Annotated in this window: 407 protein-coding genes, 12 tRNA genes and 6 pseudogenes (2 of these 425 cut by a window edge); 240 read left to right on the plus strand and 185 right to left on the minus strand. The window is 63.5% G+C overall.

Annotated elements, in window-relative coordinates:
* From leuD to ACIPIJ_RS05655, 20 genes are all read left to right on the plus strand, one after another.
* Positions 1-641: the 3' portion of a 3-isopropylmalate dehydratase small subunit gene (leuD, locus tag ACIPIJ_RS05560; RefSeq protein ID WP_401073574.1), read on the plus strand. The gene continues 4 nt to the left of window position 1, outside the view; 641 of the gene's 645 nt are visible here — the last part of the coding sequence; its start codon lies beyond the left edge, outside the window; it ends in the stop codon at positions 639-641.
* A 149-nt stretch (positions 642-790) separates the two neighbouring features.
* The gene (locus ACIPIJ_RS05565; protein ID WP_401073577.1) at positions 791-1,555 is read left to right on the plus strand and encodes a class I SAM-dependent methyltransferase; all 765 of its coding nucleotides are present in this window, start codon (positions 791-793) and stop codon (positions 1,553-1,555) included.
* Positions 1,556-1,609: 54 nt separating this feature from the next.
* The gene (leuB, locus tag ACIPIJ_RS05570) at positions 1,610-2,692 is read left to right on the plus strand and encodes a 3-isopropylmalate dehydrogenase (RefSeq protein WP_401073580.1); all 1,083 of its coding nucleotides are present in this window, start codon (positions 1,610-1,612) and stop codon (positions 2,690-2,692) included.
* A gap of 63 nt (positions 2,693-2,755) precedes the next feature.
* On the plus strand, positions 2,756-3,868 hold the full coding sequence (gene asd / locus ACIPIJ_RS05575) for an aspartate-semialdehyde dehydrogenase (RefSeq protein WP_401073583.1): 1,113 nt from the start codon (positions 2,756-2,758) through the stop codon (positions 3,866-3,868).
* Between the two features lie 139 nt (positions 3,869-4,007).
* On the plus strand, positions 4,008-5,012 hold the full coding sequence (locus ACIPIJ_RS05580; RefSeq protein ID WP_401073586.1) for an aspartate-semialdehyde dehydrogenase: 1,005 nt from the start codon (positions 4,008-4,010) through the stop codon (positions 5,010-5,012).
* A 70-nt stretch (positions 5,013-5,082) separates the two neighbouring features.
* Positions 5,083-7,806 (plus strand): FimV/HubP family polar landmark protein, encoded by a 2,724-nt coding sequence (locus tag ACIPIJ_RS05585; protein ID WP_401073589.1) that lies wholly within the window; start codon positions 5,083-5,085, stop codon positions 7,804-7,806.
* A 97-nt stretch (positions 7,807-7,903) separates the two neighbouring features.
* A complete protein-coding gene (truA, locus tag ACIPIJ_RS05590; protein ID WP_401073592.1) occupies positions 7,904-8,755 on the plus strand; it encodes a tRNA pseudouridine(38-40) synthase TruA in 852 nt (283 codons plus the stop codon).
* 60 nt (positions 8,756-8,815) lie between these two features.
* Positions 8,816-9,436 (plus strand): phosphoribosylanthranilate isomerase, encoded by a 621-nt coding sequence (locus ACIPIJ_RS05595; RefSeq protein ID WP_401073594.1) that lies wholly within the window; start codon positions 8,816-8,818, stop codon positions 9,434-9,436.
* A gap of 223 nt (positions 9,437-9,659) precedes the next feature.
* Entirely contained in the window at positions 9,660-10,553 is an 894-nt protein-coding gene (accD, locus tag ACIPIJ_RS05600; protein WP_401073597.1) for an acetyl-CoA carboxylase, carboxyltransferase subunit beta, read from the plus strand.
* Entirely contained in the window at positions 10,553-11,839 is a 1,287-nt protein-coding gene (folC, locus tag ACIPIJ_RS05605; RefSeq protein WP_401073600.1) for a bifunctional tetrahydrofolate synthase/dihydrofolate synthase, read from the plus strand. Before accD ends, folC begins: the two co-directional genes overlap by 1 nt.
* A 4-nt stretch (positions 11,840-11,843) precedes the next feature.
* Complete coding sequence (locus ACIPIJ_RS05610) at positions 11,844-12,509, plus strand: SPOR domain-containing protein (protein WP_401073603.1); 666 nt, start codon at positions 11,844-11,846, stop codon at positions 12,507-12,509.
* Positions 12,510-12,692: 183 nt separating this feature from the next.
* Positions 12,693-13,250 (plus strand): CvpA family protein, encoded by a 558-nt coding sequence (locus tag ACIPIJ_RS05615; protein WP_401073606.1) that lies wholly within the window; start codon positions 12,693-12,695, stop codon positions 13,248-13,250.
* 42 nt (positions 13,251-13,292) lie between these two features.
* Positions 13,293-14,798 carry an amidophosphoribosyltransferase gene (gene purF / locus ACIPIJ_RS05620; protein WP_401073609.1) on the plus strand — a complete coding sequence of 502 codons (1,506 nt, stop codon included), beginning with the start codon at positions 13,293-13,295 and terminating at the stop codon, positions 14,796-14,798.
* 16 nt (positions 14,799-14,814) lie between these two features.
* The gene (locus ACIPIJ_RS05625) at positions 14,815-16,026 is read left to right on the plus strand and encodes an O-succinylhomoserine sulfhydrylase (RefSeq protein ID WP_401073612.1); all 1,212 of its coding nucleotides are present in this window, start codon (positions 14,815-14,817) and stop codon (positions 16,024-16,026) included.
* Positions 16,023-16,796 (plus strand): SDR family oxidoreductase, encoded by a 774-nt coding sequence (locus ACIPIJ_RS05630; protein ID WP_401073615.1) that lies wholly within the window; start codon positions 16,023-16,025, stop codon positions 16,794-16,796. Before ACIPIJ_RS05625 ends, ACIPIJ_RS05630 begins: the two co-directional genes overlap by 4 nt.
* A 146-nt stretch (positions 16,797-16,942) precedes the next feature.
* Positions 16,943-17,018: transfer RNA gene (locus ACIPIJ_RS05635), tRNA-Val, on the plus strand.
* Positions 17,019-17,098: 80 nt separating this feature from the next.
* Positions 17,099-17,175: transfer RNA gene (locus ACIPIJ_RS05640), tRNA-Asp, on the plus strand.
* Between the two features lie 99 nt (positions 17,176-17,274).
* A tRNA-Asp gene (locus tag ACIPIJ_RS05645) sits at positions 17,275-17,351 on the plus strand.
* Positions 17,352-17,489: 138 nt separating this feature from the next.
* Positions 17,490-17,566: transfer RNA gene (locus ACIPIJ_RS05650), tRNA-Asp, on the plus strand.
* Between the two features lie 189 nt (positions 17,567-17,755).
* On the plus strand, positions 17,756-18,571 hold the full coding sequence (locus ACIPIJ_RS05655; RefSeq protein ID WP_401073617.1) for a DUF2242 domain-containing protein: 816 nt from the start codon (positions 17,756-17,758) through the stop codon (positions 18,569-18,571).
* Between the two features lie 245 nt (positions 18,572-18,816).
* Here ACIPIJ_RS05655 and ACIPIJ_RS05660 read toward each other — a convergent pair whose 3' ends face one another.
* Positions 18,817-19,857, minus strand: coding sequence for an AraC family transcriptional regulator (locus ACIPIJ_RS05660; protein WP_401073619.1), 1,041 nt, complete (start codon positions 19,855-19,857; stop codon positions 18,817-18,819).
* 4 nt (positions 19,858-19,861) lie between these two features.
* The gene (locus tag ACIPIJ_RS05665) at positions 19,862-20,980 is read right to left on the minus strand and encodes a nitrilase-related carbon-nitrogen hydrolase (protein WP_401073621.1); all 1,119 of its coding nucleotides are present in this window, start codon (positions 20,978-20,980) and stop codon (positions 19,862-19,864) included.
* Between the two features lie 185 nt (positions 20,981-21,165).
* Here ACIPIJ_RS05665 and ACIPIJ_RS05670 point away from each other — a divergent pair, with 185 nt between their 5' ends.
* Positions 21,166-23,202 (plus strand): FAD-dependent oxidoreductase, encoded by a 2,037-nt coding sequence (locus ACIPIJ_RS05670; RefSeq protein ID WP_401073624.1) that lies wholly within the window; start codon positions 21,166-21,168, stop codon positions 23,200-23,202.
* Positions 23,203-23,253: 51 nt separating this feature from the next.
* Entirely contained in the window at positions 23,254-24,153 is a 900-nt protein-coding gene (locus tag ACIPIJ_RS05675) for a 1-aminocyclopropane-1-carboxylate deaminase/D-cysteine desulfhydrase (RefSeq protein ID WP_401073626.1), read from the plus strand.
* Here the strand turns inward: ACIPIJ_RS05675 and cybB are convergent.
* Together cybB and ACIPIJ_RS05685 are read right to left on the minus strand one after the other, a co-directional pair.
* On the minus strand, positions 24,144-24,689 hold the full coding sequence (cybB, locus tag ACIPIJ_RS05680) for a cytochrome b561 (RefSeq protein WP_401073629.1): 546 nt from the start codon (positions 24,687-24,689) through the stop codon (positions 24,144-24,146). The genes ACIPIJ_RS05675 and cybB overlap by 10 nt on opposite strands.
* A gap of 159 nt (positions 24,690-24,848) precedes the next feature.
* Positions 24,849-25,829 carry a DUF1853 family protein gene (locus tag ACIPIJ_RS05685; protein WP_401073631.1) on the minus strand — a complete coding sequence of 327 codons (981 nt, stop codon included), beginning with the start codon at positions 25,827-25,829 and terminating at the stop codon, positions 24,849-24,851.
* A 43-nt stretch (positions 25,830-25,872) separates the two neighbouring features.
* On the opposite strand from ACIPIJ_RS05685, the gene ACIPIJ_RS05690 reads away from it, so the two are divergent.
* The 11 genes from ACIPIJ_RS05690 to ACIPIJ_RS05740 all read left to right on the plus strand — a co-directional run bounded on the left by ACIPIJ_RS05690 (position 25,873) and on the right by ACIPIJ_RS05740 (position 37,793).
* Positions 25,873-26,763, plus strand: a complete 891-nt coding sequence (locus tag ACIPIJ_RS05690) for an NAD(+) kinase (protein ID WP_023632574.1) — start codon at positions 25,873-25,875, stop codon at positions 26,761-26,763.
* On the plus strand, positions 26,763-27,734 hold the full coding sequence (locus tag ACIPIJ_RS05695; RefSeq protein WP_401073635.1) for a metallophosphoesterase: 972 nt from the start codon (positions 26,763-26,765) through the stop codon (positions 27,732-27,734). Before ACIPIJ_RS05690 ends, ACIPIJ_RS05695 begins: the two co-directional genes overlap by 1 nt.
* Positions 27,731-28,609 carry a rhomboid family intramembrane serine protease gene (locus ACIPIJ_RS05700; protein WP_401073638.1) on the plus strand — a complete coding sequence of 293 codons (879 nt, stop codon included), beginning with the start codon at positions 27,731-27,733 and terminating at the stop codon, positions 28,607-28,609. Before ACIPIJ_RS05695 ends, ACIPIJ_RS05700 begins: the two co-directional genes overlap by 4 nt.
* A gap of 13 nt (positions 28,610-28,622) precedes the next feature.
* Positions 28,623-28,883 (plus strand): YeaC family protein, encoded by a 261-nt coding sequence (locus ACIPIJ_RS05705; RefSeq protein ID WP_401073641.1) that lies wholly within the window; start codon positions 28,623-28,625, stop codon positions 28,881-28,883.
* Entirely contained in the window at positions 28,880-29,710 is an 831-nt protein-coding gene (locus tag ACIPIJ_RS05710) for a DUF2797 domain-containing protein (RefSeq protein ID WP_401073643.1), read from the plus strand. Before ACIPIJ_RS05705 ends, ACIPIJ_RS05710 begins: the two co-directional genes overlap by 4 nt.
* Positions 29,711-29,723: 13 nt before the next feature.
* Positions 29,724-32,381, plus strand: a complete 2,658-nt coding sequence (pepN, locus tag ACIPIJ_RS05715) for an aminopeptidase N (RefSeq protein WP_401073646.1) — start codon at positions 29,724-29,726, stop codon at positions 32,379-32,381.
* A 169-nt stretch (positions 32,382-32,550) separates the two neighbouring features.
* Positions 32,551-33,591 carry a WD40/YVTN/BNR-like repeat-containing protein gene (locus ACIPIJ_RS05720; protein WP_401073649.1) on the plus strand — a complete coding sequence of 347 codons (1,041 nt, stop codon included), beginning with the start codon at positions 32,551-32,553 and terminating at the stop codon, positions 33,589-33,591.
* Between the two features lie 20 nt (positions 33,592-33,611).
* Positions 33,612-35,987 (plus strand): RND family transporter, encoded by a 2,376-nt coding sequence (locus ACIPIJ_RS05725; protein WP_401075690.1) that lies wholly within the window; start codon positions 33,612-33,614, stop codon positions 35,985-35,987.
* A gap of 113 nt (positions 35,988-36,100) precedes the next feature.
* Positions 36,101-36,394, plus strand: coding sequence for a DUF5629 family protein (locus ACIPIJ_RS05730; RefSeq protein WP_401073651.1), 294 nt, complete (start codon positions 36,101-36,103; stop codon positions 36,392-36,394).
* A complete protein-coding gene (locus ACIPIJ_RS05735) occupies positions 36,360-37,490 on the plus strand; it encodes a lactonase family protein (protein WP_401073654.1) in 1,131 nt (376 codons plus the stop codon). The genes ACIPIJ_RS05730 and ACIPIJ_RS05735 overlap by 35 nt, the downstream gene beginning before the upstream one ends.
* Before the next feature lie 123 nt (positions 37,491-37,613).
* Positions 37,614-37,793: a hypothetical protein gene (locus tag ACIPIJ_RS05740; RefSeq protein WP_401073657.1), complete on the plus strand. Its 180-nt coding sequence runs from the start codon at positions 37,614-37,616 to the stop codon at positions 37,791-37,793.
* Between the two features lie 40 nt (positions 37,794-37,833).
* Here ACIPIJ_RS05740 and ACIPIJ_RS05745 read toward each other — a convergent pair whose 3' ends face one another.
* The 13 genes from ACIPIJ_RS05745 to ACIPIJ_RS05805 all read right to left on the minus strand — a co-directional run bounded on the left by ACIPIJ_RS05745 (position 37,834) and on the right by ACIPIJ_RS05805 (position 54,225).
* The gene (locus ACIPIJ_RS05745; RefSeq protein WP_401073660.1) at positions 37,834-38,427 is read right to left on the minus strand and encodes a glutathione S-transferase; all 594 of its coding nucleotides are present in this window, start codon (positions 38,425-38,427) and stop codon (positions 37,834-37,836) included.
* Positions 38,424-42,065 (minus strand): AAA family ATPase, encoded by a 3,642-nt coding sequence (locus ACIPIJ_RS05750; RefSeq protein WP_401073663.1) that lies wholly within the window; start codon positions 42,063-42,065, stop codon positions 38,424-38,426. Before ACIPIJ_RS05750 ends, ACIPIJ_RS05745 begins: the two co-directional genes overlap by 4 nt.
* Positions 42,062-43,300 (minus strand): exonuclease SbcCD subunit D C-terminal domain-containing protein, encoded by a 1,239-nt coding sequence (locus tag ACIPIJ_RS05755; protein WP_401073666.1) that lies wholly within the window; start codon positions 43,298-43,300, stop codon positions 42,062-42,064. The genes ACIPIJ_RS05750 and ACIPIJ_RS05755 overlap by 4 nt, the downstream gene beginning before the upstream one ends.
* Positions 43,301-43,393: 93 nt before the next feature.
* Positions 43,394-45,019, minus strand: a complete 1,626-nt coding sequence (locus tag ACIPIJ_RS05760; RefSeq protein ID WP_401073669.1) for a BatD family protein — start codon at positions 45,017-45,019, stop codon at positions 43,394-43,396.
* Positions 45,016-46,734, minus strand: a complete 1,719-nt coding sequence (locus tag ACIPIJ_RS05765; protein ID WP_401073672.1) for a tetratricopeptide repeat protein — start codon at positions 46,732-46,734, stop codon at positions 45,016-45,018. The genes ACIPIJ_RS05760 and ACIPIJ_RS05765 overlap by 4 nt, the downstream gene beginning before the upstream one ends.
* Entirely contained in the window at positions 46,731-47,807 is a 1,077-nt protein-coding gene (locus ACIPIJ_RS05770) for a vWA domain-containing protein (RefSeq protein ID WP_401073675.1), read from the minus strand. The genes ACIPIJ_RS05765 and ACIPIJ_RS05770 overlap by 4 nt, the downstream gene beginning before the upstream one ends.
* Positions 47,800-48,294, minus strand: a complete 495-nt coding sequence (locus ACIPIJ_RS05775; RefSeq protein WP_401073678.1) for a DUF4381 domain-containing protein — start codon at positions 48,292-48,294, stop codon at positions 47,800-47,802. The genes ACIPIJ_RS05770 and ACIPIJ_RS05775 overlap by 8 nt, the downstream gene beginning before the upstream one ends.
* Positions 48,291-49,235 carry a DUF58 domain-containing protein gene (locus tag ACIPIJ_RS05780; RefSeq protein WP_401073680.1) on the minus strand — a complete coding sequence of 315 codons (945 nt, stop codon included), beginning with the start codon at positions 49,233-49,235 and terminating at the stop codon, positions 48,291-48,293. Before ACIPIJ_RS05780 ends, ACIPIJ_RS05775 begins: the two co-directional genes overlap by 4 nt.
* Before the next feature lie 4 nt (positions 49,236-49,239).
* On the minus strand, positions 49,240-50,199 hold the full coding sequence (locus tag ACIPIJ_RS05785; protein ID WP_401073681.1) for an AAA family ATPase: 960 nt from the start codon (positions 50,197-50,199) through the stop codon (positions 49,240-49,242).
* Between the two features lie 107 nt (positions 50,200-50,306).
* Entirely contained in the window at positions 50,307-51,635 is a 1,329-nt protein-coding gene (locus tag ACIPIJ_RS05790) for an MFS transporter (protein ID WP_401073684.1), read from the minus strand.
* Positions 51,636-51,676: 41 nt separating this feature from the next.
* Positions 51,677-52,870: an L-2-hydroxyglutarate oxidase gene (gene lhgO, locus ACIPIJ_RS05795; protein WP_401073686.1), complete on the minus strand. Its 1,194-nt coding sequence runs from the start codon at positions 52,868-52,870 to the stop codon at positions 51,677-51,679.
* A 102-nt stretch (positions 52,871-52,972) separates the two neighbouring features.
* Positions 52,973-53,683 (minus strand): FadR/GntR family transcriptional regulator, encoded by a 711-nt coding sequence (locus ACIPIJ_RS05800; RefSeq protein ID WP_401073689.1) that lies wholly within the window; start codon positions 53,681-53,683, stop codon positions 52,973-52,975.
* A 188-nt stretch (positions 53,684-53,871) separates the two neighbouring features.
* A complete protein-coding gene (locus ACIPIJ_RS05805; RefSeq protein WP_401073691.1) occupies positions 53,872-54,225 on the minus strand; it encodes a hypothetical protein in 354 nt (117 codons plus the stop codon).
* Positions 54,226-54,474: 249 nt separating this feature from the next.
* Between ACIPIJ_RS05805 and ACIPIJ_RS05810 the strand changes: the two genes are divergently transcribed.
* Entirely contained in the window at positions 54,475-59,340 is a 4,866-nt protein-coding gene (locus ACIPIJ_RS05810; protein WP_401073693.1) for an NAD-glutamate dehydrogenase, read from the plus strand.
* 71 nt (positions 59,341-59,411) lie between these two features.
* Here the strand turns inward: ACIPIJ_RS05810 and ACIPIJ_RS05815 are convergent, their stop codons facing one another.
* Both ACIPIJ_RS05815 and ACIPIJ_RS05820 read right to left on the minus strand, forming a co-directional pair.
* Entirely contained in the window at positions 59,412-60,065 is a 654-nt protein-coding gene (locus tag ACIPIJ_RS05815) for a hypothetical protein (RefSeq protein WP_401073696.1), read from the minus strand.
* Positions 60,066-60,191: 126 nt separating this feature from the next.
* On the minus strand, positions 60,192-61,010 hold the full coding sequence (locus tag ACIPIJ_RS05820; RefSeq protein WP_012313507.1) for a pyruvate, water dikinase regulatory protein: 819 nt from the start codon (positions 61,008-61,010) through the stop codon (positions 60,192-60,194).
* A 176-nt stretch (positions 61,011-61,186) separates the two neighbouring features.
* Here ACIPIJ_RS05820 and ppsA point away from each other — a divergent pair, with 176 nt between their 5' ends.
* From ppsA to ACIPIJ_RS05860, 8 genes are all read left to right on the plus strand, one after another.
* Positions 61,187-63,562 carry a phosphoenolpyruvate synthase gene (gene ppsA, locus ACIPIJ_RS05825; protein WP_401073698.1) on the plus strand — a complete coding sequence of 792 codons (2,376 nt, stop codon included), beginning with the start codon at positions 61,187-61,189 and terminating at the stop codon, positions 63,560-63,562.
* A 102-nt stretch (positions 63,563-63,664) separates the two neighbouring features.
* On the plus strand, positions 63,665-64,657 hold the full coding sequence (locus ACIPIJ_RS05830; RefSeq protein WP_401073701.1) for an alpha/beta fold hydrolase: 993 nt from the start codon (positions 63,665-63,667) through the stop codon (positions 64,655-64,657).
* Between the two features lie 157 nt (positions 64,658-64,814).
* Positions 64,815-65,306 carry a ribonuclease E activity regulator RraA gene (rraA, locus tag ACIPIJ_RS05835; protein WP_401073704.1) on the plus strand — a complete coding sequence of 164 codons (492 nt, stop codon included), beginning with the start codon at positions 64,815-64,817 and terminating at the stop codon, positions 65,304-65,306.
* A 27-nt stretch (positions 65,307-65,333) separates the two neighbouring features.
* A complete protein-coding gene (locus ACIPIJ_RS05840; RefSeq protein ID WP_401073706.1) occupies positions 65,334-66,329 on the plus strand; it encodes a zinc transporter ZntB in 996 nt (331 codons plus the stop codon).
* A 93-nt stretch (positions 66,330-66,422) separates the two neighbouring features.
* Positions 66,423-66,686, plus strand: a complete 264-nt coding sequence (locus ACIPIJ_RS05845; protein ID WP_401073709.1) for a CrfX protein — start codon at positions 66,423-66,425, stop codon at positions 66,684-66,686.
* 2 nt (positions 66,687-66,688) lie between these two features.
* Positions 66,689-67,513, plus strand: a complete 825-nt coding sequence (locus ACIPIJ_RS05850; RefSeq protein ID WP_401073711.1) for a mechanosensitive ion channel domain-containing protein — start codon at positions 66,689-66,691, stop codon at positions 67,511-67,513.
* 113 nt (positions 67,514-67,626) lie between these two features.
* A complete protein-coding gene (sigX, locus tag ACIPIJ_RS05855) occupies positions 67,627-68,193 on the plus strand; it encodes an RNA polymerase sigma factor SigX (RefSeq protein WP_401073714.1) in 567 nt (188 codons plus the stop codon).
* A 111-nt stretch (positions 68,194-68,304) separates the two neighbouring features.
* The gene (locus ACIPIJ_RS05860) at positions 68,305-69,339 is read left to right on the plus strand and encodes an OmpA family protein (RefSeq protein WP_401073716.1); all 1,035 of its coding nucleotides are present in this window, start codon (positions 68,305-68,307) and stop codon (positions 69,337-69,339) included.
* 83 nt (positions 69,340-69,422) lie between these two features.
* Here the strand turns inward: ACIPIJ_RS05860 and cobA are convergent, their stop codons facing one another.
* The 5 genes from cobA to ACIPIJ_RS05885 all read right to left on the minus strand — a co-directional run bounded on the left by cobA (position 69,423) and on the right by ACIPIJ_RS05885 (position 75,034).
* A complete protein-coding gene (gene cobA, locus ACIPIJ_RS05865) occupies positions 69,423-70,163 on the minus strand; it encodes a uroporphyrinogen-III C-methyltransferase (protein ID WP_401073719.1) in 741 nt (246 codons plus the stop codon).
* Positions 70,164-70,190: 27 nt separating this feature from the next.
* Complete coding sequence (locus ACIPIJ_RS05870; protein ID WP_401073722.1) at positions 70,191-71,858, minus strand: protein kinase; 1,668 nt, start codon at positions 71,856-71,858, stop codon at positions 70,191-70,193.
* 9 nt (positions 71,859-71,867) lie between these two features.
* Positions 71,868-73,079, minus strand: a complete 1,212-nt coding sequence (locus tag ACIPIJ_RS05875) for a nitrate/nitrite transporter (RefSeq protein WP_401073725.1) — start codon at positions 73,077-73,079, stop codon at positions 71,868-71,870.
* A gap of 165 nt (positions 73,080-73,244) precedes the next feature.
* Positions 73,245-73,820 carry an ANTAR domain-containing response regulator gene (locus ACIPIJ_RS05880; RefSeq protein ID WP_401073728.1) on the minus strand — a complete coding sequence of 192 codons (576 nt, stop codon included), beginning with the start codon at positions 73,818-73,820 and terminating at the stop codon, positions 73,245-73,247.
* 11 nt (positions 73,821-73,831) lie between these two features.
* Entirely contained in the window at positions 73,832-75,034 is a 1,203-nt protein-coding gene (locus tag ACIPIJ_RS05885) for a CmpA/NrtA family ABC transporter substrate-binding protein (RefSeq protein WP_401073731.1), read from the minus strand.
* A 128-nt stretch (positions 75,035-75,162) separates the two neighbouring features.
* Between ACIPIJ_RS05885 and ACIPIJ_RS05890 the strand changes: the two genes are divergently transcribed.
* A complete protein-coding gene (locus tag ACIPIJ_RS05890) occupies positions 75,163-76,188 on the plus strand; it encodes a quinone-dependent dihydroorotate dehydrogenase (RefSeq protein WP_401073733.1) in 1,026 nt (341 codons plus the stop codon).
* Between the two features lie 97 nt (positions 76,189-76,285).
* Here the strand turns inward: ACIPIJ_RS05890 and rmf are convergent, their stop codons facing one another.
* On the minus strand, positions 76,286-76,501 hold the full coding sequence (gene rmf / locus ACIPIJ_RS05895) for a ribosome modulation factor (RefSeq protein ID WP_003248687.1): 216 nt from the start codon (positions 76,499-76,501) through the stop codon (positions 76,286-76,288).
* A 563-nt stretch (positions 76,502-77,064) separates the two neighbouring features.
* On the opposite strand from rmf, the gene rlmKL reads away from it, so the two are divergent.
* Positions 77,065-79,257 carry a bifunctional 23S rRNA (guanine(2069)-N(7))-methyltransferase RlmK/23S rRNA (guanine(2445)-N(2))-methyltransferase RlmL gene (rlmKL, locus tag ACIPIJ_RS05900; RefSeq protein ID WP_401073736.1) on the plus strand — a complete coding sequence of 731 codons (2,193 nt, stop codon included), beginning with the start codon at positions 77,065-77,067 and terminating at the stop codon, positions 79,255-79,257.
* A 95-nt stretch (positions 79,258-79,352) separates the two neighbouring features.
* Entirely contained in the window at positions 79,353-81,740 is a 2,388-nt protein-coding gene (locus tag ACIPIJ_RS05905) for a diguanylate cyclase (RefSeq protein ID WP_401073739.1), read from the plus strand.
* Positions 81,741-81,809: 69 nt separating this feature from the next.
* Here ACIPIJ_RS05905 and dacB read toward each other — a convergent pair whose 3' ends face one another.
* Positions 81,810-83,273, minus strand: a complete 1,464-nt coding sequence (gene dacB, locus ACIPIJ_RS05910; protein ID WP_401073741.1) for a D-alanyl-D-alanine carboxypeptidase/D-alanyl-D-alanine-endopeptidase — start codon at positions 83,271-83,273, stop codon at positions 81,810-81,812.
* A gap of 187 nt (positions 83,274-83,460) precedes the next feature.
* On the opposite strand from dacB, the gene ACIPIJ_RS05915 reads away from it, so the two are divergent.
* Positions 83,461-83,805, plus strand: a complete 345-nt coding sequence (locus ACIPIJ_RS05915) for a YggL family protein (protein ID WP_401073744.1) — start codon at positions 83,461-83,463, stop codon at positions 83,803-83,805.
* A gap of 39 nt (positions 83,806-83,844) precedes the next feature.
* On the opposite strand, the gene ACIPIJ_RS05920 is transcribed toward ACIPIJ_RS05915, so the two are convergent.
* The 7 genes from ACIPIJ_RS05920 to ACIPIJ_RS05950 all read right to left on the minus strand — a co-directional run bounded on the left by ACIPIJ_RS05920 (position 83,845) and on the right by ACIPIJ_RS05950 (position 91,123).
* Positions 83,845-87,444, minus strand: a complete 3,600-nt coding sequence (locus ACIPIJ_RS05920) for a transporter substrate-binding domain-containing protein (RefSeq protein WP_401073747.1) — start codon at positions 87,442-87,444, stop codon at positions 83,845-83,847.
* A gap of 8 nt (positions 87,445-87,452) precedes the next feature.
* The gene (locus ACIPIJ_RS05925) at positions 87,453-88,073 is read right to left on the minus strand and encodes a response regulator (RefSeq protein WP_401073749.1); all 621 of its coding nucleotides are present in this window, start codon (positions 88,071-88,073) and stop codon (positions 87,453-87,455) included.
* Between the two features lie 278 nt (positions 88,074-88,351).
* Positions 88,352-89,683, minus strand: coding sequence for a deoxyguanosinetriphosphate triphosphohydrolase (locus ACIPIJ_RS05930; RefSeq protein ID WP_401073752.1), 1,332 nt, complete (start codon positions 89,681-89,683; stop codon positions 88,352-88,354).
* A gap of 99 nt (positions 89,684-89,782) precedes the next feature.
* Positions 89,783-90,112 (minus strand): hypothetical protein, encoded by a 330-nt coding sequence (locus ACIPIJ_RS05935; RefSeq protein ID WP_401073755.1) that lies wholly within the window; start codon positions 90,110-90,112, stop codon positions 89,783-89,785.
* Entirely contained in the window at positions 90,109-90,483 is a 375-nt protein-coding gene (locus ACIPIJ_RS05940) for a phage holin family protein (protein ID WP_401073758.1), read from the minus strand. Before ACIPIJ_RS05940 ends, ACIPIJ_RS05935 begins: the two co-directional genes overlap by 4 nt.
* Positions 90,484-90,492: 9 nt before the next feature.
* A complete protein-coding gene (locus tag ACIPIJ_RS05945; protein ID WP_401073760.1) occupies positions 90,493-90,807 on the minus strand; it encodes a YqjD family protein in 315 nt (104 codons plus the stop codon).
* A gap of 133 nt (positions 90,808-90,940) precedes the next feature.
* Positions 90,941-91,123 carry a hypothetical protein gene (locus ACIPIJ_RS05950; RefSeq protein WP_401073763.1) on the minus strand — a complete coding sequence of 61 codons (183 nt, stop codon included), beginning with the start codon at positions 91,121-91,123 and terminating at the stop codon, positions 90,941-90,943.
* On the opposite strand from ACIPIJ_RS05950, the gene ACIPIJ_RS05955 reads away from it, so the two are divergent.
* The 5 genes and pseudogenes from ACIPIJ_RS05955 to ACIPIJ_RS05975 all read left to right on the plus strand — a co-directional run bounded on the left by ACIPIJ_RS05955 (position 91,122) and on the right by ACIPIJ_RS05975 (position 94,130).
* Complete coding sequence (locus ACIPIJ_RS05955) at positions 91,122-92,330, plus strand: ammonium transporter (RefSeq protein ID WP_401073765.1); 1,209 nt, start codon at positions 91,122-91,124, stop codon at positions 92,328-92,330. The two genes, ACIPIJ_RS05950 and ACIPIJ_RS05955, sit on opposite strands and share 2 nt — an antisense overlap.
* Before the next feature lie 73 nt (positions 92,331-92,403).
* On the plus strand, positions 92,404-92,643 hold the full coding sequence (locus tag ACIPIJ_RS05960; RefSeq protein ID WP_401073767.1) for a glutaredoxin family protein: 240 nt from the start codon (positions 92,404-92,406) through the stop codon (positions 92,641-92,643).
* 55 nt (positions 92,644-92,698) lie between these two features.
* Positions 92,699-92,815 (plus strand): annotated as a pseudogene (locus tag ACIPIJ_RS05965) (peptidase M15); the annotation flags it as partial.
* A 71-nt stretch (positions 92,816-92,886) separates the two neighbouring features.
* Complete coding sequence (locus ACIPIJ_RS05970) at positions 92,887-93,195, plus strand: transcriptional regulator (RefSeq protein WP_401073770.1); 309 nt, start codon at positions 92,887-92,889, stop codon at positions 93,193-93,195.
* Between the two features lie 50 nt (positions 93,196-93,245).
* Entirely contained in the window at positions 93,246-94,130 is an 885-nt protein-coding gene (locus ACIPIJ_RS05975; RefSeq protein WP_401073772.1) for a pseudouridine synthase, read from the plus strand.
* Between the two features lie 39 nt (positions 94,131-94,169).
* Here ACIPIJ_RS05975 and ACIPIJ_RS05980 read toward each other — a convergent pair whose 3' ends face one another.
* Together ACIPIJ_RS05980 and acnA are read right to left on the minus strand one after the other, a co-directional pair.
* Positions 94,170-95,735 (minus strand): methyl-accepting chemotaxis protein, encoded by a 1,566-nt coding sequence (locus ACIPIJ_RS05980; protein WP_401073775.1) that lies wholly within the window; start codon positions 95,733-95,735, stop codon positions 94,170-94,172.
* A gap of 258 nt (positions 95,736-95,993) precedes the next feature.
* On the minus strand, positions 95,994-98,735 hold the full coding sequence (gene acnA / locus ACIPIJ_RS05985) for an aconitate hydratase AcnA (protein WP_401073778.1): 2,742 nt from the start codon (positions 98,733-98,735) through the stop codon (positions 95,994-95,996).
* Between the two features lie 223 nt (positions 98,736-98,958).
* Between acnA and rlmM the strand changes: the two genes are divergently transcribed.
* The 3 genes from rlmM to pdxB all read left to right on the plus strand — a co-directional run bounded on the left by rlmM (position 98,959) and on the right by pdxB (position 101,546).
* Positions 98,959-100,023: a 23S rRNA (cytidine(2498)-2'-O)-methyltransferase RlmM gene (rlmM, locus tag ACIPIJ_RS05990; RefSeq protein ID WP_401073780.1), complete on the plus strand. Its 1,065-nt coding sequence runs from the start codon at positions 98,959-98,961 to the stop codon at positions 100,021-100,023.
* 77 nt (positions 100,024-100,100) lie between these two features.
* On the plus strand, positions 100,101-100,343 hold the full coding sequence (gene tusA, locus ACIPIJ_RS05995) for a sulfurtransferase TusA (RefSeq protein WP_012313540.1): 243 nt from the start codon (positions 100,101-100,103) through the stop codon (positions 100,341-100,343).
* 60 nt (positions 100,344-100,403) lie between these two features.
* Positions 100,404-101,546 carry a 4-phosphoerythronate dehydrogenase PdxB gene (pdxB, locus tag ACIPIJ_RS06000; protein WP_401073783.1) on the plus strand — a complete coding sequence of 381 codons (1,143 nt, stop codon included), beginning with the start codon at positions 100,404-100,406 and terminating at the stop codon, positions 101,544-101,546.
* A gap of 49 nt (positions 101,547-101,595) precedes the next feature.
* Here the strand turns inward: pdxB and ACIPIJ_RS06005 are convergent, their stop codons facing one another.
* Complete coding sequence (locus ACIPIJ_RS06005; protein ID WP_401073786.1) at positions 101,596-101,766, minus strand: PA1571 family protein; 171 nt, start codon at positions 101,764-101,766, stop codon at positions 101,596-101,598.
* Between the two features lie 203 nt (positions 101,767-101,969).
* Between ACIPIJ_RS06005 and ACIPIJ_RS06010 the strand changes: the two genes are divergently transcribed.
* The 3 genes and pseudogenes from ACIPIJ_RS06010 to ACIPIJ_RS06020 all read left to right on the plus strand — a co-directional run bounded on the left by ACIPIJ_RS06010 (position 101,970) and on the right by ACIPIJ_RS06020 (position 105,541).
* Positions 101,970-103,733, plus strand: a complete 1,764-nt coding sequence (locus ACIPIJ_RS06010; RefSeq protein WP_401073789.1) for an ABC transporter transmembrane domain-containing protein — start codon at positions 101,970-101,972, stop codon at positions 103,731-103,733.
* A gap of 764 nt (positions 103,734-104,497) precedes the next feature.
* Positions 104,498-104,656, plus strand: a pseudogene (locus ACIPIJ_RS06015) (HAMP domain-containing protein); the annotation flags it as partial.
* Between the two features lie 171 nt (positions 104,657-104,827).
* Positions 104,828-105,541 (plus strand): methyl-accepting chemotaxis protein, encoded by a 714-nt coding sequence (locus ACIPIJ_RS06020; protein ID WP_401075691.1) that lies wholly within the window; start codon positions 104,828-104,830, stop codon positions 105,539-105,541.
* A gap of 54 nt (positions 105,542-105,595) precedes the next feature.
* On the opposite strand, the gene ACIPIJ_RS06025 is transcribed toward ACIPIJ_RS06020, so the two are convergent.
* Positions 105,596-105,672: transfer RNA gene (locus ACIPIJ_RS06025), tRNA-Pro, on the minus strand.
* Positions 105,673-105,753: 81 nt separating this feature from the next.
* Complete coding sequence (locus tag ACIPIJ_RS06030) at positions 105,754-105,975, minus strand: YgdI/YgdR family lipoprotein (protein WP_027596642.1); 222 nt, start codon at positions 105,973-105,975, stop codon at positions 105,754-105,756.
* Positions 105,976-106,149: 174 nt separating this feature from the next.
* Here ACIPIJ_RS06030 and moaB point away from each other — a divergent pair, with 174 nt between their 5' ends.
* Positions 106,150-106,689 (plus strand): molybdenum cofactor biosynthesis protein B, encoded by a 540-nt coding sequence (moaB, locus tag ACIPIJ_RS06035; RefSeq protein WP_401073792.1) that lies wholly within the window; start codon positions 106,150-106,152, stop codon positions 106,687-106,689.
* On the plus strand, positions 106,673-107,899 hold the full coding sequence (gene glp / locus ACIPIJ_RS06040; RefSeq protein ID WP_401073795.1) for a gephyrin-like molybdotransferase Glp: 1,227 nt from the start codon (positions 106,673-106,675) through the stop codon (positions 107,897-107,899). Before moaB ends, glp begins: the two co-directional genes overlap by 17 nt.
* Here glp and ACIPIJ_RS06045 read toward each other — a convergent pair.
* Entirely contained in the window at positions 107,888-109,135 is a 1,248-nt protein-coding gene (locus ACIPIJ_RS06045) for a glycosyltransferase family 4 protein (RefSeq protein WP_401073798.1), read from the minus strand. The two genes, glp and ACIPIJ_RS06045, sit on opposite strands and share 12 nt — an antisense overlap.
* 51 nt (positions 109,136-109,186) lie before the next feature.
* The gene (locus ACIPIJ_RS06050) at positions 109,187-110,641 is read right to left on the minus strand and encodes a mannose-1-phosphate guanylyltransferase/mannose-6-phosphate isomerase (RefSeq protein WP_401073800.1); all 1,455 of its coding nucleotides are present in this window, start codon (positions 110,639-110,641) and stop codon (positions 109,187-109,189) included.
* Positions 110,642-110,940: 299 nt separating this feature from the next.
* On the opposite strand from ACIPIJ_RS06050, the gene yegS reads away from it, so the two are divergent.
* A complete protein-coding gene (yegS, locus tag ACIPIJ_RS06055; protein WP_401073803.1) occupies positions 110,941-111,822 on the plus strand; it encodes a lipid kinase YegS in 882 nt (293 codons plus the stop codon).
* On the opposite strand, the gene ACIPIJ_RS06060 is transcribed toward yegS, so the two are convergent.
* From ACIPIJ_RS06060 to ACIPIJ_RS06070, 3 genes are all read right to left on the minus strand, one after another.
* Complete coding sequence (locus tag ACIPIJ_RS06060; RefSeq protein ID WP_401073806.1) at positions 111,806-112,465, minus strand: response regulator; 660 nt, start codon at positions 112,463-112,465, stop codon at positions 111,806-111,808. The genes yegS and ACIPIJ_RS06060 overlap by 17 nt on opposite strands.
* Positions 112,462-113,352 carry a sensor histidine kinase gene (locus tag ACIPIJ_RS06065; RefSeq protein WP_401073809.1) on the minus strand — a complete coding sequence of 297 codons (891 nt, stop codon included), beginning with the start codon at positions 113,350-113,352 and terminating at the stop codon, positions 112,462-112,464. The genes ACIPIJ_RS06060 and ACIPIJ_RS06065 overlap by 4 nt, the downstream gene beginning before the upstream one ends.
* A gap of 390 nt (positions 113,353-113,742) precedes the next feature.
* On the minus strand, positions 113,743-114,246 hold the full coding sequence (locus ACIPIJ_RS06070) for a histidine kinase (RefSeq protein WP_401073812.1): 504 nt from the start codon (positions 114,244-114,246) through the stop codon (positions 113,743-113,745).
* Positions 114,247-114,596: 350 nt separating this feature from the next.
* Between ACIPIJ_RS06070 and ACIPIJ_RS06075 the strand changes: the two genes are divergently transcribed.
* Both ACIPIJ_RS06075 and ACIPIJ_RS06080 read left to right on the plus strand, forming a co-directional pair.
* Positions 114,597-115,532 (plus strand): chemotaxis protein CheV, encoded by a 936-nt coding sequence (locus ACIPIJ_RS06075; protein WP_401073814.1) that lies wholly within the window; start codon positions 114,597-114,599, stop codon positions 115,530-115,532.
* Between the two features lie 56 nt (positions 115,533-115,588).
* The gene (locus tag ACIPIJ_RS06080; protein WP_401073817.1) at positions 115,589-116,392 is read left to right on the plus strand and encodes an MOSC domain-containing protein; all 804 of its coding nucleotides are present in this window, start codon (positions 115,589-115,591) and stop codon (positions 116,390-116,392) included.
* Positions 116,393-116,449: 57 nt separating this feature from the next.
* On the opposite strand, the gene ACIPIJ_RS06085 is transcribed toward ACIPIJ_RS06080, so the two are convergent.
* Positions 116,450-118,378, minus strand: coding sequence for a transglycosylase SLT domain-containing protein (locus ACIPIJ_RS06085; RefSeq protein WP_401073820.1), 1,929 nt, complete (start codon positions 118,376-118,378; stop codon positions 116,450-116,452).
* A gap of 221 nt (positions 118,379-118,599) precedes the next feature.
* Between ACIPIJ_RS06085 and ACIPIJ_RS06090 the strand changes: the two genes are divergently transcribed.
* Complete coding sequence (locus ACIPIJ_RS06090) at positions 118,600-120,528, plus strand: ATP-binding cassette domain-containing protein (RefSeq protein WP_401073822.1); 1,929 nt, start codon at positions 118,600-118,602, stop codon at positions 120,526-120,528.
* Between the two features lie 65 nt (positions 120,529-120,593).
* On the opposite strand, the gene ACIPIJ_RS06095 is transcribed toward ACIPIJ_RS06090, so the two are convergent.
* Positions 120,594-121,034, minus strand: a complete 441-nt coding sequence (locus ACIPIJ_RS06095; protein ID WP_346613837.1) for a universal stress protein — start codon at positions 121,032-121,034, stop codon at positions 120,594-120,596.
* 109 nt (positions 121,035-121,143) lie between these two features.
* Between ACIPIJ_RS06095 and ACIPIJ_RS06100 the strand changes: the two genes are divergently transcribed.
* The 7 genes from ACIPIJ_RS06100 to ACIPIJ_RS06130 all read left to right on the plus strand — a co-directional run bounded on the left by ACIPIJ_RS06100 (position 121,144) and on the right by ACIPIJ_RS06130 (position 129,386).
* Positions 121,144-121,581, plus strand: coding sequence for a hypothetical protein (locus ACIPIJ_RS06100; protein ID WP_401073824.1), 438 nt, complete (start codon positions 121,144-121,146; stop codon positions 121,579-121,581).
* Positions 121,582-122,070: 489 nt separating this feature from the next.
* Complete coding sequence (gene fadB / locus ACIPIJ_RS06105; RefSeq protein WP_401073827.1) at positions 122,071-124,218, plus strand: fatty acid oxidation complex subunit alpha FadB; 2,148 nt, start codon at positions 122,071-122,073, stop codon at positions 124,216-124,218.
* Between the two features lie 31 nt (positions 124,219-124,249).
* On the plus strand, positions 124,250-125,425 hold the full coding sequence (gene fadA / locus ACIPIJ_RS06110) for an acetyl-CoA C-acyltransferase FadA (protein ID WP_401073829.1): 1,176 nt from the start codon (positions 124,250-124,252) through the stop codon (positions 125,423-125,425).
* 79 nt (positions 125,426-125,504) lie between these two features.
* Positions 125,505-125,756 carry a DUF1653 domain-containing protein gene (locus ACIPIJ_RS06115; protein ID WP_401073832.1) on the plus strand — a complete coding sequence of 84 codons (252 nt, stop codon included), beginning with the start codon at positions 125,505-125,507 and terminating at the stop codon, positions 125,754-125,756.
* 100 nt (positions 125,757-125,856) lie between these two features.
* A complete protein-coding gene (topA, locus tag ACIPIJ_RS06120) occupies positions 125,857-128,466 on the plus strand; it encodes a type I DNA topoisomerase (RefSeq protein WP_401073834.1) in 2,610 nt (869 codons plus the stop codon).
* 120 nt (positions 128,467-128,586) lie between these two features.
* Positions 128,587-129,102: a DUF6586 family protein gene (locus ACIPIJ_RS06125; protein WP_401073837.1), complete on the plus strand. Its 516-nt coding sequence runs from the start codon at positions 128,587-128,589 to the stop codon at positions 129,100-129,102.
* Positions 129,103-129,152: 50 nt separating this feature from the next.
* Positions 129,153-129,386 carry a hypothetical protein gene (locus ACIPIJ_RS06130; protein WP_401073840.1) on the plus strand — a complete coding sequence of 78 codons (234 nt, stop codon included), beginning with the start codon at positions 129,153-129,155 and terminating at the stop codon, positions 129,384-129,386.
* 39 nt (positions 129,387-129,425) lie between these two features.
* Here the strand turns inward: ACIPIJ_RS06130 and sulA are convergent, their stop codons facing one another.
* Together sulA and lexA are read right to left on the minus strand one after the other, a co-directional pair.
* Positions 129,426-129,902, minus strand: coding sequence for an SOS-induced cell division inhibitor SulA (gene sulA, locus ACIPIJ_RS06135; RefSeq protein ID WP_401073843.1), 477 nt, complete (start codon positions 129,900-129,902; stop codon positions 129,426-129,428).
* Between the two features lie 13 nt (positions 129,903-129,915).
* The gene (lexA, locus tag ACIPIJ_RS06140) at positions 129,916-130,524 is read right to left on the minus strand and encodes a transcriptional repressor LexA (protein ID WP_401073845.1); all 609 of its coding nucleotides are present in this window, start codon (positions 130,522-130,524) and stop codon (positions 129,916-129,918) included.
* Between the two features lie 249 nt (positions 130,525-130,773).
* Here lexA and ACIPIJ_RS06145 point away from each other — a divergent pair, with 249 nt between their 5' ends.
* From ACIPIJ_RS06145 to nagZ, 3 genes are read left to right on the plus strand one after another with little or no spacing between them, the layout of a single operon-like run.
* Positions 130,774-131,478 (plus strand): TetR/AcrR family transcriptional regulator, encoded by a 705-nt coding sequence (locus tag ACIPIJ_RS06145; RefSeq protein WP_401073848.1) that lies wholly within the window; start codon positions 130,774-130,776, stop codon positions 131,476-131,478.
* 40 nt (positions 131,479-131,518) lie between these two features.
* Positions 131,519-132,043, plus strand: a complete 525-nt coding sequence (locus ACIPIJ_RS06150) for a L,D-transpeptidase family protein (RefSeq protein ID WP_401073851.1) — start codon at positions 131,519-131,521, stop codon at positions 132,041-132,043.
* Between the two features lie 22 nt (positions 132,044-132,065).
* Positions 132,066-133,064, plus strand: a complete 999-nt coding sequence (gene nagZ / locus ACIPIJ_RS06155) for a beta-N-acetylhexosaminidase (protein WP_401075694.1) — start codon at positions 132,066-132,068, stop codon at positions 133,062-133,064.
* 51 nt (positions 133,065-133,115) lie between these two features.
* Here nagZ and ACIPIJ_RS06160 read toward each other — a convergent pair whose 3' ends face one another.
* From ACIPIJ_RS06160 to mfd, 3 genes are read right to left on the minus strand one after another with little or no spacing between them, the layout of a single operon-like run.
* Positions 133,116-136,439: an SNF2-related protein gene (locus ACIPIJ_RS06160; RefSeq protein ID WP_401073854.1), complete on the minus strand. Its 3,324-nt coding sequence runs from the start codon at positions 136,437-136,439 to the stop codon at positions 133,116-133,118.
* A gap of 1 nt (position 136,440) precedes the next feature.
* Positions 136,441-137,013, minus strand: a complete 573-nt coding sequence (locus tag ACIPIJ_RS06165) for a CsiV family protein (protein WP_401073857.1) — start codon at positions 137,011-137,013, stop codon at positions 136,441-136,443.
* 9 nt (positions 137,014-137,022) lie between these two features.
* The gene (gene mfd, locus ACIPIJ_RS06170; protein ID WP_401073859.1) at positions 137,023-140,472 is read right to left on the minus strand and encodes a transcription-repair coupling factor; all 3,450 of its coding nucleotides are present in this window, start codon (positions 140,470-140,472) and stop codon (positions 137,023-137,025) included.
* Positions 140,473-140,640: 168 nt separating this feature from the next.
* Here mfd and ACIPIJ_RS06175 point away from each other — a divergent pair, with 168 nt between their 5' ends.
* The 3 genes from ACIPIJ_RS06175 (at position 140,641) to sthA (ending at position 144,846) form a co-directional block, all read left to right on the plus strand.
* The gene (locus tag ACIPIJ_RS06175; protein WP_401073861.1) at positions 140,641-142,104 is read left to right on the plus strand and encodes a glyceraldehyde-3-phosphate dehydrogenase; all 1,464 of its coding nucleotides are present in this window, start codon (positions 140,641-140,643) and stop codon (positions 142,102-142,104) included.
* Positions 142,105-142,239: 135 nt separating this feature from the next.
* Entirely contained in the window at positions 142,240-143,238 is a 999-nt protein-coding gene (locus tag ACIPIJ_RS06180; protein ID WP_401073864.1) for an FAD:protein FMN transferase, read from the plus strand.
* A gap of 213 nt (positions 143,239-143,451) precedes the next feature.
* On the plus strand, positions 143,452-144,846 hold the full coding sequence (sthA, locus tag ACIPIJ_RS06185) for a Si-specific NAD(P)(+) transhydrogenase (protein WP_401073866.1): 1,395 nt from the start codon (positions 143,452-143,454) through the stop codon (positions 144,844-144,846).
* Positions 144,847-144,894: 48 nt separating this feature from the next.
* Here the strand turns inward: sthA and ACIPIJ_RS06190 are convergent, their stop codons facing one another.
* Together ACIPIJ_RS06190 and ACIPIJ_RS06195 are read right to left on the minus strand one after the other, a co-directional pair.
* On the minus strand, positions 144,895-145,611 hold the full coding sequence (locus ACIPIJ_RS06190; RefSeq protein ID WP_401073869.1) for a glycerophosphodiester phosphodiesterase: 717 nt from the start codon (positions 145,609-145,611) through the stop codon (positions 144,895-144,897).
* Positions 145,612-145,642: 31 nt separating this feature from the next.
* Positions 145,643-146,227: a PilZ domain-containing protein gene (locus ACIPIJ_RS06195; RefSeq protein ID WP_401073871.1), complete on the minus strand. Its 585-nt coding sequence runs from the start codon at positions 146,225-146,227 to the stop codon at positions 145,643-145,645.
* A gap of 93 nt (positions 146,228-146,320) precedes the next feature.
* Here ACIPIJ_RS06195 and ACIPIJ_RS06200 point away from each other — a divergent pair, with 93 nt between their 5' ends.
* From ACIPIJ_RS06200 to ACIPIJ_RS06210, 3 genes are read left to right on the plus strand one after another with little or no spacing between them, the layout of a single operon-like run.
* Positions 146,321-147,571 (plus strand): lipoprotein-releasing ABC transporter permease subunit, encoded by a 1,251-nt coding sequence (locus ACIPIJ_RS06200; RefSeq protein ID WP_401073873.1) that lies wholly within the window; start codon positions 146,321-146,323, stop codon positions 147,569-147,571.
* Between the two features lie 7 nt (positions 147,572-147,578).
* The gene (lolD, locus tag ACIPIJ_RS06205) at positions 147,579-148,262 is read left to right on the plus strand and encodes a lipoprotein-releasing ABC transporter ATP-binding protein LolD (RefSeq protein WP_176514519.1); all 684 of its coding nucleotides are present in this window, start codon (positions 147,579-147,581) and stop codon (positions 148,260-148,262) included.
* Positions 148,263-148,318: 56 nt separating this feature from the next.
* Complete coding sequence (locus ACIPIJ_RS06210; protein WP_401073875.1) at positions 148,319-149,560, plus strand: lipoprotein-releasing ABC transporter permease subunit; 1,242 nt, start codon at positions 148,319-148,321, stop codon at positions 149,558-149,560.
* Between the two features lie 124 nt (positions 149,561-149,684).
* On the opposite strand, the gene ACIPIJ_RS06215 is transcribed toward ACIPIJ_RS06210, so the two are convergent.
* A complete protein-coding gene (locus ACIPIJ_RS06215; RefSeq protein ID WP_401073877.1) occupies positions 149,685-151,013 on the minus strand; it encodes a heavy metal sensor histidine kinase in 1,329 nt (442 codons plus the stop codon).
* Entirely contained in the window at positions 151,013-151,693 is a 681-nt protein-coding gene (locus tag ACIPIJ_RS06220; RefSeq protein ID WP_401073880.1) for a heavy metal response regulator transcription factor, read from the minus strand. The genes ACIPIJ_RS06215 and ACIPIJ_RS06220 overlap by 1 nt, the downstream gene beginning before the upstream one ends.
* Before the next feature lie 156 nt (positions 151,694-151,849).
* Here ACIPIJ_RS06220 and ACIPIJ_RS06225 point away from each other — a divergent pair, with 156 nt between their 5' ends.
* Together ACIPIJ_RS06225 and queF are read left to right on the plus strand one after the other, a co-directional pair.
* Complete coding sequence (locus tag ACIPIJ_RS06225; RefSeq protein ID WP_401073883.1) at positions 151,850-152,368, plus strand: plastocyanin/azurin family copper-binding protein; 519 nt, start codon at positions 151,850-151,852, stop codon at positions 152,366-152,368.
* 68 nt (positions 152,369-152,436) lie between these two features.
* Positions 152,437-153,267 (plus strand): NADPH-dependent 7-cyano-7-deazaguanine reductase QueF, encoded by an 831-nt coding sequence (queF, locus tag ACIPIJ_RS06230; protein WP_401073885.1) that lies wholly within the window; start codon positions 152,437-152,439, stop codon positions 153,265-153,267.
* A gap of 40 nt (positions 153,268-153,307) precedes the next feature.
* Here the strand turns inward: queF and ACIPIJ_RS06235 are convergent, their stop codons facing one another.
* Both ACIPIJ_RS06235 and ACIPIJ_RS06240 read right to left on the minus strand, forming a co-directional pair.
* Complete coding sequence (locus ACIPIJ_RS06235; protein WP_008099220.1) at positions 153,308-153,571, minus strand: DUF4404 family protein; 264 nt, start codon at positions 153,569-153,571, stop codon at positions 153,308-153,310.
* Positions 153,572-153,693: 122 nt separating this feature from the next.
* A complete protein-coding gene (locus ACIPIJ_RS06240) occupies positions 153,694-154,257 on the minus strand; it encodes a phosphonoacetaldehyde phosphonohydrolase-related protein (protein ID WP_401073887.1) in 564 nt (187 codons plus the stop codon).
* A gap of 191 nt (positions 154,258-154,448) precedes the next feature.
* On the opposite strand from ACIPIJ_RS06240, the gene ACIPIJ_RS06245 reads away from it, so the two are divergent.
* Positions 154,449-155,156 (plus strand): VacJ family lipoprotein, encoded by a 708-nt coding sequence (locus ACIPIJ_RS06245; RefSeq protein WP_401073890.1) that lies wholly within the window; start codon positions 154,449-154,451, stop codon positions 155,154-155,156.
* A 51-nt stretch (positions 155,157-155,207) separates the two neighbouring features.
* On the opposite strand, the gene ACIPIJ_RS06250 is transcribed toward ACIPIJ_RS06245, so the two are convergent.
* On the minus strand, positions 155,208-155,507 hold the full coding sequence (locus ACIPIJ_RS06250) for a PilZ domain-containing protein (RefSeq protein WP_401073894.1): 300 nt from the start codon (positions 155,505-155,507) through the stop codon (positions 155,208-155,210).
* A gap of 269 nt (positions 155,508-155,776) precedes the next feature.
* Here ACIPIJ_RS06250 and rssB point away from each other — a divergent pair, with 269 nt between their 5' ends.
* Together rssB and rssC are read left to right on the plus strand one after the other, a co-directional pair.
* A complete protein-coding gene (gene rssB, locus ACIPIJ_RS06255; protein ID WP_401075696.1) occupies positions 155,777-156,961 on the plus strand; it encodes a two-component system response regulator RssB in 1,185 nt (394 codons plus the stop codon).
* Positions 156,958-157,440, plus strand: a complete 483-nt coding sequence (gene rssC, locus ACIPIJ_RS06260) for an anti-sigma factor antagonist RssC (RefSeq protein WP_039602918.1) — start codon at positions 156,958-156,960, stop codon at positions 157,438-157,440. The genes rssB and rssC overlap by 4 nt, the downstream gene beginning before the upstream one ends.
* A gap of 139 nt (positions 157,441-157,579) precedes the next feature.
* Here the strand turns inward: rssC and ACIPIJ_RS06265 are convergent, their stop codons facing one another.
* The 4 genes from ACIPIJ_RS06265 to ACIPIJ_RS06280 all read right to left on the minus strand — a co-directional run bounded on the left by ACIPIJ_RS06265 (position 157,580) and on the right by ACIPIJ_RS06280 (position 164,211).
* Positions 157,580-159,439: an alkaline phosphatase D family protein gene (locus ACIPIJ_RS06265; RefSeq protein WP_401073897.1), complete on the minus strand. Its 1,860-nt coding sequence runs from the start codon at positions 159,437-159,439 to the stop codon at positions 157,580-157,582.
* A gap of 188 nt (positions 159,440-159,627) precedes the next feature.
* Entirely contained in the window at positions 159,628-160,554 is a 927-nt protein-coding gene (gene tal, locus ACIPIJ_RS06270) for a transaldolase (RefSeq protein WP_401073899.1), read from the minus strand.
* Between the two features lie 121 nt (positions 160,555-160,675).
* Positions 160,676-161,686, minus strand: coding sequence for a tRNA dihydrouridine(20/20a) synthase DusA (gene dusA / locus ACIPIJ_RS06275; RefSeq protein WP_401073901.1), 1,011 nt, complete (start codon positions 161,684-161,686; stop codon positions 160,676-160,678).
* Positions 161,687-162,069: 383 nt separating this feature from the next.
* A complete protein-coding gene (locus ACIPIJ_RS06280; RefSeq protein WP_401073904.1) occupies positions 162,070-164,211 on the minus strand; it encodes an acyltransferase family protein in 2,142 nt (713 codons plus the stop codon).
* Positions 164,212-164,407: 196 nt separating this feature from the next.
* On the opposite strand from ACIPIJ_RS06280, the gene ACIPIJ_RS06285 reads away from it, so the two are divergent.
* Entirely contained in the window at positions 164,408-165,028 is a 621-nt protein-coding gene (locus ACIPIJ_RS06285) for a LysE family translocator (protein WP_401073907.1), read from the plus strand.
* A 5-nt stretch (positions 165,029-165,033) separates the two neighbouring features.
* On the opposite strand, the gene ACIPIJ_RS06290 is transcribed toward ACIPIJ_RS06285, so the two are convergent.
* On the minus strand, positions 165,034-166,779 hold the full coding sequence (locus ACIPIJ_RS06290) for a phosphoethanolamine transferase CptA (protein WP_401073910.1): 1,746 nt from the start codon (positions 166,777-166,779) through the stop codon (positions 165,034-165,036).
* A gap of 207 nt (positions 166,780-166,986) precedes the next feature.
* Here ACIPIJ_RS06290 and ACIPIJ_RS06295 point away from each other — a divergent pair, with 207 nt between their 5' ends.
* The 10 genes from ACIPIJ_RS06295 (at position 166,987) to ACIPIJ_RS06340 (ending at position 177,921) form a co-directional block, all read left to right on the plus strand.
* The gene (locus tag ACIPIJ_RS06295; protein WP_401073912.1) at positions 166,987-167,181 is read left to right on the plus strand and encodes a hypothetical protein; all 195 of its coding nucleotides are present in this window, start codon (positions 166,987-166,989) and stop codon (positions 167,179-167,181) included.
* A gap of 511 nt (positions 167,182-167,692) precedes the next feature.
* Positions 167,693-168,292, plus strand: coding sequence for a DUF2491 family protein (locus tag ACIPIJ_RS06300; RefSeq protein WP_401073915.1), 600 nt, complete (start codon positions 167,693-167,695; stop codon positions 168,290-168,292).
* A 13-nt stretch (positions 168,293-168,305) separates the two neighbouring features.
* A complete protein-coding gene (locus tag ACIPIJ_RS06305; RefSeq protein ID WP_401073918.1) occupies positions 168,306-168,731 on the plus strand; it encodes a DUF350 domain-containing protein in 426 nt (141 codons plus the stop codon).
* Positions 168,732-168,756: 25 nt separating this feature from the next.
* Positions 168,757-169,458: a DUF1190 domain-containing protein gene (locus ACIPIJ_RS06310; RefSeq protein ID WP_401073921.1), complete on the plus strand. Its 702-nt coding sequence runs from the start codon at positions 168,757-168,759 to the stop codon at positions 169,456-169,458.
* 2 nt (positions 169,459-169,460) lie between these two features.
* Entirely contained in the window at positions 169,461-170,618 is a 1,158-nt protein-coding gene (locus ACIPIJ_RS06315) for a glutathionylspermidine synthase family protein (protein WP_401073924.1), read from the plus strand.
* Between the two features lie 236 nt (positions 170,619-170,854).
* Positions 170,855-171,337, plus strand: coding sequence for a formate dehydrogenase subunit gamma (locus ACIPIJ_RS06320; RefSeq protein WP_401073926.1), 483 nt, complete (start codon positions 170,855-170,857; stop codon positions 171,335-171,337).
* Positions 171,331-172,890, plus strand: a complete 1,560-nt coding sequence (locus ACIPIJ_RS06325; protein ID WP_401073929.1) for a formate dehydrogenase beta subunit — start codon at positions 171,331-171,333, stop codon at positions 172,888-172,890. The genes ACIPIJ_RS06320 and ACIPIJ_RS06325 overlap by 7 nt, the downstream gene beginning before the upstream one ends.
* A complete protein-coding gene (fdhF, locus tag ACIPIJ_RS06330) occupies positions 172,887-175,766 on the plus strand; it encodes a formate dehydrogenase subunit alpha (protein ID WP_401073931.1) in 2,880 nt (959 codons plus the stop codon). Before ACIPIJ_RS06325 ends, fdhF begins: the two co-directional genes overlap by 4 nt.
* Positions 175,763-175,966, plus strand: coding sequence for a formate dehydrogenase subunit delta (locus tag ACIPIJ_RS06335; RefSeq protein ID WP_401073933.1), 204 nt, complete (start codon positions 175,763-175,765; stop codon positions 175,964-175,966). The genes fdhF and ACIPIJ_RS06335 overlap by 4 nt, the downstream gene beginning before the upstream one ends.
* A gap of 137 nt (positions 175,967-176,103) precedes the next feature.
* The gene (locus ACIPIJ_RS06340; protein ID WP_401073936.1) at positions 176,104-177,921 is read left to right on the plus strand and encodes an ABC transporter ATP-binding protein/permease; all 1,818 of its coding nucleotides are present in this window, start codon (positions 176,104-176,106) and stop codon (positions 177,919-177,921) included.
* A gap of 62 nt (positions 177,922-177,983) precedes the next feature.
* Here ACIPIJ_RS06340 and ACIPIJ_RS06345 read toward each other — a convergent pair whose 3' ends face one another.
* Positions 177,984-178,673 (minus strand): SOS response-associated peptidase family protein, encoded by a 690-nt coding sequence (locus ACIPIJ_RS06345; RefSeq protein WP_401073939.1) that lies wholly within the window; start codon positions 178,671-178,673, stop codon positions 177,984-177,986.
* 101 nt (positions 178,674-178,774) lie between these two features.
* Here ACIPIJ_RS06345 and ACIPIJ_RS06350 point away from each other — a divergent pair, with 101 nt between their 5' ends.
* On the plus strand, positions 178,775-179,206 hold the full coding sequence (locus ACIPIJ_RS06350; protein WP_401073942.1) for a LexA family protein: 432 nt from the start codon (positions 178,775-178,777) through the stop codon (positions 179,204-179,206).
* Here ACIPIJ_RS06350 and ACIPIJ_RS06355 read toward each other — a convergent pair.
* A complete protein-coding gene (locus ACIPIJ_RS06355) occupies positions 179,201-180,400 on the minus strand; it encodes an MFS transporter (protein ID WP_401073945.1) in 1,200 nt (399 codons plus the stop codon). The genes ACIPIJ_RS06350 and ACIPIJ_RS06355 overlap by 6 nt on opposite strands.
* Before the next feature lie 136 nt (positions 180,401-180,536).
* Here ACIPIJ_RS06355 and ACIPIJ_RS06360 point away from each other — a divergent pair, with 136 nt between their 5' ends.
* On the plus strand, positions 180,537-181,811 hold the full coding sequence (locus tag ACIPIJ_RS06360; protein WP_401073948.1) for a Y-family DNA polymerase: 1,275 nt from the start codon (positions 180,537-180,539) through the stop codon (positions 181,809-181,811).
* Positions 181,812-181,880: 69 nt separating this feature from the next.
* On the opposite strand, the gene ACIPIJ_RS06365 is transcribed toward ACIPIJ_RS06360, so the two are convergent.
* Positions 181,881-183,164 carry an arsenic transporter gene (locus ACIPIJ_RS06365; RefSeq protein WP_401073951.1) on the minus strand — a complete coding sequence of 428 codons (1,284 nt, stop codon included), beginning with the start codon at positions 183,162-183,164 and terminating at the stop codon, positions 181,881-181,883.
* Positions 183,165-183,406: 242 nt separating this feature from the next.
* Here ACIPIJ_RS06365 and ACIPIJ_RS06370 point away from each other — a divergent pair, with 242 nt between their 5' ends.
* The 4 genes from ACIPIJ_RS06370 to ACIPIJ_RS06385 are packed head-to-tail and all read left to right on the plus strand — an operon-like array spanning position 183,407 to position 187,829.
* Complete coding sequence (locus ACIPIJ_RS06370; protein ID WP_401073954.1) at positions 183,407-185,647, plus strand: TonB-dependent siderophore receptor; 2,241 nt, start codon at positions 183,407-183,409, stop codon at positions 185,645-185,647.
* A gap of 48 nt (positions 185,648-185,695) precedes the next feature.
* Positions 185,696-185,983 carry an iron transporter gene (locus tag ACIPIJ_RS06375; RefSeq protein ID WP_401073957.1) on the plus strand — a complete coding sequence of 96 codons (288 nt, stop codon included), beginning with the start codon at positions 185,696-185,698 and terminating at the stop codon, positions 185,981-185,983.
* Entirely contained in the window at positions 185,980-187,500 is a 1,521-nt protein-coding gene (locus tag ACIPIJ_RS06380) for a PepSY-associated TM helix domain-containing protein (RefSeq protein WP_401073959.1), read from the plus strand. Before ACIPIJ_RS06375 ends, ACIPIJ_RS06380 begins: the two co-directional genes overlap by 4 nt.
* Positions 187,497-187,829 carry a DUF3325 domain-containing protein gene (locus ACIPIJ_RS06385; protein ID WP_401073962.1) on the plus strand — a complete coding sequence of 111 codons (333 nt, stop codon included), beginning with the start codon at positions 187,497-187,499 and terminating at the stop codon, positions 187,827-187,829. The genes ACIPIJ_RS06380 and ACIPIJ_RS06385 overlap by 4 nt, the downstream gene beginning before the upstream one ends.
* Before the next feature lie 40 nt (positions 187,830-187,869).
* Here ACIPIJ_RS06385 and ACIPIJ_RS06390 read toward each other — a convergent pair whose 3' ends face one another.
* Positions 187,870-188,457 (minus strand): biliverdin-producing heme oxygenase, encoded by a 588-nt coding sequence (locus ACIPIJ_RS06390; protein WP_401073965.1) that lies wholly within the window; start codon positions 188,455-188,457, stop codon positions 187,870-187,872.
* 140 nt (positions 188,458-188,597) lie between these two features.
* Between ACIPIJ_RS06390 and ACIPIJ_RS06395 the strand changes: the two genes are divergently transcribed.
* Complete coding sequence (locus ACIPIJ_RS06395) at positions 188,598-189,137, plus strand: histidine phosphatase family protein (RefSeq protein ID WP_401073968.1); 540 nt, start codon at positions 188,598-188,600, stop codon at positions 189,135-189,137.
* A gap of 6 nt (positions 189,138-189,143) precedes the next feature.
* Here ACIPIJ_RS06395 and ACIPIJ_RS06400 read toward each other — a convergent pair whose 3' ends face one another.
* The 4 genes and pseudogenes from ACIPIJ_RS06400 to ACIPIJ_RS06415 form a co-directional block, all read right to left on the minus strand.
* The gene (locus ACIPIJ_RS06400) at positions 189,144-189,929 is read right to left on the minus strand and encodes a sulfite exporter TauE/SafE family protein (RefSeq protein WP_401073971.1); all 786 of its coding nucleotides are present in this window, start codon (positions 189,927-189,929) and stop codon (positions 189,144-189,146) included.
* Between the two features lie 149 nt (positions 189,930-190,078).
* A complete protein-coding gene (locus ACIPIJ_RS06405) occupies positions 190,079-190,909 on the minus strand; it encodes a methyl-accepting chemotaxis protein (protein WP_401075699.1) in 831 nt (276 codons plus the stop codon).
* A 27-nt stretch (positions 190,910-190,936) separates the two neighbouring features.
* Positions 190,937-191,965 (minus strand): annotated as a pseudogene (mcpA, locus tag ACIPIJ_RS06410) (methyl-accepting chemotaxis protein McpA); the annotation flags it as partial.
* Positions 191,966-192,108: 143 nt separating this feature from the next.
* On the minus strand, positions 192,109-192,987 hold the full coding sequence (locus ACIPIJ_RS06415) for a LysR family transcriptional regulator (RefSeq protein ID WP_401073974.1): 879 nt from the start codon (positions 192,985-192,987) through the stop codon (positions 192,109-192,111).
* 102 nt (positions 192,988-193,089) lie between these two features.
* Here ACIPIJ_RS06415 and ACIPIJ_RS06420 point away from each other — a divergent pair, with 102 nt between their 5' ends.
* Positions 193,090-193,518 carry a PACE efflux transporter gene (locus ACIPIJ_RS06420; protein WP_401073977.1) on the plus strand — a complete coding sequence of 143 codons (429 nt, stop codon included), beginning with the start codon at positions 193,090-193,092 and terminating at the stop codon, positions 193,516-193,518.
* 16 nt (positions 193,519-193,534) lie between these two features.
* Here ACIPIJ_RS06420 and ACIPIJ_RS06425 read toward each other — a convergent pair whose 3' ends face one another.
* The 7 genes from ACIPIJ_RS06425 to ACIPIJ_RS06455 all read right to left on the minus strand — a co-directional run bounded on the left by ACIPIJ_RS06425 (position 193,535) and on the right by ACIPIJ_RS06455 (position 201,381).
* Entirely contained in the window at positions 193,535-194,581 is a 1,047-nt protein-coding gene (locus ACIPIJ_RS06425) for a hypothetical protein (protein WP_401073980.1), read from the minus strand.
* A 223-nt stretch (positions 194,582-194,804) separates the two neighbouring features.
* Complete coding sequence (locus ACIPIJ_RS06430; RefSeq protein WP_401073983.1) at positions 194,805-195,491, minus strand: GntR family transcriptional regulator; 687 nt, start codon at positions 195,489-195,491, stop codon at positions 194,805-194,807.
* A gap of 16 nt (positions 195,492-195,507) precedes the next feature.
* The gene (locus ACIPIJ_RS06435; protein ID WP_401073985.1) at positions 195,508-196,212 is read right to left on the minus strand and encodes a FadR/GntR family transcriptional regulator; all 705 of its coding nucleotides are present in this window, start codon (positions 196,210-196,212) and stop codon (positions 195,508-195,510) included.
* A 44-nt stretch (positions 196,213-196,256) separates the two neighbouring features.
* Positions 196,257-197,567 carry a C4-dicarboxylate transporter DctA gene (locus ACIPIJ_RS06440; protein ID WP_401073988.1) on the minus strand — a complete coding sequence of 437 codons (1,311 nt, stop codon included), beginning with the start codon at positions 197,565-197,567 and terminating at the stop codon, positions 196,257-196,259.
* A 283-nt stretch (positions 197,568-197,850) separates the two neighbouring features.
* Positions 197,851-198,336, minus strand: coding sequence for an Lrp/AsnC family transcriptional regulator (locus tag ACIPIJ_RS06445; protein ID WP_401073990.1), 486 nt, complete (start codon positions 198,334-198,336; stop codon positions 197,851-197,853).
* Between the two features lie 77 nt (positions 198,337-198,413).
* A complete protein-coding gene (locus ACIPIJ_RS06450; RefSeq protein ID WP_401073993.1) occupies positions 198,414-199,478 on the minus strand; it encodes an ornithine cyclodeaminase in 1,065 nt (354 codons plus the stop codon).
* 148 nt (positions 199,479-199,626) lie between these two features.
* Positions 199,627-201,381, minus strand: coding sequence for a sigma-54-dependent Fis family transcriptional regulator (locus ACIPIJ_RS06455; RefSeq protein WP_401073996.1), 1,755 nt, complete (start codon positions 201,379-201,381; stop codon positions 199,627-199,629).
* Positions 201,382-201,604: 223 nt separating this feature from the next.
* Here ACIPIJ_RS06455 and ACIPIJ_RS06460 point away from each other — a divergent pair, with 223 nt between their 5' ends.
* Genes ACIPIJ_RS06460 through ACIPIJ_RS06485 form a run of 6 tightly spaced genes read left to right on the plus strand, consistent with a single transcriptional unit; the run spans position 201,605 to position 207,519 of the window.
* Positions 201,605-202,699, plus strand: a complete 1,095-nt coding sequence (locus tag ACIPIJ_RS06460) for an ABC transporter ATP-binding protein (RefSeq protein WP_401073999.1) — start codon at positions 201,605-201,607, stop codon at positions 202,697-202,699.
* The gene (locus ACIPIJ_RS06465; RefSeq protein ID WP_401074001.1) at positions 202,699-203,796 is read left to right on the plus strand and encodes an ABC transporter ATP-binding protein; all 1,098 of its coding nucleotides are present in this window, start codon (positions 202,699-202,701) and stop codon (positions 203,794-203,796) included. Before ACIPIJ_RS06460 ends, ACIPIJ_RS06465 begins: the two co-directional genes overlap by 1 nt.
* Positions 203,793-204,656 (plus strand): carbohydrate ABC transporter permease, encoded by an 864-nt coding sequence (locus ACIPIJ_RS06470; protein ID WP_401074004.1) that lies wholly within the window; start codon positions 203,793-203,795, stop codon positions 204,654-204,656. Before ACIPIJ_RS06465 ends, ACIPIJ_RS06470 begins: the two co-directional genes overlap by 4 nt.
* Positions 204,657-204,659: 3 nt before the next feature.
* Positions 204,660-205,460: a carbohydrate ABC transporter permease gene (locus ACIPIJ_RS06475; protein WP_401074006.1), complete on the plus strand. Its 801-nt coding sequence runs from the start codon at positions 204,660-204,662 to the stop codon at positions 205,458-205,460.
* 12 nt (positions 205,461-205,472) lie between these two features.
* Positions 205,473-205,745 (plus strand): DUF2160 domain-containing protein, encoded by a 273-nt coding sequence (locus ACIPIJ_RS06480; protein WP_125923206.1) that lies wholly within the window; start codon positions 205,473-205,475, stop codon positions 205,743-205,745.
* A gap of 37 nt (positions 205,746-205,782) precedes the next feature.
* Entirely contained in the window at positions 205,783-207,519 is a 1,737-nt protein-coding gene (locus ACIPIJ_RS06485) for a carbohydrate ABC transporter substrate-binding protein (RefSeq protein WP_401074009.1), read from the plus strand.
* A gap of 60 nt (positions 207,520-207,579) precedes the next feature.
* On the opposite strand, the gene folD is transcribed toward ACIPIJ_RS06485, so the two are convergent.
* Complete coding sequence (folD, locus tag ACIPIJ_RS06490; RefSeq protein WP_401074012.1) at positions 207,580-208,434, minus strand: bifunctional methylenetetrahydrofolate dehydrogenase/methenyltetrahydrofolate cyclohydrolase FolD; 855 nt, start codon at positions 208,432-208,434, stop codon at positions 207,580-207,582.
* 259 nt (positions 208,435-208,693) lie between these two features.
* Between folD and ACIPIJ_RS06495 the strand changes: the two genes are divergently transcribed.
* The 12 genes from ACIPIJ_RS06495 to ACIPIJ_RS06550 all read left to right on the plus strand — a co-directional run bounded on the left by ACIPIJ_RS06495 (position 208,694) and on the right by ACIPIJ_RS06550 (position 219,434).
* Positions 208,694-208,770, plus strand: a tRNA-Arg gene (locus tag ACIPIJ_RS06495).
* 43 nt (positions 208,771-208,813) lie between these two features.
* Positions 208,814-208,889, plus strand: a tRNA-His gene (locus ACIPIJ_RS06500).
* A gap of 54 nt (positions 208,890-208,943) precedes the next feature.
* Positions 208,944-209,028 (plus strand) — tRNA-Leu (locus ACIPIJ_RS06505).
* Positions 209,029-209,071: 43 nt separating this feature from the next.
* Positions 209,072-209,147, plus strand: a tRNA-His gene (locus tag ACIPIJ_RS06510).
* Between the two features lie 338 nt (positions 209,148-209,485).
* The gene (locus ACIPIJ_RS06515; RefSeq protein WP_401074015.1) at positions 209,486-210,265 is read left to right on the plus strand and encodes a class I SAM-dependent methyltransferase; all 780 of its coding nucleotides are present in this window, start codon (positions 209,486-209,488) and stop codon (positions 210,263-210,265) included.
* Between the two features lie 154 nt (positions 210,266-210,419).
* Positions 210,420-210,719 carry a DUF6388 family protein gene (locus tag ACIPIJ_RS06520; RefSeq protein WP_401074018.1) on the plus strand — a complete coding sequence of 100 codons (300 nt, stop codon included), beginning with the start codon at positions 210,420-210,422 and terminating at the stop codon, positions 210,717-210,719.
* A gap of 245 nt (positions 210,720-210,964) precedes the next feature.
* Positions 210,965-212,278: a trigger factor gene (tig, locus tag ACIPIJ_RS06525; protein ID WP_401074021.1), complete on the plus strand. Its 1,314-nt coding sequence runs from the start codon at positions 210,965-210,967 to the stop codon at positions 212,276-212,278.
* Between the two features lie 91 nt (positions 212,279-212,369).
* A complete protein-coding gene (gene clpP, locus ACIPIJ_RS06530) occupies positions 212,370-213,011 on the plus strand; it encodes an ATP-dependent Clp endopeptidase proteolytic subunit ClpP (RefSeq protein ID WP_012271562.1) in 642 nt (213 codons plus the stop codon).
* Positions 213,012-213,119: 108 nt separating this feature from the next.
* The gene (gene clpX / locus ACIPIJ_RS06535; protein WP_401074023.1) at positions 213,120-214,403 is read left to right on the plus strand and encodes an ATP-dependent Clp protease ATP-binding subunit ClpX; all 1,284 of its coding nucleotides are present in this window, start codon (positions 213,120-213,122) and stop codon (positions 214,401-214,403) included.
* A gap of 153 nt (positions 214,404-214,556) precedes the next feature.
* Positions 214,557-216,953, plus strand: a complete 2,397-nt coding sequence (lon, locus tag ACIPIJ_RS06540; RefSeq protein ID WP_401074025.1) for an endopeptidase La — start codon at positions 214,557-214,559, stop codon at positions 216,951-216,953.
* A 152-nt stretch (positions 216,954-217,105) separates the two neighbouring features.
* Positions 217,106-217,378, plus strand: a complete 273-nt coding sequence (locus tag ACIPIJ_RS06545; protein ID WP_172220696.1) for an HU family DNA-binding protein — start codon at positions 217,106-217,108, stop codon at positions 217,376-217,378.
* A 184-nt stretch (positions 217,379-217,562) separates the two neighbouring features.
* Positions 217,563-219,434, plus strand: a complete 1,872-nt coding sequence (locus ACIPIJ_RS06550; protein WP_401074028.1) for a SurA N-terminal domain-containing protein — start codon at positions 217,563-217,565, stop codon at positions 219,432-219,434.
* 156 nt (positions 219,435-219,590) lie between these two features.
* Here the strand turns inward: ACIPIJ_RS06550 and ACIPIJ_RS06555 are convergent, their stop codons facing one another.
* A complete protein-coding gene (locus tag ACIPIJ_RS06555; RefSeq protein WP_401074030.1) occupies positions 219,591-220,631 on the minus strand; it encodes a patatin-like phospholipase family protein in 1,041 nt (346 codons plus the stop codon).
* A gap of 154 nt (positions 220,632-220,785) precedes the next feature.
* On the opposite strand from ACIPIJ_RS06555, the gene ACIPIJ_RS06560 reads away from it, so the two are divergent.
* The 3 genes from ACIPIJ_RS06560 (at position 220,786) to ACIPIJ_RS06570 (ending at position 222,732) form a co-directional block, all read left to right on the plus strand.
* Entirely contained in the window at positions 220,786-221,064 is a 279-nt protein-coding gene (locus ACIPIJ_RS06560) for a hypothetical protein (protein ID WP_346615432.1), read from the plus strand.
* Between the two features lie 14 nt (positions 221,065-221,078).
* Entirely contained in the window at positions 221,079-221,858 is a 780-nt protein-coding gene (locus tag ACIPIJ_RS06565) for a CHAD domain-containing protein (RefSeq protein ID WP_401074032.1), read from the plus strand.
* A gap of 76 nt (positions 221,859-221,934) precedes the next feature.
* On the plus strand, positions 221,935-222,732 hold the full coding sequence (locus ACIPIJ_RS06570; protein ID WP_401074035.1) for an acyl-CoA thioesterase: 798 nt from the start codon (positions 221,935-221,937) through the stop codon (positions 222,730-222,732).
* Between the two features lie 3 nt (positions 222,733-222,735).
* Here the strand turns inward: ACIPIJ_RS06570 and ACIPIJ_RS06575 are convergent, their stop codons facing one another.
* The 3 genes from ACIPIJ_RS06575 to ACIPIJ_RS06585 form a co-directional block, all read right to left on the minus strand.
* Complete coding sequence (locus tag ACIPIJ_RS06575; protein ID WP_401074037.1) at positions 222,736-223,104, minus strand: Mpo1-like protein; 369 nt, start codon at positions 223,102-223,104, stop codon at positions 222,736-222,738.
* A 75-nt stretch (positions 223,105-223,179) separates the two neighbouring features.
* On the minus strand, positions 223,180-224,658 hold the full coding sequence (locus tag ACIPIJ_RS06580) for a methyl-accepting chemotaxis protein (protein ID WP_401074040.1): 1,479 nt from the start codon (positions 224,656-224,658) through the stop codon (positions 223,180-223,182).
* Positions 224,659-224,776: 118 nt separating this feature from the next.
* Complete coding sequence (locus tag ACIPIJ_RS06585; RefSeq protein ID WP_401074043.1) at positions 224,777-225,571, minus strand: TatD family hydrolase; 795 nt, start codon at positions 225,569-225,571, stop codon at positions 224,777-224,779.
* A gap of 160 nt (positions 225,572-225,731) precedes the next feature.
* Here ACIPIJ_RS06585 and ACIPIJ_RS06590 point away from each other — a divergent pair, with 160 nt between their 5' ends.
* The 4 genes from ACIPIJ_RS06590 (at position 225,732) to greB (ending at position 228,696) form a co-directional block, all read left to right on the plus strand.
* The gene (locus ACIPIJ_RS06590) at positions 225,732-227,138 is read left to right on the plus strand and encodes a transglycosylase SLT domain-containing protein (protein WP_401074046.1); all 1,407 of its coding nucleotides are present in this window, start codon (positions 225,732-225,734) and stop codon (positions 227,136-227,138) included.
* A gap of 114 nt (positions 227,139-227,252) precedes the next feature.
* Positions 227,253-227,687, plus strand: a complete 435-nt coding sequence (locus ACIPIJ_RS06595; protein WP_401074049.1) for a DoxX family protein — start codon at positions 227,253-227,255, stop codon at positions 227,685-227,687.
* Between the two features lie 215 nt (positions 227,688-227,902).
* On the plus strand, positions 227,903-228,211 hold the full coding sequence (locus tag ACIPIJ_RS06600) for a hypothetical protein (protein ID WP_401074051.1): 309 nt from the start codon (positions 227,903-227,905) through the stop codon (positions 228,209-228,211).
* 11 nt (positions 228,212-228,222) lie between these two features.
* Positions 228,223-228,696, plus strand: a complete 474-nt coding sequence (greB, locus tag ACIPIJ_RS06605) for a transcription elongation factor GreB (protein ID WP_401074054.1) — start codon at positions 228,223-228,225, stop codon at positions 228,694-228,696.
* Between the two features lie 21 nt (positions 228,697-228,717).
* Here greB and ACIPIJ_RS06610 read toward each other — a convergent pair whose 3' ends face one another.
* Together ACIPIJ_RS06610 and ACIPIJ_RS06615 are read right to left on the minus strand one after the other, a co-directional pair.
* On the minus strand, positions 228,718-231,225 hold the full coding sequence (locus ACIPIJ_RS06610; protein WP_401074056.1) for an ABC transporter permease: 2,508 nt from the start codon (positions 231,223-231,225) through the stop codon (positions 228,718-228,720).
* A complete protein-coding gene (locus ACIPIJ_RS06615) occupies positions 231,226-231,909 on the minus strand; it encodes an ABC transporter ATP-binding protein (protein ID WP_401074059.1) in 684 nt (227 codons plus the stop codon).
* Between the two features lie 10 nt (positions 231,910-231,919).
* Here ACIPIJ_RS06615 and ACIPIJ_RS06620 point away from each other — a divergent pair, with 10 nt between their 5' ends.
* From ACIPIJ_RS06620 to ACIPIJ_RS06630, 3 genes are all read left to right on the plus strand, one after another.
* Positions 231,920-232,525 (plus strand): arylesterase, encoded by a 606-nt coding sequence (locus tag ACIPIJ_RS06620; protein WP_401074061.1) that lies wholly within the window; start codon positions 231,920-231,922, stop codon positions 232,523-232,525.
* A 58-nt stretch (positions 232,526-232,583) separates the two neighbouring features.
* On the plus strand, positions 232,584-232,865 hold the full coding sequence (locus tag ACIPIJ_RS06625) for a hypothetical protein (protein WP_401074063.1): 282 nt from the start codon (positions 232,584-232,586) through the stop codon (positions 232,863-232,865).
* 132 nt (positions 232,866-232,997) lie between these two features.
* Positions 232,998-233,975 carry a L,D-transpeptidase family protein gene (locus ACIPIJ_RS06630; protein WP_401074066.1) on the plus strand — a complete coding sequence of 326 codons (978 nt, stop codon included), beginning with the start codon at positions 232,998-233,000 and terminating at the stop codon, positions 233,973-233,975.
* A gap of 139 nt (positions 233,976-234,114) precedes the next feature.
* Here ACIPIJ_RS06630 and oprI read toward each other — a convergent pair whose 3' ends face one another.
* Positions 234,115-234,366, minus strand: coding sequence for an outer membrane lipoprotei OprI (oprI, locus tag ACIPIJ_RS06635; RefSeq protein ID WP_003259780.1), 252 nt, complete (start codon positions 234,364-234,366; stop codon positions 234,115-234,117).
* A gap of 510 nt (positions 234,367-234,876) precedes the next feature.
* On the opposite strand from oprI, the gene ACIPIJ_RS06640 reads away from it, so the two are divergent.
* Positions 234,877-235,158 (plus strand): GNAT family N-acetyltransferase, encoded by a 282-nt coding sequence (locus ACIPIJ_RS06640; RefSeq protein ID WP_401074068.1) that lies wholly within the window; start codon positions 234,877-234,879, stop codon positions 235,156-235,158.
* Between the two features lie 67 nt (positions 235,159-235,225).
* Here the strand turns inward: ACIPIJ_RS06640 and ACIPIJ_RS06645 are convergent, their stop codons facing one another.
* Complete coding sequence (locus tag ACIPIJ_RS06645; protein WP_401074070.1) at positions 235,226-236,302, minus strand: 3-deoxy-7-phosphoheptulonate synthase; 1,077 nt, start codon at positions 236,300-236,302, stop codon at positions 235,226-235,228.
* A 233-nt stretch (positions 236,303-236,535) separates the two neighbouring features.
* Between ACIPIJ_RS06645 and ACIPIJ_RS06650 the strand changes: the two genes are divergently transcribed.
* From ACIPIJ_RS06650 to cysB, 3 genes are all read left to right on the plus strand, one after another.
* Complete coding sequence (locus ACIPIJ_RS06650) at positions 236,536-237,483, plus strand: putative 2-dehydropantoate 2-reductase (RefSeq protein WP_401074072.1); 948 nt, start codon at positions 236,536-236,538, stop codon at positions 237,481-237,483.
* Positions 237,484-237,587: 104 nt separating this feature from the next.
* Positions 237,588-238,085 carry a universal stress protein gene (locus ACIPIJ_RS06655; protein ID WP_401074075.1) on the plus strand — a complete coding sequence of 166 codons (498 nt, stop codon included), beginning with the start codon at positions 237,588-237,590 and terminating at the stop codon, positions 238,083-238,085.
* Positions 238,086-238,214: 129 nt separating this feature from the next.
* Positions 238,215-239,189: an HTH-type transcriptional regulator CysB gene (gene cysB / locus ACIPIJ_RS06660; protein WP_027593928.1), complete on the plus strand. Its 975-nt coding sequence runs from the start codon at positions 238,215-238,217 to the stop codon at positions 239,187-239,189.
* Between the two features lie 54 nt (positions 239,190-239,243).
* Here the strand turns inward: cysB and ACIPIJ_RS06665 are convergent, their stop codons facing one another.
* The 5 genes from ACIPIJ_RS06665 to ACIPIJ_RS06685 form a co-directional block, all read right to left on the minus strand.
* Entirely contained in the window at positions 239,244-239,978 is a 735-nt protein-coding gene (locus ACIPIJ_RS06665; protein WP_401074078.1) for a phosphoadenylyl-sulfate reductase, read from the minus strand.
* Positions 239,979-240,059: 81 nt separating this feature from the next.
* Positions 240,060-241,403, minus strand: a complete 1,344-nt coding sequence (gene pabB, locus ACIPIJ_RS06670; RefSeq protein ID WP_401074081.1) for an aminodeoxychorismate synthase component I — start codon at positions 241,401-241,403, stop codon at positions 240,060-240,062.
* A gap of 216 nt (positions 241,404-241,619) precedes the next feature.
* Positions 241,620-242,600, minus strand: a complete 981-nt coding sequence (locus tag ACIPIJ_RS06675) for an alpha-L-glutamate ligase-like protein (protein ID WP_401074083.1) — start codon at positions 242,598-242,600, stop codon at positions 241,620-241,622.
* A complete protein-coding gene (locus ACIPIJ_RS06680; RefSeq protein WP_401074086.1) occupies positions 242,600-244,135 on the minus strand; it encodes an inactive transglutaminase family protein in 1,536 nt (511 codons plus the stop codon). Before ACIPIJ_RS06680 ends, ACIPIJ_RS06675 begins: the two co-directional genes overlap by 1 nt.
* A 5-nt stretch (positions 244,136-244,140) precedes the next feature.
* On the minus strand, positions 244,141-244,677 hold the full coding sequence (locus ACIPIJ_RS06685; protein WP_401074089.1) for an ATP-dependent zinc protease: 537 nt from the start codon (positions 244,675-244,677) through the stop codon (positions 244,141-244,143).
* Positions 244,678-244,971: 294 nt separating this feature from the next.
* Between ACIPIJ_RS06685 and ACIPIJ_RS06690 the strand changes: the two genes are divergently transcribed.
* The 6 genes from ACIPIJ_RS06690 to prpD all read left to right on the plus strand — a co-directional run bounded on the left by ACIPIJ_RS06690 (position 244,972) and on the right by prpD (position 253,327).
* Positions 244,972-245,676: a GntR family transcriptional regulator gene (locus ACIPIJ_RS06690; RefSeq protein WP_401074092.1), complete on the plus strand. Its 705-nt coding sequence runs from the start codon at positions 244,972-244,974 to the stop codon at positions 245,674-245,676.
* A gap of 8 nt (positions 245,677-245,684) precedes the next feature.
* On the plus strand, positions 245,685-246,575 hold the full coding sequence (gene prpB / locus ACIPIJ_RS06695) for a methylisocitrate lyase (RefSeq protein ID WP_401074095.1): 891 nt from the start codon (positions 245,685-245,687) through the stop codon (positions 246,573-246,575).
* A gap of 59 nt (positions 246,576-246,634) precedes the next feature.
* Positions 246,635-247,762, plus strand: coding sequence for a 2-methylcitrate synthase (prpC, locus tag ACIPIJ_RS06700; RefSeq protein ID WP_401074098.1), 1,128 nt, complete (start codon positions 246,635-246,637; stop codon positions 247,760-247,762).
* 72 nt (positions 247,763-247,834) lie between these two features.
* The gene (gene acnD / locus ACIPIJ_RS06705) at positions 247,835-250,423 is read left to right on the plus strand and encodes a Fe/S-dependent 2-methylisocitrate dehydratase AcnD (RefSeq protein ID WP_401075701.1); all 2,589 of its coding nucleotides are present in this window, start codon (positions 247,835-247,837) and stop codon (positions 250,421-250,423) included.
* A 161-nt stretch (positions 250,424-250,584) separates the two neighbouring features.
* Positions 250,585-251,775, plus strand: coding sequence for a 2-methylaconitate cis-trans isomerase PrpF (prpF, locus tag ACIPIJ_RS06710; RefSeq protein ID WP_401074101.1), 1,191 nt, complete (start codon positions 250,585-250,587; stop codon positions 251,773-251,775).
* A 67-nt stretch (positions 251,776-251,842) separates the two neighbouring features.
* On the plus strand, positions 251,843-253,327 hold the full coding sequence (gene prpD, locus ACIPIJ_RS06715; protein WP_401074104.1) for a 2-methylcitrate dehydratase: 1,485 nt from the start codon (positions 251,843-251,845) through the stop codon (positions 253,325-253,327).
* A gap of 104 nt (positions 253,328-253,431) precedes the next feature.
* Here the strand turns inward: prpD and acnB are convergent, their stop codons facing one another.
* Positions 253,432-256,041, minus strand: a complete 2,610-nt coding sequence (gene acnB, locus ACIPIJ_RS06720; protein ID WP_401075704.1) for a bifunctional aconitate hydratase 2/2-methylisocitrate dehydratase — start codon at positions 256,039-256,041, stop codon at positions 253,432-253,434.
* 406 nt (positions 256,042-256,447) lie between these two features.
* Between acnB and ACIPIJ_RS06725 the strand changes: the two genes are divergently transcribed.
* Positions 256,448-256,930, plus strand: a complete 483-nt coding sequence (locus ACIPIJ_RS06725; protein ID WP_401074107.1) for a DUF1289 domain-containing protein — start codon at positions 256,448-256,450, stop codon at positions 256,928-256,930.
* 93 nt (positions 256,931-257,023) lie between these two features.
* Here ACIPIJ_RS06725 and queD read toward each other — a convergent pair whose 3' ends face one another.
* Both queD and ACIPIJ_RS06735 read right to left on the minus strand, forming a co-directional pair.
* A complete protein-coding gene (gene queD / locus ACIPIJ_RS06730) occupies positions 257,024-257,380 on the minus strand; it encodes a 6-carboxytetrahydropterin synthase QueD (RefSeq protein WP_158460771.1) in 357 nt (118 codons plus the stop codon).
* Positions 257,381-257,433: 53 nt separating this feature from the next.
* Entirely contained in the window at positions 257,434-258,513 is a 1,080-nt protein-coding gene (locus tag ACIPIJ_RS06735) for a patatin-like phospholipase family protein (protein ID WP_401074109.1), read from the minus strand.
* A 152-nt stretch (positions 258,514-258,665) separates the two neighbouring features.
* On the opposite strand from ACIPIJ_RS06735, the gene ACIPIJ_RS06740 reads away from it, so the two are divergent.
* From ACIPIJ_RS06740 to ACIPIJ_RS06760, 5 genes are all read left to right on the plus strand, one after another.
* Positions 258,666-258,974, plus strand: coding sequence for a PepSY domain-containing protein (locus tag ACIPIJ_RS06740; RefSeq protein WP_401074112.1), 309 nt, complete (start codon positions 258,666-258,668; stop codon positions 258,972-258,974).
* Positions 258,974-259,288 carry a PepSY domain-containing protein gene (locus ACIPIJ_RS06745; RefSeq protein WP_401074115.1) on the plus strand — a complete coding sequence of 105 codons (315 nt, stop codon included), beginning with the start codon at positions 258,974-258,976 and terminating at the stop codon, positions 259,286-259,288. The genes ACIPIJ_RS06740 and ACIPIJ_RS06745 overlap by 1 nt, the downstream gene beginning before the upstream one ends.
* Positions 259,289-259,957 (plus strand): response regulator transcription factor, encoded by a 669-nt coding sequence (locus tag ACIPIJ_RS06750; RefSeq protein WP_401074117.1) that lies wholly within the window; start codon positions 259,289-259,291, stop codon positions 259,955-259,957. It abuts the gene before it with no gap.
* Positions 259,954-261,273 carry a sensor histidine kinase gene (locus tag ACIPIJ_RS06755; protein ID WP_401074120.1) on the plus strand — a complete coding sequence of 440 codons (1,320 nt, stop codon included), beginning with the start codon at positions 259,954-259,956 and terminating at the stop codon, positions 261,271-261,273. The genes ACIPIJ_RS06750 and ACIPIJ_RS06755 overlap by 4 nt, the downstream gene beginning before the upstream one ends.
* A gap of 206 nt (positions 261,274-261,479) precedes the next feature.
* Positions 261,480-262,637: an HPP family protein gene (locus ACIPIJ_RS06760; RefSeq protein ID WP_401074123.1), complete on the plus strand. Its 1,158-nt coding sequence runs from the start codon at positions 261,480-261,482 to the stop codon at positions 262,635-262,637.
* Here the strand turns inward: ACIPIJ_RS06760 and ACIPIJ_RS06765 are convergent.
* Positions 262,611-263,477: a LysR family transcriptional regulator gene (locus ACIPIJ_RS06765; protein ID WP_401074125.1), complete on the minus strand. Its 867-nt coding sequence runs from the start codon at positions 263,475-263,477 to the stop codon at positions 262,611-262,613. The two genes, ACIPIJ_RS06760 and ACIPIJ_RS06765, sit on opposite strands and share 27 nt — an antisense overlap.
* Before the next feature lie 180 nt (positions 263,478-263,657).
* Between ACIPIJ_RS06765 and ACIPIJ_RS06770 the strand changes: the two genes are divergently transcribed.
* Positions 263,658-265,547: a propionyl-CoA synthetase gene (locus ACIPIJ_RS06770; RefSeq protein ID WP_401074127.1), complete on the plus strand. Its 1,890-nt coding sequence runs from the start codon at positions 263,658-263,660 to the stop codon at positions 265,545-265,547.
* A 34-nt stretch (positions 265,548-265,581) separates the two neighbouring features.
* On the opposite strand, the gene zapE is transcribed toward ACIPIJ_RS06770, so the two are convergent.
* Both zapE and ACIPIJ_RS06780 read right to left on the minus strand, forming a co-directional pair.
* Positions 265,582-266,655, minus strand: coding sequence for a cell division protein ZapE (gene zapE / locus ACIPIJ_RS06775; RefSeq protein ID WP_401074129.1), 1,074 nt, complete (start codon positions 266,653-266,655; stop codon positions 265,582-265,584).
* A 105-nt stretch (positions 266,656-266,760) separates the two neighbouring features.
* Positions 266,761-267,003, minus strand: coding sequence for a hypothetical protein (locus ACIPIJ_RS06780; protein WP_401074131.1), 243 nt, complete (start codon positions 267,001-267,003; stop codon positions 266,761-266,763).
* A 270-nt stretch (positions 267,004-267,273) separates the two neighbouring features.
* On the opposite strand from ACIPIJ_RS06780, the gene ACIPIJ_RS06785 reads away from it, so the two are divergent.
* A tRNA-Gln gene (locus tag ACIPIJ_RS06785) sits at positions 267,274-267,348 on the plus strand.
* Positions 267,349-267,491: 143 nt separating this feature from the next.
* On the opposite strand, the gene ACIPIJ_RS06790 is transcribed toward ACIPIJ_RS06785, so the two are convergent.
* Genes ACIPIJ_RS06790 through ACIPIJ_RS06800 form a run of 3 tightly spaced genes read right to left on the minus strand, consistent with a single transcriptional unit; the run spans position 267,492 to position 272,641 of the window.
* Positions 267,492-269,879, minus strand: a complete 2,388-nt coding sequence (locus tag ACIPIJ_RS06790; RefSeq protein WP_401074134.1) for a response regulator — start codon at positions 269,877-269,879, stop codon at positions 267,492-267,494.
* A gap of 14 nt (positions 269,880-269,893) precedes the next feature.
* Positions 269,894-270,355 carry a response regulator gene (locus ACIPIJ_RS06795; RefSeq protein ID WP_401074136.1) on the minus strand — a complete coding sequence of 154 codons (462 nt, stop codon included), beginning with the start codon at positions 270,353-270,355 and terminating at the stop codon, positions 269,894-269,896.
* 15 nt (positions 270,356-270,370) lie between these two features.
* On the minus strand, positions 270,371-272,641 hold the full coding sequence (locus tag ACIPIJ_RS06800) for an ATP-binding protein (RefSeq protein WP_401074139.1): 2,271 nt from the start codon (positions 272,639-272,641) through the stop codon (positions 270,371-270,373).
* 264 nt (positions 272,642-272,905) lie between these two features.
* Here ACIPIJ_RS06800 and ACIPIJ_RS06805 point away from each other — a divergent pair, with 264 nt between their 5' ends.
* The 7 genes from ACIPIJ_RS06805 to ACIPIJ_RS06835 are packed head-to-tail and all read left to right on the plus strand — an operon-like array spanning position 272,906 to position 279,253.
* Complete coding sequence (locus tag ACIPIJ_RS06805; RefSeq protein WP_401074142.1) at positions 272,906-273,433, plus strand: spore coat U domain-containing protein; 528 nt, start codon at positions 272,906-272,908, stop codon at positions 273,431-273,433.
* Between the two features lie 28 nt (positions 273,434-273,461).
* Positions 273,462-273,998, plus strand: coding sequence for a spore coat U domain-containing protein (locus tag ACIPIJ_RS06810; RefSeq protein ID WP_401075706.1), 537 nt, complete (start codon positions 273,462-273,464; stop codon positions 273,996-273,998).
* A 19-nt stretch (positions 273,999-274,017) separates the two neighbouring features.
* Complete coding sequence (locus tag ACIPIJ_RS06815; protein WP_401074144.1) at positions 274,018-274,551, plus strand: spore coat U domain-containing protein; 534 nt, start codon at positions 274,018-274,020, stop codon at positions 274,549-274,551.
* Positions 274,552-274,560: 9 nt separating this feature from the next.
* Complete coding sequence (locus tag ACIPIJ_RS06820; RefSeq protein WP_401074147.1) at positions 274,561-275,064, plus strand: spore coat U domain-containing protein; 504 nt, start codon at positions 274,561-274,563, stop codon at positions 275,062-275,064.
* A gap of 38 nt (positions 275,065-275,102) precedes the next feature.
* Entirely contained in the window at positions 275,103-275,879 is a 777-nt protein-coding gene (locus tag ACIPIJ_RS06825) for a molecular chaperone (RefSeq protein WP_401074149.1), read from the plus strand.
* 60 nt (positions 275,880-275,939) lie between these two features.
* Positions 275,940-278,285 carry a fimbria/pilus outer membrane usher protein gene (locus ACIPIJ_RS06830; RefSeq protein WP_401074152.1) on the plus strand — a complete coding sequence of 782 codons (2,346 nt, stop codon included), beginning with the start codon at positions 275,940-275,942 and terminating at the stop codon, positions 278,283-278,285.
* Positions 278,282-279,253, plus strand: coding sequence for a spore coat protein U domain-containing protein (locus ACIPIJ_RS06835; RefSeq protein WP_401075708.1), 972 nt, complete (start codon positions 278,282-278,284; stop codon positions 279,251-279,253). Before ACIPIJ_RS06830 ends, ACIPIJ_RS06835 begins: the two co-directional genes overlap by 4 nt.
* 72 nt (positions 279,254-279,325) lie before the next feature.
* On the opposite strand, the gene ACIPIJ_RS06840 is transcribed toward ACIPIJ_RS06835, so the two are convergent.
* The 3 genes from ACIPIJ_RS06840 to ACIPIJ_RS06850 all read right to left on the minus strand — a co-directional run bounded on the left by ACIPIJ_RS06840 (position 279,326) and on the right by ACIPIJ_RS06850 (position 282,011).
* Positions 279,326-280,474, minus strand: a complete 1,149-nt coding sequence (locus ACIPIJ_RS06840; RefSeq protein WP_401074154.1) for a M14-type cytosolic carboxypeptidase — start codon at positions 280,472-280,474, stop codon at positions 279,326-279,328.
* 273 nt (positions 280,475-280,747) lie between these two features.
* Positions 280,748-281,263 (minus strand): DUF4880 domain-containing protein, encoded by a 516-nt coding sequence (locus tag ACIPIJ_RS06845; protein ID WP_401074157.1) that lies wholly within the window; start codon positions 281,261-281,263, stop codon positions 280,748-280,750.
* A gap of 436 nt (positions 281,264-281,699) precedes the next feature.
* Complete coding sequence (locus ACIPIJ_RS06850; protein WP_401074159.1) at positions 281,700-282,011, minus strand: DUF6124 family protein; 312 nt, start codon at positions 282,009-282,011, stop codon at positions 281,700-281,702.
* Between the two features lie 130 nt (positions 282,012-282,141).
* Between ACIPIJ_RS06850 and ACIPIJ_RS06855 the strand changes: the two genes are divergently transcribed.
* Complete coding sequence (locus ACIPIJ_RS06855) at positions 282,142-282,807, plus strand: LexA family protein (protein WP_401074162.1); 666 nt, start codon at positions 282,142-282,144, stop codon at positions 282,805-282,807.
* Between the two features lie 34 nt (positions 282,808-282,841).
* Here ACIPIJ_RS06855 and ACIPIJ_RS06860 read toward each other — a convergent pair whose 3' ends face one another.
* The 4 genes from ACIPIJ_RS06860 to ACIPIJ_RS06875 are packed head-to-tail and all read right to left on the minus strand — an operon-like array spanning position 282,842 to position 288,400.
* Complete coding sequence (locus tag ACIPIJ_RS06860) at positions 282,842-284,794, minus strand: acetyl/propionyl/methylcrotonyl-CoA carboxylase subunit alpha (RefSeq protein WP_401074164.1); 1,953 nt, start codon at positions 284,792-284,794, stop codon at positions 282,842-282,844.
* Positions 284,791-285,606, minus strand: a complete 816-nt coding sequence (locus ACIPIJ_RS06865; RefSeq protein ID WP_401074167.1) for a gamma-carboxygeranoyl-CoA hydratase — start codon at positions 285,604-285,606, stop codon at positions 284,791-284,793. The genes ACIPIJ_RS06860 and ACIPIJ_RS06865 overlap by 4 nt, the downstream gene beginning before the upstream one ends.
* Before the next feature lie 3 nt (positions 285,607-285,609).
* Positions 285,610-287,217 carry a carboxyl transferase domain-containing protein gene (locus ACIPIJ_RS06870; RefSeq protein WP_401074170.1) on the minus strand — a complete coding sequence of 536 codons (1,608 nt, stop codon included), beginning with the start codon at positions 287,215-287,217 and terminating at the stop codon, positions 285,610-285,612.
* Between the two features lie 19 nt (positions 287,218-287,236).
* Positions 287,237-288,400, minus strand: coding sequence for an isovaleryl-CoA dehydrogenase (locus ACIPIJ_RS06875; protein ID WP_401074173.1), 1,164 nt, complete (start codon positions 288,398-288,400; stop codon positions 287,237-287,239).
* Between the two features lie 238 nt (positions 288,401-288,638).
* On the opposite strand from ACIPIJ_RS06875, the gene ACIPIJ_RS06880 reads away from it, so the two are divergent.
* Complete coding sequence (locus tag ACIPIJ_RS06880; RefSeq protein ID WP_401074176.1) at positions 288,639-290,321, plus strand: AMP-binding protein; 1,683 nt, start codon at positions 288,639-288,641, stop codon at positions 290,319-290,321.
* A 386-nt stretch (positions 290,322-290,707) separates the two neighbouring features.
* Here ACIPIJ_RS06880 and ACIPIJ_RS06885 read toward each other — a convergent pair whose 3' ends face one another.
* A complete protein-coding gene (locus ACIPIJ_RS06885) occupies positions 290,708-290,869 on the minus strand; it encodes a hypothetical protein (protein ID WP_172228164.1) in 162 nt (53 codons plus the stop codon).
* A 139-nt stretch (positions 290,870-291,008) separates the two neighbouring features.
* Between ACIPIJ_RS06885 and ACIPIJ_RS06890 the strand changes: the two genes are divergently transcribed.
* The 3 genes from ACIPIJ_RS06890 (at position 291,009) to glgB (ending at position 298,637) form a co-directional block, all read left to right on the plus strand.
* On the plus strand, positions 291,009-293,027 hold the full coding sequence (locus ACIPIJ_RS06890; protein WP_401074178.1) for an alpha-1,4-glucan--maltose-1-phosphate maltosyltransferase: 2,019 nt from the start codon (positions 291,009-291,011) through the stop codon (positions 293,025-293,027).
* A gap of 81 nt (positions 293,028-293,108) precedes the next feature.
* On the plus strand, positions 293,109-296,426 hold the full coding sequence (treS, locus tag ACIPIJ_RS06895) for a maltose alpha-D-glucosyltransferase (protein ID WP_401074181.1): 3,318 nt from the start codon (positions 293,109-293,111) through the stop codon (positions 296,424-296,426).
* A complete protein-coding gene (glgB, locus tag ACIPIJ_RS06900; protein WP_401074184.1) occupies positions 296,427-298,637 on the plus strand; it encodes a 1,4-alpha-glucan branching protein GlgB in 2,211 nt (736 codons plus the stop codon).
* A 56-nt stretch (positions 298,638-298,693) separates the two neighbouring features.
* Here glgB and ACIPIJ_RS06905 read toward each other — a convergent pair whose 3' ends face one another.
* Entirely contained in the window at positions 298,694-299,770 is a 1,077-nt protein-coding gene (locus tag ACIPIJ_RS06905; RefSeq protein ID WP_401074186.1) for an autotransporter domain-containing protein, read from the minus strand.
* A gap of 539 nt (positions 299,771-300,309) precedes the next feature.
* On the opposite strand from ACIPIJ_RS06905, the gene ACIPIJ_RS06910 reads away from it, so the two are divergent.
* Positions 300,310-301,203, plus strand: coding sequence for a hypothetical protein (locus ACIPIJ_RS06910; protein WP_401074188.1), 894 nt, complete (start codon positions 300,310-300,312; stop codon positions 301,201-301,203).
* 96 nt (positions 301,204-301,299) lie between these two features.
* On the opposite strand, the gene glgX is transcribed toward ACIPIJ_RS06910, so the two are convergent.
* The 7 genes from glgX to ACIPIJ_RS06945 form a co-directional block, all read right to left on the minus strand.
* Positions 301,300-303,453, minus strand: a complete 2,154-nt coding sequence (gene glgX, locus ACIPIJ_RS06915) for a glycogen debranching protein GlgX (RefSeq protein ID WP_401074191.1) — start codon at positions 303,451-303,453, stop codon at positions 301,300-301,302.
* A 153-nt stretch (positions 303,454-303,606) separates the two neighbouring features.
* Complete coding sequence (locus ACIPIJ_RS06920) at positions 303,607-303,873, minus strand: DUF2934 domain-containing protein (protein ID WP_401074193.1); 267 nt, start codon at positions 303,871-303,873, stop codon at positions 303,607-303,609.
* A gap of 14 nt (positions 303,874-303,887) precedes the next feature.
* Positions 303,888-306,662, minus strand: coding sequence for a malto-oligosyltrehalose synthase (locus tag ACIPIJ_RS06925; RefSeq protein ID WP_401074196.1), 2,775 nt, complete (start codon positions 306,660-306,662; stop codon positions 303,888-303,890).
* Entirely contained in the window at positions 306,659-308,728 is a 2,070-nt protein-coding gene (gene malQ / locus ACIPIJ_RS06930; protein WP_401074198.1) for a 4-alpha-glucanotransferase, read from the minus strand. The genes ACIPIJ_RS06925 and malQ overlap by 4 nt, the downstream gene beginning before the upstream one ends.
* Positions 308,725-310,467 (minus strand): malto-oligosyltrehalose trehalohydrolase, encoded by a 1,743-nt coding sequence (treZ, locus tag ACIPIJ_RS06935; protein WP_401074200.1) that lies wholly within the window; start codon positions 310,465-310,467, stop codon positions 308,725-308,727. Before treZ ends, malQ begins: the two co-directional genes overlap by 4 nt.
* A 12-nt stretch (positions 310,468-310,479) precedes the next feature.
* Complete coding sequence (gene glgA, locus ACIPIJ_RS06940) at positions 310,480-312,039, minus strand: glycogen synthase GlgA (RefSeq protein WP_401074202.1); 1,560 nt, start codon at positions 312,037-312,039, stop codon at positions 310,480-310,482.
* 522 nt (positions 312,040-312,561) lie between these two features.
* A complete protein-coding gene (locus ACIPIJ_RS06945; RefSeq protein WP_236193566.1) occupies positions 312,562-312,729 on the minus strand; it encodes a DUF6026 family protein in 168 nt (55 codons plus the stop codon).
* A gap of 204 nt (positions 312,730-312,933) precedes the next feature.
* On the opposite strand from ACIPIJ_RS06945, the gene gnd reads away from it, so the two are divergent.
* The 3 genes from gnd (at position 312,934) to ACIPIJ_RS06960 (ending at position 317,348) form a co-directional block, all read left to right on the plus strand.
* Positions 312,934-313,917, plus strand: a complete 984-nt coding sequence (gene gnd, locus ACIPIJ_RS06950) for a phosphogluconate dehydrogenase (NAD(+)-dependent, decarboxylating) (RefSeq protein WP_401074204.1) — start codon at positions 312,934-312,936, stop codon at positions 313,915-313,917.
* Positions 313,914-315,419: a glucose-6-phosphate dehydrogenase gene (gene zwf, locus ACIPIJ_RS06955; protein ID WP_401074207.1), complete on the plus strand. Its 1,506-nt coding sequence runs from the start codon at positions 313,914-313,916 to the stop codon at positions 315,417-315,419. The genes gnd and zwf overlap by 4 nt, the downstream gene beginning before the upstream one ends.
* A 132-nt stretch (positions 315,420-315,551) precedes the next feature.
* Positions 315,552-317,348 (plus strand): glycoside hydrolase family 15 protein, encoded by a 1,797-nt coding sequence (locus ACIPIJ_RS06960; protein ID WP_401074209.1) that lies wholly within the window; start codon positions 315,552-315,554, stop codon positions 317,346-317,348.
* Here the strand turns inward: ACIPIJ_RS06960 and ACIPIJ_RS06965 are convergent.
* Positions 317,345-318,028, minus strand: coding sequence for a phytanoyl-CoA dioxygenase family protein (locus ACIPIJ_RS06965; protein ID WP_401075711.1), 684 nt, complete (start codon positions 318,026-318,028; stop codon positions 317,345-317,347). The genes ACIPIJ_RS06960 and ACIPIJ_RS06965 overlap by 4 nt on opposite strands.
* A 122-nt stretch (positions 318,029-318,150) precedes the next feature.
* Here ACIPIJ_RS06965 and ACIPIJ_RS06970 point away from each other — a divergent pair, with 122 nt between their 5' ends.
* Positions 318,151-318,771, plus strand: coding sequence for a TetR/AcrR family transcriptional regulator (locus tag ACIPIJ_RS06970; RefSeq protein WP_401074212.1), 621 nt, complete (start codon positions 318,151-318,153; stop codon positions 318,769-318,771).
* Positions 318,772-318,811: 40 nt separating this feature from the next.
* Here ACIPIJ_RS06970 and preA read toward each other — a convergent pair whose 3' ends face one another.
* The 3 genes from preA to hydA form a co-directional block, all read right to left on the minus strand.
* Entirely contained in the window at positions 318,812-320,086 is a 1,275-nt protein-coding gene (gene preA / locus ACIPIJ_RS06975; RefSeq protein WP_401074214.1) for an NAD-dependent dihydropyrimidine dehydrogenase subunit PreA, read from the minus strand.
* Positions 320,087-321,454, minus strand: coding sequence for an NAD(P)-dependent oxidoreductase (locus tag ACIPIJ_RS06980; RefSeq protein ID WP_401074216.1), 1,368 nt, complete (start codon positions 321,452-321,454; stop codon positions 320,087-320,089). It abuts the gene before it with no gap.
* 94 nt (positions 321,455-321,548) lie between these two features.
* Complete coding sequence (gene hydA / locus ACIPIJ_RS06985) at positions 321,549-322,988, minus strand: dihydropyrimidinase (RefSeq protein ID WP_401074218.1); 1,440 nt, start codon at positions 322,986-322,988, stop codon at positions 321,549-321,551.
* Positions 322,989-323,604: 616 nt separating this feature from the next.
* Between hydA and ACIPIJ_RS06990 the strand changes: the two genes are divergently transcribed.
* Together ACIPIJ_RS06990 and ACIPIJ_RS06995 are read left to right on the plus strand one after the other, a co-directional pair.
* Complete coding sequence (locus tag ACIPIJ_RS06990; RefSeq protein WP_401074220.1) at positions 323,605-325,107, plus strand: NCS1 family nucleobase:cation symporter-1; 1,503 nt, start codon at positions 323,605-323,607, stop codon at positions 325,105-325,107.
* 13 nt (positions 325,108-325,120) lie between these two features.
* Positions 325,121-326,404 (plus strand): Zn-dependent hydrolase, encoded by a 1,284-nt coding sequence (locus tag ACIPIJ_RS06995; protein WP_401074222.1) that lies wholly within the window; start codon positions 325,121-325,123, stop codon positions 326,402-326,404.
* Positions 326,405-326,421: 17 nt separating this feature from the next.
* On the opposite strand, the gene ACIPIJ_RS07000 is transcribed toward ACIPIJ_RS06995, so the two are convergent.
* Positions 326,422-326,967 carry an RNA polymerase sigma factor gene (locus tag ACIPIJ_RS07000; RefSeq protein WP_401074225.1) on the minus strand — a complete coding sequence of 182 codons (546 nt, stop codon included), beginning with the start codon at positions 326,965-326,967 and terminating at the stop codon, positions 326,422-326,424.
* Between the two features lie 293 nt (positions 326,968-327,260).
* Between ACIPIJ_RS07000 and tssA the strand changes: the two genes are divergently transcribed.
* The 13 genes from tssA (at position 327,261) to tssM (ending at position 346,621) form a co-directional block, all read left to right on the plus strand.
* Entirely contained in the window at positions 327,261-328,280 is a 1,020-nt protein-coding gene (tssA, locus tag ACIPIJ_RS07005; RefSeq protein ID WP_401074227.1) for a type VI secretion system protein TssA, read from the plus strand.
* A 45-nt stretch (positions 328,281-328,325) separates the two neighbouring features.
* Complete coding sequence (gene tssB, locus ACIPIJ_RS07010) at positions 328,326-328,835, plus strand: type VI secretion system contractile sheath small subunit (RefSeq protein ID WP_401074229.1); 510 nt, start codon at positions 328,326-328,328, stop codon at positions 328,833-328,835.
* Between the two features lie 89 nt (positions 328,836-328,924).
* Positions 328,925-330,430: a type VI secretion system contractile sheath large subunit gene (gene tssC, locus ACIPIJ_RS07015; RefSeq protein WP_401074232.1), complete on the plus strand. Its 1,506-nt coding sequence runs from the start codon at positions 328,925-328,927 to the stop codon at positions 330,428-330,430.
* A 52-nt stretch (positions 330,431-330,482) separates the two neighbouring features.
* Positions 330,483-330,965, plus strand: a complete 483-nt coding sequence (locus ACIPIJ_RS07020; RefSeq protein ID WP_401074234.1) for a type VI secretion system tube protein Hcp — start codon at positions 330,483-330,485, stop codon at positions 330,963-330,965.
* A gap of 98 nt (positions 330,966-331,063) precedes the next feature.
* The gene (gene tssE, locus ACIPIJ_RS07025) at positions 331,064-331,582 is read left to right on the plus strand and encodes a type VI secretion system baseplate subunit TssE (RefSeq protein WP_401074236.1); all 519 of its coding nucleotides are present in this window, start codon (positions 331,064-331,066) and stop codon (positions 331,580-331,582) included.
* Entirely contained in the window at positions 331,579-333,453 is a 1,875-nt protein-coding gene (tssF, locus tag ACIPIJ_RS07030) for a type VI secretion system baseplate subunit TssF (RefSeq protein WP_401074238.1), read from the plus strand. The genes tssE and tssF overlap by 4 nt, the downstream gene beginning before the upstream one ends.
* Positions 333,438-334,481: a type VI secretion system baseplate subunit TssG gene (tssG, locus tag ACIPIJ_RS07035; protein WP_401074240.1), complete on the plus strand. Its 1,044-nt coding sequence runs from the start codon at positions 333,438-333,440 to the stop codon at positions 334,479-334,481. Before tssF ends, tssG begins: the two co-directional genes overlap by 16 nt.
* Entirely contained in the window at positions 334,474-337,113 is a 2,640-nt protein-coding gene (gene tssH / locus ACIPIJ_RS07040) for a type VI secretion system ATPase TssH (protein WP_401074243.1), read from the plus strand. The genes tssG and tssH overlap by 8 nt, the downstream gene beginning before the upstream one ends.
* A gap of 115 nt (positions 337,114-337,228) precedes the next feature.
* Positions 337,229-339,190, plus strand: a complete 1,962-nt coding sequence (locus ACIPIJ_RS07045; protein WP_401074245.1) for a type VI secretion system Vgr family protein — start codon at positions 337,229-337,231, stop codon at positions 339,188-339,190.
* A gap of 33 nt (positions 339,191-339,223) precedes the next feature.
* Positions 339,224-340,546, plus strand: coding sequence for a type VI secretion system-associated FHA domain protein TagH (tagH, locus tag ACIPIJ_RS07050; protein WP_401074248.1), 1,323 nt, complete (start codon positions 339,224-339,226; stop codon positions 340,544-340,546).
* Positions 340,547-340,579: 33 nt separating this feature from the next.
* Positions 340,580-341,911: a type VI secretion system baseplate subunit TssK gene (tssK, locus tag ACIPIJ_RS07055; RefSeq protein ID WP_401074250.1), complete on the plus strand. Its 1,332-nt coding sequence runs from the start codon at positions 340,580-340,582 to the stop codon at positions 341,909-341,911.
* Positions 341,912-341,937: 26 nt separating this feature from the next.
* Positions 341,938-343,224, plus strand: coding sequence for a type IVB secretion system protein IcmH/DotU (gene icmH / locus ACIPIJ_RS07060; protein ID WP_401074253.1), 1,287 nt, complete (start codon positions 341,938-341,940; stop codon positions 343,222-343,224).
* Between the two features lie 10 nt (positions 343,225-343,234).
* Positions 343,235-346,621, plus strand: a complete 3,387-nt coding sequence (tssM, locus tag ACIPIJ_RS07065) for a type VI secretion system membrane subunit TssM (protein WP_401074256.1) — start codon at positions 343,235-343,237, stop codon at positions 346,619-346,621.
* Between the two features lie 12 nt (positions 346,622-346,633).
* Here tssM and ACIPIJ_RS07070 read toward each other — a convergent pair whose 3' ends face one another.
* From ACIPIJ_RS07070 to ACIPIJ_RS07100, 7 genes and pseudogenes are all read right to left on the minus strand, one after another.
* Positions 346,634-347,710 (minus strand): serine/threonine-protein kinase, encoded by a 1,077-nt coding sequence (locus ACIPIJ_RS07070; protein ID WP_401074258.1) that lies wholly within the window; start codon positions 347,708-347,710, stop codon positions 346,634-346,636.
* Positions 347,711-347,723: 13 nt separating this feature from the next.
* Positions 347,724-348,602, minus strand: a complete 879-nt coding sequence (locus ACIPIJ_RS07075; protein ID WP_401074260.1) for a DUF3365 domain-containing protein — start codon at positions 348,600-348,602, stop codon at positions 347,724-347,726.
* Positions 348,603-348,804: 202 nt separating this feature from the next.
* Positions 348,805-350,154 carry a glycerol-3-phosphate transporter gene (gene glpT, locus ACIPIJ_RS07080; protein ID WP_401074262.1) on the minus strand — a complete coding sequence of 450 codons (1,350 nt, stop codon included), beginning with the start codon at positions 350,152-350,154 and terminating at the stop codon, positions 348,805-348,807.
* A 114-nt stretch (positions 350,155-350,268) separates the two neighbouring features.
* Positions 350,269-351,243: an MBL fold metallo-hydrolase gene (locus ACIPIJ_RS07085; RefSeq protein WP_401074264.1), complete on the minus strand. Its 975-nt coding sequence runs from the start codon at positions 351,241-351,243 to the stop codon at positions 350,269-350,271.
* Positions 351,244-351,279: 36 nt separating this feature from the next.
* Positions 351,280-352,056 (minus strand): NIPSNAP family protein, encoded by a 777-nt coding sequence (locus ACIPIJ_RS07090; protein WP_401074267.1) that lies wholly within the window; start codon positions 352,054-352,056, stop codon positions 351,280-351,282.
* Positions 352,057-352,103: 47 nt separating this feature from the next.
* A complete protein-coding gene (locus ACIPIJ_RS07095) occupies positions 352,104-352,655 on the minus strand; it encodes a lipocalin family protein (RefSeq protein WP_401074270.1) in 552 nt (183 codons plus the stop codon).
* 73 nt (positions 352,656-352,728) lie between these two features.
* A pseudogene (locus ACIPIJ_RS07100) lies at positions 352,729-352,983 on the minus strand (dihydrofolate reductase family protein); the annotation flags it as partial.
* Between the two features lie 116 nt (positions 352,984-353,099).
* Between ACIPIJ_RS07100 and ACIPIJ_RS07105 the strand changes: the two are divergent.
* Together ACIPIJ_RS07105 and nudC are read left to right on the plus strand one after the other, a co-directional pair.
* Positions 353,100-353,912 carry a crotonase/enoyl-CoA hydratase family protein gene (locus ACIPIJ_RS07105; RefSeq protein WP_401074272.1) on the plus strand — a complete coding sequence of 271 codons (813 nt, stop codon included), beginning with the start codon at positions 353,100-353,102 and terminating at the stop codon, positions 353,910-353,912.
* 34 nt (positions 353,913-353,946) lie between these two features.
* The gene (nudC, locus tag ACIPIJ_RS07110) at positions 353,947-354,777 is read left to right on the plus strand and encodes an NAD(+) diphosphatase (RefSeq protein ID WP_401074275.1); all 831 of its coding nucleotides are present in this window, start codon (positions 353,947-353,949) and stop codon (positions 354,775-354,777) included.
* Here the strand turns inward: nudC and ACIPIJ_RS07115 are convergent.
* The 5 genes and pseudogenes from ACIPIJ_RS07115 to ACIPIJ_RS07135 form a co-directional block, all read right to left on the minus strand.
* Positions 354,745-355,524 carry a TSUP family transporter gene (locus ACIPIJ_RS07115; protein ID WP_401074278.1) on the minus strand — a complete coding sequence of 260 codons (780 nt, stop codon included), beginning with the start codon at positions 355,522-355,524 and terminating at the stop codon, positions 354,745-354,747. The two genes, nudC and ACIPIJ_RS07115, sit on opposite strands and share 33 nt — an antisense overlap.
* Before the next feature lie 184 nt (positions 355,525-355,708).
* Positions 355,709-356,539: pseudogene (locus ACIPIJ_RS07120) on the minus strand (alpha/beta fold hydrolase).
* Positions 356,540-356,611: 72 nt separating this feature from the next.
* Positions 356,612-357,967 carry a glutamine synthetase family protein gene (locus ACIPIJ_RS07125; protein ID WP_401074281.1) on the minus strand — a complete coding sequence of 452 codons (1,356 nt, stop codon included), beginning with the start codon at positions 357,965-357,967 and terminating at the stop codon, positions 356,612-356,614.
* Positions 357,968-357,976: 9 nt separating this feature from the next.
* The gene (locus ACIPIJ_RS07130) at positions 357,977-358,528 is read right to left on the minus strand and encodes a helix-turn-helix domain-containing protein (protein WP_401074283.1); all 552 of its coding nucleotides are present in this window, start codon (positions 358,526-358,528) and stop codon (positions 357,977-357,979) included.
* Positions 358,521-359,810, minus strand: coding sequence for an NAD(P)/FAD-dependent oxidoreductase (locus ACIPIJ_RS07135; RefSeq protein WP_401074286.1), 1,290 nt, complete (start codon positions 359,808-359,810; stop codon positions 358,521-358,523). Before ACIPIJ_RS07135 ends, ACIPIJ_RS07130 begins: the two co-directional genes overlap by 8 nt.
* A 124-nt stretch (positions 359,811-359,934) precedes the next feature.
* Here ACIPIJ_RS07135 and ACIPIJ_RS07140 point away from each other — a divergent pair, with 124 nt between their 5' ends.
* The 3 genes from ACIPIJ_RS07140 (at position 359,935) to ACIPIJ_RS07150 (ending at position 363,122) form a co-directional block, all read left to right on the plus strand.
* Positions 359,935-360,822, plus strand: coding sequence for a LysR substrate-binding domain-containing protein (locus ACIPIJ_RS07140; RefSeq protein WP_401074288.1), 888 nt, complete (start codon positions 359,935-359,937; stop codon positions 360,820-360,822).
* A gap of 93 nt (positions 360,823-360,915) precedes the next feature.
* Positions 360,916-362,025 (plus strand): agmatine deiminase, encoded by a 1,110-nt coding sequence (gene aguA / locus ACIPIJ_RS07145; protein WP_401074290.1) that lies wholly within the window; start codon positions 360,916-360,918, stop codon positions 362,023-362,025.
* Complete coding sequence (locus ACIPIJ_RS07150; RefSeq protein ID WP_401074293.1) at positions 362,025-363,122, plus strand: extracellular solute-binding protein; 1,098 nt, start codon at positions 362,025-362,027, stop codon at positions 363,120-363,122. The genes aguA and ACIPIJ_RS07150 overlap by 1 nt, the downstream gene beginning before the upstream one ends.
* A 42-nt stretch (positions 363,123-363,164) precedes the next feature.
* Here ACIPIJ_RS07150 and ACIPIJ_RS07155 read toward each other — a convergent pair whose 3' ends face one another.
* The 8 genes from ACIPIJ_RS07155 to ACIPIJ_RS07190 all read right to left on the minus strand — a co-directional run bounded on the left by ACIPIJ_RS07155 (position 363,165) and on the right by ACIPIJ_RS07190 (position 373,161).
* A complete protein-coding gene (locus ACIPIJ_RS07155) occupies positions 363,165-365,111 on the minus strand; it encodes a DNA topoisomerase III (RefSeq protein ID WP_401074296.1) in 1,947 nt (648 codons plus the stop codon).
* Between the two features lie 232 nt (positions 365,112-365,343).
* On the minus strand, positions 365,344-365,778 hold the full coding sequence (locus tag ACIPIJ_RS07160) for a GNAT family N-acetyltransferase (protein WP_401074298.1): 435 nt from the start codon (positions 365,776-365,778) through the stop codon (positions 365,344-365,346).
* A complete protein-coding gene (locus ACIPIJ_RS07165; RefSeq protein WP_401074300.1) occupies positions 365,771-366,937 on the minus strand; it encodes a JmjC domain-containing protein in 1,167 nt (388 codons plus the stop codon). Before ACIPIJ_RS07165 ends, ACIPIJ_RS07160 begins: the two co-directional genes overlap by 8 nt.
* Positions 366,938-367,018: 81 nt before the next feature.
* On the minus strand, positions 367,019-368,389 hold the full coding sequence (purB, locus tag ACIPIJ_RS07170; protein WP_401074302.1) for an adenylosuccinate lyase: 1,371 nt from the start codon (positions 368,387-368,389) through the stop codon (positions 367,019-367,021).
* Between the two features lie 156 nt (positions 368,390-368,545).
* The gene (gene hflD, locus ACIPIJ_RS07175; RefSeq protein WP_401074305.1) at positions 368,546-369,172 is read right to left on the minus strand and encodes a high frequency lysogenization protein HflD; all 627 of its coding nucleotides are present in this window, start codon (positions 369,170-369,172) and stop codon (positions 368,546-368,548) included.
* Entirely contained in the window at positions 369,169-370,293 is a 1,125-nt protein-coding gene (gene mnmA / locus ACIPIJ_RS07180) for a tRNA 2-thiouridine(34) synthase MnmA (RefSeq protein ID WP_401074308.1), read from the minus strand. Before mnmA ends, hflD begins: the two co-directional genes overlap by 4 nt.
* Before the next feature lie 59 nt (positions 370,294-370,352).
* Positions 370,353-370,793, minus strand: a complete 441-nt coding sequence (locus tag ACIPIJ_RS07185) for an NUDIX hydrolase (RefSeq protein WP_401074311.1) — start codon at positions 370,791-370,793, stop codon at positions 370,353-370,355.
* Between the two features lie 142 nt (positions 370,794-370,935).
* Complete coding sequence (locus ACIPIJ_RS07190) at positions 370,936-373,161, minus strand: NADP-dependent isocitrate dehydrogenase (RefSeq protein ID WP_401074314.1); 2,226 nt, start codon at positions 373,159-373,161, stop codon at positions 370,936-370,938.
* Positions 373,162-373,576: 415 nt separating this feature from the next.
* Between ACIPIJ_RS07190 and icd the strand changes: the two genes are divergently transcribed.
* Complete coding sequence (gene icd, locus ACIPIJ_RS07195; protein ID WP_401074317.1) at positions 373,577-374,833, plus strand: NADP-dependent isocitrate dehydrogenase; 1,257 nt, start codon at positions 373,577-373,579, stop codon at positions 374,831-374,833.
* 70 nt (positions 374,834-374,903) lie between these two features.
* Here the strand turns inward: icd and cspD are convergent, their stop codons facing one another.
* A complete protein-coding gene (gene cspD / locus ACIPIJ_RS07200; RefSeq protein ID WP_401074320.1) occupies positions 374,904-375,155 on the minus strand; it encodes a cold shock domain-containing protein CspD in 252 nt (83 codons plus the stop codon).
* Positions 375,156-375,385: 230 nt separating this feature from the next.
* Between cspD and clpS the strand changes: the two genes are divergently transcribed.
* Positions 375,386-375,748 (plus strand): ATP-dependent Clp protease adapter ClpS, encoded by a 363-nt coding sequence (gene clpS, locus ACIPIJ_RS07205; RefSeq protein WP_012315251.1) that lies wholly within the window; start codon positions 375,386-375,388, stop codon positions 375,746-375,748.
* 30 nt (positions 375,749-375,778) lie between these two features.
* Positions 375,779-378,049, plus strand: coding sequence for an ATP-dependent Clp protease ATP-binding subunit ClpA (clpA, locus tag ACIPIJ_RS07210; protein ID WP_401074323.1), 2,271 nt, complete (start codon positions 375,779-375,781; stop codon positions 378,047-378,049).
* Between the two features lie 115 nt (positions 378,050-378,164).
* Here clpA and infA read toward each other — a convergent pair whose 3' ends face one another.
* The 3 genes from infA to aat form a co-directional block, all read right to left on the minus strand.
* Positions 378,165-378,383 carry a translation initiation factor IF-1 gene (infA, locus tag ACIPIJ_RS07215; RefSeq protein ID WP_002553999.1) on the minus strand — a complete coding sequence of 73 codons (219 nt, stop codon included), beginning with the start codon at positions 378,381-378,383 and terminating at the stop codon, positions 378,165-378,167.
* 102 nt (positions 378,384-378,485) lie between these two features.
* Positions 378,486-379,193 carry an arginyltransferase gene (locus ACIPIJ_RS07220; RefSeq protein WP_401074326.1) on the minus strand — a complete coding sequence of 236 codons (708 nt, stop codon included), beginning with the start codon at positions 379,191-379,193 and terminating at the stop codon, positions 378,486-378,488.
* A gap of 56 nt (positions 379,194-379,249) precedes the next feature.
* Complete coding sequence (aat, locus tag ACIPIJ_RS07225; RefSeq protein ID WP_401074329.1) at positions 379,250-379,930, minus strand: leucyl/phenylalanyl-tRNA--protein transferase; 681 nt, start codon at positions 379,928-379,930, stop codon at positions 379,250-379,252.
* A 372-nt stretch (positions 379,931-380,302) separates the two neighbouring features.
* Here aat and ACIPIJ_RS07230 point away from each other — a divergent pair, with 372 nt between their 5' ends.
* The 6 genes from ACIPIJ_RS07230 (at position 380,303) to cysG (ending at position 387,860) form a co-directional block, all read left to right on the plus strand.
* Entirely contained in the window at positions 380,303-382,762 is a 2,460-nt protein-coding gene (locus ACIPIJ_RS07230) for a DNA translocase FtsK (protein ID WP_401074332.1), read from the plus strand.
* A gap of 62 nt (positions 382,763-382,824) precedes the next feature.
* Entirely contained in the window at positions 382,825-383,448 is a 624-nt protein-coding gene (lolA, locus tag ACIPIJ_RS07235) for an outer membrane lipoprotein chaperone LolA (RefSeq protein ID WP_401074335.1), read from the plus strand.
* Between the two features lie 12 nt (positions 383,449-383,460).
* Complete coding sequence (locus ACIPIJ_RS07240) at positions 383,461-384,786, plus strand: replication-associated recombination protein A (protein ID WP_401074338.1); 1,326 nt, start codon at positions 383,461-383,463, stop codon at positions 384,784-384,786.
* Positions 384,783-385,157 carry a fluoride efflux transporter CrcB gene (crcB, locus tag ACIPIJ_RS07245; RefSeq protein ID WP_401074341.1) on the plus strand — a complete coding sequence of 125 codons (375 nt, stop codon included), beginning with the start codon at positions 384,783-384,785 and terminating at the stop codon, positions 385,155-385,157. The genes ACIPIJ_RS07240 and crcB overlap by 4 nt, the downstream gene beginning before the upstream one ends.
* Positions 385,158-385,187: 30 nt before the next feature.
* Positions 385,188-386,468, plus strand: coding sequence for a serine--tRNA ligase (gene serS / locus ACIPIJ_RS07250; protein WP_401074344.1), 1,281 nt, complete (start codon positions 385,188-385,190; stop codon positions 386,466-386,468).
* Complete coding sequence (cysG, locus tag ACIPIJ_RS07255) at positions 386,469-387,860, plus strand: siroheme synthase CysG (RefSeq protein WP_401074347.1); 1,392 nt, start codon at positions 386,469-386,471, stop codon at positions 387,858-387,860. It abuts the gene before it with no gap.
* Between the two features lie 33 nt (positions 387,861-387,893).
* Here cysG and ACIPIJ_RS07260 read toward each other — a convergent pair whose 3' ends face one another.
* The 8 genes from ACIPIJ_RS07260 to ACIPIJ_RS07295 form a co-directional block, all read right to left on the minus strand.
* Positions 387,894-388,850: a glutathione S-transferase family protein gene (locus tag ACIPIJ_RS07260; protein WP_401074350.1), complete on the minus strand. Its 957-nt coding sequence runs from the start codon at positions 388,848-388,850 to the stop codon at positions 387,894-387,896.
* A 92-nt stretch (positions 388,851-388,942) separates the two neighbouring features.
* Positions 388,943-389,947 carry a glycosyl transferase family protein gene (locus tag ACIPIJ_RS07265; RefSeq protein ID WP_401074352.1) on the minus strand — a complete coding sequence of 335 codons (1,005 nt, stop codon included), beginning with the start codon at positions 389,945-389,947 and terminating at the stop codon, positions 388,943-388,945.
* The gene (locus ACIPIJ_RS07270) at positions 389,944-390,279 is read right to left on the minus strand and encodes a TusE/DsrC/DsvC family sulfur relay protein (protein ID WP_401074355.1); all 336 of its coding nucleotides are present in this window, start codon (positions 390,277-390,279) and stop codon (positions 389,944-389,946) included. Before ACIPIJ_RS07270 ends, ACIPIJ_RS07265 begins: the two co-directional genes overlap by 4 nt.
* Positions 390,276-390,572 carry a sulfurtransferase complex subunit TusB gene (gene tusB / locus ACIPIJ_RS07275; RefSeq protein ID WP_401074358.1) on the minus strand — a complete coding sequence of 99 codons (297 nt, stop codon included), beginning with the start codon at positions 390,570-390,572 and terminating at the stop codon, positions 390,276-390,278. Before tusB ends, ACIPIJ_RS07270 begins: the two co-directional genes overlap by 4 nt.
* Complete coding sequence (tusC, locus tag ACIPIJ_RS07280) at positions 390,572-390,931, minus strand: sulfurtransferase complex subunit TusC (RefSeq protein ID WP_401074361.1); 360 nt, start codon at positions 390,929-390,931, stop codon at positions 390,572-390,574. Before tusC ends, tusB begins: the two co-directional genes overlap by 1 nt.
* Position 390,932: 1 nt before the next feature.
* A complete protein-coding gene (gene tusD, locus ACIPIJ_RS07285; RefSeq protein WP_401074364.1) occupies positions 390,933-391,325 on the minus strand; it encodes a sulfurtransferase complex subunit TusD in 393 nt (130 codons plus the stop codon).
* An 86-nt stretch (positions 391,326-391,411) separates the two neighbouring features.
* Positions 391,412-392,791, minus strand: coding sequence for a nucleobase:cation symporter-2 family protein (locus ACIPIJ_RS07290; RefSeq protein WP_401074366.1), 1,380 nt, complete (start codon positions 392,789-392,791; stop codon positions 391,412-391,414).
* Positions 392,792-392,977: 186 nt separating this feature from the next.
* Positions 392,978-393,649, minus strand: coding sequence for a Bax inhibitor-1/YccA family protein (locus ACIPIJ_RS07295; RefSeq protein WP_400794346.1), 672 nt, complete (start codon positions 393,647-393,649; stop codon positions 392,978-392,980).
* A 135-nt stretch (positions 393,650-393,784) separates the two neighbouring features.
* Between ACIPIJ_RS07295 and ACIPIJ_RS07300 the strand changes: the two genes are divergently transcribed.
* A tRNA-Ser gene (locus ACIPIJ_RS07300) sits at positions 393,785-393,872 on the plus strand.
* Between the two features lie 218 nt (positions 393,873-394,090).
* Positions 394,091-394,969, plus strand: coding sequence for a LysR substrate-binding domain-containing protein (locus ACIPIJ_RS07305; RefSeq protein ID WP_401074369.1), 879 nt, complete (start codon positions 394,091-394,093; stop codon positions 394,967-394,969).
* A gap of 29 nt (positions 394,970-394,998) precedes the next feature.
* Here ACIPIJ_RS07305 and ACIPIJ_RS07310 read toward each other — a convergent pair whose 3' ends face one another.
* On the minus strand, positions 394,999-396,216 hold the full coding sequence (locus ACIPIJ_RS07310) for an amidohydrolase family protein (protein ID WP_401074372.1): 1,218 nt from the start codon (positions 396,214-396,216) through the stop codon (positions 394,999-395,001).
* Positions 396,217-396,483: 267 nt separating this feature from the next.
* Here ACIPIJ_RS07310 and ACIPIJ_RS07315 point away from each other — a divergent pair, with 267 nt between their 5' ends.
* Positions 396,484-397,638: an MFS transporter gene (locus tag ACIPIJ_RS07315; RefSeq protein WP_401074374.1), complete on the plus strand. Its 1,155-nt coding sequence runs from the start codon at positions 396,484-396,486 to the stop codon at positions 397,636-397,638.
* 28 nt (positions 397,639-397,666) lie between these two features.
* Here the strand turns inward: ACIPIJ_RS07315 and ACIPIJ_RS07320 are convergent, their stop codons facing one another.
* Positions 397,667-397,852: a hypothetical protein gene (locus ACIPIJ_RS07320; protein WP_401074377.1), complete on the minus strand. Its 186-nt coding sequence runs from the start codon at positions 397,850-397,852 to the stop codon at positions 397,667-397,669.
* 303 nt (positions 397,853-398,155) lie between these two features.
* Positions 398,156-399,196 carry an alpha/beta fold hydrolase gene (locus tag ACIPIJ_RS07325; RefSeq protein WP_401074380.1) on the minus strand — a complete coding sequence of 347 codons (1,041 nt, stop codon included), beginning with the start codon at positions 399,194-399,196 and terminating at the stop codon, positions 398,156-398,158.
* A 205-nt stretch (positions 399,197-399,401) separates the two neighbouring features.
* Between ACIPIJ_RS07325 and ACIPIJ_RS07330 the strand changes: the two genes are divergently transcribed.
* Both ACIPIJ_RS07330 and ACIPIJ_RS07335 read left to right on the plus strand, forming a co-directional pair.
* Positions 399,402-399,755: an SH3 domain-containing protein gene (locus tag ACIPIJ_RS07330; RefSeq protein WP_401074382.1), complete on the plus strand. Its 354-nt coding sequence runs from the start codon at positions 399,402-399,404 to the stop codon at positions 399,753-399,755.
* A gap of 385 nt (positions 399,756-400,140) precedes the next feature.
* Complete coding sequence (locus ACIPIJ_RS07335; protein WP_401074384.1) at positions 400,141-400,335, plus strand: hypothetical protein; 195 nt, start codon at positions 400,141-400,143, stop codon at positions 400,333-400,335.
* A 116-nt stretch (positions 400,336-400,451) separates the two neighbouring features.
* Here ACIPIJ_RS07335 and ACIPIJ_RS07340 read toward each other — a convergent pair whose 3' ends face one another.
* Positions 400,452-401,372, minus strand: a complete 921-nt coding sequence (locus ACIPIJ_RS07340; RefSeq protein WP_401074387.1) for a LysR substrate-binding domain-containing protein — start codon at positions 401,370-401,372, stop codon at positions 400,452-400,454.
* A 99-nt stretch (positions 401,373-401,471) separates the two neighbouring features.
* On the opposite strand from ACIPIJ_RS07340, the gene ACIPIJ_RS07345 reads away from it, so the two are divergent.
* On the plus strand, positions 401,472-402,233 hold the full coding sequence (locus ACIPIJ_RS07345; protein ID WP_401074390.1) for a sulfite exporter TauE/SafE family protein: 762 nt from the start codon (positions 401,472-401,474) through the stop codon (positions 402,231-402,233).
* Position 402,234: 1 nt separating this feature from the next.
* Here the strand turns inward: ACIPIJ_RS07345 and ACIPIJ_RS07350 are convergent, their stop codons facing one another.
* The 4 genes from ACIPIJ_RS07350 to ACIPIJ_RS07365 all read right to left on the minus strand — a co-directional run bounded on the left by ACIPIJ_RS07350 (position 402,235) and on the right by ACIPIJ_RS07365 (position 406,393).
* On the minus strand, positions 402,235-403,659 hold the full coding sequence (locus tag ACIPIJ_RS07350) for a diguanylate cyclase (RefSeq protein ID WP_401074392.1): 1,425 nt from the start codon (positions 403,657-403,659) through the stop codon (positions 402,235-402,237).
* Between the two features lie 138 nt (positions 403,660-403,797).
* Complete coding sequence (locus ACIPIJ_RS07355; protein ID WP_401074394.1) at positions 403,798-405,627, minus strand: SLC13 family permease; 1,830 nt, start codon at positions 405,625-405,627, stop codon at positions 403,798-403,800.
* Positions 405,628-405,775: 148 nt separating this feature from the next.
* Complete coding sequence (locus ACIPIJ_RS07360; RefSeq protein WP_346612149.1) at positions 405,776-406,162, minus strand: glycine zipper domain-containing protein; 387 nt, start codon at positions 406,160-406,162, stop codon at positions 405,776-405,778.
* Between the two features lie 51 nt (positions 406,163-406,213).
* Complete coding sequence (locus ACIPIJ_RS07365) at positions 406,214-406,393, minus strand: hypothetical protein (RefSeq protein WP_401075714.1); 180 nt, start codon at positions 406,391-406,393, stop codon at positions 406,214-406,216.
* A 224-nt stretch (positions 406,394-406,617) separates the two neighbouring features.
* On the opposite strand from ACIPIJ_RS07365, the gene ACIPIJ_RS07370 reads away from it, so the two are divergent.
* The gene (locus tag ACIPIJ_RS07370) at positions 406,618-407,775 is read left to right on the plus strand and encodes a GGDEF domain-containing protein (protein ID WP_401075717.1); all 1,158 of its coding nucleotides are present in this window, start codon (positions 406,618-406,620) and stop codon (positions 407,773-407,775) included.
* Position 407,776: 1 nt separating this feature from the next.
* Here the strand turns inward: ACIPIJ_RS07370 and ACIPIJ_RS07375 are convergent, their stop codons facing one another.
* Positions 407,777-408,079, minus strand: a complete 303-nt coding sequence (locus ACIPIJ_RS07375; RefSeq protein ID WP_401074397.1) for an RcnB family protein — start codon at positions 408,077-408,079, stop codon at positions 407,777-407,779.
* Between the two features lie 115 nt (positions 408,080-408,194).
* Between ACIPIJ_RS07375 and ACIPIJ_RS07380 the strand changes: the two genes are divergently transcribed.
* Both ACIPIJ_RS07380 and ACIPIJ_RS07385 read left to right on the plus strand, forming a co-directional pair.
* A complete protein-coding gene (locus tag ACIPIJ_RS07380; RefSeq protein WP_401074399.1) occupies positions 408,195-408,545 on the plus strand; it encodes a hypothetical protein in 351 nt (116 codons plus the stop codon).
* A gap of 38 nt (positions 408,546-408,583) precedes the next feature.
* On the plus strand, positions 408,584-409,405 hold the full coding sequence (locus ACIPIJ_RS07385) for a class I SAM-dependent methyltransferase (protein ID WP_401074402.1): 822 nt from the start codon (positions 408,584-408,586) through the stop codon (positions 409,403-409,405).
* On the opposite strand, the gene ACIPIJ_RS07390 is transcribed toward ACIPIJ_RS07385, so the two are convergent.
* The 4 genes from ACIPIJ_RS07390 to ACIPIJ_RS07405 all read right to left on the minus strand — a co-directional run bounded on the left by ACIPIJ_RS07390 (position 409,406) and on the right by ACIPIJ_RS07405 (position 412,540).
* The gene (locus tag ACIPIJ_RS07390; protein ID WP_401074405.1) at positions 409,406-410,173 is read right to left on the minus strand and encodes an SDR family oxidoreductase; all 768 of its coding nucleotides are present in this window, start codon (positions 410,171-410,173) and stop codon (positions 409,406-409,408) included. It lies immediately after the preceding gene.
* Between the two features lie 23 nt (positions 410,174-410,196).
* Positions 410,197-411,264 carry a phosphotransferase family protein gene (locus ACIPIJ_RS07395; protein WP_401074407.1) on the minus strand — a complete coding sequence of 356 codons (1,068 nt, stop codon included), beginning with the start codon at positions 411,262-411,264 and terminating at the stop codon, positions 410,197-410,199.
* A 191-nt stretch (positions 411,265-411,455) separates the two neighbouring features.
* On the minus strand, positions 411,456-411,773 hold the full coding sequence (locus tag ACIPIJ_RS07400; RefSeq protein WP_012273165.1) for an SCP2 sterol-binding domain-containing protein: 318 nt from the start codon (positions 411,771-411,773) through the stop codon (positions 411,456-411,458).
* 56 nt (positions 411,774-411,829) lie between these two features.
* A complete protein-coding gene (locus tag ACIPIJ_RS07405; protein ID WP_401074410.1) occupies positions 411,830-412,540 on the minus strand; it encodes a histidine phosphatase family protein in 711 nt (236 codons plus the stop codon).
* Between the two features lie 198 nt (positions 412,541-412,738).
* Here ACIPIJ_RS07405 and sohB point away from each other — a divergent pair, with 198 nt between their 5' ends.
* Positions 412,739-413,758, plus strand: coding sequence for a protease SohB (gene sohB, locus ACIPIJ_RS07410; protein ID WP_401074413.1), 1,020 nt, complete (start codon positions 412,739-412,741; stop codon positions 413,756-413,758).
* A gap of 152 nt (positions 413,759-413,910) precedes the next feature.
* Positions 413,911-413,984: transfer RNA gene (locus tag ACIPIJ_RS07415), tRNA-Cys, on the plus strand.
* A 101-nt stretch (positions 413,985-414,085) separates the two neighbouring features.
* Here the strand turns inward: ACIPIJ_RS07415 and ACIPIJ_RS07420 are convergent.
* The 19 genes from ACIPIJ_RS07420 to ACIPIJ_RS07510 form a co-directional block, all read right to left on the minus strand.
* A complete protein-coding gene (locus ACIPIJ_RS07420; RefSeq protein WP_401074416.1) occupies positions 414,086-415,150 on the minus strand; it encodes an integrase in 1,065 nt (354 codons plus the stop codon).
* 3 nt (positions 415,151-415,153) lie between these two features.
* Complete coding sequence (locus tag ACIPIJ_RS07425; protein WP_085590818.1) at positions 415,154-415,390, minus strand: DUF4224 domain-containing protein; 237 nt, start codon at positions 415,388-415,390, stop codon at positions 415,154-415,156.
* A 39-nt stretch (positions 415,391-415,429) separates the two neighbouring features.
* Positions 415,430-415,846, minus strand: a complete 417-nt coding sequence (locus ACIPIJ_RS07430) for a hypothetical protein (RefSeq protein WP_401074418.1) — start codon at positions 415,844-415,846, stop codon at positions 415,430-415,432.
* A gap of 56 nt (positions 415,847-415,902) precedes the next feature.
* On the minus strand, positions 415,903-416,136 hold the full coding sequence (locus ACIPIJ_RS07435; protein WP_401074421.1) for a hypothetical protein: 234 nt from the start codon (positions 416,134-416,136) through the stop codon (positions 415,903-415,905).
* A 90-nt stretch (positions 416,137-416,226) separates the two neighbouring features.
* Entirely contained in the window at positions 416,227-416,640 is a 414-nt protein-coding gene (locus ACIPIJ_RS07440) for a phage protein NinX family protein (RefSeq protein WP_401074424.1), read from the minus strand.
* Positions 416,637-417,032, minus strand: a complete 396-nt coding sequence (locus tag ACIPIJ_RS07445) for a hypothetical protein (protein WP_401074427.1) — start codon at positions 417,030-417,032, stop codon at positions 416,637-416,639. The genes ACIPIJ_RS07440 and ACIPIJ_RS07445 overlap by 4 nt, the downstream gene beginning before the upstream one ends.
* The gene (locus tag ACIPIJ_RS07450) at positions 417,029-417,280 is read right to left on the minus strand and encodes a hypothetical protein (RefSeq protein WP_401074429.1); all 252 of its coding nucleotides are present in this window, start codon (positions 417,278-417,280) and stop codon (positions 417,029-417,031) included. Before ACIPIJ_RS07450 ends, ACIPIJ_RS07445 begins: the two co-directional genes overlap by 4 nt.
* Positions 417,277-417,570, minus strand: coding sequence for a hypothetical protein (locus ACIPIJ_RS07455; protein ID WP_401074432.1), 294 nt, complete (start codon positions 417,568-417,570; stop codon positions 417,277-417,279). Before ACIPIJ_RS07455 ends, ACIPIJ_RS07450 begins: the two co-directional genes overlap by 4 nt.
* Positions 417,545-417,943, minus strand: coding sequence for an HNH endonuclease (locus tag ACIPIJ_RS07460; RefSeq protein WP_401074435.1), 399 nt, complete (start codon positions 417,941-417,943; stop codon positions 417,545-417,547). Before ACIPIJ_RS07460 ends, ACIPIJ_RS07455 begins: the two co-directional genes overlap by 26 nt.
* Before the next feature lie 80 nt (positions 417,944-418,023).
* Positions 418,024-418,698, minus strand: coding sequence for a hypothetical protein (locus tag ACIPIJ_RS07465; protein WP_401074438.1), 675 nt, complete (start codon positions 418,696-418,698; stop codon positions 418,024-418,026).
* 9 nt (positions 418,699-418,707) lie between these two features.
* Positions 418,708-420,630, minus strand: a complete 1,923-nt coding sequence (locus tag ACIPIJ_RS07470) for a DNA cytosine methyltransferase (RefSeq protein WP_401074441.1) — start codon at positions 420,628-420,630, stop codon at positions 418,708-418,710.
* A 52-nt stretch (positions 420,631-420,682) separates the two neighbouring features.
* Positions 420,683-421,306 (minus strand): hypothetical protein, encoded by a 624-nt coding sequence (locus ACIPIJ_RS07475; RefSeq protein WP_401074444.1) that lies wholly within the window; start codon positions 421,304-421,306, stop codon positions 420,683-420,685.
* A 38-nt stretch (positions 421,307-421,344) separates the two neighbouring features.
* Complete coding sequence (locus ACIPIJ_RS07480; protein WP_401074446.1) at positions 421,345-421,533, minus strand: hypothetical protein; 189 nt, start codon at positions 421,531-421,533, stop codon at positions 421,345-421,347.
* A 93-nt stretch (positions 421,534-421,626) separates the two neighbouring features.
* Positions 421,627-422,085, minus strand: coding sequence for a hypothetical protein (locus tag ACIPIJ_RS07485; RefSeq protein ID WP_401074449.1), 459 nt, complete (start codon positions 422,083-422,085; stop codon positions 421,627-421,629).
* Positions 422,082-422,630 (minus strand): hypothetical protein, encoded by a 549-nt coding sequence (locus tag ACIPIJ_RS07490; RefSeq protein ID WP_401074452.1) that lies wholly within the window; start codon positions 422,628-422,630, stop codon positions 422,082-422,084. Before ACIPIJ_RS07490 ends, ACIPIJ_RS07485 begins: the two co-directional genes overlap by 4 nt.
* A complete protein-coding gene (locus tag ACIPIJ_RS07495) occupies positions 422,627-422,896 on the minus strand; it encodes a hypothetical protein (protein ID WP_401074455.1) in 270 nt (89 codons plus the stop codon). The genes ACIPIJ_RS07490 and ACIPIJ_RS07495 overlap by 4 nt, the downstream gene beginning before the upstream one ends.
* Before the next feature lie 18 nt (positions 422,897-422,914).
* A complete protein-coding gene (locus ACIPIJ_RS07500; protein ID WP_401074458.1) occupies positions 422,915-423,298 on the minus strand; it encodes a response regulator transcription factor in 384 nt (127 codons plus the stop codon).
* A 235-nt stretch (positions 423,299-423,533) separates the two neighbouring features.
* Positions 423,534-423,713 (minus strand): hypothetical protein, encoded by a 180-nt coding sequence (locus ACIPIJ_RS07505; RefSeq protein WP_401074460.1) that lies wholly within the window; start codon positions 423,711-423,713, stop codon positions 423,534-423,536.
* Positions 423,714-424,177: 464 nt separating this feature from the next.
* Positions 424,178-424,828 (minus strand): LexA family protein, encoded by a 651-nt coding sequence (locus ACIPIJ_RS07510; RefSeq protein WP_401074462.1) that lies wholly within the window; start codon positions 424,826-424,828, stop codon positions 424,178-424,180.
* Positions 424,829-424,942: 114 nt separating this feature from the next.
* Here ACIPIJ_RS07510 and ACIPIJ_RS07515 point away from each other — a divergent pair, with 114 nt between their 5' ends.
* The 34 genes and pseudogenes from ACIPIJ_RS07515 to ACIPIJ_RS07680 form a co-directional block, all read left to right on the plus strand.
* Entirely contained in the window at positions 424,943-425,125 is a 183-nt protein-coding gene (locus tag ACIPIJ_RS07515; protein WP_401075720.1) for a helix-turn-helix domain-containing protein, read from the plus strand.
* A gap of 143 nt (positions 425,126-425,268) precedes the next feature.
* Positions 425,269-426,126: a replication protein gene (locus ACIPIJ_RS07520; protein ID WP_401074464.1), complete on the plus strand. Its 858-nt coding sequence runs from the start codon at positions 425,269-425,271 to the stop codon at positions 426,124-426,126.
* A gap of 46 nt (positions 426,127-426,172) precedes the next feature.
* Entirely contained in the window at positions 426,173-426,910 is a 738-nt protein-coding gene (locus ACIPIJ_RS07525) for an ATP-binding protein (RefSeq protein ID WP_401074467.1), read from the plus strand.
* On the plus strand, positions 426,910-427,209 hold the full coding sequence (locus ACIPIJ_RS07530; protein ID WP_401074473.1) for a DUF1364 domain-containing protein: 300 nt from the start codon (positions 426,910-426,912) through the stop codon (positions 427,207-427,209). The genes ACIPIJ_RS07525 and ACIPIJ_RS07530 overlap by 1 nt, the downstream gene beginning before the upstream one ends.
* Positions 427,206-427,634 carry a VRR-NUC domain-containing protein gene (locus tag ACIPIJ_RS07535; protein ID WP_401074475.1) on the plus strand — a complete coding sequence of 143 codons (429 nt, stop codon included), beginning with the start codon at positions 427,206-427,208 and terminating at the stop codon, positions 427,632-427,634. The genes ACIPIJ_RS07530 and ACIPIJ_RS07535 overlap by 4 nt, the downstream gene beginning before the upstream one ends.
* Complete coding sequence (locus ACIPIJ_RS07540; protein WP_401074478.1) at positions 427,631-428,929, plus strand: tyrosine-type recombinase/integrase; 1,299 nt, start codon at positions 427,631-427,633, stop codon at positions 428,927-428,929. The genes ACIPIJ_RS07535 and ACIPIJ_RS07540 overlap by 4 nt, the downstream gene beginning before the upstream one ends.
* The gene (locus ACIPIJ_RS07545) at positions 428,926-429,114 is read left to right on the plus strand and encodes a hypothetical protein (protein ID WP_401074481.1); all 189 of its coding nucleotides are present in this window, start codon (positions 428,926-428,928) and stop codon (positions 429,112-429,114) included. Before ACIPIJ_RS07540 ends, ACIPIJ_RS07545 begins: the two co-directional genes overlap by 4 nt.
* Positions 429,111-429,428, plus strand: a complete 318-nt coding sequence (locus tag ACIPIJ_RS07550) for a hypothetical protein (protein WP_401074484.1) — start codon at positions 429,111-429,113, stop codon at positions 429,426-429,428. The genes ACIPIJ_RS07545 and ACIPIJ_RS07550 overlap by 4 nt, the downstream gene beginning before the upstream one ends.
* A gap of 11 nt (positions 429,429-429,439) precedes the next feature.
* Positions 429,440-430,126: a hypothetical protein gene (locus ACIPIJ_RS07555; protein ID WP_401074487.1), complete on the plus strand. Its 687-nt coding sequence runs from the start codon at positions 429,440-429,442 to the stop codon at positions 430,124-430,126.
* Between the two features lie 165 nt (positions 430,127-430,291).
* On the plus strand, positions 430,292-430,777 hold the full coding sequence (locus ACIPIJ_RS07560; RefSeq protein WP_401074489.1) for a hypothetical protein: 486 nt from the start codon (positions 430,292-430,294) through the stop codon (positions 430,775-430,777).
* A 61-nt stretch (positions 430,778-430,838) separates the two neighbouring features.
* Positions 430,839-431,210, plus strand: a complete 372-nt coding sequence (locus ACIPIJ_RS07565) for a chemotaxis protein (protein WP_401074491.1) — start codon at positions 430,839-430,841, stop codon at positions 431,208-431,210.
* Complete coding sequence (locus tag ACIPIJ_RS07570; RefSeq protein ID WP_401074494.1) at positions 431,210-431,527, plus strand: hypothetical protein; 318 nt, start codon at positions 431,210-431,212, stop codon at positions 431,525-431,527. The genes ACIPIJ_RS07565 and ACIPIJ_RS07570 overlap by 1 nt, the downstream gene beginning before the upstream one ends.
* Positions 431,527-431,865: an HNH endonuclease gene (locus tag ACIPIJ_RS07575; protein ID WP_401074497.1), complete on the plus strand. Its 339-nt coding sequence runs from the start codon at positions 431,527-431,529 to the stop codon at positions 431,863-431,865. The genes ACIPIJ_RS07570 and ACIPIJ_RS07575 overlap by 1 nt, the downstream gene beginning before the upstream one ends.
* A gap of 144 nt (positions 431,866-432,009) precedes the next feature.
* Positions 432,010-432,552: a terminase small subunit gene (locus ACIPIJ_RS07580; protein WP_401074500.1), complete on the plus strand. Its 543-nt coding sequence runs from the start codon at positions 432,010-432,012 to the stop codon at positions 432,550-432,552.
* The gene (locus tag ACIPIJ_RS07585) at positions 432,552-434,237 is read left to right on the plus strand and encodes a terminase large subunit (RefSeq protein WP_401074503.1); all 1,686 of its coding nucleotides are present in this window, start codon (positions 432,552-432,554) and stop codon (positions 434,235-434,237) included. The genes ACIPIJ_RS07580 and ACIPIJ_RS07585 overlap by 1 nt, the downstream gene beginning before the upstream one ends.
* Before the next feature lie 2 nt (positions 434,238-434,239).
* A complete protein-coding gene (locus tag ACIPIJ_RS07590) occupies positions 434,240-435,454 on the plus strand; it encodes a phage portal protein (RefSeq protein WP_401074505.1) in 1,215 nt (404 codons plus the stop codon).
* Positions 435,441-436,082: an HK97 family phage prohead protease gene (locus ACIPIJ_RS07595; protein ID WP_401074508.1), complete on the plus strand. Its 642-nt coding sequence runs from the start codon at positions 435,441-435,443 to the stop codon at positions 436,080-436,082. The genes ACIPIJ_RS07590 and ACIPIJ_RS07595 overlap by 14 nt, the downstream gene beginning before the upstream one ends.
* A complete protein-coding gene (locus tag ACIPIJ_RS07600) occupies positions 436,079-437,278 on the plus strand; it encodes a phage major capsid protein (protein WP_401074510.1) in 1,200 nt (399 codons plus the stop codon). The genes ACIPIJ_RS07595 and ACIPIJ_RS07600 overlap by 4 nt, the downstream gene beginning before the upstream one ends.
* 58 nt (positions 437,279-437,336) lie before the next feature.
* Positions 437,337-437,693: a hypothetical protein gene (locus tag ACIPIJ_RS07605; protein WP_401074513.1), complete on the plus strand. Its 357-nt coding sequence runs from the start codon at positions 437,337-437,339 to the stop codon at positions 437,691-437,693.
* Positions 437,694-437,993, plus strand: a complete 300-nt coding sequence (locus ACIPIJ_RS07610; RefSeq protein WP_392472710.1) for a head-tail connector protein — start codon at positions 437,694-437,696, stop codon at positions 437,991-437,993.
* A complete protein-coding gene (locus ACIPIJ_RS07615) occupies positions 437,993-438,319 on the plus strand; it encodes a phage head closure protein (protein ID WP_401074515.1) in 327 nt (108 codons plus the stop codon). Before ACIPIJ_RS07610 ends, ACIPIJ_RS07615 begins: the two co-directional genes overlap by 1 nt.
* Positions 438,320-438,327: 8 nt before the next feature.
* A complete protein-coding gene (locus ACIPIJ_RS07620; RefSeq protein ID WP_401074517.1) occupies positions 438,328-438,498 on the plus strand; it encodes a hypothetical protein in 171 nt (56 codons plus the stop codon).
* Positions 438,499-438,501: 3 nt separating this feature from the next.
* Positions 438,502-439,002 carry an HK97 gp10 family phage protein gene (locus tag ACIPIJ_RS07625; RefSeq protein WP_401074520.1) on the plus strand — a complete coding sequence of 167 codons (501 nt, stop codon included), beginning with the start codon at positions 438,502-438,504 and terminating at the stop codon, positions 439,000-439,002.
* Positions 438,995-439,381: a DUF3168 domain-containing protein gene (locus tag ACIPIJ_RS07630; protein ID WP_401074522.1), complete on the plus strand. Its 387-nt coding sequence runs from the start codon at positions 438,995-438,997 to the stop codon at positions 439,379-439,381. The genes ACIPIJ_RS07625 and ACIPIJ_RS07630 overlap by 8 nt, the downstream gene beginning before the upstream one ends.
* A gap of 55 nt (positions 439,382-439,436) precedes the next feature.
* Positions 439,437-439,937, plus strand: a complete 501-nt coding sequence (locus ACIPIJ_RS07635) for a hypothetical protein (RefSeq protein ID WP_401074524.1) — start codon at positions 439,437-439,439, stop codon at positions 439,935-439,937.
* Between the two features lie 40 nt (positions 439,938-439,977).
* The gene (locus tag ACIPIJ_RS07640; protein WP_401074526.1) at positions 439,978-440,307 is read left to right on the plus strand and encodes a hypothetical protein; all 330 of its coding nucleotides are present in this window, start codon (positions 439,978-439,980) and stop codon (positions 440,305-440,307) included.
* A gap of 107 nt (positions 440,308-440,414) precedes the next feature.
* The gene (locus ACIPIJ_RS07645; RefSeq protein ID WP_401074529.1) at positions 440,415-440,558 is read left to right on the plus strand and encodes a hypothetical protein; all 144 of its coding nucleotides are present in this window, start codon (positions 440,415-440,417) and stop codon (positions 440,556-440,558) included.
* A 48-nt stretch (positions 440,559-440,606) separates the two neighbouring features.
* Positions 440,607-441,242, plus strand: a complete 636-nt coding sequence (locus tag ACIPIJ_RS07650) for a hypothetical protein (protein ID WP_401074532.1) — start codon at positions 440,607-440,609, stop codon at positions 441,240-441,242.
* Positions 441,243-441,300: 58 nt separating this feature from the next.
* Positions 441,301-444,531 carry a phage tail tape measure protein gene (locus ACIPIJ_RS07655; protein ID WP_401074535.1) on the plus strand — a complete coding sequence of 1,077 codons (3,231 nt, stop codon included), beginning with the start codon at positions 441,301-441,303 and terminating at the stop codon, positions 444,529-444,531.
* An 8-nt stretch (positions 444,532-444,539) separates the two neighbouring features.
* Positions 444,540-444,878: a hypothetical protein gene (locus ACIPIJ_RS07660; protein WP_401074537.1), complete on the plus strand. Its 339-nt coding sequence runs from the start codon at positions 444,540-444,542 to the stop codon at positions 444,876-444,878.
* 83 nt (positions 444,879-444,961) lie between these two features.
* Positions 444,962-445,546, plus strand: coding sequence for a hypothetical protein (locus ACIPIJ_RS07665; RefSeq protein ID WP_401074540.1), 585 nt, complete (start codon positions 444,962-444,964; stop codon positions 445,544-445,546).
* On the plus strand, positions 445,546-446,151 hold the full coding sequence (locus ACIPIJ_RS07670; protein ID WP_401074543.1) for a hypothetical protein: 606 nt from the start codon (positions 445,546-445,548) through the stop codon (positions 446,149-446,151). Before ACIPIJ_RS07665 ends, ACIPIJ_RS07670 begins: the two co-directional genes overlap by 1 nt.
* Before the next feature lie 2 nt (positions 446,152-446,153).
* Positions 446,154-446,552 carry a DUF6950 family protein gene (locus tag ACIPIJ_RS07675; RefSeq protein ID WP_401074546.1) on the plus strand — a complete coding sequence of 133 codons (399 nt, stop codon included), beginning with the start codon at positions 446,154-446,156 and terminating at the stop codon, positions 446,550-446,552.
* A pseudogene (locus ACIPIJ_RS07680) lies at positions 446,549-448,716 on the plus strand (host specificity protein J); its annotated part runs 190 nt beyond the window's last position; the annotation flags it as partial. The gene ACIPIJ_RS07675 and the pseudogene ACIPIJ_RS07680, both read left to right, overlap by 4 nt.

The raw sequence follows: 448,716 nt of genomic DNA on the forward strand, positions 1-448,716 counted from the left end.
AAGCCTTTACCCAGCACACCGGCCTCGTTGCGCCGTTGGACCGTGCCAACGTCGACACCGACCAGATCATCCCCAAGCAGTTTCTCAAGTCGATCAAGCGCACGGGCTTTGGCCCCAACCTGTTCGACGAGTGGCGCTACCTGGACGTGGGCCAGCCTTACCAGGACAACAGCAAACGCCCGCTGAACCAGGAGTTCGTGCTCAACCACGCGCGTTACCAGGGCGCCAGCGTGCTGATCGCGCGGGAAAACTTCGGCTGCGGTTCGAGCCGTGAGCATGCCCCTTGGGCGCTGGACGAATACGGCTTCCGCAGCGTGATCGCGCCAAGCTTTGCCGACATCTTCTTCAACAACAGCTTCAAGAACGGTCTGCTGCCGATCATCTTGAGCGATGAGGAAGTCGACGAGCTGTTCAAGCAGGTCGAAGCCAACCCGGGCTACCAGCTGACCATCGACCTGCAGGCGCAGGCGGTGACGCGCCCGGACGGCAAGGTGTTGCACTTCGAGGTCGACGCCTTCCGCAAGCACTGCCTGCTCAACGGCCTCGACGACATCGGCCTGACCCTGCAGGACAGCGATGCGATCAAGGCGTTCGAAGGCAAGCACCGTGCCGCGCAGCCTTGGCTGTTTCGGGATGCCTGAGTGATGCAGTTGGGTTTGCTGGCCTCATCGCCGGCAAGCCGGCTCTCCCACAAGTACTGCACAGGTCTTGGCGCTTGTGGAGTCTCTGTAGGCGCCGGCTTGCCGGCGATAGCGGCAGTACAAGCAACCTGAAACCAGAGGGAAACACCATGACCAGCACCACCCACACCGATGTGGTCCAACGCCAGTTCGGCGAACAGGCCAGCGCCTACCTCAGCAGTGCGGTGCACGCCCAGGGCAGCGAATTTGCCCTGCTGCAGGCCGAGCTGGCAGGGCAGGGCGCGGCTCGCGTGCTGGACCTGGGCTGCGGTGCCGGTCATGTCAGCTTCCACGTTGCGCCGTTGGTGGCAGAGGTGGTCGCCTACGACCTGTCGCAGTCGATGCTCGATGTGGTGGCCAGCGCCGCCGCCGAGCGTGGCATGGGCAATATCACCACCGAGCGCGGCGCTGCCGAGCGCCTGCCGTTTGCCGATGCCTCGTTCGACTTCGTCTTCAGCCGCTATTCGGCGCACCACTGGAGCGACCTGGGTGTAGCCCTGCGCGAAGTGCGTCGGGTGCTGAAGCCGGGTGGGGTGGCCGCGTTCATCGACGTGATGTCGCCGGGCAGCCCGCTGCTCGACACTTACCTGCAGACAGTCGAAGTGCTACGCGACACCAGCCACGTACGCGATTATTCTGCCGCCGAGTGGCAGCGCCAGGTCAGCGAAGCCGGCCTGCATGCCCGCAGCCACACCCGTCAGCGCCTGCGCCTGGAGTGGGCTTCGTGGGTCGAGCGCATGCGCACACCCGAGCCGCTGCGCGTGGCTATTCGCCAGTTGCAGCACGCCATGGGCGAGGAAGTGCGGGAGTATTACCAGATCGAAGCCGATGGTTCGTTCAGCACCGATGTCATCGTGTTGTGGGCTGAGCGCTGAATATTTTACGGTGCGGCCGAGCTGGCCGCGCCGCTTGAATGGATAGAGGAAAGCATGAGCAAGCAGATTCTGATTCTCCCAGGTGATGGTATTGGCCCGGAAATCATGGCCGAGGCGGTCAAAGTGCTGGAACTGGCCAACGACAAGTTCCAGCTTGGCTTCAGCCTTGCGCATGACGTGATCGGCGGCGCTGCCATCGACAAGCACGGCGTGCCGCTGGCCGACGAGACCCTGGAGCGCGCGCGCCAGGCCGACGCCGTGCTGCTGGGCGCCGTGGGTGGCCCGAAGTGGGACAAGATCGAGCGTGACATCCGCCCAGAGCGCGGCCTGCTGAAAATCCGCTCGCAACTGGGCCTGTTCGCCAACCTGCGCCCGGCCATTCTCTACCCGCAACTGGCCGATGCCTCGTCGCTCAAGGCGGAAATCGTTTCAGGCCTGGACATCCTCATCGTGCGTGAGCTGACCGGTGGCATCTACTTCGGTGCACCGCGTGGCCAGCGTGAGCTGGAAGGCGGCGAGCGCCAGGCTTACGACACCTTGCCATACAGCGAAAGCGAAGTGCGCCGCATCGCCCGCGTCGGCTTCGACATGGCGCGCGTGCGCGGCAAGAAGCTCTGCTCGGTGGACAAGGCCAACGTCCTGGCCTCCAGCCAGTTGTGGCGTGAAGTGGTCGAGGAAGTGGCCAAGGACTACCCGGACGTCGAGCTGAGCCACATGTACGTCGACAACGCCGCCATGCAGCTGGTGCGTGCGCCCAAGCAGTTCGACGTGGTGGTGACCGACAACATGTTCGGTGACATCCTGTCGGATGAGGCTTCCATGCTGACCGGTTCCATCGGCATGCTGCCTTCGGCATCGCTGGACGCCAACAACAAGGGCATGTACGAGCCTTGCCACGGCTCGGCGCCAGACATCGCCGGCCAGGGCATCGCCAACCCGCTGGCGACCGTTCTGTCGGTGTCGATGATGCTGCGTTACAGCTTCAACGAGCACGCCGCGGCCGAGGCCATCGAGCAGGCGGTCAGCCTGGTGCTGGACCAGGGCTTGCGCACTGGTGACATCTGGTCGGCCGGTTGCACCAAAGTCGGTACGCAGGAAATGGGCGACGCAGTAGTCGCAGCGCTGCGGAATCTGTAATCTCTCTGGCCCGCCACCGTTTTTGGTCGGTGGCGGCCCACTTTTAGCAAAGGTGTAGTTGCGATGAAACGTGTAGGTCTGATCGGTTGGCGCGGCATGGTCGGTTCCGTGCTCATGCAGCGGATGCTGGAGGAGCAGGACTTCGACCTTATCGAGCCGGTGTTCTTCACCACCTCCAATGTCGGTGGCCAGGGCCCGAACGTGGGCAAGGATATTGCTCCGCTCAAGGACGCTTATTCGATTGAAGAACTCAAGACCCTCGACGTGATCCTGACCTGCCAGGGCGGCGACTACACCAACGAGGTCTTCCCCAAGCTGCGTGAAGCCGGCTGGCAGGGTTACTGGATCGATGCCGCCTCGTCGCTGCGCATGCAGGACGATGCCGTTATCGTGCTCGACCCGGTCAACCGCAAGGTGATCGACCAGCAGCTCGATGCCGGTACCAAGAACTACATCGGCGGCAACTGCACCGTCAGCCTGATGCTGATGGGCCTGGGTGGTCTGTTCGAAGCTGGCCTGGTCGAGTGGATGAGCGCCATGACCTACCAGGCGGCCTCCGGTGCCGGCGCGCAGAACATGCGGGAGCTGATCAAGCAGATGGGGGCTACCCACGCCGCCGTGGCCGATGACCTGGCCAACCCGGCTGCGGCCATCCTCGACATCGACCGCAAGGTTGCCGAGGCCATGCGCAGCGAAGCCTACCCGACCGAGAACTTCGGCGTGCCGCTGGCCGGCAGCCTGATCCCCTGGATCGACAAGGAACTGCCGAACGGCCAGAGCCGTGAAGAGTGGAAGGCCCAGGCCGAAACCAACAAGATCCTCGGTCGCTTCAAGAGCCCGATTCCGGTCGATGGCATCTGCGTGCGTATTGGCGCCATGCGCTGCCACAGCCAGGCACTGACCATCAAGCTGAACAAGGACGTGCCGCTGGCCGATATCGAAGGCATGATCAGCCAGCACAACCCATGGGTGAAGCTGGTGCCGAACCAGCGCGAAATCAGCATGCAGGAGCTGAGCCCGACCAACGTCACCGGTACCCTGAACATTCCGGTTGGCCGTCTGCGCAAGCTGAACATGGGTTCCCAGTACCTGGGTGCGTTCACCGTCGGCGACCAGCTGCTGTGGGGTGCTGCCGAGCCGCTGCGGCGCATGCTGCGGATCCTGCTGGAGCGTTGATCGTTCTGTGTCGATAAAAACCCGCGCTGGCAACAGCGCGGGTTTTTTTATGCCGGTCGGTGGATAAGGCCAGCACAGACAAAGCGGTACAATCCGAGTAAAGTGCCGCCCCCGCCGTTTCAGCATAAGGATCCCCTCCATGACCCAAGCCCTGGATATCGCCGTCGTTGGTGCCACCGGCAGTGTCGGTGAAACCCTCGTACAGATCCTCGAAGAACTGCATTTTCCGGTTGCGACCTTGCACTTGCTGGCCAGCATGGAGTCGGCGGGCAGTAGCGTGATGTTCGCTGGCAAGAAGATCAAGGTGCGCGAAGTCGACAGCTTCGACTTCGCCCAGGTCAAACTGGCCTTCTTCGCCGCCAGCCCCGCTGTCAGCCGCAGCTTTGCGAGCAAGGCGTATGCGGCCGGTTGCACGGTCATCGACCTGTCCGGCGGCCTGGATGACGCACTCGCCGTGGTGCCTGAGGCCAATGCCGACAGCATCGCCAACCTCCAGTTGCCGGCGCGGCTGGCCAGCCCAAGCTCTGCAGCGGTGGCCCTGGCCGTTGCGCTGGCGCCTCTCAAAGGCCTGCTGGGTATCGAGCGGGTGCAGGTCATGGCTGCCCTGGCGGTGTCTGCCCAGGGCCGCGAAGCGGTCAACGAGCTGGCCCGGCAGACCGCCGAGCTGCTCAATGCTCGCCCCCTGGAGCCGCGCTTCTTCGATCGCCAGGTGGCATTCAACCTGCTGGCCCAGGTCGGCGCAGTCGACGAGCAAGGCCACACCGGCCTGGAGCAGCGCCTGGTCAGCGAGCTGCGGGTACTGCTGAATCAGCCCGAACTGAAGATTTCCGTGACCTGCATTCAAGTCCCGGTGTTTTTCGGCGATAGCTTCAGTGTGGCGGTACAAAGCCGTAATCCGGTCGATCTGGGGGCGGTCAATGCCGCGCTGGAAGGCGCAGGCGGCGTCGAACTGGTCGAGCGCGATGATTATCCGACCCCGGTCGGTGACGCAGTAGGCCAAGACGTGGTCTATGTTGGTCGTGTACGCCGTGGTATCGACGAAGACCAGCAGCTCAACCTGTGGCTGACCACCGACAACCTGCGCAAGGGCGCCGCGCTCAACGCCGTGCAGGTGGCGCAATTGTTGATTAAACGCATGGCGTAAAAGATACTGGCGAGCAATTTTGTCCTACATCGCATGCGGTTTTGGGACGATTCATACAAGGGAAGAGGTCATGCTTCGAATTCGCAAACTGGTTCTGGCCATGGCGGCAGCGTCGGCGCTGTCGTCTGGCATGGCGAATGCCCTGGGGTTGGGTGAGCTGACGCTCAAGTCGGCGCAGAACCAGCCACTGGACGCCGAGATCGAATTGCTCGACGTGCGCGACCTCACCGCTGCCGAAGTGGCGCCGAGCCTGGCGCCGCCGGAAGAGTTCAGCAAGGCCGGGGTGAGTTATCCGACCTACCTCGAAGACCTCACCTTCACCCCGGTGATCAACCCCAACGGCAAGAGCGTGCTGCGGGTTACCTCCAGCCAGCCGCTGCCGGGTTCGGTGGTCAAGTTCCTGGTCCAGGTGATGTGGCCCCAGGGCCGCCTGCTGCGTGACTACAGCGTCCTGCTCGACCAGGCCAAGGCCCAAGGCGAGCAGCCTGGCGCGGCCAATGTCACGCCGGCCACCAGCAGTGCTGGCAGCTACACCACCAAGCGCCGGGATACCTTGTGGCAGATTGCTGCGCGCAATACCCAGGGTGGCGGCTCGGTGCAGCAGACCATGATCGCTATCCAGGCGCTGAACCCGGATGCGTTCATCGGTAACAACATCAACCAGCTGAAGGTTGGCCAGGTATTGCGCCTGCCTGATCAGCAGCAGGTGCAGAGCATCCCGCAGGGCGAGGCGAATCGCGAAGTGGCCGAGCAGTACGCGGCCTGGCGTGAAGGTCGCCGCCTGGGCCCGCGTGCGCGGCAGCTGGATGCTACCCGGCGGGGTGCCGCCGATGCGGCGCCGGAGCGTATCGCCCAGGGCGACAACCTGCGCCTGGTCAGCCCGGGCAACCAGGCAGGTGCCGGCGCCAAGGCGCTCAACGACAAATTGGCCGTGGCTCAGGAGAGCCTGGACACCAGCCGTCGTGACAATGATGAACTCAAGAGCCGGATGACCGACCTGCAGAGCCAGCTGGACAAGCTGCAGAAGTTGATCCAGCTGAAAAACGACCAGCTGGCGCGCCTGGAGGCACAGGGTGCCGCCGGTGATGCCGCGCCTGCCGCCACGGTGCCCGCCGAGCCGGCTCCGGCGCAGCCTGCTGACCCTGCCCAGGTGCCCCCTGTCGAGCCCGTCGTGACACCGGCGCCGGCGGCCGTCGACACCGCACCTGAAACTGTCGCCGCTGGCGAACATGCGCCGGTCGCGCAACAGCCAAGCGCGCTGGATGAGTTGTTGGGTAACCCGCTCTTGCTTGGCCTGATTGCAGGTTCGGCCATTCTTGTTTTGCTGCTCCTGATATTGCTGTTGCTCCGCAGGCGCAATGCCCAGCAGGAGGCCGAAAAGCACCTGCGCATGGCGCGTGCGCTGTCCGAGGAGGGCGAACGCAGCCCGGACCTCGACCTGCCTGCAAGCAGCTTCGATGAGCTGGATGTTTCGGCCCCGAGCGTGACCCTGTCGCCGGCGGTGGTAGCGGCTTCGGCTGCTGCGGCCACGGCTGCGGAAAAACCCGTCACGCCAGCCCCGGTTGCAGAACCGGTGGATGCCCAGGATCCGCACGCCGAGCTGTTGGCCCAAGTCGAACAGAGCCTGGCCCGCGGTCGCTTGAATCATGCGGCCGACTTGCTGGAAGCGGCTGTCGCGGCGCAGCCGGAGCATGACGGCTTGCGCCTGAAGCTGATGGAAGTGTATGCGCGCCAGGGTGATCACAGCGCCTTTGTCGAGCAAGAGCGCAAGTTGCCCGGTAACGATGACAACATCGCGCAGGTCAACGGGCTCAAGGAGCGTTTCCCGGCCATGCTGGGCATCGCTGCGGCGGGCCTGGGTGCTGCTGCACTGGCTGCCGAGCTAGATGAGCAATACGTGCAGGATCTGCTGCAGGATCAGCCGGAAACACCAGCGGCGGTGGAGCCTGAGGTGCAAGACGTTGCCGATGTCGAGCCAGAGCCACCGGTCGCCGTCGAGCCGGAAGCGGAGCCGGAGCCTGAGTTGACGCCTGAGCCGGAGGTCGAGCCCGCCGCTGAAGCCGTTACCGATGCGCCAGCCCTCGATGACAATGACCTGGACAGCGCATTCGACCTGAGCCTCGGCGACGATCTGCCGCTGGACGACCTCGAACCGCCCATGCTGGATGACGCCACCCTGGCGCAGCTGCAGGCAGAAGATGAGCCGGCTGCCACGGCTGACGAGCCACAAACCGACGCCGATGCCGATTTCGAGGCCTTGCTCGCCCAGGCCCAGGCCGAGCCACAGGGTGTCGACGATCTGGCCGACTTCGATCTGGATATTGGCGAGCCGAGCCTGCCTGAGGCAGGCACGGAAGAGCCGGTGGACGTTGCTGCCGAGTTGGCGGCATTCGACGCCATGCCGGCGTTCGATCCGATTTCCGAGCTCGAATTGCCAGAAGACTTCGACCTGTCGCTTTCGCTGGATGACCAGTCGCCGGCTGCGCAGAGCTTTGCCTCGGAGCTCAGTGACGTCAACGCCGAGCTGGACAAGTTGTCGCAGAACCTCGAATCACCGTCGCTGGAGCCGCATTTCACCGCTGCAGATGCGGCGCTGGAGCAGGAGCCACTGGACGACCTGGACTTCGACTTCTTCTCCGGCAGTGACGAAGTGGCCACCAAGCTCGACCTGGCGCGGGCCTACATCGACATGGGCGACCACCAGGGCGCGCGCGACATCCTCGACGAAGTGGTCAAGGATGGCGACGACACGCAGCGTCAGGAAGCCGAGGAGATGCTCTCCCGCCTGGTCTGAGGCAGGTAGCGGCACCACCAAGCCAACGGCAGCCCAACAAGGCTGCCGTTGTCGTTATAATCCCCGCCATTCCGTTTTTCCCACAGGTTTCACGCGCTTGGACATCATCGACACCGCCTCCGAATCGGCCGCCGCAGGCTTTACCCGCATTGCCCTGGGCGTGGAATACAAAGGCTCGCGCTACCGCGGCTGGCAGCGCCAGGCCAGCGGCGTGCCCAGTGTCCAGCAGGCGCTGGAGCAGGCCCTGTCGAAAGTGGCCAACGAGCCGATCAGCGTGCTCTGTGCCGGACGCACCGATGCTGGCGTGCACGGGTGCGGGCAGATCGTGCATTTCGACACCCGCGCCGTTCGCGATGAGCGCGCCTGGACCCTGGGCACCAACTTCAACCTGCCCCACGACATCAGTGTGGTCTGGTCGCGGCCGATGCCGGCGGACTTCCATGCGCGCTTCAAGGCCACCGCACGGCGCTATCGTTACGTCATCTACAACGACCCGATCCGCCCGGCGCACCTGGCCGAGGAGGTGACCTGGAACCACCGTCCGCTGGATGTCGAGCGCATGGCCGAGGCTGCCCAGTATCTGCTCGGCACCCATGACTTCAGCGCCTTCCGTGCCAGCCAGTGCCAGGCCAAGTCGCCGATCAAGCATATCCATCACCTGCGCGTGACCCGCCATGGCCAGATGATCGTGCTGGACGTGCGTGCCACCGCGTTCCTGCACCACATGGTGCGCAACATCGCCGGTGTGCTGATGACCATTGGTGCGGGCGAGCGCCCGGCGAGCTGGGCCCGTGAAGTGCTGGAAGGGCGCAACCGCCGTGAAGGTGGCGTGACGGCGCATCCTTACGGCCTGTACCTGGTGCAGGTGGAGTACCCGGAGGAATTCCAGCTGCCCCAGCGTTACATCGGCCCACACTTTCTAACCGGCTATGAAGCGTTGGCCGACTGACGGCTGAAAAGGCTTTTGCTACCATCGGGCCTTTCAGTGGTCTCCCAGGGTTTGCAGTCCATGAGCATCGTTCGCAGCAAGATCTGCGGGATTACCCGCATCGAAGACGCACTGGCCGCCGCCGAGGCGGGTGCCGATGCCATCGGTTTTGTGTTCTACGCCAAGAGCCCGCGTGCCGTGGATGTGCGTCAGGCGCGGGCGATCATTGCCGAGCTGCCGCCGTTCGTGACCACGGTCGGTTTGTTTGTCAACGCCTCGCGCTGCGACCTTGGCGAGATCCTCGAAGTGGTGCCGCTGGACCTGCTACAGTTCCACGGCGATGAAACCCCGGCCGATTGCGAGGGCTACCACCGCCCCTGGATCAAGGCGCTGCGGGTGCGCCCGGGTGACGATATCGAGGCGGCTTGCCAGCTTTACTCCGGCGCCCGTGGCATCCTGCTCGACACCTATGTTGCCGGCGTGCCTGGCGGTACCGGTGAGGCGTTCGACTGGTCGTTGGTGCCGGCACGGCTGAGCAAGCCGATCATTCTCGCCGGCGGGTTGTCTGCTGCCAACGTCGGCCAGGCCATCGCCCAGGTGCGGCCGTATGCGGTGGATGTCAGTGGTGGTGTGGAGCAGGCAAAAGGCATCAAGGACGCGGCGAAGATCGAAGCGTTCATGCAGGCGGTAAAACAGGCGTGATGCCAGATGTGACGGCTGGCTGCGCGCCATCGTCCATAGCTATCGCAGCCCTGCGGGGCGGCTGCCGGCGTGCCGGGCAGCCAAAGCACACATTGAAGACGGCGCGGTACGCTGGCAGCCCCGGTGGCCGAGTCGTCATCGTTTCATTGAAGAATTTGAGCTCAAAGGGCAGGGCAGCGCCGGCCAGACCGGTCCCCGCCTGCCAATACTGGAGAAATAGAGCATGAGCAACTGGTTAGTCGACAAACTGATCCCTTCGATCATGCGTTCCGAGGTGAAGAAGAGTTCGGTGCCAGAAGGCCTGTGGCACAAGTGCCCAGCCTGCGAGGCCGTGCTGTATCGTCCGGAGCTGGAAAAGACCCTGGATGTCTGCCCCAAGTGCAACCACCACATGCGCATCGGCGCACGTGCGCGCATCGACATCTTCCTCGACGCCGAAGGCCGTGCCGAACTGGGCGCCGAGCTGGAGCCGGTCGACCGCCTGAAGTTCCGTGACGGCAAGAAGTACAAGGACCGCCTGACCGGTGCGCAGAAGCAGACCGGCGAGAAAGATGCGCTGATCTCCATGAGCGGCACCCTGATGGGCATGCCGATCGTGGTCAGCGCCTTCGAGTTCTCCTTCATGGGTGGCTCGATGGGTGCCATCGTCGGTGAGCGCTTCGTGCGCGCCGCCAACTATGCCCTGGAAAACCGCTGCCCGATGATCTGCTTCTCGGCCTCCGGTGGCGCCCGTATGCAGGAAGCGCTGATCTCGCTGATGCAGATGGCCAAGACCTCGGCTGTGCTGGCGCGCCTGCGTGAAGAAGGCATCCCGTTCATCTCCGTGCTGACCGACCCGGTTTACGGCGGTGTTTCCGCCAGCCTGGCAATGCTCGGCGACGTCATCGTCGGTGAGCCGAAGGCGCTGATTGGTTTCGCCGGCCCGCGCGTGATCGAGCAGACCGTGCGCGAAAAACTGCCGGAAGGCTTCCAGCGCAGCGAGTTCCTGCTGGAGCACGGCGCCATCGACCTGATCATCTCGCGTGGCGAGCTGCGTCCACGCCTGGCGCGCCTGCTGGCACAGATGACCGGTCAGGAAACCCCTGAGCAGGCACGTGAGGCCGTTGCGGTCGCGTGATGAAAGAAAGAACCCTGGGCGAATGGCTCGCCTACCTCGAGCAACTGCACCCGTCGGCCATCGACATGGGGCTGGAACGTTCGCAACAGGTGCTTGCCCGGCTGGCGCTGGGCAAGCTGGCGCCGCGGGTGGTGACGGTCACCGGCACCAACGGCAAGGGCTCGACCTGCGCCTTCGTGGCGTCGCTGTTGCGTGCCCAGGGGCTCAAGGTTGGCGTGTACAGCTCCCCCCACCTGCTGCGCTACAACGAACGGGTGCTGATCGAAGGCCATGAGGCCAGTGATGAGCAACTGTGCGAAGCCTTCGCCGCCGTCGAGGCGGCGCGGGGCGAGACTTCCCTGACCTACTTCGAAATGGGCACCCTGGCGGCATTCTGGCTGTTCCATCGGTCCGCGCTGGATGCCGTGGTGCTCGAAGTGGGCCTTGGTGGCCGTCTGGACACCGTGAACGTGGTCGATGCCGATCTGGCACTGGTTACCAGCATCGGCGTCGACCATGTCGATTACCTGGGCGACACCCGCGAGCTGGTGGCCTTTGAAAAGGCCGGTATCTTCCGCCCGGGCAAGCCTGCGCTGTGTGGTGACCTGGATCCGCCTCAGCCGCTGCTGGACAAGGCGCTTGAACTGACGGCGCCATTGTTCTTGCGTGGCCGGGATTTCGATCTGGTCAGCGTCGAAAATGCCTGGCACTGGCGTGGCACCTCAGCCGATGGCGCGTCGGTAGAACTGCGCGATCTGCCGTTGCTCGACCTGCCGATGGAAAACGCCACCCTGGCGCTGCAGGCCTACCTGCTGATGGGCTTGCGCTGGAATGCCGGGCAGGTTCGCCAGGCGTTGCTCGACACCCGTATCACCGGGCGCCTGGACCGTCGCACGGTCAACTGGCAAGGCAAGCGCGTGGAGCTTCTGCTGGATGTGGGGCATAACCCCCATGCGGCAGAGTACCTGGCGCGTCGCCTGTCGGCGCGACCGCGCAATGGTCGCCGCCTGGCGGTCTTCGGTCTGCTCGCCGACAAGGACCTGGCAGGCGTCCTCGAGCCCTTGAGGGGGCTGGTCGACGATTGGGCGGTAACCCCGTTGCAATCGCCACGCAGCCGTCCGGCCGGCGAGCTTGCGGATGCCTTGACGAACTGCGGCGCCGCGGTGAAGTCTTATGCCAGTGTCGACGCCGCCCTCGAAGGGCAATGCGCGCAGGCGACGGCAGATGACCAGATCCTGCTGTTCGGTTCGTTTTTCTGTGTCGCCGAGGCCCTGGAATGGCTGGAGCGGCATGCCCTGGAGGGGTGAGTAGATGGCAGTGCTGGATAAAGGGATGAAACAGCGCATGGTGGGTGCGTTGGTGCTGGTGGCACTGGCGGTGATCTTCTTGCCGATGCTGTTCAGCCGCGAGGACGAGATGCGCCAGGTGCGCGTCGAGGCCCCGCAGGCCCCGGCGATGCCGAGCCTGCCTGAAGTCAAGGTGGAGCCGGTTGCGGTGCCCGAGCCTCAAGCCCTGCCTGAAGAGTCGCAGCAGCCGCCGGTGGTGATTGATGAGTCCACCGCGCCGGTCACTACGCCCAGCCAGCCGATCACGCCATCGCCGCAGACTCAGGCGCAGGTGCAGCCCAAGCCGCAGACGCCGGTGCCAACGCCCGCGGCCAAGGTTGAAACGCGCCCGGCTACGACGGCTGCGCCCGCGGCTACCGCCAGTGCGCCGTCGAAAGTCGACGTCAATGGCTTGCCGGTGAGCTGGTCCATCCAGCTGGCCAGCCTGTCCAATCGTGCCGGTGCCGAAAGCCTGCAGAATACGTTGCGTAGCCAGGGCTACAACGCCTACATCCGTTCGGCCGGTGGCATGAACCGTGTGTATGTCGGGCCATTGATCGAGCGTGCCGAGGCTGAGCGAGTGCGCGATGCGATCAACCGCAAGCAGAACCTGAAGGGTTTCGTGGTGCGCTTCCAGCCGGAGCGTGGTTGACGCTTGGTGCGGATCGCTGCGGCGTTGCTGTCACTGGCTTTTCTTGACTTCAGGGTCCACGAAAAGCCTGTGGCAGCAGGCTCGCGCCGTAAATGAAGCGCTGCCAAACGACCTGACATTCTGCTTACCCACAGCCCTTTGCTCTGGTAAAATGCGCCGCCTCAAACGTCTGCAGGCAGCACCGTGGCATTTACCTGGGTTGATTGGGCGATCATCGCGATCATCGCCGTTTCCACACTGATCAGTCTCAAGCGCGGCTTCGTCAAGGAAGCCTTGTCACTGCTCATCTGGATCATTGCTGGCGCAGTCGCCTGGATGTTCGGCGGGTCGCTCTCGGTGTACCTTGAAAGCTATATCCAGACCCCGTCGATGCGCATCATCGCCGGCTGCGCCATTCTGTTCGTCGCCACCCTGCTGGTGGGGGCAATGGTCAATTTCCTCGTCGGCGAGCTGATCCGCGTGACCGGGTTGTCCGGTACCGATCGCTTTCTCGGCATGGCCTTCGGCGCCGCGCGCGGTGGCTTGCTGGTGGTTGTGGCCATCGGCCTGCTCAGCCTGGGGCCGGTGCAACAGGATCCCTGGTGGCAGGAATCTCGCCTGATACCACAATTTCTATTGGTCGCTGACTGGTCCAAAAACCTGATTCTGGGTTTCTCCAGCCAGTGGATGTCCAGTGGGATGATCAGCACTCCGGCTGATCTTCCGTTCAAGGAACAGTTGCTCGGGCCTGCAAAGCCTTGAGCGCTATTCACTCAAGTTTCATCAAAGTAGGGGTTGCGTCGCATGTGTGGCATCGTCGGTATCGTCGGTAAGTCGAACGTCAATCAGGCGCTGTATGACGCGCTTACGGTCCTCCAGCACCGCGGCCAGGACGCTGCCGGTATCGTGACCAGCCACGACGGCCGGTTGTTCCTGCGCAAGGATAATGGCCTGGTGCGCGATGTCTTCCAGCAGCGCCACATGCAGCGCCTGGTCGGCCACATGGGCATCGGCCACGTTCGCTACCCGACTGCGGGCAGCTCGACCTCGGCCGAGGCCCAGCCGTTCTATGTCAACTCGCCGTACGGCATCACCCTGGCGCACAACGGGAACCTGACCAACGTCGAGCAGTTGGCCAAGGAGATCTACGAGTCCGACCTCCGTCACGTCAACACCAACTCCGACTCGGAAGTGCTGTTGAACGTGTTCGCCCATGAATTGGCAGTGCGCGGCAAGCTGCAGCCGACCGAAGAAGATGTGTTCGCCGCGGTTTCCCACGTGCACAGCCGTTGCGTTGGCGGTTACGCGGTGGTGGCAATGGTCACCGGCTACGGCATCGTCGGTTTCCGCGACCCGAACGGCATCCGCCCGGTGGTGTTCGGCCAGCGTCACACCGACGAAGGCGTCGAGTACATGATCGCCTCGGAAAGCGTTGCCCTGGACGTGCTCGGCTTCACCCTGATCCGCGACCTGGCGCCGGGCGAAGCGGTGTACATCACTGAAGAAGGCCAGCTGTACACCAAGCAGTGCGCCGAGAGCCCTAAGCTGCAGCCGTGCATCTTCGAGCACGTGTACCTGGCGCGCCCGGACTCGATCATCGACGGCATTTCGGTGTACAAGGCACGTCTGCGCATGGGCGAGAAACTCGCCGAGAAGATCATGCGTGAGCGCCCGGAGCATGACATCGACGTGGTCATCCCGATCCCGGACACCAGCCGTACCGCCGCGCTGGAGCTGGCCAACCGCCTGGGCGTGAAGTTTCGCGAAGGTTTCGTCAAGAACCGCTACATCGGCCGTACCTTCATCATGCCCGGCCAGGCTGCGCGCAAGAAATCGGTACGCCAGAAGCTCAACGCCATCGAGTTGGAGTTCCGCGGCAAGAACGTGATGCTGGTCGACGATTCGATCGTGCGTGGCACCACTTGCAAGCAGATCATCCAGATGGCCCGCGAAGCCGGCGCGAAAAACGTCTACTTCTGCTCCGCAGCCCCTGCAGTACGTTACCCCAACGTCTACGGCATCGACATGCCGAGCGCTCACGAACTGATCGCCCACAACCGTACCACCGAACAGGTGGCCGAGTTGATCGGCGCCGACTGGCTGGTCTACCAGGACCTGCCTGACCTGATCGAATCGGTCGGTGGCGGCAAGATCAAGATCGAGCACTTCGATTGCGCGGTGTTCAACGGTGAGTACGTCACCGGCGACATCGACGAAGCCTACCTCGACCGTATCGAGCAGGCCCGTAATGACCTGGCCAAGGTGAAGACCCAGGCGGTCAGCGCGATCATCGACCTCTACAACAACTGATTCAGGGAGTGGCGGCATGACGGATCAATGGGATGCCGGGCGACTGGACAGTGACCTCGAGGGTGTCGGTTTCGACACCCTGGCGGTGCGCGCCGGTCAGAACCGTACACCGGAGGCAGAACACAGCGAAGCGCTGTTCCTGACCTCCAGCTATGTCTTCCGCACGGCCGCCGATGCGGCCGCGCGTTTTGCCGGTGAAACCCCGGGTAACGTCTACTCGCGCTACACCAACCCGACCGTACGTGCCTTCGAGGAGCGTTTGGCGGCCATGGAAGGCGCCGAGCAGGCCGTGGCCACCTCCACCGGCATGGCGGCGATCCTCGCCGTGGTCATGTCGCTGTGCAGCGCCGGTGATCATGTGCTGGTGTCGCAGAGTGTGTTCGGCTCGACCATCAGCCTGTTCGAGAAGTACTTCAAGCGCTTCGGTGTCGAGGTGGACTACGTGCCGCTGGTCGACCTGGCGGGCTGGGAAAAGGCCATCAAGGCCAACACCAAGCTGCTGATCGTCGAGTCGCCGTCCAACCCGCTGGCCGAGCTGGTCGACATCACCGCCCTGAGCGAGATCGCACACGCCCGTGGCGCCATGCTGGTGGTGGACAACTGCTTCAGTACCCCAGCCTTGCAGCAGCCGCTCAAGCTCGGTGCCGACATCGTGTTCCACTCGGCCACCAAATTCATCGACGGCCAGGGCCGTTGCATGGGCGGCGTGGTAGCCGGGCGCAGCGAGCAGATGAAAGAAGTGGTGGGCTTCCTGCGTACCGCTGGCCCGACCCTCAGCCCGTTCAACGCCTGGATCTTCACCAAGGGCCTGGAAACGCTCAAGCTGCGCATGCGTGCGCACTGCGAGAGTGCCCAGCAGTTGGCCGAATGGCTGGAGCAGCAGGAGGGGATCGAGAAGGTGCACTACGCCGGCCTGCCAAGCCACCCGCAGCACCCGCTGGCCAAGCGCCAGATGACTGGCTTCGGTGCAGTGGTCAGCTTCGAGGTCAAGGGTGGCAAAGAAGGCGCCTGGCGCTTCATCGATGCCACGCGGGTGATCTCGATCACCACCAACCTGGGTGACAGCAAGACCACCATCGCCCACCCGGCCACCACCTCCCACGGCCGCCTGTCGCCGCAGGAGCGTGAAGCGGCGGGTATCCGCGACAGCCTGGTGCGCGTTGCCGTCGGCCTGGAAGATGTTGCCGACCTGCAGGCCGACCTTGCACGTGGGTTGGCCGCACTGTGATCGAGCTCGGCGGCGCTAAGCCAGGCCACAACGGCCGGGTAGCCCTGGTAACCGGTGCTGCGCGCGGCATCGGCCTGGGTATCGCCGCCTGGTTGATCTGTGAGGGCTGGCAAGTGGTGCTCAGCGATCTGGACCGCCCGCGCGGTTCCAAGGTGGCCAAGGCGTTGGGCGACAATGCCTGGTTCGTGACCATGGACGTGGCCGACGAAGCGCAGGTGAGCGCCGGGGTTTCCGAGGTGCTGGGGCAGTTCGGGCGGCTGGACGCGCTGGTGTGCAACGCAGCCATCGCCAACCCGCACAACCAGACCCTCGAGAGCCTGAGCCTGGCGCAATGGAATCGGGTGCTGGGGGTCAACCTCAATGGCCCGATGCTGCTGGCCAAGCACTGCGCGCCTTATCTGCGCGCGCACAATGGCGCGATCGTCAACCTGACCTCGACCCGTGCCCGGCAGTCCGAGCCGGACACCGAGGCTTACGCAGCCAGCAAAGGCGGCCTGGTGGCGCTGACGCACGCGTTGGCCATGAGCCTGGGCCCGGAGATCCGCGTCAACGCGGTGAGCCCTGGCTGGATCGATACGCGTGATCCGTCGCAGCGCCGTGCCGAGCCGTTGACCGAAGCCGATCATGCCCAGCATCCAACGGGCAGGGTAGGGACGGTGGAAGACGTTGCGGCTCTGGTTGCCTGGTTGCTGTCACGCCAGGCGGCGTTCGTCACCGGCCAGGAGTTCGTGGTCGATGGCGGCATGACCCGCAAGATGATCTACACCTGAGCGTGACGCTGAAGGGAAGGGGACCGAAAGGTCCCTTTTCTGTTTTTGCTTTTTTTGAAAAAAATTCAACGGGGCTATTGACTTAGCATCGGCACCTGCGTAAATTTCGCGGCCTCAGCGAAGCAAACGCAACAAGCTACATCGCGGGGTGATTAGCTCAGCCGGGAGAGCATCTGCCTTACAAGCAGAGGGTCGGCGGTTCGATCCCGTCATCACCCACCACTTCCTGAGCGTTCCTGGTGCAGGAAGCTTCGAAAGAAGCGGTTCGCCAGAGAGGAACAAGGCCTGATAAGCCATTCTGCGCAGCGGTAGTTCAGTCGGTTAGAATACCGGCCTGTCACGCCGGGGGTCGCGGGTTCGAGTCCCGTCCGCTGCGCCATTTTTCAGTAACAGATGGGTGCTTTGCATCGGTCTGCAGCCAAAGGCAGTTATGCCAGAGGCGATCCCAGTTTCAATCGGGCGCAAGCCTGAACGATACGCAGCGGTAGTTCAGTCGGTTAGAATACCGGCCTGTCACGCCGGGGGTCGCGGGTTCGAGTCCCGTCCGCTGCGCCATCTTCGTTTCGAGGCCCCTTGAACGCCTTGAAACAACAAAAACAGCGATCATCGTGTCGCTTTTTTTGTGCCTGCCCTGAGGCCCTGTTGCCGGAAGGGTGGATCCCAGTTTCAACCGGGCGCAAGCCCAAGCGATACGCAGCGGTAGTTCAGTCGGTTAGAATACCGGCCTGTCACGCCGGGGGTCGCGGGTTCGAGTCCCGTCCGCTGCGCCATCTTCGCCTCGAGGCCCCTTGAACGCCTCGAAGCAAAACGAGAAAGCGACCTTCGGGTCGCTTTTTTCGTTTCTGCGCCCGCGTAATCAACATTTACACGATGCTGACAGACTCTTCACGGATCAACGGTTTCAGTGCAAGGGCGCTGTGATGCACAATAGGCACCTCTCGACTTACCCGGAATTCGCAATGACCAGATCATCCGTCTTTGGTGCGCTCGGGCTGGCCCTGGTGCTGGCGGGCGTGTCCGGTTGCTCCTCGAAAAAAACCGCCATCTACGAGCACGAGAACTTCGATGACTCCGGCACCTACTCGCGCAGCTTCCCGGTCAGCGAGGCCGGCTCGTGCGAGGCTGCCCGCAGGGCGCTGTTGAGCCAGGGTTATATCATCACCAGCAGTGGCCCCAATCAGATCGCGGGCAACAAGAGCTTCCAGCAGAACAGCGATAACCACCTGCAGATCAGCTTCAGCGTCACCTGTGCGCCCGACAGCAGCGATGAGCAGCGTTCGACCATGTTCGCCAACGCGCTGCAGGACCGTTACGCACTGAAGAAGTCCAATACCTCGGCCAGCCTCGGTGTTGGCGTATTGGGCTCTGTATCGATGCCGATCGGCTCCAGTGACGACTCCATGGTCAAGGTCGCCAGCGAAACCGTCACCGCGCCGCAGTTCTACGAGCGTTATTTCGCACTGGTCGAAAGCTACCTGCCCAAGCCAAAGAAGGTCAGCAAGGCCAAGGTCGAGGCGCCCGCGCCAAAGGCCGAGAAGGCAGCGCCTGACCTTGGGCTGCCAGAGCAGGTATCGGCAGCGCCTGTGGCCGCTCCTGTAACGCAGGCCGCACCCGCACCCGCGCCAGCGGCCATCGCGCCGGCAAATGAAGCTGCAGCGGCGCCGGTGGTGGATGACAGCCAGGGTTCGCAACCTGTCGCGCCGCCGTCGGAGGCTGCGCCCATCCAGGTGCAGCAGGATGCACAGCCCGCCGAGGCGGCTCCCGCACCGCTCTGAATGCATTCAGCCCGGTACAGACACTGTTACAGATGAGCGGCGATAACTTCCCAAACACCTGCTACGTTTACCACTCATGAGCTTGTCATCATTTCTTCATCCAGCCTGCTTAGGTTGAAGGCATGACCCACGAAGACAAATGAGTGAAGAGGACGCAGGGCAATGGATGATTATCAGGAAGAGCTGCTCGAGTTTCAGGCCTACGAGCTGGACACCCCGGAACCTGCCGAAGACGCCACCGAGCTTTAACCGACCTGCCGCTGGTTGCGGCGGAACTCCCCGGGTGTCAGGCCCGTCCAGCGCTTGAATGCGCGCTGGAAGGCCTCAGCCGACGCAAAACCCAGCAAATAGGCAATCTCGCCGAAGGCCAGCTCCGTATCACGGATATAGGTCTCGGCCAGGTCGCGCCTTGTGTCATTGAGCAAATCGCGAAAACGCGTGCCTTCTTCGGCCAATTTGCGCCGCAGCGTCCAGGTGGGCAGTTGCAGGCGCAGCGCCACTTCTTCCAGGTCCGGTTCTCGACCGCCATTGAGCAGCGGGCCGAGCAGGTGGGTAATGCGCTCACCCAGGCTGCGCACCCGCGTGCGTTGCAACATTTCCGTTTCACACAGCTGCAGCAGGTGCTGCCAGGTGCTTGGGCAATGCTGTGGGTTGGCCTGCTCCAAGGTGGCGCGGCTCAGGCGCAATTGATTGGCGCTGGCGCCGAACTGCACGGCGTTGCTGCACAAGGGCTGGTACTGAGCGGCATAATCGGGGGCGTCGAATTCTATTTCCAGGCGTTCGGCCTGCAGCGGTGTGGCAGCCAGGGCCGCAAGCTGGGCCAGCCAGCCGGCCAGCAGCGAATCGACGACGAAACGGTTGTAGGCGTTGTAGGGGCTGATCGAGTAGAAGCGCAGCCAGGCGCCCTGGGCATCTTCCTGGAAGCTTGAGTGGCCACGGTAGTTGGCGGCATACAGCGGCTCGAAGCGCAGCAGCGTGCGGGCAGCGTCACCCAGGGTTGGCGCTTGGGCCGCCGTGACGCCTGCCAGGCCGGCCTGGGCCAGCCGGCTCAAGCGCCCCATGTGCAGGCCCAGGGCCGGCTCACTGCTCAGCGCGATGGCGGCATGCCCCAAGTGCATGTAGCGGGGGATCGACAAGCGCCCCCCGGCTTCGGCCAGGCGTGTGGCATCCAGCCCATAGCGGCGCAGCAATGGCCGCGGGTCGTGACCAAGGCCGTGCAGGGCCTCGGCCAGGGGCTGGACGAAACCTACCGACAGGTCGCCCAGGCGTACACGTGGGCGGGCCATGGGCCTACAACCACACGTTCAGCAAGCGCGCGCCGTGGCTGGGCGGCCCTGCCAGCAACTCGCCGGCCTGGTGGGCAAAGCCCTGGCCGTCGCTGCTCTGTTCCCAGAACTGCCCACGCATGAACACGCTCATGCTGCTGACCCCGGCGCCAGCGGCTTGGGTCAGGCGCTGCCAGGCAGTCTGCTCGCTGACTTCGCCACGTTGCAGGGCCAGTTCGGCGGCGGCGTCCTGATGCCGGTTGCCGCGCCACGGCGCATCCCAGCTGCCCTTGCCGCTGAGGAACACCGGGTTGGCGATCAACTGCACCTGTTGTTGCGCCAGCTGGCGTTGGTTTTCCGGGTACCAGCTGTCGCTGCCGATCAGTACGCCAAGGCGCCCGGCCGGGGTCTGCACGACCTGAAGCGGGAACTGCCGACCGTGATGAATGTAGCGCCGTACTTCGCTGTCGGGGTACTGCTGGCGCTGTGGTTGACCCAGCAGCGAGCCATCGCCGGCAAACACCAGGCTGCTGTTGAACAGCGGGCCGCTGCCGGCGTGCAGCACCCCCTGTTCCACATAGGGAGCCGGTAGAACGATCGAGCCGGCCACCAGCGTGACGCCGAACTCCTTGGCCAGGCCGCCGAACAGTTGCTGGTAGTCGCTGGCCATCTGCTGGGCCTTCATGCGCAGGTGCGCGTCGGCGCGGCGGTCGTCGCCGTTGGCGCGCAGCATCGCCAGGCCATAGCGCAGCGGGTTGCTCAGCTCCAGCCACTGCTCTGCCTCACGGTTGCGGGTGACTTGATACAGCTCGTTCTTCTCGCCCCGCGCCCACAGCCAGGTACCGATGTGTTCTGGCAGCACCACGACCGTGCGTGGGCCGATCAGGCCTTGGGCGCGGGCTTGTTGCAGGTACGCCGAGAGCTTGCGGTGCAGGCGTTGCAGGTTCTGGTAATCGCTGGGGTAGAGCAGTGGCTCGACGCCCAGCAGGTTGCCCTGCGCGCCGGGTACGCCATGGTTCAGCGCCAGCTCGATGCGCAAGTCGGACAGGTAGTGGCCTTCTGGGCGCTGTTGGGTCCAGAAGCCATAGCCGCAGAGGGCGGTAATCATCACCAGCGCCAGGGCGCTTGCCAGGAGTTTTCGCATGCAGCGGTACAGCGCCTTGAGGAACGAAGGTTCCTAGGGTAGTCCTGCTGTGCGGGAGGATCAATAAGTTGTCAGTTTCGATCATTGAGCGCGTTCAAACGGCTGTTTAATGTCGCTGACAGATAAACGACGGGGCCCATCGAGGCACCCGCATTCCGTGATCACGCCACATGGGGAACCGTTCCATGGCTGCCGACCGCTATCCGCACTTGCTGGCCCCGCTCGACCTGGGCTTCACCACCTTGCGCAACCGCACCCTGATGGGGTCCATGCACACAGGTCTTGAGGAGCGCCCGGGTGGCTTTGAACGCATGGCCGCCTATTTTGCCGAGCGTGCCCGGGGTGGCGTCGGCCTGATGGTGACCGGCGGTATCGCGCCCAACGATGAGGGCGGGGTGTATTCCGGCGCAGCCAAGTTGAGCACCGAGGAAGAGGCTGACAAGCACCGCATCGTCACCGAGGCCGTGCATGCCGCCGGTGGCAAGATCTGCCTGCAGATCCTGCATGCCGGGCGCTACGCCTATAGCCCGCGGCAGGTCGCGCCAAGTGCGATCCAGGCCCCCATCAACCCGTTCAAGCCCAAAGAGCTGGACGAGGCAGGCATCGAAAAGCAGATCGTCGATTTCGTCAATTGTGCCGTGCTGGCCCAGCGCGCCGGCTATGACGGCGTGGAAATCATGGGTTCGGAAGGCTACTTCATCAATCAGTTCCTCGCCGCCCACACCAACCACCGCACCGACCGTTGGGGTGGCAGCTATGAAAACCGCATGCGCCTGGCGGTGGACATCGTCAGCCGGGTGCGCGACGCCGTGGGCCCGAATTTCATCATCATCTTCCGCTTGTCGATGCTCGACCTGGTCGAGGGTGGCAGCACCTGGGACGAGATCGAACTGCTGGCCAAAGCCATCGAGCAGGCCGGCGCCACGCTCATCAACACCGGTATCGGCTGGCACGAAGCGCGCATCCCGACCATCGCCACCAAGGTGCCGCGCGCGGCATTCAGCAAGGTCACGGCCAAGCTGCGTGGCGCGGTGAAGATCCCGCTGATCACCACCAACCGCATCAACACCCCGGAAGTGGCCGAAACCGTGCTGGCCGAGGGCGACGCCGACATGGTGTCGATGGCCCGGCCGTTCCTTGCCGACCCGGACTTCGTCAACAAAGCGGCTGAAGGGCGTAGCGACGAAATCAACACCTGTATCGGCTGTAATCAGGCCTGCCTGGACCACACCTTCGGCGGCAAGCTGACCAGTTGCCTGGTCAACCCGCGTGCCTGCCACGAGACTGAGCTGAATTACCTGCCTGTGCGTGCCGTGAAGCGCATTGCCGTGGTCGGTGCTGGCCCTGCTGGCCTGGCAGCCGCTACCGTGGCTGCAGAGCGTGGCCATGAGGTGACCCTGTTCGACAGTGCCAGCGAGATCGGCGGGCAGTTCAACGTGGCCAAGCGGGTCCCGGGCAAGGAGGAGTTTTTCGAGACCCTGCGTTACTTCCGCAACAAGGTGAAGCGCACGGGTGTCGACTTGCGCCTGAACACCCGGGTCGATGTGCCGGCGCTGCTGAAAGGTGGTTTTGACGAAATCATCCTGGCTACCGGCATCGCGCCGCGGACCCCGGCGATTCCGGGCGTCGAGCATGCAAAGGTGCTCAGCTACCTGGACGTGCTGCTGCAGCGCAAGCCAGTGGGTGAGGCGGTTGCGGTGATCGGTGCGGGCGGGATCGGCTTTGACGTCTGCGAATACCTGGTGCACCAGGGCGTGGCCAGCAGCCAGGACCGCGAGGCGTTCTGGAAGGAGTGGGGCATTGACACCCACCTTGAGGCGCGTGGCGGCGTAGCGGGGATCAAGGCCGAGCCCCATGCGCCGGCGCGGCAGGTGTACCTGCTGCAGCGCAAGCAGTCCAAGGTCGGCGACGGCCTGGGCAAGACCACGGGCTGGATCCACCGCACCGGCTTGAAGAACAAGCACGTGCAGATGCTCAACAGCGTCGAGTACCTGGGCATTGATGATGCGGGCTTGCACATCCGTATCGGCGAGGGCGAGCCGCAAGTGCTGGAGGTCGATCATGTGGTGATCTGCGCCGGGCAGGAGCCGCTGCGTGAACTGCATGACGGCCTGGTCGCGGCGGGGCAGTCGGTGCACCTGATCGGCGGCGCGGATGTGGCGGCAGAGCTGGATGCCAAGCGGGCAATCAATCAGGGCTCGCGCTTGGCGGCGGCGCTTTGACAGGGCAGGGGGCCGCTCTGCGGCCCCCGATTTCACTGTAAACTGCTGCCCATGGCGACTCACTTCCTCGACCTTCCCCAAGCCCCTCTGCAACCTTTGGATCTACCCTGGTTAACCAGGGCCGGGATCGAAGCTGCGGTCCTGCGGCTCGACCTGATCGACCCGCTGATCAGCGGCAACAAATGGTTCAAGCTGCGCCACCACCTGCTGCAGGCCCATCAAGCAGGCGCACCCGGGCTGATCAGCCTGGGTGGCAACCATTCCAACCACCTCCATGCCCTGGCCGCCGCCGGCAAGCGTTTTGGTTTCGCAACCGCCGGCCTGTTGCGCGGTCATGCCCAGGACACGCCTACCGTGCGTGACCTGCAGGCGCTCGGCATGGAACTGCACTGGCTCGGCTATGGGGGGTACCGTGGCCGCCATGAACCCGGATTCTGGGAGCCCTGGCAAGCGCTTTACCCCGGCTGGCATTGCATCCCCGAAGGCGGTGGTGGCCTGGCGGGAGCCAGGGGATGTGCTTTGCTCGTCGAGCAGGCCCGGGCACAACTCACCCCATTGGGCTGGTCGGACTTTGACGCCTGGTGGCTGGCCGCTGGCAGCGGTACCACCTTGGCCGGCCTGGTGTTGGCCGAGGCGGGGGCGCACGCCGTGCATGGCGCCCTGGCGGTGCCGTTGGATCATGGTGTGCCCGAGGCCGTTGCGGCGTTGGCCGGCACTCGCGGCTATCACTTGCATGAGGCCTGCCGAGGCGGTTTTGCCAGGTTTGATGATCCATTGCTGGCGTTCATCGATGAAACCGAGCGCCACACTGGCATTCCCCTGGAGGCGCTCTACACCGGCAAGGCCCTGCTGGCCCTGCGCGACCAGGCCGCGGCCGGGCTGTTCGCGCCCGGCACCCGGCTGATCTTCCTCCACACCGGCGGCCTGCAGGGCCGGCGCGGTTACTTGTAGGGCAGCATGCGCAGCAGCGTGTTGTCGCGCTGCACGTAGTGGTGGTAAAGCCCAGCCAGCGCATGCAGGCCGATCAGCCAGTAACCCCAGGTGGCCACGCGCTCATGCCAGCCCTTGATGAACTTGGCCTGGTCCGGGTTTGCGCCGATCAGGTGCGGCAGTTCCAGGCCATAGAACGGCACCGGCTTGTCGGCGGCGCTGAGGATCAGCCAGCCGGCCAGGGGCAGGCCGATCATCAGCAGGTACAGCGCCAGGTGCATCAGGTGGGCGAGGCCGGTCTGCCAGGCCGGCGGCTTGGGCACGATGGGCGGCGCGGGGCGGCTCAGGCGCACGGCCAGGCGCAGCCACACCAGCACGAATACCGTGAGGCCGAGCATGAAGTGCAGGTCCTTCATCAGGTTGCGCTCGGCGCTGTCCTTGGGGAACAGCCCGCGAAACTCGATGCAGGCGTACACGGCGGCCAGCAGCACCAGCATCAGCCAGTGCAGGGCGATGGACAGGCGCGCGTAATGGGGCGCGGGGGAGGTTGAAACCATGGGAGGTCCTCGTCATCAGGTCGGGGTGGCGCTCTTGTTGGCGCTCAGGGGTAACTGTAATTGTTGCCGGGAATAAAGCTTTGCGCTGGGTCGGTGAAAATGGTGTTGTCAGGCCGGCCCTTTCGCGGGTAAGCCCGCGAAAGGGCGGCGCAGGCAACCTCATACGTTTGGCAGGTGCGGCCAGCTATCAGCCACGAGAAACAACCGCTCAACCTCATGCCAGGCATCATCGGAACCCGGCTCAAGCCTCACCAGCATCTGCGCCGGTGCCTGCGGGTCTAGCGCGTGCAACCACGCGGCAAACTGCTGCGGCGCCCAGCACATATCCGCGTCGACCCGTGCCGCTGCCAGCCAGGCATGGCGAGGCAGCGGCTGCCAGCGTTGTTCGCCGGCCACTAACCAATCCCCCCGCCGCACCCAGCGCCCACGCAGGTGCAGCGGATTTGCCCCTTCGGGTGGGGCGGCATGCCCCGGCCAGGGATAGAACAGGTAACCCGCCAGCCACAGGTGCGCCTGCACTTCATGAACCCCAAGCCCGGCCAGCGCCTCGCGGCTCTGCGCATCGCTCGACATGGGCAACTGATGCCCGGCCAGGTGCGCAAGCTTTGTGCCCAGCCGGTCATGGCAACCCGGCCCGAGCCATTGGGCGGGGTCACAGCCTTGACCGTTGCTTGGCCCCAGGTACAGCTTGATCGCCAGCTCCAGGTGATGAGTGCCGTCAGCGTCGCGCAGCAGGATGTCCAACTCGCCCAGTGTTCGGCCGCCCATGCGGATCGCCAAGTTGGCCGCCAGCAGCTCGATACCCGGCGCCTGGCTCAGGGCGAATTGCCACAGGCCTTCGTAATACAACCCAAGGCGGCGGCTGGTGAGGGTTGCCAGCCACTCACGCAGGGGCTGGTCGTCATTATCCAGCCGTTGCAACCACGCCTTCAGGCGCTGCGGGTCGGCCGCCCAGGCGCTGCCTGCCAACGGGTGGCGCTGGGGGCAAGGCGGTGCGCTGAGCAGCGGTGGCGACAGCAGGGTCCAGGCCAGGTCGCGCACGGCAGGGCGGCGCAACTGGCGGGGCAGCTCGTGGAGTTCGGCAAAAGGCATCATGCTGCGAGCATAGCCGGTTTGCCGCTGCCCGGTCGTTTCGCCCATAATCGGCGCATAGTCACCCGCCGCAGAGCCTCGCAGGAGCCCCATGGAGCAATTTCGCAATATCGGTATCATCGGACGCCTTGGCAGCTCGCAGGTGCTCGACACCATTCGCCGACTGAAAAAATTCCTCCTCGAGCGCCACCTGCACGTGATCCTCGAGGACACCATTGCCGAAGTGCTGCCCGGCCACGGCCTGCAGACCTCCACCCGCAAGCTGCTGGGCGAAGTCTGCGACCTGGTCATCGTCGTCGGCGGTGACGGCAGCCTGCTCGGCGCCGCCCGCGCATTGGCCCGGCACAACATTCCGGTGCTGGGGATCAACCGCGGCAACCTGGGCTTCCTCACCGATATCCGCCCCGACGAGCTGGAAGAAAAAGTCGCCGAGGTGCTCGACGGCCACTACCTGGTGGAAAACCGCTTCCTGCTGCAGGCCGAGGTGCGCCGCCACCATGAGGCCATCGGCCAGGGCGACGCGCTCAACGACGTGGTGCTGCACCCCGGCAAGTCGACGCGGATGATCGAGTTCGAGATCTACATCGACGGCCAGTTCGTCTGCAGCCAGAAGGCCGACGGCCTGATCGTCGCCACCCCGACCGGCTCGACCGCCTACGCGCTGTCGGCCGGTGGCCCGATCATGCACCCCAAGCTCGACGCGATCGTTATCGTGCCGATGTACCCGCACACCTTGTCGGGCCGGCCGATTGTGGTGGACGGCAACAGCGAGCTGAAAATCGTCGTCTCCAAGGACCTGCAGATCTACCCGCAGGTCTCCTGTGACGGCCAGAACCACTTCACCTGCGCCCCTGGCGACACCATCACGGTCAGCAAAAAGCCGCAAAAACTGCGCCTGATCCACCCGCTCGACCACAATTACTACGAGGTTTGCCGCACCAAGCTCGGCTGGGGCAGCCGCCTGGGAGGCAGGGACGACTGATGCTCGATCCGGCGCGCAGTTTCGACATCATCGGTGACGTGCACGGCTGTGCACTGACCCTCGAACGCCTGCTCGACGCCCTCGGCTACCAGCGTGTCGGCGGCGTCTGGCGCCACCCGCGGCGCCAGGCGCTGTTCCTCGGCGACATCGTCGACCGTGGCCCGCGCATCCGTGAGGCGCTGCACATCGTCCACGACATGGTCGAGGCCGGCCAGGCCTACTGCATCATGGGCAACCACGAGTACAACGCCCTGGGCTGGGTAACCCCCGCGCTGCCCGGCAGCGGCAAGGCCTATGTGCGCGAGCACACGCCGCGCCATGCCCGCCTGATCGACGAGACCCTGACCCAGTTCGCCCACCACCCTGGCGACTGGCACGATTTCTTGCAGTGGTTCTACGACATGCCGCTGTTCGTCGACGCCGGGCGCTTCCGCCTGGTGCATGCCTGCTGGGACCCGCGGCTGATCGAACCGCTGCGCCAGCAGTACCCCGACGGGCGCATCGACGAGCATTTCATCCAGGCCTCGGCCGTGCCCGGCAGCTTTGCCGCCACCGTCTGCAACCGCCTGCTGCGCGGCACCGACATGCGCCTGCCGGACGGCCTGACGCTGACCGGCGGCGACGGCCTGACCCGCGCCTTCTTCCGCACCAAGTTCTGGGAAGAAGACCCGAAAACCTACGGCGACATCGTCTTTCAGCCCGACGCGCTGCCTGACGACGTGGCCCGTACGCCGCTCAGCCACACCGACAAGAACGCCCTGCTGCGCTATGCCGAGGACGAGCCGTTGCTGTTCGTCGGCCATTATTGGCGCAGCGGCCGCCCCACGCCGATCCGCGGCAACCTGGCCTGCCTGGACTACAGTGCGGTGCTTTACGGCAAGCTGGCGGCCTATCGGCTGGATGATGAAACCCAGATCGACCCGCACAAGTTCGTCTGGGTCGACGTCGACCGACCGCAGGCCAATCAATGAATATCGTCGAAGTGATGCGCCTGCCGCTTGCGGTCGACCTCAGTGGCTTCGTGCACCTGTTGCAGCGCCTGCAGGTGCCGCACCGGGTCAGCGAGGAGGGCGAAGTCCAGGTGCTTTGGGCCCCGGAAACCATGGCCGCGGATGTCCTTCAACTCTACCAGCGCTACCCCGACGGCAACGCCGACATCGAAGCGGTCACCGACCCTGTGGGAGCGGGCTTGGCCGCGAAGGGACCGACGCTGGCCGAGCAGGCGCGCGCCTGCAAGGTCACCGCCGCCATTCTCATCCTCTGCCTGATCGTCGCCGGCCTTACCCGCCTGGGCGATAACCTCACCACCATCAGCTGGTTCACTTTCCTCGACTACCGCGTGCAGGGCGAATACCTGTATTTCATCCCGCTGGCCCAAGGCCTCGCCGATGGCCAGTGGTGGCGGCTGGTGTCGCCGATGCTGCTGCACTTCGGCGTACTGCACCTGGCCATGAACGGCATGTGGTACTGGGAGCTGGGCAAGCGCATCGAACTGCGCCAAGGCCCGTGGTTGCTAGCGGGCTTGACCCTGCTGTTCAGCCTGGTGTCCAACCTGGCCCAGCACTACACCAGCGGCCCGAGCCTGTTCGGCGGCTTGTCCGGTGTGCTGTACGGCTTGCTCGGCCATGTGTGGCTGTACCAGTGGCTGGCGCCCAACCCCCACTTCAACCTGCCCAAGGGCGTGCTGGTGATGATGCTCATCTGGCTGGTCATCTGCCTGACCGGCGTGGTCGGCCAGCTGGGTTTTGGCCAGATCGCCAACGCCGCCCACGTCGGCGGGCTGCTCATCGGATGCCTGACGGGCCTCTTGGGTGGAATGGTGGCCCGGCGTAAACTGTCCGCTTGATTTAGGAGACGCTATGTCCACGTTCGCGCAAATGATCGAAAACATCACCCCGGAAATCTACGAAAGCCTGAAAACGGCCGTCGAAATCGGCAAATGGTCGGACGGGCGCAAGCTCACCGCCGAGCAGAAAGAGCTGTCGCTGCAGGCCGTGATCGCCTGGGAGATGCAAAACCTGCCCGAAGACCAGCGTACCGGCTACATGGGCCCGCAGGAATGCGCGTCGAAGTCCGCGCCGATTGCCAACATTCTGTTCAAGTCGGACTCGGTACATTGATCGAACTCGCTCGTGGCTCTTTGAGCAAGATGGCGGTCAGCCTGCAAGCACCGCTGGTGCAGTACAGCTTCCGCCTGGATGACACGCAGGTGCCGGTCAACCCGTTGATCGGCCAGCGCCTGCGCCTGGAGTACCTCGGTGCGATCCACTGCAGCCATTGTGGCAAGCGCACCAAGACCAGCTTCAGCCAAGGCTACTGCTACCCGTGCATGACCAAGCTGGCCCAGTGCGACGTGTGCATCATGGCCCCGGAACGCTGCCACTACGACGCCGGCACCTGCCGCGAGCCGTCGTGGGGCGAGCAGTTCTGCATGACCGACCATGTGGTGTACCTGGCCAACTCGTCCGGCATCAAGGTCGGCATCACCCGCGCCACCCAGCTGCCCACCCGCTGGCTCGACCAGGGCGCCAGCCAGGCGCTGCCGATCATGCGCGTGGCCACCCGCCAGCAATCCGGCCTGGTCGAGGATGTGCTGCGCAGCCAGGTGCCGGACCGCACCAACTGGCGCGCGTTGCTCAAGGGCGACGCCGAAGCGCTCGACCTGGTGGCCATTCGTGAACAGATCTTCGACGCCTGCGCCGATGGCCTGCGTGAACTGCAGTCGCGCTTCGGTCTGCAGGCGATCCAGCCGCTGCCCGACGCCGAAGTGGTGCAGATGAACTACCCCGTCGAGGCCTACCCGAAGAAAATCGTCAGCTTCAACCTCGACAAGGACCCGGTGGTGGAAGGCACGCTGCTGGGCATCAAGGGCCAGTACCTGATCTTCGACACCGGCGTGATCAACATTCGCAAGTACACGGCCTACCAGTTGGCCGTGCTCCAGTAAAAAGGACCTGCACATGCGTACCGAACAACCGCAAGTGATCTACCTCAAGGACTACCAGGCGCCCGAGTACCTGATTGACGAGACGCACCTGACCTTCGAGCTGTTCGAGGACCACACGCTGGTCCATGCGCAACTGGTCATGCGCCGCAACCCGGCACGCGGTGCCGGCCTGCCGCCCCTGGTGCTCGACGGCCAGCAGCTGGAGCTGCTGCGCGCCTCGCTGAACGACCTGGAGCTGCAGGCGAGTGACTACCAGCTCGAAGCCGACAGCCTGACGCTGCACCCCAAGGCCGAGCGCTTTACCCTCGACACCAGCGTGAAGATCCACCCCGAGAGCAATACTGCGCTGGAAGGCCTGTACAAGTCCGGCAAGATGTTCTGCACCCAGTGCGAGGCCGAGGGTTTCCGCAAGATCACCTACTACCTCGACCGCCCGGACGTGATGAGCACGTTCACCACCACGGTGATCGCCGAGCAGCATCGTTACCCGGTGCTGCTGTCCAACGGCAACCCGACCGGCAGTGGGCCGGCCGAAGACGGCCGCCACTGGGCCACCTGGGAAGACCCGTTCAAAAAGCCGGCCTACCTGTTCGCGCTGGTGGCCGGTGACTTGTGGTGTGTCGAAGACACCTTCACCCGCCAGTCCGGCCGCGATGTGATGCTGCGCATCTACGTCGAGCCCGAGAACCTCGACAAGTGCGACCACGCCATGGTCAGCCTGAAGAAGTCCATGCGCTGGGACGAAGAAGTCTATGGCCGCGAGTACGACCTGGACATCTTCATGATCGTCGCGGTCAACGACTTCAACATGGGCGCCATGGAAAACAAGGGCCTGAACATCTTCAACTCAAGCTGCGTGCTGGCCCGCGCCGAAACCGCCACCGACGCCGCTCACCAGCGTGTCGAAGGCGTGGTCGCCCACGAGTACTTCCACAACTGGTCGGGCAACCGCGTGACCTGCCGCGACTGGTTCCAGCTGTCGCTCAAGGAAGGCTTCACGGTGTTCCGCGACGCCGAGTTCAGCGCCGACATGAACTCACGCACGGTCAAGCGCATCGAGGACGTCGCCTACCTGCGTACCCACCAGTTCGCCGAAGACGCCGGCCCCATGGCCCACCCAGTGCGCCCGGACAGCTTCATCGAGATCTCCAACTTCTACACGCTTACCGTGTACGAGAAGGGGGCCGAGGTGGTGCGTATGGTCCGTACCCTGCTGGGCGCCGAGGGCTTCCGCAAGGGCAGTGACCTGTACTTCGAGCGCCATGATGGCCAGGCGGTGACCACCGACGATTTCATCAAGGCCATGGAAGACGCCAACGGTGTAGATCTGACCCAGTTCAAGCGCTGGTACAGCCAGGCCGGCACGCCGCGCCTGGACGTCAGCGAAACCTACGACGCCGGCGCCAAGACTTACAGCCTGACCTTCCGCCAGCACTGCCCGCAGACCCCGGACAAGGCCGAGAAGCTGCCGTTCGTGATCCCGGTCGAGCTGGGCCTGCTGGACGCCAACGGCCACGACCTGCCGCTGCGCCTCGCCGGTGAGGCCGCTGCTGGCGGCAGCAGCCGCGTGCTGTCGGTGACCGAGGCCGAGCAAACCTTCACCTTCGAAGGTATCCAGGCCAAGCCGCTGCCCTCGCTGCTGCGCGGCTTCAGCGCGCCGGTGAAGCTCAGCTTCCCTTACGACCGCGACCAGCTGATGTTCCTCATGCAGCACGACAGCGATGGCTTCAACCGCTGGGAAGCCGGCCAGCAGCTGTCGGTGCAAGTGCTGCAGGAACTGATCGGCCAGCACCAGCGTGGCGAAGCGTTGCAACTCGATCAGCGCCTGATCACCGCCCTGGGCACCGTGCTGGCCAACGAGTCGCTGGACGCCGCCATGGTGGCCGAGATGCTGTCGCTGCCGGGCGAGGCTTACCTCACCGAGATCAGCCAGGTGGCTGACGTCGACGCCATCCACGCCGCCCGCGAGTTCGCCCGCCAGCAGATCGCCGCGCAGCTGTTCGATGGCCTGTGGGCGCGCTACCAGGCGCACCGCGAGGTGTCGCGCAACACCCCTTACGTCGCCGCTGCCGAGCACTTTGCCCGTCGCAGCCTGCAGAACATCGCCCTGTCGTACCTGATGCAGAGCGGCAAGCCCCAGGTGCTGGAAGCGACCCTGGAGCAGTTCGACCAGTGCGACAACATGACCGAACGCCTGACCGCCATGGCGGTGCTGGTCAATTCGCCGTTTGAGGCCGAGCGCGCCAAGGCACTGGAAACCTTCGCTGAGCATTTCAAGGACAACCCGTTGGTCATGGACCAGTGGTTCAGCGTGCAGGCGGCCAGCGCCTTGCCGGGCGGGTTGGCGCGGGTCAAGGCGCTGATGCAGCACCCGGCGTTCACGCTGAAAAACCCGAACAAGGTGCGGGCGCTGATCGGTGCCTTTGCCGGGCAGAACCTGGTCAACTTCCATGCGGCCGATGGCTCCGGCTATCGCTTCCTGGCGGACCTGGTGATCGAGCTGAATGCGCTGAACCCGCAAATCGCTTCGCGCCAGCTGGCGCCGCTGACCCGCTGGCGCAAGTATGACGATGCGCGCCAGGCGCTGATGAAGGGTGAGCTGGAGCGGATTCTCGCTTCCGGGGCGCTGTCCAGTGATGTGTATGAGGTGGTGAGCAAGAGCTTGGCGTAAGCCTGGCCGATCCCGGGGCCGCACAGCGGCCCCGGCTTTTTGGCGTTAACAAAACATAACGTCCCGTTCGTTGTAATTCTTCAGCCTTCCCCGATACGATCCCACCAAGCCTCTAACACAGGCTTTTCAACGCACAGACCCACCAAGAAAAACACAACAGGGGATGGTCATGAGGGAGCGGTTGATGACGCACGCCAGGCGCGGTGCCTGGCCGTTGGCGGCTGGCGCGATGCTGGCGCTGGCACTGGGACTGTGGGCCGACAGCGCGCAAGCGGCTGCCGCCGACGATTACTCGACCGAATCGGCCAAGGCCAGCCAGAGCCTGTTGATCGATGCCGCCCATGCCGGCAAGCGCCTGGTGGTGGTCGGTGACCGCGGTCATATCCTGTTTTCCGATGACCAGGGCAACACCTGGACCCAGGCCCGGGTGCCCACCCGGCAACTGCTTACCGCCGTGTTCTTCCTTGACGACAAACGCGGCTGGGCCGTCGGCCATGATGCGCAGGTACTCGCCAGCAATGATGGCGGCGCGACCTGGAGCAAGCAGTTCGAAGACCTTTCCCGTGAAGCACCACTGCTCGACGTCACGTTCCTCGACGCCCAGCACGGCTTTGCCGTGGGCGCCTATGGCGCACTGCTGGAAACCCGCGACGCAGGCCAGCACTGGCAAGACGTCGCCGAGCGCCTGGACAACGCCGACCAGCTGCACCTGAACGGCATCGCCGTGATCAAGGACGCTGGCCTGTTCATCGTCGGCGAGCAGGGCAGCATGTTCCGTTCAAGCGACAACGGCCAGACCTGGGCCAAGGTCGCCGGCCCCTACGAGGGCTCGCTGTTCGGCGTGATCGGCACCACCCAGGCGCAGACGTTGCTGGCCTATGGCTTGCGCGGCAACCTGTTCCGTTCGACCGACTTCGGTGACAGCTGGCAGCAGATCGAGCTCAAGGCGGCGCGCGGCAACCTCGAATTCGGCCTGGCAAGCGCTACGCTTCTCGATGACGGCAGCCTGGTACTGGTCGGCAATGGCGGCAGCGTGCTGCGCAGTGTCGATGATGGGCAGACCTTCAGCGTCTACAATCGCGCCGACCGCATTGCCCTGGCCGGTGTCAGTGGCCTGGCCAACGGTGGCTTGCTGCTGGTGGGGCAAGGGGGGGTACATCTGGCCAGCGCCGAGGGCGCAGACCAGGCTGCCGGGGGGGCGCGTCCATGACCAGCCGAGAGAGCATCACCATGCACCCGCACCACCAGGACAAGGCCACGCTGCTGGAACGCCTGATCTTCAACAACCGCCCGGTGGTCATCGCCCTGTGCGTGCTGGTCAGCATCTTCCTGTTCTGGCAGGCCACGCAGGTCCGCCCCTCGACCAGCTTCGAGAAGATGATCCCGCTCGAGCACCCGTTCATCGAACAGATGATGGAGCACCGCAACGACCTGGCCAACCTCGGCAACACCGTGCGCATTTCGGTCGAGGCGGTCAACGGCGACATCTTCGACAAGGACTACATGGAGACCCTGCGGCAGATCCATGACGAGGTGTTCTACATCCCCGGTGTCGACCGCGCGGGCCTCAAGTCGCTGTGGAGCCCCAGCGTACGCTGGAGCGAAGTGACCGAAGAGGGCTTCTCGGGCGGCGAGGTGATCCCCAATACCTACAACGGCTCGCAAGACAGCCTCGATACCCTGCGCGACAACGTGCTCAAGTCCGGCCAGGTCGGGCGCCTGGTGGGTAACAATTTCAAGTCCAGCATCGTCGATGTGCCGCTGCTGGAAAGCTACCCCGACCCGAACGACCCCGGCAAGCAGGTCAAGCTCGACTACCAGCAGTTCTCGCACCTGCTGGAAGAAAAGATCCGCGACAAGTTCCAGGCGCAGAATCCCAATGTGAAAGTGCACATTGTCGGCTTCGCCAAGAAGGTCGGTGACCTGATCGACGGCCTGGTGATGGTGGCCATGTTCTTCGGCGTGGCACTGGTCATTACCTGGATCCTGCTGTACTGGTTCACCTGGTGCATCCGCAGCACCATTGCCGTGCTGATCACCACCCTGGTCGCAGTGGTCTGGCAGCTGGGCCTGATGCATGTGGTGGGCTTTGGCCTGGACCCGTATTCGATGCTGGTGCCGTTCCTGATCTTTGCCATCGGCATTTCCCACGGGGTGCAGAAGATCAACGGCATCGCCCTGCAGTCGAGTGACGCCGACAATGCCCTGACCGCCGCCCGGCGCACCTTCCGCCAGCTGTTCCTGCCGGGGATGATCGCCATCCTCGCCGACGCGGTGGGCTTCATCACCTTGCTGATCATCGACATCGGCGTGATCCGCGAGCTGGCCATTGGCGCCTCGATCGGCGTCGCGGTGATCGTCTTCACCAACCTGATCCTGCTGCCGGTGGCGATTTCCTACGTAGGCATCAGCAAGAAGGCCATCGAGCGCAGCAAGAAAGACGCGACTCGCGAGCACCCGTTCTGGCGCCTGCTGTCGAACTTCGCCAGTGCCAAGGTGGCACCTGTGTCCATCGCCCTGGCCTTGGTCGCCTTCGCCGGGGGGTTGTGGTACAGCCAGAACCTGAAGATCGGCGACCTCGACCAGGGCGCGCCGGAGCTACGCCCGGACTCGCGCTACAACCAGGACAACAACTTCATCATCAGCAACTACTCGACCAGCTCGGACGTGCTGGTGGTGATGGTCAAGACGCCGGCCGAGAGCTGCTCGATCCACTCGACCATGGCGCCGATCGACGAACTGATGTGGACCATGCAGAACACCCCGGGTGTGCAGTCGGCGATCTCCCTGGTGACGGTGTCCAAGCAAGTGATCAAGGGCATGAACGAGGGCAGCCTGAAATGGGAGACCCTGTCGCGCAACCCGGACATCCTCAACAACTCCATTGCCCGCGCCGACGGCCTGTACAACGGTGACTGCTCGCTGGCACCGGTGCTGGTGTTCCTCAACGACCACAAGGCCGAAACCCTGGAGCGCGTGACCAGCGCCGCCAAGGCGTTTGCCGACAGCCACAACAAGGACGGCCTGCAGTTCCTGCTGGCGGCGGGCAATGCCGGCATCGAAGCGGCCACCAACGAGGTGATCAAGTCGGCCGAGCTGACCATCCTGGTGCTGGTGTACCTGTGCGTCGCGGTCATGTGCATGATCACCTTCCGCTCCTTTGCCGCCACCCTGTGCATCGTCCTGCCGCTGGTGCTGACCTCGGTACTGGGCAACGCGCTGATGGCGTTCATGGGCATCGGCGTCAAGGTCGCCACCTTGCCGGTGGTGGCGCTGGGCGTGGGCATCGGCGTGGACTATGGCATCTACATCTACAGCCGCCTGGAAAGCTTCCTGCGTGCCGGCCTGCCGCTGCAGGAGGCCTACTACCAGACCCTGCGCTCGACCGGTAAAGCGGTGCTGTTCACCGGCCTGTGCCTTGCGATCGGCGTGTGCACCTGGATCTTCTCGGCCATCAAGTTCCAGGCCGACATGGGCCTGATGCTGACCTTCATGCTGTTGTGGAACATGTTCGGTGCGCTGTGGCTGCTGCCAGCGCTGGCGCGCTTCCTGATCAAGCCCGAGAAGATGGTGGGCAAGGAGGGCGGCTCGATCTTCGCCCATTGATCCGGGCTGTTGTGGGAGCGGGCTTGCCTGCAAGGGCGCTGCCCTTGTTCGCGGGGCAAGCCTGCTCCCACAGAGGTCGCTATACTACCGGCTCATTTTTCATCGGTATCCCCATGTCCCCCCTCGCCACCGCCCTCGCATCCTGCGACATGCTGCTGATCGACGGCCTGCATGCCTTCGACTTCACCTCTGACGAAACCGGCCTCACGGTCGAATGCATGGACGGCCGCCAACTGCGCCGCTGGACGTTCACCGCCGAGCAGATCGCCGCCGCCATCGCGGTGGGTGATGACTGGCAGCTGAACGATGCCCAGGGTGAGCATCGTCTAGTCTGTATGAGTGCCTTTCGCGCCCCGGATGAAGAAGAAGACCATGAACCGGACCTGGACGAGCCTGCTGACCGCTAGCCTCATGACCCTGACCCTCTCTACCCAGGCTGCCACGCTGCTGGTGGGCAGTTACACCGATGGCGCCAGCCAAGGCATCTACCGCTACGCGTTCGACAGCAAGACCGGCCAGGTCGACCCCACGCCGCAGCAGGTGGTCGAGAGCGTCAGCCCCTCGTGGTTGGTGCTCTCGGCCGATCAGCGGCAGCTGTTCGCGGTCAACGAAACGCCGCAGGGCCATGCCAGCAGCTTCAGCGTTAGCAGCCAAGGCGAGATCAAACCGCTCAACGAGGTGGCCACGCGCGGTGACGAGCCGACGCATGCCAGCCTCAGTCGCGACCAGCGCTATCTGTTCGTCGCCAACTACGCCGTCGCCCCCGACCCGGGCGGTAGCCTTGTAGTCATCCCGGTGGCCAAGGACGGCAAGCTCAAGGACGTGGTTCAGCAGGCTCGGCACAAGCCCAGTGGCGTCAACCCCGAGCGCCAGGCCGGTGCCCATGTGCATTCGCTGGTGCTGTCGCCGGATGGCAGCCACCTGTATGCCAGTGACCTGGGCGCCGACAAGGTGTTCATCTACCGCTACGACGGTGCCAGCGTCGACCGCCCGCTGACTCCGGCAATTCCGGCATCGGTCGACCTGCCGCCGGGCAGTGGGCCACGCCATCTGTTGTTCGATGCCAAGGGGCTGCATGCCTACCTGACGCTGGAGATGAGCGCTGAAGTGGTCATGTTCGACGTCAAGGACGATGCGCTGCACGAGCGCCAGCGCCTGCCGCTGACCGAGCAGCAGGATGCCGCAGCCAAGGCGGCGGGTGCATTGCACCTGTCGGCGGATGGGCGATTCCTGTATGTCAGCAACCGTGGCACGGCCAACGAGATCGTGGTGTTCGGCGTGGGCAAGGACGACGGCCAGCTGGCGTTCCTGCAACGCCGCTCGGTCGAGGGCGACCACCCGCGGGAGTTTGCCCTGGATCCGAGCGACAACTTCCTGCTGGTGGCCAATCAGAAGAGCAACCAGATTGTGGTCATGCGCCGCGATCCGCGTACCGGCATGCTGGGCAAGACCGTGCAGACCTTGCCGCAGGCTGCGCCTTCGGACCTTAAGTTTATCGAGTGACTATCGATACGCGTGATAATCCCTACCACCGCAATGAATTTCTATGGCTGACCTCAGCGGCGTAAGTTTGACCCAAGGCCCAGACGGGCCAACGTCAAACCAGCGCAGACGAGGTCAACCCAGATGAACTTCAATCTCTTCCCGGTCATCGCCGCATCCGCCATTTCCGCTTCGGTCGTGCTGCCGGCGCATGCCCATGCCGACACCAGCAGCAAGGCCTCCGCCACCCCTAGCTACACCGAACAGTACCTGCGCCAGAGCGCGCATTTTCATGCGGCGTTGAGTGGTAAGCACAACCATTGATCCAGATGTGAGCACTGAACCTGTGGGAGCGGGCTGATAGCTACTTGGCCATCACCGCCTTGAACAACTCGGACGCCAACCACCCCTCCAGCCAGCTCCGCACCTGCGGATAAGCCGCCTCGGCGAACCATTGCGGTTCGACCCCGGCAAACTGGCGCATCAGGGGCAACAGCGCGGCGTCGACCAGGCTGGGGTGTTCGGCCAACAGGTAGGGCCGCCCCTCGAGCAACTGTTCAAGCTCAACCAGCCAGGCCTCGGCCTGCTGGCGGTAATGCTCGCGTGAGTGCTCGGGGTAACGCTCGGCATACTTGTACAGGTTCACCTGCGCCTTGAACGCGCTGTCGTTGCGGGCGATCAGCCTCTCGGCCTGCTGCGCGGCAACGGGGTCGGCTTGCAGGCGCCAGTCCTGCGGGTCGTTGCGCGCCAGTGCCCAGCGCATGATGTCGAGGCTCTCTTCGAGCACACCGTCACCGGTATCGAGCACCGGCACCGTACCCTTGGGCGACAAGGCCAGCAGCTCGTCCGGCTTGTGCTTCATCGCTACTTCGCGCACTTGCACCTCGCACCCGGCATAGCGCAGGGCCAGGCGCGCTCGCATGGCCCATGGGCAACGGCGGAACGAGTAGAGAATCACCCGCACACCTCCACATCACTCAGGCCATTGCCCTGGCGCCGTACCTGGATCTGCACCGGGATGCGCTCGTGCATCTCTTGCACGTGGGAGATCACCGCCACCTTGCGGCCCTGCGCCTGCAAGCCGTCGAGGGCGTCCATGGCCAGTTGCAGCGATTCGGGGTCGAGGCTGCCGAAGCCTTCGTCGATGAACAGCGACTCGATGCGCAAGGTGCTCGAAGCCATCGAAGCCAGGCCCAGGGCGAGTGCCAGCGACACCAGGAAAGTTTCCCCGCCGGACAACGAGTGCACCGAGCGCAGTTCGTCACCCATCTCGGTGTCCAACACCAGCAGGCCCAGCGCGCTGCCGCCGCGCTTCAGGCGGTAACGCCGCGCCAGTTGGCGCAGTTGGGCGTTGGCGTGGTGCAGCAACAGGTCCAGGTTATAGCCCTGGGCGATCTTGCGGAACACATCGCCGGACGCCGAACCGATCAGCGCGCTCAGGCGTGCCCAGCGCTGCCACTGCTGGTAGGCCTGGTCGATTTCGGCGGCCAGGGCCTGGTGCGCATGCTGGCGGCGCTGGTCGTCTGCCTGTTGCGCGCGCAGTTCGGCGCACTGTTGTTCCTGAATGTTGAGCTGCTGCGCAAGCTCGGCCAGGGTCTGCTCCAGATTATCGGGTAGCTCACCTTGTACCTGGGCGGCATGTTGCTGCAGGCGCTGTTCACGTTCCTGCAGCAGTACGCGACCTTGCTCGATGGCTTTTTCTGCGCCTTGCAGGTGCTGGCGCAGTTCGCCCAGCTGCGTATCGTCGATGGCCAGCAAGCGGTCGAGGCCGCTGTCATCCAGCTCGGGGTGTTCGCTGCGCCACTGTACGATCTCGCCGTGCAGCTGCTGGCATTCATGCTCCAGCGCCTGCTGCCGCTGGCTATTGGCCTTGAGCTCGGCAGCCAGTTGCACGCCCTGATTGCGCAATTCCTGCAGGCGCTGGGCGGTGTCGGCATCGACCGCGCGCGCCTGCTCCAGCTGTACGTCCAGGTACTGTTGCCAGGCTTCGGCACTGGAGTGCTGGCCAAGCAGCTCGGCGAGTGCCGCCTGGGCCTGCTGGCGCTGCTCCTCGAGGCTGGCAAGGGTGAGCTGCAACTGTTGCTGAGCCTGCAGGCGTGTTTGCTGCTGGTCGCGCAGCTTGTCCAACTGCACCTGGCGTGCGTGTTGTTCTTCCTGCTCGTCTTTGCGCTGTTCCAGCTGTTGCAAGCGCTGGGCGATCTGCTGGTCGAGGGCGAGGAAGGCGTTGGCCGGGTCGTCGCTCAGGGCCTTGAGGACATCGACCGGCAACACGCTGGCCAGGTCATCGAGGCCTTGCTGCAACTGCTGTTCATCGTTGGCCAGGGCTTGGTGCTGCTGGTCCAGGTGGCGCTGCGCCTGCTGTTGCGCCTCTTGCGCCGCCTGCAATTGCTGGTTGAGGCGGGCAGCATCCTTTTGCAGGGCGAGCAGGGCGCTCTGGCGTTTTTCGTCCTTGCCGATTTCATCGTCCAGGCGCTGCAGTTGGCTGGCCAGCCAGGCGGTGCGGGCCTTGTCGTCCTGGGGCGCGAGGGCGGGCCAGAGGCTGTGTGCCTGCACCTGCGCCACCAACGGCTGCAACTGCTCGCCCAGCTGCACCTGTTGCTGCTGGTAGTCTTTGAGCTGGGCGTTGACCACGCCTAGCTGGGTGCGCAGTTCCACCAGTTTGCCGTTGAGGCTTTCGACCTGCTTCTGCGCCGCGTCCTCTTCGGCCTGATCCTGTCGGCCCAGGCTCTGCAACAGAGCTTCGGGTTGATGGAACGGGTGCTCGGCGCTGCCACAGACCGGGCACGGTTCGCCGTCGCGCAACTGGGCACGCAGCTCTTCGACGCTGGTGTTGCGTGCCAGGCGCTGGCGTTCAAGCAGTTGGCGGGTAAGGTTCAGCGCCTGCTCGGCCGCCTCCAGCTCGGCCTTGGCCGCAGTGCCTTCGCCGATCAGTTGCTGGCGTTGCTGCATGGCGTGCTGTTGGCGCTCACGCACGGCTTCGAGTTGCTGGCGCAGCTCCCTCTCGCGGCCATGCAGGCGCGATACGTCCTCGACGGCACGCTGCTGCTTGCGGTTGTCCTGGAGCATGCCGCCGAGCAGGTCGATCTGCTCGGCCAGCGCTTGCGGTTCGGCATTGGCTTCGCGGAACAGCAACGCGTAATGCTCGCGTTGGCCCTGCAACTGAGCATTGGCTTGGCTGGCTTGAGCCTGCAGGCCTGGCAACTCTTCGCGACCCTTGGTCAAACGCCCGCCGATCAGCATCACTTGCTTGAGCTGCGGCAGGTAGGCCTGCCAGGCGTTGGCCAGCCCCGCCAGGTGTTGGCTATCGGTCAACGCCTCATCAATCTGTGCCAGCTGTTGCAGGCTGCATTGCTGGTTTTCTTCCAGCTGCTGCAGGTGCTGCTGGCCTTCGGCAACGTGCTGTTCGGCCTGCTGGTTGGCCGTGCGTTGTGCTGTCAGCTCACTGTCCAGCCGTGCCAGGCTGTCCTGGCCGGCGAAGGCCTGGCGCAGGCGAGGCGTGTTTTCGCTGTGCTGGGCCTGGCTGTCAGCGAGTGACTGGCGAGCCGCGAGCAACGCCTGTTGCAGTTCGTCGGTGCGCGTTTGCAACTCGCCTTGCTGGTGTTGCTGCTCGGCGATCTGCGCCGCCAATGGCGCCAGTTGCGCGGCCAGCACTTGCTGGCGGTTGAACTGGTGGCGCTGAGGTGCCAGGCGCTCCAGGCGTTGCAGGTCGAGGCGTTGCTCGGCCAGTGCTTGCCAGTGTTGTTCGGCCGTGCGCAAGGCCGCACCGGCTTCGCTGTGCTGGGCCTGCAGTTGGCGTTGTTCGTTGAGCCAGGTGCGCTGCTGCTCCAGCTGGCGCTGGTGCGCCTGCTCGGCCTTGAACTGCTGCTGCGCCTGCTCCAGGCGCTGGTCGAGTTCGGCGCGGGCTTCGGCGGCCATCGGCAGCAGGTGGCTGGCGCGCTCTTTCAGTGCGTTGTGTACTTCACCCGTTTCTCGTGCCTTGCTGAAAGCACGCTGGCCTAGGCGAGTGTAGATGGCGGTGTTGGTGAGCTTTTCCAGCAGCTCGCTGCGTTCTTTGTCGTCGGCCTTGAGGAAGGCGCTGAACTCGCTCTGGGCCAGCATCACCGCGCGGGTGAACTGCTCGAAATTCAGGCCCAGACGGGCCTCGATCAGCTGCTTGTATTCGTTCTTGCCGCTGCCCAGTACCTGCTCGCTGTTCAGGTCATAGAGGCTCTGGCGGCTGTGCTGCAGCTTGCCGTTGGCCTTGTCGCGGGCGCGGTTGGCCTCCCAGCGCGCGCGGTAGCGGTGGCCGTCGATGCCGACGAAGTCGACCTCGGCAAAACCACTGCCGGTGCCGCGGCGCAGCAGGTTCCGCGGGTCGGAGGTGGGGATTTCGCCGTCAGCGTCCGGCACCTTGGCTTCGCGGCCGATGTCGTTGAGCCGTGGCACGGTGCCGAACAGGGCAAGGCACAGGGCGTCGAGCAGGGTGCTCTTGCCGGCGCCGGTCGGCCCGGTGATGGCGAACAGGCCGGCGCTGGCCAGCGGTTCGGCGGTGAAGTCGATCTCCACAGGGCCGGCCAGGGATGCCAGGTTCTTCAGGCGAATGGCGAGAATCTTCATGGCTGCTCCTCTTCCAGCTGGACGTCCTGCAGCAGCAAGGCAAAGTCGGCCAGGGCCTGTTCGTCGACGGGGTTGCCGTAGGCTTGTTCCCAGGCGCGGCTGAACAGGTCCTGCGGGGTCATCTGCGACAACTCGACGAACGCCAGCTCGCTGTCAACCTCGTTGCCGTGGCCGGCATATTCGGCGCTGATGCGTATCAGCCGCACCGCCTTGCCGTGCAGGGCGCTTTCGATTTGCTGGCGCAAGTCGGGCTGCGGCTCGTCCAGGCGCACGCGCACCTCCAGCCAGGGCTGGCGGTTGGGGTCTTCGAGCAGGTCGATCACCGGCAGCTCGGCGAGTTGCTCCAGCAGTTCGCCCAACGGTGCCGGGCCGATGCGTTGCAGGGCCACGGCGCGCGGCACTGGGCGCGCTTCGACGCTGACCAGCTCGGCGCCGTCCAGCTCGACTTCCAGCACCTGGTGCGGGTAATTGATTTCGGCGAACGACAGCGGGATCGGCGAGCCGCTGTAGCGGATGCGGGTTTCGCGGTTGACCTTCTGCGGCTTGTGCAAGTGGCCCAGAGCGACGTAGCTGATGGCCTTGTCGAACAGCTTGGCCGGCAGGGCTTCGGCATTGCCGATGATCAGGCTGCGCTCGGAGTCCTCGGACACCGAGCCGCCGGCCATGTGCGCGTGGCTGATGGCGACCAGTGCCTGGTCTTTCTTGCGTTTTTTCTGCGCGGCGGCGATCAGTTGCTGGTGCACCTGGGTGATGCCCTGCAGGTAGTCCTCGCCCAGCTGCGGGCCGGTGACTTCGGCCGGGCGCAGGAAGGGCAGGGCCAGGCACCAGGCGGCGACCTTGCCACGGCCATTGGTCAGCGGGATCAGCAGGCGCTCGGCATCCAGCTGGCCTTCGTCGAGCCAGTGCACGCGGCCCAGCGCGTGGGTGCGCAAACGGCGCATGAGCGCGGCGGGCAGCTCGATGCGCGAGCCGGAGTCATGGTTGCCGGCGATCATCACGATGTCCAGCTTCGGCTGTTGCTCGTGGGCCTGCACGATGAAGTCGTAGAGCCGCTCCTGGGCTTTGACCGGTGGGTTGACCGTGTCGAAGATATCGCCGGCGATCAGCAGCGCGTCGGGCTGGCGCAGGTGCAGCTGGCCGAGCAGCCAATCAAGGAAGCAGGCGTGTTCGAAGTCGCGTTCCTGGCCATGCAGGCTTTGGCCCAGGTGCCAGTCGGAGGTGTGAAACAGACGCATGGATGACCTGTCGGTGTCGATTCAGCCAAGCAGGGTGCTTGGCTTGAATGGGCTCTTTGAAGGGGCGGTATGGTAACTCAACTGGGGGCTGTTCTACTTGGGGTAGAGCGGCGGCAAACTGCCGTTTTCACCCGCAGGCAACAACACCTGCTCGGCCGGGGGGATGGTGCCGATCGCCCGCCACAGGTCCTCGCCCTGCCAATACTGGCCACTCTCGCTGTACAACGCCCCGTTCAACCCATCCAGCGCATCCGACAAGGGTACGAAGCGCGCGGCCATTTCGGCCAGGGTCTGCGGCTGCTGGCGCGCCCAGGCATCGAGCGCCTGGCGGGTAGCTTGTGGGTCGTTGGCCAGGCAGGCACGCTTGAGGTCGTCCAGCAGGGTGCGTGGGCTTGGGCCTGCCTGCGCGGCGCGCAGCACCGCTGGCTGCGAGCGGGCGCGCCACCACAGGGTGAAACCGAGCAGCGTGGTCAGGGCGAACACCAGGGTGGCGAGCTGCCAGGGCCAGAGCAGGTGGCTGGCGCTGCCCGTGTCGCCGACCGGGGTTTCGGCGCTCAAGGCCGGGTTGTCCTGCACGTTCAGCGTGCGCGCAGGGAGGCTGGAATGCTCCAGGTGGTCTTCGCGGGTGTTCCACCAGGTGACTTCCAGCGCTGGCAGGGCCAGTTCGCCACTGTGGGTCGGCACCAACGCTTCACGCTCCTCGCGGTTGGCGGTCATGCCGCGTTCGTTGATTTCATTGCGCAGCAGCGGTTGGTCCGGGTAGCGGCGCAAACCGACGATTTCGGTGGCCGGCAGTTGCGGCAACTGGGTGCTGGAGAGCCCTTCTGCACGCAGGGTGATGCTGCGGGTCAGCGAGTCGCCAATCTGCGTCTGCTGGCTGCCGGGGTCGGGGTTCCAGTGCTCTTCCAGGCTCAGGCTGCGGGCGGGCAGCCACGGCGCATTGGCGGGCCAGGCAGCGGGGATAGGGCGTACGGTCAGGCGCAGTGGCAGTGAGCTGACTTGTACCTGGCGGCCAACTCGCGTGCTGCCGGGGGGCTGCTGCGCGTTGTCGGCGGCGGTGGCGGTGAAGGTCAGCGGTGGAATATCCAGGTCGCCGCTTTGCTGTGGGTAGAGTGCGTAGCGCGTCTCGATCACCCCGTGGCGCACGCCGTTGATTTCCTTTTCATAGGTGCGCGACTCGCCCAGCGGTTCGACCTTGGCGTTTTCCAGCTGCAGCGGGCTGAGGCTGCTGTCGTCGTACAGCGACACCGAATGGTAGATACGCAAAGTCAGCACGGCCTGCGCCTGGACGTACACCTCGTTGTTGTCCAAGGTGGCTTCGACGAACACCTGCGAGGCGCTGTCCGGGCGGCTGGCGTCGGCCTGCAGCACCTGCAGGTCGATGGCCTGGCTGCGTGACTGGCCCAGTTGCAGCTCGGGGATGCGCAGGCTGCCGCTGCGCCGTGGCAGCAGGGTGATGATCCAGCGGGTGCTGGCGCGGGTTTCGCCGTCGAGGGTGTGCAGGCTGTTCAGCTGGCGTGTGCCACGCACTTCAAAGTCGCCGTCAAGGGCGCGCAGGTCGGGCTTGCCGAACTGGGTCACGTCCTGGCTTTCGAGGGTCAGCTCCAGGGTTTCGCCAGCTTCCAGGCGGGTGCGGTCGACGCTGGCCTGCAGTGTCGGTTCGGCCTGGACCAGTACGGCCCATAAAAGGCCGAGGAGAAAGACGCCGAGGCGACTCATCGTGGGGTTTCCTGATGCAATTGCTGTTCATACCAGAATTTGCGCCGCAGCAGCTCCGCCGGATTATCGGGGATCTCCCGCAGCCATTGTTCCAGGGCCTGGCGTTGCTCGGCGTCGAGGCTGGTCGAGACCGGCCGCTGGGGCGGCTGGGTCACGCCGTCGTCATCGCCGCCCTGGTTACCCGGGGTGGCCTGGTTGTTGCTGTTGCCTTCGCCGGGTTGTCCGGGGTTGGCCTGTTCATCGTCGCCGGGCGCGCCCTGCGCTGGGTTGCTGGCCGAGCTGCTGTTGCCCTCGGTTTCGCTGCCGGGCGTGCCTTGGGCATCGTCCTTGGCCGGTTGTTCCTCGGCCTGGGCTTCACGTTGCTGCAACAGTTGCTGGATCAGCGCCTGGTTGTCCAGCGCCGGTTTCAGGTCGGGCTGGCGCTCCAGTGCCTGCTCATAGGCGTCCAGGGCAGCTTCCAGCTCACCGCTGCGCGCCAGCGCGTTGCCTCGATTGTAGTGGGCCGCCGCGCTATTGCCCTGGGCGAAGGCCTTGGCAGCTTCGGCGTAGTCGCCGGCCTGATACAGGGCCATGCCACGCCATTGCGGGTCCTGAAAGTGCCGGGCTGCGTCCGCCGGCTGGTTGCGTTCCAGCAGGCGTTGGCCTTGCTGGTCGGGGCGCAGCCACAGGTCATTGAGCTCGAAGGCCTGGCTCGGTTGCGGCAGCGCCAGTAGCAGCGGCAAGCAGAACAGCCAGCCGCGCCGGCCGGCACAGGCAGCCAGCAGCAACAGCGGAATCAGCAGCCAGTAGCCTTGGTCGGCCCAGCTGTCGAGCTGCACGTTCTGGCCGTCGTTGCGCAGGATGCGCGGGTTGTCGAACAGGCCGAGGCCACGCAGGTCGAGGTCGTCGATGCGGGCATGGCGGTAGCGCCCGCCGGTGCTGTTGATGAAGGCCTTGAGGCCGGCGCTGTCCAGGCGCGGTACGAGGATGCCACCCTGGTCGTCCTTGAGGAATTCGCCGTTGGCCTGGCGTACTGGCGCGCCGTCGCGGGTGCCGATGCCCAGCATCAGCAGGCTTGGGCCCTGGCGGCCGAGGGCCTGGGCGATACCCTGGCGTTCCGCGGCGCTCAGCGCTGAACCGACCAGCAACAGGCGGCCCTGGCCCAGGCCACTCTGCGCCAGCAGGGCAAGGCCTTTCTGTACCGCCAGGTCGGCGCGCTGGCCAGGTTGCGGCATGATCGATGGGTCAATCGCCTCAAGCAGGTTGCGCGTGGTGCCGAGGTCGTCGGACAGCGGTACCAGGGTGTGGGCGCTGCCTGCGTAGACGATCAGCGCGGTCTGGCTGTCGTGGCGATGCTCGAGCAGGTCGAGCACCTTGCGCCGGGCCTGCTGCAGGCGGTTGGGCGGCGTGTCCTCGGCGAGCATCTGCGGGGTCAGTTCGAGCAGGATCACCAGCGGGTCGGCCGGGCGCTGGCGGGTTTCTTCCAGGCGCTGCCAGCTTGGTCCGAGCAAAGCCAGAACAACCAGCAACCAAGCCAGGCCCAGGGCAATCCACGGCAGCTTGCTGTTGCTGCCGCTGCCGCCACCGAGCAGTACCGGATGGAACGCCTGCGGCAGGATCATCTGCCAGCGCCCGGCGCGCCTGCGCCGGTGCCACAGCTTGAACAACAGCCAGGCGAGCAGCGGCACAACCAGCAGCCAGAGCGGGCGCAACCATTGCGGCCAGAGATCGATCATCGCCGCTTCCTAAGGCGCAGCCGTTTCAAGCGGTCACGCCATTCCGGGTGGGGTTGCAGGAAGCGCGGCCTGCGCAGCGCCCGTTGCAGCAGGTTGTCGGGCCATTGCACCGCCACCACCAGCAGCACGCTGAGCAGCAACGCCAGGGCCAATGGCCAGGCGTACAAGGCCTTGGCCGTGCGCGCCTGGGTCGGCTGCTGGGCGACAGGTTCCAGTTGGTCGAGGGTATCGCCGATGGCATCCAGCTCGGCGCCGTCATGGGCGCGGAAGTAGGCGCCGCGGGTCAGGTCGGCGATTTCCTTGAGCGAGGCTTCGTCGAGGTCCAGGCTCGGGTTGAGGCCGAGCAGGCCAGGGGTGCCGCTGGCCTCGGGGTTGGCACCGATACCGATGGTGTAGATGCGCACGCCTTCCTGGGCGGCCAGGCGGGCGGCGGTCAGCGGGTGGATCTGGCCGCCGTTGTTGGCGCCGTCGGTGATCAGCACCAGCACCCGGCTGTGTGCCGGGCGCTGGCGCAGGCGCTTGACCGCAAGGCCGATGGCGTCGCCGATGGCGGTGTTCTTGCCGGCGATGCCGATCTGCGCCTCGTCGAGGAAGGTGCGCACGGTGCGCCGGTCGAAGGTCAACGGTGCCTGCAGGTAGGCCTGGCTGCCGAACAGGATCAGGCCGACGCGGTCGCCCTTGCGGTCTTGGAGGAAATCACCGAGCAGCGCCTTGACCAGGTCGAGGCGGCTGACTTCTTCGTCCTTCCACTGCATGTCGGGGAAGTCCATGGAACCGGACACATCCACGGCCACCAGCAGGTCACGGCCACTGGCGGCCACTGGCACCGGCTCGCCAAGCCATTGCGGGCGGGCGGCGGCAAGCAGCAGCAACAGCCAGATCAGTACGAACGGCGCCTGTTGGCGCCAGGTTGGCAGGTTCAGGCGTGCACGCCGGCCGGCCAGGCCTTCCAGCTCGTCGAGGAAGCCGACCTTGAGCACCGGCTCGCCGCTGTCGGCGGCCGGCAGCACCAGGCGCGCCAGCCACGGCAGCGGCAGCAGCAGGAAAATCCACGGCCAGGCCAGTTCAAACATGTTTGCGAATCCAGGTTTCGACGGCCTGGCTCAAGCCGACGATGGCCTTGTCATCAAGCTTGCACTCGGGCTTGTAGGCGCCTTCGACCAGGACCATCCAGCGGGTCAGGCCGGCGGCGGGGCAACGGTTGTCAAGAAACGCCAGCCACTGGCGGCCGTTGAGGGTATGGCTGTTGGCCCCTGGGTAATGGTTGCGGCACAGGCGTTTGAGCAGTGCGTTGATCTGCTGCAGCCAGGCGCCAGCTGGCGCGCTGTCGTAGGGGCGGGGCAGGCGGGCGAGTTCGGCCAGGGCCTCCACGCGCACGGGGTCGAGCGGTTGCTCGGCACGCACTACTCGGCGCTTGCCCGGCCGCCAACGGCGCAGCCGCCACAGGCCCCAGGCCAACAGCGGCAGCACGGCAAGCAGCAACCACCAGCCGGGCGCCGGTGGCCAAAGGCCGATCGCCGCGGGTGCGATCAGCGGTTGCAGCTGATCCAGTGGGTTCATCGACTGCTCCCAGGGCGCTGGGCATTCAGGTACTCGCGCAGCTGTTCGATCATTTCGCTCTGGGTGCTCAGCGGCATCAGCAGCACGCGCAGCTTTTGCGCCATCAGCTCCCAGCGCTCGATGCGTGTCTCGGCCTGTTGACGGTAAGCCTGGCGCAGGTTGGCGTCCAGGGTGTCGAGCTCCAGCTGCGCCCCGCGCTGGGCGAACCGCAGCAGGCCGGCGGCGGGCAGGGCATGGTCGAGCGGGTCGGACACCGGCAGCAACAGCAGGTCGCAATGACGCGAGAGCATTGCCAGGTGCTGTTCGGCCTGGGCGCTGAGCGAGCGCTCGTCGCAAATGACGATGGCCAGGCTGCCGGGGCGCAGCACTTCACGCGCGCGGCGCAGGGCCAGGCCCAGGCTGTCGGCGTGCGGCACGGCTTCGGTGTGCAGGGCCTGGTTGACCTTGGCCATGCGGTTGAGCAACTGCAGCAGGCTCTGCTTGCTGCGCCGTGGCTTGATTTCGTGATGCTCGTTGTCGCCGAACACCAGCCCGCCGATGCGGTCGTTGTGGCCCAGTGCGGCCCAGCCGAACAGCGCCGCCGCCTGGGCCGCGAGTACCGATTTGAATAGCAGGCCCGAGCCGAAGAACAGGCGCTGGCTTTGTTCGACGAGGATGAAGATCGGCCGCTCGCGCTCTTCATGGAACAGCTTGGTGTGCGGTTCCTGGGTGCGGGCGGTGACGCGCCAGTCGATGTTGCGCACATCGTCGCCGGCCTGGTACACGCGCACCTGGTCGAAGTCCACACCGCGGCCACGCAGCTTGGAGTGGTGCAGACCCACCAGTGGGCTGCGTTGGCCGGGCCGGGAGAACAGCTGGATTTCGCGCACACGGTGGCGCATGTCGATCAGCTCGGCGAGGCCGATGCGGATGCCGGGTTCGGCCTGCTGCGCAGTGGGCATGGGCTCAGGCAACGGCGACGACGTCGAGGATACGCTGAACCACGCGGTCCTGGTCGACCCCCGCCGCCTCGGCTTCGAAGGACAGGATGATGCGGTGGCGCAGTACGTCGAACAGCACGGCCTGGATATCCTCGGGGCTGACGAAGTCGCGCCCGGCCAGCCAGGCATGGGCCCGTGCGCAGCGGTCCAGGGCGATGGAGCCACGCGGGCTGGCGCCGTAGGCGATCCAGTCGGCCAGCTCGGCATCGAACTTGGCCGGGGTGCGCGTGGCCATGACCAGCTGCACCAGGTATTCCTCTACCGCGTCGGCCATGTACAGGCCGAGGATCTCTTTGCGTGCGGCAAAGATCGCCTGCTGGCTGACCCGCCGCTCGGGCTTGACCTCACCACCCAGGGCTTCGCCGCGCGCCTGGGCGAGGATGCGCCGCTCCACGGCGGCATCGGGGAACCCTATTTTGACGTGCATCAGGAAGCGGTCGAGCTGGGCTTCAGGCAACGGGTAGGTACCTTCCTGCTCGATCGGGTTCTGCGTGGCCATCACCAGGAACAGCGGCGACAGGTCGTAAGTGCTGCGGCCCACGCTGACCTGGCGCTCGGCCATGGCCTCGAGCAGCGCCGACTGCACCTTGGCAGGCGCGCGGTTGATTTCGTCGGCCAGCACCAGGTTGTGGAAGATCGGCCCCTGCTGGAACACGAAGCTGCCGGTTTCCGGGCGATAGATTTCGGTACCGGTGATGTCGGCAGGCAGTAGGTCGGGGGTGAACTGGATACGATGGAACTGCGCCTCGACGCCTTCGGCCAGCTCTTTGATGGCCTTGGTCTTGGCCAGGCCCGGCGCACCCTCGACCAACATGTGGCCGTCGGCCAAAAGCACGATCAACAGCCGCTCGACCAGCTTCTCCTGGCCTAGGATCTGGGAGGAAAGAAAGGTGCGTAGCGCGATCAGCGCTTCACGGTGTTCCATCGGTGGCGGTTCCTGGAATAGCGCCAGGGCGGGCACGAAAGGCAACCGACCTGGCAGGGGGGGATACTTTAATCTATCCGTGGGGGCGCCGACACTGCCTGAACTGATCAGTTCTTCGAACGGGAATGCTTGCGCCCCTGATCGCAGAGGGCGAACACCACCACCAGCACCCCGGCGATCGCCAGGATCACCGCCACGCCATCGGTGGAATGCGTCGCCGAACTCGCCACCAACGCCAGCCCGCCCAGCGGCGCCAGGCCGCCGGCCACCGCCGTGCCGATCTCGCGCCCGGTGCCAAAGCCCGACGAGCGGGTCTGGGTCGGGAACTGGCGGCTGAGGAACGAGCCCTGCGGAGCGAACATCATCGGCGCCAGGATACCGGTGCCGATGGCAATGGCCACATAGATCAGCATGGGCTCTGCGGTGCTCAGCAATTGCAGGAACGGGTAGGCGAACAGCACCGACAGCGCCCCGCCAAGCATCAGTACGGTCTTGCTGCTCCAGCGGTCGCACAGCCAGCCGAAGAACGGCACGGCGAAGATCGCCACCAAGCTGGCGATGGTCACCGACAGCGATGTCACATGCGCTTCAACGCCTTTGAACTGGGTCAGGTAGGCCAGCGAGAACGTCTTGAAGATGTAGCTGAGTGCGTTGTAGCCGATGGCCACGAAAAACACCACGGCCAGCCCCTTGAGGTCATTTTTGAACAACAGCTTCAAAGGCGATATCTGCGGCTTGTCGTCGGCCTTGTCGAGTTCCTTGAAGTCAGGCGTTTCTGGGATGCTCTTGCGCACCCACAAGCCGATCGCCACCAAGGCGATGCTGGCGATGAACGGGATGCGCCAGCCACCGGCCAGGAGGAATTCGTTGCCATTCATGGTCAGCAGGTACACGGTCAGCGACGACAGCAGCAAGCCCAGGTTGAGCCCCAATGCCGGCCAGGCGCCTTGGCTGCCGCGTTTGCCTTCGCTGGCATGTTCGTAAGAGGTGACCGCCGCACCAGACAGCTCGGCACCGGCGCCGAGGCCCTGGATGATGCGGATCACCACCAGCAGGATCGGCGCCCAGATGCCGATCGCGGCATAGCTCGGGATCAGGCCGATCAGCGCGGTGCAGATGCCCATCATGCAGAACGTGATCACCAGTACATGCTTGCGGCCGAAGCGGTCGCCCAGGTAACCGAACAGGATGCCGCCGAACGGGCGCGCGACAAAGCCGATGGCGAACGTGGAGAAGGCCAGCAGCGAGGCCACCGCCGGGTTGCTGGCATCGAAGAAGATCTTCGAGAACACGATCGCCGCCATGGTCGCGTAGAGGTAGAAGTCGTACCACTCCAGCATGGAGCCGAAGATGGTCGCCGCAGCCACCTTGCGCAGGCGTTTGCGTTGCTGTTGCGGGGTCTCGCTCGCGGCCGGGGCCGCCTCGTGTACCGACATGGGGTTTTCCTTATTGTCTTTATAGTGAGGTGCAGCAGGGTTCAGCGGGCCTTGAGGATCTTTTCGGCGATCATCTGGCCGATCGGGATAGCCGAAGTGGCAGCCGGCGACGGGGCATTGCAGACATGCACCATGCGCGGGGTTTCGGCGAACAGGAAATCGTGCACCAAGGTGCCGTCGCGCATTACAGCCTGGGCGCGGATGCCGGCTTCATAGGGCAGCAGGTCCTCGACCTGCAGCGATGGGCAGTACTTGCGGCATTGCTCCAGGTAGCCGCGTTTGAACAACGAGTTCTTCATCTCGGTGGTGCCCGAGCCCAGGTTGTTCCAGATGGTTTTCCAGAACCCTGGGAAGCGTGCGTACTCGGCCACATCGCGCCAGTTCACTGCGAACTTGCGGTAGTTTTCCCGGCCGAAGCCCAGCACCGCGTTGGGGCCGACGGTAACGCTGCCGTCGATCATGCGGGTCAGGTGCACGCCGAGGAACGGGAGTTCCGGGTCGGGGATCGGGTAGATCAGGTGGTTGACGATCTGGTTCTTGCTGGCCGGCAGGCGGTAATACTCGCCGCGAAAGGGGATGATCTGATGGTCGATCTTCACGCCGGCCAGGCGTGCCAGCCGGTCGGACTGCAGGCCGGCGCAGGCGACCAGCTGGCGGGCTCGCCAGGTGTGGCCGTCGTCGCGAATTTCAACATGCTCGCCCAGCTCGCGGATGCCCCGCACGGTGGTAGACAGGCGCACTTCGCCGCCCGCCTGTTCGATGACCTTGGCCATGGCATCGCACACGTGCTTGTAGTCGACGATGCCGGTGGCATCGACGAACAGTGCGCCAAGGCCGGCAATGTTGGGCTCGCGGTGCTTCAGCTCGGTGGCGTCGAGGCGTTCGACCTTCAGGCCGTTCTGCTGCGAGCGTTCATGCAGAGCCTGCATGCGCTGCATCTCCAGCGGGTTGGACGCCACCAGCAGCTTGCCGCAGACGTCGAAAGCGATGCCGTGCTCGGTGCAGAAGTCTTTGGTCGCCTGGGCGCCGCGCTTGCACAGCTCGGCCTTGAGGCTGCCTGGGGCGTAGTAGATGCCCGCATGGATAACGCCGCTGTTGTGGCCGGTCTGGTGGCGGCCGAGGCTGGCTTCCTTTTCCAGAATCAGCAATGACGCGACGGGGCGCTGCTGGAGCAGGGCCATCGCGGTGGCCAGGCCGACGATGCCGCCGCCGATGATGCAGTAATCGTAAGTCATGCAGGGTACCTTGATGTTCTTGTCGGTTGATCTGCTTATCAGGTTGTCAGACTAAGTAATGCGTGAAAAAGGCCGCGTCAGGCCGCGGTGGGTTCTGCGCTGTCAGTCGAGGGTGGGGAGGTCGATTTTCAGGCGTTTGGCCGAGGCGCGCAGGTGCGCTTCGGCGCACGCTGCGGCGCCTTGGCGGTCACCGTCGGCAATGGCCTGGTACAGCGCCTGGTGTTCACGGTTGGCATCGGCCGAACCACCCACCGAATGCGCGGCAGAGTTTTCCCAGGCGTTGCGCCGCGCGCTGGCCAGCTGGCCACCGAGAAAGTCATGGAAGGCCACGAAGTAATCGTTCTTGCTGGCTTCGGCAATGGCACGGTGGAAGGCCACGTCGGCGGCCGAAGCGGTGGCGAAGTCGCTGCGCTTGTCGAGCATTTCCTGCAGGGCCTTGGCCATGTTCGCCAGGTCCTGTTCGTCGCGGCGGCGCGCGGCGATGGCGGCGGCCTGGGTTTCGATCCACAGGCGCATCTCGAACATCTGCACCAGGTCAGGCTTGCGCCCGTTGCTGCCGGGGAAGCGGAACACCGTGCCACTGGGCGTTTTCGAGATGTACGAGCCGAGCCCGCGGCGGGCAATCAGCACGCCATCGGCCTTGAGCTGCGCCACGGCCTCGCGCACCACCGAGCGGCTGACGTTCAGCTGTTCGGCCAGTTGCTGTTCGGTGGGCAAGCGCGCTTCGGCGGCCAGGCGGCCGGAATCGATCTCTGCGCGGATGGCGCTGACAACCCGTTCGACCAAGGTATCGGGGCGCTGGAGCTCTAACATGGAAACGGTTGCCTAGTGGTCAGGTTGTCAGACAATGCCTGTGGTGGCTGTCGACTGTCAATGTTTTCAGTCCGTGATGCATTGCCTGTGATGGCCCATCGCCGGCAAGCCGGCTCCCACAGGGTTGAGGCAGCGCCGCCGTCAGTGTGGAAGCCGGCTTGCCGGCGAAAGGGCCGGAACTGAAAACCTCAGAGCTCGCTGACGAAGGTGCCCGTGCCTTCGAGGATGTTCTGCAAGGTCAGCGCAACCTCTTCCAGGTCCGTCCCCGCCGAAGTCAGCACGATCTCCAGCGTTTCATCCCCCTTCAACGCATCGCGATCACCCGCAGCCACCTCGATCAGCAAACGCTGGGCGCTCAAGGTCACCTTCAGGCCATCCAGCGTCGACGGCTCATCGTCCAGGGTCAGGTCGACGGTGTCCTCATCCGGATAACGGGTCAGCAAGAACATCTGCCCCTTGTCGCTGTGGCAACACAGGGTCGCCATGTTGTCTTCCTCGTCGTCGCAAGGGGTGGCGAACAGCAGGGCAGTGTTGATTTGCATGGGGGCGGCTCGGGTCAATGGAAACGAAAGTGAATTCTGACAGCCTTGGGCGCATCCATAAACGTAAAGTTACCCCCCCTTGACCGAAATTGTCGCAGCGCCGCAAGCGTCGATGACCCATCAGTCGTTAAGCTTCCGCGAGCCCTGAACATTGGCGTCCGGCTTGCCAGAGGTTGGCTATCGTTGATCGGTAATCGTCGGACGCACGCGACGCTTCAATTATTACAAAGCCCAAGCGGAGTACCACAGATGGCGTTCTTCACCGCAGCCAGCAAAGCCGACTTCCAGCATCAACTGCAAGCGGCCCTGGCGCAGCACATCGGCGAGCAGTCACTGCCACAAGTGGCGCTGTTCGCCGAGCAGTTCTTCGGCATCATTTCCATGGACGAGCTGACCCAGCGCAGGCTGTCGGACCTGGCCGGCTGCACCCTGTCTGCCTGGCGCATCATCGAGCGCTTTGACCCCGAGCAACCGCAGGTGCGGGTATACAACCCCGATTACGAACGCAATGGCTGGCAATCGACCCACACCGTGGTCGAGGTGCTGCACCACGACCTGCCATTCCTGGTCGACTCGGTGCGTACCGAACTCAACCGCCGTGGCTACAGCATCCACACCCTGCAGACCACGGTGCTGAGTGTGCGCCGGGACGCCAAGGGGCAGCTGCTGGAACTGCTGCCCAAGGGCAGCCAGGGCGAAGGGGTGCGCCATGAGTCGCTGATGTACCTGGAAATCGACCGCTGCGCCAATGCCGCCGAACTGAACGTGCTGACCCGCGAAATCGAGCAGGTGTTGGCCGAGGTGCGGGTGGCGGTGGCCGATTTCGAGCCGATGAAAGCCAAGCTGCGGGAAGTGGTGGCGCAGGTGGAGCAAACCGCCTTTGCCCCGGCGCAACATGAAAAGGGTGAGGTCAAGGCGTTCCTCGAATGGCTGCTGGACAACCATTTCACCTTCCTCGGCTATGAAGAATTCACCGTGCAGGCCGGCAGTGACGGCGGCCAGATGGTCTACGACGAGCAGTCGTTCCTCGGCTTGCCGCGTCGCCTGCGCGTGGGCCTGACGGCCGAAGAGCTGCGCATCGAAGACTACGCCGTGGCCTACCTCGCCGAGCCGCTGCTGCTGTCGTTCGCCAAAGCCGCGCTGCCCAGCCGCGTGCACCGCCCGGCCTACCCGGACTACGTGTCGATCCGCCAGTTGGACGCCGACGGCAAGGTGGTCAAGGAGCACCGCTTCATGGGCCTGTACACCTCTTCGGTGTATGGCGAGAGCGTGCATGCCATCCCCTACATTCGGGTCAAGGTCGCTGAAGTGGAACGCCGCTCCGGCTTCGACCCCAAGGCGCACCTGGGCAAGGAGCTGGCGCAGGTGCTCGAAGTGCTGCCGCGCGACGACCTGTTCCAGACCCCGATCGACGAGCTGTTCAGCACCGTGATGTCGATCGTGCAGATCCAGGAGCGCAACAAGATCCGCGTGTTCCTGCGCAAAGACCCCTACGGGCGCTTCTGCTACTGCCTGGCCTATGTGCCACGGGAAATCTACTCCACCGAAGTGCGGCAGAAGATCCAGCAGGTGCTGATGGAGCGCCTCAAGGCCAGCGACTGCGAGTTCTGGACGTTCTTCTCGGAGTCGGTGCTGGCGCGCGTGCAACTGATCTTGCGGGTCGACCCGAAGAACCGCATCGACATCGACCCGCAGCAACTGGAAAACGAAGTGATCCAGGCCTGCCGCTCGTGGCATGACGACTACTCGGCGCTGGTGGTCGAGAACTTCGGTGAAGCCCAGGGCACCAACATCCTTGCCGACTTCCCCAAAGGCTTCCCGGCCGGATACCGCGAGCGCTTCGCCGCGCACTCGGCGGTGGTCGACCTGCAGCACGTGCTGGGGCTGTCCGAGAGCAGGCCGCTGGCGATGAGTTTCTACCAGCCGCTGACCCGCCTGGGTGACCGCCTGCTGCACTGCAAGCTGTACCATGCCGACACCCCGCTGGCGCTGTCGGACGTGCTGCCGATCCTGGAGAACCTCGGCCTGCGTGTGCTCGGCGAATTCCCCTATCGCCTGCGCCACGCCAGTGGCCGCGAGTACTGGATCCACGACTTCGCCTTCACCTACAGCGAAGGACTGAGCCTGGACATCCAGCAGCTCAATGACGTGCTCCAGGACGCCTTCATCCATATCGTCCAGGGCGATGCCGAGAACGACGCGTTCAACCGCCTGGTGCTCACCGCCGGCCTGCCATGGCGCGACGTGGCGCTGCTGCGCGCCTACGCCCGCTACCTCAAGCAGATCCGCCTGGGCTTCGACCTGGGCTACATCGCCAGCACCCTGAACAACCACACCGACATCGCCCGCGAACTGACGCGGCTATTCAAGACCCGTTTCTACCTGGCGCGCAAGCTCACGGTCGATGACCTGGACGACAAGCAGCAGCGCCTGGAACAGGCCATCCTCAGTGCCCTGGACGAGGTTCAGGTGCTCAACGAAGACCGCATCCTGCGTCGCTACCTGGACCTGATCAAGGCCACCTTGCGTACCAACTTCTACCAGCCCGATGCCAACGGCCAGAACAAGTCGTATTTCAGCTTCAAGTTCAACCCCAAGCTGATTCCCGAATTGCCCAAACCGGTGCCGAAGTTCGAGATATTCGTCTATTCGCCACGGGTCGAGGGCGTGCACCTGCGCTTCGGCAATGTCGCCCGCGGTGGCCTGCGCTGGTCGGACCGCGAGGAAGACTTCCGCACCGAGGTGCTTGGCCTGGTCAAAGCCCAGCAGGTGAAGAACTCGGTGATCGTGCCGGTCGGCGCCAAGGGCGGCTTCCTGCCACGGCGCTTGCCGCTGGGCGGCACGCGCGACGAAATCGCCGCCGAAGGCGTGGCCTGCTACCGCATCTTCATTTCCGGCCTGCTCGACATCACCGACAACCTCAAGGACGGCGGCGTGCTGCCACCGGCCAACGTGGTGCGTCACGATGACGACGACCCGTACCTGGTGGTGGCGGCCGACAAAGGCACTGCCACCTTCTCCGACATCGCCAACGGTATCGCCATCGACTACGGCTTCTGGCTGGGCGATGCGTTCGCCTCGGGCGGTTCGGCCGGCTACGACCACAAGAAGATGGGCATCACTGCCCGCGGCGCATGGGTGGGCGTGCAGCGCCACTTCCGCGAGCGTGGCATCAACGTGCAGCAGGACCCGATCACCGTGATCGGCGTCGGTGACATGGCCGGTGACGTGTTCGGCAACGGCCTGCTGATGTCGGACAAACTGCAGCTGGTGGCGGCGTTCAACCACCTGCACATCTTCATCGACCCCAACCCGGACCCGGCCACCAGCTTTGCCGAGCGCCAGCGCCTGTTCGACTTGCCTCGTTCGGCCTGGAGCGACTACGACACGAGCATCATGTCCGAAGGCGGCGGGATCTTCCCGCGCAGTGCCAAGAGCATTGCCATCAGCCCGCAGATGAAAGCGCGCTTCGCCATCGAGGCCGACCGCCTGACCCCGACCGAGCTGTTGCATGCGCTGCTGAAGGCGCCGGTGGACCTGCTGTGGAACGGCGGCATCGGCACCTACGTCAAGGCCAGCACCGAAAGCCACGCCGATGTGGGCGACAAGGCCAACGATGCATTGCGGGTCAACGGCAACGAGCTGCGCTGCAAAGTAGTGGGTGAGGGTGGCAACCTGGGGATGACTCAGCTTGGCCGCGTCGAATTCGGCCTCAACGGCGGTGCGACCAATACCGACTTCATCGACAACGCGGGCGGCGTGGATTGCTCCGACCACGAGGTCAACATCAAGATCCTGCTCAACGAAGTGGTGCAGGGTGGCGACATGACTGAGAAGCAGCGCAACCAGCTGCTCGGCAGCATGACCGACGAAGTGGGCGGCCTGGTGCTGGGCAACAACTACAAGCAGACCCAGGCGCTATCGCTGGCGGCGCGTCGCGCCCGCGAACGCATCGCCGAGTACAAGCGCCTGATGGCTGACCTGGAAGGGCGCGGCAAGCTGGACCGGGCCATCGAGTTCCTGCCGTCCGAGGAACAACTGGCCGAGCGCCTGGCTGCCGGCCAGGGCCTGACCCGTGCCGAGCTGTCGGTGCTGATCTCGTACAGCAAGATCGACCTCAAGGAGCAGTTGCTCAAATCGCAGGTGCCGGACGACGACTACCTGACCCGCGACATGGAAACCGCCTTCCCGCCGTCGCTGGTCAGCAAGTTCGCCGAGGCCATGCGCCGCCACCGCCTGAAACGCGAGATCGTCAGCACCCAGATCGCCAACGACCTGGTCAACAACATGGGCATCACCTTCGTCCAGCGCCTCAAAGAGTCGACTGGCATGAGCCCGGCCAACGTCGCCGGGGCCTATGTGATTGTGCGCGACATCTTCCACTTGCCGCACTGGTTCCGCCAGATCGAGGCGCTGGACTACCAGGTGCCGGCGGAAATCCAGCTGACCCTGATGGACGAGTTGATGCGCCTGGGCCGCCGCGCCACCCGCTGGTTCCTGCGCAGCCGCCGCAACGAGCAGGATGCCGGGCGTGACACCGCGCACTTCGGGCCGAAGATCGCGCAGCTGGGCCTGAAGCTCGACGAGCTGCTGGAAGGCCCGACCCGCGAGCGCTGGATGGTCCGCTACCAGAGTTTCGTCGACGCCGGTGTGCCGGAGCTGTTGGCGCGCATGGTGGCGGGCACCAGCCACCTGTACACGCTGCTGCCGATCATCGAGGCGGCCGACGTTACCGGGCATGATCCTGCGCAGGTGGCCAAGGCGTTCTTCGCCGTGGGCAGCTCGCTGGACCTGACCTGGTACCTGCAGGAAATCAGCAACCTGCCGGTGGAGAACAACTGGCAGGCCCTGGCCCGCGAGGCGTTCCGCGACGACATCGACCTGCAGCAGCGGTCGATCACCATTTCCGTGTTGCAGATGGCCGATGCCCCCGAAGACATGGACGCCCGCGTGGCCTTGTGGGCGGAGCAGCACCGGGTGATGGTCGAGCGCTGGCGCGCCATGCTGGACGACCTGCGCAATGCCACGGGGACTGACTATGCGATGTACGCGGTGGCCAACCGCGAGCTGGTCGACCTGGCAATGAGTGGGCAGGCGGCGGTGGTGCCTTCCTGATCCTCAGGCTGAAATGAAAAAGCCCCGGCAGTGATGCCGGGGCTTTTTCATTTGCCCGAGGGCACGATGCGTCAGTTGAAGAACGCCGCCAGGCGTGCCGTCCAGGCATGCGTGGCTTTGCGGCTCATCGGGAATTTGAGAATCGGTCGGTCAGGGTCAGCCACCGTCAGCTCGATGGCGAAATCCTTGAGCCGAACCGTGCGCTCGAACGTCGGGGCGCTCATGCCGGAGGCATTGACCTGACGGGTGCCGCCACCCATTTCCATGCTCTCAGACGCGCGCCAGGTCACTTGCCAACCGATGACCCAGGAATAATCATGGATGCGGTAACTGTCATCGATCAGCGAGCAGACCGCCACCTTGCGGTTCTTAGGGTCGAATACCACGAAACCCGGTGACGGGTAGCCCAGCAGGTGTCCGGCATCGAGAGCAAGCCCTTCGCTGGCGTTGATTTGAGCCACCAGCGCCTTGCTTTGCACCTGCAACTGGGCAAGGAACCTGAACGATACCGTGAAGATCGCTGCGGCGATCAGTAGCGCCAGCATGGTTCCACTGGTCAGCAACTGCCACAGTGAGGCATGCGGCATTTTCGCGGGGCCGACATCGAACAGTGCCAACAGCATCGACAAGCCCAGGCCAGCAGTTGCCAGGCCGGAAAGCCCGGCCACCGGAATGGCCAGGCCGGCCAGCGCGCCCACTGCGGCACCTTTCATGAAACGCGACATACAACACCTCCTTGTGAGATTGATTCGCGGGCGATTCTATTACGCTTGCCGGGCCTCTGTCAGGCGCGGCCATGCTCAGGCCGTGACTCATTCACGGGCGCTTTGACGGGCGTGTACTGTCGGGGGCTACTTGAAGCGCCGCTCCACACCTTTCTCCACCAGGATCTTCGCCGAAATCTCTTCCACCGAAAAATGCGTGGAATTGATGTTGGGAATGTTCTCCCGGCGGAACAGGCTCTCGACCTCACGTACCTCGAACTCGCACTGGGCAAAGCTCGAATAGCGGCTGTTGGGCTTGCGCTCGTGGCGGATGGCGGTCAGGCGGTCGGGGTCGATGGTCAGGCCGAACAGCTTGTTATGGTGTTTTTTAAGCACCGCCGGCAACTGCAGGCGCTCCATGTCGTCTTCGGTCAACGGGTAGTTGGCCGCCCGGATGCCGAACTGCATGGCCATGTACAGGCATGTCGGGGTCTTGCCGCAACGTGACACGCCCACCAGGATCAGGTCGGCCTTGTCGTAGTAGTGGGTGCGCGCGCCATCGTCGTTATCGAGGGCGAAATTCACCGCCTCGATGCGCTCCATGTAGTTGGAATTGCCGCCGATCGAATGCGATTTGCCGACGGAATACGACGAATGGGCGGTCAATTCCTGCTCAAGCGGGGATAAAAACGTCGAAAAGATGTCGATCATGAAGCCGTTCGACGTCGCCAGGATCTCGCGGATGTCCTGGTTGACGATGGTGTCGAAGATGATCGGGCGCATGCCGTCGCGTTCGGCGGCCGCATTGATCTGCTGCACCATGGTCCGCGCCTTGTCCGGCGTATCGATGTACGGGCGGGTGAATTTGTTGAACGGAATGCTATCGAATTGCGCGAGCAGGCTTTGGCCCAGGGTTTCGGCTGTGATGCCGGTGCCATCGGAGATAAAGAACGCGGTTCGTTTCATTTGCGATCTGGGCCTTAAGCTGATGACGTTTCTTGGATATGATAAGTTCGGTTTGCCGAATGCGGCTGTCGGCATTCTCACTTATTTTCCAGGTACAGGCCACAAGCGCCCGGCCCAGTCAAAAGGCAGGCGGGCGCCCTTTGAGCTTTTCCAATACAGTTAGTGGAGAGATCACCTTGGTAGAGTACGTAGTTTCCCTCGATAAGCTCGGCGTCCATGATGTGGAGCATGTGGGGGGCAAGAACGCATCCCTGGGCGAGATGATCAGTAACCTCGCCGGTGCCGGCGTGTCGGTGCCGGGCGGCTTTGCCACTACGGCTCAGGCGTACCGTGACTTTCTCGAGCAGAGCGGGCTGAACGACCGCATTCACGCCGCGCTCGATGCGTTGGACGTGGACGACATCAATGCCCTGACCAAGACCGGCGCGCAGATCCGCCAATGGGTCATGGAAGCCGAGTTCCCGGCGCGCCTGGATTCGGAAATCCGTACGGCCTTCGCCGAAATGGCCGCCGGTAACGACAACATGGCCGTCGCCGTGCGCTCCTCGGCCACCGCCGAAGACCTGCCAGACGCCTCGTTCGCCGGCCAGCAGGAAACCTTCCTCAACATCCGTGGCGTCGACAATGTGATCCGCGCGGCCAAGGAAGTGTTCGCCTCGCTGTTCAACGACCGTGCCATCGCCTACCGCGTGCACCAGGGCTTCGACCACAAGCTGGTGGCCCTGTCGGCCGGCGTGCAGCGCATGGTCCGCTCCGAAACCGGCACCGCCGGCGTGATGTTCACCCTCGACACCGAGTCGGGCTTCCGCGACGTGGTGTTCATCACCGGCGCCTACGGCCTGGGCGAAACCGTGGTGCAGGGTGCAGTCAACCCTGACGAATTCTACGTACATAAAAACACCCTGCAGGCCGGCCGCCCGGCCATCCTGCGCCGCAACCTGGGCAGCAAGGCGATCAAGATGATCTACGGCGACGAGGCCAAGGCCGGTCGTTCGGTCAAGACCGTCGAAGTCGACCGTGCCGAGCGTGCGCGCTTCTGCCTGAGCGATGCCGAAGTCAATGAACTGGCCAAGCAGGCCATGATCATCGAGCAGCACTACCAGCGCCCGATGGACATCGAATGGGCCAAGGACGGTGACGACGGCAAGCTGTACATCGTCCAGGCCCGCCCTGAGACCGTGAAGAGTCGTGCCAGCGCCAACGTCATGGAGCGCTACCTGCTCAAAGAGAAGGGCACCGTTCTGGTTGAAGGCCGCGCCATCGGCCAGCGCATCGGGGCCGGCAAGGTCCGCGTGATCAAGGACGTGTCCGAAATGGACAAGGTCCAGCCGGGCGACGTGCTGGTTTCGGACATGACCGACCCGGACTGGGAACCGGTGATGAAGCGGGCCAGCGCCATCGTCACCAACCGCGGCGGGCGTACCTGCCACGCGGCGATCATCGCCCGTGAACTGGGTATCCCGGCCGTCGTGGGTTGCGGCAACGCCACCCAGCTGCTCAAGGATGGCCAGGGCGTAACCGTGTCTTGCGCCGAAGGCGATACCGGTTTCATCTTCGAAGGTGAACTGGGCTTCGACATCAAGCAGAACTCGGTCGATGCCATGCCGGAGCTGCCGTTCAAGATCATGATGAACGTCGGCAACCCGGACCGCGCGTTCGATTTCGCCCAGCTGCCCAACGCCGGTGTCGGCCTGGCGCGCCTGGAGTTCATCATCAACCGCATGATCGGCGTGCACCCCAAGGCGCTGCTGAACTACGCCGGCCTGCCGCCGGAGCTTAAAGAAAGCGTCGACAAGCGCATCGCTGGCTACGACGACCCGGTCGGTTTCTACGTCGAGAAACTGGTCGAGGGCATCAGTACCCTGGCGGCAGCCTTCTACCCGAAAAAGGTCATCGTGCGACTGTCGGACTTCAAGTCCAACGAATACGCCAACCTGATCGGCGGCAAGCTGTACGAACCGGAAGAAGAGAACCCGATGCTGGGCTTCCGCGGTGCTTCGCGTTACATCAGCGAATCGTTCCGTGACTGCTTCGAGCTCGAATGCCGTGCGCTCAAGCGTGTGCGCAACGAAATGGGCCTGACCAACGTCGAGATCATGGTGCCGTTCGTGCGTACCCTGGGCGAAGCCAGCCAGGTCATCGACCTGCTCGCCGAAAATGGCCTGGCCCGCGGCGACAACGGCCTGCGCGTGATCATGATGTGCGAACTGCCGTCCAATGCGATCCTCGCCGAAGAGTTCCTGGAATTCTTCGACGGCTTCTCCATCGGTTCCAACGACCTGACCCAGCTGACCCTGGGCCTGGACCGCGACTCGGGGATCATCGCTCACCTGTTCGACGAGCGAAATCCGGCGGTGAAGAAACTGCTGGCCAACGCCATCCAGGCGTGCAACAAGGCCGGCAAGTACATCGGCATCTGCGGCCAGGGCCCATCGGACCACCCGGACCTTGCCAAGTGGCTGATGGAACAAGGCATCGAAAGCGTGTCGCTGAACCCGGACTCGGTGCTCGAGACCTGGTTCTTCCTGGCCGAGGGCCAGGGCGCGGCCTGATGTGGTAAAACGCGGGGGTGCGTCTGGCGCGCCCCCGCCTGGTTTTTTCCAGGGCGAGCTCCAGCAATGGACCCCGCCCTTTTTTGTGCACCAAGCTACCTTATGCAAAGCAGCAGCACTCTATTTCCCGTGGCCCTGCTCAGTGCCGAACGCCGCGGTGACCTCAGCGAAGACGTGTACCGGATCAAGGCCGGCAACAGCCCTGACCCCAGCGTCGAGTTGGCCGTGACCCGCCTGGGCCTGGCCGACCAGGGCGGTGCCCAGGGCGTGCCGGTCATTCTCCTGCACGGCAGTTTTTCCAACCGGCGCTTCTGGTATTCGCCCAAGGGCATTGGCCTGGGCGCCCACCTGGCACGCGCGGGCTTCGATGTATGGATCCCGGAGATGCGCGGCCATGGCCTGTCGCCACGCAATCGGCACTGGCGGCACAACCGGGTGGCCGATTATGCCCGTGATGACCTGCCGCTGATTGCGGCCTTCGTGCAGGAGCAGTCCGGCAAGGCACCGCACTGGATTGGCCACTCTTTGGGCGGTACCACCCTGGCGGCAGCCCTGGGCGGTGGTTTTCTGCGCCCGGAGCAGGTCGCCAGTGCCGCGTTTTTCGGCACCCAGATCAGCCGGGTGTACTGGCCGCTCAAGGTGCCGCCTGTGACGTGGGGGGCGAAGCTGCTGCTCAAGCGCTGGGGGCAGATTTCCGGCCCGCGCTTCAAGCGTGGGCCTGAGGACGAGCCGATCGGCCTGGCCCTGGAAAGCATGCGCTGGCACGGCCTGTTCGGGCGCTTCGGTGACAAGGACCATGACTGGTGGGCTGGGCTGGCCGACGTGGATGTGCCGGTGCTGGCAGTGGCCGGTGCAGGCGACTTCCAGGACCCGGTGTGGGCCTGCCGCAAGCTGTTCGACCAGTTGGGCGGCGAGCGCAAGCAGTTCCTCAGGCTGGGCCGCGAGGAAGGCTTCGAGGCCTTCGGGCATGTCGACATGCTGGTCAGCAAGGCGGCGCAGACGCAGGTGTGGCCGTTGGTAGAGCGATGGTTGCGTGACCCGAGGGTGCCGGTGCATGCGTCAACGGTGGTCGCGGAGCCTGTCCCGGTCAGCTGATCCTGTGTTGGCTTTACTGGCCTCTTCGCGGGCAAGCCCGCGAAGAGGCCGGGGTAGACGAAATGCAGATGACCGCTCAGTCCCGGATGACTGCGACAGCCTCCCCGGTGTAGCCTTGGCCGACACCCGCATTCGTTGTGACTGACAGGAGCTTCCCATGCAGCATTACGTAACGCCCGACCTGTGCGACGCCTACCCGGACCTGGTGCAGGTGCTGGAACCGATGTTCAGCAACTTCGGTGGCCGTGATTCGTTCGGCGGCCAGATCGTTACCCTCAAGTGCTTCGAAGACAACTCGCTGGTCAAGGAGCAGGTCGAGCTCGACGGCAAGGGCAAGGTCCTGGTGGTCGATGGCGGCGGTTCGCTGCGCTGTGCGCTGCTGGGCGACATGCTCGCCGAAAAAGCCGCCAAGAACGGCTGGGAAGGTCTGGTGGTCTACGGCTGCGTGCGTGACGTGGACATCTTGATCCAGACGGGCGTTGGCGTGCAGGCGCTGGCCAGTCACCCGAGAAAAAGCAACAAGCGCGGCGTCGGTGAGCTCAACGTGCCGGTCACCTTCGCCGGCGTGACGTTCCGTCCGGGCGAATACGTCTATGCCGACAACAATGGCGTGATCGTCTCGCCAAGCCCGCTGAAAATGCCGGAGTGATGCGCCGCACGCGCTGATGGAGCTTTGATGTTCGAGGAAGACAACGCGCAGTGGGGGCTGGTGCATGCCCTGGTGCTCGATGGTAAAGGCGGCGCGCGCTCGATCGCCCGGACCGAGCTGGACGGCCTGCAGTTGCAGCCTCAGGAGAGCCTGTGGCTGCACTGGGACCGCAGTCACCCACAAACCCGCACCTGGCTTCTGCAAGAGAGCGGCCTGAGCGAGTTCGCCTGTGACCTGCTGCTGGAGGAGAATACCCGTCCTCGCCTGTTGCCGCTGGCCGATGAACAGCTGTTGCTGTTTTTGCGCGGGGTCAACCTCAACCCGGGCGCCGAGCCCGAAGACATGGTCTCGGTGCGTATTTTTGCCCAGGCGCAGCGGGTCATTTCGCTGCGCTTGCGGCCGTTGCGGGCCAGTGACGAGATGCTCCAGCTGCTGGACGAGGGCAGGGGGCCGAAATCGGCGTCCGAACTGTTGCTGCTGATGGGCGAATTGCTGACCGAAAAGGTCCAGGGGCTGGTCAGCGATTTGTCGGAGCTGGTCGACCTGGAGGAAGAAAAGGTCGAATCCGACGAACGGTACACGCCTGAGCAGGGCAGCCTGCAGCAGATTCGCCGCCGCGCCGCCGGTTTGCGGCGTTTTCTTGCCCCGCAACGGGAAATCTACGCCCAGCTGTCGCGCAGCAAATGGAGCTGGTTCGCCGATGCCGATGCCGACTACTGGAACGAGCTGAACAACAGCCTGATTCGCTATCTGGAGGAGCTTGAGCTGGCCCGCGAGCGCGCGGCGCTGGTGCTGGAGAGCGAGGATCGGCGGCGCAGTGAGCGTATGAACCGGACGATGTACCGCTTCGGCATCATTACGTGCATCTTCCTGCCCATGAGTTTCATCACTGGGCTGCTGGGCATTAATGTCGGCGGCATCCCGGGCGCTGAGAACCCCTATGGCTTCCTGTTTGCCTGCATCGTCGTACTGGGGCTGGCGGTGGGGCAGTGGTGGCTGTTTCGACGGCTGCGCTGGGTGTGAGCGTGTCGATTCAATTTGAAACATTGGTGCCAACGCGATGTGTGACCCATCGCCCTGCACCCTCGTCTCTGACTGACACTGCGCGAGGTGCACATGCACGATCCGTTTGAAGAATCCCTGCGTGACCTGCTCAAGGCGTCGCCCTCCGGTAAGGATCGGGACGACGCCGCGTGCCTGGGTCGCGTGCTGAAAACCGCCAACCGCCAGGTTGGTGCGGGTGATCTGTTCAGCCTGCTTGGCCGCTGGAGCCAGGCGCTGCTGATCGCCGTGAACAACGGCTCGGCGCACGTTGCGCCGGTGCGCCGCCATTCTGCCCGTAACGCTGCCGCTGGCAGCAAAGCTGATAAGGCCGATTGAATATGGAACTCGATCTCTGGACCCAGAGCCTGGTCACTGCCATGACCGCCCTATGGACCAAGGTAGCGAACTTCATCCCCAACCTGTTCGGCGCGCTGGTCGTGGTGCTGCTCGGTTTCGTGGTGGCCAAGCTGCTCGATACGCTGCTGTCCAAACTGTTGGCCAAGTTCGGCCTGGACCGCCTGATGGCCGGCACCGGGTTAACCAAGATGCTCAGCCGAGGCGGCATCCAGGTGCCGATCTCGACCTTGATCGGCAAGATCGTCTACTGGTTCGTGCTGCTGATCTTCCTGGTCTCTGCCGCTGAGTCGCTCGGCCTTGAGCGGGTCTCGGCAACCCTCGACATGCTCGCCCTGTACCTGCCCAAGGTGTTTGGCGCCGCGTTGGTGCTGCTGGCCGGCGTGCTGCTGGCGCAGGTGGCCAACGGCCTGGTGCGTGGCGCCGCCGAAGGCATCGGCCTGGAATACTCCGCCGGGCTTGGGCGTATCACTCAGGGCTTGGTCATCATCATCAGCATTTCGGTGGCCATCAGCCAGCTCGAGGTGAAAACCGATCTCTTGAACCATGTGATCGTGATCGGGCTGATTACCGTTGGTCTGGCCGTTGCGCTTGCGATGGGCCTCGGCAGCCGCGAAATTGCCGGGCAGATTCTGGCTGGCATCTACGTTCGCGAACTTTACCAAGTCGGCCAGCAAGTGCGGATTGGAGAGGTCGAAGGGCAGATCGAGGCGATTGGCACGGTGAAGACGACGCTGTTGACCGATGATGGCGAACTGGTGTCGCTGTCTAACCGCGTGTTGCTTGAGCAGCGTGTCAATAGCCGCTAACCGCACAAAAGCTGTTAATGTATGCCGCCGCAAAAATCGGCCCACGTGGCCGAGCGGCGACATTGACCTGACTGTCGGCCAGATCCGTTTTGAATAAAGTCTATTCGCCGCCCATGCGTTACGACCCCCGCGAGCTCACCGACGAGGAGTTGGTGGCGCGTTCGCATGAGGAGCTGTATCACGTTACCCGCGCCTATGAGGAGCTCATGCGGCGCTACCAGCGAACCCTGTTCAACGTCTGTGCGCGTTATCTGGGGAACGACCGGGATGCTGACGATGTCTGTCAGGAAGTGATGCTGAAGGTGCTGTACGGTCTGAAGAACTTCGAGGGTAAATCCAAGTTCAAGACCTGGCTCTACAGCATTACCTATAACGAGTGCATCACCCAGTACCGCAAGGAGCGCAGGAAACGTCGGTTGATGGATGCCTTGAGTCTTGACCCTGTTGAAGAGGCGACTGAAGACAAGGCACCGAAACCCGAAGAAAAGGGCGGGCTGGACAAGTGGCTTGTGTATGTGAACCCGATCGATCGGGAGATCCTGGTGCTGCGCTTTGTCGCGGAACTGGAATTCCAGGAGATCGCCGACATCATGCACATGGGTTTGAGCGCAACGAAAATGCGCTACAAGCGTGCGCTAGACAAGCTTAGAGAGAAATATTCGGGTATGGATGAAACTTAGTCCTACGCAAATATCTCTAACCAACCGGCGAGTTCTGCTAGACTTGCCGTCGAGTTGTCCCCCGTTTTGTTGGTGGGACTGCTTAACTATCACCAGATGGGGATTTAACGGATGAAATTGAAAAACACCTTGGGCTTGGCCATTGGTTCGCTCGTAGCCGCCACTTCGATTGGCGCTATGGCACAAGGTCAAGGCGCCGTCGAGACTGAAATCTTCTACAAGAAAGAATTCTTCGACAGCCAGCGCGACTTCAAGAACGACGGCAACCTGTTCGGCGGTTCGGTTGGTTACTTCCTGACCGACGACGTTGAACTGCGTCTGGGCTACGACGAAGTGCACAACGCTCGTGGCGAAGACGGCAAGAACATCAAGGGCTCGAACACCGCCCTGGACGCCGTTTACCACTTCAACAACCCGTATGACGCAATCCGTCCGTACGTTTCCGCTGGTTTCTCGCACCAGTCGCTGGGCCAGACCGGCCGTGGCGGTCGTGACCACTCCACCTTCGCCAACGTTGGCGCTGGCGCCAAGTGGTACATCACCGACATGTTCTACGCCCGTGCCGGCGTTGAAGCTCAGTACAACATCGACCAGGGCGACACCGAGTGGGCCCCGAGCGTTGGCGTTGGCCTGAACTTCGGCGGTAGCCCGAAGCAAGCCGCAGTCGCTCCAGCTCCAGTTGCTGAAGTCTGCTCCGACAGCGACAACGACGGCGTTTGCGACAACGTCGACAAGTGCCCTGACACCCCAGCCAACGTTACCGTTGACGCTGATGGCTGCCCGGCTGTTGCCGAAGTCGTTCGCGTTGAGCTGGACGTCAAGTTCGACTTCGACAAGTCGGTCGTCAAGCCTAACAGCTACGGCGACATCAAGAACCTGGCTGACTTCATGAAGCAGTACCCGCAAACCACCACCGTGGTTGAAGGTCACACTGACTCCGTGGGCCCAGACGCTTACAACCAGAAGCTGTCCGAGCGTCGTGCAAACGCTGTCAAGCAGGTCCTGACCCAGCAGTACGGCGTGGAATCCACCCGTGTTGACTCGGTTGGCTACGGCGAAACCCGTCCGGTTGCCGACAACGCCACCGAAGAAGGCCGTGCTGTCAACCGTCGCGTTGAAGCTCAGGTAGAAGCCCAGTCCAAGTAATTGGCCTGAAGCTTCAATGAAAAACCCGGCCTCGGCCGGGTTTTTCTTTGCCTGGGTTTTGTGCTGCCCACATGGGCGCAGCACTACCCTGCAGCGGCCACGAGTTCTCGTATCACCCGCTCCCCAACCACCTCGCCAATCACCAGGATCGCCGGGCTGCGCAAGCCGAACGCCCGCGCATCCTCCAGCATCCCCCGCACATCGCTGCGGCATTCGCGCTGCTCAGGCAGTGACGCATTCTCGATCATCGCCACCGGCATCCCCGGCGCCATGCCCCCCTCCAGCAAGCCCTGACGAATCTGCTCCAACCGCGCCACGCCCATGTATACCACCAGGGTCGTCCCGCCTTGCGCCAGTGCCATCCAGTTCAGCTCGCTGTCGTCCTGGGTGTGCGCCGTCACCAGCGTCACGCCGCGGCTCACCCCGCGTGAGGTGAGTGAAATGCCGCACTGGGTTGCCCCGGCCAGGCCTGCGGTGATGCCATTGACCACTTCCACCTCGATGCCATGCCCTTGCAGCCACAGTGCCTCTTCGCCGCCGCGGCCGAAGATGCACGGGTCACCGCCTTTGAGCCGCACCACGCATCGCCCTTGCCGTGCGTGACGCAACATCAGCCGCTGGATGAACGCCTGCGGCGTGGAACGGCAGCCGCCACGCTTGCCCACGGCAATCACCCGGGCTTGTGGGCAGTGTTCCAGCACGGCCGGGTTGACCAGGTCGTCGATCATCACCACATGCGCGTGTTGCAATGCGCGCACGGCCTTGAGGGTGAGCAGCTCGGGGTCACCAGGGCCGGCACCGACCAGCCAGACTTTCGCATTCATCAGGGTTTCCTCATCGGCAAGGTGGGCTCAGCCCTTGAGCAGGCAGAGCAGCAGTATCAGGTTGAGCACCAGGGACAGCAGGGCCAGCGTGCGCCAGACCTTCAGTGGCTCGCGTTCGAGCAGGGGGCGAGGCAGGCTGCCCTGCGCCTGGCGGTCGCCGCGTTCGAGCAGCAGTAGCCACTGCTCTGCGGTTTCAAAGCGCTGCGCCGGGTCTGCCGCCACGGCTTGCTGCAGGTTGTGCTGCAGCCATTCGGGCAAGTCGGGGCGATAGCGCGCTGCATTCAACGGCTGGCCAAAGCGCGGGCGTTGGAAGGCCTCGACTTCGCCGTAGGGGTAGTGCCCGGTCAGCAGGTGGTAGAGCGTGACGCCTGCGGCGTACAAGTCCTGGCGTGGGCTTGGCGGCTGCCCTTCGAACGCTTCCGGGGCGATGAACGAAGGTGTGCCCGGCAGATCATGCTGCTGGTCTTGCGACAAGCCTGGGCAGTACGCCAGGCCGAAGTCCAGCAGGCGCAACTGGCCGTCGTCGCCCAGGTGCAGGTTGTCGGGTTTGATGTCGCGGTGCAGCAGGTTGCGCCGGTGCAGTACGCCAACGGCCTGCAGCAGCTGGCGCGCCACCTCCAGCCACTGGGCCAGCGGCAGCGGGCCTTGCTCGGCGACGTGCGCGGCCAGCGTGCGGCCCTTGTGCTCGCGCATGACGTAGTAAAGGTGTTGGCGCTGGCTGGCGGCGTGCAGCTCGGGGAAGTGGCGGCCGGCAACCCGGCGCAGGAACCATTCTTCGAGCAGCAACGCTTGTGCCGCCCCCAGTTCGTGTTCGCGTTCTGCGGGCAAGGTTTTCAGCAGCCAGGGCTGGCCCAGGCCATCGCGCACGCGGTAGAGCAGCGACTGGCGGCTGTGTGCCAGGCGCGTTTCGACCTGCCAGCCGTCGATCACCTGGCCGTCGCGCAGCCCGCCAGGCAGCGGCCATTGCTGCAATTGCACCAGGGTGTCGCCAAGGTTGGCCGGGCCGAGCTGCTCGACCCGCACCAGCAAGGCGCTGGCGTTGTCCTGGCTGCCATTGTGATGGGCGCTGGCGACCAGGGTGTCGGCGGCCAGTTGCAGGTCGGGCTGCTCGCGCAGCACGGCCTGAATGTGTTGGTCGCCCAGGCTGGCCCAGACCCCGTCGCTGACCAGCAGGTAGCATTCACCGGGCTGCAACTCGCCGTCCAGATAGTCGACCAGCAGGTGTTGGTCCAGGCCCAGCGCCCGTTTGAGCACGTGCTGCATGCCGGGTTGGTCCCAGACATGGTCTTCGCTCAGGCATTGCAGGCGGTCGGCGTGCCAGCGGTAGGCGCGGCAGTCGCCTACATGGGCAAGCGTGAAGCGGCGCCCGCGCAGCACCAGGGCGCTGAGGGTGGTCAACAGCGGTTGGCTGCCCTGTGCGCGCAGCCAGCGATTCTGCGCCAACAGCAGGCGGTCCAGGGCCTGGGCCACGCCCCAGGTGGCGGGCGTGGCGTAGTAGTCCATGGCCAGCGCCTGCAGGCTGGCGCGTGCCGCCAGGCCGCCGTCGGCGCACTGGCTGACGCCGTCGGCCAAGGCAAACAGGTAGCCCTTGCTGGCGGCCAGCTCCGGCGCCGGGGTGACCAGGCGCAGAGCGTCCTGGTTTTCGGCGCGTGGCCCGGTGGCACTGGCTTGGGCGAAACTCAGTTGCAGGCTCATCGGTGTGCCTCAGACCCGCGCTGCGGTGACCGCCGCCGAGCCCCAGGTGGTGCGCCAGCGTTGTTTGACCCCGTGCAGGCCGAACCATGCCAGCAGGCCGAGGCTGGCGAACAGCCACAGGCCGAGCTGATAGTCGCCGGTGTGCTGCTTGATGGTGCCCAGGCCGGCGGCCAACAGGAAGCCACCAATGCCACCGGCCATGCCGATCAGCCCGGTCATCACGCCGATCTCCTGGCGGAAGCGTTGCGGCACCAGCTGGAACACCGCGCCGTTGCCGGCACCCAGGCCGAGCATGGCGCTGACGAACAGGGCCAGGGCTGCGGCGGCGCTTGGCAGGTTGAAGCCGACGGCGGCGATGCAGATGGCGGCCACGCTGTACATGCCCAGCAGGGTGCGGATACCGCCGAAGCGGTCGGCCAGGGCGCCGCCCAGTGGACGCATCAGGCTGCCGGCAAAGACGCAGGCGGCGGTGTAATAGCCGGCGGTGATCGGACTAAGCCCGTACTGGTCGCTGAAATAGCCCGGCAGGGCGCTGGCCAGGCCGATGAAGCCGCCGAAGGTGACACTGTAGAAGAACATGAACCACCAGCTGTCACGATCACCCAGCGCCTTGAGGTAATCGGCCATGGCCTTGGGCTTGGGCCGTTGTGGTGCATTGCGTGCGAGCAGGGCGAACAGCACCAGGGTCAGCACCAGCGGGATCACGGCGAAGCCGAACACGTTGTTCCAGCCAAAGCCTGCGGCCAGCACCGGGGCCAGCAGGGCGGCGAAGACGGTGCCGGAATTGCCCGCACCGGCAATGCCCATGGCCTTGCCCTGGTGCTGCGGCGGATACCATTGCGAGGCGAGTGGCAGCGACACGGCGAACGATGCGCCGGCAACGCCGAGGAAGACACCCAGCAGCAGCGCTTGCTCATACGTGTGCACACCCATGTACCAGGCACCCGCCAGGGCCACGATGACGATCACCTGGCCAATCAGGCCGGCGGTCTTCGGTGAAAGGCGGTCGACCAGCAGGCCCATGACGAACCGCAACACCGCGCCAGCAAGGATCGGGGTGGCAACCATCAGGCCGCGCTGCTGCGCGCTCAGTTGCAGGTCGGCGGCGATCTGCACCGCCAGCGGGCCAAGCAGGTACCAGACCATGAAGCTCAGGTCGAAATACAGGAACGCGGCGAACAGCGTGGGCACATGCCCGGATTTCCAGAAGCTGGTACTCATCGAACACCTCACTCGGCAATGCAACGGAAACGAAAAGACGCCGCTACCCGGTCCACTGGCGTGGAGGGGAGAGCGACGTCTTTGTCGGGGTTAGTGGGGCAACCGCCGTTGGCTACCGGTAGCGTTTATTGAGCAAAAGCTGGGCCAACATTTGCGGTCGTCGACTCACCCCAGCATCTCGTGCATGGCAATGATCTGCTCGGCCACCTGGATCAGCTTCTGCTGGCGGCTCATGGCCTGACGGCGCATCAGGGTATAGGCCTGTTCTTCATTGCAGTCCTTCATCTTCATCAGCAACCCTTTGGCCTGCTCGATGCGCTTGCGCTCGGCCAGCTGCAGGTCGCGCGCCTGCAGTTGGGCCTTGAGCGCCTGGTCGCTTTCGAAGCGGGCCATGGCCACGTCGAGGATCGGTTGCAGCCGGGCGGCATGGATGCCTTCGACGATGTAGGCGCTGACCCCGGCCTGGATTGCCTGGCGCATGACCCCGGGGTCATGCTCGTCGGTGAACAGCACGATTGGCCTCGGTTGATCGCGGCTGACCATCACCACCTGTTCCATCACATCGCGGTCGGGTGAGTCGGTATCGATCAGCACCACGTCCGGGTGCACCGTTTCGACGCAGGCGGGCAGGTCGATGGTCAGGTCTGGCGCTTCGATCACCTCGAAGCCAGCTTCGCGCAGCGCCGCCTTGAGGCGGCCAAGCTTGTTGTGGGTGTCGTCGATCAGCAGGATGCGCAGCATGGTGGTGACCCTCACAGACCGATACGGGCATCGGGCGTATCGCCCAAGGCATGCAGGCTAAAGCTGCGCGCATAGCCATGCGGATCGCTGCCGTCCCAGCGGCGGCCGTCGATCAGCAGGCTGCTGCGCATGGCGTGCGCAGGGCAAGGGACTTCCAGCGCGTCGGCGGCCTCGCGGTACAGCGCCAGCTGCTGCACCTGGCCGGCCACGCCGAGGTAGTCGGGGTCGTCGCGCAGCAGGCCCCAGCGGCGGAACTGGGTCATGAACCACATGCCGTCGGAAAGGTAGGGCACAGTGGCCCGGCCCTGGTCGAAGAGGCGCAGGGCGTGATGGTCCTGCCAGTGGTGACCAAGGCCGTCCTGATAGGCACCGAGCAGGCGCGGTTCGACGGTTTCAACCGGCGTATCCAGGTAGGCGCTGCCGCTTAGCAGTTGCGCGGTACTGCGGCGGTTTTCCTGGCTTTGTTCGATGAAACGGCTGGCGGCGAGGATGGCTTTGATCAGTGCGCGGGCGCTGTTGGGGTACTGTTCGGCAAAACTGCGGGCACAGGCCAGGACCTTTTCCGGGTGGTCGGGCCAGATCGACTGGCTGGTGGCCAAGGTGAAGCCCTGGCCCTGGGCCACGGCAGCGGCGGCCCAGGGCTCACCGACACAAAAGCCATCGATACGGCCGGCCTGGATATGCGCGGCCATCTGTGCCGGCGGCACCACCACGCTGTTGACGTCGTGCAAAGGGTGGATGCCCTGGCTGGCCAGCCAGTAATACAGCCACATGGCATGGGTGCCGGTGGGGAAGGTCTGGGCGAAGGTCAGTCTCGCACCATGCTGGTGCACCAGGCGTACCAGTGCTTCAGGGCTGGTCACGCCCTTGCGCTGCAGGGCGGGGGACAGGTTGATGGCCTGTGCATTCTGGTTCAGCCCCATGAGCACGGCCATGTCGCTGGCCGGCACGCCGCCAATGCCAAGGTGCACGGCATAGACCAGGCCATACAGGCAATGCGCGGCATCCAGCTCGCCGCTGGCCAGTTTGTCGCGCAGGCTGGCCCAGGAGCCCTGGCGCTTGAGGTTGAGGGTCAGGCCATGTTGCTGGGCGAAGCCCTGAGTGGCGGCAACCACCACCGAGGCGCAGTCGGTCAGGGCCATGAAGCCGATATCGAGGCTGGGTTTTTCCGGCGCGTCGCTGCCGTTCACCCATGCCAGGGCTGATGTATTCACGTAGATCCTCGCCTGTACGGATTAGGCAGTGTGCAGGCGATATAGCAACCCATGTGCCAAGGCCCTGTCATGGCGCGCGCGCGCTGGCTATAATCGCACCCTCACTCCCGCCCGAGCCTTGCCCGCCCATGTATACCCTGGCCCGCCAGCTGCTGTTCAAGCTTTCCCCGGAAACCTCCCATGACCTGTCACTGGACCTGATCGGCGCCGGGGGCCGCCTCGGGCTCAATGGCGTGCTGTGCAAGCAGCCGGCTGCGCTGCCGGTGAGCGTGATGGGCTTGAACTTCGCCAACCCGGTTGGCTTGGCTGCCGGCCTGGACAAGAATGGCGCGGCCATCGACGGCTTTGCCCAGCTGGGTTTCGGTTTCGTCGAGATCGGCACCGTGACGCCGCGTCCGCAGCCAGGCAACCCGAAGCCGCGGTTGTTCCGTCTGCCCGAGGCAACGGCGATCATCAACCGCATGGGCTTCAACAACCTGGGTGTCGATCATCTTCTTCAGCGGGTACGTGCTTCGCGTTATGACGGCGTGCTGGGCATCAACATCGGCAAGAACTTCGACACCCCGGTAGAGCGCGCAGTCGATGACTACCTGATCTGCCTGAACAAGGTCTACACCGAGGCCAGCTACATCACCGTCAACATCAGCTCGCCGAACACCCCGGGCCTGCGCAGCCTGCAGTTCGGCGACTCGCTCAAGCAACTGCTTGATGCGCTGGCCGAGCGCCGCGAGCAGCTGGCCGGCGAGCATGGCAAGCGTGTGCCGCTGGCGATCAAGATCGCGCCAGACATGAGCGATGAAGAAACCGCGCTGGTGGCGGCAACGCTGATGGAGTCGGGGATGGATGGGGTCATCGCCACCAACACCACGATGGGCCGTGAAGGCGTCGAAAGCCTGCCGCATGGTGGTGAAGCGGGTGGCTTGTCGGGCGCGCCGGTGCTGCAGAAGAGCACGCATATCGTCAAGGTGCTGGCGGCCGAGCTGGGTGGCAAGATGCCGATCATCGCCGCAGGTGGCATTACCGAAGGCCGACATGCGGCTGAGAAGATCGCCGCCGGGGCAAGCCTGGTGCAGATCTATTCCGGTTTCATCTACCAAGGGCCGGCACTGATCCGTGAAGCGGTGGATGCCATCGCGGCCATGCCGCGTGCATAATAGACGGGCATAAAAAAGGGCCCCATCAAGGGGCCCCTGGGCCGTGGCCCGCCGCCCGGATGGGGCGTGCATGGTAACTCGAATTCAGTGTCCTCGATCAGCCAACGGCGTGATTTTCGTTGAGTCTATGGATGCCAGCGGTGCCAGTCATTCCGTCCCAGTTATCACCGCGACCTTCTCGCCAGCCGTTAATCCAGGCTTGGCGAACAGAAGGAAGATTGAAAGGGCAAAGTTCGCGGGATTTGCCGGTGACCCCGTATTGGTAGCCACGTGAATATGCTCTTTCCAACGGATCACGCTTAAGTCTTCTCATAGGGTGTTGCCCTCACTTGTTGACTGTAATGTCCCGTCGGCCTCTCCGAGGCCGGGCAGAGTCTTTCTGCCGGTTTGCGCCCGCTGCCGGCGTGGCGGGCTGAAGGTGCCGCCTCGTTGCGAAGCGGCCTGAGACCAGTTCTAACGAATGCAGGTCACCGAGGGAATGATCGATTTGTCATAAGCACGTAACGTTTCCAAGGGTGAGGGGATAAGTAAATAAATGCGACTCAACCTTGTTTGGCGTTGAGCCCGCTATGATCGGGGTTTGCCCAACCCTTGACGTCATTTCGCCAGCGTTGCTGCGAGGTGACAGAAATAATTGGTAATGCGACGAAGGGTCACATCAGACCCGAAGTTGCCAGAAATTTTTTGCACTGCCTGATGATCTAAGCTGTTTCTGCCACTGGCGAGAGCAGATCGATCAGGCGGCCCGGCCCGTCCGCTGCGCACATTGCGCGCAGGGGCGGCCACTCGGACGCTTGCTGGAAGGGCGTTCGGGCAAACATCGGCGGGGCGATGCGTCGCCTCGTCACTTAAATAGCCCAAGGCTCTGGAATACTCATGTCGGACCGTTTCGAACTCTATCTCACCTGCCCCAAAGGCCTCGAAGGCCTGCTAGCCGAAGAGGCCAAGGGCCTCGGCCTTGATGAAGTGCGTGAGCACACCTCGGCCCTGCGCGGCGTCGCCGACATGGAAACCGCCTACCGCCTGTGCCTCTGGTCGCGCCTGGCCAACCGGGTGTTGCTGGTGCTCAAGCGCTTCAACATGAAAAACGCCGACGACCTCTACGATGGCGTCAATGCCGTCGACTGGGCCGATCACCTGGCGGCCGACGGCACCCTGGCGGTGGAGTTCAGCGGCCATGGTTCGGGCATCGACAACACCCATTTCGGTGCGCTCAAGGTCAAGGATGCGATCGTCGACAAGCTGCGCAACCGCGAGGGCTTGCGCCCCTCGGTAGAAAAGATCGACCCGGACGTGCGCGTGCACCTGCGCCTGGACCGTGGCGAGGCGATTCTCTCGCTCGACCTGTCGGGCCACAGCCTGCACCAGCGTGGCTACCGCCTGCAGCAAGGCGCCGCGCCGCTCAAGGAAAACCTGGCAGCGGCGGTGCTGATCCGTGCCGGCTGGCCACGCATCGCCGCCGAGGGCGGCGCCCTGGCCGACCCGATGTGCGGTGTGGGGACCTTCCTGGTCGAAGCGGCGATGATCGCCGCCGACATGGCACCGAACCTCAAGCGCGAGCGCTGGGGCTTCAGCGCCTGGTTGGGCCATGTACCGGCCACCTGGCGCAAAGTCCACGAAGAGGCGCAGGCGCGCGCCCAGGCCGGCCTGGCCAAGCCACCCCTGTGGATCCGTGGCTACGAAGCCGATCCGCGGCTGATACAGCCGGGGCGCAACAACGTCGAGCGCGCCGGCCTGGGCGACTGGATCAAGATCTACCAGGGCGAAGTCGCCAGCTTCGAGCCGCGCCCGGACCAGAACCAGAAAGGCCTGGTCATCAGCAACCCGCCGTATGGCGAGCGCCTGGGTGACGAAGCGAGCTTGCTGTACCTTTACCAGAACCTCGGTGAACGCCTGCGCCAGGCGTGCATGGGCTGGGAAGCGGCGGTGTTCACCGGCGCGCCGGAGCTGGGCAAGCGCATGGGCATCCGTAGCCACAAGCAGTATGCGTTCTGGAACGGCGCGCTGCCGTGCAAGCTGCTGCTGTTCAAGGTGCAGCCTGACCAGTTCGTCACCGGCGAGCGCCGTGAGGCCCAGGCCGAAACCACCGACACACGTCGCCAGGCGCCGGTGGCCAATGAGCCGGCACGCCTTTCAGAAGGCGCGCAGATGTTCGCCAACCGCCTGCAGAAAAACCTCAAGCAGCTGGGCAAGTGGGCACGCAAGGAGCAGGTCAGCTGCTACCGCCTGTACGATGCCGACATGCCCGAGTACGCCTTGGCAGTCGACCTGTATCAGGACTGGGTGCACGTGCAGGAGTACGCCGCGCCGCGCTCGATCGACCCGGAAAAGGCCCAGTCGCGCCTGCTCGATGCCTTGGCCGCCATCCCACAGGTGCTGGGCATCGACCCGCAGCGCGTGGTGCTCAAGCGCCGCGAGCGGCAGAGCGGCACCCGCCAGTATGAGCGCCAGGCCACCGAGGGGCGCTTCCAGGAGGTCAACGAAGGCGGCGTGAAGCTGCTGGTCAACCTCACCGACTACCTCGACACCGGCCTGTTTCTCGACCACCGCCCGATGCGCATGCGCATCCAGCGCGAGGCCGCCGGCAAAAACTTCCTCAACCTGTTCTGCTACACCGCTACGGCCAGCGTGCATGCGGCCAAGGGCGGTGCGCGCAGCACCACCAGTGTCGACCTGTCGAAAACCTACCTGGACTGGGCGCGGCGCAACCTGTCGCTGAACGGCTTCTCCGAGCGCAACCGCCTGGAGCAGGGTGATGTGATGGCCTGGCTGGAAGCCAACCGCGACAGTTACGACCTGATCTTCATCGACCCGCCGACCTTCTCCAATTCCAAGCGCATGGAGGGGGTGTTCGACGTGCAGCGTGACCACGTGCAGTTGCTCGACCTGGCCATGGCGCGCCTGGCCCCCGGCGGCGTGCTGTATTTCTCCAACAACTTCCGCAAGTTCCAGCTCGACGAGCACTTGGCGGCGCGTTACGCGGTGGAAGAGATCAGTGCCCAGACCCTGGACCCGGACTTCGCCCGCAACAACCGCATCCACCGTGCCTGGCGCCTGCAATTGCGCTAAATGGGACGAGTTGCATTGCATCACTAGTGGCCAATAGCTATAACTCAGCACAGGGCCAGAATGTTCGCAGGACGCTGACGTGATGAGATCGATCTATGTCGAAGGTGCGTGCGAAGGTGCTGGGCTTGTTCAGCGAGGCGATGGCTGCTTGGGCCGTGGCGTTGGTGGCGTTGGTGGCCGGCGGCTTGCTGTCGGTTGCCCTGGCGCTGGCCACTCAGGCGTTCTACAAGCAGCAGCTGCGCCAGCGCTTCGAGTTGCTGGCCAGCGAGCGCTATAGCCGCATCGCCGAGCGCTTTGACGACCAGGAGCAGCGCCTCGACGGATTGCGGCGCTTCTTCAGCTTCTCCAACGAAGTCACTCCAGGCGAATTCGATGGCTACGCGCGGCCTTTGCTGCGCCGCACTCAGGCTTACTCCTGGGCGCCGCGGGTCGAGGGCATGCAGCGGCGCGACTTCGAGCGCCAGGCCAGTGCCGCATTGGGCCAGGCCTATGTGATCAGCGATCTGGACAGCCAAGGTAACTGGCAGCCGGCAGCGCCCCGTGATCACTACTTCCCGGTACTGTATACCCAGGCCACCCATCAGCAGGGGCAACCCTACGGGCTGGACCTGCGTGGCCAGGTGACACGCGAGCAGACCCTGTTGCGCGCGGTGCAGCCCGGCAGCATGGCGGTTTCCGCGCCGCTGGACATGATCAATGTGGTACCGGAATACACCCGCGGGCTGTTGATGGTGGCGCCGGTATTTTCCAACGCCCATCCCGATGGCCCGCCCGCAGGCTATGTCATGGCATTGCTCAACCTGCGGCAACTGATCACCGACGGCTTGCCGGCCACCGCCGAGGACAACCTGGTGGTTCGCATCGTCGATTCGAGCGGGCACAATGGCCGGGAAGTGTTGTTCGACTCACAGAACTCGCCTGCGCCACTGGCGTTGCTCAGCACACAACTGCTGCACCTGGCCGACCATCACTTCCAGCTCGATATCCGCCCGAGCCAGGTGTTCTTGCAGGGCAACCGCTCCTCGGCGGCACTGGCAGTGGGCTTGCTCGGCGGCCTGTTGAGCCTGCTGCTCAGCGCCTTGCTCTACAACCTGTTCAGTCAGCGGCAACGGGCGCTGACCCTGGTCGAGCAGCGCACGGTCGAGCTGCGGGTCAGCGAGCAGTCGCTGCGCGAAACCCATAACCAGCTGCGCAGCGTGCTCGATGCGGCCACCCAGGTGGCGATTATCGCGACCAGCCTCAAGGGCGTGGTCAGTACGTTCAATGCGGGGGCTGAACGCCTGCTGGGCTATTCGGCCAGCGAGGCGATCGGGCAGCTGCAGCTAGAGGACCTAGTGCTGCCTGAAGAGCTCAACCTGCGTGCCCACGCCCTGAGCATGCGCTACGGTCGGCCTATTGCCGGCGGCCAGGCGATGTTTGCCGAAACCATACAGGAGGGCGGCGCGGAACCCGGCGAGTGGACCCTGGTACGCAAGGATGGCAGCCAACTGTTGGCCAACATGCTGGTGACTGCGGTGCTCGACGAGCAGGGGCTGTGGGTTGGCTACCTGGCGATCTGCATCGATGTCACCGAACGGCGCCGTGTGCATGAGGCGCTGGCATTGCGTGACCGTCTGCTGGAAAAGCTCAGTGCCGAGGTGCCGGGCGGCATCTATCAATACCGCCTCGATGCCGATGGCCATTCGTGCTTTCCATATGCCAGCCAGGGGCTGTTCGATATCTACGAGGTCGATCTGCAACGGCTGCGCGAGAATGCCTCGGCGGTGTTCGAGCGCATTCACCCCGATGACCTGGAACGGGTACGGTGCTCGGTGCGTTACTCGGCCGAACACCTTTCGCCTTGGCGCGAGGAGTACCGGGTGTGCCTTCCCCGAGCCGGGTTGCGCTGGGTGCGTGGCGAGGCGACGCCGGAGGTCGGGGAAAACGGCTGCACGCTCTGGCATGGCTACCTCACTGACATTTCCGACCTCAAAGGCGTGGAGGAGGATTTGCGCACGCTGTCAGTGACCGACGCCCTCACCGGTATCCATAACCGTCGCTACTTCCAGGACCGGCTCAAAGTCGAACTGGAACGCGCTCAGCGTGATGGCCAGGACCTTGCGGTGATCATGCTCGACATCGACCACTTCAAGCGAATCAACGACCAGTTTGGTCATGCGGTGGGCGATCATGTGCTGCGCAGCCTGTGTCAGCGTATTGGCCAGCGCTTGCGCCGTACCGACGTGTTCTGCCGGTTGGGTGGGGAAGAGTTCATGGTGCTGTGCCCGGGCAGCACTGCCGAGCAGGCGCGGCTGTTGGCCATGGAATTGTGGCAGGGAGTGCGCAACGTGCCGGTCGAGGGCGTGGGCAGGGTGACCGCGAGTTTTGGCGTGGCGGGGTGGCGGCCGGGGGAGGGGGCCGATGCCTTGCTGCTGCGTGCGGATGCCGGCGTGTATGCGGCCAAGCAGGCGGGCAGGGATCGGGTTGAGGCGGAGTTGGGCTGAACGATGTCAGTGCAGTACGAGCCTCTTCGCGGGTTTATCCGCGAAGAGGCCGTAGGGGCTACCTAGCAATCAAGGTTTTGTCGCTGCCGTACTGTTACCTGCCTTCGGCTGGCGGTACAAGTCGAGCAGCACCTGGTCCAGAACCTGCGAGGCACCCCATGGTTTGGGGTCGTTGAGGATCGCCGAAACCGCCCAGGTATTGCCGTTGCTGTCACGGCTGAAGCCGGCGATGGCGCGCACGGTGTTCAGGGTGCCGGTCTTGATGTGCCCCTCACCGGTCATGGCAGTGCGCTTGAGCCGCTTGCGCATGGTGCCATCCATGCCCACCAGCGGCATTGAGCTTATGAATTCGGCCGCGTAAGGGCTGTTCCATGCCGCCTGCAGCAGCGCCGCCATCTCGCGGGTGCTGACGCGTTCAGCGCGTGAAAGGCCCGACCCGTTCTCCATCACCAGATGCGGTGCGGTGATGCCTTTTTTCGCCAGCCATTGGCGCACCACACGCTGCGCTGCACGAGCATCGTCGCCATCGGCGTCGGTGCGGAACTGCGCGCCAAGGCTCAGGAACAGCTGTTGGGCCATGGTGTTGTTGCTGTACTTGTTGATGTCGCGGATCACTTCCACCAGGTCGGGCGAGAATGCCCTGGCCAGGAGGCGGGCGCTCTTGGGCACGTTCTCGATGCGGTCGCGGCCCTGGATGCTGCCACCCAGCTCATTCCAGACCGCGCGCACGGCGCCAGCGGCATAGGTCGAGTGATCGAGCAGCGACAGGTAGGTCTGCGAATTGCAGCCATCACCCAGCTGGCCACTGACCACTACGCTGATACCGTCTGGCTGAGGTACCGGGTTGTAGCGTACGTCGCCACTGCATTGCTTGGAGGCCACGGCCTTGACCTGGTTGTCGATGCGGATGCTGGCAATCGGTGGCTCGACTGCGATGGTCACCTTGCCGCCATCGTTGCGTGCGACGAAACGCAGGGCCTTGAGGTTGACCAGCAGGGAGTCCGGCTTGACCAGGAAGGGTTTGTTGACGTCGCCGCCGTCATCGTCGAACTGCGGCAGGTTGGGCTGTACGAAGTGGCTGCGGTCCAGTACCAGGTCACCCGTGATGGTGCGTACGCCGTTGGCGCGCAGGTCGCGCATCAGCAGCCACAGCTTCTCCATGTTCAGCTTCGGGTCACCGCCGCCCTTGAGGTACAGGTTACCGTTGAGCACACCGTTGCTCAGGGTGCCATCGGTGTAGAACTCGGTTTTCCACTGGAAAGTCGGGCCAAGCAGCTCAAGGGCCGCATAAGTGGTGACCAGTTTCATGGTAGAGGCCGGGTTGACCGACACATCGGCATTGAACACGGTAGCGGTGCCGGGGCCGTTGAGCGGCAGCATCACCAGCGACAGCGCGGTGTCCTGCAGCTTGTTGGCCTTGAGTGCCTGCTGCACCTTGGGTGGCAGTGAGGTATTGACGGCCGCGGCCTGGCTGGGCAAGGCGAAGGGCAGGAGCAGGCCGACGAGAACAAGGGGACGGAGCGTTTTGATCATAGGAGATTGATACCCTGCGCACGAGGGGGAAAGACACTGGGGCTGTAAGAGATGATGACCCCATGACGAAATATAGTGCGCATTATGCCCCAAGCGCATCGCTCATGCGCCACGTTCGACGGAAAAGCGCCCTTGCACTGCGGAAACTGTTAAAGTGCCGCGCGTAATTACTCAAGAGGATTGTTTCATGGCTACCAACCGTTCCCGTCGTCTGCGCAAGAAGCTGTGCGTTGATGAATTCCAGGAGCTGGGTTTCGAACTGAACCTGGGTTTCAAGGAAGACCTGTCTGACGAAGCCATCGATGCCTTCCTCGACGCCTTCCTGGCAGAAGCCATGGATGCCAACGGCCTGGACTATGTCGGCGGCGATGATTTCGGTCTGGTCTGCCTGGCCAACCGTGGTTCGGTCAACGAGGAGCAGCGCGCTGCAGTCGAAGCCTGGCTCAAGGGCCGTAGCGAGCTGACCACCATCGAAGTCAGCCCGCTGCTGGACGCCTGGTATCCGGAAAAGCCGGTCAACCCGGCTTCCTGATGCACGCCTGAGGCAGGCGCCCGGTCGGGCGCCGCTTCATCAAGCCTTGGCCAGCTGCCTGGCCAGGGCTTTTTCTACGCGGCGCATATGCCGCGCCAAAGCCTGCCGCCGCATTTTGAGCTGTGATGTGGGCAAGTCGCTTTCCCCCAAGGCCTCACAGGCCGCCATCATGTCGAGTGCCTCCAGCATCCGCGCCGCGCTGAGGATCTTGTGTGCCTGATCGGCAATGGCGGGTGCCTCGCTTTCTGGGGCCAGGCCCATGAGCTGGGCCAGGTCCTGTTGTAGGCTCAGGTGCAAGGCGCTCAAAAACCGATCTCGGTCTTTGCGGTTGTCGCCAACGATGCTGTGCAAGCCATCGAGTTTGAACAAATTGCTTGAGTTGGTCCGGTTCAGCTGCGGGGCAATGCCTGCCAGACGCAAGCTGAGTGCGCGCAGGCTGATGGGTTTGAGCAGGCAGTCATCCATGCCGGCACTGAGGCATTTCTGCCTGACTTCGGGCTGTGCGTTGGCGGTATATCCCAGGATGATGCAGCGCGGGCGCCCGCTCCGGCGTTCTTCGGCGCGCAGGGCAGCGGCAAGTTGATAACCGTCCATGTGCGGCATGTTGCAGTCGAGAACCACCACGTCGAAATGCCCTTCACGCCATTTGCCCAGGCCTTCGCGGCTGTCACTGGCGGTGGATAGTTTCAGGCCCAGGTAGCCCAGTTGTTGCGCCATCAGCAGCAGGTTGGCTGGATGGTCGTCTATTACCAGCACGGTCAGTTGCGGGTCGGGCGCCTCGACGTATTCCGCCTCCGGCACCGGGGGCGGTGCGTCGACGCGTTGCAGCGGCAACACCAGTCGAACCTGGGTGCCGAAATCCGGCAGGCTCTTGATGCTGAGGGTACCGCCCATCATTTCGCTCAGGCTGCGGCAAATAGCCAGGCCCAGGCCCGTGCCTGCACGCGCGCCCTGGCTATGTGGGTTGACCTGAACGAAGGGGTTGAACAGACGCTGCACGTCATCGTCGTGAATACCGATGCCGCTGTCACGTACCTCCAGTTCCAGGTTGGGTGGCGCATCCGCACTCTCGCGCCCCAGGCCCAGGCTGATGCGCACCTGGCCGTGCTCGGTGAACTTGATGGCATTGCTGATCAGGTTGGACAGGATCTGCTTGAAACGCAACGGGTCGAGCAGGGCATGGCAGTGGGTCTTTGGGTCGATGACGATGTCGTAAGCCAGGCCCTTTTGCCGCGCCTGGCCATCGAATACGCGGCCGACCGATTCGACCAGCGTCGCCGGCTCGACTGGCTCCGGAGCGATGGACAGATGCCCGGATTCAATTCGCACGATATCCAGAATGTCGCCGATCAGGCCCAGCAGGTCTTTGGCCGAGTGGTGGGCGACCTCCAGCGAGGTGCGGTCGATCTGCCCCTGATTGGCGCGTTTGACCGCCAGCTCAAGCATGCCGATGACCGCGTTCATCGGGGTGCGGATCTCGTGGCTGATAGTGGCCAGGAAGGTGCTCTTGGCGCGGTTGGCATCATCAGCCAGTTGCTTGGCCTGGCGCAGTTCCTGCACCAGCTTGCGGCGCTCGCTGATGTCGATCCAGCCGCCGATGATGCCCTGCACTTCACCCAGTGAATCACGGTAAGGCAGGATCCAGTGGTAGATGGTGATTTCGTAATCCTTGAGCCGCAGTGGGCGGTCGATGATCAGCGGCACGCCGGCGGCCATCACCTGCAGATAGTCGGCGTGGATCTGGCGGGTGTGCTCGTCCGCGCAGAACAGGCTTTCTTCCAGGCGCTTGCCGAGCACTTCGTCGAGGTTGGCCTGCACCGCCTGCAGGTAGCTGTCGTTGCAACTTTGCAGGCAGCCCTCGCGATCGCGCACGTACATAGGGTGCGGGGTGCCGTTGAGCAGTGCGCCCATGAATTCCAGCTGATCATTCAGGGCGCGTTCGGCTTGCTGGCGCTGTTTGATCTGGCGGCGCAACCGGGCGTTCCAGACCAGTGCCAGAAACAGAAGCAGGCCGGTACCCAGCAACACTTGCAGAACCCGGCGCCGAACGCCCTGCCAACTGCTGTCATCATGGGGGCTGTAGCCACGCCAGCGATTATTTATGGCGCCCAGTTCTTCTGGCGAAATGCTCAAGAGCGCCTTGTCGAGGATCGAGGCCAGCTCCGTCGCCTGGTCGGTCGTGGCCATGGCGAAATTGGCCGGTTCGCTGCCTACGGTGCTGCGAATGACCAGTTTGGTGTTGCCGGCCAAGGCGTGGCTGGCATCGATCAGCGTGGTAATCACCGCATCCACCGCACCGCTGCTTAGCAGGGCCATGGAATAATAAGGGCTTTCGGTCTCGATCCAGCCGGTCTGTGGATAATGGGTTGCCAGCATTTTCGCCATCGCACTGTAGCGGGTGATCGCAATGCGCCGCCCGCGCAGTTTATCCAGTGAGGTGTACTGAGCGTTTTCACTGCGGGTGACCAGCACGTTGGCACTTTCGAGGTAGGGGCGGCTGATGTGCAGGCCCTCGTCGCTCATTTGGTCCACAGCCAGTGCGGCGATCATGTTCACTCGCCCGTCTTCCAGGCGGCTTATCATCTCGGCGATGCCGTTGGCCCGCTGTACTTCAAAGCGCAGACCGGTGCGCAGGCGTATGAGGTCCAGAATGTCGGCGGTTATCCCGCGGAAATGGCCATTGCTGTCGAAGTAGGACAGCGGTGCCGCGGTCTCGTCTATGGCCACTTGCATGATGGGATGGGCGCGCAGCCACTGCTCTTCCGTCGCTGTAAGTTGCAGTTTGCGATCGGTCAGCAGCAGGTCGCCGCCGGCGCCCCAACGTTTGAAAATGCTGGTGCGCACGGTGCTTGGCTGCTGGTCGAGGGTGGCATTGACCAGTGCCCTGAGTTCAATATCCTGTGCGCGCATGGCGAAGCTGAAGCCGACATTTTCGTGCTTGCCGAAGCTGGCCATGCGCAAGCGGGGCAAGTGGCCGCGATTGAGCTGGTAGTGGGTCGAAATAGTATCGCCAATGAAGACATCGGCCTGCCCGAACGCCACTGCGTTCAGGGCTTGGGTCGACGACCCGAAGGCCAGCAGTTCGGCCTTTGGGTACACGCTGCTGACCTCCTGTGTGGGCAGGTAGTGGTACAGCATGCCCAGGCGCATGCCGTCCAGGCCGTGGTTGAGCGCACGGTTTTCGTCTTCGCGGGTTACCAGCACTGGCTGGTCGATCGCATACGGGTGCGATAGCGCCAGGCCTTCGCTGGCAGCCTCATAGCCGTTGGCACTGCCGAGCAGGTCGATATCGCCTCGCTTGAGCGCCTGCACCGCCGCCTGACGGCTGGGGTAGCGCAGCACGCGTATCGGCAGTTGCAGGGCTTTGCCTATCAGGTTGGCATATTCGGCGGTGAGGCCTTGGTAGTCTCGCCCACCACTGGTGATGTCGAATGGCGGGTAATCCGGAGCCGATGTACCCAGTACCAGATGCTGGCGGCCGTGCAGCCACTGCTTTTGTGGCACTGTAAGTTGCGGGTGCAAAGGTGGCGTGGAAGCGCGGGCCAACAGGGTATAGGGCATCACATCGGGCGGGGAGGCCTGTATTCCAACGCTGGTCAATGCCAGCGTGAAGGCCAGGCAGGCAATGATTCGCGGCATGGCTAACCTCAGACCAGCGCGTTGCGTTTGGCCATGTCGATAAGATCGACCAAGGTATCGACTTGAAGTTTTTGCATCAGTCGCTTTTTGTAAGTGCTGACGGTCTTGTTGCTCAGGAACATCCCTTTGGCAATTTCCTTGTTGCTGCGCCCTTGGGCAAAAAGTTGTAACACCATCAGTTCCCGATCATTGACCTGTCGGAAGAGCCGCAGGTCGGTGTCAGCATTTTCGTGGCCGTTATGGATGGCTTGGCTCGGGAAATAGTTGTATCCAGCGAGTACGGCCTTGATCGCGCTGAGCAGTTCACTCAAGTCTTCCTGCTTGCACACATAACCTGCGGCGCCTGAATGCATGCAGCGCACGGCAAACAGCGCCGGCGATTGCGCGGTGAGGATCAGTACCTTGAGGGGCAGGGCCATTGCCTGGAAACGCGAAAGCACTTCAAGGCCATCCAGCTTGGGGATGCTGATGTCGAGAATCACTAGGTCCGGGAGGGTTTCGCGAATCATCTGCATGGCGTCCACGCCATTGTCCGATTCGCCGACGACTTTATAGTTCTGGTTTTCAAGCAGCATACGGACAGCAAGGCGAATGACCGGATGATCATCGACAATAAATACGGAGTGCATGTTCAACTTCCCTGCGGCGGATGACGAGGTAGGATGCACCTTAACCCAGTTGCAACTGATCCGGGGCGCGAGGGGTGGCGATTAACCGTATATGGGAAATGACTTACAGCAGAAAACAATAAGGGCTACGAATTGTAATAAAGTGATTCTGTTTGGAATGATGTGGGTGGTTATGTATTGAATCTTGAATGGTATGTTTAGAGGCTAAACAAATTATGTAGGAAGTTTCCTTCAATAAGTGATGACGCACACGGAGGGTGTGCGGCAATTGCGCAGATTCAGGTCGGACTGGAGCGCCCGGTCATCTCCCGGGCCATCTCGCTGGCATAGCTGTCGGTCATGCCGGCAATGAAGTCGATCATGCGCAGGAAGGCGTTGTGCAGCGTGTCATGGGGATGAGGGGCGTTATTGCCGATCAGGTCGAGTACGCGGCGGCTTTTGAACGAAGGGGTGCGCCCACCCTGTTGCTCGAGCGCTGCAGCACAGAAGTTGTTGAGGAGAATCTCCAGCGTGGTATAGGCGCCGATTTCGTGCAGTGTCTTGCGTTTGTCCTGAAAGATCTTGTTGCGTGCCATGTTTTTGGCTTGGAGCACGCAACGCTTCGCCGGGCCGTGCATGTGCTCGACCAGGTCGCCACTGAGCTGCCCGCTGAGCAGTGCCTGCTGCTGTTCGACGAAAGCCTGGGCGGCGGCGTTGGTCAGGTGCTCGATGGCCTTGCCACGCAAGATGGCCAGCTTGCGCCGGCGGGAATCTGCAGGGCCGAGCTGGCGATAGGTTTCAGGCAGGTCATCGCCGACCAGGTCGAGCAGCAGCGCCTCGACTTCAGCGTACTGCAGCAGCTCCATTTCCAGGCCGTCTTCCAGGTCGATCAGCCCGTAGCAGATGTCATCGGCGGCCTCCATCAGGTAGACCAGGGGGTGACGTGCCCAGCGTTGCGGCTCGAGCAGCGGCAGGCCGAGCTTGTGGGCGATCTGTTCGAGTAACGGCAGTTCGCTCTGATAGCAGCCGAACTTGTGCTTCTTGTAACCGAGCGCATCGGCATGCCGGGATGTCCAGGGGTACTTGAGGTAGGTGCCAAGGGTTGCGTAGGTCAGGCGGGTACCACCATCGAACTGGTGGTATTCAAGCTGGGTGAGCACGCGAAAGCCCTGGGCGTTGCCCTCGAAGTTGAGGAAGTCGGCGCGCTGGTCGTCGTTCATGTCATCCAGCCAGCCACGCCCTGCAGCCTGCTGAAACCAGTGGCGGATGGCATCTTCGCCGGAGTGGCCAAACGGAGGGTTGCCGATATCGTGGGCCAGGCAGGCGGACTGCACGATCATGCCCAGGTCACTGGGTTCGCACCAGTCCGGAAGGCTGTCGCGCAGCGTTTCGCCGACCCGCATGCCGAGTGACCGGCCAACACAGCTGACTTCAAGTGAGTGGGTCAGGCGCGTATGGATGTGGTCGTTACTGGATACCGGGTGGACTTGGGTCTTGCGCCCCAGGCGCCGGAATGCACCTGAGAAGATGATCCGGTCATGGTCCTTGTGGAAGGGGCTGCGCCCCAGTTCTTCGGGGCTGTAGAGGGCTTTGCCCAGGCGTTCACGGGTGAGCAGGGTGTGCCAGTCCAAGGCTCGGTCTCCTGTCGATCGATGGGCGTAGCTTCACGTGTCGGCGAGCGCTGTGCAAGTGGCAAATCTGCACCGCATAAGGGGTATGCGGTGCAGGCCTCAAGGGCGCCGCCCGCCCTGCAGGTACAGCCTCACCAGCGGCAGCAGGCTGCTGCCCAGGCGTACCAGGCGCGACAGGTTACCGCTGCGCACGCCCTTGCCGGTCAGGAAACCCAGCGCAACCACTGCGCCAATGCCCCACAGTGGCGCATGCTTGATACCCAGGCCATCCTGCAGCGAGCCGCCCACGCCGCGAAGGCGGTGGAGAGGCTCGAGCATTTGTCCCGATTCGACGCGGATCTGTTGGCGGTGCATTTCCATGCGCAGGCGCAGCAAGGCCTTGCGCAATTCCCTTGGGTTACGGGTATTCGGCAGTTCAGGCAGGCTCATGGCAGCAGGCGCTCCCGATCCTTCGCAAGTTCTTCAAGGGTGGCGCCGAACGGCGACGACTCGTCGAACACCGCCGCCTTGAGCCGCAGCCCACAATACAGTGCGGCCAACCCGTAGAACACGCACAACCCAATGATGCCGGCCAGACGATAGCTGTCCCACAGCATGACCAGCAGCAGCCCTGACAAGGCGGTCAGCAGCAACAGCGCGAATACCAGCGCAAGGCCTGCGAACAGCAGCAGGCTCAACGTGCGGCCTTTCTGCTCCTGCAGCTCGATACCGAACAATTCGATGTGGCTGTGCAGCAACCCCAGCACGGCGGCGCCGAGGCGCCTGCCCGAGGCGCCGGTGCCAATGGCGTCATTTTCCATGGGGGCTCCTCAGCGCCGATTGGCCAGCAGGCCGATCAGCAGGCCGACACCTGCCGCAATGCCTACGGCTTGCCACGGGTTTTCCTGTACATAATGCTCGGCACTGCCGAGGGCCGCCTGGCCGCGCTCACGCACCGAGTCCTGGGTCAACTGCAAGGTTTCCCGGGCCTGGGTCAGGCGGTCGTGGATCTGTTCACGCAGATCATCGGCTTGATCGCCCGCCAGGTTGGCGGTGTCGGCCAGGAGTTTCTCGGTGTCGCGGACCAAGGCCTGGAAGTCAGCCATCAATATCTCTTGTGCAGTCTTTGCCGATTTGCTGGCCATGGTGCTCTCCCTGTGTAGGTGTGTTGGTAGTTCGAGTTACCCGACGCGCGGAAGGTTCACTGCGGTCGCTGGTATGGGCCTTGCTAATGAACGTTGCCACAACGCGGGGCACAGACCGGAGCGTTGCGCCGATTCAGGGCGCCGACCCCGGCAGATACCGATAAACCTTAACCCAATCCACGACAAACCCAAGAAAAAACCACGCAGGCTTCGCCCGGTTGGCCGCAACAGGGCAGTAGGCTGGCACCGATTCGGTGCAGGGATGCAGGTTCTTGAACTGTCCTGGTGCCTTTTTCAGCAGGTCTGCCTTCTTCATGGAAAACATGCACAGCGCAATGGACTCTCTGGTCCACGGTTCCAATACCCTGTTCATCCTCATGGGCGCGATTCTGGTGCTGGCGATGCACGCCGGCTTCGCATTCCTCGAAGTAGGGACCGTGCGCCACAAGAACCAGGTCAACGCCTTGTCGAAGATCCTCAGTGATTTCGCCATTTCGGCCCTGGTGTACTTCTTCATCGGTTACTGGATCGCCTACGGCGTTAGCTTTCTGCATCCAGCGTCAGTGCTTGCCGCTGACCACGGTTACGCGCTGGTAAAGTGCTTCTTCCTGCTGACCTTCGCCGCGGCGATCCCGGCGATCATTTCCGGTGGCATTGCCGAGCGTGCACGGTTCGAGCCTCAGCTGTGTGCCACCGCGTTGATCGTGGCATTCATCTATCCCTTTTTCGAGGGGGTGGTGTGGAATGGCAACTACGGTGTTCAGGGCTGGTTGAATGCCCGCTTTGGCGCGCCGTTCCATGACTTTGCCGGCTCCGTTGTGGTGCATGCGATGGGCGGCTGGCTGGCGCTGGCGGCGGTGCTGCTGCTGGGGGCGCGGCGTGGGCGCTACCGCGACGGCCGGCTTGTGGCCTTTGCACCGTCGAGCATTCCGTTCCTGGCGCTGGGGTCGTGGATCCTGATCATCGGCTGGTTCGGCTTCAACGTGATGAGCGCCCAGACCTTGCAAGGTGTCAGCGGGCTGGTGGCGATCAATTCGCTGATGGCTATGGTTGGCGGCACCTTGGCGGCCTTGTTGGCCGGGCGCAACGACCCGGGCTTCCTGCACAACGGTCCATTGGCAGGGCTGGTGGCGATCTGTGCAGGCTCTGACCTGATGCACCCGATTGGCGCGTTGGCCACTGGCCTGGTAGCCGGTGTGCTGTTCGTCTGGAGCTTCACCGCGGCGCAGAATCGCTGGAAGATCGACGATGTACTGGGTGTCTGGCCGCTGCACGGGCTGTGCGGCGTGTGGGGCGGCATTGCCTGTGGCATCTTTGGCCAGACGGCCTTGGGCGGCATGGGCGGCGTCAGCCTGGCCAGTCAGCTCCTCGGCAGCCTTGCGGGCGTAGTGGTCGCGCTGCTCGGTGGGTTTGCCGTCTACGGCGTGATCCGGGCGGTGCATGGCCTGCGCCTGAGCCACGAGCAAGAGTTCCAGGGCGCGGACTTGTCGCTGCACCGTATCGGCGCCACCAGCCAGGATTGAGCGAGGTCAGGTGCACAGGGGGCGTAGGCGACCTAGAATAGGCTTCTCATCCATGCCAACCGAGTCCCGCCCCATGCTGCCTGAATGCCAACTCTTCGGCACCGTCGGGTGCCACTTGTGCGAAGTGGCCGAAGCCGTCCTGATGCCTTTTGTCGACCATGGCTTGCTGGTCGAACTGGTCGATATCGCCGACAGCGAGGCGCTGTTCGAGCGCTATGGCCTGATCATTCCTGTGCTGCGGCGCTGCGATAATTCAGCCGAATTGCACTGGCCGTTCGATGCCGAGCAAGTGGTGGCGTTTCTCGCGCAGTAATTGCGGTTTGGGAACTATCACCTGCCTGCCTGGCCCGTGGTTGATGGCCGATGACGACCTGTTGATCCTTGAGTTCGACAGGTGGGTTCATCTATCGGTGTCGGCAGGCGCGCCACGCCGTCAGGTACTGACCCTTCGCAAGGGCACCGGCTACTTGCCCGGGCTGCATTGAAAAGTGGATGCATTGACGGCGGGGTGGGCATGTTCGTATGCTGTATATAAATACAGTATCGAGGTAAGCCCATGCTCAATGTCGAGCAACTCAAGTACAGCGTCAACCGCATGCCGGTCGAGCGGGTGTACGACGCTGTGCTGGAACTGCGCCTTGAGGGGCTGGTCACCGAGGACCGTACGCCGTTTGGCAAGGTTCATTTCAATACCTGCTTCGCCGAGATCGAAGCCCTGTTCCAGCGGGCCGGTTACCACCGAGGGCTGGATGTGGTGGGTTACCAGGGCTCGCTCTACGCACTCTATGACCCCGGCCGTTGGGAGCCCGTGCAGGTGCTGCGCTGGCTCAAGGAACGCAGCGAGGGCGTGGTGCAGGCTGGTTGATCGGCCAGGCTTGGGGGATAATGCGCGGCCCTGCCTGTGCCGAGCCTGCCATGACCACGCCTTTCGACCCCGCCCGCCAGCAAGCCAGCACGGTTTGCCTGCCACCTGGCAACTGGGCAACGGTGCTCGATTGCCTGTGCGACCACTTCAAGGCCATCGAGCGTGCGCAGTGGCTTGACCGCTTTGCGCGCGGGCGGGTACTCGACGCCCAAGGCCAGGCGATCGCCGCCGACTTGCCTTACCGCCGGGGCATGCGCCTGCACTATTTTCGTGAGGTGCCCAACGAGCGGCCAATCCCGGTGGAGGAAACCATCCTGCATGTGGATGAGCACCTGGTGGTGGCCGACAAGCCGCATTTTCTGCCGGTGACGCCGACAGGCGAGTACGTCGAGCAGACCTTGTTACGCCGGTTGATCCGCCGCTTGGGCAACCCACACTTGGTGCCATTGCACCGTATCGACCGGCATACCGCAGGGCTGGTGCTGTTCTCGGCCAACCCGCAAACCCGTAGCGTCTACCAGCGCCTGTTCCCCGAGCGGCGCATCGACAAACGTTACCAGGCCATTGCCGCTGCGTTGCCACAGCGTGATTTCCCGCTGGTGCACAAGAGCCGCCTGGTGCATGGCGAGCCGTTCTTCCGCATGCATGAGGTAGTAGGGGACGACAACAGCGAAACCCTGGCCGAGGTGCTCGAGAAGCACGGTGAGCTGTGGCGCTACGGCCTGTCGCCGGTGACCGGCAAGACCCATCAGTTGCGGGTGCACATGGCAGCGTTGGGGGCGGGGATCTGCAATGACCCGTTCTACCCCGAGTTGCTCAAGGTAGAGGATGATTACCAGCGGCCGTTGAAGCTGCTGGCGCAGAGCCTGCGCTTTGCCGACCCGTTGACGGGCGAAGAGCGTTACTTCGAGAGCCGCTTGACCCTGGATTGGTAACCCCCTTTCGCAGGTAAACCCGCGAAAGGGGGTTGAGCGTCAGCGGTTGAAGCGCTCGACCAGCGAATACTGGCCACCGGCCGTGCTGGTCAGTTCTTCGCTGAGCAGTGCCGAATGCTGCGCCTGTTCGGCGGTCTGGTCGGCCAGCTCGGCGATGGTGCTGATGTTGCGGCTGATCTCGTCGGCCACCGCAGTCTGTTCCTCAGTGGCTGCTGCAATCTGCGTGGTCATGTCGGTGATATTGGCCACCGCCTCGCTGATCCCGACCAGTGCCTGGTCAGCCTGCATCACCCGTTCGACACCTTCCTGAGCCTGGCGATGGCCAGTTTCCATGGTCAGTACAGCGTTGTTGGCGGTCTGTTGCAGCTTGGCGATCAGGCCGTGGATCTGCCCGGTGGACTCGGCGGTGCGTTGGGCCAGCTGGCGCACTTCGTCGGCAACCACGGCAAAGCCACGGCCCATCTCGCCGGCGCGGGCCGCTTCGATGGCGGCGTTCAAGGCCAGCAGGTTGGTCTGGTCGGCAATGCCCTTGATCACATCGACCACACCGCCGATCTCGTCACTGTCCTTGGCCAATTGCGTCACGGTATCGCCGGTTTCGCCCACTGCCGCCGACAGGCGTGCGATGGCGTCGCGGGTTTCCCCGGCGATCTGCCGGCCCTGGCTGGTCAGGCGATTGGCCTCTTGAGTCGCATCGGCGGTGCGCTGCACGTGGCTGGCCACTTCCTGGGTGGTGGCAGCCATCTGGTTGACGGCAGCGGCGACCTGCTCGGTCTCGACCCGCTGGCGCTCAAGGCCTGAAGAGCTTTTGTGGGCCAGGGCATCGGATTGGCGCGCTTGCTCGCTGAGGTGCTCGGCACTGTCCTGCAGGCGGGTCAGGCAGGTTTTCATGCGCGCATCCTGGCTGAGCATGGCCATTTCCAGGCGCGCCTGGACGCCGCGGCTGTCGGTGTACATCTGCGCGATCAGCGGGTCGGAGGTGGTCTGTTCGGCCAGGCGCAGCAGGCGTTTCAGGCCGCGTTGTTGCCAGCCCAGGCCGAGCAGGCCGAGCGGCACCGACAGGCCGGCGGCCAGGGCGAAGCCCCAGGAATGGCCAAGCCAGTTGCCGATCAGGAAGCCGACCTGGCTGATCAGGATGAACGGCAGCCAGTCCTGCAGCACCGGCAGCCACTGGTCACGGCGCGGGACGGCGGTCTTGCCCTGGTTGAGGCGCTGGTACAGGGCTTCGGCGCGGCGAATCTGCTCGGCAGAGGGTTTGACCCGTACCGATTCGAAACCGGTGACCTGGTTGTTGTCGAAGATCGGCGTGACATACGCGTTGACCCAGTAATGGTCACCCGATTTGCAGCGGTTCTTGACGATGCCCATCCACGGCTGGCCTTGCTTGAGCGTCTGCCACATATGGGCAAAGACGGCCGGCGGCACGTCCGGGTGGCGTACCAGGTTGTGCGCCGCGCCGATCAGCTCCTCGCGCGAGAAACCGCTGATCTCGACGAATGCATCGTTGCAGTAGGTGATCACACCTTTAGCGTTGGTGGTCGAGATCAACCGTTGTTGGGCTGGGAAAGTCCGTTCCCGTTGAGTGATCGGCTGGTTGTTACGCATGGGCTGAGTAATCCGCAAGGCTTTCGACAGATATCGGCAAGCCATTGCTTTTATTGAATGGATATTTAAGTGAGTTGATCTGGCGCAATGCCCGGCCGCAACGGTTGCGCTAGCAGACCGGCCTGTTCGCGAAAGATGGCGCCATTATTACAGATTTAATACTGATAAATGACGAGTGAGTCAGATGATGACTGATTAGCTGGCCAAGAGCCAGCCCCCTTTAGTAGAAGGGGCGCATGGCGCCCCGGTCGGTCAAGTTCAGCCTGCAATCAGCTGGCGCAGCACATAGTGCAGAATCCCGCCGGCCTTGAAGTATTCCACTTCATTCACTGTGTCGATGCGGCACAGCACCTCGATCTCTTGCTGCTGGCCGTCTTCACGGGTAATGCGCAGCGCCAGGTTCATGCCCGGTTTCAGCTGTGCGCCGGCCAGCCCCAGCACGTCGATCCGCTCCCTGCCGGTCAGCCCCAACTGCTTGCGATCGTGCCCCGCCTTGAACTGCAGTGGCAGCACGCCCATGCCTACCAGGTTGGAGCGGTGGATACGTTCAAAGCTTTCCGCCAGCACCGCCTTGACGCCCAGCAGGTTGGTGCCTTTGGCGGCCCAATCCCGGCTGGAACCGGTGCCGTATTCCTGGCCGGCGATCACCACCAGTGGCGTGCCTTCTGCCTGGTAACGCATGGCGGCATCGTAGATCGACAGTTTTTCGCCCGTGGGCACGTACAGGGTATTACCGCCTTCTTCTCCGCCGAGCATCTCGTTGCGGATACGGATATTGGCGAAGGTGCCGCGCATCATCACCTCGTGGTTGCCGCGCCGTGAGCCATAGGAGTTGAAGTCGCGCGGTTCCACGCCTTTTTCTCGCAAGTAACGGCCGGCCGGGCTGTCGGCCTTGATGTTGCCGGCCGGGGAGATGTGGTCGGTGGTCACCGAATCGCCAAGCAAGGCGAGGATGCGGGCACCCTGGATGTTTTCGATGACGGGCAGCGGCCCGCCGATGTCGTCGAAGAACGGTGGGTGTTGGATATACGTGGACTCGTCCTGCCACACATAAGTGGCTGCCTGCGGCACTTCGATTGCCTGCCATTGGGCGTCGCCAGCGAAAACTTCGGCGTACTCCTTGTGGAACATTTCCGTGTCGACCTTGGCGACGGCATCGGCAATTTCCTGCTGGGTGGGCCAGATGTCACGCAGGTACACCGGTTGGCCATCCTTGCCGATACCCAAGGCATCCTTGGTCAGGTCCACGCGCACGCTGCCGGCAAGGGCGTAAGCCACTACCAGCGGTGGCGAGGCCAGCCAGTTGGTCTTGACCAGCGGGTGCACGCGGCCCTCGAAGTTGCGGTTGCCGGACAACACCGAGGCAACCGTCAGGTCGGCGCTGCCGATGGCGTTCTCGATGGCTTCGTCCAGCGGCCCAGAGTTGCCGATGCAGGTGGTGCAGCCATAGCCCACCAGGTCGAAACCGAGCTGGTCGAGGTAGGGGGTGAGCCCGGCGGCGTTGTAGTAATCGGTGACCACCTTGGAGCCGGGCGCCAGCGAGGTCTTGACCCACGGCTTGCGCTGCAGGCCCTTTTCCAGAGCCTTTTTCGCCACCAGCCCGGCTGCCATCATCACGCTGGGGTTGGAGGTATTGGTGCACGACGTGATGGCGGCGATCACCACCGCGCCATGGCGCAGGGTGTGAGTCTGGCCCGCGTGGCTGTAGTCGATCTCGCCCGCCTGGTCGGCATTGCCCACCGCCACGCCACCGCCGCCCTCGCTTTCCAGGCGACCGACCTCTTTGGCCAGTACTTTGGGCTGCTGTTCGATGAAGTGGTTGAACGCCTGGCTGACCTCGCCCAGGGCTACCCGGTCCTGGGGGCGCTTGGGCCCGGCCAGGCTGGCTTCAACCTCGCCCATGTCGAGCGCCAGGGTATCGCTGAACAGCGGCTCCTGCCCGGGCAGGCGCCACAGGCCCTGGGCCTTGCAATACTGCTCGACCAGTTGCACGGTCTGCTGCGGCCTGCCCGTCAGGCGCAGGTAGTCGAGAGTGACCTCATCGACCGGGAAGAAGCCGCAGGTGGCGCCGTATTCCGGCGCCATGTTGGCGATGGTGGCGCGGTCGGCCAGTGGCAGTTCGGCCAGGCCATCACCGTAGAATTCGACGAACTTGCCGACTACGCCCTTCTTACGCAGCATCTGGGTGACGGTCAGTACCAGGTCGGTGGCGGTGATGCCTTCGCCCAGCTTGCCGGTGAGCTTGAAGCCGATCACTTCCGGGATCAACATCGACACCGGCTGGCCAAGCATGGCCGCTTCTGCCTCGATGCCGCCGACGCCCCAGCCGAGCACGCCCAGGCCGTTGATCATGGTGGTGTGCGAGTCGGTGCCGACCAGCGTGTCGGGGAAGGCGTAGGTGCGGCCGTCTTCCTCGCGTGTCCAGACCGTGCGCCCGAGGTACTCCAGGTTGACCTGGTGGCAGATGCCGGTGCCCGGCGGTACCACGCGGAAGTTGTCGAAGGCGCTCTGGCCCCAGCGCAGGAAGGCGTAGCGCTCGCCATTGCGCTGCATCTCGATGTCGACGTTTTCGCCGAACGCCTGGGGTGTGGCGTAGCGGTCGACCATCACCGAGTGGTCGATCACCAGGTCAACCGGCGACAGTGGGTTGATCCGCTGTGGGTCGCCACCAGCCTTGGCCATGGCGGCGCGCATGGCCGCCAGGTCGACCACCGCTGGCACACCGGTGAAGTCCTGCATCAGTACCCGCGCGGGGCGGTACTGGATCTCGCGATCGGAGCGGCGCTCCTGCAGCCAGCCGGCGAGGGCGCGCAGGTCGTCGCTGTTCACGGTCACGCCGTCTTCCCAGCGCAGCAGGTTTTCCAGCAGCACCTTTAGCGACATGGGCAGGTGCTGCAGGTCGCCGAGCTGTCGGGCTGCCTCGGCAAGGCTGTAATAGTGATAAGTGCTATCGTCCACCTTCAAGGTCTTGAGGGTTTTCAGGCTATCGAGCGAGGGCATTGCCAACTCCTTATGCACCGGTGCCCGGCATTTGCTGGTTGATGCCGGTATCACCGCTCTGTTTCGGCCCGCACGGTACGGACCTGGCTGAATGGTCAGGTTAGACCTGTTTGCCTGCCCTGACCCTTTTCTGGACCGGCGGGGCGTGTCGCAGGTTCCGAACTTCCTTTATCATCGCCGCCCTGCCGGCGCCTGAAGTGCGCCAGCCGTAGTGGAGTGAGAGATGAATACCCTGTTCATGCATTGCCGGCCCGGTTTCGAGGGCGAGGTCTGCGCCGAGATCAGCGAACACGCGGCCCAACTGGGCGTTGCCGGCTATGCCAAAGGCAAGCCGCAGAGCGCTTGCGCCGAGTTTGTCTGTGCCGAAAGCGAGGGTGCCGAACAGTTGATGGCGCAGCTGCGCTTTGCGCAACTGATCTTCCCGCGCCAGTGGGCGCGGGGCAGCTATATCGAATTGCCGGAAAGCGATCGCATCAGCGTGCTGCTCGAGCACCTGGCCGGGCTGCCGGTCTTTGGCAGCCTTTGGCTGGAGGTGCTCGACAGCAACGACGGCAAAGCGCTGTCGACCTTCTGCCGCAAGTTCGAGGTGCCGCTGCGCAAGGCGCTGGAAAAGGCCGGGCGGCTGGCCGACAACGCCAGCCTGCCGCGCCTGCTGCTGACCTTCATCAGTGGCCGTCGGGTGTTTTTGGGGGTTGCCCAGGCTGATAACAGCGCGCTGTGGCCTATGGGTATCCCGCGGCTGAAGTTCCCGCGTGAGGCGCCGAGCCGTTCCACGCTCAAACTCGAAGAGGCCTGGCACCAGTTCATCCCGCGCGAGCAATGGCAGCAGCGCCTGGGCGATGACATGACCGGGGTCGACCTGGGTGCTTCGCCTGGCGGCTGGACGTACCAGCTGGTGCGCCGTGGCATGCTGGTGACCGCCATCGACAATGGCCCGATGGCCGAGAGCCTGATGGACACGGGGTTGGTCCAGCACTTGATGGCCGACGGTTTTACCTGGCAGCCGAAGCAGCCGGTGGACTGGATGGTCTGCGATATCGTCGAGAAGCCAGCGCGTTCAACATCGTTGATCGAGACCTGGCTGGGTGAGGGGTTGTGCCGTGAGGCGGTGGTCAACCTGAAATTGCCCATGAAGCAGCGCTATGCCGAGGTGCGGCGCCTGCTGGACCGCATGGAGGCGACGTTCAAGGCGCGCAAGGTCAAGGTGTCGATTGCCTGCAAGCAGCTGTATCACGACCGTGAGGAAGTGACCTGCCATCTGCGCAGGCTGGACATGAAGCCGCGCTGAGCCCAAGGGCCGCGAAGCGGCCCTATTGGTCTGCGTCGAAGGATGCGCCACAATAGCGATCATTTGCGGAGCCCTCCATGACTGATTTCACCCCCGACGCCATCCTCGATGCCACCGGCCTGAACTGCCCGGAGCCGGTCATGATGCTGCACACCCATGTGCGCAACCTGGCCGCTGGCGGCCTGCTCAAGGTCATCGCCACCGACCCCTCGACCCGTCGCGATATTCCCAAGTTCTGCAACTTCCTCGGCCACGAGCTGCTGCAGCAGCAGGAAGAGGCGGGTACCTACCTGTACTGGATTCGCAAGAAAGCCGACTGATCCTCGCTGGATCGCATCCGGCATAGCACCTACACTGCGTTCCCCAGACAGGAGAGCGCCATGCTGATAGTTGCCGACGAGAATATCCCGCTGCTCGATGCCTTCTTCCAAGGCTTCGGCGAGATCCGCCGCTACCCCGGCAGGAGCCTCGACGCCGCCAGCGTCAAAGAAGCCGACGTGCTGCTGGTGCGCTCGGTGACCCAGGTCGACCGGCAGCTGCTCGAAGGCAGCAAGGTGCGCTTCGTCGGCACCTGCACCATCGGCACCGACCACCTGGACCTGGGCTACTTTGCCGAAGCCGGCATCCACTGGAGCAGCGCACCGGGCTGCAACGCCCGCGGCGTGGTCGACTACGTGCTGGGCAGCTTGCTGACCCTGGCCGAGCTTGACGGCGTAGCGCTGCCACAACGCACCTATGGCGTAGTGGGGGCCGGTGAAGTCGGTGGCAGGCTGGTGCGTGTGCTGCATGGCCTGGGTTGGAAGGTGCTGGTCTGCGACCCATTGCGCCAGGCCACCGAGGGCGGTGATTTTGTCAGCCTCGACAGCGTGCTCGAACAGTGTGATGTGATCAGCCTGCACACCCCGTTGCAGCGTGACGGTGAGCACCCGACCTGGCACCTGCTGGGCGAAGCGCAGCTGGCACGTCTGCGTCCCGGTGCATGGTTGATCAACGCCAGCCGTGGGCCGGTGGTGGACAACCTGGCGCTGCGCGAACTGCTGCTGGACCGCGAAGACGTGCATGCGGTGCTCGATGTATGGGAAGGCGAGCCACAGGTCGACCTGCAACTGGCCGACCTGTGCACCCTGGCCACGCCGCACATTGCCGGCTACAGCCTGGATGGCCGCCAGCGCGGTACGTCGCAGATCTACCAGGCGCTGTGCCGCTTCCTCAGTGAGCCCGAGCGCGTGCAGTTGCAGGACCTGCTGCCCAAACCGCCACTGGCTCAGGTCGAACTGGATGCCGATGCCGACCTGGGTTGGGCCTTGGCGACGTTGTGCCGGGCAGTGTACGACCCGCGCCGTGACGATGCCGATTTCCGCCGTAGCCTGAGTGACGATGCGGCGGAACAACGCGCGGCATTCGACCAGCTGCGCAAGCATTATCCGCCTCGGCGGGAGATCGAAGGGCTGGCAGTACGTTTGCGCGGTGAGGCGCCGCAGTTGGCGCAAATGGTCAGTGCCTTGGGTGGCGTGGTGGTCTGACGGCGAATAAAAGCCCGGCGCAAGCGCCGGGTTGCAATCAATTCTTCTCTCAGCTTTTCACTTTTTTGACGCGGCTTTCTTCAAGGTCTTTGCAGGCCTTCTGGATCATCTGCTCAGTGATAGGCACTTCGTGGCCCTGGGCATCGATGATCGAACCGCAAGGTTTGGTTTGCGGATTGTGCTGGGGTTTCTGGGTGGCGCTGCCAGGCTGCAGACTCATTTGACAGTCTCCTCATCAGGTCCAATATCAAGGTCAACCTGCGCCGTGACCGGCCTGTGACAGAGGCTCTTGGGTGTCACGACGTTTACAGTCCAACAGAAACGCCGGCAAACCTCCAGAGGCGTCTTAGAACGATGGGCTATAGCCACCGGTAGGCCCGATGAGTGCTAGGCTGCAGGCTCACTGTTGCTGTGGTCATCGTCATGCCCGAACCGGTTTCTTCTCGTCATCGTCTTGCCTTGTTCCTGTGCTGGCAGTTCTTGCGGCCCTACCGTCGGCAGGCGCTGCTGGCGTTGTTGGCACTGGTGGCAACTGCCGCCATCACCTTGTCCATGGGCCAGGGCATCCGCCTGCTGGTGGACCAGGGTTTCATGACCCGCTCCGCGCACCAGCTGAACCAGACCATCGCGCTGTTCCTGGTGCTGGTGGTGGCGTTGGCCATCGGCACATTCAGCCGTTTCTACCTGGTCTCGTGGATCGGAGAGCGTTGCGTGGCTGATATCCGCCGCACCGTGTTCGATCACCTGATCGGGCTGCACCCAGGCTTTTTCGAAGACAACCGCAGCTCGGAAATTCAGTCCCGGCTGACCGCCGACACCACCTTGCTGCAGTCTGTGATCGGCTCATCGCTGTCGATGTTCCTGCGCAATGCCTTGATGGTGATCGGGGGCGTGGTGCTGCTGTTCATCACCAACCCCAAGCTCACCAGCATCGTCGTGGTAGCTCTGCCGCTGGTGCTGGCGCCGATCCTGCTGTTCGGCCGGCGCGTGCGCAGCCTGTCGCGGCAAAGCCAGGATCGGGTGGCGGATGTGGGGAGCTACGTGGCCGAGACGCTGGGGCAGATCAAGACCGTGCAGGCGTATAACCACCAGGCGCTGGACCGAGACCTGTTCGCCGGCACGGTCGAGGCGGCCTTCGCCGTGGCACGCCAGCGTATCGCCCAGCGGGCCTGGCTGATCACTCTGGTCATCGTGCTGGTGCTGGGCGCGGTGGGGGTGATGCTGTGGGTGGGCGGCATGGATGTTATCGCCGGGCGCATTTCTACCGGTGAACTGGCCGCCTTCGTGTTCTACAGCCTGATCGTCGGCAGTGCCTTTGGTACCCTCAGCGAAGTGATCGGTGAGTTGCAGCGCGCGGCTGGGGCGGCAGAGCGCATCGCCGAGCTGCTGTCGGCGCGCAGCAGTATTCTGGAACCCGAGCAGGCGCTTGCCCTGGAGAGGCCGCACGCGGCTGGGCGTATCGAACTGCAGCAGGTGCAATTTGCCTACCCGTCGCGGCCATCGGTTGCGGCGATCGACAACCTGAGCCTGGTCATCGAGCCAGGCCAGACTTTGGCGCTGGTGGGGCCATCGGGGGCGGGCAAATCGACCCTGTTCGACCTGCTGCTGCGCTTCTACGACCCGCAACAGGGGCGCATCCTCTTGGACGGCCAGCCCATCACCGGCCTGCAACTCGCCGACTTGCGCCGCCAGTTCGCCCTGGTCGCGCAGAACCCTTCGCTGTTTCGTGGCACGGTCGAAGCCAACATCCGCTATGGCCGCCCCGAGGCCAGCCTGGCCGACGTCGAGGCAGCGGCGCGTGGTGCACATGCCGACGAATTCATCCGGCAGCTGCCGCAGGGTTACCAGACCCCGCTGGGCGAGGGCGGTGTCGGCCTGTCGGGCGGGCAGCGCCAGCGCCTGGCGATTGCCCGCGCGTTGTTGGTGGATGCGCCGATCCTGCTGCTCGACGAGGCCACCAGCGCCCTCGATGCCCAGAGCGAGCACCTGATCCAGCAGGCGCTGCCGAGCCTGATGGCGGGCCGTACCACGCTGGTCATCGCCCACCGCCTGGCCACGGTGCAGCATGCCGACCGCATCGCGGTCATCGACCAGGGGCATCTGGTCGCGGTGGGGACCCATCGCCAGCTGATCGAAAAAAGCCCGCTCTATGCCCGCTTGGCCTCACTGCAGTTCACCACAGGCTGACGCGTCGCGTGCCTGTAACATTGCTGTAGCAATGGCTTGAGAATATGACGTTCAACTGTTGTGTAAGTGCTCGAATTGGCTGCTATCGATCGATGGCAGCTTTTTTTTGGCCTGCGAACGAGGACAAGGATGTCTGTCGCGGCGCTGCCAGCGGCGCGCTGTTTCCTACCTCCTTGTTCCCGAGACCTGCGATGTTGCGTAAATCCCTCCGAGTGCAAATTCTCACACTGCTCGGCGGCAGCCTGGCGGCGATGCTGCTGATCGCCCTGGTGTGCTTCCAGTTCCTGTCTTCCAGCGTGCGCGGTTATGCCGCGCTGGTAGACGGGCCGTTGCGTGCCTCGCAAGCCATTGACGAAGCCAACCTGCAGTTCAAGATCCAGGTGCAGGAATGGAAGAACGTGCTGCTGCGCGGCCGCCATCCGGCGGAGCTGGACAAATACTGGCAGCAGTTCCAGGCGCGCGAGCAGCAGGTTCAGCAATTGCTTGGGCAACTGATCGACAGCAGCGATGACGCGCTCAAAGTGCCCTTGCAGCAGTTGCGTGACAGCCACCAGCAATTGGGTGTGGCCTATGCGCAGGGGCGCCAGGCATTCCTGGCTACCGGTGGTGACCCGGTGGCTGGCGACCTGGCAGTCAAGGGCGTCGACCGCGCCACCAGCGAGCAGATGAGCGTGCTGGTCGAACAACTGCGCGCCGATGCCCGCGAGCGCGCCGCCAGCATCAACACCCGTGCCGAACGCACCGTGTGGCTGGGTGTCCTGGTGATGCTCGGTTCGGCGCTGCTGGTAGGTTTGCTCAGCCTGTGGCGGGTCAACCGCAGCCTGATCGAACCCATCGGTCAGCTGATCGAGTACGTCGCGCAACTGAGCCAGGGCCGATTCGGCGCCCGGGTCGACAGCCGTCGTGAGGATGAACTGGGCCGCCTGGCGCGTGCCGCCAACACCCTGCGTGATTTCCTCGCCGAAACCGTTGGCCGCCTGAAGGACAACGCCCAGGAGCTGGAAGGCGCCAGCGGCCAGTTGCGCACCATCGCCGGTGACATGGCGCGCGGTACCCAGGACCAGTTCCAGCGTACCGACCAGGTGGCCACCGCCATGCACGAGATGTCCGCCACCGCCCAGGAAGTGGCCCGCCACGCCGCCCAGGCTGCGCGTGCCGCTGATGATGCCGACCACAGCGCCCAGTCGGGCGAGCAGGTGATGCAGCAGACCATCGATATCATCGGGGTGGTCAACCGTGAGATCGCCGGTACCGCCGCCGTGATTCGCGATCTGGAAACTGACAGTTCGCGCATTGGCAAAGTGCTGGAAGTGATCCGTGGCATTGCCGAGCAGACCAACCTGCTGGCGCTCAACGCGGCCATTGAAGCGGCCCGCGCGGGCGAGGCTGGGCGCGGTTTTGCAGTGGTCGCCGACGAGGTGCGCAGCCTGGCCCAGCGCACGGCAGCGTCGATTGCCGAAATCCATCAGATCATCGAAGCGGTGCAGTCGGGTGCGGTGGAGGCGGTCAAGGCCATCGAAAGCGGCCAGCAGCGCAGCGAGGAGGGCGCCGAGCAGGTGCAGCAGGCCGGGCAGATGCTGCAGCGCATCACGACGGCGGTGGAAGCCATTCGCGACATGAACCGGCAGATCGCCACTGCGGCTGAGGAGCAGACCAGCGTCGCCGAGGACATCTCGCGCAACCTGATCGAGATCACCCGTATCGCCACGGCCAACCAGCAAGCCGTGCAGCACACCGAACAGGCCGGGCAACGTTTGCATGGGTTGTCGGGGCAGTTGGGTGAGGTGACCTCGCGGCTGACGGCATAGGCCGAATCGCAGACAACAAAAAGCCCGCACATGGCGGGCTTTTTGAGCAGGATTTGGTCGGAGAGACAGGATTCGAACCTGCGGCCTTCTCGTCCCGAACGAGACGCGCTACCTGGCTGCGCTACACTCCGATGAACGAAATCCTACTGCATCGTTTTTTCGAGCGCAAGCCCTTGTTGTTAAAAGGGCTTATGCTCAAATCAGCTGCCAGATCAAAGCTCTTTGACGGTACGGATCTGATCTTTGTTCAGGCGTGTGCGCTTGCCGTCGAGTTGTTCAAACTCATAGAAACCGGAATCCTCGTCAAAGGATGGGGTGTCCACTGCCTGGATCTCGCGGCCGTCATTCAGGGTGATCACGGTCGGCGAGGCGCAGCCGGCCAGGGCGCCCAGGCCCAGGGCGAGCAGGAAGGCGGGAAGGGTCCGTTGAATCATCGTGTTTCTCCAGTGCGATGGTGCTAGATGACTTTATGACGCAGGGCGTCTGCGCAAGTTCCTTTCACAGTGCAGCATAGCGTCAATGCCGGGGTATTGACCTGGGTCTGTCGAGGTTGCTTCGGGCGGCCTGTGATATAAATGCGGCCATCCCTTTCCCTGCGACGGACACTCATGAAAGCCAAGGCAGATACCCCCTTCGTGGCGCTGAACATTGCCGTGCTGACGGTCAGCGACACCCGCACCTTCGAAACCGATACCTCCGGGCAAATGTTCGTCGACCGCCTGACCGCCGCAGGCCACCAGCTGTCGGCACGCATGCTGCTCAAGGACGATCTCTACAAGATCCGCGCCCAGGTCGCCACCTGGATTGCCGACGATACCGTGCAGGTCGTGCTGATCACCGGCGGGACCGGTTTTACCGGCCGCGACAGCACGCCGGAAGCCGTTGCCTGTCTGCTGGACAAGCAGGTGGAAGGCTTTGGCGAGTTGTTCCGGCAGATTTCCGTGGCCGATATCGGCACTTCCACCGTGCAGTCGCGCGCACTGGCTGGCTTGGCCAATGGCACGCTGGTGTGCTGCCTGCCAGGTTCGACCAATGCCGTACGCACCGGCTGGGACGGCATCCTCGCCGAGCAGCTGGATGCCCGCCATCGCCCGTGCAATTTTGTCCCGCACCTGAAGCAGGCAGCGGCCTGTGACAGCCGTGGCTGAGGCGCCGCAGGCCCGGCCGTTGATGCCGGTGGAAGAAGCCCTGGAGCAATTGCTGGCCTTGGCCGAGGCGGCGCCGATCAACGATACGCAAACCGTCTCGTTGGCCGACGCCGAAGGCCGCGTGCTGGCGACGGATCTGGTCGCCTCGCTCGACCTGCCGCCCTGGCCGAACAGCGCCATGGACGGCTATGCCCTGCGCCTGGCCGATTGCCAGGGCGAGCCGCTGCCGGTCAGCCAGCGCATCTTCGCAGGCCATGCGCCCGAACCCTTGCAGCCCGGCACCTGCGCGCGAATCTTCACCGGCGCGCCACTGCCGGCCGGTGCCGATTGCGTCGAGATGCAGGAAAACACCGAGGTGCTGGCGGATGGCCGGGTGCGCTTCCTCGAGCCGCTGAGGCTCGACCAGAACGTCCGCCCCCAGGGCCAGGAAACCCGCAAGGGCGAACAGGTGATGGTCGCGGGCACGCGCCTGGGGCCGATAGAACTCGGCCTGGCTGCGACCCTTGGGCATGCACAGTTGCTGGTGATAAGGCGGGTGCGGGTGGCGGTGTTGTCCACCGGTGACGAGCTGGTCGAGCCGGGCTTGCCGCTGGGGCCTGGGCAGATCTACAACAGCAACCGGCGCCTGCTGGTCAGCTGGTTGCAGCGCCTGGGCTGCGAAGTGCGCGACATGGGCATCCTTCCTGATGACTTGGGGCGCACGCGTGAATGCCTGGCTAGCCTGGGCGATGTCGACCTGATCCTGTCCACCGGTGGCGTGTCCGTGGGTGAAGCCGATTACCTCGGCGCGGCGCTGCGCGAAGCTGGCGAGCTGGCTTTGTGGAAGTTGGCGATCAAGCCAGGCAAGCCACTGACCTTCGGGCATTATCAAGGTGTACCGGTGATCGGCTTGCCGGGCAATCCGGCGTCCACGCTGGTGACCTTCGGTTTATTGACGCGCCCATATTTGCTGCGCCGCCAAGGGGTGGTCGAGATCACGCCGCTGCGCTTCGATGTGCCAGCAGGCTTCGATTGGCCCAAGGCCGGTACCCGTCGCGAGTATTTGCGCGCGCGCATCGACAATGGCCGCGTGCGTATCTACAAGAACCAGAGCTCTGGTGTGCTGAGGAGCGCCGCCTGGGCTGAGGGCCTGGTGGAAGTGCGTGAAGGCAGCACGCCGCAGCAGGGTGACAGCGTGCCGTTCATACCGCTGAGCGAACTACTTGGTTGAACGCCCGAGCCAGGCGCCGCTGGGTTGAGTGGCGTCGGCCGGTGCCGACTGGGTCAGGCGCATGTGCACGTTTTCCAGTTGCTGGGCCGCCACGCTCCAGTCGTGACGCTGCCGGGCAAACTGCCGTCCGGCTTCGCTGAGCTGGCACATGCGCCAGGGTTGGTTGAGCAATTGGGTGATCAGCAAGGCGAGCTGGCCACCGTCATCGCTGCCCAGGTAATGCTCGCCATTGTTCACGGCAAGGCCTGACACGCCCTTGCCGGTGGTGATCACCGGCAGCCCGGCGGCCATGGCTTCGAGAATCTTCACCTTGGAGCCGCCGGCGTAGCGCAATGGTGCGAAGAACAGCGCTGAACGCCGTTGCAACTCGCGCAAGTCTGGGCGATAGCCGACCCATTCAATGCGTGGGTCGTTCCAGTGCAGCTTCCAGCTGGCTGGCAGGGCATGGCCGGCTATGGCCAGGCGTACCGCCGGATTGCTCATCCATACCTGTGGGAGGATTTCCTCCAGTGCCCATTCGATGGCCTCCAGGTTGGCGCCGTACTCGAAATTGCCGACAAACAGCAGGCGCTGGCTGTGCAGCGCCGGGCTTACGTCCTGGTAATAGTCGCAGTCCACACCATTGACCACCACGTTCACCGGGCGCCCGCTGATCTGGCTGATCAGCTCGGCGTCATGGCTGCTGACCGCCACCACTTCGTTGGGCTGGCTCAGTACGCGCTGCTCCCAACGCCGGTAACGCCAGCGGTCGAACGCATTGAGCGGGCGCAGCCACAGGGGGAGGCGGTCATGGCAGGCGGCGCCCATGACCGATTCGAGGGTATGCTCGCTGAGCATGTAAGGCAGGCCGCGGGCCTGCAGGGCCTTCTCGAAGGGCTGGAAGCCATAGCTGTGCTCGATCTGGATCACGTCCCAAGGCTCGTCCAGCAACTGCTCGAAACGGTGACGCAAACAGGGCGCCAAACCGTTGATGATTGCCCGCATGGGGTAGTCGATGATGGGGGAGGCGAGCAGGTTGAGTGGGCTGTGCAGTGCGCGTCGGGGCAGCACGATCAGGCGTTCGACCAGGGGTTCGAGGGCCTCGCGCGTGGCATCGTTGAGCGGAATCTTCGACTGCACCAGCAAGGTGATCCGGTGGCCATGCTGCGCGAGGGCGCGCAGCAGGTGGTATTGCCGGGTCTTGCTGCCACTGGTGGTGGGCCAGGGCAGGTAGGGCAGTGTCCAAAGTATGCGCATGAACCACAATCCTCGCTAAAGGCCGCGGACAAAAAACGCGCCCGTGGGCAGTCAGCCGATGGCTGCTGCCGGGACGCGTCCGTAAATATCAGTAAAGCGCACGATGTCATCTTCGCCCAGGTACTCGCCGCTCTGTACCTCGATCATCACCAGGTCGATGACGCCGGGGTTGGTCAGGCGGTGGGTACGGCCAGGTTTGATGAAGGTCGATTCGTTGGTGTCGAGCAGGAACTCTTCTTCGCCGTTGGTCACGCAGGCCATGCCGCTGACGATGATCCAGTGCTCGCTGCGGTGGTGGTGCATCTGCAGCGAAAGCGACTCGCCCGGGCGGACCATGATGCGCTTGATCTTGAAACGCGGCCCTTCTTCGAGCACGGTGTACAGGCCCCAAGGCCGGGTGACGGTGCGGTGCAGGCGGTAGGTATCATGGCCTTGGCGCTTGAGCTGTTGGGCGATGACCTTGACCTCCTGGCTGCGCGCGGCATTGGCGATCAGCAGGGCGTCGGGGGTGTCGATGACAATCAGGTTGTCCAGGCCAACTGCCCCGACCAGTCGTTTGGGCGAATCGATGTAGCAGTTGTGCACGTCGTGCAGCACGGTTTCGCCATTGCAGTGGTTGCCGTCATCATCGGTCTGGCGCAGCTCGCGCACTGCCTCCCAGCTGCCGATGTCACTCCAGCCCAACTCACAGGGCACCACGGCAACCTTGCGGGAGCGTTCCATCAGCGCATAGTCGATCGAGATGTCTTCAGCCAGGGCGAAGCTGTCCGGGTCCAGCTCGACCTGCAGGGTGTCAGTGCCCTGTTTGACTGTGCTTAGTTCCAGGCATTTGGCGACGCTGTCGAGCAATTCGGGGGCGTGGGCCTGCAGTTCAGCAAGCAGGGTGCTGACGCGCAGGCAGAACATCCCGGCATTCCACAGGTGACGCCCGCCTTCCAGATACTCGCGGGCGGTGGGGGCATCGGGTTTTTCCACAAAACGGGCCACTTGATGGGCGTGATCGCCCAGCGCGCTGCCTTGTTCGATGTAGCCGAAACCCGTTTCGGCACGGTCGGGCAATAGGCCGAAGGTGGTCAGCCAGCCTTCATTGGCCAACTGTCGCGCGTGGTCGACTGCCTGGGCTAGCGCGTCGAAGTCCTGGATCAGGTGGTCGGCGGGTAGCACCAGCAGAATGCTGTCGTCGCCGTGGTGCCTGGCGCAGTGCAGTACGGCGGCGGCGATGGCGGGCGCGGTGTTGCGCCCGCTGGATTCAAGGATGTAGTCGAGGGCGAGATTGCCCGGGTTGACCTGGCGGTACTCATCCTGGGTGCGAAAGTACACTTCGCGGTTGGTGACCGTCAGCACACGCTGCACACCTGGGAGCGCACTGGCGCGGGCAAATGTCTTCTGCAGCAGGCTTTGGCCATCGGGCAGGCGCATGAAGGGTTTTGGCATGGCTTCGCGAGACACCGGCCACAGGCGGGTACCGGCACCGCCAGCGATGATGCAGGGGATCAGAACGCTCATTTCACAGCCTCGACTCAGGGCGCTGTCTAACACAGCGCAGTGAAGGGGAACTTGCGACCTGTCAGGGTTCTGGCGGTAAAAGTCAAAAAACCGACTTTTCGCTACGGCATCATCCATGAAGGCCAAATTATTGTCGATCATGCGCTTGAAGCCCTAAGCTTTCAATGCTGTTTGTGTGAATGTGATTATTTTTTGTTCGGGCTTGCTGTTGCCATGGCGGTTAATTGCGCGTGGCATGCAGCATTCTGCCCACGGCCGCGGTCGAGATCTGAACGGGTTGGTTCCCAAGGAGAAGCGCGATGCGCAAGGCGATAGTGATCCTGCATGGCAAGCAGGCGATGAACGATGAGGTGCGCAAGGCCGTGCTCGCGCAGCGCGAGCGTGGCTGGACGCTGGATGTGCGGGTGACCTGGGAGGCGGGCGATGCCCAGCGCCTGGTCGCCGAGGCGCTGGCGGCCGGCTATACCCACGTGGTCGCCGGGGGCGGGGATGGCACATTGCGCGATGTGGCCGATGCCATGGCGCAGGCCGGTACGCAGGCCAGCCTGGCCTTGCTGCCGCTGGGTACCGCCAATGATTTCGCCAAGGCAGCCGGTGTGTCATTGCAACCGGCTGAAGCCTTGGCGTTGTTGGACCTGCCGGCGCGGCCGATCGACTTGGGCAGGGTGGGCGATCAGCTGTTCCTGAACATGGCCACGGGCGGTTTTGGCAGCCAGGTCACGGCCAATACCTCGGAAGACCTGAAAAAAGTACTGGGTGCGGCGGCCTACCTGTTCACCGGCCTGTCTCGCTTCAGCGAGCTTCAGGCCGCCTCGGTAGAACTGACGGGCCCCGACTTCCACTGGCAGGGCGACCTGCTGGCGCTGGGCATCGGCAATGGTCGCCAAGCCGGTGGCGGGCAGGTGCTGTGTGCGGAGGCGGTGGTGGATGACGGCTTGCTCGATGTTGCCATCCTACCGGCGCCGCAGGAAGTGGTGGGCGCGCTGCGCGACCTGCTGGCCGGGGAGGGGCTGTTCGTGCGGGCGCGCTTGCCTTGGGTCGAGATCAAGAGTTCCCAGGGCCTGGACATCAACCTCGACGGTGAGCCGTTACAGTCGGACAGCCTGCGTTTCGAGGCCGTACCAGCGGCATTGCGCCTGCACTTGGCACCCAACTCGCCGCTGCTCAGTCGTCCAGGCTGATGATCTTTTCGCGCACGGCAAACAGCACCAGGCCGGCGACGTCGTAGATCTGCAGGCGTTTCATGATCTGTGAACGATGGGTTTCGACGGTCTTGATCGACAGGCCCAGGCCAGTGGCGATCTCGCGGGTGGATTTGCCACGCACGATCAGGCGCAGGATCTCCAGTTGCCTGGCGGTGAGGTTGTGGCGATCGGCGTTCGGCTGCTTGCCATTCTGTGCCCGCATCAGTGCCTGGTTGATCACGGTATGGGCGATGGCCGGGCTGAGGTAGCGCTCGCCATTGCGCAGCGCGGCCAGGGCCTGCTCCAGTTCGGTGGCGGTGGCATCCTTGAGCAGGTAGCCATGGGCGCCGCTTTCCAGGGCACGCATGATCAGGTCTGGGTCGGTGTGCATGGACAGGATCAGCACTTTGCAGCTGTTGCCAGTGGCGCGCAGAAGGGTGAGTGCGTCGAGGCCGCTGGTCGAGCGCATGGAAATGTCCAGCAGGACGATATCGGGGGCTAGCTGCTGAACCTGCTCAAGCAACTGGTCGCCATCATCTGCTTCGCCCACCACGGTGTAGCCGGGGATGTCGGACACCAGGGCACGGACCCCGGCGCGGATCAGCGAGTGGTCATCTACCAGCAGCAGTCTAGAGGTCATCGGGTAACGGGGGTCCTGGCGCGTTCATGGGTGCGTGGTGGCCACGGGAACAACACCTCGATGTGGGTGCCCAGGCCGAGCTGGCTGGTGATTTCCAGGCTGCCTTGCAGTGCGGTGGCACGTTCCTGCATGCCGGCCATGCCGCGCTGGCCGGCCTCGGCCGGGTTGGCGGCGGGGATGAAACCCTGGCCGTCGTCCTGGATCGACAAGCGCAGGCCGACGGGGCTGCGCTGCAGGCGGATGGTCAGGTTGCGCGCCTTGGCATGGCGCAGGATGTTGGTGAGTGCTTCCTGGGCGATGCGGAAAGCGGCCATCGCCACCTCCTCGGAGACGCCGCCCAGACGCTGATGGCACTCCAGGCTCCAGTGCACGTCGGTATTTGCCAGGGTGCGCACCATGTGTGCGCGCAGGCTGGCTTCCAGGCCAAGGCTGGCCAGTTGCCGCGGGTTGAGGATGGCGGAGACGTCGCGCACCTTGCTCAGGGTGTCTTCGAGTGTGCCGCGCAAGCTGCCGCAGTGTGCGTGCAAATCGCTCGGCAGTCGCCGCTGCAACCAATCCAGTTGCAGTTTGGCGGCGGTGAGCAGTTGGCCAATGTCGTCATGCAGTTCACGGCTCAGGTGCTGGCGCTCGCCTTCCTGGACTTTGAGCATGCGGTCGGCCAGCTCCGCCGGGCGCAGGCTTATCGACCTGGCGCCGTGGCCAAGGTGCCAGCCGACCCCGAGCATGGCCATCAGTTGCAACAGCAGCAGGCTGGCCGGGAGGGCATGCCCGCTCACAAACACCAGCACGTTGGCAAGCAGGGACGCCACGCACAGCAATACGATCGTCCAGCGCAACAAGCTGGCGCGGGAACGGCAACGCAGAGGGATCTTCAAACGTGGGAACATAGATGAGAAGCCACTGAATTGTCTTGCTGATGGAGGCCTGGCACATGTCTTGCCAAGGGCGTTGGCATGGTGCTTTCAACAACCGCCGAGTGCGCGTTGAGGCGATCCATATACGGGTGGCCGATGCTTGTTAGTGCGCATGGTAACACTTCAGGCCGCTTTGGTCGCGGCTGGGTAATGCTTTGAAACCTCAAGGTTTCCGGGCGGATCGCGAGATTTCGGCAGGCGTTTTGACTAGCTAAGTGCTATCACTGATTGCAGTACAGGACCTCGCGAAATCAACTTGCGCGGCAGCTACGCAACTACGCTGCGCCGGAACTTGCAGCACTTCACAAGTTCGGCTCGCATTCAGCTTGAACAATGCGCTTAGTTGCATGTTGCTAGCGCCCGTCAGTGCGCCTGATTGGGCAAGTTGGACGAGGCCGCGGCTGCCGTGTGTGGATGATTGCACGCGTTACCGTTAGCGTGGCAAGGCGCACACGTTTGCGGAAATGGCTGATTCAAAGCGGTCGCGAGCTCACCCAGCAGTGTGATTTGCTCACTGGCATCGAGTGTCAGCCTCCCGGTTTTCCTGTCGACCAGTTCCAGCTGCCATTCCAGCAAGGTCAGGCAGGCGGCGAGGGCAGGCAAGGCCTTGCCGTGCAGGTGCAATTGGTGGCAAGCCGGGGCAAGCAGTTGCTGCAGGGCGCAGGAGTAATGGGCGACCTCAATCAGGCCTAGGCCGCTGGCGCGCCGGGCGAGGGTAACCAGGGTGTTGTCGAGGCAATGGCAGGCGTCGGGGTCGTTGGCGATCAGTTCGAGGTGCTGCAGGCATTCCTGGGACTGGATCAGCAAGACCTGCGCATCCAGCAGAAAGTCCTGCAGGGCGCTGCTGTTGAAGGCTGTGCTTTCCATCATGAGGCTCCGGCGCGTAAGGCGGGAGCAAGGGATGGCCTAGCCATGTCGATCGCTAGCAAAAGCCGGACTCCATTCATGCAGTGAGAATGGCGTCACATTAATGGCTAAAAGATATTGCGAACATCAGGTTGCACCCGATTGCTGCTAGGGGTTTCCCTGATGCGTGCCTAGGGTGCGACACATTGCCCAAGCAATGGATCCAAGATGAGCTTTCGCAGTAAAGCATGATGTTAATGTGATATCAATTGTCTCCGCGGCATTTTCGTACATGGGTCAAGCCGGGCTCCATGCCGCCGATATAGCGTGTATCAATTCACCTTTTTCGACTCGACCCCGAGGTTTTTCCAATGGCTGGCATTCTCGACACGGTAGACCAACGCACGCAACTGGTGGGTGAGAACCGCCTGGAAATCCTGATGTTTCGCCTGGCGGGCCGTCAGCTGTTCGCAATCAACGTGTTCAAGGTGCAGGAGGTGCTGCAGCTGCCCAAACTGACCTTGATGCCGCAGCGCCACGCCTTCGTCTGTGGCGTGGTCAACCTGCGCGGGCAGACCTTGCCGGTGATCGACCTGTCCCAGGCGATCGGCATGCGGCCGCTGACGCCTGGGCCTGACAGTACGATCATCGTTACCGAATACAACCGCTCGGTGCAGGCGTTCCTGGTGGGGGGGGTCGATCGCATCGTCAACATGAACTGGGAAGCCATCATGCCGCCGCCTACCAGCGCCGGCCGCCAGCACTACCTCACCGCCATCACCAAGGTCGACGAAAAGCTGGTGGAAGTGATCGACGTGGAAAAAGTACTGGCAGAGATCGTGCCCTACAACGCCAGGGTCTCCAACGACAAGCTCGCCGACCCGGTGCTGGCTCGCGCCCGTGGCCGTGAGGTGCTGCTGGTGGACGACTCCAGCGTGGCCCTGGCGCAACTGCGTGACACCCTGTCGCAGCTGGGGGTGAAAATGCACGTGGCCAGCGACGGCCTGAAGGCCTTGCGCATGCTCAAGGGCTGGGCCGATTCGGGCGAGGATGTGTGCGAAAAACTGCTGATGGTGTTCACTGACGCGGAAATGCCCGAGATGGACGGGTACCGGTTGACCACAGAAATCCGCAGCGATGCTCGCCTGCGCAAGCTGTACGTGGTGTTGCACACTTCGCTGTCGGGCAGCTTCAACGAATCCATGGTCAAGAAGGTCGGCTGCGACAATTTCCTTTCCAAGTTCCAGCCTGATCGCCTGGTCGATGTGGTCAAGCAACGCCTGCTGCTGGATGCAACCACTGCGTGATCCCTGCGCCTGCCGGGTATAAGCTGGGGTTTTGGCATGGCACGAGGCAGGCAGGGATGTTTCTGAGTGAGTTGTATCGGTACCCGGTGAAGTCGGGGCAGGCGCAACGCCTGCAGGCTTCGCCGGTGGGGCGCCTGGGGTTGCTGGGTGACCGACGCTGGATGGTCGTCGAGGAAGAGAACGGCCGCTTTCTTACCCAGCGTGCCTGGCCGCAGCTCGGCCAGCTCAAGGCCACTGATGACCAGGCGGGCAGGTTACTGCTGGAGGTCCCGGGGCAGCCGCCTTTGCGAGTGGCGCTGCCCTCTGCGGACGATGAGCTGCGTGGCGTGACCATCTGGCGTGACACACTGCGTGTGCCGGATGCCGGCGATGAGGCGGCAGCCTGGCTGTCGCAGGCGCTCGGCAAGCCGGTGCGTCTTGTGCATTGCCCGGAACACCGGGCGCGCTATCTGCCCAGCGGTTATGGCTTGAACAGTGATCGAGCGGCGTTTCCCGATGGTTTTCCGTTACTGCTGATTGGGCAAGGCTCGCTGGATGAGCTGAACCGGCGCATTGGCCGGCCCATGGAGATGCTGCGTTTTCGCCCGAACCTGGTGGTGCAGGGCGCAGCGCCGTTTGCCGAGGATGGCTGGAAGCGGATTCGCATTGGCGAGATGGAGTTTCGTGTGCTCAAGCCCAGCGTGCGCTGCATCTTCACCACGCTGGACCCATCGACCGGGGAGCGCAGCCTGGACCGCGAGCCGTTGACCACGCTGAAGACCTTCCGCGAAAAGGAGGGGGATGTGCTGTTCGGGCAGAACCTGGCGGCAGATGGCAGCGGTCAGGTTGAGGTGGGGATGGACGTCGAAGTGCTGGAGTAGTGCTTGTCAGTCATGGCCTCTTGGCGGGCTTGTCCCGCGAAGAGGCCATGACATGTTTTACATATCGTCGAAATACCGCTCGTGCCAATCTACCAGCGGCTGCGGCGAGTTGAGCTTCTGCCCGTAGATCACGGAATACGACAGCACGTTCTGGACGTACTGGCGTGTCTCGTCGAACGGGATCGACTCCACCCATACATCAAAACTCAGGTGCTTGGCGCCCTTGAGCCACTGGCGTACCCGCCCGGGGCCGGCGTTGTACGCCGCCGAAGCCAGTACCCGGTTGCCGTTGAACTGGCTGTGCACCTGGCTGAGGTAAGCCGCGCCCAGCTGGATATTCTTGTCCGGGTTGAATACCTGCTGCGGCGACGCCAGCGGAATACTGAACTTGCGCGCGGTTTCCTTGGCGGTGGCCGGCATCAGCTGCATCAGGCCGCTGGCACCCACACTGGAGCGCGCATCTTCCATGAACGCACTTTCCTGGCGGGTGATGGCGAACACCCAGCTTGAATGCAGCCCGCGCACCTTGGCCTCACGCACCAGCGTGTCGCGGTGGGCCATCGGGAAGCGGATGTCCAGGTCGTCCCAGTACTGTGCCTGGCTGATGGTGCGAATGGCCGGGAAGTACCAGCGCAGATCATAGGCCAGGCGCGCCTGGGCGACCATTTCGTCGCGGCTGAAGTGGCGGCTGACGTGGTACCACTCGCGGCGGCCTTCGACAATCTGGCCGCGGGCATGGAATTCAAGGGCACGCTGGACGCCGGGGGTATTGCGCACCTTGTTGACCAGCTGGGGGCTCAGCACCAGCGGCCGGTTGTTCAGCTGGTAGGGCGTTTGCGCCCGGTCAGCGGCGAGGAAGCCATAGAAATCACGCTCGCGGGCCACGTTCTTGTACAGCAGCGGGACCTGCGGGTTGTTCGGTTGGGCCAGTTCCAGGCTGCGCGCCTGCCAGTACTTCCAGCGGTTGCTGCTGGCCAGGTCCTGCGGCAGACGCTTGGTCAGCTCGTAAGCGTCTTCCCAACGACCCAGGCGCAGCAGCAGGCGCATGCGCCATTCACTGACGGTGTTGTCGCGCAGCTCCGGGTCGTAGCGGGTCATCAGATCGAGGGCCCGCGGGTCATAGCGGCGGGCAAGGGTCAGGCCGATTTCGCGGGCGATGGCGACTTTCTCGTCACGGGAGAAATGCATGCGCTGGGCGTAATCGTCGAGCAGCGCCATGGCGCGCTCCGGGTCTTGCCGAGCCAGGCGGCGCAGGCCGAGGCTGACCACGTCGGACATGGCTTCGTTGACCGGGGTGAAGCGCGACGGCTGGTTGAGCAGTTCGGGTTTTTGCGCCACGTCGACCAGCAGGCGGCCTTGCGGGCCAAGGGTGGTCAGCGAATTGACCAGGTTGTTGGCCAGGGCATAGTTGCGCGCCTGGGCGGCCAGCTTGGCGCGGTTCCAGCGTTTGGCCTCGGTCAGTTGGCCTTCGGCGGCCCACATGCCGAACAGGGTGTCGCAGGCCGCGGGTTGCGACTTGCCGACGTTCCACAATTTTTCGGCGCTGGCGTAGCCTTCGGCGCGTTGGCCGTGACTCAGCTGGTACTGGCCGTTCAGGCAGTCCAGTTCGGTGAAGTTGAGCTTGGGGTCGTAATACTTGGCGAACGTATTCCACTCGCCGCGCTCGGCGAGCCAGCGCAACCAGCGCAGTTTCATCCAGTTGGCCTGGGGCAGGTCGCCGTGCTTGGCCAGGAAGCCTTCGATTTCCTCGTTGCTGGCGCTTTTCAAGCGTGCGGTGAGTTCGTCGTAGGCCAGGTAAGGCGTCAGCGGGTAGTCACGCAAGACCTGGGAATAACGCAGGTACGGGCCTTTGTCGCCCTTGGCCAGCGCACGCTTGGCCTCGTCGTAGTACTGGCGTTGCTGTGAAAGGTCGATGGCCTGCGCCGCGCTGGCGGTGGCGGCGGTAAGCAGCAGGCAGGAGGCAATCTGTAACAGGCGGCTGCGCATGATACGTCCGGGCAGTTGAACCATGGGAAAGTGACGGCGAAGCCAGCACGGTTGGAAGCTATCGCCTTAGCTTAGCCGTTTGCCGGCAGCGGGTGAAAGCACTGAGCTTGTATCAAGGCGTTAAGTTCGACCGGATGTCGCAATGCCCTGGCAGCGTGGGCAACTTAATGCTGGATTGGGCCAACTCAGGTAGAATGCGCGCCCGCTTTCTGGAGACAAACATGACCCTGCTCAAATTCAGCGATGTGTCCCTCGCATTCGGCGCGATGCCGCTGCTGGACAAAGTGTCCTGGCAGATCGCTCGTGGCGAGCGGGTGTGCATCATCGGCCGTAACGGTACTGGCAAGTCGAGCATGCTGCGCCTGGTCAAAGGCGAGCAAAAAGGCGACGACGGCGAGATCTGGCGTGCCCCCGGCCTGAAGATCGGCGAGCTGCCGCAGGAGTTGCCGGTGGCCGACGAGCGCACGGTGTTCGACGTGGTGGCCGCAGGCCTGGACGGCGTTGGCGAGTTGCTCGCGCAATTCCACCACCTCAGCCAGAACATCCAGGGCGACGACGACCTGGACAAGCTCATGCACGTCCAGCACGAGCTCGAAGCCCGTGACGGCTGGCGCCTGCAGCAGGTGGTGGAAAGCACCCTGAGCCGCCTGCAGCTGCCCGCCGACAAGACCCTGGCCGAGCTGTCCGGTGGCTGGCGCCGCCGCGTGCTGCTGGCCCAGGCGCTGGTGTCTGAACCCGACCTGCTGCTGCTCGACGAGCCGACCAACCACCTGGACATCGGTGCCATCGCCTGGCTCGAAGAGGCGCTGCGCGGCTTCAACGGCGCGGTGCTGTTCATTACCCACGACCGTTCCTTCCTGCAGAACCTGGCCACGCGTATCCTTGAACTGGACCGCGGTGGGCTGATCGACTGGAACGGCGACTACGCCAGCTTCCTGGTGCACAAAGAGGCCGCGCTGGCCGCTGAAGAGACCGCCAACGCACTCTTCGACAAGCGTCTTGCCCAGGAAGAGGTGTGGATCCGTCAGGGCATCAAGGCCCGTCGCACCCGTAACGAAGGGCGTGTACGTGCCCTCAAGGCGCTGCGCGTAGAGCGCGGTGAGCGCCGCGAGCGTCAGGGTAAGGCGAACATCCAGATCGAAGCGGCAGACAAGTCCGGCAAGCAGGTCATGGTGCTGGAGGGCGTCAGCTTCCGTCACCCTGAGGGGCCGATGCTGGTCAAGGAGTTCTCCATGGTCCTGCAGCGTCAGGACCGTATTGGCCTGCTGGGTGCCAACGGTACCGGCAAGACCACCTTGCTCAAGCTGATGCTCGGCGACCTGGAGCCCACCTCGGGCAAGGTCGAGCGCGGCACCAAGCTGGAGGTGGCCTACTTCGACCAGATGCGCCACCAGCTCGAGCTGGAAAAGACGGTGATCGACAACCTGGCCGAAGGCCGCGATTTCATCGAGATCGACGGGCAGAACCGCCACGTGCTCAGCTACCTGGGCGATTTCCTGTTCAGCCCGCAGCGTGCCCGCACGCCGGTCAAGGCGCTGTCGGGTGGTGAGCGTGCGCGCTTGCTGCTGGCCAAGCTGTTCAGCAAGCCGGCCAACTTGCTGGTACTGGACGAACCGACCAACGACCTCGACGTTGAAACCCTCGAGCTGCTGGAAGAAGTGCTGTCCAACTACAAGGGCACCGTGCTGATGGTCAGCCACGACCGGGCCTTCCTCGACAACGTCGTCACCAGCACCCTGGTGTTCGAAGGCGAGGGCAAGGTGCGCGAGTACGTCGGTGGCTATGAGGACTGGATCCGCCAGGGCGGCTCGCCGCGCCTGCTGGGCGTGACCGAGAGCAAGGGTGGCAAGTCCGAACTCAACAGTGCGGTGGTCGAGAAACAGGAAGTGCAAGCAGCACCCGCGCCCGTAGCAGCCGTGGCCGACGCCTCGAAGAAGAAACTCAGCTACAAGCTGCAGCGTGAGCTGGAGATGTTGCCTGGGCAGATCGACGCAGTCGAACAGCGCATGGCAGCCGCTCAGGAAGAGGTCAATGCTCCCAACTTCTATCAGCGGCCGATCGAGGAAACCTCAGCGGTGCTGGCAAAGCTTGAACTGATGCAGGGCGAGCTGGATGCCCTGGTAGAGCGCTGGGCCGAGCTGGAAGGCTGATCAGCTTCTAGCCTCTACCGGCTTCTTCGCTGGCTTGCCCCGCGAAGAAGCCGGTAGAGGCTAGATCACTCCTTCTTCTGCAAACGCACCGCCAGTACATCGCATGGTGCGCCATGCAGAACGTCATTGGCGGTAGAGCCCAGCAGCAACGCCAGGCCATGCCGGCCATGGCTACCGACTACGATCAGGTCGCACTTCTGGTCCTTGGCCAGCTGGTGGATTTCCTGGCGCGGCTGGCCGTAGGTCAGGTGCGAATCGCCACGGTTGATCTCAGGGTACTTGTTGAACAGGCGATCCATCCGCTCCTTGGCCTGGTCGAACTGCTGCTGTTGCAGTTGCGACAGGTCCATCGGCACGTCACCACCGAAGGCCATGGCCATGGGTTCGACGATATGCACCAGCGAGACCTTGGCGCCTGTGGGCTCGGCGAGCTTCATGGCACGTTTGATCACCGGGTCGCACTCTTCGGTAAGGTCGACGGCGACCAGAAGATGTTCGTAGGGCATGAGCTGTACTCCTGACAATCGCGATAGTAGAAGTATGGTCGCTTTCGGGCGGGTCTTCCGTGAAACCGAGTAACCCGCTCATTTGCAACGCTTTATGGGGTCTACAGATATGACGGTATTGCTGGTGGTGTCAATCCTGGCAGTGATTCTCAGTCCGTTCGCTTGGTTGCGCCAGTCGCGTAAACAAGGTGAGCAGATGAGCTTGCGCCTGGAAGCGCGGCGCATGGGTTTGGCCATGCAACTGGCGCCGCAGCAGTGGCCGCACTGGCTGGCGCAGGAGCCGCCGAGCCCATGCCCGCAGTATCATCGCGGGCGCCGCAAGGGGCATGAGGACAGCTGGTGCTACTGGCAAGTCAGCCCAGGGGTGTGGTGGAACCAGTGGCGCGAAGCGTGCGATGAGCCGCGCCTGAACGAGGTGTTCGCCCGGCTGCCGGCAAGCGTCTACAAGGTCGAGGCCGACAAGCGCATGCTCGCGCTGTACTGGAGCGAGCGTGGCGATAAATCTGTGTTGCAGGATATTGCCCACGCCTTCGACGCCCTCGCTTAACCCCTCACTAACGACAAAGCGGCAACGTGGCAGCACCCCAGGCGGGGGTAGGTGCCAGTTGCCGCTTTGTCGTTTCTGCTGCGCAGAAAAGGCCAGGCAGGCCGGGAATTTCTTGAAGCCAGTCGCAGTGTAGCCATTGGCGGGTGCCGTGCATGAAAAAAATGCAGCCTCAGGCGTTAATTGTGGTCAATCGCTGACATGAATGATCAGAGATCACTGTCATCATGATTTGCACCCAGCCTCTACAAAATGACCGGAAAGTCGCATTTTCAACGTGCTTGCGAGCATTTGACAACGCCGACCATTTCGGAGAATGTGTGCATACCCAAATCAAACGGGCGTATGAATTGAGCGTTTGTATGTCACACCGCTCGTTCATGATCCCGACTAGCGCGCTGACGGGTGTGCCTGGGCAAGGGCAGCCAATGGCTGCTTTTCCACCAGCGATCGGCGTGTACAGTTCAGCTTCCATATCGTGGAGATCAGTTGATGATTTACGAAGGTAAAGCCATCACGGTTAAGGCTCTTGAAAGCGGCATCGTCGAACTGAAGTTCGACCTCAAGGGTGAGTCCGTCAACAAGTTCAATCGCCTGACCCTGGACGAGCTGCGCCAGGCCGTCGACGCCATCAAGGCCGACGCCTCGGTGAAAGGTGTGATCGTCAGCAGTGGCAAGGACGTGTTCATCGTCGGCGCCGACATCACCGAGTTCGTCGACAACTTCAAGCTGCCCGAGGCCGAGCTGGTTGCCGGCAACCTGGAAGCCAACCGCATCTTCAACGCCTTCGAAGACCTCGAAGTGCCGACCGTTGCCGCTATCAACGGCATTGCCCTGGGCGGCGGCCTGGAAATGTGCCTGGCGGCCGACTACCGGGTCATGTCCAGCACGGCCAAGATCGGCCTGCCGGAAGTCAAGCTGGGTATCTACCCAGGCTTTGGCGGTACCGTGCGCCTGCCGCGCCTGATCGGCTCGGACAACGCCATCGAGTGGATTGCCGCCGGCAAGGAAAACCGCGCTGAAGATGCCCTGAAAGTCGGCGCCGTCGATGCTGTGGTTGCCCCTGAGCTGCTCCAGGCCGGTGCCCTCGACCTGATCAAGCGCGCCATCAGTGGCGAACTGGACTACAAGGCCAAGCGCCAGCCCAAGCTGGAAAAGCTCAAGCTCAACGCCATCGAACAGATGATGGCCTTCGAGACCGCCAAGGGCTTCGTCGCAGGCCAGGCGGGCCCGAACTACCCGGCCCCGGTCGAAGCCATCAAGAGCATCCAGAAGGCCGCCAACTTCGGCCGTGACAAGGCCCTGGAAGTCGAAGCCGCAGGCTTTGCAAAGCTGGCCAAGACCTCGGTTGCCGAAAGCCTGATCGGCCTGTTCCTGAATGATCAGGAACTCAAGCGCAAGGCCAAGGCCCACGACGAAATCGCGCGTGACGTGAAGCAGGCTGCCGTGCTCGGCGCCGGTATCATGGGGGGCGGTATCGCCTACCAGTCGGCGGTCAAGGGCACGCCGATCCTGATGAAGGACATCCGTGAGGACGCTATCCAACTGGGCCTGAACGAGGCCTCCAAGTTGCTCGGCAACCGCGTCGAAAAAGGCCGCCTGACCCCGGCGAAAATGGCCGAGGCACTCAACGCCATTCGCCCGACCTTGTCCTACGGTGATTTCGCCAATGTCGACATCGTCGTCGAAGCCGTGGTCGAGAACCCGAAAGTCAAACAGGCTGTGCTGGCGGAAGTGGAAGGCCAGGTGAAAGAGGACGCGATCCTCGCCTCCAACACGTCGACCATCTCCATCAACCTGTTGGCAAAAGCGCTCAAGCGTCCGGAAAACTTCGTCGGCATGCACTTCTTCAACCCGGTGCACATGATGCCGCTGGTGGAAGTCATCCGTGGCGAGAAGTCCAGTGAAGTGGCAGTCGCCACCACCGTGGCCTACGCCAAGAAAATGGGCAAGAACCCGATCGTGGTCAACGATTGCCCAGGCTTTTTGGTCAACCGCGTGCTGTTCCCGTACTTCGGTGGCTTCGCCAAACTGGTCAGCGCCGGCGTTGACTTCGTGCGCATCGACAAGGTCATGGAAAAGTTCGGCTGGCCGATGGGCCCGGCCTACCTGATGGACGTGGTCGGTATCGACACCGGCCACCACGGCCGCGACGTGATGGCTGAAGGCTTCCCGGACCGCATGAAGGACGACCGCCGCTCCGCCGTCGACGCTCTCTACGAGGCTAACCGCCTGGGCCAGAAGAACGGCAAGGGGTTCTACGCCTACGAGACCGACAAGCGTGGCAAACCGAAGAAAGTCTTCGACGCCGCCGTGCTCGACGTGCTCAAGCCGATCGTCTTCGAGCAGCGTGAAGTGACCGATGAAGACATCATCAACTGGATGATGGTCCCGCTGTGCCTGGAGACCGTGCGCTGCCTGGAAGACGGCATCGTTGAAACTGCCGCCGAAGCAGACATGGGTCTGGTCTACGGCATTGGTTTCCCTCCATTCCGTGGTGGTGCACTGCGTTACATCGATTCCATCGGTGTGGCTGAATTCGTCGCCCTGGCCGACCAGTACGCTGACCTGGGGCCGCTGTACCACCCGACTGCGAAGCTGCGCGAAATGGCCAAGAATGGCCAGCGCTTCTTCAACTGAGCGGTCAACGAGTTAGAGCGAGAATATTGATATGAGCCTGAATCCAAGAGACGTGGTGATTGTCGACTTCGGTCGCACGCCGATGGGCCGCTCCAAGGGTGGCATGCACCGCAACACCCGTGCCGAAGACATGTCGGCGCACCTGATCAGCAAGCTGCTCGAGCGCAACGACAAGGTCGACCCGAAGGAAGTCGAGGACGTGATCTGGGGCTGCGTCAACCAGACCCTGGAACAGGGCTGGAACATTGCCCGTATGGCCTCGCTGATGACCCAGATCCCGCATACCGCAGCCGCGCAAACCGTCAGCCGCCTGTGTGGCTCGTCGATGAGCGCCTTGCACACCGCTGCCCAGGCGATCATGACCGGCAACGGCGATGTATTCGTGATCGGTGGTGTAGAGCACATGGGCCACGTCAGCATGATGCATGGTGTCGACCCCAACCCGCACCTGTCCTTGCACGCCGCCAAGGCTTCCGGGATGATGGGCCTGACTGCCGAGATGCTTGGCAAGATGCACGGCATCACCCGTGAGCAGCAAGACCTGTTCGGCCTGCGTTCGCACCAGCTCGCCCACAAGGCGACGCTCGAAGGCAAGTTTAAAGATGAGATCATCCCGATGCAGGGCTACGACGAGAACGGCTTCCTGAAGGTCTTCGACTACGACGAGACCATTCGCCCGGAAACCACCCTCGAAGGCCTGGCATCGCTCAAGCCTGCGTTCAACCCCAAGGGTGGTACTGTCACGGCCGGTACTTCGTCGCAGATTACCGATGGCGCTTCGTGCATGATCGTCATGTCCGGGCAGCGTGCCATGGACCTCGGCATCCAGCCATTGGCGGTGATCCGTTCCATGGCGGTTGCCGGCGTGGACCCGGCAATCATGGGTTACGGCCCGGTGCCGTCGACCCAGAAAGCCCTCAAGCGCGCGGGGTTGACCATCGCTGACATCGACTACTTCGAGCTCAACGAAGCCTTTGCCGCACAGGCCCTGCCCGTGCTCAAAGATCTAAAAGTGCTCGACAAGATGGATGAGAAGGTTAACCTGCACGGCGGCGCCATTGCTCTGGGCCACCCGTTCGGTTGCTCCGGGGCACGGATTTCCGGCACCCTGCTCAACGTCATGAAGCAGAATGGCGGTACCCTGGGTGTCGCTACCATGTGTGTCGGCCTCGGCCAGGGCATCACCACGGTCTTCGAACGCGTCTGATCGCGTTGCAAGGCAGCAGCCGGGGCCCTGTGCCCCGGTTTTTGTTTTTTACAGAATTTGTTTCAAGAGGGAAGGCGACATGCAGATACAACCAGGCGTATACCGGCATTACAAAGGGCCTGAGTACCGTGTCTTCAGTGTCGCGCGGCATTCCGAGAGCGAAGAGTGGATGGTCTTCTACCAATGCCTGTATGGTGATTACAGCTTCTGGGTACGACCCCTTTCCATGTTCCAAGAGTCCGTCGAGGTTGACGGCGAGCAGGTGCCACGCTTTGCTTTGGTCAAGGCTGAAGTGGGGTTGCCCGAGCTGCTTGGCAAGGCGCACGAATGATCGACCGCGCTTGACCTCACTGTTTCGCCACTATATATAGCGGTGCCGCGTCCGGCACCTGACGCGTTTTTCATCTTCAGATTCAGGAATACTCCGATCCATGGGCAAATCGCTGGTCATTGTGGAATCCCCGGCCAAGGCCAAGACCATCAACAAGTACCTGGGCAACCAGTACGTGGTGAAGTCGAGTATCGGCCACATCCGTGACCTCCCCACCAGCGGTTCGGCCAGCGCCAGCAAAGAGCCGGCTGCCAAGCGGGGCAAGGCTGCGGGTGAGGCTCCGGCCCTGTCACCCAAAGAAAAGGCCCGTCGCCAGCTGGTGGCGCGCATGGGCGTCGACCCGGATCACGGCTGGAAGGCCAAGTACGAGATCCTGCCCGGCAAGGAAAAGGTGATCGAAGAGCTTCGCCGCCTGGCCAAGGATGCCGACACCATCTATCTCGCAACCGACTTGGACCGCGAGGGGGAAGCCATCGCCTGGCACCTGCGCGAGGCCATCGGCGGCGACGACACCCGCTACAAGCGCGTGGTGTTCAACGAAATCACCAAGAAGGCCATCCAGGAGGCGTTCTCGCAGCCTGGCGAGCTGGACATCGACCGCGTCAACGCCCAGCAGGCGCGGCGCTTCCTCGACCGCGTGGTGGGCTACATGGTTTCGCCGCTGCTGTGGGCCAAGATCGCCCGCGGCCTATCGGCCGGGCGTGTGCAGTCGGTGGCTGTGAAGCTGGTGGTCGAGCGTGAGCGCGAAATCCGCGCCTTCATCCCGGAAGAGTACTGGGAAGTGCACGCCGACCTTGGCACGGCCAAGAACGCCAAGGTGCGTTTCGAAGTGGCGCGCGAGAAGGGTGAAGCCTTCAAGCCGCTCAACGAAGCCCAGGCCATGGCCGCGCTGGAGAAGCTCAAGGCTTCCAGCTACACCGTGCTCAAGCGTGAAGACCGCCCGACCAGCAGCAAGCCGTCGGCCCCGTTCATCACGTCCACCTTGCAGCAGGCTGCGAGCAACCGCCTGGGCTTCGGTGTGAAGAAGACCATGATGATGGCCCAGCGCTTGTACGAAGCGGGCTACATCACTTATATGCGTACCGACTCGACCAACCTGTCGACTGACGCTGTGGAGATGGCGCGCAGCTACATCGAAAGCGAGTTCGGTAAGCAATACCTGCCGGAAACGCCGCTGGTGTACGGCAGCAAGGAAGGCGCCCAGGAAGCGCACGAAGCGATTCGTCCTTCCGACGTCAACACCCACCCGACCAAGCTCAACGGCATGGAGCGTGATGCCGAGCGCCTGTACGAGCTGATCTGGCGCCAGTTCCTTGCCTGCCAGATGCCGCCGGCCCAGTACCTGTCCACCAGCGTCACCGTGGCGGCAGGCGACTTCGAACTGCGTGCCAAGGGCCGCATCCTCAAGTTCGACGGTTACACCCGCGTGCTGCCTCAGGTAAGCAAGCCGGGCGAAGACGACGTGCTGCCGGAAATGGTCCAAGGTGAAGCACTCAAGCTGATCCAGATCGACCCCAGTCAGCATTTCACCAAGCCACCGGCGCGCTTCACCGAAGCCAGCCTGGTCAAGGAAATGGAAAAGCGCGGTATTGGCCGCCCGTCTACCTATGCGGCGATCATTTCCACCATCCAGGATCGCGGCTATGTGACGCTGCACAACCGCCGTTTCTACTCCGAGAAGATGGGCGACATCGTCACCGAGCGCCTGTCGGAAAGCTTCGCCAACCTGATGGACTACGGGTTCACCGCCGGCATGGAGGAGAACCTCGACGACGTGGCGCAGGGCGAGCGTGACTGGAAAAACGTACTGGACGAGTTCTACGGCGATTTCAGCAAGAAGCTGCAGACTGCCGAGTCGGCCGAAAACGGCATGCGTGCCAACCAGCCGACCATGACCAACATTCCGTGCAAGGAATGTGGCCGGCCGATGATGATCCGCACCGCCTCCACCGGCGTGTTCCTCGGTTGCTCGGGCTACAGCCTGCCGCCGAAAGAGCGCTGCAAAGCCACCGTCAACCTGGTGCCGGGCGATGAAATCGCTGCGGATGACGAGGGTGAGTCAGAGTCACGCGTGCTGCTGGGCAAGCATCGCTGCCCGATCTGCGCCACGGCGATGGACGCCTACCTGCTCGACGAGAAGCACAAGCTGCATATCTGCGGTAACAACCCGGATTGCGTCGGCTACGAGATCGAAGAGGGCAGCTACCGCATCAAGGGTTACGAAGGGCCGAGCCTGGAGTGCGACAAGTGCGGCAGCGAGATGCAGCTCAAGACCGGCCGTTTCGGTAAATTCTTCGGTTGCACCAACCCTGCGTGCAAGAACACCCGCAAGCTGCTCAAGAGCGGTGAGGCGGCGCCGCCGAAGATGGACAAGGTGGACATGCCCGAGCTCAAGTGTGAGAAGGTCGACGACACCTACGTGCTGCGTGACGGTGCCTCGGGGCTGTTCCTGGCTGCAAGCCAGTTCCCGAAGAATCGCGAGACCCGTGCGCCCTTGGTGCTGGAGATCGTGCCGCACAAGCATGAGATCGATCCGAAGTACCACTTCCTGTGCGAAGCGCCGCAGAAAGACCCAGAAGGTCGCCCGGCGGTGATCCGTTACAGCCGCAAGACCAAGGAGCAGTACGTGCAGTCCGAGGTCGATGGCAAGCCGACCGGCTGGAAGGCGTTCTACGACGGCAATACCTGGAAGGTGGAAGACAAGCGCTGATCCTTCAGCACTGTAAATGGGGCCGCTGATTGCGGCCCCATTTTTTCATGGGTGACAAGCTGTCGCTGATCCCTGAAACTGGTGGTATTCGCCTTGCAGCCTTTAGGGAGGGCACTCGAGATGGCCCAGGAACTCTACACCCGTACCAACCAGAAACTCTTCTTCGCTGGCCTCGCGCTCGAATCCATGGCCAAGGCTGCCGACAGCCAAGCCATGAACGCCCAGGGCCTGGTCCAGGCTGAGCGCGAATCGGCGCTGTTTCATCTGTATGGCGCGTTGCTGGGGTTGTGTCACGAGATTGGTGGTTTCTACCGCCTGCCGATTGCAGCCGGTGTCGAGCAGGCGCTGGCTGACGATGCGCTCAATGGCATTGCGATCCCAGAGGTGGCGGAATTGTTGGAACTGGCCAGGCAACGGGAGACCTGGGTGGCGCAACTGCTGAGCGCTTATGCCGATTTGTTCCGACCACCGGTCGCGAAAAAATCTGCAAAAACCGATGTTACTCAACCCCTGATCCAGGCCGTCAATCTCGACGAACCTGAGCAGCCTGAGCTGTCGCGGGAAGAGCTGGAGAGCTGGCGCGAGAACCTTAAAGGCTTGGTGAGACGATTCCGTGACGCGTTGAGTGAGTGCTGATAGCCGCAGTGGCTGGTACAATACTGGCCTTTCGCGGAGAACAGCCCTTTATGTCTACGTCTTTTCTGGAAATTGTCGAGTTGCCTGATGGCCGAATCGAGCTGCGTCGCGCCGAGGACGAAGGTTCCCTGGTAACCCTGGATTTCTCGGAAGACGCCAAGGTGTTCCTGCAGGGTCAACATGTTGAAGTGGCCAAGGCCATGCTGAGTGTCGGTGTGCAAATGGCAGGTCGCCTCATAGATGGCGAACTGGAGCGCGACGAAGGGCCGCGCGTGCTTCACTGATACCCCGTCTTTACTCGATTCGCAGGCAAAGCCTGATCATCAGCCGAGGCGGATGTTCAGGCTTTGTGCGTTTCCGGCACTGGCGGCGCGTAAAAGTTGTTGCCGTGCAGTGGCATTGACGCTGCCAAGCCAGCTGACCACCGTGTGGCTGTGGCCCAGGCGCAAGGCTTCACAGGCCAGTTGCAGTGCGCTCTGGTTACCGCCTGGATGCAGCAGCAGAATGCGTTCGCGATTGAGGCCGGCATCGCGTAGCCAGGCCTGGGTCAAGCTGGCGGGTGGCGCAATGAGCGTCAGCCAGCGCGCCTCTTGCTCTTCGCTCAATTCGCGCAGTACGGGAGCCAGCAGGCTCTGGCAATGCTCGGGGGCGCCACGCAGGGACAGTTCACTGAACAGGTTCGGTTGGCTGCGCTTGCGAGCCTGCTCGCTGGCCTTCAGGCCCGGCAGTACCGGTTGTGCAAGGAATGCTTCGAACAGTGGAAGCTGGACCTGCTGTTGTGCTTGGACGAACTGCTGCATGACGCCTCCTGGATCAACGGCGAATGACGCCGACACTCAAACCCTCGATCACCAGTTCCTGATCTTTCAGGTCGACTTCGATGGGGGCGAACTCGGGGTTTTCTGCGATCAGCCAGACCTTGCTGCCCTCGCGCTTGAAGCGTTTGACGGTCACTTCATCGCCGATACGGGCCACCACGATCTGGCCGTTGCGGGCCTCGCGGCACGTGTGCACGGCCAGCAGATCACCGTCGAAGATGCCGACATCCTTCATGCTCATGCCGTGTACGCGTAGCAAGTAGTCGGCAGGAGGGTGGAAGAAGGTCGGGTTAATGTTGCAGGATTGCTCGATGTGCTGCTCGGCGAGGATCGGTGCACCGGCCGCGACACGGCCAATGATCGGCAGGCCGCTTTCTTCAGGCTTGGCTTCGACGCCGGGGATGCGGATACCACGGGAAGCCCCCGGGGTCATTTCGATCGCGCCTTTGCGGGCGAGGGCCTTGAGGTGCTCCTCGGCGGCGTTGGGCGACTTGAAGCCCAGCTCCTGAGCGATCTCCGCGCGCGTCGGCGGGAAGCCGTTGTCTTCGAGGCAACGTTTGATGAAGGCCAGGATTTCGGCTTGGCGTGGCGTCAGTTTCAACATGGCGGGCGCTCTGTCTTTTTATACAGTGACTGGGATTATATACAGTGGGTGGCCCACTGCAAGCACCCGGCGCCGAGAAAAACCGGGCAGCGCCTTTATAAAAGCCTGGGCACGGCGTGATTGCTGGCGTGCAGCGCGTCAGCCGAAGCTGTGATTAAATGGCGACCGGACAGTCACCGACCTTGACATCGGCAGGGCTGAAACGTATGTTTCAAACACCTGTTTGTTTGTCTGTCTGGCGGAGTGGTCATGGCCCAATCTGAAACCGTTGAACGCATTCTCGATGCTGCCGAGCAGCTGTTCGCGGAAAGAGGGTTTGCGGAAACCTCGTTGCGGCTGATTACCAGCAAGGCTGGGGTCAACCTGGCGGCGGTCAATTATCATTTCGGCTCCAAGAAAGCCCTGATCCAGGCGGTATTCTCGCGCTTCCTCGGGCCGTTCTGCGCCAGTCTCGAGCGTGAGCTGGAGCGTCGTCAGGCCAAGCCGGAACAGAAGCCAAGCCTCGAAGAGCTGCTGGAAATGCTCGTTGAGCAGGCGCTGGTGGTGCAGCCGCGCAGCAACAATGACCTGTCGATCTTCATGCGCCTGCTGGGCCTGGCCTTCAGCCAGAGCCAGGGGCACTTGCGTCGTTACCTTGAAGACATGTACGGCAAGGTGTTCCGTCGCTACATGCTGCTGGTCAACGAAGCCGCGCCGCGCATTCCGCCGCTCGAACTGTTCTGGCGTGTGCATTTCATGCTCGGTGCGGCGGCATTCAGCATGTCCGGTATCAAGGCGCTGCGCGCCATTGCCGAGACCGATTTTGGTATCAACACCTCCATCGAGCAGGTCATGCGCCTGATGGTGCCGTTCCTGGCTGCCGGCATGCGTGCCGACACCGGTGTTACCGATGACGCCATGGCCGCGGCCCAACTGCGCCCCCGCAGCAAGACCAGCACCACCGCCAAGGCCTGAAGGCTGTGCGGGGCAGGGCGCTTCGGCTAAGCTAGCGCCCATGCCCGACCTCGATTTATTGCATATTTCCCTCGCCGACCAGCGCCTCTATGGCTTTGCCCGTGGGCAGCTGCGTGTGCGCTTGGGCGTGTCCACGGCGCGCAAGGGGGCCGGTGAACGCAAAGGTTCCGGCTGCACGCCACGCGGTCTGCACCAGGTGCGCGCGAAGATTGGCGCCGGCTTGCCCCTCAATGCCGTGCTGCGCGGGCGGCGCTGGACCGGTGAGGTCTGGTCGCCTGAGCTGCATGGGCAGTACCCCGGGCGTGACTGGATCCTCACCCGCATCCTCTGGCTCAGTGGCTGCGAGCCAGGTATCAATCGCCTGGGTGCGGTGGATACGTTCCGTCGCTATATCTACCTACATGGCACGCCTGACACGGAACCCTTGGGTGTACCGCTGTCCCATGGCTGCATACGCTTGCGCAACACCGATCTGCTTGGCCTGTTCGAGCGTGTTCCGGCGCATTGCCCGGTGCGCATCGACGAGGCCGCATGCCCCCAGTGGGCTTCTTTAAGTCTGCAATGAAGGATTGCCTATGACCGTCAGCCTGCAAGGCTCACTGATGGTGGATATCGCCGGTAAATGGCTGACCGCCGAAGACCGCCAGCTCCTGCGCCAGCCAGAAGTGGCCGGCCTGATCATCTTTGCCCGCAACATCGAAAGCCCGCGCCAGGTGCGTGAGCTGTGCACGTCCATCCGCGCCATTCGCCCTGACCTCATACTGGCCGTCGACCAGGAGGGCGGGCGGGTGCAGCGCCTGCGCCAAGGCTTCGTGCGGCTGCCGGCAATGCGCGCCATCGCCGATAACGCCAATGCCGAGTACCTGGCCGAGCAGTGTGGTTGGTTGATGGCTACCGAAGTATTGGCGGTGGGCCTGGACCTGAGCTTTGCCCCGGTGCTCGACCTCGATCACCAGCGTAGCGCCGTAGTCGGCAGCCGCGCCTTCGAGGGCGACCCGCTGCGTGCCACGCAACTGGCCGGTGCCTTCATTCGCGGCATGAACGCGGCGGGCATGGCGGCCTGTGGCAAACATTTCCCGGGGCATGGTTGGGCCGAGGCGGATTCGCACGTTGCCATCCCCACCGACGAGCGCAGCCTCGAGCAGCTGCGCCAGGCAGACCTGGTGCCCTTCACCCGCCTCAGTGGCCAGCTGGCAGCGGTGATGCCGGCGCACGTCATCTATCCCCAAATCGACAACCAGCCGGCCGGCTTCTCTCGCCGCTGGCTGCAGGACATCCTGCGCGGCGAGCTGGGCTTTGACGGGGTGATCTTCAGTGATGACCTGTCCATGGCCGGTGCGCATGTGGTCGGTGATGCGGCCAATCGCATCGAGGCGGCGCTGAGTGCGGGTTGCGACATGGGCCTGGTGTGTAACGACCGGGCCGCGGCAGAGCTGGCCTTGAAAGCGGCGCAGCGGTTGAAAGTCAAACCATCGCCGCGGATTGCGCGGATGCGTGGCCAGGGTTTTGCCCGTACCGATTACCGCCAGCAGCCGCGCTGGCTGGAGGCGCTGGGGGCATTGCGCGAGGCGCAGTTGGTCGATTGACCGTGTCGGCCTCTTGGCGGGCTTGTCCCGCGAAGAGGCCGCAACTGACTGCTAGCGGCTGCGCTTTCCTGGCAGCGGGGCAAATAGCGCCTCGATCTCCTCATCCCCCAGCCGCCACTGCCCAGCCTCGCCACCGTCGAGCAGGCTTGCCGCCAGCGCGGCCTTTTCCTGCTGCAGCTGCTGAATCTTCTCTTCCACCGTGCCCCGCGTGATCAGTTTGAACACGAACACCGGTTTGTCCTGCCCGATACGGTAGGCGCGGTCGGTAGCCTGGTTCTCGCTGGCCGGGTTCCACCACGGGTCGAAGTGGATCACCGTATCGGCCGCCGTCAGGTTCAGCCCCACGCCGCCGGCCTTGAGGCTGATCAAGAACACTTCACTGTCGCCCCGCTGGAACTGTTGCACCGGCGTGCGCCGGTCACGGGTGTCACCGGTGAGCAGGCTGTAACGGATCTTGCGCTTTTCCAGCTCCTGCTCGATCAGCGCCAGCATCGAGGTGAACTGGGAGAACAACAGTACCCGGCGGCCTTCGCTGAGCAGCTCTTCGAGCATTTCCAGCAACGCGCCGAGCTTGCCTTTGTCGGCCTGATTGCCCTTGGTTTCCACCCCTTTTACCAGGCGCAAGTCGCAGCACACCTGGCGTAGCTTGAGCAAGGCATCGAGGATCACGATCTGGCTGCGCGACGCGCCATTGCGGGCAATTTCGTCACGCACCTTCTTGTCCATGGCCACCCGCACGGCTTCGTAGGTGTCGCGCTGGGCATCGCTGAGTTCGACCCAGTGGACCACTTCGGTCTTGGGTGGCAGCTCGGTGGCAACTTGTTCCTTGGTGCGGCGCAGCAGGAACGGGCGAATGCGGGTAACCAGGTGTGACAGGCGCTCGGCATCGCCATGGCGCTCGATCGGTGTGCGGTAGTCCTGGTTGAAGCGTTTGACTTCACCCAGCCAGCCGGGCATGAGGAAATGAAAGATCGACCACAGCTCGCCGAGGTTGTTTTCCATCGGCGTGCCGGTCAGGCACAGGCGCTGGTTGGCCTGCAGCTCGCAGACGGCAAGGGCGGCCTTGCTGGTGCTGCTTTTGATGTTCTGCGCCTCGTCCAGCACCAGTACGCTCCACGGCTGCGTGCGCAGGTGTTCGAGGTCGCGCGGCACCAGGGCGTAGGTGGTCAGCACCAGGTCGTATTCGTGCAGTTTGGCGAAATGCTTGCTGCGGCCTGGGCCATGCAGGGCCAGCACGCGCAGGTCGGGGGCGAAGCGTTGGGCTTCGTCAAGCCAGTTGGGCACCAGGCTGGTCGGCATGACGGCCAGGGCCGGGTGGCCGAGGTGACCGTTTTGTTTTTCCAGCAGCAGATGGGCCAGGGTCTGCAGTGTTTTGCCCAGGCCCATATCATCGCCAAGGATGCCGCCGGTGCCCATTTCACGCAGGGCTTGCAGCCAGTTCAGGCCTTGTTGCTGATAGGGGCGCAGGGTGGCATTGAGCGTGGTGGGTGGTTCGACCTGCAGGTCGCGCGCATCGCGCAGGCGCCGGCCCAGGTCGCGCACATGGGTGCCGCCTTCCCAGTGCAGGGGCAGGTGTTCGATGTCGTTCAGGCGCGCAGCGTCGGCACGGTCCAAGCGCAGTGCGGGGCCGGTGCTGTCCTCGTGCAGGTACAGCTCGCCGAGGGTGCCCATGACTGCCTTGATTCGCCCGTAGGGCAGGGCGACGCGCAGTGCGGGGCTGTCCTGCCGGCCACGGTTGAGGTCGATCAGCAGGTGCTCGTCGTCGCTGCGCCGGGCCAGCTCGCTGGGGCGCAGCAGCTCGGGGTTGCTGCGCAGCAGCTGCAGCACGATCGGCAACAGGCTGTGGCGCTGGCCTTCGACGACGATGCCCAGTTCCAGGTCGAACCATTCATGGCCCGGCGCTTCGTCGATGCTGGCGTACCAGTCGTCCACCTCCTGCAGGTTGAAGGCGAAGTCGCGGTGGATGTCGATTTCCCAGCCGGCCTCGCGCAGGCGTGGCAGGCCATCGCGGGCGAAGCGCAGCCAGGCTTCGTCGTCGGGGAGCTGGAGCATTTCGCCGGCGCTGTCGGGCAGGGCTTTGCTCTGCCGGGTGGCAGGTTTGAAGCCCAGGTCGCGCAGGGTTTTGCGCAGTGCCTGCTCGGCCTGGGGCTGGCGGCGAATACGCTGGCTGGTGGCGTCGACCAGGCGGGTCAGCGGCTTGTCGTCGCTGCCGCTGGCGCGCAGGCCGTCGTAGTCGAACGCCAGCGCCGCGCGGTGCTGCATCTGGCGCTGCATGCGGCCGGTCTTGGGCATGTAGGCGCTGAATTCGAGGCTGCCAAGGGTCAGTCGGCCCTTAGGCTTGATGTCTTCGATCTGCTCGGTGCTCACGGCAGTTGGGGTGGGGACTTGGCGGTTCAAGGCGTTCAATCGATGACTCAAGGGTACGACCAGGTGTTCGGGCACGGTAGGCGCGCGCGCGAGTTGGCTGGCGATGAAAGGGTCGAGGTCGTGGCGCAGCTTGCCGGTCAGATGCCCCTGCTTGTCTACGTAGTACATGGGCTCGATGGGCAAGGCGTGCAACTGCACGTTTTCGCTGTGGTACCAGGCGCCGCGATAGCTGCCATTGTCCAGCCGGACCCAGCGGAAATCGGCGTGCAGCTCCGGCCCGGTCAGCAGCGGCTCTGGGTCGTCTGCATACAGCAGCCGGCCGGTGGCCAAGGCATAGCCGAACAGCTCGGCGCCCTGCTTGCCTTCCAGCTGCACCACGGGCGCTATGCCTTTGCTGCGGGCGTCGATCAGGCGCAGCAACCGAGCATCTTCTTCGGTCACGTAGCGGGGCGTGTAGTAGATCAATTCGGGCATCGATGTGATGCGGCCCAGCTTCAAGCTGCCATCGGCTTGTCGGGTGCCCTTGACCGCCTCCAGCTGGCAATGCTCGCGGTCCATCTGGATGCGGTAGTAGATGGCAGGGCCTTTGCGTGCCGGCTCGCGGGTGGCGGGCTGGGCGGGGCGCTCAAGCGCCTGCATCCACTGGTTCAGGTCCGGTGGCAGCGAGAGCGCGGCCTGTTCCTGAGTAACCGGGGCGTCCAGGTCACTGTCGCCATTTTGCACATGCAGCAGGGTTGCGACGCAGTGCTTGCAGTTGAGGCCCACGGGGCAGCTGCAACGGCCGAACACGCGCAGGTCGGGGCCGTTGATGACCAGCTCGATGTTTTGATGGTAGGACTGGCCCGCCGACCCCTCACAGCTCGACTCGATGCTTTTTTCATGCAGCGACAGGATTGTGCTGCGCTGCTGCGCGGCATAACTGCGCCCTCTGGCAAGCGCCCCGGCATCGATGAAATCGATCCAGGCCGGGTACGCCCTCAACAACTGCTGCGCATTGCCCGCGCTCACATCACTGCTCCATCATCTCCGGGTCCATCACCGGCATCTTGCGGGTGCCCGGCGCCGTGACCTTCAGCAGTATCGCCAGGTGGCCACCGTCGAGGAAAGTCAGCTGGCCGCCTTTCATGTTGCTGTTGCTCTGCTTGAACTGCTCGCTTTGCAGCACGTTGCCGTTGCTGTCGAGCTGGTTGACCCAGAAGTTGGCGTCCACGGCGATGAAGCGGCCGTTGGTGATGCTCATGTTGCCCTCGATCGGGAAGTGCCCGAACTGCTCCTGGCCCGCGCTCACGGCGATGCGGCTCGGCCCTTCGACGACCGGCTGCTGCCAGGCCTTGTGCAGCAGGACGGTGTAGTCGGCGGTTGCCTGCAGCCGTGTGGCTTCATCCTCCAGCGCTAGCGGGCGCTCGGCGCCTTTGTCCAGGCGGGGCGCACCGGCGCTCCAGTCTTCTGGCGCGAACGGGCTGGTGAAGGCGGGCACGCTGTTTTGCCGCACAAGGATCATTTCCACCTGATACTGGCCTTCGGCGAAGGCGGCCGGCGCGAACAGCGCAAGCAACAAAGTCAGGCAACGGATGGCACGCATGGATCTTCCTTAGGCTGTCTGTGGGGTCAGGCGCTCGAACAGCGCCTCCAGAGTGTTGAAGCGTTCTTCGGGGCGTTCCATCGGCACCAGGAAACGGAACTGGGTTGCGCCCTCGAACTTGTAGCGTTTGGGCTGGCCCTGGATCAGCTTGATCAGGGTTAGCGGGTCGACCGGGGTCTCGGCCTCGAACTCGAGCTTGCCGCCGTTGGGGCCGGCGTCGACTTTCTTGATGCCGAGCTTTTCCGCCTGCAGCTTGAGCAGGGTCAGGCGGATCAGGTTCTTGGTCGGCTCGGGCAGCAGGCCGAAGCGGTCGATCATCTCGACCTGCAGGTCCTTGAGGCCTTCCTCGTCGGCCGCCGAGGCAATGCGCTTGTAGAGGATGAGCCGCGCATGTACGTCGGGCAGGTAGTCCTCGGGGATCAGCGCTGGCAGGCGCAGGTTGATCTCCGGGCCGCCGCCCAGCGGTTGTTCCAGGTTCGGCTGGCTGCCCTTGCGGATGGCCTTGACCGCGCGCTCGAGCATTTCCATGTAGAGGGTGAAGCCCACGGCCTGGATCTGCCCGCTCTGGCCTTCCCCGAGCAGCTCGCCGGCGCCGCGGATTTCCAGGTCGTTGGTAGCCAGCACGAAACCTGCGCCCAGGTCCTGGGTGTTGGCGATGGCTTCCAGGCGTTTCTCGGCGTCGCTGCTGACCTTCTGCCGTGCTGGGGTGAGCAGGTAGGCGTAGGCCTGGTGGTGGCTACGGCCGACCCGGCCGCGCAGCTGGTGCAACTGGGCCAGGCCGAACTTGTCGGCGCGCTCGATGACGATGGTGTTGGCACTGGGCACGTCGATGCCGGTCTCGATGATGGTCGAGGCGATCAGCACGTTGAAGCGCTTGTGGTAGAAGTCGCTCATCACCTGTTCCAGCTCGCGCTCGCGCATCTGCCCATGGCCGATGCCGATACGCGCTTCCGGGACCAGCTCGGCAAGGTCGGCAGCGCATTTTTCGATGGTCTTCACATCGTTGTGCAGGTAGTACACCTGGCCGCCACGCAACAGTTCACGCAGCAGGGCTTCTTTGACCGTGCTGTTGTTCTGCTCCATGACGAAGGTGCGCACCGACAGGCGCCGAGCCGGCGGCGTGGCGATGATCGACAGGTCGCGCATGCCGGCCACGGCCATGTTCAGGGTGCGCGGAATTGGCGTGGCTGTCAGGGTGAGGATGTCCACCTCGCTGCGCAGGGCCTTGAGCTGCTCCTTCTGGCGCACGCCAAAACGGTGCTCTTCATCGATGACTACCAGGCCCAGGTCCTTGAAGCGCACATCGTCCTGCAACAGCTTGTGGGTGCCGATGAGGATGTCGATCTTGCCTTCGGCCAGCTCCGCGGCGGCGCTGGCCACTTCCTTGGCGGACTTGAAGCGGCTCATCACCTCGACCGTCACCGGCCAGTCGGCGAAGCGGTCGCGGAAGCTGTTGTAGTGCTGCTGGGCGAGCAGGGTGGTAGGCACCAGCACTGCTACCTGGCGGCCACTGTGCACGGCGATGAAGGCTGCGCGCATGGCCACTTCGGTCTTGCCAAAACCAACGTCACCGCACACCAGGCGGTCCATCGGCTTGGCCGCGAGCATGTCGGCGCGTACCGCTTCGATTGCGTTCTGCTGGTCGGGGGTTTCCTCGAAGGGGAAGCCTGCACTGAAGGTGGCGTAGTCGGCGGCCGGGTCGGCGAACGCGTAGCCTTTGCGCGCGGCGCGGCGGGCATAGATGTCGAGCAGTTCGGCGGCGACGTCGCGCACCTGTTCGGCGGCCTTGCGCTTGGCTTTCTGCCAGGCTTCCGAGCCCAACCGGTGCAGCGGCGCCAGGGCGTCGTCACTGCCGGTGTAGCGGGCGATCAGGTGCAGGTTGGCCACAGGCACGTAGAGCTTGGCGTTTTCGGCGTACTCCAGGGTGAGGAACTCGGCGGCCTGGCCGTCGATTTCCAGCGTCGCCAGGCCCAGGTAACGGCCCACACCATGGTCGATGTGCACCACCGGCGCGCCTTCGCGCAGCTCGGTGAGGTTCTTGATGACCGCGTCGTTGGCCGCCTCGCCGCGTTTGTCGCGGCGCCGGCGTTGCATCACGCGCTGGCCGAACAGCGGGCTTTCGGCGACCAGCGCCAGGCCAGGGTCTTCGAGCAGCAGGCCTTCGTCGAGCGGGGCGATAGTGATCGCCAGGCGCTCCTTGCCGGTGATGAAGTCGGCCCAGCCTTCGACCGTCTGCGGCCTCAGCTTGAGGCGTTCGAGCAGCTCCAGCAGCACCTCGCGGCGGCCCGCCGATTCAGCGGTAAACAGCACGCGGCCGTCGAACTGGTCGAGGAACTCGGATAAAGCTGCAAGCGGCTGGTTGGCCTTGGCCTCGATGGCCAGGTTGGGCAGGGCGCGGGCCGGGAAGCGCTCGCGACCGGCGCCGGCCTCGACGTCGTCGGGGCTGACCACCACCCGTGGCCACTGCTTGAGCTGGGCGAAGCAGTCTTCCACGGGCAGGAACAGTTCAGCCGGTGGCAGCAGTGGGCGTGTCAGGTCGCCGCGGCGGTCTTCATAGCGCCCGCGTACATCGTTCCAGAAGTGCTCGGCGGCCTGCTCCACGCCCGGTAGCGAGAATACCTGGGTGTCGCTCGGCAGGTAGTCGAACAGGGTCGAGGTTTCCTCGAAGAACAACGGCAGGTAGTACTCGATACCCGCGGGGATGATGCCGCTGGCCAGGTCCTGGAAGATCGCGCTGCGGCGGAAGTCGACGTCGAATCGTTCGCGAAAGCGTGCCTTGAAGCGCGTCACTTCTTCCTTTTGCATGGGGAATTCGCGTGCCGGCAGCAGGCGGATCGAATCGACCTTGTCGATCGAGCGCTGGGTCTCCGGGTCGAAGGTGCGCAGGGTCTCGATCTCGTCATCGAACAGGTCGATGCGGTAAGGCAGTTTGCTGCCCATCGGGAACAGGTCGATCAACGCCCCGCGCACGGCGAACTCGCCGTGCTCGTAGACCGTGTCGACGCAGCGGTAGCCGCTGGCCTCCAGGCGCGTGCGCATCTGTTCCACGTCAATGGTCTGGCCCACGTCCAGCACCAGGCTGCTGCCGAGCAAGAAGCGCGTCGGCGCCAGGCGGTGCAGGGCGGTGGTAATCGGCACGACGAGGATGCCATGGCTCAGCTCAGGCAGCCGGTAAAGGCTGGCAATACGCTGGGAAATGATGTCCTGGTGCGGCGAGAACAAGTCGTAGGGCAGGGTTTCCCAATCCGGGAACGGCAGCACCGGCAGGTCGGGGGCGAAGAAGCGCAGCTCCTGCTCCAGACGGTCGGCAGCCTGGCTGTCGGCGGTCAGCAGCAAGGTGAAGCGGCCAGCACTGCTGGCGGCCTCGGCGATGGCAAGGCTGAGGGCGGCACCGGGCAGATTGCCCCAGGTTTGTTTGCCGGCCGTGGCCGACATTTGCGGTAGGCGCAGAACTGACACGGGAGATTGCACTCCAAGCGTTGCGGCAAAGAGATCGATTGTACCGGTGCCGGTGCGTGCTGTCAGGCTCGAAAGGGGCATGAACGCAGGCTTCGGCCGCCGCGACAGGCGCTCATTGCCGGTTACGCGTTGGGGCGTCATAATGTAGCCCCTTTTTTCTGTCCCTACATGTGGAAGGTTCCCGTGACTCAGAAGCCCGACCAGTGTCTTGGTGAGTGGATCGATCGTGAAGCGCTTGCTGAAGCTATGATCCCGCTTATCGGTCAGCTCTACCGCAACAACAATGTGGTGAGCTCGATCTATGGCCGCAGCCTGATCAACCGTTCGGTTATCTCGATCCTCAAAGCCCACCGCTTTGCGCGTCACCGTCAAACCGACGAAACCGAACTGTCCGTCCACGAGACATTCCCCCTGCTCAAGGCCATGAGCGAGCTGAAACTGGGCGCCGCTTCGGTTGACCTGGGCAAGCTGGCCAACAAGTTCAAGCAGGAAGGCAACGGCAAGACCGCCGAGCAGTTCGTGCGTGAAGAGCTGGCCGACGTGGTTGGCCAGCAGAACGCATCGGCGCGCAAGGGCACCGACGTCGTCCTGTACGGCTTTGGCCGCATTGGCCGCCTGCTGGCGCGCATCCTGATCGAGAAGACCGGTGGTGGCGACGGCCTGCGCCTGCGCGCCATCGTCGTGCGCAAGGGTGCTGAAAACGACCTGGTCAAGCGCGCCAGCCTGCTGCGCCGTGACTCGGTGCACGGCCCGTTCGATGGCACCATCACCATCGACGAAGCCAACAACACCATCACCGCCAACGGCAACCTGATCCAGGTTATCTACGCCAAGAGCCCAAGCGAAGTCGACTACACCCAGTACGGCATCGAAAACGCACTGATCGTCGACAATACCGGTGTATGGCGTGACGCCGATGGCCTGGGCCAGCACCTGGCCTGCCCGGGGGCTGCCCGCGTGATCCTCACTGCACCTGGCAAAGGTGCGCTGAAGAACATCGTGCATGGCATCAACCACGCTGACATCGCCGCCGATGACAAGATCATCTCGGCCGCCTCCTGCACCACCAACGCCATCGTGCCGGTGCTCAAGGCTGTCAACGACAAGTACGGCATCATCAATGGCCACGTCGAAACCGTTCACTCGTTCACCAACGACCAGAACCTGATCGACAACTTCCACAAGGGCAGCCGTCGTGGCCGCGCCGCGCCGCTGAACATGGTCATCACCGAAACCGGTGCCGCCACTGCAGCCGCCAAGGCACTGCCAGTGCTCAAGGGCAAGCTGACCGGCAACGCCATTCGCGTGCCGACGCCGAACGTGTCGATGGCCATCCTCAACCTGAACCTTGAGAAGGCCACCAACCGCGACGAAATCAACGAGTACCTGCGCCAGACCGCCATGCACTCGGAACTGCACAAGCAGATCGACTACGTCAGCTCGCAGGAAGTGGTTTCGACCGACTTCGTGGGCTCGCGCCACGCCGGTGTGGTTGACGCCGAAGCGACCATCGCCAACGATAACCGCGTTGTTCTGTACGTCTGGTACGACAACGAGTTCGGTTACAGCTGCCAGGTGGTTCGTGTGATGGAAGACATGGCCGGTGTGAACCCGCCAGCGTTTCCACGCTGATCCGCTTGTAAAGTGTTAAAGAAACGGGAACCTTCGGGTTCCCGTTTTTTTTGCTTGTATTGATGGTGTCTGTGCCGGCCTCTTCGCGTGCTTGCTCTGCGAAGAGGCCGGCACAGACACCCGAGAACTGAATTTTTGCGCACAGCCCTCCTGTTCATCCTGATGCTCCTGACCGCCTGCAACCAGGGCCCGACCCTGGAGCGCCTGGGCGGCCCGACCATGGGCAGCAGCTACAGCATCCAGTACGTCCGCGAACCCGGCGGGCCCGCACCTGTGCAGGTGCAGGCGGCAGTGGAAACCATCCTCCAGGGCATCGACCAGCACTACTCGACTTACCGCGGCGATTCCACCGTCAGTCAGTTCAACCAGCTCCCCGCCAACCAATGCCTGCAACTGCCGCCCGACATGCTTGAACTGGTCTCCCTCGGCCAGCACCTGGCAGAACAAAGCGATGGTGCCTTCGACCTCACCGTCGAGCCACTGCTCGACCTCTGGGGCTTCGGTCCCCAGGCCCGCCATGAGCAGGTGCCCGACCCGCTGGCGCTGGCCCAGGCGCGTCAGCGCGTGGGCTACCGGCACCTGCGCATCGAAGGCCAGGCGTTGTGCAAGGATGCCCCTGTGCAGCTGGACTTCAACAGCATCGCCGCCGGCCACGCCGTCGACCTGATCGCCACGCGCTTGCGTGCCATGGGGATAGGCAACTTCATCGCCGAAGCCACCGGCGAGCTCAAGGCGCTTGGCCGCAAACCTGATGGCAGCCCATGGCGCATTGCCCTGGAGTTGCCCCGCGAAGATCGCCAGATCGCTCGGCAGGTCATCCCGGTCAATGGCCTGGGCGTATCGACCTCGGGTGACTATCGGCACTATTTCGAGCAGAATGGCCGGCGTTATTCGCACACCTTCGATGCCCGCCTCGGGCGCCCGGTCGAGCACGACCTGGCGGCCGTCACCGTGCTCGATGCCTCGACCTTGCAGGCCGACGGTTATTCGACCCTGTTGCTGATCCTTGGGCCAGAGCGCGGCTGGGACTTTGCTATCGCGCATGGCCTGGCGGCGGTATTGGTGACTCGGGCCGAGGGTGGCTTCGTCTCCCGAGCTACGCCCGCATTCGAACGGGCGCTGAAAGGCGAGTGAAAGCGCAAGCAAGGAAGATCGCCGCCAGGGAATCGGTGGATGCACCCGATGCACATGTAGTGCAGGCAAAATTGGCCTACGACGCGACCAAGGGTTAATGTGCGCGGCGTTCACGCTTGATTAGACTGCACCCGAATTTTCTCATGGCGCCGCGGCGGCATGATCGAGTCCCGCGGCGACCGTGGCCAGCGGGCCAGTTCTGAAGGAGTACGCATGGCTGTCTACAACTACGACGTAGTGGTGTTGGGTTCCGGCCCGGCCGGAGAAGGCGCGGCAATGAACGCCGCCAAAGCAGGGCGCAAGGTGGCGATGGTCGACAGCCGTCGTCAGGTCGGTGGCAACTGCACCCACCTGGGCACCATCCCGTCCAAGGCACTGCGTCACTCGGTGCGGCAGATCATGCAGTTCAACACCAACCCGATGTTCCGTGCCATCGGTGAGCCGCGCTGGTTCTCCTTCCCGGACGTGCTCAAGAGCGCCGAGAAGGTGATCGCCAAGCAGGTCGCCTCGCGCACCGGCTACTACGCCCGCAATCGCGTCGATGTGTTCTTCGGCACCGGCAGTTTCGCCGACGAGCAGACCATCGAAGTGGTCTGCCCGAATGGTGTGGTGGAAAAGCTCAACGCCAAGCAGATCATCATCGCCACCGGTTCGCGCCCCTATCGCCCGGCCGACATCGACTTCCACCATCCGCGAGTCTATGACAGCGACACCATCCTCAGCCTCAGCCACACCCCGCGCAAACTGATCGTCTACGGCGCCGGCGTGATCGGTTGCGAGTACGCCTCGATCTTCAGCGGCCTGGGTGTGCTGGTGGAGTTGGTCGACAACCGCGGCCAGCTGCTGAGCTTCCTCGACTCGGAAATTTCCCAGGCGCTGAGCTATCACTTCAGCAACAACAACATCACCGTACGCCACAACGAGGAGTATGAGCGGGTCGAAGGCTTGGACAACGGTGTGATCCTGCACCTGAAGTCGGGCAAGAAGATCAAGGCCGACGCCTTGCTGTGGTGTAACGGCCGTACCGGCAACACCGACAAGCTGGGCCTGGAAAACATCGGCATCAAGGTCAATAGCCGTGGGCAGATCGAGGTCGACGAGGCCTACCGCACCGCCGTGCCGAACATCTACGGCGCCGGTGACGTGATCGGCTGGCCGAGCCTGGCCAGCGCCGCCCACGACCAGGGCCGCTCGGCGGCCGGCAGCATCGTCGACAACGGCAGCTGGCGCTTTGTCAACGACGTGCCGACCGGTATCTACACCATTCCGGAGATCAGCTCGATCGGCAAGAACGAGCAGGAGCTGACCCAGGCCAAGGTGCCGTACGAAGTGGGCAAGGCGTTCTTCAAGAGCATGGCGCGTGCGCAGATCGCCGGCGAGCCGCAAGGCATGCTGAAGATCCTGTTCCACCGCGAAACCCTGGAAATCCTCGGCGTGCACTGCTTCGGTTACCAGGCTTCGGAAATCGTCCACATCGGCCAGGCGATCATGAACCAGCCGGGCGAGCTGAATAACCTGAAGTACTTCGTCAATACCACGTTCAACTACCCGACCATGGCCGAAGCCTATCGGGTAGCTGCTTACGACGGCCTGAACCGGCTTTTTTAAGCGGCTCCGACCGGTGGCCTGAGCCGGTCGGGGAGACCGATTACAGCCCTACCCGAGGGTGGTCTTGGCCAAACCGGGAAAGTCTGTAATCAGGCTGTCCACGCCAAAATCAGCGAGCCGGCGCATCAGTGCCGGTTCGTTGACCGTCCACACCGACACATGCAAACCCTGGCCCTGGGCTTTGAGCAGGCGCTCGGGGGTGCACAGTGTCCAGTTCAAGGCCAACAGCTCGCAGCCGTAGTTCTGCGCGACCTTCAGTGGGTCGAGCCAGGCGTATTCGGCGACCAGGCCGCGTTTCACATCGGGCACCAGCTCCAGTGCAGCGCCCAGTACTTCCCGTGAGCTCGACGTGATGGTTACCTTGTCCAGCAGGCCGTATTGCTGAGCCAGTTCGCGGATGGCAAGCACGGTAGTGGCGGCGCGGGTGCGCGATGCGCTCTTGACCTCCAGCTGCCAGTGATCGAACGCGCATTTTTCGAACAACTCTTCCAGCCGTGGTATAGGGCAGGGCTGCACATGGCCCGGGCCGCCCTTGCGCGCGTCGATGGTGACCAGGTCGGCGGCCGGGTGTTCGACCACCTTGCCGCGCCGGCCGGTGGTGCGCTTGAGGGTAGGGTCGTGGATGACCATCAGCTGGTTGTCGGCCGATAGGTGCAGGTCCAGTTCGCAGCGGTTGACGCCGTGGGACAGGCATTGACGGAAACTGTGCAGGGTATTCTCGGGCGCTTCGCCCTTGGCGCCGCGATGGCCGTAGATGAGGGTCACGTTCGTTCCTTCAGGTCAAAAATGAAAAGGCTCAGGAGGCGGGGTCGCTCTGTTCCAGCTGCTGACGCCGTTGCTGCTGTTGGCGCTGCAGGATATAGCGGGCCAGCAATTGGCGCTGGGCGTCGGTCATGTCGGTGAATTCGGTGCCCAACTCGAAGCTGCCATCCCCCTGCGGATCGCAGTGAGTGACCTTGCCGCGCAGCAGCAGGCCATGGGCACGTGGCATCAGCACCATCTTCACCTTCACGCGGGTGCCGGGGGCGATCTGCTGGTTTTGCGCGAACTCGATACCGCCTTCGGAGATGATCACCCGTTGCGGCTGGCCGATCTCGCCGATGAGGGTTTGCGCGACTACGGCGCTGAGCAGGTCCAGGCGCTTGTTCTGCGCCCGCAGGAAGGCTGCCAGGGTGCGGTCCTTGTCGCTCAGCTGGCGCAGCAGGTGCTGCGACTCGAAGTCGGACAGGTGCAGCTCGCTGAGCAGGTTGAACAGTGGTGAATCATCCTGCAACAGTTCTGGCTCAAGGGCTTCGGCTGCGCTGAGTAGGCTGATTTCCAGTGCGATCCGATCTTCGATGCGGTAGTATTCGCGGCGATCTTCTTCGTCTAATGTCGTCATGGCGAACCCATGGTAGCGGCGGTGGTCCGAGTGTAAAGCCGCCACAGGCGCCTCGCCACAAGGACGTTCCCTTTCCTCCGAACAAGCCCCGACATGTTCAGACCTCTTTTCGCATTCATCGGTACGCGTTACACCCGTGCCAAGCGCCGTAACCACTTCGTCTCGTTCATTTCCCTGACCTCGATGATCGGCCTCGCCTTGGGCGTGGTGGTCATGATCGTGGTGCTCTCGGTGATGAACGGTTTCGACCACGAGATGCGTACCCGCGTGCTGGGCATGGTCCCTCACGCCACGCTCGAGAGCGGCCAGCCGATCAACGACTGGCCTGCCCTTGCCCAACAAGTAAAGCAGAATCCGCAGGTGCTGGCGGTTGCGCCCTATACCCAGATGCAGGGCTTGCTGACCTTTGATGGCAAGGTGCAGAAGGTGCTGCTCAACGGCATCGACCCGGCCCGCGAGCGTGAGGTGTCGATCATCGACAACTTCATCCAGCAAGGCCGCCTGGACCAGCTGGCGCCGGGCGAGTGGGGCATCATGATCGGCGACAAGGCCGCCGCCAAACTGGGCGTGGCCATCGGCGACAAGCTGACCTTCGTCGCCCCCGAGGTCAGTGTCACGCCGGCCGGCATGTTCCCACGCATGAAACGCTTCACCGTGGTGGGTACCTTCCACGTCGGTGCTGGCGAAATCGACGGCTACCTGGGCCTGACCAATATCGCCGACCTGTCCCGCCTGCACCGCTGGAAGCCGGACCAGGTGCAAGGCCTGCGCCTGAAGTTCGACGACCTGTTCCAGGCGCCGCGCGTGGCCTGGAGCATCGCCCAGCAGTTGGGTGACCAGGAATACTACAGCCGCGACTGGACCCGTACCCACGGCAACCTGTACCAGGCGATCCGCATGGAGAAGGCGATGATCGGCCTGCTGCTGCTGCTGATCGTGGCGGTGGCGGCGTTCAACATCATTTCCACCCTGGTGATGGTGGTCAACGACAAGCGTGGCGATATCGCCATCCTGCGTACCCTGGGTGCCACGCCTGGGCAGATCATGGCCATCTTCATGGTCCAGGGCACGGTGATCGGGGTGATCGGTACCCTGATCGGCGCCGTGGTCGGGATCATCGCCGCGCTCAATGTCAGCGCGGCGATCGCCGGCATCGAGAAGCTGATCGGGCACAAGTTCCTCAATGCCGACGTGTATTTCATCGATTACCTGCCGTCGCAGATCCAGGCCCAGGATGTGTACATGGTCTGCGGTGCGGCGCTGGTCCTGAGTTTCTTCGCCACCCTGTACCCGGCCTGGCGTGCTGCGCGCACCCAGCCTGCAGAGGCGCTACGTTATGAGTGAGTCGCGCATGAGTGATAAAGCCGTTCTGAGTTGCCGCAACCTGGGCAAGTCCTACGACGAAGGCCCGGAGTCGGTGCAAGTGCTGTCCGGGCTCAACCTTGAGCTGCACGCCGGTGAACGGGTGGCCATCGTCGGCAGTTCGGGCTCGGGCAAGAGTACCTTGCTCAACCTGCTAGGTGGCCTTGACCGTCCGACCCAGGGCAGCGTATGGCTGGCCGGCGAAGAGCTGTCGGCGCTTGGCGAGCGCGCCCGTGGGCTGCTGCGCAACCGTGAGCTGGGTTTCGTGTACCAGTTCCACCACCTGCTGCCCGAGTTCACTGCCATGGAGAACGTGTGCATGCCGCTGCTGATCGGCCGCACCGCGATCCCCGAGGCCCGTGAGCGCGCCGAGGCACTGCTCAAGCGCGTTGGCCTGGGCCACCGCCTGCACCACAAGCCGGCGGAATTGTCCGGTGGTGAGCGCCAGCGTGTGGCGATTGCCCGTGCGCTGGTCAACCGCCCGGGCCTGGTGATGCTCGACGAGCCGACCGGCAACCTCGATCACCACACCGCCCAGGGTATCCAGGAACTGATGCAGGAGCTGTCCAGTTCGTCGCGCACCGCATTCCTGGTGGTGACCCACGACCTCAACCTGGCGCGCCAGATGGACCGCGTGCTGAAGCTCGACGACGGTCACCTGGTGGCGATCTGAGCCGTTTGCACGGGGTGGTCTGAGCCACCCCGCAACTTTTTCAGTGGGTGTTTTACATGTTCAGACCCTTGCCCTTGTTCATCGGTGCGCGCTACACCCGTGCCAAGCGCCGCAACCATTTCATCTCGTTCATCTCGATGACCTCGATGATCGGCCTCTCCCTGGGCGTGCTGGCAATGATCGTGGTGCTGTCGGTGATGAACGGCTTCCAGCGCGAGATGAGCTCGCGCATCCTCGGCCTGGTGCCGCATGCCAGCATTCTTGGCGTGCAACCGCTGGACGACTGGCGCACGGCTGCCGATGCTGCACTGCAGAACCCGGCGGTGATGGCCGCCGCGCCGATCACCGAGATGGAGGGCATGCTCTCTTATAAAGGCGCGATGCAGCCGATCCAGGTCAGTGGCATCGACCCGGCCGAGGAGGGCAAGGTCTCGATCGTCGGCCAGCACATCGTCCAGGGCCGCCTGCAAGCCCTGCAGCCGGGTGAGTACGGCGTGGTGATCGGCGAGCTGACCGCACGGCGGTTCCGCCTCAATACCGGTGACAAGCTGACGCTGATCGTGCCGGAAATCAGCAAGGAACCGGGCGGCATCACCCCGCGCATGCAGCGCCTGACCGTGGTCGGCATCTTCAAGGTGGGCGCCGAGCTGGACGGCTCGCAGGCCTACATGCACGTTGCCGATGCCGGCGAGATGCAGCGCTGGGCGCCGGGCCAGGTGCAGGGCGTGCGCCTCAAGCTGCACGACCTGTATGCCGCGCCACAGGTGTCCAAGGCCATCGCCGCCGGCCTGGGCGACGCCTACCGCGCCGATGACTGGTCGCACACCCAGGGCAGCCTGTTCAGCGCCATGAAAATGGAAAAGACCATGATCGGCCTGTTGCTGATGATGATCATCGCCGTGGCGGCGTTCAACATCATCGCCACGTTGGTGATGGTGGTGAACGACAAGGGGCCGGATATTGCCATCCTGCGTACACTGGGTGCCACGCCGGCACAGATCATGGGCACCTTCATGGTCCAGGGCAGCCTGATCGGTATTGTCGGCACCCTGATTGGCGGCGTGCTCGGGGTGATTGCCGCGTTCAATGTCAGCCAGATCGTCGGCTGGCTGGAGCGGGTCAGCGGGCAGCATATCTTCACGTCGGATGTGTACTTCATCAGCAGCTTGCCCTCGCAGCTGCAGTGGGGCGACGTGGCGATCATCTGCACGGCGGGCTTGGTGATGAGCTTCCTGGCGACCATCTACCCGGCCTACCGGGCTTCGCAGGTGCAGCCGGCGATCGGGCTGGCGGTCTAGTGATTCGGTGGCCGCCCCTTCGCGGGGCAAGCCCGCTCCCACAGGTACTGCGCGGGCTTCTGATCCGGCGGCGGCCGTGTGGAAGCGGGCTTGTCCCGCGAAGGGCTGCGCAGCAGACCCATCATCAAGGCAACTCGACCACAAACCGCGTCCAGCCATCCTTGCACTCCGCGCGGATGCTCCCGCCATGGGCCTGGATGATCGAGCGGGTAATCGCCAAACCCAGCCCCGCATGTTCGCTGCTGCCTTCGCGCCGCGCCGGGTCCACCCGGTAGAACCGATCAAATAGCCTGGGCAATGCCGCAGGCTCTATCGGCATGCCGGTATTGGCCACGCAAACCCTTGCTCCGGCCTCCAGCGTTACGCGTATCTCCCCGCCGGCTGGCGTAAACCGCAAGGCATTGTCGAGCAAGTTGGACAAAGCCCGGCGCAACATGTGCCGGTCACCCTGCAGCGTGGCTTCACCCTGGCGCAGCAGCGCTACTTCGCCATCCTCGGCCAGCGGCGCGTAGTACTCCAATAACGCATCGACCTCGTCGTGCAACGCCAGCACTGCCTGCCCTGGCACCAACAGGCCATGGTCGGCCTTGGCCAGGAACAGCATGTCGTTGATCATCTGCGCCATCCACTGCAGCTCCTCCAGGTTGCCATGCAGCGCCTCGCGGTAGGCTTCGAGGCTGCGCGGGCGGGTAAGGGTCACCTGGGTGTGGGTCAGCAGGTTGGAGAGTGGCGTGCGCAGTTCGTGGGCGATGTCGGCGGAGAACGCCGAGAGGCGCTGGAAGGCGTCGTCCAGGCGCTGCAGCATGGCATTCACGGTACCGGCCAGTTCTGCCAGCTCTTCCGGCATTTGCTCCACCGGCAGCCGCGTGGTCAGGGAGCGTGCTGAAACGCTGGCAGCTACCTGGCCCATCTGCCGCAACGGGCGAAGGCCCCGGCGCACTGCCCAGGCGCCGAGCAGCGCCGTGGCCAGCGCCGACAGGCCGACGGTCAGCCAAATCAGGCGTTGCATGCCCTGAAGGAAGTGCTGGTGGTGGGTGATGTCAAGAAAAAGGGTCAGCCGCGCGTTTTTATTCAGTTGCACGGCCAGGGTACGGTAATCGGTGCCGTCAGCATGCAAGGTCGTCAGGCCCGAAGCGGCGGGCGCCTCGGGCAATGCGCTGCGGCTGGCGAACCAGGCGCGGCCATCGCTGCCGGTGATGCGCAAGGCCAGGTCGGCTTGGTGGCTGAGCTCGTCACGCAGGGGGGCGAGCAGGGGTTCCAGCTCGTCGGGGCGTTGCAGGCCTGAGAGCTGAGTGCGCAAGAGGGACAGGCGCGATTCGAGCAGTTGCTGGTCCAGTTCGACGAAGTGCTGCTCGCTGGCGCGGTTGAACAACAGCCCGGCGCTCAACGAAACAGTGGCGGTACAGGCGGCGAACAACAGCGCCAGGCGGCTGCCGAGGGAAATCCTGCGCATCAGTCGGGGCGCTCTTCAAGCACATAGCCCATGCCGCGCACGGTGTGGATCAGCTTGTTGGGGTGTGGGTCGTCGAGCTTCAGGCGCAGGCGGCGGATGGCGACTTCGATGACGTTGGTATCACTGTCGAAATTCATGTCCCACACCTGCGAGGCGATCAGCGACTTGGGCAGCACTTCGCCCTGGCGGCGCAGCAGCAGTTCGAGCAAGGCGAACTCCTTGGCGGTCAGGTCGATGCGCTGGCCTGCGCGTTCTGCACGGCGGCGGATCAGGTCCAGACGCAGGTCGGCCAGGGTCAGCGTGGTGTCCTGGCTCGGGCTGGTACCGCGGCGCAGCAGGGTGCGCACCCGGGCCAGCAGCTCGGAGAAGGCGAACGGCTTGACCAGGTAATCGTCGGCACCCAGTTCCAGGCCGTACACGCGGTCTTCGACGGCATCGCGCGCGGTGAGGAACAGCACAGGTGTGCCTAGGCCTGCCTGGCGTACTGCCTGGAGGATCTGCCAGCCGTCGCGCCCGGGCAGCATCACGTCGAGAATCAGCAGGTCGTGATCACCACTCAGGGCCAGGTGCTGACCGGTTTCGCCGTCGGCGGCCAGTTCGGTGGCAAAACCGGCTTCACTCAGGCCCTGGCTCAGGTAATGGCCGGTGCGGGCCTGGTCTTCGACGATCAGCAGTTTCATGCGGTGTCCAATGTCAGGGACGGTGTAATGGCAGAAATGATACGTGACTATCCCGGCCGCTGCCCAAGCTGACAAAGTTGTAATCTTCCTGTCAGGTAGCTGCCAGTCAGCCTTTTCTAAAGTGGCCTTATTCCCGCTGCAAGCTTTGGAGTCATCATGAAACACCTGTTCTTCGCCGCCGCCCTTGCCCTGGTAAGCCTGCCCGCGCTGGCTGACGGTGGCAAGCATTTCGCATTCGGCGAGCCCGCGCCAGCGGCCAAGGCCACCCGCACGGTCGAAGTGGTCCTCAAGGACATTGCCTTCGAGCCCGAAAGCCTGCAGGTCAAGGCGGGCGAAACCGTGCGCTTCGTGCTCGTCAACGAAGGCAAGCTGCCCCATGAGTTCAACCTGGGGGACAAGGCGATGCACGCCGAGCACCAGAAGGAAATGATCGCCATGCAGGGCAAGTTGTTTACCGCTGGCATGAGCCACGAGGGCATGGACCACGCTCAGATGGATCATGGTCAGATGGGCCACGCTGCCCATGGCCATGATGCGGGTAACACCGTGCTGGTGCAGCCGGGCCAGCGTGCCGAGCTGACCTGGACTTTTCGTCAGTCAGCGCCCATCGAGTTTGCCTGCAACGTCCCCGGGCATTACCAGGCTGGCATGGTCGGTAAGCTGACCATCGAGTGACTGGCGCTGCAAGGCGGGCTGCAAAACCGGTAGACTAAGGGTATTTCCGAACCTTCAGGTCAGTTTTCATGCATCCCGCCGCCGAACATTCCCCGCTGGGCAAGTCCAGCGAATACATCGCCACCTACACGCCTTCGCTGCTGTTCCCGATTCCGCGTACGGCCAAGTGGGCCGAGCTGGGCGTCACCGCTCAGACCCTGCCCTGGCAAGGCGTGGATTACTGGAACTGCTTCGAGCTGTCCTGGCTGCTGCCGTCTGGCAAACCGGTGGTGGCGATCGGTGAATTCGCCATTCCTGCCGACTCGCCGAACATCATCGAGTCGAAGTCGTTCAAGCTCTACCTCAACTCGCTGAACCAGACGGTGTTCGCGTCGATCGAGGCGCTGCAGGTTTGCCTGCAGAAGGACTTGTCGGCTGCTGCCGGCAAACCGGTGAGCGTACACGTACGCACGCTGGGTGAAGTCGAGGCGCAAGGCGTGGTGGCACTGCCTGGGCAGTGCATCGATGCGCTGGACGTCGCTATCAGCAATTACGAACAGCCACAGCCTGAGCTGTTGCGTTGCGACCCGGAGCGTGTGGTTGAAGAAACCCTGCACAGCCACCTGCTCAAATCCAACTGCCCGGTGACGGGCCAGCCGGACTGGGGGAGCGTGGTTGTCGAGTACAAGGGGAGGGCGCTGGACCCTGCTAGCCTGCTGACCTACCTGATCAGCTTCCGCCAGCATGCCGACTTCCACGAGCAGTGTGTGGAGCGGATCTACCTGGACCTGAAGAACCTGCTGCAGCCTGAGCACCTGACCGTTTATGCGCGGTATGTGCGCCGGGGTGGGCTGGACATCAATCCGTACCGCAGTACTGGGGCGATCAGCCCGCAGAATGTGCGGTTGGTGCGTCAGTAGTTTTGGCATGACTGGGGCCGCAAAGCGGCCCCTTTCAGTATCAAATACCCATGCTGTGCAGCGAGTTGGCGATGCTGCGCAGGGTGGCGGTCAGGTCCGGGTGGTCGGCCTCGAAGCGCTCTATGGCCAGATTCACACCATCCACCAGGTTGTTGTCCGGCGTGGCTTCTTCCAGCTTCAGTTGCGCCTCGATCTGTCTGGCTTCCTCGTGCAGCGCGGCCAGCTCTTCATCCGTCAGCGGTACGTTACGATCCAGTTGCTCGCGCAAGCTGTTCAGGCGCTCTTGCAATTCGCGGGCAGGCATTGGCTGTTCTCCATCAATGGCTTGGCAAGGCATGGACCTCAGCGAAGCGGCAAAGGTTCTAGCCTGTCTTCAGCGTAATCCACTCGCCGACGCTTTGCATGATCCGCATCAAGAGTGCTGTGTCAGGGTTTTTCACCTTTGCGCCGGCGCAAGGCGATGTCTGTCAGGCAGGTGTCCAGTGCTTCGAGGTGGTCGATCACCGAATGCACGCCCAGGCGGAACAGTTCGAGCGTGGCCTTGCCGCGGGCCCGTTCCTGTTCTTGCGGGGTCATGGCTTGCCATTGCTGTGAGCTGAGGTCGCAGGAGGGGCTGCAGGCGGCCAGGCCGATAGTCCACAGGCCCGCATTGAGGCCCGATTGCAGCAGGCGTGGCTCGCCACTGACCAGCACGCAGCCGTCCAGCCGTTGGCTGTCGAGCGCCATCAAGGCCTGCCAGCACGCATTGGGCGAGGGCCAGCGCACGCCATTGGCCGCATGCCCCGGCAGCCAGTCGGGCAGCACGCTGGCCAGGCGTTTGCTGTGTGTGCTGCCCAGGTCATCCAGCCAGATGCACGGTACTCGCTGGCGCCGCAGGCCAGCCAGGGTGTCGAGCGCGCCGGGGGCGGGCAGGGGGCTGCCGCTGGCGGCCTGGACCAGGCAACCACGCAGGCCGAACAGCACAGCGGTGAAGGCGGGTGCATCGTGCATGGCAGCTTCCCTGAAATACTTCGCAGCCTATTACGCCATTGTTACGGTGCTATGACGGGCAATGGATGTTCACAATTTATTGAGCAAAACTGTGTAAAGCTGTTTATCAGCCCGCAAGTCTCTATACTGCCGCCTTACCAGCAGCGCGACCTGTTGCGTTTGCGGCCGAGAAATTCGATGGAGAAACATCTATGCGTAGGATCGGTGCCGGTGTGATCGAGCGAGTCACCCAGGCCTGTGTCTGTGCCAGCTTGCTGCTGGCACCCGTGGCGGCTACCCATGCCGCCACCGAGGAAGATCCCTGGGAGACGGTCAATCGGCCGATCTTCCGCTTCAACGATGTCCTCGACACGTATGCCCTCAAGCCATTGGCCCAAGGCTACGAGGCAGTCACCCCTCAGTTTCTCGAGGATGGCATCCATAACATCTTCCGTAACCTGGGTGATGTCACCAACCTGGCCAACAACGTGTTGCAGCTCAAGCCGCATGCGGCGGGCGTCGACACCGCGCGGCTGATCGTCAACACCACCTTCGGCCTTGGCGGCTTCTTCGACGTGGGCACCAAGATGGGCCTGCAGCGCAGCGACGAAGACTTCGGCCAGACCCTCGGCTACTGGGGCATGCCCAGCGGCCCATACGTGGTCATTCCGCTGCTTGGCCCAAGCACTGTGCGTGACGGCCTGGCCAAGTACCCGGACAGCTATACCAAGCCGTACCGCTACATCGACCACGTGCCGACCCGCAACTCGATCTTTGCCCTGGATGTGGTCGATACCCGCGCCAGCCTGCTGCCGGCAGAAAAGCTCATTCAGGGTGACAAGTACATCTTCATCCGCAACGCCTACCTGCAGAACCGTGAGTTCAAGGTCAAGGACGGCGAAGTCGAAGATGACTTCTGAGTCATGCTTGAACGAAAAAGGCGACCTCCGGGTCGCCTTTTTCGTAACAGATCAATGCATGGCCAGGATGCGCAGGCCGAATTTCTGCTGCCCACCGGGCTGATCGGCGATCCACACCACTTCGGTGCTGGCGTGCAGCCCTTTCAGGGCCGGGTGGTCGGAATCGATGCGCACTTCCAGGCGGTCACCCACCGCAAAATGCTGCGGCGCCCGTACCTGCATGCCGCCGCTGGACAGGTCCAGGCATACCGCTGCGATCACCTGGCCTGCGTGCAGCAGGCTGACCTCGGTGTCGATGCGCATGCGGATAAAGTCACGTTTCTCACTGTGCTGGGTGGGCGTCGGCGGCATGCTGCATCCTTCTCATCGGGTTGCAAGGTTGGCATTCTTATAACTCCCGGTGATTTAGCCTGTAAAGAGCACCGAACTCGACCCACGTATGCTTGAAACGCCTGGCGGATGGGAGTACCGTCTGCGCCTTACAAGGTAGCTCTGCCAGTTGCCTGGGCCGCCTTCTTGGCCTACAACTCAAGTAGAGCGTTACCACAGAGTATTCCTGCAGCCGGATGTCAGCCTTGCAGACGCCCCTGCACCAACCCAAATCGGCGCCGTTCGCCCACATGCAGAAAATCAGTGCAACGCTGCTGATCATCGATGATGACGACGTGGTCCGTGCGAGCCTCGCCGCCTATCTGGAAGACAGTGGCTTTAGCGTCCTCCAGGCCGGTAATGGCCAGCAGGGGCTTCAGGTCTTCGAAGAACACCAGCCCGACCTCGTGATCTGCGATCTGCGCATGCCGCAGATGGGCGGCCTCGAACTGATCCGCCAGGTCAGCGAGCGCGCGCCGCAATTGCCGGTGATCGTGGTTTCGGGTGCCGGCGTGATGAGCGACGCGGTCGAGGCCTTGCGCCTGGGCGCTGCCGACTACCTGATCAAGCCGCTCGAAGACTTGGCCGTACTTGAGCATTCGGTGCGCCGCGCGCTCGACCGTTCGCGCCTGGTGGTGGAAAACCAGCGTTACCGCGACAAGCTCGAAGCCGCCAACCGCGAACTGGAGGCCAGCCTGCACCTGTTGCAGGAGGACCAAACCGCCGGTCGACAGGTGCAGATGAACATGCTGCCGGAAAGCCCCTGGGTTGCCGGAGCGTTTGCCTTCGAGCACCAGATCATTCCGTCGCTGTATCTGTCGGGCGACTTCGCCGACTATTTCCGCGTGGATGAGCGGCGCATTGCCTTCTACCTGGCCGATGTTTCCGGGCATGGTGCGTCGTCGGCATTCGTCACCGTGCTGCTGAAATTCATGACCACCCGGCTGATGTTCGAATTCAAGCGCACGAGCAAGATCCGTGAGTTCAAGCCCTCGGAAGTGCTCAGCCACATCAACCGCGGCCTGATCAATTGCAAGCTGGGCAAGCACGTGACCATGGTTGGCGGGGTAATCGACGAGGAAACGGGCTTGCTGACCTACGCCGTGGGTGGCCACTTGCCGTTGCCGGTGCTCTACTCCCCCGGCCAGGCGCGCTACCTGGAAGGGCGGGGGCTGCCGGTCGGGTTGTTCGACGAGGCTACCTACCAGGACCTGGTCGTGGAACTGCCGCCGCAATTCAGCCTGAGCCTGATGTCCGATGGCATTTTGGACCTTTTGCCAGGGGCCACGCTCAAAGATAAAGAAGCCGCCTTGCCGGAAATCGTCAAGGCAGCGGGGGGTAGCCTGGATGGGCTGCGCCAACGTTTTGGATTGGCTACGCTTGGGGAGATGCCGGATGATATCGCCCTATTGGTGTTGAGCAGGAACCTTCAATGAGTACCGGTAGAATCCAGTTCGCCGAGCAGAGTGGCACCTTCGTACTGAAGTTCGTCGGTGAAGTGCGCCTGACCCTGTGTTCGGCGTTGGATGCGACGATCGAAAAAATCTTCACCGCACTGAATTTTTCGGCCATCGTCATCGACCTGACGGAAACCGAAAGCATCGACAGCACCACGCTGGGCCTGCTGGCCAAGTTGTCGATCCTGTCGCGGCAGAAGGTTGGCCTGCTGCCGACGGTGGTTACCACTAACCCGGACATTTCGCGCCTGCTGCAGTCCATGGGCTTCGATCAGGTGTTCAATATCGTCGACCGCCCGGTGCCGTGCCCGGAGTGCCTGACTGACCTGCCTTCGCAGGACCAGAACGAAGAGGTGGTGCGCTCCAAGGTGCTGGAGGCGCACAAGATCCTGATGGGGTTGAATGACTCCAATCGGGAAGCCTTCCATGACCTGGTGAATGCGCTCGAGCGGTCCTGATTTTTCGACTGCACGGGCCTCTTCGCGGGCAAGCCCGCTCCCCCTAAGCCCGGCGTACCCTTAAGATCAAACTGTTCCTGTGCAAGCGGGCTTGTCCCGCGAAGAAGCCGCTAAGGCCATCACAAAGCAGCCCGTCCAATCACTCCCGTCGCGCAAACTCCGTTGCCTCAGCGCCATCGGCATTCAGCTGAAACACCCGCGCCGGCCGCCCCTGGTCATCAAAGAACACCTGCCCCAACCCCGCGCTGTTCCACAGCCGCTCCCCGGCCTTGCTGTGGCTGGGCGTACGTGGCACCACCTCCATTTCCCGCCTGCGGGTAAACCAGTTGAGCGGCGAATGCGGCGAGTACAGCCAGCGGTTGAGCCGGTCGAGCACATCCAGCAAGCGCCGTGGGAACTCGTTCTTGATCCCGCTGCTGGTGACCTGCCACAGGTGCGGGCTGCGCTGGCGATGGCGAATCAGCACCTCGTAGACGAACGAATAGTGCACATCCCCCGACAAGACCACGTAATGCCCAGGCGTGCGCGAGTGGCGGAAGATGTTCAGAACCACCTGCGCCGCGCCGCGATGGGCCATCCAGTTCTCGGCGTCCACCAGCAGCGGGTAGCCCAGCCAACTGAACAGCTTCTGCACCGTTTCGATCAGCTTCACCCCGAAGATTGGCGCGGGTGACACGATAATCGCCGAAGGGTGGTCCAGCAGCGCTTGTTGGAGCTCGCACAGCGCTTCCCAGTCGAGCAGGCCGGAAGGTTTGGCCAGGTCGCTTTCGCTGCGCCAGCGGCGCGTGCGGGTGTCCAGCACCAGCAGCGGCGGGTTGCTGGGCAAGCTGAATTGCCAGCCCTGGAAGCGCAGCAGATCACCGATCAACTGCTCTTGGGCCTGGCTGTCCAGCTGCGCGCTGGCAAGCGCCTGGCACTGTTCGGCCATGGCCAAGCAGCCATCCGGGTCGTTACCCCAGGCCTGGCACAGCAGGTAGCCGACCAAGGCATTACCGATAATGCGTCGCGAGAAGGGGTGGCCATAGGCAGTTTCTTCCCACTGTGCCGACAGGTTCCAGTCGTCGGTGATGTCGTGATCGTCGAAGATCATCAGGCAGGGCAGGTGGGCCATCACCCGCGCTACGTGGCCCAGATTGGCGGCAAACGCCTCGATCAGCGGTAGCTCCTTGCGGTAGCGCGCCTGGTGCGAGGCGGCGAGGCCGGCGGGCATGTCGAGCGCCACCAGCTGCCAGGGGGTGGGTGACCACACCAGCAGGTACATGGCCATGACCTCGGCGAAGGTCACCAGATGGTTGTCGGCGTTGCTGGAAGAGAAGATGGGTTTGCGCTTGCCGCCAAAAAAACGCTCGCGTAGGGTTTCGTTGCGTTCCTGAGCGGGCAGCAGGTCGGCGCGGTGGTAATAGCAGGCCGGGTGCTGGTACAGCGCCTGGCTGTCGGTGACGACGGCGCCCTCCAGCTGTTCGTCGAACAGGCCAAGGCGCTCGATCAGCGAATGAATGGCCCGCAACATCGGGCCGGCAACGTCATCGGCATAGACCTGGTCGCCGGTCATCAGCAGCACGGCGGGGCGCGCTTCAGGGCGCTCGCACGCCGCCAGCAGGCGGTCGGCACATAGCAGGCCATCGGCGGCCGGGTGGTGCGGCTTGCGGCACGAGCCGTGCAGCAACTGGTCGAGGCGGTCGCGCAGCACCAGGCTCGGGCGTTGGCTGCCCGGGTAGAGCAGGTGGGGCGCCCAGTCGGCGATGCCGTGGCCGTTGATCAGCAGGTCGTATTCGATGGCGATGTTGCACGGCAGGGGCTGGGCGAAGCGGATGTCCAGCAGGTGGATGAACGCGTGCTGGCCGATCGGGATGACCTGGCAATCCACCGTGGCCGTGCCGTCAACCATGAACTCAGGCTGCAAAGGTTGGCTGCCGACCAGCCAGATGGCCAGGCGCTGAGGCTCCAGGCGGCGCAGTACAGGGCCAGCAAGAACGAGGGGCAAACGGGAGGAGGTCATTGACAGCTCTGCTGGCTAAACGGGCCTTTTGTAGGTAAACCCACACCCACAAGGATCTCCACAATACCTGTGGGAGCGGGCTTACCTGCGAAGAGGCCCTTGAGTGCTATAGATGTTTTTAACGGCATGAAGAAAAACGGGCGGAAAATGCTGAACATTTCCCGCCCGTCTGGCAAACCGGATATGTGTCAGGCTTTGTCAGCCATCAGCTTTTCCAGTTTCTCCTGGTCGCGCGCGAACTGACGAATGCCTTCTGCCAGCTTCTCGGTGCCCATGGCATCTTCGTTCATCGCCCAACGGAACTGGCTCTCGCTCAGCACCTGCTTGGCCTCGCCGGCATTGCCTGGCTTGAGTATGCGCGGCAGCTCACCCTGATCATCGCTCAGTTGCTGCAGCAGCTCTGGGCTGATGGTCAGGCGATCGCAGCCGGCCAGTTGTTCGATCTGGCCGAGATTGCGGAAGCTGGCGCCCATGACCACAGTGTCGTAACCGTTGGCCTTGTAGTAGTTGTAGATACGCGTGACCGACTGCACGCCCGGGTCCTCGGCGCCGACGTATTCCTGCCCGGTGCTTTTCTTGTACCAGTCGTAGATACGGCCCACGAATGGCGAAATCAGGAACACCCCGGCATCGGCACAGGCCTGGGCCTGCGCGAAGGAGAACAGCAGGGTGAGGTTGGTCTGGATACCTTCCTTCTCCAGCTTCTCGGCAGCGCGAATGCCTTCCCAGGTGGACGCCAGCTTGATCAGTACGCGGTCTTTGGGCACGCCGGCGGCTTCATACAGCCCAATCAACTGGCGCGCTTTGTTCAGCAGTGCCGGCTCATCGAACGACAGGCGAGCATCCACTTCAGTGGAAATACGCCCCGGAATGACCTTGAGGATGCCCGCGCCCACGGCCACGGCGAACTTGTCGCAGGCCAGGTCGACATTGCCCTTGGCGTCGCTCTTGACCTGCTTGAGCAGGTCGGCATAGCCAGGGATGGCGGCAGCCTTGAGCAACAGCGACGGGTTGGTGGTGGCATCGACCGGCTTGAGGCGGGTGATGGCATCCAGGTCCCCGGTGTCGGCGACCACGGTGGTGAACTGCTTGAGTTGTTCCAGCTTGGAGGTCATGGCGTGCTCTGTCCTGTGCGATGTCTCGACATTACCCGAGCCCCGACGGCCGCTCAAGGGGCGACGGGGCAGGCCGGGCAAGTGAATGAGGATTCGAGTCGAAAGCGCGCCAGTGGTTCCGTCAGCGCCCCTGCAACAGCTCCGCGGCCTGATCGAAAATCACCAGCGGCTCTGGCGCCTTGTGAATATCGGCCGAAAGCAGCTGCCGGAACCGTCGAGCACCCTTGAACCCCTGGCCCAGCCCCAGAATATGACGAGTGACGTGGTGCATCGCGCCGCCACTTTCCATATGCGCCACGATATAAGGGCGCAACTGCGCCATCGCCTCGCTACGGCTGACCACCGGCGCATCACTGCCAAACAGCAGCTGATCTACCTCGGCTAGCACGTACGAATTGTGGTACGCCTCGCGCCCCATCATCACCCCATCGAACGTCTCCAGGTGCGTTTGGCACTCGGCCAGGGTCTTGATGCCACCGTTGAGCACAATTTCCAGGTCCGGGAAGTCCGTTTTCAACTGCGCGGCAACGTCGTAGCGCAGCGGCGGAATCTCACGGTTCTCCTTCGGCGACAGCCCCTCAAGAATCGCGATCCGCGCATGCACGGTAAAACTGCGGCAACCGGCGTCGCGCACCGTGCCAACGAAATCGCACAGCTCGGCATAGCTGTCACGGCCATTGATGCCGATACGGTGCTTTACGGTGACGGGCGTCGACACCGCATCACGCATGGCCTTGACGCAATCGGCGACCAGCGCCGGGTGCGCCATCAGGCAGGCGCCGATCATGTTGTTCTGCACCCGGTCGCTCGGGCAGCCGACGTTGAGGTTGACCTCGTCATAGCCCGCGTCTTCAGCCAGGCGCGCGCAGGCCGCCAGGTCGGCCGGCACGCTGCCGCCCAGTTGCAGGGCCAGCGGGTGCTCGGAGACGTCGTGGCGCAGGAAACGGTGGGCGTCGTTGTGCAGCAGGGCACCGGTGGTGACCATTTCGGTGTAGAGCAGGGTGTGCTTGGAGAGCAGGCGCAGGAAGAAACGACAGTGACGGTCGGTCCAATCCATCATAGGGGCAACAGAAAACCGCCTGACTACCGTATCGCCTGAGGTTGCTGGGCTTTCTGCTTGTTTCGTGTGCATTTCTCTATCTCTGTTTGTTGCCGCTTCATTCCGGTTCATTCTGGCTTTGCTACGGTCATGGCCACAACGCAGCAACTTCAGTCAGCCGTGTAGCAAATCCATGAGAACCATCGCGCAGCGCAAGCGCAAGGAGGGGGCCTGGCTTCACCGCCCAGATCCGCATCATGTAGGAAGGGACGACAGTTTATCAGGAAAGCCAGATATTCGAATGCAAAGCGGCGGCGCAGCCCTGGATCAAGAGGCGCAAGCCCGAACTGAATGAGCCAGGGACTATCGAGAAGGTGCATTGGAAGGGCACTAGGATAAAGCGCATGACCCAGCGCTACCCGAAGCAACACGAGAAGCGCTGGTGGGGGGGCCTGGCTTGCGCCAGGCCAACGGAGCTACTTCTGCTCGATCAGGGCTACGGTCTTAGCTCCAAAGTACCGAGCGCCATTGTCAGTCAAATGATTTTTGTCCGCGAATATCAGGTTGTTTTTATCGTCAAGCACTACACATTTCGCTTTCGTGGGGCAGGTGATGCTCATCAAGTCTATAAATTTTGTATTGGGGAGTTTTCTGAGCGTGTCGTTGACCTTGGCGGTAGAAGGTTCAACAAAAGACGCAGCAAATTCTTGCAATCCAGAAATGCGCCCATGCTTAACTGCTATCTCGGAGCTGCTGAGAGATATGTTCTTGCGGGCGAACACATACACCTGTCCAGGCGTCCTTCTGGCTATTTCAGCTATGCCGTGGGTGTAATATTTTTCTGCATAGTCCCGCCAATAAAATGCAATGAGCACCTTGTCTGCCTGCTGGATTGAGCCGTCGTTCAATACTCGGTCAAGGTAATCCTTGCATATATTGACGTATCTGGGTTCGCGCATTGTCAGTACATTGTATTTGGTGAAATATTGCTCCTCCTGGAGCTTGTTCACGTAGGGTGTTGCACATTGGCTTGAAACGATTCGCGAAATGACGTCGAAGTTGTTCAGGTAACCTGATTCATTAAGGATGTTGGTCAGATCCCCGGCCTGGGAATCACCGATTATTAGCAGCTTGGGCTTGGAGGACGTTTTGTCGAACCTCTTTTTATTCAGCTGCTGATGAAGGTTCCACACATACTTGTCAGCTGCAGCTTTATCGAGTGGGCTGATGTTTCTGATGGCCTCAGGCACGCGCCACTCCCAGCCATCTTGCCCCCAACTGCTGGCTGCAACCACGATGATCGATGATGCGCATGCCATTGTCGCCAAGGAGAATCCGGTTCCGGTCAGCCTGGAGTTAGCCTTGTTGCGCAATGGCTTCTCGATGCGGGAGTAGAGCGCGATGGCCAATGCCAAGGTAGAAACCAGCAAGCCAACTGTAAGTAGGGCCCCGCCCTCGGTGGCCATTGCATAGCTGACGAAGACGAAGATCGGCCAGTGCACCAGGTACAGGGAGTAGCTAATCTCTCCGAGCTTGGTTGCCGCCCAGGATCGGCATGGCCAGGCGGTCTTGGCACTGCCGCCTGCGAAGATCATCAGGGCTGCACCTGTTACAGGAACCAGTGCGGCCAGCCCGGGGAAGAGCGTGGCATCGCTGCTATAGAGGAAGATAGGCGCGATGACCAGCGCCAGACCTGCCAGGTATGCCGCTTCCTTCAGCGCTGTGTTTACCTTGTTCCGCTCCACCAACACCACCAGGGCGCCAAGCAGGAACTCATGAATTCGGAAGGGCGTCAGGAAAAATGCTCCCGATGCATCCTGCTGCAGGAAGAAGTATGCGGCAGAGGCCCCGGCAATGAAGATTGCCGAGGTTGCTGCCAGCAGGTTCTTTGTGACCCGGGTGATCCCTACCAATAGAACTGGCCACAGGATATAGAACTGAATCTCTACACTGAGTGACCATGTGTGCAGGAGTGGTTTCACGGTTGACGCAGTGTCAAAGTATCCGCTCTGCATCCAGAAGAAGAGGTTGGATATTCCGGCCAGCGCGTAGACCGTTGACCCTGACATTTGCTTGAAGTCTTCCGGGGAAAACAAAAAGGCTGCGGCGACGAATGAGGCGATGATCGTTGCCAAAAGCGCAGGTATCAGGCGCCGGACCCGGCGGGTGTAAAAGTCAGCGAAGTCAAAGCGGCCTTTCCCCTGCTGACTCAAGATGCCCTTGGTGATCAGGTAGCCACTGATGACGAAGAAGACGTCGACGCCGACGAAGCCGCCTGTGAAAAAGGGGACTTTGAAGTGGTAGAGGATCACCGCCAGGACGGCAATGGCGCGCAGCCCATCGATGTCCGGCCTATAGTTCTGTACGTTTTGTAGCGTAGCGGCGTCCGCCAGCTTGGCGTGTGATAGCGACGTCATTGTTGGGTGAAGCTCCTGGTAGTGCAAATTTTGGGCGGCATCATACCTGCTGGCGCGAAGCGCGTCCGCTAGTTGCTGACAGGGATTGGATGGGTGGCATGGCAAAAAGCTATTGCCACTCGAAAACACATCAGTGCCAAGCCGGTGTGCCCATGTAGAGGTGAATGAGAAATGACCAGTTGCATGGGCATTGGGGATCATTGCTTAGATTTTTCTTAAGCAAAATTCGGATATGAGTACATACCCTGCGTGCTGCTTTAGTCGACTCGCAAGCGAGCAGGCCCCACGTCCGCGCCGCTGATATCTGGCGCACCATGCCCCACGTCCGCGCCGCTGATATCTGGCGCACCATGCCCATGCTAACCTTCGCACACCTCACCTGCGGGCCCTGACATCCATGTCCATCGCTGACAACCTGATAGCTTTCACCCTCGCCGCCACGTTGTTGACCCTGACCCCAGGCCTCGATACCGCGCTGATCTTGCGTACATCCACCGTAGAGGGCCGCAAGCAAGGGGTGCGCGCTGCGTTGGGCATCAATGCTGGTTGCCTGCTGTGGGGCGCAGCAGTTGCCTTCGGCCTGGGGGCATTGATTGCCGTCTCGACACTGGCCTACGACGTCCTGAAGTACTGCGGTGCGGCGTACCTGGCATGGATCGGCGTGAACATGCTGCTGCGGCCGCGGCAGTCGCTGGGAACAGTCAAAACGGACACCCGGCCGCAAGCCAATTGGTTCCTGAAGGGCATGCTGGGCAACCTGCTGAACCCAAAGGTTGGGATCTTCTACGTCTCTTTCCTGCCGCAGTTCATCCCGCAGGGCGAACCCCTGATGGCCTGGACATTCGGCCTGGTCAGTATTCACGTGGCGCTGGGTTTGCTCTGGTCGGTCATCCTGATCGGCGCAACCCAGTCGCTGGGGGGTGTGTTGCGCCGTGAGAAGGTCATCCAGTGGATGGACCGGGCGACAGGCCTGGTCTTCGTCCTGTTCGCCGCGCGCCTGGCATTGAGCAGGCGCTGACGGCTTCAATGTTTGACTGGCTGAGCCTTGATCTCTGCGGTCTCCTGCACCCGCGCAGCCTTGTCCATCGGCAGCAGATCAAACTCATGCAGCCCGTCCTTGCGGTACGGGTCGCCAATCCATCTCGGTGCCACCACGAACTGCGGGTTCACCAGGCTTTTCGCTGGCTCGTAGCGGTCATAACTCAGCCCGGCCAGGTCCGACAATGTATGGATCAGGTGCGAGCTGCTGTAAGGCCGGTTGGCCATGGCCTGCAGGTCGCGCGGGTGGGCGGCTTGCCAGCTGGGTGAGGTCCACAGCAGGAACGGGATGGTGTACATCGGCCGGGTCGGGGCACCTTCGTTGCGGCCCAGGCGGTCGTGCTTGCCGGAGCTGTACACGTCTTCGCCATGGTCGGACAGGTACAGCAGGAAGCCGTTCGGCGTGGTCGCCGAGTAGCGCTTGATCAGGCTCGACACCACGTAGTCGTTGTAGCGCACTGCGTTGTCGTAGAAGTTGTAGGTGTTGGCCTGGTCGTCATTCAGCGCAGCCGGGACACCCTGGCGATCCGTGAAGTGCTGATAGGTGTCCGGGTAGCGGTAGCGGTAATCCATGTGCGTGCCCAGCAGGTGCACGATGATCAGCTTCTTTTGTGCCGGGTCCTGCAGGGCCTTTTCGAACGGCGCCAGTACCACGTCGTCGTACTGGCTGGCGTTCTGGCTGCGCTGGTTGTTCAGGTACACCGGCGCATCGGTCTGCTGCGAGAAGGTGGTCAGCATGGTGTTGCGTTTGGTCATGGTCTGCTGGTTGGTGATCCAGAAGGTCTTGTAGCCCGCCTGTTTCATCAGGTTGATCAGCGACGGGTCGGTGAGGAAGCGGTCCGGGTTCTGCTCGTCGCCGAAGGTGAGGATCTGCTGCATCACCTCGATGGTATACGGGCGTGGCGACACCACGTTGTGGAACACGGTCAGGCTTTTGTCGCGGGCGGCCAGGGCGTCGAGGTTGGGTGTGGTGTCGCGGTTGTAGCCGTACAGATGCATGTGCTCGCGGGTAGTGGACTCCCCCAGCACCAACACCAAGGTGCGCGGTGCGTCACCGCTGGTGTCCTGCAGGTTTTGCAGGGGGGGCAGCGAGGCGTTCTGGGCCAGCAGGGCCTGCATGTTGTCCAGTTGCTGGCGGTATTGCTGGTAGCCGACCACCAGTTGCCAGGGCACTGCAGGCTCCATGCGTTGCTGGACCTTTTCTGCCGCGTCGGCGAAGTTGCGTTCCTGGGTGACCATCTGCTTGTAGAACGGCAGGACCAGGTTGGCGGCCAGCAACAGCACGGCGACCGGCAGGCGGCTGCGCAGGGGCAGGGCCACCGGGCGTATACGCTTCCACAGCAGCACGGCGCCCGCGGTGTATAGCAGCAGCCCGAGCATCAGCCAGACATTGAAGTACTGGCTGAAGTACTCGCCTGCTTCGGCGGTGTTCGATTCGAACATCACGAAGATCACGCTTTGCGAGAACTCCTGGCCATAGATGCCGAAATAGCTCAGGCCGACCAGCGAGGCGGCCCACAGCACCAGGCCGATGACGGCGGCGGTGGCGCGGGTGGCGCGCGGCCACAGCAGCACTGGCACCAGCCACAGGGTGCTGAGGAACACGGCATTGCGAAAACCGGCAAAACCGGTGGTGCCGCTGAACAGCAACAGCGCCTGGGTGACGCCGGAGAAATACCAGAAAAACAGCAGGAGCCAGCCCAGGCTGGCCCAGTCCACGCGTTTTGGCATGGAGGGGGATGCGGTGTTTGCCACGTGTGCCTCGTAAACCATGGCAGCAGCCAAATGGACGGGCTGCCGGAGAGGCCGTGACGCTAGTGGGGGTGGTGTGAAAATAGCGTGAACAGAATATGTAAGAATTCTTAACCGTTCTTTACCGGGATAGGGACTTTGGCGGCTTCCTACATACGATGAATCAGATTTTTCCTCTGGCTTGTAGTGATCGAAGCCACCGAATACGTCCTTTGCGGTCTGGCCGTGGCTCACCAGGCGATCACCACCTTACACAGGTCGCCCGCCACGATCATGACCATGACCGTGATGCACGAAATGGAGGCGGTGCGCACGTTGCTGGAGTCGGCGATTGCCCACCTCAAATTGAAGGGCAGGCGACCGGTGTGCACGTTGCACTGAGGCTCTGTCGGGCAGCTTCATCGTCTGTGCGGCCGCCTTCGCGGGTAAACCCGCGAAGAGGCCCGTTCAGCCGAAGCAGATCAAGAGGATTGAAAGTGGACAAGGAATTCCCAGAAAGCGTCGGCAAATGAGTGTCACCGCGGGCTCGGCTCGCTGCTTGGGTGGTGTGATTGAAGGGAAGTTACTGTTCCGCGTAGAGAAAACAGCTGAGCGAGATTGTGCCGTTAAAAAGACGATGCCCACATTTACGAGGGGAAGTGGGCATCGTCATGTAGCGCGTGTGGCTTTACTTGGCGGCGACTGCAGTCATTGCTTCAGCCTGTTCGCGCTGGCGCTTGCGGCCGATCATCAGCACCCGCGCCCCGGCCAGGTCGAGCGGGCAGAGTAACGCCCTGGCGAGTAGTCTTTTTCTGAATCTCCGTTAAAGCCGCACCCTCAGCATTGGCCCTGGAAGCGGATCCCGGTAAGGTGGCGCCCCCAGCAAGGAAAGCCGCGACCCAAGGGAGTGCCAATGTCGCCTCTACACCCGTCCTGCCCGCCATTCGGCCTGTGCAGTGGTAGTACTTTTACGCCTGCCCAGGCCTTGAAGCCGCTCCTCGAAGGCTGTTCGACGCTTCAGGTGCCCGGCGCGGAAACGGTCTGGGCCATCGGCGAGGTGGACCTCGGCCAGGCGGTATGCCTGCTGCGCTTCTACCTGGATAACGAAGACTACTGGTTGCAGGTGCTGATGAAGGGCACCGAGCCGGGCGATATCGTGTTGTTCGGCTACCACAGCGCCGTGCCGGTTGAAGATGAAGCCCACTTGCAACGCTTCGTTGGTAGCGCCACCAGGGTCGGTATGCCGATCCTCGAGCACGATGGTTACCTCTATTCACGCCAATGGGGCGGCGAACAAGGGCAGGCCGAGTGGGTGCCGCTCCATGAAGCGGTTGCCAGCCCAGAGACTCGCTATGGCATCCAGCACCTGTCGATGCTCTATGCCCGCGACACCGGCCTGCCTGATCGTCGCGAATTCCTGCTGCTCTCGGTCGAGGAGGATGAACAAGGTGCGCTCACCTTCACCACCTCGCTGGGTGTCACCCTGTTTCCCACGGACTTTCACGTAACCTGACAAGGACCTCTCCATGCTCGACGCTCTGCGCCTGTCACTCAATGCTTCGGCGGTGACCGGCTTTATCCTCTATATCAGCGTGGCGCTGCTGCTGTTCTGGCTGTTCCAGTTCATCTACACCCGCCTCACGCCACACCGCGAGTTCGCCCTGATCCGTGAAAACAACCCGGCGGCGGCCATTGCTCTGGGGGGCTCGCTGATCGGTTTCTCCCTGCCGGCCAGCAATATCATCGCCTACAGCGTCAGCGTGCTCGACTTCGTCGCCTGGGTGGTAATTGCAGCCGTGGTGCAGCTGATCGCCTTCGGCCTGACCAGCATCGTGTTGCGTGGGCTGTCCCAGCGCATTGCCCAGGGCGAGCTGGCCGCTGCCATCTACGCCGCCAGCGTGGCGATCAGCGTGGGCTTTCTCAACTCGGCCTGCATGACCCCATCGGTTTGAGCGTGAGGTTTCGATGAAATCGTCAATGAAACGCAGCTCCCTGAAACTGGTGCTGGCGGGCTCTCTACCGCTGGCGCTGTCGGCGTGCGGCCCGCAGGAAGAACTGTATACGGTCAGCCAGAAGGTCAAATACGACACCGTTGCTGCCTGTGTAGGTGACAACGTGCCAAGCGCTGTCTGCGCCGATGCCTACCAGCAGGCGCAGGGCGAGTATCAACGCCTGACGCCCACGTTTGCGTTCCAGAGCGAGTGCGAGGCGCAGTTCGGTGCGGGCAACTGCCAGGCCACCGTCGGTGGGCGCTTCATACCGCGCATGAACGGGTTCGAGCTGGAAAGCGCCGCTGAGGTGACCCAGTCACAACTTGACGCCGGCTACGCGCAGGGCGGGGGCTATGGGCATGTTGCCAGCGCAGCGGTAGCCGGGATCCTGCTGGGGCAGATGGCCCGCAACAGCGACCGTCGTTTTCGCGCACAGCCCTTGTATGCCAACCGCAGTGGGGCGGGCCTTGGGCCGCGCACTGGGGCGTTGGGTGGAATCCAGCGTGCCAAAGAGGATGAGCAAGGCAGCAGTGGAAGTTCGTCCGGCGGTGGCGGTGGCGGCGGCAGCTGGAGCCGCAAGGAGCCTCGCCCAGCCTCGTCGGCATCGATCACCCGCGGTGGTTTTGGCAGCCAGGCGACGGCCCGCAGCGGCTGGGGCGGCAGGTCTGGCAGCTTTTTTGGAGGTTGAGCATGCGCAAGGTCGAGCTGGCGGAGCGCCCAGACTGGCGCGCGACCGCCGAGCGTGAGGGTTTCGCCTTTCACACCATCGACGGCGAACGTTACTGGGACGAGCGCGGATATTACCAATTCAGCGAAGCCCAGGTCGTTCGCGACCTGCAGGCGCCGACCGAAGCGCTGCACGCGATGTGCCTGGAAGCGGTCGGGCGCATTGTCGACAGCGAAGCGTTGATGACTCGCCTGGCCATCCCGCCGGCCTTCTTCGACCTGGTGCGCCGGTCATGGAAGCAGGCGCAGCCGCACCTGTACGGTCGCTTCGACTTCAGCTATGACGGCACTGGGCCGGCAAAACTCATCGAAGCCAATTACGACACGCCAACCTCGCTGTACGAGGCCGCAGCCTTCCAGTTGATCTGGCTGGAGGAGCAGATGGCGCGTGGGCTGCTGCCTGCAGACGCCAGCCAGTTCAACACCCTGGCCGAAGACCTGGTGCAGGCATTTGCCGCAGTGCCGGGGCAGGGCGCGTTCTATTTTTCGACCATCTCGGGCTCGCTGGAGGACCGTGGCACCACAGACTTTTTGCGCAGGATGGCCGAGCATGCGGGGGTCCGTACGCGGCATATCGACCTCGAAGACATAGGCCTGAGCGACAACGGCCGGTTCGTCGACCTGCAGGGCCAGCCCATCCAGCGCCTGTTCAAGCTGCATGCCTGGGAGCACATCTTCCATGAGGCGTTCGGTCAGGCGATTGCCAGCTGCGACACGCAGTTCTTCGAACCGCCCTGGAAAGCGCTGATTTCCAACAAAGGCATCCTGCCGTTGTTGTGGGAGTGGTTCGAAGGGCACCCGAACCTGCTGCCGGCTGTTGTCGACCACAACCCGCAGGCCCCAGTACCCAGAGGCTGGGTACGCAAGCCGTACTTCTCCCGTGAGGGCGCCAACGTGGATATCCGTACCGAGGGTGGCCTACGGGTCTTCGAAGATGGGCCCTACAACGATGCGCCCTATATCCTGCAGGGTTTCGCACCTTTGCCGAAGTTCGCTGACAGTTACACACTGATTGGTTCGTGGGTGATTGGCGACAAGGCTTCGGGGATTGGCATTCGTGAAGACGATTCGTTGATCACCAAGGACAGTTCGCGTTTCCTGCCGCATGTGGTGCTGGGCTGAGCGGCCCTCTGGTCGGTTTCAGGATGCGCCTGGTCGCTCGCGCGCATCCCTTCGGCGCCACAAGTGCCATGCTTGTGGGATGCCCATGAGCCCAGTGCGCGCAGACGCGCGGCCATCGGCAAGGAGGCCACCGACAACCCCGCCACCGTGACGTGGGCGGTGTGCCGCAGCAGAACACGCCGGTTACCTGCCCACTGATAACAACAGGCGGGGGCCGTGATGCCGAGGTCCGCTGTATGCCTGATGAATTCCTCCACCTGCCCGTTATCCAGCGCATCCTGAGCCAGCACCAGGGCACCCAGGGCGCGCTGTTGCCGATCCTTCATGCCCTCCAGGAAGCCATCGGTTTCATCCCCGATGCCGCCGTCGCCGACATCGCCCGTGCGCTCAACCTCAGCCTGGCCGAGGTGCGCGGTGTGATCAGCTTCTACCACGACTTCCGTACCTCGCCGCCCGCCCGGCACACCCTGCGCCTGTGCCGCGCCGAGTCATGCCAGAGCCGTGGCAGCGAAGCCCTGGCCGCGCAGCTGCGTGAACAGCTGGCGCTGGACGACCACGGCACCAGCGCCGACGGCGCCATCAGCCTGCGCCCGGTGTACTGCCTGGGCGCCTGCGCCTGTTCGCCGGCGCTGGAGCTGGATGGCCAGGTGCATGCGCGCCTCACCCCCGAGCGGCTACGGTCGCTGGTGAACGGTTGCCTGGAGGACACAGCATGCTGAAGTTGTTCATCCCCTGCGATTCGGTGGCCCGCGCCGTGGGTGCCGACCAGGTTGCCGAGGCCCTGCAGCGCGAGGCCGACCGCCGCCAGTTGCCGCTGGATATCCAGCGCACCAGCGCGCGTGGCCTGTACTGGCTTGAACCACTGGTGGAGTGTGAAACGACGGAAGGCCGCCAGGGCTACGGCCCGGTCACCGCTGAAGATGCGCCTTCATTGCTGGACGCGTTGACCGGGCAGCCCGGCGGCCACTCGCTGGCGCTGGGGCCTGTGGAGGCAATCCCTTATCTGAATACCCAGCAGCGCCTGCTGTTCGCCCGCGCGGGGGTCACGCGACCGCTTTCGCTGGAGGATTATCGTGCTCACGGCGGCTTCAAAGGCCTCGAAAGTGCTGTCGCGCTGGGCGGTGCGGAAGTGGTTGCCGCTGTGCTCGATTCCGGCCTGCGCGGGCGCGGCGGCGCGGCGTTCCCGGCGGGCATCAAGTGGCGCACCGTGCGCGACGCTGGGGCCGGGCAGAAGTACGTGGTGTGCAACGCCGACGAAGGCGACTCGGGGACGTTTGCCGACCGCATGCTGATGGAAGGCGACCCGTTCCTGCTGATAGAAGGCATGATCATCGCCGGCCTCGCCGTGGGCGCCGACAAGGGCTACATCTACGTGCGCTCGGAATACCCCGACGCGATCCGTGTGCTCGATCAAGCCTTCGCCATCGTCCGCGATGCCGGCTATCTCGGTACCGACGTGGCGGGCAGCGGCCTCGCCTTCGACCTGGAGGTCCGTGTCGGCGCTGGCGCCTATATCTGCGGTGAGGAAACCGCGCTGCTCGAGTCCATCGAAGGCAAACGCGGCATCGTCCGCGCCAAGCCGCCGCTGCCTGCGTTGCAGGGGCTGTTCGGCCTGCCGACGCTGGTGCACAACGTGCTCACCCTGGCCTCGGTGCCCACCATCCTGGCCAAGGGCGCCGCGTTCTACCGCGATTTCGGCATGGGCCGCTCACTGGGCACCATGCCCTTCCAGCTGGCCGGCAACATCCGCCACGGTGGCCTGGTGGAGCGCGCCTTCGGCCTGACCTTGCGCGAGCTGGTTGAAACCTACGGCGGCGGCACCGCCAGCGGCCGGCCGCTAAAAGCCGCGCAGGTCGGTGGCCCGCTTGGCGCCTGGGTACCGCCCAGCCATTTCGACACTCCGCTGGACTACGAGGCCTTCGCCGCCATGGGCGCGATGCTGGGCCACGGCGGCGTGGTGGTGGCCGATGACACCCTGAACATGGCCAACATGGCGCGCTTTGCGTTGCAGTTCTGCGCTGAAGAATCCTGCGGCAAGTGCACCCCTTGCCGCATCGGCTCCACCCGCGGCATGGAGGTAGTCGACCGCCTGATCGCCACCCGTGATTTCAGCGAACGCCACGACCAGGCCCTGCTACTGCGCGACCTGTGCGACACCCTGCAGTACGGTTCGCTGTGCGCCATGGGCGGCATGACCGCCTACCCGGTGGCCAGCGCCCTCAAGTACTTCCCCGCCGATTTCGGGCTGACCACCACGGAGGCTGCGCAGTGATCAATTATTTCGACCCCGAGACGGATCTTGGCACCCCGGAACGCCACAGCGATGTGCAGGTCAACCTCGACATCGACGGCCGCAGCATCAGCGTGCCGGCTGGCACCTCGGTGATGCGCGCCGCCGCCATGCTTGGCACCAACATCCCCAAACTCTGCGCCAGCGACAGCCTGGAAGCGTTCGGCTCGTGCCGCATGTGCATGGTCGAGATCGACGGCATGCGCGGCTACCCGGCCTCGTGCACCACGCCGGTCAGCGAAGGCATGGTGGTGCGCACGCAAACGCCACGCTTGGCCGACCTGCGCCGCAACGTGATGGAGTTGTACATCTCCGACCACCCGCTCGACTGCCTGACCTGCTCGGCCAACGGCAACTGCGAGCTGCAGACCGTCGCCGGCCAGGTCGGCCTGCGCGAGGTGCGCTACGGCTATGATGGCGCCAACCACCTGGCCGAGAAGAAGGACGTGTCCAACCCGTACTTCGACTACGAACCCAGCAAGTGCATCGTCTGCAGCCGCTGCGTGCGCGCCTGCGAAGACATCCAGGGCACTTTCGCCCTGACCATCACCGGGCGCGGTTTCGAGTCGCGGGTAGCCGCTGCCGGGGGGGACGATTTCCTCAGCTCGGAATGCGTGTCGTGCGGTGCCTGCGTACAGGCCTGCCCAACCGCGACCTTGACCGAAAAAAGCCTGGTGCAGATTGGCCAGCCCGAGCGCGCGGTGATCACCACCTGCGCCTACTGCGGCGTCGGTTGTTCGTTCCGCGCCGAGATGAAGGGCGACCAGCTGGTACGCATGGTCCCGGACAAGAACGGCGGCGCCAACCACGGCCACGCCTGCGTCAAGGGCCGCTTCGCCTGGGGCTATGCCACCCACCCGGACCGCATCACCAAACCGATGATCCGCAAACGCCTCGAAGACCCGTGGCAGGAGGTCAGCTGGGACGAGGCCGTTACCTACGCGGCCAGCGAGTTCCGCCGCATCCAGCTCACGCATGGGCGTGACTCGATTGGTGGCATCACCTCCAGCCGCTGCACCAACGAAGAAGCCTACCTGGTGCAAAAACTGGTGCGCACGGCCTTCGGCAACAACAACGTGGATACCTGCGCGCGGGTGTGCCATTCGCCCACTGGCTACGGCCTCAAGCAGACCCTCGGCGAGTCGGCCGGCACCCAGAGTTTCGATTCGGTGATGCAGGCAGACGTGGTCCTGGTGATCGGCGCCAACCCCACCGACGCCCACCCTGTGTTCGGTTCGCAGCTCAAGCGCCGTCTGCGCCAGGGCGCGCGGTTGATCGTCATCGACCCCCGGCGCATCGACCTGGTCGATTCGCCGCACGCCCGTGCCGACCTGCACCTGCAGCTGCGTCCCGGCACCAACGTGGCCATGCTCAACGCATTGGCCCATGTGATCGTCAGCGAGGGCCTGCTGGCCCAGCGCTTCATCGACGCCCGCTGTGAAACCGAGGACTTCGCCCGCTGGCACGATTTCGTCAGCCTGCCGGAAAACGCCCCAGAACAACTCGGGCCCTTGTGCGGCGTGCCCGCCGAGCAGATCCGCGCCGCTGCCCGGCTGTATGCCACCGGCGGCAACGCAGCGATCTATTACGGCCTGGGGGTGACCGAGCACAGCCAGGGCAGCACGGCGGTGATGGGCATCGCCAACCTGGCCATGGCCACCGGCAATATCGGCCGTGAAGGGGTCGGGGTGAATCCGCTGCGCGGGCAGAACAACGTGCAGGGATCGTGCGACATGGGCTCGTTCCCGCACGAACTGCCGGGCTACCGGCATATTTCCAACGAAGGCGTGCGGGCCGAGTTCGAGCAGGCGTGGGGGGTAACCCTGCAGCCTGATCCTGGCCTGCGCATCCCCAATATGTTCGAAGCCGCGCTGGACGGCAGCTTCAAGGCGCTGTACTGCCAGGGCGAAGACATCGCCCAGAGCGACCCCAACACCCAGCATGTCACCGCCGCGTTGCGGGCCATGGAATGCGTGGTGGTGCAGGACATCTTCCTCAACGAGACGGCCAAGTTCGCCCATGTGTTCCTGCCGGGCAGCTCGTTCCTTGAGAAGGACGGCACCTTCACCAACGCCGAACGCCGTATCTCGCGGGTACGCAAGGTCATGCAGCCGCTGGCCGGCAAGGCCGATTGGGAAGCGACCGTGGCCCTGGCCAACGCCCTGGGCTACCCGATGAGCTACCGCCACCCCTCCGAAATCATGGACGAAATCGCCCGCCTGACGCCGAGCTTCCACCGCGTCAGCTACGCCGAGATCGACCGCCACGGCAGCCTGCAGTGGCCGTGCAACGACGCCGCGCCCGATGGCACGCCGACCCTGCACATCGACCAGTTCGTGCGCGGCAAGGGCCGCTTCATGCTCACCGGTTACGTGCCCACCGACGAGAAGGTCAGCAGCCGCTACCCGCTGCTGCTGACCACCGGGCGCATCCTCAGCCAGTACAACGTTGGCGCCCAGACCCGACGCACCCGCAACACCGCCTGGCATGACGCCGACCGCCTCGAACTGCACCCGAGCGACGCCGAAAGCCGTGGCATCCGTGATGGCGACTGGGTCGGCATCGGCAGCCGCGCCGGGCAGACGGTGCTGCGCGCCAAGGTCAGTGGCCGCGTGGCACCTGGGGTGGTCTACACCACCTTCCACTTCCCCGAGTCCGGCGCCAACGTGATCACCACCGACAACTCCGACTGGGCCACCAACTGCCCTGAGTACAAGGTTACGGCGGTGGAAGTGGTGAAGGTCTTCCACCCGTCGGAGTGGCAGAAGCGCTACCAGGACTTCAGTGACGAACAGCGCCGCCTGCTCAAGGAGCGCCGCGCGGCCGAAAAACCGGAGAAAGCCGAGGTGCGCCGATGAGCAGCGACAACCTGATCAAGATGGCCAACCAGATTGCCCACTACTTCGACAGCGAGCCGGACCATGCCCTGGCGGTGAACGGGGTGCGCCAGCATTTGCACAGCTTCTGGACCCCGGCCATGCGGCGGCAGCTGGGGGAGTGGGCCGAGGCCCATGCAGGGGAAGGGTTGGACCCCAAGGTGGTGGAGGCCTTGGCTTAGCGCACGTCTGCACCGGCCTCTTCGCGGGCTCGCCCCGCGAAAGGCCAGCACTGACAAGATGAAATGTCCGTCATGAATGCCAGGCGAATCCCGCCGCAATGCTACGCTCGCGGAAACACTCGTCACGGATACCCACCATGGACATGAACTGGCACCAGGCCCTGCAAGAGAGCCTGAGCTGGCTTGCAATCGCCTCGTTCATTACGCTGATCGGCTTCACCGCCGCCGCCACACTGGCCGTGCGTTACACGCGTTGGGGCAGCCAGTTCTGGCAGCTCGCCGGCCCTTATTTCACCTTCAAACGCAGTTGGCGCCCGTTGCTGGTGTTCGCCGTGCTGCTGGTGCTGACGCTGTTCTCGGTACGCATGAACGTGCTGTTCTCGTTCTGGTACAACGGCTTCTACAGCGCCCTGCAAGCGCTCGACCAGGCCGCCTTCTGGTACCTGCTCGGGGTGTTTGCGGTGCTGGCGACCATTCACGTACTGCGCTCACTGTTTACCTTCTATGTGACCCAGGCCTTCAGCATCCAGTGGCGGGTCTGGCTGACCGAACGCATGACCGGCGACTGGATGCATGGCGATGCCTACTACCGTGGGCAATTCCTCGCCGAGCCGGTGGACAACCCGGACCAACGTATCGAACTGGACGTCAACGCATTCGTCACCAACTCGGTGTCGCTGGCGCTAGGGGCGGTCAGCGCGCTGGTGTCGCTGGTGGCCTTCACCAGTATTCTCTGGGGCCTGTCGGCGCCACTGGCGGTGGCGGGCGTGGAGATCCCCCGGGCAATGGTGTTTGCCGTGTACGTGTATGTGCTGATCGCCACCTGGATCGCCTTCCGCCTCGGGCGCCCGTTGATCCGCCTGAACTTCCTCAACGAAAAACTCACCGCCAACTTCCGTTATGCGTTGATGCGCCTGCGTGAAAATGCCGAAAACATTGCGTTCTACCAAGGCGCGCAGGTGGAGCGGGGCACGTTGCTGGGCCGCTTCGGCGCGCTGATCGTCAACGTCTGGGCGCTGGTGTTCCGGAACCTCAAGTTCAGCGGCTTCAACCTGGGCGTCAGCCAGGTGGCCGTGGTGTTCCCGTTCATCCTCCAGGCGCCGCGGTTCTTCAGTGGCGCGATCAAGCTCGGTGATGTCATGCAGACCTCCCAAGCCTTTGGCCAGGTACAGGATTCGCTGTCGTTCTTCCGTGAGTCCTACGACACCTTTGCCCAGTACCGCGCCACCCTCGACCGTCTGACCGGCTTTCTCGATGCCAACCAGCAGGCCAGCACGCTGCCACGGGTCAGCACCCACCAGCAGGCGCAAGGGCTGGACATCGCTGGCCTGCAGGTGATGCGGCCCGATGGCCATGCGCTGATCGCCGGCCTCGCCCTGCGCCTGCACGCGGGCCAGGCGCTGCTGATCAAAGGCCCTTCAGGCAGCGGCAAGACCACCTTGCTGCGGGCCCTGGCGGGCTTGTGGCCGTATGCAGAGGGCGAGGTCAGGCGGCCGACCGGCACCCAGGCGCTGTTCCTCTCGCAGCGCCCGTACCTGCCCCTGGGCGACCTGCGTACCGCTATCGCCTACCCGGCAGACAGCACGCCCGAGGACGAGGCGCGCATGCAGCAGGCGCTGCGCCAGGTCAACCTGGCCCACCTGGCCGAGCGCCTGGCGGTCAGCTGTGACTGGTCGCATATCCTGTCGGTGGGCGAGCAGCAGCGGCTGGCCTTTGCCCGGGTGCTGTTCAACCGGCCACAGGTGGTGTTCCTCGACGAGTCCACCTCGGCGATGGACGAAGGACTGGAGCATGCGCTGTATGCGCTGTTGCGCAACGAAATGCCGCAGACATTGCTGGTGAGTGTCGGCCACCGCAGCACCTTGGCCGCGTTCCATACCCATCGGCTGGAAGTGGACGGGCAGGGTGGCTGGTCGTTGCTGGAGCAAAAGCCGGAGGTTGAGCTGCAGGCCTAGGGTGCCTGCACCGGCCTCTTCGCCGGCTTGCCCGCGAAGAGGCCAGTGCAGCCGAGACACCTTCAGGGTTGCATCACGATCAACTCCGCCCCCTCATTGCGCACATTCCCCACGTCCTTGCCCACCGCAAACCATTCAAACGCCTCCACCGGCAAGCACCGCTCCCGTGCCAGCCGCTCGGCTTCTTCGGCAGGCACCTCGGTGTCGATCCACACCCGCGCATCCGCCGGCCCCAGCACCAGCGGCCGACGGTCATGGATATCGACCATCCCTGCGTCACTTGCGGCGGTGATGATCACGAACCCGTCCCCCTCGTTCGGCTCCAGCCCGGCATGCACCTCGGCCAGTGCGGCCATGAACATCGGTGCCCGGCTTTTCAGGCGGATGAAGTAGGGCTGCTTGCGTTTGGGGTCCTGCGGGTCGCTCACCCACTCGTACCAACCATCGGCCATTACCAGCGCACGCCCTTGCGGCCACAGGGCCTTGAAGAACTTGCCGGTGGTCACCGTCTCGACCCGCGCATTGATCGGCGCCGGCCGTTTGCCGGTGGCCCAAAACGGCGCCCAGCCCCAGTGGCAGGGGGCGATGCGCAGCCCGTCGGCAGCGTTGTGCAGGATCAATACACGGCTGCCGGGCGCCACGTTGTAACGGCCGATGGGCAGGTTGTCGTAGCCACTGATCACATCCTGCTCGGCGTCCAGTTCACGCAGGTAATCGGCCAGGCCCTGGTACTGGGCGAAGCGTCCGCACATGGCATGTACCCCCACTTGTCGAAATGTCCTACGGCGAAATTGACCGGCTACCCGGCACAGCGTTTACTGTATATAAATACAGTTTATTTCAAGGCCGTGACATGACTTCCATCCTGGGTCCGATCACCTGCGGCAGCACTGCGCTGCCACGCTATCTGTTTCGCGTGCCGGCGGGCTTCCCGTCGCCGGCGGCAGACCATATGGAGCAACCCATCTCGCTGGACGAGCTGTTCAACCTGCGTGCGCCGCACATGTATCTGGTCAGGATAGACGGCGACAGCATGCAGGGCGCCGGCATCTTCGACGGTGACCTGGTGCTGGTCGACCGCTCGATCGAGGCGCGCCATGGCCATATCGTGATCGCCGCGGTCAACGGCGAGCCGCTCTGCAAGCGGTTGCAGCGCATCGGCAGCCAGGTGGTGCTGCGTTCGGAAAACCCGCGCTTTGCGCCACGCTACATCATGGAGGGTGACGAGCTGACGATCTGGGGTGTGGTGACCTTCAGTGTGCGCAGCCACGACCCGCACTCATGATGCTGCAACCCCCGCCAACGTCGCGACCGCAAAGCCGGCACCCACCAGGAAGGTGGCCTCAAACCCGACCCCATCCCACAACAGCCCGGCCATCACACTGGCAACCAGCAGCGCCATCCCGGTCAGCAGGTTGAACAGGCCGAAGGCGGTGCCGCGCAGGTTGGCCGGTGCACTGTCGGCGATCAGCGCAGCAAAGATGCCCTGGGTGAAGCCCAGGTGCAGCCCCCAGGCCGCCACCCCCAGCGCCAGGCCGGGCCAGCCCGGCATCAGTGCCAGCAGCAGGTCGGCGGTGATCAGCAGCCCAAGCCCCATCATCAGCACGCCGCGCCGGCCCACGCGGTCCGACAGCGCACCGGCGGGGTAGGCCGACAGCGAATAGGCCAGCGCCATCAGCACCAGCACTGCTGGTGCCCACAACGGTGCCAGGCCCATGTCCTGGGCACGTAGCAGCAAAAAGGCCTCGCTGAAGCGGGCCAGGGTAAAAACCATGGCCAGGCCGATCAGCCGCCAGTACGCCTGGCCCAGGCGGGCCAGTTCGTGCAACGCCAGCGGTGCGCGCACGGGGCGCGCTGCAGGTGGGGCCTCAGGTTCGCGAACGAAGGCCACGAGGATGTACACGGCGACAAACGCCGGGATCACCGCCACCCAGAACACCGTCTGGAAATGGCTCGCCGTCAGCCACATCAGCACAATCGCCAGCAATGGCCCGAGGAAGGCGCCGACGGTGTCCAGCGCCTGGCGCAGGCCAAATGCCGCGCCGCGCAACTCGGGCGGGGTCACGTCGGCCACCAGTGCATCCCGCGGCGCCCCGCGGATGCCCTTGCCGATACGGTCGACGAAACGCGCGCCAATAAGCCAGTCCAGCCCCGAGGCCAGGGGGAACACCGGCTTGGTCAGCGCGCCCAGGCCATAGCCCAGCACCGTCAGTAGCTTGCGCTTGCCCAGGCGGTCGCTGAGTGCGCCGGAAAATACCTTGGTGATCGACGCGGTGGCCTCGGCGATGCCTTCGATGACACCCACCGCCACCACCGAAGTGCCGAGCACGGTGACCATGTACAGCGGCAGCAGGGCGTGGATCATCTCCGATGAAATGTCCATGAACATCGACACGAAACCCAGCGCCCAGACACTGCGCGGGATCTTCGGCAAGGCCTTGGCGGTGGCCAGGTGCTGGGTTTTCTCGACGCTGCGCATCGTGGGCCTCGGCAGTGCGGTCACGTTCGAAACTGTAGGAGCCTGGGCGCAGGATGCAAATCGGATGAGCGGATGGGGGCAACTGCGAATCGGCATGGTTAACTGTATATAAATACAGTATTCGTGATGCCGCCCGATGAACCCGCTACCTGTTTTTGCCCTGATCGACTGCAACAGTTTTTACGCCAGCTGCGAGCGCGTGTTCCGGCCCGACCTGCTGCGCACGCCCATCGTCGTGCTCAGCAACAACGACGGCTGCATCATCGCCCGCAGTGCCGAGGCCAAGCCGCTGGTGAAGATGGGCCAGCCCTACTACCAGGTGAAGGACCTGCTGCGCGAGCATGGCGTGCTGGCCTTTTCGTCCAACTACGCGCTGTACGGCGACATGAGCCAGCGGGTGATGACGGTGATCGAAGGCATGGTCCCGGCCGTGGAGGTGTACTCCATCGACGAAGCCTTTGCCGACCTGTCCGGCATGCCGGGCGATCTCGATTACCTTGGCCGTTGCATCCGCGAGCGGGTGCTCAAGCACACCGGCATTCCCGTCGGTGTCGGCATCGCTGGCACCAAGACCCTGGCCAAACTGGCCAACCACGCGGCCAAACGCTGGGCCGTGCAAAGCGGTTGGGTGGTCGACCTGCGCAACGCGTCGCATCGTGAGTGGGTGCTGAAGAAGTGCGATGTGTCCGAGGTGTGGGGCATCGGCAAACGCCTCACTGCACACCTGCAGGGTATGAATATCCGCACGGCTTGGGACCTGTCCCGCGCCGACCCTGGCCTGCTGCGCAAGACGTTCAGCGTGGTGGTGGAAAAGACCGCCCGCGAGCTGGCTGGCACCCCCTGCCTGCAATTGCAGGACATCGACCCGCCGCGCCAGGAAATCTGCTGCAGCCGCATGTTCGGCATGCGCCTGACCGAGCTGGCACCGATCAAGGAAGCGCTGGCCACCTACGTGATGCGCGCCACCGAGAAGCTGCGCCAGCAACGCTCGCTGGCGCGACGGATGCGGGTGAGCATCCGCACCGGCATGTTCAACCCCGACGAGCCCCGTTACGCCAATGGCGTGGTGGTGCAACTGCCATACCCCACCGATGACGTGCGGCTGCTCACCCGCATGGCGCTGGAGGCGGTGGAGCGGGTGTATCGCCTGGGGTTTCGCTACAGCAAGGCTGAGGTGCTGCTGCTCGACCTGTGCCAGCGCGGCGAGTTCACCGGCGACCTGTTCACGCCCGCGCAAACGCAGCAGGCGGAGCGGGTGATGGGCGTGATCGACGGGGTGAACGCGCGGTGGGGTAGGGGCACGTTGCGCAGCGCAGCGGTGCCGGCGGCGGGGGATTGGGCGATGCGGCGGGCGTTGATGAGTGCGGGGTATACGACGCAGATGGCTGGGCTGTGGCGGGTGAATCTGTGAGACTGGCCGCAGCTGCTTTGACGCCCATCACCGGCACAGAAAGGGCGCCCACAGGGGCCACCGGCGATGTCAGAAACTCAACCGCACCGCCAACGCCGCCAAGGTCACCAGCAACACCGGCACCGTCAACAGCACCCCGACCTTGAAGTAATACCCCCAGCCGATGGTCACCCCTTTGCGCGCCAGCACATGCAGCCACAACAACGTGGCCAGGCTGCCGATCGGGGTGATCTTCGGCCCCAGGTCGCAGCCAATGACGTTGGCATAGATCATCGCCTCGCGCACCACGCCCTGCGCTTCGCTGGCATGGATCGACAACGCGCCGATCAACACGCTGGGCAGGTTGTTCATCACCGACGACAGCAGCGCGGCAATGAGCCCGGTACCCAGCGAGGCGGCCCACAGCCCGTGCCCGGCCAGCCAGTTGAGCACGGTGACGAGCGAGTCGGTAAGGCCGGCGTTGCGCAAGCCGTAGACCACCAGGTACATCCCCAGCGAGAACACCACGATCTGCCACGGCGCCTCGCGCACCACACGGCGGGTGGAGATCACGTGGCCACGGGCGGCGACGGCGAACAGCGCCGCCGCGCAGGCGGCGGCCACGGCACTGACCGGGATGCCCATGGGCTCGAGCACGAACAGGCTGGCCAGCAACGCCAGCAGCACCACCCAGCCGACACGAAAGGTCGCCCGGTCACGCACCGCCATGGCCGGCAGCTTGAGCTCATCGGTGGCGTAGCGCCGGGGGATGTCGCGGCGAAAATACAGCCACAGCACCAGCAGCGTGGCTGCCACTGCTACCAGGTTCACCGGCACCATGACCGCAGCGTAGGCGTTGAACCCTAGCTTGAAGTAATCCGCCGAGACGATATTCACCAGGTTCGACACCACCAGCGGCAAGCTGGCGGTGTCGGCGATGAAGCCCGCGCCCATGACGAAGGCCAGGGTCGCCGCCGGGGAGAAGCGCAACGCCAGCAGCATCGACATGACGATCGGGGTGAGGATCAGCGCCGCGCCGTCATTGGCGAACAGCGCCGACACCGCCGCGCCCAGCAGCACCATGAAGGCGAACAGGCGGCGCCCGTCACCCCGTGCCCAGCGGGCCACGTGCAACGCCGCCCACTCGTAGAAGCCTGCTTCATCCAGCAGCAGGCTGATGATGATCAGCGCGATGAAGGTGGCGGTGGCGTTCCAGATGATTGCCCACACCGCGGGGATATCGTGCAGCGACACCACCCCGAACAGCAGGGCCAGCACGGCGCCGAGGGTGGCGCTCCAGCCAACGCCGAGGCCTTTGGGTTGCCAGATGACCAAGGTCAGGGTGAACAGGAATATCAACGCGGCTGGGAGCATGAAGACGCTGTCTCGAAGCAGGAAAGAGGGCAGGTGCGACTGTACACGGGTCGCCCGCGTGCCGGAAAAGTTCCGTTACAAACATGTAAGTTTCGTAAATAAGATATAAACCCATTTGAGAATCACTATATTTACCACCCCTGTTGGCCCCCAAAGCAGTGTTTGCGAGGCCGGTGGGCGTGGGCCCCCGGCTTCCTGGCAGGGATGTGCCCTTTCGCTTACCGATAGCAGGAGATGTGTCGATGCAGTGCAGAACCTCACCCAACAGCCTGGCCCTGGCGTTCGTCGCGCTGGCGTCGCCGGCCATGATGGCGACCGCAGCCGAAGCAGAGGAGCAGCGCGCCGGTGAGGTGCTGGAAGTGCCGGCCGCCGATAACGCCCTGGTGATCCAGGACACGTTGGTGACTGCAGAGCGCGAGGCCCGCCAGGCGCTGGGCTCATCGATCATCACCGAAGCGGACATCAAGCGCCGCCCGCCGGCCAACGACTTGTCCGACATCATCCGCCGCGAGCCAGGGGTCAACCTGACCGGCAACAGCGCCAGCGGCGCGCGTGGCAACAACCGGCAGATCGACCTGCGCGGCATGGGGCCGGAAAACACCCTGATCCTCATTGACGGCAAGCCGTCCAGCGCACGTAATGCCGTGCGCTACGGCTGGAACGGCGACCGCGATACCCGTGGCGAGACCAACTGGGTGCCGGCCGAGGCGGTCGAGCGCATCGAGATCCTGCGCGGCCCGGCTGCGGCGCGCTATGGTTCGGGCGCCATGGGCGGGGTGGTCAATATCATCACCAAGCGCCCCACCGAGCAGTTCAAGGGCAACCTCAACCTTTACACGCAAATGCCCGAAGACAGCGCCGAGGGTGTCAGCCGCCGCGCCAACTTCAACCTCAGCGGCGGGCTCACCGACAACCTCGGTGTGCGCCTTTACGGCGGCCTGGCCAAGACCGATGCCGACGACCTCGACATCAACGCCGACCACGCCAACAGCGCGCTGGTCGCCGGCCGTGAGGGCGTGCGCAACAAGGACATCAACGGCCTGCTGAGCTGGAAGCTCAACGACGAGCACCGCCTCGAAGCCAGCGCCGGCTACAGCCGCCAAGGCAACATCTACGCCGGCGACACCATGAACAGCAACGGCGGCGGCAACCTTGAGCTGATCAACAGCCTGTATGGCCACGAAACCAACGTCATGCAGCGCAATACCTACGACCTGACCCACCTGGGCGACTTCGGCTGGGGTACCAGCAAGACCAGCCTGGCCTATGAGTACGTGCGCAACTGGCGCCTCAACGAAGGCCTGGCCGGTGGCCCGGAAGGTGCGATCAACGACAGCGGTGCGGCCGTGTCGCGGCTGCGCAACACGCGCCTGAGCAGCGAAGTGAACCTGCCGTTCGCCATGGGCAGCAGCGAACACGTGCTGACCCTGGGGGGTGAATACCTGTACGAGTCGCTCAACGACCAAGGCTCGTTCCGCCCGCAGAGCTTCGACCCCAGCGGCGGTGGCAGCGATGTGATCAGCGGCTTCGACCGCAGCAATTCGAAGATGACCGCCAAAAGCTATGCGCTGTTCGTCGAGGACAACATCATCCTGGGCGACACCACGGTCACCCCGGGCCTGCGCTTCGACCACCACGAAACCTTCGGCGACAACTTCAGCCCAAGCCTCAACCTGTCGCACAAGCTCACCGACGCGCTGACCGTCAAGGGCGGTATCGCCCGTGCCTACAAAGTGCCCAACCTGTACCAGTCCAACCCCAACTACCTGCTCTACAGCCGCGGCAACGGTTGCAGCGTGCAGCAGGCCAACTCGGGTGGCTGCTACCTGCAGGGCAACGCCGACCTCAAGCCGGAGATCAGCGTCAACAAGGAGATCGGCCTGCTGTACGACCGTGGCACCTGGCGCACCAGTGCGACCTACTTCCGCAACGATTACAAGAACAAGATCATCGGTGATACCGATGTGCTCTACACCATCAACAGCGGTCGCCGCGTGACCCAGTGGGAAAACGCCGGCGAGGCACGCGTGGAGGGTATCGAGGGCAACTTCTTCGTCGAGCTGACCCCCACGCTGGACTGGAACACCAACCTGACCTGGATGCTCGACAACGACAACCGCGAGACGGGCGAGCCGCTGTCGGTAATCCCGGAGTACACGGTCAACAGCACCCTGGACTGGCGCGCCACCGACAAGCTGTCGTTCCAGGTGGCGGGCACCTATTACGGTAAGCAGAAGTCGCCGACCTACAACTACCGCACCCAGGAAAACTATGACGTCGAGGCGCAGGAAGACGTTGAAGCCTACGGGCTGGTGGACGTGAGCGCCGGGTACACGTTCAACGCCAACTATGACGTGCGGGTGGGTGTGAACAACGTGTTCGACAAGCAGATCCTGCGCGGTGGCAATGCCAGCAGTTCGGGGGCCAACACCTATAACCAGCCGGGTAGGGCGGTATTTGCTTCGCTGAATATTTCCTTCTGAGGAATGGGCTGTACAGCAGCCCTCAGATTGATCACCGAGGAATTCCCGATGAACAAAGCCCCCGCCTGGTTGCAGATCCTCTCGCGCAGCGGCGCCGCACTGCTCGGCGGCTACGCGCTGACCTACGCCGCCAGCGCCTGCCTGGCGCGGCTGCTGCCGCTGGCACCCGCCGATGCCGTCATCGTCGCGACCCTGCCAGCCTTCATCTTCTATACCGCCGCGATCCTCTGGGCCTTCGCCAGCCGTGACGCGTTGCGCGCCTGGGCGCTACTGGCAGTAGCCGCGCCGTTGGCATTGATCGGCTTCTGGCCCCAGGCACTGGAGTGGTTGGCATGAAGAACACCTTCACCCAATCGATGGCCTGGCTGCACACCTGGGGTGGGCTGATCTTCGGCTGGCTGCTGTTCGCCATCTTCGTCACCGGTACCCTGGCGGTGTTCGACAAGGAGCTCAACCACTGGATGCAGCCGGAAATCCCGGCCAGCGAGGTGTCCCAGGCCGATGCCGCGCGGCGTGCCATCAGCTACCTGCAAACCCATGAAGCGCAGGCCGGCAACTGGGGGGTCAGCCTGCCCACCGAGCGTTCGCCCGGGCTGCGCGTGTCCACCGCTGAACGGCGTCATGGCGGCGGGGTGCAGCTCGACCCGCACAGTGGCGAGGCCATCGAGGTGCGTGACAGTGTGGGCGGCAATTTCTTCTTCCGTTTCCACTTCACCCTCGACCTGCCGCGCAACTGGGGCATCTTCGTGGTCGGTGCGCTGGCACTGGTGATGCTCGCGGCGCTGGTCACCGGCATCGTCATCCACAAGAAGATCTTCAAGGAGCTCTTCACCTTCCGGCCGAACAAGGGCCAGCGTTCCTGGCTGGACTTGCACAACGCCAGTGCGGTGCTGTTGCTGCCGTTTCACCTGATGATCACCTACACCGGCCTGGTGATCTTCATGCTCATCTACATCCCGGCGGGTGTCGACGCACTGTTTGCCGGCGACAGCCGCGCCTACTTCCAGGCCCAGGGCAACGCCCGTATGGAGCAGCCGCGTGGCCTGGCCAAGCAGCCGGGCGAACTGGTCGATGTGGTGCCGCTGCTGGCGCAGGCCGAGGCGGCGCTGGGGCCGATCGCCGGCTTCAATATTCGCAACCCCAACACCGCCGGGGCTCGCATCGAGATCCGCCCCGTGCTGGGCAACCGCATCGCGCTGTCCAAGGGGCAGGCGATGGTCTTTGACGGTGTCAGCGGCCAACTGCTCAGTGATGTGACCGAGTGGCGCGCGGCACCCTTGACCCAGCGGGTGATGGTCGGCCTGCATTTCGCCCAGTTCGGCGGTTACCCGATGCGCTGGCTGTACTTCGTCTGCGGGGTGGTCAGTTGCGTGATGATCGCCAGCGGCCTGGTGCTGTTCTGCGTCAAGCGCGGGCGCAAGTACGCCACTGCCAGCGCAGACGCGTCGGCGCGGCGTTGGTACCGGCTGACCGAGGTGTGCAACATCGGTTTCGTCGCCGGGTTGCTGCTGGCGTGCGTCGGCTTGCTGTGGGCCAGCCGTTTGCTGCCGGCCGAACTGGCGCAGCGTGAAGCCTGGGAGGTGCGCGCGTTCTTTGGCGTATGGCTGCTGGCGCTGCTGCATGCGGGGGTCAGGCCGGCGCGCCGGGCATGGGTCGAGCAGTTGGGGCTGACGGCGCTGCTGTGCATCGGCCTTGGGCTGTTCGGCGGGCTGAGCGATGGCCTGCGCCAGGGTGTGGTGGCATGCGCGCTGGTGCTGGGCGTACTGCTCGGGGTGCTGGCTTGGCGCGTGCAGCAGGCAGTGCCGGCGCCACTCAAAGGCAGGGCAGCGCGAAGCGTGGAGGCAGGAGCATGATGATGTTGCTCGCAGGTGGCGTGTTGTTCGCCTACGCCGGGATGCTCGGGCTGTGCCAGGGGCTGGAGCGGCATTACAAGCACGTTTGGAACAGGGCCTGCCCCGCGTCCTGGCGACGTGTCCTGCGCGGTGCGGGTTGGCTTGCCCTGGCGCTCAGCCTGCTGTTGTGCGCCCAGGCCTGGGGTTGGGCCATGGGCCCCGTGGCCTGGTTCGGGGTGATGTCGTTGGCGGGGCTGGTGCTGGTGCTGCTGTTGCCCTATTGGCCAAAAGTGGCAGTGGGGCTGGTGCTGATGTTGCCCGCGTGGGGGCTGCTGCAGGTGTTTGCCTGAGCTGGCCTCAACGCCGGCAGGCGGGCGCCCCCAGAGCGCGCTAGCCCAGCACCTTGCGTTGGCCGAGCCAGTGCTCGAAGCACTGGAAGGTTTCGATGGCAGCCTGCACCGTGGCGGCCTGCGCCGCAGGTGCGCACGATGCCTGGCCCAACCGGTCGAGGAAGATGCGCCAGTAGTTGCCGGTCAGTGCGCCGTACACGTCGAAAAAGCCTGTGCCGAGGGTAGGGCCCAGGCCGAGGCGTTCAGCCATTGCCCGTTTCAGCACCTGGCCGCCCAGGGTCGAGCCCTCCAGCACGTACATCACACCCAGCGCGCTGGCTTCGTTGCTGATGGCCGGCAGTGCCTGGCACAACGGCAGGGCATCGATGTCGGCCGCGCTCAGTTCGAGGGCTTGCAGGTCCAGAACCAGCGCCGACGTCTTGGCGCGCCTGGCCTCCTGGTACTCGCCCAGGCGCGTTTCGAGCGGCGCGTGGAACCCGTAGTAAGCCTGTATCAGCCGGCGGTATGCAGCGATGTCGAAGTCGGTTTTGAAGAACGGCAGGCGTGCTTCGAGGGATTTATGACAGTCACGGGTACCTTCGCGCAGGGCGAGCAACAGAGGGCTGGGGGCAGAGGGGCTGGCTGGCATCGGGTGGGCTCTAGTGGCATTTCGCCTAGGTTGGAGTGGCGATCGTAGCGCAGTGTTCCTCACCGGCGGCGACAATAGTGCGGAAAAAAAACCGTTGGCGTGCTAAACCGGTCGTCCCGTCTTTGTGAAGAAACTTCCCGGTGAAAGCCATACGCCTGACGTTGATCTGCCATGCCCTGACGCCAGCCCAGAAGCTGGGGCGCCTGCCCCATCCCGATGACGGCATCCTGGCGCTGGATGCTCAGCCATTCGCAGAGGTGCCCCAGGTGCGCATGCTGACCGCGCCTGAGCGACGTGCGGGCGAGACGGCGGCGTGGTTTTCGGCGCAGGCGCAGATCGAGCCTGCGCTGGCCGATTGCAACCTTGGCCGTTGGCAGGGGCTTTCACTCAAGCAGTTGCAGGCTGAGCAGCCAGAAGCATTGGCGCAGTGGCTGCATGACCCACACAGTGCGCCCCATGGCGGTGAGTCGTTCGCCGACCTGTGCCAGCGCATGGCGGGCTGGCTGGCGGCATTCGATACACCGGGCGAGTGGTTGGCGGTGACTCACCCGATGGTCATTCGTGCGGTGCTGGTGCAGTTGCTGGGTGGCCCGCTCAGCGCCCAGCGAAGCATCGATGTGCTACCGCTGTCGCGCCTGGCGCTGAGTTTTGCCGGGCAGTGGCGCTTGCGCCTGGGCTAGCCTGGCTCAGAACGCCAGCTTGTAGCCGATCAGCAGCAGCATGGCGGCCAGGCAAGGGCGCAATACACGGTCGGAAATCCGCCCGGTGAGGTGGCTGCCCAGATAAATGCCGGGCAGCGAACCGAGCAGCAGGTAGCCGAGCAGCGACCAGTCCATGTTACCCATGCCGGCGTGGCCCAGGCCTGCAACCAGCGTCAGTGGCACAGCATGGGCGATCTCGGTGCCGACCAGGCGGCGGGTGACCAGGAACGGGTAAAGCAGGAACAGGGCCACGGTACCCAGCGCGCCCGCCCCGATCGAGGTGAGCGTGACCATCACACCCAGCACCACCCCGGTCAGCACGGTGAGGGTATTGAGGGTGCGGTCGCTGAGGGAGTAATGGTCACCGGCATGGCGATTGGCGAATGCCTGCAGGCGCGACTTGAACAGGATTGCCAGCGCGGTGAGGATCAACACCACCGCGAGGCCCTGCTTGATGACGGCGTTGAGCGCCGAGGTGTCGGTGTGCAGGGTGCTGAGGAACCACAGGGTCAGTGCGGCAGCCGGGACGCTGCCCATGCTGAGCAGGCCGGTGATCTTCCAGTCGATGTTCTTGTTGCGGCCATGCACCCAGACGCCGCTGGCCTTGGTGATGGCGGCATACAGCAGGTCGGTGCCGACGGCAGTGGCCGGGCTGATGCCGAACCACAGCAGGATCGGCGTCATCAGCGAACCGCCACCGACGCCGGTCATGCCCACGATAAAACCTACAACCAATCCAGCAATGGTGAAACCAAAAGAACCTACATCCATACGCTACTCGACTGCCCAGCTTTAGCCCGTGATCGGATGGGTGCCAGCATATAGGTAGTTTTTATAGCCAAATAGACTTGTTCGTTATTAGGTTATAACCGGCCGGGCACGGATCAGGGCTGCTGCGCAGCCCATCGCCGCGATTCAACTCAGATGCGGAAGCTGCCTACCAGTTGCTTCAACCGCCCAGCCTGCTGAGCCAATGCATCGCAATGCTGCAGCGTCTGGTTGAGGTTCTCCACCCCTTGCTGGTTGAGGGCGTTGATCTGGGTGATGTCCAGGTTCAGGCTTTCGACCACTGCGGTCTGCTCTTCGGTGGCGGTGGCCACCGACTGGTTCATGCCATCGATCTCGCCGATGCGCTGGGTCACGCTGGCCAGGCGCACGCCGGCCTGGTTGGCCACCTGCACGGTTTGCTCGCTGGACACCTGGCTGGTGTTCATGGTGTGCACCGCTTCACGTGAGCCGACCTGCAGGCTGGTGATCATGCGGTGGATCTCCTCGGCGGATTCCTGGGTGCGGTGCGCCAGGTTGCGGACCTCGTCGGCGACCACCGCAAACCCACGCCCGGCCTCGCCGGCACGCGCCGCTTCGATGGCGGCATTGAGCGCCAGCAGGTTGGTCTGCTGGGAAATGCCCTTGATCACGTCGAGGATCTTGCCGATTTCATCGGTGCTGGCATTGAGCGTTTCGATCTGCTCGCAGGATTCGCTGATGCGCTGCGACAGCGCGGTCATGGCGTTGATCGCTTCCTCGACCACTTGCCGCCCGCCATTGGCCTGCTCGCTGGCGCCGCTGGCGTGTTGCGAGGCGTCGGCGGCGTTGCGGGCGATTTCCTGGGTGGCGGCGCCCAGCTCGTTGATGGCCGCGGCAACGCTGTTGGTCCGCAGGCTCTGTTCTTCGGAGCCGATGATCGACGCATTGGAGGCGTTGACCACTTTTTCCGACAGGTCATGCACCAGCCGCGTGGCCGAGGACACTTCGCTGATCGAGGTGTGGATACGCTCGACGAAGTGGTTGAACGAGGTGGCCAGTTCGCCGAACTCGTCCTTGCGCTGCACGTCCAAGCGGCGGGTCAGGTCGCCTTCACCCTCGGCGATGTCGCGCATGGCGCGGCCCATGGTGGTCAGTGGGCGCATCAGCACCGGGATCAGCAGGCCCAGCAAACCGGCAATGGCGGCCACGGCGATGAGCATGGCGATGATCGCCGAGGTACGGAACTGGCCGAGGGCCGCGTAGGCCTTGTCCTTGTCGATCGACAGGCCGATGTACCACTGCGCCGACGGCAGGCCGGCCACCGGGGTGAAGGCGATCAACCGCTGCTGGCCATCCAGGGTGGCGTCCTGCAGGTCGGCGGCGACGCGCAGGCCGCTGCCGGGGTAGATGTCCTTGAGGTTTTTCATCACCTGGTCTTTGTCCGGGCTGACGATCACCTGGCCGCTGCTGTCGGCGAGGAAGGCGTGGCCGATGCCGCCGAAGTCGACCGAGTTGATGATCTGCACCAGGGTGTCGAGGGTCAGGTCGCCGCCGACCACGCCGATCAGTTCGCCGTTGCGCTTGCTTTTCACGGGGGTGGCGATGGTCACCATCAGGCCGCCGACGGCGCCTTGGTAGGGGGCGGTGAGCACGGTTTGCCCGGCGCTCGCCGCGCTGCCGTACCACGGCCGCTGGCGCGGGTCGTAGCCGGCCGGCATCTGCGTGTCGGGGCGCTGGGTGAACCCACCGTTGGCCTGGCCCAGGTAGGTGAACAGGAAGTTTCGCGTGTAGGAAGGCTGCTCGATCAGCCCCGCCAGGGTGTCGCCGGCCCCTTGTTCGGCGATGTCCTGGGCCAGGTTTTCCAGAACCAGGATGCGCCCGCTCATCCAGTTCTGCACGCTGCTGGCAGTCAGCGCGCCGGACTGTTGCACCGACGATTCGATGTTCTGGCGGATGGTGTTGCGTTGCAGGTAATCGTTGTAGAGCGTGAACAGGGCAAATGCCAGCACCACGACGCCGCAGGCGCTGAGCAGGATCTTGTGGCGAAATTTCAGGTTCATGTTTCGAGACCTTGAGCCATGGAGGGGAGGGCGCCGCACGCTTGTGGCGCGATGGCGGGCCTGTCCTCACTCCTATCGGCAATTCGCGCTGAAAATTGAAGTGCTTACGGCATGTAGCTGAGGCGATTTCGACGGACGGTGCGCTAGCGTTTGGCTAGCTGTTCGATCAGCAGGCGGGCCGCCTGGCGCAGCGGTTGCTGCTTGCGCCACAAGGCATGAATCGGCAGCTGCAGCTCGTTGCGGGTGTTGCGAAACTGCAGGCGCACCAGGCGCCCGGCGTCGATCAGCGGCGCCACCCGCGCCAGCGGCAGGTCACCCCAGCCAAGGCCCGCTTCGACCATTTGCAGGGCGAAATCGAAACTGTCGGTGGACCAGTGTGTGGCGCCGATCAGCGCACGCGGGTCGGCCAGCGGCAGGTCGCGGCTGCGTACCAGGATCTGGCGCACGTTGATCAGGTCTTCCAGGTAATGGATGCGCCCATCCAGCAGTGCCGGGTGCGACGGTGACAGGGTGGCCACCAGCGACGCCATGCCGATGTGCTGAAACCCCCGGCGGGCATCGACCTGCAGGCCGGCGAAGGCCAGGCACAGGTCGGCGCGGCCGCTGTCGAGCAACTGCAGCGCCTCTTCCTGAGGCGCGCTGAGTAGCTGGATGTCCAGCAGCGGGAAGCGCTCCCCGAGCTTGGCGATGGCAGCCAGCAGGGGGCGGTGGTCGATGTCCGGGACCACTGCGAGGGTCAGGCTGCTCTCCAGCCCTTGAGACAACTCCAGGGCGTGTACTTGCAGCAGCCCGAGCTGTTCGGCGATCAGCCTTGCGTGGGGTTCGAGCGCCAGGGCCTGGGCGGTTGCGCGTACTTCGCGCGCGCCGCGCTCGAACAAGGCGTAGCCCAGTTCCGCCTCAAGGTTGCCGACCGCCATGCTGACTGCCGAGGGCACCCGGCCCAGGGTGCGGGCAGCGGCGGAAAACGAGCCGCGGTCGAGCACGGCCAGAAACAGCTGGATATTGTCGCTGGAAAAGTTCATGGCAGCCTCCTGTCAGTAAATCTGAAAGCTACCAACTTTTTCTGTCAAGAGTATTGAAGCATTCTTGCGCGCCTTCGTTTTTCGTTACATGAGGTAAACCCCGTGCAGGGACTGAAACGCAAACTGGTCTACGTCACCTTCTACGAATTGATTGGCCTGTGCATGTCGACCCTGGGTCTGGCCTATCTGTCGGACACCGAGGCTTCGCACACCGGGCCGCTGGCGGTGATGATCACCACCATCGCCATGCTCTGGAACCTGATCTACAACAGCCTGTTCGAGCTCTGGGAGAGCCGCCAGGCCAAGCGTGGACGCAGCGTGGCGCGGCGGGTGGCGCATGCCATCGGCTTCCAGCTGACCTTGGTGGTGTACCTGATTCCGCTGATCGCGTGGTGGCTGGACATGACCCTGGTGGAGGCATTTTTGGTCGACCTGGCATTCATCATTCTGGTGCCGTGCTACACCTTCGCCTACAACTGGGCGTTCGATCGGATCTTTGGTTTGCCGGCATCGGCCATGGCCACGGCCTGAGCGGCAGTTCCGGCCTCTAAGGCGGCAGGCGAATCAGTAAGGGTTCCTGCCGTGCGGGCTGGACCGGCTGCTGTTGCTGTTCTTGCGCCTGCGGCCGCGGCGTACTCACTAGCAAACTGTCCTCGACCTGCCCCGACAGGTAATACACCCCCGCCATGGCGCCGCTCTGGCGGTTCTCCATCAATTCCTGCCATTCCTGGTTGAGCGCCACGTTGAGGATCACCCGCAACTGCTCGACCATCTCCGGTTGTTCGCGGTCATGGGTCACCATGCCGTAGCCTGCCGCGGCTATCGAGATCATGGCGCCGGCCACCTTGCCCACCGCGCTCGCCACGGCGCTGGCAATACCGCGCGGGGCCAGGGTGGCGCCGAGCTTTTCGCTGGCGCGGTTGGCGACCGACGACAAGCCCACGTTGGTCTGCCCAGGGCCCTTGGCGGCTTGCTGGTGCAGGTGCTCACGCAAAGCCAACCAGGCCGGTTGCTGGTCGAGCGGTTTGGCCTTGAGCAACTGATAGAGGCTGGCGTTGCGTGCCGGCGGTGGCCCCAGGTTTATCGCGGGGACACGGTTGAGGCGCTGGCTGAGCTGGTCGGGCGGGGCGTTGTAGCGCTGGATGATGGCCGGCAGCTGCTGGCCGAACAGTTGCAGGTACAGCTCGCAGGCGCGGTCGCGGATACCTTCGGGGTTGATCTGCTCGGCCACCGGTTCGATCACCCGCTCGTGGTACTGCTCCTGCAGGTACAGGGCCAGGCGCTTTTCTGCGGGCTCGCGGCCTTCACCACTGTCGAGTTTGTACCAGGCCACCTTGAGGGTCAGCCATTGCTGGGTCCAGTAACCGGTGAACCAGGGGATGAAATCGCTTTCGGTGCGCTGCTGCACCTGCTCTTTCCACACCCGCATGGAGCGCCGCGCATAGTCGTTGGCAGAGCCCGCAGCGCCCACCGAGGCATCGATCAGTTCCTGGTCGATGCGCTGCCAGGCGGCGGGCGTCAGCACGGCGGGCGGTGGCGGGGCAGGCGGGCGCTTGCTGGCACAGCCGCCGAGGGCCAGCAATATGCAAAGCATGGTGATCGCGCGCCGGTTCACAGGCCTGCCTCCAAAGTAGGGTGGAGGGTAGTCCAAGTATAGGCGCGCTCGTGCACGAGCCGATCAGAGGATGACGTGATCGGGTGTGTACACCCACTCACTTGCCGCGGCAATGCCTCCATCTGAAACGACGCAAATCGCTGCCCTGCCAGATCTGCGCGGCAGGGTGGGAGGACTGCAGCCAATGCCAGCCATTGCAGCTTCAGCGGTCTGTCAGGTCCAGCTTGGCCTCCAGTCGGTCCAGGTGTTCATGCATCAAGGTCAGCGCAGCCGCCTCGTCCGCGGCTTCGACGGCGTCGATGATTGCCGCATGCTCTTGCCAGGCGCAGTGGTCGCAGCAGGGCGACTCATAGCGGGCAATGATCAGCGAGGTCATCGGCACCAGGCCATTGAGAAAACGTGCCAGCGGCGCGTTGGCGGCCACCTGCGCGAGCTTGAGGTGGAACTCGCCGCCCAGGCGGATGGCTGCGCAGCGCTCGCCGCGTTCGTGATGCTGGCGCTCGCGCTCTACCAGTGAGCGCAATTGGCGGATCTGCGTCGGCCGTGCGCGCTGTGCGGCCAGGCTGATCAAGGTGGTTTCGGCCAGGCGCCGTGCACTGAGCACCTGGCGCGCCTGTTGCGGGTCGGGCGCGGCCAGGTGCGCGGTGTGGCTGGGGCGTTGCACCACCACTTGCTGGTCTGACAAGCGCCCAAGTACCCGGCGGATCACCGTGCGGCTGACGCCGAAGGCGGTGCCCAGAGCCTGTTCGGGCAGCAGGCTGCCGGGCGGCAGGCGCTGTTCAAGGATGGCATCGAACAGCCGCGGGTAGATTTGTTCGGCCGACAGGCGGGTTTCGCCGGCGGCGAGCAGGGCTGGCAGATGGGGGGTGGCGTGGGCGCTGGCGGTCATGGGCGCTCTCCTTGGGTCATGGGCGCGGATGGTCATCCGGGATGTTCAGTTCGATGCCCATGCGCTGGCCTTCGGCGAGGATGTGCTGGCGCATCTGGGCGCTGGCCAGGGCGCTGTTACGGTCGCGAATGGCGCGTACCACGGCTTCGTTTTCCTTCAGCCGCGCGGCCAGGTGCTCGGGCGAGTTGCGCAGCATTTCGGCGCTTTGCTTGAGCGCGTTGCCGGTCTGCTGCACCACGCTCTGGAAGATCGGGTTGGTGGTCAGCGCAAACAGCGCCTGGTGAAAGGCGATGTAGGCCTTGGCCCCGGCTTCGCTGTCGTCGGCATCCAGGGCTTCGCGCATGTCCATCAGGGTCAGGCGCAGCTGGCCGATATCCTGGCTGTTGGCCGATTGCGCCACCAGGCCGACGATGAAGGGTTCAAGGGTGTAGCGCAGCTCCAGCACATCGGCCAGGCTGGCTGCAGCGGCGCTGTCGACGCCGGGTTCCGGCTGGGCCGCTTCGGCCTCCAGCACCAGCACGCCCTTGCCGGGCAGCGAACGTACCAGGCCCAGGGTTTCCAGCACGGTCACCGCTTCGCGCAGGCTGGGGCGGCTGATGCCCAGCTGTTCGGCCAGCTCGCGCTGGCCGGGCAGCATGTCGCCGGAGCGCCATTGGCCGCGGGCCAGGGCCTGGCGCAGTTTTTCCACCACGGAGGTGACGACGGTCGATGAGCTGATCACGGTTCGCTCCTGAAAGGGCCGGCGCTAGCGCCGGCCACGTGGGCTCAGAATTCCTGTTGATGGGCGTTGGGCTGCTTGCGTGGCGCATGGGCGAAGCCGGGTTTGCCATCGAGCACGTTTTGTGCGCGTTCCAGGTCGATGTCTTTCTCCCAGCGGGCGATGGCCACGGTGGCGACACAGTTGCCGATCAGGTTGGTCAACGCCCGGCCGATGCCCATGAACCAGTCCACCGCCAGTACCAGCACCAGGCCCACCACCGGGATCGCCGGCACGGCGGTCAGGGTGGCGGCGAGGATCACCAGCGCCGAGCCTGGGATGCCGTGAGCCCCCTTGGACGTCACCAGCGACACCAGCAAAATGGTCAGCAAGTCGGTCATCGCCAGCGGCGTGCCGGTGGCGTTGGCGATGAACACGATGGCCAGGGTCAGGTAGATGGAGAACCCGTCGAGGTTGAACGAGTAGCCGGTGGGGATCACCAGGCCCACGGTGGAGCTGCCGATGCCGAGGTGTTCAAGCTTGCGCATGATCTGTGGCAGCACGGCGTCGGAGGAGGCGGTGCCGAGGACGATGGTCAGTTCTTCGCGCAGGTACTTGATGAACGGCAGCAATTTGAGGCCAGACACGCGCATCACTGTACCGAGGACGATCAGCACGAAGCCGGCGCAGGTCAGGTAGAACAACGCCACCAGGCCACCCAGGTGCTGCAGCGACTCCAGGCCATATTTGCTGGTGGTGAAGGCGATGGCGCCGAACACGCCGATCGGTGCCAGGCGCACGATCATGCCCATGATGCGGAAGATCACGTGGCTGAGTTCGTTGATCAACCGCGAAATGCCGGCGGCCGAATCACCCACCAGGTTAAGCGCGCTGCCGAACAGCACGGAGAACAGCAGCACCTGGAGGATGTTGTTGTCGGCGAAGGCGCCCACCACCGAGGTCGGGATCAGGTCCATGAAGAACGCGGTGGCGCCATGGATATGCTGGCCGCGCTCGGCCAGGCCGTTGGCGTCGGCGGCGGACAGCTGGTCCAGGTGGATATTGGCGCCGCTGCCGATGCCGCTGCTGAAGGCGAACACCAGGCCGATCACCAGGGCGATGGTGGTCAGCACTTCGAAGTAGATCACTGATTTCAGGCCGATGCGCCCGACCTTTTTCAGGTCGCCAGCGCCAGAAATGCCGCTGACCACCACGCAGAAGACGATCAGGCCGATGAGCATCTTGATCAGCTTGATGAAGCCGTCGCCGAGGGGTTTGAGTTGCAGGGAAAGGTCGGGGAAGCTGAGGCCGCAGGCGATGCCGAGGGCAAGGCCGAGCACGACTTGCAGGAAGATCGAACGCGAGCACCATTTGAGCATGGGAGTGATCTCTGATCGGTGTCCTTGCTTCGGTGCCGCACGGGGCGAAAGAGCGCAGGACTTAATTATTTTTGTGGTCTTACCGGTTTGTTCAGCGCGGGACCATAAAAGCGCGAAAAAACCGACTTTGCAAGGGTTTTTGGCCTTACCGGTCTGACCAGTTGTGGGGCATCTTGGCCTGGCAGGCTCTAGTTCGGTGCGCGCTGTCGATTGTGCTCACGCAGCGGTAGGTGGGGTTTGCCAGTGCCTGGCCAGAGTTTGCAATCTGCCTGCCAACTTGTGGTCAGGGCTGCGGCGCCATGCGCTTGACCGAGGCCAGTTCAGGGTGGGCGACCAGCTTGTCGATGTGCAGCGCGTCATCGTTCATCCAGGTCTCGCTCAGCACCCGGTAATGTTCCATGTCGCGGCAGCGCATGCGCAGGCTGTAGTCGAAGTGGCCGCTGATCAGCTGGCATTCATACACCTGCGGGCAGGCTTGCATCGTGGCCTCGAAGGCCTTTTGCGCGGCGCGCCCGCTCTGGTTCGACAGGGCCACTAGCACCAGCAACGACAGCCCCGGGGCGACTTTCTGCAGGTCGATGATGGCGCCATAGCCGCGGATGACGCCGCGCCGCTCCAGCTTGCGCACGCGCTCAAGGCAGGGGCGTGGGGTGAGGTGAACCAGGCTGGAGAGTTTTTCGAAGGTGATCCGCCCATCGATGCGCAGCACGTCGATGATGGCCTGGTCGATACGGTCCAGCGGGGGGTGGGGGGCGTCCTGGGTGTCCATGCGCGCGGCTTCTTTGCAAAAGGGGCATGGACAGGGTAGGCGCAAACAGCAGGGGCTGCCTGGCAGCCCCGGTTCGCTCAGGCGCAGGCGCTGTGGGCCTGTTGAGCAGCACGCACTTCAACCACGCGCGGTTGCAGCAGGGCATAGAGGTCCTTCGGGTTCTGCAGCGCGGGCACCAGCGCGATGTCCTGGCCGATACCCAGCGCCGGCGCGGTATCCAGCACATAGCGCAGCGCCGAGTAGTCCTCCAGGGCAAAGCCTACCGAGTCGAACAAGGTGACCTGGGCAGCGCTTTCACGGCCCTTGGCAAAGCCTGAGACGACCTGCCAGAACTCGGTGACCGGCGAATCGGCCGGCATCTGCTGGATCTCGCCTTCGACCCGGCTTTGCGGTTCGTACTCGACGATTACCCGCGCCCGTTCGACGATGTCGCGGTGCAGCTCGGTCTTGCCGGGGCAGTCGCCGCCGACGGCGTTCAGGTGCATGCCCGGTTCGATCATGTCGGGCGTGAGAATGGTCGCGCAGGCTTTGTCCGCCGTGACGGTGGTGACAATGTCTGCACCGCGCACCGCTTCGGCGACAGAGTGGGCGACGATCAGCTTGAGCCCGGGCCGGCCGGCCAGGTTGGCCACCAGCTTGGCAGTGGCCGCCGCGTCGATGTCGTACAGGCGGATTTCATCGATGCCCAGCAGGGTCTTGAAGGCGATGGCCTGGAACTCGCTTTGCGAGCCATTGCCGATCAGCGCCATGCTGCGGCTGTCTTCGCGCGCCAGGTAGCGGGCAGCGAGGGCCGAAGTGGCTGCGGTGCGGATCGCCGTGGCCAGGGTCATCTCGCTGAGCAGCAGCGGCGCGCCGGAATCGACATCGCTCAGGGTACCGAAGGCCATCACCGTTGGCAGGCCATGGCGGGTGTTCTTCGGGTGCCCGTTGACGTACTTGAAGGCGTACAGGCTGGCGTCGGACACCGGCATCAGCTCGATCACGCCGTCTGTGGAATGGTTGGCCAGGCGCGGGCACTTTTCAAAGTCGTGCCAGCGCAGGTAGTCCTGGCGGATGTACTCGGCCATCTCCACCATGCAGGTGGCCAGGCCCTTGCGATTGGCCAGGCGGGCGAGGTCTTGCACATCGATGAAGCGGGTCATGGAGGTCTCCCTGCGACGTAGCGTCAGGGATATTGTCGTACGGGCAGCGGCGCGATGCTGGCTGAAGAAAGGGGGGGTGGCAGCCGTTACAGCTGGTTAGGCGCAGATGGCAGCCGAATCGGCTGCGAGGCGCCTATGGCGGGCCCCGTCATGGCTCACGCAGCCTTTTGTACAAGGTGGTGCGGCTGATGCCCAGCACGCGTGCGACTGCTGAAAGGTTGCCGTTGGCCTGCTGCAGCAAACCCTGCAGGTCGGATTTTTCGCTGACAGGGGACGTGCTCGTCTGTTCGCATGCCTCGGCCAGAAACGCCGCCGGAAGGTGTTCGACGCCGACTGGCGCGTTGCCCGCCAAGGCCAGCGCCACCTGCAGCACGCTGACCAGCTCGCGCACATTACCGGGCCAGGGATGCCGATCAAGCAGGTCGACGATGGCCTGGGGCAGGTGTGCGGGCTGCCCAGGGTCGCGATGGCGTGCATGCAACTGCTCGATCAGTTGCCGCCGGTCACTGCGCTCGCGCAGCGGCGGCAATACCAATGCGAGCCCGGCGATGCGGTAATAGAGGTCCTGGCGAAAACGCCCGGCACGCACCTCCTCGGCCAGGTCGCGGTTGCTCGCCGAGACTACGCGAATGTCCACTGCCACCGGTTCGCCGCTGCCCAGTGGCTGGATGCTGCGCGATTGCAGCACGCGCAGCAGGCGGGCCTGGGTCGGCAGCGGCATGTCGCCGACTTCGTCGAGGAACAGGACGCCGTGGTCGGCCTTGCGAATCAGCCCGGGGTTGCCCTTGTGATGAGCGCCGGTAAAGGCGCCTTTGTCGTAGCCGAACAGCTCCGATTCGACCAGCTCCGCCGGGATTGCCGCGCAGTTGACCGCGATCAGCGGCTGGCGGGCACGGCTGCTGGCGCGGTGCAGGGCTTCGACGAAGACTTCCTTGCCGGCTCCGGTTTCACCCTGGACCAGTACCGGGATGTCTTTTTCCAGCAACAAGCTCGCTTGGGCCAGGGCTTTTTCCAGGCGCGGGTCACCATTGCAAGGTGCAGGGCGCGTGGGGCTTGGTGGGGGCGCCTGCCATTGGCAGTGGAAGCGGTTGCGCCCGGCCGCCTGCAGGGCAAAGGGTTGCTGCTGTGGCTGAGCGAGCAACTGGCGCATCGGCATCTGAAACAGCTGCTCAAGGTTCTGGTGCAGCGGGTTGCCGCCCAACAGGCTGTCGGCGCGGTGATTGGCGGCGAGCACCTGGCCGTGCTCGTCGAACACCAGCAACCCGGCCCAGGGGCTGTCGAGGTTGTCGGAGGCGCTGTTGAACAGCAGCTGCGCGTGCTGGCTGGCATGTTGCGCGAGGATCAGCCGGTTCTCCAGGCTCTGGCCCATCATGCGCACCAGGCCGAGGGTCTGGGTGGCGGGCAGGTAGCCGTCGCTGGCCACGTCGAGCACGCCGACCAGTTGTCGCTCGGCATCGAACAGCGGCGCTGCGGCGCTGGACATGTAGCGGTTCTGGCGCAGGTAGTGCTCGTCCTGGCCGACATGGATCGGCTCGGCGCAGACCAGTGCGGTGCCCAGCGCGTTGGTGCCCACGCCGCGTTCGTGCCAGTGGGCACCGGCGCTGAAGCCGCGCTGATGCTGCGGCTCGACGAAGCGTCGCGAGCCCCAGGTGTCGAGCAGGCAGCCGCTGGCGTCGGCGAGCATGATCAGGTAGCTGGCATTGCCCAGCAGGTGCGCGTATTGCGGCAGCACGGCATCGCGGGTCAGTTGCAGCAGCGCCTGGCGCCGCGCCAGCAGGGTGCTGAGTTCGGCACGGGTCAGGCAATCGAAGTCCGGTGCGCTCTGCGGCTGCAGGCCAAGCTCGCGGCAGCGGGCCCAAGAGGCCTGGATCAGTTGGGCATGGGTCGAAGCGGATGTGGCCATGGGCCTGTCCTGTGTGATTGTTGTTTTCAGCCGACCGCTGTTCAGTGTCGTTCAGGGTTGTTCAATGTCAAACCCGCGGCTGTTCAGGTGTTCAGCGAACCTGTTCAGTGGCGAACGGCAGATGCCCGGCCTGCGCCGGTAGAGCCGCATGCCAGAGCCTTGCGGCGCAACTGGCACGGAACTGGCTGTGTTTGGCAGACAACAATCACAAGAAGGCCACGCCATGTCCCTGGTGTTGGAGCAGGTCAGCCGCAGCGTCGACGGGCAACCCTGGGTCATCGACGCGTCCCTGCGCTTCGAACCCGGTTCGTTCAACGTGCTGTTGGGGCGGACCCTGGCCGGCAAGACCAGCCTGATGCGCCTGATGGCCGGGCTCGACCGCCCTGACCGTGGCCGCGTGCTGATGGCGGGCGAGGATGTCACCGGCGTGCCGGTGCGCCGGCGCAACGTGTCGATGGTGTATCAGCAGTTCATCAACTACCCGACCCTGAGCGTCTACGAGAACATCGCCTCACCCCTGCGCCAGGCGCGCCTGGCCGAGCCAGAGATACGCCGGCGGGTGCAGGAAACCGCCGAGATGCTGCGCATCGAACCCTACCTGCAGCGCTTGCCGCTGGAGCTGTCCGGCGGCCAGCAGCAGCGCACGGCGATGGCCCGGGCATTGGTCAAGGATGCCGGGTTGATCCTGTTCGACGAGCCGCTGGTCAACCTCGACTACAAGCTGCGCGAGGGGTTGCGCCAGGAGCTGCGCGAACTGTTCGCCGCGCGCAACTGTATTGCCGTGTACGCCACCACCGAGCCCAATGAGGCGTTGGCGCTGGGCGGCACCACGACCCTGTTGCACGAGGGCCGTATCGTCCAGAGCGGCACCACCGCCGAGGTCTACCAGCGGCCTTGCAGCGTGCTGGCCGCCGAGCTGTTTTCCGAGCCGCCGATCAACCTGGTGCCGGGGCGTATCCATGGCAACGAGGTGAGCCTGGCCCAGGCCGTGCACTTTGCCCGCAATGCCGACCTGCAGCGCCTGAGCGACGGCGATTATTGCTTCGGTGTACGCCCCAGCCACATCACCCTGGTGCCGAGCCACGACGACGACCTGGAGCTGGCTGTGCTGGTGGAGCTGGCCGAAATCAGTGGCTCGGAGACCTTCCTGCACGTGCGTAACGAGCACTGGCGGATGGTCCTGCACCTGCCGGGGGTGCACGAGTACCCGGTGGACACGCCAATCCGAGTGTTCATTCCCACCCACAAGTTGTTCGTCTTCGACAGCGCCGGGGCGCTGGTGCAGGCGCCGGGCCTGCGCCAGGCGAGGAGCAGCTGATGGCCGAGATCCGTTTGCGCCAGCTGGCGCACAGCTACAGCCGCCAGCCCGCCACGGCGGCTGACTACGCCCTGCATGAGCTGGAGCACGTGTGGGAGCAGGGTGGTGCGTATGCCTTGCTCGGGCCGTCGGGGTGCGGCAAGTCGACCTTGCTCAACATCATCTCGGGCCTGCTCACGCCGTCCCATGGCCAGGTGCTGTTCGACGGCAAACCGGTCAACGACCTGACGCCGCAACAGCGCAACATCGCCCAGGTGTTCCAGTTCCCGGTGGTGTACGACACCATGACGGTGTTCGACAACCTGGCGTTCCCCTTGCGCAACCAGGGCCTGGACGAGAGCAAGGTGCGCACGCGGGTCCAGGAGATCGCCGAGGTGCTCGACCTGGCTGCGGTGCTCAAGAAAAAAGCGCGCAACCTCAGCGCCGATGAAAAGCAGAAGGTCTCCATGGGCCGCGGCCTGGTGCGCGACGATGTTTCGGCGATCCTCTTCGACGAGCCGTTGACGGTGATCGACCCGCACCTGAAGTGGAAGCTGCGGCGCAAGCTCAAGCAGATCCATGAGCAATTCAACATCACCATGATCTACGTCACCCACGATCAGCTGGAGGCCTCGACCTTCGCCGACAAGATCGCGGTGATGCACGGCGGGCGCATCGTCCAGTTCGGTACCCCGCGTGAACTGTTCGAACGGCCACGGCATACCTTCGTCGGCTACTTCATCGGCAGCCCCGGGATGAACCTGATCGAAGTGCGCGCCGAAGCGGACGGGGTGGTGTTCGGCGACATCCACCTGCCGTTGCCCGATGGCCTGCGCGAACGCTTGGCGGCGACCGCGGGCGGGCGCCTGCAGGTGGGGATCCGCCCGGAGTTCGTGCAGCTGTGGGACGGCCCTTTCGAGGGTGCCTACCCGGCGCAGGTGCTGGACATCGAGGACCTGGGCACCTACCGCATCGTCACGCTCATGCTGGGCGGCGTGTCGCTCAAGGCCCGCCTGGGCGAGGACCGCCCGCTACCCGTGGGCCAGGCCTGGGTCAGCCTGCCGGCGCAGTGGCTGATGCTGTACGTCGATGACGTGTTGCTGGAGGCCGGGCCATGAACAAGGTGCCCAACAACAAGGCCTGGTGGCTGGTGCTGCCGGTGTTCCTGCTGGTGGCCTTCAGTGCCGTGATGCCGATGATGACCGTGGTCAACTATTCGGTGCAGGACATTTTCGACCAGTCCAGCCGCTATTTCGTCGGCGCCGACTGGTACCGCCAGGTGCTGCGCGACCCTGCATTGCACGATGCGTTGCTACGCCAGTTCATTTATTCCACCTGCGTGCTGCTGATTGAAATTCCGCTGGGCATCGGCATTGCTCTGACCATGCCCACCAAGGGGCGCATGGCCTCGGTGTGCCTGATCGTGATGGCCATTCCGTTGCTGATCCCGTGGAACGTGGTCGGTACCATCTGGCAGATCTTCGGCCGTGCCGATATCGGCCTGCTCGGCGCCACGCTGGCCAAGCTTGGGGTGAGCTACAACTATGCAGGCGACCCGTTCGATGCCTGGCTCACCGTCCTGGTGATGGATGTGTGGCACTGGACGTCGCTGGTGGCACTGCTGTGTTACTCGGGCCTGCGGGCGATCCCTGACGTGTATTACCAGGCCGCGCGCATCGACCGTGCTTCGGGCTGGGCGGTATTCCGGCATATCCAGTTGCCCAAGCTGAAAAGCGTGCTGCTGATCGCGGTGATGCTGCGCTTCATGGACAGCTTCATGATCTACACCGAGCCGTTCGTGCTCACCGGCGGCGGCCCCGGCAACGCCACCACCTTCCTCAGCCAGACCCTCACGCGCATGGCCGTGGGGCAGTTCGACCTGGGGCCGGCGGCGGCGTTTTCGCTGGTGTACTTCCTGATCATTCTGCTGGTGTCGTGGCTGTTCTATACCGCCATGACCCACGGCGACAAGGACTAGGCCATGAGCATGCGCAAGACGCTGGCCCTGCTGCTGTACTTCTTCTTTCTGCTGGTGCCGATCTATTGGCTACTGAACATGTCGTTCAAGAGCAACAGCGAGATCCTCGGTGGCCTGACCCTGTGGCCGCAGGCGTTCACCTTCGACAACTACCGGGTGATCTTTTCCGATGCCAGCTGGTACAGCGGCTACATCAACTCGTTGTACTACGTGTGCCTGAACACGGTGATTTCGCTGCTGGTAGCACTGCCGGCAGCCTATGCCTTCTCGCGCTATCGCTTCCTGGGTGACCGCCACCTGTTCTTCTGGCTGTTGACCAACCGCATGGCACCGCCGGCGGTGTTCCTGCTGCCGTTCTTCCAGCTGTATTCGTCCATCGGCCTGTTCGATACCCACATCGCCGTTGCCTTGGCCCATTGCCTGTTCAACGTGCCGCTGGCGGTGTGGATTCTCGAAGGGTTCATGTCGGGGGTGCCGAAGGAGATCGACGAAACCGCCTACATCGACGGCTACAGCTTTGCGCGTTTCTTCGTGAAGATTTTCATCCCGCTGATTGGCTCTGGCATCGGTGTGACGGCGTTTTTCTGCTTCATGTTTTCGTGGGTCGAGCTGCTGCTGGCGCGCACCCTGACCTCGGTGAACGCCAAGCCGATTGCCGCAGTGATGACCCGCACGGTGTCCGCGTCAGGGATCGACTGGGGCGTGCTGGCGGCGGCCGGGGTACTGACCATCCTGCCGGGCATGCTGGTGATCTGGTTCGTCCGCAACCATGTGGCCAAGGGCTTTGCCCTGGGCCGGGTGTGAGGAGGGTTACGCATGGAGTGGATGGCCTGGACCTTGCCCACTGCGCTGTTCTTCGCCGCCGTCGGTGTGCTGCTGCTGTGCATGACCCTGTTCGAACTGCGCCGCCCCTGTGTGGAGCGGCGCGGTTTTCTGCCGATCGTCACCAGCCGTGGCGACCGGTTGTTCATCGGCCTTCTGGTCAGCGCCTACCTGCACCTGCTGGTAGTCGGGGTCAGCGACTGGCCGTTGTGGGTGGCCTCGCTGCTGTCGCTGGGCTGGCTGGTGGTGGTGCTGCGCTGGGGCTGAGCGACGGCTCCGGGGAAAACTCAATCGGGAGATCACGATGTTTCATAACAATGACAGGCGGCGACATTTGACCCTGGCCGCGTTGGTGGTGCTGGCCGTGCAGGGTACGGCGTGGGCTGACCAGTACGAGGACGCGGCGAAAAAGTGGATTGGCAGCGAATTCAAGCCTTCTACGCTGACGCCTGAGCAGCAGTTGGCCGAGTTGCAGTGGTTCATCAAGGCCGCCGAGCCGTTCCGTGGGATGAAGATCAATGTGGTGTCGGAAACCATCACCACGCACGAGTACGAGTCGAAGGTACTGGCGAAGGCCTTCAGCGAGATCACCGGCATCCAGTTGACCCACGACTTGCTGCAGGAAGGCGATGTGGTGGAGAAGCTGCAGACGCAGATGCAGTCGGACAAGAACATCTACGACGGCTGGGTCAACGATTCCGACCTGATCGGGACGCACTTTCGCTACGGCAAGGTGGAGTCGATCACCGATCTGATGGCCAATGAAGGCAAGGCCTACACCTCGCCGACCCTGGACCTGAAGGACTTCATCGGCATTTCGTTCACCACCGCGCCGGACGGCAAGGTCTACCAGTTGCCGGACCAGCAGTTCGCCAACCTTTACTGGTTCCGCGCTGACTGGTTCGAGCGCCCCGAACTCAAAGCCAAATTCAAGGAAAAGTATGGCTATGAGCTGGGCGTGCCGGTGAACTGGTCGGCCTATGAAGACATCGCCAAATTCTTTACCGAAGACGTCAAGGAAATCGACGGTAAGCGTGTGTATGGCCATATGGACTACGGCAAGAAGGACCCTTCGCTGGGCTGGCGTTTCACCGATGCCTGGTTCTCCATGGCCGGTGGCGGCGACAAAGGCTTGCCAAATGGCCTGCCGGTAGATGAGTGGGGCATCCGTGTGGAGGACTGCCACCCGGTGGGTTCCAGCGTGACCCGTGGCGGCGACACCAACGGCCCGGCAGCGGTCTATGCGACGCAGAAGTACGTCGATTGGATGCGCGCCTACGCACCCAAGGAGGCCCAGGGCATGACCTTCTCCGAGGCCGGCCCGGTCCCGGCGCAGGGCAACATCGCCCAGCAGATCTTCTGGTACACCGCCTTCACCGCCGACATGACCAAGCCGGGGTTGCCGGTGGTCAATGCCGACGGCACGCCAAAATGGCGCATGGCGCCGTCGCCCAAGGGGCCGTACTGGGAGGAGGGGATGAAGCTCGGTTACCAGGACACCGGCTCCTGGACCTTCTTCAAGTCGACCCCCGAGAAACAGCGCCTGGCCGCCTGGCTGTATGCGCAGTTCGTCACCTCCAAGACCGTGTCGTTGAAAAAGACCATCGTCGGCCTGACGCCGATCCGCGAGTCGGACATCAACTCCCAGGCCATGACCGACCTGGCGCCCAAGCTCGGCGGGCTGGTGGAGTTCTACCGCAGCCCGGCACGGGTGCAGTGGACCCCGACCGGCACCAACGTGCCGGATTATCCGCGCCTGGCACAACTGTGGTGGAGCCACATCGCCGAGGTGGCCAGTGGCGAGAAGACCCCGCAAGAGGCGCTGGATGGCTTGGCCCGCGACCAGGACAAGATGATGGAGCGGTTGCAGCGCTCCAACGCCCAGGCCACCTGTGCGCCGAAGATGAACCCGGAAAAGGATGCGCAGTACTGGTTCGACCAGCCGGGCGCGCCGAAGCCAAAATTGGCCAACGAGAAGCCCAAGGGCGAGACGGTCAGCTACGACGAACTGCTGAAATCGTGGGAGGCGGCGCGCAAGTGAGCTAAACCCTCAGGCAAAAAAACGGCACCTGATGAGGTGCCGTTTTCATTTCACGCCAACTTACTGATGCAGCTCTTCGGCCGCATATAGCGTGTTCTCCAGCAGGCACGCCCGGGTCATCGGCCCGACGCCGCCCGGCACCGGGGTGATCCAGCCGGCGCGGGGCAGGGCGGTCTCGTAGACCACGTCGCCGACCAGCTTGCCGTCGTCCTGGCGGTTGATGCCGACGTCGATGACGATGGCGCCTTCCTTGACCCACTCACCCTTGACCAGCCCCGGCTTGCCGGCGGCCACGACCACCAGGTCGGCACGGCCGACGTGGCCGGCCAGGTCCTTGGTGAAGCGGTGGCAGACGGTCACGGTGCAGCCAGCCAGCAGCAGCTCCATGGCCATCGGCCGGCCAACGATGTTGGAGGCGCCGACGATCACTGCGTCCATGCCATACAGGTCCTGACCCGTGCTTTCCAGCAGGGCCATGATGCCTTTGGGCGTGCAAGGGCGCAGCAGTGGGATGCGCTGGGCCAGGCGGCCGATGTTGTAGGGGTGGAAGCCATCGACATCTTTGTCCGGGCGGATGCGCTCCAGCAGCAGCGAGGCATCGAGGTGCGCCGGCAGCGGCAGTTGCAGCAGGATGCCGTCAACGGCCGGGTCGTCGTTGAGGCGGTCGATCAACTCGGTCAGGGCTTGCTGCGTGGTCTCGCTGGGCAGGTCGAAGGCCTGCGAAATGAAGCCGACCTCTTCGCAGTCCTTGCGCTTGTGCGAGACATAGACTTGGGAGGCGGGGTCGGTACCGACCAGGATCACTGCCAGGCCAGGCGTGCGCAGGCCTTGCTGGCGACGCTCCTCGACACGTTGAGCGATCTGCTTGCGCAGGTTGGCGGCGATCGCCTTGCCATCGATTAGGTGTGCAGTCATAGACGCGTGATTAACCATCGAGAAAGGAACAATAAAGAGGGCGCATTCTCGCACGACACGGCCCGAGGGCAAAGGCGGGTGGTCGGGCAAATCCTCTAACCCCTTAAATATTTTGAATTTTTTAGAGAAAGGTGTTGACGCTCCCAAGGCTCGCCTATAAGATTCGCCGCACTTGTCGGGCACAGCCTAGCACTGGTTGGCGAAGTCGGGCAGAATGAGTGGTTTGTTAATTGCTCGTTCGGTTAGGCTTTATGCTTATGCGCCCGTAGCTCAGCTGGATAGAGCATCCGCCTTCTAAGCGGATGGTCGCAGGTTCGAGTCCTGCCGGGTGCGCCATTAGGCAGCTTGGGCAAGCAAGTAAAGGCTGTAAAGCAATATGGTGGGCGTAGCTCAGTTGGTAGAGCGCCGGATTGTGATTCCGGTTGTCGTGGGTTCGATTCCCATCGTCCACCCCATATTCTTCAAAGGCGCCTTGATTGTGTATCTGGCGCCTTTGTTTTAAGCGTTACGCGGACGTGGTGAAATTGGTAGACACACTGGATTTAGGTTCCAGCGGCGCAAGCTGTAAGAGTTCGAGTCTCTTCGTCCGCACCATGCTTCTGTAGGCTGTATCGCAACACTGCAACACCGCATTATGGTGGGCGTAGCTCAGTTGGTAGAGCGCCGGATTGTGATTCCGGTTGTCGTGGGTTCGATTCCCATCGTCCACCCCATCTTTTTTCGAGGGCGCCTTGATCTTGTGATCGGGCGCCTTTGTGTTTTCTGCTCTGCGCAGTCCTGCGCGCCATCCGTTTCAATTCCCAGTCATGTCTGCTCCAGGCAGGTGGCATTAAAATGCCGTCACTGGTCGTGAGTCAGGCGACTGCCGGCTGCATGCCCGCGGTGCGTGCCATTTCATTGGCGGTTTACGTCGTGCTGAACCGCTGATAAAAGCCCCGCGGTGCTGGTTGGCGCGCTTTTCCGCACTTGGTCGGTTTTTTGCTAGTGATGACGCTTTAATGTCGCCTGAGGTGTGATTGCGGGCGTCGCCTTCTCATGAAAAGGAAATGACATGAAAGTTTGCAGTACGCATCGAGTGAACCTGTATCAGGTGCTGCGCGCGGTATTCGACGCGATGGACAAGCGTCCGGTGGTGGCAGAAGTGGGCGTGCTGCGCGGCGAGAATGCGCTGAAACTGCGTGCGGCGCTGTCGCCGGCCCGTATGGTGCTGGCAGATAGCTGGAGCAAGGATGCGAACAAGGCCTACAGCCCGTTCGATCAATTGCCGCCATGGGTTTCGCCGGTAGATGAATATGAATACTACTACGGCGGCTCGCTGCACGATGATGCGACCTGGGAGCGGCTGTACCAGGAGTGTCTGGCGAAATTTGTCGACATGCCTGAAGTTGACGTTATTCGCGCTGACAGTATCGGCGCCATCGCCAAGATCCGCGAGAAGACCGGTATCGAGCAGTTCGACCTGGTCTACGTGGACGCCAATCACCAATACGAGTACGTCCTGCGCGACATGATGTATTACCAGGAGCTGTTGGGCCCCGATGGCATCATGATGCTCAACGACTGTTGCCACAGCCATCACGGCACCCGGCAGAACCTGGGTGTGCTCGAGGCGTTGGGCAGCTTCATGAAACGCTCCGACTTCATTCCGGTGGCCATGACCAACACTGACTGGTCCGATGTCATCCTGGTGCGTCGTGACTCGGTGCTGGTGAAGCTCTTCGACATGGCGCTAACCAATTCTGACGTGCCTTTCGTTGAGGTGCCTCATCAGTTGGTGACGGCGGCGCGGGTGGTGTACGGCGCGCAGCGCCCGAATATCAGTTTCGTCTGATTGCAAGCGCGGTTGGGGTTGCTTCTGGCGCGGACGGCCCCACCTTGAATGTGAGCGCTGAGTTCTGTTTCGCGCTCTGGTGGCCAAGGTATAAAAGCTGATAGATTTCAGTCGGTTGAAACGCCGGCTCAGTGGTCGGTAGAGGAATTGCCCGATGATTGCAAAAGAAGCTCGCCAGGCCCTGGCGCTGCAGCGCTTTGCCGAAGCCAACCCGCAACTGCTCGAAGAGATCCGTGACCTGGATGCGCGCGAGCAGGCTCAGCAGGTCCAGTGGGCGTTCGAGGATGCGGCTGACGAGCAAGGCATCCAGCCTTGGGAGCTGGCGCTGCAACTGATCGCCGAAAGCCCCGAGCAACTGCAGGCCATGCGCCTGGAGACCCACCGCGAAGTGGCCGAGGCGCTGGGCATGGCGTGGGAAGAGTACTGCCAGTTCAACGAAATCGACCCGGAGTAAGGGCGTTTTTACGGGCTGCAGTTGTTTGACAAGGTATTTCGGTTGCGTGACGCCGAGGCGTTGCGCAGCCTGCTTTTATAAACAGGTCCGGTGGCACACCGTGCGGGCCTTGCAAGCTAATCGACCGGCGTGGTTTCCCGTCGTCCCGAGTGGGGTGACTTCTGGTGCGTGACTCACTAGAATGCTTGCCCTTGATTCTGGAGTCGGGTTATCGCCGGCTAACGTCTGTGCAACGAGGAATATCCATGCAAGTTTCTGTTGAAAACACTTCCGCTCTCGAGCGCCGCATGACCATCGCCGTTCCGGCCGAGCGCGTCGAGAACGAAGTCAACAAGCGTCTGCAGCAGACTGCCAAGCGCGCCAAAGTCGCGGGCTTCCGCCCAGGCAAAGTGCCGATGAGCGTGATCCGCCAGCGTTTTGAAGCCGATGCCCGTCAAGAGGCCTTCGGTGACCTGGTCCAGGCTTCCTTCTACGAAGCCATCGTCGAGCAGAAGCTGAACCCGGCTGGCGCGCCGGCTGTTGAGCCGAAGTCCTTCGAGAAGGGCAAGGACCTGGAATTCGTCGCCATCTTCGAAGTGTTCCCTGAGTTCGCCGTTGCTGGCCTTGAGTCGATCAACGTCGAGCGCCTGAGCGCCGAAGTGGCTGACGCCGACCTGGACAACATGCTGGAAGTGCTGCGCAAGCAGAACGTCCGTTTCGAAGCCGTTGAGCGCGCTGCCGAGAAAGACGACCAGGTCAACATCGACTTCGTCGGCAAGATCGACGGTGAAGCGTTCGCCGGTGGTTCGGCCAAGGGCACTCAGCTGGTACTGGGTTCCGGCCGCATGATCCCTGGCTTCGAAGACGGCCTGGTTGGCGCCAAGGCGGGCGAAGAGCGCGTTGTCAACGTGACCTTCCCTGAGGACTACCAGAACCTGGACCTGGCGGGTAAAGCTGCCGAGTTCACCATCACCGTCAACAGCGTCTCGGCCCCTGCGCTGCCAGAGCTGAACGAAGAGTTCTTCGCCCAGTTCGGCATCAAGGAAACGACCCTGGAAGGCTTCCGCACCGAAGTTCGCAAGAACATGGAGCGTGAACTGCGCCAGGCGATCAAGACCAAGGTGAAAAACCAGGTCATGGACGGTCTGCTGGCCGCCAACCCGATCGAAGTGCCGAAAGCCCTGCTGGAAAACGAAGTCAACCGCCTGCGCGTCCAGGCTGTTCAGCAGTTCGGTGGCAACATCAAGCCTGAGCAACTGCCGGCTGAGCTGTTCGAAGAACAAGCCAAGCGCCGCGTAGTGCTGGGCCTGATCGTCGCTGAAGTGGTCAAGCAGTTCGACCTGAAGCCAGACGACGCCAAGGTTCGCGAGATGATCGAAGAAATGGCTTCGGCTTACCAAGAGCCTGAGCAGGTCATCTCCTGGTACTACAAAAACGACCAGCAGCTGAACGAAGTGCGTTCGGTTGTGCTGGAAGAGCAAGTTGTAGATACTGTTCTGCAGAAAGCGACTGTGACCGACAAGTCGGTCTCGTACGAAGAAGCCGTAAAACCAGCACAGGCGCCTGCCGAAGCTGAGTAATACGGTTCTCTCGTAGGAAACCCCCACAAGCCAGCCTTCGCGCTGGCTTGTGCGTATTCAAGCCATGACTATTTGGGAGTGAGCGCAGGACATGTCCCGCAATTCTTATATTCAGCAGAGCTCTGACATCCAGGCCGCAGGCGGCCTGGTCCCGATGGTTATCGAGCAGTCCGCCCGTGGCGAACGTGCGTATGACATCTACTCGCGCCTGTTGAAGGAGCGAGTGATCTTCCTGGTTGGCCCGGTAGAAGACTACATGGCCAACCTGGTAGTGGCACAGATGTTGTTCCTCGAGGCGGAAAACCCGGACAAGGATATCCATCTCTACATCAACTCGCCGGGCGGCTCGGTGACTGCTGGCATGTCGATCTATGACACCATGCAGTTCATCAAACCGGATGTCTCCACCATCTGCATCGGCCAGGCCTGCAGCATGGGTGCCTTCCTGTTGACCGCGGGTGCCAAGGGCAAGCGTCACTGCCTGCCGAACTCGCGCGTCATGATCCACCAGCCGCTTGGCGGCTTCCAGGGTCAGGCCACCGACATCCAGATCCACGCCCAGGAAATCCTCAGCATCAAGGCGCGTCTGAACGAGCTGTTGGCCTACCACACTGGCCAGGACCTCGAGACTATCCAGCGAGATACTGAGCGTGACAACTTCATGAGCGCCTCGCGCGCGGCCGAGTACGGCCTGATCGACTCGGTATACGACAAGCGGCAACTGGCCTCCTGAACCCAGGAGCCAGAGCAGGTAGGTGCCGAAAGCACCTACCTGCGGACTTGAAAAAGCCCGCAATTGCCTTCATCTTGTGTTGCAAGCCTACCGGATTGGATCGATCGAATGACTGACACCCGTAACGGCGAGGACAGCGGCAAATTGCTTTATTGCTCCTTCTGCGGCAAAAGCCAGCACGAAGTGCGCAAACTGATTGCCGGGCCCTCGGTATTTATCTGCGACGAGTGCGTCGACCTGTGCAACGACATCATCCGTGAGGAGGTGCAGGAAGCCCAGGCCGAAAGCAGCGCGCACAAATTGCCTTCGCCGAAAGAAATCAGCGGCATCCTGGACCAGTACGTAATTGGTCAGGAGCGCGCGAAAAAGGTGCTGGCCGTAGCGGTGTACAACCACTACAAGCGCCTGAATCAGCGTGACAAGAAGGGTGACGAGGTCGAACTCGGCAAGAGCAACATCCTGCTCATCGGGCCAACGGGCTCGGGCAAGACCCTGCTCGCCGAAACCCTTGCACGCCTGTTGAACGTGCCGTTCACCATTGCTGACGCCACCACCCTGACCGAAGCCGGTTACGTGGGTGAGGACGTCGAGAACATCATTCAGAAACTGCTGCAGAAGTGCGACTACGACGTGGAAAAGGCCCAGATGGGCATCGTCTACATCGACGAGATCGACAAGATCTCGCGCAAGTCTGACAACCCCTCGATCACCCGTGACGTCTCGGGTGAAGGCGTGCAGCAGGCGCTGCTGAAGCTGATCGAAGGCACCGTGGCCTCCGTTCCGCCGCAGGGCGGCCGCAAGCACCCGCAACAGGAGTTCCTGCAGGTTGATACCCGCAACATCCTGTTCATTTGCGGTGGCGCCTTCTCGGGCCTGGAAAAGGTCATCCAGAACCGCTCCACCAAAGGTGGCATCGGTTTTGGCGCCGAAGTACGCAGCAAGGAAGAGGGCAAGAAGGTTGGCGAGTCGCTGCGCGAAGTCGAGCCGGACGATCTGGTCAAGTTTGGCCTGATCCCCGAGTTCGTCGGCCGTCTGCCGGTGCTGGCGACCCTCGACGAGCTGGACGAGGCTGCGCTGATGCAAATCCTCACCGAGCCGAAAAACGCCCTGACCAAGCAGTATGCCAAGCTGTTCGAGATGGAAAGCGTCGACCTCGAGTTCCGCAGCGATGCGCTCAAGGCCGTTGCGCGCAAGGCCCTGGAGCGCAAGACCGGCGCCCGTGGCCTGCGTTCGATCCTCGAAGGCGTGCTGCTCGACACCATGTATGAGATCCCTTCGCAGAAGGATGTCAGCAAGGTGGTGATCGACGAGAGCGTTATCGAAGGCGCTTCGCAGCCGCTGATGATCTACGAGAACAGCGAGCCGCAAGCCAAGGCCGCACCCGACGCCTGAGTCGGCTGTTGCCAGCTAGCAAGAAAGGGGCCTACGGGCCCCTTTCTGCTTTTCCTATGCAAGCGCTTGTAATTTCCCAGGCGTGCCCCCACATTAGGTCCAAGCATCATTTCCACCGGTTTCCGGCCATAAGGCCGCTGTAGAGGCGAAATCATGAAGACCACCCTCGACTTGCCTCTTTTGCCATTGCGCGATGTCGTCGTTTATCCGCATATGGTCATCCCGCTGTTTGTGGGGCGTGAGAAGTCCATCGAGGCCCTTGAGGCTGCGATGACTGGCGAGAAGCAGATCCTTCTGCTGGCCCAGAAGAACCCCGCTGACGACGATCCGGGCGAAGACGCCCTGTACCGTGTCGGTACCGTCGCAACCGTGCTGCAACTGCTGAAGCTGCCGGATGGCACCGTCAAGGTGCTGGTCGAGGGCGAGCAGCGTGGCGCCGTTGAGCGCTTTACCGAAGTTGATGGGCACATTCGTGCCGAAGTGTCCCTGATCGACGAAACCGACGCCGCCGAGCGCGAGTCGGAAGTCTTCGTGCGCACGCTGCTGTCGCAGTTCGAGCAGTACGTGCAGCTGGGCAAGAAAGTCCCCGCCGAAGTGCTGTCATCGCTCAACAGCATCGAAGAGCCTGGCCGCCTGGTCGACACCATGGCCGCGCACATGGCGCTGAAGATCGAGCAGAAGCAGGAAATTCTCGAGATCGTTGACCTGTCGACCCGCGTTGAGCACGTGCTGGCGATGCTGGACGCCGAAATCGACCTGCTGCAGGTCGAGAAGCGTATTCGTGGCCGGGTCAAGAAGCAGATGGAGCGCAGCCAGCGCGAGTACTACCTGAATGAGCAGATGAAGGCCATTCAGAAGGAGCTCGGCGATGGCGACGAAGGCCACAACGAAGTCGAAGAGCTTAAAAAGCGCATCGAAGCCGCTGGCCTGCCGAAAGACGCCCTGGCCAAAGCCCAGGCCGAGCTGAACAAGCTCAAGCAGATGTCGCCGATGTCGGCCGAGGCCACCGTGGTGCGGTCCTACCTCGACTGGCTGGTGCAGGTGCCGTGGAAGGCCCAGAGCAAGGTGCGCCTGGACCTGACCAAGGCCGAGGAAATTCTCGATGCCGACCACTATGGCCTGGAAGAGGTCAAGGAACGCATTCTCGAGTACCTCGCCGTACAGAAGCGCGTGAAGAAAATCCGTGGCCCGGTGCTGTGCCTGGTCGGCCCGCCTGGCGTCGGCAAGACCTCGCTGGCCGAGTCGATCGCCGCAGCGACCAACCGCAAGTTCGTGCGCATGGCCCTGGGCGGCGTGCGTGACGAGGCCGAGATCCGTGGCCACCGCCGTACCTACATCGGTTCGATGCCTGGCCGCCTGATCCAGAAGATGACCAAGGTGGGTGTCCGCAACCCGCTGTTCCTGCTCGACGAGATCGACAAGATGGGCAGCGACATGCGTGGCGACCCGGCCTCGGCGCTGTTGGAAGTGCTCGACCCCGAGCAGAACCACAACTTCAACGACCATTACCTGGAGGTCGACTACGACCTTTCGGACGTGATGTTCCTGTGCACCTCGAACTCGATGAACATCCCGCCGGCGCTGCTCGACCGCATGGAAGTCATCCGCCTGCCAGGTTATACCGAGGACGAGAAGATCAACATCGCGGTCAAGTACTTGGTGCCCAAGCAGGTCAAGGCCAACGGGCTGAAGAAGGAAGAGCTGGAGGTCGACGTCTCGGCGATTCGCGACATCATCCGTTACTACACCCGCGAAGCCGGTGTGCGTGGCCTCGAGCGGCAGATCGCCAAGGTTTGCCGCAAGGTGGTCAAGGAACATACCGGGCAGAAGCAGGTCAAGGTCAAGGTCGCCAGCGAACAGCTCGAGCACCTGCTGGGCGTGCGCAAGTTCCGTTACGGCCTGGCCGAGCAGCAGGACCAGATCGGCCAGGTGACTGGCCTGGCGTGGACCCAGGTGGGCGGTGAATTGCTGACTATCGAGTCGGTGGTCATCCCCGGCAAGGGCCAGCTGATCAAGACCGGCTCGCTGGGCGACGTCATGGTCGAATCGATCACCGCCGCGCAGACCGTGGTTCGCAGCCGTGCCCGCAGCCTGGGGATTGCCGCCGATTTCCACGAGAAGCACGACGTGCACATCCACATGCCCGAGGGCGCCACGCCGAAGGACGGCCCAAGCGCCGGTATCGGCATGTGCACCGCGCTGGTGTCGGCGCTGACGCAGATTCCGGTACGTGCCGACGTGGCCATGACTGGCGAAATCACCCTGCGTGGCCAGGTACTGGCCATCGGTGGGCTGAAGGAAAAACTGCTGGCGGCACACCGCGGTGGGATCAAGACGGTGATCATTCCGGAGGAGAATGTTCGCGATCTGAAGGAGATTCCAGAAAATATCAAACAGGATCTTCAGATCAAACCGGTCAAATGGATTGACGAAGTCCTGCAAATTGCGCTGCAATACGCCCCGGAGCCCTTGCCAGATGTGGCTCCTGAGATTGTCGCGAAAGATGAAAAGCGCGACGGCGATGCTAAGGAAAGAATCAGCACGCATTAGTAGTTTTTAGCTGGGGGGCTTTCCTTGACAGTTTTTTCGGGGCCTTGCTATAAAGCGGCACGCTATTGTCAACACGCCACCCAGCGCACGTTTCATAAGCTTTTCATTACATACTTAGAAACAAACTCAATTGAGAAATAAGGGGACTTCGAGTGAACAAGTCGGAACTGATTGACGCTATCGCCGCATCTGCTGACATCCCGAAAGCTGTAGCCGGCCGCGCGCTGGACGCAGTAATTGACTCCGTGACCGGTGCCCTGAAAGCAGGCGACGACGTCGTTCTGGTTGGCTTCGGTACCTTCTCGGTCAAGGACCGCGCCGAGCGTACTGGCCGTAACCCGCAAACTGGTAAGGCGATCAAGATCGAAGCCGCCAAGGTTCCAGGTTTCAAGGCTGGCAAAGGCCTGAAAGACGCCGTCAACTAAGTCGTCTCTTTCAGCCGGACCGGGCCTAGCCAGGTCCGAGCACGCTGAAGGCGGGGCGCAAACGTTCCCGCCTGACACGTTTGCTAAGAAAAGGCGCATCCTCGGATGCGCCTTTCTTTTATCAGGATTCTACCCACGCTCCGCGGTTGTCGACGCAGTGGTACAGCCGTTTCTGGGGGGACGCATGCTGCAAAATATCAGGGACAATTCACAAGGTTGGATTGCCAAGACCATCATCGGCCTCATCGTCGTATTGATGGCGTTGACCGGCTTCGAGGCCATTTTCCAGGCCGCCACCCATAGCCAGGACGCCGCCAAGGTAAACGGCCAGACCATCAGCCAGAACGAGCTGAGCCAGGCGGCCGACATGCAGCGCCGTCAGCTGATGCAACAGCTGGGCAAGGATTTCGACCCAGCCATGCTGGACGAAAAATTGCTGCGCGACTCCGCGCTCAAAGGGCTGATCGATCGCAAACTGCTGCTGCAGGGCGCCGAAGACGCCAAGTTCGCCTTCTCCGAGGCCGCGCTGGATCAAGTGATCCTGCAAACGCCGGAATTCCAGGTCGATGGCAAGTTCAGCGCCGACCGTTTCGACCAGGTCATCCGCCAGATGGGCTATGGCCGTATGCAGTTCCGCGAAATGCTCGCCGAAGAAATGCTGATCGGCCAGGTGCGCACCGGTATTGCCGGCAGCAGCTTCGTCACCGACAAGCAGGTCGACGCCTTCGCTCGCTTGGAAAACCAGACCCGCGACTTCGCCTCGTTGACCTTCAAGGCCAACCCGGCCGCGGTCAAGGTCAGCGATGATGAGGTCAAGGCCCACTACGAACAGCACGCCAAGGAGTTCATGACCCCTGATCAAGTGGTCATCGATTACGTCGAGCTGAAAAAGTCGGCATTCTTCGACCAGGTCAAGGTCAGCGACGACGAGCTCAAGGCGCAGTACGAGAAGGAAATCGCCAACCTCGCCGAGCAACGCCATGCCGCGCATATCCTCATCGAGGTCAATGACAAGGTCGCCGATGCCCAGGCCAAGGCCCGCATCGTAGAAGTCGAGCAGCGCCTGGCCAAGGGTGAAGACTTCGCCAAGCTGGCCAAGGAGTTCTCCCAGGACCCAGGTTCCGCCAACAGCGGTGGTGACCTTGGTTTCGCAGGCCCTGGTGTCTATGACCCAGCCTTCGAAGACGCGCTGTACAAGCTCGACGATGGCCAGGTTTCGGCCCCGGTACGCACCGAGTTCGGTTATCACCTGATCAAGCTGCTGGGCAAGCAGGCGCCTGAAGTCCCGACCTTTGCCAGCCTGAAGGACAAGCTGACCCGTGACCTGAAGACCCCGCTGGTCGAGCAGCGTTACGTCGATGCCAGCAAGCAGTTGCAGGACGCTGCCTACGAGGCTGCCGACCTGGCCCAGCCGGCCCAGGACCTGAACCTCAAGGTACACACCTCGGCGCCGTTCGGCCGTGAGGGTGGCGAAGGCATTACCGCCAACCGTGCCGTGGTCCAGGCTGCGTTCTCCGAGGAAGTGCTGGAGGAGGCTGCCAACAGCACCGCCATCGAGCTGGACCCGGAAACCACCGTGGTGCTGCGCGTCAAGGAACACCGCAAGCCAGAGCAGATGCCGCTGGAAGCCGTGGCCAAGAACATCAGTGAACACCTGGCCAAAGAGAAGGCCACTGCCGAACTCAAGACCAAGGCGGACAAGCTGATCGCTGGCCTGCAGGACGGCTCAATCGCTGCCGGTACCGCACACGACGGGCAGAGCTGGAAGTCATACGAGGCAGTGACCCGTGGCCAGGACGGTATCGAGCCGGCCGAGCTGCAGGCGCTGTTCCGCCTGGCCAAGCCGCAAGCCAAGGACAAGCCGGTATACGGCAGTGTGGTTTTGGCCGACGGCAGCCTGGTCGTGCTGCAGCTCAAGGGCGTCAACGAAGGCGCCGCCGCCAGCGACGAAGAGAAGCAGCAGATCCGCCGCTACCTCGCGTCGCGTGCTGGCCAGCAGGACTTTGCGGCTTACCGCAAGCAGCTGGAAGGCAGCGCGGACATCACGCGTTACTGAGTGACTGTCTGCTAACGAAACAGGCCGCGTATATGCGGCCTGTTTTGTTTGTGGTGTCAGGCCCGGCCCCTCGCGGGTACTCTGCAGCCTGGCAGCCGAAAGGGTCTCTGTAGAAGCGGGTTTACCCGCGAAGGGGGCGGCACTGACGAAACATGGCTAGCGCTTTTCCCCCTCATAGTTGTCCAGCGTATCCCGCGCAATCTCCCTGCCCAGGGCGATCAGCTCCGGCGCCTTGTAGAACTCGAAGAACCGGCAAACCCGCTTGGGCACGTTGATGAGCACATCCGGTGGATACCCCGCGATCTTGTACTGTGCCAGCGACGTCTGCATCACCTCGAAACTCTGGTTGATAAGGTCCAGCAGCGAAGCCGGCCCCACGTTGTCGATGATGAACGACCCCGTGGCCGACTTGGGCGCACCCTCGCTCTCGGGGGCCGCCGCGGGTTGCTGGCCCGCAGGGTCGGCGGTGTCGGCCAGCCAAGGGTTGGGCGGGGCCAACCCTTCGGCAGTTATCTCCTGCTCGATGCGCATCAGCTCCTCGGCTGGTTTGCGCCGAAACGGCAGGCGCGACCCCAGCGAGCTGAGCAGCGCGTCGAAGCGCATCTTGAACGCTGCAGGCCGTTCGATCACCGGTAGCTGGTACTGCTTCTGGTTGGTCGAGTTGAGGTTGACGGCGATGATCAGGTCGCAATGGCTGGACACCACCGGGACGATCGGTAGTGGGTTGAGGATGCCGCCGTCGACCAGCATGCGGTTGCCCTGCATCACCGGTGTGAACAGGCTTGGAATCGCTGCCGAAGCGCGCATGGCCTGGTGCAGGCAACCTTCCTGGAACCAGATTTCCTGCTGGTGGGTGAGGTCGGTGGCCACTGCCGTGTAGGGGATGCGCAACTGCTCGATGTTGATCTCGCCAACAATCTTGCGAATCTGCCCGAAGACTTTGTCACCGCGGATGGCACCAAGGCGAAAGCTGACGTCGACCAGGCGCAGCACGTCCAGGTAGTCCAGGCTTTCGATCCAGTTACGGTACTCTTCGAGTTTACCTGCCGCATAGATGCCGCCAATCACTGCCCCCATGGAGCAGCCAGCGATGCAGGCAATGTCGTACCCGCGCCGCTCGATTTCCTCGATGACGCCGATATGGGCATAACCCCGCGCGCCCCCCGATCCCAATACCAGCGCTACACGTTTAGTCATGATCTACCTCGGCCTGTGCAACGATGGTCCTACAATGCACCGATCGCTGCCTGTGCTTCAATGTAGACTCTAGGCAAAACACGCCGGGCGCGGCACTTTTCAGCTGCCCGCGCGTCGAACAGCCACTCTATTTCAACCTTTTGAGGTAACACCGATGAAAGCCTGGATCTGCCTTCCTCTGATTGCCCTGGCCCTTGCTGGCTGTGCGGGCAAGACGGCCTACCGTGACAGCTGCGCGACGCAGCTCGATGCCGCCTGGAAGGAGCTCGACCTGGCAAAGGCTGAAGGGTTTGCCGGCACTGTCAGTTACTCCAAGGCCTTGTCGTTGCTCACGGGGGCCAAGACTCAGCAGCAGTTCGAAGGTTTTGAGGGTTGCAGCAAAAAAGCCGAGAAGGCGCGTTTCTACATTCGTGAGTCGCGCGCCGGGCGCTGACCAAGGAGCGCTGTATGTCTGCGATGCTTGACCACGTGGTTGCCCAGGTACTGGCCTTGCAGGTGCGCCTGCTGGCCTGTCGTGAGCGCCTGGCCGCCGACACCGACAGCGAAGCGTTGCACGACCTGCGGATCGGGCTGCGGCGCCTGCGCAGCCTGTTGCGTCCGCTGAAGGGGTTGCCTGGTGTCGAGCAGCTGGAGGCGGCGGCCAAGGCCCTTGGCGCCCTGACCACGCCGTTGCGTGACCGCGAGGTGCTGGCGGGCGAATTGATCGCGCGTGGCCTGGCTGACGCCGGGCAACGGCGCCTGCAAGGGCGTGCGGCAGGCTTCTCCAGTGTGGCCGGCAGCCCGCAGTTGGGCCGGGTACTGGCGATCCTCGATGCCTTCCCTCTGTTCCTGCGTGCTGCGGACCGTGAGGGTTTGGTAAAGGCGCTGGGCAGGCACGTGGACAAACGCCTGGCCAGGCAATGGCGCAAGCTCGATGAAGCCTTGCAGGATCCCGCCCATGATCGCCACCGCCTGCGGCTATTGATCAAGCGCGTGCGTTACGGCGATCAGGCCTATCCCCAGCTCGACCATGCCGGGAAGCGGCTGCAGGGCCTGCTGAAAAAGGCCCAGGGCGACCTGGGTAACTGGCATGACCGCCTGCAGTGGCTGCTGCAGGCGCAAAGCCATGCAGACCTTGCGCCCTGCAAGGACGACTGGGAGCAGGAGCTTCATGAGGCCGAACGCAAGGCCGACGCCACGCTGGATGCCTTGCAGGCGGCGCTGGAGCGGCGCAAGCCCGGCAAATGACCGATATGCGGGCTGATCGGGGCGGGTTTGCTGGATAGTATTGGCTGACACCTTTCGCTGTTGCAGGAGCCGGCTAATGAATTTCAACCAACTGCTCGACGCCGTGCGAGAAAACCCCGAAGCCGTCAGTATCCCAGCCAATTGGGCCCAGGGGCGTGCTGCCTTCGGCGGCCTGATGGCCGCCATGGTCTATGAGGCCATGCGCCTGAAACTCTCCGACAACCGTCCGGTGCGTTCCCTGGCCATCAGTTTCGTCGCCCCGGCCGCGCCTGACGTGCCAACCCGTTTCGAGGTCGAAGTGCTGCGCGAGGGCAAGGCGGTCAGCACGTTGCTCGGCCGGGCAGTGCAGGAGGGCCAGGTGGTGACCTTGGTGCAGGGCAATTTCGGCGCTGGCCGGCCATCGGTAGTCAACGTTCCGGCCCAGCCGCCCATGCCGATGAAAGGGCTAGAGGACGCGGCTGCAGAGCTTCCGTACATCAAAGGCGTGACACCAGAATTCATGCGCCATGTCGCGCTGCGGTGGGCGGTTGGCGGGTTGCCGTTCACTGGCAACTCCTCACGGCACATGGGTGGCTGGGTGCGCTTGCGGGATGTGGCTGAAGCGCAGGTCAACGAGGCTCACCTGTTGGCCCTTGTCGATGCCTGGCCGCCCAGCCTGATGCCTTACCTGAAACAACCCGCGGCAGGCAGCACACTGACCTGGACCATCGAGTTCGTGCAGCCGGTTGCGAGCCTGTCGACCCTGGACTGGTGCCGCTACTGCGTCGAAACCGAGCATGCACGGGATGGCTACGGGCATGCGGCAGCCGCTTTGTGGACGGCTGAAGGCGAGTTGCTGGCGTTGAGCCGGCAGACGGTTACGGTCTTTGCTTGAGATTCAGTGCCTATGCTTGTGCCGCTCACGCCAGGCGCGCCACCAGGCGCCGCTGAGCACGAAGCGTGGGAAGGTGATGAACTGCTCGGTCAGCAGGCGCTGCATGGCGTCCTTGCGGTTGGCGAACGGCTCTGGCTGTTCGGCCTCCAGGCGGTGGCCTTGGCGCTGCAGGCCCAGGCCGGCGATCAGGGCGATGACGCCGACGGCGATCTGGCCCAGGTCCAGGGCGAAAAGCCCCGACAGCACCAGCAGGGCGCCGAGGATGAACAGCGGTACGGCAATCAGGTGCAGCACCAGGTTGGTCGGGTGGCGATGGTTGTGGTGGTAGCCGCGCCATTGCCAGGCGGGCAAGTTGGGCAGACGTTTGCTCATGGGCATTTCCTCACGGTCATGCCCAAAGCTTAGTGCGCCCCTGTGATCGCAGCCAATCGAGGCTGGCTATGGTGACTATAGCTTGAGCTGGCCAATGGCTTTGTTCAGCTCGCCGGCCAGGGTCGCCAGCTCGTTGCTGGTCGTGGCCGAATCAACCGTCTGCTGCACGGTCTGCTCGGTGACATCGCGAATGCTCACCACCGCACGGTTCATTTCTTCCGCCACCTGGCTCTGCTGCTCGGCGGCGACGGCAATCTGGGTGTTACTCTCGCGCATCTGCGCCACCGCACCGGTGATCTCGGCCAGCGCCGCGCCGGCTTCCTGGGCCTGGCGTACGCAGTCATCAGCCTTGTACGAGCTTTCCTGCATGAATTCCACCGCATCGCGGGTGCCGGCCTGCAGGTCGGCGACCATGCCGGTGATCTCGTCGGTGGAGGCCTGCACACGCTTGGCTAGGCTGCGCACTTCATCGGCGACCACGGCAAAGCCGCGGCCCAGGTCGCCGGCGCGTGCGGCCTCGATGGCTGCGTTGAGTGCCAGCAGATTGGTCTGTTCGGCGATGCTGTGGATCACATTGACCACGCCATTGATCTTCTGGCTGTCTTCGGCTAGCTGGCGGATCATTTCGGCGGTCTGCTGTACGCCGCTGGACAGCCCGGCAATCGAGTCCTGCACCCGGTTGACCACGTCCTTCCCGCTGCCGGCAAGGGTGTCGGCGGTCTGTGACAGGTCGCGGGTGGCGCCGGCATGCTGGGCGATATGGTGCACCGTGGCGGACATCTGGTTGATTGCCGTGGCGGCCTGGTCGGTCTCACTCTGCTGGCCGAGCATGCCGTGGCGCACGTCGTTCATGCTGGTGGCCAGGCGCGCGGCGCCCGAGTCGAGTTGCCCGGCGGTGCGTGCCACGGTGCTGACCACCCGGTGGTAGGTGGTCTGCATGGCATTGAAGGCGCCAGCCATCTGCCCGACTTCGTCACCGCAGGCCAGCGGCACGCGGGCCGACAGGTCGCCGGTCCTCTCCACGTGCAGCATGACGTCCTTGAGGGTGTTGAGCTGGCTGAGCAGGAAGCGGATCAGCAGTTGCGAAGCGCAGAGCATCGCCAGCATCAGGACCAGCACGCAGACGGCGTAGTTGGCGAAGCGTTCGAAGAACACCTGGCGCACGCTGGGTGCCTGGGCCAGGACTGCCACTTGCTGGTCGCCGTGGCGTATTACCTGGGCGCCGCGCAGCGGGTTGTCGCCGAGCACCCAGGCGGCTGGCAAGGCAACCCAGCCTTGCGCATTGCGCAGGGCTTCCAGGTTTTCGCCGGCAAATGTCGGGGGCTGGCCGGGTTGCCAGGTGATCACGTTGGCCTGGCGGGGCAGGGCAAGCCCTGCGGGCCAGGCGGCCAACAGCTCGGCCTGGGATTGCGCCTGAACCTGCGCAGCCTCGGCGCGGGCGCGCTGCTCCAGGTGCACGGCATAGAGCACCAGCATCAAGGTTGTGACAAAGGCCACTGCGTTGACGGCCCAGAATTTGTACTTCAGGGAAATATTGCTAAGCCAGGCACCCATGGGTAGGTCTTCTCTGAGTTGAGCGGAAACATTATTGGCAAGGTGCCATCATTGTGCCCGCTCAAGCCAGGGAGGTTTTGATGTGTATCAACAAATGGTTTATGCCGACTCAGGCCCGTTACAGCTTGAAGAATGCCCGAGCCGTCGCGGTGGTATGCGCTGCCGTGTCCTCAGGGCGTTCTCCCCGATGCAGTGCCACCTCGCGCAAGACTTCCGGCAAGAACGCCGGCTCGTTGCGCCCGCTCTTGGGTTTGGGCCGCAGGCTGCGTGGCAGCAGGTAGGGGGCGTCGCTTTCGAGCATCAGGCGCCCGCTTGGAATATTGCCCACCAACGGATGCAGGTGCGTGCCCCGGCGCTCATCGCAGATCCAGCCGGTGATGCCGATGTGCAGGTCCATGTCCAGGTAGGCGAACAGCGCCTCGCGCTCGCCGGTAAAGCAATGCACCACGGCTGCCGGCAGGTGGTCGCGGTAACCCTTCAGCATGGCCAGCAAGCGCTCGCTGGCATCGCGTTCATGCAGGAACACGGGTAGCTGCAACTCGGCAGCCAGCGTCAGCTGCGCCTCCAGCGCTTTTTCCTGGAGTGGGCGAGGGGAGAAGTCGCGGTTGAAATCCAACCCGCATTCGCCAACGGCTCGCACACGCGATTCACCCAGCAGCAGGCGAAGTTGCCGTTCGCTGTTTGCATCCCAGGCCTTGGCATCGTGCGGGTGCACGCCGGCCGTGGCGAACAGGTGCTGGCTGTCGGGGTCGAGCTGCTGGCACAGTTCAAGCGCCTGCTCGCTGACCGCAAGGCTGGTGCCGGTCAGGATCATCTGCACCACGCCCGCTTCGATGGCGCGCTCGACGATGGCGGCCTGCTGGTCGTGGAAACTGCTGTTGGTCAGGTTGACGCCGATATCGATCAGTTGCATGGTGCTATCTCGTGCCGCGGGGCGGCCAGCATAGCAAAAAGCGCGATTTTCGGAAAAAACCCAAGAACTTCAGGCAGTTGTCGTGGTCTTTTTCCGTCATTTGTCACGAATTGCTCGTACCATCATGGACGCTGCCTACCGACCTCGGACACGTTTTCGCATGCTGCGACACATGCTCACCCTGCTGTTGATGCTTGGGCTGATGGCTGTCGGCCCCGCCTACGCACGCCTGCCTGGGCCGCAGCAAAGCGTACCGACGAGCAAGGCCCGCGACCTTGAGCAGATTCGCAGCAGCAAGGTGCTGCGGGTGCTGGTCAACCAGAGCCGCAACAGCTCGGGTGAGGTCAAGGGCGAGCCGGTCGGCATCGAGTACTACCGTCTGCGTGCGCTCGAACACTACCTCAATGCCCGGGCTGGCGACGGGCAACAGCTGCGCATCAAGCTGATCCCGCGGGCCAAGGAGCAACTGCTGGGGGCGCTGCAGCGCGGCGAGGGCGACCTTGCCGCGCCAGGTGAGCTGCTCGACCCGGCGCTGGTGGGCGGGGTGAATAGCAGTGCTCCGGTGCTGGACCAGGTACCGTTGTGGCTGGTCGGGCGCAAGGGCGAGCGCAGTTTCACCCGTGTCGAGCAGCTGTCCGGCCGTACCGTGGCGCTGACCAGTGCCAGCGCCGCCGGTGCGTTGATCCAGCAAATCAACCAGCAACTGGCGCTGCGCAAGCGGCCGCCGGTCAAGATCGAATGGGTCGATTCAACCCTGGCGGTGGAAGATGTGCTGGAAATGGTCCAGGCCGGCATCTATCACCTGACCGTGGTGGAGCGGCCGATCGCCCAGCGCTGGGCCCGGGTGATGCCGCGCCTGCGTCTGGACACGCGCCTGCAACTGGGCCAGCCGCAGGCCATGCGCTGGTACGTGCGGCGTGATGCAACCCTGCTGCAGGCCACGGTCGACCGCTTTCTGCAGGGCTACCGGGCACCGGAGAACCAGGACGCCGCGTTCGAGCGCATCTACCGGCGCCAGTACCGTGTGCACAACCCACTTGCACAAAAAGACCGTCAGCGCCTGAGCTCGCTGCGCGCGGTATTGCAGAAACATGGCGAGGCGCAGCAGATCGACTGGCTCAACCTGGCGGCGCTGGCTTTCAAGGAATCGACCCTCAACCCGGCGGCGCGTGGCAGCGGCGGCGCGCATGGCCTTATGCAGATCACCCCTTCGGCCGCCCAGCGTGTCGGAGTGGGCAACACCGCCACAGTCGACGGCAACGTCCAGGCCAGCGCCCGCTACCTCGCGTTGATCCGCCGCAAATTCTTCGCCAGCCCGCAGATCAACGAGCGTGAGCGCATGGCCTTTGTGCTGGCGGCTTACAACCTGGGGCCGGAGCGTGTTCAGGCGATGCGTGCCGAGGCGCGCAAGCGTGGGCTCAATGGCAACCAGTGGTTCTTTCAGACCGAACGTATAGCCATGGAGCAGGTGGGCATGGGGCCGGTCAACTTCGTCAACAGCGTGAACAAGTACTTCCTCGCGTTCAACCGTGAACGCGCCGTTCTGGAGCGTGTAGTTAAGCGCTGACAAATCGATTTTGTCGATTGTTATCTTGGGTTTTTTGCGATTTTCATATCTGCAAGATTGATTATGATGGCGCCCATCCCAACACAACATCCCAGCTTTCAAGGAAGTTACTCAATGAACAACGCCATCACCCAACTGCTCTCCACCCGCGCTGGCCTGGGCCTGACCGTGGTCCGTATGCTGGTCGGCATCATCTTCATGGCGCACGGTGCGCAGAAACTCTTCGGCCTGTTTGGCGGCTACGGCCTGGAAGGCACCGGCCAGTGGATGGAAAGCATCGGCCTGGCACCGGGCTACCTGATGGCCCTGCTGTCCGGCAGCGCCGAATTCTTCGGTGGCCTGGCCCTGGTGATCGGCCTGCTGGCTCGCCCGGCGGCACTGGTATTGAGCGTGACGCTGGTGGTGGCCATTTTCTCGGTGCACATCGGCAACGGCCTGTTCATGTCCAACAATGGCTATGAATTCGCTTTGGCCTTGATGGCCGGCACCGTGGCAGTGCTGATCGAAGGTGCCGGTCGCTTCTCGCTGGACCGTCTGATCGCTCGCTGACTGGCCCCAAGCCGCAAGCTGCAAGCCCCAAGCTGATCACTTGGGGCTTGCAGCTTGCGGCGTGTCGCTCTAGCATACCGCTTGCGCCGATTTAAACAGCTACTTGCGGGGCGCAGGACAGCCTAGCCACGGGTCATCCGAAATACCGCTAAAGCGCTGGTTCGGTGACGCCTCCACCGCTGCCCAGCGGGATTTGCGAGGCAGAGAAAAACTCCATGAGTTGTCCACGTACCAGTGTCTGTTTGAGCCCCCTGCCTGCCAGCCAGGCCGCCCGCACGCCGCGCATCCTGCTCGGTGGCCAGCATCAGCCCACCCTCCTGCATCACCTTGAAGGTTTGTCGCGCCGCAAGGGCCAGGCCCGCGCCTTTCTCATCCAGTTTGCCGACACCACGTGCCACCTGGAGCAGTTTGGCAGCGACCGTTTCGACTTGGCAGTGATCCAGGCGCCTGCTGCGCACGACGCTGCCGACGTAATTGGCCACCTCACCCGTATCGCGCGCCAAGGCCTGATTACCCGACGCTGAGGAGCGCGCCGTTGAGCACGAATATCATCACCACAGAAGGCTATGAAGCGCTGAAGAAAGAGCTCGACCATCTGTGGCGGGTGTATCGCCCGGAAATCACCCAGAAGGTGGCCTGGGCCGCCTCGCTGGGGGACCGCAGCGAGAACGCCGACTACCAGTACAACAAGAAGCTGCTGCGCGAGATCGACCGTCGGGTCCGTTACCTGCGCAAACGCCTCGAGGACGTCAAGGTCGTGGCCTACTCGCCGCAGCAGGAGGGCAGGGTGTTCTTCGGTGCCTGGGTCGAGATCGACAATGATGAAGGCGAGACCCTGAAGTTTCGCATTGTCGGCTATGACGAGATCTATGGACGCAACGACTACATTTCGATCGATTCGCCCATGGCGCGAGCCCTGCTCAAGAAGGAGGAGGGGGACGAAGTGTTGGTGCACACGCCCACGGGTGAGGCAACCTGGTACGTGAACAGCATCACCTACGGGCAGTGAGTGATGCTGTCCCCCTGCACGTCAGCCTTCCCGCAGCACGGCCAGCGGGCTGGCATTGAGCGCCCGCCGCGTCCCCAGCACACCGGCACCGCCGACCAGTAGCGCGCCCACCAGCGGCATAACCAGCAGCCACGGGTGTGGGCTCCACTGCAGGTCGAACGCATAGCGGTACAGCACCAGGGTAATCAGCTCGCATCCCAGCGCGGCTAGCGCACCGCTGGCCGCGCCCAGCAGCCCGAACTCGATACGCCGCGCTTTCACCAATAGTGGCCGCGCCGCGCCCAGCGCACGCAGCAGGGCGCCTTGGCGAATGCGCTCATCCAGCGTCGCTTGCAAGCCTGCGAACAGCACCGCCAACCCCGCCGCAAGGACGAACAGCAGGACGTACTCCACTGCCAGGGTGACCTGGGCGAGGATGCTGCGCAACTGATCCAGCAAGGCATCAACCTGCAAAATGGTCACTGCCGGGAACGCCCTTGACAGCGCCACGACGTCCAGGTCATGCCCCGGTGCCAGGTAGAAGCTGGTCAGGTAGGTGGTGGGCAAGCCCTGCAGGGTACCGGGCTGGAAGATCATGTAGAAGTTCGGCTGGAAGCTGTCCCAGTGCACGCTGCGCAGGCTGCTGACGCGGGCCTGGCGTTGTTCACCGCCAATGTCGAAGGTGAGCAAGTCACCCAGTTGCACTTTCAGGCTGGCGGCAAGTTCCGCCTCGACCGACACGCCGGGGGTTTCATCGCCAGGAGGCGGCGTTTGCCACCAGTCACCTGCGGTCAGCGCATTGCCTGCCGGCAGGTCGGCAGCCCAGGTCAGGCTGAGGTCGCGTTGCACGGCACGTTCGCCGGCGGAATCCTTGCTGACGAGCTGTTGCACGGGTTGCTCGTTGATCTGGATCAGCCGGCCGGGCGTTACCGGATACAGCGGCGCCGAGGTCGCATTGACCTCGTGCAGGCGCTGGGCAAAAGGCGCACGATCATCAGGCAGGATGTTTAAGGCAAAATGATTGGGTGCATCTTTTGGCAATTGTGCCTGCCAAGTATCGAGCAGCTCCGCCCGCAACAGCGCGACCAGGGCCATGGCCAGCAAGATCAGGCCAAACGCCAATGCCTGGCCAGCAGCGGCCATGGGGTGGCGCAACAGCTGGCCCAGGCCCAGGCGCCAGGTCAACGGTGCGCCTGCCAGTATGCGCCGCAAGCTGCGCAGGCCAAGCAGAAGCAGGCCGCCCAGTACCAATGCGGCAATCAGCCCGCCACCGAGCAGGGCGAAGGTCAACAGCAGGTCGAGGCTCAGGCGCCACATGATCAGGCCTAGCGCAAGCAGGGCGGCGCCGTACACCAGCCAGCTGCTGGGTGGCACGGGCAGCAGGTCACGGCGCAGCACGCGCAGCGGCGGCACCTGGCCAAGGGCAGCGAGTGGCGGCAGCGCGAAGCCGGCCAGGGCAACCAGGCCGGTAGCGATGCCGGCCAGTGCCGGCAGGATGCCGCCGGGCGGCACTACACTGGGCAGCAGGCCATGCAGTAAACGGAACAGGCCCAGTTGCGCCAGCCAGCCGAGCAGGGCGCCTGCCAATGCCGCGACCAGGCCGAGCATCGCCAGCTGCAGGCAGTACAAGCCCAGCGCCTGGTGACGCGACAGCCCCAGGCAGCGCAGCAGGGCGCTGGCGTCCAGGCGGCGCGTGGCATAACGGCTGGCCGACAGCGCCACGGCGACGCCTGCCAGCAGCACCGCCACCAGGCTGGCCATGTTCAGGTAGCGTTCAGCCTTGCCCAGGGCGCCGCCGATCTGCCGGTTGCCATCGCGGGTGTCGAGCAGGCGCTGATTGGCGGCGAGGTTCTTCTCCAGCCCTTCACGATACTGCGCCAACGCTTGCGTATCACCGCGCCATAGGTCGCGGTAACTGACCCGGCTGCCGGGTTGAATGACCCCCGTGGCCTGCAGGTCGGCCAGGTTCATCATGACCCGTGGCGTCAGGCTGTAGAAGTTGTTGGCGCGGTCCGGCTCGTACGTCAGTACACGGCTCATGCGCAGGGTCTTCATGCCGACGTCGATGCTGTCGCCGACGCGTAACCCGAGGGCGGCCAGCAGGCGTGGCTCGACCCAGGCCTCGCCAGGCGCCGGGCCGCCGCCGGCAGTTTCCTCGGCATAGGGCGCGGCGGCACTGCGCACCTGGCCGCGTAGCGGGTAGGCTCCGTCGGCGGCCTTGATGCTCGACAGTTGAATGCCTGCGTCGCCGCCCACCACACTGGTGAATTCCACCACCTGGGCGTGGCGCAGCCCCAGCGCCTTGCCGGCACTGAGTTGTTCGTCACGCGCCGGCGCACCGCCTTGTAATACCAGGTCGGCGCCGAGGAACTCGCTGGCGCGCAGTTGCATGGCGCCATTGAGGCGGGCGCCGAAATAGCCGATGGCGGTGCTGGCCGCGACGGCCACCAACAGCGCGAAGAACAGCACGCGCACTTCACTGGCGCGGATATCGCGCAGCAACTGGCGCAAGGCCAGGCCGCACAGGCGGGACAGCGGCATGCGTGTCATCTAGGCCTCCACCGGCGCCACCAGGTGGCCCGCCTCCAGGCGGATCAGGCGCCGGCAGCGCCGGGCCAGGCGTTCGTCATGGGTGACCAGCACCAGCGTGGTACCGCGCTCCTGGTTCAGTTCGAACAGCAGGTCGCTGATGCGCTCGCCGGTGTGGCTGTCGAGGTTGCCGGTGGGCTCGTCGGCGAACAGCACGGCAGGCTGAGCGGCGAAGGCGCGGGCGATCGCCACCCGTTGCTGCTCGCCACCGGACAGCTGGCGCGGGGTGTGGCTCAGGCGCTTGCCCAGGCCGACCCGTTCGAGCAGCGCATGGGCCTGCTCACGGGCGTCGCGGCGGCCGTCCAGCTCCAGGGGCAGCATGACGTTTTCCAGCGCATTGAGGCTGTCGAGCAGCTGGAATGACTGGAATACGAAGCCGACATGCTCGGCACGCACCCGGGCACGCTGGTCTTCGTCCAGTGGGCCGAGGTCATGCCCGGCGAGAATGACCTTGCCAGCGCTGGGGCGGTCGAGGCCTGCGAGCAGCCCGAGCAGGGTCGACTTGCCCGAGCCCGAGGCGCCCACGATGGCCAGGCTGTCGCCCTGGGCAAGGTCGAGGGAGAGTGCGTGCAGGATGGTCAGGTCACCTTCCGCACTGGGGACCACTTTGCTAAGGTGCTGCGCAACGAGAATGCTGGGGCCCATGGAGAATCCAATGCGAGTGTGGTGGTTGAGTGCCGGTCTGGCCCTGTATTGCCTGGCCCAGAGCGCGGCGGCGGGAACACTGCTGGTTGTCGGCGATAGTATCAGCGCCGGTTTTGGCCTGGATACCCGCCAGGGGTGGGTCTCTTTGTTGCAGACCCGGCTCAAGGACGAAGGTTTCGACGATCAGGTAGTCAACGCCTCGATCAGTGGCGACACCAGCGCAGGCGGCCAGGCGCGGCTGCCGGCGCTGCTTGCAGCGCATAAGCCAAGCCTTGTGGTACTGGAGCTGGGCGGTAACGATGGGCTGCGCGGGCAGCCCCCCGAGCAATTGCAACAAAATCTTGCCTCGATGATCGAGCGTTCGCGCAAGGCAGGTGCCAAGGTGGTGCTGCTGGGGATGCGCCTGCCGCCCAATTACGGGGTGCGCTACACCACGGCCTTCGCTCAGGTGTATGAACAGCTGGCGGCGGACAATCAGGTGGCGCTGGTGCCGTTTTTCCTCGAGGGCGTAGGGGGGGTGCCGGAGATGATGCAGGCCGATGGCATCCATCCGGCGCAGGGGGCCCAGCTGCGTTTGCTGGAAAATGCCTGGCCGACGATAAAACCCTTGCTGTGATGCTTTAAACGGGACCGGCTTTCGGCTAAGGTTGCGCCCCCCGTTTCGAGAGCCCCCGATGCCGCGCCCTGCCTGGTCCTTGTATGCCTATCAACTGATCGAGCCCGATGAGCAGCTCGACCTGTTCGCTTGCCAGGAAATTCGTGTCCACCTCGCCGCCCGCCAACTCGAATTGGGCGTGCCGGTCGATCGTACCCTGTGTGGCGGCCTGCTGCCGGCGCAACCGCGGTGGTCCGGCGTACAGCGCTCGATCTACCGTGACAGCCGCTTGTGCGACCTGTGCCGGGCGATCCTCGACGCCCAGCGACGCGGCATGCGCCCGATCTGGCCAGAGCTCTGACAGCGCCCTTGGCCCAGGAACTCCGGGTGCCTTTCATCATCTGAAACGTATGTTGGCCGCCAATGCCTCCCGCTTGGCCTGGGGCAGGTGTACAATCGATCCTCTTGACCCACCTTTCGAAGGATTTACCGGATGTTGCCGCGCTTTCCCGCCGTCACCCGTTGCCTGACCCTGGCCGGCCTGCTGGTCGCTGGCCCCGCCGTTGCACTGGAGCTGCCGCTGCCGCCGCCCGGTGAAGACGTCGTTGGCCAGGTACAGGTGATCAAGGCCAAGTACGAGGACACCTTTGCCGACATCGGCACCGCCAACGACCTCGGCTACCTGGAAATGATCGCCGCCAACCCGGGTGTCGACCCCTGGCTGCCGGGTGCCGGTACCGAGATCATCCTGCCGACACGCTACGTGCTGCCGCCGGGGCCGCGCGAGGGCATCGTCATCAACCTTGCCGAATACCGCCTCTATTACTTCCCGAAAGGGCAGAACGTGGTGCACACCTTCCCGCTGGGTATCGGCCGTGAAGGCTGGGGTTCGCCCATCGCCAACACCAAGATCACTGCCAAGACCCCGAACCCGACCTGGACGCCGCCGGCCTCGATCCGTGCCGAACACGCCGCCGACGGCGACATCCTGCCCACCGTGGTGCCGGCAGGGCCGGACAACCCGCTGGGGCCGTTCAAGTTCACGCTAGGTGTTCCGGGTTACCTGATCCACGGCTCGAACAAGAAGTTCGGCATTGGCATGCGCACTAGCCACGGGTGCTTCCGCATGCTCAATAACAACGTGCTGGAACTGTCGAAGATGGTGCCGGTGGGTACGCCGGTGCGCATCATCAACGAGCCCTACAAGTTCGGCATTGGTGCTGGCAAGGTATATCTGGAGGCGCATACGCCGCTGGATGACAATGGCAACCCGTCGGTGGTCGACAAGCACACGGCTGTGATCAACGCATTGCTCAAGCGTGAAGATCTGGCGAACAATCTGCGCATGAACTGGGACATGGTGCGCGACGTGGTCGCGGCTGAAGATGGCATGCCGGTGGAAATCGCCGTGCCGGTCGATAACCAGGGTGCAGCACCCATGGTATCGAGCATTCCGCCCGAACTGCAGTAAGCATTTTCGCGGTGCCGATGGAGCCTGCCCCGGGTTTAAGCCTGGCGCGGGCTTCTTCATTTGCGCCGTTTGCTTTTGTTGCGGCAATAAAAAAGCCGACCCACAAGTGGATCGGCTTCTTAACAATCCGTGAGGATTATTACTTGCGGCTGGCTTTGTCCAGCATACGCAGAGCGCGCTCGTTGGCTTCGTCAGCGGTCTGCTGAGCCTTCTGAGCGGCTGCCAGTGCGTCGTCAGCCTTACGGTAGGCTTCGTCTGCACGAGCTTGAGCGCGAGCTGCTGCGTCTTCAGTCGCAGTCAGACGTGCTTCGGTTTCTTTGGATACGCTGCTGCAACCGGTAGCCAGAACTGCGGCCAGAGCCAGAGCAGAGAATTTCAGAACGTTGTTCATCGTGTTCCCCTTCAAGGACTTTCTATTAAATAGCCATCTCTCAGGAAAGAGAAACTGGCCGGCGTACATAGTACCCATTACTTGTAGTAAGTAAACTGACTAAGCGCAAGAACTGCAAAAAAAATGTAGCTGCCGGGGTCGCTGACAAGATTTGTAGGAAATGGGTGAAAACGCTGTGCGGGTGGCGCAAGCGATTGTAGTGCGGGAACTTTTTGTTGAACTAACGGTGACTTTAACTGTCCTTCAGCGTCTTAAGCCCAAGAACATCCGGCTGTTGTTGCGGGGGGCACGCAGGGCATGGGATCCATCCTTCACTTCTGCCATTTTTTAACCGCAACCACCTTGAGCAATCCTGCTTTGCGCGCCTACTATTTGGGGGTGCCCGGCTCGGCAGAACCATTGCAATTGGCCTGCGGTCCAAGGGGCAAGAGGTGGCGTAGAGGTTCCTCCGCCGGATAAACCACCATCGGTTAAGGTAAGGGTCTGCCGATAGACCTGCGAGGAGTAGTGATGAATGACGCGTTGACCATCCACCATGATCAGGCCGGTCATCAGTTCGAGACCAACGTGGACGGTCATCGTGCCTACCTGACGTACATGGACCTGGGCAAGCAGACGCTGGATATCTATCGCACCTTCGTACCCAACGCCCTGCGTGGCCGCGGTATCGCTGCAGCGCTGACAGAAAAGGCTTTGGAGTACGCGGACCAGATGGGCTACACGGTAATCCCTTCCTGCTCATATGTGGAACGCTACATGGAGCGCCAGCAGCGTCATTCGAGCAAGGCCTGAGCGCTTATAGAAGCAGCGCATGTAAAAACGCCGGGCAATGCCCGGCGTTTTGTATTTACCGCGACGCTCAGCCGCGCTGGCGCTTGGGCAGCACATCCTTGAGCTTGGCGTGCATGCTGCGCAGGGTCTTCTCGGTGGCGGCCCAGTCGATGCAGGCGTCGGTGACCGATACACCGTACTGCAGTTCGTCCAGGTTCTTCGGAATCGACTGGCAGCCCCAGTTCAGGTGGCTCTCGACCATCAGGCCGATGATTGACTGGTTGCCTTCGAGGATCTGGTTGGCGACGTTCTCCATGACCAGCGGCTGCAGGGCCGGGTCCTTGTTGGAGTTGGCGTGGCTGCAGTCGACCATGATGTTGGCCTTGATCTTGGCCTTGGCCAGGTCCTGCTCGCACAGGGCGACGCTGACCGAGTCATAGTTCGGCTTGCCGTTGCCACCGCGCAGCACCACGTGGCCGTAAGGGTTGCCCTTGGTGGTAACGATCGACACACCACCTTCCTGGTTGATGCCAAGGAAGCGGTGCGGCTTGGACACCGACTGCAGGGCATTGATGGCCACGGTCAGGCCACCATCGGTGCCGTTCTTGAAGCCCACTGCGGAGGACAGGCCCGAGGCCATCTCGCGGTGGGTCTGGGATTCGGTGGTGCGCGCGCCAATGGCCGACCAGCTGATCAGGTCCTGCAGGTACTGCGGGGAGATCGGGTCAAGCGCTTCGGTGGCGGTCGGCAGGCCCTTTTCGGCCAGGTCCAGCAGCAACTGACGGCCGATGTGCAGGCCATCCTGGATCTTGAACGAGTCATCCAGGTACGGGTCGTTGATCAGGCCTTTCCAGCCGACCGTGGTGCGCGGCTTCTCGAAGTACACGCGCATGACCAGGTAGAGCGTGTCGGAAACTTCTGCGGCCAGCACCTTGAGGCGCTCGGCGTATTCGTGTGCAGCCTTGATGTCGTGGATGGAGCAGGGTCCAACCACGACGAACAGCCGGTGGTCCTTGCCGTCGAGGATATTGCGCACCACTTCGCGGCCAGCAGTCACGGTCTGCAGAGCTTTGGCGCTGAGGGGGATTTCCTTCTTGAGCTGATCGGGGGTGATCAAGGTCTCGTTGGAGGCAACGTTAAGGTCGTCGATCGGTAAATCAGCCATCGTGTTACTCGTCAGGTCACGGTGCCGGCCGCCAGCAATCCCCGTGCGGCCCAGCAGCAAGAATGTTCGCAGCGGGGAGCCGAACCTTAGCGCGTTACAGGGGGCGCGACAATGGTCTGTGCCGCGGCCGTACAGGGTTTTTCCCTGCTGCAACAGCCCCGTGCTGCCATTAGGGTGCGCTAAACGCCCCAAAAGGTGTAAAAAAGCGCACCGACATCTATCAGGAGATCAGCATGGACCCTCGCAAACCGCGCATCGGCATCATCGGCAGTGGTGCCATCGGAGGCTTCTATGGGCTGATGCTCGCGCGCGCGGGTTTCGATGTGCATTTCCTACTGCGAAGCGAATACGCAGCGGTCCGCGAGCACGGCCTGAAACTGGAAAGCGACGTGCACGGCACCATGCAGATGCCGGTGCAGGCGTATTCCAGCGCCGCCGACATGCCACCGTGCGATTGGCTGCTGGTAGGCGCCAAGGCCACCCGCAATGCCGAGCTTGCACCGCTGATTGCAATGGCCGCCGCACCTGATGCCAAGGTGGTGCTGTTGCAGAATGGGCTCGGCGTTGAAGAGCAGCTGCGCCCGGCGCTGCCTGGCAACCTGCACCTGCTCGGCGGCCTTTGTTTCATCTGCGTCAACCGCCTGAGCCCCGGCGTGATCCGCCACCAGGCGCTGGGTGCGGTCAACCTGGGTTATCACAGCGGGCCGGCCAGTGATGGCGCCGCTGCGATTGTGGAGGAGGGTGCGGGGCTGTTCCGCGCTGCCGGTGTGGACTCCCAGGCCATGGCCGACCTTGGCCAGGCGCGCTGGCAGAAGCTGGTGTGGAACGTGCCCTACAATGGCCTTTCGGTACTGCTGGGTGCCAGCACCACGCCGCTGATGGCTGACGCCGACACCCGTGAACTCATCCAGGCACTGATGGCCGAAGTGGTACAGGGCGCCACTGCCTGCGGCCATGAGCTGCCCGCCGGTTATGCCGAGCACCTGTTGCGCGTTACCGAGCAGATGCCCGACTACTGGCCGAGCATGTACCACGATCACACCGAGCAACGCCCGCTGGAGCTGCAGGCCATCTATGCCGAGCCGTTGGCCCGGGCGCGTGCAGCGGGTTGCAGCCTGCCGCGCATGCAGATGCTCTACCAGGCCCTGGCCTTCATTGACCGCGCCAACCGCCCCGGCTGAAACCTCTGCAGCCCGCGGCAGCAGTGCGCCAGACGGCCAGGCGAGGCGGTGGCGCGCTGCTAAGCTGAAGCTTGCTCTGCCGCAACGGCAGTCGAGGAGGTCGAATGATCCGCTCCATGTTGTACGCCACCGACCTCGGTGTCTATGCCCCTTTTGTGATGCAGCATGCGCTGGCGCTGGCGCGTACTTTCGGTGCGGAGCTGTACGTGATTCACGCGGTGGAACCCATGGGGCAATTCGCCGAATCGCTCCTGCAAAGCTACCTCGACGAACAGACGCTGGATGCGCTGCACAGCGAGGGCGTCAATACGGTGATGGCCAACATCGAGCAGCGGGTGCTGGAGAACTTCCGCGAGGAACTGGGCGAAGATGCGGACCTTGCAGTGATCAAGGCGGTGCGGGTGCGCCAGGGCGATCCGGCCCAGGTCATCCTTGAGCAGGCCCAGCGTCTGAGTGTTGATCTGCTGATCTTCGGCAGCCACAGTGCCGGCGCCGGGGTGGATGTGCCGATTGGCCGCACGGCGGTGCGCCTGCTGCAATTGTCACCCGTGCCGGTGTACATGGTGCCGCTCTCGCAGCATCTCGGGCGTAGGAAAACGTGAAGCTGGCAGTAGGCTATTTCAGTGTGGCGTGTAACAAAATAGTTCTAGTTTTATTTCGTTAACCACTAATATAGTTATATCTCGTCGCTGCCTGCTGCCGCTGACTTACCGCTGATTCGAGGGAAACCTATGAAGCTTCAACAACTGCGCTACATCTGGGAAGTGGCGCACCACGACCTCAACGTCTCCGCGACGGCGCAGAGTCTGTACACCTCTCAGCCGGGGATCAGCAAGCAGATCCGTCTGCTCGAGGATGAACTGGGGGTTGAGGTCTTTGCCCGCAGCGGCAAGCACCTGACCCGCGTCACCCCGGCCGGTGAGCGCATCATCAATACCGCCGGCGAGATCCTGCGCAAGGTCGAGAGCATCAAGCAGATTGCCCAGGAATTCTCCAACGAGAAGAAGGGCACGCTGTCTATCGCCACCACCCACACTCAGGCACGCTACGCGCTGCCGCCGGTGATCAGCAGCTTCATCAAGCAGTACCCGGAAGTGGCCTTGCACATGCATCAGGGCTCGCCCATGCAGATCGCCGAAATGGCCGCCGATGGTACAGTCGATTTCGCCATCGCCACCGAGGCGCTGGAGCTGTTCGGCGACCTGATCATGATGCCGTGCTACAAGTGGAACCGCTGCGTGGTGGTGCCACAGGGCCACCCGCTGACCAAACTGCCGAAGCTGACCCTGGAAGCGGTTGCCGAATACCCGATCGTCACCTACGTGTTCGGCTTCACCGGCCGCTCCAAGCTGGACGAAGCCTTCAACCACCGCGGCCTCACGCCGAAGGTGGTGTTTACCGCCGCCGACGCCGACGTGATCAAGACTTACGTGCGCCTGGGCCTGGGTGTGGGCATCGTCGCCAAGATGGCGGTCGACACCAAGCTCGACAGCGACCTGGTGGCGTTGGATGCCAGCGAGCTGTTCGAGGCCAGCATCACCAAGATCGGCTTCCGCCGTGGCACCTTCCTGCGCGGTTTCATGTGCGATTTCATCGAGAAATTCGCCCCGCACCTGACCCGTGAAGTGATGGCCAAGGCCATCCAGTGCCACAACAAGCAGGAGCTCGAAGAGCTGTTCGAAGGCGTCGAGCTGCCGGTTCACTGAGTGCAGCAGGCATGAAAAAACCGGCCATTGGGCCGGTTTTTCTTTGCCTGCGAATCAGGCCTTGCTGATCAGGTTGCCGGCATGCAGCCCGCATTCCTTCTGGGTCGACTCTTCCCACCACCAGCGGCCTTCGCGCTCATGCTGGTTCGGCAGCACCGGGCGGGTGCACGGCTCGCAGCCAATGCTGATGAAGCCGCGCTCGTGCAGGGGGTTGAACGGCAGTTCGAGCATGCGGATGTAGCCCCAGACTTCCGCGCTGCTCATCTGCGCCAGCGGGTTGAACTTGTACAGGGTGTGCTCGGGCGTGGAGAACGCGCTGTCGATTTCCAGTGCGGCCACCTGGCTGCGCGTGCCCGGGCTCTGGTCGCGGCGCTGGCCGGTGGCCCAGGCGCTGACGGTAGCGAGTTTGCGCCGCAGCGGCTCGATCTTGCGGATGCCGCAGCACTCGCCGTGGCCGTCCTTGTAGAAGCTGAACAGGCCCTTTTCCTTGACGAATGGGTCGAGCTTGGCGCGGTCAGGGCTGAGGATTTCGATCGGCAGTTGGTACTGCTCGCGCACCTGGTCGATGAAGCGGTAGGTCTCGGGATGCAGGCGGCCGGTGTCGAGGCTGAACACCTTGACCTGCTTGTTCAGCTTCCAGGCCATGTCGACCAGTACCACGTCCTCGGCGCCGCTGAAGGAAATCCACAGGTCGTCGCCGAAGTGTTCGAAGGCGAGCTTGAGGATGTCCTGCGGGGACTTGCTGGCGTAGGTCGCGGCCAGGGCGGCGACGTCGAAGGGTTGGCTCATCAGGCGGTTTCCATCTTGGCTGTGGCGCTGTGCGCTCGTAATGAGGTGATGGTAACAAAAAATGGCGAGGTAGACGCCGCCTCAGAGGCGCTGCAGCGTTTCCATCAACACCCGCACCTTGGCAATCGACTCTTCGTATTCCGACTGCCAGTCCGAGTCTGCCACCACCGCGCCGCCGCCCCAGCAACTGGCCTGGCCATCTTTGACCAGCAGGCTGCGGATGGCGATGGAGCTGTCCATTTCGCCGCGCACGTCCACGTACAGCAGCGAGCCGCAGTACAGGGCGCGGCGGCTGGGCTCCAGCTCGTCGATGATCTGCATGGCGCGGATCTTCGGTGCGCCGGTGATCGAGCCGCCAGGGAAGCTGTCGCCGATCAGGTCCAGGGCGTCCTTGTCGCTGGCCAGTTGCCCGGTGATGCTGCTGACCAGGTGGTGGACGTTGGGGTAGCTTTCCAGGCTGAACAGCTCGGGCACCTTGACCGAGCCGATCTGGCAGGTGCGGCCCAGGTCGTTGCGCAGCAGGTCGACGATCATCAGGTTTTCCGAGCGGTCCTTGGCGCTATGGCGCAGCTCCTCGGCGTTGCGCGCGTCAGTGGCCGGGTCGGCCGAACGCGGGCGCGTGCCCTTGATCGGCCGGGTCTCCACCTGGCCCTGGCTGACGCGGATGAAGCGCTCTGGCGAGAAACTCAGCAGGGCACTGCCGTCGGCCAGTTGCTGGTAGCCGGAAAACGGCGTCGGGCAGGCTTTGCGCAGGGCCTGGTAGGCGTGCCAGGGGTCGCCCTGGCAGGGGGCGCGGAAGCGTTGCGTGAGGTTGATCTGGTAGCAGTCGCCCGCCTGGATGTAGCGCTGCACTTGGTCGAACGCGGCGTGGTATTGCTCGGGCTGCAGGTCGCCCTGCATGGCGGCGAGCAGTGTGAAGTCGCCACTCACAGCGCGGTCAGGGGCTTCGAACAAGGCGCTCAGGCGTTCGCGTTCAGCGCTTGCCAGGCTGGGGTGGAAGACCAGCTGGCTGGTGCCCAGCTGATGGTCGGTCACCAGCGCCCAGGCATACAGGCCAAGTTGGGCGTCGGGCAGGCCGAGGTCGTCGACGGCCAGGCTGGGCAGCTGCTCCAGGCGTCGGCCGAAATCGTAGCTCAGGTAGCCGATCAGGCCGCCGGCGAACGGCAACTCGATGCCTTCGGGTACTTGCGCCTGGCCCAGTTGTGCCAGGCCATCACGCAGGCGCTGCAGGAAGGCGCGGCCCGGTTCGTCAGGCTGGGCTTGCACGTGTTGCAGCGGCCAGGCGCTGAGCAGGTCGAAGCGGCCCCGTTCGGCGCCGGGGCGGGCGCTGTCGAGCAGGATCGCGCCGGGCGCCTGGCGCAGGCGGGCGAAATAGGCGGCGGGGTCGGGCTGGTAGGGCAGGGGGTAAAGCGTACAGGTCGGCATCAGTATGGACGGCGATGTAAAAGCGAGGAGGGCGATTGTAGACCTGTGTAGGAAATGCGCCTAGCGCTGGGCGCGACATTCAAACGTTCTGTTGAGGCCGCGGCTGCTTTGCAGCCCATTCGCGGGGCAGGCCCGCTCCCGCAGATAGGGTGCTGCAGTACCTGTGGGGGCAGGCTTGCCGCGCGAATGGCCCGCAGGGCGGGCCTTATAACTGACTCAACGCGGATGCACGTGGCCGAACAGGCCCTGTGCCACCCGCACCCGCTGCTCGGCATTCTCGGTCACACCGTCCTTGGCCAGTGCCTCGATGTGCGCCTCGATGGCATGGGTGCGCTGGGTCAGTCCGGTGTCGTTGGCGATTTGGATATTCAGGCCAGGGCGGGCATTGAGTTCGAGAATCAACGGCCCCTTGTCCTGGTCCAGCACCATGTCCACGCCGATGTAGCCCAGGCCGCACAGCTCATAGCAGCCGGCTGCGAGCTTCATGAAGCCATCCCAGTTCGGCAGTTGCACGCCGTCCACCGCATTGGTGGTGTCCGGGTGCTTGCTGATGATGTTGTTCAGCCAGGTGCCGCGCAGGGTCACGCCGGTGGCCAGGTCCACGCCCACGCCGATGGCGCCCTGGTGCAGGTTGGCCTTGCCGCCGGACTGTCGGGTTGGCAGGCGCAGCATGGCCATCACCGGGTAGCCCATCAGCACGATGATGCGGATGTCCGGCACGCCTTCGTAACTGATGCTCTTGAAGATCTGGTCGGGGGTGACCCGGTATTCGATCAGTGCGCGGTCGCGATGACCGCCCAGCGAATAGAGGCCGGTGAGGATGCTCGAGACCTGGTGCTCGATCTCCTCGTGGCTGATGATCTTGCCCGAGACCGTGCGGTAGCGGTCCTCGAAGCGGTCGGCGATGACCAGGATGCCGTCACCGCCGGCGCCCTGGGCCGGCTTGATGACGAAGTCGTTGCGCCCGCCGATGATCTCGTGAAGCTTGTCGATCTGCTTCTCGGTCTCGATGATGCCGTACATCTCCGGCACGTGAATGCCGGCGGCGAGCGCACGCTCCTTGGTGATGATCTTGTCGTCGACGATCGGGTACAGGTTGCGCTTGTTGTACTTCAGCACATAGTCCGCATTACGGCGGTTGATACCCATGATGCCCCGGGCCTCCAGGGCTTTCCACGTCTTGATCAGGCCAAACATCAGGCGTCAGCCTTCTTCAGGAATGCCTTGAAGCGTACCAGCTCGGTCAGGCGGTAGCCGCGGTAGCGACCCATCGCCAGCATGAAGCCCACCAGGATCAGCAGTACCGCCGGGAAGGTAAAGACGAAGTACACCAGCTCCGGCACCATCATCAGCAGGTGCGCCAGCGAGGCGGCGAACAGGGTGCCGATGGCCACTTTCATGGCATGGCCGCCACCACGCTCTTCCCAGGTGATCGACAGGCGTTCGATGGTCATGGTCAGGATCACCATCGGGAACAGCGCCACCGACAGCCCGCGCTCCAGGCCCAGCTTGTGGCTGAACAGGCTGATGGCGGCAATCAGCACCACGACGAAGGTCAGCACCACCGACAGGCGCGGCAGCATCTGCAGCTTCAGGTGTTCCAGGTAGGAGCGCAGTGACAGGCCCAGCGCGGTGATCACCGTGAACAGTATGATACCGAAGCCCAGCTGGGTTTCGCGGAAGGCCAGGGCGATCAGCACCGGGGTGAAGGTGCCCAGGGTCTGCAGGCCGATGAGGTTGCGCAGCACCAGGATCACCAGCACGCCGATCGGGATCATCACCATGATCATGAAGGTCTGCTGGGTCTGCAGTGGCAGGCCATACAGGGAATACTCAAGGAAGTCGGCGTCGGTGTTCTCGTCGGTCAGCTTGGCCAGGCGGATGGCGTTCATCTCGCTGTTGTTCATGCTGAAGGTGACGTTGGCTTTCTTGCCGCCATCGACGGTGATCAGGTTGTCGTCACCGGTCCACCACAGCAGGCGGTCGCTGGGCAGGCCCTGTTCGCCGGTGTCCGGGTTGAAGTACAGCCAGTCGTTGCCGTTGAAGCTGCGCAGCCACAGTTCCGGGCTTTGTGGGGTGTCGGCCACCAGGCGGATGGTGTGGACCTTCTCCATCGGCACGTGGGCGATCGACAGCAGCAGGTCTATGACCTGGGCTTTCTTCATCGACGAAGTGTCGCCGGCCAGCAGCAGCTTGACGTTGTCGTCGTTGAGGTTGTTGACCCGCTTGATGGTCTCGCTGACGAAGGTCTCGACGTCGGCCGAGTGCTGGCGAATAGGTGCCATCAGGGCTTCGGCAGCGATCTTCTCGGGGCCTTCGACTGCCAGGCTGTCACGGAAGGTAGGGCCTTTGATGGTGGTCTTTTCGTTGCTGTAGCGTTTGGTCAGCACCAGCCGGTAGTACAGCGTCTGGTTGCCGCTGGCGCGACGGGCCGACCAGGTCACCTTGCGGTTGCCATCGGCGCGGTTGACGCTGACGCCATAGTTGTTGGAGATGAAGCTCTCGTTGAGGCTGACGTAGTCGCGGTTCAGCGGCGGCACGAACATCTGGATCTTGACCGGGTCCTTGGTGCTGGCGACGAACTCGACCTTGGCGTCGATGTTCCACAGGTCGTCGGTCTCGTCTTCGGTCACCGGGATGCCGAGGAAGAAGATCTGATAAGCGGTGACCGCCACGCCCAGCAGCACCAGTACGGTGATCAGGACTTTCAGATGGAGGGTAAGAGAGCGCATCGGGATTACTCTGCTTTGGGAGCGTCGGTGGCACAGGCAGGTTTGCCGGCCGCGTATTTAAGGCTTGGGTCGACCAGCGCGTCGAAGTGCTTGAGCGCCTCGGAGCCGATCAGCAGCGGGAACTGGAACGCGCTGCGGTCGGTGAGGTTGACTTCGATGGTGCGCAGGGCCTGGCCCATGCAGATTTCAAGTTCGATGACCGGGCGGGCGGTGTAGGCCTTGCCCGATTCCGCATCATAGTCGCCGGCACGGCGCTTGATTTTGCTGACCCGGGCCAGCGGGCGTTCGATCGGGTGCGAATGGGCGGCGTCGATGGCCAGGTAGAAGCGCACCCAGCTCTCGCCATTGCGCTTGAAGCGCTTGATGTCGCGGGCACTCAAGGAGGCGGTCTTGGCGCCGGTATCGAGCTTGGCGGCCACTTCCAACTCGAGGTCGCCAAGGCGGGCGTACTCATTAAGGCCATATACGGTCTTGCCCGCCGCCTGGCCAAGGGCCGGCAGCAGGGTGAGGCATAGCAGCAGTAAAACGGGTGTAAGTCTCATAGTCCTGGCGCGGTGCTGTGCAAGGTTCGGGGCAAGGCGACTGGCAGGTACTGCGCAAGCTTCCTCGGTTGGTCTGTCAACAACATGAACAGATGACAGATACGCTATCCATACTCCGTTGGAGGCGCGGCATTCTATCACGCCGGTGTCTTGACGCCAGCGCGTCGCGATAGGACAACGCCATCACTGGGTAAGTTCGTTCTTGGATGATTGTCGACAATATCTATTTTGTCTTTGACTGCAAGGCTTTGATTCGCTAATTTCTGCTCAAGTGATTAGCAAGGTGTCGACAATATGCTGGACCTCAGCACTCCCAGCCCCGCCACGCCCGACGAAACGGAAACCTTGTCGGAGAATGTTTTCCGGCGCATCCAGGCGGCGATCGTCAAGGGTGAAATCGCTCCGGGCAGCAAGATCTCCGAGCCGGAACTGGCGCGCACCTATGGCATCAGCCGTGGCCCGCTGCGCGAGGCGATCCATCGCCTGGAGGGCCAGCGCCTGCTGGTACGGGTGCCGCATGTCGGCGCACGGGTGGTGTCGCTGAACCATGCCGAGCTGATCGAGCTGTACGAAATCCGCGAATCGCTGGAAGGCATGGCCTGCCGCCTCGCGGCAGAGCGCATGAGCCAGGGCGACATCGACGAACTGCGCCGGGTGCTCGATACCCATGAGCGCGACGCTGCGTTCCAGGCCGGGGTGGGCTACTACCAACAGGAAGGCGATTACGACTTCCACTACCGGATCATCCAGGGCAGCGGCAACCAGACCCTGGTCAAGATGCTCTGCGGCGAGCTGTACCAGCTGGTGCGCATGTACCGCATCCAGTTTTCCGCCACGCCCAACCGCCCACGCCAGGCCTTTGCCGAGCACCACCGCATTCTCGATGCCATCGCCGAGCGTGACGGTGAACTGGCCGAACTCCTGATGCGCCGCCACATCGGCGCGTCCAAGCGCAATATCGAGCGTCACTACCTGGACGCCAACAACAACAGCCTTTGAGGTGAAAAATGACTGTGAAGAGCACCCCCGGTCAGCGTTTCCGTGACGCCGTTGCCGCCGAGCATCCCCTGCAAGTGGTCGGTGCGATCAACGCCAACCATGCGCTGCTGGCCAAACGCGCCGGCTTCAAGGCCATCTACCTGTCTGGCGGTGGCGTTGCCGCCGGTTCGCTGGGCTTGCCGGACCTGGGTATCACCGGCCTCGACGACGTGCTGACTGACGTGCGCCGCATCACCGACGTGTGCGACCTGCCGTTACTGGTGGATGTCGACACCGGTTTCGGTGCCTCGGCCTTCAACGTCGCGCGTACCGTGCGTTCGATGTGCAAGTTCGGCGCTGCCGCCATCCACATCGAAGACCAGGTGGGTGCCAAGCGTTGCGGCCACCGGCCCAACAAGGAAATCGTCACCCAGCAGGAGATGGTCGACCGCATCAAGGCCGCAGTGGATGCCCGCACGGATGACAGCTTCGTGATCATGGCGCGTACCGATGCGCTGGCCGTGGAAGGCCTGAACGCCGCGCTGGACCGCGCCGCCGCCTGCATCGAGGCCGGAGCCGACATGATCTTCCCGGAAGCCATTACCGAACTTTCGATGTACAAGACCTTCGCCGACCGGGTGAAGGCGCCGATCCTGGCCAACATCACCGAATTTGGTGCCACGCCGTTGTACACCACCGAAGAGCTGGCAGCGGTCGATGTGTCGCTGGTGCTGTACCCGCTGTCGGCGTTCCGCGCCATGAACAAGGCGGCGGACAACGTGTACACCGCGCTGCGCCGCGACGGTACGCAAAAGAACGTGATCGACACCATGCAGACCCGCATGGAGCTTTACGATGCCATTGGTTACCACGCGTTCGAGCAAAGCCTCGATGCGCTGTTTGCGCAGAAGAAGGGTTAACCGCGCTACCTGAATCAGCCTGAAGATATCCATAACAATTTCAAGAAAGGAGAAACACCATGGCCGAAGCAAAAGTACTCAGCGGCGCAGGCCTGCGTGGCCAGGTGGCCGGCCAGACCGCACTGTCGACGGTCGGCCAGGCCGGTGCTGGCCTGACTTACCGGGGCTATGACGTGCGCGACCTGGCGGCCGGTGCCGAATTTGAAGAAGTCGCCTACCTGCTGCTGTATGGCGAGCTGCCGACCCAGGCCGAGCTGGCGGACTACAAGCGCAAGCTCAAAGGCCTGCGCGACTTGCCGCAGGCGCTGAAGGAAGTGCTCGAGCGCATCCCGCGCGACGCCCACCCGATGGACGTGATGCGCACCGGCTGCTCGGTGCTCGGCACCCTGGAGCCGGAGCTGACCTTCGAGGCCCAGCGCGACAAGACCGACCGCCTGTTGGCACTGTTCCCGGCAGTGATGTGCTACTGGTACCGCTTCACCCACCATGGCGTGCGTATCGACTGCACCAGCGACGAAGACACCCTGGGCGGCCACTTCCTGCACCTGCTGCACGGCAAGAAGCCGAGCGCGCTGCACGTCAAGGTGATGAACGTCTCCTTGATCCTCTACGCCGAGCACGAGTTCAACGCCTCGACCTTCACGGCCCGTGTCTGCGCCTCGACCTTGTCCGACCTGTACTCCTGCGTCACCGCTGCCATCGGTTCGCTGCGCGGCCCGTTGCACGGCGGCGCCAACGAGGCGGCGATGGAGCTGATCGAGCGCTTCCAGAGCCCGCAGGAAGCCACCGCCGAGCTGCTGCGCATGCTCGAGCGCAAGGACAAGATCATGGGCTTTGGCCATGCTATCTACAAAGAGTCCGACCCGCGCAACGAGGTGATCAAGGGCTGGTCGAAGCAATTGGCTGATGAGGTCGGTGATACGGTGCTGTATCCGGTCTCCGAGGCCATCGACAAGACCATGTGGGAGCAGAAGCGCCTGTTCCCCAACGCCGATTTCTACCATGCCTCGGCGTACCACTTCATGGGCATCCCGACCAAGCTGTTCACCCCGATCTTCGTCTGCTCGCGCCTGACCGGCTGGGCGGCGCACGTATTCGAACAGCGCGCCAACAACCGCATCATCCGCCCGAGCGCCGAGTATGTTGGCGTCGAACAGCGCCAATTCGTGCCGATCGAGCAGCGCTGAATAGAAATAGAGAGGCAACCCGCCCCCATAGGGGCGGCGGAGCCTTCCGAAACCTGTGACCGAGCCTGAATGATGAATACTGCATACCGCAAAGCCCTGCCAGGTACCGCCCTGGACTACTTCGACGCCCGCGCCGCAGTTGAGGCCATCACGCCAGGCGCCTACGACAGCCTGCCGTACACCTCCCGCGTGCTCGCCGAAAACCTGGTGCGCCGCTGCGACCCGGCCACGCTGGATGCTTCGCTCTGCCAGCTGATCGAGCGCAAGCGCGACCTCGACTTCCCATGGTTCCCGGCCCGCGTGGTGTGCCACGACATCCTTGGCCAGACCGCCCTGGTCGACCTGGCCGGCCTGCGTGACGCCATTGCCGACAAAGGTGGCGACCCGGCCGCGGTCAACCCGGTGGTGCCGGTGCAACTGATCGTCGACCACTCGCTGGCAGTGGAGTGCGGTGGTTTCGACCCGCAGGCGTTCGACAAGAACCGCGCCATCGAAGACCGCCGCAACGAAGACCGCTTCCACTTCATCAACTGGACCAAGAAGGCGTTCAAGAACGTCGACGTGATCCAGCCCGGCAACGGCATCATGCACCAGATCAACCTGGAGAAAATGTCGCCGGTGATCCATAGCGACCGCGGTGTGGCCTACCCGGACACCTGCGTCGGCACCGACAGTCACACCCCGCACGTCGACGCCCTGGGCGTGATCGCCATCGGCGTCGGTGGCCTCGAAGCCGAAAACGTCATGCTCGGCCGTGCCTCGTGGATGCGCCTGCCGGAAATCGTCGGCGTCGAGCTGCGCGGCAAACTGGCACCGAACATCACCGCCACCGACCTGGTGCTGGCCCTGACCGAGTTCCTGCGCAAGCAGAAGGTGGTAGGTGCCTACCTCGAGTTCTACGGCGAAGGCGCCCGTGCGCTGACCCTCGGCGACCGCGCGACCATCTCCAACATGGCGCCGGAGTATGGCGCCACCGCTGCGATGTTCGCCATCGACCAGCAGACCCTCGACTACCTCAAGCTGACCGGTCGCGAAGAGCAGCAGGTCAAGCTGGTGGAAACCTATGCCAAGGCCACTGGCCTGTGGGCTGACGCCTTGGCCAAGGCCGAGTACGAGCGCGTGCTGCACTTCGACCTGTCAAGCGTGGTGCGCAACATGGCCGGCCCGTCCAACCCGCACGCCCGCGTCGCCACCAGCGAACTGGCGGCCAAGGGCATTGCCGGTGCCTGGGAAGAAGTGCCGGGGCAGATGCCGGACGGCGCGGTGATCATTGCCGCCATCACCAGCTGCACCAACACCAGTAACCCGCGCAACGTGATTGCCGCTGGCCTTTTGGCGCGCAACGCCAACCAGCTCGGCCTGGCGCGCAAGCCATGGGTCAAGTCGTCGCTGGCGCCGGGCTCCAAAGCCGTACAGCTGTACCTGGAAGAGGCCGGGCTGGAAAAGGAGTTGGAGCGGTTGGGCTTCGGTATCGTCGCCTTCGCCTGCACCACCTGCAACGGCATGTCCGGTGCGCTGGACCCGGTGATCCAACAGGAAATCATCGACCGTGACCTGTACGCCACGGCAGTGCTGTCGGGCAACCGCAACTTCGACGGGCGTATCCACCCTTACGCCAAGCAGGCCTTCCTTGCATCGCCGCCGCTGGTGGTGGCCTATGCCATTGCCGGTACCATCCGTTTCGACATCGAGAAGGATGTGCTGGGTGTGGTCGATGGCAAGGAAATACGCCTCAAGGACATCTGGCCAAGCGATGAAGAGATCGACGCGGTGGTGCGCGCTGCGGTCAAGCCGGAGCAGTTCCGCAAGGTCTACATCCCTATGTTCGCGATCGAAGAAGACCGTGGGCCGAAGGTGGCGCCGCTGTACGACTGGCGCCCGATGAGCACCTACATCCGGCGCCCGCCCTACTGGGAAGGTGCCCTGGCCGGTGAGCGCACCCTGCGCGGCATGCGCCCGCTGGCCGTGCTGCCGGACAACATCACCACCGACCACCTGTCACCTTCCAATGCCATCATGCTCGACAGCGCCGCAGGCGAGTACCTGGCGAAAATGGGCCTGCCGGAGGAGGACTTCAACTCCTACGCCACCCACCGTGGCGACCACCTGACCGCCCAGCGCGCCACCTTCGCCAACCCCAAGCTGTTCAACGAAATGGTGCGCAAGGACGACGGTAGCGTGAAGCAGGGTTCGCTGGCGCGCATCGAGCCGGAAGGCAAGGTGACCCGCATGTGGGAAGCCATCGAAACCTACATGCAGCGCAAGCAGCCACTTATTATCGTGGCAGGTGCCGACTATGGGCAGGGTTCGTCCCGCGACTGGGCCGCCAAGGGCGTACGCCTGGCGGGTGTCGAGGCGATCGTGGCCGAGGGCTTTGAGCGTATTCACCGCACCAACCTGGTGGGCATGGGCGTGTTGCCGCTGGAATTCCAGCCGGGCACCGACCGCAAGACCCTCGGGCTTGAGGGTAGCGAGACCTACGACGTGCTCGGTGAGCGCAAGCCGCGTGCCACCCTGACGCTGGTGGTTACCCGCCGCAGCGGTGAGCGGGTCGAGGTGCCGGTAACCTGCCGGCTGGACACCGCCGAGGAAGTGTCGATCTACGAGGCGGGCGGGGTGCTGCAGCGCTTTGCCCAGGATTTCCTCGAAGCGTCGGCCTGAGCGGTTGGGGGCTGCTGTGCAGCCCATTCGCCGGCAAGCCGGCGCCCACAGATACAGCGCTGAATCTGAAGCTTGCGCTGACCTGTAGGCGCTGGCTTGCCGGCGATGGGGCGCGCAGCGGCCCCAAGGCATATTGCACTTTCAAACAGGACAGCACAGCAATGGCACACGCACCGCAAATCAAGATCCCCGCCACCTACATCCGCGGCGGCACCAGCAAAGGCGTGTTCTTCCGCCTGCACGACCTTCCCGAAGCCGCCCAGGCCCCGGGCCCGTCCCGCGACGCCCTGCTGCTACGCGTGATCGGCAGCCCCGACCCATACGCCAAGCAAATCGACGGCATGGGTGGCGCCACGTCCAGTACCAGCAAGACCGTGATCCTGTCACCCAGCGGCAAGCCCGACCACGACGTCGACTACCTGTTCGGCCAGGTCGCCATCGACAAGGCCTTCGTCGACTGGAGCGGCAACTGCGGCAACCTGTCCGCTGCCGTCGGCTCGTTTGCGATCAGCAGCGGCCTGGTCGACCCATCGCGTATCCCGCGCAATGGCGTGGCCACCGTGCGCATCTGGCAGGCCAACATCGGCAAGACCATCATCGCCCACGTGCCGATCACCGAGGGGGAGGTGCAGGAAACCGGCGATTTCGAGCTCGACGGTGTGACGTTCCCGGCGGCTGAAGTACAGCTAGAGTTCCTGGATCCCGCGGCCGATGAAGACGGCGGCGGCGGGGCGATGTTCCCCACCGGCAAGCTGGTCGACGACCTGGAGGTGCCCGGTGTCGGCACCTTCAAGGCCACCTTGATCAACGCCGGTATTCCGACCATTTTCGTCAATGCCGCCGATATCGGTTACACCGGGACCGAACTGCAGGACGCGATCAACGGTGACGCCCAGGCGCTGACGCGCTTCGAGACCATCAGGGCCTACGGCGCGGTGCGCATGGGCCTGATCGAGCATGTCGACCAGGCTGCCGGACGTCAGCACACGCCGAAGGTGGCTTTCGTTGCGCCGCCGAGCACCTACACTGCGTCCAGTGGCAAAGCTGTCGCGGCGGCTGACATCGACCTGCTGGTGCGTGCGTTGTCCATGGGCAAGCTGCACCACGCGATGATGGGTACCGCTGCGGTAGCCATCGGTACCGCTGCTGCCATTCCGGGCACGCTGGTCAACCTCGCCGCAGGCGGGGGCGAGCGCAGTGCCGTGCGCTTTGGCCACCCCTCCGGCACATTGCGTGTTGGGGCCCAGGCCAGCCAGGTGAATGGCGAATGGCGCGTGACCAAGGCAATCATGAGCCGTAGTGCTCGCGTGCTGATGGAAGGCTGGGTGAGGGTGCCTGGCGATAGCTTCTGACGCACCACTGGCGCTTGGCTTTGGATGAGTAGGGCCGCTGTGCGGCCCCAATTCACAGGAGCTGCAAATGAGCGCCAACGTAGACCTGAACGAGCGCCCTGACTACGACGGGGTGCTGCAAACCCTCGCCGACTATGTCCTCACCTACCGGGTTGAATCGCCCGAGGCGATGGATACCGCGCGCAACTGCCTGATGGACACGTTGGGCTGCGGCTTGCTGGCGCTGCGCTTCCCTGAATGCACCAAACACCTCGGCCCGATCGTGGAAGGCACCGTGGTGCCCAATGGCGCCCGCGTGCCAGGCACCAGCTACCGCCTGGACCCGGTCAAGGCGGCCTGGGACATCGGCTGCACCGTGCGCTGGCTGGATTACAACGACACCTGGCTGGCAGCCGAATGGGCTCACCCTTCGGACAACCTGGGCGGCATCCTGGCGGTGGCCGATCACCTGTCGCAAAAGCACGTGGCCAAGGGTGAAGCCCCGTTGCAGATGCGCGAAGTGCTCGAGGCCATGGTCATGGCGCACGAGATCCAGGGGGTGCTGGCGTTGGAAAACTCGTTCAACCGCGTCGGCCTGGACCACGTGATACTGGTCAAGGTGGCCTCCACGGCGGTGTGCGCCAAGCTGATGGGTGCGAATCGCGAGCAGTTGCTATCGGCCTTGTCCCATGCTTTCGTCGACGGGCAGGCGCTGCGCACTTACCGCCATGCGCCCAATGCTGGGTCACGCAAGTCCTGGGCTGCCGGCGATGCCTCCAGCCGCGGTGTGCGCCTGGCGGATATCGCGCTGCGTGGCGAGATGGGCGTGCCAGGCGTGCTCACGGCGGCGCAATGGGGTTTCTACGATGTGTCGTTCAGCCACACCAACAAAGACCTGGCGCTCAAGCCGTCGGCCCAGCAGGCGTTGAGCCTGCCGCAACCCTTGGGCAGCTACGTGATGGAAAACGTGCTGTTCAAGGTCAGCTTCGCCGCCGAATTCCATGCCCAGACCGCCTGCGAGGCGGCGGTGAGCCTGCACCCGCAGGTGCGCAACCGTCTGCATGAAGTCGACCGTATCGTCATCACCACGCAGGAGTCGGCGATCCGCATCATCTCCAAGGTCGGCCCGCTGGCCAATGCCGCCGACCGCGATCACTGCCTGCAGTACATGGTGGCGGTGCCGCTGATTTTCGGCCATCTGGTGGCCGAGCACTATGAAGACGCGTTCCATGCCGCTCACCCGAGCATCGATCGCCTGCGCGAGAAGATGGAAGTGGTCGAGGATCCGCGGTTCACGCGTGAATACCTGGAAGCGGACAAGCGCTCGATTGCCAATGGCCTGCAAGTGTTTTTCAAGGATGGCAGCAACACCGACCAGGTGGTGGTCGAGTACCCGGTCGGGCACCGGCGCCGGCGCGGGGAGGGCATACCGCTGTTGGAGGCGAAGTTCAGGGAGAACCTGGCGACGCGGTTTGCGCGGCAGCGCTGTAAGGACATTTTCGAGCTGTGCGAGGATCAGCAAAAGCTGGAAGCGACAGCGGTGCACAGGTTTGTGGATCTGTTCGTGATGTGAGGTTGCCCGTGCGGCTCTCTTCGCCGGGCCGCCGCGAAGGGGCCCGAAAGCGCAATAAAAAACCCCAGCATCTCTGCCGGGGTTTTTTTACAGCGTCCTGCTAATTACGCCTGAACAACCGGGATCTTGGCGTTGGCCGCAGCCTCGCGGAACTCGGCGATCTGGTCGAAGCTCAGGTAGCGGTAGACGTCGGCAGCCATGCTGTCGATGTCTTTGGCGTACTGCATGTACTCTTCGACGGTTGGCAGTTTGCCGATGATCGAAGCGACAGCAGCCAGCTCGGCCGATGCCAGGTACACATTGGTCGCGTCGCCCAGGCGGTTCGGGAAGTTACGGGTCGAGGTGGAAACCACGGTCGAACCCGTCTGCACACGTGCCTGGTTACCCATGCACAGCGAGCAGCCTGGCATTTCCATGCGCGCACCGGCTTTGCCGTAGATGCCGTAGTAGCCTTCTTCGGTCAGCTGGTGAGCGTCCATCTTGGTTGGCGGGGCCAGCCACAGACGGGTCGGGATACCGCCCTTGACCTTCTCCAGCAGCTTGCCGGCGGCGCGGAAGTGGCCGATGTTGGTCATGCACGAACCGATGAACACTTCGTCGATCTTCTCGCCCTGTACCGAAGACAGCAGGCGGGCATCGTCCGGGTCGTTTGGCGCGCAGAGCACAGGCTCCTTGACGTCAGCCAGGTCGATTTCGATGATTTCGGCGTACTCGGCATCAGCGTCGGCCGCCAGCAGCTCAGGCTTGGCCAGCCAGGCTTCCATGGCCTGGGCGCGACGCTCCAGGGTGCGTGGGTCGCCGTAGCCTTCGCCGATCATCCAGCGCAGCAGGGTGATGTTGGACTGCAGGTATTCGGCGATGGCCTTTTCCGGCAGCTTGATGGTGCAACCGGCAGCAGAGCGCTCGGCCGAGGCGTCGGACAGCTCGAACGCTTGCTCGACGGTCAGTTCGTCCAGGCCTTCGATTTCCAGGATGCGGCCGGAGAAGGCGTTTTTCTTGCCCTTCTTCTCGACGGTCAGCAGGCCTTTCTGGATGGCGTAGTAAGGGATGGCATGGACCAGGTCACGCAGAGTGATGCCCGGTTGCAGTTTGCCCTTGAAGCGCACCAGGATCGACTCTGGCATGTCCAGCGGCATGACGCCGGTCGCGGCGGCGAAGGCCACCAGGCCGGAACCGGCCGGGAACGAAATGCCGATCGGGAAGCGGGTGTGCGAGTCACCACCGGTGCCGACGGTGTCCGGCATCAGCATGCGGTTCAGCCAGCTGTGGATAATGCCGTCGCCTGGGCGCAGCGACACGCCGCCACGGGTGCGGATGAAGTCTGGCAGGGTGTGATGGGTGGTGACGTCGATCGGCTTCGGATAGGCCGCGGTGTGGCAGAACGACTGCATCACCAGGTCAGCGGAGAAGCCCAGGCATGCCAGGTCTTTCAGCTCGTCGCGGGTCATCGGGCCGGTGGTGTCCTGAGAACCGACAGTGGTCATCTTCGGCTCGCAGTAGGCACCTGGACGCACACCTTGGCCTTCTGGCAGGCCGCAAGCACGGCCAACCATTTTTTGCGCGAGGGTGAAGCCTTTGCCGGAGTCGGCAGGCTGCTCTGGCTTCTTGAACAGGTCGGAAGCACCCAGGCCCAGTTCGGCGCGGGCTTTTTCGGTCAGGCCACGGCCGACGATCAGCGGGATACGGCCGCCAGCGCGGACTTCATCCAGCAGCACTTCGGTTTTCAGCTCGAAGTTGGTGACCAGCTCGTCGCTTTCGTGACGGCGTACTTCACCTTTGTACGGGTAGACGTCGATGACATCGCCCATGCCCAGGTTGGTGCAGTCGAATTCGATCGGCAGGGCGCCGGCGTCTTCCATGGTGTTGTAGAAGATCGGGGCGATCTTGGTGCCGAAGCAGAAACCACCGGCGCGCTTGTTCGGAACAAACGGAATGTCGTCACCGAAGAACCACAGCACCGAGTTGGTGGCGGACTTACGCGACGAACCGGTACCGACGACGTCACCGACGTAGGCGACCGGGAAGCCTTTGGCCTTGACCGCTTCGATCTGTGCCAGTGGGCCGACCGAACCTGGCTGCGAAGGCTCGATGCCGTCGCGGGCCATTTTCAGCATCGCCAGGGCGTGCAGCGGGATGTCAGGGCGCGACCAGGCGTCCGGGGCAGGGGACAGGTCGTCGGTGTTGGTTTCGCCAGGCACCTTGAACACGGTCAGGGTGTATTTGTCGGCGATGGCCGGGCGGGCGGTGAACCACTCGCCGGCAGCCCAGGACTCCAGTACGGCCTTGGCGTGGACGTTGCCCGCCTTGGCTTTTTCGGCCACGTCGTGGAAGGCATCGAACATCAGCAGGGTGTGTTTGAGCTTCTCGGCCGCGACGGCGCCCAGTTCGGCGTCATCCAGCAGCGCGACCAGCGTTTCGATGTTGTAGCCGCCCTGCATGGTGCCCAGCAGCTCGGTGGCGTGCTTGCGGTCGATCAGCGGGGAGTTGGCTTCACCCTTGGCCACGGCGGAGAGGAAGGCGGCCTTGACGTAGGCAGCTTCGTCGACCCCTGGTGGAACGCGGTTGGTGATCAGGTCTACGAGGAAGGCTTCTTCGCCGGCTGGCGGGTTTTTCAGCAGCTCGACCAGGCCTGCAGTTTGTTCGGCGTTCAGCGGCTGGGGCACGATACCCAGGGCGGCACGCTCTTCGATGTGTTTGCGGTAGGCTTCAAGCACAGTTATTACCCTCATCAGTGGTCCCTAAAGGGAGTCCGGGACGCTCATCCAGCATTCTCCACACCCATGCGCAATGACGGCTTCTTGGGCCGCCCAGCCAGGGTCGCAGAGAATCCTTACAGAAGCTGCTTTCAAAGTTTTACGCCTGCAGAACGGGGAGCTGATGAGGGCTGGCGCGGGCATGCGAGGGGTGCATGGCCCGGGCCAACGCCGTTCTACCGGATTAACTGTGCTCGTGACGCTTTGAAAACAGCTTCCAACGGACATTGTTGCCTTGAAAAGGCGGGATGATTCTACGGCAAATTGTCGCGCAAGGTAAGGCGGCGAACATGACTTTAACGAGTGACCGTGGTTAGACAAAGGGCTAACATGGGCCTGTGTTCCACCGCCAAGCCGTTGTTTTTCCATGTCCAACCAGTCCATCAAGACCCCTTGCGTCGGCCTTTGCTCCACGGTGTATGGAGACACGGTGTGCCGTGGCTGCAAGCGTTTCCACCACGAAGTGATCCATTGGAATGGCTACGACGAGGCGCAGAAGCGCGCCGTGTGGCTGCGCCTGGAGCAGCTTCTGGCGCAGGTGATGATGGCCAAACTGGAAGTGTTCGACAAAAGTCTGCTGCGCCAGCAACTGCAGCATCGCTCGATCCGCTTCGTCGAACAGCAGTCCGAATATTGCTGGGCGTACCAGCTGATTGCCCGCGGGGCGCGGATGATTCGCGATGTGGAGGCCTACGGCATGGCCTTGCTGCCGGAGTTTCGTGACTGGGAGCTGCCGCAGTTGCGCGATGCCATCGACCGCGAATTCTTCTTGCTGTCCGAAGCGCATTACCAGCGCTATATCGCCCCGAGCTTCTTGCGCGATGCCCTGGAGAATGGGCAGCAGGGCTGAGGCCTTGTGGTGAATTTGCCGGCCCCTTTGCGGGTACTACACAGGTAATGAATGCTGTGGCGTACCCGCGAAGAGGGCGGCGAATATCCCGCGTCAATCCCCGGTGTATTCGCATCCGCTGGTGCAGGTCTCGTGAATGCGCACCTTGGACAGCTCTGGCAGCAACGGCTTGACCTGTTCCCAGATCCACTTGGCGATCACTTCGCTGGTCGGGTTCTCCAGGCCAGGAATGTCGTTCAGGTAGTTATGGTCCAACTGCTCGTAGATCGGCTTGAAGACTGCCTTGATCTCGGAAAAGTCGCGGATCCAGCCGGTGTGCGGGTCGAGTGGGCCGGTCAGGTGCAGGGCGACCTTGAACGAGTGCCCATGCAGGCGGCCGCACTTGTGCCCGGGGGCGACGTTGGGCAGGCGGTGGGCCGATTCGAAAGTAAATTCCTTGAAGATTTCCACGCTGTCAGAACTCTGTGTGTATCAATGATGCGCGCAGTCTACCAGCATGGCCGCTACAAGGCTTGCAACTGATCCTGCAGCCGCCCGGTGGCGATCAGCTCCAGCAATTCATCGCCCAGCCGCTGGCTTTCGGCGATGGCCTTGTACCAGTAGCGCTTGCGGCTTGGGGCATCGCCCATGAAACGCTTGAAGTCGTTGCGGTCGGGCAGCTTGCCGAAGGGCAGGGCGGCCAGGTACTGCGGTGACGGCGTCAGCAGCAGCACGTTCTGCAGACGCGTGGCATCACCCCTGCGCCACGGCAGCGCCTTGTCGAACCAGCCGGGCACGACCTTGTCGGTAAAGTGCGGGTAGAGCACCAGGTCGTCGCCGCGGTATGGCAGGTCCAGGTGGTAGTCCAGCAGGCCGCCGTCGCGGTAGGTGCCGCTGCCGACGCCAGGGATGTCGCGCACACCTTCCATCACCATCGGGATCGAGCCGGACGCCAGCAGGGCATGACGCAAGTTGGCCAGGGCCAGCGGCAGGCAGCGCGAGGGGAAGTCAGTCAGGGCGTCGAGCGGCGGCGCGGCGCGTGCGTCGTGCAGGATGATGCGTTCAAAATGCCGGCCCAGGCGTGCGCGGCCCAGCAGGTTGCTGGCGATCACCGAACCCAGGCCCATGCCCAGGCGGCCACGGTGGTCGTGGGCCAGCTGCCCATGGCTCTTGACCACCAGAATGTTCAGGCGATAGTGCGGGTTGGTCAGAATCTGCCCGTCACGGCCCTGCAACAGGTCGTCGAGCATGCGTTGGCAACTGCGGGTGATCTCGCTCGGCGTGACGCCCTTGGCGAAATCCTGCTCGGTATACAGTTCGCCCAGGCGCCGGATGCCTTCGACCGGGTCGGCAAGGCAGGCGCTGGCGAAGCGCCAGGAGCCGATCGAGGCGCCGATCAAGGCCCGCTGGCGGGGTGCCGACGGCAGCCACTCACCGAACAAGGCCAGGTCCAGGCCCTGAATGCCCAAGGGCTTCGGGCCACCCGCCGCACCTGGCACTACACCCACATCCGCCGCCTGCAGGCCGCGCTCGCGGATTTGCTGCAACGCACGCGTGCCGGCCTTGAAGGTCAAGGCAGGGAATTTGATGTGAATAGCGCTCATGGGGACCTCGGCGGCAGCTAGCGGGTCAGTATAAGGTCTGAATGCGGTAAGCGGCTGCGCTATCATGGCGCCAGCTGTTTTCAGGTTGAGTTAAGGACCGGTGGTTAATCTTAACCCCGTAGACAAATTACACATCTCGATGGAGAGACCCCATGAAAACTTTGACTGCCCTGTTCACTGCCGCTGCCCTGGCTTTCGGCGCCAACGTTGCCCTGGCCAAGGACGTTCAGCCTGACGAAGTGGTCAAGCTGGTCAACGCCAAGACCATCAAGTCGCTGGATGAGCTCAAGGCTGCAGCCGTGGCCAAGCACCCAGGCGCCACCGTCACCGATTCGGAGCTTGAAGACGAGTACGGCCGCTACATCTACAAGGTCGAGCTGCGTGACCAGCAGAACGTCGAGTGGGACGTGGACCTGGACGCCAAGACCGGTGAAGTACTCAAGGACGCACGAGACAACTGATGATCCATCTACCCCGGTCGGCGCGTTACCTGGCGGTAGCGCTGCTGGCCGTCTGCTCCCTGGCCGTTGCCCGTGACCTGGACCAGGATGAAGCCCTGAAGCTGCGCCAGAAGGGCATCATCCTGCCGCTCGAGCAACTGCTCGAGACCGCCCTGGGGCGTTACCCCGGGGCGCGGTTGCTGGAGGCGGAGCTGGAAGAAGACGATGATCGCTACGAATATGAAGTCGAGCTGTTGACCACCCAAGGCGTGGTGCGCGAGATCAAGCTCGATGCCAGCACCGGGGCCCTGCTCAAAGACGAGGAAGACGACTGAATGCGCCTGTTGCTTGTCGAGGACAACGTGCCTCTGGCTGATGAACTGCTCGCCGGCCTGCAGCGTCAGGGCTACGCCGTGGATTGGCTGGCCGACGGCCGTGATGCGGTGTATCAGGGCCAGAGTGAACCCTACGACCTGATCATCCTCGACCTCGGCTTGCCGGGGTTGCCGGGCCTGGAGGTGCTGGCACAGTGGCGTGCCGGCGGCCTGGCCACGCCGGTGCTGATCCTCACTGCGCGCGGCTCGTGGGCCGAGCGCATCGAGGGGCTGAAGGCTGGCGCCGACGATTACCTGAGCAAGCCGTTTCACCCTGAAGAACTGCAACTGCGCATCCAGTCCCTGCTCCGCAGGGCCCGCGGCCTGGCCAACCAGCCCACGCTGGAAGCTGCAGGGCTGCACCTGGATGAAAGCCGCCAGTGCGTGAGCCGCGAGGGCGTGGACATCCAGTTGACCGCCGCCGAGTTCCGTCTGTTGCGCTACTTCATGCTGCACCCGCAGCAAATTCTGTCCAAGAGCCACCTGGCCGAGCACTTGTACGACGGTGAAACCGAGCGCGACTCCAATGTGCTGGAAGTCCACGTCAACCACCTGCGCCGCAAGCTGGGCCGCAGTGTCATCGAGACCCGCCGCGGGCAGGGCTACATCTACGCAGGGAGCACCGTGTGAAGTCGATCCAGGCACGGTTGAGCCTGGGCCTGGTAGCCGTGCTGGTGGTGGTTGGCGTGGTGCTGGCGCAGCTTACCCTGTGGCTGTTCGAGGCCGGCTTACAGCGCTACCTGGAAAACGGCCTGCGCAAGGAGAGCGAGAACCTGCTGGTGGCGCTGGTGCGCGGGCCGTCGGGCCTGCAGTTGGATGAGCGGCGCGTCTCCGCCGCCTACCAACGGCCGTTCTCCGGCTACTACTTCCGGATCGATTTCGACCAGGGCACCTGGCGTTCGCGCTCGTTGTGGGACCTGGACATGCCCAAGCCGTCTGCGCCAGGGCTTTCCGACAGTCATGAACTGGGCCCGGAAGGGCAGCAGTTGCTTGCGCTGCGGGCCGACTATCGGCGCCTGGGTCAGGACATCTCGATCAGCGTGGCCCAGGATTATTCGCCCGTACGCGAGGGCTTCCGCCGCCTGCAGCAGATCGGCCTGGGCATGGGGCTGGTGGCGCTGATCCTGGTGCTGGTGCTGCAGCGCATCACCGTCACGCGCTCGCTGCGCCCGCTGGAGCGCGCACGCGTGCAGGTCGCCCAGCTGCAACAAGGCCGGCGCTCGCAGCTCGATGCCGAGGTGCCCAGCGAGCTGGCGCCGCTGGTGGGCCAGATCAACCACTTGCTCAGCCATACCGAAGACAGCCTGCGTCGCTCGCGCAACGCCCTGGGCAACCTCGGCCACGCGCTGAAGACGCCCTTGGCGGTGCTCCTGAGCCTGGCCTCCAGCGAGCGTCTGAAAGACCTGCCCGAAGTTCGTACGCAACTGCGTGAGCAACTGGAGCAGATCCAGCAGCGCCTGGCCCGCGAACTGAACCGCGCGCGCCTTGCCGGTGATGCGTTGCCGGGTGCGCAGTTCGACTGCGATGCCGAACTGCCGGGGTTGCTCGCCACCCTGGGCATGATCCATGGCGAGGGCCTGCAGCTGGAGCGTGACGTGCCGCCAGGTTTGCTGCTGCCCTGGGACCGGGAAGACGTTCTGGAGCTGCTCGGCAACCTGCTGGACAACGCTTGCAAGTGGGCAGACAGCGAAGTCCGGCTGGGTATCGCGCCGTCCGCCCAGGGGTACCGGCTGTGGGTCGATGACGACGGCCCGGGTATTCCTGAAAGCCAGCGCCTGCAGGTGCTGGAGCGTGGCTCGCGGCTGGATGAACAGGTTGAGGGGCATGGCCTGGGGCTGGGCATCGTGCGGGACATCGTCGATGCCTGGGGCGGGACTCTGGCCTTGCTCGAAAGCCCCTTGGGCGGCTTGCGGGTGAGCATCGAGTTGCCGCGCAAGGGGCGTTGATCGTTCAAGGCTCCAATCAGTACTGCAAAAATATTGCAGCACAGCCGCATTTTTTTGAATTGGCCCAACCCCGTCGCCGACCGGCACAATCCCCCTCAAGAAACCCTGCGGTTTCCATCTCTCCACGGACGGAGCCCCCTAAAGGGCCCAGGCCCATCCGGCTGGGCTTTCTTTTTAATCAAAAAAATACCCACACGATTACTTAAATGTCTGCCTCGCGTTCTGAAAGTCGTCTGCAGCGGCTGTTGCCAGCGCCGTTGAATATCCCCCCCAAACAAGGGTTGCGTGCTGGTATTGGCGCGCTGCTTGGCCTGTTTCTCGCCGGTTGGTTGACCAGCATGGCCTACGGCCCTGGGATCGCCTTGCACCTGCTGGGCCCGCTGGCGGCGTCGGCGGTGCTGGTGTTTGCCGTACATTCCGGGCCGTTGGCGCAGCCTTGGCCGGTGCTGGGCAGCTATGCCCTGGCGGGGGGAGTGGGCCTGGCCATGCGTGAGGGCTTCGGCCCGGAACTGTGGGTCGCGGCTGCGGCGCTGGGTCTTTCGATCCTGGTGATGTGCCTGTTGCGCTGCCTGCACCCGCCGGGTGGTGGTGTGGCGGTGAGCGCGGTATTGGCCGACTCGGGGCTGACCGCGCTGGGCGATCACCTGCTCGAACCGGTGCTGCTCAACGCGCTGATCCTGGTGGGGGTGGCGGTGCTGTACAACCGCCTGACCGGCGTGCGCTACCCCAAGGGCGCGGCGCCACGCAAAGACCTGCACCACACCCACGACCCGCTGCCCAGCGAGCGGGTCGGGGTCAGTGGCGCGGACCTGGACCAGGCCCTGGAAGAGATTGGCGAGTTCGTCGACGTCACCCGCGACGAACTGGAACGCATTATCCTGGCCACCGAACAGCGCGCCCTGCAGCGCAGCCTTGGCGGTATCACGGCGGCTTCGGTGATGTCCCGCGATGTGCAGTTCGCCTCGCCGAGCACCACCCTGGAGCAGGCTTGGAAGATGCTCGCCAGTCACCACCTGAAAACCTTGCCGGTGCTGCAGCAGGGCAAGCTGGTGGGCATCGTCAGCCTCAGCGACCTGGTTGGCCCGGCCATGCAGCGCGGCCAGTTCAGCTGGCGGCGCCTGTTCGGCCGCAAGGCGGTGCGCATGGAGCAGGTGATGAGCCGGCGGGTGGTCAGTGTGACCAGCCAGCATCCGCTGGAGCGCCTGCTGCCGCTGCTGTGCGAGCAGGGCCTGCACTGCCTGCCGGTGCTCGACGGTGACCAGCTGGTGGGCGTGATTACCCAGACCGACCTGATCGCCGGCCTTAAACGCCAGTTGCTCAGCGCCGCTGGCAGCCTTTCAGATCAGCGGGTCCCAGCGTTGTGACCAATCGCTGGCGCCGGCGGCCACCAGCCGGCGCAGCACCGCGAACGCCTGTTGCAGGGCTTCGCTGTCCCGCTTGCGCGGGTATACCAGGAAGGTGGGGTAGGTGAACTCCGGGGCCTGCGGCACCCGCTCGAACACACCGTTGTCCAGGTAGGCCTGCACCACGCGCGTACGGAAATAGCCACTGCCGCCCTGGTCCAGAATGAACTGCAAGGCCAGCGGCCCGAGGTTGAAGCTCAGCGCCGGGCGCGCGCAGTCGGGCAGGGCGGCGTCGTGCTGGCGGCGGAAGGCCTCGCCCCAGTCGATGTAGATGTACGGTTCGGGTAGATCGACCCGGCGTACGCGTATCAGCTTCTCTTCCATCAACTGTTCCACCTGCAGGCCTGGGCCGTAGGTCGGCTGATACACCAGCGCGGCGTCCAGCAAGCCCATCTCTACTTTGCGCAGCAACGATTCACCGTCGCTCACTTCGCTGCGGATGGCATGGCTGGGCAACTCGCGGTGCAGGGCACTGACCCAGTCGAGCAGCATCGGGTTGCCCAAACTCACCTCGGCGCCCACGTGCAGCACCTGCTGGCAGCCCTGGGGCAGCGGCAGGTCGCGGCGCGCCGCCTCCCACGTCTGCACCAGCTGGTTGGCATAGCTGACGAAGGCTTCGCCGTCGCTGGTCAGGCTGGCGCCGTTACGGCTGCGCACGAACAGCTGGCAGCCCAGCTGCTGCTCAAGCCGCTGCACACGCGCGGTGATGGCCGTCTGCGACACGAACAGGCGCTCGGCGGCGGCGACCAGGCTGCCGCAACGCACGATTTCCAGAAAGGTTCGGGCCTGATCGATATCCATGGGCTGCTCAGTGGCGGGAAAGGGCGGCTATTCTAGAGCCTTTGCACTGTTATGGGGCGCATTGGCGTTCTCTGCAAATGTGCATATGCGTTGTGACTTTAGTCCCATGGCGGGCCCGGCGTGGCGGTCCATACTCAAGATTCGCCCTTCAATAACAACAAGTACCGGGTTGCCATCGACATGACTTACCAGCACAGCTACGCCCATTCCATTGCCGACCCTGCCGCTTTCTGGGCCGAACAGGCCGATCACCTGGCCTGGTACCGCAAACCTTCCCTGACCCTGCAGGAAAACCCCGACGGCACCCACCAATGGTTTGCCGACGGCCGCCTGAACAGTTGCTACCTGGCCCTAGACCGGCAGATCGAGCTGGGCCGGGGTGAGCAGGCCGCGCTGATCTACGACTCGCCCGTGACCGGCGTGCAGCAGGTGTTCACCTACAACCAGCTGCGTGACGAGGTGGCGCGCCTGGCCGGCCTGCTACACCAGCTAGGGGTGGGGCAAGGCGATGGTGTGATCATCTATATGCCGATGGTGCCCCAGGCCGCCATGGCCATGCTCGCCTGTGCGAGGATCGGCGCAGTGCATTCGGTGGTGTTTGGTGGTTTTGCAGCCAACGAACTGGCGCTGCGGATCGACGATGCGCGGCCGACGCTGCTGCTGACAGCCTCCTGCGGCCTGGAATTCGACCGGGTAATCGAGTACAAGCCGCTGGTCGACCGCGCCCTGCAACTGGCCCGCCACTCACCACGCCATGTGCTGGTGCTGCAGCGGCCCCAGGCCCGCGCGACGTTGCACGCAGACCGCGACCTGGACTGGCAGCAGGCACTGACCAATGCCGAACCGGTGCCCCCCGTGGCGCTGGATGCGGCTGACCCGCTGTACATCATGTACACCTCGGGCACCACCGGAAAACCCAAGGGCATCGTCCGTGAAAACGGCGGCAACGCGGTGGCGCTCTGTTATGCGATGCGGCACATCTACGGCATGCAGGCCGGCGATGTCTGGTGGGGCATTTCCGATGTCGGTTGGGTGGTCGGCCATTCGCTGATCGTCTACGGGCCGCTGATGAGCGGCTGCACCACGGTGTTCTATGAAGGCAAGCCGATCCGCACGCCGGATGCCTCGGCCTATTGGCGCGTGGTCGAACAGTACAAGGTCAATGCGCTGTTCTGCGCGCCGACCGCCATGCGCGCGATCCGCAAGGAAGACCCGGACGGCGAGTTGATCCGCAGGCATGACCTGAGTTCGTTGCGGCAACTGTTCCTGGCCGGCGAGAAGCTCGACTCCAGCACCCATGAATGGCTGGAGCGGGTCAGCGGCAAGCCGGTGCACGACCACTGGTGGCAGACCGAGACCGGTTGGCCGGTTACCGCACCCTGTATCGGCCTGGAAGGCAGCGCGGCGCGGCCGGGGTCGAGCAACCGTGCGGTGCCGGGCTACCACGTGCGCGTGCTGGATGACGACGGGCATCTGCTCGGCCCGAATCACCAAGGTGCAATCGTCATCGCCCTGCCGTTGCCGCCCGGCTGCAGCCAGACGTTGTGGGGGGATCACGAGCGTTACCTGCAGGCGTACCTGCGGGCCTACCCGGGCTACTACCACACCGGCGATGGCGGCTACCTGGATGACGATGGCTTCGTCTACATCATGGGCCGAACCGATGACGTGATTAACGTCTCTGGCCATCGCCTGTCCACTGGCGAGATGGAAGACCTGGTGGCGCGCCACCCGGCAGTGGCCGAGTGTGCGGTGATTGGCGTGCATGACGAGATCAAGGGCCAGGTGCCGCTGGCGCTGGTGGTGCTCAAGGATGGCGAGGGCATTACCGAGTCGCAGCTGCAGGTCGAGTTGGTAGGCAGTGTGCGCGAGGCGATCGGTGCGCTGGCGTGTTTCAACCGGGTGCGCCGGGTGAAACGGCTGCCGAAGACCCGTTCCGGGAAGATTTTGCGGGCGGTGCTGCGCAAGATCGCCGATGGGCAGGACTATGTTGCGCCTTCGACCCTGGATGATCCGGCGGTGCTGGGGGAGATCGAAGCGGTGCTGGCGGATTTGCCCAGGGCTGGTTGAGTAGTGACAACCGGGGCTGCGCAGCGGCCCCAGGTCATTCAGGCCCGACCTGATGCAACTGCCCCAACCGGCTGCGGGTACGCATCAGGTCGGCGATAGCGCCGCCCAGGCTTTCCTCCAACGGCCTGCGCCCGATCACCGTCACCTGCCGATCCTGGTCATACAGCACATCCACCAGGTTGACGAACCGCTGCTGCGCCGCCAGTGAACACTCCGAGAGGTCATCAAGCCCATCGATCACCCACGCCTCGTACAGCTGGGCAAGCTGCAGGTAATCGATCACCGCCGTCGGCTGCTCGCACAGGTCATCGAAGGCGAACATCACCTGCCGACCGTCACTGCCCAGCGCCCGCAGGTTGCGTTTGTTCACTTGCAGCGTGAGCGGGTGCGCGGCCGGTACCTTCAGCGCCTGGCGCTGCGCAGCATTACCCGGCCATACATAGTGGCCCTGGGTAAACCGCTGGTGCTCACGGTTGGCTGGCAAGCTGCGAAAATCGGTGTCACCCCCCACCTCTAGCACCTCCATGCGCCCGTTTATCAAGCGGATCACCGGCAGAAAACGCTCGTGGTACAGCGGGTTGGGCAGCAGCCCTTCGGGTGCATAGTTGGAGGTCAGCAGAAGGAAAATACCGCGCGCGAATAGCGCGTTGAACAGGCGGGTGAGCAGCATGGCATCGCCGATGTCATGCACATGGAATTCGTCGAAACACAGCACCTGGCAGTCGCCCAGCAGTTCGTCCAGCGTCGCCCCCAAGGCATCGTCCAGCAAGCGGTGGCGGTGCATGCCCTGGTGCAGCCGGGCGAAAAAGTCATGGAAGTGCAGGCGCCGTTTGGCCTCGACCGGCACGGCCTGGTAAAACCCGTCGAGCAGCCAGCTCTTGCCGCGGCCTACCGAGCCGTACAGGTAGAGGCTGCGTGGCGCGCCACCCGGCAGCCGCGCCAGCTGCTCGGCCATGCTGTGGATGACCCGCCGCTGGCCATCGCTGAGCTGATAGCCACGGTTTTGCGCCTTGTCTTCGAACCAGCGCAGCAATTCGCTCTGCTGGGGTGCAGCGGTACGCAGGCGCTGGCCGAGCTGGCGCAGGGGGGTAGGGATCCAGGCAGACAAGAACGCAGCTCCTTGGGCAACGGAAGGGCAGGGCGCAGCTTGCCCGAGGTCGGCCATTTTGACCAATACAAAAAATGCCGCGCATTGATCGCCTGGCCAGATAACTCAGCCCTTGCGCTCCAGCTGGCGCTCGATCATGTACTTGACGGTCAGCCTGCGCTCCTTGAGCTGGCGCAGGTCGTCATCCTGGAAATTGCCCGCCGAGATCGATTCGGCAGCCAGCACCTGGTTGTCGATGTCGATGTACTCGTCGAGCAGGCGGTCCAGCGTCTTGTCCTGCTGACGGCGCTGCTGGACGATCTCGCGGGGGTAGTGCAGGTCCTGGTACAAGTCGTGGGAAACGGGCATGGCATCCTCCTTGGTCAATGCAAAACGCTTATCTGATTGGAAGGGAGGAATGCGATTGTGTTGGAGCGAAGCGGCGGAAAAACGACGGGTGGTTGCCCTGGTTTGCCTCGCGAGGCGCTGCAAAACACTAACTTGCTGTTTTAAAGCATTTTTTTTGCTGCGGGGCTTCCCAGGTCGAAAAAATGTTGTTAAAGTGCCGCGCATTCCAAGACAACAACCCAGTTGTCACTCAGTTGGAATGGTCAGAGCAGCTAACGCTGCATCCGATACAGGGGCGTCGCCAAGCGGTAAGGCAGCAGGTTTTGATCCTGCCATGCGTTGGTTCGAATCCAGCCGCCCCTGCCATTTTCTTGTTCAAATACTATTTCTTATTCAGTGCAGATCACGTCGGCGCTGGGTTTTGTCGTTTCTGTCGTTTGTGCCGGCCCTTTCGCGGGTTTATCGGGGCGCCGAAGCGCCGCGAAAGGGCCTGTGCAGGCAACACCGAGCTATCGGGTGACCTGCAGCAGTTCATCCAGTGCCCGTGCCAGCTCTTCTGCCTCTACCGGCTTCTGCATCACCAGGCTGTCCGGCAACTCAAGCCCTTGCAACTCCGCATACCCGGTGAGGAACACCACCGGCAACCGCGGATGGCGCTCGCGCGCCGCCAGGGCCAATTGGGCGCCGTTGAATTCGGGCATGGCAAAGTCGGTGAGCAACAGGTCGATGCCGTCATCCAGCAAGGCCAGCGCCTGCTCGCCGTTGTGCGCCTGGCGCACCTGGTAGCCATATTGGCGCAACACATCGCCCAGCATGTCGCGCACCAGGTGGTCATCATCCACCAGCAGCACGGTGCGGTCGCGGCCGCTGTCGCTGATCGACTGCAACACCGCTGGGATGACCGGCTCGCTCGCCACCTCATGCTTCACCGCAGGCAAGTACACGGCCACCTGGGTGCCATGGCCTGGCGCGGTGTCGATGCGCACGCCACCGCCGGACTGCTTGGCAAAGCCGAACACCTGGGCCAGCCCCAGCCCGGAGCCCTTGCCGATGTCTTTGGTGGTGAAGAACGGCTCGAACACCTTGGCCACCACGTCTTCACTCATGCCGCAGCCAGTATCACGGATGCTCAGCATCACGTACTCACCGGGCTCCGGGTCTTCCGGGCGTTGCGGGCGGGCCTTGATCCGCGTGTTGCGGGTCGACAGGGTCAGCTGGCCACCCGCCGGCATGGCGTCGCGGGCATTGATGGCCAGGTTGAGGATGATCATTTCGGTCTGGGTCGGGTCGGTCAGCGCTTGCCACAGGCTGTGGTCCAGGTCCAGGCGTACCGAAACGTTGCCGCCCAAGGTGCGCCGCAGCAACTCCTCCAGGCCGCTCAACGTGCGGTTGAGGTTCAGTGGCACGGGCTCCAGGCGCTGGCGGCGAGAGAACGCGAGCAGCTGCGACGTCAGCTTGGCACCCCGTTCACCGGCCTCGCGGATGTGGGTAAGGCGCGTGCGGGCCTTGTCGAAGTTACTCTTTGCCAAGTCACGCTCAAGGAAACTGGCGCCGGTGAGGATCACCGTGAGCAGGTTGTTGAAGTCGTGGGCGACCCCGGCCGTCAACTGGCCGACCGCCTCCAGCCGCTGCATCTGCTGCAGCGCCGCCTCGATGCGCTCACGTTCGGTGATCTGTTCACGCAGGCGGTCGTTGGCTTCAGCCAGCCCTAGCGCCGCTTCGCGCTCGCTGGTGATATCGCGGGCCACCACATAAAGCAGCGTGTCTTCCGGCACCACTACCCAGGACAGCCAGCGCAACTGGCCCCCGGCATGCTGGATGCGGCCGACGAAGCGGGCACTGGTGCGGCCATGGGCGAGGGCGGCCAGTTCGGTCAGCAGCGATGCCTGGTCGGGCTCGGGCAGCAGCTGCAACAGCGAAGACTGGCTCAGGCGCTCGCGCGAAAAACCCAGGCTGGCCTCCCAGGCCGGGTTCAAGGCGACCGGTGTAAGGTCCTTGTTGAGCACGGCGAGCAAGTCCTGGGACAACTCCCAGGCCCGGTCACGCTCGCGGGTGCGGCGCTCGACACGTTCGCCGAGCATCTCGTTGAGCTGCTTGAGCGCCTGGGTGGCCAGGCGCTGCGCGTGGATGTCCTGCAGCACCCCGGAAAAACGGGTGCACTGGCCATCGACAAACTGGCACTGGCCGCTGCTGAGCAGCCAGCGCGGTTCCAGGCCATTGGGTTGGGCGATACGGAATTCGACCCGGTACAGGCCGTCACTGTCCGCGCGCATGGCCTGTTCCACAGCGTCGCGTACCCGTGCCACGTCATCGCTGTAGATGCCGGCATAGAACACGTCCAGGCTCATCTCGGTGTCAACCGGCAGGCCGAACAACGTCTTGCAACGGTCGTCCCAGATCAGCTGGCCTTCGCGGGCGCGAAAGTCCCAGGTGCCCATGCCGGCCGCATCGATGGCGATGCGTGCACGTGCCTCGACATCCGCCAAGGCTTCTTCGGCGCGGCGCCGGCGCTGGCGCTCATGCACTTCGGTCAGCGCCCGGTGCACCGCTTTGGGCAGCAGCGGCAGGTTCTTCTTCAGCACATAATCGGTGGCACCCAGGCGGATCATCTCCACCGCATGCTCTTCACCGTAGATGCCTGACAGGTAGATGAACGGCGTGTCCGGCGCCAAGCGCTGGGCGATGGCCAGCACCTCGGTGCCGGACGACCCGGGCAGCACGCAGTCGCATAGGATCAAGTCATAGCTGCCCGCGTGCAGGGCATCCTCGGCGGCGACATGGTCGAACACCAGGTGCGACTGCACGTGCAACCCGCTGCGCTCAAGGCTCAGCAGGGTCAGCTCGGCATCCATCGAGCTGTCTTCGACCATCAGTAGTTTAAGCGGTGTTGGCTGCATCTTCGCGGCGGGCCTCAGTTGCTGCCACGCCGGTTCAGGCGCAGCGAGCCGGGTGGGGGTTCGTTGAGCACCGCCCAGAACACCCCAAGGTCGGAAATCGCCGCAACGAACTCCTTGAACTCCACGGGTTTGACCACGTAGGCATTGACCCCAAGTTCATAGGCGCGCAGCAGGTCGGGCTCTTCGCGCGAGGAGGTCAGCATCACCGTCGGGATGCTGCGCAGCTCGGCCGTGGCGCGCACTTCCTTGAGCACTTCCAGGCCATCGACCTTGGGCAGTTTCAAATCCAGCAGCAGCACCGCCGGGTTGCCGTCGTCGCGTTCGGCATAGGCGCCGCGGCGCAGCAGGTAGTCGAGGGCATCGGCACCGTCGCGCAAGACGATGACCTCATTGGCCAACTGGCTGCGTTCCAGGGCCAGGAGCGTCAGCTCCAGGTCCCGGGGGTTGTCTTCGACCAGCAGGATAGGTTTGAGCATGATGGTTCGGGTGCCTCAGGGGTTCTCTGGATGACGGGGTAGGGTGAAGTGGAAGCTGGCGCCCTGGTCGACCTGGCCTTCGGCCCACACTCGGCCATCGTGGCGCTCGATGATCCGGCGTACGCTGGCCAGGCCGATCCCGGTGCCTTCGAAATCTTCCATGCGGTGCAGGCGCTGGAACACGCCGAACAGTTTGTTGGCGTAGGCCATGTCGAAGCCTACGCCGTTATCGCGAATATAGACCTCGGTTTCCCCGGCGTGTTGCCGCGCGCCGATTTCGATGCGCGCAGGCTCACGGCCACGGGTGTACTTGATGGCGTTGGCCACCAGGTTGTGCAACGCGAGGTTGATGAACGCCGGGTCGGCGATTACCTTGGGCAGCGGCGCGACCTCCCAGATGATGTCGCGGCCCTCATAGTCGGGCGCCAGTTCCTGGCGGATGGCTTCGACCAGGGCATTGAGGTCGACATCCGACAGGCGCAGCGCCGAGCGGCCCATCTGCGAGAAGTTGAGCAGGTTGTCCACCAGGCTGCCGGCGAACTGCGCGGCCTCCTCGATGTGCTTGAGGAAGCGCCGGCCGCGCTCACTCAGGCCCTGGCCTTCGATTTCACCGAGCAGTTCGGTGTAGCCGGCGATATGCCGCAACGGCGCGCGCAGGTCGTGGGACACGCTGTAGGAAAACGCTTCGAGTTCCTTGTTCGAGCGGCGCAGCTCGTTGGCCAGCTGCGCCAGCTCCTCGGCCTTGCGCAGGACGATGCCGAGCACGGCGGTGCGCAGCTCCGTCACACCTTCGACCATCAACGGGTCCCACGGCTCACAGTAGCCGCTGAGCTGTTCTTGCCAGTGCTCGAAGCTGTGCCGCGGGTTGAGCGCGCCCTGCGCGCCAATCTGCTTCTCGGGGCGCCCGGCCCAGTTGACCGTGCGCACCTGTTCGGGGCGAAACCACAGCAAATAGTGCGAATGGATCTGCGAGATGGCCACCGCCAGTACGCCACCGGCGTGCTCGGCCAGTTCGGGCAGTTCGTCGATGTCACGGCGCACGTTGTCAGTGTGGAACACCGTTTCGTCATCGCGCTGGCCCAGCCAGTGCACCAGGGCATTGACCTGCGCGGCGGGGGGCGTCTGGCCGAACAGGTCGCAGCGCTCGGCGCTGATCACCGCCGCGCCGCTAGCTCCCGCGAATGCCAGCAGCACTTCGGGCAGTGCGCGCAGGCCATCGCTGACGCTGTCATGGTCGGCCATCGAAGAGATCATCCGCACGATGTGCTGGCGCAGGTCGAGCAGTTTCTGGGTATTGGCATGGGACTCGCGCGACTCGATCTGCAACGACAACACACTGGCCAGCAGCTCGCAGGCGGTGCGGGTGCGCAGCTCGACCGGGCGGGTTTGTTCGTGGTGGCACGAGACCAGGCCCCACAGCTGGCCGTCGACCACGATCGACAGTGACATCGACGCCAGGGTACCCATGTTGCGCATGTACTGCAGGTGCACCGGCGAGACGCTGCGCAAGGCGGCAAAACTCATGTCCAGCGGCTTGCCGGTGCGCGGGTTGGTGCCCGGCACCAGCGGTGAGGCCTGGTAGTTGGCGTCTTCGATCACGCGGATACGGTTGACCCGGTACAGCTCGCGGGCCTGGCGTGGGATGTCGGACGCCGGGAAGCACAGGCCGAGGTAGCGCGGGTAGCCCTCGTCGGCCACTTCGGCCAGCACCTGGCCATTGCCTTCGGCATCGAAGCGATAGGCCTTGACCCGGCCAAAGCCGGTGATGCGTTTGATTTGCAGCACGGTCTGCTGCAGCAGTTCTTGCAGGTTACTGGCGTTGTTCAGGCTGCTGACGAAGCCGCGCACCAAGGGATAGTAGTCACCCTGATCGGCAAGCCCGGCCGTGTGGCGAACCGGTTCGAATTCGGCGATCAGCACCTGGTCGTGGCGGTGGGTGAGCAGGCGCAGCCTCTCTGTGCTGGGTGCACCTTGGCGCAGGCGGACATCGCCGATGTGGAACGGGAAGACGTCGTCGCTGGGCAAGCGTTCGAGCTGGGTGCGCAGGTCGAAGCTGTCGCTGATCACGTCGGTGAAGGCGCAGCCCTCCAACGCCCGAGCGGGCACGCCCAGCCAGCGTTCGATGTTGTCGCTTGCCTGGAGAATCCGCAGGTCCTGCTCGTCGAGCACCAGCATGAAACCGTGGGGCTGGATGCTACCCGGCACCTGGATCGGCTCCTGGGCGCAACGTTCCACGGCTTCGGCGAGTGCGGTGTCTGCGGTCGTCAATGAATACGCTCCTGTCATGTTCGTCCATGCATGGCGCGCATGCGTCTGATCCCGACCCGGTGGTCGCAGTGCACCGTAACAGAATGTGCATTACGTTGCCGGCCTATGGCCATTGGAGGCATTGGATGCTCATGGGTTCGCTGTCGGCGGGAATTTTTTGTCAGGGCCCTTTTACAGCCCGCTAGATCTTTGGCGTTATCACAAAAGAATGGCACCCAGCCATCACGCCTTTGCCACCGGCTGCTACGCTGAAACCTAGAATAAATGAACAAGGAACGTGATGTGACGGAACGCTTTCTGGCCGCGCTGTTGGGCCTGTTGTTGAGCGGCAGTGCCGTAGCAGCGGACTTCCTCGTCGAGGTGCGGGTCCAGGTGCAGCGGGGCTGCATGCTGGTCAACCAGCAGCGCGATGCAGGTGCACAGGCGCTGGGCCGAATCGACCTGGGTGTTGCCGCACGTCTGGACAGCCCGGGCGCCCCGTTGAGCGGGGTGCTGCTGAACCGGCGCCCGCCGCGGATGGAATGCAACCCCGACACGCCCTACCAGGTGCGCGTCGATGGCGGCCAGCACGGCGGCATCGGTGAGCTGCGCTTCCTCGCCAGTGACGATGCCAAGGCCCGGCCGATTCCCTATCGCCTCTACCGCGACGCGGCCTGGCGCGAGCCGGTGGCTGTGGGGGAACCGCATGCCGCACGCGTGCCTGACAGTGGCACGGTCGAACTCCCGCTGTACGCCCGTATCGACAAGATGGCCTGGGTACCCCGCGCCGGGCAGTACGCCGACCTGCTCAAAGTCACGGTCACCTGGTAGCGAGGCCGCCATGCAAGGACGTCACGGCATGAACCGCACCTCGATCCTGCTGCTCACCCTCGGCCCGCTGCTGTTGCCAGGCGGCGCGGCGCATGGCACCACCAGTGGCTTCATCCAGGCGCGCCTGGTGATCAGCGCGGCCTGCCAGATCAGCAGCGGCGACCAGCCGCCCGCCACCCTCGGCAACCCTGGGCTGATGGACTTCGGCCAGCGCGGCCCGAACTGGGACCAGCCCCTGCGCACCCGGGTCGACGAGGCCGGCGGCGAGGGCAGCCTGCAGATCAGCTGCACGCCCCAGGTCAGGGCCTTCAATGTGCGCATCAATGCCGGCATGAACGGCAGTGATGGCGTGCGTAGGCTCAGCAATGGCCGCGACATGATCCCCTATCAATTGGCGGTCGACCCGAGCGGCAACAGCCGTTACGGCATCGGCCAGGCCCGTGCCTTCACCATCAGCAGCAGCGAGCAGGTCCCGATTCCTATCTACGGCGTGGTGGTGGCGCAACCGCGCGCGCTGCCGGCCGGGCTGTACCGCGACACCCTGAGAGTGACCCTGGACTGGTAATCAACGCAAGGAGACTCCGATGCGAACGAACCTCACCCACTGCATCCTCGCCGGCCTCGGCCTGGCGTTGGCAGCTCACGCCCAGGCCGCCACGGTGACCGGGACCATCAGCTCGACCCTGACATTGACTGCGGCCTGCCAAGTCAATGGCAGCGCCGGCACCTCGGGGTTGAACTTCGGTACCTTGAGCTTCGGCACCCAGGAAGCGCTGTTCACCACCGCCAACGGCCAGGTGCTGGGCGGCGGCGGCGGTGCCATGAGCATTCTTTGCTCGGCCGGCACGGTGCCGGCGATCCGTGTGCGCGCGGGCGCCCATGACGGCGCATCGAGCGGCGGCACCCGGGCACTGGCCGATGGCGCCGGCAACTTCGTGCCGTACGACTTCTACACCGACACCGGGCGCACCCAATTGCTGGCGATCGACGGCACCATCACCCTGCCGACCAGCACTGGCGTGGCGCAAACCGTCAACCTTTATGGTCAGGCACGCGGCAAGGCAGGCCTGCCGGCAGGGGTGTACACCGATACGGTGGCTGTCGAGCTGTCGTTCTGAGCCGCGGCCATGCGCCGTTGGCTGGGTGGCTGCCTCACAGGGCTTGGGGTGTTGCTGACCACGCCACTGGATGCCGCGACCAGCAGCACGTTCCAGGTCTCGGCGACCATTGCGGCGGGTTGCCTGGTGGTGGGCGGCGTCACCAGCTATGGCGTGCTCAATTACGGCACCCAGTCGGCATTGTCTACCGGAATCCTCAGTACCTCGCTCGGCGGCACCACGGTGACCTTCCAGTGCACGCCGGGGGTGAGCTTGAGCATGAGTTTGGATGCAGGGCAGAACGGGGTGAGCGGCACGCGTTACCTCAAGCGCGGCGGCGGTACCCAGGTGTTGGCTTACCAGCTGTACCAGGACGCGGCCTACAGCCAGAGCATCGCGGTTGGCCAGAGCGTGACCCTTAACAACAGTGACCCGACGGCGATCAAGCTGTCGGTGTACGGCCGCACGCAACTGACCGGCCTCCTGCCGGCAGGGGTTTACACCGATGTCGTGCAGGTGGCGGTGACCTGGTGAAACAACCGGGCCCCTGACAATGAACCAAGGAGAGTGGCATGCGGGCAGGCGCGAAGTGGGCGCAGGGTTTGATCGGGTTGTTGCTGCTGGCGAGCGTGCCGGCGTGGGCGGCCACCTCGGTGCTGATCTGGCCGATCGACCCGGTACTGGAAGCTGATCAGAAGGCCGGCGCGCTGTGGCTGGAAAACCGTGGCACGGCCCCGGCGAGCTTGCAGGTACGGGTTTTTGCCTGGCGCCAGGGCGATTACCAGGAACAGTTCCAGGCCCAGCGCGACATCATCGGCAGCCCGCCGGTCGCCACCATCGCCCCCGGGCAGAAGCAACTGATCCGCCTGACCCGCACCGGCAGCTCGCCGGCCGGCCAGGAGCAGGCCTACCGCATCATCATCGACGAAATCCCCTCACCACTGCCGACGGATAACGCCAACCAGGGCACGTCTGCGGCCATCCGCCTGCAGATGCGCTATTCGGTGCCGCTGTTCGTTTATGGCGAAGGCTTGTGGGGCAAGCCGGACCCGGACGGCAAGCGCAGCGCCAGCGGCGTTGGCAAACCCCAGCTGAGCTGGCGGCCGGTGACGGTGCAAGGCAAGCCGTATGTGGAATTACGCAATACCGGCCCGGTGCATGCCCGCCTGACCGACGTGGTGGTGCAGCAGGGCGGCCAGGCCAAGCCATTGACCGAAGGGTTGCTCGGCTACGTGCTGCCCGGCGCCAGCATGCGCTGGCCGGCCCCGGTGGCACCGAACAGCAGCGGCGTACTGAAAGGGAGGGTGAACGGCCAGGACACGGCCGAAGCGATCCGGCAAGGGCAATGAGCCCGCTGCCGAATGAGGGACAAGGGCCAGGGAGGACCCGGCAATGGTCGGATTCCGTGTGTGAAATGGCTGTCGCGGGCGACACGCCGCTGGTACCTGGGGCTGGCCGTTATCGGCCCCTGCCTGGCAGTGGCCGAGGACTTGCCACCGCCGCCCAGCGAAGCGGCCGCCGTCGCCGATGCCACGTTGTACCTGGACCTTCTGGTGAACCAGGTGCCCAGGGCTGAGTTGGTGCCGGTCCAGCAACGGGCTGGCCGCCTGTTCCTTGACAGCGAGGTCTTGCGCGCGACGGGCATTGCCCTGCCGGGTGCCCCCGAGGGCGAAGTGGCCCTGGATGGTGTGGCTGGCCTGCACAGCGACTACGACGCGCAGAACCAGCGCCTGCTGCTGCAGGTGCCCCCGGCCTGGTTGCCAGACCAACAGTTCGGCGACCGCAACCTGTACCCGGCCAGCGATGCGCGCAGCAGTTTTGGCGCGCTGTTCAACTATGACCTGTACCTCAACGACACCGACGAGGGCGGCACTTACCTGGCCGCCTGGAACGAGCTGCGCCTGTTCGACAGCTGGGGCACCTTCGCCACCACCGGCCAGTGGCGCCAGTCGTTCAACGGTGCGCAAACCGACGACAGCCGGCAGGGCTTCCTGCGCTACGACACCACCTGGCGCTTCACCGACGAACAGCGCCTGCTGACGTATGAGGCTGGCGACTTCGTCACCGGTGCCTTGCCCTGGACCAGCTCGGTGCGCGTCGGTGGCCTGCAACTGTCGCGCGACTTTGCCGCACGCCCGGACCTGGTCACTTACCCGTTGCCGGCCTTTGCTGGCGAGGCGGCGGTGCCGACGTCGCTGGACCTGTTCATCAATGGCTACAAGTCCAGCACCGCCGAGTTGCAACCCGGGCCGTATACCTTGACCAACGTGCCGTTCATCAATGGCGCCGGTGAGGCGGTGGTGGTCACCACCGATGCCCTCGGCCGCCAGGTATCCACTACCTTGCCGTTTTACGTCACCAGCAGCCTGCTGCAAAAAGGCCTCTCGGACTTTACCGTGGCTGCCGGCAGCTTGCGCCGCGACTATGCTGTACGCGATTTCAGCTATGGCCCAGGCGTCGCCTCGGCCAGCCTGCGCCATGGTGTCAGTGACTTCTTCACCCTGGAAAGCCATGTCGAGAGCGCCGAATCGCTGTTGCTCGGCGGCCTGGGCGGCAACCTGCGCATTGGCACTTTCGGGGTACTCAACGCCGCCTTGGCGCAGAGCCAGTTCGACGGCGAAAAGGGCCATCAGGTTGCCCTCGGTTACCAGTACAACAGCCAGCGCATGGGCTTCAGCTACCAGCGCCTGCAACGCCACGGCGACTATGCCGACCTGAGCCGCGTCGACACACCCGACATGCAGCTGAGCCAGCGCAGCGAGCAGGTCACCCTGAGCCTCAACCTCGACCGCTTCGGCAGCCTCGGCGCCGGCTATTTCGATGTGCGCGCCGGCGACGGCACCCGCACGCGGCTGATCAACCTCAGCTGGAGCAAGCCGCTGTGGGGTAACAGCAGCCTCTACCTGTCGGCCAACCGCGAGGTCGGCGACAGCCAGTGGGCGGTGCAGGCGCAGGTGGTGATCCCGATCGACTTCAGCGGTACCCTGGCCCTGAGCACGGAGCGCAGCAAGGAAGGCGAAGAGCTGCAGCGCGTCAACTACAGCCGCGCGGTGCCGGTGGGTGGCGGGGTTGGCTACAACCTGGGTTATGCCACCGGTGGCGACCGCGATGCCTACCGCCAGGCCGATGTCACCTGGCGCCTGCAGTCGGTGCAATTGCAGGCTGGCGTGTACGGCACCAGCGGCGAGATGACCCGCTGGGCCGACGCCAGCGGCTCGCTGGTGTGGATGGATGCTGGCGTGTTTGCCGCCAACCGTATCGACGATGCCTTTGTGGTGGTCAGTACCAATGGCTACGCCGATGTGCCGGTGCGCTATGAAAACCAGGAGATCGGCCGCACCGACAAAGGCGGCCATTTGCTGGTGCCCTATAGCAGCGGCTACTACCGCGGTAAATACGAAATCGACCCCATGGACCTGCCGCCCGACGTGCTTGCGCCGGATGTCGAGCAGCGCGTTGCAGTGCGCCGTGGCAGCGGCTACCTGCTGGAGTTCCCGCTCAAGCGCGTGTTGGCGGCGAGCCTTGAGCTGGTCGATGGCAATCAGCAGCCGCTCAAGCTGGGCAGCACGGTCACCCACCAGGAGAGCGGTAGCCAGGCGGTGGTGGGGTGGGATGGCCTGGTGTACCTGGAGAACCTGTCGCCGCACAACCGCCTGCAAGTGCAGTTGGAAGGAGGAGGGCAGTGCCAGGTCGAGTTCGAGTTGCCGCAGGTAGAGGGCTCGATCCCATTGATCGGCCCCTTGGTGTGCCGGTGAACGGGCTGATGCGTGGCCTGCTGCCGGCCCTGTTGATGCTATCGGCAAGTTCGGCCTGGGCATTGTGTTCGTCGCCTGCGACCGCGCCTGCGGCGTTCGGCACCATCAACTCGACGCTGGTGCGCAATGCCGTGCAAAACGCGTCGACAACTAACGCGGGGCTGCAATGCACGGGGTCGTTATTGTCCTTGCTGGTGAATAGCGATCACTTTTACCTCACTATCACGTCTACCGGCAGTGGGCTGCTGGGGCCGACCGGCGATATCATCCCGTATACGATCTACGCCGATAACACGACCAGCTACCCCATCGCCCGTGGCACGCAGTTCGACTTTGCCCGCAACGGGCTGATCGACGCGCTGGGGTTGCTCAATGGCAATTCGCCTAAAACCGTGCCGCTGTATTTGAAGACAGTGGTCGGGGCCAATGTCGCTGCGGGTGTATATACCGAGACGCTGAGCCTCGCCTGGGTCTGGAACTACTGTTCTGGGATCGGGCTGGGCAATATCTGCCTGGGGCGCGATACAGGCTCAGGAAACCAGACCCTCACGGTAACGATGACGGTCAGCAACGATTGCCAGATCACCACACCCAGCATCAACTTCGGCAGTGCGCCGGTGGTGGCGGGGTTCGGTACTGTGAGCCAGGGCATAAGCTTGTCGTGCACCAAAGGCAGCAGTTACACGGTGGGGTTGGATGATGGCCAGAATGCCTCTGGCGGGCGACGCCGGATGAAGTCTGCGGCCAACAACTACCTGGCCTACGACATTTTCAAGAGCGCCGGTGCCGTGCGTTGGGGTTCGCTAACCAGCGCAAGGCGCTCAAGCAGTGATGCCGATGTGAACCCGGGGGTGGGTACCGGGACCGGTAGCCAGGTGTTCAATTACAACGCCAAGGTCTATACCGACCAGGCGACACCGCCGGCCACGACCTATACCGACAACGTGATTCTCGATGTGCAGTTCTGATCAGCTGTGCCTGTTTGGGCCTTTTCGCGGGGTTATCGGGGCGCCGAACCGCCGCGAAGAGACCGGCCCTGATCAGCGCAAATCGTCAACCATCTTCAGCAAGGTCTCAAGTACCGCCCCCGCCAACGCCTTCGACCGTTCCCCCGACCAGCCAGTAACCGGGTTGGGCGCATCGTCATGGTCCTTGAACGGCATCTCCAAGGTCAGCGACAAGCAGTCATACGCCATGCCCACCGCATTGCACGCCAGTGTGGTGTTAGCCTGCCCCGGCTCATCGCGGGTATAGCCATATTTCGTCTGGAAGTCCGGCGTGACGCTGCTCAGCGTACTGCGGAACTGCTCCTCAAGGTTGGCCAGCCGCGGCGTGTAACCTGGGTTGCCTTCGCAGGCCGCCGTGAACACATGCGGGATCTCTTCATCCCCATGCACATCGATGAACGCATCCACACCGTGTTGCTTCATCTGCGCCTGGGCGAAGAACACCTCAGGGCTCAACTCGACGCTGGCATCCTGCCAGGCCCGGTTCAGGTCCTTGCCCTTGAAATTGGTGCGCAGGTGGCCGAGGAAGGCGCCATCAGGGTTCATGTTGGGGATCAGGTACAGGTCGGCCTTGGCCAGCAGCTGCTGCACGACGTCATCATTGGCTTGCAGCCGGTCGATCACACCCTCCAGGAACCACTCGGCCATGTGCTCGCCTGGGTGCTGCTGGGCAATCAGCCACAGCTTGCGCTTGCCCGCTGCACCGTCGCCTGCGCGCAGCAGCGGAATGTCGCGGCCCTGCACGCTGCGGCCATGGGCCAACAGCTCGACCCCTTCGATCTGCTGGGCACGCTCGATCAACTGGTTGTGGCGCGCGCGCGGGTAGGGCTCGAAGTAGGCGAACCAGATCTGCTCCTGCTCGGCCTTCACTTCAAAAGCCAGCGCCTTGCCATCGAACTGGCTGGGCACTCGGAACCAGCTTTGCTGATCGTAGGACGCCACAGCGTTGTAGCCGCTCCATGCGTTCTTGTAGGAAGACTCGCTGGCGTTGTCCAGGCTGAAGCGATGGACCTGACCCGGCGTAAGGCCGCTGACCTTGAAGTGGAACCACTGGAAGTGGCCGCTGTGGGTGTCCGGGCGGATGGCCAGGTGAACCTGTGCCGGGTTGCTGGCATCCAGGACCTGGATGTTGCCGGAATCGAAAGCGCAGTCGATCTGCAGGGGGGACAGCGTCACGGTCATTGGCGAGGCTCCTTGGGCTTTATTGTGGGGGTACTGTACACCGCTCACTGGGACGATTGGGCACAGAGTATTGCGCCGCGCTGGTATTGCGCAGATCTGGAAGAGCGCCGATGGCACGGACTTGGCGGGATTGGCGGGGCTTTGTATGTCGGGATGGAGTGGAGGCTACTTGAGGCCTGCCTTGGTTTTTGTGGTGATGCGCAAATCGATCGCCGCGCGGGCGGCGCTCGATCTGATAGATGCTGAAGATCTTGTGGCAAGCCCTATGCCGTTTTACGCCCAGTAGCCAAACATCAACAGCGCCGCAACCCCCAACCCAACCGCAATCGAACACCCACCCAACGACAGCGCCGCACGCCCTTGCCGGTACCAGCCATCCTGGCCGAGCTCGCGTGCTGGGGCCAGCAGGCTGCGCCAGCGCAGTTCAGTGTCATGGAAGGCCTGCAGGTGGGCCGGGTCGGCATCGAGCCAGCGACGGAAGTCGATGCGCTCACACGCGGTCGCCTCCGGGCTTTGCAGGCGCACATACCATTGCCCGGCAATGCTGGCCAATGCGTCGCCCTGTGCACGTGCTGTTTGCAGGGCCTGGTTCATGTGCCGTTCGATGCTCAACAAGGGCAGGTCGAGGCGGGTGGCGATGCTGGTGAAATCCAGTTGGTCGAGGCGGTTGAGCAGGAAGACTTGCTGGACACGGCGCGGCAAGCGCTTGAGCCCATGCAGCAGGGCATCGTCGGCGTCGTGGCCGGTAGCGGGCGTTGGGTGCTCAAGCGGCAGCAGCAGACGGCTCATGGACAGCTCCTTGCTCGACAGGGGTGGGGTGGGGGCATCTTCCTTGACGCGGAATCAGAGTAGGCGAAACGAGATTGATTCTCAAGTGCTGATTCCGCAAAGTTTTGTAATGAGCATTCACGCCCTGACACACTTTTGCTATCATCGCCGCCATCAACGATCTTCATTAGCCTGAAGAGCCAAAAAAAAGACCCGGCAAAAAAGCCGGGTCAAAAACCGTGATTAGCCTGATGAGGAGATAATCTGAGAGCGACCTAAGCTCCAGGTTATCCAGCGGATCTCGCGATCAGCTGAGTGCAATAATAATCGTTATCATTTGCCAGTCAAATGATTTTTCACTTATTCCGGTAAAAACTTTTACCGGAGCGCTTCCTTGTCCCGGCAATCGGGGCCTTCGCCGTTCCAGGCCATCACGTTTGTCCCTTCTTTTCCCCGTCTACAGCCCAGTCTGCATGGTGCGTTTGTGCTCCAGCAGGGCCCTGGCCATGTCCATCATGTGCATGAGCGCGAAGGTCAATTCACGGTGGCTGCCTTCCTGGTGGCTGGCCGTTTCGTGGGCGGTGGCGGCGGCGCAGCGGAGCAGCGCGATGGCATGTTCCTGGGCTTGCTCGCCAGTGACCCCCTCGTGAAGGGTCCAGATACGGTTGTGCTCGCTGGGGCGGGCGGGGTTGGGGTTGAGGTAATAGTCGAGGGCGCGGCGGGCCGCTTCGCTGTCGAGTTCTGTTTCGTCGTTTTTCGGTGGTTTCATCCTGATACCTGCGCATGCCAATAGGGGATAGGTCCGGGTTGATACTAATACCTTATGTATTTATTGGCGTTCTGATAAATAATACTGAATGTTTATTGAGCGCTAGAAGGCAGTCCGTATCGTGCCAGCGATGAATATGGATAAATGGATTGCCCTCGTCCGTGACCGGATGGAGGAGCTCGATATCTCTCAAGAGCAGCTCGCCGAACGCGTTGGGGTTTCCCAGGGCAGCGTGGGCCATTGGGTGAACAAGCGGCGCCAGCCCAAGGTCGATTCGATGAACCGGGTGTTCGTCGAACTGGGCATGCCGCATTACCACGTCAGCCTGCAGTTGAGCGTGCTCGGGCAGGTGGGTGAGCAAAGCGGCCGCTACGAGGTGGATGACGCTGACGACGCCATCGACCTGATGCAATACGTCGTGTGTTTCCGCTATCCGGTGCTGGCCTGGGATCGACTGGGAGCCTGCGAAGCCGTGGAACCGGCCCTCTACGAGCAGACCGAGTACCTGGCGCAGGGCAAGGCGTTCTGGTTGACCGTGGAGAACGATGCCATGAGCACGGCCAGCGGCCGTAGCGTGCCCCAGGGCATGCGCATTCTGGTGGACCCGGGGCTGGAGGCCGAGGCCGGGCGGCTGGTGATTGCGCGGCAGCCAGGCAAATCGGCGATTCTTCGGGAACTGGCCGAAGAGGGCGGGCAGTATTATCTGAAGGCGCTGAACAGCAGCTACCCGGCATTGGTGTGCGAAGAAGGCTGTGAGTTTCTCGGCGTGGTTGTGCGCGTGCACGGCGTCTTCTAGGCTGCAGGGGCTGCAAAGCAGCCCCTTGTCGACATCACGCCACCAGTTCGACCAGCACCGTCCCTTCGCTGACCATATCGCCCTCCTGGCAGAACAGCGCTTTCACCGTGCCACCCTGGGGCGCGCGGATGCTGTGCTCCATCTTCATGGCTTCCAGCACCACCAGCGCTGTTCCCGCCTCCACCACCTGGCCAGGCTCGACCAGCACGCGCACGATGCTGCCGTTCATGGGGGCACCCAGCCCGCCCTGGTGCGTGTGGCTGGCGTCGGCCTCGGCAATCGGGTCGAACGCCTCGATGGCATGCATTTCACCGTCCCAGCGCAGGAACAGTGTGCGACCCCGGCGCACCGCCAGGTAACGCCGGCGCACCCCACCCGCATCAAAGCCCAGTTGTTCGCCATCCAGTTGCCAAGCCGAGGCGGCGCTGTGCTCAAGCGCAATCGCCTGGCTTTCGCCGCCACTGCGCAAGTGCAGGCTGCTGTGCGCTGGCAACCCCAGGCGCAAGCCGGATCGCTCGGCCCATGGCGAGTGGCTGTCGTCGCTGCGCAGATGCGGCGCCTGGCCCAGCAGCCAGGCCTCGCCTGCGGCTTGCCAGAAGCCCGCAGGCAGTGCCTGTGGGGCGGGCAGCAGCACGTCCTGATGACGCGGAATAAACCCGGTGTCCAGCTCGGCCGCAGCGAATGCCGGGTGGGCGAGAATGCGCCGCAGGAAGGCGATGTTGGTCTTCAGCCCGCCGATGGCGAATTCGTCGAGCATCGCCAGCAAGCGCAGGCGCGCCTGTTCGCGGTTCTCGCCCCAGGCGATCAGCTTGCCCAGCATCGGGTCGTAGAACGGCGATACGTCATCGCCCTCGCTGACCCCGCTATCCACCCGGCGGCCTTCACCCGGCGCCGACTCGCGGTACAACGCCAGGGTGCCGGTGGCGGGCAGGAACTCGTTGGCCGGGTCTTCGGCGTACAGGCGTACTTCGATGGCGTGGCCGATCAACGGCACCTGTTCCTGCGTGATCGGCAATGCCTCGCCGCAGGCCACGCGGATCTGCCAGGCCACCAGGTCAAGGCCGGTGATGGCTTCGGTGACCGGGTGCTCCACCTGCAGGCGGGTGTTCATTTCCATGAAGAAGAACTCGCCACGGGCGTCGAGCAGAAACTCCACGGTGCCAGCGCCGACGTAGCCGATGGCCTGGGCAGCGCGCACAGCGGCTTCGCCCATGGCCCGGCGCAGCTCGACCGAGAGCCCCGGCGCGGGCGCTTCCTCGACCACCTTCTGGTGGCGACGCTGGATCGAGCAGTCACGCTCGTTGAGGTACAGGCAGTTGCCGTGTTGGTCGGCGAACACCTGAATCTCCACGTGGCGCGGCTTGAGCACGTACTTTTCCACCAGCATGCGCGCATCGCCAAACGACGACTGCGCCTCGCGCTGGGCCGAGGCGAGGGCGTCGGCCAGTTGGCTTTCGTCCTCAACCACTTTCATGCCCTTGCCGCCACCGCCGGCACTGGCCTTGAGCAGCACCGGGTAACCGATGCGCTCGGCGGCGGCGCGGAAGGTTTCCAGGTCCTGGGCTTCACCGTGGTAACCCGGCACCAGCGGTACCCCGGCCGTTTCCATCAGTGCCTTGGCGGCCGACTTGCTGCCCATGGCGTCGATGGCGCTGGCCGGTGGGCCGAGGAAGATCAGCCCGGCGTCTTCGATGGCACGGGCGAAACCTGCGTTTTCGGAGAGAAAGCCATACCCCGGGTGGATGGCCTGAGCGCCGCTGGCCTTGGCGGCGGCGAGCAGTTTGTCGACCACCAGGTAGCTGTCGGCGGCCTTGCTGCCGCCCAGGTCTACGCGGATATCCGCTTCGCGGCTGTGGCGGGCATCACGGTCGGTGGCGCTGTGCACAGCCACGGTGGTCAGGCCCAGGGCCTTGGCGGTGCGCATGACCCGGCAGGCGATTTCGCCGCGGTTGGCGACCAGCAAGGTAGTCAGTGTGGGGCGGCTCATGGGCGCGGCTCCTTCTTGTGTTCGTTTTGCCAGGCGGGGCGGCGCTTTTCCAGGAAGGCGCGCAAGCCTTCCTGGCCTTCGGCGCTGACGCGTATGCGGGCGATGGTGTTTTCGCAGTAGCGGCGCAGGGCCGGGCTGAGCTCGCCGTCGTCAACCTCGCGCAGCAGCTCCTTGGTGGCGCGCAGCGCCTGCGGGCTGTTGTGCAGCAGGGTGTCCACCCAAGCCTCGACCTGCGCCTCCAATTCTGCGGCCGGATATACCTCCGCCAGCAAGCCCAGCTCGTGGGCACGCACGCCGCTGAAGCGCTCGGCGGTCAGGGCGTAACGGCGCGCGGCACGTTCGCCGATGGCCTTGACCACGAACGGGCTGATCACCGCCGGTGCCAGGCCGATGCGCACCTCCGACAGGCACAGCTGCGCGTCCTCGGCACCGATGGCCATGTCGCAGCAACTGATCAGCCCCAGCGCGCCGCCAAAGGCCGCGCCGTGCACCACGGCCAGGGTCGGCGCCTTCAGGCGGTGCAGGGCGTACATCAGCTCGCCCAGTTCATGGGCGTCATCCAGGTTGGTGTTGAAGTCCAGCTGCGCCGATTGCTGCATCCAGGCAAGGTCAGCGCCGGCGCTGAAATGCCGGCCCCGGCCGCGCAGCAGCACGAAGCGCAAGCTGGTGTCTTCGGCCAGCCGGTCGAGCGCGACGATCAGCTCGCGGATCATCTGGGCGTTGAAGGCGTTGTTCTTGTCCTCGCGGCTCAGCCACAGGGTGGCGAAGCCGCGCGGGTCGCGGGTCACTTCGAGGGTGCTGAAATCGCTCATGGGTCACATCCGGAAAATGCCGAAGCGGCTCTGTTCGATTGGCGCGTTCAACGCGGCGGACAACGCCAGGCCAAGCACGTCGCGGGTCTGCGCCGGGTCGATGACGCCGTCGTCCCACAGCCTTGCACTGGAATAGTAGGGGTGGCCCTGGTGTTCGTACTGGTCGAGGATCGGCTGCTTGAGCCGTGCTTCGTCCTCGGCGCTGAAGGCCTGGCCGCTGCGCTCGCTCTGCTCGCGCTTGACCTGCGCCAGCACCCCGGCCGCCTGTTCGGCGCCCATCACGCCAATCCGCGCATTGGGCCACATCCACAAGAAGCGCGGGTCGTAGGCGCGGCCGCACATGCCGTAGTTGCCGGCGCCGAAGCTGCCGCCGATGATCACCGTGAATTTCGGCACCTGGGCGCAGGCCACAGCGGTGACCAGCTTGGCGCCGTGCTTGGCGATGCCGCCTTCCTCATACTTTTTACCGACCATGAAACCGGTGATGTTCTGCAGGAACAGCAGCGGGATGCCGCGTTGGCAGGCCAGTTCGATGAAGTGCGCGCCTTTTTGCGCGGCTTCGGCAAAAAGGATGCCGTTGTTGGCCAGTATCGCCACCGGGTAGCCGTGCAGGTGGGCGAAGCCGCACACCAGGGTGGTGCCGAACAATGCCTTGAACTCATCGAACACCGAGCCATCGACCAGCCGCGCGATCACCTCGCGCACATCGAACGGTTGCTTGGCGTCTGCCGGCACCACCCCGTACAGCTCATCGGCGCCATACAGCGGCGCCACCGGCGCCAGGCGCTGCAGCTTGCCGAGCTTGTGCCAGTTGAGGTTGGCCACACTGCGCCGGGCCAGGGCCAGGGCATGTTCGTCGTTGTCGGCATAGTGGTCGGCCACGCCGCTGGTGCGGCAGTGCACATCGGCACCGCCGAGGTCTTCGGCGCTCACCACCTCACCGGTGGCGGCCTTCACCAGCGGTGGGCCGGCGAGGAAGATGGTCGCTTGCTGGCGCACCATGATCGCTTCGTCGGCCATGGCCGGCACATAGGCACCGCCGGCGGTGCACGAGCCCATGACCACGGCGATCTGCGGGATGCCCAGCGCGCTCATGTTGGCCTGGTTGAAGAAGATCCGCCCGAAGTGCTCGCGGTCGGGGAACACTTCGTCCTGGCGCGGCAGGTTGGCGCCGCCGGAGTCCACCAGGTAGATGCACGGCAGGCGGTTCTGCAGGGCGATGGTCTGCGCACGCAGGTGTTTTTTTACCGTCAGTGGGTAATAGGAGCCGCCTTTGACCGTGGCGTCGTTGGCCACGATCATGCATTCAACGCCTTCGACGCGGCCGATGCCGGCGATCACGCCGGCGGCGGGCACGTCTTCGCCGTATACCTCATGGGCGGCCAGTTGGCCGATCTCGAGGAATGGCGAGCCCAGGTCCAGCAGGCGGTTTATCCGTTCACGCGGCAGCAGTTTGCCCCGCGAGGTATGCCGCTCCTGGGCCTTCGACCCGCCGCCCTGCGCGATGTGGGCGAGCAGGCCGCGCAGGGCCTGGACCTGTTCGAGCATGGCCGCGCTGTTGCCGGCGAACTCCGCCGAACGCGGGTTGATCTGGGTGTGCAAGGTAGCCATGTGCGCCCGTCCCTTGTGCTCAGCGGGTTTCGTTGAACAGTTCGCGGCCGATCAGCATCCGGCGGATTTCGCTGGTGCCGGCGCCGATTTCGTACAGCTTGGCGTCGCGCAGCAGGCGGCCAGCCGGGAATTCGTTGATATAGCCATTGCCGCCGAGAATCTGGATCGCTTCCAGGGCCATTTGCGTGGCGCGTTCGGCGGTGTACAGGATCACCCCGGCGGCGTCCTTGCGGGTGGTCTCGCCACGGTCGCAGGCCTGGGCCACGGCATACAGGTAGGCGCGGCTGGCGTTGAGCTGGGTGTACATGTCGGCGATCTTGCCCTGGATCAGCTGGAACTCGCCGATGCTCTGGCCGAACTGCTTGCGGTCGTGGATGTACGGCACCACCAGGTTCATGCAGCTTTGCATGATGCCGGTGGGGCCACCGGAGAGCACCACGCGCTCGTAGTCCAGGCCGCTCATCAGCACGCGCACGCCACCGTTCAACTGGCCAAGGATGTTCTCTTCTGGCACTTCGACGTCATCGAAGAACAGCTCGCAGGTGTTGGAACCGCGCATGCCCAGCTTGTCGAACTTGTTGCTGCGGCTGAAGCCGTTCCAGTCGCGCTCGACGATGAACGCGGTGATGCCGTGCGCGCCCTTGTCCAGGTCGGTCTTGGCGTAGATCACATAGGTGTTGGCGTCGGGGCCGTTGGTGATCCAGGTCTTGCTGCCGTTGAGCACGTAGCGGTCGCCGCGCTTTTCGGCGCGCAGTTTCATCGACACCACGTCGGAGCCTGCGTTGGGCTCGCTCATGGCCAGGGCACCGATGTGCTCGCCGCTGATCAGCTTGGGCAGGTATTTCAGCTTCTGCTCGTGGCTGCCGTTGCGGTTGATCTGGTTGACGCACAGGTTGGAGTGCGCGCCGTAGGAGAGGGCCACCGACGCCGAGCCGCGGCTGATCTCTTCCATCGACACCACGTGGGCAAGGTAGCCCAGGCCGGCGCCGCCGTACTCTTCTGCGACGGTGATGCCCAGCAGGCCCATGTCGCCGAACTTGCGCCACATGTCGGCGGGGAACAGGTTGTCGTGGTCGATCTGCGCGGCGCGCGGTGCCAGCTCGGCGGCGACGAAGGTGCTTACCTGGTCACGGAGCATGTCGATGGTTTCGCCCAGGGCGAAGTTCAGGGAGGGGTAATACATGTGGGGCACCTTCTTGTTCTTGATAGTAGGAAACACCGTAGCTCATGGACTTTGCACCGCTCCCAAAGGGTTCGGTGCAGCTCCCCAAAGCGCAGCGTCTTTTTCACCTTTACGTTAACGTAAGCCTGCCTTTGCTCACTGTCAATCGACTCGTCACCTTTACGTAAACGTAAATCTGCGCCAGAGTATTGGTCGCTTGCTTCAGCCGTGCCCAGAACAACCACAAGAAGGGACACCCATGAGTCAACCCAGCTACAGCCGAGGTCGTCAGGACCACCCCTTGCTGACCCTGACCATCGGTCAGGCCTTCGATGCCACCGTGGCCCGTTACCCTGACCGCGAAGCGCTGGTGGTGCGCCACCAGGGCGTGCGTTACACCTGGCATCAGTTGGCCGAACAGGTCGACCTGCACGCCCGGGCCCTGATGACGCTAGGCGTGAGCACGGGCGACCGGGTCGGCATCTGGTCGCCCAACTGCGCCCAGTGGTGCATCCTGCAATTGGCCAGTGCCAAGGTCGGCGCGATTCTGGTCAACATCAACCCGGCCTATCGCGTGGCTGAGCTGGAGTATGTGTTGCGCCAGTCCGGCTGCCGCTGGCTGGTGTGCGCCGATGCGTTCAAGACGTCCGATTACCACGCCATGGTTCAGGAACTGGTGCCAGAGTTGGCCACTGTAGCCCTGGGTGACTTGGCCAGTGAACGCCTGCCCGAACTGCGCGGTGTGATCAGCCTGGCTGCCCAGCCGCCGCACGGTTTCCTGCCTTGGCAGGCGTTGGCCGAGCGGGCAGGGCAAACCGCAGTCGAGGCCTGCATGGCCCGCCAGCAGAGCCTGCAGTTCGACCAGCCGGTGAACATCCAGTACACCTCCGGCACCACTGGCGCGCCGAAAGGGGCGACACTCAGCCACTACAACATCCTCAACAACGGTTTCATGGTCGGCGAGAGCCTGGGCCTGACCTGTGCCGACCGCATGGTGATCCCGGTGCCGCTGTACCACTGCTTCGGCATGGTCATGGCCAACCTCGGCTGCATCACTCACGCCAGCACCATGATCTACCCCAATGACGCCTTCGACCCCGAGCTCACGTTGCGTGCGGTGGCCGAGGAGCGTGCCAGCATTCTCTATGGCGTGCCGACCATGTTCATCGCCATGCTCGACCACCCGTCACGCCAGCGCCTGGACCTTTCCACCCTGCGCAGCGGCATCATGGCCGGCGCTACCTGCCCGATCGAGGTGATGCGCCGGGTCATCGACCAGATGCACATGGCCGAAGTGCAGATCGCCTACGGCATGACCGAAACCAGCCCGGTGTCGCTGCAGACCGGCCCCGACGACGAGCTGGAACTGCGCGTGACCACGGTCGGGCGCACCCAGCCGCAGCTGGAAACCAAGCTGGTGGACGCCGAGGGCTGTATCGTTGCGCGCGGCGAAATAGGCGAGCTGTGCACCCGGGGTTACAGCGTGATGCTCGGTTACTGGGATAACCCCCAGGCCACGGCGGATGCCATCGACCCGGCCGGCTGGATGCATTCGGGTGACCTGGCGGTGATGGATGAGCACGGCCATGTGCGCATCATCGGGCGCAACAAGGACATGATCATCAGGGGCGGTGAGAACATTTACCCGCGTGAGCTGGAGGAGTTCTTCTACACCCACCCGGCGGTGGCGGATGCGCAGGTGATCGGCATCCCGTGCAGCAAATATGGGGAGGAGGTGGTGGCCTGGATCAAGCTGCACCCGGGGCACAGCGCCACGGTTGACGAGCTGCAGAGCTGGTGCAAGGCGCGCATCGCGCATTACAAGGTGCCGCGGCATTTCCGCTTCGTTGAAGCGTTTCCGATGACGGTGACCGGCAAGGTGCAGAAGTTCAGGATGCGCGAGATCAGTGTGGCCGAGCTAAGCGCTGTGTCTGCCGTCTGAGGGACTGGAGTTGCCGTCCCCCTCAGCGGTAAAGCCGCGAAAGGGACGGCAAACTAACGTGACTTTATGGCTTTGCGCAGCTCCGTGGCCAGTTCACTGACGGTGCTGTAATCACGTCGCAAACGCAGTTTGTTGTCATGCTCCAGGCACAGCAAGGCGTACTCGCATTTGTCCTTGCAGATATGCGATAGCGGTGTGCCGCCGTTGGGCTCTACAACGCCTGCATCCTGTAAATATCCGATCACACATTGCGTGTAGTAGTCACGTATCCACCACGTCGTCCTGTCCACAATCATCGGCGCTCCCGGTATCCATTAGGAGCCCCCATCATCAGCGCAACCGGGCAGTGCGACTACTGGCAGAAATACCAGTTGCCTCGTCTATCCTTAAGCCTTCACCGGTGGCTCCTGGCTTGGCGGGTCGCCCACCGTCGGCGGCACCGTCGGCTTGATCGGCAGCTCGTCCGGGTCTTGTTCCGGAACGGGCGGCGGCAGGCTCGGGTCGTCGATGTTCGGGTCGGGTGTCTCTGGTGGAATGGGAATGTTCATGGCCTGACCTCGCGGGGTAATTGAGAGGGTGGTGCAGGCTTTGATGCATGGCTGCGCCGTTTGCTCAATTTTTTTGAACCCCCCGCGTGGACGATGGCTCTGAACCCTTACCGCCGATGCCAACAGGGAGCCAGGACCGATGTCGCGTAACGAGCCCTTCGAAAGCGTACCGATGGCGAATGATCACCCCGACCAGGCCGTCAGCCTGGCCCAGGCGCTGCTGGCGCCGCGCATCGTGATCGAGGACAGCAGCCCCGTGCTCGATGGCGGCACCTTCGCCGCCAAAGCCATCAGCGGCCAGCCGGTGGCGGTCAGCAGCAAAGTCTACAGCGACGGCCATGACCGCCTGGCGGTGATGCTCAACTGGCGCCAGGCCAACAGCCGGCGTTGGCACTGCGTGCCCATGCAATCGCCCGGCAACGACTTGTGGCTGGCCGACTTCACCCCCACCGAACTGGGCCTGCACCTGTTCAGCATCGAGGCCTGGGTCGACCCGTTCGCCACCTATTGCCACGACCTGGAGAAGAAGTACCACGCCGGTGTCGAGGTCAAGCTCGAGCTCGAAGAGGGCCGCTTGCTGCTCGGCAAAGGCGCATCGCGCAGCGAGGGCCCTTTGCGTGAGCAGATAGAGGGCTTGCAGGCACGGCTGCTGGAGTTGTCCCCGGATGACCAGGTTGCGTTGCTGTTGGGTGACGAAGCCACTCGGCTGATGAGCGAAGCCGAACACCGCAGCTTCCTCACCCGCAGCAGCGAGTTCCCCCTCGATGTCGATCGCCCGGCCGCGCAGTTCGCCAGTTGGTACGAGCTGTTTCCGCGCTCGATCACCGACAGCCCCGAGCGCCACGGCACCTTCAACGACGTCCACGAGCGCCTGCCAATGATCCGCGACATGGGCTTCGACGTGCTGTACTTCCCGCCCATTCATCCCATCGGCAAACAGCATCGCAAGGGCCGCAACAACGCCCTGCAAGCCGAGCCCAATGATCCGGGCAGCCCCTACGCCATCGGCAGCGCCGAAGGCGGGCACGACGCCATTCACCCTGAGCTGGGCAGCCGCGAGGACTTCCGCCGCCTGGTCGCCGCTGCCGCCGAGCACGGCCTGGAAATCGCCCTGGATTTCGCCATCCAGTGCTCCCAGGACCACCCGTGGTTGCAGGAGCACCCCGGCTGGTTCAGCTGGCGCCCCGACGGCACCATCCGCTACGCCGAGAACCCGCCGAAAAAGTACCAGGACATCGTCAACGTCGATTTCTATGCCGCCGACGCCGTGCCGTCGTTGTGGCTGGCCCTGCGCGACGTGGTGGTGGGCTGGGTCGAGGAGGGCGTTAAAACCTTCCGCGTCGACAACCCGCACACCAAGCCGCTGCCGTTCTGGCAATGGCTGATCGGCAATGTGCGCAGCCAGTACCCGGACGTGATCTTTCTCGCCGAGGCCTTCACCAAGCCAGCCATGATGGCGCGTTTGGGCAAGGTGGGTTATGCGCAGAGCTACACCTACTTCACCTGGCGCAACACCAAACAGGAATTGCGCGAGTATTTCGAAGAACTCAACCAGCCGCCATGGAGCCAGTGCTACCGGCCCAACTTCTTCGTCAACACGCCGGACATCAACCCATTTTTCCTGCACACCTCGGGGCGGGCGGGTTTTCTCATCCGCGCCGCGCTGGCAACCATGGGGTCGGGGCTGTGGGGCATGTACTCGGGCTTTGAGCTGTGCGAGGGCACGCCGTTGCCGGGCAAGGAGGAATACCTGGACTCGGAGAAGTATGAGATCCGCCCGCGCGACTTCACTCAGCCTGGCAACATCATCGCCGAGATCGCCCAGCTCAATCGCATCCGCCGGCAGAACCGCGCCCTGCAGACGCACCTTGGCGTGGCCTTCTTCAACTGCTGGAACGACAACATTCTGTATTTCGCCAAACGCACGCCCGAGCGCGACAACTACATCCTGGTCGCGATCAGCCTCGACCCGCACAACGCGCAGGAGGCCAGTTTCGAGCTGCCGTTGTGGGAGCTGGGGCTGGATGACGATGCCGATACGATCGGCGAGGACTTGATGAACGGCCACCGCTGGACCTGGCATGGCAAGACCCAATGGATGCGCATCGAGCCGTGGCATCAGCCGTTTGGCATCTGGCGCATCGAAAAGGCCCGTTAGGCCTTGAACCAGGGCCGCTGGGCTGCACAGCAGCCCCCAAACCACGCAGGTGCGGATCCGCAGAATTGAAAGGAGTCACCCATGGCCAAGCGTTCCCGCCCGGCAGCTTTCATCGACGACCCGCTGTGGTACAAGGACGCCGTGATCTACCAGCTGCACATCAAGTCGTTCTTCGATGCCAACAACGACGGCATCGGTGATTTCGCAGGCCTGATCAGCAAGCTCGACTACATCGCCGAACTGGGCGTCAACACCCTCTGGCTGCTGCCGTTCTACCCCTCGCCGCGGCGTGATGACGGTTACGACATCGCCGAGTACAAAGCCGTGCATGCCGACTACGGCAGCATGGCCGACGCCAAGCGCTTCATCGCCGAAGCGCACAAACGCGGCCTGCGGGTGATCACCGAGCTGGTCATCAACCACACCAGCGACCAGCACCCGTGGTTCCAGCGCGCGCGGCTGGCCAAGCGTGGCAGCAAGGCGCGCGACTTCTACGTGTGGTCGGATGACGACCAGAAGTACGACGGCACGCGGATCATCTTCCTCGACACCGAAAAGTCCAACTGGACCTGGGACCCGGTCGCCGGGCAGTACTTCTGGCACCGCTTCTATTCGCACCAGCCGGACCTCAACTTCGACAACCCGCAGGTGCTCAAGGCGGTGATCGGGGTGATGCGCTTCTGGCTCGACCTGGGCGTCGACGGCCTGCGCCTGGATGCGATCCCGTACCTGATCGAACGCGACGGCACCCACAACGAAAACCTCCCCGAGACCCACCGCGTGCTCAAGGCGATCCGCGCCGAGATCGACGCCAACTACCCCGACCGCATGCTGCTGGCCGAGGCCAATCAATGGCCCGAGGACACCCGCCCCTACTTCGGCGAAGGCGACGGCGACGAGTGCCACATGGCCTTCCACTTCCCGTTGATGCCGCGCATGTACATGGCCTTGGCCATGGAGGACCGCTTTCCGATCACCGACATTCTGCGCCAGACCCCGGAAATCCCCGCCAACTGCCAGTGGGCGATCTTCCTGCGCAACCACGATGAGCTGACCCTCGAGATGGTCACCGACCGCGAGCGCGACTACCTGTGGAACTATTACGCCGAAGACCGTCGAGCGCGCATCAACCTCGGCATCCGCCGCCGCCTGGCGCCGCTGCTGCAACGTGACCGTCGGCGCATCGAACTGCTCACGAGCCTGCTACTGTCGATGCCCGGCACCCCCACGCTTTACTACGGCGACGAACTGGGCATGGGCGACAACATCTACCTGGGCGACCGCGATGGGGTGCGCACGCCCATGCAGTGGTCACCAGACCGCAACGGCGGTTTCTCCAAGGCCGACCCGCAGCGCCTGGTGCTGCCGCCGATCATGGACCCGCTATACGGTTACCAGACCGTCAACGTCGAGGCGCAGTCCCACGACCCTCACTCACTGTTGAACTGGAACCGCCGCCTGCTGGCGGTGCGCAACCAGCAGAAGGCCTTTGGCCGCGGCAGCTTGCGCACGCTCACACCGAGCAACCGGCGCATCCTGGCGTACATCCGCGAATACACCGATGCCGAGGGCAACCATGAGGTCATTCTCTGCGTCGCCAACGTCTCCCGTGCGGCGCAGGCGGCGGAACTGGAGTTATCGCAGTACGCCGACAAGGTGCCGGTGGAGATGCTCGGCGGCAGCGCCTTTCCGCCGATCGGCCAGTTGCCGTTCCTGCTGACCTTGCCGCCTTACGCTTTTTACTGGTTCCTGCTGGCATCACACGACCGCATGCCCAGCTGGCACGTCCAACCGACCGAGGGGTTGCCGGAATTGACCACACTGGTGCTGCGCAAACGCATGGAGGAGCTGCTCGAGGCGCCTTCCAGCGACATATTGCAGGGCTCGATCCTGCCGCAATACTTGCCCAAGCGCCGCTGGTTCGCTGGCAAGGAAGGCCCCATCGACCAGGTGCGACTGCGTTACGGCGTGCGCTTCGGCACGGCCACCACGCCGGTGCTGCTCAGCGAAATCGAAGTGCTCGGCGATGGCGTGGCCAACCAGTACCAACTGCCATTCGGGTTTCTGCCTGAAGAGCAGATCAACACTGCATTGCCACAGCAGCTGGCGCTTTCGCGGGTACGCCGTGGCCGGCAGGTGGGTTTGATCACGGATGCCTTCGTGCTCGAACCGTTCATTCGCGCCGTGCTGCGCGCCTGCCAGGAGGGCATGCGCTTGCCTTGTGGAAACGACCTTGGCGAGCTGCGTTTCCAGTGCACCGATCAGCTGGTCGGCCTGGGGCTCGACGGGGACAGCGCCGTGCGCTACCTGAGCGCCGAGCAGTCCAACAGCTCGGTGGTGGTCGGTGATCGCGTGGTGCTCAAGCTGATCCGCCGGGTCAACCCCGGTGTTCACCCGGAGCTGGAAATGAGCGCCTACCTGACGGCTGCCGGTTTCACCAACATTTCGCCGCTGCTGGCCTGGGTCAGCCGCGTGGACGACGCGAATGCGCCGCACCTGCTGATGATTGCCCAGGGATACCTGAGCAACCAGGGCGATGCCTGGGCCTGGAGCCAGAACACCCTGGAGCGGGCTATCCGCGACGAGATGGAGCCGGCCAGCAACGACCCGGAGGCGCACACCGACGCGCTGGCCGAACTCAATGGTTTTGCCGCCTTGCTTGGCCAGCGCCTGGGCGAGATGCACCTGCTGCTGGCCGCACCGAGCGAGGATGCCGCCTTCCAGCCACGCGCCAGTGATGGCCAGGACAGCGACCGCTGGGCCCGCCAGATCGGCGCCGAGCTCAACCATGCCCTCGACCTGCTGGCCCAGCACCGCGACAGCCTGGACAGCGACAGCCAGGCCCTGGTCGACGACCTGCAGCAGCAACGTGACGGCCTGGCCCAGCACATCGCCAACCTCGCCCATCAAGCCCAGGGTGGGCTGCTGATGCGCGTGCACGGCGACCTGCACCTGGGCCAGGTGCTGGTGGTGCAGGGGGATGCTTACCTCATCGATTTCGAAGGCGAGCCGTCGCGTCCGCTGGACGAGCGCCGGGCCAAGCACAGCCCGTACAAGGATGTCAGCGGCGTGTTGCGATCCTTCGACTATGCTGCTGCGATGATCCTGCGCAGCGCCTCGGCGGTAGACCTTTCCGAGGCAGCACGGCAGGCTCGTCAGCGGGTCGCCCGGCAGTACCTGCACCAGTCGCGCCATGCCTTCGTCGAAGCCTACGGCTTGGCCACCGCCGCCATGCCCCACGCCTGGCAACAGGCCGAAGGCGAACGCGCCGCACTGGAACTGTTCTGCCTGGAAAAAGCCGCCTACGAGATCACGTATGAAGCCGAGAACCGGCCGAGTTGGCTGGCCGTGCCTTTGCATGGCCTGCATGGATTGATCAGTACCTGGGGAGAGTCTTAGATGAATGCAACTACGCGTGACAACGGTGGCCTTCGGCAGCGGGAGCTCGATGCCCTTGCCCGCGCCGAGCACGCCGATCCTTTCGCCGTACTGGGCCCCCATGGCGATGGCGCGGGTGGATTGTGGGTTCGCGCCTTCCTGCCGGCCGCCCTGAACGCACGGGTGCTGGCCCGCCAAGACGGGCGTGTGCTGGCCGAAATGGCGCAGGGCAGCCTGCCTGGCCTGTTTATCGCGCACCTGGATGATGCACAGCCGTACCTGCTGCAGATCGGCTGGGCCGGTGGCGAGCAGGTGACCGAAGACCCTTACAGCTTTGGCCCGCAATTGGGCGACATGGACCTGCACCTGTTTGCCGAAGGCAACCACCGTGACCTGTCGGGGCGCTTTGGTGCGCAGCCGACCCGGGTCGACGGTGTCGATGGCGTGTGCTTTTCGGTGTGGGCGCCGAATGCGCGGCGGGTGTCGGTGGTGGGCGATTTCAACAACTGGGATGGCCGCCGCCACCCGATGCGCCTGCGTCACAGCGCTGGGGTGTGGGAGTTGTTCGTGCCACGCCTTGGGGTAGGCGAAACCTATAAGTACGAGGTGCTGGGCAAGGACGGCATCCTGCCGCTCAAGGCCGACCCGCTGGCGCGCGCCACCGAGTTACCGCCCAGCACGGCGTCGAAGGTGGCGGGGGCGTTGTCCCATGAATGGCACGATCACGACTGGATGGAGCACCGCGCCCATCGGCACGCCTACAGCGCACCCCTGTCGATCTACGAGCTGCACCCAGGCTCCTGGCAGTGCGAGTTGGACGACCTGGGCGAAGTGTCGCGCTTCTACAACTGGCGCGAACTGGCCGAACGCCTGGTGCCCTACGTGCAGCAGCTCAACTTCACCCACATCGAACTGCTGCCGATCATGGAGCACCCGTTCGGTGGCTCATGGGGCTACCAGCCGCTGTCGATGTTCGCGCCGACTTCGCGCTATGGCACGCCTGAAGATTTCGCGGCATTCATCGACGCCTGCCACCAGGGCGGCATCGGGGTGATCCTCGACTGGGTGCCGGCGCATTTCCCCACCGACGAACATGGCCTGGCGCGCTTCGACGGCACGGCCCTGTACGAGTACGACAACCCGCTGGAAGGCTTCCATCAGGACTGGAACACGCTGATCTACAACCTGGGCCGCAACGAGGTGCGCGGTTTCATGCTGGCCTCGGCGCTGCACTGGCTCAAGCACTTCCACATCGACGGCCTGCGCGTCGATGCGGTGGCCTCGATGCTGTACCGCGACTACTCGCGCAAGGCTGGCGAGTGGGTGCCCAACCGCCACGGCGGTCGCGAGAACCTTGAAGCCATCGACTTCATCCGCCACCTCAACGGTGTGGCCGCCCACGAAGCGCCGGGCGCGCTGATCATCGCCGAGGAGTCCACCGCTTGGCCTGGCGTCAGCCAGCCAACCCAGCAAGGCGGCCTGGGCTTTGCCTACAAGTGGAACATGGGCTGGATGCACGACACCCTGCACTACATCCAGAACGACCCGGTGCACCGTGCCCACCACCACAACGAAATGAGCTTCGGCCTGATCTATGCGTACTCCGAGCATTTCATCCTGCCGATCTCCCATGACGAAGTGGTGCACGGCAAGCATTCGCTGATCGACAAGATGCCCGGTGACCGCTGGCAGAAGTTTGCCAACCTGCGGGCCTACCTGACCTTCATGTGGACGCACCCGGGCAAGAAGCTGCTGTTCATGGGCTGCGAGTTCGGCCAGTGGCGCGAGTGGAACCATGATCACCAGCTGGACTGGTACCTGCTGCAGTACCCCGAACACCAGGGTGTACAGCGTCTGGTGGGCGATCTCAACCGCTTGTACCGTGATTTGCCGGCATTGCACGAGCAGGACTGCCAGCCGCAAGGTTTCCAGTGGCTGATTGGCGATGATGCGCACAACAGCGTGTACGCCTGGTTGCGCTGGAGCAGCCATGGCGAGCCGTTGCTGGTGGTGGCCAACTTCACCCCGGTGCCGCGCGAGGGGTATCGGATTGGCGTGCCGTTTGGTGAGCGCTGGCAGGAGTTGCTCAACAGCGATGCCGAGCTGTATGCGGGGTCGAATGTGGGCAACCTGGGGGCGGTGGAGAGTGATGACATTGGTAGCCATGGGCAGCCGCTGTCTTTGGCCTTGAACCTGCCGCCGTTGGGGGTACTGGTGATGAAACCAGCCTGATCGGTTGCCAGTGCCGGCCTCTTCACGGGGCAAGCCCGCAAAGAGGCCGGCACGGGTCACCACCGCATCCGCACACCCAGGCTGCCAATCAACCCATTCAGGTCATTGTCATCCACATCACTGCTGTAATCGGCACTGACGAACAGCGCCAACGAAGGCGTGACCCGCGCCACCAGCCCCAACCCCAGTTCCACGGTGGTCGAGTAGCGCGAACCGGAAATCTTGTCGACCTGGTCCAGCTTCACTTCGTCGGCATTGCTGAAGTCATACCAGACGTTGGTCCGCACATAGGGTTCGATCGGCATGCCCCGCACTTCGTAGTGCCCGGACAACTTGGCACCGACCCGGCCGCTCCAGGTGGGCTGGCTGTCGAACGCCTGCAGGGTCTCCTCCTGCACCTGGCTGCCGGGGAAGAACTGTTGGTTGATCAACTGTGCCTGCGGCTCGATCACCCAGTTGCCACCCAGGCGGATCGGGTAACCACCTTCCACCGAAAAGGTCATTGCGTGGCCACTGTCGTCTAGCCGCTGGCCACTCTCGCCACGGCCCATCACATCGATGCGCGACCCCATGGCCACGGCATCCAGGTGCCAACCCTGCTCATGGGTCATGCTCCAGTACACCCCCAGGCTCTCACCGCTGAGGTTGACCGCGTTGCGCTGCTTGTCGCCGAGCAGCGGCCGGCTGCCGTTCAAGCTGCTTTGCAGGTTGTTATGGCCAACGAATATCCCCGCGCGGTGCACGTTGCCGGCGCCGGTTTCGCGAACGAACAGGTCTGGGCCGATCATCAGTTGCTGGCTGGGGGCTTCCAACTGGTCAGGCGCCTGCGCCCCAGGCCGCGCTGTGCCCGGGAAGAATTGCGCCCATTGGCTGGCGACCAGGTCGGGAGCCGCCGGGCCATGGCGCTCGGCCATCTTGTCGCTGAAGGCCGTCAGCGTGCCCAGGCTCAGGCCGCTGGCGCTGACCGGGTCGAGTGACAGCTGCAGCATCGCCGGTTGCTGCAGGAACGGGGGCGAGCTAGGGTCGTCCTGCCAGTCGAAGGCGAAGGTTTCCACCGGGGTTGCCAGAAGCATCGACGTGGAAACCGCGTAGAAAATACGGTCGAAACGCAAGGGGTTCGAGGTGGTTTTCATGGCGGATCTCCTTTGTTTTTGTGGGATACAGCCCAAGGACCTGGCCTGACTGTCACGAGCTGTACGGCAAAAACAGAGGGCGACCCAAACCAGCACGCCAGCTTTCGCAGGCACGCACGAAGGCGCGAGCTAGAGGCCCGGCGCGAGTTTTTACGACTAGATAATCTTCAGCTAAGGAGAGGTAAGGGCTTGCGTCAAGAAAGTGTTAAAAAAGCGTACACCCGGTGTGAATCGGGTTAAGGTCATGATTTGTATGGAGATTCCAGTAGGCATAGCGGTAATTGCTATTTGCGGCCAGCTGGCTATGCCGAATCATTGCTAAAGGCGCTGCTATTGGGCCAGTTGCAGATGATCGGAAAGGTGCCGCCAAGTTTTGTACTCCAGAATCCGCTGCGCATGGCTATTGCCTGATGCTGCGAATTTTCGTTCAGAACGCTGTGATGACGCCGACTTACCCGGCCCATGAAACAAGCAGATGATACAGCTCCTTTTCCCACTGTCAGCGCTAAGGCTGCCCTCAATGGCAAGGAGTCAGAACGATGAAACCCTTCCCGCACGCCCCTCGACAAAAGCCACTCGCGGCAGCAAGAAATGCAACGAAGTTGCCCGCCGCAGGCATTCATCATGAGTACCAGGCCATCAGGGCAGCGGCCAACATACTGCGCGATTGCCGGATTGAAACCGAGTGTTTTCTATCCTGTAAACGTGCCACGGTGGCCATCAGCGTCGCGGGAAGCATGACCAAGCGCGCGCTGGTCTCGGCTGCCGGCCTGGGCGGTGCAGCGGCAGGTTCGATTGTGCCTGTGGTGGGCACATTATCAGGCGGCTACCTGGCCGCGACCGCTGCGGATACCTTTCTGCCAGGCTACACCGTGATGCCAGATACCGATCCGGGAAAGAAAATCGAAGGGCTATCCCGAGGGATGTTCGGGAAAATGGCCAGTGCTACGTACTACTTCAACGAGGCCAGGGACGTGCTCATTGACGATGTGGGAAACAGGCTCATCAATCAAGGCCTGGCGGCCGTGGGCACTGCTGCGCCTCCCGTGTCTGCGCCGATTGTGTGGGCCTTCAACCATGGCAAAGACCTGCTGAAGGTGAAAAACACTTCAAAACCCGACGTGGTTCGGCAACTGCAGGTGGGGTTGTGGAGGGCCGAGCATGTGATTGAAACGCTGGATGCCCGAATCCGCACTGCGTTCAGGACACGTGGCAGGTTGCGGCAGTATCACGACCTGCTGTGCATGCCATCGGGCCCACGGGAGATAGGCGTGGAAGTGCTCAACCACCCCACCAACCCTGCGCATTGGATACGGCAATCGCGCTACGAAAAGCACCATGCCAATGCCAAGGCAGAGTTGGAGAAGTTGAAGCGCTTCATCGGCGAGGCTTCCATGGCGGTGCATTCCCCAGCAAAGGGCGCAGCAGCCTGAAACCCACCTGCGCTGTCCCGTGACTGCGTCGATCCCGGTCGGCGGCGGCGCCTGGCCAATAGCCTAGCCCGTATCCTCGCTGGCGTGCGCCGTTGGTCATTCTTCCTCGCGCTGCAACACCATCAACAGGAACGAGCGCCCTTTGACCTCGAATGTGGTCTCGAACTGCAGATGCTGCCCTTTGCGCAGCTCTGGTCGGTCGGTATCCACCAGGCAGCTCCAGTAATCGCCCTCCGGCACCACGGGCAATAGGAACGGCACCACATCGTGATGCGCATTGACGATCAGCAGCACCGTCGCCTCCGACCCAGGCCGGGCGATCCCACTGACCTGCGCCCGCCCATCGATCAGCATACCTAAACAGCGCCCGTGCGGGTCTTCCCACTGCTCCACGCTCATCTCGCTGCCATCCGGCGCCAGCCAGGTCACGTCCTTGACCCCGATCGCCTCGTTGTAGTCGCCGACCAGGAAGCGTGAGCGGCGTAGCACGGGGTAGGCCAGGCGCAGGCGGGTCAGGCGTTTGACGAAGGCCAGCAGGTCCTTGCCGTCCTCATCCAGGTCCCAGTTCACCCAGCCGATTTCGCTGTCCTGGCAATAGGCATTGTTGTTGCCGTGCTGGGTACGGCTGAACTCGTCCCCGGCGACGATCATCGGCGTGCCCTGGGCCAGTAGCAGGGTAGCGAAATAGTTGCGCATCTGGCGCATACGCAGGGCGTTGATTTCAGGATCGTCGGTAGGGCCCTCGACGCCGCAATTCCACGACAGGTTGTTGTCGGTGCCGTCCTGGTTGTTCTCGTCGTTGTCTTCGTTGTGCTTGCTGTTGTACGACACCAGGTCGCGCAGGGTAAAGCCGTCGTGCGCGGTAATGAAATTGACCGATGAATGCGGTCGCCGGCCCCTGTTGTTGAACATGTCGCCTGAGGCAGTCATGCGCGAGGCGAAGTCCGCCAGCTGGCCTTCGTCGCCTTTCCAGAAGGCGCGGGCCGTGTCGCGGAAGCGGTCGTTCCATTCAGCCCAGCCGGGTGCGAAATTGCCCACCTGGTAGCCGCCGGGGCCACAGTCCCAGGGTTCTGCGATCAGTTTGACCTGGCTGAGCATCGGGTCCTGGCGGCAGGCGACGAGGAAGCCATGGCGTTCGCTGTAGCCGTCGTGGTAACGGCCAAGGATGGTCGCGAGGTCGAAGCGAAAGCCGTCCACGTGCATCTCGCCGGCCCAGTAGCGCAGCGAGTCGGTGACCAGCTGCAGCACGCACGGGTGGCTGAGGTCGAGGGTGTTGCCGGTGCCGGAATCGTTGATGTAGTAACGCTTGTCATCGGGCATCAGCCGGTAGTACGAGGCGTTGTCGATGCCGCGCATGGACAGCGTCGGGCCACGCTCGTTGCCTTCGGCGGTATGGTTGTAGACCACATCGAGGATCACCTCAAGGCCTGCATCGTGCAGGTGCGCGACCATCTCCTTGAACTCGGCGATCTTGCCGCTGGCCAGGTAGCGCGGGTGCGGCGCGAAGAAGGCGATGCTGTTGTAGCCCCAGTAGTTGTTCAGGCCTTTGTCCAGCAGGTGCTGGTCGTTGACGAAGGCATGAATCGGTAGCAGCTCGATGCTCGACACGCCAAGGTCCTTGATGTGCTTGAGCAGCTCGTCGTTGGCCAGGCCGGCAAAGGTGCCGCGCAGTTCTTCCGGCACAGCCGGGTGGCGCATGCTGATCCCGCGGGCATGCGCTTCGTAGATGATCGTGCGCTCCCACGGGATCTGCACGCGCTGGTCGCGGCCCCAGGTGAATGCCGGGTCGATGACCTTGCACTTGGGCACGAAGGGCGCGCTGTCGCGCTCGTCGAACGACAGGTCGCCGTCGGGGTGGCCGATGGTGTAGCCGAACAGCGCCTCGGACCACTTCAGGCTGCCGACCAGTTGCTTGGCGTAGGGGTCGATCAGCAGTTTGTTGGGGTTGAAGCGGTGGCCGTTCTCCGGCTCGTAGGGGCCGTAGACGCGGTAGCCATAGACAAGGCCCGGATGGGCGTCGGGCAGGTAGCCGTGGTAGATCTCGTCGGTGTATTCGGGCAGTTCGATGCGCTCGATTTCCTGCTCGCCGGTGGAGTCGAACAGGCACAGTTCGACCTTGGTCGCGTTGGCCGAGAACAGGGCGAAATTGACCCCCAGGCCATCCCAAGTGGCGCCGAGCGGGAACGGCATGCCCTCGCGCAGGCGGGATGGGGCGATGGAGCGGGTTTTCTTGGGGGTGCGGGGGCTCATGGCAGTCCTCGGATGGCCGTGGGGAAGGGGATCAGCGGTATCTCAGGGGTGGCCTCTTCGTGGGGCAAGCCCGCTCCCGTACACACCCCACCACGCCTGAGGGCAGGGCGGTGTTGTGGGCGCGGGCTTGCCCGCGAAGAGGCCCTTGCTGGCTCAGCCCGCAGTCGGTTTTTTCACCGCCCGAGGCTTCTTGGCTGCTGCTGGTTTTACCCCGGGCAGTGCTGCCGCCTTGGGTTCTGCAGGCGCCTTGGGCTTGGCCGCTGCTTTCTTGCGCGGCGCTGCCTTGGGGGCTAGCGCTTCGGCCTCGGCCAGCTTGCGGGCCATGTCCCAGTGGCGCTCTTCCTCGCCAGCAGGCTTACCTTCAGACTCCCAGATCTGGTAGGCAAATTCGCGGATACGTTTTTCATCGACACTCATCATGATGCTCCTGATGCTCAAGATTGTTGTATCAACACATTGACCGGAAATTCCGACAGCACGGCGCTTAACATCAGCTCCTTTGAAGGGCTGACCACCGCGTTGGAGAAAAGTCCCGTCGAGTTGGCAGGCGACAAGGCAAACGGCAGAATTACCCGGGTGTCGTCCCAGTTCTGTGCCGGGATCAACGGTGTAGCAGCGCCGCCCAGCAGGTCACTGGCCAGGCGTGGGGCGACGACGATGGCGCGGTGTTCTTCACCCAGCCGGGCGAATGCCAACACCTTGTCGGCATGCCGGCCCTGCACGGTCAGTGGCAGGTAGGCACCGCGCCGGAACAGCTCGGCGTGGGCCTGGCGACAATCCAGCACACGGGCCAGCAAGGCCTGCTTGATGCGGCCGTCACGCCAGTGCGCGAGCAGCTCTGCGGCGGGGGTTGCGTCGTCCAGCGTGCGCCGCCTGCAAGCGTAGTCCACGGCGCGGCGGTTGTCCGGGTCGACCAGGCTGAAATCCCAGTATTCGTTGCCCTGATACAGGTCCGGAACGCCCGGCACAGTGGTGCGCAGCAGCGCCTGAACGAGGCCATTGAGGGCGCCGGGGCAAGCGATCAGTTGCGCAGCATCGGCCAGCGACTGGCGCAGTTGCTGGTTCTCGCGGTCCAGCAGCAGGCCGTCGACATAGGCGGCGCACGCGGCCTCGTAGGCCTCGTTCGGTGCGCTCCAGCTGCTGCGCAGCTTGGCCTCGCGCAGGGCCTTCTGCTGCCATTGGCGAACGCGTTCGGCGTACGGCTTCAAGGCGTTGTCGTCGTGCAGGTCAAGCGCCAGCGGCCAACTGCCCAGCAGCGTCTGCAACAGCAGCAACTCGTCGCCCGGGCTTGGTGCCGGGCCGTCGTCCAGTTGCTCGCGCAAGGGCGCGGCCAGCTCGCGCCAGTGCTCCACGCGGCTGGCGAACCAGGGCCCACGTTCACTCAATACCGCCAGCCGTGCACGGGTGTCTTCGCCGCGCTTGTGGTCGTGGGTGGCGGTGGCCAGCAAGTTGTCGGGGAAGTCGCGCAGGCGGCGCTGGGCTTCGTTGTGGAAGTACTCGGGGGTAGCACTGAAGCGCTCGGCCTCGAAACCGACATCATTGCGTGACAGCAGCCGCGCCGAGCGGTAGAAGGCGGTGTCTTCCACGGCCTTGGCGGCGCTGGGGGCGGTGAGCTGCTGGAAGCGTACACAGGCATGGCGCAAGTGCTTGCGTGGGCGGCCTGGCGGCAGCTTGCGCCAAGGCTCGCCGCCGAGCCATTGTTCGAGCTGGTCCAGCAGCGGCCAGTCGGCTTCGCCGAGGTCCCGGCGGGCGTTGGTCAGGGCTTCCTGGAAGAACTTCTCATCCTCCGCCGGGCGCCCGCAGGCGTTGAAGTACGTGCGGTACACCGGATAATGCGTGACCAGTGCCTGCAACGCCCGGCGGATCGCGCCAAGGGTCAGGTCGCGGGTCATCAGGTCGTCGCGGGCGACCTGCAGCAGCGCCTGGGCCACCGACTCGCAATCGCCGGCCAGGCTTGCATTGAGCACCAGGTGGCGGGCTTGGCGTACCTCCTCGGCGAAGTCTGGGCGTTCGCTGACAGTGGCCCACAGCTCGGTCAGCGGCGCTTCGCCGGCCGGGTCATGCTGCAGCAAGGAGACTTGGTTCATGAACTCGTAGCCGGTGGTGCCGTCGGTGAGCCAGTCGCGGTGCAGGTGCTCGTCGACGCCAAGGATCTTCTCGACGTAGATCGGGAAGTGCTCCAGCGCCGCATTCACCGGGCGCTTGGCGAGCAGCCCCTCGACCCTGCGGCGCAGCTTGCGGCAATAACCGCGCGGGTCGGCCAGGCCGTCGATATGGTCGATGCGCAGGCCATCCACCAGGCCGCGTTCGATCAGCTCGAACAGCTTGGCGTGGGTCGCCTCGAATACCACCGAGCGCTCTACGCGCAGGCCGCCCAGCTCGTTGATGTCGAAGAACCGCCGCCAGTTGATGTCGTCGGCGGCGGTGCGCCAGCTGGCCAGACGGTACGTCTGGCGTTCGAGCAGCAGGTGCAGGCGATTCAGGCCGTTTTCGCTGCGGCTGTCGAAGGCCACCAATGCGGATTCAAGGTCAGCGCCATCGCGCACCAGCCGTGCCAGTTCACGCTGCAGATCTACGGCGGTGGCCAGTGGCTCGGCCGCATCGCCCAGCGCCGTGAAATGCTCTGCCAGGTACTTCAGCGCAGGCTCCGGGCTCAGGGACAGGATCCAGCCGTAGTCGATCGGGCAGATCGGGAAGCGGTGGTCGTAATGAGCGACCTGCAACACACCGTGCTGATGATCGAACTGCAGCGGGATCTCGCCGTTTTTCAATGCAACGCCATAGTCGCTGCCGAGAAAGGGCAGCAACAACTGGCCAGCCAGCAGCGGGTCGCTGGAGTGCCACTGGATATCGAAGAATTCGGCGTAGGGGCTGCGCCGCCCCCATGCCAGCAGGCTTTGCCACCACGGGTTGTCGGCGCCGCCGACGGCCATGTGGTTGGACACGGTGTCGAGGATCAGCCCCATGCCGTGCTGGCGCAACGCGGCCACCAGCCGCACCAGGGCTGCCTCGCCGCCCAGTTCCGGGTTGACCTGGGTCGGGTCGACCACGTCATAACCGTGGCGCGAGCCAGCACGTGCCTTGAGGATCGGCGAGGCATACAGGTGGCTGATGCCCAGCTGGGCAAAGTAGGGCACCAGTGGCAGGGCATGGTCGAGGGTGAAGTCGCTGTGAAATTGCAGGCGCTGGGTGGCGGTCAACGGTTTCATCGGTCACGCTCCCAGGCTTGTTCGCGGGCCTGTGCCAGCAGCTCCAGGCGGCGTGCGGCGTCTTCGTCATCGAGCAGGTGGCGCACCGGGGCGGCGAAACGCCGACGCCAGTTGGGGTGGCCCTCGGTGGTACCGGGGAGGTTGGGTTGTTCGTCGCTGCCGAGCAGGTCTTCCAGCGGGATCAGCACCAGTGGTGCGCGGGTGTGGCCGACGTAGCGGATGGCGGCATCGATCACGTGGTCGTTGTCCTTCTGTGGGCCGTAGTTGGCTTCTAGTGTGCGGCGCAGGCCGTCACTTTCCTTCTGCCGCTCTTGGCGCCAGTGCTGTTCGGTGTCGGCGTCGATCAGTTGCAGGCGTTGGCTCCAGTCGATGTCGCGGCTTTGCAGCCAGCCGGCCAGCGGTGCCAGGTCGTGGGTGCCGGTGGTGGCCAGGGCGTTGTCCGGCCAGTCGAGGATCGGTTTGAAATGGCCAGGCCGACTTTGCTCGAAGGGCAGCACGCGCATGCCCAGCACGGCCTTGTCGGCCAGCTGCTCGCGCAGGCCTTCGGGCACGGTGCCGAGGTCTTCGCCAAGGATGATTGCCTCGTGCCGCACCGACTCCAGGGCCAGCAGGCGCAGCAGGTCTTCCAGCGGATAGTGCAGGTACGCGCCTTCGTTGGGCTTGCAGCCGCGGGGGATCAACCAGAGACGGCGCAGCCCCATGACGTGATCGATACGCAGGCCGCCGGCATGCGCCAGGTTGGCCCGCAGCATCTCGATTAAGGCGCGGTAACCGTTGCGCTTGAGGCCTTCGGGGGAGAAGGCGCAGATGCCCCAGTCCTGCCCGGCACGGTTGAGGATATCGGGCGGTGCGCCGACCCTGAGGTTGGCCAGCAGCTCGTCCTGGCGGCTCCAGGCCTGGCTGCCGGCCCCGTCGGCGCCCACCGCCAGGTCGGCGATCAGGCCGACTGCCATGCCATTACCGCGCGCGGCGTCCTGGGCACGTTGCAGGCTGCGTTCGGTCAGCCACTGGCAGAACGCGTGAAACTCGACCTTGGCCGGATACGCATTGGCAAACGCCTCGACTTCCGGGTGGTAGGGGTCGTGCCAGGCGCTGGGCCAGTTGCGCCAGTCGGCACCCAGGCCGTGGTCCACGGCTTGCGCTTGCAGCACTTCGAAGCGGCAATGGTGTTCCAGGGCCTGGCCACCGGCTTCGCGGAAACTGTCAAAATCCTTGCGCAGGGGGTGATCGCCCAGGCTGAAATCCTGGTACAGGGCTTCGAGTAGGCGCAGGCGCGCGTCAGCGGCTCGCGGCCAGTCGACCAGTGAGCGCTGTTCCAGGTCTTCGAGCGTCTGCTCCAATCCGCAACCCTCGATGGCCATGCGTACGGCGCGTTCTCCCAGCAGGGCGGCTGGGCTGGCATACAGCGTGTTGAGCAGCAGGCGGCTGGACGGCGAGTAGGGGCTGTAATGCTGCTGGTCGATGGCCGACAGGGCATGGATCGGGCTGATCGCCAAGGCGTCGGCGCCGCGTTCGGCGGCGGTGCGCGCCAATTGCTCAAGGGCCAGGCAGTCGCCAAAGCCGCCATCACCTGGGCGGCGCAGGCTGTAAAGCTGCACCGCCAGCCCCCAGCAGCGCGGTGTCGGCTGCCCGACGGCGTCTTCGAGGCTATGGCAGCGCGCAGGGGCTACGGCGAGGGTAAACGTGCGGCCGTCGATGCCCACTTGGTGGTATCCGATCGGCAGCTCGCCAGGCAAATGTGCCTGTGCGTCGAGGGTCAGTCGGCATTTGCTGCCATCTTCGAGGGTGCAGTGGGCGGCGCTGCCAGCGCTGAAATAGCGCCTCAGGGCCAAGGGCTGGCCGAGGTCGGCGGTCAGCAGCGGTGGCAGGTGCTCGCTGTCCTCGGCGGTTTCCACACTCCGCAGGCTGCTGTTGACGGCACTGTCATCACTGGCCGGGTGGCCAAGGCCTTCGAGGACTTTGCGCAGGACTTCATCGGTCACCTGCTGTGGACGGTTGTTGGCGTCGATCCAGTCGCGGGCCAGCCCGACACGGGCGGCCAGACGGTGCAGTGCGGTTTCGCTCATGGGCGCTCCTGGCCAGGTACAAGCAAGCTGACCACGCAGCTGTAAGCAGACAGCGCGGTGTCGGGGTGCGTGGTGTCGCTGCTGTCGAATAGCCGTCGTTCGGCAGCGGGCAGTTCGACCGGCTGCGGCGTGGCAGCCAGGTTCAGGTCGATGCGCAAGGTGTTGCCGTCGCCCAGTCGCCAACGTGCCGTCAGTGCTTTGTCGCCCAGCACGTCGGCGCCCAGTGCGCGGCTGCCGGGCAGGTGCGGGATGACGTGGCGTCGGCGCAGTTCGAGCAGCTGCTGATAAAGGCCGTGCCAGCCGGCGATGACCTCCTGGCGATGCGGTCGCGAGGCCTGGAAGGTCTGTTCGGCGTTGGGGTCGGGGATGCGCTCGCGCTGCTCGGGGTCGGCAAAGGCGGTGAAGTGCGCAAACTCGCCGCGCCGGCCTTCGCGCACGGCGTCGGCCAGTTCGTCATGGAAGTCGGTGAAAAACAGGAATGGCCGGCAACTGCCGTCATCGTCGCCCATGAACAGCAGCGGGATCATCGGCGACAGCAGCAACAGGCCGGTGGCGGCGCGCAGGGCCGGGGGCGGGCACAGGCGGGTCAGGCGTTCACCCAGGGCGCGGTTGCCGATCTGGTCGTGGTTCTGCAAGAACAATACAAATGAGCTGGGCGCCAGGTGCCCGCTGGGTTCGCCACGCGGCGTGCCGTGGCGGTTGGCCTGGCCCTGGAACACGAAACCTTCGGACAGGCAGCGGGCCAGCTTGTCGATCGGCTGCTCCTGGTAGTCGGCATAGTAGCCTTCGGTTTCGCCGGTGAGCAGCACGTGCAGGGCGTTATGGCCATCGTCGTTCCACTGGGCGTCGAAGCCCTGGTCGAGCAACGAGGCCTGGTTGTGTTCGTTCTCCAGCACCAGCCACACCTGCCGGCCAGGTTCCACGGCGGCGCGCACCCGTTGTGCCAGCTCGACCAGAAAATCGGGCTGGTCAATGGCGTGCACGGCATCCAGGCGCAAACCATCGCAGCGGTATTCGCACAGCCACATCAACGCGTTCTGGATAAAGAACTCACGCACCTCGGCGCGGCGAAAATCGATGGCTGCGCCCCAGGGCGTCTGCCGGTCCTCGCGAAAGAACGGGCTGGCGTACTGGTGCAGGTAGTTGCCGTCCGGGCCGAAGTGGTTGTAGACCACGTCCACCAGCACCATCAGGCCGTGGCTGTGGGCCTTGTCGACCAGTGCGCACAGTTGCTCCGGGCTGCCATAGCTGTGCTGCGGAGCATAGGGCAGCACGCCGTCATAGCCCCAGTTGCGTTCGCCGGGGAACTGCCCAAGCGGCATCAGCTCGATGGCGCTGATACCCAGTTCGGCCAGGCGCGGCAGGTGCTGGGCGACGCCCGGGTAACCTTCGAGAACACCGACATGCAGTTCCTGAATGACCGCTTCGTGCCAGGGGCGGCCTTGCCATGGGTGTTGCCAGGCATAGGCCTGGGTGTCCACCACCTGGCTCGGCCCCTGCACGCCCTCGGGTTGGTAGCGCGAGGCCGGGTCGGCCACTTGCAGTTCACCGTCGATGCGGTAGTGATACCGGTCGCCGGCCTGGCACGCGGCAACTGCCGTGTACCAGCCGTTGTCTGCAGGCAGCAGCTCGATCGGCGGTTGCTGCTCCAGTTCCAAGCTCACGCTGCGCGCATCCGGCGCCCACAGGGCGAAGCGCGCCGACGTGGCGTCCAGCAGGTGTGCGCCATGCCTGTGCATCTTCCACCCCGCTCAGTAGTGGCTCAGTTGTGCCTGTTTGACCAGATCCTCGTAGAGGCGGGCGTAGGGTTCGACCGCCTGGCACCAGTTGAATGGCTGGGTCATCGACAGGCAACGCATGGCGTTGAGCAGGTGCTTCTTGCCGTAGACATAGAAGGCACGGCTGAGCGCCTCGCGGTAGCTGTCCACCGTGGACTCGTCGAACAAAAAGCCGGTCACGCCATTTTCGATGGTGTCGGCCAGCCCGCCGGTGTTGCGCGCCACAGGCAGTGAACCGAAGCGCTGCGCGTACATCTGGCTCAAGCCGCACGGCTCGTAGCGTGACGGCATCAGCAAGAAATCGCTGCCGGCGAACATGCGCCGCGCGTCGGTTTCGTTGAAGCCGATACGTACGCCAATGCGGCCCGGGTGACGGACGGCCAGTGCACTCATGGCCTGTTCTTCTTCCGGCTCGCCGCGGCCGATGATCGCGATCTGGCCGCCCTGTTCAACGATGTAATCGGCGACACCCAGGGTCAGGTCGAGGCCCTTCTGGAACACCAGGCGCGAGACCACCGCAAACAGCGGGCCCTCGGACGGTTCGAGTTCGAACAGGCGGCGCACTGCTTCGGCATTGCGCGCCTTGCCGTCCCAGTCATTGATGCTGAAGTTGTGTTGCAGGTGATGATCGGTAGCCGAGTCCCAGCTTTCGTCGATGCCGTTGGGGATGCCACCCAACAGGCCTTGCTGGGCCTTGCTGGCGAGGAAACCATGCAGGCCGCAGCCGAATTCCGGCGTGGTGATTTCGCGGGCGTAGGTGGCGCTGACCGTGGTGATGTGGCTGGAGTAAGCCAGGCCTGCCTTGAGGAACGACAGTTTGCCGTAGAACTCCATGCCTTCCTGCTGCATGGCGTGGTCGGGGATTGCCAGTTCCGGGCTGCAGGCGCGGCTGTACACACCCTGGTAGGCCAGGTTGTGAATGGTGAAGAGGGTCGGTGTGTTCAACCCGCGCCAATGCATGTAGGCCGGGGCCAAGCCAGCAGGCCAGTCATGCGCGTGCACCACTTCGGGTTTCCAGTGGATCTTGCCTTCGCCGGCGGCAATCTCGGCAGCCGCCAGGCCCAGGCGGGCGAAACGGATGTGGTTGTCGGGCCAGTCACGACCGTTGTTGGCACCATAGGGAGTGCCGTCGCGCTGGTACAGTTCGGGGCAGATCAGCACATAAATGACCAGGCCATCAGCCATGTCCATGCGGCCAATCTTGCACGGTGGCAGGGCAGCGTGGCCACCGAGTTCGCCGACGATATGGATGGGGTTGTCGCTTTCCATCACCTGGCGGTAGCCAGGGATCAGCACGCGCACATCGTGCAGGTGCGCCAGCGCCCGTGGCAGGGCCGCGGATACGTCGCCCAGGCCGCCAGTCTTGACCAGGTCGGCGATTTCCGAGGTCACGAAGAGGATCTTGCGTTTGTTCGGGTTGTGCTGGCGCTGGGCGCCGGGTGCCTTGCCTGTCGTGGCGAAGTCCGGGGTGAGCGGTTCGCGGTTTTCCGGGTTGAATGAATCTACGTGAGGTTCGACAGCGGCACTGATCATACTTCTCTCCGTCCCTATGTTGTGTCCGGGTGCTGGCACCCGTTGCGCTATATCGTTCTGGTTATCTCTAATTGCGTCACTTCGTAGTGCGGTCCTTGCCCCAGGTTCGTGCGCACGGGCACAGCGCGATCGGTATTCCGGCCGAAGGCGATTGAACGGGAAGGGGTGGTGAGCCGTGGCGCGGGACGTCCCGTTGCGTTTGACCCACTTAGTTGCTGACCCGCCGCCGTTTCCAAAAGTTCGACTTTTTTACGTCGCTCTTCCTCTGAGCAAATGGCGGGCCGAAAGCTGAGTGTAGGAGAGCCGGAGATAAAAAGGTGACCCACTGGTCACTTTCGTTATGAGGCGAGATAGACGCAAACGTTGGCGTGTGTGACTGGATGTGAACGGTGTGTTCGAGCGTGGGGCGCGGAGGGTTTGGGGTGTGCAGTTTTGTGGCGGGGGAGAGGGGTACGCCCTACTGTGGTGCATGGCCGATTAGCTGGGGTGGGAGCATGTTGCCCCCACCGCGGGAGAAAACCTTCAGAGGCTAACTGACTTGTCGCCGGAGCGGGCTTGCTCCAGCAGCATGTGCAACTGAGCGACCTGTTGCCGCAGTTGTTCACGTTCGTCTTTCAATTTGCGCAGTTCATCACGGCGCACGGAGACATAGAGGGTCTGGGTGGGAGTAGCAGGCATCAGGGTACCCATGTATACACCTCGCGGTTTTGGCTGGTGACAGTTAAAGCGTAGTCGCTTCACGCGGCGCGCATTCTGAATTCTTTCGCAGCTGATGGGAACTTTTTTGTTTAACGTTGTCTCGCCGTTCGTCGCTGAACCCTCGGGCGGTGTGCTGGACTAATCTGAATTGCTGGACTGTGTTGTTATTCATTCTTTCAAAGGGAGCATCGGCTCATGCAACTGGGAATCGTCGGGCTGGGCCGCATGGGCGGCAATATTGCAAGGCGCCTGATGCGCGCTGGTCACCGCACGGTGGTCAATGACCGCAACCGTGAAGCCATCACCGCACTGGAAGGCGAGGGCGCCCAAGGGGCCCACGACCTGGGTGCGCTGGTGCAAAAACTCAAAGCGCCGCGCGCAGTGTGGGTGATGCTGCCGGCGGGTGAACCGACCGAGCAGACCATCGCGCAATTGGCCGAACTGCTGGAGCCGGGCGATGCGATCATCGACGGCGGCAACACCTTCTATAAGGACGACATGCGCCGCGCCGCTGAACTGGCCAAGCGTGGGCTGCACTACCTGGACGTCGGCACCTCCGGCGGTGTGTGGGGCCTGGACCGTGGCTACTGCATGATGATCGGCGGTGAAAAGGATGTCTTCGAACGCCTGGAGCCGCTGTTCAAGGCACTGGCGCCGGGTGTCGGTGACATCCCGCGCACCCTGGGCCGCGAAGGTGAACATGACCGTGCCGAGCACGGCTACATCCACGCCGGCCCGCCCGGTGCCGGCCACTACGTGAAGATGGTGCACAACGGTATCGAATACGGCCTGATGCAGGCCTATGCCGAGGGCTTCGACCTGCTGCGCAGCAAGGGCGGCGATGAATTGCCGGAGGCGCAGCGCTTCGACCTGAACGTTGCCGAGATCGCCGAAGTCTGGCGCCGCGGCAGTGTGGTCACGTCCTGGCTGCTCGACCTCACCGCCGATGCCCTGGTGGCCGACCCGCAGCTGGCGCAATTCAGCGGCTCGGTGTCCGACAGTGGCGAGGGCCGCTGGACCATCGACGCCGCTGTCGAACAGGCCGTGCCGGTACCGGTGCTGTCCAGCGCGTTGTTCGCCCGCTTCCGCTCGCGCCAGCAGCAAGGCACCTACGGTGACAAGATCCTCTCGGCCATGCGCCTGGGCTTCGGTGGCCACGTCGAGAAAAAAGGCCAATGAGCAAACAGACCATACCTGCTGCTCCGCCCTGCACATTGTTCCTGTTCGGTGCCAACGGTGACCTGGTCAAGCGCTTGCTAATGCCGGCGCTTTACAACCTCAGCCGTGACGGCTTGCTTGACCGCAACCTGCGCATCGTTGGCGTCGACCATAACGCCGCCACCGCCGAGGCGTTCGCGGAGCGCCTGCACGACTTCATGCGTGAGCGTGACAAGGGCGGTGAGGGCGCAGCCACGTGCCTGGACGAGAAACGCTGGGCGCGCCTGGCCAAGCGCCTGGACTACCAGACGGGTGACTTCCTCGACCCGGCCACCTATGCGGCGCTGGCCAAACGCATCGACAAGACCAGCCATGGCAACGCCATTTTCTACCTGGCCACCTCGCCGCGCTTCTTCCCCGAAGTGGCCCAGCGCCTGGGCGAGGCGGGCTTGCTCGACGAGTCTGCCGGCGGCTTTCGCCGGGTCGTGGTGGAGAAGCCCTTCGGCACCGACCTGGCCAGCGCCGAGGCCCTCAACGCCTGCCTGCTGAAGGTGATGAGCGAGCGGCAGATCTACCGCATCGACCATTACCTGGGCAAGGAGACGGTACAGAACATCCTGGTCAGCCGTTTTTCCAACGGCCTGTTCGAATCGTTCTGGAACAACCACTACATCGATCACGTGCAGATCACCGCCGCCGAGACCGTGGGCGTCGAGACCCGCGGTGGCTTCTACGACAACACCGGTGCCCTGCGCGACATGGTGCCCAACCACTTGTTCCAGCTGCTGGCAATGGTTGCCATGGAACCACCCGCAGCCTTTGGCGCTGATGCCGTGCGTGGCGAAAAGGCCAAGGTAATCGGGGCGATCCGCCCGTGGTCGGCGAAGATGGCGTTGAAAAATTCGGTGCGTGGCCAGTACACCGCGGGCAAGCAGGGCCGTAAGACCTTGCCCGGCTACCGCCAGGAGGATCGGGTGGCGGCCGACAGCCAGACCGAAACCTACGTTGCCCTCAAGGTGATGATCGACAACTGGCGTTGGGCCGGCGTGCCGTTCTACCTGCGCACCGGCAAGCGCATGAGCGTGCGGGACACCGAGATCGCCATCTGCTTCAAGCCCGCGCCCTATGCGCAGTTTCGCGAGTCCGAGCTGGAGCGGCCAAAGCCCAACTACCTGAAAATCCAGATCCAGCCCAACGAAGGCATGTGGTTCGACCTGCAGGCCAAGCGGCCGGGGCCGGAGCTGGTGATGGAAAACGTCGAGCTCGGCTTCGCCTACAGGGACTTCTTCAAGATGACCCCGGCGACCGGCTACGAGACGTTGATCTATGACTGCCTGACCGGCGACCAGACGTTGTTCCAGCGCGCCGACAACATCGAGAACGGCTGGCGTGCGGTGCAGCCGTTTCTGGATGCCTGGGCGCAGGACGGCGAGGTGCACGAGTACCCAGCCGGTGAAGATGGGCCCGAGGCAGGCAATGAGTTGCTGACCCGCGACAAGCGTGAGTGGCACCGGTTGGGGTGAATCTGCCTGCCTCTTCGCGGGGCAAGCCCGCTCCCACAGGTATCGCACCAAACCTTGTGAATCTAAGGAACTTGTGGGAGCGGGCTTGTCCCGCGAAGAGGCCAGTACCGACAGCGACACAGAGGAGATCCAATGCCCGCCCACATCGAAGACTACGCCCTGCTCGGCAACTGCCGCAGCGCCGCCCTGGTCAGCCGTGACGGCTCCATCGACTGGCTGTGCCTGCCCCGCTTCGACGCGCCTGCGGTGTTCGCCGCACTGCTCGGCAACGAAGAAAACGGCCGCTGGCGCCTGGCCCCCAGCGACCCTGTCGAGCATGTCAGCCGCGCCTACCTGGAAGACACCCTGGTCCTGGAAACCACCTGGGTCACCGCCAGCGGCCGCGCCCGGGTGCTCGACTTCATGCCGCTGAATGACGTCAATTCGGTGGTGCGTATCGTCGAGGGTGTTTCGGGCGAAACCAACTTCGAGATGGACCTGGTGATGCGCTTCGACTATGGCCGCAGCGTACCCTGGGTAGAAAAGCTCGACCCCTTGACCCTCAGTGCCGTCGCAGGCCCGGACCGGCTGATCCTGTGCAGCACGGTGCCGTCGCATGCGCGCGACCACCACACCGTCGCGCGCATTCGGGTGCGTGCCGGTGAACGCCAGGTGTTCAGCTTGCGCCACCAGCTCTCGCACCTGCCGGTGCAGCCCGATTGCGGCATAGAACAAGCGCTGGAACAGACCACCGGCCAGTGGCAGGCGTTTGCTGCCCGCTGCCCTGACGTTGGCTCGCACAGCGCCAAGGTGCGCCGCTCGTTGCTCACCCTCAAGGCCATGACCTATGCGCCCACCGGCGGCATCGTCGCCGCCGTCACCACCTCGCTGCCCGAGAGCATCGGGCACGAGCGCAACTGGGACTACCGCTTCTGCTGGTTGCGCGACGCGACCATGACCCTGCTGGCATTCATGAACCTCGGCTACTTCGACGAAGCCCAGGCCTGGCGCGAATGGCTGCTGCGCTCGGTAGCCGGCAACCCTGAGCAGATGCAGATCATGTATGGCCTGGCCGGCGAGCGCGACCTGCAGGAATACACCTTGCCGTGGCTGGCCGGCTATGAGCACTCCCAGCCGGTGCGCGTGGGCAATGCCGCCGCGCAGCAGATGCAGCTGGATATCTACGGTGAGTTGGCCGACGCCATGACCCAGGCGATCAAGGGGGGGCTGCCGCGGCACCCGCGCAGCGCGGCGATTTCGCGCCTTATCCTGCCGTACGTCGAACGCATCTGGCGCGAGCCGGACGAAGGCATCTGGGAGGTGCGCGGCGGCCGACAGCATTTCGTGCATTCCAAGGTGATGGCCTGGGTCGCCTTCGACCGCGCGGCGGGGCTGGCCGACACCACCGAAGAGGGGCGTGAGCGCGGCCAGCACTACCGGCAGGTGGCCGACGAAATCCGCCAAGAGGTGTGCGAGCACGGGCTGGATGCCCACGGCCAGCATTTCGTTCAGGCTTACGGCTCTACCGAGATGGACGCCAGCCTGCTGCAAATCGCCCTGACCGGCTTCTTGCCAGTGGAGGATGGTCGGTTTTTACGCACCCTGGAGCAGATCGAGCAGCGCCTGCTGAAAAACGGTTTGCTGATGCGCTATGACAGCGACAGCTGCAGTGACGGGCTGACGCCCGGGGAGGGCACGTTCCTGGTCTGCTCGTTCTGGCTGGCGGATGTCTACGTGCTGTTGGGGCGCCAGGATGAAGCGCAAGCGTTGTACGAACATCTGACCGGGCTGTGCAACGACGTCGGCCTGCTGGCCGAGCAGTACGACCCGGCCGGCCAACGTATGCTCGGCAATTTCCCCCAGGCGTTCAGCCATATCGGCATCATCAACACGGCGTTGAACCTGCACCGGGCGCAATGCCCGGTACGCGATCGGGCACGGTGTGGCTAGGCCTGGTCGGCCGCGGGTCCTCGATGGGGGTCGAAGCGCTCGTCGGTGGCCATCCGCACATTGCGCAGGCTGGCTGTCTGCGCCTGCGCTGCGTGCAGCGATTCAGCGAAGTAGCTGATCAGCAGTGTGCGCCGACGGGCGTCGGTGAGGTTCAGGCTGCCGGCGTGCACCAGGTCGAAGTCGAAGACCAGAATATCCCCTGCTGCGCCTGACAGCTGCTCGCTGTGAGATTCGTCGTCGAAGTCGAATGCCGGTTCGCCGGGCCGTTGCCGATGACTGGCTGGAACGATGCGGGTCGCGCCATTGGTGGGCCCGTAGTCGTCGAGAAAGGCCAGGGCGCCGACACTGTCGCCTGGGCGTTGCGCGGACAGGTCGCGGTGCAGCCGCTGATGTCCACCCCCGGCCACAGGTTCCCGGCCTTCCACTTGGGCGAGGAAGAACCGTTCGCCGATCAGCTCGCCCGCCACGGCCAACAGCCCTGGCAACCTGCAGACTGCCTGGACCTGCGGGTCATGGTCCAGCAGCGAATGCCGCCAGTCATTCCCGCGTGGCACCGGCCACTGCGCTGACGGTATGACGCCTGCGTCGAACGCGCTTTGCAGCGTTGCCAGCCATTGCTTGGGGATGGCTCCGCGCAGCAGCGCATAGCCGTCTCGATGAAGTTGCGCGTGGTCGACCATGACGTTTTTCATGCCCCTTGCAGTGATGCGCCAGGCTATCGCCTCGGCGCTGCATCTGGCTAGGTCACGGTTGTCCGCAAAACTGTTAGCCTTGACCCGTTCTCGCCGTTTTTGGACCCTCCATGGCCAACCACAAGATTGAAATCCGTCGGCGCAATATCGAGAAGATTCTCGTCGCGGCGGAAAAGGTGTTCGCCGAGAAAGGCTACGGCGCCACCTCCATGGGCGATATCGCCGAACAGGCCGAGTTGCCGCGTTCCAACCTGCACTACTACTTCAGCACCAAGGACGAGCTGTTCCGTGCGGTGCTTCAGGACCTGCTGGATGTGTGGAAGCAGGACGCCCTGTGCTTCGAGAATTTCGACGACCCGCGGGTGGTGCTGACCAGTTATATCCGGGCGAAGATGGGCCATTCGCGCTCGCGGCCGCTGGGCTCGAAGATCTGGGCCGAAGAGATGCTGCACGGCGCACCGCTGCTCGGGGTGAGCCTGGATGACAGCCTGGTGCCCTGGGCGAAGTTGAAGGAAGACAAAATCCGCCGCTGGGTGGAGGAGGGGCGCATCCTGCCGGTGGAGCCGTCGGCGCTGCTGTACATGATCTGGGCGTCGACCCAGCACTATGCCGACTTCGGTTATCAGGTAGCGGTGCTCAATGGCGGGGAACCGCTGTCGGACCTGGCGTTTGAAAGCGCGGTGCAGACGGTGACCTGTGTGATTCTGCGCGGGATCGGGCTGGAGCCTTGAATGAATGGGGCTGCAGAGCAGCCCCAGCAATCTGCAGGCTTCAGCTCGCTTCGCGGTAGGGGTTGCGCGGGTCCTGGGTCCAGTTCAGGTAGGGTTTGCCGGTATCCTGCGCCACCATGTCGATGCAGTTCTCCACCGGGCAGGTGATCTGGCAGAGGTTGCAGCCCACGCACTCGTCCTCGATCACGCTGTAGGCATGCGTGCCGTCAGCGTTCAACGTGCTGGCAATGGCCTGGTGCGAGGTGTCCTCGCAGGCGATATGGCAGCGGCCGCAACCGATGCAGGCATCCTGGTCGATGTGCGCCACCGATTTGTAGTTGATGTCCAGGTACTTCCAGTCAGTGGTATGCCCCACGGCCTGGCCGCGGAAGGCCTCCAGGTTGTGGTGCCCGTGCTGGTCCATCCAGCGCGCCAGGCCGTCCTTCATGTCCTCGACAATGCGAAAGCCATGCAGCATCGCCGCCGTGCACACCTGCACCGCGCCGCTGCCCAGGGCAACGAACTCTGCGGCATCGCGCCAGTTGCCGATACCACCGATGCCGCAAATTGGCAGGCCGCGTGTCTCGGGGTCGCGGGCGATTTCGGCGACCATGTTCAGTGCGATGGGTTTGACAGCCGAGCCGCAGTAGCCGCCATGGGTGCTCTGGTCGCCGACGATCGGGTGGGCGACCATGCGGTCCAGGTCGACGCTGGTGATCGAGTTGATGGTGTTGATCAGCGACACGGCATCCGCCCCGCCGCGATGGGCTGCGCGGGCCGACTGGCGGATGTCGGTGATGTTGGGCGTGAGCTTGACGATCACCGGCAGCGAGCAATGCGTCTTGCACCAGCGGGTGACCAGCTCCACATACTCCGGCACCTGGCCGACTGCCGCGCCCATGCCGCGTTCGGGCATGCCATGCGGGCAGCCGAAGTTCAGCTCGATACCGTCGGCGCCGGTGGCTTCCACCAGTGGCAGGATGAACTTCCACGATTCCTCGATGCAGGGCACCATCAGCGACACGATCAGTGCACGGTCAGGCCAGTCCTTCTTCACCTGGGTGATTTCACGCAGGTTGATCTCCAACGAACGGTCGGTGATCAGCTCGATGTTGTTGATGCCCTGTACCAGGCGGTTGGCGCCGTAGTGCGCCGAATAGCGCGACGACACGTTGACCGCTGCCGGGTCCTCGCCCAGGGTTTTCCAGACCACGCCACCCCAGCCTGCCTCGAAGGCGCGGACCACGTTGTAGGCCTTGTCGGTCGGCGGCGCGGAGGCCAGCCAGAAGGGGTTGGGTGCCTTGATGCCGGCGAACACGATAGACAAGTCGGCCATTTATGCAGCCTCCACGTTGTGCATGAGTTGGGCATGGATGGCTTCGGCCGCCAGCTTGCCGTGTTGCACGGCCTGGACGGTGAGGTCCTGGCCCAGGGCAGTACAGTCGCCGCCGGCATAGATGCCCGGTACGCTGGTGCGCATGCCCTCGTCGACGCGAATCCGCTCACCGTCGCGGGCCAGTTGCGCGGCCAGCGGGTCGCTGAGGCTTTGCTCGTCGAAACGTTGGCCGATGGCCTTGAAGATGGCGTCGGCGGCCAGCTCGAAGGTCTCGCCGGTGTGGCGCAGGCGCCCGTCTGCCAGTTCGGTGCGGGCGAAGCGCATGCCGCGCACGTGGCCTTTGTCGTCCAGTAGCACGGCGTCGGGGCGCGCCCAGGTATGCAGGCGTACCTGGTTGGCCTTGGCGATGTCCTGCTCATGCCCGGTGGCGCCCATGTCGGCGTGGCCACGGCGGTACACCAGATTGACGTCGTGGGCGCCCAGGCGGCTCATCTGCACCGCCATGTCGATGGCGGTGTTGCCCGCGCCAATGACCAGGCAGCGCTCGGCCAGCGGCAGTTGCGCAAGGTCGTCGGCCTGGCGCAGCTCGCGGATGTATTCGGTGGCGGCGAGCATGCCGGGGGCTTCTTCCTCTGGCAGGCCAAGCTGGCGCACGGCGTTCAAGCCGAGGCCGAGGAATACGGCGGCGTACTGGTCGCGCAGTTCAGCCAGGCTGAGGTTGCCACCCAGGCGCTGGCCATGGCGGATTTCAATGCCGCCGATGCCGAGCAGAAATTCCACTTCGCGCTGGGCGTAGTCGTCCACCAGCTTGTAGCGGGCGATGCCGTATTCGTTCAGGCCACCGGGCTTGTCGCAGGCTTCGAACACCACCACGTCATGGCCGTGCATGGCCAGGCGATGGGCGCAAGACAGCCCGGCCGGGCCGGCACCGACCACGGCGATGCGCTTGCCCGTGGCGGGCGAGCGCTTGAACGGGTGTTCGCTGAAGCCGGCATTGTCCAGGGCATAGCGCTGCAGCTGGCCGATCAGCACCGGCGCGCACTCCTGGGCGTTGTTGCGCACGCAGGCCTGCTGGCAGAGGATTTCGGTGGGGCACACACGGGCGCAGCTGCCGCCCAGGATGTTGGCCGAGAGAATGCGTTCGGCGGCACCTTGCAGGTTTTCGTCGCTGATGCGGTGGATGAACGAGGGAATGTCGATTTCGCTCGGGCAGGCGTTCACGCACGGCGCGTCGTAGCAGTACAAGCAACGTGCGCTCTCCACGGCAGCCTGGCGGGCGGTGAGCGGCGGCGCGAGGTCGGTAAATTGCTCGGCCAGCTGGTCGGCGCCGGCCCGGGGGCGCGGCAAGTGGTTCAGGGCATCGATCACGGTTGTAGCCTCTCTTTTCTTTTTTGGTTTTGGCAGTCAACGGCAATACGGCGCCGCCCGGCCTCTGGGGGCCGGTACGGCATAGCGGGGTGGCTCAGCGCTGGACGGGTGTCGGGCGCTGCTGCTCGGCGCGGCGGCCCAGTACCTCGTACACCGAGGGGTAGGCCGGGCGCTCCACGTAACGACCGGCGCCAGCCTCGGCGCGCAAGTCGCCATCGGCCCAGACCAGCTTGCCCTGGCTGATGGTGTGGCTGGGGATGCCGCGCACGGTGCGGCCTTCGAAGATGTTGAAGTCGACCCGTTGGTGGTGGGTCTGCGCGGAGATAGTGCGCGTGCCCTGCGGGTCCCACAGCACCAGGTCGGCATCGGCGCCGACGCGGACGGCACCCTTGCGTGGGAACAGGTTGAAGATCTTCGCAGTGTTGGTGGAAGTCAGTGCGACGAATTCCTGCATCGACAGGCGCCCACTGTTGACCCCGGCGTCCCACAGCACGGCCATGCGGTCTTCGATACCGGCCGTGCCGTTGGGGATGCGACTGAAGTCGTTGCGGCCCATGGCTTTTTGTTCGGCGCAGAAGCAGCAATGGTCGGTGGCAGTGGTGTGCAGGTTGCCCGACTGCAGGCCGCGCCACAGGGCTTCCTGGTGCTCGCGCGGGCGGAAGGGTGGGCTCATCACGTAGCCGGCGGCGGTGGCCCAGTCCGGGTCGCGGTAGACGCTGTCATCGATCAGCAGGTGGCCCGGCAGTACCTCACCGTACACCGGCTGGCCCTTGGCCCGCGCATAGGTGATCTCGTCCAGCGCTTCGCGGCTGGAGATGTGCACCACGTACAGCGGCGTACCAATGGTTTCGGCGATGCGGATAGCGCGGCTGGCAGCTTCGCCTTCAACCTGCGACGGGCGCGACAGCGGGTGTGCCTCCGGGCCGGTCAGGCCCTGGGCAAGCAGCTTTTTCTGCAAGTGGTAGACCAGCTCGCCGTTCTCGGCGTGCACGGTGGGCACCGCGCCCAACTGCAGGCAGCGCTCGAAGCTGGCCACCAGGGTGTCGTCGGCCGCCATGATGGCGTTCTTGTAGGCCATGAAGTGCTTGAAACTGTTGACCCCGTGCTTGCTGACCAGCTCGCCCATCTCCTCGGCGACCTGCTCGCTCCACCAGGTGATGGCGACGTGGAAGCCATAATCGGATGCGCTTTTCTGCGCCCAGCCGCGCCAGGTATGGAAGGCCTCCAGCAGCGACTGCTGCGGGTTGGGGATGACGAAGTCGATGATCGAGGTGGTGCCGCCTGCCAGCCCTGCAGCGGTGCCACTGAAGAAGTCCTCACTGGCCACGGTGCCCATGAAAGGCAGCTGCATGTGGGTGTGCGGGTCGATGCCGCCAGGCATCAGGTACTGGCCACTGCCATCGAGGATCTCGCAGTCGGTGGGCGGGTCGAGGTCTTTGCCAATGGCACGGATCTGCCCATCGACACACAGGACATCGGCGGGGTAGCTCTCTTCGTGCGTAACCACGGTGGCGCCACGGATCAACAGGGACATGCCATCTTCCTCGCAGGCTGACCGGTCTGGGCCGGTTCTTGAATTGTTATCTGTCAGTGGCTGGCGGCTGAATGTTAATCCTGTCAGGCCTGACAAGATTGAAATCTAGATGCTGAATTTGGATTGTTCAAGAAAATAATTTATGAGCTTATAACTTTAATAAGCGTCTGATATTTAACGATTAATTTCAAAAATCACCAAAATGGTGAGGCCCTTCACCATTTTGACGCACTTGACAAGAAGCCAAATTGGTCAAGATTTTCCATGCAAAATCAGCTGCTTGAAACCTGGTTTAGAGGCGCCGGATGCGCCACTGAAAAATCAGGCTGCACCAGTTTGAAACCTGATGCAGCGGCCAGGGCCGGCCCGTGGCGCTGTGAGCGACAGCCGATGGCGTAACCGTAGCCTCGGCTGAAGCGGATATAAGCCTTGCAGATCAGTTGATTACCTCCGGTCGGCGACGGCCGGCCGGGCAGGCGCAGGCCTGTCCGGCACGCAATTTGAGTACGGCCACAACCGCCAGGCCGGACCGGAGGAGCAGTACTGGTGGTGTGTGTACTCCGGCCATCGCGTTAGCCCGATGAGCAAACAATTAGAAAAAACTGGAGAAGGCCCCATGCAACAGAGCAGATCCGAAGTGATCGAGCAGGATGGCCTGTTCGAGCTGTCCGCGGGCAGTGACGTCCTCGACAGCCCGCGCTACAACCACGACATCGCACCGACCAAGGTGCATCAGCGCACCTGGAACAGATGGCACATCACTGCACTGTGGGTGGGCATGTCCATCTGCGTGCCCACCTATACCCTCGGCGGCGTGCTCACGGCCTACTTCGGCCTGAGCGTGGGCGAGGCGTTGCTGGCGATCCTGCTGGCCAACCTGATCGTGTTGATCCCGCTCACCCTCAACGCCTTCCCCGGCACCCAGTACGGCATTCCCTTTCCGGTGCTGCTGCGCTCCTCGTTCGGCATCATTGGCTCCAACGTGCCGTGCCTGATCCGCGCGGTGGTTGCCTGCGGCTGGTTTGGTATCCAGACGATGTTCGGCGGGTTGGCCATTCACCTGTTCCTGGGCTCGATCTTCCCTGAATGGAAAGCTTTGGGCGGTACCGGCGAAGTGATCGGCTTCATGGTGTTCTGGGCACTTAACCTGTGGGTGGTGTTGCGCGGCGCCGAGTCGATCAAGTGGCTTGAAACCCTGTCGGCACCCCTGCTGGTGGCGGTAGGCTTCGGCCTGCTGTTCTGGGCGCTGCCGCACATGTCGATGACCGAGCTGCTGGCGCAGCCGCCCAAGCGCCCGGAAGGGGCGAGCGTGGTCAGTTACTTCTGCGCAGGGCTCACCGCAATGGTCGGCTTCTGGGCCACGCTGTCGCTGAACATTCCGGACTTCAGCCGCTACGCCAAGAGCCAGAAAGACCAGATTCTGGGGCAGATATTCGGGCTGCCGCTGACCATGTTCCTGTTTGCCGCGCTGGGCGTGGTGATGACGGCGGCTTCGGCGTCGCTGGTGGGCGAAACCGTGTCAGACCCGGTGAGTCTGATTGGCAAGATCCAGAGCCCTGGCTGGGTGGCGCTGGCCATGGCGCTGATCGTGATTGCCACGCTGTCGACCAACACCGCAGCCAATATCGTCTCGCCGACCAATGACTTCCAGAACATCGCCCCGCGCCTGATCGGGCGTAGCCGCGCCGTGTGGCTGACCGGTTTTATCGGCTTGCTGCTGATGGGGCACGAGCTGCTCAAGAAGCTCGGCTGGATCGTCTCTGACCTCAGCCTTGAAAGCGTCTATTCCAACTGGTTGCTGGGCTACTCCAGCCTGCTCGGGCCGATTGCCGGGATCATGGTGGTGGACTATTTCCTGATCCGTCGTCAAAAGCTGGACCTGGCCGGCCTGTACCGCGATGACGTGTACCCGGCCTGGAACTGGGCAGGTTTTGCGGCCTTTGCGCTGCCGGTGGGGCTTACCGTGATGGCCATCGGCAACAGCAGTTTCAGTTGGTTCTACGACTATGGCTGGTTTACCGGGTCGTTGCTCGGCGGGGCGCTGTACTACGCGCTTGGTGGAGTGGCGGTGCGTGGGCCAGTGCAGCCTGTGATGAATGCAGATAACAAAAACGCCTGAGGAGACACGACCCATGACCGCAGCCCAGACTGTCCTGCAATCCACCGAACGCCACGTCAACAGTGACCGCCTGTGGCAATCGCTGATGGACCTCGCCCGCCTCGGCGCCACTCCCAAGGGCGGCGTTTGCCGCCTGGCATTGACCGACCTTGACCGTCAGGCCCGCGACCTGTTCGTCGGCTGGTGCGAGGCCGCCGGCTGCAGCGTCAGTGTCGATGGCGTCGGCAACATCTTTGCCCGCCGCCCAGGGCGTAATCCCCAGCTGCCGCCGGTGATGACCGGCAGCCACATCGACACCCAGCCCACCGGCGGCAAGTTCGATGGCTGCTTCGGCGTGATGGCGGGGCTGGAGGTGATCCGCACCCTCAACGACCTCGGCATCGAGACCGAGGCACCGCTGGAAGTGGTGGTGTGGACCAACGAGGAAGGCTCTCGCTTCCCACCGTGCATGATGGGGTCGGGGGTGTTTGCCGGCAAATTCACCCTGGAGGACACCCTGGCCAAGCGCGACGCCCAAGGCGTGACGGTGGGCGAGGCGTTGAACGCCATTGGCTACGCCGGCCAGCGTGCCGTGCTCGGCCACCCGGTCGGGGCTTACTTTGAAGCGCACATCGAGCAGGGGCCAATCCTCGAAGACCAGGCCAAGACCATCGGTGTAGTACTCGGCGCCCTGGGCCAGAAGTGGTTCGACCTGACACTGCGCGGCGTCGAGGCCCATGCCGGCCCTACGCCGATGCACCTGCGCAAGGATGCCCTGGTCGGCGCCGCCGCCGTGGTCGAGGCGGTCAACCGCGCAGCGCTCGGCCACCAGCCGCATGCTTGCGGTACGGTCGGTTGCCTGCAGGCGTACCCCGGGTCACGCAATGTGATCCCGGGCGAGGTGCGCATGACCCTGGATTTCCGGCACCTTGAAGGCGAGCAACTGGCGTCGATGATCGCCGAGGTGCGCACGGTGATCGACGCCACCTGCGCCAAGCACGGCCTGAGCCATGAACTGGTGCCCACGGCCGACTTCCCGGCGTTGTACTTCGACCGTGGTTGCGTCGACGCGGTGCGCGACTCGGCGCGGGCGTTAGGCTTGGCGCACATGGACATCGTCAGTGGGGCAGGGCACGACGCGATCTTCCTGGCTGAACTGGGCCCGGCGGGGATGATTTTCGTGCCTTGTGAAAACGGCATCAGCCATAACGAGATCGAGAACGCCACGCCAGACGACCTGGCGGCGGGCTGTGCGGTGCTGCTGCGGGCCATGCTGGCAGCGTCGGAGGCGATTGCCAGCGGGCGGCTGGCCGCCTAGCGGCACCGGCTTCCGGCTCAAGCGCGAAAGAGGCTGGGCGCCTGGTGCGGGATCTTGCGACGCTCCTCGAACAGTGCGCCCATCGCTTGCCTTGCGCGGGACATTCGGCTCATCACTGTGCCGATCGGTACCTCGAGTATTTCAGCGGCTTCCTTGTAGCTGAAGCGCTCGATCGCCACCAGCAGCATGACCTCGCGCTGGCCCTCGGGCAGTGTGCTCAGCGCAGCGAGTATCTGCCGGTGCAGCAGCTCGGTTTCCGGTGTGGGCGCGCTGGGGGCGCTGACGGACTCGATGATCGTGTCGTCCCACGCGACGCGTGAGCGGCTGCGCACCTGGCGCGAGCGCACTTCGTTGATCCAGGAGGAGTGGACGATGGCGAACGTCCAGCTCAAGGGCGAGGAGCCTGGCTGTAGCTGGTGAGCGCGCTCGAGTGCGCGCATGCACGCGAACTGCACCAGGTCCTCGGCATCGTGATGGTCGCCCGAGAGGCGCAATGCGAATGCCCGCAGGCGCGGTAGCAGGGTGGGAAGCAAGGTAGGGAGACAGGCTCGGTTGTTGGGCATGGATCTTCGCTCGAGGCTGAGATGGGCTGGCAGGCGAATGCCTTGATTGCCGGTTGGCGGAGCCCCCTCGCATGCCTTTCGACGTCACTGTCACTGAACCGGTTTGTCACACCCCATGCAGTAGGCGCCCTGCCACTGACCGGTGGCACCCTCAAGCGCTTCCACCTCATTGCGATGCGTCACTCACCGAGCGCCGTGCCGTGAGTTCGCCGCAAACGTTTCCCCCTTTCGGGAATAAACGTCGTCGCCCACTTGTTATCCCCTCAGAACATGCATTTCGACGGGGTATACCGATGCACCTTCCCGAGCACCTGGCCCACTTGGCCGACCCCGTGAGCGCGGCCTGCCCTTGCGGTGAAAGCCTTGAATACGACGCGGACTATCTCGTGCTGGACGTAGAAATGCAGGGAAGACCGGAAGTTGAATACGGTAATACCCTCACGCAGGCCATCGCGCCGGACTGGAAACGTGTCCACCCACTGACCCTGGCGTTGGCCAGCCGCAGCCGCGATCTGCGGCTGGCCGTGTATCTCACCCGGGCCGAACTTCACCTGCACGGTATCGCCGGCCTGGCCGCGGGGCTCGCGCTGATCGAGGGCATGCTGGCCAATCATTGGCAAACTGTGCATCCGCAACTAGATCCGGACGACAACGATGATCCGCAACTGCGCGTCAATATCCTCGCCAGCCTGTGCGACGACGCAGGGCTCCTTCGGGAGCTGCGCGCGGCGCCGCTGGTCGAAGTGGCGGCGTTGGGCCGGGTGAGCTTGCGCGACATCGACTTGGCCAATGGCGGCATGGCTGTTGCCAGCGAGCCCGAGTCCGCCTCGCTGGCGGTGATTGATGCCGTGTTCCGGCAGGCGGGCCACGAGCAGCTGCAAGCGGTGGAGGGGCAGCTGGAGCAGGCCTGCAGGAGCAGCCAGCGTATCGAAGCGCTATTGACCGAGCGCGTCGGCTTTGCCTGCGCCATCGACCTGGGCGCCTTGCCCTCGATGTTGCGCCGCGCTGCCGACGCCCTGCGCCAGCGCTTGCCGCAACCCCCTGGCGGGCAGCCGGCAGGTGCGCCGACAACCGTGCCCGGCGGTTTCTCTGGGCAGGGCGAAATCGCCTGTCGTGAAGACGTACGTCAGGTGCTGCAGCGCCTTTGTGCGTACTTCGTCGTGCACGAGCAGGCAAGCCCGGTGCCACTGTTGCTGCAGCGTGCATGCAAGCTGCTGGATATGAACTTCATCGAGCTGCTGCAGGACCTCGCCCCTGACGGCCTGGCGCAACTGGGCCAGGTCAGCGGTTTGCGCTGCGACCATGACACCTAGCCTGGCCAGTACCCCCTATTGATGCCCCTCTACAGGAGTAGCCCCGTGAGCGAAAGCAGTCAGAAGTTCATTGCGCGTAACCGAGCGCCGCGCGTGCAAATCGAATACGACGTGGAAATTTATGGTGCCGAGAAAACCGTGCAACTGCCGTTCGTCATGGGCGTGTTTTCCGATCTCTCCGGCACGCCGACAGAACCCTTGCCACCCGTAGCCGAGCGCCGGTTCCTGGAAATCGACATCGACAACTTCGACGACCGCCTGAAGTCGATGAAACCACGCGTGGTCGCGCAGGTGCCCAACACCCTGACCGGTGAAGGCAACCTACCGGTGGATATCACTTTCGAATGCATGGACGACTTCAGCCCCGGCGCCGTGGCGCGCAAGGTACCCGCACTCGAGGCGCTGCTTGCCGCGCGTAACCAACTGTCCAATCTGCTGACATACATGGACGGCAAGGCCGACGCCGAGCAACTCCTGGCCCGTGTGCTCAGCGACCCTGCGCTGCTGCAGGCATTGGGCAGTGCGCCCAAGCCGGCCGAACCCACTGCCGACTGACCCCGGCCCGTTGACCGACACCTGACCTGGCTGGGCCTTCGTGGCACCGGCAGGTAGACCCCTATGCCCACGAAACGAGGGATGCAGCAATGTCCACCCCCCAAGCGCACGAGGCGATGGCGCCCCTGGCGGCCGAGGAGGCCCAACACGGTGATCAAGGCGATTTCGCCAGCCTCATGCAGAAAGCGTTCAAACCCAGGACCGACAAGGCGCGCGGTGCGGTTGAACGTGCTGTTCGCACGCTGGCCGAACAGGCCCTGCAGCACACTGTGCCGGCCGCCGGCGACGTGCTGGTCACCATCGATGGCCTGATTGCCGAACTTGACCGCACGCTGTCTGAGCAGGTCAACCAAATCCTTCACCAGGATGCGTTCCAGTCGGTGGAAAGCGCCTGGCGCGGCCTGCACTACCTGGTCAGTAACACCGAGACGGACGAAACGCTGAAGATCCGCGTGATGAACATCTCCAAGCAGGAGGTGCACAAGACCCTGCGCAAATTCAAGGGCGTCGCCTGGGACCAGAGCCCGATCTTCAAGAAGCTCTACGAGGAGGAGTATGGCCAGTTCGGTGGCGAGCCCTATGGTGCGTTCGTGGCCGACTACTACTTCAACAACAGTGCGCCGGATGTCGAACTGCTGAGCCAGATGGCCAAGGTCAGTGCCGCTACCCATTGCCCGTTGATCGCAGCCGCCGACCCCAGTGTGATGTTGATGGAGTCGTGGCAGGAGCTGGCCAACCCGCGGGACCTGACCAAGATCTTCCAGACCCCGGAGCACGCGGCGTGGCGCAGTTTCCGCGCCTCGGAAGACTCACGCTACGTGGGCCTGGCCATGCCGCGTTTCCTGGCGCGTGCGCCGTACGGTGCCAGGACCAACCCGGTGGAGGATTTCGATTTCGAAGAGGTCACTGCGGCGGCTGGCAGCAAAGGTTTCACCTGGGCCAACGCTGCCTACGCCATGGCGGTGAACATCAACCGCTCGTTCAAGCGTTACGGCTGGTGTTCGCAGATCCGCGGCATCGAGTCTGGCGGTGCGGTGGAGGGCCTGCCTGTGCACACGTTCCCGACCGACGATGGCGGCGTCGACATGACGTGCCCGACCGAGATCGCCATCAGTGACCGCCGCGAGGCGGAGCTGTCCAAGAACGGCTTCATGCCCTTGGTGCACAAGAAGAACAGCAACCTGGCGGCGTTCATTGCCGCGCAATCGCTGCACAAGCCCGCCGAGTATGACGACCCCGACGCCAGCGCCAATGCCAACCTGGCGGCGCGCCTGCCGTACTTGTTCGCCACTTGCCGCTTCGCCCATTACCTGAAGTGCATCGTGCGCGACAAGGTCGGCTCGTTCAAGGAGCGCGCCGACATGCAGGTCTGGCTCAACAACTGGATTGGCCGCTACGTCGAGATCAACCCCGCCACCGCCTCCGAGTCGGACAAGGCACGCAAGCCACTGGCCGGGGCCGAGGTGGTCATCGAGGAGGTCGAAGGCAACCCCGGCTATTACCACGCCAAATTCTACTTGCGTCCGCACTATCAGCTCGAAGGGCTGACCGTGTCGCTGCGCCTGGTTTCCAAACTGCCGTCGGCCAAAACCTGACGCGCAGCATTTTGTTAAACCCCTCACCAACCCGACTGAAAAGGTTTAGACCATGATCCTGCTCAACTTCAACGGCAAGAAAATCAAAGGTACCTCGACCGTCTCCGGCCACGCCGACTGGATCACCGTCGACGCGCTGCAGATGGGCGTGGGCCGGTCCATCTCCGCCAGCGGCGGTGGTACTGACCGTGATACCAGCAACCCCTCGTTCTCGGAAATCATCCTGACCAAGTCCACCGATATGGCCTCAGCCGACCTGTTCATGGAGGCGGTGTGCGGCAAGAGCCTGGGCAAGGCCGAAATTCACTTCGTCCAGACCGGAGGTGTCGACGCCAAGGACCAGGTGTACTTCAAACTGGAACTCGAGGAGGCAATCGTCAGCTCCTACTCGGCCAGCAGCAGCGGAGAGCGCCCGAGCGAAACCTTCTCCATCAACTTCACCACGATCAGCTACCAGTACGACGCCTTCAGTGGTGACAAGGTTTCTGTCGGCACACCGAAGAAGTGGGACCTGCTGAGCAACGCCAAACTCTGATGCAATGGCCAGGGCTGGTCGCTGCGCGAGGCGCCGGCCAGCACTGCGATGAGGAGTACCGCCAATGAATAGCCCCATTGCCTGCAACGAGCCCGACAATGGTTGAGCTGACCAACAGGGAACGTCTGCAACCGTCGTTGCTCGATCGCCTCAGCGATGATGCCCGCGAACAATCCTGTGAGCCCCGCGAACAACGCGTCATGTCCATGCGAACCCTGCGCAAGGCCGTGTTGCGCGACCTGAGCTGGCTACTCAACAGCACGTCACTGAGCAGCGCGCGCGACCTGTCCGCCTACCCGTTGGCCGGGCGCTCGGTGCTCAACTTCGGCCTGCTGGACCTTTCTGGCAAAACGGCCACCAGCCTCGATTTGCAGGCCCTGAGCCGCCATATCCAGCGGGCGATCGAGGATTTCGAACCACGTATCCTGCCCGGCAGCCTGCAGGTGGTGCCATTGGCGCTGCAAGCCGAGCACACCGGCCTGCACCGGGTGGCCTTCGAGATTCATGGTGAACTGTGGGGCCAGCCGTTGTCCGAGCGCCTGTACGTGAAGACCGAGCTTGACCTTGAGTCCGGCGACGTGAAGCTCTACGCCTGCGAGCCGGTGGGTGCCCGATGAACGACAAGCTGCTGCGCTACTACGAGCGCGAGTTGCAGCACCTGCGTGAGATGGGCGGGGAATTCGCCCGCGACTTTCCCAAGATTGCCGGGCGCCTGGGCCTGGAGAGCCACGCCTGCGCAGACCCTTACGTCGAGCGTCTGCTGGAGGGGTTCAGCTTTCTGGCCGCGCGGGTGCAGTTGAAGATCGATGCCGAGTTTCCGCGCTTTACCCATCACCTGCTGGAGTTGGTGCTACCCCACTACCTGGCCCCGACGCCGTCCATGGCCGTGGTGCAGTTGCAACCCAACCTGAGCGAGGGCAGCCTGAGCCAGGGCTTCAAGGTGCCTCGTGGCACGTCCCTGCACAGCCTGTTGGGCAAGCGCGACCAGACGGCCTGCGAGTTTCGTACCGCCCATGACGTCACGCTGTGGCCTGTAGATCTTACCGAAGCGTGCTATTTCGCGTGCGCCGGGCAAGCCGGCGGGGTCGACCTGGCACGGCTGGGCCCGGTGAAGGCGGCGTTGCGCTTGCGTCTGAACGTCGGCGCAGGGTTGACGTTTGCGAGCCTCGCCCTGGACACGCTGGTGCTGCACCTGCGGGGCAGGGCAGGGCTCGCCGGCCTTATGCTCGAACAACTGCTGGCGCAAGCCGCGGGTGTGCTGGTGCAGCCGGTGCAGGCCGAGAACCGCTGGCATGCGTTTATCGAACCCGGCGCCCTTCGTGCCCAGGGCTTTGCCGACGACCAGGCCCTGTTGCCGGTCGGGCCACGCAGTTTCCAGGGCTACCGGTTGCTGCAGGAGTATTTCAGTTTGCCGCAGCGCTTCCACTTCATCGAACTGGGCGGCCTGGGCACTGCCATCGCGCGTTGCGATGCCTCGCAGCTTGACATCACCGTGCTGTTCAAATCGTTTGAACCGGCGCTGGAAGACACTGTTTCCAGCGCACAGTTCGCGCTGCACTGTACACCTGCGATCAACCTGTTCCCCAAACGTGCTGACCGTGTGCACTTGTCTGATCAGCAAACCGATTACCACGTGGTGCCGGACCGCACACGACCGATGGATTTTGAGGTCTACCAGGTCACCCGTGTCACCGGGCATGGCAGTGGCGCGCAGGCCGAACAAGGCTTCGCACCGTTCTACCACGCCAACGATTTGCGCCTGCCAGGGCAGGACGCCTGGTACCACGTGCGCCGGGATACCCGGGTACTGTCCGAGCGCCAGCGCAGCCAGGGCCCGCGCTCGAGCTACGTCGGCAGTGAGCTGTTCCTGAGCCTGGTGGACATCCATGAAGCGCCTTATCGCAGTGATTTGCGCCAGCTGAGCATCGATACCCTGTGCACCAACCGTGACCTGGTGCTGGGCATGCCGGTGGCGACCGGCAAAACCGATTTTACCGTGGTGTCCGGTGCCCCGGTACAAGCGGTGCGCTGCCTGGAAGGGCCCACCGTGCCCAAGGCGTCATTCGCCGAAGGCGAGACGGCGTGGCGGCTGGTCAGCCACCTGTCGCTCAACTACCTGTCGCTGCTCGACCAAAGCCCGGAGCAGGGCGCCACGGCGCTGCGTGAGCTGCTGCGGTTGTACTGCGGCCTGAACGATGCGTCGGCGCACAGGCAAGTCGAGGGACTGCGCTCGGTGAGCGCCCGTTCAATCGTGCGGCGCCTGCCGATCCCGGGCCGGATCACCCATGGCAGGGGCCTGCAGGTTTGCGTGACGGTTGACGAAAGTGCTTTCGAAGGCGCCAGCCTGTTCGTCTTCGGTGCGGTGCTGGAGCAGTTTTTCGCCAAGTATGTGGCGCTCAATGCGTTTACCGAAACCCAACTGCATGGCGTGACGCGTGGCTTGATCATGCAATGGCCGGCAAGAGTGGGGCTATGCGCGATCCTGTAGACCTGTTGCAGCGCCTGGCGCATGAGCCCGCCGCATACGACTTCAATGCCGCATTGCGCCAATTGGAATGCGCGTACGCCGACCTGCCACGGATTGGCCAGGCCAGCCATCCGGCGCATGAGGCGGTGCGCTTTGGTCAGCTGCCATCACTGGCATTCGAGCCGGCGATGCTGGCAGGGCTTGAGCACAATGGGGCGGGCAAGGCGCCGCTGCTGCTGCTCAATTTCTTTGGTGTGCTAGGGGCCAACGGGCCGTTGCCTGTGCACCTGAGCGAGTACGTGCGTGACCGTCAGCGCAACCAGAGCGACCCAACCCTGGCGCGCTTCCTGGACCTGTTCAACCACCGAATGGTCAGCCTGTTCTATCGCGCCTGGGCCAGTGCACAGCCGGCGGTGAGCCTCGACCGTCCGGCCGCAGACCGCTTCTCCGACTACATCGGCGCACTGATTGGCCTGGGCGTGCCCGCGTTGCAAGGGCGCGATGCCGTCCCGCACCTGGCCAAGCTGCACTACGCCGGGCGCCTGGCCCCCCACGCCCGCAATGCACAAGGCCTGGCCGCTCTGCTCAGCGACGACCTGCAGGTGGCGGTGCGGGTGGAGCAGTTCGTTGGCCACTGGATGCGCCTGCCGCCAGATGGCATGTGCGCCCTGCGCAGCGGGCCCGATGCCGCCCGATTGGGGGTGGGTACGGTGCTGGGCAGCCAGGTATGGGATGCCCAGGGCAAGTTTCGCCTGCTGATTGGGCCCCTGGACATGGCGCAGGTACGCCGCCTGCTTCCAGGCGGCGAAGGCATGCGCCGGCTTACCGACTGGGTTCGCCACTACGCGGGCCTGGCGCTGGAGTGGGACGTCAACCTGATCGTTGCCAGGGAGCACCTGCCGGCCGCTCGTCTGGGGCAGGGCACACGGCTCGGGTGGAGCAGTTGGCTGCTTGGCGCTGCGCCGATTGAAGACGACCGCCAATTGATCATCAAGCCTCGTGCTTCTTCTGCCTTTCCAACCTCATTGCAAGGAACAGATCATGTCTGAGATCAGCCGGGTGGCCCTGTTCGGGAAACTCAACAGCCTGTGTTATCGCGCCATCGAAAGCAGCACGTGCTTTTGCAAGTTGCGTGGCAACCCTTATGTGGAGCTGGTGCACTGGCTGCATCAGTTACTGCAGACAGCCGACAGCGACCTGGCACGCATCGTGCGCCACTATGCGTTGGACACCGTACGGCTGGACCGCGACTTGTCCACGGCCCTTGACCGCTTGCCGCGGGGGGCGACCTCGGTCACCGACCTGTCGTCGCAGGTGGAGGAGAGCGTCGAGCGTGCGTGGGTGCAGGCCACGTTGTTGTTCGGCGACAGCCAGGTGCGCTCCGGGCATCTGCTGTTCAGCCTGCTCAAGGACCGTACGTTGCGCAACACGGTGTTGGCAATGTCTGCCGAGTTCGCCAAGGTCAAGGTCGAAGACTTGGCCGACCATTTCGCCAGGGTGCTGGCTGACTCGCCAGAGGCCCGCCAGCGTGCCACCGACGGTTTCATGCTGGCGCCGGACGCCGTCAGCGAAGGTGGGGCCGCAGAGGCGGGGCAGGCGGCGCTTGCCAGGTTCACCGTCGACCTCACCGCCCAGGCCCGCGACGGCGCGCCGGACCCCGTCGTGGGGCGCGACGATGAGATCCGCCAGGTGATCGATATCCTCATGCGCCGGCGCCAGAACAACCCGATCCTGGTCGGCGAGGCCGGGGTCGGCAAGACGGCCGTGGTCGAAGGCCTGGCCCAGCGCATTGTCCGCGGCGATGTGCCGCCGGCGCTGCGCGACGTGCAATTGCGGGTGCTGGACGTCGGCCTGTTACAGGCCGGAGCGAGCGTGAAGGGTGACTTCGAGCAACGCCTGCGTTCGGTGATCGACGAGGTGCAAGCCAGCCCGGTGCCGGTGGTGCTGTTCATCGACGAAACCCACACCTTGATCGGTGCCGGTGGCGCCGCCGGTACCGGCGATGCGGCCAACCTGCTCAAGCCCGCGCTGGCCCGTGGCACCTTGCGCACCATTGGCGCCACCACCTTCGGCGAATACCGCAAGCACATCGAGAAGGACCCGGCGCTGACGCGACGCTTCCAGACCGTGCAGGTTGACGAGCCCGACGTCGCCCGCGCGTTGCTGATGCTGCGGGGTGTCGCCGAGGGCATGGCACGGCATCATCAGGTGCAACTGACCGACGCAGCGCTGGTGGCGGCAGTGCGCCTGGCGCAGCGCTACATACCGGCGCGTCAGCTACCCGACAAGGCCATCAGCCTGCTGGATACCGCTTGCGCGCGCGTCGCTATCAGCCTGCACGCCACGCCTGCGGCCGTGGACGACAGCCGCAGGCGCATCGAGGCGCTGAAAACCGAGCAGGCGATCATGGGCCGTGAGCGCGCCGTGGGCGGCGACACCGCAGCGCGCGAGAAGGCCCTTGATGAACGTCTGGGCAGCGAGCGGCAACGCCTGGACGAGCTCCAGGCCCGATGGCAGGAAGAGCAGCGCCAGGTGAAGGCCATTCTCGGCTTGCGCGCGCAGCTGCGCGACCAGCCCGATGATCGCGACACCCTGCACGCGTTGCGCCAGCACCAGCAAGCCCTGGCCGAATCCCAGGGCGAGGCAGCGATGATCTTGCTTACCGTCGATGAGCAGGCGGTTGCCTCGGTCGTGCAGGACTGGACCGGCATCCCTGTTGGCCGAATGGTGTGCAACGAGATCGACCGCGCGCTCAACCTGGCCGACACCCTGTCGCAGCGCATCATTGGCCAGCCCCATGCCCTGGAAACCATCGCTCGGCGCATACAGACCGCCCGCGCAGGCCTGGACGACCCTGACAAACCGGTGGGCGTGTTCCTGCTCACCGGCACCTCTGGGGTGGGCAAGACCGAGACGGCCCTGGCGCTTGCCGAAACCTTGTATGGGGGTGAGCAGAACCTCATCACGCTCAACATGAGTGAATACCAGGAGGCTCATACCGTCTCCGCGCTCAAGGGCGCGCCGCCTGGCTATGTCGGCTACGGTGAGGGCGGTGCGCTGACGCAAGCAGTGCGCCTGCGGCCCTACAGCGTGGTGTTGCTGGACGAAATCGAGAAGGCCCACAGCGACGTGCATGAACTGTTCTACCAAGTGTTCGACAAGGGCTGGATGGAGGACGGCGAAGGCCGGCTTATCGATTTTCGCAATACGCTGATCCTGCTGACCTCCAATGTCGGCACCGAGGCCATTGAGCGCCTGTGCCGCCAACCCGGCCAGGCGCCATGCCCTGGAGCCCTGGCAACGGCGCTGCGCGCGCCGTTGTTGCAGGTGTTTGCGCCAGCGTTGCTGGGGCGCGTGGTGGTGGTGCCCTATTACCCGCTGAGCGACCCCTTGCTCGCCAGCATCATCCGCCTGCAACTGGGGCGTATCCAGCAGCGCCTGCAGGACAGCCACGGTGTGCCCTTGAGTTTCGACGACGAGGTGGTGGCGTTGGTCGCCAGCCGATGCACGGAGTTCGAGAGTGGAGGGCGGATGATCGATGCGATCCTCACCCAGTCCATTTTGCCCAGCATCAGCCGCATCTGCCTCGAACACAAGCTGCGTACCCAGCCCTTGACCAAGCTGCACATCAGTGTAAGCGACGGTACGTTCGCGTTCACCCACACCGACGATTTGCAGTAGCGCCGAGGCGGTGGTCCTTCCCGACGCGCGCAGGCGTTGGTGCGCTGGAGGGAATAATCTGCAGCCCTCGGCTGTTGTACTCCCTGCCTGCCCAACAGTCGTCAAGGTATGAACGATGCCCGTTACCGATGCCAATCGCCAAATCGCCGTTACCTGCGTACTGGGCGCAGACACGCTGCTGCTGCGGCGCATGACGGCAAGCGAAGGGCTGTCGACCCTGAGTGAGTACTGTGTCGATCTCTACAGCGAGCGCCTCCATCTGCAACTGGACGATCTGCTTGCTACGCCGCTGACGGTTTCCGTCGAACTGCCCAGAGGCGGCCAGCGCCATTTCAGTGGCTTGGTCGCGTGCTTTGCCTACACCGGCCACGAGGGTCGTTATGCCACTTACCGTGCGGTCGTGCGCCCGTGGTTGTGGCTGCTCACCCGCAGCAGCGATTGCCGGATCTTCCAACAGCAAAGCGTGCCGGACATCGTCACATCCGTATTTGACGCTTACACCGTCGCCGACATCGACACGTCCCGGCTCAGGGCCAGTTACGCGGCACTGGAGTACTGCGTGCAGTACCGCGAAACCGATTTTGACTTCGTCAGCCGCTTGCTGGAGCACGCGGGTATCTACTACTTCTTCATCAGCAGCGCAGGGCGCCACACCCTGGTGCTGGCCGACAGCTGCAGCGCGCATGCGCCGAGCGAGGGCTACGAGCGACTGCGCTACCTGCCGCAGCCAGGCCCTGCCCTGTGCGAGCATGAGGTGATTCACGATTGGGGCATGAGCGGCGAGGTCGAACCCGGCGCATGGGCCTTGCAGGATTACGACTTCGAAAAGCCGTCGGCCGACCTGCAGGTCAAGGCCGCCTTGGCGCGCGACTACGGCCAGTCGAGGCACGAATGCTATGACTACCCTGGCAAGTACCGTGAACGCCAGCAGGGCGAAACCGTAGCGCGTCACCGTATCGAGGCGCTTCAAGCCAGCTACCGGCGCATCGAGGGTGCCACCCATGCCCGCGGGCTGTTACCCGGCGCACTGTTCACCCTCACCGATCACCCTCGCGCCGACCAGAACCTGCAAGTGCTGGTGCTGACCGCGCACTACGCGCTGTCGTCCGATGCCTGCGAGCCGACGCGCTCCAAGGTGTTGGCGCCGATGCTGACGTGCCGTTTCACTGCCATGCCCTGCCAGCAGGCGTTTCGGCCACGGTGCCTGACCCCTCGGCCTGTGATCCACGGCCCGCAGACCGCCAAGGTGGTCGGCAAGCAGGGTGAGGAGGTCTGGACCGACCGCTACGGCAGGGTCAAGGTGCAGTTCCACTGGGATCGCGAAGGCGTGCACGACGAGAACAGCTCGTGCTGGATCCGTGTCGCCCAGGGCTGGGCCGGCAAACGCTGGGGCAGCCTGTTGCTGCCGCGCATCGGCCAGGAAGTGGTGGTGAGCTTTCTGGAGGGGGACCCCGACCGTCCGCTGGTCACGGGCTGTGTCTACAACGCCGAAACCATGCCGCCTTGCGCGTTGCCCGAGCAGGCCACCCGCTCGACACTCAGGAGCAGCTCGTCCCCGGGGAGTGGCGGTTACAACGAACTGCGCTTCGAGGACCGCAAGGGCGCCGAGCAAGTTTTCATCCATGCCGAAAAGAACATGGAGCAGCGCATCAAGCAGGATGCGCTGGACTGGGTCGGCGGTGATCGTCATTCCCGCGTTGCCAAGGACGTGCGCGAACGCATCGGTGGCGACCGTCATCAGCATGTGCTGGGTGACCGCACCGAGAAGGTTGCGGGCAACGTGGCGCAGGTGGCTGGCGGCAACCTGCTGCTGCAGGGCGCCATGAAAGCCAGCTTCAGCGGCGGCATGGATGTGCACATCAAGGGCGGCATGAACGTGGTGATCGAGGCCGGCGCGAGCATCACCCTCAAGGCCGGTGGTTCGTTCCTGACCCTCGGCCCAGGCATCATCGCCTCGGCGCCGCCCTTTCCCTTGCCCCAGGCGGCCGCTGCCGCCAATGCCTTGGTGCAAGCCTCGCGACCGGGGCCTGCCGCTGAGCCGTTGGAGCCCAAGGAGGCTGACGATGGCACGCAATGATCGCCACCCAGCCGGTCTGACCCGGAGGCTTAAATGCCGATGATACTGCGGGTCATGTGTTATCGCGGGCGCCCACCCGCAGCCGAGCTGTCCTGCATGATCGAAACCAACGCCAGCCTGGGGCGCGCGCCCGGCAACGATCTGGTGCTGGATGACCCCGGCAAGTACATTTCGCGTAATCACGCGAGCATCGATCGACGGGAGGAGGGGTACTACCTGCTCGATACCGGCAGCAACCCCAGCGTGATCAACGGTCGCCTGCTTGGCCGTGGTTGCGAGACGCTGCTGCAAGCGGGCGACGTACTGGAGATCGGTGACTATCAGATCGTTGTCGAGTGCTCACCCATGCCGGCGGCCGATCACCCCCCAGCCAGCATCGGCGACATGCAGACCCTGGCCGTGTTCATGCCAGCAGCGGTACCTGGCCCGCATCCGCATCCGCCCCAAGCCCCTGTGGCGCTGCCCACCTGCGAGCCGTTGTTCGACCTTGCCCCCATGCCGGGAGGCTCGCTCGACCAAGACCCGCTTGCCGGCGGCAACCTGGCACTGCTGTACGCTGCACCCTCGGCCATGCCTGCGCATCGCGCATTCGAGGATGTGTGCAACGCGCATCTGCCGCCCGAGCAGGAGGCGTTGCCGATACCGTTTGTGCCAACGCCCCTCGGTGAAGTCGCCGAGCAGATACCCGAAGGCTACAGTGCCTTGGCCAACCTCATGGCCCCCCTACCTGCGCGTGAGCCAACCTGCAGCAGCGCTGCGGTGCCTGACTGCAGCGTCCTCACGGCCCTGCTCGAAGGGCTGGGACTGCCGCAGTTGCATATCGTGAGCAGCCCCGAGGCGCTGGCGCGGCAGGTGGGCGAAATGCTCCGCGAGGCCACAGGTGGCGCCATGAACCTGCTGGTTGCACGGGCCTTGCACAAACGCGAGAACGCGATCGAGATGACCATGATCGGGGCACTGGCGAACAACCCACTCAAGTTTTTCCCCGATGTCAGCAGCGCCTTGAACCATATGCTCACGACCGATTCACCCGCCTACCTGACCGGTGTGCAGGCCCTGCACGCGGCCTTCGATGACCTCAAGGCCCACGAAACGGCGGTTGTCGCCGGCATGCACGCCGCACTGGCCGAAGTGGTTCAGCGCTTCGAGCCTGCGCGCATTGCCCGGGGCATTGGCCCACCCGGCCTGTGCGAGCGCCTGCGCCCTTGCAAACGCAGGGCCCGCCTGTGGGCCCGCTTCGACAGGCTTTACCGTGAGCTGGTGGGCGATGGCGACGAAAACCTGCAGCAGCTCTTCAGCGAACGTTTTTCTGCTGCCTACCCGTCGCAGGCCAGCCGCTCTCGCGGCACGCCATGAACATTGTTTCTCTTGAAGCCGAGGTCCAGCCCGATGTCCTGGAACAGCAAAGTCATCTGGTCGGAAGGCATGCTGCTGCAGCCGCAGCACTTGCAGCAGCACGACCGCTTCCTCAATGCCCATCTGGAGGCCCGCGTCGCGGCCTTGTGCACACATGCCTGGGGCTTTTCGCACCTGGAAGTCGACGAACAGCACCTGGCGTTCGGCAAGCTTGCGCTGAAGGCCTTCAGTGGCGTCATGCCCGACGGCACCCCTGTCGGTTTGCCATTCGACGAGATGCCGCTTGCGCTGGAGGTCCCCTTCGAGGCTCGTGACCTGACGGTGGTACTGGCGTTGCCCACCGCACGGCATGGCATGGTCGAGGTGGATGATCGGGCCAGCATCGAGAACCTCGCCCGCCACTGCAGCGTCGAGTACGAAGCCAAAGACAGCAACGGCCTGGACAACAGCGCGCTGATGAGCGTGGGCAAGCTGCGCTTACGCCTGGCCTTCGCCGATGATGTTGCCGATGCCTATGTGTCCCTCGGCGTTGCACGGGTACTCGAGCGTCGTGCCGACCAGCGGCTAGTGCTGGACCCCACGTTCTGCGCGCCAAGCCTTCAGCTGCAGGCCGCTCCACCCCTGGTGCAGTTCGTCGAGGAGGTGCTCGGGCTGCTGCAGCAGCGCGCCGACGTGATGGCCAAGCGTCTGGCGCAGCCGGGTGCCGGTGGGGCCGCGGAAATCGCCGATTTCCTGCTGCTGCAACTGCTCAACCGCAGCGAACCGCTGGTGCGCCACCTTGCCGGGATGGCCGGGCTGCATCCCGAAGCGCTGTACCGTGAGCTGGTGCAACTGGCCGGAGAGCTGGCGACTTTCACCCGGGTGGATAAACGCGCCAACCGTTACCCCGCCTACCGTCATGACGCCTTGGCGCAGACGTTCGCACCTTTGATGCACGCATTGCGCCGAGCCCTGGCCACCGTGATCGATGCGCGGGCCATCCAGATTCCGTTGGAGGAGCGCCAGTTCGGCATTCGCGTGGCGGTGTTGCCTGATCGGGCGTTGCTACGCTCGGCCAGCTTCGTGCTGGCGGTACACGCGCAGATGCCCAGTGAGATCATGCGCAGCACCTTCCCGCTGCAGGTCAAGCTGGGTTCGGTGGAGAAGATCCGCGACCTGGTCAACCTGCAACTGCCCGGCATTGGCCTGCGTGCATTACCGGTGGCGCCACGCCAGTTGCCTTTTCATGCGGGCTTTACCTATTTCGAACTCGACCGCGGCGACGAGCACTGGCAGCAATTGGCCCAGTCGGCGGGCTTCGCCTTGCATGTGGCGGGCAGTTTCCCGGGGCTGGACATGCGCTTCTGGGCTATTCGCAACGGTTGAACGACAGTAGGGATACAAGCGTGAACATGAATGATTCTCCAGCCGCCGGGCATGACCCGGACAGCACTGTGCTGATACCCGCCGCCAGTGGCCTAGCAGCCACCGGCGGCGCCTCGCCGTGGCACGCGGCCGCCCCCGAGGCACTGTCACCCTGTGGCGAGGGGCTCAACCCACTGGTGCGTGCGGCCAATCCGTTGCTGAGCCTGGTGGCACCGTTGCGTGCCACGCCCCGCGCGCCGGACATCAGCGCGCTACGTGAGCGCCTGGTGCGGGCGATCCAGCAGTTCGAGTCGCAGGCGCAAGCCGACCGTGTGGCGCCACAGACCATCGCCGTGGCGCGTTACGCGCTGTGCACGCTGGTCGATGAGGCGATTTCCAGCACGCCCTGGGGCGCCGGGGTATGGAGCAGCCGCAGCCTGCTGGTGACCTTCCATAACGAGGCCGGGGGTGGGGAGAGGTTCTTCCGCGTCCTGCAGCGCCTGAGCGCGGATGCGCACAACCACCTTGACCTGCTGGAGTTGATGTACCTGTGCCTGGCCCTGGGCCTGGAAGGGCGCTACCGGGTCATCGAGCACGGTCTGGACCAGTTGGCGGTAGTCCGTGAACGCCTGCTTGGGTTGATCCGCGAGCACCGTGGGGTGATCGAACAGGACCTTTCGCCCCATTGGCGTGCCCCCCGCACAGCACCCAGGGCCGTGCCGGGCGGCCTGTCGCTAGGGGGCGTGACGGCAGTGGCCGCAGTGCTGTTGTGCCTTGTGCACCTGACCAGCCACCATTGGCTTGAGCGCGCCTCTGCGCCGGTACTCGCGACCATGGCCGACATTCGCCTCGCGCCTTTGCCGGCACTTGTGCCCTTGGGCGATCCGCAGCAAGAGAGGCTTTCGACGTTGCTGGTCGAAGAAATCGCCCAGGGCCTGGTAAGCGTGCACGACAGCGCCGATCACTCTGTGGTTACCCTGCCCGCGCACGGCATGTTCGCCTCGGGCAGCGCCCAGTTGGCAGGCGACCTCCGGGCGGTGCTGGAACGGGTCGCAGACGCCCTGAGCGCTGTACCCGGCGAGGTATGGGTGGTCGGCCATACCGACAACCAACTGCCATCGCCTCGCGCGCGGCTGGCATCGAACGCCGAGCTGTCGATGGCCCGTGCCAGTAGCGTGGCGCAATTCCTGAGCGCCCGCGCCGGGCCGGCCACGCGATACCTCAGCGAGGGCCGCGGCGATACCGAGCCGCTGGTGCCCAACGACTCGCCGACCAATCGCGCGCGTAACCGACGCGTGGAGATCACCCTATTTGTGCCCGCATGGGCGCAGTGAGGAGCTGGCAATGTCTTTTCTGATCCGCATGTCTGAGGCGCTCGGCCGCGTCCTGGGCTGGCTTGCCAGTGCCTGGCTGCTCGCGCTGCTCGGTGTGCTCCTGGCGGCACTGTTCATCTGGCACGGGGGGCCGCTGCTGACATTCAATGGGCATGCACCACTGGCGGCGGAACATTGGCGTTGGTCAGCGATCGCGCTCCTGGTGGGGGTGTGGGGGGTGTGCGTTGGCTGGCGTGCCTACCTTGCCTGGCGGGCCGGACGCCTGCCAGGCAGCCGCCGGTGCCAAGGGCAGGCCGAGGTCGTGACGTTGACCGAGCGCATGCACGCAGCCAGGGCGGTGCTGCGCAAGCGCCGTCGCGGTCGGGGGCTGGGCGGGCAGTTGCCGGGGTACCTCTTGCTGGGTGCTGTCGGCAGCGGCAAGACCACCGCGCTGGCTCATTCCGGGTTGTCATTCCCGCTCAACGACACCCCGGGCGTTGCGGCCAGCGGCGCCATTGCCCGTACTGAACACTGTGACTGGTGGTTCACCGACGAAGCAGTGCTGTTGGACACCGCCGGACGCTACGCCACTCAGGCCAGCGACCCTGAAAAGGACAAGGCGGCCTGGCTCGGCCTGCTCGACCTGCTGCGCAAGCACCGGCGGCGTAGCCCGCTGAGTGGCGTGATCGTGACCCTCAGTGTCAGTGACGTCCTGCAGCAGGACGATACCGCACGTGAGCGGCTGGCCCGGGCCCTGCGCGCGCGGATCGAGGAGTTGTATACACGCCTGGGCGTGGTGCTGCCCGTGTACGTGATGGTCACCCAGTGCGACCGGCTGCCGGGTTTTGTCGAGTTCTTCGAGCACTTCGGTCAGCAGGAGCGTGCGCAGGTCTGGGGCGTGACCTTGCCGTTGGCACACGCTGGGCAGCCCGGCGTGGCACTGGCGAGCTTCCCGTTGGCGTTCGATGCGTTGGAGCGCCAGCTGCAGGTGCGGGTGCTGCAGCGCCTGCAGCAGGAACGCGGGTTGTCTCGGCGTGCGCTGCTGTACCAATTCCCGCAGCAGTTCGCCAAGCTCAAGCCAGCGCTCGGCGGATTTCTGGACAGCGTGTTCGAGCCCAACCGGTTTCAGGTGCCGGTGCTGGTGCGAGGGGTGTACTTCACCAGCGGCCCTGCCAAGGGGCGAAGTTTTTTCATCAGCCAACTGCTGCGTGAGGTGATTTTCAACGAGGCTGGGCTGGCCGTGGCGCATCCCAAGCACGGTCAGCGTCAGTGGCTGCGCATAGGCAAAGTGGGCATCGCCGGGTTGGCAGTGGTGCTGGCCGTGGGCATGGGCATGGGTTTCCAGCACAACCTGGCTTTGCTGGATGTGTGGGCGAAACGTACCCACGAAGTGGCGCAACTGGCCCAGGCGTCGCCCCGCACAAACGACCTGATGGCGGCCTTGCCGCTGCTCGACAGCGTGCGGGCGCTGGCAGTAAACCCTGTTGCGAGCGGGCAACGCGTGGCGCTGCTCGAGCACCTCGGCCTGAGCCAGGACGACCCGTTGCAGGCAGGGGCGATGACGCTGTATCGGCGCCTACTGCGCACTACCGTGCAACCGCAGATCGTCGCGCACCTGGAAAACGTCCTGCGCCGTGGCGATGCGAGCAATCAGGTATTTCTCTTCGAGGCCTTGCGCGCTTACCTGATGCTGGGCGATCGGCAGTTCTTCGATACCGCCGTGGTGCAGGCGTGGGTCGACGTCGCCTGGCTGCGCGAATTGCCCGAAGCCAACGAAGCCCAGCGCGACGCGTTGTCGGCGCATGTCGCGGCTCTGCTCGCCGATCGCAACGCAGAGCCCGTCCAGCTGGACGCCGAACTGGTCGCGGCGGCCCGGCGAACCCTTGCCCGCCTCTCGCTGCCACAGCGTATCTACAGCGAGCTCAAGCGCCAGATGGCCGAGCAGGACTTGCCAGCGTTCAGTCTCGACAGCGCGGTCGGGCGAGAAAAGTCTCAGTTGCTGAGCTATCGAAGCGGTACCCCCTTGTCGCGCGGGGTGAGCGGGGTCTACAGCGTCGCTGGCTACCGAGCTTTTGTGCAGATGCACGGGCAGGTCGCAGGCGAGATGCGCCGGGGAAACTGGGTCCTCGGCCGTCAGGAGGCCGTCTCGGGCGAAGCCCTCGTGCTGGCGCTGTACTTTGCCGATTACATCCGTGAGTGGGAGGCATTCCTCAATGATGTGCAACTGGCACCACTGGGGACGTTGAGCCAGGCAGCGGGGGTGAGCAGCGCACTGGCCGGTGCCGATTCACCCTTGCACGCCTTGCTCCAGAGCGTTGCGCGTGAAACCACCCTCGAAGGCGCGACCGCCGAGAACACCACCGCACCACTGGACCCTGACCTGCATGACCGCATTGAAGGGGCTCGCAAGCAGTTGGAAAGGCGCTTGGACGGCAAATTCCCAACGTCTGCTGCCCAGGCGGCGCGCAACCCGGTCGATCAGCATTTTGCCGGCTTGCACGCCTTGTTCGGGCCCGCCACGCCGGTGCCGCTGAGCGAAAGGCTGGCACTGTTCAAGGCGGCCATGCAGTTCTTCGACGGTGCCGAAAATGCCCGTAACGCGGGCACCCCTGCACCGAGCGGCGAGGTGCTCGGGCAGCTTAGACGTGCAGCCGGGGAACTGCCCGCGCCGTTGTCGACCATCCTGCAGGGTGTAGCAGACAGCGGGGCAGCGCTGACACTCGGCAATGAGCGCGAACGCCTCAATGCGCTCTGGCGGGCCAGTGGCGCACCGTTCTGCCGCGCGGCCATCGCGGGGCGCTACCCGCTGGTACGCGATGCGGGCGATGAAGTCACCGCCGAAGACTTCGGCAGGTTTTTTGGGCCTGACGGCGTGATGGACGACTTTTTCAACCAGCACCTGGCACCCTACGTGGACATGGGCGTCAACCGTTGGCGCTGGCGTGCCAGCGGCAATGCACCGAGGAGCATTCCCCAGGCTGTGCTCGACCAGTTTCAGCGCGCTGCACGGCTGCGCGAGATGTTTTTCGCCAGCGGGGCGCGCCAACCGTCGCTGCGTTTCAACCTGAAGCCCCTTTATGCCGACCCTGCGCTGGGCACCGTGGTGTTGGACATCGCCGGCCAGGCGGTGGTCTACGAGCCTGACAACCCGCATGGCTTCACGCCTATCGTGCTACCCAGCGGCAAGGGCAGCGACCTGGTGCACCTTCAAGGGGGGGATGGCCTGCGCGCCGAAGGGCCATGGGCTTGGCTACGCCTGATCGACCAAGGCCAGCTCAGCGGCGAACAACGCGAGCGCTTCGTCCTGGCCTTCGACCTCGACGGACGCAAGGTGCGTTACGCCCTGCAGGCCAGCAGCGTGATCAACCCGTTCCGGCGCGACGCGTTGGAGCCGTTCCGTTGCCCGCTGCAATTGTAGTGGGCAACGGCTTCAGGGATGGGCTTCAGCCTGCAGGAAGGCGTGACGTTGCGCGTCATCGACAATGTGTGTGGCCAGCGCCTGCAGGAAGCCGTGAGGCGTGGTGCTGGCCGTCAGTGCGTGTGCCACGACGATGCGTGCAATGGGGCCTATCAGGTAGGTCAGGCGCGTTTCACAGGCCTGCACGAAGGCGTAATCCAGGTGCATCACGCGCGCTGGGCTGGCCTGGCTGCACGCAGCCTGCCCCTGCAACCAGGTTCGGTCGTCGTCGGTCGGCGGGCATGCCAGCGCCTGGAGGGCATGGAAAAACTCCAGTGCCGTGGCGAAGCGGTCATCCGGGTGCTTGGCCAGGGCCTGGCTGACCAGCAGATCGAACTGCGGGTCCAGTGTCGGGTCGAGGCTCGACGGTGGCACGGGGGGCTGTGAAAGAATCTGCTGCATGACCCCGGCGGCCGACCCCGAGAATGGCCGTTTACCAGTCAGCAGCAGGTACAGCACGATGCCGGCAGAGAAGAGGTCCGAGCGGCCGTCCACCGGTTCACCGCGGCACTGTTCGGGTGACATGTAGCAGGGCGTGCCGATCATCGCGCCGGCCTGGGTCAGCAACGCGGTGTCGAGGCGTGCGATACCGAAGTCGGTAACCTTGAGCTGGCCATCGGCAGTAATGATCAGGTTGGACGGCTTCACGTCGCGATGGACCACGCCCCTGGCATGGGCATGATGCAAAGCCAGCAGCAATTGCTGCATCCAGCCAATGGCCTTGGGTAGTGGGTGTGGACGCGGGCGCTGCAAATGGCTGTCGAGGGCGATGCCTGCAGCGAACTCCATGGCGATGTAGGCAATGTCGCCGTCTTCCGCAGAGTCGTGCACGGCGACGATATTCGGGTGGCTCAAACGACCGGCGGCCTGCGCCTCCTGCCTGAAGCGGCTGACCAGCATTTGGCGGTGGCAGTCATCGGGCGCCCCCTTGTGCAGGGTCTTGAGGGCCACCGCACGCGCGACGTGCGGGTCGAAGGCCTTGTATACGGTACCCATGGCACCTTGGCCGAGCACACTGTCGATGCGGTACCTGCCCACGCGTTCGAGCATGGTGAGCCTCTGGCTACTTCTGCAGCATGTTCATGGCGCTGGCCAGGCTGGTGCGCATGCGCGTGAACGCCTGGCCCATGCGCGCCAGTTCGTCGTGGCCACGGCTATCGATTGCCGGTACAGGGTGTTCGCCCAGGCTGACGCGCTCGGCAATCGCGGACATAACTTTCAGGCGCCGGGTGACGAGCAGATGGAAAGTGAGGCTCAAGGCGCCGTAGAGCAGCATGAAAAAAACCAGCAGCCACAGCATCACGGTGTGCAGCCGCTCGCTGGCCTGTTGCAGCGGCGCGGCAAGCGGCACCGATACGATGCGCGCACCGACGGTCTCGTTGAGTGCCCAGCCAAAACCATGATCCCGGCCGTAGAGTTCGATTTGCGACTTAGGCGCGGTTTCTGGCGATGTGTGGCAGGCCAGGCAGGCCGGGTCGGAGACCAGGATCGGCTGGGCGAGAAACAGTGTCGGCCCGTTGTTGCCATCGCGCTCGCCAACCCAATCGCGGACCTGGGGGTTGCCACGCAAATGCTCGACCAGCTCGGCTTCCCAGCCTGTGGCTTGGTGGCGTGAGTGGGGCGGGTCAAGGGTGGCATGCCGGTAGTGAAAATCAGGGTAGGCCTTGAGCATTTGCTGGAGCTGCGTGTTGGCGACGAACGTGGGGAGCAATTGCGGCAGCAATTCGAACGCCAGGCGATCCTGCAGCAGTGGCAGGATATGCTGCACGGTGAAGGCACTGCTGGCCTGCGCAGCACCCATGAGCATGCGCGCCTTGTCCAGCAATATCTCGCGGGCGTTCTTTTGCAGGAGGTGGCTAGCGAACAGCGCACTGGCGCAGAAACTGCCGATGAAGAGGGCCAGCAGTACGACGTTGAATTTGATGGCCAGAGACGATCTCATGCCGGCCTCCTTGTGGCCCCCGGTGGTAAGGGCAGGGTACTTGCTGCAAGGGGCTGAGAACCGCCAATTTTGCCTATGCATTTCAATGCCATGCATTGAAATAAGTGATGGAATGAAACTCCGCCTTCACGTGTGGGGGGGGCCGTGCCGGCGACGTTCGCGTCACCGGCACCGCCTCAAGTGCGCATTGGCGCGCCTGGGGTCAAGCCAGCACCTCGCGGGGGCGGGTGGCGTGTGAATGGCGCAAGGTCGGCAGCAGGAAGGCAATGGCCAGCAAGCACGCGGCTACCAGCATCACGAAACCGCCGTCCCAGCCGAAGTGGTCGACGGTGAAGCCCATTGCCGCACTCGCCGCGACCGAGCCGCCCAGGTAGCCGAACAGCCCGGTGAAGCCCGCCGCGGTGCCGGCGGCTTTTTTCGGTGCCAGCTCCAGCGCCTGCAGGCCCACCAGCATCACCGGCCCGTAGATCAGGAAACCAATGGAGAACAGCGCGATCATGTCGATGCTCGGGTTGCCCGGTGGGTTGAGCCAGTAAACCAAGGTGGCCACGGTCACCAGTGCCATGAACACGATCCCGGTCAGGCCACGGTTGCCACGGAAGATCTTGTCCGACATCCAGCCGCACAACAGGGTGCCGGGGATGCCGGCCCATTCATAGAAGAAGTAGGCCCACGACGTGGTGTCGACGCTGAAGTGCTTGGCTTCTCTGAGGTAGGTGGGCGCCCAGTCCAGCACGCCATAACGCAACAGGTAGACGAACACGTTGGCCAGGGCGATGTACCACAGCATCTTGTTGCGCAGCACGTACTGCACAAAAATCTGCTTGGCGGAAAACTCCTGCTCGTGGCTGGCATCGTAGCCTTCCGGGTAGTCGTTCCTGTACGCCTCGATCGGTGGCAGGCCTACCGACTGTGGGGTGTCGCGCATGGTTGCGAAGGCGAATACTGCCACCACGAGCGCCACCGTTGCAGGCACGTAGAACGCCGCGTGCCAGTCGTTGGTCCAGGCCAGGCCGAGCAGGAACAAGGGGCCGATCAGGCCGCCGCCGACATTGTGCGCCACGTTCCACACCGAAACCACGCCGCCACGTTCCTTTTGCGACCACCAGTGCACCATGGTCCTGCCGCTGGGCGGCCAACCCATGCCTTGTGCCCAGCCATTGATGAACAACAGCACGAACATGATGGCCACACTGGACGTGGCCCAATGCGCGAAACCGAACACGAACATGACTGCCGCCGAGACGAGCAAGCCAAAGGGCAGGAAATAGCGCGGGTTGGAACGGTCGGAGACCAGGCCCATGAGAAACTTGGACAGGCCGTAGGCGATGGCGATGGCCGAGATCGCCAGCCCCAGCTGGCCACGGGTGTAGCCTTGCTCTTCAATCAGATAGGGCATGGCCAGGGAGAAGTTCTTGCGCAGCAAGTAGTAGCCGGCATAGCCAAAGAAGATACCGGCGAAGATCTGCCAGCGTAGGCGGCGGTAGGTACTGTCGATGCGATCGTCGGGCAGGGGAGCCCGATGCGCGGCAGGGCGGAAAAAAGCGAACATTGCGAAGCTCCAGCATTGTTATAGGTATGCGAAAGCGAATATTACATTTTCATTACAGAAAAAATAACGCTTTCATTGGCTGGATTTGTTGAATTGTGAAGCTTCGGCCAGGGTTCAGTGCTGCGTGCCGCAGGCCATGGGGACCAGGCAGCCATCGCGGCCGATGTGGTAGCGCTGCAGGTCCTGGGCAAGGGTCAGATGGCCGCTGTAACCGGCCAGGGCTTCGCGGTGCACGTCTTCGATGCAGGGGCTGCGCCGCGGGTCGCGCTGGTAGCGGGCGCTGAAATGGGTCAGCACCAGGTTGCGCACACCGGCGGCCTCGGCAAACTGCGCCACGGCGGCGGCGGTGCTGTGGCCGAACGTGACGCCAGAGCGCTCGACGATCGCTTGAGTGAAGGTCGCTTCGTGCACCAGCACATCGACGTCCTTGGCCACCTTGGCCAGCAATTCGGGGCTGTCGTTGTCGCCACACACAATCACCCTGCGTGCTGGCCGCGAGGCGCGCAGGTAGTCGCGGCCATGTAGCACAAGGCCTGCATGCTCGACCGAATGCCCTTTGGCAAGTTCGCCCCACAGCGGGCCGCGCGGGATCCCTTCGGCATCCAGGCGCTGCACGTCCAGGCGCGGTTCGGGATTGATTTCGGTGAACACGTAGCCAACGCTTGGCACCCGGTGCGACAACTGCACGGTGCTGACTTCAAGCATGTCGCTGGACCACTTGGCCAGCTGCTCGACTGCCAGCAAACGTAATTCGAACGGCAGGAAGGTATCGCTGGCGGCCAGGCTCAGGCGCACCCAGTCATGCAATGCAGCGGGCAGGACCAGGTCCAGTGGTTCGCTGCGCCCGCTCATGCCAGCACTGGCCAGCAAACCGGGCAGCCCGAAGCAGTGGTCGCCGTGCACGTGGGTGATGAATACGCCACGCAGGTCGCGTATCGACAATGGCGTGTGCAGCAATTGGTGCTGGGTGCCCTCGCCGCAATCGACCAGGTACCAGTGGCTACCGCTGGCTTCGATGACGGCGGTGGCGCTGACATTGCGGGCCTTGGTCGGTACACCGGCCGAGGTGCCTAGAAACAGCAGGTCCATCATCGGGCTCCTTCAGTGGGTGCAATACACTGGCCTTCAGTCCAGCAGCGAAAGCCCGCACAGCATGTCGAGCAGCCCCTGCGGTACCAGCGGATAGTCACGGGTGAGTTCTGCAAGGTTGCACCATTTCGCCCGGAAGGGCGTACCGTCGCTCTCCTGGCCTTGCAGCCAAGGCTGTTCATAAAGGCTGGCATCATCGAAGCGGGCATCGAAGACCTGGACGATCTCGTGCCCCGGTTTGCCGTCGTAGGTGAACAGGTTCTCAAGACAGCCAAGCAGGCGCACAGCGCTGATCGATTGCCCCAGTTCCTCGTCAATCTCGCGGATGACAGCATCGCTGGCACGCTCACCGAAGTCGATACCTCCACCCAGTGGCCGGCTCAGTGTCTGCTGAGTGATCGGGTCCTTGAAAATGTTGACCAGGATGCTGCCCTGATGGTGGAAAACGCACAGGGCCAGCGGTCGGATGCGTGGCGCGGGCAGCGGCTTGAGGAAGCTGCGCTCATAGCTGAGGATGAAGCGTTGCTCAGTCGCCAGGGCCACCGCAGCGACGCATTCAGGGTCGGTCTCTGCCTGTTTGCGGTATTGCTCGTAAGCCGCAAGGCTGGGGAAACTGAACAAGCAGTAGGCGATGTTGTTGGCACCTTCGGCGGGCAGAAAATAACCATGGTGCGTGCCACCCATGCGCGTGACCAGGCGCATCCATAGGCGCGAGTAGGCCTCGAAGGCCGCAAGCTGATAGGGGTCGACAAGGTACTTGACGTGGCAGGTGATCACTGGGCTCGTTCCTTCGAGGTGCTGACGGGCGCACACCTTAGCCGGATTGCCGCAAGGCGTCGATGGTGTGCACCCTGCGCAGGTTATTCTGCCTGGCGCCAGATCAGCTTGCCGGTGTCATACCCTTGCTTCTGCGCGATCGCCAGCAACTGCTCGCGCGTCTGGTCGGTGATTGCCGGGGTGCGTGACAGCAGCCACAGGTATTCCCGGTTCGGGTGCCCGACCAGCGCCACGCGGTAATCCTTGTCGTGGTACAGCACCCAGTACTCGCCCTTGGTCAGCCCCGGCGCGAGGCGGCTGAACCAGTTGTCGAATTTCACCCAGAGCTTGTCGGTCTTGCCCGGCTGCTGGGCCTCGGCGATGCCCTTGGCCTCGTTCCACTCACCGTCCTGTTCCTTGCAGCGGTTGGTCACGTCGATGCGCCCGTCCTCACGCAAACCATAGTGGGCCTCGGACTGCACGCAGTTGCGCTGGAAGAACATCGGCAAGCGCGCCAGCTCGTACCAGGTGCCCTGGTAGCGTTGCAGGTCGACCTGCTGGGTGGTGGGCGGTGCGCGATGTTCATCGCTCGAACCGGCGCAGCCCGCCAGGGCCATTGTCAAGCAGGAAACGAAAAGGGCCGTACGCATTGCCATGGCAAACCTCCTGGAAGCGGATGGGGTGCTTACTTGCCTTTCGATGCGGCCGCGGGGCAAAAGTTGTATGCGATCACGCGTTATCCGGTGGCAGTGCGAACGAACCGGTCTGCACCTCACCGCCACGGACATAGCGGGAAATCACCACACCCTTGGGCGAGACCCGCGAGTATTGCAGGCTGAAGGCCGCTGGCGCGGCATCATTGCCGAACAGGCGTTTGCCATGGCCGAGCAGCAACGGATGGGTCAACAGTTGCAGTTCATCCACCAGCTCGGCCGCCAACAGCTGTTGTACCAGTTGGGCACTGCCCTGGGTCAGCAGTGCGGCACGTTGCTTGAATTCGACGGCGAGCGGGGCAGTGGTCCTGTTTTTGGCACAAGTACGGCAATGGGGCTGAGTTACCATCCTGCGATGTGAACCCTTTCCCCACAGGAGTGCAGCCCGTGACCGAGTACAGCGCGTTCAAGGTCGAACTGACCGACAACATCGCCCATGTGCAGATCAACCGCCCGGAAAAGATCAACGCGATGAACGCGGCCTTCTGGGAGGAAATCGTCGACATCTTCCAGTGGATCGACGACACCGACGCGGTGCGCGCCGTGGTCATCAGTGGTGCGGGCAAGCACTTCTCGTCGGGCATCGACCTGATGATGCTGGCCTCGCTGGCCGGCCAGATGGGCAAGGACGTGGGCCGTAACGCGCGGCTGCTGCGCCGTACCATCCTGCGTCTGCAATCCTCGTTCAATGCCGTGGATAACTGCCGCAAGCCGGTGCTGGCGGCGATTCAGGGTTATTGCATTGGCGGCGCCATCGACCTGGTCTCGGCGTGCGACATGCGCTACTGCAGTACGGACGCGCAGTTCTCGATCAAGGAAATCGACATGGGCATGGCCGCCGATGTCGGCACCCTGCAACGTTTGCCACGTATCATCGGCGACGGCATGATGCGTGAGCTGGCCTTCACCGGGCGCAACGTCGAGGCTGACGAGGCGCTGCGCATCGGCCTGGTCAACCGCGTCTATGATGATCAGGCTGCGCTGCTCGACGGGGTCTTTGCCATTGCCCGCGAGATTGCCGCAAAATCGCCGATCGCCGTGGCCGGCACCAAGGAAATGCTCAGCTACATGCGCGACCATCGCATCGACGATGGCCTGGAATACATCGCCACCTGGAACGCCGCGATGCTGCAGTCCGAAGACCTGCGCGTGGCCGTGGCGGCGCACATGAGCAAACAGAAACCGACGTTCGCCGACTGACCGGGCCGGGGGACGCAGCACAGGAACCCCCGACATGTCAGCACGCTGGACTACCGCAGTACTCGACCCGCAGATCACCGGGGGTTTGGCCGTCGCCCGCAGCCCGGAAGGGTTCCTGGTGGACGCCAACGGCGCGCTTTTTGCCCGCGACTGGCTCAAGCGCCAGGACTTCGACGTGCTCGCCGAGCACGGCATTGGCCACTTCGATGGCGAGCCGGTGTTCCTGCTGGAGCTGCGCAGCGCCGCTGAGGTGCCCGGCTGCAGCTGGCGTGGCCTGCGGGCGTTCATGCTGGAAGGTGACTTCGACCTCTATAAAGTGCTCGGCTATGCCGCGCAGATCGGCACCTGGGCTCGCGAACACCGTTTCTGCGGTAGCTGCGGCCAGGCGATGACGCAGATCCGCTGGGAGCGGGCGATGTTCTGCCAGCCTTGCGACCTGCGCAGTTACCCGCGCATCTCGCCGAGCATGATCGTGCTGGTGACCCGTGGCGACGAGATCCTGTTGGCGCGTTCACCGCGCTTCGTCAGCGGCGTGTACAGCACCTTGGCGGGCTTCGCCGAGCCGGGCGAGTCGGCCGAAGACTGCCTGGTGCGTGAAGTGCGTGAAGAGGTGGCGGTCGAGGTCAGGAACATTCAGTACGTCGGCAGCCAGTGCTGGCCATTCCCGCACTCGATGATGCTGGGCTTCCACGCCGAGTACGCGGGTGGCGATATCGTCATGCAGCCGGACGAGATCGAAGACGCCCAGTGGTTCAGCGTGCACGACCTGCCGCCGCTGCCGGCCGGGCGGTCGATTGCCCGCTATTTGATTGATCTTTACGTGGCGCGCCGGTCAGGCCTGCCCGAACCAGTGCTGCCACGCTAGGCGCACGGTCAGTGCCAGCACCACGGTGATGAACACCGGGCGGATGAACTTGCTGCCGCCGCTGATCGCCGTGCGTGCGCCGAAGAACGCGCCGACCATCACCGACAGGCCCATGCACAGGCCGACGACATAGTCCACCTGCCCGGAAATGATGAACACCGTCAGCGCCGCAATGTTGCTGACGAAGTTCATGCTGCGCGCCACGCCGCTGGCACGGACCAGGTCGATGGGGTAGAGCAGCAGCGTGCTCACGGTCCAGAACGCGCCGGTACCGGGGCCGGCCACGCCGTCATAGAAACCCAGGGTGAAGCCCTGCGGGAACTGCCACGTCTTCTTGATGGGCGCATCGGCGTCCAACGGCGCCTTGGGCGTGCCGCCGAACAGCAGGTAGATGCCGCAGGCGAAGACGATCACCGGCAGCATCTTGTTCAGCCATTCGGCAGGCATGTAGTGGGCGATGACCGCGCCGATCAATGCCCCGAGCAGGGTGGCGAACAAGGCAGGGCGCCACTGCGCCGGGTGGAACAGCTTGCGCTTGTAGTAGGTGAACCCGGCGGTGGCCGAGCCGAAGGTCGAGCTCAGCTTGTTGGTGCCCAGCACCAGGTGCGGTGGCATGCCGGCGGTCAGCAGCGCCGGGGTGGTGAGCAGGCCGCCACCGCCAGCGATAGCGTCGATGAAACCGGCGACGAAGGCGACCAGGGCGAGGATCAACAGGGTGAGCGGTTCTACGGTGAGTTCGAAGGGCATTGGGATTCGGCAGGCAGGAAGGCAGGGTGCGGCAAACTGCCGCGCTGGAAGGGCAGCATGGTAATGCGGGGAGGGATGGGTTGCCAGTGCCGGCCTCTTCGCGGGACAAGCCCGCACACAGAATTAGCGCAGAACCTGTGGGAGCGGGCTTGTCCCGCGAAGAGGCCAGCATTGAAGCTGCATCTCAGCTACGGATGAACGCCAGCAGGTCCGCATTGATCACTTCGGCATGCGTGGTCGGCATGCCATGCGGGAAGCCCTTGTAGGTCTTGAGCGTGCCGTTGGAGAGCAGTTTCGCCGACAGCGGCGCGGAATTTTCATAGGGCACGATCTGATCATCATCGCCATGCATCACCAGCACTGGCTGTTGGATTTTCTTCAGGTCTTCGGTGAAGTCGGTCTGGGAAAACGCCACGATCCCGTCGTAGTGCGCCTTGGCACTGCCGACCATGCCTTGCCGCCACCAATTGGCGATGACTCCTTCGGCCGCCTCGGCCCCTGGCCGGTTATAGCCATAAAACGGCCCGGCCGGCACATCGCGTTAGAATTGCGCACGGTTGCTCGCCACTTGCGCCTGGAAACCGTCGAACACCGACTTGGGCAGGCCACCGGGGTTGCCCGGGGTTTGCACCATCAGTGGCGGTACCGCAGCGATCAACACCGCTTTGACCACCTGGTCGGCGGGGTAGCGGGCCATGTAGCGCACCACTTCGCCGCCACCGGTGGAGTGGCCGACATGCACCGCACCCTGGATGCCCAGGTGCTCGACCACGGCGGCCACGTCATCGGCATAGTGGTCCATGTCGTGGCCGTCCCACACTTGGCTGGAGCGCCCGTGGCCGCGCCGATCGTGGGCCACCACGCGAAAGCCCTGGCTGAGGAAGAACAGCAATTGAGCGTCCCAGTCGTCGGCACTGAGCGGCCAGCCGTGGTGGAAGTGGATGACCGGCGCATCGCGCGGGCCCCAGTCCTTGTAGAAGATCTGTACGCCATCCTTCGTGGTGACATAGCTCATGGTCGCGTCTCCTCTGTGCAGGGGGATTGCCGAGTGAGCTATTGAGAATAGGAGAGATTTCTGCGTTGTCAGTCACAGAAACCACCGATACTCGCGGGCACTGACCTCCTGCATGAACGCCAGGTGGTCCTGGCGCTTGTTCTCGCAGTACACCATCACAAACTCTTCCCCCAGCCCTTCATTCACGGCAGGGTGCCCGCGCATGGCCGAGACCGCGCCCAGCATATCCTTGGGAAAGTCGACCCCGCTGCCGCGATCCTCGTTCAGCGGCGCAATCGGCTCCTGCCCGGCATCCAGCCCGTGCTCCATGCCACACAAGATGGCTGCCAGCACCAGGTACGGGTTGGCATCCGCCCCCGCCAGCCGGTGCTCGATGCGCAGGTTGCGTGTGTCCGACTCGGGGATGCGGATGCACGCGTCACGGTCTTCGAAGCCCCAACTGGCGCGGCTGGCGGCATTGACCATGGCACCGTAGCGGCGAAACGCGTTGTGGTTGGCGGCGAAGATCGGCATGCAGTGCGGCAGCAAGGCCAGGCAGCCGGCCACAGCATGGCGCAGCGGGCGTTGCTGGTCGGCGGCCAGCAGGTTGTTGCCAGCCTTGTCGTACAGGCTGACGTGCACGTGCATGCCGCTGCCTGGCGCCTGCAGGTAGGGTTTGCTCATGAACGAGGCACGCAGCCCATGCTTGAGTGCCACGCCCCGCGTGCTGCGGCAGAACAATGCCGCCCAGTCGGCGGCACGCAGGCCGTCGTCGCAGTGGCCGAAGTTGATCTCGAACTGGCCGGGGCCCAGCTCGGCGGTGATGACGTTGGCGTCGACCCCTTGCGCGTTGGCGGTGTGCACCATGTCGCGGAGCACATCGCTGAAGCGCGACAGCCGTTCGATGTGCATGTTGGACTGGTCGTCCGGGTCATCGCTGAATGGGTCGTGCGGGAACTGCGGCAGGCCTTGCTTGAGCGCCCGGTCGAACAGGTAGAACTCCAGTTCGAACGCCACCACCGGGCGAATACCGCGCCGCTCCAGGCGCTGCAGCACGCGGGCGAGTACTTCGCGCGGCTCGAATTCGATGGGGGCGGCGGTGCCGTCGGAGCTGATCAGCATCTGGCCCAGCGGTTCGCGCTCCCAGCTGACCGGCTTGAGCGTGCCGGGGACCAGGCGGCGCAACGCATCCGGGTCGCCGTCGTTGAAGCAGTAGTCGCCAATCGGGAACAGCCCGCCTTGCACGCCCAGCAGCACGCAATTCTGCGGCAGTTTCAGCGGGCTGCCGGCCGCCACCTTTTCCAGCATGTCGATGGGGTAGCGCTTGCCGTAGAAGTGCCCGGGAATGTCCAGGCTCAACAGGTCGACGTGGCGTACTTCGGGGTAACGTGCGCGAAAGGCGCGCACTTCACTGAGCAGATCGGCAACGCGTGTGCTTGTTGTTGTCATGCTGTGCTCTCATCGAAAAACCCAGAGGACGCGGGTCGCCTGGTCGGTCAGGTTGGCGTAGCGGAAGTGGCGGTGCGGGGGTAACTGGAAACTGTCGTTGGGGCCGAGGGTCACCGCGTGGTCGTGGCCGTCGAGCCACAATGTCAGTTCGCCTTCGAGCACGAAACCGCCTTGCTCGGAGCTGTCGTCCAGGTGGCCCTCGCCACTGCTGGCGCCGGGCGCCAGGTGGCTTTCGAGCATCGCGAAGCTGCCGTTGAGGGTGGGTGACACCAGCACGTCGCTGATGCCTTCGGCGTAGTAGATCGTGCGCCGCTCGCCCGGCCGAGTGACCCAGTCCAGGTCACGCGCCTGGCTGGCCTGGTAGAAGTAGGTGGTGGGCACGTGCAGGGCTTCGCTGATGGCGGTCAGGTCGGCCACGGTGGGTTGCGACAGCCCGCGTTCGACCTGCGACAGAAAGCCCAGCGAGCGTTTTACCTTGGTGGCCAGCTCGCCGAGGGTGAGCCCGCGGTGCTTGCGCAAATCGCGGATCAGCAGCGCCAGACCCTGGGCGTCTTCAGACATGATCGCGCATCCTGTACCAGGCTTTGGCGGCGGCCTCCAGCGGCGCGGCCAGGAAGTCACCGCCAGGGAAGCGCCCATTGTCGATGCCCTGGTACAACGCCAGCAGGTCGTCATCACCGAGGATCGCATCGCTGACCGCCCGCGCGCCGGCCAAGGTCGGCAGCACACCGTGGCCCGAGAAGCCCTGCAGCCAGTAGCGCTGGCCCTCGCGACCGATATCCGGGGTGCGCTGCATGCTGCAGTCGATGTGCCCGCCCCAGGCGTAATCGATGGCCACCCCGGCCAGTTGTGGGAACACACGCTCCAGGTAGGGGCGGGTGGCGCTGGCGACATCCTTGGGGATACCGCCCAGGTAGGTGCAGCCGCCACCGAACAGCAGGCGGTGGTCTGGGGTGAGGCGGAAGTAGTCGGGGACGAACTGGTTGTCTATCACGCAGCTGTTGCGCGGCAGCAGCGAACGGGCGATGGTCGCGTCCAGTGGGGCGGTGGCCACCTGGTACGAGCCGACCGGCAGCAGCCGGCGCGACAGGTTGCGGTCTAGGCGATCGATATAGGCGTTGCAGGCCAGTACCAGCACGTCACCGTGCACTTCGCCATGCGCGGTACGGGCGACATAGCCGTTGGTGGTTTGCTGGTAGTCGAGCACCTGGCTCTGCTCGAAGATCTGCCCGCCAGCGGCTTCAACGGCAGCGGCAAGGCCCTGAGCCAGCTTCAACGGGTTCAGGTGCGCACCCTTGGCGTCGTACAGCGCGGCCTGGTAGCGCGGGCTGTCGATCCACTGTGGCAGTTCGTCCCGGCCGATCAGGCGCAGGGCGTCATAACCCCACGTTTGCTCGGCGTCGCGCAGCGCCTCTTCGAGCATGGTTACCCGGCGTGGCAGCACCGATGTCCAGAGGCTCCCCACGCGGTAGTCGATATCGAAGCCATGGCGCTGTGGCAGTTCACGCATTTCGTCGGCGGCCCAGCACATGCTGTCCCACAGGCGCCGGGTGCGCTCCACGCCCAGGGCTTTCTCGATCGGCGGCATGTCGCACGACCAGCCCAGCAGTGCCTGGCCACCGTTGCGCCCCGAAGCGGCCCAGGCAACCCGGCTGGCTTCCAGCAGGGTCACGCGTTTGCCTGCCAGGGCCAGGCGCAGAGCGGTGTGCAGGCCACTGAAGCCAGCGCCGATGATGAGCACATCGGTGTCGTGGCGGCCCTGCAAGGTCGGGCGCAGGGGAATGTTGGCGGGGTAGGTCTGGGCGTAGTAGGTGGCGACGTGCTGGGCGGATTGCTTGAACATGCCGGGGGCCTCGTGAAAATTATTATGCTTATTTTCATGAAAATTTAGCAGGTAATTTTCACCGCGCCAGTCGATGGTGGTTGGCGATATGATCCGGTCATGCCATCGCTCACTGGAGCTCACCATGCGCCGCTTGCCTTCCCTGACTGCCCTGCGCACCTTCGAGTGCGCGGCACGCCACGGCCACTTCGGCCGCGCAGCCGCCGAACTGTGTGTTACCGACAGCGCCGTGAGCCACCAGATCCGTCTGCTGGAGGAGCAACTCGGGGTCAGCCTGTTCGACCGCGTAGGCCGCCACGTGCGGTCCAGCGCAGAGGCAGAGCGCCTGCTGCATCATCTGCAACAGGCGTTTGAACTGATCAGCAAGGCGTGCGACGAACTGCGCGACCCGGCTTCGCAAGCGGTGCTGCGGGTTGCAGTGACGGCAGAGCTGGCGCAGAAATGGCTGGTAGCACGGCTCGCCGATTTCAGCAGCCGTTACCCGCACATCACCCTGCACCTGCATGAGCAGCCGATCGATGCTGGCGCGCCGGCGCTGGATGTCGACCTGGCTATCACTTATGGCACCAGCACCCTCGACGCCAGTACCCATTTCGTCAGGCCCTTGCCGCTGTTGCAGTTCTTTCCGGTGTGCAGCCCGGGCCTGTTCAACCAGGGCGGCTTGAAGCGCCCGCGTGATCTGGTGCGCCATTGCCTGCTGCACGACGACCAGGATGGCCGGACCTGGACCACCTGGCTGGCTACCCATGCAGACGATGCGTTGCCCACGCGCCAGTTGTATTTCCCGCATGCCGCGTTGGCACTGGAGGCGGCGCTGCTGGGGCAGGGCGTCGCCATGGGTGACAACCTGACCTGCCAGGGCGACTTGCAGAGCGGCAAGCTGGTGCGGCCTTTCGGTGCCAGCGTGACCGCGCAAGGGCAGTACGCGCTGGTGTGCGAGCGCTTGCGCCTGGAGCGCACCGCCGTGGCGCAATTCATCGAATGGTTCATCGAACAACTGGGCGATAGCTGAATTTAATTCAGCTATCGCTGAGTTTTCATCGTTGGATGCCTGAAACGGGCCGGCGTAGCGTGCAGTCATCACTCACCGATGAGAGGTTGACCCATGGCACGTTCGCTCACCACCACTCCCAAAGCGGATGGCTTCCGCCTGCCTGGCGAATTCGAGCGCAAGGCAGGCTGCTGGCTCGGCTGGCCAGAGCGGCCTGATGTGTGGCGCAATGGCGCCAAGCCGGCGCAAAAGGTCTGGGTCGAGATAGCCACCGCCATCGCCTCCAGCGAGCCGGTCACCGTCTGCGCCTCCGCGGCGCAGTATGCCAACGCCCGGCGCTTGCTGCCGCCGCCCGTGCGGGTGGTCGAGATGACCTGCAACGACACCTGGTTCCGTGACAGCGGTGCTTGCTTCGTGGTCAACGACAGCAGCGGTGACGTACGGGGCGTGGACTTCGAGTTCAATGCCTACGGCGGCCTGGACGGCGGCCTCTATTACCCCGGGGACAAGGATGATCAGATCGCCCAGAAAATCCTCGAGATCGAAGGGCTGGACCGCTACCGTGCGCCGCTGATTGCCGAGCTGGGCGGCATCCAGAGCGACGGCCAGGGCAGCCTGCTGACCACCGAGCAGTGCCTGCTCAACCGCAATCGCAATGCCCACCTTGGTAAGGACGAGGTGACCCGCCGCCTGCAGGACTATCTGGGCGCCGATCAGGTCATCTGGCTGCCGCGCGGTTGCAAGTTCGACGAAACCGATGGCCACGTGGACGATCTGGCGTGCTTCGTACGGCCGGGTGAGGTGGTGCTGCAATGGACGGACAACCGCGATGACCCGCAGTGGGAGATCTACCAGGAGGCCTACGACATCCTGCGCAGCACCCGCGATGCCCGTGGCCGTGAGCTCAAGGTGCACAAGCTGCCCCAGCCCGAGGTGCTGCAGTGGACGGCCGAGGAAGCTGCCGGGCTTGATCAGGTCGAAGGTACCCACCTGCGCGAGGCGGGTACCCGAATCTGTGCCTCGTACATCAACTACTACGCCGGTAACTCGGCCATCGTCGTACCGCTGTTCGGTGATCGTAACGACAGCATTGCCCAGGCGACCTTGGCCGAGCTGTTCCCCGAGCACCGGATCATCGGCATCGACAACTCCCGCGAGATCCTGTTGGGCGGCGGCAATGTCGCCTGCATCACCATGCCGCAATATGCCGGGGGCCGTCGCTGATGAAATACCCACTGCTGGCGGCTGCGGTCGCCTTGGGTTGCGCAGCGTCGGTGGCCAAGGCAGCCGACGCACGACAGCCGACCGTCAACCTGTACATCTGGGGCGAATACCTTGCCCCGGATACCCTGACCAACTTTGAGAAGGACACCGGCATCCGGGTGGTCGCCGACCACTTCGACTCGTTGGAAACTGCCGAGACCAAGTTGCTCACCGGTGGCAGTGGCTACGATGTGGTGCTCAGTGCCGGGCAGCACCTGAGCCGGGCGATAGCCAGCGGCGCACTTCAGCCGTTGGACAAGGCCCAGTTGCCGCACCTGGCGGGCGTTGGCGAGGAATTTCGCCAGCACATGGCAATGTTCGACCCGGGCAACCGCTATGCCGGCACCTACGCCTGGGGCACCACAGGGGTGGGCTACCAGCAGCAGGCGGTGACGGCACGCATGGCCGGGGCGCCGGTGGGCAGTTGGGCCATGCTGTTCGACCCACAGGTGGTGGCGAAATTCGCTGATTGCGGGGTGAGCCTGCTCAATGACCCCAACGAAGTATTTGCGGCAGTGATGCGCTATTTGGGCCTGGACATCAACCAGCAGCGTCTCGAGGACCTCAGGGCTGCGGAAGTCCAGTTGCGCAAGATTCGCCCCTATATCCGTTACTTTGACAATGACCGCAACATCAACGACCTGGCCAATGGCGAAACCTGCGTGGCGATGTCGTGGAACGGCAATGTGGCAATCGCCCAAGCCCAGGCACAGCAGGCGGGGAAAGCGTTTGCTCTGGACTACAGCATCCCTGAGGAAGGCACGCTGATCTGGCTGGATGCGCTGGTGGTGCCCAAGGATGCGCCGCATCCGCAGGCCGCCTGGAAGCTGCTCGATTACCTGATGCGACCGGAGGTGATCGCGCCGATCACCGATACCATTCATTACGCCAATGCGATCACGGCGGCTGACGGATTGGTGGATGCCAGTATCCGCAATGCGCCGGGGACGTATCCGCCTGCCGAAGTGAGGGCGCGGTTATATGGCAAGAATGACAATGGCAAGGCGTTCAACCGCGAGCTGACACGGGCCTTCAGTCGGTTGAAAAGTGGCACCTAGTTCAAGCAGGTTGTCGGTTGTGGCCTCATCGCCGGCAAGCCATCAGCGGGTCTTGGCGGGGGCCTTGTGTCGCGACTGCCTAGGCTTGCTCCCAGTTGCCTTGCCTGTGCTCCTGCCCTTTTTCTTCCACGGTGGCGCCTTGCCCACCGCAGGCCCGCTGATGGTCATGCGCATTGCGCTGCAACGCTCCACCAGCTTGCCTACCCACGCCGACTGCCGGGTTACGAATTCCTCCAGGCCCATTTCGCCACTCTGCACCATGTCCAGCGCCTGCTCCCAGATGGCCGTGGTACCGGGGTCGGCGATGGCGCGGGGCACGGCGTCGATCAGGCTGAAGGCGGCCGGGGTGGCGGCCAGGGCCTTGCCGTTCTTGGTCAGGTAGCCCCGGTCGAGCAGGCCCTGGATGATGCTGGCCCGGGTCGCTTCGGTGCCGATGCCGGTGGTTTCCTTGAGCTTCTGTTTGAGGCGCGGGTCGTCCACCAGCTTGGCGACGTTTTTCATGGCCTTGATCAGGTCACCTTCGGTGAATGGCTTCGGGGGCTGGGTCCACAGGTCTTTCAGGTTCAGGCCCTGCACGGTGCAATCCTGGCCTTCGCGCAACGCCGGCAGCACCTGGGGCGCCGGTGCCTCGCGGCCCTTGGCTGGGGCCAATGCTTCGGGCAGGGCGCGGCGCCAGCCCGGCTCGACGATCTGCTTGCCCACGGCGCGCAGCGCATGGCCTGCACAGTCGAACTCGGCCTGGGTGCGGTCGTATTCGTGGTTAGGCAGGAACTGGGCCAGGTAACGGGCGCGGATCAGGGTGTAGACCGCCTTGTGCTTGGCCGGCAGACGTGATGGGTCGCTGGCGGCGGCGGTGGGGATGATGCCGTGGTGAGCGCTGACCTTGGCATCGTTCCAGGCCCGCGAGCGGCGCTGGGGCTCAAGGTGCGCCTGCAGCGGCGCCAGGTTGGCGTCGGCGCGTTGCAGCGCATCGAGAATGGCCGGCGCCTCGCTGTGCTGGCTGACGGGCAGGTAGCCGCAGTCGCTGCGCGGGTAGGTGATCAGCTTATGGGTTTCGTACAGGGCCTGGGCGATATCGAGGGTTTCCTGGGCGCCGAGGCCAAACTTTTTCGAGCACAGTTCCTGCAACGTACCGAGGTCGAAGGGCAGGGGGGCGGCCTCGCGCACGCGCTCGGTGGCGACTTTGACCACCCGTGCCGTGCCGGCGTTGCCGATAGCGGCGGCGGCCTGTTGCGCCAGTGCCTGGTTGAGGCAGCGGCCTTGGTCGTCGCACGTGTCTTCAGGCGCCCGCCATTGGGCGTTGAAGGCTTGGCCAGCCTGTGCCAGTTGCACGTCGATGGCCCAGAAGGGTATCGGGACGAAGTCGGCGATGCTGCGGTCGCGGTCGACCACCAGGCGCAGGGTCGGGGTTTGCACCCGCCCCACTGGCAACACACCCTGGTAGCCGGATTGGCGGCCGAGCAGGGTGAACAGCCGGCTCATGTTCATGCCGATCAGCCAGTCGGCCCGCGAGCGGCCCAGCGCCGAGTGATAAAGGTTGAAGGTTTCCTGGCCGGGCAGCAGGCGCGCCAGGGCCTTGCGAATGGACGCGTCATCCAGGGCTGACAGCCACAGGCGCTGGATCGGCCCGCGGTAGCGGCAATGCTCGACCAGCTCGCGGGCGATCATCTCCCCTTCGCGGTCGGCGTCGGTGGCGATCACCAGTTCACGCGCTTCGCCCAGCAGGCGCTTGACGGCCTTGAACTGGCTGGCGGTCTTGGGTTTGACCAGCATCTTCCACTTTTCCGGGATGATCGGCAGGTCGGCGAGGTTCCAGCGCTTGTAGCGTTCGTCGTAGCTGTCGGGCGGGGCGGTTTCGAGCAGATGGCCGATGCACCAGGTGACGCAGACGTCGGTGCCTTGCCAGCAGCCTTCGGCCTTGCGGGTGGCGCCGAGGACCTTGGCGATGTCTTTTGCCTGGGAGGGTTTTTCGCAGAGGAACAGGCGCATGGCCGGGAACGCTTTATCGGGGGTGATAGGCGCTAGGATGCGCAAGCGAGGGCGCGGAGGCAAGTTTTATCTGGATGGATGTACAGGTTTTGTCAGTAAGGATGTTGCTGTGACCACCGGCCTCTCGCCGGCAAGCCGGCTCCCACAGGTGCATCATCGCTGCTGAAAGCTATGAGGTCCCTGTGGGAACCGGCTTGCCGGCGAGAGGGCCGGTGACGTCAACTGCTAGGGATCAGGCGATTTCGCGGGAGGCGCGCACCATGTCCACATGCGGGATGCCAGCTTCGAGGAATTCCTCGCTGACCACGCGAAAGCCCAGCCGCTCGTAGAACGGCGTGGCGTGCACCTGGGCGCTGAGCATCTGCTGCTTGAGGTCGCGGTTCTGCGCCTCGACGATCACCGCATTGACCAGCGCATCGCCAACCTTCAGCCCGCGCCAGTCCTTGAGTACCGAGATGCGCCCGATGGTGCCGTCTGCCAGCAGCCGTGCAGTGCCGATCGGGTAGTCGCCTTCAAGCGCCAGGAAGTGCAACGCGTCCTGGTCTTCCGAGTCGAACTCCAACTCCGGCGGAATGTGCTGTTCGGCGACGAATACCGCTTCCCGGATACGGCGGATATCGGCGTTGTCCTTGTGCCAGTCGGCGAGGCGCACACGAATCTTATTCATTGGCGAATCCCAGGCTTCCTTGTTTGATCAACTGCTGTACCAGCGTAAGGCCATCTTCATCCTGCAGCCAGGCTTCAAGGTTGTCGATATGTAACGCATCGGCGGAGCACACCAGCTTGAGCAGCTCACGCAGCTTGGCGGGGAGCGGGCAGCTGCGGCCGCTGGCGAACAGCATCAGGTCGTCGCCAAGCTCCGACCAGGCCATGCGCGCGCTTGGGTTGCGGATCAGGATGGCGCCATCTTCCAGGGCTTCGACCAGTTCCTGCTCGTCCAGCTCTTCACCGACGACCTGCTCGGGGTAGCGCGGCTCGGTCATGAACTGGCCGAACCAGGTCAGCAGCAGGTCCTTGTCGTTCATGTGCTTGTCGATCAGCCCCTTGAGGCGGTCGAGGGCGTCATGCTGGATCTGGTGCGGGTCGCTGGCAGGCTGGGCGTCGGCGTCGCTGTAGCGCTCTTCGTCCGGCAGGAACTGGCCGAGGAAGTCGGTGAAGTGGGTCAGCACTTCGGCGGCGCTCGGGGCGCGGAAGCCGACCGAGTAAGTCAGGCAGTCGTCCACGGCCACGCCATAGTGGGCCAGGCGCGGTGGCAGGTAGAGCATGTCGCCAGGCTCCAGGGTCCATTCGCCGCTCTGTTCGAATTCGGCGAGGATGCGCAGGTCGGCATGTTCCAGCAGCGGGCTTTCGCTGTCGCACATCTGGCCGACTTTCCAGTTGCGCTGGCCGTGGCCCTGCAGCAGGAACACGTCATAGTTGTCGAAGTGCGGGCCAACGCTGCCACCGGGGGTGGCGAAGCTGATCATCACGTCGTCGATGCGCCAGCTCGGCAGGAAACGGAAGTGCTCCAGCAGCTCGGCCACTTCCGGTACGAACTGGTCGACGGCCTGCACCAGCAGGGTCCAGTCCTTTTCCGGCAGGTCGGCGAAGGTGTCTTCGTTGAAAGGGCCGCGACGCAGCTCCCACGGGTGGGCGCCATGTTCGAGCACGATGCGCGACTCGACTTCCTCTTCCAGAGCCAGGCCGGCCAGCTCGTCGGGGTCGATCGGGCTTTCGAAGTCCGGGAACGCCTGGCGCACCAGCAGCGGCTTCTTCTGCCAGTAGTCGCGCATGAATTCGCGGGCCGAGATGCCGCCGAGCAGCTGCAGTGGAGTATCAGGATTCATGTTCAACCTATTGAAAAAACGTAATTTTCGTCCGGGAATAAAAACGCCCGGCGAGGCCGGGCGTTGAACGCGACGGTCAGCTTAGATGCGTTTGGCCTGCGCTGCCGCGTTACCGATGTAGCTGGCCGGGGTCAATTGCTTGAGCTCGGCCTTGGCGTCGGCTGGCATGTCCAGGCCGTCGATGAAGGTCAGCAGCGCTTCAGGGGTGATGCCCTTGCCACGGGTCAGCTCCTTGAGCTTCTCGTAGGGGTTCTCGATGTTGAAGCGGCGCATCACGGTCTGGATCGGCTCGGCGAGGACTTCCCAGCACGCGTCCAGGTCGGCAGCGATACGTGCGGTGTTGACTTCCAGCTTGCCGATGCCTTTGAGGCTGGCTTCGTAGGCAATGATGCTGTGAGCGAAGCCCACGCCCAGGTTGCGCAGCACGGTGGAGTCGGTCAGGTCACGCTGCCAGCGCGAAACCGGCAGCTTGCTGGCCAGGTGCTGGAACAGTGCGTTGGCGATACCCAGGTTGCCTTCGGAGTTTTCGAAGTCGATCGGGTTGACCTTGTGCGGCATGGTCGACGAGCCGATTTCGCCGGCGACGGTACGCTGCTTGAAGTAGCCCAGGGAGATGTAGCCCCAGATGTCGCGGTCGAAGTCGATCAGGATGGTGTTGAAGCGCGCGATCGCGTCGAACAGCTCGGCGATGTAGTCGTGCGGTTCGATCTGGGTGGTGTACGGGTTGAACTGCAGGCCCAGCTCGTCTTCGATGAAGGCGCGGGCGTTCTCTTCCCAGTCGATCTGCGAGTAAGCCGAGAGGTGGGCATTGTAGTTGCCCACGGCACCGTTGATTTTACCCAGCAGCGGCACGGCGGCTACCTGAGCGATCTGGCGCTCCAGGCGGTACACGACGTTGGCCAGCTCTTTGCCCAGGGTGGTCGGCGAAGCCGGCTGACCGTGGGTGCGCGACAGCATTGGCACGTCGGCGTGAGCGTGGGCCTGTGCGCGGATAGCTTCGGCGATCTGGCGCATCAGCGGCAGCAGGACTTCGTCACGGCCGGCGCGCAGCATCAGGGCGTGGGACAGGTTGTTGATGTCTTCACTGGTGCAGGCGAAGTGGATGAATTCGCTGACCTTGGCCAGCTCAGGCAGTTGCGCAGCCTGCTCCTTGAGGAGGTATTCGATCGCCTTGACGTCGTGGTTGGTGGTGCGCTCGATTTCTTTGACGCGTTCAGCGTGCTCGAGCTTGAAGTCGGTGGCCAGACCGTCCAGCAGGGCAGTGGCTTCGGCGGAGAACGCCGGCACTTCGCCGATCTGCGGGTGGGCGGCCAGGCGCTGCAGCCAGCGCACTTCGACCAGGGCGCGGAAACGGATCAGGCCGTATTCGCTGAAAATGGGGCGCAAGGCCTGGGTTTTGCCGGCGTAACGGCCGTCTACAGGGGAAACCGCAGTGAGCGAAGAGAGCTGCATGGGGTGTTCTCGGACAGTCAGGCTTTTGGAGGGCGCATATCATACATGAAAAATGCGCCCAGGTCGGGTGGCTGACCAAAGGTCGGGCCATTTCAAATCTTTCCAAACACTGATGGCTTGGGTACGAAACCTGGGGGAACGGGCGTGAGTTACCCCTCAAGTGGGGTTGCGCATCATGTCGTACAGTTCATTGAGCAGCTTGCGCCGGCTGAACACCAGTTGCCACCGATGCCCGCCCAGCTGGCGCCACAGGCGCGCGGCGCGGATGCCGGCGAGCAGCAGGGCGCGGATTTTCGACGCGTTGCTGGCCTGCTGCAGGAAGCGCATGTCGCCATGCACCTGGATGCGCTGGCGCAGGGTGCTCAGGGTGTCCTGATACAAGGCGCCGCTGGAAGCGATGACATTTTCGTGAGCAAGGCCAAAATGGTCGGCCTGCGACTGGATCTGCGGCAGGCGGTTGCCGATGGTGTCGAGCAGGTCGCCGCGCTTGTTCAGCTGGCGCTCCAGGCCGAGCATCGACAGGGCATAGCGCAGCGGCTCGCGCTGCAGGCTGCTGGGGTCGCGCTCCAGCGCGCCGACCAGCGCACGGTAGCCGTCGCGCAGGTTGAGGTCGTCGCCGCCGAACACTTCCAGGGTGTTCTTGGGGTCGCGCACCAGCAGGCTGTTGAGCATGCAGCCGATATTGGCCTCGCTGGCCTGGCCGGTGCGGGCGATGCGGTCGACCAGCACGGCGGCCTGGAATACGCCGCCCAGGGCAATCAATTGCTCCTGCAGGTTGCTCATGTGCGAGGGCTCCACGGCTCGGCGGTTTCGATCACGCCGCCGCCCAGGCACACCTCGCCGTCATAGAACACCACCGACTGGCCCGGGGTGACAGCGCGCTGTGGCTCGTCGAACACGGCCCGGTAGCCGCTTGCGGTCAGCTCCAACGTGCACTGCTGGTCGCTCTGGCGGTAGCGCACCTTGGCGGTGAGCTTGCGCGGGCTGCTGAGGTCGATCGGGTTGACCCAGAAGATTTCCGAGGCGAGCAGGGCGCGGGAGAACAGCCACGGGTGTTCGTTGCCCTGGCCGACCACCAGCACGTTGCGCGCCAGGTCCTTGTGCAGCACGTACCACGGCTCGTCGCCGGCATCCTTCAGGCCGCCGATACCCAAACCCTGGCGCTGGCCGATGGTGTGGTACATCAGGCCATGGTGTCGGCCGATGACTTCACCGTCGGTGGTCTGGATTTCACCCGGTTGGGCCGGCAGGTACTGCTTGAGGAAGTCGCTGAAACGGCGCTCGCCGATGAAGCAGATACCGGTGGAGTCCTTCTTCTTGGCGGTGGCCAGGCCGTGCTTTTCGGCGATGGCGCGAACTTCTGGCTTTTCCAGTTCGCCGACCGGGAACAGCGTGCGGGCGATCTCTTTGCCGCCAACCGCGTGCAGGAAGTAGCTCTGGTCCTTGTTCGGGTCCAGGCCCTTGAGCAGTTCGGTGAGGGCGCCGGTGTCGCGGCGGCGCACATAGTGGCCGGTGGCGATCAGGTCAGCACCCAGCGACAGGGCGTAGTCGAGGAAGGCCTTGAACTTGATTTCGCGGTTGCAGAGGATGTCCGGGTTGGGCGTGCGACCGGCCTTGTACTCTTCGAGGAAGTGTTCGAAGACGTTGTCCCAGTATTCGGCTGCGAAGTTGGCGGTGTGCAGCTTGATGCCGATGCGGTCGCACACGGCCTGGGCGTCGGCCAGGTCTTCACGGGCGGTGCAGTATTCGGTGCCGTCGTCTTCTTCCCAGTTTTTCATGAACAGACCTTCCACCTGGTAGCCCTGCTCGATGAGCAGAAGGGCGGAGACGGAAGAGTCCACGCCGCCGGACATGCCGACGATGACGCGGGTCTTGGCGGGGTCTTTGAGTGCTGGGCTGGTCATGGCTACCGATGTGTATCAAGGGGGAAAAACGCCGATTCTATCAAACCCGAGCCGGCGCGTCAGTCACGCAGCAGGTCGAGGCTGTGCAGCGGGCCTGCCAGGTAGTCGTCGAGGCAGCGCGGCACCAGCTCGCTGCGCCAGCGGGTGGGGTCGGCCAGCAGTTCTTCACGGGTGAGCCAGACGGCGCGGACGATGTCCCTGTCCAGGGCGAGATCGGTGTGATGGCGCACGGGGCGCGCGGCGAAGCAGATGCGCTGGTAGGTCACGCCGTTGCTGGGGGCAGTGTACAGGTAGATGCCGACCACGCCGGTCAGCTCGACTTCCCAGGCGGTTTCTTCGAGGGTTTCGCGCAGGGCGGCCTGGGGCAGGGTCTCGAAGGCTTCGAGGTGGCCGGCGGGTTGGTTGAACACGTGCTGGCCGGCTTTGAACTCTTCGACGAAGAGGAACTTGCCTTCGTGCTCGACGATGGTGGCGACGGTGATGTGGGGTTGCCAGGTCATTTGCGGTGTCCTTTCAGATTGCCGGGGCCGCTTTGCGGTCCATCGCTGGCAAGCCGGCGATAGGCTGCGCAGCAGTGCTGATTCCCAAAACGCACAAACCCCGGTGCGTGGCCGGGGTTTGTGCTGTTACTTCAAGCGAACCTTACAGGGCGGCAATGGCGCTGTTCAGGGTCTGGCTTGGGCGCATCACCTTGGCGGTCAGCTCGGCATTCGGGGCGTAGTAGCCGCCGATGTCGACTGGCTTGCCCTGCACGGCGTTGAGCTCGGCGACGATGGTCGCTTCGTTCTCGGCCAGGGTTTTTGCCAGCGGTGCGAAGCGCGCCTGCAGGGCGGCGTCGTCAGCCTGAGCGGCCAGGGCTTCAGCCCAGTACAGGGTCAGGTAGAAGTGGCTGCCGCGGTTGTCGATACCACCGACTTTGCGCGAAGGCGACTTGTTGGTGTCGAGGAACTTGCCGGTAGCCTGGTCCAGGGTGTTGGCCAGGACCTTGGCGCGCGGGTTCTCGTAGGTGTTGCCCAGGTGCTCCAGGGAAGCGGCCAGGGCCAGGAATTCACCCAGCGAGTCCCAGCGCAGGAAGTTCTCTTCGACCAGCTGCTGCACGTGCTTCGGTGCCGAACCGCCGGCGCCGGTTTCGAACAGGCCACCGCCGTTCATCAGCGGCACGATCGACAGCATCTTGGCGCTGGTGCCCAGCTCCATGATCGGGAACAGGTCGGTCAGGTAGTCGCGCAGCACGTTGCCGGTCACCGAGATGGTGTCCTTGCCTTCGCGGATGCGGGCCAGGGAGAACTTGATGGCATCGACCGGCGCCAGGACACGGATGTCCAGGCCAGCGGTGTCGTGATCCTTCAGGTACGCCTGCACCTTCTCGATCATCACGCCGTCGTGGGCGCGGGCCGGGTCCAGCCAGAACACCGCAGGGGTGTTGCTCAGGCGGGCGCGGTTGACGGCCAGCTTGACCCAGTCCTGGATCGGCGCGTCTTTGGTCTGGCACATGCGGAAGATGTCACCGGCTTCGACGTTCTGTTCCAGAACGACCTTGCCCTTGCCATCGACCACGCGTACCACGCCGTCGGCCTTGATCTGGAAGGTCTTGTCGTGCGAACCGTACTCTTCGGCCTTCTGCGCCATCAGGCCAACGTTCGGTACGCTGCCCATGGTGGTCGGGTCGAAGGCACCGTTGACCTTGCAGTCTTCGATGGTGGCCTGGTAGATACCGGCGTAGCAGCGGTCAGGGATGATCGCCTTGGCATCTTGCAGTTCACCGGCGGTGTTCCACATCTTGCCCGAGTCACGGATCATGGCCGGCATCGAGGCGTCGACGATGACGTCGCTCGGCACGTGCAGGTTGGTGATGCCTTTGTCGGAGTTGACCATGGCCAGGGCTGGACGCTCGGCATACAGGGCCTGGATGTCGGCTTCGATCTCGGCCTGCTTGTCAGCTGGCAGGTCCTTGATGCGGGCGTACAGGTCGCCGATGCCGTTGTTGGCGTTGAAGCCGACTTCGGTCAGGGCGGCAGCGTGCTTGGCCAGGACTTCGCCATAGAAGGCTTCGACGATGACGCCGAACATGATCGGGTCGGAGACCTTCATCATGGTGGCTTTCAGGTGCACCGACAGCAGCACGCCGGAGGCCTTGGCATCGGCGATCTGCTCGGCGATGAAGGCTTTCAGGGCTTTGCGGCTCATGGTGGCGCAGTCGATGATTTCAGCGGCTTTGACGGTGGTCTTTTCTTTCAGCACGGTGGTGCTGCCGTCTTTGCCGACCAGCTCGATGCGCAGGCTGTCGTCAGCCTCGATCAGGGCGGCTTTTTCGCTGCCGTAGAAGTCGCCTTGGGTCATGTGGGCAACGTGCGACTTGGAGTCGGCGGCCCAGGCGCCCATCTTGTGCGGGTGCTTGCGTGCGTAGTTCTTGACCGACAGCGGTGCGCGGCGGTCGGAGTTGCCTTCGCGCAGTACCGGGTTCACGGCGCTGCCCTTGATGCGGTCGTAGCGCGCGCGGGATTCTTTTTCTTCGGCGGTCGCCGGCTCGTCGGCGTAGTCCGGGATGTTGTAGCCCTTGCCCTGCAGCTCTTTGATCGCCGCTTTCAATTGCGGGACCGAGGCCGAGATGTTCGGCAGCTTGATGATGTTGGCTTCAGGGGTGGTGGCCAGCTGGCCCAGTTCCGCCAGATGATCGGCTACCTGCTTGTCGGCGCCGAGTTGCTCCGGAAATGCCGAGAGGATACGGCCTGCCAGGGAGATATCGCGCGTTTCGACGGCGATGTCAGCGCAAGCTGTGAAAGCTTCGACGATCGGCAGCAGCGAGTAGGTGGCGAGGGCAGGGGCTTCGTCGGTGAAGGTATAGATGATCTTGGAACGGGTGGGCATGCGGGTTAACTCTCTATGTGCTGAGCGTACTCGAGTCTCGAGGTGCGCAGGGTAGGCGCTTCGCCCTGGCGACGCCATGAGCGGAAAGTCGAGAGGCTGCGAGCGGTGATGGTGGATGCATCAGTCGAGCGTCAAGTGCTGAGCTGCGGTAACAGCCCAGGCTTCGTGGCCATCGCTGGCCGAGGGCGAGCCGCATTTTCCTAGGGTTCGCCCCGGTGACCCTTCGGTCGCGGCGCAGTATATCAAACCAATCGGGCTATTCAGCAAGGCGATGTGACATCGGCGCCATTTATAAGACCAAAGACGTAGGGGCAATGTGGTGTGTTGTCGCAGTGCTTGCAGGTCGGCGGATGTGGTTTAGGCTCAGTGGGATCGCATGATGTCCAATCACACCCGAAAGCGGAGTAGTGCAAGCATGGGATACCAGAAAATCAAGGTTCCGACCGACGGCAGCAAGATCACCGTCAATGCAGACCATTCGCTCAATGTGCCCGACCACCCCATCATTCCTTATATCGAGGGCGACGGGATTGGTGTCGACGTTTCGCCTGTCATGATCAAAGTCGTGGATGCTGCCGTGCAAAAGGCCTACGGTGGCAAGCGCAAGATTGCCTGGATGGAGGTGTACGCCGGCGAGAAAGCCACCCAGGTCTATGACCAGGACACCTGGCTGCCGCAGGAGACCCTCGACGCGGTTCGCGAATACGTGGTGTCGATCAAGGGCCCGCTGACCACTCCGGTCGGTGGCGGCATCCGTTCGCTCAACGTGGCCTTGCGCCAGCAGCTCGACCTGTATGTGTGCTTGCGCCCTGTGGTGTGGTTCCAGGGCGTACCGAGCCCGGTGAAAAAGCCTGGCGATGTCGACATGGTGATCTTCCGCGAGAACTCCGAGGACATCTACGCCGGCATCGAATGGAAAGCCGGCTCGCCCGAGGCGAACAAGGTGATCAAATTCCTCAAGGAGGAAATGGGCGTTACCAAGATCCGCTTCGACCAGGACTGTGGCATCGGCGTCAAGCCGGTCTCCCGCGAGGGCACCAAGCGCCTGGTGCGCAAGGCCCTGCAGTATGTGGTGGACAACGACCGTGAGTCGCTGACCCTGGTGCACAAGGGCAACATCATGAAGTTCACCGAAGGGGCCTTCAAGGACTGGGGCTACGAGGTGGCCAAGGACGAGTTCGGCGCCGAGCTGCTCGACGGCGGCCCCTGGATGAAGTTCAAGAACCCCAAGACCGGCCGCGAGGTAGTGGTCAAGGACGCCATCGCCGACGCCATGCTCCAGCAGATCCTGCTGCGCCCGGCCGAGTATGACGTGATCGCCACCCTCAACCTCAATGGTGACTACCTGTCCGACGCCCTGGCGGCGGAAGTGGGTGGTATCGGCATTGCGCCCGGCGCCAACCTATCGGACACCGTGGCCATGTTCGAGGCCACCCACGGCACCGCGCCCAAGTACGCGGGCCAGGACAAGGTCAACCCGGGTTCGGTGATTCTCTCGGCAGAAATGATGCTGCGCCACATGGGCTGGACCGAAGCGGCCGACCTGATCATCAAGGGCACCAATGGCGCGATTGCGGCCAAGACCGTGACCTATGACTTCGAGCGGCTGATGGAAGGCGCGAAGCTGGTGGGCAGTTCAGGGTTTGGCGACGAGATGATCAAGCATATGTAAGGCAATATAAAACCGGCCGTCTCTCTTGAAGAGGCGGCCGGTTTTTTCGTATACCGGCAGAAAGCAGGGATCAGGCTTCAGCGGTGCTTGAGTGCGGTGCTCCTGTTGAGGCGCTGGCGGCAGCGTTGGCGATCTCGACCGCATGCAGGCCCTTGGGGCCTTGCACGATGTCGAATGTCACGGCTTGTCCGGCCTTGAGCGTCTTGTAACCGTCCATCTTGATCGCCGAGTAATGGGCGAACAGATCGTCGGTTTTCCCGTCTTCATTGATGAATCCGTAGCCCTTGGCATTGTTGAACCACTTGACTTTACCGCTTGCCATCCCTATGTCCCTCTGCAAAGGACTCCATCACTGGAGTATCATCCACTTCATCCGCATACGAACCTTGCGAAAAATCTGGTTGACTGCGCGGATCTTTATCGACCACGGTGGGTTCTTATTGGTTGTAACACCGTTTTGCCGATAGTCAAGGTCACCCGGCGCGCGCGCTGGGAGTGGCCTGTGCGGTCAACCCACAACCTTAACCTGACGATCATGATGAAATTCTTTCCATGCATGCACGTAGCGAGATTCGACTAACATTCAATCAGGATCGCCCGCAATCGAATGAGGACGACGGCTCAGGTCTTGCTGTTCAGGAAGCCAAACCGATCCTGCAGGCGCCACCGATGTACAAGGTGGTTTTGTTCAACGATGACTACACGCCGATGGATTTCGTCGTCGAAGTGCTCGAAACGTTCTTTAGTTTGAACCGCGAGCTGGCGACCAAGATCATGCTGACCGTCCATACCGAAGGGCGGGCAGTGTGCGGATTGTTTACCCGTGACATCGCCGAAACAAAGGCCATGCAGGTCAACCAATACGCCAGGGAAAGCCAGCATCCGCTACTCTGTGAAATCGAGAAGGACGGTTAATCGCCGACCACTTGGGTATGAGGTGAAGCTATGTTAAACCGCGAGCTCGAAGTCACCCTCAATCTTGCCTTCAAGGAGGCCCGTTCGAAACGTCATGAGTTCATGACCGTCGAACATCTGCTGCTGGCACTCCTTGACAATGAGGCTGCTGCGACCGTTCTGCGCGCCTGTGGCGCCAATCTCGACAAACTCAAGCACGACCTGCAAGAGTTCATCGATTCCACCACGCCCTTGATTCCGGTCAATGATGAGGACCGTGAAACCCAGCCGACGCTGGGCTTCCAGCGTGTGCTGCAGCGTGCTGTGTTCCACGTGCAAAGCTCCGGCAAACGCGAAGTGACTGGCGCCAACGTATTGGTGGCGATCTTCAGCGAACAGGAAAGCCAGGCCGTGTTTCTGCTCAAGCAGCAGAGCGTGGCCCGTATCGACGTGGTCAACTACATTGCCCACGGTATTTCCAAGGTGCCGGGCCATGGTTCGCACGCCGAAAGCGACCAGGAAATGCAGGACGAGGAGGGTGGCGAAACCTCTTCTTCGAGCAACCCGCTGGATGCCTATGCCAGCAATCTGAACGAACTGGCCCGTGCCGGGCGCATCGACCCGTTGGTGGGGCGTGAGCAGGAAGTCGAGCGCGTGGCGCAGATTCTTGCTCGCCGGCGCAAGAACAACCCGCTGCTGGTCGGTGAGGCCGGCGTTGGCAAGACCGCCATTGCCGAAGGCCTGGCCAAGCGCATCGTCGACGGCCAGGTGCCCGACTTGCTGTCACAAAGCGTGGTGTACTCCCTCGACCTTGGCGCACTGCTGGCCGGGACCAAGTACCGCGGCGACTTCGAGAAACGCTTCAAGGCGTTGCTCGGCGAGCTGCGTAAACGCCCGCAGGCCATCCTGTTCATCGACGAGATCCACACCATCATCGGTGCCGGCGCGGCGTCGGGCGGGGTGATGGATGCGTCCAACCTGCTCAAGCCGTTGCTGTCGTCCGGCGAGATCCGCTGCATTGGCTCGACGACCTTCCAGGAGTTCCGTGGGATCTTCGAGAAGGACCGTGCCCTGGCGCGGCGTTTCCAGAAGGTCGATGTCAGCGAACCTTCGGTTGAAGACACTGTTGGCATCCTGCGCGGCCTGAAGGGGCGCTTCGAAAGCCACCACAACATCGAGTATAGCGACGAGGCTCTGCGTGCCGCCGCCGAACTGGCTTCGCGTTATATCAACGACCGGCACATGCCGGACAAGGCCATCGACGTGATCGACGAGGCGGGTGCTTACCAGCGCCTGCAGCCTGAGGCAAACCGGGTCAAGCGCATCGACGTGCCGCAGGTCGAGGACATCGTCGCCAAGATCGCGCGGATTCCGCCGAAGCACGTTACCAGCTCCGACAAAGAGCTGCTGCGTAACCTCGAACGTGACCTGAAATTGACCGTGTTTGGCCAGGATGCCGCCATCGACTCGCTGGCCACGGCCATCAAGCTGTCCCGTGCCGGCCTCAAGGCGCCGGACAAACCGGTCGGTTCGTTCCTGTTCGCCGGCCCTACCGGTGTGGGCAAGACCGAAGCGGCGCGGCAGTTGGCCAAGGCGTTGGGCGTCGAGTTGGTGCGTTTCGACATGTCCGAGTACATGGAGCGGCACACCGTGTCGCGCCTGATCGGTGCGCCGCCAGGCTATGTCGGGTTCGACCAGGGTGGCTTGCTGACCGAGGCCATCACCAAGCAGCCGCATTGCGTGTTGCTGCTCGATGAAATCGAGAAGGCTCACCCGGAAGTCTTCAACCTGCTGTTGCAGGTGATGGACCACGGCACCCTGACCGACAACAACGGGCGCAAAGCGGACTTCCGCAACGTGATCGTGATCATGACCACCAACGCCGGTGCGGAAACCGCGGCGCGTGCTTCGATCGGCTTCACCCATCAGGACCATGCGTCCGATGCCATGGAGGTCATTCGTAAGAGCTTCACGCCGGAGTTCCGCAACCGTCTGGACACCATCATCCAGTTTGGCCGCCTGAGCCACGAGACGATCAAGAGCATCGTCGACAAGTTCCTCATCGAACTGCAGGCGCAGCTGGAAGACAAGCGTGTGCTGCTGGAAGTCAGCGATGCCGCCCGCGGCTGGCTGGCGGCCTCTGGCTACGATGTGCAGATGGGGGCGCGGCCGATGGCACGGCTTATCCAAGACAAGATCAAGCGGCCGTTGGCCGAAGAGATCCTGTTTGGCGAGCTGGCCGAGCATGGCGGTGTGGTACACATTGACCTGCGCGATGGCGAGCTGGTGTTCGACTTCGAGACCACGGCTGAGGTGGCCTGACAAGCGGGGCTCTTGTGGGAACGGGCAAGCCCGCTCCCACAAGGGTGATGCAGTACCGCAATTCTGCAGGCACAAAAAAGCCCGGCACATGGCCGGGCTTTTTCATGGCTGGAGCTTAGCGCGCACGGTAAGTGATGCGGCCCTTGCTCAGGTCGTACGGCGTCAGCTCGACGCGGACCTTGTCGCCAGTGAGAATACGGATGTAGTTCTTGCGCATCTTTCCGGAGATGTGCGCGGTTACGACGTGCCCGTTTTCCAACTCCACGCGGAACATGGTGTTGGGCAGGGTGTCGACGACAGTACCTTCCATTTCGAAGCTGTCTTCTTTCGACATGCAGTTGAGCCCTCGGTATCCAGTGTAGGCCCGACGCATAACCGCACCGGGCAAAAAAGTGGCGTGGATTATGCCGGAAAATAGTGTGTCAAGCCAATGCTTTCAGTTGAGGGTGACCCAGCGCTGGTTGATGAGCAGTTCGATGGGGCGGTACTGGGTCTTGTAGTTCATCTTCTTGCAGTTCTTGATCCAGTAGCCGAGGTACACCGCCTCCAGGTCCTGGCGCACGGCTTCGGTGATCTGCCAGAGGATGGCAAAACGCCCAAGGCTTCGCCGTTCCTCGTCAGGCTCGTAGAAGGTGTACACCGCGGACAGGCCATTGGGCAGCAGGTCGCAGACTGCCACCGCCAGCAGGCGGCCTGCCAGTCGGAATTCGTAGAACCAACAGAACGGCAGGTCGCGCACCAGGAAGGTGGAGAACTGGTCGCGGCTGGGCGGGTACATGTCGCCATCGGCGTGGCGGGTCTCGATGTAGCGCCGGTACAGGTCGAAATACTCTTCCTTGAAGGCTGGCCGCGCGGCGGTCACGGTGAGGTCGGTGTTGCGCTTGAGAATGCGCCGCTGCTGGCGGTTGGGGATGAAGCGCGCGGCCGGGATGCGCGCCGGCACGCAGGCATTGCAATTCTGGCAATGCGGGCGATACAGGTGGTCGCCACTGCGCCGAAAGCCCATTTCCGACAGGTCGGCGTACACGTTCACGTCCATCGGCTGGCTGGGGTCGAGGAACAGCGTGGTCGCCTGCTCGTCCGGCAGGTAGCTGCAGGAGTGGGGCTGAGTGGCATAGAACTTCAACCGCGCCAACTCTGTCATGATCGACCCCTTCGGTGAGACTGTGTTTTAAGTGTAAGCCAGCTCTTGGAACTCGCCTAGCTGACCCAGGTAGCAGTGTTGGGCTGGTCGAGGTGACGGGCCAGGTACTCGGCAAAGCTTGCGCGGCTGATGGCGTGGGCGCCCAAGCTGTGCAGGTGATTGGTCGGCATCTGGCAGTCGATCAGCACGAAGCCGGCCTCGCGCAAGTGGTTGACCAGCGTCACGAAGCCGACCTTGGAGGCATTGTCGGCGCGGCTGAACATCGATTCGCCGAAGAACAGCTGGCCCATGGCCAGGCCGTACAGGCCGCCCACCAGCTCGCCATCCTGGCGCACTTCCACCGAGTGGGCGATACCGCGCTTGTGCAGCTCGCAGTAGGCGTTGCGCATGGTGTCGGTAATCCAGGTGCCGTCGGCGTAGTCGCGTGGGGCTGCGCAGGCATCGATCACGGCGCGAAAGTCACTGTCGAAGCTGACCTGGTAGCGGCCCTGGCGCATCAGCTTGGCCAGTGAGCGCGACACATGCAGCTGGTCCGGGAGCAGCACCGTGCGCGGGTCGGGTGACCACCAGAGAATCGGCTGGCCATCCTGGTACCAGGGGAAGCAGCCGTGACGATAGGCCTGCACCAGGCGCTCGGGGCTCAGGTCGCCGCCGGCGGCGAGCAGGCCGTTGGGGTCGTGCAGGGCCTTTTCCAGGGGCGGGAAGGTCAGCGAGTCGCGGGTCAGCCAGGTGAGCATGGTCTATCGTGCGGTAGGGGAGGGGAGAGGGCAGCATCGCAAGGCGGGGTTGCGGGGTCAATGCTGAGCGCGGGTTTACTGCGCAATGCGTGTGTTCAGATGAAACAATAGGCATTTTCCTACGCTTTCACGGGGCCACAGGCACCATCTGGCACATTTGCTGTCACACCTGTGCAAAAACACAGCATAAGCCTTTGTCACAAAAGAAAATGCATGCTCAAATTGCAGCTATACGAAAGTCGCCCCCAGCCAAGCTCCATACGGCGTGCCGTCATGGCGGCCGGCGGGCAGTAATGTTAAAAGTAGTGGTTCATTGGCCGGGCGCCGGCCGATCACTACTGGACGCGCAGCACGCGCAGGAATAGACGCGTTTTGAAGAAATCCACCGCAACTCCAGCTCCTTTGCCTGTGCCCTTGTGGCGGCAGCAGCTGCATTACCGCCTCAAGGAAGGTGCGTTGATCGCTGTCGGCGCCCTGTGCCTGTACTTGTGGATGGCGCTGCTGACCTACGACACCTCCGACCCTGGCTTCAGTCACACCAGCAACGTCGAGCAGGTGCAGAACGCTGCCGGGCGTGCCGGTGCCTATTTCTCCGACATCCTGTTCATGGTGCTCGGTTACTTCGCCTACATTTTCCCGCTGCTGCTGGCGATCAAGACCTGGCAGATCTTCCGCGAGCGCCACCAGCCGTGGCAGTGGAGTGGCTGGCTGTTCTCCTGGCGCCTGATCGGCCTGGTGTTCCTGGTGCTGTCCGGTGCGGCGCTGGCGCACATTCACTTCCATCCGTCGGCGGGCCTGCCGTTCTCCGCAGGCGGCGCGTTGGGTGAAAGCCTCGGGGACCTGGCGCGCAACCTGTTGAACGTGCAGGGCAGCACGCTGATGTTCATCGCCCTGTTCCTGTTCGGCCTGACCGTGTTCACCGACCTGTCGTGGTTCAAGGTGATGGACATGACCGGCAAGATCACCCTCGACCTGTTCGAACTGGTGCAGGGTGCGGCCAACCGCTGGTGGGAGGCGCGCAACGAGCGCAAACGCCTGGAGGCACAACTGCGCGAAGTTGACGAGCCGCGCTTCGACCTGGGCGGAAAACCCGACAAGCGTGAACCCGCCAAGCCACCGCTGCGCGAGCGCGCAGAGCCTGTGGTGGAGCGTAACGAGCCGCCCGCCCGCCCGGTCATGCCGCGCGAAACCACTGTGACGCGCGAGGCGGTGGTGCCCCGCGAGCAAGCTACGGCACCGGTGATCATCCCGCCCGCCCCGGCCAAGGCGCCGGAGCCGAGCAAGCGGGTGATGAAGGAAAAGCAGGCGCCGTTGTTCGTCGACAGCGCCGTGGAAGGCACCTTGCCGTCGATTTCCATCCTCGACCCGGCCGAGCAGAAGAAGATCGAGTACTCGCCGGAATCCCTGGCCGGTGTCGGCCAGTTGCTGGAGATCAAGCTCAAGGAATTCGGCGTGGAAGTCTCGGTGGATTCCATCCACCCGGGCCCGGTCATCACCCGTTACGAGATCCAGCCGGCGGCTGGGGTCAAGGTCAGCCGCATCGCCAACCTGGCCAAGGACCTTGCGCGGTCCTTGGCGGTTACCAGCGTGCGGGTGGTCGAGGTCATCCCTGGCAAGACCACCGTGGGTATCGAGATCCCCAACGAAAACCGGCAGATGGTGCGCTTCTCCGAAGTGCTGTCGTCGCCGCTGTTCGACGAGTCCAAATCCCCGGTTGCCCTGGCCCTGGGGCACGACATCGGTGGCAAGCCGGTGATCACCGACCTGGCCAAGATGCCGCACCTACTGGTGGCTGGTACCACCGGTTCCGGTAAGTCGGTGGGGGTGAACGCGATGATCCTGTCGATCCTGTTCAAGTCCGGCCCGGAAGACGCGCGGTTGATCATGATCGACCCGAAGATGCTCGAACTGTCGATCTACGAAGGCATTCCGCACCTGCTGTGCCCGGTGGTCACCGACATGAAGGACGCCGCCAACGCCTTGCGCTGGAGCGTGGCCGAGATGGAGCGGCGCTACAAGCTGATGGCGGCCATGGGCGTACGTAACCTGGCCGGCTTCAACCGCAAGATCAAGGACGCCCAGGAGGCCGGCGAGATCGTCCACGATCCGCTGTACCGCCGCGAGAGCATGGACGACGAGCCGCCAGCACTGAAGACCTTGCCGACCATCGTGGTGGTTGTCGACGAATTTGCCGACATGATGATGATCGTCGGCAAGAAGGTCGAAGAGCTGATCGCCCGTATTGCCCAGAAGGCGCGGGCCGCGGGCATCCACCTGATCCTCGCCACCCAGCGCCCGTCGGTGGATGTGATCACCGGCCTGATCAAGGCCAACATCCCGACCCGGATGGCGTTCCAGGTGTCGAGCAAGATCGACTCGCGGACCATCATTGACCAGGGTGGCGCCGAGCAGCTGTTGGGCCACGGTGACATGCTGTACATGCCGCCGGGTACCAGCCTGCCGATCCGTGTGCACGGCGCATTCGTCTCCGACGATGAAGTGCACCGTGTGGTCGAAGCCTGGAAGCTGCGTGGTGCGCCGGACTACAACGACGATATCCTCAACGGCGTCGAAGAGGCCGGCAGCGGCTTCGAAGGCGGTGGCGGCGGGGGTGGCGACGAGGATTCGGAGAGCGACGCCCTGTATGATGAGGCGGTGCAGTTCGTCCTCGAAAGCCGTCGGGCGTCGATCTCGGCCGTTCAGCGCAAGCTGAAGATCGGCTACAACCGCGCCGCGCGCATGATCGAAGCCATGGAAATGGCCGGCGTGGTTACCCCGATGAACAGCAACGGCTCGCGGGAAGTGATTGCCCCAGGCGGCCCGCGCGACTGATGAACACCTTGCCGGGCGCCAACGGTGGCGCCCGGCTTCTTCAATGCTCAATGAGGATTAACATGCGCGCGATTCGCATGCTGTTGGTTTCTGCCCTGACTCTGGGTTCCGTGTCGGCTTACGCTGGCGAGCAGGACGTGCAACGCCTGACCCAGTTGCTGGAAAAGTCGCAGACCATCGATGCCAATTTCTCCCAGCTGACCCTGGATGCCGGGGGCACCAGCCTGCAGGAGACGACCGGCAAGATGACCGTCAAACGTCCGGGCCTGTTCTACTGGCACACCGATGCACCGCAGGAGCAGGTAGTGGTGTCCGACGGCAAGAACGTCACCCTGTGGGACCCGGACCTGGAGCAAGCCACCATCAAGAAGCTCGATGTGCGCCTGAACCAGACCCCGGCGCTGCTGCTGTCCGGTGACGTGTCGAAAATCAGCCAAAGCTTCGACATCACCTCCAAGGAGCAAGGGGAGGTGATGGACTTCACCCTCAAGCCGAAAACCAAGGACACCCTGTTCGACTCGCTGCGCGTGTCGTTCCGCAAGGGCCTGATCAATGACATGCAGCTGATCGACAGCGTCGGCCAGCGCACCAACATCCTGTTCAACGGCGTGAAGGCCAACCAGGCGGTGCCGGACAGCAAGTTCAAGTTCGACATCCCCAAAGGCGCGGACGTCATCAAGGAGTAAGCAGAGCGCACCATGGACCTGTTTCGAAGCGAACCCGTTGCCCAGCCACTGGCTGCCCGCCTGCGCCCGTCCAACCTGGACGAGTATGTCGGCCAGGAGCACCTGCTGGCGCGCGGCAAACCGCTGCGTGAGGCACTGGAGCAGGGTGCGCTGCACTCGATGATCTTCTGGGGGCCGCCAGGCGTGGGCAAGACCACGCTGGCGCGGCTGCTGGCGCAGTTCTGCGATGCCCACTTCGAAACGGTGTCGGCAGTGCTGGCCGGGGTCAAGGAGATCCGCCAGGCCGTCGAGGTGGCCAAGCAGCAGGCCGGCCAGTATGGCCGCCGCACCATCCTGTTCGTCGACGAGGTGCATCGCTTCAACAAGTCCCAGCAGGACGCCTTTCTGCCCTTTGTCGAAGACGGCACGCTGATCTTCATCGGCGCCACTACGGAAAACCCGTCGTTCGAACTGAACAATGCCTTGCTCTCGCGGGCACGGGTGTACGTGCTCAAGAGCCTGGATGAACCGGCACTGCGCAAGCTCGTAGACCGGGCACTGAGCGAAGAGCGCGGCCTGGGCAAGCGTGATTTGAGTGTTGGCGACGACGCGTTCAAGATGCTCATGGCCGCCGCCGACGGCGATGGCCGGCGCATGCTCAACTTTCTCGAGAACGCCTCTGACCTGGCCGAGGATGGCGGGGAAATCGGCGTCGACCTGTTGCAGAGCCTGCTCGGCGACAGCCGCCGGCGCTTCGACAAGGGCGGCGAGGCCTTCTACGACCAGATTTCCGCCCTGCACAAATCGGTGCGCGGTTCCAACCCGGACGGCGCGCTGTACTGGTTCGCACGCATGCTCGATGGCGGCTGCGACCCACTGTACATCGCCCGGCGCGTGGTACGCATGGCCAGTGAAGACATCGGCAACGCCGACCCGCGTGCGCTCAGCCTGTGCCTGGCTGCCTGGGACGTGCAGGAGCGCCTGGGCAGCCCCGAAGGCGAACTGGCAGTGGCCCAGGCCATCACCTATATCGCCTGCGCACCCAAGAGCAATGCGGTGTACGTGGGCTTCAAGACAGCCCTGCGCGAGGCCGCCGAACATGGCTCGCTGGAGGTGCCGCTGCACTTGCGCAACGCCCCGACCAAGCTGATGAAGCAACTTGGCTATGGCGAGGAATACCGCTACGCCCATGACGAGCCCGATGCCTACGCCGCAGGCGAAGACTACTTCCCCGAGCAACTCGAGCCGCGCCAGTACTACCAGCCCGTGCCCCGGGGCCTGGAGCTGAAAATCGGCGAAAAACTGCGGCACCTGGCCGACCTTGACCGCAACAGCCCCCGCCAGCGGAGAAAGCCGTGATCGCACTCATCGCCGCCGTGAGCGCGGGCGGTATCGCCGGTACCTTGCTGCGCTTCGCCGCCTCGAACTGGGTGTCGGCCCACTGGCCTCGGCACTTCTATCTCGGTACGCTGGCGGTCAACCTGGTCGGCTGCCTGCTGATCGGCCTGCTCTACGGTCTGTTCTTGCACAAGCCACTGGCTCCGGTGGAGCTGCGCGCCGGGCTGATCGTCGGCTTCCTTGGCGGGCTGACGACGTTTTCCTCCTTTTCGCTCGATACCGTGCGCCTGATGGAAAGTGGGCAAGTGCCCCTGGCCGTGGGCTATACCGGTATTAGCGTGATGGGTGGGCTACTGGCCACCTGGGCCGGCCTGTCCCTGACCCGACTCTGAACCAACCTACACACATAACGAGAGAACGACATGCTCGATTCCAAACTGTTACGCGGCCAACTTCAGGAAGTGGCTGACCGCCTCGCCTCCCGTGGCTTCAGCCTGGATGTCGCGCGCATCGAATCGCTGGAAGAGCGCCGCAAGGCGGTGCAGACCCGCACCGAGCAACTGCAGGCCGAACGTAACGCCCGCTCCAAGTCGATCGGCCAGGCCAAGGCCAAGGGTGAGGACATCGCGCCGCTGATGGCCGACGTCGAGCGCATGGCCGGTGAGCTGGCTGCCGGCAAGGTCGAGTTGGACGAGATCCAGGCCGAACTGGACGGTATCGTCCTGACCATCCCCAACCTGCCGGACGCCAGCGTGCCGGTCGGCGCCAGCGAAGACGACAACGTCGAAGTGCGCCGTTGGGGTACGCCAAAGGCGTTCGATTTCGACATCAAGGACCACGTCGCCCTGGGCGAGATCAGCGGTGGCCTGGACTTCGAGGCAGCGGCCAAGCTGTCCGGCGCCCGCTTTGCTGTGCTACGTGGCCCGATCGCCCGCCTGCACCGCGCCCTGGCGCAGTTCATGATCAACCTGCACACCGGTGAACACGGTTACGAAGAGCACTACACCCCGTACCTGGTCCAGGCCCCGGCCCTGCAGGGTACCGGCCAGTTGCCGAAGTTCGAGGAAGACCTGTTCAAGATCACCCGCGAAGGCGAAGCCGACTTCTACCTGATCCCGACTGCCGAAGTGTCGCTGACCAACCTGGTGGCCGGCGAGATCATCGACGCCAAGCAACTGCCGCTCAAGCTGGTTGCCCACACCCCGTGCTTCCGCAGTGAAGCTGGTGCTTCGGGCCGTGATACTCGCGGCATGATCCGCCAGCACCAGTTCGACAAGGTCGAGATGGTCCAGGTGGTCGAGCCGTCCAAGTCCATGGAAGCCCTGGAAGGCCTGACTGCCAACGCCGAGCGCGTGCTGCAGTTGCTGGAACTGCCATACCGCGTACTGGCGCTGTGCACCGGCGACATGGGCTTCGGCGCCGTGAAGACCTACGACTTGGAAGTGTGGGTGCCGAGCCAGGACAAGTACCGCGAGATCAGCTCCTGCTCCAACTGCGGCGACTTCCAGGCCCGCCGCATGCAGGCCCGCTGGCGTAACCCGGAAACCGGCAAGCCTGAGCTGGTGCACACCCTCAATGGCTCCGGTCTGGCAGTAGGCCGTACTCTGGTGGCCGTGCTGGAAAACTACCAGCAGGCCGATGGCTCGATTGTCGTGCCGGAAGTGCTCAAGCCCTACATGGGCGGTGTCGAGGTCATCCGCTAAATGGATTACCTGCCGCTGTTCCACAAGCTGCAGGGCGGCCGTGTACTGGTCGTCGGCGGTGGCGAGATCGCCTTGCGCAAGGCGCGCCTGTTGGCTGATGCTGGCGCCGCGTTGCGGGTGGTGGCGCCCGAGGTCGACGGCCAATTGGCCGCGCTGGCCCGTGAAGCTGGCGGTGAGGTCCTGGTGCGGGGCTATCAGGCAGCCGACCTGGTCGGTTGCCGCCTGGTGATTGCGGCAACCGACGACCCTGAGCTCAATGCCCAGGTGTCGACCGATGCGCAGGCGCGCAGCCTGCCGGTCAACGTTGTGGATGCGCCGGCCCTGTGCACGGTGATCTTCCCGGCGATTGTCGACCGTTCACCGTTGGTGGTGGCGGTCTCCAGTGGCGGTGACGCCCCCGTGCTGGCGCGCTTGATCCGCGCCAAGCTGGAGGCCTGGATTCCGTCGGCCTATGGCGAGCTGGCCGGGTTGGCCGCGCGGTTCCGGCACACGGTCAAGGCGTTGTACCCGGACGTCAATCAGCGTCGTGGCTTCTGGGAAAACGTGTTCCAGGGCCCGATTGCCGAGCGCCAATTGGCCGGGCAGGGCGCCGAGGCCGAGCGGCTGCTGCAGGCCATGGTCGACGGGGCGCCGGTGCAGCAAGGTGGCGAGGTGTACCTGGTGGGGGCGGGGCCGGGTGATCCGGACTTGCTGACCTTCCGTGCCTTGCGCCTGATGCAGCAGGCTGATGTGGTGCTGTATGACCGCCTGGTAGCCCCGGCCATCATCGAGATGTGCCGGCGTGATGCCGAGCGCATCTACGTTGGCAAGCGCCGCGCCGACCATGCCGTACCACAGGACCAGATCAACCGCCTGTTGGTCGACCTGGCCAAGCAGGGCAAGCGTGTGCTGCGCTTGAAAGGCGGCGACCCGTTCATCTTCGGCCGGGGTGGCGAAGAGATCGAAGAGCTGGCCGAGCAGGGCATCCCATTCCAGGTGGTGCCGGGCATTACCGCAGCCAGTGGTTGCTCCGCCTATGGCGGCATACCGCTGACCCATCGCGACTATGCCCAGTCGGTGCGCTTTGTCACCGGGCACCTCAAGGACGGCACCAGCAACCTGCCGTGGGATGACCTGGTGGCGCCGGCCCAGACCCTGGTGTTCTACATGGGGCTGGTGGGCTTGCCGACCATCTGTGCCGAGCTGATTCGCCATGGGCGTGCAGCGACTACTCCGGCGGCACTGGTGCAGCAGGGGACCACGCGGAATCAGCGGGTGTTCACCGGTACCTTGGCAGACTTGCCGGCGCTGGTGGCTCAGCATGAAGTGCATGCGCCGACCCTGGTGATTGTCGGGGAAGTGGTGCAATTGCGTGAGAAGCTGGCCTGGTTCGAAGGGTCACAGCAAGACTGAATGAAAAGGGCCGCTAAGCGGCCCTTTTCATTTTCAGCTCCAGATCCCTTTGCCCGCCAACCGCTCCCGATCATGCGGTAGGTTGAAATCCTGCAGCGGCCCCTTCGGCACGATCCCGGTCGGGTTGATGGTCTTGTGGCTCATGTAGTAGTGCTTCTGGATATGCTCCATGTTCACAGTCTGTGCCACGCCCGGCCACTGGTACAGCTCGCGCAGCCAGTTGGACAGGTTCGGGTAATCGCTCAGCCGGCGCAGGTTGCACTTGAAGTGGCCGTGATACACGGCATCGAAGCGCACCAGCGTGGTGAACAGGCGCACGTCGGCCTCGGTGAGGTATTCCCCCGACAGGTAGCGGTTGCGGCTCAGCACGTCTTCCAGGTAATCCAGCGCGTTGAACACGTCGTCGAACGCAGCCTCGTAGGCGTCTTGCGTGGTGGCAAAGCCTGCACGGTAGACACCGTTGTTCACGGCCGGGTAGATGCGTGCGTTGAGCGCATCGATGGTCGGGCGCAGCGGCTCCGGATACAGGTCCAGGTGGTTGCCGGTCAGCTCGTTGAACGCGCTGTTGAAGATGCGGATGATCTCTGACGATTCGTTGTTGACGATGCGCGTCTCTTGCTTGTCCCACAGCACGGGCACGGTCACACGGCCTGTGTAGTGCGGGTCATCCTGGGTGTAACGCTGGTGCATGAATTGCAGGGCGTCGAGGTGATCGCCGGTAGAGCCATGCTGCTGGTCGAAGGTCCAGCCGTTTTCCTGCATCAGCCAGCTGACCACCGACACGTCGATCAACGGCTCCAGCCCTTTGAGGGCGCGGACGATCAGGGTGCGGTGCGCCCATGGGCAGGCCAGCGAGACATACAGGTGATAGCGACCGGCTTCGGGGGCGGGCAGCTGATTGCGGCGTTGAGCATTCTCGCGCTTGAACGTGCCGTCCTTGCCGTTTTCGTACCATTGGTCATGCCAGCGGCCGTCGATCAAAAGGCCCATGGTGAGCTCCTCGGAACAAAGTTGTTGGTCGTTGGAGCCCAGTCTAGGCGAAAACGTTCGAATAAATAGCGCAAAGACTGCGGGGTAATAATCTACTTATTCGATTGGTTTCGAGCGTCCCAGTAAGCACGTGCAGCCGCAAATGCCGGGTCGCGGTCCTGTCCCAGGCCGCGCAGTGCCAAGGCCATGGTTGCAACGACCGCCATTTCACCGTAGCTGTCTTCAGCCTCGCCGCGCCATACGGCGAGCAATTGTTCGGGCTGCAGCGTGGCGGGTTTCACATGGCGGCGCTCACTGAGTGCCGGCCATTCCTCGTCCCACGCTTCGCCAGCGCGGGTGCCGTACAGGTGGCTGATGACGTCTGGGTTGACTTCGATCTCGCCACCATCACCCTTGATCACCACGGCATGGTCGCCGAGCAGGCGGCTGGCTTCGCGGTGCACGGCCTGGTAGCCGGGGTGAAAGATACTCTGCAGGCCGCAACGTGCGCTCAGCGGGTTGAGCACCCGCGCCAGCGAGTGGATCGGTGAACGCAGGCCGAGGGTGTTGCGCAGGTCGATCATCCGCTGCAGCTGCGGGGCCCAGTCCTGCAACGGGAAGAACGCCAGGTGCTGCTGGTCCAGTGCCTGCTCGACGGCGGCCCAGTCGCGGCACAGCGGAATCTCCAGCAGCGCCAGCAGCTGCTCGGTGTACATACGCCCGGCGGTGTGCGCGCCGCCACCGTGCAACAGGATGCGCACGCCGTTGCTGGCCAGGCATTTGGCGGCCAGCAGGTACCAGGGCAGGTGGCGCTTCTTGCCGGCATAACTTGGCCAATCCAGGTCGACGGCGATACGCGGGGCCTGAAGATGAGCGCGCAGGGCTTCGGTAAAACCGGCCAGCTCCTCGGCGCTTTCTTCCTTGTGCCTAAGCAGCATCAGAAACGCGCCCAGCTGGGTGTCTTCGACCTTGCCTTCCAGCAGCAGGGTCATGGCCGCGCGGGCTTCTTCGCGGGTCAGGCCGCGGGCACCGCGCTTGCCTTTGCCAAGGATGCGTACGAATTCGGCGAACGGGTGTTCGGCCGGGGTTTCCAGGGTAAGCGGGCGGGCGTCGGTCATATGCAGTTGGTCGGCTTGGGCAGGCCCGCCAGCTTGGCGGCAAGTTTGGCGGGGGTGCCGTTGAACAGGCGGTTGAGGTGCGGGCTGTTGCCCTTTTCCACGCCCAGTTTGAGCGCGGTGTACTTGATCAGCGGTCGAGTGGCCGGTGACAGCTGGTACTCCTCGTAGAACTGGCGCAGCAGTTCGAGAATTTCCCAATGATCGGCGGTCAGGGGAATGCTTTCGCGCTTGGCCAGCGCCTCGGCGACGTCGCGGGACCAGTCTTGCAGGTCGACCAGAAAACCGTCTTTGTCCAGGGCGATTGCCTGGTTGTGTACCGTCAGGGTGTTCATAGCCAGCTGTTGACCTTGTCGTAATCCAGCGACAATGCGACGAACGCCTGGTAGTCCACGGCCTTGGCCTGCGTGCTGATGATGGCGCGGGCTTGCAGGTCTTCGTCGAGCGCGAACAGGCGTTGGTCCAGGCCGGCTGTTTGCAGCAAACGCTGCGTTTCGCTGCCGTCGCGCAGGGCGTAGACCGCATCGCCGCACAGCAGCAAGGCATCTTCGCTGCCGAGCAGGCGCAGGCAGCTGCCCAGGCGGTCGTCGCCGAAGGGCGAGTGGGATATCACGTGCAACGTCGGCATCAGAGCGTCACCATTTGGTCGAAACGGGCAATCAGTGCCTGCAGTGCTGCGTCGTCCAGCACCTTTACCGGCAGCTCCAGGGTATCGGCAACCAGCCCGCGAATGGCCAGGCTGTGCTGGCAGGCGAACAGTTCCTCGACGCCGAACATCGGCAAGGCCTGCAGGTTGGCGGCGAGGTTTTTTTGTTGCACGGCGGCGGGTTGCTGGCCCGGCGCGAGCTGGAAAACCCCGTCATCGAGAAACAGCATGCACAGCGGCAAGTCGAAGGCGCCGCCCGCCAGGGCGATGTCCAGCGCCTCGCGGGCGGATGGGCCGTTCCAGGGCGCCTGGCGGCTGATGATCAACATGGATTTGGCCATTTCAGTCGCCTCCAAAGCAGATCAGGCGGTCGGCGTGTTGTGCGGCTTCATGCAACTGACCCAGCCCGGACAGCACCCACGGCTTGCGCAGGTTGACCGCCGGGCGCTGGTAGCGGCTGGCTTCTGTTTCGTCGAGCACGCCACGGCGCAGGGCTGCGGCGATACAGACCACGGCATCGAGCTGATGGGTCGTGATAAAGGTGCGCCACTGGGCGGCGATGTCCGCTTCGTCCTGGGGCGCGACGACATTGGCCGAGGCGCTGTGCACGCCATCCTGATAGAAGAACAGCCGGGCAATCTCATGCCCGCCGGCCAGCGCCGCCTCGGCGAAGCGCAGGGCGCGCCGCGAGGAGGGCGCATGCGCCGGGGAAAAAACCGCGATAGCGAATTTCATGGATAACTCGTGCAAAGGAATGCCGCCATGATAAAGCAAAAAAGCCCGCGCAAGTGGGCGCGGGCTTGTTGGCCGGGGCGGGCTGATCAGGCGTGTTCCTTGCTCTCTGGCAGGAACCAGTTCAGCACCAGCGCGCAGATGCCGCCGGTGGCAACGCCGGACTCCAGCACGTTGCGAATGGCCGCCGGCATGTGCGCCAGGAACTCCGGCACCTGGGCCACGCCCAGGCCGAGTGCCAGCGACACAGCGATGATCAGCAGCGCACGGCGGTCCAGGCGGGTGCTGGCCAGGATGTTGATGCCCGAGGCCGCGACCGCACCAAACATGACCATGGCCGCGCCACCCAGCACCGGCTCAGGCACTGCCTGAATCACACCGGCAACGCTTGGGAACAGGCCCAGCACCACCAGCATCACGGCAATCCAGATGCCGATGTGACGGCTAGCGATGCCCGTCAGCTGAATCACGCCATTGTTCTGGGCGAAGATCGAGCTCGGGAAGGTATTGAACAAGCCGGCCAGCAGCGAGTTGGCCCCGTTGACCAGTACGCCGCCCTTGATCCGCTGCATCCACACCGGGCCTTCGACCGGTTGGCGCGAGACCTTGCTGGTCGCAGTGACGTCACCGATAGCTTCCAGCGAGGTGACCAGGTAGATCACCAGCATCGGGATGAACAGCGCCCAGGAGAAGCCCAGGCCGAAGTGCAGCGGCGTCGGTACCTGGAACAGCGCGGCTTCATGCATGCCGGTGAAGTCCAGGCGGCCCAGGTAGCCGGCGAGTGCGTAGCCGACAGCCAGGGCGATGACGATGGCGCAACTGCGCATCCACACCACCGGGATACGGTTGAGGATCACGATGATTGCCAGGACCACGCCCGACAGCAGCAGGTTTTCTCCATTGGCGAAGGTGCCATTGGCCATGGCACCGAAGCCGCCGCCCATGCTGATGAGGCCGACCTTGATCAGGGTCAGGCCGATCATCAGCACGACGATGCCAGTCACCAAGGGGGTAATCAGGCGTTTGACGAACGGCAGGATGCGCGACACGCCCATCTCGACGAACGAACCGGCGATCACCACACCGAAGATCGCTGCCATCACGCTTTCCACCGGCGTGCCCTGCTTGACCATCAGTGCGCCACCGGCAATCAGCGGCCCGACGAAGTTGAAGCTGGTGCCTTGCACGATCAGCAGCCCGGCACCGAATGGCCCGAAGCGCTTGCACTGCACGAAGGTGGCGATACCGGAGATGACCAGCGACATCGACACGATCAGGTTGGTGTCGCGCGCCGAAACGCCCAGCGCCTGGCAGATCAGCAAGCCGGGGGTAACAATCGGCACGATGATCGCCAGCAGGTGCTGCAGCGCTGCCAGCAAGCCGATCAGCAGCCGTGGCTTGTCTTCGAGGCCAAGCACCAGTTCATTGACAGGCGCATCCGCGCCTGGGCTGTGTTCGTGTGAGCTCATCGGTGAAGCTGCCCCGGAAGAAAAAAGGAGCGCATTCTACGGGGTGAAGGGGGATTACGGTAGGGGGGAGCATGATCACAACAAGATCACGGGTTTATCGCTGCATAAGCTGACTTTTAAGTCAGTTTGCGGGTGCAAAAAAGCCCGCCGAAGCGGGCTTTGTCGTGGCACGTGAACCGATCCGTATCAGTCGTCGCGGCCCATGATGCCGAACAGCTGCAGCAGGCTGACGAACAGGTTGTAGATCGATACATACAGACTGATGGTCGCCATGATGTAGTTGCGCTCGCCACCATGGATGATCGCGCTGGTCTGGAACAGGATGCAGACCGACGAGAACAGCACGAAGCCAGCGCTGATCGCCAGTTGCAGGCCGCTGATCTGGAAGAAGAAGCTGGCAACAACGGCGCCCAGCAGGACGAAGAAGCCCGCGGTGATGAAGCCGCTGAGGAAGCTCATGTCCTTACGGGAGATCAGCACGTAAGCCGACAGGCCGCCGAATACCAGGGCGGTCATGGCAAAGGCCGAGCTGACCACTTCGGCGCCGCCGCTCATGCCCAGATAACGGTTGAGGATCGGGCCGAGGATGAAGCCCATGAAGCCGGTGAGGGCGAAGGTGGAAACCAGGCCCCAGACCGAATCACGCAGCTTGGCGGTGAGGAAGAACAGGCCGTAGAAGCCGATCAGCACGACGAATACGTTCGGGTAACCGACGCGCATCTGCTGGGCAACGAAAGCCATGACACCACTGAAGGCGAGGGTGAGTGCCAGCAGGCTGTAGGTGTTGCGCAGGACCTTGCTGACCTCGCGCTGCTCGACCTGCTGGCCGTTGTGTACGGCATAATCCTGTTCGCGCATGGCGACACTCCTTGATGAACCTGTGGTTTTGAAACGTTCAGATGGAAAGGAGTCTATCAGAGCTCTTGCAACCGGTGACATAGAGAGTTTGACAGCTTGTTTCATTACGGTATTATGGCGGCCGCAAAACGAGCTGGAAGCGTGGCCGAGTGGTTTAAGGCAACGGTCTTGAAAACCGTCGATGGGCAACTATCCTAGAGTTCGAATCTCTACGCTTCCGCCATATTTTTCAACAAAAGCCCCGATTATTCGGGGCTTTTGTGTTTCTGGATGCCGGTGTGCGCATCTTCGCGCCGTCTGGCAAGTCCTAAGAACAGTCTCTCCATCCCCAGTCAGCTCGCGTGCATCCATACAAGCGCCTCTGGCACACAGGCAAAGCCCTATGTCCTCCCGCTTCAGGCATCATGCTTCAAGCATTCCTCCCAAAGCTGAACCCGCCAAATGTCAGACACCACCAAACCCAACCGCGCCATTTACGACCTGGACATGCTGCGTACCCTGGTGATGGTCGCCGATTGCGGCAGTTTCACCACCGCCGCTGCTCGCCTGCATTCCACCCAGTCGACGGTCAGCCAAAAGGTCCGCCGCCTGGAAGAACTGGTCGGCCAGCAACTGCTCGACCGCAGCAACCGGGAGGTGCACCCGACCGACGCCGGTGAAACCTTGCTGGGCTTCGCACGGCACCTGCTCGCGGTGAGCAATCAGCTGACCGAAGCGATGTCGGGCGGTGTCACGGTGACCGCGCGCATCGGCCTGCCGGACGACTTCGTCGCGGGCAAGACGATGCAGGCGCTGGCGGCGTTCAACCGCAAGAACCCCAAGGTCAAGCTGGAGATCACCGGCGGGCTCAGCCGTGACCTGATGAGCACCTACGACCGTGGCGAGTTGGACCTGGTGCTGGTCAAGCAACGCCGTCACAGCCGTGAAGCCGTAGCCTGCAAGCCGGAGCGTATCGATTGGTTCGACAGCGCGCAGTATCCATGCTTTGCCCAGGACCCGATCCCGCTGGTGACCTTTCCGCCGCGCGGCCTGTACCGTGACGACATGATCAACGCCATCGAGGCCATGGGCCGCAACTGGCGCATCGGTTTCACCAGTTCGAGCCTGGCGGGTATTCAGGAGGCGGTGGCCCAAGGCTTGGGCGTCAGCCTGCTGCCGCACCGGGTGGTGACCCCCGCGCATCGGATACTGGGGGTGGAGGAGGGGTTCAAGCCGATCAAGGTGTTCGAGGCGGCGATCTTTCATCGGCCGACGGCCGATCCGATGGTCAAGGCGCTGGCTGAGGTGTTGACCGATATCCTCAGGTCAGAGACCGAGTAAACCGGGGGCTGCAAGCCCCCAGCGATACCTCAGCGGCGCAGTGCGTGCGCGAACTGCGCGGCCTTCAGCTGCAGCTGCGCAGGCCCGCCCCAGAACGCGCCACGGCGCACGATCACGCGTTCATGGAGGGCCGCGGCCACTGCGGCGGCAGCATTGGGCGCCTTGAACAGCACAAAACTGGCCTCGTTGCCGACCTTCAACCCATAGTCCTGTTTGCCCATCACCCCGGCACCGGCTTCGGTCGCCATTTCCAGCGCTACCCGCAGCTCTTCGTCAGTGTTGAAGCCCGAGCGGTAGCTCACCAACATGGCCCGTTGCAGCATGTCGCCGTTGCCGTAGGGCCACCAGGCGTCCTGGATGTTGTCGTTGCCGGTGAACACCCGCACGCCGCCGGCACGCAGGCGCAGCACCGGTGGGAAGGCGTGCTCGCCGGGGGCGTTGGTCATGATTGAAATACCGGCGCGGGCCAGCACCGCGGCCGTTCGGTCGACCACGCTGTCGGTTACATCGCCCAACCCATACGCATGGCTGACCGCCACCAGCCCCTGCATACCCAGTGCCTGGGTGCGCGCAGCGATACGTTCGAGCTGGGCGATGCAGATGTCGCCTGGCTCGTGCAGGTGGATATCGACCTTCACGCCATGCCGCTCGGCGATGCCGAAGACGATATCCAGCTGGGCTTCGGCGTCGCCGTCCAGGGTGGTTGGGTCGATCCCGCCGACCACCTGCACGCCTTCGCGCACGGCCGCCTCCAGCACTTCGGCGGTGCCGGGGCAGGTCACCACGCCGGCCTGGGGGAAGGCCACCAGCTCGATGTCGAGCAGGTCTTTCCACTGTTCGCGGGCTTCGAGGATGGCGCGCAGGTGGGTGAGGCCCGTGGTGGCGTCCACGTCCACATGGCAGCGCATGGCCATTGTGCCGAACGAGGCAGCCTGGCGGATCAGGGCGTTGGCGCGCTCGACGATGGGTGGGGCGCTGGCGAGTTCGCGTTTTTCCACGGCCAGGCGCTCACGCAAGGAAGCTACCGGCTGGTGCGGACGCCAACGGTCGCCGACGAAGCTCTTGTCCAGGTGGATGTGGCCGTCGACAAAGCCCGGCAAAGCCAGCAGGCCTTCCAGGTCAATGGTTTCGCGGGCCGCTTGCGCGGCGCGTTGCGGGCCGATGTGGGTGATGCGCCCGTTTTTCACAGCGATGTGCAGGGGCAGGCCATTCTGGTCGATGGCATTGATGAACTCACGGTCGTTCATGGTCGGGCCTTTTTCCGAGGCTTGGATGACGTCACACGGTAGGGAGGAAGCGGGCACGGCTCAAATTAATTATCAGGATCGACAGCAGTGCATTTATGGATGCGGGCGTGCATTAAAAAGCCCACTGCAGTCGATTCCGATAATTAACTTTCAAAGCCATGGCGCTCGGCCCAGCATTGAGCACGTGACCCGCCCAGCCGCCTGCTACGGCGTTTGCGGGGCGGGCATCACCCACAATAAAAACAAATACCGTGTCGGGGGCCTTTCATGATCAATGATTCCAATCTGCTGCGTGCCGCACTCATTTTCATTGCCTGTACGTCGTTCATCGTTTGTGGGGTGCAGCCCATCTTCATGGGGTTGATCACGGAGCGGCTGAGCCTGCCACTCGACCTGCAGGGCTGGGTGGTGTCGGTCGAGATGATCGGCATGACCCTGGGCACCTTGCTGTGCCCACCGCTGATGAAACGCCATGGAGGGCGCAGCCTGTGCCTGTCCGTCGGCCTGCTGTGCGTGGCCTTGAGCGTTGCTACCGCCTTCGCCACCACCCACCTGATGCTGCTGACTGTGCGCCTGGCAGCCGGTACCTGCGCGGGGTTGGTCTATGCCTACGCGGTGACCACGTTGGGCCGGTTGCCCAACCAGGACCGTTCGTTCGGGCTGATGCTGTTGTTGCAGACGCCGGAGTATTCGTTGTTTTCCGCAGCACTGCCATTGCTTGCCGCCCAGAGCGGGGCCGTGACGGCCTTGTGTTCGTTCGGCCTTTGGTACCTGCTGATCTGCGGCGCCAGCCTGGTGCTGCCGCGTCGCCCGGCGACCGTGCTGGCAAGCGGCGAGGGCACCCCTGCCCAGGGTGGTTTGGCACGTACGGGGCGCAGTGCGCTGCTGGGCATGCTATTCATGCAGATCGGCATCTACTGTGTCTGGGGCTTTATCGATCAGTTGGCGCGTGATCAGGGCATTGGCGGCGTCGATATCGGCTGGGCGTTCGGCCTGTCGGCCATCGGCGGCCTGCCGGGCGCTGCACTGCCCAGCCTGCTAGGCGCGCGGGTCAACCGCCAACTGATGATCACCGTGGGGCTGGTGGCGGTGTTCATCTCCATTGCCATGCTTACGGGCCATACCCGTACACCGATGCAGCTGTGCGTCGCGTTGCTGCTGCTCAACTTCGGGTGGGTGTTGTCGCTGTCGTACTACATGGCACTGATCACCACCAACGACCCGACCGGCAAGCTCACGCCTCTGGTCAGCATTACCTTGATGGGGGCCGCAGCGGTGACGCCGGCACTGATCGCCATGCTGGTGGAGGGCTCCAACCAGCAACTGATCTTCCTGCTGGGCACCGGGGCGTTGGTGATTGCCTTTGCCGTTACCTGCATAGGGGGGATGCCCAAGCGTGTACGCAGCAGGGCGGCTTGTTGAAAAAACGCAGAGGGCAGGGGTATTGCCGCTATTGCAACGTCGGCGGTTTTATCCCCTTGGGAAGCCCTGCCACTGTCGCTTCTATCCCTGCAATTGTCTGCGTAAGCCGTTGTGCTTCCTCCTCCTTGCCCTGGGTTTTCAGGTGATCTCGCTCTTTGCGCAATGCGAGCAGGTTTTTGTGCAGTGCCAGGCCGGATGTATTGAATGGGTCCATAGAACTCTTACGCTGAAGGCATCCGTGCCGGTGTAGGAAAAATGGACCGTAGCAGTTCAACATGCGTGCGGATACTGAGGTTTCATACAGCAAATGGGGGTGACGAAGATATTCCCTACGATAGATGGAAAAACATCCTACAAGCTTGAACTGCACCTGTATCTGTTCGTGTAGTTCAGGCCCGCAGCCGAGCCCTGTATTTGCTGCACTTCTCGGCAGTCACCCTGTGGCAGTGTTTTGGCGGCTGCTGGCGGGCCGGTGCCGGTGGGGCTGAAACCTCGTGTAGCAATTAACCCTCAAGGCCTACAGATGATCCGCATCCACCACGGCCTTGGCGAACGCCTGCGGTGCCTCCTGCGGCAAGTTATGCCCCACACCGCCACTGACCAAGCGGTACTCGTACTTACCGGTAAAGCGCTGTGCATAGGCTTCGGCAGGTGGATGAGGCGCGCCATTGGCGTCCCCTTCAAGGGTGATGGTCGGTACGCTGATGCTGGGGAACGTGGCCAGTTTCGCTTCCAGTGGGGCGTAGCGGTCTTCGCCCTGCGCCAGGCCCAGGCGCCAGCGATAGTTGTGCACCGTGATGGCCACCTGGTCGGGGTTGTCCAGGGCCTTGGCACTGCGTTCGAACGTGACGTCGTCGAACGCCCATTGCGGCGACGCGGTCTGCCAGATCAGTTTGGCGAAGGCGTGTCGATTCCTCTCATAGCCAGCCTTGCCACGCTCGGTGGCGAAATAATACTGGTACCACCACTGCAACTCGGCACTCGGCGGCAATGGGGCCTTGGCCGCCTCCTGGCTGCTGATCAGATAGCCACTGACCGATACCAGTGCCTTTACCCGTTCGGGCCACAGCGCCGAAACGATATCGGCGGTGCGAGCCCCCCAGTCGAAGCCGGCCAGCACGGCGCGTTGAACGTGCAGCGCATCCATGAAGGCGATCACGTCGCTGGCCAGCGCCGAAGGTTGGGCGTTGCGGGGCGTCTGCGCAGACAGGAAGCGGGTTGCGCCATAGCCGCGCACGTAGGGCACCAGCACCCGGTAGCCTTGCGCGGCCAGGGTCGGGGCAACCTCCTGGAAGCTGTGAATGTCGTAGGGCCAGCCGTGCAGCAGGATGACCACCGGGCCGTCAGCCGGGCCTTGTTCGACATAGGCGACGTCGAGCACACCAGCCTTGATGTGCTTGAGGGGGCCGAAGTCATCCGCCGCAACCACTGCTGTCTGTGGCTGCGCGGTGGCGGCAGAGGATGAGCCCGCGCTCATGAGCGCAAGCGGCAGTAAGGCACAGGCAAACAGCGTGGCGTGTTTGAAGCGGCGTACTGCGCAGGTAGGGCGAGCGTGCATGGGGCGTTCCTTGGCTTGGCCGTGGGTGCTGTTGGATGCACGCCAGTAAAGAAGGTCGCTGTATCGACGATGTGTCCGCAGCGCGTGCCGCGCGCTTTCTTGTGTGTCAGGTCGCAGTTTTTACACACAAAGATACAAATCCACTGCGCAGGCCTGGCCCGGCGGCTCTGCTACGATTCACGGTTTTTCAGCCAGGGACCGGCTCATGAAATACGTTGTCGTCGAAACCCATCGCAGTGAATACCCCACGCCGCTGCGCTTCGCCAAAGGCACCTTGCTGGAGGTGGGCCAACGCTACGAGGGGGAGCCCGGTTGGCAGGACTGGTACCTGTGCCGCTGTGACGGGCAGGTGCCGGGTTGGGTGCCGGCGCAACTGATCGAGCGGCTCGGCGTCGGCCAGGGCAGGGCGCTGGAACACTACTCGGCGCACGAACTCGATGCCGACCCCGGCCAGTTGGTACACACGCTGCGCCTGCTCAACGGCTGGGCCTGGTGCCGGCGACAGCGCAATGGCGAACTGGGTTGGTTGCCCTTGAAAAAGCTCCAGCCAATGGTGTGAACGGGCTATCTGATACGCTTTTTTTCCACCAACCTGAATCTGTAACCGTATCAGCGCAGAACCGACAATGCTCTACATCCCCACTCCACATGAAGAGGTTCCAATGGGCAAGCTTGCGCTGTTTCTGGGTGGCTTTCTGCTGCTGACCATTCTGATAGGCCTGCTGGGCACCATTCCGCCAAGCTGACGTCTGCCGACCCTCCGGCCCGTCTCATTCGCCTGACGGGCCCACTCCCTGCCCATTTACGGCAGCGCGTCTTGGTATACCGCTGGACTAGCGGTAGCTGCAAGTCGTTCTCAAGTGCAAAACGCTCGTGTACTCTCCCGCTCGCGTCATAATGGGTCGCATCGCGGGCCGGTCTTTTGCCTTGGAGTCAATACATAGATGGAATGCAAGAAGGGCACTTCAGCCATGCTGGAGTGGCGTAGCCGTTTTCTCACCGCAGGTACCCTCGAAGAGGATGAATATGATCAGGCATTGCGCAGTGCCGAAGCCTTGGAGCAGTCGGGTGTGATCACTGCGGTGGAGTGGATCGAGCTGGTCAAGGCGGCCAACATGGCGCTGCTGCGCGTGCGATAAGTCTTTCTTTGCAAGGGGAAATCTGTCCACAAAAAACGTGGGTAGGTCTGTGGATAAAATGCTGTAAGCCAAGCCGTTGGCGGCTTCTGTTAAATTGAGCATATTTTGAACAGCCCTCAGTCGGGCCGTTGAGTGCCCGCTGCACCCGCCAGGCGTATCGCCTGCAGTAGCTCACGGACCCGCGCTGGCAGCTCGCCGGCGGGGTATACCGCGTGCATTTCCGGGTCTTGGCCGGTGCTCGAGGTCAGCCGGTATTGCGGGCATACACGCACCAGCCGCCCAGCCCGCACTTGCGCCTCGCCCACCCAATCGGCCAGGCGGGCAATGCCGGCGCCAGCCAGGGTGCTGTGGTACACCGCGTCGCCGGAGTTCAGGCGCAACCGTGGCTGCGGGCGCAGGCTGGTGATGCGACCCTCGCGGTAGAAGTGCCAGGCCTTGAGGATGCGCGGGGCGGTGTGCAGGATCAGCGCATGATTGGCCAGTTCTTCCGGCCGTTGGGGCGTACCGTTACGCTCCAGGTAGTCAGGGCTGGCATACACGTGGCGCTGGTAGCGCCACAGTGGGTAGCCAATCAGCTCACTCGATTGCGGGAACGCCCCGCGCACCACGAAATCGAGCTTGCCCAGCAAGGGGTCGAGGGTTGCATCGCCGTAGTGCACATCCAGGGTCACCTGTGGGTGACGCTGGGAAAACGCGGCCAGTACCCCGGGCAGCACATGCTCGCCGAGCAGTAGCGGCACACCGAAGCGGATCCACCCTTGCGCGCTACCGCTGAGTGCCGCCAGCTCGTCCGCCGCATCGCGTTGCACATCCAGCAAGCGTTCGGCATGCGGCAACAAGCGCTCACCGGCATCGGTGAGGGTGACGGCGTTGGCGTTTCGGTTGAGCAACTTGCAACCCGTATTGTCCTCCAGGGCCTGCACCGCGCGGGTTACCGCGCTGGGTGAGCGGCCCAGGGCACGCGCGGCGGCGACGAAGCTGCGCTTGTGCGCGACGCTGACGAAGGCCTGGATTTCGCGCAGCATGTCCAATGCCATGAACGTCTCCTTGTTGCAGTTTTTGCAATATGGCATTTCAACACAAACGCGGCGCTTTGATTAGCCTTGCAGTCTGCAATCACTGCCTGGAACCGCTTCATGATGGATATCGCTGTCCTTTCCCTGTTCGCCTTCGCTGCTGGCCTGATCGACGCTGCCGTTGGCGGCGGCGGGCTCATCCAGATCCCGGCGCTGTTCAACGTACTGCCCACGGCGCAGCCGGCGGCCCTGCTGGGTAGCAACAAGCTGGCCTCGGTGTGCGGCACTGCTTTTGCGGCGCGCTCGTTCATACGCAAGGTGACGTTGGACTGGGGACTGATCGTGCCGGCGGCGCTGAGCGCGTTCGTCATGTCCTTTGCCGGCGCCGCCACGGTGTCGCTGGTGCCGCCTAGCGTGATGCGCCCGGCGGTGCTGGTGCTGATCGTGCTGATGGCGATCTACACCTTCTGCAAGAAGGACTTCGGCACCCTGCACAAACCCGCGAAGATTGGCCGCAAGGAACAGTGCCTGGCGGTGCTGATCGGCGGAGCCATCGGGTTCTATGATGGCCTGTTCGGGCCGGGCACCGGCAGTTTCCTGATCTTCCTGTTCATTCGCTTCTTCGCCCTGGACTTCCTGCATGCCTCGGCCTCGGCCAAGGTGGTGAACATCGCCACCAACCTGGCGGCGCTGGTGTTTTTCGTGCCCACTGGCAATGTGCTGTACGCCATTGCCCTGCCCATGGCGGCGTGCAACATTCTGGGGGCGTTGACCGGCACCTGGCTGGCCGTACGCAAGGGCGCAGGGTTTGTCCGTGGGCTGTTCCTGATTCTGCTGTGCGTGTTGATCGCCAAGCTGTCCTGGGACTTGCTGAACGGTTGAGTCAGACCACTTCGCGCTGCGCCGCGGCCAGTTCGACGCGATTGCGACCGTGGGCCTTGGCGCGGTACAGCGCCTGATCTGCGCGGGCCAGCAACTCGTCCAGGCTTGGCGCCGCAACGTCTGCGGCGCAGCCGTCGAGGCCGATGCTGACGGTTATCTGCAGGCGTGCATCGCCCTGCGCCACGTGCAGGTCCTGCACGGCGCGGCGCAGGCGTTCGGCGGTGAACTTGGCGCGCTCCGGCGCCAGCCCCGGGAGCATCACCACGAATTCTTCACCGCCCATGCGTGCCAGCAACTCACCCTCGTGCAACTGGTCTTGCAGGGTGCGGGCGAACTGGCGCAGCACCTGGTCGCCAACGCCGTGGCCATGGCGGTCGTTGATCGACTTGAAATGGTCGATGTCGAGCATCATCAAGGTCAGCGGTAACGCCTGGGCATGCTGCTGGCGGCTATCGAGCAGGGCACCGGCGCGGCGAGTGAAAGCACTGCGGGTCAACACGCCGGTCAGATGATCGATGGTGGCTTGGTGCGCCAGGCGCGCCAGCAGGCTGCGGTTGGCCTGGCTGACGCAAGCGACCACCAGCGGGCCGAGCACCAGCATGGCGATACCCAGGCGGGCGGACATCAGGGTAGTGACCCCAGGTTCGCTTTGCGGCACGCTGAAATGCATCAGGTTCTGCGCCACCGCGACGATCAGCGTACTGCCGGCAGTGAGCGTCAGCAGGGAAACCAGGAACGGTGAGTAGGTCCAGGCACACCACAGCAGCGCCGCGATCGGGAAGGCAATGGCCCCCGGCCCGCCGAAGAGTATGCTGAAGGCCAGGGAGGCCAACAGTACCAGCAAGGGTGCCAGGCGGATCGCCTGGGCGCCGCTGCGCACCAGCGCGCGGGCCGACGGCGCCGTGAGCATTACCGGCAGCACCAGCACGCTGGTCGAGAACTGCTCGCTGAACCAGGCCAACCAGGTCGAGCGCAATGATTGCTCGAACCACGGTGCAGCCATCACGCAGGCCAGGCTGGCCGCCACCGTGGCGCCCGCCGCGCTGGCACCGAACACGCTGAGCACGCCATGCGGGCTGCGCATACGCCGGTGCACGCGTGGCAAGCGGGACAGCAGCAGCCACACGGTCACCACCACGCCGAGGTTGCACAGGTTGAACCACAGCGCCGGGGCCCAGGCGCTGCCGCAGGCCAGGTCGGCAGCAACCATGGCCAACCACACCAACGTGAAGCCGACTGGGCCGGCCTGGCGCGGGTAACGCAGCAGCACGCCGGCCAGCACCGCATTGACTGGCCAGAACAGCGACAAGGATTCGATAGGCCGTGCCAGGATACCGCCCAGGGTCAGGGCAAAGGTCAGGCCGAACAGTACGGCATAGGGCAACAAGCGCGATTGGGCTGGAAAAACCATAGGCTCGACCGACAAGCGGAGACGAAATCCAGGACAACGGCGTTAGGCACCTGGGGCAATAACGTGTCAGTGTGTTTCCACAGGCCACTTGATGTCAATCTGCCGCGATCGCGCAAGATGATGTCAAATAGCCTCTACTTCCTGCAGCAACCCTCATAATCCATAGAACCATGGCACCATCAGCACCGCCACCAGCATCACCAGCACGGTGAAGGGCACGCCCACCTTGACGAAGTCGGCGAAGCGGTACTGGCCAGGGCCGAGCACCAGGGTGTTGACCGGCGAGGACACCGGCGTCATGAACGCCGCCGAGGCGGCCAGGGCCACGGTCATGGCGAACGGGTAGGGCGACAGGCCCAGCTGTGACGCCGTGCTGATGGCCACGGGCGCCATCAGTACGGCGGTGGCGGTATTGGAAATGAACAGGCCGATCACCGCCGTCACCATGAACAGGCAGGCGAGCATGGCGAGCGGCCCGGCGCCGCCCAGCAAGCTGACCAGCCCACCCACCGCCAGGTCGATCCCGCCGGTTTTTTGCAGGGCCTGGGCGAATGGCAGCATGCCGACGATCAACACCAGGCTCTGCCAGTGGATGGCTCGGTAGGCGCTGTTCATGTCGATGCAGCGCCCGGCGCCCATCAGCAGGCAACCGATCAGCGCGGCGATCACATTGGGTACCGCGCCGCTGACCATCAGTCCGACCATCACTGTCAGGCTGATCAACGCATACGGTGCACGGGTACGGGCTGGTGCCACCTGGTCGATCTCGGCGGGCAGGCTCAGCACCAGGAAATCCTTGGGTTGGCTTTGCAGCTGGCGCACCGCCTTCCACGGGCCGACCACCAGCAAGGTGTCACCCAAGCGCAGCGGTTCTTCCACCAGGTGTTCGTCGATTGCCACCTGCTCGCGGCGCAGGCCGACCACGTTGAGGTCATAGCGGGTGCGAAAGGCCAGGTCCAGGATACTTTTGCCAATCAGTTGCGATCCGGGTGGCAGCGACACTTCGGCCATGCCCAGCTCCTGGGATTGGTCGATGAAGTAGGCGGCCTTGAAGTGCAGGGGTTCCAGCTGCATCGTCTGGCACAGGGTGCGCAGGTCATCACGGTTGGCGAACAGGTCGAGCAGCAGCACATCACCTTGGTGCAGCACGGTGCTGGAGTCGGCGGTGATCACCCGCGTGGTGAACTTGTGCTGGCGCTCGATGCCGATCACGTTGGCACCGTGGCGGGTTCGCAACTCCAATTCCCCCAGGGTGTGGCCGATCAGCGGGGAATGCGGGCGGATGCGCAGGCGCCGCTCGCGACCGTTGAGCTTGTAGTCGAGCACCAGGTCGAGCAGGGTGCGGCGGCTTTCCACGCGGCCGTCCTTGCGCACTTCGCCATTTAGCCACATGCGCGTCAGCAGCATGTAGCCGACACCCAACACCAGCACCACCAGGCCGAACGGGGTAAAGCTGAAAAAGCTGAAACCTTGCTCGCCATGGCGTACCAGTTCGCTGTGCACCACCACGTTGGGCGGCGTGGCCACCAGGCTGAGCATGCCGCTGATCAGGCCAGCGAAGCTCAATGGCATCATCAGGCGGCTGGGCGAAATCTGCAGGCGTGCGGCAATGCTCAGCACCACCGGGATGAAGATTGCGACTACCCCTGTTGAGCTCATCACCGAACCCAGCCCAGCCACCGACACCATCAGCAACACCAGCAGGCGCGCCTCACTATTGCCCGCCCGTTCGCTCATCCATTCACCGATGCGGTAGGCGATGCCCGTGCGCACCAGACCTTCGCCGATGACGAACAAGGCGGCGATCAGTACCACGTTGGGGTCGCTGAAGCCGGCCAGCGCCTGCTCCACGGTAAGGATGCCCGACAGTGGCAGGGCGAGGATCACCAGCAGGGCGACCACGTCCATGCGCGGGCGGTTGATGACGAAGAGGACGACGACGACAGCCAGCAGGCCGAGGACCCAGAGCAGTTCCTGGTTCATGGGCGGGGGTGTTCCTTCACTCAAGGGGCACGAAAGACAGTAGCAGTCAGTGTGGCAGCTTGTGCTGAAGGCGGTGTTGATGTGCTGCAGGTTTTGCGCGGGTGGTGAAACAAAAAGGGCCGCGAAGGCGGCCCTGGTGCTGCATGACTCAGTGACGGTGACGGCGGTGCTTCTTGCCGTTGTTGTCACCCAGGTGGTTGCCGATGGCACCACCGGCCGCGCCACCCAGGCCGGCACCGATGGTCGAGCCGGACGAGCCGCCAACCTTGCCGCCCAGCAGCGAGCCACCGGCCGAGCCCAAGCCACCGCCGATGGCGGCTTCGGTACGGTTGCCCTTGCGTGCACCCACGGCGCTGCCGGCCGCCCCGCCCAGGCCGGCACCGATGGCCGCACCGGTGCTGCCGCCCATCTGTTTGCCGACAATGTTACCCAGGGCGCCACCCAGGCCACCGCCAATGGCGGCAGTACCGTCACCGGCGAAAGCGCCTTGGCACAGCAGCAGGCCAAGGGCAAGGGAAGGCAAAGTCAGACGCATGATAGGAGCCTCGGAAGAATCATCAGGTTATGTGTGGAGAGAAAAGACGTATCAACGGTAATCGCGGTCACGGTAGCGACGATCATCATCGTCGCGATCATGCCGCTGGTGGTGACGGTGGCCGCGATCGCCATCGCGCCAGCCACCATCGTCATCGCGGTAATGATGGTGGTGGCAGCCGGCAACGAGCAGTAAGGCGGCGATCAGCGAGAAGCTTGCAAGGCGGGTGATCACGATATAGGTCCTTGATCCGCATAGGTTTACGGGGCACTTGCTGAGACTGTGAACGATCCAATTGGTTTCCTGAGAGGGCAAAATTACGCCGCACTGGCGATGAGCGGCGTGCTTGGCGGCTGCTGTTCTGTCCCGCTCGGTCATGGCCTGTATCGGGTGCGGCACTTAGACTTCAACACAGGCCGCAATGAAGACGGCCAACTGCCACACGGTGAATCATGATGATCGCCCACACCCCCACGCTGTTCGCCGCCGTTGCTCTGGTCGCGACCATTCTGGCCTTTTGCCTGCTGCTGGTCGGCCAGTTCAATCGCCGCGACAACTTGTTGCTCACCGGCTGCGGCTTGCTGGCCCATGCCCTGGCTTACGTCTGTTACACCGTCTATGGGCATGCGCCGCTGTGGCTCAGCTATGGCGTGGGCAACAGCCTGTTGTCGCTGGCCTTGGCGTTCTATTCGGCGAGCTTGTTCCGCGTGCGGGAGCAGGCCGTGCCTTGGCGCCTGGTGTTCATCATCCCGGCATTCATGCTGGTGGGCCTGATGCTGCTGCTCGACACCCTGGAGCCACGCATGCTGCTAGCCACCCTGGTGCTGATGCTGCAATGCGCGATGATCCTGTACTGGGTGCGGCGTCACGTCGAGCGGCCGGGCAGGGCGCACCTGCTGCTGGAAATCGGCGCGCTGATCAGTCTGGTCGGCCTGGGCATGCGTGCGCTGGCGGTGATCAACGGCACGGCGGTGGAAATGCGCTATGACACCAGTAACCTCAAACAGAGCATTTCGGTGGCCATCGGCACGGTCACGGTGATGATGTATTCCATCGGCTTGGTGCTGATGGCCAAGGAACGCAGCGAGTCACGCCTGGAGCATCTGGCCCTGCGCGACGTGCTGACCGGCACCTACAACCGCCGGGCGATACTCGAGCGCTTTGCCGTGGAACTAGGCCGCGCGCGTGGCGAGCAAAGCAGTCTGGGGGTGGCGATGATCGACATCGACCATTTCAAACGCATCAACGACCTGTACGGCCACCTGGCCGGTGATGAGGTGTTGTGCCATTGCGTACGCCAGTTGCAGCAGCGCCTGCGCCAAGGCGACAGCCTGGGCCGCTATGGCGGTGAAGAATTCCTGCTGCTGTTGCCGCATGCCGACCGCGACGGTGCCATGGCAGCCTTGCAAGGCCTGCGCGAGGCCATTGCCTGCAGCCCGGCGCAGTTTGCCGGTGACCAGATAACCCTGCGCTTCAGCGTCGGGCTGTGGTGCGGCGTGCCTCACCCCCATGACAGCACCGCGAGCCTGCTCGCCCAGGCAGATGCGGCGTTGTATCAGGCCAAGGCGGCCGGGCGTAACACGGTGCACATGGCGGCGCTGGTCGGCGGTTGAGTCAGGAGGCCGGATGGATGGCGAGGACGACGCCATTGGTGATCTGCACCAGTACATAGTGTTCACCCATGCGCACCCAGTGGCTTTCCTTCTCGGGTGCTGGCAGGCCTTTGGCTTTCCAATCCGTCACCGTCTGATCGTCGCGTTTGTACTGGTCCGGGGCCTTGTCGCCGACCTTGAGTTCACGGTTGTGCGTCTCTGGGGCGGTGATGCTTTCTTCGGCTGAAGACGCCGCGGAGGCAACCATGGGTGCGCAGGGAAGGGCGGCAAGGAGCAGGGCAGGCAGTAGACGGGGTGCTTTCATGACGATTTCCTGAATAGTGGCTTGCGTTATCTGGGACAGCAGCCATTGCCGGACAATTCACTCTCAATGCTTGGCAGTGCTAGAGTCGCTTTCTTTTTTGCCCCGAGGATGGAACATGCGAGCAATTCTGCCGATGGCTGCAGCGCTGGTGTTGGTCGGTTGCGCTTCTGCGACCATGGATACGGCGCGCGACGGCAAACCGACGGCGCAGCTCGATTCGCGCAAGGCGCCGGAACTGGTGGCCCAGTGCATTCAGTTCAGCTGGCAAAAAGAGGACGTGTTCGGGGATGACGCCAGTGGTTACCTGGAGCCGCGCAAGCAAGGCGGGCTGACGGTGTATACCCGTGAGGCGGAATCGTTCGTGGATGTGTATCCGCAGGGCAGCGGTACGCGGGTGGACTACTATGCGCAGAAGAATGATGGCGTAGCGCTGCAGCGCCGCGCTGCGGCGGCTACCTGCCTGTAGCGGCCGATAACCACCCGGTTACGACAGGGATGTTGACCATGGGCCGATCGCACCAACTCAACCGTGCCAGCTGGGACGAACGCGCGCCTCTGCATGCCGCCTCGAACGACTACGAGGTGGAGCGGCTGGTTCAGCAGCCGGATCATCTGTCCGAAACTGTCCGCTTTGACCTGCCACGCCTTGGCGACATTGACGGTCTGCGAACCGTCCACCTGCAGTGCCATATCGGTACCGACACGTTGTCGCTCGCCCGTCTGGGCGCCCAGGTCTGCGGCCTGGATTACTCCGTTGCTTCGCTGGCCGAGGCGCGTCAGCTGGCCAAGCGTTGCAATACGCATATCGCCTACGTCGAGGCTGATGTCTATCAGGCTCACCAGGTGCTGCAGCCAGGCACCTTCGACTTGGTCTACACCGGTATCGGTGCACTCTGCTGGCTACCCCGCATCGAGCCATGGGCGCGCGCCGTGGCGGCTTTGCTCAAGCCAGGTGGGCGCCTGTTCCTGCGCGATGGCCACCCGATGCTGATGGCGGTCAACGAAGACCACCCGGACCGGCTGCAACTGGAGTATCCCTACTTCGAGCATGAGGCGCCCACCGTATGGCACAACGACCAGACTTACGTCGACAGCGACCAGCGCCTCACCCAGACCGAAACCCACGAATGGAACCACGGCTTGGGCGAAGTCATCAGCGCCTTGCTGGCGCACGGCCTGCAATTGACTGCACTGGTGGAGCACCCGAGTATCCCCTGGGAGGCGCTACCAGGGCAGATGGAAAAGGGGGGCGACGGCGAGTGGCGCCTGCGCGAACACCCCGAACGCCTGCCGCTGAGCTACACGCTGCAGGCGATCAAGGCCTGATCAGGACAGGTAGCCACCGTCCACATTGAGCGCAGTGCCGGTGGTGTAGCTGGAGGCCTCGCTGGCCAGGTAAAGCACCGCGCCGGCCATTTCCTTCGGGTCGGCCACGCGCTTGAGTGGGATCTGCTGCAGCGCGGCGTGGAGGATGGCGTCGTTCTTCACCAGCGCCGAAGCGAACTTGGTGTCGGTCAGGCCGGGCAGCAGGGCGTTGCAACGGATGCCGAACTGCGCGCACTCCTTGGCGAACACCTTGGTCATGTTGATCACTGCGGCCTTGGTCACCGAATAGATGCCCTGGAAGTGGCCAGGCGACACGCCGTTGATGGAGGCCACGTTGATGATGCTGCCGCCGCCGTTTTCGCGCATCAGCTTGCCGGCTTCCACCGACATGAAGAAGTAGCCACGGATGTTCACGTCGACTGTTTTTTGAAAGGCGCTCACGTCGGTGTCCAGCACGTTGCAGAACTGCGGGTTGGTAGCGGCGTTGTTGACCAGTACGTCCAGGCGCCCGAACTGTTCGCGGATGCCGGCGAACACCTGCTGGATCTGTTCCAGTTCACCGATGTGGCAGGCGACGGCAGTGGCCTTGCCGCCTGCTGCGATGATTGCGTCGGCCACCTGCTGGCAGCCATCGAGCTTGCGACTGGAGACGATCACATGGGCACCTTGCTGTGCCAGTAGGTGGGCAATGGCCTCGCCGATGCCACGGCTGGCGCCGGAAACGAAAGCGATCTTGCCATCCAGGTCGAACAGTTGGGTCTTGGACATGCTGTTTTCCTTGTTGTCTGTCGTCAGAGCGTGGACTTGGCGATAACCTGCAAGCTCATCTGCTCCAGCAACCGGTTCATGTGGATGAACTGGGCGAAGCGCTTGTCCTGGGTCTGGCCGTGGTAGTAGCGGTAGTAGATCTGCTGGACGATCCCGGCCAGGCGGAACAGGCCATAGCAATAGTAGTAATCGAAGTTGTCCAGGCTGATACCTGCACGCTCGGCGTAGTAGTCGACGAACTGGCGGCGGGTCAACATGCCGGGAGCGTTGCTCGGTTGGCGGCGCATCAGTTGCACCGGCGCCGGGTCGCTTGCCTCGATCCAGTAGGCCAGGCTGTTGCCCAGGTCCATCAGTGGGTCACCGAGCGTGGTCATTTCCCAGTCGAGCACGCCGATGATGCGCATCGGGTTGTCGGCGTCGAGGATGACGTTGTCGAAGCGGTAGTCGTTGTGCACGATGCCAGGGCGCGGATGGTCGGCGGGCATTTTTTCGCGCAACCAGGCGATGACCTGCTCCCAACGCGGTGCGTCAGGTGTCAGGGCTTTTTCGTAGCGGCTGGTCCAGCCTTCGATCTGGCGCTGCACATAGCCTTCCGGCTTGCCCAGGTCCGCCAGGCCGCAGGCCTCATAATCGACCTGGTGCAGCTCAACCAGGCGATCGATGAAGCTTTTGCACAAGGCTTCGGTGCGCGCGGCATCCAGGTTCAGTTCACTGGGGATGTCCGAGCGCAGGATGATGCCCTCGACCCGCTGCATCACGTAGAACTCGCCGCCGATCAGCGTTTCATCGGTGCAATGAGCGTAGGCCTTGGGGCAGTAAGGGAAGCCGCTGTTGAGCTGGTTGAGGATGCGAAATTCTCGGCCCATGTCGTGGGCGGACTTGGCTTTCTGGCCAAAGGGCGGGCGCCGCAGCACGAACTCGCGGTCAGGGTAGGCAACCAGGTAAGTCAGGTTGGACGCACCGCCGGGAAACTGGCTGATCCGTGGTGTGCCTGCAAGGCCTGCGATATTGGCCTTGAGGTAAGGGTCGATGACGGCCGCGTCGAGTTCTTCGCCGGGGCGTACCTGGGTGGACTGGTCGGTGAGCGTCATGCGTTTACCTTATTATCGATCGCAAGGATTATTGGCTAATCTAATTGGCTTGCTGTCTTGGAACAAGCGTGCCAGGCGCCATATAGGTGCGGGTGTTGCCGGCCGATCACTGCCCCGAATGCCGGCAGCGGGCAAAAAAAAACCGAAGCCGGTCAGGCTTCGGTTTTCGCATTGCTTGGGATACCCGTCACTCAGGAAGGGAACAGCTCGCTCAGCTTCATCGACAGCATCATGTCGCCTTCGACGCGCAGCTTGCCGCCCATGAAGGCCTGCATGCCGTCGGTTTCACCGCTGACGATGCCCTTGAGGGTTTCGCTGTCCATGACCAGGGTGCAGTTGGCATCCGGGTTCTCGCCTTCCTGCAGGTCGCAGGTACCGTCCTTGACGATCAGGGCGTACTTCTTGCCTTCGTCGGTGATGTCGAAGCCGAACACCAGGTCCAGGCCGGCGGCAGCGGCTGGGTTGAACTTCTCTTGCATCTTTTTCACGGCATCAGCTACGGAGGTCATGGCATATTCCTTATAGAGTGATTTACACGTCCCCGCAGGGACACAACAGGCCGGGCTCATCGATAGGTGATGAGCTCCGGCAACTTCAACAGTTGCACATGGGCTTGGCTGTTGAAGGAAGCCAGTGCCACGTCGCGGCCGCGAAACTTCAGCTGGGTGAGCGACGTGTTGATGATCTGCCAGTTCAGCGCAAAGGCCTGGCTGGGGGTAATACCGGTAACCAGGTGGAGCAGGGCGGCAATGGTGCCGCCAGAGGTGAACACGGCGATGTTGTCGCCACTGCCTGCGGTGTCCAGCAGGCGCTGCAGGCCGGCTTCGACCCTGGCGGTGAAGGCCTGCCAGGTCTCCAGCCCGTCGTCGGCATGTTCGCCAGCGTGCCAGCGCTGCACCATCAGGGCGAACAGGCGCTGGAACTCGCTGCGGTTGTGCGCGCCGTTGCGCAGGATGTGCCGCGCGTTTGGCTCATCGGCCAGCAGCCCAGGTAGTAAAGCGCGGATCACTCCGTCGGCATCGAACTCATTGAACGCCGGATCGGTCTCAATGGCCGGCATTGACGGGCCATGTTCCTGCACGGCCGTGAGCGCCAGCCGTGCGGTGTCTTGCTGGCGGCGCAGGTTACCCGCTACGCAACGGTCCAGCTTCAAGCCCAGCTGGGCGAAGTGCTCGCCTAACGCTTGGCTTTGCCGCACCCCAACCTCCGACAGGACGTCATAGTCATCGGCACCAAAGGAGGCTTGGCCATGTCGGATCAGGTAGAGGTTGCCCACAAAAGTGTCCAGCCGCTTGAAGGTTGCTGCGAGGTTAGGATGCGCCACTCGGGCTGTCAACGAAAAAACATACAAGCGTTTGAAAAGGTCGTTTGAACTGTGTTGCCAGCGTTTACCGCCTCTGGCAGCGCCACCGGTGCACCGGTATGCTTGCTACAGTTTTGCGCCTTGCTGGCGCAGGTTCATAAAGGAGTCAACGTGGAGTTTCTTGCCGAATACGCAAGCTTTCTGGCTAAAACCGCCACCCTGGTAATCGCTATCCTGGTGGTGCTGTCCGCCATCGCCGGCTTGCGCGGCAAGGGGCGGCGCAAGGCGGGCGGGCAGTTGCAGGTCACCCGCCTCAACGAGTTCTATAAAGAGCTGCGCGAGCGCCTGGAGTCGGGCCTGCTCGACAAGGCTCAGCTCAAGGCGCTGCGCAAGCAGCAGGCCAAGGCGGAAAAACAGCAGAAGAAAGCCAAGGCCGAGGAGAAGAGCCGGGTCTTCGTGCTCGACTTCGATGGCGACATCAAGGCCTCAGCCACCGAGGGCCTGCGCAACGAGATCACCGCACTGCTGACCCTCGCCACCCCGCGTGACGAAGTGGTGCTGCGCCTCGAAAGCGGTGGTGGCTTGGTACACAGCTACGGCTTGGCCGCGTCGCAGCTGGCACGTATCCGCCAGGCGGGCATCCCGCTGACCGTGTGCATCGACAAGGTGGCCGCCAGCGGCGGCTACATGATGGCCTGCATCGGAGAAAAAATCGTCAGTGCGCCGTTTGCGGTGCTGGGTTCGATTGGCGTGGTAGCCCAGCTGCCAAACGTCAACCGGCTGCTTAAGAAGCACGACATCGACTTCGAGGTGCTGACTGCCGGCGAGTACAAGCGCACCTTGACCGTGTTCGGCGAGAACACCGAGAAGGGCCGGGAAAAGTTCCAGGAGGACCTGGACATCACCCACCAGCTGTTCAAGGACTTCGTTTCGCGCTACCGCCCGCAGCTTCACATCGACGAAGTGGCTACCGGCGAAGTCTGGCTGGGCGTTGCCGCGCTGAATCGTCAGTTGGTGGACCAATTGCAGACCAGCGACGAATACCTCAGCGACCGCGCCCGCCACGCCAACCTGTTCCACCTGCATTACGCCGAACGCAAGAGCCTGCAGGAGCGCATCGGCATGGCGGCCAGCGGCACGGTGGAGAACACCGTGGTGGGTTTGTGGAGCAAACTCGGCCGCTTGCGCTAACACCTTGAACCCCTTGAATATTTTTTGTGTTCAGGGGGTTGCAAGGTTGGATGAATGCAGACATAATGGCGCCCATCGAAACGCAGGAAACTTTGAAAAAGGTTCAGCGTTTCAAGGAGATAGAAGCGCAAGCGACTAGATCCGAACTTTGAGGCCGAGTAGCAAAGTGGTTATGCTCCGGATTGCAAATCCGTCTACGCCGGTTCGATTCCGACCTCGGCCTCCACATTCGAAAGCCCCGCAGATTAACGTCTGCGGGGTTTTTCTTTGGTCGATAGAAAACCCTATCGTTTCCGCATCATTGGGTATCGTTTCCGCATCCGGCCTTTACTTGGTCGGGCTGACCACCTCGCCGACGCGGCGATAAACCCGCTTCGTGATCTCCTCCTTCGAGTGGCCAAGCAGCCTGCTCGCATGGCTGATGTCCTCGATTTCGGAAGCAGCCTTCGGTCGGATATCGCGAAACTGAAACTGCCGAACCTTGGTCGCCAGGTCAGTGTTGCCATCGGCGCTCAGCTTCCGAGCGGCCTTGTCTCGCGCTTCGCTGAAGCGGTTCCTCAGCATTTCCCAGCTCATGCGCAGACCAGAGTCGTTGGTGATGAGGCGCGAGTTGCGCACGCCCTGCAGCTTGCGCCGCTCAAGTAATGCCTCAATGAATAGGCCAAGGCCGGTCAGCTCGCCATTGATGTGACGGCGGATGCGAAGCTTCTTGTCCGTCTTGTTTTGGTCAACCCAGAGATAGTCCTCGTCTAGGTCGACGGTGCTGAACTTGAGTGTGTCGGCAGGACGCTGGCCGGCCAGGTAGGCCAGGTCCATGGCATCCTTGAGGCCCTGATCGCCCTCGGCATAAACCGCATCCCAGATTTCGTCGGCCGCGTAGAAATCGCGCACCTTCTCCTTGTTTCGGCGCACTGCCAGGCAGGGATTGCGCTCCGCAAAGCCCCACTCCATGGCCATGGTGAATACGTGCGAGAGCAGCGCGATCTCACGATTTGCCCGGGTCTTGGCGGTGCGGGCGTCCCGGTACTGGGCAATGACCGGCGGGCTGATGGCCTCGATCGGCGCATCAGCGAAGGCCTTGCGCAAGCGCTCCAGCTCGTACTTGTTGTCCTTTTGCGTGCGTGGCGACTTGGCCGGGATGATGTCCCGCTCGTACCGGTCGAACAGTTCGCCCATGGTAGCCATCACTTTCGGTTTCGCCTTGTGTTCCAGGCGCGCCCATTCCAACTTGGCCTCCGCGAGGTCAGTCCCCAGCGGTACCTCCTGCCGCTTCCCGTCCGCATCCCTCCCGTCGTAGTAGTACCCAACCCACAGTTTGCCGCTTTTCAGCTTGCGGACCCGCCGCAGCATCCGCGGCGGCAGGTCCTTGTTCGATGCCTTCCTGGTGCGCATCTATTACCCCACGCGCGATAAGTCCAATGTCCAAGTTTCAGTTGTTGCATTCGTTGCAGTTGGCTTGACGCCGGCCATCTTGAGGCGGGCGTAGACCCTTCCAACGATCGGCCGCCTGGCCCGGGTGAGCGTGTACTGCCAGCCGTTGTTTGCCAGCCACGCGATCTGCTTGCTCGGGAGCTGGTAGCCGGTGACCCGAACCACCTCTTCCTCGTCGAGAAACTCGCTTGCATGTTCCATGGGATGGTCTCCACGCCGCCGGTGGCGGCAGGTTGGTGGTCAGGCCAGGTCCGCCAGCGCGAACACGATCCCGCGGCAGTAGGGCTCTTCGTCTTCTACAACCTCGAAGGTTGCGTGCGGGATTGCAGTCTTGTAGGTCCAGCTGTAGCCGTCCTCCTTGCCCCACAGCGCCTCAATCGGTTTGGCCGACTTCTGGCGCTGCACGTACTCGGCGATTTCTTCGTCACCATCCAGGCAGTCGCGGTCGGGCAGCACGCCGTCTGAGTCGACGAAGGCAGTTCCGCCGTCGTAGCAGCCGATCTCCTCGCGACGGGCGCCGTAGAATTCCATCAGGTCGTCGCTTGCGCCGCAGAGGATGACCAGGCCGGCACTTTGCGCAGCGGCGATGAGTGCGCCAGGGATTCGGGTCGGGTATTCGAGCCCGTTCAACTGGGCGGCCAATTCTTCTTTCGTCATGGCAATAGCTCTCCATGCCCGCGCATGTCGGCGGGCTTGAGTTGTAGGGGGAGGGGTTAGGGCTGGGCGTTTCGTGAAAGCGCGTGCGCCAGGTGACGGGCATACGTGGAAACGGCGCGCCAGTAGGCGGCCATCGGACCCTTGCGGCGCAGCCAGGAATTCTCAGCCTCGGCGTCGGCCTGGGCGCGCAGTTCGCGGAGCACTGCTTCTATCCGCGCACGATCTTGCGCGGGAAGGTCCAGCAGGGCTCGGCCTGCTGGCAGCTTCAGCAGCGGGTTGATATAGCCCATAGGGCCTCCTGGCTGATTGTGGCCTGGTGAGCGCTCATCGCGGCCCCCTGTAGATCAGGTAGGCCATGAGCAGTGGTGCTGAGATAGGGATCAAGAACATGGCATCAGCTCCTTCGGCACCTGGACGGTATTGCCGAGCTTGTAGTGAACGAAGCCACGGCAGAACGCAACAAGAGCGGTGGGGCCGTAGCACCAGACGCCGGCGCCGGCGGGGCCCCCGCTGTAGCAGGCGGAGGTGATGAACGACTGGTTGTGCTGGACGCTGCCGTGATGTTTGTCGATCAGCGGGCCGCCCTGGTCCCAGTTGGTGGATGGGCGGAACCCGAAGCCGTTGGCTGCCCCGTGAATGCTGACGCTGGTGAATGTCCCCTTGGGGCTGATCACAGTTACGCCTTCGCCCGTCAGCTGCTCGGGGTCACGCTTGTAGCCTTCGGCCATGGCCACCGCCCAGTCCAGCGGCGCGCCGATCAGGTTGGCTGCCCTCACTTCGATCAGGTCGGTCATGCGCAGAGCTCCTTCTGCCGCTCCACGTCGATCTGCGCGTAGAGAGCGTCCACTCTCTTCTGCTTTCGGTTGATCGCTTCAGAGCGGCTCAGGTGATCTCTCATGGCCTTGTCATACGGCTCGATTTTCTCGATCAGTCGAAGGCGCTCATTTGGATCTTTCGACGCATTGAACTGCTTGGCCAGCCGATCGCGCTCGCCGAAGTCCAAGTGGTCGAGGGCACGGTTCTCCTTTTCCATGTCAGCAATGACTTCCGCCGATTGCCGATTCCAGCGCAGGTACAGCACGTCGCTCTTTTTGGGCTTCATGAAGAAATGATGTGACCTGATCCATTCCACCAGGTCTTCCTTGGTCATTTCGTCAAGAATGTCTTTGCGGGCTGGCTTGCTCACAGCTGATACCTCTCATCAATCCAGCGCCTAGGCGCCAGTGCGGGTGTAGGTTCGGGTTGTGTTTCGTGCGGGGAGAGCTGGCGCTGGTTGCCGGCCTGCAACTGGCTGTCGGGGATGCAGCTGATGCCGACCTCGTTGAGCAGGTAGCAGGTGACGCCGCGCTGGCTGTCGTGCTGCACGTCGATGACGTTCTCGGTTGCGCTGGCGCCGGTGGCCAGCAGCAGGAGGCAGAGGGCGAGGCGGGTCATGGCTGCACCTCGGCGTTGTAGCGTTTGTAGTCCTCGCCGAACTCCCAGCAGTAGGTGGCCGGCCATGCACCACGGGTACCCTGCGGGACGATGTTGTACATGCAGTCGTAGGTGCCGTGACCCGGGGTGGTCTTGATCCAGACATGCTCAGGGCCACCCAAGCACCAGCTGGGGTGATCCGCAACAGCGGCCTTCATGAACTCTTCCAGGTTGTGGTGACCCTTGCTCATGCAGATATAGGTGTCTTCGCCAACGCTACGCACATCAAGCGGATAGGTTTTGGATGGCATCGCTCTGCACCTTTTCGAAGTGGAAGACGACCTCGGCGCCGGTCTCGGCGATCAAGCCGTAGGCCTTGGCCAGGCGGTAGATTGGGTGGTACTGGTTGAGGCTGTTGACGTGCCCGGCCAGCCAGCGCCGCCAGTCCTCTAGCTGCATGCGGTGCTTGCTCAGGTTGCACGGGATGCAGGCCGGCATCATGTTGGCCAGGTTGTGATTGCCTGGCCGCAGGGCTGGGACTGTCTTCGCTGCTTCGCCCCAGTTGCGGACGACAGGCTCGAAGTGGTCGGCGTGCCAGCGCTCGCCCAGGTCATTGCCGCAGTAAGCGCAACGGCCGCCATACTTCAGGCGGACCTGCTCGCGCTCAGCTTTCTTCAGGCGCACGGGTGCTCCTTGGCCGCCATATCGCGGCAGTGAATAGAGGGGAGAGGGGTTACAGGGTCAGGAGTACAAATGTGCTCCGGTCAGGATTTGGCGCCGGCCAGCTCGGTCTTGCCGCCGCAGACATCGCACGGGCGGTCCGTTGGCTGTTCCAGCTGGCAAGGTCGACAGTCCCAGATCGTCGGGCCCGGCTCTGCGCGGGCGTCGATACTGCGCGATTCGACCAGTTCTTCGCGCAGCGATGCGATCAAGCTCCTCTGCTGCTCTATGACGGCGCGCAGCCGCTCAACCTCGCCAGGATCGGCGTGGGTGTAGAGCGGGCCCTCGGGGATGGCGTCGACGATATCTTCCAGATGATCCCGGTAGCCGCGCAAACTCTGAATGCAGGTGCCATCGACATAGCCGAAGCCATAGCTGTTTTCGCTCGACGGCATCACGAACGCCGGGGCCACCGGCTCGCCCTGGTGCTGCTCGGATGCCTTGATGTTGGTGATCGGGCCGACAGCAATGGTGTGCAGTCCGGTCGCCGCCGCATCACGCTCCGCCTCTTCTTTGGTCCACCAGATGGCAGTACCAACCATCCACGCTATCGGCTCGGGGTTGGGCTGCGGGGCTGGCTGAGGCGCATTCTTCAGCAGTGCACTCCAGAGTGACCTTGCAAGGTCCGGGTGCATACACACGCCATTGAGCATTTCACGCGTCAGCACGCGCGGCACGCTGACCATCTCTGTGTTGCTGGATCGGTTTTCTGTGGGCATGGGGATACCTCAAGCGAGACGTTCAAGTTGTTGTTGGATTCGCTGGCCGATCCAGCGGACGACGAACACGGCCTTGCTGTTGCCGATAGCCTTGTAGCGCGGGCCGTCTGGGCATTCGGCGGCGGGCTTGCCGCGATAGGGGATGCGGGTGTGGTCGCCGGGAAAGCCCTGGAGCCATTCGCACTCGCGGGGGGTGAGGCGCCGTACCTGAGAGTTGGCCTGCACAGCCTGGACTTCAGCCCGAGCCTCCAGGGTGTAAGCGTGGTCGGCTTGAACGCCCACGCCATCTGGCCCGCAGGCAGGGTTCTGCCGTAGTGCACCTGCCTGAATCGCGTGAGCCACGATTGGCTGGCCTCGGCCGGTGCCGTCTTCGCTGGCGTCGAAGCCCTCGGCCTTCAGCGTGTGGGTAATCTCGCCAGTGATACACACCGCGACCTGGCCACCGGCGTTGGGATGGCTGGCGCTGTGGTTCATGGCTCGGAGGGTTGGAGCCAGCTCGCCGACGTCGGCGCCGTGATCCTTGCAGCTGAAGGCGATGCAAGGCTGGCCTTGCCCAGGCTTACCGCCGCCGGCGGAGAGAGTGCCAACCACTTGCCCGTCGCCTCCCTCAAGCCTCAACTCGGCCCTGCTGTTCTCGGCAAAGGCCAGGACGGCGTTTTCCTGGCCACTATTCCGGCCCAGGGTAAAGGCCTGGTCATCAAGGACGCATGGGTCTTGCGTGCCGTGCACCACGAGCATTCCGCTCTCGGCGTCCTGCTGAGTGGCGCTGCCGGCCGCCTTCCCGTTTGCCTGGAGGGTTCCGGTTACCAGATTGGTCGGCATGCAGTCATTGCCAGCCGGTATGCCGCCGTTCTTCGCGTAGTTCGCAGTGAGGGCGCTGGCGATTTGCAAGCCGCCATCAAGGTCGAAGTCGGTGCCGAGCCCGCCGCCAGCGCTGGCTCTAGAGCTCAAAGTGCCGGTCACATAGACGTCGGAGTCGAGCCGGTGAATGGCGTTGGGCTGCGCACGGAGCGATGGAGCTACGCAGTACGTCTCGCTCTCGATGTCCAGTCGCGTGTCCTTGGCAGTAAGGGTGGCGGCCTGGCTTACATCCCCCTGAAGGCTATGGCCGCCGTAAGCGGGCACGCCTGCCAGCACATCGACAGCTGGCCCTTCGTCACCCTCGCAGTTCGGGCAGCCGTAATGGCCCAGGTCTAAGCCGAAGATGTATCCGCATCCGCACTGCAGCGCAGGGCCGAATGGAGCTCGTCCGGCAAGGTCTTGCCCCTCGCCTCGGCGCGGCGGAGTATCCCGGCGCACGCCTTCGCGCTCAAAAAGTACTTCGAGGGGATCGAAGCCTGCTCGAGCACTTGCGACAACGAACACACGGCGGCGTCGTTGGGCCAGGCCGAAATATTGGGCATCCAGAACCCGCCATGCGACTGTTCGCGTGGGTCCATACACACAACCAGCGTCCTTCCATTTGCCCCCTGGCGGTTGGAGTTCTTCGGATTCGCCCACCAGGGCGCCGAGGAAGCAGCCAAACGCGTTGCCTTTGTCGGAGAGGACGCCTGGGACGTTTTCCCAGAGACAGGTAGCCTCGGGCTCGCCACGCTTTGTTCGAACATGGTCAATTGCATCGAGCAGCTCCACGTATTTGATGGTGAGGGCGCCGCGGGGGTCATTCAGGCCTTCGCGCATGCCGGCCACGCTGAATGCCTGACAGGGTGTGCCTCCGACCAGCACTTCGGGCGCCGGGATCTTGCCGGACAGCACCATGGCAGCCAGGCGGGTCATGTCGCCGTGGTTCGGCGTGTCCGGGTAATGGTGGGCCAGCACCGCGCTGGGGAATGGTTCGATCTCGGCGTACCAGGCGGCACGCCAGCCCAGCGGGTGCCAGGCTACGGTCGCAGCTTCAATGCCGCTGCAGACGCTTCCGTAGGTGATGGGCATCGGTGATCCTCGCCGGGGAGGCGTTATCGTTGAATAGGGGAAGGCGCTGGCGTTACGGGCGGTTGTCGTGATCGCAGTGTCGGCAGTCTTCATAGGATGGCGAAGGCACAAATCGACCGCAGTCTCCACAGTTCTGGGTGCTTGCCGGCGCCCGCCGCTTTGCCTTAGCCAGCACAATGCCGGTGCCCGTCAGGGCCTCTTTGATATCAACGTCCCGCTTGTGCACCAGGCGCCGGGCCTTGGCTTCGAGGTAAGCCACTGGCCAGATCACTGCCTCGTCTGGGGTGTTGCCGATCGCCTCGGCATCCTCAAGCGTGAGGTGGTGTGCTTTGTCGAATCGGAAGGTGTGGCCTATTGGCCATCTGGCCAGGGCAATGTCGTTACCGTTCCAGCGCCCCGGGATCTGCAGAACAACGGTGCATCCAGGGTTCAGCTGGTCGCGGGCTTCGCCCAGGCTGATGTATTGGTGGTCGACGCCGAGATGTGCGCGGGCATCGACGTAATCTTTTGGCCAGGGAATGTCTGTTTCCCGGTGGCCACAGGCCTGCTCTTGGGTGAACAGTTCGGCCTTGTCGAGGTTGGTGGTGTAGCCGCCGCCCAAGGCCCAGAACATGAGACCGTCACCGGTATTGCTGCGGCTGTCCTGTAGGTAGAACTGGGTCATGGCTTTCTCCATGCATGCGCCGCCCTCCGTGGCCGGATGCGGCATGGTGGTTACTTGAGGATTGCGCGGGCGCAGGCCTGGATTTCGATCCAGAGCGCCGAGGAAGGCCGTGCTTCGTATTTGACCAGGGCTTTGGCGATGCGGACGGCCAGCTCCTCCTTGCTACCTGCAGGTGCTGACGGGGATTGGTGGGCGACCTGAATCGGCAGGTCGAACTGGCCTGGAAGGTCGATTCTCATGCGGCGCGGCTCCTCGATCTTCTGTTATCCCGCTTGGTGGTAAGGTGATGTGCTGCTGGCGCCGGCCGTGCCGGACGCGGTTCATAACTCGCTTCATGCTGCTTTCTGTTGGTTCCAGACGCCAACAGCTGCGAAGACCTTGGCGGCCTGCGCTTCGTCCAGCGTGGTGTCGGCGGGGATGGCGATCCAACCTGATGCCACCAGGTGATTCTTGTTGGCCTGGGCTCGAAGGTCGCTGTAGGTGGACTCGATCACGTCGGTGAGGTGTGATGCCAGGTAGTTGCCCTGCGGAGCCACTTCGACGGATTTGCAGTACTGCTCGCCGTTCGGCTTCTGGCACATCACACTGAGGTAGATGGTCCAGCGGTGCGGGATGTCGCATACGGCGTCGACCACCTGACGGCTGCAGATGTTCTTGCAACTCTTCCAGCTGATCAGACCTTGCCGGCCGCTGGGGTCGATGTTGACCACGGCAACGTGATTCGTGGCGAGCAGGGCTCGGCATGAGCGCTCGATGCGCGCCCGCATGTTGTGAGGCTTGCGCTTGCTCATGCCTTCTCCTTGACCCGCATCTCTGCAGCGGTCGGGTAGTGAATGCCGAAGTCACGAGTGATGCGGGAGAACTGCGAGTCGGAGATGCCCATGTGGCGCCGGGCCTGGTTCATGCTGAGTCCGAGGTCACGGAAGGCGATGATCCGTTCTGCCAGCGCCTTGTCCTTCGTCGCATCGCTGAACTTCCTGCCCTTGTTGCCTCTACCCCGGTTCGGGTCGGGCCGGAAGCAGAAGCAGCCTTCAACGGCCGCCCGGTAGAGCGTGGTCTGGGCCAGGCCCGTGTGCGCCATCGCCTCGGCATACGTCATGGTCTTGGCGATCTTCCGGATCTCGGCCAGCTGCTGCTGCCGCTTCAGCACCTTGTTGTCGGCCGGTGGCGCGGAAGACGCGCGGATCACTTCAATGTCTCGATGCGGCCGGTGAGGCACGTACTCGAACCCGGGTAGGGCGTGCACCGTGCCGCCCTCAAGGAAGAAGGCGTCGATACTCGCATTGAGCTGGGCCAGCACTGCTGCGCGCTGGTCGGGAATTGGCGCGCCGATCATTGCAGGCCTCCCCGCTTTGTCGCTGCGCCTGCCTCCATCGCATCCACAAACCGCATGGCTGCCTGGTAGGTGAATGCAAAGCCCTGAACAGCGCCGGTGGCGATCTCCACCACATTCCAGGTGCCGCCCTTGTTGGACGCCTGGAAGCGCGGGGCGGGTTGCCCGACCCTGGCGTGGGCCTCGGCCCTCACTGACTTACTGCGCTCGAGCAAGGCCGCGAGCACGGCAAGCTTCTGCTCGAAAGCAGGGTGCATTGCTGTGTGCATGGTGAATCCTCGGATTGGTCAGGCGTGAAGTTCCAGGGCCTCGGCCCGGCGAACGATTCGAACTTGTGCGGTGCGCCGCTCGGGCGCCCGGCGATCTCGGCGCATTGGGTCGCTGTCGTTGATCAACGCATGCGATGCGATCAGGGCGGCGAGGGCGATGCAGAGCGGGCTGATGATTTGTTGGCGCATGGCCTTGGTGACCGCCTCGATGCGGCGGCCGGCCTCCAGCTTGAAGAGCGCGGCTTCGATGCGGTTGGCCACGGTGCCCGGGCTTACCGCCATCTCGCGGGCTATTTCTTTTGTGGTGAGGCCCTGGGCCACCCACAGCAGTGCTTCGAGCTCACGGGGAGCCAGCGCCTTGCCGAGCTGGCCAATCCATGAGCCGCAAGTGATCGTTTCCATGAAGTGTCCTCGGTGGGCTGCATTGGTGTGTGATCTGTCCGGCTCGGCGCCGGTGGTCATTCTTTCGACTCAGCGTTACCTGGCCGCCGCTGGTGCTACCCCGGCCTACGCCAGACGGGCTGACCACTTCCAGATGTGCTCATGCCTGCGCTTCCAGATCACACACCGATGCAGCCTGGTGATGGGGAACCAGGTAGATCGGGCAGTTAACGTCAGGCTGACGTGGCGCTGGTTGTTACTCGCGAGTGCTGAGCTCGGCCAAGATCGCGGCCTGCGCGGTGGGAGCGTTCCAAAGCTCAGCGGCGAACTCCAAGTCATGGAGTTCGAAGGTGGTCCAATTTTCCAGGGAGTACATGTCGCCGCGCTCGATTGCGTTGATCATGCGGCGCTGAAACTTGAGCTTGACTGGGTCCATCGTCTTGCCCTCCCGGGCGGTTGATTTCCCGTCTGGCCCTGTCGCCAAGGCCAGCCAGTGAAATCTGTTGTCCGCACCATGCGCATCGCCGCGGCTATTCCCACCTGGCCGGGTCACACATTTCGTGTTCGGTGTTCTTCCCGGCTGGCTTGCATGGTTTGGCGTCCCTCAATGCCTGAGGTCCGGCAGCTATCCAGAGGCTGCATGGTCGACGACTTAGCTTGTCCCGACCCAGGTGATGGCCTGGGTGCGTCGAGGTGGTCACGTCTGGTTGTGTAAAGAGCGAGGCTGCCCTTGGCTGCCACCCAATTCGCTTTGGGTGAACAAAAAATACGATAGCGAATTAAGATTGGCAATGTTTTTTAATGCGAAAGCGCATAAATTTTTCGAAAGGCAAAAAAAAGACCTGCATTTGCAGGTCTTCTGGCAGGATCGCCCTCGTCGACGGAGGCTGGCTGGGTCGTCTAAAGGAAAGACGCCGGGTACTTCACGTCCACCACGCGACCAATGATCTGAACGTCATCGTCAATGACAATCATTTTGTAATCCGAGTTGAGTGGCTTGAGATAAGAGATCCCAGAGTCTCGCACATACTGCTTGAGAGTTGTCTCGCCTGTGGTGCCCAGTAGGGCGATATAGAATTTTCCATTCACCAGGTCGAACCCTTCAGGCTGCACAAGCACTCGCATTCCCGGCGTGAATCCATTTCCTCGGTCCGGCGTCATTGAGTCGCCTTGAACCTCGAGCCAATACCCATGTTCTCCAGCGTGAACGTCTGACGCGATCATTTCAGCGGAGGAGTTGAAGTGAGACGAGTCGCACGACTCGGCCCACGATCCAGCAGCAATCCAAGAGATCAACGGGTACTCCTTCGCTTCCCTGGTAGGCGAACTTACTGCTGCTACGTTGCCATGACTGGAGCCAAAAAGCAGCCATTCCGGCGTAACCGACAACGCCCTGGCCAGCTTTTCGATGGTCGGCTTCCTCGGAGTCTTGCTGTCTCCGTGGAGGATTCTATGGATTGTCGGCTGAGGGACGCCCGCTCGCCGCCCGAGCTCATTCTCGGAGAGATCCTTCTCGTTCATTTTGGTGCGCAGGCGCAGCGCAATCGTCATAGCTTCGACCCGGCGTATTAGAGGAGGGCGAAGTGTATTGCCTGTGCTAATTCGGTAGCGTATTCTCATGGCTAATTACAAACCGCATTGGTAGATGAGATGACTATCGCGCAAATGCTTTCCGACCTGACGAGCAAGGGATGGAGCCAAGCAAAGATCGCCGAGCGTTGCGGGACGACCCAGACAACGATCTTCCGAGCAACCAAGGGATCCGACCCTCGCTACGAGGTTGGGAAGGCAATCGAGGCTCTTCACCGGGAGATTAGTGGAGAGGTCGAGCATCAGCTCGCCTCATAGCTCCCGGGATCCATTTTCCGACTTGTGGCTTTGCGCCACTAGATGGGCAAAACACCTGCGAATCCATCCAGTACCGGAATCGCAGTCGAAAAAAAACCGCCTGGCAGGGCGGCTTTCTCTACAGCATTAGAACGGGTTTAAGCATGACAAACATCGTCCCACTTGACAAGTCCAGGGGGTTCACCCGGATGGACAACCAGCTCATGGATGGCCTGCTGGCTATCGATCTCCCGGCCCGGGAGATGAAGATTGTGCTGTACGTGGCCAAGGTCACCATCAACTTCGGTGCGGGCGCCCAGCGCATCCCGGCTACCGACATCGCAAAGGCCATCAACGCTCACCCCGATTCCGTCTCGAAGGCCGTCTCCAGCCTGCTGCGCCGCCGCGTGTTGTTCCGTGAGGGTGGTGCTCGCGGTGACATCGGCGTGAACGACCCTAAAGACTGGGTCTATGTCACTGATCCGAAACAGACCAAAACAGCCGACTCGGCTGAAGTGGTCCGAATCGGCTCAGAGTCGAAACAGACCAAAACCGCCGACTCCCTTCTTTATTCTAAGAAAGAAACCCCCTATGTAAATCTTCCTTCGGAAGATGTTACATGCCCCCCCAGTGAGCCGGAGCCGATTCGGGCGAAGGAAGATCGCAAGGCGCCATTCGGGAAGGTCGCCATGCTGGCGGACAACCCGCACGGCCTCGATGAATCCCTGATCGCTGATTACCTGGCGGTTCGGAAGTCGAAGGGCGCCCAGATGAGCGAACGGGTCTGGGCCCGTCTGAACGAGAAGCTCCGCCAGTGTCTGGCTTTGGGTATTCAGCCAGCCCAGGTGATGGAAATCGTAATCGACAGCGGGTGGCGAAGCTTCGAAGTTGAGTGGATCACCAAGCGATTCCTCGCCAAATCGCCCGCCCAGGGCAAGCCAAACAGCCGTCATCACGGCTTCAACGACCGCGACTACCACGATGGCCTCATTCCACGGGAGGATGGCTCCTATGCGTTCTGAAAAAGTGGTCCACCTGTCCAGCATTGCCGGTCCGCAGGTGACCTCCATGGCGATATGCGAAGAGCATGGCCCGTATGAGGCGACCACCCACCAGGTGCTCAGCCACACCTTCCGCTCGCCTTGCCCGGGCTGCAAGGCGGCGCAGGTCGCCAAAACCCAGGCCGAAGACACCAAGCGTCAGCGCGTAGATCTGGCGTACAAGCTCGGAGACTCGCTGATCCCAAAGCGGTTCAAGGACAAGACGTTCGACAGCTATGCGGCGACCTGCGAAGGCCAGCACAAGGCCAAGGCGCGCTGCGAGCGTTACGCCGCCGAGTTCGATGCCAATCTGGCCGCCGGGCGCTGCCTGATCCTGGTAGGAAACCCCGGCACCGGAAAAACCCACCTGGGGGTGTCGATCGCCCAGGCCGTCATGGCCAGCACCACGCATACGGCAGCCTATCGGACCCTCGGTGGAATCCTGCAGGCCATCCGCGCCACATTCGATGGCAGTTCCGGCCAGACCGAGGGAAGCATCCTCGACGCGTTGATTCGGCCGTCGCTGTTGGTACTGGATGAGGTCGGCGCGAGCAAGGAGGCGCCGAGCGATTTTGAGCTGAGCCGCCTGTTCTCAATCATCAACGGCCGTTACGAGCGGATGCTGCCGACCATCGTGATTTCCAACCTTGGCGCGAAGGAGTTGCCAGCGGCTATGGGCGAGCGTTCGGCGGACCGCTTGCGGGAGGGTGGGGGCATCGTCCTGCCGTTCGATTGGTCCTCGCACCGTGGCCGGGAGGGTAGCTGATGCGCCAGAGCAAACTGACCAAGGCCGCGCGCGGCCGAGAGTGCCAGGTGCGCATCCCGGGCGTCTGCAACGGCAACCCGGAAACCACCGTTCTGGCGCACTACCGCATGGCAGGCACTTGCGGCGTTGGCATCAAGCCAAACGACCTGCAGGGCGCCTGGGCCTGCAGTGCATGCCATGACGCTGTCGATTCGCGCAGCAGAACAGCGTTCAGTTACGACGAGCTGCGGTTCATGCACCTTGAAGGCGTAGTGCGCACCCAGGCGCAGCTGATCAACGAGGGGGTGCTGGTCGCATGAGTGGTCTCGCCCTTCGCCCGTTCAAGGCCAAGCCGGCCCGCGCCAAGCCCATCGATCGGGAAGGGCAGGAGCAGGCCGCGCTGATGCAGGAGCTGCAGCTCCGCTACCCGCAAGCCTACAAACTGATCTACCACGTCCCGAACGGCGGGCACCGGGTCAAGGCTGTGGCCGCCAAGCTGAAGGGGCAGGGCGTGAAGGCCGGTGTGCCCGACCTGGTGCTGCCGATGGCGCGCGGCGGCTACTTCGGCCTGTATATCGAGTTCAAGGCCATGCCACCGTTCGATGCGCCGGTGTCTCCCAGTCAGGATGCTTACCTGCAGGCGCTCGGCGATCAGGGCTATCTGGCGATCGTGTGCCGGGGCAACATCGACGCCGTTGAAGCCATCCGCGCCTACCTGCTGCTGCCTGCGACGGTGGCCGCATGAGCGCGACCCGTGAGGTGAAGCTGAGCGAGGCCGAAGTGCGCCGGCAGGCCGCCGACAAGTCGGTGCGCGACCTGCGCGACCCACGCCACCCAGGCCTCTACCTGCGCTTCTGGAGTAACCGCGAGCGTGGCAGCTGGCATCTGGTGCGCGGCAAGAAGTGGGTACCGGTTGCCCGCTGGCCCGACCTGAGCGTATCGGCGGTACTGGCCGAGCTGCCCGCGCTGCGTCAACGCCTGCTGCGCTCCCCGGCCACGGCGCCGGTGGTCTCGGGCATGGTCACCGTGGGGCAACTGCTCGACTGGTACGGCGACCGCATGGCCCGTGACCGCTCGCTGTCGGCGAAACGCAAGGCCGGCGCCCGTTCTGCCATTGCCCAGCACCTGAAGCCGCGCCTGGATGACCTGGCCGTGGCTGACGTGAATGCTGATGCCCTGGACAAGCAGCTGATGTGGCCGTGCCAGGCTGAGGTGTCGCTGTCCTACCTGCGGCAGATGTTCGCGCTGCTGCTGACCGCTTTCCGCCAGGCTCTGCAGCTTGGCCTGATCGACCGCAACCCGATGGCCGGGATGCGCTTCAACGACTTCACCAAGGCCAAGATACTGCCCAAGGCGGCCCGCCTGCGTGACGTGCAGCTGCCGGAGCTGATGCAGCAGCTGGCCCAGGCCTTCGAAGCGGCACCGGGTGATGCCATGTTGGCCCTGATGATGCTGGCCCACGGCACCCGTATCGGCGAGACCCGCATGGCGCGCTGGAGCGAGATCTCCCTGGCGGCGGCCGAGTGGTTCATTCCCGCGGCGAACACCAAGACCCGCACCGAGCACCGTCTGCCACTGACCGCCCAGATCAAGGCGCTGCTGATCCGGTACCGGGCCATCCAGCAGGCCGGAGGCTACGAGGGCGTGTACCTGTTCCCGAACCGTCGCGGCCTGTCGTTGAGCGAGACCCAGGCCAGCGCCGTGTTCACCCGCCTGGGGCAGGGCGAATGGACCAGCCACGACCTGCGCAAGGTGTCCCGCAGCACCTGGACCGACCTTGGCATCGACGGCCACATCGGCGAGATGCTCCTGAACCACACGCTGGGCAAGATCGCCAGCACTTACATCCACACCCAGGCCATGCAGCAGCGTCGCGCAGCACTGGAGAAGTGGCACGCCTGGCTTGATCAGGTTGGCTTCGCAGCCATCCACCGCCTTACCAACGCCTTATCCGAAATTTCGCAGAACTCGCCAGAGGCCACAGCAGCCGTGGCGCCGAGCGACCTTACCGCATTTGTAATTAGCGAGGATTCGAAATGACCACAGACCTATTCGCTCCGAGTATCAGCTTCTGCCAGCACGCCACCATCATCCTAGCGTTGTTCGTTGCCTGGCTCATGGGGTTCACAGGCTGGAGCCCGCTGGTGTTCATCTTGATCGTGGCCGCTGGAGGGGCACTGGAGGGCGCTGTTCTGGCACTGCGCAAGACGGGTTACCGAGGATGAGAAAGAGCCACGGCCCGGCCTTCAAGAAGGCTGTGATCGAGCTGGCTCAATGCCCTTTGTGCCGTGGGAGAGCGGTCACTCAGGGCGTGTTTCACGAACTGCCATGCGACCACTGCAACGCCTCGGGCTGGGTAGCGGCTGCAACTGGCGAGGCCCTGGCCCTGGATGAACTGGTGACCCAGCTCAGCATGAGGCTACGGGCAGCGCTCTGGCAGATCGAGCAGTTGAAGAACCCTCAGGCATCCGGGCCTGAGGCGACATATCAGGGAAGCAACCGGCGCGGCGCCGGCGGCACCAACTACACCGGTGATTGAGGGGGAAGGACATGATCTACAACAGCGTATCGGGTGCAGTAGTTGCCGCTCTGGCGGCAGGAGAGAAAGGCGCTGCGAAAGGCCAGGCATGGCAGAAGCTCTACAAGTCGGCGGAAGAGGAAGGCGGCTGCCTGGCTTCGCTGGGAGGCCATTCAGGCGGCTTTGATCGGGCTCAGGTTGATTATTGGCTGGCTGCGCGCCTCCACCACCTGCTCATTCCGCGCCACTGGAACGCACTTAATGCGAAGTACGCCACCAACAAGGCAAAGCGGCTGCAGGGGATCACGGCCATCGCGCCGCTGATTGCCAGTCCGGCGCCTCAGCTGTTCATCTACAAGGCCGTTACCACCTGGGCCATCCCGAAGCTCAAAGGGGCGCGGCGGAGAGGGCCTCGCTCAGTTGCGGTTGATATCCCGCTTGATGCTCCTGAATGGCGCCGCGAGAACCTGGTCAACGCTGCCTTGGCCGCTGGCCAGGCTGAGCGCAAAAAGGCAGAGGCTCTGGCAGAAGATCTGATCATTCTTCCGGACAGCTTCTACGACATGAACACCTGGGATCTGGACGCTACATCGGAGCCGACGCGCTACCGCTGGCGTTCCGGGATCAAGGAGAAGCTGGACGGCATGATCAACGACTCCTTGAGAGAGGTCCGGGCGATTCTTGAGGCTGAAGGGCTGCTGATCAAAGACGCTGCCTAATTGCCTCTTGACATCAGTGATAGAGTGAGAGAAATTAACGCCATCCTGTCATTCCTGCGCACGTTGAGGACTGACCCCCGAAAGCCCGGCCGTAGTGTCGGGCTTTTTTGTGGCCCTAAGCCAGCATTTATGTCATGTTGCCAGCTCGTTAATAAGGAGTTGGTTATGTCCATTTATTCAGACCTCCAGAGGCGATACGTTAGCCGGGAGACTGCAATTCAGGCTCAGCTTCATCTTCTTTCTAAATCTGCCGGGGATATAGCTTCCGGCTTCGGGAAATATCTCGGGCTTCCCGGCGATCGGTGGCATCACCTGGACGGCAAAGCCGGTGAGCGTTACGTTCGGCTCGGTCAGGGTTCGGCCTCTGCTTTCCAAGAAAAGCGTTGGATAGAGCTGAGTAGCCTCAACGGTAAAGTAGACTTCTCGATCGCTCTCACACTGGTCTCTGAGGACAGGGAGAGCCGCGCGTGCTACGTCTTCGATATGAGTGTCCGGTTCTGCGATGCCGGATACCTGTTTGAGATTAATGGTCAAAGCGTTGTGCTCAGCGTCGAAGATGTAAAAGCAGGTAGTTTCGAACCAGTGTACAACCAGCTTGTGCAGATACTGATTTCCCGGTTGGACGATTCGGACATCCTAATAAAAAACTGATTGACCCCTAACCCATGAGCCCAGCCAAACAGCTGGGCTTTTTCATTTTTGGAGATTATGGATGGATCCGACCGACCTCGGCCCAGGCACAGCCACCTGGCTGGGCGGCACGGGCACAGTATTGCTGGGCGGTTTCTTGTGGTTGAGGAAGTTCCTCTCGAAGGATGCCACCGACCGAGCCATGGACAACGCCGATATCGGCACGGTCCGGCGCTTGAACGAATTGCTCGACTCCGAGCGTGAAGCCCGCAAGCTGGCAGAAGCTCGCGCTGATCAATTCGCCAAGGAGCGAAACGATCTGGCGATCTCGGTCGGCCGGCTTGAAGGCAACATCCTCGCGCTGACTCGACAGGTCGAGCAGCTGACCGACAAGGTCACCACGCAGAGTGAGGAGATTTCCCGTCTCCGCGCGCAGCTTGGAGGTGCCAAGTGATGGACAAATGCGCTTTGGAATTCATAGCCCGACGTTGGTGGCGACGGGCTGAGGTCTGGGTGATTGCTGTGCTGCTGATAGCAGGTGGTGCAGTCCTGGGTTGGCAATCGGCTTACTGGTCGATGGCCAGCACCCAGGCAGGCCAGGTAGCAGAGATACGCAAGGCGTATGACGCGGCGATGGCCGAGCGAGACCAGCGCCTCGATGAACTTACACGCCGCACTGACAGCGCTGCTGCCAAGGCGTCGAAGGCAGCAACCACCGCTACCCAAGCGGCCGACAAGGCCGACGAAGCGCTCAACCGGGTAACGCAGTGATGGCTAGGCTCAAGACGCTGGGCTCACGCATCAAGGAAAGTGCAGGTTCACGGGTCAAGACGGTCACGCCGGGCAGCTGGCGGAGCGGAATGACCAGCTCCCAGCGAGGCTACGACTACAAGTGGCAGAAGGCTCGCGAGCAGTACCTGCGGGACAACCCGCTCTGCGCGTACTGCGCCAGGGTAGGTAGAACCGCAGCAGCCAGTGTCGTCGACCACATCGTCGCGCATCGAGGCGACAAGGATCTCTTCTGGGATCAGTCCAACTGGCAGCCGCTCTGCAAGCCTTGCCACGACTCGGTCAAACAGGCCGAGGAGGCTGCTGGCCTGGCTGGCTGACGCCGTAGATCGGCGGCGGATGGCTTCGAGGCATGCCAGTGACGTGCCGCTAGGTGGGGGGAGGGTAAAATATGGCGATTCTCACGTAGCTAGACCGCCTCCGACCCCACGCACAGATTTTTTCCCCCACAGGATTTTTGTTAAATGGCTTTAACACCCAAGAAGCGCGCATTTATCGCTGCGCTGAGGGGAGGTGCGTCCAATCGAGACGCAGCCATTGCGGCGGGATGCCCAGCAAAATCAGCATCTGCAGCCGGATCACGGCTGGCCAAGGATCCCGATGTTGCCGCCGAGCTGAAGAAGCTTCGAGCGCTCGGCCTGATGCCTGGTGATGTTAAAGCTGATGTTAAAGACGATGTTAAAGGCGGCGCTTGCGAGCAGCCCGCGAGCACATCGCCGACTGAGCCCGCAGCAGCTGCCCACAGCCTTGAAGGTGAGTGGGAGCCGGCCGGTTTCGACCTCTCCCAGGCGCTGTCCCACAAAGATCCCAAAGACTTCCTGCTCGCGGTCATGAATGACCTGGGCACCGAGGCCAAGCTGCGCGTTGATGCAGCCAAGGCCCTGATGCCCTTCGTGCATGCCCGTAGAGGGGAGAGCGGCAAGAAGGAGCAAGCAAAAGACAAAGCTGCCGAGGCAGCTGCTGGTAAATTCGGCGCCCGTCGCGGCCCGCTGCGATCGGTGAAGTGATGGACTGGACTACTGCATGCCCTGACTGGGAAAAGCGCATCGTTGCGCGCCAGAGCCTGATCCCGTTCGACCCGCTGTTCCCGAGCGAGGCTGAGGAAGCTCTGGAGGTGTTCGGCGCCCTGCGAATGGTCGATGCCACCGGCAGCCCGCTGATGTGCGAGACCGTTCGCGACTGGGTGAATCAATTCGTGGCCGCAATCTTCGGCGCATACGACCCGGACGAGGGCCGGCGCCTAGTCAGCGAGTTCATGCTGCTGATCAGCAAGAAGAACGGCAAATCGACGATCGCTGCCGGCATCATGCTGACGGCTCTGATCCTCAACTGGCGACCATCGGGCGAGTTCATCATCCTGGCTCCCACCAAGGAGATTGCCGACAACTCCTACATCCCGATCCGCGACATGGTGCGGGCCGATGAGGAATTATCGGCGCTGCTCAAAGTTCAAGACCACATTCGGACGGTGACCCATCACCAGACCAATGCGACCTTGAAGGTGGTGGCAGCCGACAGCGAGACCGTGTCTGGCAAAAAGGCAATCGGTGTGTTCATCGACGAACTCTGGGTGTTCGGCAAGCGGAACAATGCTGAGGCCATGCTTCGCGAAGCAACTGGCGGCCTGGCGTCACGCCCCGAGGGCTTCATCATCTGGGCAACCACCCAATCCGATGCGCCGCCGGCCGGCGTGTTCCGGCAGAAACTCATGTACGCCCGAAAGGTGCGCGACGGCGAGATCGTCGACAAGTCGTTCTTGCCGGTGCTGTACGAGTTTCCGAAAGCGATGCTCGACGCTGGAGCGCATCGAGACTTTTCCAACGCTTACATCACCAACCCCAATCTGGGCCTGTCGGTTGATGAGCCATTCATTGAGCGTGGCTATGCCCAGGCGCAGATGGATGGCGAAGAGTCGTTCCGCGGCTTCCTAGCCAAACACCTCAACGTCGAGATCGGCTTGGCGCTGCTCTCGGATCGTTGGGCCGGCGCCGACTACTGGGAGCGGCAGGCGTCGGATGACTGCCGGACGCTGGAGGACCTGATCGAGCGGTGCGAGGTGATCGACATCGGCATAGACGGGGGTGGCCTTGATGATTTGCTGGGCTTTGCCGCAGTGGGGCGGGAGCGCGATAGCCGCCGGTGGCTTACCTGGACGCATGCCTGGGCTCACCCCTCGGTGCTGGAGAGGCGCAAGGCCGAGGCGCCCCGCATCCGTGACTTCGCCAACGATGGGCACCTGACGCTGGTTGAGCGCATCGGCGACGACGTGGACCAAATCGCCGAGCTTGTCGCCCAGGTGGAGGAGGCCGGCCTACTTGATCAGGTAGGGCTCGACCCGGTGGGAATTGGCGCGATCCTCGATGCCCTGGAGGCTCGGGGCATCCCTCGCGAGAAGATCGGTGGAGTGAAACAGGGTTACACGCTCGGCGGAGCAATCAAGACCGCTGAGCGCAAGCTGGCAGAAGGCGGTATGTGGCATGGCGGTCAACCGCTGATGGCCTGGTGCTGCGGGAACGCCCGCGTCGAGCCCAGAGGCAACGCAATCCTCATCACAAAGCAGGCCAGCGGATCGGCAAAGATCGACCCCCTAATGGCTCTGTTCAATGCCGTGACGCTCATCGCTCTGAACCCAGAGGCGCAGGGCGGGATGGCTGACTACCTCGAAAACGGATTCTTTGAACTCATAGGCTGACCATGGCATTCAAATGGTACAACCCCGCGACTTGGGACTTCTTCAGCTATACGGACCCGGTCACGGGCAACAGCGTTGATGTGGACCTGGAGGTCGGAGGCAAACGCACCAAGGCGGGGGTAAGAGTCAGCGCAAAGACAGCATTATCGATCAGCATGGTCTGGTCCTGCGTCAAGATCCTTTCCGAGTCGTTGAGCGGTCTCCCGCTCAAACTTTACGAGGACAAGGACGGCGGCCGGGCGTTGGTGACCGGTAACGACCGAATGCTCAAGCTGCTGCGCAAGCCGAACCCCTACATGACCATGCTGAACTTCCTCAAGTTCGTGGTCGTGAACATGGCACTGCGAGGCAACGCCTTCGCCCTGATCGAGCGGAACAGGAATGGTGACCCGATCGGTCTGGTACCGCTGGATTGGCGGACGGTCAAGATCGACACCGAAGACGACCTTCTTTATGTGGTCGAGCCAAGTGAGGGCGCCCCCTACCCGGTGTCGCCCGAGAACATGCTGCATTTCAAGCTGTTCAGCCTGGATGGCATCGTTGGCCTCTCGCCGATCGAGCACCAGGCCGAGACCATGGGGCTGGCGAAGGCCGGCCAGCAGTGGTCGGCGCGCTTCATGCGCAAGGGCGGCTTTACCGGCGGCTACGTCATCTACGAGCAGTTCCTGACCAAGGCCCAACAGGCTCAGGTCATGGAGAAGTTTCCCGATGTGCGAAAGGCCGACGCCGACGACATCGGCAAGATGGCGATTCTCCAGGGCAACCCAAAGATCGTCCCGGCTGGCATCAGCCAGAGGGATGCGCAATTCATCGAGTCGCAGCAGTTCCAGGAAGAAGCCCTGGCGGGCATCTACGGCGTGCCGCTCTGGCTGGCCAACCGCGCCGGCAAGACCTCAATCATGGGCTCCAACCTTGAGCAGCAGCTCACCGGCTACATCACCTTCGGCCTCAAGCCCTTCATCGATGCAGTAGAGGACGAGTTCAACGACAAGCTCTATCGAACGGCGACGCGCTTCTGCGAATTCGCCGTCGAGGGCCTGCTGCGTGCGGATAGCGCCGGCCGTGCCACCTACTACGGAAGTGCACTGGGCGGTTCGGGCGGCTCCGGCTGGATGACCATCAACGAAGTCCGCGTGAAGGAAAACCTGCCTCCCCTGGAAGGCGACGAATACAACCGGGTCACCCGGTGGGAGATGGAGAAGAATGGCGAACCTTGAATGTCCGTTTGAGCTCAAGGCCGTTGACGAGGCCGGCAACTTCGAGGGCTACGCGGCGGTATTCAACAACGTGGACCTTGGTGACGATGTGATCGTGCCCGGGGCCTTCACTCGGGTGAAGGCAACCCGAGGCGGCAAGCTCAAGCTTGCCCTGTATCACGACCTGACCCGCCTGGTCGGTGCCGCCGACTTCACCTCGGACGATCATGGCCTGCTCCTGAAAGGGCAGGTCAATCTCAAGGTCAGCTACGCGCGCGATGCATACGAGCTGATGAAAGACGAAGTCCTCGACAGCATGTCGATTGGCTTCAACACCCTTAAGGCTGATTTCGAGGAGCGCGCTGGCCGGCGTGTTCGCGTCATCAAGGAGGCCGAACTGTGGGAAGCCTCCTTTGTCCCGTTCGGCATGAATCCCGAGGCACAAGTCCTCAGCGTCAAGTCGGATATCAGGCTTTTCGAGAAGGCCCTGCGCGAACGCATGGGCCTCTCGCAGAAGGAAGCGGCGGCAGTCGCTTCGCTCGGCTACACCGCGCTACGCCGTGACGGCGGGAGCGAGGCCACGGCGATCGTGGATGAGCTGAAAGACATTTCCAACCTGTTCACCCACCATTTCGGAGTAGCACGATGAGCGAAGTAAAAGAATTGAAGGACTCCCTGGAGCTGCAACTGAAGAGCGGCTTCGAGGGGCTGCAGAAGAAGTACGATGCTGCCATGGACGAGGTCCAGAAGGGCAACCAGGTGGCTGGCGACCTGAAAAAGCAGATCGAAGACCAGAAGGGCGAGCTGCAAAAGGTCATCGACCAAGTCGTGGACCTGGAGCAAAAAGGCGTCAAGCTGCGCGGCCAACCAAGCGAGGGCAAAAGCTTCATCGACCTGATCAAGGGCGACGAGAGCTACAAATCCCTGAAACGCGGCGGTGGCCTGGCCGAACTCGATGTGACCAAGTCCGACATGGCCAGCATGAAGGAAATGAAGGTCACCAGCGCTGGCATCGTTGCCCCGCAATACGATCCAGTGATCCAGCCGGGTATTCGCCAGGAGCTGCGCATTCGTGATCTGCTGACTGCTGTGCCGGTGTCGGGCCAGAACTACACCTACTTCCGCGAGAACCTGCACACCCGCGGTGCGGCTCCGGTGGCCGAGGGCGGTCTGAAGCCGACCAGCAACGTCACCTTCACCACCGAAACCGACCGCGTAAAGAAGATCGCGGTCTGGATGCCGGTGACCGACGAGGCGTTGGACGACGTCCCGCAGCTGTTCGCCTACCTACAGCAGCTGCTGCGTTACGACCTGAAGCTGGAGGAAGAGGCGCAGATCCTCAAAGGCGACGGTACAGGCGAAAACCTGAACGGCCTGATGACCCAGGCAACCAACTACAACACCGCGCTGAGCAAAGCTGGCGATACTGCCATCGACTTGGTCCGTCGATCCATCTACCAGGTGCGCAAGCAGTCGCAAATGTCCGCCGATGGTGTGGTCATGACCGAACTGGACTGGATGAACATCGAGCTGCAAAAGGATGGCGAGAACCGCTATCTGTTCGCCAACCTGCAGGGCCTGGTCACTCCAATCCTGTGGGGGCGCCCGGTGATCACCTCCGACAGCATGGACGAGGGCGACGGAGACACCGGCGGCGAATTCCTAACCGCCAACTTTGCGCGTTCTACCACGCTGTTCGATCGCATGTCGTTCCTGTTCAAGATGGGCCTGATCAACGACCAGTTCATCAAGAACGAGCGCGCGCTGCTGGTTGAAGAGCGCCTGGGCCTCGGTGTTCGCCGCCGCGAGGCGCTGGTCAAGGGCCGGTTCCCGACCGCTGCCTAATCCACCACCCCCGACCAAGGGCCGGCTCAGCGCTGGCTCTGTCGATTCTGGAGGCAACATGAAAATCAAGATTCTGTGGGGCTTTGTCGGCAACGGTGCGCTGCTCGGCGCCGACTCGAACAAGGTCAAGGCTGGCGCAACTTTCGATGACGCGGATGACGAGTACGCCCACACCCTGATTGGCAAAGGCCTGGCCGTCGAGGTTGACGCGAATGGCAAGCCGCGGGTGACGAAGCCGAAGGAAACCAAGCCTGCGGCACCCAAGGAAGACAAGGCTGCTGCCGAGAAAGCCGCCGCTGATAAGGCTGCAGCAGAAAAAGCGGCAGCTGAAAAGGAAGCCGCCGAGAAGGAAGCGGCCGAGAAAGCGGCTGCTGAAAAGGCTGCCGCAGAGAAAGCCGCGGCCGAGGCCAAGTAAATGCTCGACCTGGCCAACGTGAAGATGCACCTCCGGGTCGACGGCGATGAAGAAGACGCCCTGATCGGCGGCTACGTCGAAGCGGCCAAGGCCCACGTCGAGCAGCACTGCGACCGAAAGCTGGTCGATGCTGATCCGGTAGAGCCCGAAGAGATGGGCCTGACTCGTGATGTCGAGCAGGCCATTCTGCTGATGGTAGGGCACTGGTACGCCAACCGAGAGGCTGTGGCGGTAGGCACCATTGCCACCGTCATGCCGCTCGCGGTCGAAAGGCTGCTCTGGTACAGGAAGCGATTCTGATGAGAGCCGGCCCCATGAGGCACCGTTGCCGCGTGCTTAAGCCCCACAGGGAGCAGAACCGATCCGGCGGAGCCGCTGAGACATGGGTTGAGGTTGGTGAGATCTGGGCGGAGGTCACGACTCCTACCGGCAGGGTTTCTCCGGTCGCCGAACAGCTGCAGGCGGTGATCAGCGCCGAGATCCGCATCCGGCCCCGGTCGGACATCCTGGCCGGGTGGAGGCTGATCGAGAAACGCACGGGCATGACCTACAAGGTCGAGGCCCCATTACCCAGTAACGAACGGGACATGCTGAGGCTACTGTGCTCCAGCGTCCCCAATCCATGAGGTGAACCATGAAAATTCGAGCATTGGGCCCGCTGACGGGAGCCTCTGGCGAGCGCGAGAAGGGCGAAGAGTTCGAAGTCGCCAAGGAATACGGCGAGGGGCTGATTGCCCGCGGCTATGCCGAGGCAGTGCAGGAGAAAGCCGCCAAGCCAGCGAAGGCCGACCAGGCCAAGGAGTGAACCATGGGCCGCCGGTCCAGCATTCGCGGTGATATCCGACTACGCCGGACGCTGCGCAACATCCATCGAACGATGGATAACGAGCTCCGGCCGGAAATGGAAAAGGCTGCTAACCGCATCCTTGAGACGCAACGGCAGCTGATGCCAAAGGACACCGGCGCCGCTGCCGCCGCGTTGAGGGTGTACGTCTCGCCGAGCGGGCTAGACGCTCAGATCGGTATTCGTGGCAAGCGCGACAACCGTAAGTTCTTCTACTTGCGCTTCATCGAGTATGGGACCAAGGGCTACATGGGTGGCAAGCGTGCTGGCGGCCGCAACCGGCGAGTCAGCAACAAGAGCGATGGCACCCACTTCTTCGGCAAGTACCCGGACATTCCGGCCAGGCCGGCGCACCCGTGGTTGCGTCCTTCGATGCAGGTCAATCGGGAGTACGTCATGGCAGACATCGAGATCGCTGTGCGCCGCACGCTACGCAAGGCAAGCCAGGGGGTAGGCAATGGCTGATCCATCGCTGGCCCTGCAGGAGGCCATCTTCGCAAGGCTTCAGGCCGAGGTCAGCTGTCCGATCTACGACGGTGCGCCGCTGAATGCGGAGATGCCGTACGTCTCCATCGATCGGGAGGTCTCGGTCAACAGCAGCCCCATCTCGGGTCGCAAGCGCGAAACCCGCCTGCTGTACCTGTCGGTCTGGTCCGATGCAGTGGGCCAGGCCGAGGTCAAGCGCATCAATGGCGAGGTTATCGCCGCACTGGACGAGCGCAGACTGCCGCTTGAAGTAGGTCGCGCCGTCTCTATTCGTCTCGAGCAGGCGGACGCCCAGCGCGATGCTGACGGCATCACTTACCAGGGATCGATCACTTTCCGCGTGATCACCACCCACTGAACCACCCACGGGCCGCGCAGCGGCTTTTATCCAATGTGCCTTTGGAGGAACCCCCATGGCCGACGACAACCTCAATACAGCCGCCGGCTGCCGCTTCTCCATTGGCGGCAAGACCGGTGCCGACACCAAGACCGAGTACGAGGCCGACACCTACGTGGAAGTCGGTGAAATCGAAGATCTGGGTGAGTTCGGCGATACCTTCAGCAGCGTGACCTTCACCTCGCTGAAGGATGGCCGGGTGCGCAAGTACAAGGGCACCGCCGATGCCGGCGACCTGACGCTAACGGTAGGCCTCGACAACGGTGACGCAGGCCAGAACGCCGTAAAGACCGCTCACAAGGACCGCAGCAAGGGCGACTACAACATCAAGATCACCCTCAACGATGGTGATCCAGATGCTTCGCCGGTGATCAATCCGACCACGTTCTACATGCGTGGCAAGGTGATGAACAACACCGTCGCACCTGGTGCTGCTGACAACGTCGTGCGCCGCAACGTCACCATCGGCATCAACTCGGACATCCTCGAGCTGCTGCCGGCACCGGTCACCCCATAACAGCGCCGGGGCTCCGGCCCCGCACACACAGGATTGAACAATGAACAACACTCTGCACGGTACCGTGACAGTGCAATTGGGCGATGAAGAGTTCACCCTCCGCCCCACCCTCAGGGCGGTGAGGGCGATCGAGAGCCGTTTCGGCGGTCTGCGAGGCGCATCAGGAGCCCTGCACGCAGTCGGCGTAGACGCGGTGGCTTTCATCATTGCCGCCGGCGCTGGCCTGGAAGGGAGGGCTGCCGAAGCGCTGCCTGAAAAGGTCTGGCAGGAGGGAGTGGCCGGGCTGACACCGTTAGTCACCAAGTACCTGGGCGCTCTCTACAATCCGCGAGGTTCTGACCCGGGAAACGACCAAGCCGGGACGGCGTAAGCGCTGTCGAGGACGGCAGCTACGTCGACCGGCTGTACGGGATCGCTACCGGCTGGCTGGGCTGGGCGCCTGATGTGGCTTGGTCTACGCCGCTCCCGGAAATGTTCATGGCCATGGATGCCAGGATTGAGTGGGCGCAGATGACCAGCCCGTTCGGCAGCGGGAAGAAGCAGGGGGTGAAGGAGAAGCCAAGCGCTTCGAATGTGGCCGACAAGCTGAGGATGGCGTTGACAGGGAGAAAAGCGAAGTGATCAGTTGGCTGACTTTGATACCCTTCGCGTTTTGAAAGGGAGACTGTCATGCGTGAATGGATTTGTGCTGGGGCCTTACTGATCCTGGCGGGCTGCGGGGCGGGCGATTCGGAACCGAAAACTGCTTCAGGTTCCTCAGGAGTTATTGATGAATGGATTCTTGAGGATTACAAAGACAATTCTTTAATAATCGGAAGCGACAAGACTGATCCGACATACAATAAGTTCAAGGATGATATTTCTCGTGTTAACAGGGAGAAAAATGAAGCTGCTGTGTTGGTGGCAAAAAAATGCAAGCATGTTGTTAGTGTTCTTTTTATTCGGCGAGAAAGCTCGGCTGATAACTTGAAATTCATGGTGGATTGCGAGAATCGCGAACGTTACGAAGTGACAAGCTCCGACTTGGCCAAGAACGGTTCGGTTCGTTCGAATTCCGACAAATCGATAGGTAGAGCTGATGCAATCCAAAAATGCAAGGATTTAGTCAATGCTCAGAATCAATCTGGCGGCTCTTTGAATTTCCATGAACTGTCTGACTCTAGTTATCACAAAGCCCAGAACGGTAACGTGAGGCTGGTTCTTGGGTTTGAAGAAACGAGCCACTCCGGAGCTAAAAGAAATTGGCGAGCGGCCTGCACTTTTGACCCAGACTGGAAAAGTGATCTGACCATCAATCCTATCTGATAAATTTTTGACATTTAAGCCCGGCTGAGAGCCGGGCTTTTTTTTGGGTGGAGCGACCATGGCCGATCAACAAGTACAGGGTATGCTGGTTCAAATTGAAGCAACGACTGCCCAGTTGAGGCGAGAGCTGGCAAACGCTGACCAATTAGTGTCTAAGACCAGTCAATCGATAGACCGGAATCTCGCAACGGTCGACTCAGCGTTTGATCGTGCAGGGGCCGCTGCCCAGAGTGCAGGGACCCTTATGCGAGGGGCATTTGCAGCAGTTGCGGGCGCAGGTCTTATTGGCGGCATCATCAAGCAGGTTGATGCATACGGCCAGATGTCTGATCGAATGAGAGCTGCAGCCGGCAGTGCCGGCGAGTACCAGATGGTGCAAGAGCACCTGATGCAGACCGCTCAAGAGACATACCGGCCACTTGCGGAGGCCCAGGAACTCTACATCCGCACTGCCGATGTGATGCGAACCCTCGGATTCAACACTCAGCAAACGCTCGACATCACAGATAGTTTCAGCTTCCTTCTGGTCACCAACGCCGCTTCCGCTGATAAAGCTAGCTCGGCGCTGGATGCTTACTCCAAAGCGCTGGCAACTGGGAAAGTGGATGCGGACGGCTGGATTTCTATCCAAACGGCGATGCCGACAGTGGTGGAGGCAATTGCTAAAGCGACCGGTAAGAGCACCGACGAGGTGCGCAAGCTGGGCAGCGAGGGCAAGCTCGCTCTTGATGACATCAACATCGGCCTGCTGAAAAACGTTGAGGTCAACCGCAAAGCGGCAGCAGATATGTCAACTAGTGTTCAAGATGCCTTGAACAACATCAGCAACGCCACTGGCACCTTCCTGGGCAAGCTTGAGGAGCAAACCGGTGCCGTCGCAGGGTTGTCTAAGTTTTTGGTGTTGCTGGCGGATAACGTTGACCTGGTAGCGGTAGCAATGGGAGGTGCAGGCGCCGCAGCTCTCACCACTTATGCGGCAAAAGCCTACGTCGCTGTGAAAGCGCTGTTGGCTCAGCGTGCTGCTGCGGTTAGAAGTGCAGAGGCTGCTGTAATTGCCGCTGATGCTCAAAGGCTTTTCGCTCAAGCGCAACTTCAGCAAGCTCAGGCTTCTGTGGCCGCCGCTACTGGCCTGCAGCGTTTGACTCTAGTCCAGACACAGTTAATCCCAAAACAGGCCGCGCTCATTGCCTCAACAGAGGCGCTGGCAATTGCTCAAGCTAACTTGGCCCAAGCGACCGTCCGAGGCGGCCTTCTCGCTGCGCTGGGTGGTCCAGCGGGTCTTGCCGTACTGGCCGGTACTGCCGCCGCGAGTTTCCTGCTGCTGCGAGACAACTCGGATTCGCTCGAAAAGAAGCTCGGCGACCTGAGCGATCCTCTCGACAAGCTGGTCGAGCGCTTCAACAAGCTGAACAGTGCGACCCAGGCCGTAGCGCTGCGCGAACTTCAGGGCAAGATCGAAGACACGCAGAGCCAACTTTCTCAAGTGTCGGGCTCGATTGCTGATCGCTTCGAAAATGACCTTCGTGGTGTTGGAGCTGCTGGTGTCGACGGCCTGATGATTGGCCTGGCGCCCATGCCTGGGGAGGCTCAAAAAGCGCTCGACCTGGTACGGTCTGCCGCGAAAGATTTTGCCAATGGCGCGGTTGTGGACTGGAAGGCAGTCGCCGACCAGGTTCGCGGTATCCCTGGCGTTACCGAAGCGATGGCCCAGGCTATCGAAACCGGGCAGATCAAAGCCTCGGACCTAAGTGGCGAGCTGCAGAACCTGAAGACCAAGCTCGCTGAGCTGACGGGTGAGACGGACCGCAACACGGCTGCAACGACGGCCAACAATGCCGCGAAGACCGGCATGAGTACAGCGGGTCAGACCTATCTCGACACGTTGCAGAAGCAACTGGCCGGACTGCAAGACAATGGCGATGCCAACAAGATTGCGAATCGCTACCTTGCGGAGCACGCCGACCTCACCGAAACCGATCGCCAGGCGATCTTGTCGGCAGCGAGCGCGATCGAGGCGCAGAAGAAAGCCAACCAGGGCGTAAAGCAGGAAACAAAAGACGCCACGTCGGCCCAGACCAAGCTGAACCAGCAGTTGAAGGAGGCGGAAACCGCTTACCAGCAGCTGAAGAAGGTGTTTGATCCGGTGGGCGCTGCGTCCGATGAGTTCCAAAAGCAGACCAAGATCCTTGATCTACTGCTCGCGCAGAAGAAGATCACCACCGAAGAATACGGCAAGGCAGTCGGCGCTCTCGCCGAGCAGTTCAATACCGCAGTGCAAGCTTCGACAGGCCTGTCGCGGGCGATGAAGTACCAAGCCGACCTTGAGCGGCAGTTGGCGATCGCTCAGCAGCAAGGTGATGCGGCAGCCGCCTCGGTCGGGATGGGTGACAAAGCCGCCAGCCGTGCTCAGGCCAGGCTTGCTCTGGAGCAGGACAACAACAGCAAGATCCTGGCCCTGCGTGAGGAACTGGCCACCGCTTCGACCGCGAAGCAGCGGCAGGAGCTGGAGCAACAGATCGCGCTGCGGCAGGAGTACGGCGCCAAGCTTGTCCAGGTGCAGGAAGACAGCTTCGCAAAGATCGACGCGGCGCAGTCGGATTGGAGCAATGGTGCTTCGGCAGCTCTGCAGAACTACCTAGACAGCGCTGCAGACATAGCGGGCCAGACCCAGGAGCTGTTCGGAAACGCCTTCAGTAACCTGGAAGATGGCGTCACCCAGTTCGTGAAGACTGGGAAATTCGAGTTCAAGGATTTCGCTGACTCGATCATCGAGGACCTGATTCGCATCCAGGTGCGCCAGTCCGCCGCCGGGTTCCTCAGTTCTGCTTTTGGCTTCTTGAGCGGCGGCAGTTCGGCCCTCGGGCAGGGCACCATGACGGGATTCAGCGAAGGCTCATTCGTGGCCAACGCGAAGGGCGGCGTTTACGACTCGCCAAGCCTGTCGGCCTACTCGGGCCAGGTGTACGACAGCCCGCAAATGTTCGCGTTTGCCAAGGGTGCTGGCATCTTTGCTGAGGCTGGGCCAGAGGCAATCCTGCCGCTGCATCGCGGGCCGGACGGTTCGCTCGGTGTCATGGCCGCCGGCGCGGGTGATGGCGGCGGTGGGGGAGAATCTTCGGTAAGCTTCGGGGGTGTCACCCAGCACTTCCACTTCAGTGGCGGTACTGACGGTGTAACGAAGGAAGACCTGGAGAGGTCTACGCGTAAAGGGATTGAGGGGGCATACCAAACTATGCTTCGCGATTTCAAAACCAATGGCCCAGGCCGTCAGTTGCTGTCCAAAAAATAGAGAAGGCTATGAAAATTACCGATCTTGATTTGAAAGAAATGATCGGCGAGATATCTGGCACGGTGTCGTCATTTGTTTTCAAAGACATTGAGCCAGGAGCGCCGGCTAAGACCTATATCGATCGCGCCGCCCTGCAGGGTGAAGTGATGGGTAGGATCATGGTTGTGCTAATGAACGAGCAGATATGCGCAGAATCGATTGCCCAAGATGTTGAGAGGTGCGTCGGCTACATGCAGGATCAGATCATCAAGGAGATCAGAGCCGGTGTTGGTCCAGGCGGTGCGATCAGCGCGAGCCTGGTGGCCGATGATCTTGCTCGCAGGCGCGCCGAGAATGACGCGCTTTAGACCAAACCTCGCACATAAAGCATCACCCGCAACGGTGATTCACCAAGACCCGCTTCGGCGGGTTTTCTTTTTGGAGTGACCCAATGGCGGAGGAATGGCCGGAATCCCTGGAGCCCACTGAGGTGACCTGGGGAATCGTCTACAACAACCGGGCGTTTACCTCGTCGCTGTCGAATTCCCAGCAGATCGTGGCGCAGCCAGGCTCGTACTGGATGTGCACGCTGAGCTTCGGCGTGCTCTATGAAGAGGATGAGCGTGAGCTGACATCGCTGCTGGGTCGCCTGCACGGCATGTTCGGTACGGTGAAGGTGCCATCAATCACCCGGACTCGGACCGATAACATTGGCGCCCCGACCGTGGCCTCGGCCAATGCCCAGTCGACATTTCTGCAGCTGCAGGGCATGACCGCGAGCCGGCAGGTATTCAGCCGCGGCGACCACATCACCATCAGCGGTGAAATGTTCGAGGTGGTTGAGCATGCCGCCACCGACGCCGCCGGCAAGGCCCTGGTCTACGTGAACAAGCGCGTTCGAAAGGCCATCCCCGCCGGCACACCGGTCGAGTACAAGAACCCCTACTGTGAGATGCGGCGCATGGATGACACCAATCAATGGAGCATCCAGCCGGTGGTGTCAAACGGTAGCTTCCAGTTTCGGGAGGCCTTCTGATGGCCACAGGCGTTTTCCCATTCAGCCAAACGGTGGTCGACATCATTGCTAGGGGTAACTTCATGGCGGTGTATGCCTGCCAGCTCGATTTCCCTGATGGCATGGTCTTCGCGCACACCGGTACCGGCGACCTGGTCATCGACGGCATCACCTACCAGGGCGTCGGCAGTTTCGGCGCTGTGGGCCAGTCGCAGGAGAGCAGTAACTCAGGCTCGCCGATGTCGATTGACCTGACGTTGAACGGGCTGGATACCCAGATCATCACCGAAACCTCACTGAAGGGCTGTCGAGGTCGGGCCGGCAAACTCATGTTCGTGGTGTTCGCCGAGGACGGCACCTACGCCGCCGACATCCTGTTCAGCGGACGGATGGACGCCGCCAAGTTCTCCTACGCCGGCAATGGTGAGGAGGGCAATAGCATCACGGTCCCGCTCATTGATCGCATGGCCGAGTGGAACCGAACCGGTACCGAGCGGTGGACGGACGAGAACCACCGCGCGCGCCGGCAGGATGACCGCTTCTTCTTCGCGATAGCACAAATTGCCGACTGGCCCATCTACTGGGGCGCCTCCAAGGACGCTCCGAAGTTCACCTACGAGAAGTGACCATGCGAAAGCGCGATTGGACGACGCAGCTTGCCCACACCATCAAGGCCGCCATAGAGCGGCCTTTTTCATGGGGTGAATTTGACTGCTGCCTGTTTGCCGCTGACTGCGCCGTGGCGGTGTGCGGGGTTGATCCTGCCGAAGCATACCGGGGCAAGTATTCCTCGGAGGCTGGCGCCAAGCGCCTGCTGAAGAAGCTGCACGGCTCACTGGAGGGCGCCTGGGATGCCTGCTTTGCCCGGGTTCAGCCCGGCCTGCTGCAGCGCGGGGATATCGCCCTGTATGACGGCCCGAATGGACGGGGCGTGGCGGTGTTCTGGGCGGATGAGTTCTGGTCGGTTTCCCCCGATGGGGTATGCCGCATCGAGTGTGAGCCGTTGATGGTTTGGAGGATTGAATGAGTTCAGCAGTCAGCAAAGTCGCCCAGATTGCCATCGGCGCCGTGGTCGGCTTCGCCCAAGGCGGCCCATGGGGTGCCCTGGCAGGTGCTGCGCTGGCATTCTACGTCTCGTCGCAGCAGGACAAACTCGATACCGGTTCGCTGCGGGCCAGTGAGCCGTCCAGCCAGACCCTGCGCTCGTCCAAGGCTGCCGCCAGGTACGTGCTGGGCCGGGTGAGCACGGGCGGCGTGCTGGCCTGGGGGCAGGAGCAAGCCGGTGACCAGACCGATGGTGAATGGCTGCACATGGTCTACGTGCTCTCTGAGGGGGCGATTGATGGCCTGGAGGACATCTATCTCGGTGAAGAGGTTGTCCAGGCCTATGGCGAGCACGCCTCGTATGAGCTTGTCGTCGACCCCGCCCAGGTGAACGCTTTCCTGAAGACCAACTGCCCGGATTGGCGTGACACCCAGATCGGGCGAGGCCTGTCCTACGTTCGCCTGTCATTCAAGTACAGCGCCGAAAAGTACCCCTCGGGAATCCCTGACGTCCGCTTCGTGATCCGTGGATGCCGGGACATCTACGATCCACGCACCGGGATGACGGGCTACAGCGCGAACACCGCACTGCACATTCTCTGGTTCCTGCGCAATCGCTGCGGCGTGCCAGATGATGAGATTGTATTTGCCAGCTTCGCCAACAGTGCCAGCGTATGCGACGAATCGGTTGCCAACCCGGACGGCTCCACGTCACCGCGCTATCACTCGGGCTGCGTGATCGGCGCCGACGAGTCGCGCACCCAGGTCATGCAGAAGCTGGAAGCCGCCTGCGGTGGCAAGCTGATCCGTGTAGGCGGCCGCTGGATGCTGCAGGTGGGCGCCTACTACGGGCCGTATGACTTCGAGATTACCGAGGACATGGTCACCGGTACCGTCACCGGCAGCACCGAGCCTTCCAACGATTCGGCCCTCAACACCGTGCGCGGCACCTTCATCGATCCGTCCCAGGCATGGGCCGAGACCGATTATCCGGAGGTCTCCGTGGCCGAGTGGGTCGTAGCCGATGGCGGCGAGGCGGCCGAGACCCTGGCGTTTTCGTACGTGAGCGATCCGTACCAGGCTCAGCGCCTGGCGAACATCGAGCTTCGCCGCCGGCGCGCTGGCGGAACCCTCAGCATCCCGATGAACTTCGTGGGTTACAACTGCCGGCCTGGCCGGTCGGTGAAGGTCAACCTGCCTTCGCTGAACATCGTGGGTGAGTTCATCGTCACCGACTGGTCGATGGCGGCCGATACTGGCTGCAGTGTGTCAGTGTCCCAGAATGAGCCTGCGATCTTCGATGATGCGGTAGGCCAGCCGTACAACCCGATCGGCTTTATCAGTCTGCCCTCCGGTGGTCTGGGCAGCCCGACCGATCTGGCCTGGTCTACCAGCGAAACAGCAGAGGTTGTGCAGGGCGTGCTCTCGTGGACGCCGCCGGCGGGTACTGTAACCGGATACGCGGTAACCGTACGCCAAGGCACTACCGCCGTGCAGGCTCAGCAGGTGCCGGCTACTGCCGTTCAGCTACGGCTGTCCGGGCTGCCGTCCGGCAACTACACCATGAGCGTTGCCGCCCTTGGCCCGCTGACTCGCTCCGGCGAGGCGAGCATCACGGTCAGCATCGACGGCCCGCCGATCCCCGAGTCGTGTGTGGTGCAGGCCACCATCGACACCATCACGCTGATCCCGGGCAACACGCTGCATGGGCTGAATGGGGGAACATACGAGTACTTCTTCTCGACCAACCCGCAGGCGACTCAGGGTGATTACCTGGGCCAGGGCCTGAGCCTGACGCATACCGGGCTGGCATTCGCCACCAACTACGCCTACTTCGTGCGCTCGAAGAACGCCTATGGGGTCAGCGCCTTCCTGAAGGTGGTGGCTTCCACGTCGAACGACGTGACGGCCGTGCTCGCGGCGCTGAAGGACAAGATCGACAACGGCCTGCTGGCGCCCGAGCTGCGAGAAGAGATCGCCCTGATCTCTGGCCCGCCAGGCTTGCCTGGCTCGGTAAACTCGCGGCTGCAGGAAATCAGCACAGAGCTTCAGGAGCAGATCGACGCCATCGCAGACCTGGCCGACTCGATGCCGTACGACCCGGAGAAGACCTATTCGGTCGACCAGGGTGTGCTCGGGCCCGACGG

This window comes from Pseudomonas sp. NPDC087185, assembly GCF_044744955.1.
GTDB lineage: Bacteria > Pseudomonadota > Gammaproteobacteria > Pseudomonadales > Pseudomonadaceae > Aquipseudomonas.

What these genes read in the sequence shown, in the direction of transcription:
- ACIPIJ_RS05565 (WP_401073577.1), top strand. Translation starts at nt 791, where the DNA reads ATGACCAGCACCACCCACACCGATGTGGTCCAACGCCAGTTCGGCGAA.
- leuB (WP_401073580.1), top strand. Translation starts at nt 1,610, where the DNA reads ATGAGCAAGCAGATTCTGATTCTCCCAGGTGATGGTATTGGCCCGGAA.
- asd (WP_401073583.1), top strand. Translation starts at nt 2,756, where the DNA reads ATGAAACGTGTAGGTCTGATCGGTTGGCGCGGCATGGTCGGTTCCGTG.
- ACIPIJ_RS05580 (WP_401073586.1), top strand. Translation starts at nt 4,008, where the DNA reads ATGACCCAAGCCCTGGATATCGCCGTCGTTGGTGCCACCGGCAGTGTC.
- ACIPIJ_RS05585 (WP_401073589.1), top strand. Translation starts at nt 5,083, where the DNA reads ATGCTTCGAATTCGCAAACTGGTTCTGGCCATGGCGGCAGCGTCGGCG.
- ACIPIJ_RS05595 (WP_401073594.1), top strand. Translation starts at nt 8,816, where the DNA reads ATGAGCATCGTTCGCAGCAAGATCTGCGGGATTACCCGCATCGAAGAC.
- accD (WP_401073597.1), top strand. Translation starts at nt 9,660, where the DNA reads ATGAGCAACTGGTTAGTCGACAAACTGATCCCTTCGATCATGCGTTCC.
- folC (WP_401073600.1), top strand. Translation starts at nt 10,553, where the DNA reads ATGAAAGAAAGAACCCTGGGCGAATGGCTCGCCTACCTCGAGCAACTG.
- ACIPIJ_RS05610 (WP_401073603.1), top strand. Translation starts at nt 11,844, where the DNA reads ATGGCAGTGCTGGATAAAGGGATGAAACAGCGCATGGTGGGTGCGTTG.
- purF (WP_401073609.1), top strand. Translation starts at nt 13,293, where the DNA reads ATGTGTGGCATCGTCGGTATCGTCGGTAAGTCGAACGTCAATCAGGCG.
- ACIPIJ_RS05625 (WP_401073612.1), top strand. Translation starts at nt 14,815, where the DNA reads ATGACGGATCAATGGGATGCCGGGCGACTGGACAGTGACCTCGAGGGT.
- ACIPIJ_RS05655 (WP_401073617.1), top strand. Translation starts at nt 17,756, where the DNA reads ATGACCAGATCATCCGTCTTTGGTGCGCTCGGGCTGGCCCTGGTGCTG.
- ACIPIJ_RS05660 (WP_401073619.1), bottom strand. Translation starts at nt 19,857, where the DNA reads ATGGCCCGCCCACGTGTACGCCTGGGCGACCTGTCGGTAGGTTTCGTC.
- ACIPIJ_RS05665 (WP_401073621.1), bottom strand. Translation starts at nt 20,980, where the DNA reads ATGCGAAAACTCCTGGCAAGCGCCCTGGCGCTGGTGATGATTACCGCC.
- ACIPIJ_RS05670 (WP_401073624.1), top strand. Translation starts at nt 21,166, where the DNA reads ATGGCTGCCGACCGCTATCCGCACTTGCTGGCCCCGCTCGACCTGGGC.
- ACIPIJ_RS05675 (WP_401073626.1), top strand. Translation starts at nt 23,254, where the DNA reads ATGGCGACTCACTTCCTCGACCTTCCCCAAGCCCCTCTGCAACCTTTG.
- cybB (WP_401073629.1), bottom strand. Translation starts at nt 24,689, where the DNA reads ATGGTTTCAACCTCCCCCGCGCCCCATTACGCGCGCCTGTCCATCGCC.
- ACIPIJ_RS05685 (WP_401073631.1), bottom strand. Translation starts at nt 25,829, where the DNA reads ATGGGCGAAACGACCGGGCAGCGGCAAACCGGCTATGCTCGCAGCATG.
- ACIPIJ_RS05690 (WP_023632574.1), top strand. Translation starts at nt 25,873, where the DNA reads ATGGAGCAATTTCGCAATATCGGTATCATCGGACGCCTTGGCAGCTCG.
- ACIPIJ_RS05695 (WP_401073635.1), top strand. Translation starts at nt 26,763, where the DNA reads ATGCTCGATCCGGCGCGCAGTTTCGACATCATCGGTGACGTGCACGGC.
- ACIPIJ_RS05700 (WP_401073638.1), top strand. Translation starts at nt 27,731, where the DNA reads ATGAATATCGTCGAAGTGATGCGCCTGCCGCTTGCGGTCGACCTCAGT.
- ACIPIJ_RS05705 (WP_401073641.1), top strand. Translation starts at nt 28,623, where the DNA reads ATGTCCACGTTCGCGCAAATGATCGAAAACATCACCCCGGAAATCTAC.
- pepN (WP_401073646.1), top strand. Translation starts at nt 29,724, where the DNA reads ATGCGTACCGAACAACCGCAAGTGATCTACCTCAAGGACTACCAGGCG.
- ACIPIJ_RS05720 (WP_401073649.1), top strand. Translation starts at nt 32,551, where the DNA reads ATGAGGGAGCGGTTGATGACGCACGCCAGGCGCGGTGCCTGGCCGTTG.
- ACIPIJ_RS05725 (WP_401075690.1), top strand. Translation starts at nt 33,612, where the DNA reads ATGCACCCGCACCACCAGGACAAGGCCACGCTGCTGGAACGCCTGATC.
- ACIPIJ_RS05730 (WP_401073651.1), top strand. Translation starts at nt 36,101, where the DNA reads ATGTCCCCCCTCGCCACCGCCCTCGCATCCTGCGACATGCTGCTGATC.
- ACIPIJ_RS05735 (WP_401073654.1), top strand. Translation starts at nt 36,360, where the DNA reads ATGAACCGGACCTGGACGAGCCTGCTGACCGCTAGCCTCATGACCCTG.
- ACIPIJ_RS05740 (WP_401073657.1), top strand. Translation starts at nt 37,614, where the DNA reads ATGAACTTCAATCTCTTCCCGGTCATCGCCGCATCCGCCATTTCCGCT.
- ACIPIJ_RS05750 (WP_401073663.1), bottom strand. Translation starts at nt 42,065, where the DNA reads ATGAAGATTCTCGCCATTCGCCTGAAGAACCTGGCATCCCTGGCCGGC.
- ACIPIJ_RS05755 (WP_401073666.1), bottom strand. Translation starts at nt 43,300, where the DNA reads ATGCGTCTGTTTCACACCTCCGACTGGCACCTGGGCCAAAGCCTGCAT.
- ACIPIJ_RS05760 (WP_401073669.1), bottom strand. Translation starts at nt 45,019, where the DNA reads ATGAGTCGCCTCGGCGTCTTTCTCCTCGGCCTTTTATGGGCCGTACTG.
- ACIPIJ_RS05765 (WP_401073672.1), bottom strand. Translation starts at nt 46,734, where the DNA reads ATGATCGATCTCTGGCCGCAATGGTTGCGCCCGCTCTGGCTGCTGGTT.
- ACIPIJ_RS05770 (WP_401073675.1), bottom strand. Translation starts at nt 47,807, where the DNA reads ATGTTTGAACTGGCCTGGCCGTGGATTTTCCTGCTGCTGCCGCTGCCG.
- ACIPIJ_RS05775 (WP_401073678.1), bottom strand. Translation starts at nt 48,294, where the DNA reads ATGAACCCACTGGATCAGCTGCAACCGCTGATCGCACCCGCGGCGATC.
- ACIPIJ_RS05780 (WP_401073680.1), bottom strand. Translation starts at nt 49,235, where the DNA reads ATGCCCACTGCGCAGCAGGCCGAACCCGGCATCCGCATCGGCCTCGCC.
- ACIPIJ_RS05785 (WP_401073681.1), bottom strand. Translation starts at nt 50,199, where the DNA reads ATGGAACACCGTGAAGCGCTGATCGCGCTACGCACCTTTCTTTCCTCC.
- ACIPIJ_RS05790 (WP_401073684.1), bottom strand. Translation starts at nt 51,635, where the DNA reads ATGTCGGTACACGAGGCGGCCCCGGCCGCGAGCGAGACCCCGCAACAG.
- lhgO (WP_401073686.1), bottom strand. Translation starts at nt 52,870, where the DNA reads ATGACTTACGATTACTGCATCATCGGCGGCGGCATCGTCGGCCTGGCC.
- ACIPIJ_RS05800 (WP_401073689.1), bottom strand. Translation starts at nt 53,683, where the DNA reads ATGTTAGAGCTCCAGCGCCCCGATACCTTGGTCGAACGGGTTGTCAGC.
- ACIPIJ_RS05805 (WP_401073691.1), bottom strand. Translation starts at nt 54,225, where the DNA reads ATGCAAATCAACACTGCCCTGCTGTTCGCCACCCCTTGCGACGACGAG.
- ACIPIJ_RS05810 (WP_401073693.1), top strand. Translation starts at nt 54,475, where the DNA reads ATGGCGTTCTTCACCGCAGCCAGCAAAGCCGACTTCCAGCATCAACTG.
- ACIPIJ_RS05815 (WP_401073696.1), bottom strand. Translation starts at nt 60,065, where the DNA reads ATGTCGCGTTTCATGAAAGGTGCCGCAGTGGGCGCGCTGGCCGGCCTG.
- ACIPIJ_RS05820 (WP_012313507.1), bottom strand. Translation starts at nt 61,010, where the DNA reads ATGAAACGAACCGCGTTCTTTATCTCCGATGGCACCGGCATCACAGCC.
- ACIPIJ_RS05830 (WP_401073701.1), top strand. Translation starts at nt 63,665, where the DNA reads ATGCAAAGCAGCAGCACTCTATTTCCCGTGGCCCTGCTCAGTGCCGAA.
- rraA (WP_401073704.1), top strand. Translation starts at nt 64,815, where the DNA reads ATGCAGCATTACGTAACGCCCGACCTGTGCGACGCCTACCCGGACCTG.
- ACIPIJ_RS05840 (WP_401073706.1), top strand. Translation starts at nt 65,334, where the DNA reads ATGTTCGAGGAAGACAACGCGCAGTGGGGGCTGGTGCATGCCCTGGTG.
- ACIPIJ_RS05845 (WP_401073709.1), top strand. Translation starts at nt 66,423, where the DNA reads ATGCACGATCCGTTTGAAGAATCCCTGCGTGACCTGCTCAAGGCGTCG.
- ACIPIJ_RS05850 (WP_401073711.1), top strand. Translation starts at nt 66,689, where the DNA reads ATGGAACTCGATCTCTGGACCCAGAGCCTGGTCACTGCCATGACCGCC.
- sigX (WP_401073714.1), top strand. Translation starts at nt 67,627, where the DNA reads ATGCGTTACGACCCCCGCGAGCTCACCGACGAGGAGTTGGTGGCGCGT.
- ACIPIJ_RS05860 (WP_401073716.1), top strand. Translation starts at nt 68,305, where the DNA reads ATGAAATTGAAAAACACCTTGGGCTTGGCCATTGGTTCGCTCGTAGCC.
- cobA (WP_401073719.1), bottom strand. Translation starts at nt 70,163, where the DNA reads ATGAATGCGAAAGTCTGGCTGGTCGGTGCCGGCCCTGGTGACCCCGAG.
- ACIPIJ_RS05870 (WP_401073722.1), bottom strand. Translation starts at nt 71,858, where the DNA reads ATGAGCCTGCAACTGAGTTTCGCCCAAGCCAGTGCCACCGGGCCACGC.
- ACIPIJ_RS05875 (WP_401073725.1), bottom strand. Translation starts at nt 73,079, where the DNA reads ATGAGTACCAGCTTCTGGAAATCCGGGCATGTGCCCACGCTGTTCGCC.
- ACIPIJ_RS05880 (WP_401073728.1), bottom strand. Translation starts at nt 73,820, where the DNA reads ATGCTGCGCATCCTGCTGATCGACGACACCCACAACAAGCTTGGCCGC.
- ACIPIJ_RS05890 (WP_401073733.1), top strand. Translation starts at nt 75,163, where the DNA reads ATGTATACCCTGGCCCGCCAGCTGCTGTTCAAGCTTTCCCCGGAAACC.
- rmf (WP_003248687.1), bottom strand. Translation starts at nt 76,501, where the DNA reads ATGAGAAGACTTAAGCGTGATCCGTTGGAAAGAGCATATTCACGTGGC.
- rlmKL (WP_401073736.1), top strand. Translation starts at nt 77,065, where the DNA reads ATGTCGGACCGTTTCGAACTCTATCTCACCTGCCCCAAAGGCCTCGAA.
- ACIPIJ_RS05905 (WP_401073739.1), top strand. Translation starts at nt 79,353, where the DNA reads ATGTCGAAGGTGCGTGCGAAGGTGCTGGGCTTGTTCAGCGAGGCGATG.
- dacB (WP_401073741.1), bottom strand. Translation starts at nt 83,273, where the DNA reads ATGATCAAAACGCTCCGTCCCCTTGTTCTCGTCGGCCTGCTCCTGCCC.
- ACIPIJ_RS05915 (WP_401073744.1), top strand. Translation starts at nt 83,461, where the DNA reads ATGGCTACCAACCGTTCCCGTCGTCTGCGCAAGAAGCTGTGCGTTGAT.
- ACIPIJ_RS05920 (WP_401073747.1), bottom strand. Translation starts at nt 87,444, where the DNA reads ATGCCGCGAATCATTGCCTGCCTGGCCTTCACGCTGGCATTGACCAGC.
- ACIPIJ_RS05925 (WP_401073749.1), bottom strand. Translation starts at nt 88,073, where the DNA reads ATGCACTCCGTATTTATTGTCGATGATCATCCGGTCATTCGCCTTGCT.
- ACIPIJ_RS05935 (WP_401073755.1), bottom strand. Translation starts at nt 90,112, where the DNA reads ATGAGCCTGCCTGAACTGCCGAATACCCGTAACCCAAGGGAATTGCGC.
- ACIPIJ_RS05940 (WP_401073758.1), bottom strand. Translation starts at nt 90,483, where the DNA reads ATGGAAAATGACGCCATTGGCACCGGCGCCTCGGGCAGGCGCCTCGGC.
- ACIPIJ_RS05945 (WP_401073760.1), bottom strand. Translation starts at nt 90,807, where the DNA reads ATGGCCAGCAAATCGGCAAAGACTGCACAAGAGATATTGATGGCTGAC.
- ACIPIJ_RS05955 (WP_401073765.1), top strand. Translation starts at nt 91,122, where the DNA reads ATGGAAAACATGCACAGCGCAATGGACTCTCTGGTCCACGGTTCCAAT.
- ACIPIJ_RS05950 (WP_401073763.1), bottom strand. Translation starts at nt 91,123, where the DNA reads ATGAAGAAGGCAGACCTGCTGAAAAAGGCACCAGGACAGTTCAAGAAC.
- ACIPIJ_RS05960 (WP_401073767.1), top strand. Translation starts at nt 92,404, where the DNA reads ATGCTGCCTGAATGCCAACTCTTCGGCACCGTCGGGTGCCACTTGTGC.
- ACIPIJ_RS05970 (WP_401073770.1), top strand. Translation starts at nt 92,887, where the DNA reads ATGCTCAATGTCGAGCAACTCAAGTACAGCGTCAACCGCATGCCGGTC.
- ACIPIJ_RS05975 (WP_401073772.1), top strand. Translation starts at nt 93,246, where the DNA reads ATGACCACGCCTTTCGACCCCGCCCGCCAGCAAGCCAGCACGGTTTGC.
- ACIPIJ_RS05980 (WP_401073775.1), bottom strand. Translation starts at nt 95,735, where the DNA reads ATGCGTAACAACCAGCCGATCACTCAACGGGAACGGACTTTCCCAGCC.
- acnA (WP_401073778.1), bottom strand. Translation starts at nt 98,735, where the DNA reads ATGCCCTCGCTCGATAGCCTGAAAACCCTCAAGACCTTGAAGGTGGAC.
- rlmM (WP_401073780.1), top strand. Translation starts at nt 98,959, where the DNA reads ATGAATACCCTGTTCATGCATTGCCGGCCCGGTTTCGAGGGCGAGGTC.
- tusA (WP_012313540.1), top strand. Translation starts at nt 100,101, where the DNA reads ATGACTGATTTCACCCCCGACGCCATCCTCGATGCCACCGGCCTGAAC.
- pdxB (WP_401073783.1), top strand. Translation starts at nt 100,404, where the DNA reads ATGCTGATAGTTGCCGACGAGAATATCCCGCTGCTCGATGCCTTCTTC.
- ACIPIJ_RS06005 (WP_401073786.1), bottom strand. Translation starts at nt 101,766, where the DNA reads ATGAGTCTGCAGCCTGGCAGCGCCACCCAGAAACCCCAGCACAATCCG.
- ACIPIJ_RS06010 (WP_401073789.1), top strand. Translation starts at nt 101,970, where the DNA reads ATGCCCGAACCGGTTTCTTCTCGTCATCGTCTTGCCTTGTTCCTGTGC.
- ACIPIJ_RS06020 (WP_401075691.1), top strand. Translation starts at nt 104,828, where the DNA reads ATGCACGAGATGTCCGCCACCGCCCAGGAAGTGGCCCGCCACGCCGCC.
- ACIPIJ_RS06030 (WP_027596642.1), bottom strand. Translation starts at nt 105,975, where the DNA reads ATGATTCAACGGACCCTTCCCGCCTTCCTGCTCGCCCTGGGCCTGGGC.
- moaB (WP_401073792.1), top strand. Translation starts at nt 106,150, where the DNA reads ATGAAAGCCAAGGCAGATACCCCCTTCGTGGCGCTGAACATTGCCGTG.
- ACIPIJ_RS06045 (WP_401073798.1), bottom strand. Translation starts at nt 109,135, where the DNA reads ATGCGCATACTTTGGACACTGCCCTACCTGCCCTGGCCCACCACCAGT.
- ACIPIJ_RS06050 (WP_401073800.1), bottom strand. Translation starts at nt 110,641, where the DNA reads ATGAGCGTTCTGATCCCCTGCATCATCGCTGGCGGTGCCGGTACCCGC.
- yegS (WP_401073803.1), top strand. Translation starts at nt 110,941, where the DNA reads ATGCGCAAGGCGATAGTGATCCTGCATGGCAAGCAGGCGATGAACGAT.
- ACIPIJ_RS06060 (WP_401073806.1), bottom strand. Translation starts at nt 112,465, where the DNA reads ATGACCTCTAGACTGCTGCTGGTAGATGACCACTCGCTGATCCGCGCC.
- ACIPIJ_RS06065 (WP_401073809.1), bottom strand. Translation starts at nt 113,352, where the DNA reads ATGTTCCCACGTTTGAAGATCCCTCTGCGTTGCCGTTCCCGCGCCAGC.
- ACIPIJ_RS06070 (WP_401073812.1), bottom strand. Translation starts at nt 114,246, where the DNA reads ATGGAAAGCACAGCCTTCAACAGCAGCGCCCTGCAGGACTTTCTGCTG.
- ACIPIJ_RS06075 (WP_401073814.1), top strand. Translation starts at nt 114,597, where the DNA reads ATGGCTGGCATTCTCGACACGGTAGACCAACGCACGCAACTGGTGGGT.
- ACIPIJ_RS06080 (WP_401073817.1), top strand. Translation starts at nt 115,589, where the DNA reads ATGTTTCTGAGTGAGTTGTATCGGTACCCGGTGAAGTCGGGGCAGGCG.
- ACIPIJ_RS06085 (WP_401073820.1), bottom strand. Translation starts at nt 118,378, where the DNA reads ATGCGCAGCCGCCTGTTACAGATTGCCTCCTGCCTGCTGCTTACCGCC.
- ACIPIJ_RS06090 (WP_401073822.1), top strand. Translation starts at nt 118,600, where the DNA reads ATGACCCTGCTCAAATTCAGCGATGTGTCCCTCGCATTCGGCGCGATG.
- ACIPIJ_RS06095 (WP_346613837.1), bottom strand. Translation starts at nt 121,034, where the DNA reads ATGCCCTACGAACATCTTCTGGTCGCCGTCGACCTTACCGAAGAGTGC.
- ACIPIJ_RS06100 (WP_401073824.1), top strand. Translation starts at nt 121,144, where the DNA reads ATGACGGTATTGCTGGTGGTGTCAATCCTGGCAGTGATTCTCAGTCCG.
- fadB (WP_401073827.1), top strand. Translation starts at nt 122,071, where the DNA reads ATGATTTACGAAGGTAAAGCCATCACGGTTAAGGCTCTTGAAAGCGGC.
- fadA (WP_401073829.1), top strand. Translation starts at nt 124,250, where the DNA reads ATGAGCCTGAATCCAAGAGACGTGGTGATTGTCGACTTCGGTCGCACG.
- ACIPIJ_RS06115 (WP_401073832.1), top strand. Translation starts at nt 125,505, where the DNA reads ATGCAGATACAACCAGGCGTATACCGGCATTACAAAGGGCCTGAGTAC.
- topA (WP_401073834.1), top strand. Translation starts at nt 125,857, where the DNA reads ATGGGCAAATCGCTGGTCATTGTGGAATCCCCGGCCAAGGCCAAGACC.
- ACIPIJ_RS06125 (WP_401073837.1), top strand. Translation starts at nt 128,587, where the DNA reads ATGGCCCAGGAACTCTACACCCGTACCAACCAGAAACTCTTCTTCGCT.
- ACIPIJ_RS06130 (WP_401073840.1), top strand. Translation starts at nt 129,153, where the DNA reads ATGTCTACGTCTTTTCTGGAAATTGTCGAGTTGCCTGATGGCCGAATC.
- sulA (WP_401073843.1), bottom strand. Translation starts at nt 129,902, where the DNA reads ATGCAGCAGTTCGTCCAAGCACAACAGCAGGTCCAGCTTCCACTGTTC.
- lexA (WP_401073845.1), bottom strand. Translation starts at nt 130,524, where the DNA reads ATGTTGAAACTGACGCCACGCCAAGCCGAAATCCTGGCCTTCATCAAA.
- ACIPIJ_RS06145 (WP_401073848.1), top strand. Translation starts at nt 130,774, where the DNA reads ATGGCCCAATCTGAAACCGTTGAACGCATTCTCGATGCTGCCGAGCAG.
- ACIPIJ_RS06150 (WP_401073851.1), top strand. Translation starts at nt 131,519, where the DNA reads ATGCCCGACCTCGATTTATTGCATATTTCCCTCGCCGACCAGCGCCTC.
- ACIPIJ_RS06165 (WP_401073857.1), bottom strand. Translation starts at nt 137,013, where the DNA reads ATGCGTGCCATCCGTTGCCTGACTTTGTTGCTTGCGCTGTTCGCGCCG.
- ACIPIJ_RS06175 (WP_401073861.1), top strand. Translation starts at nt 140,641, where the DNA reads ATGTGGAAGGTTCCCGTGACTCAGAAGCCCGACCAGTGTCTTGGTGAG.
- sthA (WP_401073866.1), top strand. Translation starts at nt 143,452, where the DNA reads ATGGCTGTCTACAACTACGACGTAGTGGTGTTGGGTTCCGGCCCGGCC.
- ACIPIJ_RS06195 (WP_401073871.1), bottom strand. Translation starts at nt 146,227, where the DNA reads ATGACGACATTAGACGAAGAAGATCGCCGCGAATACTACCGCATCGAA.
- ACIPIJ_RS06200 (WP_401073873.1), top strand. Translation starts at nt 146,321, where the DNA reads ATGTTCAGACCTCTTTTCGCATTCATCGGTACGCGTTACACCCGTGCC.
- lolD (WP_176514519.1), top strand. Translation starts at nt 147,579, where the DNA reads ATGAGTGATAAAGCCGTTCTGAGTTGCCGCAACCTGGGCAAGTCCTAC.
- ACIPIJ_RS06210 (WP_401073875.1), top strand. Translation starts at nt 148,319, where the DNA reads ATGTTCAGACCCTTGCCCTTGTTCATCGGTGCGCGCTACACCCGTGCC.
- ACIPIJ_RS06215 (WP_401073877.1), bottom strand. Translation starts at nt 151,013, where the DNA reads ATGCGCAGGATTTCCCTCGGCAGCCGCCTGGCGCTGTTGTTCGCCGCC.
- ACIPIJ_RS06220 (WP_401073880.1), bottom strand. Translation starts at nt 151,693, where the DNA reads ATGAAACTGCTGATCGTCGAAGACCAGGCCCGCACCGGCCATTACCTG.
- ACIPIJ_RS06225 (WP_401073883.1), top strand. Translation starts at nt 151,850, where the DNA reads ATGAAACACCTGTTCTTCGCCGCCGCCCTTGCCCTGGTAAGCCTGCCC.
- queF (WP_401073885.1), top strand. Translation starts at nt 152,437, where the DNA reads ATGCATCCCGCCGCCGAACATTCCCCGCTGGGCAAGTCCAGCGAATAC.
- ACIPIJ_RS06235 (WP_008099220.1), bottom strand. Translation starts at nt 153,571, where the DNA reads ATGCCTGCCCGCGAATTGCAAGAGCGCCTGAACAGCTTGCGCGAGCAA.
- ACIPIJ_RS06240 (WP_401073887.1), bottom strand. Translation starts at nt 154,257, where the DNA reads ATGCACGATGCACCCGCCTTCACCGCTGTGCTGTTCGGCCTGCGTGGT.
- ACIPIJ_RS06245 (WP_401073890.1), top strand. Translation starts at nt 154,449, where the DNA reads ATGCGTAGGATCGGTGCCGGTGTGATCGAGCGAGTCACCCAGGCCTGT.
- ACIPIJ_RS06250 (WP_401073894.1), bottom strand. Translation starts at nt 155,507, where the DNA reads ATGCCGCCGACGCCCACCCAGCACAGTGAGAAACGTGACTTTATCCGC.
- rssB (WP_401075696.1), top strand. Translation starts at nt 155,777, where the DNA reads ATGCAGAAAATCAGTGCAACGCTGCTGATCATCGATGATGACGACGTG.
- rssC (WP_039602918.1), top strand. Translation starts at nt 156,958, where the DNA reads ATGAGTACCGGTAGAATCCAGTTCGCCGAGCAGAGTGGCACCTTCGTA.
- ACIPIJ_RS06265 (WP_401073897.1), bottom strand. Translation starts at nt 159,439, where the DNA reads ATGACCTCCTCCCGTTTGCCCCTCGTTCTTGCTGGCCCTGTACTGCGC.
- tal (WP_401073899.1), bottom strand. Translation starts at nt 160,554, where the DNA reads ATGACCTCCAAGCTGGAACAACTCAAGCAGTTCACCACCGTGGTCGCC.
- dusA (WP_401073901.1), bottom strand. Translation starts at nt 161,686, where the DNA reads ATGCACACGAAACAAGCAGAAAGCCCAGCAACCTCAGGCGATACGGTA.
- ACIPIJ_RS06280 (WP_401073904.1), bottom strand. Translation starts at nt 164,211, where the DNA reads ATGATCCCCAATGCCCATGCAACTGGTCATTTCTCATTCACCTCTACA.
- ACIPIJ_RS06285 (WP_401073907.1), top strand. Translation starts at nt 164,408, where the DNA reads ATGTCCATCGCTGACAACCTGATAGCTTTCACCCTCGCCGCCACGTTG.
- ACIPIJ_RS06290 (WP_401073910.1), bottom strand. Translation starts at nt 166,779, where the DNA reads ATGCCAAAACGCGTGGACTGGGCCAGCCTGGGCTGGCTCCTGCTGTTT.
- ACIPIJ_RS06300 (WP_401073915.1), top strand. Translation starts at nt 167,693, where the DNA reads ATGTCGCCTCTACACCCGTCCTGCCCGCCATTCGGCCTGTGCAGTGGT.
- ACIPIJ_RS06305 (WP_401073918.1), top strand. Translation starts at nt 168,306, where the DNA reads ATGCTCGACGCTCTGCGCCTGTCACTCAATGCTTCGGCGGTGACCGGC.
- ACIPIJ_RS06310 (WP_401073921.1), top strand. Translation starts at nt 168,757, where the DNA reads ATGAAACGCAGCTCCCTGAAACTGGTGCTGGCGGGCTCTCTACCGCTG.
- ACIPIJ_RS06315 (WP_401073924.1), top strand. Translation starts at nt 169,461, where the DNA reads ATGCGCAAGGTCGAGCTGGCGGAGCGCCCAGACTGGCGCGCGACCGCC.
- ACIPIJ_RS06320 (WP_401073926.1), top strand. Translation starts at nt 170,855, where the DNA reads ATGCCTGATGAATTCCTCCACCTGCCCGTTATCCAGCGCATCCTGAGC.
- ACIPIJ_RS06325 (WP_401073929.1), top strand. Translation starts at nt 171,331, where the DNA reads ATGCTGAAGTTGTTCATCCCCTGCGATTCGGTGGCCCGCGCCGTGGGT.
- ACIPIJ_RS06335 (WP_401073933.1), top strand. Translation starts at nt 175,763, where the DNA reads ATGAGCAGCGACAACCTGATCAAGATGGCCAACCAGATTGCCCACTAC.
- ACIPIJ_RS06340 (WP_401073936.1), top strand. Translation starts at nt 176,104, where the DNA reads ATGGACATGAACTGGCACCAGGCCCTGCAAGAGAGCCTGAGCTGGCTT.
- ACIPIJ_RS06345 (WP_401073939.1), bottom strand. Translation starts at nt 178,673, where the DNA reads ATGTGCGGACGCTTCGCCCAGTACCAGGGCCTGGCCGATTACCTGCGT.
- ACIPIJ_RS06350 (WP_401073942.1), top strand. Translation starts at nt 178,775, where the DNA reads ATGACTTCCATCCTGGGTCCGATCACCTGCGGCAGCACTGCGCTGCCA.
- ACIPIJ_RS06355 (WP_401073945.1), bottom strand. Translation starts at nt 180,400, where the DNA reads ATGCGCAGCGTCGAGAAAACCCAGCACCTGGCCACCGCCAAGGCCTTG.
- ACIPIJ_RS06360 (WP_401073948.1), top strand. Translation starts at nt 180,537, where the DNA reads ATGAACCCGCTACCTGTTTTTGCCCTGATCGACTGCAACAGTTTTTAC.
- ACIPIJ_RS06365 (WP_401073951.1), bottom strand. Translation starts at nt 183,164, where the DNA reads ATGCTCCCAGCCGCGTTGATATTCCTGTTCACCCTGACCTTGGTCATC.
- ACIPIJ_RS06370 (WP_401073954.1), top strand. Translation starts at nt 183,407, where the DNA reads ATGCAGTGCAGAACCTCACCCAACAGCCTGGCCCTGGCGTTCGTCGCG.
- ACIPIJ_RS06375 (WP_401073957.1), top strand. Translation starts at nt 185,696, where the DNA reads ATGAACAAAGCCCCCGCCTGGTTGCAGATCCTCTCGCGCAGCGGCGCC.
- ACIPIJ_RS06380 (WP_401073959.1), top strand. Translation starts at nt 185,980, where the DNA reads ATGAAGAACACCTTCACCCAATCGATGGCCTGGCTGCACACCTGGGGT.
- ACIPIJ_RS06385 (WP_401073962.1), top strand. Translation starts at nt 187,497, where the DNA reads ATGATGATGTTGCTCGCAGGTGGCGTGTTGTTCGCCTACGCCGGGATG.
- ACIPIJ_RS06390 (WP_401073965.1), bottom strand. Translation starts at nt 188,457, where the DNA reads ATGCCAGCCAGCCCCTCTGCCCCCAGCCCTCTGTTGCTCGCCCTGCGC.
- ACIPIJ_RS06400 (WP_401073971.1), bottom strand. Translation starts at nt 189,929, where the DNA reads ATGGATGTAGGTTCTTTTGGTTTCACCATTGCTGGATTGGTTGTAGGT.
- ACIPIJ_RS06415 (WP_401073974.1), bottom strand. Translation starts at nt 192,987, where the DNA reads ATGAACTTTTCCAGCGACAATATCCAGCTGTTTCTGGCCGTGCTCGAC.
- ACIPIJ_RS06425 (WP_401073980.1), bottom strand. Translation starts at nt 194,581, where the DNA reads ATGCTTTGCATATTGCTGGCCCTCGGCGGCTGTGCCAGCAAGCGCCCG.
- ACIPIJ_RS06430 (WP_401073983.1), bottom strand. Translation starts at nt 195,491, where the DNA reads ATGACCGCCAGCGCCCACGCCACCCCCCATCTGCCAGCCCTGCTCGCC.
- ACIPIJ_RS06440 (WP_401073988.1), bottom strand. Translation starts at nt 197,567, where the DNA reads ATGCTCAAATGGTGCTCGCGTTCGATCTTCCTGCAAGTCGTGCTCGGC.
- ACIPIJ_RS06445 (WP_401073990.1), bottom strand. Translation starts at nt 198,336, where the DNA reads ATGGACACCCAGGACGCCCCCCACCCCCCGCTGGACCGTATCGACCAG.
- ACIPIJ_RS06450 (WP_401073993.1), bottom strand. Translation starts at nt 199,478, where the DNA reads ATGACCCGCTTCATCGATGTGCAAGACCTCGCCCGCCTGGCCAATCGC.
- ACIPIJ_RS06455 (WP_401073996.1), bottom strand. Translation starts at nt 201,381, where the DNA reads ATGGCCACATCCGCTTCGACCCATGCCCAACTGATCCAGGCCTCTTGG.
- ACIPIJ_RS06460 (WP_401073999.1), top strand. Translation starts at nt 201,605, where the DNA reads ATGTCCCTGGTGTTGGAGCAGGTCAGCCGCAGCGTCGACGGGCAACCC.
- ACIPIJ_RS06465 (WP_401074001.1), top strand. Translation starts at nt 202,699, where the DNA reads ATGGCCGAGATCCGTTTGCGCCAGCTGGCGCACAGCTACAGCCGCCAG.
- ACIPIJ_RS06470 (WP_401074004.1), top strand. Translation starts at nt 203,793, where the DNA reads ATGAACAAGGTGCCCAACAACAAGGCCTGGTGGCTGGTGCTGCCGGTG.
- ACIPIJ_RS06475 (WP_401074006.1), top strand. Translation starts at nt 204,660, where the DNA reads ATGAGCATGCGCAAGACGCTGGCCCTGCTGCTGTACTTCTTCTTTCTG.
- ACIPIJ_RS06480 (WP_125923206.1), top strand. Translation starts at nt 205,473, where the DNA reads ATGGAGTGGATGGCCTGGACCTTGCCCACTGCGCTGTTCTTCGCCGCC.
- ACIPIJ_RS06485 (WP_401074009.1), top strand. Translation starts at nt 205,783, where the DNA reads ATGTTTCATAACAATGACAGGCGGCGACATTTGACCCTGGCCGCGTTG.
- folD (WP_401074012.1), bottom strand. Translation starts at nt 208,434, where the DNA reads ATGACTGCACACCTAATCGATGGCAAGGCGATCGCCGCCAACCTGCGC.
- ACIPIJ_RS06515 (WP_401074015.1), top strand. Translation starts at nt 209,486, where the DNA reads ATGAAAGTTTGCAGTACGCATCGAGTGAACCTGTATCAGGTGCTGCGC.
- ACIPIJ_RS06520 (WP_401074018.1), top strand. Translation starts at nt 210,420, where the DNA reads ATGATTGCAAAAGAAGCTCGCCAGGCCCTGGCGCTGCAGCGCTTTGCC.
- tig (WP_401074021.1), top strand. Translation starts at nt 210,965, where the DNA reads ATGCAAGTTTCTGTTGAAAACACTTCCGCTCTCGAGCGCCGCATGACC.
- clpP (WP_012271562.1), top strand. Translation starts at nt 212,370, where the DNA reads ATGTCCCGCAATTCTTATATTCAGCAGAGCTCTGACATCCAGGCCGCA.
- clpX (WP_401074023.1), top strand. Translation starts at nt 213,120, where the DNA reads ATGACTGACACCCGTAACGGCGAGGACAGCGGCAAATTGCTTTATTGC.
- lon (WP_401074025.1), top strand. Translation starts at nt 214,557, where the DNA reads ATGAAGACCACCCTCGACTTGCCTCTTTTGCCATTGCGCGATGTCGTC.
- ACIPIJ_RS06550 (WP_401074028.1), top strand. Translation starts at nt 217,563, where the DNA reads ATGCTGCAAAATATCAGGGACAATTCACAAGGTTGGATTGCCAAGACC.
- ACIPIJ_RS06555 (WP_401074030.1), bottom strand. Translation starts at nt 220,631, where the DNA reads ATGACTAAACGTGTAGCGCTGGTATTGGGATCGGGGGGCGCGCGGGGT.
- ACIPIJ_RS06560 (WP_346615432.1), top strand. Translation starts at nt 220,786, where the DNA reads ATGAAAGCCTGGATCTGCCTTCCTCTGATTGCCCTGGCCCTTGCTGGC.
- ACIPIJ_RS06565 (WP_401074032.1), top strand. Translation starts at nt 221,079, where the DNA reads ATGTCTGCGATGCTTGACCACGTGGTTGCCCAGGTACTGGCCTTGCAG.
- ACIPIJ_RS06570 (WP_401074035.1), top strand. Translation starts at nt 221,935, where the DNA reads ATGAATTTCAACCAACTGCTCGACGCCGTGCGAGAAAACCCCGAAGCC.
- ACIPIJ_RS06575 (WP_401074037.1), bottom strand. Translation starts at nt 223,104, where the DNA reads ATGAGCAAACGTCTGCCCAACTTGCCCGCCTGGCAATGGCGCGGCTAC.
- ACIPIJ_RS06580 (WP_401074040.1), bottom strand. Translation starts at nt 224,658, where the DNA reads ATGGGTGCCTGGCTTAGCAATATTTCCCTGAAGTACAAATTCTGGGCC.
- ACIPIJ_RS06585 (WP_401074043.1), bottom strand. Translation starts at nt 225,571, where the DNA reads ATGCAACTGATCGATATCGGCGTCAACCTGACCAACAGCAGTTTCCAC.
- ACIPIJ_RS06590 (WP_401074046.1), top strand. Translation starts at nt 225,732, where the DNA reads ATGCTGCGACACATGCTCACCCTGCTGTTGATGCTTGGGCTGATGGCT.
- ACIPIJ_RS06595 (WP_401074049.1), top strand. Translation starts at nt 227,253, where the DNA reads ATGAACAACGCCATCACCCAACTGCTCTCCACCCGCGCTGGCCTGGGC.
- ACIPIJ_RS06600 (WP_401074051.1), top strand. Translation starts at nt 227,903, where the DNA reads ATGAGTTGTCCACGTACCAGTGTCTGTTTGAGCCCCCTGCCTGCCAGC.
- ACIPIJ_RS06610 (WP_401074056.1), bottom strand. Translation starts at nt 231,225, where the DNA reads ATGACACGCATGCCGCTGTCCCGCCTGTGCGGCCTGGCCTTGCGCCAG.
- ACIPIJ_RS06615 (WP_401074059.1), bottom strand. Translation starts at nt 231,909, where the DNA reads ATGGGCCCCAGCATTCTCGTTGCGCAGCACCTTAGCAAAGTGGTCCCC.
- ACIPIJ_RS06620 (WP_401074061.1), top strand. Translation starts at nt 231,920, where the DNA reads ATGCGAGTGTGGTGGTTGAGTGCCGGTCTGGCCCTGTATTGCCTGGCC.
- ACIPIJ_RS06625 (WP_401074063.1), top strand. Translation starts at nt 232,584, where the DNA reads ATGCCGCGCCCTGCCTGGTCCTTGTATGCCTATCAACTGATCGAGCCC.
- ACIPIJ_RS06630 (WP_401074066.1), top strand. Translation starts at nt 232,998, where the DNA reads ATGTTGCCGCGCTTTCCCGCCGTCACCCGTTGCCTGACCCTGGCCGGC.
- oprI (WP_003259780.1), bottom strand. Translation starts at nt 234,366, where the DNA reads ATGAACAACGTTCTGAAATTCTCTGCTCTGGCTCTGGCCGCAGTTCTG.
- ACIPIJ_RS06640 (WP_401074068.1), top strand. Translation starts at nt 234,877, where the DNA reads ATGAATGACGCGTTGACCATCCACCATGATCAGGCCGGTCATCAGTTC.
- ACIPIJ_RS06645 (WP_401074070.1), bottom strand. Translation starts at nt 236,302, where the DNA reads ATGGCTGATTTACCGATCGACGACCTTAACGTTGCCTCCAACGAGACC.
- ACIPIJ_RS06650 (WP_401074072.1), top strand. Translation starts at nt 236,536, where the DNA reads ATGGACCCTCGCAAACCGCGCATCGGCATCATCGGCAGTGGTGCCATC.
- ACIPIJ_RS06655 (WP_401074075.1), top strand. Translation starts at nt 237,588, where the DNA reads ATGATCCGCTCCATGTTGTACGCCACCGACCTCGGTGTCTATGCCCCT.
- cysB (WP_027593928.1), top strand. Translation starts at nt 238,215, where the DNA reads ATGAAGCTTCAACAACTGCGCTACATCTGGGAAGTGGCGCACCACGAC.
- ACIPIJ_RS06665 (WP_401074078.1), bottom strand. Translation starts at nt 239,978, where the DNA reads ATGAGCCAACCCTTCGACGTCGCCGCCCTGGCCGCGACCTACGCCAGC.
- pabB (WP_401074081.1), bottom strand. Translation starts at nt 241,403, where the DNA reads ATGCCGACCTGTACGCTTTACCCCCTGCCCTACCAGCCCGACCCCGCC.
- ACIPIJ_RS06675 (WP_401074083.1), bottom strand. Translation starts at nt 242,600, where the DNA reads ATGTTTGGCCTGATCAAGACGTGGAAAGCCCTGGAGGCCCGGGGCATC.
- ACIPIJ_RS06680 (WP_401074086.1), bottom strand. Translation starts at nt 244,135, where the DNA reads ATGCGCTCTCTTACCCTCCATCTGAAAGTCCTGATCACCGTACTGGTG.
- ACIPIJ_RS06685 (WP_401074089.1), bottom strand. Translation starts at nt 244,677, where the DNA reads ATGAGACTTACACCCGTTTTACTGCTGCTATGCCTCACCCTGCTGCCG.
- ACIPIJ_RS06690 (WP_401074092.1), top strand. Translation starts at nt 244,972, where the DNA reads ATGCTGGACCTCAGCACTCCCAGCCCCGCCACGCCCGACGAAACGGAA.
- prpB (WP_401074095.1), top strand. Translation starts at nt 245,685, where the DNA reads ATGACTGTGAAGAGCACCCCCGGTCAGCGTTTCCGTGACGCCGTTGCC.
- prpC (WP_401074098.1), top strand. Translation starts at nt 246,635, where the DNA reads ATGGCCGAAGCAAAAGTACTCAGCGGCGCAGGCCTGCGTGGCCAGGTG.
- acnD (WP_401075701.1), top strand. Translation starts at nt 247,835, where the DNA reads ATGAATACTGCATACCGCAAAGCCCTGCCAGGTACCGCCCTGGACTAC.
- prpF (WP_401074101.1), top strand. Translation starts at nt 250,585, where the DNA reads ATGGCACACGCACCGCAAATCAAGATCCCCGCCACCTACATCCGCGGC.
- prpD (WP_401074104.1), top strand. Translation starts at nt 251,843, where the DNA reads ATGAGCGCCAACGTAGACCTGAACGAGCGCCCTGACTACGACGGGGTG.
- ACIPIJ_RS06725 (WP_401074107.1), top strand. Translation starts at nt 256,448, where the DNA reads ATGTCCAACCAGTCCATCAAGACCCCTTGCGTCGGCCTTTGCTCCACG.
- ACIPIJ_RS06735 (WP_401074109.1), bottom strand. Translation starts at nt 258,513, where the DNA reads ATGAGCGCTATTCACATCAAATTCCCTGCCTTGACCTTCAAGGCCGGC.
- ACIPIJ_RS06740 (WP_401074112.1), top strand. Translation starts at nt 258,666, where the DNA reads ATGAAAACTTTGACTGCCCTGTTCACTGCCGCTGCCCTGGCTTTCGGC.
- ACIPIJ_RS06745 (WP_401074115.1), top strand. Translation starts at nt 258,974, where the DNA reads ATGATCCATCTACCCCGGTCGGCGCGTTACCTGGCGGTAGCGCTGCTG.
- ACIPIJ_RS06750 (WP_401074117.1), top strand. Translation starts at nt 259,289, where the DNA reads ATGCGCCTGTTGCTTGTCGAGGACAACGTGCCTCTGGCTGATGAACTG.
- ACIPIJ_RS06760 (WP_401074123.1), top strand. Translation starts at nt 261,480, where the DNA reads ATGTCTGCCTCGCGTTCTGAAAGTCGTCTGCAGCGGCTGTTGCCAGCG.
- ACIPIJ_RS06765 (WP_401074125.1), bottom strand. Translation starts at nt 263,477, where the DNA reads ATGGATATCGATCAGGCCCGAACCTTTCTGGAAATCGTGCGTTGCGGC.
- ACIPIJ_RS06770 (WP_401074127.1), top strand. Translation starts at nt 263,658, where the DNA reads ATGACTTACCAGCACAGCTACGCCCATTCCATTGCCGACCCTGCCGCT.
- ACIPIJ_RS06780 (WP_401074131.1), bottom strand. Translation starts at nt 267,003, where the DNA reads ATGCCCGTTTCCCACGACTTGTACCAGGACCTGCACTACCCCCGCGAG.
- ACIPIJ_RS06790 (WP_401074134.1), bottom strand. Translation starts at nt 269,879, where the DNA reads ATGCAGCCAACACCGCTTAAACTACTGATGGTCGAAGACAGCTCGATG.
- ACIPIJ_RS06795 (WP_401074136.1), bottom strand. Translation starts at nt 270,355, where the DNA reads ATGCTCAAACCTATCCTGCTGGTCGAAGACAACCCCCGGGACCTGGAG.
- ACIPIJ_RS06800 (WP_401074139.1), bottom strand. Translation starts at nt 272,641, where the DNA reads ATGACAGGAGCGTATTCATTGACGACCGCAGACACCGCACTCGCCGAA.
- ACIPIJ_RS06810 (WP_401075706.1), top strand. Translation starts at nt 273,462, where the DNA reads ATGAACCGCACCTCGATCCTGCTGCTCACCCTCGGCCCGCTGCTGTTG.
- ACIPIJ_RS06815 (WP_401074144.1), top strand. Translation starts at nt 274,018, where the DNA reads ATGCGAACGAACCTCACCCACTGCATCCTCGCCGGCCTCGGCCTGGCG.
- ACIPIJ_RS06820 (WP_401074147.1), top strand. Translation starts at nt 274,561, where the DNA reads ATGCGCCGTTGGCTGGGTGGCTGCCTCACAGGGCTTGGGGTGTTGCTG.
- ACIPIJ_RS06825 (WP_401074149.1), top strand. Translation starts at nt 275,103, where the DNA reads ATGCGGGCAGGCGCGAAGTGGGCGCAGGGTTTGATCGGGTTGTTGCTG.
- ACIPIJ_RS06840 (WP_401074154.1), bottom strand. Translation starts at nt 280,474, where the DNA reads ATGACCGTGACGCTGTCCCCCCTGCAGATCGACTGCGCTTTCGATTCC.
- ACIPIJ_RS06845 (WP_401074157.1), bottom strand. Translation starts at nt 281,263, where the DNA reads ATGAGCCGTCTGCTGCTGCCGCTTGAGCACCCAACGCCCGCTACCGGC.
- ACIPIJ_RS06850 (WP_401074159.1), bottom strand. Translation starts at nt 282,011, where the DNA reads ATGAAACCACCGAAAAACGACGAAACAGAACTCGACAGCGAAGCGGCC.
- ACIPIJ_RS06855 (WP_401074162.1), top strand. Translation starts at nt 282,142, where the DNA reads ATGAATATGGATAAATGGATTGCCCTCGTCCGTGACCGGATGGAGGAG.
- ACIPIJ_RS06860 (WP_401074164.1), bottom strand. Translation starts at nt 284,794, where the DNA reads ATGAGCCGCCCCACACTGACTACCTTGCTGGTCGCCAACCGCGGCGAA.
- ACIPIJ_RS06865 (WP_401074167.1), bottom strand. Translation starts at nt 285,606, where the DNA reads ATGAGCGATTTCAGCACCCTCGAAGTGACCCGCGACCCGCGCGGCTTC.
- ACIPIJ_RS06870 (WP_401074170.1), bottom strand. Translation starts at nt 287,217, where the DNA reads ATGGCTACCTTGCACACCCAGATCAACCCGCGTTCGGCGGAGTTCGCC.
- ACIPIJ_RS06875 (WP_401074173.1), bottom strand. Translation starts at nt 288,400, where the DNA reads ATGTATTACCCCTCCCTGAACTTCGCCCTGGGCGAAACCATCGACATG.
- ACIPIJ_RS06880 (WP_401074176.1), top strand. Translation starts at nt 288,639, where the DNA reads ATGAGTCAACCCAGCTACAGCCGAGGTCGTCAGGACCACCCCTTGCTG.
- ACIPIJ_RS06885 (WP_172228164.1), bottom strand. Translation starts at nt 290,869, where the DNA reads ATGAACATTCCCATTCCACCAGAGACACCCGACCCGAACATCGACGAC.
- ACIPIJ_RS06890 (WP_401074178.1), top strand. Translation starts at nt 291,009, where the DNA reads ATGTCGCGTAACGAGCCCTTCGAAAGCGTACCGATGGCGAATGATCAC.
- treS (WP_401074181.1), top strand. Translation starts at nt 293,109, where the DNA reads ATGGCCAAGCGTTCCCGCCCGGCAGCTTTCATCGACGACCCGCTGTGG.
- glgB (WP_401074184.1), top strand. Translation starts at nt 296,427, where the DNA reads ATGAATGCAACTACGCGTGACAACGGTGGCCTTCGGCAGCGGGAGCTC.
- ACIPIJ_RS06905 (WP_401074186.1), bottom strand. Translation starts at nt 299,770, where the DNA reads ATGAAAACCACCTCGAACCCCTTGCGTTTCGACCGTATTTTCTACGCG.
- ACIPIJ_RS06910 (WP_401074188.1), top strand. Translation starts at nt 300,310, where the DNA reads ATGAAACCCTTCCCGCACGCCCCTCGACAAAAGCCACTCGCGGCAGCA.
- glgX (WP_401074191.1), bottom strand. Translation starts at nt 303,453, where the DNA reads ATGAGCCCCCGCACCCCCAAGAAAACCCGCTCCATCGCCCCATCCCGC.
- ACIPIJ_RS06920 (WP_401074193.1), bottom strand. Translation starts at nt 303,873, where the DNA reads ATGATGAGTGTCGATGAAAAACGTATCCGCGAATTTGCCTACCAGATC.
- ACIPIJ_RS06925 (WP_401074196.1), bottom strand. Translation starts at nt 306,662, where the DNA reads ATGAAACCGTTGACCGCCACCCAGCGCCTGCAATTTCACAGCGACTTC.
- malQ (WP_401074198.1), bottom strand. Translation starts at nt 308,728, where the DNA reads ATGAGCGAAACCGCACTGCACCGTCTGGCCGCCCGTGTCGGGCTGGCC.
- treZ (WP_401074200.1), bottom strand. Translation starts at nt 310,467, where the DNA reads ATGCACAGGCATGGCGCACACCTGCTGGACGCCACGTCGGCGCGCTTC.
- glgA (WP_401074202.1), bottom strand. Translation starts at nt 312,039, where the DNA reads ATGATCAGTGCCGCTGTCGAACCTCACGTAGATTCATTCAACCCGGAA.
- ACIPIJ_RS06945 (WP_236193566.1), bottom strand. Translation starts at nt 312,729, where the DNA reads ATGGGTACCCTGATGCCTGCTACTCCCACCCAGACCCTCTATGTCTCC.
- gnd (WP_401074204.1), top strand. Translation starts at nt 312,934, where the DNA reads ATGCAACTGGGAATCGTCGGGCTGGGCCGCATGGGCGGCAATATTGCA.
- zwf (WP_401074207.1), top strand. Translation starts at nt 313,914, where the DNA reads ATGAGCAAACAGACCATACCTGCTGCTCCGCCCTGCACATTGTTCCTG.
- ACIPIJ_RS06960 (WP_401074209.1), top strand. Translation starts at nt 315,552, where the DNA reads ATGCCCGCCCACATCGAAGACTACGCCCTGCTCGGCAACTGCCGCAGC.
- ACIPIJ_RS06965 (WP_401075711.1), bottom strand. Translation starts at nt 318,028, where the DNA reads ATGGTCGACCACGCGCAACTTCATCGAGACGGCTATGCGCTGCTGCGC.
- ACIPIJ_RS06970 (WP_401074212.1), top strand. Translation starts at nt 318,151, where the DNA reads ATGGCCAACCACAAGATTGAAATCCGTCGGCGCAATATCGAGAAGATT.
- preA (WP_401074214.1), bottom strand. Translation starts at nt 320,086, where the DNA reads ATGGCCGACTTGTCTATCGTGTTCGCCGGCATCAAGGCACCCAACCCC.
- hydA (WP_401074218.1), bottom strand. Translation starts at nt 322,988, where the DNA reads ATGTCCCTGTTGATCCGTGGCGCCACCGTGGTTACGCACGAAGAGAGC.
- ACIPIJ_RS06990 (WP_401074220.1), top strand. Translation starts at nt 323,605, where the DNA reads ATGCAACAGAGCAGATCCGAAGTGATCGAGCAGGATGGCCTGTTCGAG.
- ACIPIJ_RS06995 (WP_401074222.1), top strand. Translation starts at nt 325,121, where the DNA reads ATGACCGCAGCCCAGACTGTCCTGCAATCCACCGAACGCCACGTCAAC.
- ACIPIJ_RS07000 (WP_401074225.1), bottom strand. Translation starts at nt 326,967, where the DNA reads ATGCCCAACAACCGAGCCTGTCTCCCTACCTTGCTTCCCACCCTGCTA.
- tssA (WP_401074227.1), top strand. Translation starts at nt 327,261, where the DNA reads ATGCACCTTCCCGAGCACCTGGCCCACTTGGCCGACCCCGTGAGCGCG.
- tssC (WP_401074232.1), top strand. Translation starts at nt 328,925, where the DNA reads ATGTCCACCCCCCAAGCGCACGAGGCGATGGCGCCCCTGGCGGCCGAG.
- ACIPIJ_RS07020 (WP_401074234.1), top strand. Translation starts at nt 330,483, where the DNA reads ATGATCCTGCTCAACTTCAACGGCAAGAAAATCAAAGGTACCTCGACC.
- tssE (WP_401074236.1), top strand. Translation starts at nt 331,064, where the DNA reads ATGGTTGAGCTGACCAACAGGGAACGTCTGCAACCGTCGTTGCTCGAT.
- tssF (WP_401074238.1), top strand. Translation starts at nt 331,579, where the DNA reads ATGAACGACAAGCTGCTGCGCTACTACGAGCGCGAGTTGCAGCACCTG.
- tssG (WP_401074240.1), top strand. Translation starts at nt 333,438, where the DNA reads ATGCGCGATCCTGTAGACCTGTTGCAGCGCCTGGCGCATGAGCCCGCC.
- tssH (WP_401074243.1), top strand. Translation starts at nt 334,474, where the DNA reads ATGTCTGAGATCAGCCGGGTGGCCCTGTTCGGGAAACTCAACAGCCTG.
- ACIPIJ_RS07045 (WP_401074245.1), top strand. Translation starts at nt 337,229, where the DNA reads ATGCCCGTTACCGATGCCAATCGCCAAATCGCCGTTACCTGCGTACTG.
- tagH (WP_401074248.1), top strand. Translation starts at nt 339,224, where the DNA reads ATGCCGATGATACTGCGGGTCATGTGTTATCGCGGGCGCCCACCCGCA.
- tssK (WP_401074250.1), top strand. Translation starts at nt 340,580, where the DNA reads ATGTCCTGGAACAGCAAAGTCATCTGGTCGGAAGGCATGCTGCTGCAG.
- icmH (WP_401074253.1), top strand. Translation starts at nt 341,938, where the DNA reads ATGAATGATTCTCCAGCCGCCGGGCATGACCCGGACAGCACTGTGCTG.
- tssM (WP_401074256.1), top strand. Translation starts at nt 343,235, where the DNA reads ATGTCTTTTCTGATCCGCATGTCTGAGGCGCTCGGCCGCGTCCTGGGC.
- ACIPIJ_RS07070 (WP_401074258.1), bottom strand. Translation starts at nt 347,710, where the DNA reads ATGCTCGAACGCGTGGGCAGGTACCGCATCGACAGTGTGCTCGGCCAA.
- ACIPIJ_RS07075 (WP_401074260.1), bottom strand. Translation starts at nt 348,602, where the DNA reads ATGAGATCGTCTCTGGCCATCAAATTCAACGTCGTACTGCTGGCCCTC.
- glpT (WP_401074262.1), bottom strand. Translation starts at nt 350,154, where the DNA reads ATGTTCGCTTTTTTCCGCCCTGCCGCGCATCGGGCTCCCCTGCCCGAC.
- ACIPIJ_RS07085 (WP_401074264.1), bottom strand. Translation starts at nt 351,243, where the DNA reads ATGGACCTGCTGTTTCTAGGCACCTCGGCCGGTGTACCGACCAAGGCC.
- ACIPIJ_RS07095 (WP_401074270.1), bottom strand. Translation starts at nt 352,655, where the DNA reads ATGGCAATGCGTACGGCCCTTTTCGTTTCCTGCTTGACAATGGCCCTG.
- nudC (WP_401074275.1), top strand. Translation starts at nt 353,947, where the DNA reads ATGTCAGCACGCTGGACTACCGCAGTACTCGACCCGCAGATCACCGGG.
- ACIPIJ_RS07115 (WP_401074278.1), bottom strand. Translation starts at nt 355,524, where the DNA reads ATGCCCTTCGAACTCACCGTAGAACCGCTCACCCTGTTGATCCTCGCC.
- ACIPIJ_RS07125 (WP_401074281.1), bottom strand. Translation starts at nt 357,967, where the DNA reads ATGACAACAACAAGCACACGCGTTGCCGATCTGCTCAGTGAAGTGCGC.
- ACIPIJ_RS07130 (WP_401074283.1), bottom strand. Translation starts at nt 358,528, where the DNA reads ATGTCTGAAGACGCCCAGGGTCTGGCGCTGCTGATCCGCGATTTGCGC.
- ACIPIJ_RS07135 (WP_401074286.1), bottom strand. Translation starts at nt 359,810, where the DNA reads ATGTTCAAGCAATCCGCCCAGCACGTCGCCACCTACTACGCCCAGACC.
- ACIPIJ_RS07140 (WP_401074288.1), top strand. Translation starts at nt 359,935, where the DNA reads ATGCGCCGCTTGCCTTCCCTGACTGCCCTGCGCACCTTCGAGTGCGCG.
- aguA (WP_401074290.1), top strand. Translation starts at nt 360,916, where the DNA reads ATGGCACGTTCGCTCACCACCACTCCCAAAGCGGATGGCTTCCGCCTG.
- ACIPIJ_RS07150 (WP_401074293.1), top strand. Translation starts at nt 362,025, where the DNA reads ATGAAATACCCACTGCTGGCGGCTGCGGTCGCCTTGGGTTGCGCAGCG.
- ACIPIJ_RS07155 (WP_401074296.1), bottom strand. Translation starts at nt 365,111, where the DNA reads ATGCGCCTGTTCCTCTGCGAAAAACCCTCCCAGGCAAAAGACATCGCC.
- ACIPIJ_RS07160 (WP_401074298.1), bottom strand. Translation starts at nt 365,778, where the DNA reads ATGAATAAGATTCGTGTGCGCCTCGCCGACTGGCACAAGGACAACGCC.
- ACIPIJ_RS07165 (WP_401074300.1), bottom strand. Translation starts at nt 366,937, where the DNA reads ATGAATCCTGATACTCCACTGCAGCTGCTCGGCGGCATCTCGGCCCGC.
- purB (WP_401074302.1), bottom strand. Translation starts at nt 368,389, where the DNA reads ATGCAGCTCTCTTCGCTCACTGCGGTTTCCCCTGTAGACGGCCGTTAC.
- hflD (WP_401074305.1), bottom strand. Translation starts at nt 369,172, where the DNA reads ATGAGCAACCTGCAGGAGCAATTGATTGCCCTGGGCGGCGTATTCCAG.
- mnmA (WP_401074308.1), bottom strand. Translation starts at nt 370,293, where the DNA reads ATGACCAGCCCAGCACTCAAAGACCCCGCCAAGACCCGCGTCATCGTC.
- ACIPIJ_RS07185 (WP_401074311.1), bottom strand. Translation starts at nt 370,793, where the DNA reads ATGACCTGGCAACCCCACATCACCGTCGCCACCATCGTCGAGCACGAA.
- ACIPIJ_RS07190 (WP_401074314.1), bottom strand. Translation starts at nt 373,161, where the DNA reads ATGCCCACCCGTTCCAAGATCATCTATACCTTCACCGACGAAGCCCCT.
- icd (WP_401074317.1), top strand. Translation starts at nt 373,577, where the DNA reads ATGGGATACCAGAAAATCAAGGTTCCGACCGACGGCAGCAAGATCACC.
- cspD (WP_401074320.1), bottom strand. Translation starts at nt 375,155, where the DNA reads ATGGCAAGCGGTAAAGTCAAGTGGTTCAACAATGCCAAGGGCTACGGA.
- clpS (WP_012315251.1), top strand. Translation starts at nt 375,386, where the DNA reads ATGCATGCACGTAGCGAGATTCGACTAACATTCAATCAGGATCGCCCG.
- clpA (WP_401074323.1), top strand. Translation starts at nt 375,779, where the DNA reads ATGTTAAACCGCGAGCTCGAAGTCACCCTCAATCTTGCCTTCAAGGAG.
- infA (WP_002553999.1), bottom strand. Translation starts at nt 378,383, where the DNA reads ATGTCGAAAGAAGACAGCTTCGAAATGGAAGGTACTGTCGTCGACACC.
- ACIPIJ_RS07220 (WP_401074326.1), bottom strand. Translation starts at nt 379,193, where the DNA reads ATGACAGAGTTGGCGCGGTTGAAGTTCTATGCCACTCAGCCCCACTCC.
- aat (WP_401074329.1), bottom strand. Translation starts at nt 379,930, where the DNA reads ATGCTCACCTGGCTGACCCGCGACTCGCTGACCTTCCCGCCCCTGGAA.
- lolA (WP_401074335.1), top strand. Translation starts at nt 382,825, where the DNA reads ATGCGCGCGATTCGCATGCTGTTGGTTTCTGCCCTGACTCTGGGTTCC.
- ACIPIJ_RS07240 (WP_401074338.1), top strand. Translation starts at nt 383,461, where the DNA reads ATGGACCTGTTTCGAAGCGAACCCGTTGCCCAGCCACTGGCTGCCCGC.
- serS (WP_401074344.1), top strand. Translation starts at nt 385,188, where the DNA reads ATGCTCGATTCCAAACTGTTACGCGGCCAACTTCAGGAAGTGGCTGAC.
- cysG (WP_401074347.1), top strand. Translation starts at nt 386,469, where the DNA reads ATGGATTACCTGCCGCTGTTCCACAAGCTGCAGGGCGGCCGTGTACTG.
- ACIPIJ_RS07260 (WP_401074350.1), bottom strand. Translation starts at nt 388,850, where the DNA reads ATGGGCCTTTTGATCGACGGCCGCTGGCATGACCAATGGTACGAAAAC.
- ACIPIJ_RS07265 (WP_401074352.1), bottom strand. Translation starts at nt 389,947, where the DNA reads ATGACCGACGCCCGCCCGCTTACCCTGGAAACCCCGGCCGAACACCCG.
- ACIPIJ_RS07270 (WP_401074355.1), bottom strand. Translation starts at nt 390,279, where the DNA reads ATGAACACCCTGACGGTACACAACCAGGCAATCGCCCTGGACAAAGAC.
- tusB (WP_401074358.1), bottom strand. Translation starts at nt 390,572, where the DNA reads ATGCCGACGTTGCACGTGATATCCCACTCGCCCTTCGGCGACGACCGC.
- tusC (WP_401074361.1), bottom strand. Translation starts at nt 390,931, where the DNA reads ATGGCCAAATCCATGTTGATCATCAGCCGCCAGGCGCCCTGGAACGGC.
- tusD (WP_401074364.1), bottom strand. Translation starts at nt 391,325, where the DNA reads ATGAAATTCGCTATCGCGGTTTTTTCCCCGGCGCATGCGCCCTCCTCG.
- ACIPIJ_RS07290 (WP_401074366.1), bottom strand. Translation starts at nt 392,791, where the DNA reads ATGAGCTCACACGAACACAGCCCAGGCGCGGATGCGCCTGTCAATGAA.
- ACIPIJ_RS07295 (WP_400794346.1), bottom strand. Translation starts at nt 393,649, where the DNA reads ATGCGCGAACAGGATTATGCCGTACACAACGGCCAGCAGGTCGAGCAG.
- ACIPIJ_RS07305 (WP_401074369.1), top strand. Translation starts at nt 394,091, where the DNA reads ATGTCAGACACCACCAAACCCAACCGCGCCATTTACGACCTGGACATG.
- ACIPIJ_RS07310 (WP_401074372.1), bottom strand. Translation starts at nt 396,216, where the DNA reads ATGAACGACCGTGAGTTCATCAATGCCATCGACCAGAATGGCCTGCCC.
- ACIPIJ_RS07315 (WP_401074374.1), top strand. Translation starts at nt 396,484, where the DNA reads ATGATCAATGATTCCAATCTGCTGCGTGCCGCACTCATTTTCATTGCC.
- ACIPIJ_RS07320 (WP_401074377.1), bottom strand. Translation starts at nt 397,852, where the DNA reads ATGGACCCATTCAATACATCCGGCCTGGCACTGCACAAAAACCTGCTC.
- ACIPIJ_RS07325 (WP_401074380.1), bottom strand. Translation starts at nt 399,196, where the DNA reads ATGCACGCTCGCCCTACCTGCGCAGTACGCCGCTTCAAACACGCCACG.
- ACIPIJ_RS07330 (WP_401074382.1), top strand. Translation starts at nt 399,402, where the DNA reads ATGAAATACGTTGTCGTCGAAACCCATCGCAGTGAATACCCCACGCCG.
- ACIPIJ_RS07335 (WP_401074384.1), top strand. Translation starts at nt 400,141, where the DNA reads ATGGAATGCAAGAAGGGCACTTCAGCCATGCTGGAGTGGCGTAGCCGT.
- ACIPIJ_RS07340 (WP_401074387.1), bottom strand. Translation starts at nt 401,372, where the DNA reads ATGGCATTGGACATGCTGCGCGAAATCCAGGCCTTCGTCAGCGTCGCG.
- ACIPIJ_RS07345 (WP_401074390.1), top strand. Translation starts at nt 401,472, where the DNA reads ATGATGGATATCGCTGTCCTTTCCCTGTTCGCCTTCGCTGCTGGCCTG.
- ACIPIJ_RS07355 (WP_401074394.1), bottom strand. Translation starts at nt 405,627, where the DNA reads ATGAACCAGGAACTGCTCTGGGTCCTCGGCCTGCTGGCTGTCGTCGTC.
- ACIPIJ_RS07360 (WP_346612149.1), bottom strand. Translation starts at nt 406,162, where the DNA reads ATGCGTCTGACTTTGCCTTCCCTTGCCCTTGGCCTGCTGCTGTGCCAA.
- ACIPIJ_RS07370 (WP_401075717.1), top strand. Translation starts at nt 406,618, where the DNA reads ATGATCGCCCACACCCCCACGCTGTTCGCCGCCGTTGCTCTGGTCGCG.
- ACIPIJ_RS07375 (WP_401074397.1), bottom strand. Translation starts at nt 408,079, where the DNA reads ATGAAAGCACCCCGTCTACTGCCTGCCCTGCTCCTTGCCGCCCTTCCC.
- ACIPIJ_RS07380 (WP_401074399.1), top strand. Translation starts at nt 408,195, where the DNA reads ATGCGAGCAATTCTGCCGATGGCTGCAGCGCTGGTGTTGGTCGGTTGC.
- ACIPIJ_RS07385 (WP_401074402.1), top strand. Translation starts at nt 408,584, where the DNA reads ATGGGCCGATCGCACCAACTCAACCGTGCCAGCTGGGACGAACGCGCG.
- ACIPIJ_RS07390 (WP_401074405.1), bottom strand. Translation starts at nt 410,173, where the DNA reads ATGTCCAAGACCCAACTGTTCGACCTGGATGGCAAGATCGCTTTCGTT.
- ACIPIJ_RS07395 (WP_401074407.1), bottom strand. Translation starts at nt 411,264, where the DNA reads ATGACGCTCACCGACCAGTCCACCCAGGTACGCCCCGGCGAAGAACTC.
- ACIPIJ_RS07400 (WP_012273165.1), bottom strand. Translation starts at nt 411,773, where the DNA reads ATGACCTCCGTAGCTGATGCCGTGAAAAAGATGCAAGAGAAGTTCAAC.
- ACIPIJ_RS07420 (WP_401074416.1), bottom strand. Translation starts at nt 415,150, where the DNA reads ATGCGCACCAGGAAGGCATCGAACAAGGACCTGCCGCCGCGGATGCTG.
- ACIPIJ_RS07425 (WP_085590818.1), bottom strand. Translation starts at nt 415,390, where the DNA reads ATGGAACATGCAAGCGAGTTTCTCGACGAGGAAGAGGTGGTTCGGGTC.
- ACIPIJ_RS07430 (WP_401074418.1), bottom strand. Translation starts at nt 415,846, where the DNA reads ATGACGAAAGAAGAATTGGCCGCCCAGTTGAACGGGCTCGAATACCCG.
- ACIPIJ_RS07435 (WP_401074421.1), bottom strand. Translation starts at nt 416,136, where the DNA reads ATGGGCTATATCAACCCGCTGCTGAAGCTGCCAGCAGGCCGAGCCCTG.
- ACIPIJ_RS07440 (WP_401074424.1), bottom strand. Translation starts at nt 416,640, where the DNA reads ATGACCGACCTGATCGAAGTGAGGGCAGCCAACCTGATCGGCGCGCCG.
- ACIPIJ_RS07450 (WP_401074429.1), bottom strand. Translation starts at nt 417,280, where the DNA reads ATGACCCGCCTCGCCCTCTGCCTCCTGCTGCTGGCCACCGGCGCCAGC.
- ACIPIJ_RS07455 (WP_401074432.1), bottom strand. Translation starts at nt 417,570, where the DNA reads ATGCCATCCAAAACCTATCCGCTTGATGTGCGTAGCGTTGGCGAAGAC.
- ACIPIJ_RS07465 (WP_401074438.1), bottom strand. Translation starts at nt 418,698, where the DNA reads ATGCCCACAGAAAACCGATCCAGCAACACAGAGATGGTCAGCGTGCCG.
- ACIPIJ_RS07470 (WP_401074441.1), bottom strand. Translation starts at nt 420,630, where the DNA reads ATGCCCATCACCTACGGAAGCGTCTGCAGCGGCATTGAAGCTGCGACC.
- ACIPIJ_RS07475 (WP_401074444.1), bottom strand. Translation starts at nt 421,306, where the DNA reads ATGGAGAAAGCCATGACCCAGTTCTACCTACAGGACAGCCGCAGCAAT.
- ACIPIJ_RS07480 (WP_401074446.1), bottom strand. Translation starts at nt 421,533, where the DNA reads ATGAGAATCGACCTTCCAGGCCAGTTCGACCTGCCGATTCAGGTCGCC.
- ACIPIJ_RS07485 (WP_401074449.1), bottom strand. Translation starts at nt 422,085, where the DNA reads ATGAGCAAGCGCAAGCCTCACAACATGCGGGCGCGCATCGAGCGCTCA.
- ACIPIJ_RS07490 (WP_401074452.1), bottom strand. Translation starts at nt 422,630, where the DNA reads ATGATCGGCGCGCCAATTCCCGACCAGCGCGCAGCAGTGCTGGCCCAG.
- ACIPIJ_RS07495 (WP_401074455.1), bottom strand. Translation starts at nt 422,896, where the DNA reads ATGCACACAGCAATGCACCCTGCTTTCGAGCAGAAGCTTGCCGTGCTC.
- ACIPIJ_RS07500 (WP_401074458.1), bottom strand. Translation starts at nt 423,298, where the DNA reads ATGGAAACGATCACTTGCGGCTCATGGATTGGCCAGCTCGGCAAGGCG.
- ACIPIJ_RS07505 (WP_401074460.1), bottom strand. Translation starts at nt 423,713, where the DNA reads ATGGACCCAGTCAAGCTCAAGTTTCAGCGCCGCATGATCAACGCAATC.
- ACIPIJ_RS07510 (WP_401074462.1), bottom strand. Translation starts at nt 424,828, where the DNA reads ATGACGATTGCGCTGCGCCTGCGCACCAAAATGAACGAGAAGGATCTC.
- ACIPIJ_RS07515 (WP_401075720.1), top strand. Translation starts at nt 424,943, where the DNA reads ATGCTTTCCGACCTGACGAGCAAGGGATGGAGCCAAGCAAAGATCGCC.
- ACIPIJ_RS07520 (WP_401074464.1), top strand. Translation starts at nt 425,269, where the DNA reads ATGACAAACATCGTCCCACTTGACAAGTCCAGGGGGTTCACCCGGATG.
- ACIPIJ_RS07525 (WP_401074467.1), top strand. Translation starts at nt 426,173, where the DNA reads ATGGCGATATGCGAAGAGCATGGCCCGTATGAGGCGACCACCCACCAG.
- ACIPIJ_RS07530 (WP_401074473.1), top strand. Translation starts at nt 426,910, where the DNA reads ATGCGCCAGAGCAAACTGACCAAGGCCGCGCGCGGCCGAGAGTGCCAG.
- ACIPIJ_RS07535 (WP_401074475.1), top strand. Translation starts at nt 427,206, where the DNA reads ATGAGTGGTCTCGCCCTTCGCCCGTTCAAGGCCAAGCCGGCCCGCGCC.
- ACIPIJ_RS07540 (WP_401074478.1), top strand. Translation starts at nt 427,631, where the DNA reads ATGAGCGCGACCCGTGAGGTGAAGCTGAGCGAGGCCGAAGTGCGCCGG.
- ACIPIJ_RS07545 (WP_401074481.1), top strand. Translation starts at nt 428,926, where the DNA reads ATGACCACAGACCTATTCGCTCCGAGTATCAGCTTCTGCCAGCACGCC.
- ACIPIJ_RS07550 (WP_401074484.1), top strand. Translation starts at nt 429,111, where the DNA reads ATGAGAAAGAGCCACGGCCCGGCCTTCAAGAAGGCTGTGATCGAGCTG.
- ACIPIJ_RS07555 (WP_401074487.1), top strand. Translation starts at nt 429,440, where the DNA reads ATGATCTACAACAGCGTATCGGGTGCAGTAGTTGCCGCTCTGGCGGCA.
- ACIPIJ_RS07560 (WP_401074489.1), top strand. Translation starts at nt 430,292, where the DNA reads ATGTCCATTTATTCAGACCTCCAGAGGCGATACGTTAGCCGGGAGACT.
- ACIPIJ_RS07565 (WP_401074491.1), top strand. Translation starts at nt 430,839, where the DNA reads ATGGATCCGACCGACCTCGGCCCAGGCACAGCCACCTGGCTGGGCGGC.
- ACIPIJ_RS07570 (WP_401074494.1), top strand. Translation starts at nt 431,210, where the DNA reads ATGGACAAATGCGCTTTGGAATTCATAGCCCGACGTTGGTGGCGACGG.
- ACIPIJ_RS07575 (WP_401074497.1), top strand. Translation starts at nt 431,527, where the DNA reads ATGGCTAGGCTCAAGACGCTGGGCTCACGCATCAAGGAAAGTGCAGGT.
- ACIPIJ_RS07580 (WP_401074500.1), top strand. Translation starts at nt 432,010, where the DNA reads ATGGCTTTAACACCCAAGAAGCGCGCATTTATCGCTGCGCTGAGGGGA.
- ACIPIJ_RS07585 (WP_401074503.1), top strand. Translation starts at nt 432,552, where the DNA reads ATGGACTGGACTACTGCATGCCCTGACTGGGAAAAGCGCATCGTTGCG.
- ACIPIJ_RS07590 (WP_401074505.1), top strand. Translation starts at nt 434,240, where the DNA reads ATGGCATTCAAATGGTACAACCCCGCGACTTGGGACTTCTTCAGCTAT.
- ACIPIJ_RS07595 (WP_401074508.1), top strand. Translation starts at nt 435,441, where the DNA reads ATGGCGAACCTTGAATGTCCGTTTGAGCTCAAGGCCGTTGACGAGGCC.
- ACIPIJ_RS07600 (WP_401074510.1), top strand. Translation starts at nt 436,079, where the DNA reads ATGAGCGAAGTAAAAGAATTGAAGGACTCCCTGGAGCTGCAACTGAAG.
- ACIPIJ_RS07605 (WP_401074513.1), top strand. Translation starts at nt 437,337, where the DNA reads ATGAAAATCAAGATTCTGTGGGGCTTTGTCGGCAACGGTGCGCTGCTC.
- ACIPIJ_RS07610 (WP_392472710.1), top strand. Translation starts at nt 437,694, where the DNA reads ATGCTCGACCTGGCCAACGTGAAGATGCACCTCCGGGTCGACGGCGAT.
- ACIPIJ_RS07615 (WP_401074515.1), top strand. Translation starts at nt 437,993, where the DNA reads ATGAGAGCCGGCCCCATGAGGCACCGTTGCCGCGTGCTTAAGCCCCAC.
- ACIPIJ_RS07620 (WP_401074517.1), top strand. Translation starts at nt 438,328, where the DNA reads ATGAAAATTCGAGCATTGGGCCCGCTGACGGGAGCCTCTGGCGAGCGC.
- ACIPIJ_RS07625 (WP_401074520.1), top strand. Translation starts at nt 438,502, where the DNA reads ATGGGCCGCCGGTCCAGCATTCGCGGTGATATCCGACTACGCCGGACG.
- ACIPIJ_RS07630 (WP_401074522.1), top strand. Translation starts at nt 438,995, where the DNA reads ATGGCTGATCCATCGCTGGCCCTGCAGGAGGCCATCTTCGCAAGGCTT.
- ACIPIJ_RS07635 (WP_401074524.1), top strand. Translation starts at nt 439,437, where the DNA reads ATGGCCGACGACAACCTCAATACAGCCGCCGGCTGCCGCTTCTCCATT.
- ACIPIJ_RS07640 (WP_401074526.1), top strand. Translation starts at nt 439,978, where the DNA reads ATGAACAACACTCTGCACGGTACCGTGACAGTGCAATTGGGCGATGAA.
- ACIPIJ_RS07645 (WP_401074529.1), top strand. Translation starts at nt 440,415, where the DNA reads ATGGCCATGGATGCCAGGATTGAGTGGGCGCAGATGACCAGCCCGTTC.
- ACIPIJ_RS07650 (WP_401074532.1), top strand. Translation starts at nt 440,607, where the DNA reads ATGCGTGAATGGATTTGTGCTGGGGCCTTACTGATCCTGGCGGGCTGC.
- ACIPIJ_RS07655 (WP_401074535.1), top strand. Translation starts at nt 441,301, where the DNA reads ATGGCCGATCAACAAGTACAGGGTATGCTGGTTCAAATTGAAGCAACG.
- ACIPIJ_RS07660 (WP_401074537.1), top strand. Translation starts at nt 444,540, where the DNA reads ATGAAAATTACCGATCTTGATTTGAAAGAAATGATCGGCGAGATATCT.
- ACIPIJ_RS07665 (WP_401074540.1), top strand. Translation starts at nt 444,962, where the DNA reads ATGGCGGAGGAATGGCCGGAATCCCTGGAGCCCACTGAGGTGACCTGG.
- ACIPIJ_RS07670 (WP_401074543.1), top strand. Translation starts at nt 445,546, where the DNA reads ATGGCCACAGGCGTTTTCCCATTCAGCCAAACGGTGGTCGACATCATT.
- ACIPIJ_RS07675 (WP_401074546.1), top strand. Translation starts at nt 446,154, where the DNA reads ATGCGAAAGCGCGATTGGACGACGCAGCTTGCCCACACCATCAAGGCC.